468 protein-coding genes, 9 tRNA genes and 1 pseudogene (2 of these 478 running past the window's edge) are annotated in these 436969 nt (G+C 64.7%); 221 read left to right on the top strand and 257 right to left on the bottom strand.

Going from position 1 to position 436969, the window contains the following annotated elements; all coding sequences use genetic code 11:
• The 3 genes from AC6I6S_RS02015 to AC6I6S_RS02025 all read left to right on the top strand — a co-directional run.
• Nucleotides 1-1769 carry the 3' portion of an amino acid permease gene (locus tag AC6I6S_RS02015; protein WP_497948044.1) on the top strand. Its footprint begins 454 nt before the window's first position, so only the last 1769 of its 2223 coding nucleotides appear in the window; its start codon lies beyond the left edge, outside the window; it ends in the stop codon at nucleotides 1767-1769.
• 77 nt (nucleotides 1770-1846) lie between these two features.
• Entirely contained in the window at nucleotides 1847-2749 is a 903-nt protein-coding gene (locus tag AC6I6S_RS02020; protein ID WP_497948045.1) for a DUF726 domain-containing protein, read from the top strand.
• A 113-nt stretch (nucleotides 2750-2862) separates the two neighbouring features.
• Nucleotides 2863-3417 (top strand): gamma carbonic anhydrase family protein, encoded by a 555-nt coding sequence (locus AC6I6S_RS02025; RefSeq protein WP_497948047.1) that lies wholly within the window; start codon nucleotides 2863-2865, stop codon nucleotides 3415-3417.
• A gap of 6 nt (nucleotides 3418-3423) precedes the next feature.
• On the opposite strand, the gene AC6I6S_RS02030 is transcribed toward AC6I6S_RS02025, so the two are convergent.
• The 15 genes from AC6I6S_RS02030 to AC6I6S_RS02100 form a co-directional block, all read right to left on the bottom strand.
• Nucleotides 3424-4167, bottom strand: coding sequence for an isopentenyl phosphate kinase (locus tag AC6I6S_RS02030; RefSeq protein ID WP_497948048.1), 744 nt, complete (start codon nucleotides 4165-4167; stop codon nucleotides 3424-3426).
• Nucleotides 4164-5150, bottom strand: a complete 987-nt coding sequence (gene mvk, locus AC6I6S_RS02035; RefSeq protein WP_497948049.1) for a mevalonate kinase — start codon at nucleotides 5148-5150, stop codon at nucleotides 4164-4166. The genes AC6I6S_RS02030 and mvk overlap by 4 nt, the downstream gene beginning before the upstream one ends.
• A gap of 122 nt (nucleotides 5151-5272) precedes the next feature.
• Nucleotides 5273-6061 (bottom strand): 30S ribosomal protein S2, encoded by a 789-nt coding sequence (gene rpsB, locus AC6I6S_RS02040; protein WP_497948051.1) that lies wholly within the window; start codon nucleotides 6059-6061, stop codon nucleotides 5273-5275.
• Complete coding sequence (gene eno, locus AC6I6S_RS02045) at nucleotides 6058-7263, bottom strand: phosphopyruvate hydratase (RefSeq protein WP_497948053.1); 1206 nt, start codon at nucleotides 7261-7263, stop codon at nucleotides 6058-6060. The genes rpsB and eno overlap by 4 nt, the downstream gene beginning before the upstream one ends.
• Nucleotides 7260-7445, bottom strand: a complete 186-nt coding sequence (locus AC6I6S_RS02050) for a DNA-directed RNA polymerase subunit K (RefSeq protein WP_497948054.1) — start codon at nucleotides 7443-7445, stop codon at nucleotides 7260-7262. The genes eno and AC6I6S_RS02050 overlap by 4 nt, the downstream gene beginning before the upstream one ends.
• A gap of 5 nt (nucleotides 7446-7450) precedes the next feature.
• On the bottom strand, nucleotides 7451-7645 hold the full coding sequence (locus AC6I6S_RS02055; RefSeq protein ID WP_497948055.1) for a DNA-directed RNA polymerase subunit N: 195 nt from the start codon (nucleotides 7643-7645) through the stop codon (nucleotides 7451-7453).
• A 12-nt stretch (nucleotides 7646-7657) separates the two neighbouring features.
• A complete protein-coding gene (locus AC6I6S_RS02060; protein WP_497948056.1) occupies nucleotides 7658-8056 on the bottom strand; it encodes a 30S ribosomal protein S9 in 399 nt (132 codons plus the stop codon).
• On the bottom strand, nucleotides 8050-8499 hold the full coding sequence (locus tag AC6I6S_RS02065) for a 50S ribosomal protein L13 (RefSeq protein WP_497948058.1): 450 nt from the start codon (nucleotides 8497-8499) through the stop codon (nucleotides 8050-8052). Before AC6I6S_RS02065 ends, AC6I6S_RS02060 begins: the two co-directional genes overlap by 7 nt.
• A complete protein-coding gene (locus AC6I6S_RS02070) occupies nucleotides 8496-8849 on the bottom strand; it encodes a 50S ribosomal protein L18e (RefSeq protein ID WP_497948059.1) in 354 nt (117 codons plus the stop codon). Before AC6I6S_RS02070 ends, AC6I6S_RS02065 begins: the two co-directional genes overlap by 4 nt.
• Nucleotides 8850-8921: 72 nt before the next feature.
• Nucleotides 8922-9006: transfer RNA gene (locus tag AC6I6S_RS02075), tRNA-Leu, on the bottom strand.
• Between the two features lie 125 nt (nucleotides 9007-9131).
• Nucleotides 9132-9881: a DNA-directed RNA polymerase subunit D gene (locus tag AC6I6S_RS02080; RefSeq protein WP_497948061.1), complete on the bottom strand. Its 750-nt coding sequence runs from the start codon at nucleotides 9879-9881 to the stop codon at nucleotides 9132-9134.
• A gap of 3 nt (nucleotides 9882-9884) precedes the next feature.
• Nucleotides 9885-10271 carry a 30S ribosomal protein S11 gene (locus tag AC6I6S_RS02085; protein ID WP_497948062.1) on the bottom strand — a complete coding sequence of 129 codons (387 nt, stop codon included), beginning with the start codon at nucleotides 10269-10271 and terminating at the stop codon, nucleotides 9885-9887.
• A 1-nt stretch (nucleotide 10272) separates the two neighbouring features.
• Nucleotides 10273-10794: a 30S ribosomal protein S4 gene (locus tag AC6I6S_RS02090; RefSeq protein ID WP_497948063.1), complete on the bottom strand. Its 522-nt coding sequence runs from the start codon at nucleotides 10792-10794 to the stop codon at nucleotides 10273-10275.
• Entirely contained in the window at nucleotides 10794-11312 is a 519-nt protein-coding gene (locus AC6I6S_RS02095) for a 30S ribosomal protein S13 (protein ID WP_497948065.1), read from the bottom strand. The genes AC6I6S_RS02090 and AC6I6S_RS02095 overlap by 1 nt, the downstream gene beginning before the upstream one ends.
• A 74-nt stretch (nucleotides 11313-11386) precedes the next feature.
• A tRNA-Ser gene (locus AC6I6S_RS02100) sits at nucleotides 11387-11469 on the bottom strand.
• A gap of 188 nt (nucleotides 11470-11657) precedes the next feature.
• On the opposite strand from AC6I6S_RS02100, the gene AC6I6S_RS02105 reads away from it, so the two are divergent.
• The 3 genes from AC6I6S_RS02105 to AC6I6S_RS02115 are packed head-to-tail and all read left to right on the top strand — an operon-like array spanning nucleotide 11658 to nucleotide 15030.
• Entirely contained in the window at nucleotides 11658-12575 is a 918-nt protein-coding gene (locus tag AC6I6S_RS02105; protein ID WP_497948066.1) for a DUF4129 domain-containing protein, read from the top strand.
• Nucleotides 12572-14530, top strand: a complete 1959-nt coding sequence (locus AC6I6S_RS02110; RefSeq protein ID WP_497948067.1) for a DUF7269 family protein — start codon at nucleotides 12572-12574, stop codon at nucleotides 14528-14530. Before AC6I6S_RS02105 ends, AC6I6S_RS02110 begins: the two co-directional genes overlap by 4 nt.
• On the top strand, nucleotides 14527-15030 hold the full coding sequence (locus AC6I6S_RS02115; protein WP_497948068.1) for a DUF7519 family protein: 504 nt from the start codon (nucleotides 14527-14529) through the stop codon (nucleotides 15028-15030). Before AC6I6S_RS02110 ends, AC6I6S_RS02115 begins: the two co-directional genes overlap by 4 nt.
• A gap of 16 nt (nucleotides 15031-15046) precedes the next feature.
• Here AC6I6S_RS02115 and moaA read toward each other — a convergent pair whose 3' ends face one another.
• Nucleotides 15047-16021 carry a GTP 3',8-cyclase MoaA gene (gene moaA / locus AC6I6S_RS02120; protein WP_497948070.1) on the bottom strand — a complete coding sequence of 325 codons (975 nt, stop codon included), beginning with the start codon at nucleotides 16019-16021 and terminating at the stop codon, nucleotides 15047-15049.
• Between the two features lie 161 nt (nucleotides 16022-16182).
• Between moaA and AC6I6S_RS02125 the strand changes: the two genes are divergently transcribed.
• Complete coding sequence (locus AC6I6S_RS02125) at nucleotides 16183-16866, top strand: helix-turn-helix domain-containing protein (protein ID WP_497948071.1); 684 nt, start codon at nucleotides 16183-16185, stop codon at nucleotides 16864-16866.
• A gap of 121 nt (nucleotides 16867-16987) precedes the next feature.
• Complete coding sequence (locus tag AC6I6S_RS02130) at nucleotides 16988-17200, top strand: hypothetical protein (RefSeq protein WP_497948072.1); 213 nt, start codon at nucleotides 16988-16990, stop codon at nucleotides 17198-17200.
• A gap of 15 nt (nucleotides 17201-17215) precedes the next feature.
• Here AC6I6S_RS02130 and AC6I6S_RS02135 read toward each other — a convergent pair whose 3' ends face one another.
• The 3 genes from AC6I6S_RS02135 to AC6I6S_RS02145 all read right to left on the bottom strand — a co-directional run bounded on the left by AC6I6S_RS02135 (nucleotide 17216) and on the right by AC6I6S_RS02145 (nucleotide 20332).
• Nucleotides 17216-18676 carry an RtcB family protein gene (locus AC6I6S_RS02135; protein WP_497948073.1) on the bottom strand — a complete coding sequence of 487 codons (1461 nt, stop codon included), beginning with the start codon at nucleotides 18674-18676 and terminating at the stop codon, nucleotides 17216-17218.
• A 77-nt stretch (nucleotides 18677-18753) separates the two neighbouring features.
• On the bottom strand, nucleotides 18754-19848 hold the full coding sequence (locus AC6I6S_RS02140; RefSeq protein ID WP_497948074.1) for a DoxX family protein: 1095 nt from the start codon (nucleotides 19846-19848) through the stop codon (nucleotides 18754-18756).
• A 55-nt stretch (nucleotides 19849-19903) separates the two neighbouring features.
• Nucleotides 19904-20332, bottom strand: coding sequence for an archease (locus tag AC6I6S_RS02145; protein ID WP_497949286.1), 429 nt, complete (start codon nucleotides 20330-20332; stop codon nucleotides 19904-19906).
• 204 nt (nucleotides 20333-20536) lie between these two features.
• Here AC6I6S_RS02145 and AC6I6S_RS02150 point away from each other — a divergent pair, with 204 nt between their 5' ends.
• From AC6I6S_RS02150 to bcp, 4 genes are all read left to right on the top strand, one after another.
• A complete protein-coding gene (locus AC6I6S_RS02150) occupies nucleotides 20537-21013 on the top strand; it encodes a GNAT family N-acetyltransferase (RefSeq protein WP_497948076.1) in 477 nt (158 codons plus the stop codon).
• Between the two features lie 78 nt (nucleotides 21014-21091).
• Entirely contained in the window at nucleotides 21092-22267 is a 1176-nt protein-coding gene (gene priS, locus AC6I6S_RS02155; protein WP_497948077.1) for a DNA primase small subunit PriS, read from the top strand.
• A 111-nt stretch (nucleotides 22268-22378) separates the two neighbouring features.
• Nucleotides 22379-23269, top strand: a complete 891-nt coding sequence (locus AC6I6S_RS02160; RefSeq protein ID WP_497948078.1) for a DNA replication complex subunit Gins51 — start codon at nucleotides 22379-22381, stop codon at nucleotides 23267-23269.
• 83 nt (nucleotides 23270-23352) lie between these two features.
• Nucleotides 23353-23820 (top strand): thioredoxin-dependent thiol peroxidase, encoded by a 468-nt coding sequence (gene bcp, locus AC6I6S_RS02165; protein WP_497948079.1) that lies wholly within the window; start codon nucleotides 23353-23355, stop codon nucleotides 23818-23820.
• A 70-nt stretch (nucleotides 23821-23890) separates the two neighbouring features.
• Here bcp and AC6I6S_RS02170 read toward each other — a convergent pair whose 3' ends face one another.
• The 4 genes from AC6I6S_RS02170 to AC6I6S_RS02185 all read right to left on the bottom strand — a co-directional run bounded on the left by AC6I6S_RS02170 (nucleotide 23891) and on the right by AC6I6S_RS02185 (nucleotide 30766).
• Nucleotides 23891-24232, bottom strand: a complete 342-nt coding sequence (locus tag AC6I6S_RS02170; protein ID WP_497948080.1) for a DUF7344 domain-containing protein — start codon at nucleotides 24230-24232, stop codon at nucleotides 23891-23893.
• 205 nt (nucleotides 24233-24437) lie between these two features.
• The gene (locus tag AC6I6S_RS02175; protein ID WP_497948081.1) at nucleotides 24438-28136 is read right to left on the bottom strand and encodes a PAS domain S-box protein; all 3699 of its coding nucleotides are present in this window, start codon (nucleotides 28134-28136) and stop codon (nucleotides 24438-24440) included.
• A gap of 126 nt (nucleotides 28137-28262) precedes the next feature.
• Complete coding sequence (locus AC6I6S_RS02180; RefSeq protein ID WP_497948082.1) at nucleotides 28263-30527, bottom strand: CDC48 family AAA ATPase; 2265 nt, start codon at nucleotides 30525-30527, stop codon at nucleotides 28263-28265.
• Nucleotides 30524-30766, bottom strand: coding sequence for a DUF7127 family protein (locus AC6I6S_RS02185; protein ID WP_497948084.1), 243 nt, complete (start codon nucleotides 30764-30766; stop codon nucleotides 30524-30526). Before AC6I6S_RS02185 ends, AC6I6S_RS02180 begins: the two co-directional genes overlap by 4 nt.
• Nucleotides 30767-30958: 192 nt before the next feature.
• On the opposite strand from AC6I6S_RS02185, the gene AC6I6S_RS02190 reads away from it, so the two are divergent.
• Together AC6I6S_RS02190 and AC6I6S_RS02195 are read left to right on the top strand one after the other, a co-directional pair.
• Entirely contained in the window at nucleotides 30959-31735 is a 777-nt protein-coding gene (locus AC6I6S_RS02190) for an alpha/beta fold hydrolase (RefSeq protein WP_497948085.1), read from the top strand.
• A gap of 167 nt (nucleotides 31736-31902) precedes the next feature.
• Entirely contained in the window at nucleotides 31903-32274 is a 372-nt protein-coding gene (locus AC6I6S_RS02195) for a DUF7344 domain-containing protein (protein WP_497948086.1), read from the top strand.
• A 56-nt stretch (nucleotides 32275-32330) separates the two neighbouring features.
• Here AC6I6S_RS02195 and panB read toward each other — a convergent pair whose 3' ends face one another.
• Entirely contained in the window at nucleotides 32331-33143 is an 813-nt protein-coding gene (gene panB, locus AC6I6S_RS02200) for a 3-methyl-2-oxobutanoate hydroxymethyltransferase (protein WP_497948088.1), read from the bottom strand.
• Between the two features lie 127 nt (nucleotides 33144-33270).
• On the opposite strand from panB, the gene AC6I6S_RS02205 reads away from it, so the two are divergent.
• Nucleotides 33271-33504 (top strand): DUF5822 domain-containing protein, encoded by a 234-nt coding sequence (locus tag AC6I6S_RS02205; RefSeq protein ID WP_497948089.1) that lies wholly within the window; start codon nucleotides 33271-33273, stop codon nucleotides 33502-33504.
• Nucleotides 33505-33509: 5 nt separating this feature from the next.
• On the opposite strand, the gene AC6I6S_RS02210 is transcribed toward AC6I6S_RS02205, so the two are convergent.
• Complete coding sequence (locus AC6I6S_RS02210) at nucleotides 33510-34049, bottom strand: HAD family hydrolase (RefSeq protein ID WP_497948090.1); 540 nt, start codon at nucleotides 34047-34049, stop codon at nucleotides 33510-33512.
• 151 nt (nucleotides 34050-34200) lie between these two features.
• Here AC6I6S_RS02210 and AC6I6S_RS02215 point away from each other — a divergent pair, with 151 nt between their 5' ends.
• Nucleotides 34201-37128, top strand: coding sequence for a PAS domain-containing protein (locus AC6I6S_RS02215; protein WP_497948092.1), 2928 nt, complete (start codon nucleotides 34201-34203; stop codon nucleotides 37126-37128).
• Between the two features lie 47 nt (nucleotides 37129-37175).
• Here AC6I6S_RS02215 and AC6I6S_RS02220 read toward each other — a convergent pair whose 3' ends face one another.
• From AC6I6S_RS02220 to AC6I6S_RS02230, 3 genes are all read right to left on the bottom strand, one after another.
• Nucleotides 37176-38300: an acyl-CoA dehydrogenase family protein gene (locus AC6I6S_RS02220; protein WP_497948093.1), complete on the bottom strand. Its 1125-nt coding sequence runs from the start codon at nucleotides 38298-38300 to the stop codon at nucleotides 37176-37178.
• A 93-nt stretch (nucleotides 38301-38393) separates the two neighbouring features.
• Nucleotides 38394-39071, bottom strand: coding sequence for a helix-turn-helix domain-containing protein (locus AC6I6S_RS02225; protein ID WP_497948094.1), 678 nt, complete (start codon nucleotides 39069-39071; stop codon nucleotides 38394-38396).
• Between the two features lie 360 nt (nucleotides 39072-39431).
• Nucleotides 39432-40685: an HAD family hydrolase gene (locus AC6I6S_RS02230; protein WP_497948095.1), complete on the bottom strand. Its 1254-nt coding sequence runs from the start codon at nucleotides 40683-40685 to the stop codon at nucleotides 39432-39434.
• Between the two features lie 128 nt (nucleotides 40686-40813).
• Between AC6I6S_RS02230 and AC6I6S_RS02235 the strand changes: the two genes are divergently transcribed.
• The 10 genes from AC6I6S_RS02235 to AC6I6S_RS02280 all read left to right on the top strand — a co-directional run bounded on the left by AC6I6S_RS02235 (nucleotide 40814) and on the right by AC6I6S_RS02280 (nucleotide 52665).
• Nucleotides 40814-41881, top strand: a complete 1068-nt coding sequence (locus AC6I6S_RS02235) for a glucose 1-dehydrogenase (RefSeq protein ID WP_497948097.1) — start codon at nucleotides 40814-40816, stop codon at nucleotides 41879-41881.
• The gene (gene gfcR / locus AC6I6S_RS02240; protein ID WP_497948098.1) at nucleotides 41878-42525 is read left to right on the top strand and encodes a transcriptional regulator GfcR; all 648 of its coding nucleotides are present in this window, start codon (nucleotides 41878-41880) and stop codon (nucleotides 42523-42525) included. The genes AC6I6S_RS02235 and gfcR overlap by 4 nt, the downstream gene beginning before the upstream one ends.
• A gap of 98 nt (nucleotides 42526-42623) precedes the next feature.
• Nucleotides 42624-42968, top strand: a complete 345-nt coding sequence (locus AC6I6S_RS02245) for a glutaredoxin family protein (protein ID WP_497948099.1) — start codon at nucleotides 42624-42626, stop codon at nucleotides 42966-42968.
• 110 nt (nucleotides 42969-43078) lie between these two features.
• Nucleotides 43079-43660, top strand: a complete 582-nt coding sequence (locus tag AC6I6S_RS02250) for a DUF7110 family protein (protein WP_497948100.1) — start codon at nucleotides 43079-43081, stop codon at nucleotides 43658-43660.
• A gap of 280 nt (nucleotides 43661-43940) precedes the next feature.
• Complete coding sequence (locus AC6I6S_RS02255; protein WP_497948101.1) at nucleotides 43941-47153, top strand: PAS domain S-box protein; 3213 nt, start codon at nucleotides 43941-43943, stop codon at nucleotides 47151-47153.
• A gap of 512 nt (nucleotides 47154-47665) precedes the next feature.
• On the top strand, nucleotides 47666-48094 hold the full coding sequence (locus tag AC6I6S_RS02260) for a DUF7344 domain-containing protein (protein WP_497948102.1): 429 nt from the start codon (nucleotides 47666-47668) through the stop codon (nucleotides 48092-48094).
• Between the two features lie 244 nt (nucleotides 48095-48338).
• Complete coding sequence (gvpH, locus tag AC6I6S_RS02265; protein WP_497948103.1) at nucleotides 48339-48860, top strand: gas vesicle protein GvpH; 522 nt, start codon at nucleotides 48339-48341, stop codon at nucleotides 48858-48860.
• Between the two features lie 632 nt (nucleotides 48861-49492).
• Complete coding sequence (locus AC6I6S_RS02270; protein WP_497948104.1) at nucleotides 49493-50740, top strand: hypothetical protein; 1248 nt, start codon at nucleotides 49493-49495, stop codon at nucleotides 50738-50740.
• Between the two features lie 253 nt (nucleotides 50741-50993).
• Nucleotides 50994-52364 carry an ABC transporter substrate-binding protein gene (locus AC6I6S_RS02275; protein ID WP_497948106.1) on the top strand — a complete coding sequence of 457 codons (1371 nt, stop codon included), beginning with the start codon at nucleotides 50994-50996 and terminating at the stop codon, nucleotides 52362-52364.
• A 1-nt stretch (nucleotide 52365) separates the two neighbouring features.
• On the top strand, nucleotides 52366-52665 hold the full coding sequence (locus AC6I6S_RS02280) for a hypothetical protein (RefSeq protein ID WP_497948107.1): 300 nt from the start codon (nucleotides 52366-52368) through the stop codon (nucleotides 52663-52665).
• Nucleotides 52666-52708: 43 nt separating this feature from the next.
• Here AC6I6S_RS02280 and AC6I6S_RS02285 read toward each other — a convergent pair whose 3' ends face one another.
• From AC6I6S_RS02285 to AC6I6S_RS02295, 3 genes are read right to left on the bottom strand one after another with little or no spacing between them, the layout of a single operon-like run.
• Complete coding sequence (locus AC6I6S_RS02285; RefSeq protein ID WP_497948108.1) at nucleotides 52709-53683, bottom strand: carbohydrate ABC transporter permease; 975 nt, start codon at nucleotides 53681-53683, stop codon at nucleotides 52709-52711.
• 5 nt (nucleotides 53684-53688) lie between these two features.
• A complete protein-coding gene (locus tag AC6I6S_RS02290; RefSeq protein ID WP_497948109.1) occupies nucleotides 53689-54648 on the bottom strand; it encodes a carbohydrate ABC transporter permease in 960 nt (319 codons plus the stop codon).
• Between the two features lie 8 nt (nucleotides 54649-54656).
• Nucleotides 54657-55781 carry an ABC transporter ATP-binding protein gene (locus AC6I6S_RS02295; RefSeq protein WP_497948110.1) on the bottom strand — a complete coding sequence of 375 codons (1125 nt, stop codon included), beginning with the start codon at nucleotides 55779-55781 and terminating at the stop codon, nucleotides 54657-54659.
• Between the two features lie 193 nt (nucleotides 55782-55974).
• Between AC6I6S_RS02295 and AC6I6S_RS02300 the strand changes: the two genes are divergently transcribed.
• Both AC6I6S_RS02300 and AC6I6S_RS02305 read left to right on the top strand, forming a co-directional pair.
• Nucleotides 55975-56607, top strand: coding sequence for a DUF502 domain-containing protein (locus tag AC6I6S_RS02300; protein ID WP_497948111.1), 633 nt, complete (start codon nucleotides 55975-55977; stop codon nucleotides 56605-56607).
• A gap of 97 nt (nucleotides 56608-56704) precedes the next feature.
• Nucleotides 56705-57676: a phosphoadenosine phosphosulfate reductase family protein gene (locus AC6I6S_RS02305; protein WP_497948112.1), complete on the top strand. Its 972-nt coding sequence runs from the start codon at nucleotides 56705-56707 to the stop codon at nucleotides 57674-57676.
• A gap of 62 nt (nucleotides 57677-57738) precedes the next feature.
• Here AC6I6S_RS02305 and AC6I6S_RS02310 read toward each other — a convergent pair whose 3' ends face one another.
• Nucleotides 57739-58488, bottom strand: coding sequence for a hypothetical protein (locus tag AC6I6S_RS02310; RefSeq protein WP_497948114.1), 750 nt, complete (start codon nucleotides 58486-58488; stop codon nucleotides 57739-57741).
• A 230-nt stretch (nucleotides 58489-58718) separates the two neighbouring features.
• On the opposite strand from AC6I6S_RS02310, the gene AC6I6S_RS02315 reads away from it, so the two are divergent.
• On the top strand, nucleotides 58719-59435 hold the full coding sequence (locus tag AC6I6S_RS02315) for an Ig-like domain-containing protein (protein ID WP_497948115.1): 717 nt from the start codon (nucleotides 58719-58721) through the stop codon (nucleotides 59433-59435).
• A gap of 1 nt (nucleotide 59436) precedes the next feature.
• Here the strand turns inward: AC6I6S_RS02315 and AC6I6S_RS02320 are convergent, their stop codons facing one another.
• The 3 genes from AC6I6S_RS02320 to AC6I6S_RS02330 form a co-directional block, all read right to left on the bottom strand.
• Nucleotides 59437-60273 carry an aldo/keto reductase gene (locus AC6I6S_RS02320; RefSeq protein WP_497949287.1) on the bottom strand — a complete coding sequence of 279 codons (837 nt, stop codon included), beginning with the start codon at nucleotides 60271-60273 and terminating at the stop codon, nucleotides 59437-59439.
• Between the two features lie 140 nt (nucleotides 60274-60413).
• Nucleotides 60414-60680: a DUF7344 domain-containing protein gene (locus tag AC6I6S_RS02325; protein WP_497949288.1), complete on the bottom strand. Its 267-nt coding sequence runs from the start codon at nucleotides 60678-60680 to the stop codon at nucleotides 60414-60416.
• A 418-nt stretch (nucleotides 60681-61098) separates the two neighbouring features.
• A complete protein-coding gene (locus AC6I6S_RS02330; RefSeq protein WP_497948116.1) occupies nucleotides 61099-61569 on the bottom strand; it encodes an Lrp/AsnC family transcriptional regulator in 471 nt (156 codons plus the stop codon).
• Nucleotides 61570-61775: 206 nt separating this feature from the next.
• On the opposite strand from AC6I6S_RS02330, the gene AC6I6S_RS02335 reads away from it, so the two are divergent.
• The 5 genes from AC6I6S_RS02335 (at nucleotide 61776) to AC6I6S_RS02355 (ending at nucleotide 64283) form a co-directional block, all read left to right on the top strand.
• Nucleotides 61776-62135 (top strand): HalOD1 output domain-containing protein, encoded by a 360-nt coding sequence (locus AC6I6S_RS02335; protein WP_497948117.1) that lies wholly within the window; start codon nucleotides 61776-61778, stop codon nucleotides 62133-62135.
• Nucleotides 62136-62193: 58 nt separating this feature from the next.
• On the top strand, nucleotides 62194-62505 hold the full coding sequence (locus AC6I6S_RS02340) for an MTH1187 family thiamine-binding protein (protein ID WP_497948118.1): 312 nt from the start codon (nucleotides 62194-62196) through the stop codon (nucleotides 62503-62505).
• A gap of 86 nt (nucleotides 62506-62591) precedes the next feature.
• Complete coding sequence (locus AC6I6S_RS02345; RefSeq protein ID WP_497948119.1) at nucleotides 62592-62801, top strand: heavy-metal-associated domain-containing protein; 210 nt, start codon at nucleotides 62592-62594, stop codon at nucleotides 62799-62801.
• 58 nt (nucleotides 62802-62859) lie between these two features.
• Complete coding sequence (gene mch / locus AC6I6S_RS02350; protein ID WP_497948120.1) at nucleotides 62860-63792, top strand: methenyltetrahydromethanopterin cyclohydrolase; 933 nt, start codon at nucleotides 62860-62862, stop codon at nucleotides 63790-63792.
• Nucleotides 63793-63794: 2 nt separating this feature from the next.
• Nucleotides 63795-64283: a double winged helix-containing putative transcriptional regulator gene (locus AC6I6S_RS02355; RefSeq protein WP_497948121.1), complete on the top strand. Its 489-nt coding sequence runs from the start codon at nucleotides 63795-63797 to the stop codon at nucleotides 64281-64283.
• Between the two features lie 97 nt (nucleotides 64284-64380).
• On the opposite strand, the gene AC6I6S_RS02360 is transcribed toward AC6I6S_RS02355, so the two are convergent.
• Nucleotides 64381-64521, bottom strand: a complete 141-nt coding sequence (locus AC6I6S_RS02360; protein ID WP_497948122.1) for a hypothetical protein — start codon at nucleotides 64519-64521, stop codon at nucleotides 64381-64383.
• A 198-nt stretch (nucleotides 64522-64719) separates the two neighbouring features.
• On the opposite strand from AC6I6S_RS02360, the gene AC6I6S_RS02365 reads away from it, so the two are divergent.
• Complete coding sequence (locus AC6I6S_RS02365; RefSeq protein WP_497948123.1) at nucleotides 64720-65409, top strand: HAD family hydrolase; 690 nt, start codon at nucleotides 64720-64722, stop codon at nucleotides 65407-65409.
• 50 nt (nucleotides 65410-65459) lie between these two features.
• Here AC6I6S_RS02365 and AC6I6S_RS02370 read toward each other — a convergent pair whose 3' ends face one another.
• Nucleotides 65460-65597: a hypothetical protein gene (locus tag AC6I6S_RS02370; RefSeq protein WP_497948124.1), complete on the bottom strand. Its 138-nt coding sequence runs from the start codon at nucleotides 65595-65597 to the stop codon at nucleotides 65460-65462.
• 199 nt (nucleotides 65598-65796) lie between these two features.
• Between AC6I6S_RS02370 and AC6I6S_RS02375 the strand changes: the two genes are divergently transcribed.
• Together AC6I6S_RS02375 and AC6I6S_RS02380 are read left to right on the top strand one after the other, a co-directional pair.
• A complete protein-coding gene (locus AC6I6S_RS02375) occupies nucleotides 65797-68940 on the top strand; it encodes a type 2 lanthipeptide synthetase LanM family protein (RefSeq protein ID WP_497948125.1) in 3144 nt (1047 codons plus the stop codon).
• Nucleotides 68941-69042: 102 nt separating this feature from the next.
• On the top strand, nucleotides 69043-69696 hold the full coding sequence (locus tag AC6I6S_RS02380) for a hypothetical protein (RefSeq protein ID WP_497948126.1): 654 nt from the start codon (nucleotides 69043-69045) through the stop codon (nucleotides 69694-69696).
• 162 nt (nucleotides 69697-69858) lie between these two features.
• Here AC6I6S_RS02380 and AC6I6S_RS02385 read toward each other — a convergent pair whose 3' ends face one another.
• Nucleotides 69859-71505: a GTPBP1 family GTP-binding protein gene (locus AC6I6S_RS02385; RefSeq protein WP_497948127.1), complete on the bottom strand. Its 1647-nt coding sequence runs from the start codon at nucleotides 71503-71505 to the stop codon at nucleotides 69859-69861.
• Nucleotides 71506-71814: 309 nt separating this feature from the next.
• On the opposite strand from AC6I6S_RS02385, the gene AC6I6S_RS02390 reads away from it, so the two are divergent.
• Entirely contained in the window at nucleotides 71815-71949 is a 135-nt protein-coding gene (locus tag AC6I6S_RS02390; RefSeq protein WP_497948128.1) for a DUF7503 family protein, read from the top strand.
• A gap of 731 nt (nucleotides 71950-72680) precedes the next feature.
• Nucleotides 72681-72815 carry a DUF7503 family protein gene (locus AC6I6S_RS02395; protein ID WP_497948129.1) on the top strand — a complete coding sequence of 45 codons (135 nt, stop codon included), beginning with the start codon at nucleotides 72681-72683 and terminating at the stop codon, nucleotides 72813-72815.
• A gap of 26 nt (nucleotides 72816-72841) precedes the next feature.
• Here the strand turns inward: AC6I6S_RS02395 and AC6I6S_RS02400 are convergent, their stop codons facing one another.
• Both AC6I6S_RS02400 and AC6I6S_RS02405 read right to left on the bottom strand, forming a co-directional pair.
• Entirely contained in the window at nucleotides 72842-74914 is a 2073-nt protein-coding gene (locus AC6I6S_RS02400; protein WP_497948130.1) for a hypothetical protein, read from the bottom strand.
• Nucleotides 74915-74969: 55 nt separating this feature from the next.
• The gene (locus AC6I6S_RS02405; RefSeq protein ID WP_497948131.1) at nucleotides 74970-76169 is read right to left on the bottom strand and encodes a DUF7504 family protein; all 1200 of its coding nucleotides are present in this window, start codon (nucleotides 76167-76169) and stop codon (nucleotides 74970-74972) included.
• Between the two features lie 185 nt (nucleotides 76170-76354).
• Between AC6I6S_RS02405 and AC6I6S_RS02410 the strand changes: the two genes are divergently transcribed.
• Nucleotides 76355-76771 carry a DUF7344 domain-containing protein gene (locus AC6I6S_RS02410; protein WP_497948132.1) on the top strand — a complete coding sequence of 139 codons (417 nt, stop codon included), beginning with the start codon at nucleotides 76355-76357 and terminating at the stop codon, nucleotides 76769-76771.
• On the opposite strand, the gene AC6I6S_RS02415 is transcribed toward AC6I6S_RS02410, so the two are convergent.
• Nucleotides 76750-77268, bottom strand: coding sequence for a J domain-containing protein (locus AC6I6S_RS02415; RefSeq protein ID WP_497948133.1), 519 nt, complete (start codon nucleotides 77266-77268; stop codon nucleotides 76750-76752). The genes AC6I6S_RS02410 and AC6I6S_RS02415 overlap by 22 nt on opposite strands.
• 149 nt (nucleotides 77269-77417) lie before the next feature.
• Here AC6I6S_RS02415 and AC6I6S_RS02420 point away from each other — a divergent pair, with 149 nt between their 5' ends.
• Complete coding sequence (locus AC6I6S_RS02420) at nucleotides 77418-77597, top strand: hypothetical protein (protein WP_497948134.1); 180 nt, start codon at nucleotides 77418-77420, stop codon at nucleotides 77595-77597.
• On the top strand, nucleotides 77597-77911 hold the full coding sequence (locus AC6I6S_RS02425; RefSeq protein WP_497948135.1) for a hypothetical protein: 315 nt from the start codon (nucleotides 77597-77599) through the stop codon (nucleotides 77909-77911). The genes AC6I6S_RS02420 and AC6I6S_RS02425 overlap by 1 nt, the downstream gene beginning before the upstream one ends.
• Nucleotides 77912-77914: 3 nt before the next feature.
• On the opposite strand, the gene pyrF is transcribed toward AC6I6S_RS02425, so the two are convergent.
• Together pyrF and AC6I6S_RS02435 are read right to left on the bottom strand one after the other, a co-directional pair.
• Complete coding sequence (gene pyrF / locus AC6I6S_RS02430; RefSeq protein ID WP_497948136.1) at nucleotides 77915-78715, bottom strand: orotidine-5'-phosphate decarboxylase; 801 nt, start codon at nucleotides 78713-78715, stop codon at nucleotides 77915-77917.
• Nucleotides 78716-78827: 112 nt separating this feature from the next.
• On the bottom strand, nucleotides 78828-79529 hold the full coding sequence (locus AC6I6S_RS02435) for a phosphatase PAP2 family protein (RefSeq protein ID WP_497948137.1): 702 nt from the start codon (nucleotides 79527-79529) through the stop codon (nucleotides 78828-78830).
• Between the two features lie 269 nt (nucleotides 79530-79798).
• Here AC6I6S_RS02435 and AC6I6S_RS02440 point away from each other — a divergent pair, with 269 nt between their 5' ends.
• Entirely contained in the window at nucleotides 79799-81529 is a 1731-nt protein-coding gene (locus AC6I6S_RS02440; protein ID WP_497948138.1) for a cation:proton antiporter domain-containing protein, read from the top strand.
• Complete coding sequence (locus AC6I6S_RS02445; protein WP_497948139.1) at nucleotides 81522-83222, top strand: cation:proton antiporter domain-containing protein; 1701 nt, start codon at nucleotides 81522-81524, stop codon at nucleotides 83220-83222. Before AC6I6S_RS02440 ends, AC6I6S_RS02445 begins: the two co-directional genes overlap by 8 nt.
• A gap of 71 nt (nucleotides 83223-83293) precedes the next feature.
• On the opposite strand, the gene AC6I6S_RS02450 is transcribed toward AC6I6S_RS02445, so the two are convergent.
• Nucleotides 83294-83488 (bottom strand): hypothetical protein, encoded by a 195-nt coding sequence (locus AC6I6S_RS02450; RefSeq protein WP_497948140.1) that lies wholly within the window; start codon nucleotides 83486-83488, stop codon nucleotides 83294-83296.
• Between the two features lie 118 nt (nucleotides 83489-83606).
• Between AC6I6S_RS02450 and AC6I6S_RS02455 the strand changes: the two genes are divergently transcribed.
• The 6 genes from AC6I6S_RS02455 to AC6I6S_RS02480 all read left to right on the top strand — a co-directional run bounded on the left by AC6I6S_RS02455 (nucleotide 83607) and on the right by AC6I6S_RS02480 (nucleotide 89379).
• Complete coding sequence (locus AC6I6S_RS02455) at nucleotides 83607-84101, top strand: cation:proton antiporter regulatory subunit (RefSeq protein WP_497948141.1); 495 nt, start codon at nucleotides 83607-83609, stop codon at nucleotides 84099-84101.
• Between the two features lie 35 nt (nucleotides 84102-84136).
• Nucleotides 84137-85372, top strand: coding sequence for a cation:proton antiporter (locus AC6I6S_RS02460; protein WP_497948142.1), 1236 nt, complete (start codon nucleotides 84137-84139; stop codon nucleotides 85370-85372).
• A gap of 47 nt (nucleotides 85373-85419) precedes the next feature.
• Complete coding sequence (locus AC6I6S_RS02465; protein WP_497948143.1) at nucleotides 85420-86076, top strand: HAD family hydrolase; 657 nt, start codon at nucleotides 85420-85422, stop codon at nucleotides 86074-86076.
• Nucleotides 86077-86185: 109 nt separating this feature from the next.
• Entirely contained in the window at nucleotides 86186-86509 is a 324-nt protein-coding gene (locus AC6I6S_RS02470; RefSeq protein ID WP_497948144.1) for a hypothetical protein, read from the top strand.
• A 130-nt stretch (nucleotides 86510-86639) separates the two neighbouring features.
• Nucleotides 86640-87695: a Leu/Phe/Val dehydrogenase gene (locus AC6I6S_RS02475; protein ID WP_497948145.1), complete on the top strand. Its 1056-nt coding sequence runs from the start codon at nucleotides 86640-86642 to the stop codon at nucleotides 87693-87695.
• Nucleotides 87696-87888: 193 nt separating this feature from the next.
• On the top strand, nucleotides 87889-89379 hold the full coding sequence (locus AC6I6S_RS02480; protein ID WP_497948146.1) for a sensor histidine kinase: 1491 nt from the start codon (nucleotides 87889-87891) through the stop codon (nucleotides 89377-89379).
• 38 nt (nucleotides 89380-89417) lie between these two features.
• Here AC6I6S_RS02480 and AC6I6S_RS02485 read toward each other — a convergent pair whose 3' ends face one another.
• Genes AC6I6S_RS02485 through AC6I6S_RS02495 form a run of 3 tightly spaced genes read right to left on the bottom strand, consistent with a single transcriptional unit; the run spans nucleotide 89418 to nucleotide 90982 of the window.
• Complete coding sequence (locus AC6I6S_RS02485; RefSeq protein WP_497948147.1) at nucleotides 89418-89813, bottom strand: DUF7993 family protein; 396 nt, start codon at nucleotides 89811-89813, stop codon at nucleotides 89418-89420.
• 23 nt (nucleotides 89814-89836) lie between these two features.
• Nucleotides 89837-90289, bottom strand: a complete 453-nt coding sequence (locus AC6I6S_RS02490; protein ID WP_497948148.1) for a DUF2240 family protein — start codon at nucleotides 90287-90289, stop codon at nucleotides 89837-89839.
• Between the two features lie 45 nt (nucleotides 90290-90334).
• The gene (locus AC6I6S_RS02495; protein ID WP_497948149.1) at nucleotides 90335-90982 is read right to left on the bottom strand and encodes a ribonuclease H family protein; all 648 of its coding nucleotides are present in this window, start codon (nucleotides 90980-90982) and stop codon (nucleotides 90335-90337) included.
• A 143-nt stretch (nucleotides 90983-91125) separates the two neighbouring features.
• On the opposite strand from AC6I6S_RS02495, the gene AC6I6S_RS02500 reads away from it, so the two are divergent.
• From AC6I6S_RS02500 to AC6I6S_RS02550, 11 genes are all read left to right on the top strand, one after another.
• Nucleotides 91126-92745, top strand: a complete 1620-nt coding sequence (locus AC6I6S_RS02500; protein WP_497948150.1) for an ABC transporter substrate-binding protein — start codon at nucleotides 91126-91128, stop codon at nucleotides 92743-92745.
• A 28-nt stretch (nucleotides 92746-92773) separates the two neighbouring features.
• On the top strand, nucleotides 92774-93763 hold the full coding sequence (locus tag AC6I6S_RS02505) for an ABC transporter permease (RefSeq protein WP_497948151.1): 990 nt from the start codon (nucleotides 92774-92776) through the stop codon (nucleotides 93761-93763).
• 13 nt (nucleotides 93764-93776) lie between these two features.
• Nucleotides 93777-94784, top strand: a complete 1008-nt coding sequence (locus AC6I6S_RS02510; RefSeq protein ID WP_497948152.1) for an ABC transporter permease — start codon at nucleotides 93777-93779, stop codon at nucleotides 94782-94784.
• Nucleotides 94785-96077, top strand: coding sequence for an ABC transporter ATP-binding protein (locus tag AC6I6S_RS02515; RefSeq protein ID WP_497948153.1), 1293 nt, complete (start codon nucleotides 94785-94787; stop codon nucleotides 96075-96077).
• Nucleotides 96074-97687, top strand: a complete 1614-nt coding sequence (locus AC6I6S_RS02520) for an ABC transporter ATP-binding protein (protein ID WP_497948154.1) — start codon at nucleotides 96074-96076, stop codon at nucleotides 97685-97687. The genes AC6I6S_RS02515 and AC6I6S_RS02520 overlap by 4 nt, the downstream gene beginning before the upstream one ends.
• A gap of 198 nt (nucleotides 97688-97885) precedes the next feature.
• Nucleotides 97886-99526 (top strand): ABC transporter substrate-binding protein, encoded by a 1641-nt coding sequence (locus AC6I6S_RS02525; RefSeq protein WP_497948155.1) that lies wholly within the window; start codon nucleotides 97886-97888, stop codon nucleotides 99524-99526.
• Between the two features lie 103 nt (nucleotides 99527-99629).
• Entirely contained in the window at nucleotides 99630-100619 is a 990-nt protein-coding gene (locus AC6I6S_RS02530) for an ABC transporter permease (RefSeq protein WP_497948156.1), read from the top strand.
• Nucleotides 100616-101695 carry an ABC transporter permease gene (locus tag AC6I6S_RS02535; protein WP_497948157.1) on the top strand — a complete coding sequence of 360 codons (1080 nt, stop codon included), beginning with the start codon at nucleotides 100616-100618 and terminating at the stop codon, nucleotides 101693-101695. Before AC6I6S_RS02530 ends, AC6I6S_RS02535 begins: the two co-directional genes overlap by 4 nt.
• A 1-nt stretch (nucleotide 101696) precedes the next feature.
• On the top strand, nucleotides 101697-102941 hold the full coding sequence (locus AC6I6S_RS02540) for an ABC transporter ATP-binding protein (RefSeq protein WP_497948158.1): 1245 nt from the start codon (nucleotides 101697-101699) through the stop codon (nucleotides 102939-102941).
• Nucleotides 102941-104269, top strand: a complete 1329-nt coding sequence (locus AC6I6S_RS02545) for an ABC transporter ATP-binding protein (protein ID WP_497948159.1) — start codon at nucleotides 102941-102943, stop codon at nucleotides 104267-104269. Before AC6I6S_RS02540 ends, AC6I6S_RS02545 begins: the two co-directional genes overlap by 1 nt.
• 66 nt (nucleotides 104270-104335) lie before the next feature.
• On the top strand, nucleotides 104336-105262 hold the full coding sequence (locus AC6I6S_RS02550; RefSeq protein ID WP_497948160.1) for a DMT family transporter: 927 nt from the start codon (nucleotides 104336-104338) through the stop codon (nucleotides 105260-105262).
• Nucleotides 105263-105311: 49 nt separating this feature from the next.
• Here AC6I6S_RS02550 and AC6I6S_RS02555 read toward each other — a convergent pair whose 3' ends face one another.
• Both AC6I6S_RS02555 and AC6I6S_RS02560 read right to left on the bottom strand, forming a co-directional pair.
• Nucleotides 105312-105587, bottom strand: a complete 276-nt coding sequence (locus AC6I6S_RS02555; RefSeq protein ID WP_497948161.1) for a DUF8028 family protein — start codon at nucleotides 105585-105587, stop codon at nucleotides 105312-105314.
• Nucleotides 105588-106029: 442 nt separating this feature from the next.
• Nucleotides 106030-108261 carry a CDC48 family AAA ATPase gene (locus AC6I6S_RS02560; protein WP_497948162.1) on the bottom strand — a complete coding sequence of 744 codons (2232 nt, stop codon included), beginning with the start codon at nucleotides 108259-108261 and terminating at the stop codon, nucleotides 106030-106032.
• A 220-nt stretch (nucleotides 108262-108481) separates the two neighbouring features.
• Between AC6I6S_RS02560 and larC the strand changes: the two genes are divergently transcribed.
• Nucleotides 108482-109783, top strand: coding sequence for a nickel pincer cofactor biosynthesis protein LarC (larC, locus tag AC6I6S_RS02565; protein ID WP_497948163.1), 1302 nt, complete (start codon nucleotides 108482-108484; stop codon nucleotides 109781-109783).
• 91 nt (nucleotides 109784-109874) lie between these two features.
• On the opposite strand, the gene AC6I6S_RS02570 is transcribed toward larC, so the two are convergent.
• The gene (locus AC6I6S_RS02570) at nucleotides 109875-110381 is read right to left on the bottom strand and encodes a hypothetical protein (RefSeq protein ID WP_497948164.1); all 507 of its coding nucleotides are present in this window, start codon (nucleotides 110379-110381) and stop codon (nucleotides 109875-109877) included.
• A gap of 441 nt (nucleotides 110382-110822) precedes the next feature.
• Nucleotides 110823-111254, bottom strand: a complete 432-nt coding sequence (locus tag AC6I6S_RS02575) for a hypothetical protein (RefSeq protein ID WP_497948165.1) — start codon at nucleotides 111252-111254, stop codon at nucleotides 110823-110825.
• Nucleotides 111255-112221: 967 nt separating this feature from the next.
• Between AC6I6S_RS02575 and AC6I6S_RS02580 the strand changes: the two genes are divergently transcribed.
• Nucleotides 112222-113811 (top strand): hypothetical protein, encoded by a 1590-nt coding sequence (locus tag AC6I6S_RS02580; protein ID WP_497948166.1) that lies wholly within the window; start codon nucleotides 112222-112224, stop codon nucleotides 113809-113811.
• A 171-nt stretch (nucleotides 113812-113982) separates the two neighbouring features.
• On the opposite strand, the gene AC6I6S_RS02585 is transcribed toward AC6I6S_RS02580, so the two are convergent.
• Nucleotides 113983-114756 carry a hypothetical protein gene (locus AC6I6S_RS02585; protein WP_497948167.1) on the bottom strand — a complete coding sequence of 258 codons (774 nt, stop codon included), beginning with the start codon at nucleotides 114754-114756 and terminating at the stop codon, nucleotides 113983-113985.
• A gap of 47 nt (nucleotides 114757-114803) precedes the next feature.
• Between AC6I6S_RS02585 and radB the strand changes: the two genes are divergently transcribed.
• Nucleotides 114804-115559: a DNA repair and recombination protein RadB gene (radB, locus tag AC6I6S_RS02590; RefSeq protein ID WP_497948168.1), complete on the top strand. Its 756-nt coding sequence runs from the start codon at nucleotides 114804-114806 to the stop codon at nucleotides 115557-115559.
• Between the two features lie 46 nt (nucleotides 115560-115605).
• On the opposite strand, the gene AC6I6S_RS02595 is transcribed toward radB, so the two are convergent.
• A complete protein-coding gene (locus AC6I6S_RS02595) occupies nucleotides 115606-116763 on the bottom strand; it encodes a CBS domain-containing protein (RefSeq protein WP_497948169.1) in 1158 nt (385 codons plus the stop codon).
• A 102-nt stretch (nucleotides 116764-116865) separates the two neighbouring features.
• Here AC6I6S_RS02595 and AC6I6S_RS02600 point away from each other — a divergent pair, with 102 nt between their 5' ends.
• The 4 genes from AC6I6S_RS02600 to AC6I6S_RS02615 all read left to right on the top strand — a co-directional run bounded on the left by AC6I6S_RS02600 (nucleotide 116866) and on the right by AC6I6S_RS02615 (nucleotide 119719).
• Nucleotides 116866-117204: a lycopene cyclase domain-containing protein gene (locus tag AC6I6S_RS02600; protein WP_497948170.1), complete on the top strand. Its 339-nt coding sequence runs from the start codon at nucleotides 116866-116868 to the stop codon at nucleotides 117202-117204.
• Nucleotides 117205-117352: 148 nt separating this feature from the next.
• The gene (locus AC6I6S_RS02605; protein ID WP_497948171.1) at nucleotides 117353-118192 is read left to right on the top strand and encodes a CAP domain-containing protein; all 840 of its coding nucleotides are present in this window, start codon (nucleotides 117353-117355) and stop codon (nucleotides 118190-118192) included.
• Nucleotides 118193-118284: 92 nt separating this feature from the next.
• Nucleotides 118285-119067 (top strand): YihY/virulence factor BrkB family protein, encoded by a 783-nt coding sequence (locus AC6I6S_RS02610; RefSeq protein ID WP_497948172.1) that lies wholly within the window; start codon nucleotides 118285-118287, stop codon nucleotides 119065-119067.
• A 43-nt stretch (nucleotides 119068-119110) separates the two neighbouring features.
• A complete protein-coding gene (locus tag AC6I6S_RS02615; RefSeq protein ID WP_497948173.1) occupies nucleotides 119111-119719 on the top strand; it encodes a hypothetical protein in 609 nt (202 codons plus the stop codon).
• Between the two features lie 392 nt (nucleotides 119720-120111).
• On the opposite strand, the gene AC6I6S_RS02620 is transcribed toward AC6I6S_RS02615, so the two are convergent.
• A tRNA-Val gene (locus AC6I6S_RS02620) sits at nucleotides 120112-120186 on the bottom strand.
• A 170-nt stretch (nucleotides 120187-120356) separates the two neighbouring features.
• Between AC6I6S_RS02620 and trpD the strand changes: the two genes are divergently transcribed.
• Genes trpD through trpG form a run of 4 tightly spaced genes read left to right on the top strand, consistent with a single transcriptional unit; the run spans nucleotide 120357 to nucleotide 124427 of the window.
• Nucleotides 120357-121370 carry an anthranilate phosphoribosyltransferase gene (trpD, locus tag AC6I6S_RS02625; protein ID WP_497948174.1) on the top strand — a complete coding sequence of 338 codons (1014 nt, stop codon included), beginning with the start codon at nucleotides 120357-120359 and terminating at the stop codon, nucleotides 121368-121370.
• Nucleotides 121367-122017 carry a phosphoribosylanthranilate isomerase gene (locus AC6I6S_RS02630; RefSeq protein WP_497948175.1) on the top strand — a complete coding sequence of 217 codons (651 nt, stop codon included), beginning with the start codon at nucleotides 121367-121369 and terminating at the stop codon, nucleotides 122015-122017. Before trpD ends, AC6I6S_RS02630 begins: the two co-directional genes overlap by 4 nt.
• Nucleotides 122014-123783: an anthranilate synthase component I gene (gene trpE, locus AC6I6S_RS02635; RefSeq protein WP_497948176.1), complete on the top strand. Its 1770-nt coding sequence runs from the start codon at nucleotides 122014-122016 to the stop codon at nucleotides 123781-123783. The genes AC6I6S_RS02630 and trpE overlap by 4 nt, the downstream gene beginning before the upstream one ends.
• Nucleotides 123780-124427 (top strand): anthranilate synthase component II, encoded by a 648-nt coding sequence (gene trpG / locus AC6I6S_RS02640; RefSeq protein ID WP_497948177.1) that lies wholly within the window; start codon nucleotides 123780-123782, stop codon nucleotides 124425-124427. The genes trpE and trpG overlap by 4 nt, the downstream gene beginning before the upstream one ends.
• A gap of 22 nt (nucleotides 124428-124449) precedes the next feature.
• Here the strand turns inward: trpG and AC6I6S_RS02645 are convergent, their stop codons facing one another.
• Nucleotides 124450-124620 (bottom strand): hypothetical protein, encoded by a 171-nt coding sequence (locus AC6I6S_RS02645; RefSeq protein WP_497948178.1) that lies wholly within the window; start codon nucleotides 124618-124620, stop codon nucleotides 124450-124452.
• Between the two features lie 370 nt (nucleotides 124621-124990).
• Here AC6I6S_RS02645 and AC6I6S_RS02650 point away from each other — a divergent pair, with 370 nt between their 5' ends.
• The 3 genes from AC6I6S_RS02650 to AC6I6S_RS02660 all read left to right on the top strand — a co-directional run bounded on the left by AC6I6S_RS02650 (nucleotide 124991) and on the right by AC6I6S_RS02660 (nucleotide 128748).
• Nucleotides 124991-128107 (top strand): adenosylcobalamin-dependent ribonucleoside-diphosphate reductase, encoded by a 3117-nt coding sequence (locus AC6I6S_RS02650; protein ID WP_497948179.1) that lies wholly within the window; start codon nucleotides 124991-124993, stop codon nucleotides 128105-128107.
• Between the two features lie 92 nt (nucleotides 128108-128199).
• Nucleotides 128200-128514: a carboxypeptidase regulatory-like domain-containing protein gene (locus AC6I6S_RS02655; RefSeq protein ID WP_497948180.1), complete on the top strand. Its 315-nt coding sequence runs from the start codon at nucleotides 128200-128202 to the stop codon at nucleotides 128512-128514.
• 78 nt (nucleotides 128515-128592) lie between these two features.
• Complete coding sequence (locus AC6I6S_RS02660) at nucleotides 128593-128748, top strand: HVO_2523 family zinc finger protein (protein WP_497948181.1); 156 nt, start codon at nucleotides 128593-128595, stop codon at nucleotides 128746-128748.
• Nucleotides 128749-128781: 33 nt separating this feature from the next.
• Here the strand turns inward: AC6I6S_RS02660 and AC6I6S_RS02665 are convergent, their stop codons facing one another.
• Complete coding sequence (locus AC6I6S_RS02665) at nucleotides 128782-129492, bottom strand: TVP38/TMEM64 family protein (protein ID WP_497948182.1); 711 nt, start codon at nucleotides 129490-129492, stop codon at nucleotides 128782-128784.
• Between the two features lie 97 nt (nucleotides 129493-129589).
• Here AC6I6S_RS02665 and AC6I6S_RS02670 point away from each other — a divergent pair, with 97 nt between their 5' ends.
• Entirely contained in the window at nucleotides 129590-129976 is a 387-nt protein-coding gene (locus AC6I6S_RS02670) for a DUF5830 family protein (protein WP_497948183.1), read from the top strand.
• A gap of 24 nt (nucleotides 129977-130000) precedes the next feature.
• On the opposite strand, the gene AC6I6S_RS02675 is transcribed toward AC6I6S_RS02670, so the two are convergent.
• Nucleotides 130001-131050, bottom strand: coding sequence for a DUF7115 domain-containing protein (locus AC6I6S_RS02675; RefSeq protein WP_497948184.1), 1050 nt, complete (start codon nucleotides 131048-131050; stop codon nucleotides 130001-130003).
• A 102-nt stretch (nucleotides 131051-131152) separates the two neighbouring features.
• Here AC6I6S_RS02675 and AC6I6S_RS02680 point away from each other — a divergent pair.
• The 3 genes from AC6I6S_RS02680 (at nucleotide 131153) to AC6I6S_RS02690 (ending at nucleotide 133393) form a co-directional block, all read left to right on the top strand.
• A tRNA-Met gene (locus AC6I6S_RS02680) sits at nucleotides 131153-131305 on the top strand.
• Between the two features lie 284 nt (nucleotides 131306-131589).
• On the top strand, nucleotides 131590-132249 hold the full coding sequence (locus tag AC6I6S_RS02685) for a helix-turn-helix domain-containing protein (RefSeq protein ID WP_497948185.1): 660 nt from the start codon (nucleotides 131590-131592) through the stop codon (nucleotides 132247-132249).
• A 577-nt stretch (nucleotides 132250-132826) separates the two neighbouring features.
• Nucleotides 132827-133393, top strand: a complete 567-nt coding sequence (locus tag AC6I6S_RS02690) for a DUF7344 domain-containing protein (RefSeq protein ID WP_497948186.1) — start codon at nucleotides 132827-132829, stop codon at nucleotides 133391-133393.
• Here the strand turns inward: AC6I6S_RS02690 and AC6I6S_RS02695 are convergent.
• The 6 genes from AC6I6S_RS02695 to AC6I6S_RS02720 form a co-directional block, all read right to left on the bottom strand.
• The gene (locus tag AC6I6S_RS02695) at nucleotides 133382-133684 is read right to left on the bottom strand and encodes a hypothetical protein (protein ID WP_497948187.1); all 303 of its coding nucleotides are present in this window, start codon (nucleotides 133682-133684) and stop codon (nucleotides 133382-133384) included. The genes AC6I6S_RS02690 and AC6I6S_RS02695 overlap by 12 nt on opposite strands.
• Nucleotides 133685-133753: 69 nt before the next feature.
• Nucleotides 133754-134425: a phosphate signaling complex protein PhoU gene (gene phoU / locus AC6I6S_RS02700; RefSeq protein ID WP_497948188.1), complete on the bottom strand. Its 672-nt coding sequence runs from the start codon at nucleotides 134423-134425 to the stop codon at nucleotides 133754-133756.
• Between the two features lie 84 nt (nucleotides 134426-134509).
• Nucleotides 134510-135361 carry a phosphate ABC transporter ATP-binding protein PstB gene (pstB, locus tag AC6I6S_RS02705; RefSeq protein ID WP_497948189.1) on the bottom strand — a complete coding sequence of 284 codons (852 nt, stop codon included), beginning with the start codon at nucleotides 135359-135361 and terminating at the stop codon, nucleotides 134510-134512.
• A gap of 104 nt (nucleotides 135362-135465) precedes the next feature.
• Complete coding sequence (gene pstA / locus AC6I6S_RS02710) at nucleotides 135466-136374, bottom strand: phosphate ABC transporter permease PstA (protein WP_497948190.1); 909 nt, start codon at nucleotides 136372-136374, stop codon at nucleotides 135466-135468.
• Nucleotides 136371-137270 (bottom strand): phosphate ABC transporter permease subunit PstC, encoded by a 900-nt coding sequence (pstC, locus tag AC6I6S_RS02715; protein ID WP_497949289.1) that lies wholly within the window; start codon nucleotides 137268-137270, stop codon nucleotides 136371-136373. The genes pstA and pstC overlap by 4 nt, the downstream gene beginning before the upstream one ends.
• A gap of 20 nt (nucleotides 137271-137290) precedes the next feature.
• Entirely contained in the window at nucleotides 137291-138322 is a 1032-nt protein-coding gene (locus tag AC6I6S_RS02720) for a PstS family phosphate ABC transporter substrate-binding protein (protein WP_497948191.1), read from the bottom strand.
• 203 nt (nucleotides 138323-138525) lie between these two features.
• Here AC6I6S_RS02720 and AC6I6S_RS02725 point away from each other — a divergent pair, with 203 nt between their 5' ends.
• A complete protein-coding gene (locus AC6I6S_RS02725; RefSeq protein ID WP_497948192.1) occupies nucleotides 138526-139521 on the top strand; it encodes a PhoU domain-containing protein in 996 nt (331 codons plus the stop codon).
• 53 nt (nucleotides 139522-139574) lie between these two features.
• On the opposite strand, the gene AC6I6S_RS02730 is transcribed toward AC6I6S_RS02725, so the two are convergent.
• From AC6I6S_RS02730 to AC6I6S_RS02745, 4 genes are all read right to left on the bottom strand, one after another.
• The gene (locus tag AC6I6S_RS02730) at nucleotides 139575-139946 is read right to left on the bottom strand and encodes a 30S ribosomal protein S8e (RefSeq protein ID WP_497948193.1); all 372 of its coding nucleotides are present in this window, start codon (nucleotides 139944-139946) and stop codon (nucleotides 139575-139577) included.
• 181 nt (nucleotides 139947-140127) lie between these two features.
• Nucleotides 140128-141501, bottom strand: a complete 1374-nt coding sequence (locus AC6I6S_RS02735; protein WP_497948194.1) for an outer membrane protein assembly factor BamB family protein — start codon at nucleotides 141499-141501, stop codon at nucleotides 140128-140130.
• 86 nt (nucleotides 141502-141587) lie between these two features.
• Nucleotides 141588-143027 carry an outer membrane protein assembly factor BamB family protein gene (locus AC6I6S_RS02740; protein WP_497948195.1) on the bottom strand — a complete coding sequence of 480 codons (1440 nt, stop codon included), beginning with the start codon at nucleotides 143025-143027 and terminating at the stop codon, nucleotides 141588-141590.
• 223 nt (nucleotides 143028-143250) lie between these two features.
• Nucleotides 143251-145506, bottom strand: coding sequence for an NADP-dependent malic enzyme (locus AC6I6S_RS02745; protein ID WP_497948196.1), 2256 nt, complete (start codon nucleotides 145504-145506; stop codon nucleotides 143251-143253).
• A 187-nt stretch (nucleotides 145507-145693) separates the two neighbouring features.
• Between AC6I6S_RS02745 and AC6I6S_RS02750 the strand changes: the two genes are divergently transcribed.
• Complete coding sequence (locus tag AC6I6S_RS02750; RefSeq protein WP_497948197.1) at nucleotides 145694-146185, top strand: phosphopantetheine adenylyltransferase; 492 nt, start codon at nucleotides 145694-145696, stop codon at nucleotides 146183-146185.
• 256 nt (nucleotides 146186-146441) lie between these two features.
• Here AC6I6S_RS02750 and AC6I6S_RS02755 read toward each other — a convergent pair whose 3' ends face one another.
• Complete coding sequence (locus tag AC6I6S_RS02755; RefSeq protein WP_497948198.1) at nucleotides 146442-146750, bottom strand: transcription initiation factor IIB family protein; 309 nt, start codon at nucleotides 146748-146750, stop codon at nucleotides 146442-146444.
• Nucleotides 146751-146992: 242 nt separating this feature from the next.
• On the opposite strand from AC6I6S_RS02755, the gene AC6I6S_RS02760 reads away from it, so the two are divergent.
• On the top strand, nucleotides 146993-147166 hold the full coding sequence (locus tag AC6I6S_RS02760; protein WP_255167721.1) for a hypothetical protein: 174 nt from the start codon (nucleotides 146993-146995) through the stop codon (nucleotides 147164-147166).
• Between the two features lie 174 nt (nucleotides 147167-147340).
• Nucleotides 147341-147422 (top strand) — tRNA-Leu (locus AC6I6S_RS02765).
• 198 nt (nucleotides 147423-147620) lie between these two features.
• On the opposite strand, the gene AC6I6S_RS02770 is transcribed toward AC6I6S_RS02765, so the two are convergent.
• Nucleotides 147621-148151 (bottom strand): cupin domain-containing protein, encoded by a 531-nt coding sequence (locus AC6I6S_RS02770; protein WP_497948200.1) that lies wholly within the window; start codon nucleotides 148149-148151, stop codon nucleotides 147621-147623.
• Nucleotides 148152-148394: 243 nt separating this feature from the next.
• On the opposite strand from AC6I6S_RS02770, the gene dacZ reads away from it, so the two are divergent.
• Together dacZ and AC6I6S_RS02780 are read left to right on the top strand one after the other, a co-directional pair.
• Nucleotides 148395-149213 (top strand): diadenylate cyclase DacZ, encoded by an 819-nt coding sequence (gene dacZ, locus AC6I6S_RS02775; RefSeq protein WP_497948201.1) that lies wholly within the window; start codon nucleotides 148395-148397, stop codon nucleotides 149211-149213.
• A 1-nt stretch (nucleotide 149214) separates the two neighbouring features.
• Nucleotides 149215-149979 (top strand): mechanosensitive ion channel family protein, encoded by a 765-nt coding sequence (locus AC6I6S_RS02780; protein ID WP_497948202.1) that lies wholly within the window; start codon nucleotides 149215-149217, stop codon nucleotides 149977-149979.
• Nucleotides 149980-150126: 147 nt separating this feature from the next.
• On the opposite strand, the gene AC6I6S_RS02785 is transcribed toward AC6I6S_RS02780, so the two are convergent.
• Nucleotides 150127-150948, bottom strand: coding sequence for a nucleoside phosphorylase (locus AC6I6S_RS02785; protein WP_497948203.1), 822 nt, complete (start codon nucleotides 150946-150948; stop codon nucleotides 150127-150129).
• Nucleotides 150949-151008: 60 nt separating this feature from the next.
• Here AC6I6S_RS02785 and AC6I6S_RS02790 point away from each other — a divergent pair, with 60 nt between their 5' ends.
• Nucleotides 151009-151431 (top strand): DUF488 family protein, N3 subclade, encoded by a 423-nt coding sequence (locus tag AC6I6S_RS02790; RefSeq protein ID WP_497948204.1) that lies wholly within the window; start codon nucleotides 151009-151011, stop codon nucleotides 151429-151431.
• Between the two features lie 22 nt (nucleotides 151432-151453).
• Here the strand turns inward: AC6I6S_RS02790 and cdd are convergent, their stop codons facing one another.
• From cdd to AC6I6S_RS02825, 7 genes are all read right to left on the bottom strand, one after another.
• Nucleotides 151454-151846, bottom strand: coding sequence for a cytidine deaminase (gene cdd / locus AC6I6S_RS02795; protein WP_497948205.1), 393 nt, complete (start codon nucleotides 151844-151846; stop codon nucleotides 151454-151456).
• A 58-nt stretch (nucleotides 151847-151904) separates the two neighbouring features.
• A complete protein-coding gene (locus tag AC6I6S_RS02800; RefSeq protein ID WP_497948206.1) occupies nucleotides 151905-152981 on the bottom strand; it encodes an ABC transporter permease in 1077 nt (358 codons plus the stop codon).
• Nucleotides 152974-154206 carry an ABC transporter permease gene (locus AC6I6S_RS02805; protein ID WP_497948207.1) on the bottom strand — a complete coding sequence of 411 codons (1233 nt, stop codon included), beginning with the start codon at nucleotides 154204-154206 and terminating at the stop codon, nucleotides 152974-152976. Before AC6I6S_RS02805 ends, AC6I6S_RS02800 begins: the two co-directional genes overlap by 8 nt.
• Nucleotides 154203-155831, bottom strand: a complete 1629-nt coding sequence (locus tag AC6I6S_RS02810) for an ABC transporter ATP-binding protein (protein ID WP_497948208.1) — start codon at nucleotides 155829-155831, stop codon at nucleotides 154203-154205. Before AC6I6S_RS02810 ends, AC6I6S_RS02805 begins: the two co-directional genes overlap by 4 nt.
• A 5-nt stretch (nucleotides 155832-155836) precedes the next feature.
• The gene (locus tag AC6I6S_RS02815) at nucleotides 155837-156898 is read right to left on the bottom strand and encodes a BMP family lipoprotein (protein ID WP_497948209.1); all 1062 of its coding nucleotides are present in this window, start codon (nucleotides 156896-156898) and stop codon (nucleotides 155837-155839) included.
• 203 nt (nucleotides 156899-157101) lie between these two features.
• Nucleotides 157102-158466, bottom strand: a complete 1365-nt coding sequence (locus tag AC6I6S_RS02820) for a phosphohexomutase domain-containing protein (protein ID WP_497948210.1) — start codon at nucleotides 158464-158466, stop codon at nucleotides 157102-157104.
• Nucleotides 158467-158630: 164 nt separating this feature from the next.
• A complete protein-coding gene (locus AC6I6S_RS02825; protein ID WP_497948211.1) occupies nucleotides 158631-159284 on the bottom strand; it encodes a MaoC family dehydratase in 654 nt (217 codons plus the stop codon).
• A gap of 216 nt (nucleotides 159285-159500) precedes the next feature.
• Here AC6I6S_RS02825 and AC6I6S_RS02830 point away from each other — a divergent pair, with 216 nt between their 5' ends.
• From AC6I6S_RS02830 to AC6I6S_RS02850, 5 genes are all read left to right on the top strand, one after another.
• Nucleotides 159501-159821: an AbrB/MazE/SpoVT family DNA-binding domain-containing protein gene (locus tag AC6I6S_RS02830; RefSeq protein ID WP_497948212.1), complete on the top strand. Its 321-nt coding sequence runs from the start codon at nucleotides 159501-159503 to the stop codon at nucleotides 159819-159821.
• Entirely contained in the window at nucleotides 159818-160303 is a 486-nt protein-coding gene (locus AC6I6S_RS02835) for a hypothetical protein (RefSeq protein ID WP_497948213.1), read from the top strand. Before AC6I6S_RS02830 ends, AC6I6S_RS02835 begins: the two co-directional genes overlap by 4 nt.
• A 39-nt stretch (nucleotides 160304-160342) precedes the next feature.
• A complete protein-coding gene (locus tag AC6I6S_RS02840) occupies nucleotides 160343-160888 on the top strand; it encodes a poly(R)-hydroxyalkanoic acid synthase subunit PhaE (protein ID WP_497948214.1) in 546 nt (181 codons plus the stop codon).
• Nucleotides 160885-162246 (top strand): class III poly(R)-hydroxyalkanoic acid synthase subunit PhaC, encoded by a 1362-nt coding sequence (gene phaC / locus AC6I6S_RS02845; RefSeq protein WP_497948215.1) that lies wholly within the window; start codon nucleotides 160885-160887, stop codon nucleotides 162244-162246. The genes AC6I6S_RS02840 and phaC overlap by 4 nt, the downstream gene beginning before the upstream one ends.
• A 97-nt stretch (nucleotides 162247-162343) precedes the next feature.
• Nucleotides 162344-163087, top strand: coding sequence for a beta-ketoacyl-ACP reductase (locus tag AC6I6S_RS02850; RefSeq protein WP_497948216.1), 744 nt, complete (start codon nucleotides 162344-162346; stop codon nucleotides 163085-163087).
• A gap of 24 nt (nucleotides 163088-163111) precedes the next feature.
• Here the strand turns inward: AC6I6S_RS02850 and moaC are convergent, their stop codons facing one another.
• The gene (gene moaC / locus AC6I6S_RS02855; protein ID WP_497948217.1) at nucleotides 163112-163636 is read right to left on the bottom strand and encodes a cyclic pyranopterin monophosphate synthase MoaC; all 525 of its coding nucleotides are present in this window, start codon (nucleotides 163634-163636) and stop codon (nucleotides 163112-163114) included.
• Nucleotides 163629-165056, bottom strand: a complete 1428-nt coding sequence (locus AC6I6S_RS02860) for an NAD(P)H-hydrate dehydratase (RefSeq protein WP_497948218.1) — start codon at nucleotides 165054-165056, stop codon at nucleotides 163629-163631. The genes moaC and AC6I6S_RS02860 overlap by 8 nt, the downstream gene beginning before the upstream one ends.
• Before the next feature lie 114 nt (nucleotides 165057-165170).
• On the opposite strand from AC6I6S_RS02860, the gene AC6I6S_RS02865 reads away from it, so the two are divergent.
• The gene (locus AC6I6S_RS02865; RefSeq protein WP_497948219.1) at nucleotides 165171-165512 is read left to right on the top strand and encodes a hypothetical protein; all 342 of its coding nucleotides are present in this window, start codon (nucleotides 165171-165173) and stop codon (nucleotides 165510-165512) included.
• A gap of 54 nt (nucleotides 165513-165566) precedes the next feature.
• The gene (locus AC6I6S_RS02870) at nucleotides 165567-166091 is read left to right on the top strand and encodes a hypothetical protein (protein WP_497948220.1); all 525 of its coding nucleotides are present in this window, start codon (nucleotides 165567-165569) and stop codon (nucleotides 166089-166091) included.
• 10 nt (nucleotides 166092-166101) lie between these two features.
• Here AC6I6S_RS02870 and AC6I6S_RS02875 read toward each other — a convergent pair whose 3' ends face one another.
• Complete coding sequence (locus AC6I6S_RS02875) at nucleotides 166102-166380, bottom strand: acylphosphatase (protein WP_497948221.1); 279 nt, start codon at nucleotides 166378-166380, stop codon at nucleotides 166102-166104.
• Nucleotides 166381-166468: 88 nt separating this feature from the next.
• On the opposite strand from AC6I6S_RS02875, the gene AC6I6S_RS02880 reads away from it, so the two are divergent.
• Nucleotides 166469-166723, top strand: coding sequence for a hypothetical protein (locus tag AC6I6S_RS02880; protein ID WP_497948222.1), 255 nt, complete (start codon nucleotides 166469-166471; stop codon nucleotides 166721-166723).
• Nucleotides 166724-166730: 7 nt separating this feature from the next.
• Here AC6I6S_RS02880 and AC6I6S_RS02885 read toward each other — a convergent pair whose 3' ends face one another.
• Nucleotides 166731-167657 carry a DNA-3-methyladenine glycosylase family protein gene (locus AC6I6S_RS02885; protein WP_497948223.1) on the bottom strand — a complete coding sequence of 309 codons (927 nt, stop codon included), beginning with the start codon at nucleotides 167655-167657 and terminating at the stop codon, nucleotides 166731-166733.
• A 153-nt stretch (nucleotides 167658-167810) separates the two neighbouring features.
• Between AC6I6S_RS02885 and AC6I6S_RS02890 the strand changes: the two genes are divergently transcribed.
• The gene (locus tag AC6I6S_RS02890) at nucleotides 167811-168278 is read left to right on the top strand and encodes a DUF555 domain-containing protein (RefSeq protein WP_497948224.1); all 468 of its coding nucleotides are present in this window, start codon (nucleotides 167811-167813) and stop codon (nucleotides 168276-168278) included.
• Nucleotides 168279-168450: 172 nt separating this feature from the next.
• Here the strand turns inward: AC6I6S_RS02890 and AC6I6S_RS02895 are convergent, their stop codons facing one another.
• From AC6I6S_RS02895 to AC6I6S_RS02910, 4 genes are all read right to left on the bottom strand, one after another.
• Complete coding sequence (locus tag AC6I6S_RS02895) at nucleotides 168451-168687, bottom strand: UPF0058 family protein (protein WP_497948225.1); 237 nt, start codon at nucleotides 168685-168687, stop codon at nucleotides 168451-168453.
• 278 nt (nucleotides 168688-168965) lie between these two features.
• The gene (locus AC6I6S_RS02900) at nucleotides 168966-169145 is read right to left on the bottom strand and encodes a DUF7836 family putative zinc-binding protein (protein WP_497948226.1); all 180 of its coding nucleotides are present in this window, start codon (nucleotides 169143-169145) and stop codon (nucleotides 168966-168968) included.
• 124 nt (nucleotides 169146-169269) lie between these two features.
• Nucleotides 169270-170241, bottom strand: a complete 972-nt coding sequence (locus AC6I6S_RS02905; RefSeq protein WP_497948227.1) for a transcription initiation factor IIB — start codon at nucleotides 170239-170241, stop codon at nucleotides 169270-169272.
• A gap of 223 nt (nucleotides 170242-170464) precedes the next feature.
• Nucleotides 170465-170749, bottom strand: coding sequence for a DUF357 domain-containing protein (locus AC6I6S_RS02910; RefSeq protein ID WP_497948228.1), 285 nt, complete (start codon nucleotides 170747-170749; stop codon nucleotides 170465-170467).
• Between the two features lie 118 nt (nucleotides 170750-170867).
• Here AC6I6S_RS02910 and AC6I6S_RS02915 point away from each other — a divergent pair, with 118 nt between their 5' ends.
• Together AC6I6S_RS02915 and AC6I6S_RS02920 are read left to right on the top strand one after the other, a co-directional pair.
• Nucleotides 170868-172238, top strand: coding sequence for a DUF389 domain-containing protein (locus AC6I6S_RS02915; RefSeq protein WP_497948229.1), 1371 nt, complete (start codon nucleotides 170868-170870; stop codon nucleotides 172236-172238).
• A gap of 43 nt (nucleotides 172239-172281) precedes the next feature.
• Nucleotides 172282-173646 carry an FAD-dependent oxidoreductase gene (locus AC6I6S_RS02920; RefSeq protein WP_497948230.1) on the top strand — a complete coding sequence of 455 codons (1365 nt, stop codon included), beginning with the start codon at nucleotides 172282-172284 and terminating at the stop codon, nucleotides 173644-173646.
• 44 nt (nucleotides 173647-173690) lie between these two features.
• On the opposite strand, the gene AC6I6S_RS02925 is transcribed toward AC6I6S_RS02920, so the two are convergent.
• The 3 genes from AC6I6S_RS02925 to AC6I6S_RS02935 form a co-directional block, all read right to left on the bottom strand.
• On the bottom strand, nucleotides 173691-174461 hold the full coding sequence (locus AC6I6S_RS02925) for an SH3 domain-containing protein (RefSeq protein ID WP_497948231.1): 771 nt from the start codon (nucleotides 174459-174461) through the stop codon (nucleotides 173691-173693).
• 126 nt (nucleotides 174462-174587) lie between these two features.
• Nucleotides 174588-175109, bottom strand: coding sequence for a hypothetical protein (locus AC6I6S_RS02930; protein ID WP_497948232.1), 522 nt, complete (start codon nucleotides 175107-175109; stop codon nucleotides 174588-174590).
• Nucleotides 175110-175172: 63 nt separating this feature from the next.
• A complete protein-coding gene (locus tag AC6I6S_RS02935; RefSeq protein ID WP_497948233.1) occupies nucleotides 175173-175586 on the bottom strand; it encodes a thiol-disulfide oxidoreductase DCC family protein in 414 nt (137 codons plus the stop codon).
• A gap of 149 nt (nucleotides 175587-175735) precedes the next feature.
• On the opposite strand from AC6I6S_RS02935, the gene AC6I6S_RS02940 reads away from it, so the two are divergent.
• A complete protein-coding gene (locus AC6I6S_RS02940; RefSeq protein ID WP_497948234.1) occupies nucleotides 175736-176428 on the top strand; it encodes a class I SAM-dependent methyltransferase in 693 nt (230 codons plus the stop codon).
• Nucleotides 176429-177176: 748 nt separating this feature from the next.
• On the opposite strand, the gene AC6I6S_RS02945 is transcribed toward AC6I6S_RS02940, so the two are convergent.
• The 4 genes from AC6I6S_RS02945 to AC6I6S_RS02960 form a co-directional block, all read right to left on the bottom strand.
• Nucleotides 177177-178037 (bottom strand): UbiA family prenyltransferase, encoded by an 861-nt coding sequence (locus AC6I6S_RS02945; RefSeq protein ID WP_497948235.1) that lies wholly within the window; start codon nucleotides 178035-178037, stop codon nucleotides 177177-177179.
• Between the two features lie 73 nt (nucleotides 178038-178110).
• A complete protein-coding gene (locus AC6I6S_RS02950; RefSeq protein WP_497948236.1) occupies nucleotides 178111-178536 on the bottom strand; it encodes an NUDIX hydrolase in 426 nt (141 codons plus the stop codon).
• Nucleotides 178537-178615: 79 nt separating this feature from the next.
• On the bottom strand, nucleotides 178616-179530 hold the full coding sequence (locus AC6I6S_RS02955) for a beta-propeller fold lactonase family protein (RefSeq protein WP_497948237.1): 915 nt from the start codon (nucleotides 179528-179530) through the stop codon (nucleotides 178616-178618).
• Between the two features lie 91 nt (nucleotides 179531-179621).
• Nucleotides 179622-181040 (bottom strand): FAD-binding oxidoreductase, encoded by a 1419-nt coding sequence (locus AC6I6S_RS02960; protein WP_497948238.1) that lies wholly within the window; start codon nucleotides 181038-181040, stop codon nucleotides 179622-179624.
• Between the two features lie 92 nt (nucleotides 181041-181132).
• Between AC6I6S_RS02960 and AC6I6S_RS02965 the strand changes: the two genes are divergently transcribed.
• Nucleotides 181133-181420 carry a DUF8152 family protein gene (locus AC6I6S_RS02965; protein WP_497948239.1) on the top strand — a complete coding sequence of 96 codons (288 nt, stop codon included), beginning with the start codon at nucleotides 181133-181135 and terminating at the stop codon, nucleotides 181418-181420.
• 65 nt (nucleotides 181421-181485) lie between these two features.
• Here the strand turns inward: AC6I6S_RS02965 and AC6I6S_RS02970 are convergent, their stop codons facing one another.
• Together AC6I6S_RS02970 and AC6I6S_RS02975 are read right to left on the bottom strand one after the other, a co-directional pair.
• Nucleotides 181486-181713: a hypothetical protein gene (locus tag AC6I6S_RS02970; protein WP_497948240.1), complete on the bottom strand. Its 228-nt coding sequence runs from the start codon at nucleotides 181711-181713 to the stop codon at nucleotides 181486-181488.
• A 73-nt stretch (nucleotides 181714-181786) separates the two neighbouring features.
• Nucleotides 181787-182908: a pyridoxal phosphate-dependent aminotransferase gene (locus AC6I6S_RS02975; protein WP_497948241.1), complete on the bottom strand. Its 1122-nt coding sequence runs from the start codon at nucleotides 182906-182908 to the stop codon at nucleotides 181787-181789.
• A 123-nt stretch (nucleotides 182909-183031) separates the two neighbouring features.
• On the opposite strand from AC6I6S_RS02975, the gene AC6I6S_RS02980 reads away from it, so the two are divergent.
• On the top strand, nucleotides 183032-183685 hold the full coding sequence (locus AC6I6S_RS02980) for a DUF6517 family protein (protein WP_497948242.1): 654 nt from the start codon (nucleotides 183032-183034) through the stop codon (nucleotides 183683-183685).
• 26 nt (nucleotides 183686-183711) lie between these two features.
• Here AC6I6S_RS02980 and AC6I6S_RS02985 read toward each other — a convergent pair whose 3' ends face one another.
• From AC6I6S_RS02985 to AC6I6S_RS02995, 3 genes are all read right to left on the bottom strand, one after another.
• Complete coding sequence (locus tag AC6I6S_RS02985; RefSeq protein ID WP_497948243.1) at nucleotides 183712-184491, bottom strand: PHP domain-containing protein; 780 nt, start codon at nucleotides 184489-184491, stop codon at nucleotides 183712-183714.
• A gap of 189 nt (nucleotides 184492-184680) precedes the next feature.
• The gene (locus tag AC6I6S_RS02990; protein ID WP_497948244.1) at nucleotides 184681-185544 is read right to left on the bottom strand and encodes a 2-oxoacid:ferredoxin oxidoreductase subunit beta; all 864 of its coding nucleotides are present in this window, start codon (nucleotides 185542-185544) and stop codon (nucleotides 184681-184683) included.
• Nucleotides 185541-187292, bottom strand: a complete 1752-nt coding sequence (locus AC6I6S_RS02995) for a 2-oxoacid:acceptor oxidoreductase subunit alpha (RefSeq protein ID WP_497948245.1) — start codon at nucleotides 187290-187292, stop codon at nucleotides 185541-185543. Before AC6I6S_RS02995 ends, AC6I6S_RS02990 begins: the two co-directional genes overlap by 4 nt.
• 156 nt (nucleotides 187293-187448) lie before the next feature.
• Here AC6I6S_RS02995 and AC6I6S_RS03000 point away from each other — a divergent pair, with 156 nt between their 5' ends.
• Nucleotides 187449-188087: an FAD-dependent oxidoreductase gene (locus AC6I6S_RS03000; RefSeq protein ID WP_497948246.1), complete on the top strand. Its 639-nt coding sequence runs from the start codon at nucleotides 187449-187451 to the stop codon at nucleotides 188085-188087.
• Nucleotides 188088-188181: 94 nt separating this feature from the next.
• Nucleotides 188182-188982, top strand: a complete 801-nt coding sequence (locus tag AC6I6S_RS03005) for a hypothetical protein (RefSeq protein ID WP_497948247.1) — start codon at nucleotides 188182-188184, stop codon at nucleotides 188980-188982.
• A gap of 25 nt (nucleotides 188983-189007) precedes the next feature.
• Here AC6I6S_RS03005 and mce read toward each other — a convergent pair whose 3' ends face one another.
• Nucleotides 189008-189391, bottom strand: coding sequence for a methylmalonyl-CoA epimerase (mce, locus tag AC6I6S_RS03010; RefSeq protein WP_497948248.1), 384 nt, complete (start codon nucleotides 189389-189391; stop codon nucleotides 189008-189010).
• A 111-nt stretch (nucleotides 189392-189502) separates the two neighbouring features.
• Between mce and AC6I6S_RS03015 the strand changes: the two genes are divergently transcribed.
• Complete coding sequence (locus tag AC6I6S_RS03015) at nucleotides 189503-189817, top strand: YbjQ family protein (protein WP_497948249.1); 315 nt, start codon at nucleotides 189503-189505, stop codon at nucleotides 189815-189817.
• 52 nt (nucleotides 189818-189869) lie between these two features.
• Here AC6I6S_RS03015 and AC6I6S_RS03020 read toward each other — a convergent pair whose 3' ends face one another.
• The 3 genes from AC6I6S_RS03020 to AC6I6S_RS03030 form a co-directional block, all read right to left on the bottom strand.
• Nucleotides 189870-190940 (bottom strand): DUF7344 domain-containing protein, encoded by a 1071-nt coding sequence (locus AC6I6S_RS03020; RefSeq protein WP_497948250.1) that lies wholly within the window; start codon nucleotides 190938-190940, stop codon nucleotides 189870-189872.
• Between the two features lie 154 nt (nucleotides 190941-191094).
• Nucleotides 191095-191934: an aldo/keto reductase gene (locus AC6I6S_RS03025; RefSeq protein WP_497948251.1), complete on the bottom strand. Its 840-nt coding sequence runs from the start codon at nucleotides 191932-191934 to the stop codon at nucleotides 191095-191097.
• 100 nt (nucleotides 191935-192034) lie between these two features.
• On the bottom strand, nucleotides 192035-193714 hold the full coding sequence (locus AC6I6S_RS03030; protein ID WP_497948252.1) for an acyl-CoA mutase large subunit family protein: 1680 nt from the start codon (nucleotides 193712-193714) through the stop codon (nucleotides 192035-192037).
• Nucleotides 193715-193872: 158 nt separating this feature from the next.
• Between AC6I6S_RS03030 and AC6I6S_RS03035 the strand changes: the two genes are divergently transcribed.
• On the top strand, nucleotides 193873-194103 hold the full coding sequence (locus AC6I6S_RS03035; protein WP_497948253.1) for a DUF8142 family protein: 231 nt from the start codon (nucleotides 193873-193875) through the stop codon (nucleotides 194101-194103).
• A 7-nt stretch (nucleotides 194104-194110) separates the two neighbouring features.
• Here AC6I6S_RS03035 and AC6I6S_RS03040 read toward each other — a convergent pair whose 3' ends face one another.
• The gene (locus tag AC6I6S_RS03040; protein ID WP_497948254.1) at nucleotides 194111-194698 is read right to left on the bottom strand and encodes a GNAT family N-acetyltransferase; all 588 of its coding nucleotides are present in this window, start codon (nucleotides 194696-194698) and stop codon (nucleotides 194111-194113) included.
• 120 nt (nucleotides 194699-194818) lie between these two features.
• Here AC6I6S_RS03040 and AC6I6S_RS03045 point away from each other — a divergent pair, with 120 nt between their 5' ends.
• Nucleotides 194819-196834 carry an AMP-binding protein gene (locus tag AC6I6S_RS03045; RefSeq protein ID WP_497948255.1) on the top strand — a complete coding sequence of 672 codons (2016 nt, stop codon included), beginning with the start codon at nucleotides 194819-194821 and terminating at the stop codon, nucleotides 196832-196834.
• Here AC6I6S_RS03045 and AC6I6S_RS03050 read toward each other — a convergent pair.
• Nucleotides 196831-197250 carry a winged helix-turn-helix transcriptional regulator gene (locus tag AC6I6S_RS03050; protein WP_497948256.1) on the bottom strand — a complete coding sequence of 140 codons (420 nt, stop codon included), beginning with the start codon at nucleotides 197248-197250 and terminating at the stop codon, nucleotides 196831-196833. The two genes, AC6I6S_RS03045 and AC6I6S_RS03050, sit on opposite strands and share 4 nt — an antisense overlap.
• A gap of 124 nt (nucleotides 197251-197374) precedes the next feature.
• Between AC6I6S_RS03050 and AC6I6S_RS03055 the strand changes: the two genes are divergently transcribed.
• The 4 genes from AC6I6S_RS03055 (at nucleotide 197375) to AC6I6S_RS03070 (ending at nucleotide 202538) form a co-directional block, all read left to right on the top strand.
• Entirely contained in the window at nucleotides 197375-198004 is a 630-nt protein-coding gene (locus AC6I6S_RS03055; protein ID WP_497948257.1) for an NAD(P)-dependent oxidoreductase, read from the top strand.
• Between the two features lie 161 nt (nucleotides 198005-198165).
• Nucleotides 198166-199686 (top strand): MATE family efflux transporter, encoded by a 1521-nt coding sequence (locus tag AC6I6S_RS03060; protein ID WP_497948258.1) that lies wholly within the window; start codon nucleotides 198166-198168, stop codon nucleotides 199684-199686.
• A gap of 99 nt (nucleotides 199687-199785) precedes the next feature.
• Nucleotides 199786-200784, top strand: a complete 999-nt coding sequence (locus AC6I6S_RS03065) for a DUF7972 family membrane protein (RefSeq protein WP_497948259.1) — start codon at nucleotides 199786-199788, stop codon at nucleotides 200782-200784.
• 86 nt (nucleotides 200785-200870) lie between these two features.
• Entirely contained in the window at nucleotides 200871-202538 is a 1668-nt protein-coding gene (locus AC6I6S_RS03070) for an aldehyde ferredoxin oxidoreductase C-terminal domain-containing protein (RefSeq protein WP_497948260.1), read from the top strand.
• A 40-nt stretch (nucleotides 202539-202578) separates the two neighbouring features.
• Here the strand turns inward: AC6I6S_RS03070 and AC6I6S_RS03075 are convergent, their stop codons facing one another.
• From AC6I6S_RS03075 to AC6I6S_RS03110, 8 genes are all read right to left on the bottom strand, one after another.
• Entirely contained in the window at nucleotides 202579-202884 is a 306-nt protein-coding gene (locus AC6I6S_RS03075; RefSeq protein WP_497948261.1) for a hypothetical protein, read from the bottom strand.
• A 64-nt stretch (nucleotides 202885-202948) separates the two neighbouring features.
• A complete protein-coding gene (locus tag AC6I6S_RS03080; protein ID WP_497948262.1) occupies nucleotides 202949-204289 on the bottom strand; it encodes a metallophosphoesterase in 1341 nt (446 codons plus the stop codon).
• A gap of 243 nt (nucleotides 204290-204532) precedes the next feature.
• Nucleotides 204533-205486: a DUF6612 family protein gene (locus AC6I6S_RS03085; protein WP_497948263.1), complete on the bottom strand. Its 954-nt coding sequence runs from the start codon at nucleotides 205484-205486 to the stop codon at nucleotides 204533-204535.
• 200 nt (nucleotides 205487-205686) lie between these two features.
• Nucleotides 205687-205962, bottom strand: coding sequence for a ubiquitin-like small modifier protein 1 (locus AC6I6S_RS03090; RefSeq protein WP_497948264.1), 276 nt, complete (start codon nucleotides 205960-205962; stop codon nucleotides 205687-205689).
• Nucleotides 205963-206073: 111 nt separating this feature from the next.
• Nucleotides 206074-206814, bottom strand: coding sequence for a hypothetical protein (locus tag AC6I6S_RS03095; RefSeq protein ID WP_497948265.1), 741 nt, complete (start codon nucleotides 206812-206814; stop codon nucleotides 206074-206076).
• A 42-nt stretch (nucleotides 206815-206856) separates the two neighbouring features.
• Nucleotides 206857-208002 (bottom strand): molecular chaperone DnaJ, encoded by a 1146-nt coding sequence (dnaJ, locus tag AC6I6S_RS03100; RefSeq protein ID WP_497948266.1) that lies wholly within the window; start codon nucleotides 208000-208002, stop codon nucleotides 206857-206859.
• A gap of 144 nt (nucleotides 208003-208146) precedes the next feature.
• The gene (gene dnaK, locus AC6I6S_RS03105) at nucleotides 208147-210018 is read right to left on the bottom strand and encodes a molecular chaperone DnaK (RefSeq protein ID WP_497948267.1); all 1872 of its coding nucleotides are present in this window, start codon (nucleotides 210016-210018) and stop codon (nucleotides 208147-208149) included.
• 148 nt (nucleotides 210019-210166) lie between these two features.
• Nucleotides 210167-211054 (bottom strand): nucleotide exchange factor GrpE, encoded by an 888-nt coding sequence (locus AC6I6S_RS03110; protein WP_497948268.1) that lies wholly within the window; start codon nucleotides 211052-211054, stop codon nucleotides 210167-210169.
• Nucleotides 211055-211129: 75 nt separating this feature from the next.
• On the opposite strand from AC6I6S_RS03110, the gene AC6I6S_RS03115 reads away from it, so the two are divergent.
• A complete protein-coding gene (locus AC6I6S_RS03115; protein ID WP_497949290.1) occupies nucleotides 211130-212620 on the top strand; it encodes a DEAD/DEAH box helicase in 1491 nt (496 codons plus the stop codon).
• 144 nt (nucleotides 212621-212764) lie between these two features.
• Here the strand turns inward: AC6I6S_RS03115 and AC6I6S_RS03120 are convergent, their stop codons facing one another.
• A complete protein-coding gene (locus AC6I6S_RS03120; protein WP_497948269.1) occupies nucleotides 212765-213130 on the bottom strand; it encodes a sensory rhodopsin transducer in 366 nt (121 codons plus the stop codon).
• Between the two features lie 131 nt (nucleotides 213131-213261).
• Here AC6I6S_RS03120 and AC6I6S_RS03125 point away from each other — a divergent pair, with 131 nt between their 5' ends.
• A complete protein-coding gene (locus AC6I6S_RS03125; protein WP_497948270.1) occupies nucleotides 213262-214812 on the top strand; it encodes a DUF790 family protein in 1551 nt (516 codons plus the stop codon).
• Between the two features lie 31 nt (nucleotides 214813-214843).
• Here the strand turns inward: AC6I6S_RS03125 and tuf are convergent, their stop codons facing one another.
• The 3 genes from tuf to AC6I6S_RS03140 form a co-directional block, all read right to left on the bottom strand.
• Nucleotides 214844-216109, bottom strand: coding sequence for a translation elongation factor EF-1 subunit alpha (gene tuf / locus AC6I6S_RS03130; RefSeq protein ID WP_497948271.1), 1266 nt, complete (start codon nucleotides 216107-216109; stop codon nucleotides 214844-214846).
• Between the two features lie 92 nt (nucleotides 216110-216201).
• Nucleotides 216202-216705 carry a DUF7122 family protein gene (locus AC6I6S_RS03135; protein ID WP_497948272.1) on the bottom strand — a complete coding sequence of 168 codons (504 nt, stop codon included), beginning with the start codon at nucleotides 216703-216705 and terminating at the stop codon, nucleotides 216202-216204.
• Nucleotides 216705-217613 (bottom strand): RsmB/NOP family class I SAM-dependent RNA methyltransferase, encoded by a 909-nt coding sequence (locus AC6I6S_RS03140; RefSeq protein WP_497948273.1) that lies wholly within the window; start codon nucleotides 217611-217613, stop codon nucleotides 216705-216707. Before AC6I6S_RS03140 ends, AC6I6S_RS03135 begins: the two co-directional genes overlap by 1 nt.
• Nucleotides 217614-217721: 108 nt before the next feature.
• Here AC6I6S_RS03140 and AC6I6S_RS03145 point away from each other — a divergent pair, with 108 nt between their 5' ends.
• The 5 genes from AC6I6S_RS03145 (at nucleotide 217722) to AC6I6S_RS03165 (ending at nucleotide 222357) form a co-directional block, all read left to right on the top strand.
• Nucleotides 217722-218462, top strand: a complete 741-nt coding sequence (locus tag AC6I6S_RS03145; protein ID WP_497948274.1) for a proteasome assembly chaperone family protein — start codon at nucleotides 217722-217724, stop codon at nucleotides 218460-218462.
• Nucleotides 218463-218597: 135 nt separating this feature from the next.
• Nucleotides 218598-219533, top strand: a complete 936-nt coding sequence (locus tag AC6I6S_RS03150; protein WP_497948275.1) for an SDR family oxidoreductase — start codon at nucleotides 218598-218600, stop codon at nucleotides 219531-219533.
• A gap of 56 nt (nucleotides 219534-219589) precedes the next feature.
• Complete coding sequence (locus tag AC6I6S_RS03155) at nucleotides 219590-220174, top strand: DUF8108 domain-containing protein (RefSeq protein WP_497948276.1); 585 nt, start codon at nucleotides 219590-219592, stop codon at nucleotides 220172-220174.
• Nucleotides 220175-220228: 54 nt separating this feature from the next.
• Nucleotides 220229-221578 carry a glycerate kinase type-2 family protein gene (locus AC6I6S_RS03160; RefSeq protein WP_497948277.1) on the top strand — a complete coding sequence of 450 codons (1350 nt, stop codon included), beginning with the start codon at nucleotides 220229-220231 and terminating at the stop codon, nucleotides 221576-221578.
• Nucleotides 221579-221718: 140 nt separating this feature from the next.
• Nucleotides 221719-222357, top strand: coding sequence for a hypothetical protein (locus tag AC6I6S_RS03165; RefSeq protein ID WP_497948278.1), 639 nt, complete (start codon nucleotides 221719-221721; stop codon nucleotides 222355-222357).
• Nucleotides 222358-222435: 78 nt separating this feature from the next.
• On the opposite strand, the gene AC6I6S_RS03170 is transcribed toward AC6I6S_RS03165, so the two are convergent.
• Complete coding sequence (locus AC6I6S_RS03170; RefSeq protein WP_497948279.1) at nucleotides 222436-223557, bottom strand: ArsA family ATPase; 1122 nt, start codon at nucleotides 223555-223557, stop codon at nucleotides 222436-222438.
• 161 nt (nucleotides 223558-223718) lie between these two features.
• On the opposite strand from AC6I6S_RS03170, the gene AC6I6S_RS03175 reads away from it, so the two are divergent.
• On the top strand, nucleotides 223719-224012 hold the full coding sequence (locus AC6I6S_RS03175) for a hypothetical protein (RefSeq protein WP_497948280.1): 294 nt from the start codon (nucleotides 223719-223721) through the stop codon (nucleotides 224010-224012).
• Nucleotides 224013-224109: 97 nt separating this feature from the next.
• On the opposite strand, the gene AC6I6S_RS03180 is transcribed toward AC6I6S_RS03175, so the two are convergent.
• Entirely contained in the window at nucleotides 224110-224427 is a 318-nt protein-coding gene (locus AC6I6S_RS03180) for a hypothetical protein (protein WP_497948281.1), read from the bottom strand.
• 111 nt (nucleotides 224428-224538) lie between these two features.
• The gene (locus AC6I6S_RS03185; protein ID WP_497948282.1) at nucleotides 224539-225639 is read right to left on the bottom strand and encodes a pyridoxal phosphate-dependent aminotransferase; all 1101 of its coding nucleotides are present in this window, start codon (nucleotides 225637-225639) and stop codon (nucleotides 224539-224541) included.
• 115 nt (nucleotides 225640-225754) lie between these two features.
• On the opposite strand from AC6I6S_RS03185, the gene AC6I6S_RS03190 reads away from it, so the two are divergent.
• The 4 genes from AC6I6S_RS03190 to AC6I6S_RS03205 all read left to right on the top strand — a co-directional run bounded on the left by AC6I6S_RS03190 (nucleotide 225755) and on the right by AC6I6S_RS03205 (nucleotide 228176).
• Nucleotides 225755-226141 carry a nuclear transport factor 2 family protein gene (locus tag AC6I6S_RS03190; protein WP_497948283.1) on the top strand — a complete coding sequence of 129 codons (387 nt, stop codon included), beginning with the start codon at nucleotides 225755-225757 and terminating at the stop codon, nucleotides 226139-226141.
• Between the two features lie 80 nt (nucleotides 226142-226221).
• Nucleotides 226222-226752 carry a CinA family protein gene (locus tag AC6I6S_RS03195; protein WP_497948284.1) on the top strand — a complete coding sequence of 177 codons (531 nt, stop codon included), beginning with the start codon at nucleotides 226222-226224 and terminating at the stop codon, nucleotides 226750-226752.
• Between the two features lie 46 nt (nucleotides 226753-226798).
• Nucleotides 226799-227284 (top strand): metal-dependent hydrolase, encoded by a 486-nt coding sequence (locus AC6I6S_RS03200; RefSeq protein WP_497948285.1) that lies wholly within the window; start codon nucleotides 226799-226801, stop codon nucleotides 227282-227284.
• 100 nt (nucleotides 227285-227384) lie between these two features.
• Entirely contained in the window at nucleotides 227385-228176 is a 792-nt protein-coding gene (locus AC6I6S_RS03205) for a DUF7344 domain-containing protein (RefSeq protein WP_497948286.1), read from the top strand.
• On the opposite strand, the gene AC6I6S_RS03210 is transcribed toward AC6I6S_RS03205, so the two are convergent.
• Nucleotides 228177-229079, bottom strand: a complete 903-nt coding sequence (locus tag AC6I6S_RS03210; RefSeq protein ID WP_497948287.1) for a Yip1 family protein — start codon at nucleotides 229077-229079, stop codon at nucleotides 228177-228179.
• Nucleotides 229080-229197: 118 nt separating this feature from the next.
• On the opposite strand from AC6I6S_RS03210, the gene AC6I6S_RS03215 reads away from it, so the two are divergent.
• From AC6I6S_RS03215 to AC6I6S_RS03225, 3 genes are all read left to right on the top strand, one after another.
• Nucleotides 229198-229485: a DUF5789 family protein gene (locus AC6I6S_RS03215; RefSeq protein WP_497948288.1), complete on the top strand. Its 288-nt coding sequence runs from the start codon at nucleotides 229198-229200 to the stop codon at nucleotides 229483-229485.
• 1 nt (nucleotide 229486) lies between these two features.
• Nucleotides 229487-230188 carry a CPBP family glutamic-type intramembrane protease gene (locus tag AC6I6S_RS03220; RefSeq protein WP_497948289.1) on the top strand — a complete coding sequence of 234 codons (702 nt, stop codon included), beginning with the start codon at nucleotides 229487-229489 and terminating at the stop codon, nucleotides 230186-230188.
• Between the two features lie 75 nt (nucleotides 230189-230263).
• The gene (locus tag AC6I6S_RS03225; RefSeq protein ID WP_497948290.1) at nucleotides 230264-230701 is read left to right on the top strand and encodes a DUF302 domain-containing protein; all 438 of its coding nucleotides are present in this window, start codon (nucleotides 230264-230266) and stop codon (nucleotides 230699-230701) included.
• Nucleotides 230702-230748: 47 nt separating this feature from the next.
• On the opposite strand, the gene AC6I6S_RS03230 is transcribed toward AC6I6S_RS03225, so the two are convergent.
• Nucleotides 230749-230937, bottom strand: a complete 189-nt coding sequence (locus tag AC6I6S_RS03230; protein ID WP_497948291.1) for a hypothetical protein — start codon at nucleotides 230935-230937, stop codon at nucleotides 230749-230751.
• 87 nt (nucleotides 230938-231024) lie between these two features.
• Complete coding sequence (gene nreA / locus AC6I6S_RS03235; RefSeq protein ID WP_497948292.1) at nucleotides 231025-232317, bottom strand: DNA repair protein NreA; 1293 nt, start codon at nucleotides 232315-232317, stop codon at nucleotides 231025-231027.
• Nucleotides 232318-232437: 120 nt separating this feature from the next.
• Between nreA and AC6I6S_RS03240 the strand changes: the two genes are divergently transcribed.
• Together AC6I6S_RS03240 and AC6I6S_RS03245 are read left to right on the top strand one after the other, a co-directional pair.
• The gene (locus AC6I6S_RS03240) at nucleotides 232438-232785 is read left to right on the top strand and encodes a helix-turn-helix domain-containing protein (RefSeq protein ID WP_497948293.1); all 348 of its coding nucleotides are present in this window, start codon (nucleotides 232438-232440) and stop codon (nucleotides 232783-232785) included.
• Nucleotides 232782-233093: a DUF7521 family protein gene (locus AC6I6S_RS03245; RefSeq protein WP_497948294.1), complete on the top strand. Its 312-nt coding sequence runs from the start codon at nucleotides 232782-232784 to the stop codon at nucleotides 233091-233093. Before AC6I6S_RS03240 ends, AC6I6S_RS03245 begins: the two co-directional genes overlap by 4 nt.
• A 238-nt stretch (nucleotides 233094-233331) precedes the next feature.
• On the opposite strand, the gene AC6I6S_RS03250 is transcribed toward AC6I6S_RS03245, so the two are convergent.
• On the bottom strand, nucleotides 233332-233481 hold the full coding sequence (locus AC6I6S_RS03250) for a hypothetical protein (protein ID WP_497948295.1): 150 nt from the start codon (nucleotides 233479-233481) through the stop codon (nucleotides 233332-233334).
• A gap of 34 nt (nucleotides 233482-233515) precedes the next feature.
• On the opposite strand from AC6I6S_RS03250, the gene AC6I6S_RS03255 reads away from it, so the two are divergent.
• Nucleotides 233516-234631: a LolA family protein gene (locus AC6I6S_RS03255; protein ID WP_497948296.1), complete on the top strand. Its 1116-nt coding sequence runs from the start codon at nucleotides 233516-233518 to the stop codon at nucleotides 234629-234631.
• Between the two features lie 74 nt (nucleotides 234632-234705).
• Here the strand turns inward: AC6I6S_RS03255 and AC6I6S_RS03260 are convergent, their stop codons facing one another.
• Nucleotides 234706-235668: a transcription initiation factor IIB gene (locus AC6I6S_RS03260; protein ID WP_255167874.1), complete on the bottom strand. Its 963-nt coding sequence runs from the start codon at nucleotides 235666-235668 to the stop codon at nucleotides 234706-234708.
• 161 nt (nucleotides 235669-235829) lie between these two features.
• Here AC6I6S_RS03260 and rnhA point away from each other — a divergent pair, with 161 nt between their 5' ends.
• Both rnhA and AC6I6S_RS03270 read left to right on the top strand, forming a co-directional pair.
• Nucleotides 235830-236423, top strand: coding sequence for a ribonuclease HI (gene rnhA / locus AC6I6S_RS03265; protein ID WP_497948297.1), 594 nt, complete (start codon nucleotides 235830-235832; stop codon nucleotides 236421-236423).
• 71 nt (nucleotides 236424-236494) lie between these two features.
• The gene (locus AC6I6S_RS03270; RefSeq protein ID WP_497948298.1) at nucleotides 236495-237097 is read left to right on the top strand and encodes a DUF7108 family protein; all 603 of its coding nucleotides are present in this window, start codon (nucleotides 236495-236497) and stop codon (nucleotides 237095-237097) included.
• On the opposite strand, the gene AC6I6S_RS03275 is transcribed toward AC6I6S_RS03270, so the two are convergent.
• Complete coding sequence (locus tag AC6I6S_RS03275) at nucleotides 237091-237450, bottom strand: PadR family transcriptional regulator (protein WP_497948299.1); 360 nt, start codon at nucleotides 237448-237450, stop codon at nucleotides 237091-237093. The two genes, AC6I6S_RS03270 and AC6I6S_RS03275, sit on opposite strands and share 7 nt — an antisense overlap.
• Nucleotides 237451-237658: 208 nt before the next feature.
• Here AC6I6S_RS03275 and AC6I6S_RS03280 point away from each other — a divergent pair, with 208 nt between their 5' ends.
• From AC6I6S_RS03280 to AC6I6S_RS03295, 4 genes are all read left to right on the top strand, one after another.
• The gene (locus tag AC6I6S_RS03280; protein WP_497948300.1) at nucleotides 237659-238192 is read left to right on the top strand and encodes an inorganic diphosphatase; all 534 of its coding nucleotides are present in this window, start codon (nucleotides 237659-237661) and stop codon (nucleotides 238190-238192) included.
• Nucleotides 238193-238305: 113 nt separating this feature from the next.
• Nucleotides 238306-238437 carry a hypothetical protein gene (locus AC6I6S_RS03285; protein WP_497948301.1) on the top strand — a complete coding sequence of 44 codons (132 nt, stop codon included), beginning with the start codon at nucleotides 238306-238308 and terminating at the stop codon, nucleotides 238435-238437.
• Between the two features lie 91 nt (nucleotides 238438-238528).
• Nucleotides 238529-239872: an alkaline phosphatase family protein gene (locus AC6I6S_RS03290; RefSeq protein ID WP_497948302.1), complete on the top strand. Its 1344-nt coding sequence runs from the start codon at nucleotides 238529-238531 to the stop codon at nucleotides 239870-239872.
• 91 nt (nucleotides 239873-239963) lie between these two features.
• A complete protein-coding gene (locus AC6I6S_RS03295) occupies nucleotides 239964-240332 on the top strand; it encodes a hypothetical protein (protein ID WP_497948303.1) in 369 nt (122 codons plus the stop codon).
• A 21-nt stretch (nucleotides 240333-240353) separates the two neighbouring features.
• Here AC6I6S_RS03295 and AC6I6S_RS03300 read toward each other — a convergent pair whose 3' ends face one another.
• The 4 genes from AC6I6S_RS03300 to AC6I6S_RS03315 are packed head-to-tail and all read right to left on the bottom strand — an operon-like array spanning nucleotide 240354 to nucleotide 243791.
• The gene (locus AC6I6S_RS03300; protein WP_497948304.1) at nucleotides 240354-241355 is read right to left on the bottom strand and encodes an amino acid ABC transporter permease; all 1002 of its coding nucleotides are present in this window, start codon (nucleotides 241353-241355) and stop codon (nucleotides 240354-240356) included.
• Nucleotides 241348-242157, bottom strand: coding sequence for an amino acid ABC transporter ATP-binding protein (locus AC6I6S_RS03305; RefSeq protein WP_497948305.1), 810 nt, complete (start codon nucleotides 242155-242157; stop codon nucleotides 241348-241350). The genes AC6I6S_RS03300 and AC6I6S_RS03305 overlap by 8 nt, the downstream gene beginning before the upstream one ends.
• Before the next feature lies 1 nt (nucleotide 242158).
• Nucleotides 242159-242896, bottom strand: a complete 738-nt coding sequence (locus AC6I6S_RS03310; RefSeq protein WP_497948306.1) for an amino acid ABC transporter permease — start codon at nucleotides 242894-242896, stop codon at nucleotides 242159-242161.
• A 1-nt stretch (nucleotide 242897) separates the two neighbouring features.
• A complete protein-coding gene (locus AC6I6S_RS03315) occupies nucleotides 242898-243791 on the bottom strand; it encodes a basic amino acid ABC transporter substrate-binding protein (RefSeq protein ID WP_497948307.1) in 894 nt (297 codons plus the stop codon).
• Between the two features lie 201 nt (nucleotides 243792-243992).
• On the opposite strand from AC6I6S_RS03315, the gene AC6I6S_RS03320 reads away from it, so the two are divergent.
• Nucleotides 243993-244406, top strand: a complete 414-nt coding sequence (locus tag AC6I6S_RS03320; RefSeq protein WP_497948308.1) for a DUF371 domain-containing protein — start codon at nucleotides 243993-243995, stop codon at nucleotides 244404-244406.
• An 88-nt stretch (nucleotides 244407-244494) separates the two neighbouring features.
• A complete protein-coding gene (locus tag AC6I6S_RS03325; protein WP_497948309.1) occupies nucleotides 244495-245346 on the top strand; it encodes an endonuclease III domain-containing protein in 852 nt (283 codons plus the stop codon).
• Between the two features lie 18 nt (nucleotides 245347-245364).
• Here the strand turns inward: AC6I6S_RS03325 and AC6I6S_RS03330 are convergent, their stop codons facing one another.
• Both AC6I6S_RS03330 and AC6I6S_RS03335 read right to left on the bottom strand, forming a co-directional pair.
• Nucleotides 245365-245778 (bottom strand): EamA family transporter, encoded by a 414-nt coding sequence (locus tag AC6I6S_RS03330; protein ID WP_497948310.1) that lies wholly within the window; start codon nucleotides 245776-245778, stop codon nucleotides 245365-245367.
• A 718-nt stretch (nucleotides 245779-246496) separates the two neighbouring features.
• Nucleotides 246497-248434 carry a beta-CASP ribonuclease aCPSF1 gene (locus tag AC6I6S_RS03335; RefSeq protein ID WP_497948311.1) on the bottom strand — a complete coding sequence of 646 codons (1938 nt, stop codon included), beginning with the start codon at nucleotides 248432-248434 and terminating at the stop codon, nucleotides 246497-246499.
• Nucleotides 248435-248759: 325 nt separating this feature from the next.
• Here AC6I6S_RS03335 and AC6I6S_RS03340 point away from each other — a divergent pair, with 325 nt between their 5' ends.
• Nucleotides 248760-249242, top strand: coding sequence for a DUF7984 family protein (locus AC6I6S_RS03340; protein WP_497948312.1), 483 nt, complete (start codon nucleotides 248760-248762; stop codon nucleotides 249240-249242).
• A gap of 90 nt (nucleotides 249243-249332) precedes the next feature.
• On the opposite strand, the gene AC6I6S_RS03345 is transcribed toward AC6I6S_RS03340, so the two are convergent.
• The gene (locus tag AC6I6S_RS03345; protein WP_497948313.1) at nucleotides 249333-249866 is read right to left on the bottom strand and encodes a hypothetical protein; all 534 of its coding nucleotides are present in this window, start codon (nucleotides 249864-249866) and stop codon (nucleotides 249333-249335) included.
• Between the two features lie 149 nt (nucleotides 249867-250015).
• Between AC6I6S_RS03345 and nucS the strand changes: the two genes are divergently transcribed.
• Both nucS and AC6I6S_RS03355 read left to right on the top strand, forming a co-directional pair.
• Nucleotides 250016-250768, top strand: coding sequence for an endonuclease NucS (gene nucS, locus AC6I6S_RS03350; RefSeq protein ID WP_497948314.1), 753 nt, complete (start codon nucleotides 250016-250018; stop codon nucleotides 250766-250768).
• Nucleotides 250769-250847: 79 nt separating this feature from the next.
• A complete protein-coding gene (locus AC6I6S_RS03355) occupies nucleotides 250848-251315 on the top strand; it encodes a DoxX family membrane protein (RefSeq protein ID WP_497948315.1) in 468 nt (155 codons plus the stop codon).
• Nucleotides 251316-251335: 20 nt separating this feature from the next.
• Here the strand turns inward: AC6I6S_RS03355 and mutS are convergent, their stop codons facing one another.
• Nucleotides 251336-254041: a DNA mismatch repair protein MutS gene (mutS, locus tag AC6I6S_RS03360; protein ID WP_497948316.1), complete on the bottom strand. Its 2706-nt coding sequence runs from the start codon at nucleotides 254039-254041 to the stop codon at nucleotides 251336-251338.
• A 129-nt stretch (nucleotides 254042-254170) separates the two neighbouring features.
• Between mutS and AC6I6S_RS03365 the strand changes: the two genes are divergently transcribed.
• On the top strand, nucleotides 254171-256126 hold the full coding sequence (locus AC6I6S_RS03365) for a helix-turn-helix domain-containing protein (RefSeq protein ID WP_497948317.1): 1956 nt from the start codon (nucleotides 254171-254173) through the stop codon (nucleotides 256124-256126).
• A gap of 13 nt (nucleotides 256127-256139) precedes the next feature.
• Here the strand turns inward: AC6I6S_RS03365 and AC6I6S_RS03370 are convergent, their stop codons facing one another.
• Genes AC6I6S_RS03370 through gvpA form a run of 4 tightly spaced genes read right to left on the bottom strand, consistent with a single transcriptional unit; the run spans nucleotide 256140 to nucleotide 258411 of the window.
• A complete protein-coding gene (locus AC6I6S_RS03370; protein ID WP_497948318.1) occupies nucleotides 256140-256520 on the bottom strand; it encodes a CHY zinc finger protein in 381 nt (126 codons plus the stop codon).
• A 54-nt stretch (nucleotides 256521-256574) separates the two neighbouring features.
• Entirely contained in the window at nucleotides 256575-257069 is a 495-nt protein-coding gene (gvpO, locus tag AC6I6S_RS03375) for a gas vesicle protein GvpO, halophile-type (protein ID WP_497948319.1), read from the bottom strand.
• A 2-nt stretch (nucleotides 257070-257071) separates the two neighbouring features.
• A complete protein-coding gene (gene gvpN / locus AC6I6S_RS03380; protein ID WP_497948320.1) occupies nucleotides 257072-258115 on the bottom strand; it encodes a gas vesicle protein GvpN in 1044 nt (347 codons plus the stop codon).
• A gap of 8 nt (nucleotides 258116-258123) precedes the next feature.
• On the bottom strand, nucleotides 258124-258411 hold the full coding sequence (gene gvpA / locus AC6I6S_RS03385; protein WP_497948321.1) for a gas vesicle protein GvpA: 288 nt from the start codon (nucleotides 258409-258411) through the stop codon (nucleotides 258124-258126).
• A gap of 301 nt (nucleotides 258412-258712) precedes the next feature.
• On the opposite strand from gvpA, the gene AC6I6S_RS03390 reads away from it, so the two are divergent.
• From AC6I6S_RS03390 to gvpM, 8 genes are read left to right on the top strand one after another with little or no spacing between them, the layout of a single operon-like run.
• The gene (locus tag AC6I6S_RS03390; protein WP_497948322.1) at nucleotides 258713-259336 is read left to right on the top strand and encodes a GvpL/GvpF family gas vesicle protein; all 624 of its coding nucleotides are present in this window, start codon (nucleotides 258713-258715) and stop codon (nucleotides 259334-259336) included.
• On the top strand, nucleotides 259336-259590 hold the full coding sequence (gvpF, locus tag AC6I6S_RS03395; RefSeq protein ID WP_497948323.1) for a gas vesicle protein GvpF: 255 nt from the start codon (nucleotides 259336-259338) through the stop codon (nucleotides 259588-259590). The genes AC6I6S_RS03390 and gvpF overlap by 1 nt, the downstream gene beginning before the upstream one ends.
• A complete protein-coding gene (locus tag AC6I6S_RS03400; RefSeq protein ID WP_497948324.1) occupies nucleotides 259590-260135 on the top strand; it encodes an Hsp20/alpha crystallin family protein in 546 nt (181 codons plus the stop codon). The genes gvpF and AC6I6S_RS03400 overlap by 1 nt, the downstream gene beginning before the upstream one ends.
• Nucleotides 260128-261030, top strand: coding sequence for a hypothetical protein (locus tag AC6I6S_RS03405; RefSeq protein ID WP_497948325.1), 903 nt, complete (start codon nucleotides 260128-260130; stop codon nucleotides 261028-261030). The genes AC6I6S_RS03400 and AC6I6S_RS03405 overlap by 8 nt, the downstream gene beginning before the upstream one ends.
• Nucleotides 261023-261559, top strand: a complete 537-nt coding sequence (gvpJ, locus tag AC6I6S_RS03410) for a gas vesicle protein GvpJ (protein ID WP_497948326.1) — start codon at nucleotides 261023-261025, stop codon at nucleotides 261557-261559. The genes AC6I6S_RS03405 and gvpJ overlap by 8 nt, the downstream gene beginning before the upstream one ends.
• Nucleotides 261546-261890 (top strand): gas vesicle protein K, encoded by a 345-nt coding sequence (locus tag AC6I6S_RS03415; RefSeq protein ID WP_497948327.1) that lies wholly within the window; start codon nucleotides 261546-261548, stop codon nucleotides 261888-261890. The genes gvpJ and AC6I6S_RS03415 overlap by 14 nt, the downstream gene beginning before the upstream one ends.
• Entirely contained in the window at nucleotides 261887-262777 is an 891-nt protein-coding gene (gene gvpL, locus AC6I6S_RS03420; RefSeq protein ID WP_497948328.1) for a gas vesicle protein GvpL, read from the top strand. Before AC6I6S_RS03415 ends, gvpL begins: the two co-directional genes overlap by 4 nt.
• A gap of 3 nt (nucleotides 262778-262780) precedes the next feature.
• The gene (gvpM, locus tag AC6I6S_RS03425; protein WP_497948329.1) at nucleotides 262781-263059 is read left to right on the top strand and encodes a gas vesicle protein GvpM; all 279 of its coding nucleotides are present in this window, start codon (nucleotides 262781-262783) and stop codon (nucleotides 263057-263059) included.
• Nucleotides 263060-263169: 110 nt separating this feature from the next.
• On the opposite strand, the gene AC6I6S_RS03430 is transcribed toward gvpM, so the two are convergent.
• The gene (locus AC6I6S_RS03430) at nucleotides 263170-263385 is read right to left on the bottom strand and encodes a hypothetical protein (protein WP_497948330.1); all 216 of its coding nucleotides are present in this window, start codon (nucleotides 263383-263385) and stop codon (nucleotides 263170-263172) included.
• Between the two features lie 506 nt (nucleotides 263386-263891).
• On the opposite strand from AC6I6S_RS03430, the gene AC6I6S_RS03435 reads away from it, so the two are divergent.
• Nucleotides 263892-264131: a glutaredoxin family protein gene (locus AC6I6S_RS03435; RefSeq protein ID WP_497948331.1), complete on the top strand. Its 240-nt coding sequence runs from the start codon at nucleotides 263892-263894 to the stop codon at nucleotides 264129-264131.
• Between the two features lie 529 nt (nucleotides 264132-264660).
• The gene (locus AC6I6S_RS03440; protein ID WP_497948332.1) at nucleotides 264661-266445 is read left to right on the top strand and encodes a MutS-related protein; all 1785 of its coding nucleotides are present in this window, start codon (nucleotides 264661-264663) and stop codon (nucleotides 266443-266445) included.
• Nucleotides 266446-266454: 9 nt separating this feature from the next.
• Here AC6I6S_RS03440 and AC6I6S_RS03445 read toward each other — a convergent pair whose 3' ends face one another.
• Entirely contained in the window at nucleotides 266455-266973 is a 519-nt protein-coding gene (locus AC6I6S_RS03445) for a DUF6735 family protein (protein WP_497948333.1), read from the bottom strand.
• 168 nt (nucleotides 266974-267141) lie between these two features.
• On the opposite strand from AC6I6S_RS03445, the gene AC6I6S_RS03450 reads away from it, so the two are divergent.
• The gene (locus AC6I6S_RS03450; protein ID WP_497948334.1) at nucleotides 267142-267795 is read left to right on the top strand and encodes an HAD family hydrolase; all 654 of its coding nucleotides are present in this window, start codon (nucleotides 267142-267144) and stop codon (nucleotides 267793-267795) included.
• A 40-nt stretch (nucleotides 267796-267835) separates the two neighbouring features.
• Here the strand turns inward: AC6I6S_RS03450 and AC6I6S_RS03455 are convergent, their stop codons facing one another.
• Complete coding sequence (locus tag AC6I6S_RS03455) at nucleotides 267836-268318, bottom strand: SRPBCC family protein (RefSeq protein WP_497948335.1); 483 nt, start codon at nucleotides 268316-268318, stop codon at nucleotides 267836-267838.
• Between the two features lie 146 nt (nucleotides 268319-268464).
• Between AC6I6S_RS03455 and AC6I6S_RS03460 the strand changes: the two genes are divergently transcribed.
• Nucleotides 268465-269733, top strand: coding sequence for a DUF7405 family protein (locus AC6I6S_RS03460; RefSeq protein ID WP_497948336.1), 1269 nt, complete (start codon nucleotides 268465-268467; stop codon nucleotides 269731-269733).
• Nucleotides 269734-269803: 70 nt separating this feature from the next.
• Complete coding sequence (locus AC6I6S_RS03465; protein ID WP_497948337.1) at nucleotides 269804-270604, top strand: NAD-dependent epimerase/dehydratase family protein; 801 nt, start codon at nucleotides 269804-269806, stop codon at nucleotides 270602-270604.
• 51 nt (nucleotides 270605-270655) lie between these two features.
• Here the strand turns inward: AC6I6S_RS03465 and AC6I6S_RS03470 are convergent, their stop codons facing one another.
• Together AC6I6S_RS03470 and AC6I6S_RS03475 are read right to left on the bottom strand one after the other, a co-directional pair.
• On the bottom strand, nucleotides 270656-271657 hold the full coding sequence (locus AC6I6S_RS03470) for a glutathione S-transferase family protein (protein ID WP_497948338.1): 1002 nt from the start codon (nucleotides 271655-271657) through the stop codon (nucleotides 270656-270658).
• 87 nt (nucleotides 271658-271744) lie between these two features.
• Nucleotides 271745-272713 carry a calcium/sodium antiporter gene (locus AC6I6S_RS03475; protein WP_497948339.1) on the bottom strand — a complete coding sequence of 323 codons (969 nt, stop codon included), beginning with the start codon at nucleotides 272711-272713 and terminating at the stop codon, nucleotides 271745-271747.
• 126 nt (nucleotides 272714-272839) lie between these two features.
• Between AC6I6S_RS03475 and AC6I6S_RS03480 the strand changes: the two genes are divergently transcribed.
• Nucleotides 272840-273886 carry a DNA methyltransferase gene (locus AC6I6S_RS03480; RefSeq protein ID WP_497948340.1) on the top strand — a complete coding sequence of 349 codons (1047 nt, stop codon included), beginning with the start codon at nucleotides 272840-272842 and terminating at the stop codon, nucleotides 273884-273886.
• Between the two features lie 196 nt (nucleotides 273887-274082).
• Here the strand turns inward: AC6I6S_RS03480 and AC6I6S_RS03485 are convergent, their stop codons facing one another.
• Nucleotides 274083-274745 carry a potassium channel family protein gene (locus AC6I6S_RS03485; protein WP_497948341.1) on the bottom strand — a complete coding sequence of 221 codons (663 nt, stop codon included), beginning with the start codon at nucleotides 274743-274745 and terminating at the stop codon, nucleotides 274083-274085.
• 208 nt (nucleotides 274746-274953) lie between these two features.
• Between AC6I6S_RS03485 and AC6I6S_RS03490 the strand changes: the two genes are divergently transcribed.
• Both AC6I6S_RS03490 and AC6I6S_RS03495 read left to right on the top strand, forming a co-directional pair.
• A complete protein-coding gene (locus AC6I6S_RS03490; RefSeq protein ID WP_497948342.1) occupies nucleotides 274954-276351 on the top strand; it encodes an NCS2 family permease in 1398 nt (465 codons plus the stop codon).
• 63 nt (nucleotides 276352-276414) lie between these two features.
• Nucleotides 276415-276663, top strand: coding sequence for a glutathione S-transferase N-terminal domain-containing protein (locus AC6I6S_RS03495; RefSeq protein ID WP_497948343.1), 249 nt, complete (start codon nucleotides 276415-276417; stop codon nucleotides 276661-276663).
• Between the two features lie 8 nt (nucleotides 276664-276671).
• On the opposite strand, the gene AC6I6S_RS03500 is transcribed toward AC6I6S_RS03495, so the two are convergent.
• Complete coding sequence (locus AC6I6S_RS03500) at nucleotides 276672-277640, bottom strand: transcriptional regulator (RefSeq protein ID WP_497948344.1); 969 nt, start codon at nucleotides 277638-277640, stop codon at nucleotides 276672-276674.
• A 154-nt stretch (nucleotides 277641-277794) separates the two neighbouring features.
• Between AC6I6S_RS03500 and AC6I6S_RS03505 the strand changes: the two genes are divergently transcribed.
• Nucleotides 277795-279081 carry a TiaS agmantine-binding domain-containing protein gene (locus AC6I6S_RS03505; RefSeq protein WP_497948345.1) on the top strand — a complete coding sequence of 429 codons (1287 nt, stop codon included), beginning with the start codon at nucleotides 277795-277797 and terminating at the stop codon, nucleotides 279079-279081.
• A gap of 25 nt (nucleotides 279082-279106) precedes the next feature.
• Here AC6I6S_RS03505 and AC6I6S_RS03510 read toward each other — a convergent pair whose 3' ends face one another.
• Nucleotides 279107-279310: a VNG_1110C family protein gene (locus AC6I6S_RS03510; RefSeq protein WP_497948346.1), complete on the bottom strand. Its 204-nt coding sequence runs from the start codon at nucleotides 279308-279310 to the stop codon at nucleotides 279107-279109.
• A gap of 128 nt (nucleotides 279311-279438) precedes the next feature.
• On the opposite strand from AC6I6S_RS03510, the gene AC6I6S_RS03515 reads away from it, so the two are divergent.
• Together AC6I6S_RS03515 and AC6I6S_RS03520 are read left to right on the top strand one after the other, a co-directional pair.
• The gene (locus AC6I6S_RS03515; RefSeq protein ID WP_497948347.1) at nucleotides 279439-280548 is read left to right on the top strand and encodes an OBG GTPase family GTP-binding protein; all 1110 of its coding nucleotides are present in this window, start codon (nucleotides 279439-279441) and stop codon (nucleotides 280546-280548) included.
• On the top strand, nucleotides 280545-281015 hold the full coding sequence (locus AC6I6S_RS03520) for a TIGR04206 family protein (RefSeq protein WP_497948348.1): 471 nt from the start codon (nucleotides 280545-280547) through the stop codon (nucleotides 281013-281015). Before AC6I6S_RS03515 ends, AC6I6S_RS03520 begins: the two co-directional genes overlap by 4 nt.
• Before the next feature lie 55 nt (nucleotides 281016-281070).
• Here AC6I6S_RS03520 and AC6I6S_RS03525 read toward each other — a convergent pair whose 3' ends face one another.
• The gene (locus AC6I6S_RS03525) at nucleotides 281071-281604 is read right to left on the bottom strand and encodes a response regulator (RefSeq protein ID WP_497948349.1); all 534 of its coding nucleotides are present in this window, start codon (nucleotides 281602-281604) and stop codon (nucleotides 281071-281073) included.
• A gap of 524 nt (nucleotides 281605-282128) precedes the next feature.
• Here AC6I6S_RS03525 and AC6I6S_RS03530 point away from each other — a divergent pair.
• The 3 genes from AC6I6S_RS03530 (at nucleotide 282129) to AC6I6S_RS03540 (ending at nucleotide 286484) form a co-directional block, all read left to right on the top strand.
• Complete coding sequence (locus AC6I6S_RS03530; RefSeq protein WP_497948350.1) at nucleotides 282129-283823, top strand: Na+/H+ antiporter NhaC family protein; 1695 nt, start codon at nucleotides 282129-282131, stop codon at nucleotides 283821-283823.
• Between the two features lie 89 nt (nucleotides 283824-283912).
• On the top strand, nucleotides 283913-284677 hold the full coding sequence (locus AC6I6S_RS03535) for a VOC family protein (RefSeq protein WP_497948352.1): 765 nt from the start codon (nucleotides 283913-283915) through the stop codon (nucleotides 284675-284677).
• A 610-nt stretch (nucleotides 284678-285287) separates the two neighbouring features.
• Complete coding sequence (locus AC6I6S_RS03540) at nucleotides 285288-286484, top strand: hypothetical protein (protein ID WP_497948353.1); 1197 nt, start codon at nucleotides 285288-285290, stop codon at nucleotides 286482-286484.
• 175 nt (nucleotides 286485-286659) lie between these two features.
• Here AC6I6S_RS03540 and AC6I6S_RS03545 read toward each other — a convergent pair whose 3' ends face one another.
• Nucleotides 286660-287328 (bottom strand): hypothetical protein, encoded by a 669-nt coding sequence (locus AC6I6S_RS03545; protein WP_497948354.1) that lies wholly within the window; start codon nucleotides 287326-287328, stop codon nucleotides 286660-286662.
• Between the two features lie 388 nt (nucleotides 287329-287716).
• On the opposite strand from AC6I6S_RS03545, the gene AC6I6S_RS03550 reads away from it, so the two are divergent.
• On the top strand, nucleotides 287717-287857 hold the full coding sequence (locus AC6I6S_RS03550; protein WP_497948355.1) for a hypothetical protein: 141 nt from the start codon (nucleotides 287717-287719) through the stop codon (nucleotides 287855-287857).
• 21 nt (nucleotides 287858-287878) lie between these two features.
• On the opposite strand, the gene AC6I6S_RS03555 is transcribed toward AC6I6S_RS03550, so the two are convergent.
• A complete protein-coding gene (locus AC6I6S_RS03555; protein WP_497948356.1) occupies nucleotides 287879-289054 on the bottom strand; it encodes a redox-regulated ATPase YchF in 1176 nt (391 codons plus the stop codon).
• A 169-nt stretch (nucleotides 289055-289223) separates the two neighbouring features.
• Here AC6I6S_RS03555 and AC6I6S_RS03560 point away from each other — a divergent pair, with 169 nt between their 5' ends.
• A complete protein-coding gene (locus AC6I6S_RS03560; RefSeq protein WP_497948357.1) occupies nucleotides 289224-289634 on the top strand; it encodes a DUF2267 domain-containing protein in 411 nt (136 codons plus the stop codon).
• A 27-nt stretch (nucleotides 289635-289661) separates the two neighbouring features.
• On the opposite strand, the gene AC6I6S_RS03565 is transcribed toward AC6I6S_RS03560, so the two are convergent.
• The gene (locus AC6I6S_RS03565; protein WP_497948358.1) at nucleotides 289662-290393 is read right to left on the bottom strand and encodes a GNAT family N-acetyltransferase; all 732 of its coding nucleotides are present in this window, start codon (nucleotides 290391-290393) and stop codon (nucleotides 289662-289664) included.
• A 180-nt stretch (nucleotides 290394-290573) separates the two neighbouring features.
• Between AC6I6S_RS03565 and AC6I6S_RS03570 the strand changes: the two genes are divergently transcribed.
• A complete protein-coding gene (locus tag AC6I6S_RS03570; protein WP_497948359.1) occupies nucleotides 290574-291011 on the top strand; it encodes a hypothetical protein in 438 nt (145 codons plus the stop codon).
• 58 nt (nucleotides 291012-291069) lie between these two features.
• Here the strand turns inward: AC6I6S_RS03570 and AC6I6S_RS03575 are convergent, their stop codons facing one another.
• The 5 genes from AC6I6S_RS03575 to AC6I6S_RS03595 form a co-directional block, all read right to left on the bottom strand.
• Nucleotides 291070-291450 carry a DUF8055 family protein gene (locus AC6I6S_RS03575; RefSeq protein WP_497948360.1) on the bottom strand — a complete coding sequence of 127 codons (381 nt, stop codon included), beginning with the start codon at nucleotides 291448-291450 and terminating at the stop codon, nucleotides 291070-291072.
• A 3-nt stretch (nucleotides 291451-291453) separates the two neighbouring features.
• Complete coding sequence (locus tag AC6I6S_RS03580; protein ID WP_497948361.1) at nucleotides 291454-293136, bottom strand: flavoprotein; 1683 nt, start codon at nucleotides 293134-293136, stop codon at nucleotides 291454-291456.
• Nucleotides 293136-294674, bottom strand: a complete 1539-nt coding sequence (locus AC6I6S_RS03585; RefSeq protein ID WP_497948362.1) for an electron transfer flavoprotein subunit alpha/FixB family protein — start codon at nucleotides 294672-294674, stop codon at nucleotides 293136-293138. The genes AC6I6S_RS03580 and AC6I6S_RS03585 overlap by 1 nt, the downstream gene beginning before the upstream one ends.
• Nucleotide 294675: 1 nt before the next feature.
• Nucleotides 294676-295539 carry an electron transfer flavoprotein subunit beta/FixA family protein gene (locus AC6I6S_RS03590; RefSeq protein ID WP_497948363.1) on the bottom strand — a complete coding sequence of 288 codons (864 nt, stop codon included), beginning with the start codon at nucleotides 295537-295539 and terminating at the stop codon, nucleotides 294676-294678.
• A 129-nt stretch (nucleotides 295540-295668) separates the two neighbouring features.
• A complete protein-coding gene (locus AC6I6S_RS03595) occupies nucleotides 295669-296526 on the bottom strand; it encodes an acyltransferase (protein WP_497948364.1) in 858 nt (285 codons plus the stop codon).
• Nucleotides 296527-296681: 155 nt separating this feature from the next.
• Here AC6I6S_RS03595 and AC6I6S_RS03600 point away from each other — a divergent pair, with 155 nt between their 5' ends.
• Nucleotides 296682-296879 carry a DUF5800 family protein gene (locus tag AC6I6S_RS03600; RefSeq protein ID WP_497948365.1) on the top strand — a complete coding sequence of 66 codons (198 nt, stop codon included), beginning with the start codon at nucleotides 296682-296684 and terminating at the stop codon, nucleotides 296877-296879.
• Here AC6I6S_RS03600 and AC6I6S_RS03605 read toward each other — a convergent pair.
• Entirely contained in the window at nucleotides 296876-297343 is a 468-nt protein-coding gene (locus tag AC6I6S_RS03605; RefSeq protein ID WP_497948366.1) for a VOC family protein, read from the bottom strand. The genes AC6I6S_RS03600 and AC6I6S_RS03605 overlap by 4 nt on opposite strands.
• 215 nt (nucleotides 297344-297558) lie before the next feature.
• On the bottom strand, nucleotides 297559-298146 hold the full coding sequence (locus AC6I6S_RS03610; protein WP_497948367.1) for a DUF7097 family protein: 588 nt from the start codon (nucleotides 298144-298146) through the stop codon (nucleotides 297559-297561).
• 155 nt (nucleotides 298147-298301) lie between these two features.
• Between AC6I6S_RS03610 and AC6I6S_RS03615 the strand changes: the two genes are divergently transcribed.
• The 4 genes from AC6I6S_RS03615 to AC6I6S_RS03630 all read left to right on the top strand — a co-directional run bounded on the left by AC6I6S_RS03615 (nucleotide 298302) and on the right by AC6I6S_RS03630 (nucleotide 301250).
• The gene (locus AC6I6S_RS03615) at nucleotides 298302-298760 is read left to right on the top strand and encodes an ester cyclase (RefSeq protein ID WP_497948368.1); all 459 of its coding nucleotides are present in this window, start codon (nucleotides 298302-298304) and stop codon (nucleotides 298758-298760) included.
• A 260-nt stretch (nucleotides 298761-299020) separates the two neighbouring features.
• On the top strand, nucleotides 299021-299950 hold the full coding sequence (locus AC6I6S_RS03620; RefSeq protein ID WP_497948369.1) for a DMT family transporter: 930 nt from the start codon (nucleotides 299021-299023) through the stop codon (nucleotides 299948-299950).
• 45 nt (nucleotides 299951-299995) lie between these two features.
• Entirely contained in the window at nucleotides 299996-300787 is a 792-nt protein-coding gene (locus AC6I6S_RS03625; protein ID WP_497948370.1) for an HFX_2341 family transcriptional regulator domain-containing protein, read from the top strand.
• Nucleotides 300788-300896: 109 nt separating this feature from the next.
• A complete protein-coding gene (locus AC6I6S_RS03630; protein WP_497948371.1) occupies nucleotides 300897-301250 on the top strand; it encodes a DUF192 domain-containing protein in 354 nt (117 codons plus the stop codon).
• 21 nt (nucleotides 301251-301271) lie between these two features.
• On the opposite strand, the gene hpt is transcribed toward AC6I6S_RS03630, so the two are convergent.
• A complete protein-coding gene (gene hpt, locus AC6I6S_RS03635) occupies nucleotides 301272-301817 on the bottom strand; it encodes a hypoxanthine/guanine phosphoribosyltransferase (RefSeq protein WP_497948372.1) in 546 nt (181 codons plus the stop codon).
• 210 nt (nucleotides 301818-302027) lie between these two features.
• Between hpt and AC6I6S_RS03640 the strand changes: the two genes are divergently transcribed.
• On the top strand, nucleotides 302028-303542 hold the full coding sequence (locus AC6I6S_RS03640; protein ID WP_497949291.1) for a (R)-citramalate synthase: 1515 nt from the start codon (nucleotides 302028-302030) through the stop codon (nucleotides 303540-303542).
• A 4-nt stretch (nucleotides 303543-303546) separates the two neighbouring features.
• Here AC6I6S_RS03640 and AC6I6S_RS03645 read toward each other — a convergent pair whose 3' ends face one another.
• Entirely contained in the window at nucleotides 303547-304479 is a 933-nt protein-coding gene (locus AC6I6S_RS03645; protein WP_497948373.1) for a DsbA family protein, read from the bottom strand.
• Between the two features lie 183 nt (nucleotides 304480-304662).
• Here AC6I6S_RS03645 and AC6I6S_RS03650 point away from each other — a divergent pair, with 183 nt between their 5' ends.
• Nucleotides 304663-305514, top strand: a complete 852-nt coding sequence (locus tag AC6I6S_RS03650; RefSeq protein ID WP_497948374.1) for a DsbA family protein — start codon at nucleotides 304663-304665, stop codon at nucleotides 305512-305514.
• Between the two features lie 60 nt (nucleotides 305515-305574).
• Here the strand turns inward: AC6I6S_RS03650 and AC6I6S_RS03655 are convergent, their stop codons facing one another.
• The 3 genes from AC6I6S_RS03655 to AC6I6S_RS03665 all read right to left on the bottom strand — a co-directional run bounded on the left by AC6I6S_RS03655 (nucleotide 305575) and on the right by AC6I6S_RS03665 (nucleotide 307296).
• Nucleotides 305575-306489, bottom strand: coding sequence for a DMT family transporter (locus AC6I6S_RS03655; protein WP_497948375.1), 915 nt, complete (start codon nucleotides 306487-306489; stop codon nucleotides 305575-305577).
• An 80-nt stretch (nucleotides 306490-306569) separates the two neighbouring features.
• Nucleotides 306570-306920 carry a hypothetical protein gene (locus AC6I6S_RS03660; protein WP_497948376.1) on the bottom strand — a complete coding sequence of 117 codons (351 nt, stop codon included), beginning with the start codon at nucleotides 306918-306920 and terminating at the stop codon, nucleotides 306570-306572.
• A 291-nt stretch (nucleotides 306921-307211) separates the two neighbouring features.
• Nucleotides 307212-307296 (bottom strand) — tRNA-Ser (locus AC6I6S_RS03665).
• A 136-nt stretch (nucleotides 307297-307432) separates the two neighbouring features.
• On the opposite strand from AC6I6S_RS03665, the gene AC6I6S_RS03670 reads away from it, so the two are divergent.
• Nucleotides 307433-308383 carry an AAA family ATPase gene (locus tag AC6I6S_RS03670; protein WP_497948377.1) on the top strand — a complete coding sequence of 317 codons (951 nt, stop codon included), beginning with the start codon at nucleotides 307433-307435 and terminating at the stop codon, nucleotides 308381-308383.
• Between the two features lie 172 nt (nucleotides 308384-308555).
• Entirely contained in the window at nucleotides 308556-308852 is a 297-nt protein-coding gene (locus AC6I6S_RS03675; protein ID WP_497948378.1) for a DUF3303 domain-containing protein, read from the top strand.
• A 60-nt stretch (nucleotides 308853-308912) separates the two neighbouring features.
• On the opposite strand, the gene ppc is transcribed toward AC6I6S_RS03675, so the two are convergent.
• From ppc to AC6I6S_RS03695, 4 genes are all read right to left on the bottom strand, one after another.
• Nucleotides 308913-311603 (bottom strand): phosphoenolpyruvate carboxylase, encoded by a 2691-nt coding sequence (ppc, locus tag AC6I6S_RS03680; RefSeq protein ID WP_497948379.1) that lies wholly within the window; start codon nucleotides 311601-311603, stop codon nucleotides 308913-308915.
• Between the two features lie 139 nt (nucleotides 311604-311742).
• The gene (locus tag AC6I6S_RS03685) at nucleotides 311743-312072 is read right to left on the bottom strand and encodes a transcription factor S (RefSeq protein WP_497948380.1); all 330 of its coding nucleotides are present in this window, start codon (nucleotides 312070-312072) and stop codon (nucleotides 311743-311745) included.
• A 61-nt stretch (nucleotides 312073-312133) separates the two neighbouring features.
• Nucleotides 312134-313090, bottom strand: coding sequence for a beta-ribofuranosylaminobenzene 5'-phosphate synthase family protein (locus AC6I6S_RS03690; RefSeq protein WP_497948381.1), 957 nt, complete (start codon nucleotides 313088-313090; stop codon nucleotides 312134-312136).
• Nucleotides 313091-313170: 80 nt separating this feature from the next.
• The gene (locus tag AC6I6S_RS03695) at nucleotides 313171-313746 is read right to left on the bottom strand and encodes a hypothetical protein (RefSeq protein WP_497948382.1); all 576 of its coding nucleotides are present in this window, start codon (nucleotides 313744-313746) and stop codon (nucleotides 313171-313173) included.
• A gap of 128 nt (nucleotides 313747-313874) precedes the next feature.
• Between AC6I6S_RS03695 and fdhF the strand changes: the two genes are divergently transcribed.
• From fdhF to ilvD, 3 genes are all read left to right on the top strand, one after another.
• Nucleotides 313875-315962, top strand: coding sequence for a formate dehydrogenase subunit alpha (fdhF, locus tag AC6I6S_RS03700; RefSeq protein ID WP_497948383.1), 2088 nt, complete (start codon nucleotides 313875-313877; stop codon nucleotides 315960-315962).
• A 3-nt stretch (nucleotides 315963-315965) separates the two neighbouring features.
• Nucleotides 315966-316628, top strand: coding sequence for a molybdenum cofactor guanylyltransferase (gene mobA, locus AC6I6S_RS03705; protein ID WP_497948384.1), 663 nt, complete (start codon nucleotides 315966-315968; stop codon nucleotides 316626-316628).
• 840 nt (nucleotides 316629-317468) lie between these two features.
• Nucleotides 317469-319202: a dihydroxy-acid dehydratase gene (gene ilvD, locus AC6I6S_RS03710; RefSeq protein WP_497948385.1), complete on the top strand. Its 1734-nt coding sequence runs from the start codon at nucleotides 317469-317471 to the stop codon at nucleotides 319200-319202.
• A gap of 83 nt (nucleotides 319203-319285) precedes the next feature.
• On the opposite strand, the gene AC6I6S_RS03715 is transcribed toward ilvD, so the two are convergent.
• The gene (locus tag AC6I6S_RS03715; RefSeq protein ID WP_497948386.1) at nucleotides 319286-320647 is read right to left on the bottom strand and encodes a YncE family protein; all 1362 of its coding nucleotides are present in this window, start codon (nucleotides 320645-320647) and stop codon (nucleotides 319286-319288) included.
• Between the two features lie 226 nt (nucleotides 320648-320873).
• Nucleotides 320874-321674 carry an Nmad3 family putative nucleotide modification protein gene (locus tag AC6I6S_RS03720; protein WP_497948387.1) on the bottom strand — a complete coding sequence of 267 codons (801 nt, stop codon included), beginning with the start codon at nucleotides 321672-321674 and terminating at the stop codon, nucleotides 320874-320876.
• A gap of 99 nt (nucleotides 321675-321773) precedes the next feature.
• Between AC6I6S_RS03720 and AC6I6S_RS03725 the strand changes: the two genes are divergently transcribed.
• A complete protein-coding gene (locus AC6I6S_RS03725) occupies nucleotides 321774-322007 on the top strand; it encodes a hypothetical protein (RefSeq protein WP_497948388.1) in 234 nt (77 codons plus the stop codon).
• A gap of 63 nt (nucleotides 322008-322070) precedes the next feature.
• Here the strand turns inward: AC6I6S_RS03725 and AC6I6S_RS03730 are convergent, their stop codons facing one another.
• Complete coding sequence (locus AC6I6S_RS03730) at nucleotides 322071-323966, bottom strand: glycoside hydrolase family 15 protein (protein WP_497948389.1); 1896 nt, start codon at nucleotides 323964-323966, stop codon at nucleotides 322071-322073.
• Nucleotides 323967-324243: 277 nt separating this feature from the next.
• On the opposite strand from AC6I6S_RS03730, the gene AC6I6S_RS03735 reads away from it, so the two are divergent.
• The 3 genes from AC6I6S_RS03735 (at nucleotide 324244) to AC6I6S_RS03745 (ending at nucleotide 325800) form a co-directional block, all read left to right on the top strand.
• Nucleotides 324244-325209, top strand: a complete 966-nt coding sequence (locus AC6I6S_RS03735; RefSeq protein WP_497949292.1) for a TIGR03885 family FMN-dependent LLM class oxidoreductase — start codon at nucleotides 324244-324246, stop codon at nucleotides 325207-325209.
• A 132-nt stretch (nucleotides 325210-325341) separates the two neighbouring features.
• Nucleotides 325342-325551: a hypothetical protein gene (locus tag AC6I6S_RS03740; protein ID WP_497948390.1), complete on the top strand. Its 210-nt coding sequence runs from the start codon at nucleotides 325342-325344 to the stop codon at nucleotides 325549-325551.
• A 90-nt stretch (nucleotides 325552-325641) separates the two neighbouring features.
• Nucleotides 325642-325800, top strand: a complete 159-nt coding sequence (locus AC6I6S_RS03745; protein WP_497948392.1) for a hypothetical protein — start codon at nucleotides 325642-325644, stop codon at nucleotides 325798-325800.
• 3 nt (nucleotides 325801-325803) lie between these two features.
• Here the strand turns inward: AC6I6S_RS03745 and AC6I6S_RS03750 are convergent, their stop codons facing one another.
• On the bottom strand, nucleotides 325804-326745 hold the full coding sequence (locus AC6I6S_RS03750; RefSeq protein WP_497948393.1) for a hypothetical protein: 942 nt from the start codon (nucleotides 326743-326745) through the stop codon (nucleotides 325804-325806).
• Nucleotides 326746-327231: 486 nt separating this feature from the next.
• Here AC6I6S_RS03750 and AC6I6S_RS03755 point away from each other — a divergent pair, with 486 nt between their 5' ends.
• Entirely contained in the window at nucleotides 327232-327621 is a 390-nt protein-coding gene (locus AC6I6S_RS03755; protein ID WP_497948394.1) for a PD-(D/E)XK family putative nuclease, read from the top strand.
• A 761-nt stretch (nucleotides 327622-328382) separates the two neighbouring features.
• Here AC6I6S_RS03755 and AC6I6S_RS03760 read toward each other — a convergent pair.
• Nucleotides 328383-328520: a hypothetical protein gene (locus AC6I6S_RS03760; RefSeq protein WP_497948395.1), complete on the bottom strand. Its 138-nt coding sequence runs from the start codon at nucleotides 328518-328520 to the stop codon at nucleotides 328383-328385.
• 113 nt (nucleotides 328521-328633) lie between these two features.
• Between AC6I6S_RS03760 and AC6I6S_RS03765 the strand changes: the two genes are divergently transcribed.
• A complete protein-coding gene (locus AC6I6S_RS03765) occupies nucleotides 328634-328834 on the top strand; it encodes a hypothetical protein (RefSeq protein ID WP_497948396.1) in 201 nt (66 codons plus the stop codon).
• Between the two features lie 156 nt (nucleotides 328835-328990).
• Here the strand turns inward: AC6I6S_RS03765 and AC6I6S_RS03770 are convergent, their stop codons facing one another.
• Nucleotides 328991-329119: a hypothetical protein gene (locus tag AC6I6S_RS03770; RefSeq protein ID WP_497948397.1), complete on the bottom strand. Its 129-nt coding sequence runs from the start codon at nucleotides 329117-329119 to the stop codon at nucleotides 328991-328993.
• A gap of 363 nt (nucleotides 329120-329482) precedes the next feature.
• The gene (locus AC6I6S_RS03775) at nucleotides 329483-330574 is read right to left on the bottom strand and encodes a tyrosine-type recombinase/integrase (RefSeq protein WP_497948398.1); all 1092 of its coding nucleotides are present in this window, start codon (nucleotides 330572-330574) and stop codon (nucleotides 329483-329485) included.
• 590 nt (nucleotides 330575-331164) lie between these two features.
• Here AC6I6S_RS03775 and AC6I6S_RS03780 point away from each other — a divergent pair.
• Nucleotides 331165-331428: a winged helix-turn-helix domain-containing protein gene (locus AC6I6S_RS03780; RefSeq protein ID WP_497949293.1), complete on the top strand. Its 264-nt coding sequence runs from the start codon at nucleotides 331165-331167 to the stop codon at nucleotides 331426-331428.
• A gap of 31 nt (nucleotides 331429-331459) precedes the next feature.
• Here the strand turns inward: AC6I6S_RS03780 and AC6I6S_RS03785 are convergent, their stop codons facing one another.
• The 3 genes from AC6I6S_RS03785 to AC6I6S_RS03795 are packed head-to-tail and all read right to left on the bottom strand — an operon-like array spanning nucleotide 331460 to nucleotide 332841.
• On the bottom strand, nucleotides 331460-331996 hold the full coding sequence (locus AC6I6S_RS03785) for a type IV pilin domain-containing protein (RefSeq protein WP_497948399.1): 537 nt from the start codon (nucleotides 331994-331996) through the stop codon (nucleotides 331460-331462).
• Nucleotides 331997-332437 (bottom strand): type IV pilin domain-containing protein, encoded by a 441-nt coding sequence (locus AC6I6S_RS03790; protein WP_497948400.1) that lies wholly within the window; start codon nucleotides 332435-332437, stop codon nucleotides 331997-331999. It abuts the gene before it with no gap.
• 5 nt (nucleotides 332438-332442) lie between these two features.
• The gene (locus AC6I6S_RS03795) at nucleotides 332443-332841 is read right to left on the bottom strand and encodes a type IV pilin domain-containing protein (protein ID WP_497948401.1); all 399 of its coding nucleotides are present in this window, start codon (nucleotides 332839-332841) and stop codon (nucleotides 332443-332445) included.
• A 349-nt stretch (nucleotides 332842-333190) separates the two neighbouring features.
• Between AC6I6S_RS03795 and AC6I6S_RS03800 the strand changes: the two genes are divergently transcribed.
• The 10 genes from AC6I6S_RS03800 to AC6I6S_RS03845 all read left to right on the top strand — a co-directional run bounded on the left by AC6I6S_RS03800 (nucleotide 333191) and on the right by AC6I6S_RS03845 (nucleotide 341744).
• A complete protein-coding gene (locus AC6I6S_RS03800; protein WP_497948402.1) occupies nucleotides 333191-333988 on the top strand; it encodes a hypothetical protein in 798 nt (265 codons plus the stop codon).
• A 104-nt stretch (nucleotides 333989-334092) separates the two neighbouring features.
• The gene (locus AC6I6S_RS03805) at nucleotides 334093-334503 is read left to right on the top strand and encodes a DUF8023 family protein (protein WP_497948403.1); all 411 of its coding nucleotides are present in this window, start codon (nucleotides 334093-334095) and stop codon (nucleotides 334501-334503) included.
• 26 nt (nucleotides 334504-334529) lie between these two features.
• On the top strand, nucleotides 334530-336353 hold the full coding sequence (locus tag AC6I6S_RS03810; protein ID WP_497948404.1) for an Env/VP5 family phage fusion protein: 1824 nt from the start codon (nucleotides 334530-334532) through the stop codon (nucleotides 336351-336353).
• Nucleotides 336354-336394: 41 nt separating this feature from the next.
• Nucleotides 336395-336964 (top strand): DUF8063 family protein, encoded by a 570-nt coding sequence (locus tag AC6I6S_RS03815; RefSeq protein ID WP_497948405.1) that lies wholly within the window; start codon nucleotides 336395-336397, stop codon nucleotides 336962-336964.
• Nucleotides 336961-337773 carry a hypothetical protein gene (locus AC6I6S_RS03820; RefSeq protein WP_497948406.1) on the top strand — a complete coding sequence of 271 codons (813 nt, stop codon included), beginning with the start codon at nucleotides 336961-336963 and terminating at the stop codon, nucleotides 337771-337773. Before AC6I6S_RS03815 ends, AC6I6S_RS03820 begins: the two co-directional genes overlap by 4 nt.
• Nucleotides 337770-338054 carry a hypothetical protein gene (locus AC6I6S_RS03825; RefSeq protein WP_497948407.1) on the top strand — a complete coding sequence of 95 codons (285 nt, stop codon included), beginning with the start codon at nucleotides 337770-337772 and terminating at the stop codon, nucleotides 338052-338054. The genes AC6I6S_RS03820 and AC6I6S_RS03825 overlap by 4 nt, the downstream gene beginning before the upstream one ends.
• A 171-nt stretch (nucleotides 338055-338225) precedes the next feature.
• Complete coding sequence (locus AC6I6S_RS03830; RefSeq protein ID WP_497948408.1) at nucleotides 338226-339407, top strand: hypothetical protein; 1182 nt, start codon at nucleotides 338226-338228, stop codon at nucleotides 339405-339407.
• Between the two features lie 205 nt (nucleotides 339408-339612).
• The gene (locus AC6I6S_RS03835) at nucleotides 339613-339912 is read left to right on the top strand and encodes a hypothetical protein (protein WP_497948409.1); all 300 of its coding nucleotides are present in this window, start codon (nucleotides 339613-339615) and stop codon (nucleotides 339910-339912) included.
• Nucleotides 339899-340282: a PD-(D/E)XK family putative nuclease gene (locus tag AC6I6S_RS03840; RefSeq protein ID WP_497948410.1), complete on the top strand. Its 384-nt coding sequence runs from the start codon at nucleotides 339899-339901 to the stop codon at nucleotides 340280-340282. The genes AC6I6S_RS03835 and AC6I6S_RS03840 overlap by 14 nt, the downstream gene beginning before the upstream one ends.
• Nucleotides 340283-340649: 367 nt before the next feature.
• On the top strand, nucleotides 340650-341744 hold the full coding sequence (locus tag AC6I6S_RS03845; protein ID WP_497948411.1) for a hypothetical protein: 1095 nt from the start codon (nucleotides 340650-340652) through the stop codon (nucleotides 341742-341744).
• 165 nt (nucleotides 341745-341909) lie between these two features.
• Here the strand turns inward: AC6I6S_RS03845 and AC6I6S_RS03850 are convergent, their stop codons facing one another.
• From AC6I6S_RS03850 to AC6I6S_RS03955, 22 genes are all read right to left on the bottom strand, one after another.
• Nucleotides 341910-342497 (bottom strand): tyrosine-type recombinase/integrase, encoded by a 588-nt coding sequence (locus AC6I6S_RS03850; protein WP_497948412.1) that lies wholly within the window; start codon nucleotides 342495-342497, stop codon nucleotides 341910-341912.
• 434 nt (nucleotides 342498-342931) lie between these two features.
• Entirely contained in the window at nucleotides 342932-343807 is an 876-nt protein-coding gene (locus AC6I6S_RS03855) for a hypothetical protein (protein WP_497948413.1), read from the bottom strand.
• A 174-nt stretch (nucleotides 343808-343981) separates the two neighbouring features.
• The gene (locus tag AC6I6S_RS03860; protein WP_497948414.1) at nucleotides 343982-345484 is read right to left on the bottom strand and encodes a DUF7289 family protein; all 1503 of its coding nucleotides are present in this window, start codon (nucleotides 345482-345484) and stop codon (nucleotides 343982-343984) included.
• A gap of 308 nt (nucleotides 345485-345792) precedes the next feature.
• Entirely contained in the window at nucleotides 345793-346578 is a 786-nt protein-coding gene (locus AC6I6S_RS03865) for a DUF8168 domain-containing protein (protein WP_497948415.1), read from the bottom strand.
• 197 nt (nucleotides 346579-346775) lie between these two features.
• Nucleotides 346776-347591, bottom strand: coding sequence for a hypothetical protein (locus AC6I6S_RS03870; protein WP_497948416.1), 816 nt, complete (start codon nucleotides 347589-347591; stop codon nucleotides 346776-346778).
• 465 nt (nucleotides 347592-348056) lie between these two features.
• Nucleotides 348057-349676 (bottom strand): DUF7845 domain-containing protein, encoded by a 1620-nt coding sequence (locus AC6I6S_RS03875; RefSeq protein ID WP_497948417.1) that lies wholly within the window; start codon nucleotides 349674-349676, stop codon nucleotides 348057-348059.
• A 369-nt stretch (nucleotides 349677-350045) separates the two neighbouring features.
• Nucleotides 350046-350183, bottom strand: coding sequence for a hypothetical protein (locus AC6I6S_RS03880; protein ID WP_497948418.1), 138 nt, complete (start codon nucleotides 350181-350183; stop codon nucleotides 350046-350048).
• Nucleotides 350184-350487: 304 nt separating this feature from the next.
• Entirely contained in the window at nucleotides 350488-350730 is a 243-nt protein-coding gene (locus AC6I6S_RS03885; RefSeq protein ID WP_497948419.1) for a hypothetical protein, read from the bottom strand.
• Nucleotides 350731-350806: 76 nt separating this feature from the next.
• Nucleotides 350807-350877: transfer RNA gene (locus tag AC6I6S_RS03890), tRNA-Pro, on the bottom strand.
• A 41-nt stretch (nucleotides 350878-350918) separates the two neighbouring features.
• On the bottom strand, nucleotides 350919-351989 hold the full coding sequence (locus tag AC6I6S_RS03895; RefSeq protein ID WP_497948420.1) for a succinylglutamate desuccinylase/aspartoacylase family protein: 1071 nt from the start codon (nucleotides 351987-351989) through the stop codon (nucleotides 350919-350921).
• Between the two features lie 64 nt (nucleotides 351990-352053).
• A complete protein-coding gene (locus AC6I6S_RS03900; protein ID WP_497948421.1) occupies nucleotides 352054-353076 on the bottom strand; it encodes a 3-oxoacyl-ACP synthase in 1023 nt (340 codons plus the stop codon).
• Complete coding sequence (locus AC6I6S_RS03905) at nucleotides 353073-354617, bottom strand: class I adenylate-forming enzyme family protein (RefSeq protein ID WP_497948422.1); 1545 nt, start codon at nucleotides 354615-354617, stop codon at nucleotides 353073-353075. The genes AC6I6S_RS03900 and AC6I6S_RS03905 overlap by 4 nt, the downstream gene beginning before the upstream one ends.
• 30 nt (nucleotides 354618-354647) lie before the next feature.
• Nucleotides 354648-355847: a branched-chain amino acid ABC transporter permease gene (locus tag AC6I6S_RS03910; protein WP_497949294.1), complete on the bottom strand. Its 1200-nt coding sequence runs from the start codon at nucleotides 355845-355847 to the stop codon at nucleotides 354648-354650.
• Nucleotides 355848-356019: 172 nt separating this feature from the next.
• Nucleotides 356020-357081, bottom strand: coding sequence for a branched-chain amino acid ABC transporter permease (locus AC6I6S_RS03915; RefSeq protein ID WP_497948424.1), 1062 nt, complete (start codon nucleotides 357079-357081; stop codon nucleotides 356020-356022).
• Nucleotides 357078-357776: an ABC transporter ATP-binding protein gene (locus tag AC6I6S_RS03920; RefSeq protein ID WP_497948425.1), complete on the bottom strand. Its 699-nt coding sequence runs from the start codon at nucleotides 357774-357776 to the stop codon at nucleotides 357078-357080. Before AC6I6S_RS03920 ends, AC6I6S_RS03915 begins: the two co-directional genes overlap by 4 nt.
• A gap of 67 nt (nucleotides 357777-357843) precedes the next feature.
• Nucleotides 357844-358686 carry an ABC transporter ATP-binding protein gene (locus tag AC6I6S_RS03925; protein ID WP_497948426.1) on the bottom strand — a complete coding sequence of 281 codons (843 nt, stop codon included), beginning with the start codon at nucleotides 358684-358686 and terminating at the stop codon, nucleotides 357844-357846.
• 2 nt (nucleotides 358687-358688) lie between these two features.
• On the bottom strand, nucleotides 358689-360056 hold the full coding sequence (locus AC6I6S_RS03930; RefSeq protein WP_497948427.1) for an ABC transporter substrate-binding protein: 1368 nt from the start codon (nucleotides 360054-360056) through the stop codon (nucleotides 358689-358691).
• Nucleotides 360057-360141: 85 nt separating this feature from the next.
• Nucleotides 360142-360516: a Zn-ribbon domain-containing OB-fold protein gene (locus AC6I6S_RS03935; RefSeq protein ID WP_497948429.1), complete on the bottom strand. Its 375-nt coding sequence runs from the start codon at nucleotides 360514-360516 to the stop codon at nucleotides 360142-360144.
• A complete protein-coding gene (locus AC6I6S_RS03940; protein WP_497948430.1) occupies nucleotides 360513-361688 on the bottom strand; it encodes a thiolase domain-containing protein in 1176 nt (391 codons plus the stop codon). Before AC6I6S_RS03940 ends, AC6I6S_RS03935 begins: the two co-directional genes overlap by 4 nt.
• A gap of 92 nt (nucleotides 361689-361780) precedes the next feature.
• The gene (locus AC6I6S_RS03945) at nucleotides 361781-362506 is read right to left on the bottom strand and encodes a helix-turn-helix domain-containing protein (RefSeq protein ID WP_497948431.1); all 726 of its coding nucleotides are present in this window, start codon (nucleotides 362504-362506) and stop codon (nucleotides 361781-361783) included.
• 61 nt (nucleotides 362507-362567) lie between these two features.
• On the bottom strand, nucleotides 362568-364175 hold the full coding sequence (locus tag AC6I6S_RS03950; RefSeq protein WP_497948432.1) for an AMP-binding protein: 1608 nt from the start codon (nucleotides 364173-364175) through the stop codon (nucleotides 362568-362570).
• The gene (locus AC6I6S_RS03955; protein WP_497948433.1) at nucleotides 364172-364990 is read right to left on the bottom strand and encodes an alpha/beta fold hydrolase; all 819 of its coding nucleotides are present in this window, start codon (nucleotides 364988-364990) and stop codon (nucleotides 364172-364174) included. Before AC6I6S_RS03955 ends, AC6I6S_RS03950 begins: the two co-directional genes overlap by 4 nt.
• A 136-nt stretch (nucleotides 364991-365126) precedes the next feature.
• Between AC6I6S_RS03955 and AC6I6S_RS03960 the strand changes: the two genes are divergently transcribed.
• Complete coding sequence (locus AC6I6S_RS03960) at nucleotides 365127-365522, top strand: MaoC family dehydratase (protein ID WP_497948434.1); 396 nt, start codon at nucleotides 365127-365129, stop codon at nucleotides 365520-365522.
• Between the two features lie 21 nt (nucleotides 365523-365543).
• Here AC6I6S_RS03960 and AC6I6S_RS03965 read toward each other — a convergent pair whose 3' ends face one another.
• From AC6I6S_RS03965 to AC6I6S_RS03975, 3 genes are read right to left on the bottom strand one after another with little or no spacing between them, the layout of a single operon-like run.
• Complete coding sequence (locus AC6I6S_RS03965; RefSeq protein ID WP_497948435.1) at nucleotides 365544-366449, bottom strand: RNA-guided pseudouridylation complex pseudouridine synthase subunit Cbf5; 906 nt, start codon at nucleotides 366447-366449, stop codon at nucleotides 365544-365546.
• Complete coding sequence (gene cmk / locus AC6I6S_RS03970; protein WP_497948436.1) at nucleotides 366449-367024, bottom strand: (d)CMP kinase; 576 nt, start codon at nucleotides 367022-367024, stop codon at nucleotides 366449-366451. Before cmk ends, AC6I6S_RS03965 begins: the two co-directional genes overlap by 1 nt.
• Before the next feature lie 52 nt (nucleotides 367025-367076).
• A complete protein-coding gene (locus tag AC6I6S_RS03975; RefSeq protein WP_497948437.1) occupies nucleotides 367077-368021 on the bottom strand; it encodes a DUF106 domain-containing protein in 945 nt (314 codons plus the stop codon).
• A gap of 175 nt (nucleotides 368022-368196) precedes the next feature.
• Here AC6I6S_RS03975 and AC6I6S_RS03980 point away from each other — a divergent pair, with 175 nt between their 5' ends.
• Entirely contained in the window at nucleotides 368197-369687 is a 1491-nt protein-coding gene (locus AC6I6S_RS03980) for a DUF7289 family protein (protein ID WP_497948438.1), read from the top strand.
• On the opposite strand, the gene AC6I6S_RS03985 is transcribed toward AC6I6S_RS03980, so the two are convergent.
• Nucleotides 369688-370323, bottom strand: coding sequence for an adenylate kinase (locus AC6I6S_RS03985; RefSeq protein WP_497948439.1), 636 nt, complete (start codon nucleotides 370321-370323; stop codon nucleotides 369688-369690). It abuts the gene before it with no gap.
• Between the two features lie 59 nt (nucleotides 370324-370382).
• Here AC6I6S_RS03985 and AC6I6S_RS03990 point away from each other — a divergent pair, with 59 nt between their 5' ends.
• A complete protein-coding gene (locus tag AC6I6S_RS03990) occupies nucleotides 370383-370793 on the top strand; it encodes a DUF7975 family protein (protein ID WP_497948440.1) in 411 nt (136 codons plus the stop codon).
• On the opposite strand, the gene AC6I6S_RS03995 is transcribed toward AC6I6S_RS03990, so the two are convergent.
• Together AC6I6S_RS03995 and AC6I6S_RS04000 are read right to left on the bottom strand one after the other, a co-directional pair.
• Nucleotides 370790-371188, bottom strand: coding sequence for a helix-turn-helix transcriptional regulator (locus tag AC6I6S_RS03995; protein WP_497948441.1), 399 nt, complete (start codon nucleotides 371186-371188; stop codon nucleotides 370790-370792). The two genes, AC6I6S_RS03990 and AC6I6S_RS03995, sit on opposite strands and share 4 nt — an antisense overlap.
• 24 nt (nucleotides 371189-371212) lie before the next feature.
• Nucleotides 371213-371497, bottom strand: a complete 285-nt coding sequence (locus AC6I6S_RS04000) for an amphi-Trp domain-containing protein (protein ID WP_497948442.1) — start codon at nucleotides 371495-371497, stop codon at nucleotides 371213-371215.
• Nucleotides 371498-371763: 266 nt separating this feature from the next.
• On the opposite strand from AC6I6S_RS04000, the gene AC6I6S_RS04005 reads away from it, so the two are divergent.
• From AC6I6S_RS04005 to AC6I6S_RS04015, 3 genes are all read left to right on the top strand, one after another.
• Nucleotides 371764-374115, top strand: coding sequence for an amino acid permease (locus AC6I6S_RS04005; protein ID WP_497949295.1), 2352 nt, complete (start codon nucleotides 371764-371766; stop codon nucleotides 374113-374115).
• Nucleotides 374116-374440: 325 nt separating this feature from the next.
• A complete protein-coding gene (coxB, locus tag AC6I6S_RS04010; RefSeq protein ID WP_497949296.1) occupies nucleotides 374441-375343 on the top strand; it encodes a cytochrome c oxidase subunit II in 903 nt (300 codons plus the stop codon).
• Nucleotides 375343-377835, top strand: a complete 2493-nt coding sequence (locus AC6I6S_RS04015) for a cbb3-type cytochrome c oxidase subunit I (RefSeq protein ID WP_497948443.1) — start codon at nucleotides 375343-375345, stop codon at nucleotides 377833-377835. Before coxB ends, AC6I6S_RS04015 begins: the two co-directional genes overlap by 1 nt.
• A gap of 292 nt (nucleotides 377836-378127) precedes the next feature.
• Here AC6I6S_RS04015 and AC6I6S_RS04020 read toward each other — a convergent pair whose 3' ends face one another.
• From AC6I6S_RS04020 to AC6I6S_RS04030, 3 genes are all read right to left on the bottom strand, one after another.
• Nucleotides 378128-378301, bottom strand: a complete 174-nt coding sequence (locus AC6I6S_RS04020) for a hypothetical protein (protein ID WP_497948444.1) — start codon at nucleotides 378299-378301, stop codon at nucleotides 378128-378130.
• Nucleotides 378302-378788: 487 nt separating this feature from the next.
• Nucleotides 378789-379073 (bottom strand): DUF7410 domain-containing protein, encoded by a 285-nt coding sequence (locus AC6I6S_RS04025; protein ID WP_497948445.1) that lies wholly within the window; start codon nucleotides 379071-379073, stop codon nucleotides 378789-378791.
• Nucleotides 379074-379120: 47 nt separating this feature from the next.
• On the bottom strand, nucleotides 379121-380527 hold the full coding sequence (locus AC6I6S_RS04030; protein WP_497948446.1) for a hypothetical protein: 1407 nt from the start codon (nucleotides 380525-380527) through the stop codon (nucleotides 379121-379123).
• 106 nt (nucleotides 380528-380633) lie between these two features.
• On the opposite strand from AC6I6S_RS04030, the gene AC6I6S_RS04035 reads away from it, so the two are divergent.
• Nucleotides 380634-380900, top strand: a complete 267-nt coding sequence (locus AC6I6S_RS04035; RefSeq protein WP_497948447.1) for a cytochrome C oxidase subunit IV family protein — start codon at nucleotides 380634-380636, stop codon at nucleotides 380898-380900.
• 397 nt (nucleotides 380901-381297) lie between these two features.
• On the opposite strand, the gene AC6I6S_RS04040 is transcribed toward AC6I6S_RS04035, so the two are convergent.
• From AC6I6S_RS04040 to AC6I6S_RS04165, 26 genes are all read right to left on the bottom strand, one after another.
• Nucleotides 381298-381750, bottom strand: coding sequence for a hypothetical protein (locus tag AC6I6S_RS04040; RefSeq protein ID WP_497948448.1), 453 nt, complete (start codon nucleotides 381748-381750; stop codon nucleotides 381298-381300).
• Between the two features lie 135 nt (nucleotides 381751-381885).
• Nucleotides 381886-383340, bottom strand: a complete 1455-nt coding sequence (gene secY / locus AC6I6S_RS04045) for a preprotein translocase subunit SecY (protein WP_497948449.1) — start codon at nucleotides 383338-383340, stop codon at nucleotides 381886-381888.
• 3 nt (nucleotides 383341-383343) lie between these two features.
• Nucleotides 383344-383835: an uL15m family ribosomal protein gene (locus AC6I6S_RS04050; protein WP_497948450.1), complete on the bottom strand. Its 492-nt coding sequence runs from the start codon at nucleotides 383833-383835 to the stop codon at nucleotides 383344-383346.
• Nucleotides 383836-383837: 2 nt separating this feature from the next.
• Nucleotides 383838-384305, bottom strand: coding sequence for a 50S ribosomal protein L30 (locus AC6I6S_RS04055; protein ID WP_497948451.1), 468 nt, complete (start codon nucleotides 384303-384305; stop codon nucleotides 383838-383840).
• The gene (locus tag AC6I6S_RS04060; RefSeq protein ID WP_497948452.1) at nucleotides 384302-384940 is read right to left on the bottom strand and encodes a 30S ribosomal protein S5; all 639 of its coding nucleotides are present in this window, start codon (nucleotides 384938-384940) and stop codon (nucleotides 384302-384304) included. The genes AC6I6S_RS04055 and AC6I6S_RS04060 overlap by 4 nt, the downstream gene beginning before the upstream one ends.
• Nucleotides 384937-385485, bottom strand: a complete 549-nt coding sequence (locus tag AC6I6S_RS04065) for a 50S ribosomal protein L18 (protein ID WP_497948453.1) — start codon at nucleotides 385483-385485, stop codon at nucleotides 384937-384939. The genes AC6I6S_RS04060 and AC6I6S_RS04065 overlap by 4 nt, the downstream gene beginning before the upstream one ends.
• The gene (locus tag AC6I6S_RS04070) at nucleotides 385485-385934 is read right to left on the bottom strand and encodes a 50S ribosomal protein L19e (RefSeq protein ID WP_497948454.1); all 450 of its coding nucleotides are present in this window, start codon (nucleotides 385932-385934) and stop codon (nucleotides 385485-385487) included. The genes AC6I6S_RS04065 and AC6I6S_RS04070 overlap by 1 nt, the downstream gene beginning before the upstream one ends.
• A complete protein-coding gene (locus AC6I6S_RS04075; protein WP_497948455.1) occupies nucleotides 385931-386644 on the bottom strand; it encodes a 50S ribosomal protein L32e in 714 nt (237 codons plus the stop codon). Before AC6I6S_RS04075 ends, AC6I6S_RS04070 begins: the two co-directional genes overlap by 4 nt.
• A gap of 3 nt (nucleotides 386645-386647) precedes the next feature.
• On the bottom strand, nucleotides 386648-387181 hold the full coding sequence (locus tag AC6I6S_RS04080; RefSeq protein WP_497948456.1) for a 50S ribosomal protein L6: 534 nt from the start codon (nucleotides 387179-387181) through the stop codon (nucleotides 386648-386650).
• A gap of 2 nt (nucleotides 387182-387183) precedes the next feature.
• Entirely contained in the window at nucleotides 387184-387576 is a 393-nt protein-coding gene (locus tag AC6I6S_RS04085; RefSeq protein ID WP_497948457.1) for a 30S ribosomal protein S8, read from the bottom strand.
• Nucleotides 387573-387749 (bottom strand): 30S ribosomal protein S14, encoded by a 177-nt coding sequence (locus AC6I6S_RS04090; RefSeq protein ID WP_497948458.1) that lies wholly within the window; start codon nucleotides 387747-387749, stop codon nucleotides 387573-387575. Before AC6I6S_RS04090 ends, AC6I6S_RS04085 begins: the two co-directional genes overlap by 4 nt.
• Complete coding sequence (locus AC6I6S_RS04095) at nucleotides 387742-388275, bottom strand: 50S ribosomal protein L5 (protein ID WP_497948459.1); 534 nt, start codon at nucleotides 388273-388275, stop codon at nucleotides 387742-387744. Before AC6I6S_RS04095 ends, AC6I6S_RS04090 begins: the two co-directional genes overlap by 8 nt.
• The gene (locus AC6I6S_RS04100) at nucleotides 388275-388976 is read right to left on the bottom strand and encodes a 30S ribosomal protein S4e (RefSeq protein WP_497948461.1); all 702 of its coding nucleotides are present in this window, start codon (nucleotides 388974-388976) and stop codon (nucleotides 388275-388277) included. Before AC6I6S_RS04100 ends, AC6I6S_RS04095 begins: the two co-directional genes overlap by 1 nt.
• Entirely contained in the window at nucleotides 388973-389341 is a 369-nt protein-coding gene (rplX, locus tag AC6I6S_RS04105) for a 50S ribosomal protein L24 (RefSeq protein WP_497948462.1), read from the bottom strand. Before rplX ends, AC6I6S_RS04100 begins: the two co-directional genes overlap by 4 nt.
• A 4-nt stretch (nucleotides 389342-389345) precedes the next feature.
• The gene (locus AC6I6S_RS04110; protein ID WP_252490513.1) at nucleotides 389346-389744 is read right to left on the bottom strand and encodes a 50S ribosomal protein L14; all 399 of its coding nucleotides are present in this window, start codon (nucleotides 389742-389744) and stop codon (nucleotides 389346-389348) included.
• Nucleotides 389744-390193, bottom strand: coding sequence for a 30S ribosomal protein S17 (locus AC6I6S_RS04115; protein WP_497948463.1), 450 nt, complete (start codon nucleotides 390191-390193; stop codon nucleotides 389744-389746). The genes AC6I6S_RS04110 and AC6I6S_RS04115 overlap by 1 nt, the downstream gene beginning before the upstream one ends.
• Entirely contained in the window at nucleotides 390184-390597 is a 414-nt protein-coding gene (locus AC6I6S_RS04120; protein ID WP_497948464.1) for a ribonuclease P protein component 1, read from the bottom strand. Before AC6I6S_RS04120 ends, AC6I6S_RS04115 begins: the two co-directional genes overlap by 10 nt.
• A 63-nt stretch (nucleotides 390598-390660) precedes the next feature.
• Nucleotides 390661-390867 carry a 50S ribosomal protein L29 gene (gene rpmC, locus AC6I6S_RS04125; protein ID WP_497948465.1) on the bottom strand — a complete coding sequence of 69 codons (207 nt, stop codon included), beginning with the start codon at nucleotides 390865-390867 and terminating at the stop codon, nucleotides 390661-390663.
• Nucleotides 390867-391784 carry a 30S ribosomal protein S3 gene (locus tag AC6I6S_RS04130; protein ID WP_497948466.1) on the bottom strand — a complete coding sequence of 306 codons (918 nt, stop codon included), beginning with the start codon at nucleotides 391782-391784 and terminating at the stop codon, nucleotides 390867-390869. The genes rpmC and AC6I6S_RS04130 overlap by 1 nt, the downstream gene beginning before the upstream one ends.
• Nucleotides 391784-392263: a 50S ribosomal protein L22 gene (locus AC6I6S_RS04135; protein ID WP_497948467.1), complete on the bottom strand. Its 480-nt coding sequence runs from the start codon at nucleotides 392261-392263 to the stop codon at nucleotides 391784-391786. The genes AC6I6S_RS04130 and AC6I6S_RS04135 overlap by 1 nt, the downstream gene beginning before the upstream one ends.
• A 7-nt stretch (nucleotides 392264-392270) precedes the next feature.
• Nucleotides 392271-392696, bottom strand: a complete 426-nt coding sequence (locus AC6I6S_RS04140; RefSeq protein ID WP_497948468.1) for a 30S ribosomal protein S19 — start codon at nucleotides 392694-392696, stop codon at nucleotides 392271-392273.
• Nucleotides 392693-393415: a 50S ribosomal protein L2 gene (locus AC6I6S_RS04145; RefSeq protein ID WP_497948469.1), complete on the bottom strand. Its 723-nt coding sequence runs from the start codon at nucleotides 393413-393415 to the stop codon at nucleotides 392693-392695. The genes AC6I6S_RS04140 and AC6I6S_RS04145 overlap by 4 nt, the downstream gene beginning before the upstream one ends.
• 2 nt (nucleotides 393416-393417) lie before the next feature.
• A complete protein-coding gene (locus AC6I6S_RS04150) occupies nucleotides 393418-393672 on the bottom strand; it encodes a 50S ribosomal protein L23 (protein WP_497948470.1) in 255 nt (84 codons plus the stop codon).
• Nucleotides 393669-394421: a 50S ribosomal protein L4 gene (rpl4p, locus tag AC6I6S_RS04155; protein WP_497948471.1), complete on the bottom strand. Its 753-nt coding sequence runs from the start codon at nucleotides 394419-394421 to the stop codon at nucleotides 393669-393671. Before rpl4p ends, AC6I6S_RS04150 begins: the two co-directional genes overlap by 4 nt.
• A 6-nt stretch (nucleotides 394422-394427) precedes the next feature.
• A complete protein-coding gene (locus tag AC6I6S_RS04160; protein ID WP_497948472.1) occupies nucleotides 394428-395447 on the bottom strand; it encodes a 50S ribosomal protein L3 in 1020 nt (339 codons plus the stop codon).
• A 4-nt stretch (nucleotides 395448-395451) separates the two neighbouring features.
• A complete protein-coding gene (locus AC6I6S_RS04165) occupies nucleotides 395452-396306 on the bottom strand; it encodes a putative RNA uridine N3 methyltransferase (RefSeq protein ID WP_497948474.1) in 855 nt (284 codons plus the stop codon).
• A 327-nt stretch (nucleotides 396307-396633) separates the two neighbouring features.
• Here AC6I6S_RS04165 and AC6I6S_RS04170 point away from each other — a divergent pair.
• Nucleotides 396634-396704 (top strand) — tRNA-Gly (locus tag AC6I6S_RS04170).
• A 341-nt stretch (nucleotides 396705-397045) separates the two neighbouring features.
• Entirely contained in the window at nucleotides 397046-397441 is a 396-nt protein-coding gene (locus tag AC6I6S_RS04175; RefSeq protein WP_497948475.1) for a hypothetical protein, read from the top strand.
• Between the two features lie 94 nt (nucleotides 397442-397535).
• Here AC6I6S_RS04175 and AC6I6S_RS04180 read toward each other — a convergent pair whose 3' ends face one another.
• Nucleotides 397536-398318 carry an endonuclease V gene (locus tag AC6I6S_RS04180; protein ID WP_497948476.1) on the bottom strand — a complete coding sequence of 261 codons (783 nt, stop codon included), beginning with the start codon at nucleotides 398316-398318 and terminating at the stop codon, nucleotides 397536-397538.
• A gap of 55 nt (nucleotides 398319-398373) precedes the next feature.
• Nucleotides 398374-399306 carry a rhomboid family intramembrane serine protease gene (locus tag AC6I6S_RS04185; RefSeq protein WP_497948477.1) on the bottom strand — a complete coding sequence of 311 codons (933 nt, stop codon included), beginning with the start codon at nucleotides 399304-399306 and terminating at the stop codon, nucleotides 398374-398376.
• Between the two features lie 93 nt (nucleotides 399307-399399).
• On the opposite strand from AC6I6S_RS04185, the gene AC6I6S_RS04190 reads away from it, so the two are divergent.
• The 3 genes from AC6I6S_RS04190 to AC6I6S_RS04200 are packed head-to-tail and all read left to right on the top strand — an operon-like array spanning nucleotide 399400 to nucleotide 402086.
• Nucleotides 399400-399840 (top strand): DUF5788 family protein, encoded by a 441-nt coding sequence (locus tag AC6I6S_RS04190; RefSeq protein ID WP_497948478.1) that lies wholly within the window; start codon nucleotides 399400-399402, stop codon nucleotides 399838-399840.
• Complete coding sequence (gene polX, locus AC6I6S_RS04195) at nucleotides 399837-401588, top strand: DNA polymerase/3'-5' exonuclease PolX (protein WP_497948479.1); 1752 nt, start codon at nucleotides 399837-399839, stop codon at nucleotides 401586-401588. The genes AC6I6S_RS04190 and polX overlap by 4 nt, the downstream gene beginning before the upstream one ends.
• Before the next feature lie 21 nt (nucleotides 401589-401609).
• Nucleotides 401610-402086: a Mut7-C RNAse domain-containing protein gene (locus tag AC6I6S_RS04200; protein ID WP_497948480.1), complete on the top strand. Its 477-nt coding sequence runs from the start codon at nucleotides 401610-401612 to the stop codon at nucleotides 402084-402086.
• Nucleotides 402087-402314: 228 nt separating this feature from the next.
• Here AC6I6S_RS04200 and AC6I6S_RS04205 read toward each other — a convergent pair whose 3' ends face one another.
• Entirely contained in the window at nucleotides 402315-403079 is a 765-nt protein-coding gene (locus AC6I6S_RS04205) for a PHP-associated domain-containing protein (protein ID WP_497948481.1), read from the bottom strand.
• Nucleotides 403080-403195: 116 nt separating this feature from the next.
• Here AC6I6S_RS04205 and AC6I6S_RS04210 point away from each other — a divergent pair, with 116 nt between their 5' ends.
• Both AC6I6S_RS04210 and AC6I6S_RS04215 read left to right on the top strand, forming a co-directional pair.
• Nucleotides 403196-403789, top strand: coding sequence for a DUF8130 domain-containing protein (locus AC6I6S_RS04210; RefSeq protein WP_497948482.1), 594 nt, complete (start codon nucleotides 403196-403198; stop codon nucleotides 403787-403789).
• Between the two features lie 142 nt (nucleotides 403790-403931).
• Nucleotides 403932-404216, top strand: coding sequence for a DUF7565 family protein (locus AC6I6S_RS04215; protein WP_497948483.1), 285 nt, complete (start codon nucleotides 403932-403934; stop codon nucleotides 404214-404216).
• A 60-nt stretch (nucleotides 404217-404276) separates the two neighbouring features.
• On the opposite strand, the pseudogene AC6I6S_RS04220 reads toward AC6I6S_RS04215, so the two are convergent.
• The 3 genes and pseudogenes from AC6I6S_RS04220 to AC6I6S_RS04230 all read right to left on the bottom strand — a co-directional run.
• Nucleotides 404277-404360: pseudogene (locus tag AC6I6S_RS04220) on the bottom strand (transcription elongation factor Spt5); the annotation flags it as partial.
• Between the two features lie 99 nt (nucleotides 404361-404459).
• Nucleotides 404460-404897: a transcription elongation factor Spt5 gene (locus AC6I6S_RS04225; RefSeq protein ID WP_497948484.1), complete on the bottom strand. Its 438-nt coding sequence runs from the start codon at nucleotides 404895-404897 to the stop codon at nucleotides 404460-404462.
• Nucleotides 404897-405076: a protein translocase SEC61 complex subunit gamma gene (locus tag AC6I6S_RS04230; protein WP_497948485.1), complete on the bottom strand. Its 180-nt coding sequence runs from the start codon at nucleotides 405074-405076 to the stop codon at nucleotides 404897-404899. Before AC6I6S_RS04230 ends, AC6I6S_RS04225 begins: the two co-directional genes overlap by 1 nt.
• A gap of 131 nt (nucleotides 405077-405207) precedes the next feature.
• Between AC6I6S_RS04230 and AC6I6S_RS04235 the strand changes: the two genes are divergently transcribed.
• Together AC6I6S_RS04235 and AC6I6S_RS04240 are read left to right on the top strand one after the other, a co-directional pair.
• Nucleotides 405208-405366 (top strand): hypothetical protein, encoded by a 159-nt coding sequence (locus AC6I6S_RS04235; RefSeq protein ID WP_497948486.1) that lies wholly within the window; start codon nucleotides 405208-405210, stop codon nucleotides 405364-405366.
• Nucleotides 405367-405471: 105 nt separating this feature from the next.
• Complete coding sequence (locus AC6I6S_RS04240) at nucleotides 405472-407301, top strand: asparagine synthase-related protein (RefSeq protein WP_497948487.1); 1830 nt, start codon at nucleotides 405472-405474, stop codon at nucleotides 407299-407301.
• Between the two features lie 298 nt (nucleotides 407302-407599).
• Here AC6I6S_RS04240 and AC6I6S_RS04245 read toward each other — a convergent pair whose 3' ends face one another.
• Both AC6I6S_RS04245 and AC6I6S_RS04250 read right to left on the bottom strand, forming a co-directional pair.
• Nucleotides 407600-408838: a mandelate racemase/muconate lactonizing enzyme family protein gene (locus AC6I6S_RS04245; RefSeq protein WP_497948488.1), complete on the bottom strand. Its 1239-nt coding sequence runs from the start codon at nucleotides 408836-408838 to the stop codon at nucleotides 407600-407602.
• 170 nt (nucleotides 408839-409008) lie between these two features.
• Nucleotides 409009-410253: an alanyl-tRNA editing protein gene (locus AC6I6S_RS04250; protein WP_497948489.1), complete on the bottom strand. Its 1245-nt coding sequence runs from the start codon at nucleotides 410251-410253 to the stop codon at nucleotides 409009-409011.
• 154 nt (nucleotides 410254-410407) lie between these two features.
• Between AC6I6S_RS04250 and AC6I6S_RS04255 the strand changes: the two genes are divergently transcribed.
• The gene (locus tag AC6I6S_RS04255) at nucleotides 410408-410659 is read left to right on the top strand and encodes a hypothetical protein (RefSeq protein ID WP_497948490.1); all 252 of its coding nucleotides are present in this window, start codon (nucleotides 410408-410410) and stop codon (nucleotides 410657-410659) included.
• Nucleotides 410660-410668: 9 nt separating this feature from the next.
• On the opposite strand, the gene AC6I6S_RS04260 is transcribed toward AC6I6S_RS04255, so the two are convergent.
• A complete protein-coding gene (locus AC6I6S_RS04260) occupies nucleotides 410669-411190 on the bottom strand; it encodes a transcriptional regulator (RefSeq protein ID WP_497948491.1) in 522 nt (173 codons plus the stop codon).
• Nucleotides 411191-411325: 135 nt separating this feature from the next.
• Here AC6I6S_RS04260 and AC6I6S_RS04265 point away from each other — a divergent pair.
• Nucleotides 411326-411410: transfer RNA gene (locus AC6I6S_RS04265), tRNA-Leu, on the top strand.
• 474 nt (nucleotides 411411-411884) lie between these two features.
• Nucleotides 411885-412448 (top strand): DUF420 domain-containing protein, encoded by a 564-nt coding sequence (locus tag AC6I6S_RS04270; protein ID WP_497948492.1) that lies wholly within the window; start codon nucleotides 411885-411887, stop codon nucleotides 412446-412448.
• A 21-nt stretch (nucleotides 412449-412469) separates the two neighbouring features.
• Here the strand turns inward: AC6I6S_RS04270 and AC6I6S_RS04275 are convergent, their stop codons facing one another.
• The 6 genes from AC6I6S_RS04275 to AC6I6S_RS04300 all read right to left on the bottom strand — a co-directional run bounded on the left by AC6I6S_RS04275 (nucleotide 412470) and on the right by AC6I6S_RS04300 (nucleotide 417767).
• Nucleotides 412470-413900, bottom strand: coding sequence for an amidase (locus AC6I6S_RS04275; protein WP_497948493.1), 1431 nt, complete (start codon nucleotides 413898-413900; stop codon nucleotides 412470-412472).
• Nucleotides 413897-414226, bottom strand: a complete 330-nt coding sequence (locus tag AC6I6S_RS04280; RefSeq protein ID WP_497948494.1) for a hypothetical protein — start codon at nucleotides 414224-414226, stop codon at nucleotides 413897-413899. The genes AC6I6S_RS04275 and AC6I6S_RS04280 overlap by 4 nt, the downstream gene beginning before the upstream one ends.
• 176 nt (nucleotides 414227-414402) lie before the next feature.
• Nucleotides 414403-415875 carry an amidophosphoribosyltransferase gene (gene purF / locus AC6I6S_RS04285; protein ID WP_497949297.1) on the bottom strand — a complete coding sequence of 491 codons (1473 nt, stop codon included), beginning with the start codon at nucleotides 415873-415875 and terminating at the stop codon, nucleotides 414403-414405.
• Between the two features lie 343 nt (nucleotides 415876-416218).
• A complete protein-coding gene (locus AC6I6S_RS04290; RefSeq protein WP_255168167.1) occupies nucleotides 416219-416395 on the bottom strand; it encodes a 50S ribosomal protein L37e in 177 nt (58 codons plus the stop codon).
• The gene (locus AC6I6S_RS04295) at nucleotides 416392-416619 is read right to left on the bottom strand and encodes an LSM domain-containing protein (RefSeq protein WP_497948495.1); all 228 of its coding nucleotides are present in this window, start codon (nucleotides 416617-416619) and stop codon (nucleotides 416392-416394) included. The genes AC6I6S_RS04290 and AC6I6S_RS04295 overlap by 4 nt, the downstream gene beginning before the upstream one ends.
• An 86-nt stretch (nucleotides 416620-416705) precedes the next feature.
• Entirely contained in the window at nucleotides 416706-417767 is a 1062-nt protein-coding gene (locus tag AC6I6S_RS04300; RefSeq protein WP_497948496.1) for a M20/M25/M40 family metallo-hydrolase, read from the bottom strand.
• Between the two features lie 127 nt (nucleotides 417768-417894).
• Here AC6I6S_RS04300 and AC6I6S_RS04305 point away from each other — a divergent pair, with 127 nt between their 5' ends.
• Together AC6I6S_RS04305 and AC6I6S_RS04310 are read left to right on the top strand one after the other, a co-directional pair.
• Nucleotides 417895-418182, top strand: a complete 288-nt coding sequence (locus tag AC6I6S_RS04305; RefSeq protein WP_497948497.1) for a hypothetical protein — start codon at nucleotides 417895-417897, stop codon at nucleotides 418180-418182.
• Between the two features lie 101 nt (nucleotides 418183-418283).
• Entirely contained in the window at nucleotides 418284-419240 is a 957-nt protein-coding gene (locus AC6I6S_RS04310; RefSeq protein ID WP_497948498.1) for a zinc-dependent metalloprotease, read from the top strand.
• 83 nt (nucleotides 419241-419323) lie between these two features.
• Here the strand turns inward: AC6I6S_RS04310 and AC6I6S_RS04315 are convergent, their stop codons facing one another.
• From AC6I6S_RS04315 to AC6I6S_RS04325, 3 genes are all read right to left on the bottom strand, one after another.
• The gene (locus AC6I6S_RS04315; protein ID WP_497948499.1) at nucleotides 419324-419521 is read right to left on the bottom strand and encodes a DUF8527 family protein; all 198 of its coding nucleotides are present in this window, start codon (nucleotides 419519-419521) and stop codon (nucleotides 419324-419326) included.
• Nucleotides 419518-419913 (bottom strand): nuclear transport factor 2 family protein, encoded by a 396-nt coding sequence (locus tag AC6I6S_RS04320; RefSeq protein ID WP_497948500.1) that lies wholly within the window; start codon nucleotides 419911-419913, stop codon nucleotides 419518-419520. Before AC6I6S_RS04320 ends, AC6I6S_RS04315 begins: the two co-directional genes overlap by 4 nt.
• 65 nt (nucleotides 419914-419978) lie before the next feature.
• Nucleotides 419979-420536 (bottom strand): hypothetical protein, encoded by a 558-nt coding sequence (locus AC6I6S_RS04325; protein WP_497948501.1) that lies wholly within the window; start codon nucleotides 420534-420536, stop codon nucleotides 419979-419981.
• Nucleotides 420537-420651: 115 nt separating this feature from the next.
• On the opposite strand from AC6I6S_RS04325, the gene AC6I6S_RS04330 reads away from it, so the two are divergent.
• A complete protein-coding gene (locus AC6I6S_RS04330; protein WP_497948502.1) occupies nucleotides 420652-420897 on the top strand; it encodes a hypothetical protein in 246 nt (81 codons plus the stop codon).
• A gap of 64 nt (nucleotides 420898-420961) precedes the next feature.
• Here the strand turns inward: AC6I6S_RS04330 and AC6I6S_RS04335 are convergent, their stop codons facing one another.
• Nucleotides 420962-421450: an SPW repeat domain-containing protein gene (locus AC6I6S_RS04335; protein ID WP_497948503.1), complete on the bottom strand. Its 489-nt coding sequence runs from the start codon at nucleotides 421448-421450 to the stop codon at nucleotides 420962-420964.
• Nucleotides 421451-421615: 165 nt separating this feature from the next.
• Between AC6I6S_RS04335 and AC6I6S_RS04340 the strand changes: the two genes are divergently transcribed.
• The 3 genes from AC6I6S_RS04340 to AC6I6S_RS04350 all read left to right on the top strand — a co-directional run bounded on the left by AC6I6S_RS04340 (nucleotide 421616) and on the right by AC6I6S_RS04350 (nucleotide 425939).
• Nucleotides 421616-424324, top strand: coding sequence for an AAA domain-containing protein (locus AC6I6S_RS04340; RefSeq protein WP_497948504.1), 2709 nt, complete (start codon nucleotides 421616-421618; stop codon nucleotides 424322-424324).
• A 62-nt stretch (nucleotides 424325-424386) separates the two neighbouring features.
• Nucleotides 424387-424614, top strand: a complete 228-nt coding sequence (locus AC6I6S_RS04345) for a hypothetical protein (RefSeq protein WP_497948505.1) — start codon at nucleotides 424387-424389, stop codon at nucleotides 424612-424614.
• Between the two features lie 65 nt (nucleotides 424615-424679).
• Nucleotides 424680-425939: a lactate racemase domain-containing protein gene (locus AC6I6S_RS04350; protein WP_497948506.1), complete on the top strand. Its 1260-nt coding sequence runs from the start codon at nucleotides 424680-424682 to the stop codon at nucleotides 425937-425939.
• A 44-nt stretch (nucleotides 425940-425983) separates the two neighbouring features.
• Here AC6I6S_RS04350 and AC6I6S_RS04355 read toward each other — a convergent pair whose 3' ends face one another.
• Entirely contained in the window at nucleotides 425984-426403 is a 420-nt protein-coding gene (locus tag AC6I6S_RS04355) for a CoA-binding protein (protein WP_497948507.1), read from the bottom strand.
• A 162-nt stretch (nucleotides 426404-426565) separates the two neighbouring features.
• Here AC6I6S_RS04355 and AC6I6S_RS04360 point away from each other — a divergent pair, with 162 nt between their 5' ends.
• Nucleotides 426566-427696, top strand: a complete 1131-nt coding sequence (locus tag AC6I6S_RS04360; RefSeq protein WP_497948508.1) for an NAD-binding protein — start codon at nucleotides 426566-426568, stop codon at nucleotides 427694-427696.
• Here the strand turns inward: AC6I6S_RS04360 and AC6I6S_RS04365 are convergent.
• The 5 genes from AC6I6S_RS04365 to AC6I6S_RS04385 all read right to left on the bottom strand — a co-directional run bounded on the left by AC6I6S_RS04365 (nucleotide 427693) and on the right by AC6I6S_RS04385 (nucleotide 433064).
• The gene (locus AC6I6S_RS04365) at nucleotides 427693-428673 is read right to left on the bottom strand and encodes an AIR synthase family protein (protein WP_497948509.1); all 981 of its coding nucleotides are present in this window, start codon (nucleotides 428671-428673) and stop codon (nucleotides 427693-427695) included. The two genes, AC6I6S_RS04360 and AC6I6S_RS04365, sit on opposite strands and share 4 nt — an antisense overlap.
• A gap of 68 nt (nucleotides 428674-428741) precedes the next feature.
• Nucleotides 428742-429152, bottom strand: coding sequence for a DUF7522 family protein (locus AC6I6S_RS04370; protein ID WP_497948510.1), 411 nt, complete (start codon nucleotides 429150-429152; stop codon nucleotides 428742-428744).
• An 85-nt stretch (nucleotides 429153-429237) separates the two neighbouring features.
• Entirely contained in the window at nucleotides 429238-429753 is a 516-nt protein-coding gene (locus AC6I6S_RS04375; RefSeq protein ID WP_497948511.1) for a winged helix-turn-helix transcriptional regulator, read from the bottom strand.
• Nucleotides 429750-430157: a DUF7471 family protein gene (locus AC6I6S_RS04380; RefSeq protein ID WP_497948512.1), complete on the bottom strand. Its 408-nt coding sequence runs from the start codon at nucleotides 430155-430157 to the stop codon at nucleotides 429750-429752. The genes AC6I6S_RS04375 and AC6I6S_RS04380 overlap by 4 nt, the downstream gene beginning before the upstream one ends.
• Before the next feature lie 87 nt (nucleotides 430158-430244).
• Entirely contained in the window at nucleotides 430245-433064 is a 2820-nt protein-coding gene (locus AC6I6S_RS04385; protein WP_497948513.1) for an ATP-dependent helicase, read from the bottom strand.
• Between the two features lie 111 nt (nucleotides 433065-433175).
• Here AC6I6S_RS04385 and AC6I6S_RS04390 point away from each other — a divergent pair, with 111 nt between their 5' ends.
• Nucleotides 433176-433910 carry an MBL fold metallo-hydrolase gene (locus AC6I6S_RS04390; protein ID WP_497948514.1) on the top strand — a complete coding sequence of 245 codons (735 nt, stop codon included), beginning with the start codon at nucleotides 433176-433178 and terminating at the stop codon, nucleotides 433908-433910.
• A gap of 18 nt (nucleotides 433911-433928) precedes the next feature.
• Here the strand turns inward: AC6I6S_RS04390 and AC6I6S_RS04395 are convergent, their stop codons facing one another.
• Entirely contained in the window at nucleotides 433929-434363 is a 435-nt protein-coding gene (locus tag AC6I6S_RS04395) for an ester cyclase (protein ID WP_497948515.1), read from the bottom strand.
• 212 nt (nucleotides 434364-434575) lie between these two features.
• On the opposite strand from AC6I6S_RS04395, the gene AC6I6S_RS04400 reads away from it, so the two are divergent.
• Nucleotides 434576-436969, top strand: partial view of an efflux RND transporter permease subunit gene (locus AC6I6S_RS04400; RefSeq protein WP_497948516.1) — the 5' portion only. It continues 906 nt past the right edge of the window; only the first 2394 of its 3300 coding nucleotides appear in the window; it begins with the start codon at nucleotides 434576-434578; its stop codon lies off the right edge, out of view.

The following is a 436969-nucleotide window of genomic DNA, read 5'->3' on the forward strand; positions in this document are numbered from 1 at the left end:
TCGTGATGCTGATCATCCTCTCGGTGTTCGTCGCCGGCTCGATCGTCAGGGTCGAAGGCGGCAACTACGACGGGTTCTTCGTCGAAGGAGTCGACGGGATTCTGAACGCGACCGCGCTCGTCCTCGTCTCTTACGCCGGGGTGACGAAGGTCGCAGCCGTCGCCGAGGAGATCGAGAACCCCGGGCGGAACCTTCCGCTCGGCCTTCTGGGATCGCTCATCGCGACGACGTTCCTCTACGCGCTGCTCGTGTTCGTCCTCGTCGGCGTCATCGACGGCCCCACGCTCGCCGCTTCGGGGGCACCGATGGCCGAGGCCGCCGACGAACTCTTCGGCTACCTGTTTCTCGTCGCGATCGTGATCGCCGCGCTCCTCGCGCTCGTGAGTACGGCCAACGCGGGCATTCTCACCGCCTCGCGATACCCGCTGGCGCTCAGTCGCGACGACCTCTTTCTGGACCAGTTCGAGTACATCCATCCCCGGTTTGCAACCCCCATCGTTGCGATTCTCGCCACCGGCGGGATCATGATCCTGGTCATTATCGCCCTCCCCGTCGAAGACATCGCGAAAACTGCTGGCGCGTTCCAGATCCTCGTCTATATCCTCGTCTGTGGCGCGCTGATCGCCTTTCGCGAACGGGACCTCGAGTGGTACGATCCCGAGTTCTTCGCGCCGGGGTATCCCTGGGTGCAGCTGTTCGGCATCGTCTCGGGCGTGTTCATCATCGCACAGATGGACTGGCTCCCCATTATCGGCGCCGTCGGCATCACCATCTTCGGGTTCGTCTGGTACCAGTGGTACGCCAAAGAGCGCGTCGAGCGCGAGGGCGTCGCCGTCGGCCTGGCCCGCCGGGAGGCGGGCAAGCAGTTCGTTCGCGAGACCGAAGAGGAGTTCGAACGCGCCGACCAGTACGAGGTGTTGATCCCGCTGCGACAGGACGTCAGCCGGGAGCAAGAGGACGCGATCCTGCGACTCGCCGCGCCGCTGGTCCGTCGTCGCGGCGGGCGGATCCGGATCGTCCGCTTCGACGAGGTCCCCGACCAGGTTCCACTCGACACCGCGGCGGAATCGCTCTCGGCAGCCGACGCCGAATTCGAGCGACGAACCGACGACCTGGTGCGGGATCTCGAGGTTCCCGTCGAGGTTGGCGAAATCGTCAGCCACGACACCCGCCACGCGGTCGTCAACTTCGCCGACCGGATCGACGCGGACCTCGTCCTGGCCCGCCAGGAGGCGACCAGCCGCCTCGGGACGCTGTTCGGACGCGACACCGACTGGATCATGGAACACGCCCCCTGCGACGTCGTCTTCGTCCGGAACGAGCGGCCGCTCGAGATCGACGAGATCGCGATCGTCACCGATCGCAGCCCGTTCAACGATCCGCTAAAGGTCGAGATCGCGAACACGATCGCCACCGCCTGCAACGCCCGGTTGCGGTTCGTCTTCGCCGTCTCCGAGGACGCCCCCGACGAACTGATCGAGACCATCGAAGACTACCACACTGAACTCGACGAACTCTGTACCGCCCCCGTCGAGTCGACGATCGTTCGGACCGACGACGAGATTGGAGCGCTCAGCAGCGAACTCGAGGACTCGGACCTCGTAATGGTGAGCACCGTCACCCACCGTCGGCTCCCCGACCTGCTGATCGTCCAACGTTCGGACCGTTTGGCGGCGGCGATCGATCAGCCGGTCTTGCTCGTACACTCGAAGAAGACGCGCCGAGGGTCGTTCCTCCGACCGATCCTCGAGCGCGTGCTCTTCGACTGACTGCCGCCTCCTCCGTTCACGTTCGGTGAGTTACACGTTTCCCTAGAACAATAGCGATGGGCATCACAATTGGTTACATGACACACCAGTCATCGAGTGATGGGTGCTCCACGATCAGCCGACGAACCGTTCTGCGACGCACCGGTGTCGCGACCGCCGGCCTGGCCGGCCTGGCCGTCGGTTCGGGATCCGCTCGAGCGGGGAAAGGAGACGGCTGCGAGAACCCCGACCACGACTTCCCTCGAGTCTCCACGCGCGGCCACTTCGACACCACCTGGTACGGGAGCGTCACGCTCACCGACGGCAACGATGCGACGAACTTCGAGTACGCCGGCGACGGGATACCGGGCGTTCACACCGCCGCGGAGGACGAACTGCTGGTGTTCGTCCACGGCTGGAACAACAACGACGAGGGAGCGCTGTGTACGTTCGGCGACGCCGCCCCGACGTTCGTCGCCGAGGGGTACGACCAGCCGTTCGTCGGCTACACCTGGGATTCGGACTTCGGCTGGTACAACGCGACCGAGATCGCAGAGCGAAACGGCGCCAAACTCGCCCACTTCGCCTACGATTACAGCCTCTCGAACCCGGACGTCTCGCTGCGGTTCGTCGCCCACTCGCTGGGCGCCCGCGTCGTTCTGATGGCGCTGCGAAACCTGGCCCACTGGGACCGCCTCGAGGACGTCGATTCCGTCTCGATCCTCGGCGGTGCGGCCGACGACGACGCAGTATCGATGGAGGGCACCTACGGTCCGGACATCGCCGCGGCGGCCGGCCGTGTCGACAACTTCTGGATGGAGGACGACGAGGTGCTCAACTGGGCCTACGGCGCCGCCGAGTGGGGTAACGCCATCGGCAACGCCGGCTGCGACGGCACGCCGCCGTGGAACTACGCGGACCACAACGTCGCCTACGTACCGGGTCACAGCGATTACTACCGCTCGAACGGCTGTATTCACGAGGTCGTCGACACCTTCTGAGCGCCGTCCGACCCACGCTGTTCGACCGCTGCGGCTCGACGCCCCGGTCCGCCGCGGGCTCGAATCCACCGCGAACCACCAACGACTAACCGTCCCGACGACCGACTCGAGGCATGATTCGATCCTTCGACGGTCACGTTCCCGAAATCGCCGACTCCGCGTACGTCGACGAGAGTGCGGTCGTCATCGGCGAGGTAACGCTCGAGGCCGATGCGAGCGTCTGGCCGGGGGCCGTTCTCCGGGGGGACCACGGCGAAATCGTCCTTCGCGAGGGCGCGAACGTCCAGGACAACGCGACCCTCCACGAGGGCTGTGAGATCGGCCCGTCTGCGACGGTCGGCCACAACGCCATCGTCCACGCCGCGACCGTCGGCGAGCGAAGTATGGTCGGGATGGGCGCGATCGTGCTCGACCGCGCCGAGATCGGTGCCGAGAGCCTCGTCGGGGCGAACAGCGTCGTCACGGAAGACACCGCTATCCCCGACTCCGTTCTCGCCGTCGGCGCCCCCGCCGAGGTCGTCAAAGAGGTCGAGAACTCGCCCTGGACCGCCGCCGGCGAGCGCTACGTCGAACTGGCTCGAGAGCACGCGGAAACCTCCGAGGTGCTCGAGAGAGAGTCGGTCGGCATCCCGGGTAACAGGGCGGAGAACGACGAGAACGACGAATAGGAACGCTCACTCGAGCGTCGTTCCTACCGGCCCGCCCTCGAAAAAGCCGGGCAGCGCCTCGAGGCCGAAGATCGAGGCCCGGCTCTCGAGGGCGAGCAGCGCCCGAACCTTGGCGGCCATCCCGCCGGTGACGTCGGTCGACTCGCTCTCGCCGAGCACTGCTGCAACCTCCTCGTAGCTCGAGATCCGCTCGACGACCTGTTCGTCTTCGTCTAAAACGCCGGGAACCGTCGAACAGAGGCCGATTCGCTCGGCCCCGAGCCCGCGGGCACTCTCGACGACGAGTTCGTCGCCGCTGACGACCGTCGCCCCCTCGCCCGCGTGGGCGACGAGATCGCCGTGGAGGACGGGGACGAACCCCTCGGCACAGAGCGTCTCGAGCTGCCCAGTCGGCAGATGGAGAACGCCGCCGGCGTCTCGGTGAGCCGCCGAGAAGGGGTGGACCGGCACTGCGGGGACGTTTCGCTCGAGCAGACGCTGGAGGACGAACCCGTTCAGGGTCTTCATCGCGCCGTGGATGGCGGCGACCGCACCCGGGTCGTGGGTTCCCTCGGTCGTGCTCACGCCGTGTTCGCTCGCGTTGACGTGCCCGAAGCTGCCGCCGCCGTGGACGAGGACGAGGTCCTCGACCGCCCCCGACCGCCAGGCATCCGCGACGGCGTCGGCCGCCCGCTCGAGGGCCTCGCCGTCGAGCGTCTCCGCACGATCTTTGTCAGTGATGACGCTGCCGCCGAGTTTCAGGACGATCATTCGAGTCGCCGCACCCCCTCCTCGGCAAGCTCCGCTCGGAAGGCCTCCTCGCAGCCGGGCGTGAACTTCAGCGCGGTTTCGGTCGCCTCCGTCGGATCGAGCGCGACGATGCAGCCGCCGCCGCCGGCGCCCGTCAGTTTCGCGCCGAAGGCCTCTGCATCGCGGGCCGCCCACACCATCGCGTCCAGCGAGCGCGAGGAGACGCCCAGCGCCGACAGCAGACCGTGGTTGAAGTTCATCAGCGTGCCGAGTTCCGCGAGGTCGCCGGCCTCGAGCGCCGCTTCGCCCTGTCGGACGAGGTCACCCACCGTTTCGACCGTGTCGGCGGCGAACGCGTACTCCTCTCGGAGTTCTCGGACGCCCGACACCAGGGCACCGGTGTCACCCGCGCCGCCGTCGAAGCCGATCACGAACGGGAGCTCTGGCGCGTCGATGGTGCGGCAGTCGTCGCCCTCGACTCGAACCGCGCCGCCGGTCGCCGAGCAGAAGGTGTCCGCTCGCGACGCCTGCCCCTCCTGGACGGCGTGTTCGACCCGGTAGGCCCGATCAGCGATCTCCGTCGCCTCGAGCGTGACGCCGAGTTCGCGCGTCGCCGCGTCGATGGCGGCGACGACGACGGCCGCCGAGGATCCGAGCCCGGCCCCGAGCGGGATGTCACTCTCGATGGTGACGTCGAAGCCGGCGTCATCCTCGCCGGTCACCTCCCGAACCTGGTCGATCGCGCCGTCGACGTACCCCATCGCGGCCGCGATCAGCCCCTCGGAGACGTCGACGTCCGGGTGGTCGCCGGTCCGCCCGCCGTACTCCACGGTGAAGCCGTCGAGGCTCAGATCCTCGGCGTGTACCCGGAGTTTGTCGTCGTCTCGTCGCTGTACCCCGACTCGCGCCCGCCGCTCGATGGCACAGGGCACCGCCGGTTCGCCGTAGACCACCGCGTGCTCCCCGAACAGATAGACTTTGCCGGGAGCGCTCGAGAGCGTCATGTCCCCCATTCGTCCGAGGGCGAGTAATAGCTATTCGGTTCGCTCCCCTGGCAGTTTTTCGATACCGGCGGCTCGAGTCGGCGTCGCGAGAAAAACGTCCAGCGTTCGACGTGAAAATCCGATTACAGTGCGCTCTCGAAGTCCTCGAGCGAGTAGGACGGCTCGGCGCCGCGCTTGTCGAGGACCTCGTTGGCGAGCAGCCAGTAGACGACCGAGAGGGCCTTGCGACCCTTGTTGTTCGTCGGGACGACGAGGTCGACGTTGCTGGTCTGGTTGTTCGAGTCGCACATCGCGATCACGGGGATGCCGACCGTGATCGCCTCTTTGACGGCCTGAGCGTCACCGATCGGGTCGGTGACGACGACGACGTCGGGTTCGATGTAGCCGTCGTACTTGGGGTTCGTGAGGGTGCCGGGGATGAAGCGGCCGGTGCGGGCGCGAGCGCCCACGGCCTCGGCGAACTTCTCGGCGGGGAAGCGTCCGTACTGGCGGCTCGAGGTGACGAGCACCTGCTCGGGCGCGTAGTTCGAGAGGAAGTCCGCTGCCGTTCGGATGCGGCCGTCGGTCTTCGAGACGTCGAGCACGTAGAGACCGTCGGTGCGGACGCGGTGGATGAACCGCTCCATGTCCTTGGTCTTCTGCTGGGTACCGATGTGGACACCGGCACCGAGGTAGTCCTCGACGGGGATGAGCAGGTCCGCTTCCTCGTCGCTCATGACGTCGTCGTCGAGTGCGGGGCCTGCGTCTGCTTCGGCCTCGGCGTCCTCGTCGGTCGCCTCGGCGTCCTGTTCGTCGACGGGTTCGACGTCGCCCTCGGATTCGGCGGCGGGACCCGGCCCCTCGGCCGGTTCCTCGTCGATCTCCTCTTCGGCGGCGTCGAGCCCTTCTTGGGTTGCGTCGTTGTCTGTCATGTCGCGTCGTCTGCGATTCTGATGAGCTCGTTGAGCTTTGCGGTTCGCTCGCCGCCGACGGCGCCCGTTTTGATGAAGGGTGCGTCGGTTGCGACGGCGAGGTGTGCGATCGTCGTGTCCTCGGTTTCGCCCGAGCGGTGAGACACGACCGAGTCGTAGCCGTTCTCGGTCGCGAGTTCGATCGCGTCGAAGGCGTCGGTCAGCGTCCCGATCTGGTTCGGCTTGATCAGGATGCTGTTGGCCGCGCCGCGGTCGATTCCGTCCGCGAGCCGATCGGTGTTGGTGACGAACAGATCGTCACCGCAGACCAGCGTCTGCTCGCCCACGCGGTCGGTCAGGTCTGCGAACCCGTCGTAGTCGTTCTCGTCGAGCGGGTCTTCGACGTAGACGAGGTCGTACTCGTCGACCAGGTCGGCGATGTAGTCGATCTGTTCGGCCGTGTCTCGAGTCGTATCGGAGTACTCGTAGACCTCGGCGTCGGGATCGTACAGCTCCGCGGCGGCGACGTCGAGGCCGAAGCCGATCTCGAAGCCGACCTCCGACTCGATCGTCGAAACGGCCTCGTCGACGATCTCGAACGCCTCGTCGTCGTCGATCGACGGCGCCCACGCACCCTCGTCGCCCTTACCGCAGGGGACGCCGCGCTCGTCGAGGAGGTCCGCGACCTCCCCGTGAACCGCGGCGTTGGCGAAGACGGCGTCGGCGACGTTCGGTGCACCGACGGGCGCTGCGAGGAACTCCTGGATGTCGGTCGCGTCGGCGGCGTGTTCGCCGCCGCCAACGACGTTGCCGAGCGGAATCGGGAAGTTCTCGCCGCGGAACGCGCCACCGAGATGCTGGAACAGCGGGGCACCGAGTACGTCGGCACCAGCCTTCGCCGCGGCCATCGAGATGGCGACGGCGCTGTTGGCGCCGATCTCCGAAAAGTCGTCGGTGCCGTCGGCACCGCGCAGGATCGCGTCGATCTCGCGCTGGTTGCCGGCGTAGCCTTCGCCGACGAGGCGGGGGACGGCGTGTTCGCGGGCCGCCGCGATCGCCTCGCCCGGCGGGCGTTCGATCGCCTCGTACTCGCCCGTGCTGGCGCCGCTCGGTGCAGCCGCACGGCCGAAGCCGCCGCTTTCCGTGAGGACGTCGGCCTCGACGGTCGGGTTCCCCCGGGAGTCGAGCACCTCACGCAATCGTATCTCGGTGATGCGCGTCATCGTCGATCTCGCCCTCGATTGACCGTGAAGGGGAGTGCCCCGGCGTCGTACTCTTCGGCGGCGATCAGGATCGGTTCGGTCTGATCGGTGTCGATCAACACCGGTGCCCCGTAGGACACCTGCAGCGCCCTGGCGCCGAGGATGCGTGCCTTCTCGTATCGGTTGTGACGGTTCTGTTGCATGGGGATCACTGGTATGGGGAGACGACGTCGACGAGATTACGGTGTGAAACGAGCATCCGCCGACAGCAGTAACGCTCGACGCCGAGTTCGTCGAGAACCGCCTGCGGGTCCTCGTCGCCCTCGTTGGCGCGCGCGTTGAACTCTTCCCAGTGTTCGCCCACGACGTTGCCGCACGTGAAACACCGGACCGGTACCATCATACTTGAATCACCTTAGCGGTAGGACTTCTGGTAGCGGGCCCGCGCACCGGGACCGCCCCACTTCTTGGGTTCGGACTGTCGAACGTCGTTGACCAGCAGCGAGCGGTCGAACTCCATGAACGCGTCGCGGAGTTCGGCGTCGTTCGTGTGCTGGACGATTCCGCGTGCGACCGCGGTGCGGACGGCGTCCGCCTGACCGCTGATGCCGCCACCCTCGACGCGAACGTCGACGTCGACGCCGCTTCGAAGGTCGTCGCCGGCGATGCGGAACGGCTCGAGCATCTTGAGACGCGACATCTCGGGCTCGACCAGTTCGACCGGCTGGGAGTTGATTCGAATCCGTCCCTCGCCCTCTCGCACGGTAGCGCGAGCGACGGCTGTCTTCTTTTTGCCACTTGTGTTCGTTACCATGTCACGTTAGCACCTAACTGTTCTGCGACCTCGTGGAGGTGCACGAAGCGAATGTTCGAGAGTCGGTCCAGCGACGTGTCCTCGAGGATCTCGGCTTCGTAGTCGTCGTCACCCTCGTAGGGGTTGCCGACGTAGACGCGGACGTTCTCGAGCGCTTCGCGGCCGCGGGGCTTCTTGTACGGAAGCATCCCGCGAACGGAGCGCTTGAGGATCGTGTCCGGTCGCTTCGGGTAGTACGGACCGCTGTCCGAACCGAGCTGCAGCCGCGTCCGGTAGGTTTCGAAGACGTCCTCCTTGCTGCCGGTAATCACGGCGTCCTCGGCGTTGACGATCGCGACGCGCTCGCCGTCCAGCGCGCGCTGGGCGACCTGGCTGGCGACGCGTCCGAGGATGCAATCGCGGGCATCGACGACGACGTCGGCGTCGAACTCTGCGACGCTCATGCGATCACCCGGACGTTGGATCCTTCTGGGTTCTGTTCGAGCAGTTGCTCGAGCGGTACGGTCTCGCCGACCTGGTCGATCTTCGTCTCGGCCGACGACGAGAAGTCGACGGCGGCGACGGTGACGTTCTTCTGCAGTGCGCCCGATCCCAGCACCTTGCCGGGAACGACCACTGTCTCTTCCTCGCGTGCGTATCGTTCGATCCGCCCCAGGTTCACCTCTGCGTGGTTCGCGCGGGGCTTCTCGAGCCGATCCGCAACGTCTCGCCAGACGTCGGCGTCCGAACTGCGGGACGTCGACTTCAACTCGGCGATGAGATCGTTGAGTCTCGGATTAGTCTTGCTACTCATTGGTTTCCTCCAACTGCTGCGGTCGGAACCGACGCGCCACCCACTGTGGCTGTGAGTTCCGGAAAGAAGTGATGCAGGGAGCAGGATTTGAACCTGCGGACTCCTACGAGACAGCGCCCTGAACGCTGCGCCGTTGGCCTGACTTGGCTATCCCTGCTCGCACTTCCAGGTACTGGTCGCCCCGTAAAACCCCTTTCGATTCGACCCATCGGTCGCGGGTCGGCCTCGGAGCTCACGGCACCGGCCCGCATCGTACGCAGGGGGTTGGGGCGTCCAGTCATCTTATAGCTGTACTGCCTCCTCGAGTTCGGTCGCACGCGCCTCGAGCGAGTCGGCGGCGCGGCTGACGAGTTCTTCGACGGAGAACGAGCCGTCGGTTTCGACGTGGAAGACGAACGCGTTCGGGACGTCCTCGATGCGGACCTCCTTGCCGGGATACCGCTGGCTGAGATCGTGGTCGAACTCGCTCGTCGACACCAGTTCACCGTCCTCTTCGACGACGCCGCGGACGATGCGGCGCTCCTGGTCCTCGAACTCCGGCAGGTCGTCGCCGACCTCGAGGCGCTGGAGATGTCGGTAGCCGACGGCCACGCCGCCCTGGTGTTTGGCGTGGCTCTTGCCGCGCTCGATGAGCGCGTCGGCCTCTGCCTCGAGGCGCTGGTCGTCTTTGAGGTCGATGATCGGCACGTTCTCGTCGGCCGGGGTGACGAGATCGTCACTCGAGACGAGATCGCCCGAGTAGGCGGTCGCCGGCCCTTCGACGTCGATCGAGAGGGTGACGGTGTCACCCTCGACGAACTCGCCTTCCGGCGGGGTCGTCAGCGGAACCAGGCCGAGTCGAAGCGCGATCTGCTCGTCGAACATGACCGACGAGTTCTCGATGAACCGAACCTCGTCGATCGCCATCGTCGGCACGTCCGCGACCATCGCACGGCGGATGCCGTTGGCGAACGCGGGCGTCACGCCGCGGACGAGGAATCGCGCCTTGCGATCCCCACGTTCGACGAACTCGACGTCGTACTCTACTGTCATGATCTAGTAGCCGCCTTTGCCTTTCGGTGCGCGCGATCCGTCGTGTGGGATCGGGGTCACGTCTTCGATGCGACCGATCTCGATGCCCGAGCGGGCGAGCGCGCGGATCGTCGCCTGTGCGCCTGGGCCGGGGGACTTCTGGAGGTTCCCGCCGGGGCCGCGCACGCGAACGTGCAGACCCGTGATGCCGGCAGCTTTGACCTCCTCGGCGATCGACTCGGCCATCTGCATGGCCGCGTAGGGCGACGCCTCGTCGCGGTTCTGCTTGACCGCCGTCCCGCCGGAGGACTTGGCGATCGTCTCCGCGCCCGTGAGGTCGGTCACGGTCATGACGGTGTTGTTGAACGATGCGTGTACGTGGGCAACGCCCCATTTTTCGTCGTCTGCCATGTTATTGTCCCTCCGCGCGTTCCGGGTGGAGTTCGTCCGCAAGCGGGCTGTTCTCGTCGAAGGCGACGAGATCCTCCTCGTCGACGTCGACGACGTACGACGGGATCCGCTGGCGCTGATCGCCGAGGACGATGTGGCCGTGAACGATGAACTGGCGGGCCTGCTGTGGCGTGTGGGCCAGTCCCTTCCGGTAGGCCACCGTCTGGAGACGGCGCTCGAGCACTTCCTCCACCTCGAGGCCGAGGACGTCGCCGAGACCGTCTTCCTCGCCGAGGACACCGGCGCGCGTGAGTCGACCGAGGAACTCCTCGGTTCGGCGCTGTACGGCGTCCTCGTCCTGTGGCTGGGCGAGCAGATCACGCGCCTCGCGCCGGTAGGAGCGAAGCTGAGACTGCGCGCGCCAGAGCTCTTCTTTGTTCTTCAGGCCGTACCGATCGAGCAGCGAGTGCTCGGAGGCGATTCGCTCGCCCTGGTAGGGGTGGTTCGGCGTCTCGTAGTGTTTGGTGTCGCTACCGAGCGCCATTATTCGTCACCCTCCTCGGCGGCCTCTTCGGCCTGTTCTTCTCGGATCTCCTCGACGTTGACGCCGATGGTCCCCTCGGTACGACCGGTGGACTTCGTCCGCTGGCCGCGGACCTTCTGACCGCGCTTGTGGCGGACTCCCTTGTAGGAGTCGATCATCTTCATGCGGTTGATGTCGTGCTGACGGGTCAACTGGAGATCGTTGCCAATCTCGTGGGTGGTTTCGCCGGTGTAGAAGTCCCGCTGGCGGTTGGTTAGCCACTCGGGAACGTCTTCGGCGTAGCTCTCTACGATATCGACGACGCGCTCGATGGTGTCCTCCTCGAGGCGGCCGAACGTCGCGGTTCGGTCGACCTCGGCCTTCTCGGCGATGATCCGGGCGGTTCGTCGACCGATCCCGTTCATCTCGGAGAGCGAGCGCTCGACGGACTTCGTCCCGTCCAGGTCGGTCTGACCGATCCGGACGAAGTACTGAAGATCGTCGTCGTCCTGTTGTTCTTGAGGGTCTTCCTCGCTCATGTGTCGTGTATCTGTGTCTGGTCTGCGTGCGATGCGAGTACTGATGGAATCCCATCAGCGTGGTCTGGGTCCGACGTCGTGGCGGGGATTCGAACCCCGGAGGCTTGACGCCACATGGTTAGCAACCATGCGCCTTGGGCCGCTTGGCTACCACGACTCGTGTCTATCATCGCCCTTCCGGACTCGGGGGCGGACCCCCTACAGCGTATTGCACTCGAACGTATCCGTGTGGGGTACTTAAGCGCAACGAAACGCCCACCGCCCCGGCCACACTGGGCCCCGTTCTGTCACTCGTTCGAAACACTCCTAACTTATTACGGTCGACACGATAGACCGAACTAACAGGTGTCCCGAAACGACCTCCTCGCCCGTCTCGTCGCTGCCGTCATCGGTATCGTTGCGATCGCGATCGCCGCAGCGACGCTTCGCTCACCGGTCGAAACCGGCGGCGACGGCGGGCAGGGGAGCGGCGAGGAAGTCGGCCGTCCCCCCTCGGAGGCACCCGACGCGGGCGAGCACGCGCTCCCGCTCTTCGAGTTTCTCTTCTACGCGCTCATCGTTCTGGGTGCCATCATTCTGGCGTGGTATCTGATCACCCACCGCCGGGAGATGGTCAAGATGATTGCCGTCTACCTGGCGGTCGGTCTTCTCGTCCTGGCGCTGGTCGGCGCGTTCTTCTACTTCGGCGTCGGCGAACAGCTTCCGGAACGAGAGGTGCCGGATGAACTACAGGCGGGCGAAGAGTTCGGCGGCGAGGAGCCCGGCGAGGGTGACGGCGACGCCGATCCCATGCCGTTCGGACCCCTGATCGGGCTGCTCGCGGTCCTCACCGTGATCTTCGTTGGAACGTTGTTTCTCAGTGGCCTCTCCGACGACGAGGACGCCACCGGCACCGTCGTCGCCACCGAGCCGGAAGCGGGGACCGACGACGCAGTCGCTGTCGCCGCAGCCGCCGGACGCGCCGCCGACCGCATCGAGAACACCACCGACGTCGACAACGAAGTGTACCGGGCCTGGCGGGAGATGACCGACCTCCTCGAGGTTTCCCGGCCCGAAACGAGCACGCCCGGCGAGTTCGCCGACGCGGCCGCCGACGCCGGCCTCGAGCGCGAGCACGTCCGGGAACTGACCCGGCTGTTCGAGGACGTCAGGTACGGCCACCGCGAGGCGACCGAGGAGATCGAAGCGCGCGCGGTCACGGTTCTACGGCGAATCGAGGAGGCGTATGCGGAGGCCGACGCCGCCGGAGGTGACCGCGAGTGAGCGTTCGTCTCGTTCCGCTGGGACTCGGTGTCGCCGCGTTTCTCGTCGGCCTCGCGGTGTTGTTCGACACCGTGGCAGTCAACACCGTCCAGGGGACCATCATCCTCGTCGGGATCATCGTGACATTCGGCGCGTTCCGGCCGCTGTACCGCCGACTCGACGCACGCGAGCAGCTCGGAACGCCGGATCCCGAACACCGCATCCAGGTACCGGTCCCCGGCGAGTCGCTGCGCGAGGCCGTCGACCAGTTCCGATCGGAGACCGTCGCGTTTACCGTGACGAGCAAACGGATCGTCGACGGCCTTCACGGCGCGGCGCTCGCCGTTCTCACCCGGTTCAACGGCCTCTCGAACGAGGAGGCCCGACGGCGAATCGAGGCGGGGACCTGGACCGACGACGAGCACGCCGCCGCCTTCCTCTCGCCCGACCTCGAGCAGCCGGCGGACTCGCTTCGCCAGCGGATCGCACGCCGCCTCGACCGCTCCAGCGACTTCCGCCTCGGCGTTCGCCGAACCGCCGCGGCGGTCGCCGCGATCGGTTACACCGGACTCGGAGGCCGAGCCCAGCCGGACGATCTCCCCCAGTACGATCGCGAGGAGCTCGAGGACGTCGTCCCCCGGACGACGACCGAACGCGTGGACGGAGTCGTCGACCGGACCCGCCGCTCGACCGGCTACTGGACGGGGATCGGTGCGATCGCGCTGTTCGCGGTCGGTATCGGCGCGGCCGCCGAATCCCCGGCGGTCGCGCTCGCCGGCGTCGTCGGCGTCGGGTACGCCGGCTTCGCCGCCGCCCTCGACGCGCCCGCGCCCGCCCTCACCGTCGACCGAACTGTCGACGAGGAGTCGCCCGAACCCGGCGACGAGGTCGCCGTAACCGTCGAGATCACCAACGACTCCGGCTCGCTCGTCCCCGACCTCCGGTTCGTCGACGGCGTTCCCTCGGGACTGGCCGTCACCGACGGCTCGAGTCGGATCGGAACGACGCTTCGCCCAGAGGAGTCGGTTACCCTCGAGTACACGGTGACCGCCCGCCGCGGTCGCCACGAGTTCGATCCCGCGCTCGCGATCACGCGCGACCTCTCGCGGTCGACCGAACGAGAGTTGCTGATCGGCTGTGAAACCGTCATCTCCTGTGAACCGGTCCTCCGACCGACGGCGACACCGGTTCCGCTTCGCACGACGGCAGCGACGTTCTCCGGCCGGCTGATGACCGCGGAGGGGGGCGCCGGAACGACGTTTCACTCCGTTCGCGACTACCGCCGCAACGACCCCCTGAACCGGATCGACTGGAACCGCCACGCCCGAACGGGCGAACTCGCAACTCTCGAGTTTCACGAGGAGCGTGCGGCTCGGGTGCTGGTGCTCGTCGACTCCCGGAAGGCGGCCTACCTCGCGCCGGAGCCCGACGCCGCCCACGCGGTCGACCGATCGGTCGACGCGGCCGGGCGGATCGCGGCCTCGCTGCTCGAGGAGAGCGACACGGTCGGACTGGCGGCGTTCGGTCCGCTCAGTCGTCCGGACAGCGACGACGGCTGGGACCCCTGCTGGCTGGCGCCGGCGTCCGGCCACCACCATCGGGTGCAGCTCCAGCAACTGCTCACGACGCACCCACAGTTTTCGACGGTTCCACCCGAAGTGACGACGCGCTGGCTCACCCAGCTCAGAGTCCTTCGGCGTCGGCTCTCGGGGGAGACGCAGATCGTGTTTCTCTCGCCGCTGTGTGACTACCCCTCAGCGATGATCGCGCGGCGACTCGACGCACACGGCCACCCGGTGACGGTCATCAGCCCCGATCCGACCGCCGAGCGGACGACCAGTCAGCAACTCGCGCGGGTCGCCCGGCGAATTCGCCGCTTCGACCTCCAGCGGAGCGGGATTCCGGTTATCGACTGGCGAGCCGAGGAGACGCTCGACGACGCGCTCGCCCGGACGAACGCGGGTGATCGACGGTGAGCGAACTCACCCGTCTGCCGACGCGGATCGCGAGCGTTGCCGCCGGCGTCGCCGGGATCGTCGCCGTCGCCACCGCTGGGATGGGGTCAGTAAACGCTATCGCCATCGCTGCGGTCGGCTTCGTCTGTCTCAGCGTCGGGCTGGTTCGCGGAACCCGCCTTGCGGTCGACCTCGGCTGTCTGCTGCTGTTCGCCGGCGTCGTCGTCTCCGGTCTCGGAAGCGACAGCGTCGAACTGACGGTGCTCGGAACCGTCGCCGCCGTCATCGCCTGGGATCTGGGACAGGATGGCATCGACCTCGGGGAGCAACTCGGGCGGGAGACGGCGACGGCTCGACTCGAGACCGTCCACGTCGTCTCGAGCCTGTTCGTCGGACTGCTCGCGGCGACGCTCGGCTACGGGGTCTACCTCTTTGCAGCCGACGGACAGCCGGCTTCGGCCGTCGTCCTCCTGTTGCTCGCGGCCTGTTTCGTCGTCATGGGGCTGGGTTCGCGCGCGTAGCTGCGCCGCGACCTACTCAGACCCCGATGTACTCCTCGTTGAACTCCCACTCGCCGCGTTCGTTTCGGACCATGTACTCGCCGTAGTACGGCACGCGGTTGGCGACGACCTCACGGAACGCCTCGCGGATCTCCGGTCTGGTCATCTCGCCCATCGATCGCAGGTCGTCGTTGCGGTTGAGACACCCCTTCAGGTAGCCCTGGTGGGTCACCCGGACGCGGTGACAGTTCGCACAGAAGGTGGGGTTCTCGACGGGATCGACGATCTCGACCATGCCGCCCTCGCCACTGGGGCCGCCGATCCAGTACCGTTTGCGGTCGTGCATCTCGCGGTGTTCGATCTCCTCGGCCTGTTCGGCGAGCCAGCCGTGGACGCGCTCGATGTCGACGTTCCACTCCGGCTTGCCGGTTAGCTCCGGCATGTACTCGATCAACTGCAACTGGAGGCCGTCGTTTTCGGCGACGTGGTCGACCATCTCGGGGACGTAGCCCGCGGTGTGCTCGAAGACGACCATGTTGAGTTTGACGGGGTCGAGCCCCGCCTCGAGGGCCGCCTCAACGCCCTCCATCACCGCGTCGTAGCCGCCGCTTTTAGTGATCTCGGCGAACGCCTCCCGGTCGAGGGCGTCCTGGGAGACGTTCACCCGCGAGAGGCCGGCGTCGACGAGCGCCTCCGCGCGCCCGGGGAGAAAGGTGCCGTTGGTCGTCAGCGACGTTTCCATCGAGTCGGGCGTGCGCTCGATGATCTCCTCTAAGTCCTGGCGGAGCATCGGTTCGCCGCCGGTGAACTTCACGGCGTCGACGTCAAACTCGGCGGCAACCTCGAGAAATCGCACGACGTCGTCGGTAGCCATCTCGTCGTCGCCCGGCGCCATCGGACCGCGGGTGTCACCGAGTCCTTCGTTGTGACAGTAGACGCAGTCGAAGTTACACCGATCGGTGAGCGAAACGCGAACCCCCGTTACCTCGCGTCCGAAGTCGTCGGTGAGCATCGATCACTCGTTGCAGGCGAATCCGCTTAAACGCGCCGACCGATCCCCTCGTCCGTAACCAGTATCGGTTACGATTTTCGAGGGGGTACACAACCGCCGGTTCTCCAGCGGCGAACCCGGGAGGGGACCACTCTTAACCGTCGGCACCCTGGAAGTAGTCGATGAGTACGATCGCCGAACTCACGATTCCCGCGGACGAGTTTGCGCTCCGGCAGGCGCTTGAAACGACCGGTGGTGTCGAAGTCGAGATCGAACGCGTCGTCGCCTACGATCCGGATCAGGTGATGCCGTACGTCTGGTTTACGGGGGAGCCGGAACGGCTGGAAGCGCTGAACGACGCCCTCGAGGACGACGCCAGCGTCGAGGGGGCGGAACTGCTCACGGATCTGGGTGAGGAGCGTCTCTATCGAATGAGCTGGGTCGACGACGTGACGATGATAATCCACCTGCTGACCGAGGAGAAGGCGACGATCCTCAAAGCGCGCGGGGAGGGGAGCCACTGGCGGTTCCGAATCCTGTTTCCCGAGCGGGAGTCTCTCGCCCGTACCTACGACTTCGCGGGCGAGGAAGGGCTGGCGATCAACATCGAGAAGATCCACCAGCTCGACGACGACCGGCAGGGGCGCCACGGTCTGACCGACGCGCAACACGAGACGCTCGTCGCCGCGCTCGAGGGGGGATACTACGAGATTCCACGCGATGCGGATATGGAAGCGCTCTCGACCGAACTCGGCATCTCTCACCAGGCGCTCTCCGAGCGACTGCGTCGAGCTCACCGCGCGCTCGTCGAGGACGTAATCGCGATCGGGACGGAGGAAACGGCCGAGCCGGAAAAGCCGACCTGATACTGATCGCTGTAACTGGTTCCCGGTAATCGCTGTCCCGGTGAGTGTCACCGATACCGAATTACGACGGACCGTACGAGTCGACACAATACCTACCGTCCTCGAGAACGAGCGAAACCGTATGGACGACGAGATGCTCAGCGATCAGCGTCGGCTGGTCGAACTGCTCGAGGAGGAGGGGTGGGACGTGACCGACGTCGAACTGTCGGCGTACGATAGCCCGTGGGCCGACGATGACGATCCCGAAGCGACGGTGACGCTAACGGCACGGAAGGGCTACGAACCCGCGGACGAGAGCGGAACGGACGACGACAACCCGTTCCGGCTCAAGTGAGGATGTCGGGACCGCTCAGCCCTTGATGTTGCAGACGGGGAACGTTCTGGCGACCTTGTCACCGATTCCCAGGGCGTCGGAGACGCGAACGACCTCGTCGACGTCCTTGTACACCCCGGGGGCCTCCTCGGCGACCGTCGCCCCCGACTGGGCTTTGACGTAGATCTGCTGTTGGTCCCGAAGTTCCTCCTGGACGTCGCCGCCCCAGTAGTCCTTCTTGGCCTGCGTTCGGCTCATCACCCGCCCGGCACCGTGGGCGGTCGAACCGAAGGTGAGATCCATCGAGCGCTCGCCGCCGCGGAGAACGTAGCTTCCCGCGCCCATGCTGCCGGGGATGATCACCGGCTGGCCCACCTCGCGGTAGGCCTTCGGAACCTCGGGGTGGCCCGCCGGGAACGCGCGCGTCGCGCCCTTGCGATGAACGTAGAGTTCGCGCTCTTCGTCTCCGACGGTGTGGAACTCTTTTTTGGCTATGTTGTGGGCCACGTCGTACAGCAGCTCCATCTCCATGGCCTCCCAGGAGCGGTCGAACACCCGCTCGAAGACCTCTCGGGTGCGGTGCATGATCAGCTGGCGGTTGACCCACGCGAAGTTGATCGCGGCGTTCATCGCCCCGTAGTAGTCCTCGGCGAGCTGTGAGCCGGCGGGCGCGGCGGCCAGCTCCCTATCGGGCAACTGATTGAGGAGGCCCTGGTGCTGTTGTTCGATCTTTCGCAGATAATCGTTACACGTCTGGTGACCCAGCCCGCGCGAGCCGCAGTGGATCAGGACGACGATCTGGTCCTCCTCGAGTCCGTACGCCTCTCCCACCTCCGCGTCGAAAATATCGGTCACGCGCTGGACCTCGAGGAAGTGGTTCCCCGACCCCAGCGAGCCGATCTGATTCTTCCCGCGATCCTTGGCCTTCTGGCTCACCTTCGAGGGATCGGCACCCTCGCGCATTCCCTCGTCCTCGCAGTGTTTGAGGTCGTCCTCGACGGCGTGGCCGTGCTCGAGCGCCCAGTCCACCCCGCGAGCCAGGATCTCGTCGACGGTGTCGACGCCTGCTTCGACGACCCCGCCGCCGCCGAGTCCCGACGGGATGTTCGCAAAGAGCGAGTCGACGAGCTCCTCCTCGCGGCCCTGGAGATCGTCGTAGGTGAGGTTGGTCCGCATCATCCGGACGCCGCAGTTGATGTCGTACCCGACCGCTCCCGGCGAAATACAGCCGTTTTCGGCGTCGAGCGCCCCGACTCCGCCGACCGGGAAGCCGTAGCCCTGGTGGCCGTCGGGCATACAGAGCGCGTAGTTCGTGATCCCCGGCAGGTGGGTCGTGTTTTTCAGCTGTTCGAGGGTCTTGTCCTCGCTGATCTCCCTGAGCAGCGCCTCGCTCGCGAGTACGCGCGCGGGAGTGCGCATCTCTCCCTCTCGTGGGATCTCCCAGACGAACTCCCGGACCTGCTCGAGGGTGATGCCGTCTGCGTCGAACGTGGTCATACTCGGACGTTCGCCATCGGGCGTGAAAGCACCTGCGCTCGATCGATCCGTCGGACGGTTCCGAACGAGTGGACCGACTACGATCCGGAAGCCGGTGTCGGGGCCGCTTCCTCGAGTTCGTCCTCAACGACCTCCATCCGGTTGTCGAGGGCGTAGGGGCCGCCGCCGGTGATCAAGAGCACGGAGGCCATCCCGAACAGCGCGACGTGGGCCAGAACGGGATCGTCGGGCAGCGCGAAGAGTGTGAGCGAGAACATCGTGATCGCGGTCGCCGCTCCGGCGCGGGTGAAGACCCCCGCGACGAGTGCGAGGCCGAGAGCCGTCTCGGCGAGGCCGGCACCGAGCACCCAGAGTTCGGGGCTCACGGGGATCACCGCCGTCAGGTCGTACCGGTCGACGACCGCGAGGGCGAGTCCCGGTTGCAACAGCTTCTGTGTGACGCCGAGATAGACGAACGTGACGCCGAGCCCGACTCGAGTGACCGTCGGCAGGTAGCGTTCGTAGGGCTCGACTCGCTCCCGGAACCGTCGGGCGCGGTCGTAGACGACGTCGACCCGGCCGTACAGCGTCCCCGGTCCGCCGACGATCCGTCCGAGGACGTGATCGGCGCTCGGCTTCCCGCTGCCGACCAGCGTGATAGCGAGCAGACCGCCGACGAACTCGAGCTGTAACAGTAGCGTCGGCCAGATTGCCGCACCGACGAGGTAGATCGCGAGCGCGACGAGCGCGACGAGTCGCGTCGCCAGCCCGAACAACAGGAGAAAACCGAGTGCCACCTGGAGCAGGCGAAGTTGAACATCGACCGCAGGGCTAACGAAGTAGCCGGCAAAGCCCGCGCCGATCAGCGGGATGCCAAAGGAGATTCGCAGGAGCCAGGGGACGTATTCCGTGTACTCCCGCATGGCGAACCGAAACGCGGCGACATCGCGGGGTGCGGGTCGAACCCACAGGTAGCCGGTCGCGACGGCGAGAACGATCAGCGCACCAGCGAGCAGGGGACCGACGACGGCGGGATCCGACAGCGCCTCCCGGAAGAACTCGGCGACACCGACGTCGTGTTCCTCATCGACGACGTACTCCTCGTGGGCGCCGACGGAACCAACCGCGAGCACGAGCGAAGCGAGCATCGAAGCCACGAACGCGGACCGCCGACGGCGGAGCCCACTGAACATGCGGCCCGGTACGGCAACGACGGATAAAACGCTCCCGTCCCGGATCGAGTGGCTGCTACACGTCGAAGACGACGTACGCCTCCCACTCCCCGTTGCGTTCCTCGAGACGCATCTCCGAGTAGGTCACCGCCTTGATCTCCCTGGCGGTGATCTCCGAGAGGGGGATTCCGCGGGCCCGGCCCTCGAGACGCCACTCGCCGTTTTCCGTGATGGTCACGTCGTTATCGGCGGGAAGCTCGAGCCGGACGTCCCGCAGGTAGATGAGCTCGTCGAGGTAGTCGAACAACAGCGCCTCGCGGCTTTCAGCGGTAACGGAGAGCTCGAACGGGTCGGCGGGGCCGCCAGCGTCGGACTCCGCCTCGGGAATCGACTCACAGGAGGCCGCCGCCAGCCCGTCGGCGACGCCCGCGAAGACCGCCTCGAGGTTTTCGCCCGTCGCGGCGACGCCGACGTCGGCAGTGTGGTCCCGAAGTTCGAAGGGCATCACGACTCCCTTCGCCAGCTCGGGTGGTATGTCCGTCGCTTTCGACCGCCCGCCGTCGTGCGTGAGGCGGCTCCGTCCCCACGTTCCGCGGACGCGGATACCCAGCGACTCTCGAATCGAGCGGCGACTTATCGTCACGTGGTGGCACTACTCCCGCAGTTGCTGCCGGTGGAATTATATTGTCGCTGCTGCTACGATGTGGTAGTGAGCGTCAACGTAGACAGTCGCGTCGTCCCGCCAGGCAGCGACGACTTCGTCGACGATGCCTGGCTGCTCAAAGAGCAGATCCACGACGAGGAGGGTGTGCTCAAACAGCGATGGGACTTTTTCACGGACGCCTACCGCCGCTCGACGGTTCACTGCTACCTCCACGACCGCGACCTGGTCGGTTTCGCCGCCGTGCGCCGCGACGGCTACATCCTCTTTCTCGCCGTCTCGCCGGCCTGCCGCGGCGAAGGGATCGGCAAACGGCTCGTCGCTCGCGTCGCCGACGATAACCGAACCGTCACCTGCCACGCCCGGACGACAAACGAGAACGCCCTCCGGTTCTACGAACACCTCGGCTTCGAGATCAAACGCCGCATCGACAACTACTACGAGGACGGCGGCGACGCCTACTACCTCAAACTCGGCTCCGACACAGGCATCGCGGACCGCCTCTCCGATTTCGTGCGCCGATAACGCGGTCGGCGTGAACGCCGCCGTCCGACCGCAACTCCGGCAGGATTATACCACCCCACGGGAGAGTACTCGAGGCATATGGAGGAGCGAACGAGGGCGTACCTTCGGGGCCGGTTTCGCGACCACTACCGCCGGGCGGATATCACGCTGCCACCCGCTGCAAACGAGCGCGAGTGGGGCTTTATCCCGTGGACGGAGGGGCCGGGCACAACGATGGTGCGCCACCGGTCGCTGCTCGAACTGGGCGACCTCGAGTCGTTCCTCGAACGAAAGCGGCCCCGGCACGTCTACTTCTCGGCCGGGCGCTACCGCGACCCCGGTGCGGGGTCGATGAGCGAGAAGGAATGGCGCTGTTCCGATCTGGTCTTCGACCTCGACGCCGATCACCTGCCGCGGGTAACGCTGGGCGAGGACTCCTACGCGGAGATGCTCGCGACCTGCAAGGACGCCCTCCTGCGACTGCTCGACTTTCTCGAGGACGATTTCGCGTTCGAGGAACTCGAGGTCGTCTTCTCGGGCGGCCGGGGTTATCACGTCCACGTCCGCGACGAGTCGATACTCGAACTGGATCGCGAGCACCGCCGGGAGATCGTCGACTACGTCCGCGGCATCGGCCTCGAGTACGAACAGCTGATCGAGGAGGAAACGGTCGCCGGACTCGGACGGAAGACGCCGACACAACGGCGAACTCTCAGAACCGAGGGCGGCTGGGGCGCACGCGCCCACCGGGAACTCATGGCGTTTCTGGACGACCTCCTCGAACTGGACGACGAGGACGCCTTAGAGCGCCTCCAGGAGTTCGACGGTATCGGCGAGGGGAAGGCGACGGCGACGCTCAACGCCGCGCGCAACAACCGTGCCGAGATCGAGGCCGGTAACGTGACGGTTCACACCGCCGTTTCACAACTCGCCGAGCGCTTTGCCGCTCGTGCCGTCGAGGCGGACAACGCGCCGATCGACGAGCCGGTGACCACCGACACGAACCGGCTCATCCGCCTGCCAGGCAGTCTCCACGGGGGGAGTGCGCTCGAGACGAAGCGCATCGCTCGGGACGAGATCGACGCGTTCGACCCCCTGGTCGACGCCGTTCCGGAGACGTTCACCGGCCACGAGATCGCCGTCGACGTAACCGGCGGCGGGACGGTCGAAATCGGGGGAACGACCCGCGAGATCGAGTCAGGGGCCCAGCGCCTGCCGGAACACGTCGCCATGTTCCTCATGGCCCGCGGGCGAGCGGAGAAGGAAAAGGAGTGAGCCGTAGAAATCTCACGACGATATATTTACAACCCCGGGCGATGTTCACTCAGTTCAGGAGTTCACTCCGGCCGTCCTGACGGGGCGGCAACAGGTGGTGGGTAGCAAAGGATGAATTTAGACGAGTTGCGCACGGTCCAGAGCAAGGAGCGCCAGAAGGACAGCCTCCAGCACCTGCGCCCGTCGTTCTACCAGGAGGTCGGCGAGTACATCACGAATCTCGAGGCCGAGCGCGAACGCGTCGCCGAGGCCGCCGACGATCCCTTCTCTTCGCCCGAAGTCGGCCGACTTACGGACGAGATCGAGACGGCCACCGACGTGGTCGAGGCCATCTACGAGCGCCGAATGGGGAAACTCGTCAAGCAGGCGAGCCTCGCCGCGGCGGGGATGGCCGCGGACGACGAGGGACTGACCGCCGAGGAGGCCGACCTGTTCGACGACCTGGTCGAGCGAATCCAGACGAACAAGGGCCGAGTGCTTGACGTCCTCGAGGGCGTCGACCCCGAGGACGCTGCGGATGTCGAGGGCGCTCGAGCGGAGCCAGCCGAAGACGACACGCCGCCGACGCCACCGGATCAGCCGGCTGCCGATCAGCGCCCCGAGCCAACCCCCGACGACGCAGCGGACGACGGCGTCAGCGTCGCGGACGCGATGGGTGGTGATCTCCCCGCGGCCGCGGAGCCACCGGCCGAATCCGACGCCGAGGAACCCGCCTCGAGTACCGACACACCGGCGGCGCCGCCGGACGACCCCGATCCCCGGGCGAGGCGAGACGAGCGGCCCGCGGGGGAGCCATCGGACTCCGATTCGGAGCCCGAAACCCCCGACGCTGGCGACGACCCCTCGGTCGACCGCGTTACCGTTCGGATCACCAGAGACATCGGCTCGATTCTCGGCGTCGACGATCGGGAGTACACGCTCTCGAGCGACGACATCGTCACCCTGCCCGAACAGAACGCGACGCCGCTGGTCGACCGGGACGCGGCGACGCCCCTCGAGTAGCGCCCTCTCGGCGACCCCGAAGCGAAATCACCGCACGCGTTTGCAACCGACAGACATACCCTCGAACGGCCGAACCCACAGGTATGCTTACAGTCGGTGACGAGGCACCCGAGTTCGAACTGCAGAATCAACACGGCGAGACGGTTCGGCGCTCCGATTTCGAGGGCCAGCGCCTCGTCGTCTACTTCTACCCGCGGGCGAACACCGAGGGCTGTACGATCGAGGCTTGCGCCTTCGAGGACCACCGTCCCGATTTCGACGCCCGGGACGCGGCCGTCGTCGGGATCAGCGACGATCCCGTCGAGGATCTCGAGCGCTTCGCCGACGAGCACGGTCTCGAGTTCGACCTCCTCTCCGATGAGGAAGGCGAGGTGTCGACGCTCTACGAGTCCTACGGGGAAAAGCAGATGTTCGGCAACACGTTCGACGGCGTCTTCCGCAACACGTACGTCGTTGGGCCGGACGGAACGATCGAGGCCGTGTACGAGGGAGTCTCGCCCGAAGGCCACGCGGCGGAGGTGCTGGAGGGGCTCGAGGGCGAGGGCGACTGAACCAGCGAGGCCTACGCAGGGTTCCGACCGCACACGGCGCTCGCGGAGCGGGTCGAGCCGAGGCGGGTCGCTATGGCCAGCCACCGGGGAGTTCGTCCCGATGATCGCCCATCACGCCGAGAACCGGTTCGACCTCCTCGAAGGCGGACCCTCGCCGTATCGTCCCGTCTTCTCTGTTCCACTCGAGATACTCCGCTTCGACGAGTCTCGGAATGTGGACGTGGTGAAGTTCGGTCACGAGCCGTTCGAGGTCGTCGTCCTCGGTGGCGATCCTCTCGACGTCGAGTGCGTCGCGCGATTCGCGGTCGCCGACGAGCAGGAGAAGACGCCGACGGTGCGGATCGCTGAGGACGTCGAACAACCGGTTCAGGGGTTGGGCATCATCGGAGCGGACGGGTGCGCGTTGCGCCATGACTCCCGGTTGACGGACGGCAGTGGAAAGGATACCGTCGAACGTGTTTCACCGTCAGGATCGCCGACGCGTATTATCTAGATCGGGGCGGATCCGTCCCGCGATGTGGCGTTACTGCAGCCGTCCCGGCCGCTGCAGGGGACGAGGCTCGAGCCTGCGGGTGACGGAACTCGAGCGACCGCGAGCGGCTGCGAACCCGGCGCGTTCAGCTGTTCTCGAACGCCAGTTCGCAGAGCCGGCGCTCGGCTTCTCGGAGGTGATACGAGAACGTCGACTGCGTGATGTCCAGCGCGTCGGCCAGCTCCTTGCCCGTTCGCTCGCGCGGCGATTCGAAGAATCCGCTCAGGTACGCCATCTCGAGGATTTCCCGCTGGCGGTCGGTGAATCGATCGTCGAGGGCGTCCCGAAGGTTCTGTGGCGTCGTGACCGGTCGATCGCGGGTGCGATGGGCCGCGAGCTCCGTCGTCGGGTAGATGTCTCGAACGCGTTCGACGAACTCGCGAGTGGAACTGTCGGCGGGGAGGTCGACGACGACCGTGGTGGCGTCGTCCCCCGCGGTGAGCGAGCGGATGAGGGCGTGGTTGTCGAGGAGACGTGACGCGAGTGTCGGCTCGGCGACCGTCGCCTCGAACGCACACCGCGTTTCGTCTTCCCGAATCTGCTCGATTCCGGCGACGCCGGGCAGCCGCTCGCCGGCGGCGAGAACCTCGTCTGCCGGTGCCTCCCGCGTCGTGAAGAACAGGCGGTCGAGATCGTCGCCGTGCGGAACGAGTCCGTCGAACTCGACCTCGCAGTCGATCGCCGCCGCCAGCTCGGCCAGGACGTCGTCCGCATCCCCCACCGTGAGCGTGAGTTCGACGACGCTGTCGGTCAACAGCGTTCGTTTGGTGTGGACCGCGTCGATCGCGTGAGCGATCGTCTCCCCGAGCTCGGCCAGGACGGCGTGGTCGCGTTCGTCCGGCTGCGGGTGGCCGGTGTACACAGACAGCACGCCGTACAGCGAGTCGTGATACACCAGCGGAACGGCGATACACGAGCGAGCGCCCCGATCCAGCGTGGCTTCCCGCCAGGCGGCGGCGCGCGGATCGATCGCGACGTCGGAGATGACCTGTAGCTCCTGGGTTTGCACCGCGGTCGCGACCGGGTTCCGGTCGATCGGCGGCTCGTCGGTCGCGATGGCGAGCGCGTTCACGTACCCGTCGTCGACTCCGGCCCACTCTCGCGGCTCGACCGTCTCGGTGACCGGATTTCGCTCGCCGATCCAGGCGAACTCGTAGTAATCGGAGGCCGACAGCCGCTCGCAGACGGCCCGGTCGATCGCCTCGAGGCTGTCGGCCTCCACCAGGGCCTGATCGATCTCCCGGATGAGACTGTTCAGCCTGTCGAGGCGCTCGAGTTCCTCGTTTCGCTTCGACAGCTGCTGTTTGCCTTCGGCGCGATTCCAGGCCGTTTCGACGGTCGTCGCGACCGTCTCCGCGAGGTCGATCGTCCGATCGTCGAACGCGTCCGGTCGGGTCGAACCGGCGCAGACGACGCCGTGTCTCCCCAGCGGGACGAACAGACAGCTCCGTATCGGAGGTCCGGACCTGACGCCGTCGGGAGCGTCTTCCTCGATGTCGATGGTGAGTTCGCTCGAGACAAACGTCTGCCAGACGCGGTCGTCGAACCCTTCGAGCCGGTCGACCGCCTCGGAGCCGACGACATCGACGCGGCTGGCGTGCTCTTCGAGACTTCCGGTTACCTCGTCGTAGCGCCACAGCGCGGCGTACTCGACGTCGAGGACGGCCCCCGTCAGCGAGGCAACCTGGTCGCTGATCGTCGACGGATCCGCCTCCATCAGCTCGTGGCTGGCGTCGTTGAGCCGCTCGAGTGCCCGCTGGGTGCGCTTTTGCTCGGTAATGTCGTTGAAGAGAATCGCGACCTTTCGCTCCGCCGGCTCGCCGATTCGAAACGCGTAGACATCGAACCACCGGTCCCAGTCGGCAACGTACTGGACGGATCGCGTCGCCTCGCCGGTGCGTGCGACCTGTCCATACGTGTCGTACCAGTCCTGCTCGATCTCGGCAACCAGGTCGTTCGTCGTTCCCCCTTCAGCGTCCACCAGCCCGGTGAGCGCCTCGAACGCCGGGTTCGCCTCGAGGATCCGGAAGTCGACCGGCACCTCCGCCTCGTCGAAGAGCAACTCGACGATACAGAACCCCTCGTCGATCGACTCGAACAGCGTCCGATAGCGCGCTTCGCTCTCGCGCAGGGCCTCCTCGACCTCCCTGCGCTCGGTAATATCCGTGAGCGCACCGGGGAACGTCTGGGCGTCGCCGTTCTCGTCGCACTCGACGTGACCGCGGGCGACCACCCACCGCTGTTCTCCCTCGGCGTTCCAGACGCGGTACTCCTCTTCGTACTCGCCGCAGGTCTCGACGGCCTCTTCGATCCGTCGCACGACGCGGTCGCGGTCGTCCTCGTGGATCGAGGACAGCAGCCGGTCGAGGGAGATGCCCTCGCGCGCCGCCTCGGGATCGACGCCGAATGTGCGTGCAAATGAGCTGCCGACGGTCATCTGATCCTCGGGAATCCGCCACTCCCAGGTCCCGATCGCCCCCGCCTCGGTCGCGGCCTCTAGTTGTGCCTTCGCGTCGTGCAGGAACCGTTCGCGTTCCTTGCGCTCGGTGATGTCCTGGGCCATCGTCATACCGGCGTAGACGTCGCCGTGCTCGTCGGCGACCGGGACCGCGTGTATGAGCCAGTCTCGGCCGACGTAGGAGAGTTCGATCGTCGCCTCCTCGCCCTCGATCGCCGCCTGCAGCGTTGGCTCGAAGTCGTCGGCGACGTCACTCCCCCACACCTCACGCGGCGTTCGACCTTCCACCTCGTCCGGTGACACCGCCAGCTTCTCGAACGCCTGGCCCGCGGCGAGCGTGTACTCGAGATCGTCGTCGAACAGGGTGACGATGCCGTTGGGAAAGTTCTCCACGAGCGTACGGTAGCGCCGCTCTGACTCCTCGAGCGCCCGCTCGTGTTCCTTGCGGACGGTGATGTCGCGCCCGATACCCGCCAGGGCGGCGTCGCCGTCCGGGGTCTCGAGTCTGGACGCGCTGAACTCGTATGGGAGCCGCTCCCCGTCTTTGGTCACCACCGTCACCTCGACGCGCGAGTGCCCGGTTTCGAAGATCTCCGCGATTCCAGCTGCGAGCGCGTCGTGATCCTTCTCGACGATGAACTCCAGCGGATGCATCGACTCGACCTCCGCGTCCGAGTAGCCGGTGACCGCGGTCAGGCTCTCGTTCCACTGTCGGTAGTTCCCGGCCTCGTCGACGACATAAATCATATCGTCGACAGCGGAGAGGATGTCATCGGCGTACTCCTCGGTTCCGCTCGACGTGGAGCGATAGCGGCCGATCGTACCGGCGAGGACGTTGGCGACGCTCTGGACGAAGTTCGCGTCGTGAGCCGAAAACGTTCGTCGCTCGGTCGTCTGCGTCTCGAGTACCCCCCACGGATCGTCGACCGGGCCGATGCTGACGCCGATCCCGCTGACGACGTCGCTGTCGGGAAGGAGTTCCGAAGCCGAAAAGCGCGATTCCGTCCGGCGATCGTCGACGACGACCGGTTCGGCGGAACCGAGCGTGAAACCGACCCGCGACGCTTCCTCGCGACGAACTCTCGTCTCGACCGCATCATCTTGCCAGTCGACGCGTTGACGAAGTGAGAATTCGTCACCGCCCGGCAACAGTTCGAAAACCGCCCCGTACTCGGTATCCAGCGTCTCCGTGACGATCGTCGTCGCCTCGTCCAGCAACTGATCGAAGTCGTCCCGTTCGATCGCCCGGCGGCTGAGATCGGTAACGGCTTCCTGCTGGCGAACGACCTCCTCGAGCGCCGGATCCGTCTCTGGTGACGAATTCACGGTTCTACCCGAAATGTATGTTGGCACATACCATAACAGTCCCGGACCGAGAAGGGGGGCGCGAGGCGCTCTCTTCGACCGTAATCGGAAATAAGCGTAAGGGAGAACCGTCGGAGGCGAGGGGGCCTACTGGAAGGTCCGGCCGACTTCTCCCTCCCTGGTCTCCGGCTCGGAGGTCTGGAACTGCTCTTCGATCTCCTCGTAGCGCTCGCGCGTCTCGGGGGTCACGCTCGGCTGGACCTCGTCGAGCGCGTGCTCGAAGTGGTCCATGCTGATCCGGACGTTCCCGACCGTGTCGGCCATCTCCTCGGGAGAGACCGACTGGATGAACTCCCGCGTGGCGGCCATCGAGGCCTCGCGACAGACCGCCTCGATGTCGGCGCCGACGTAGCCCTCGGTGCGGGCCGCGAGTTCGTCGAGGTCGACCGCTTCCGCGAGCGGCTTGTCCCGCGTGTGGACCTCGAAGATCTTCCGGCGGCCGTCCTCCTCGGGAACGGGCACGTGGACGTGACGGTCGAGCCGTCCCGGGCGCAACAGCGCCGAGTCGATCAGGTCCGGGCGGTTGGTCGTGGCGATCACGACGACGTCCTCGAGTTCCTCGAGGCCGTCGAGTTCGGTCAGCAGCTGGGAGACGACGCGTTCGCCGACGCCGGAATCGCCGGTGCGCTGGCCGCGCTCGGTCGCGATCGAGTCGATCTCGTCGAAGAAGATCACGGTCGGGGCGTTCGACCGGGCCTTCTCGAAGACCTCGCGGACGCCCTTCTCGGACTCGCCGACGTACTTGTTCAGCAGTTCGGGGCCCTTGATCGAGATGAAGTTCGACTGGGCCTCGTTGGCGACCGCCTTCGCGAGCAGGGTCTTCCCGGTGCCCGGCGGCCCGAACATGAGAACGCCCTTGGCGGCCTGCATGTCCATCGCCTGGAACACCTCGGGGTAATCCAGCGGCCACTGGATCGTCTCGCGGAGCCGTTCTTTGGTGTTCGAGAGGCCGCCGACGTCCTCCCAGGTGACGTCCGGCACCTCGACGAACACCTCGCGGAGCGCGGAGGGCTGGATGCCCTTGAGCGCCTCCTTGAAGTCACGCTCGGTGACCCGGAGCGACTCGAGGACGTCCGCGTCGATCTCCTCGGACTCGAGGTCGAGTTCCGGGCGGATACGACGGAGGGCGTTCATCGCCGCCTCCTTGGTCAGGCTCTCTAGGTCGGCGCCGACGAAGCCGTGGGTGTTCTCGGAGTACTGGTCGAGATCCACGGAGTCCGACAGCGGCATCCCGCGGGTGTGGACCTGCAGGATCTCCTTACGACCCTCCTTGTCCGGGACGCCGATCTCGATCTCGCGGTCGAACCGACCACCCCGGCGAAGCGCGGGGTCGATGGCATCGACGCGGTTGGTCGCGGCGATGACCGTGACGCGGCCGCGCTCCTCGAGGCCGTCCATCAGCGAGAGGAGCTGGGCGACGACGCGGCGTTCGACGTCGCCGCCGGCGTCCTCGCGTTTCGCCGCGATGGAGTCGATTTCGTCGATGAAGACGATCGCGGGGGCGTTCTCCTCTGCCTCCTCGAAGACCTCGCGAAGCTGCTCTTCGCTCTCGCCGTAGTACTTCGACATGATCTCCGGGCCGGAGATGGTCTCGAAGTAGGCATCGATCTCGTTGGCGACGGCCTTGGCCATCAGCGTCTTCCCGGTGCCCGGCGGCCCGTGCAGCAGGACGCCCTTTGGCGGCTCGATTCCTAACTGCTGGAACAGCTCGGGGTGGCGCATCGGCAGTTCGATCATCTCCCGAACCTGATCGAGTTCGTTGTCGAGGCCGCCGATGTCCTCGTAGGTGACGTTCGGAACGCCCTCGGCGGAGCGGCCGCCACCTTCGGAGATCTGCTCGGCTGGCGTCTCGGAGATCTCGATGCTCGTCGAATCCGTGATGACGACCATCCCGCTCGGCTGCGTGCTCGCGATCTTCAGCGGCACGGACTGCCCCGAACTCGCCATCGGGCCGAACGACAGCGAGAACGGCACCGTCTGTCCCTCGGTGACGGCCTGACCGCTCAGCTTGTCGCGGACGAGCGGGCCGATGTCGCCACGGATCCGGAGGTTCTGTGGCAGCGCGACGGTCACCGACGACGCGGCGGAGACGTCCGCCGCTTCGATCGTGACCCTGTCGTCGATACCGACGTTAGCCTCCTGGCGCAGGCGGCCGTCGATCCGAACGACGTTTCGCCCGTCGTCCTCGGGGTAGCCGGGCCAGACACGGGCGACGGTTTGCGCCTCGCCCTTGCCTTCGATGAGGATGTAGTCCCCGTTCTCGAGGTCGAGTTCGCGCATCGACGCGCGGTCGATCGCGGCGAGACCGCGCCCTGCGTCCTTCTGTTTGAGTGGTTTAACGGTGAGTCTCATTCGTCTGCCTCCATCTCGATAGTGAGCACGCCGTTTTTGATAAGCGTGTTCGCGTCAGTCGCGTGTTCGGGAAGGTCGAACTCGTACTGTTCGTCGTCACTGACCACGATCACCGTCCCCTCGAGGACGTCGACGGAGGCCTCGATGCCACCGAAGTCGATCGCGAGTACGGTTTCGTCGTCGTACGTGTACTGGCGTACCAGATGCCCATCGTCGCGGGCGAGTTGTTCGAGAGTCATTATAACTAACCCAAGGTAAGCTATACTATAATATATATCTTTCGCCTGTAAACCCGGAGAAGGGAGTACGGTACGGCAAAACAGCTTGTCCGTGGTTCACGCCGATGACCGACCCCCGAACTCCGTTTCGGGCGACGCCACGGCGTGGAACGTAACTCCGGGCTTTATACGCGAATCCGACCTCTCTCCGGTATGGAACGGGTTGTGAACCTCGGGCGGGAGATCGCGTACGACCACTCCGATCGAGGCGGCGACGGAATCGGTTGTTGTTTCGTCCACGGCAGCGGCGGTTCGCGGGCAGTCTGGAAGTCACAGCGTCGCCTCTCGGGTCGACGACCCGTCACCGCACTCGATCTCAGCGGTCACGGTGACTCCGAGGATATCGACGCGGATCCCGGATACACTGCACTGTCGGCGTACGCGGACGACGTTCTCGCGGTTGCCCGCGAAACCGACTCGCGCGTGCTCGTCGGCAACTCACTCGGCGGGGCCGTCGTGCTTCACATTCTCCTCGAGCGGGAGTTCGAGCCCGAGGCGGCTGTGCTCACCGGAACGGGGGCGCGCCTCGGCGTCCTTCAGGACCTCCTCGAGTGGCTCGACGACGACTTCGACCGCGCGGTCGAGTTTCTCCACGCCGAGAATCGGTTCTTCCACGACCCCGATCCCGAACTGCGCGCGCTCTCGATCGACGCGATGCGCGAGTGTGATCGAGCCGTCACTAGCCGGGACTTTCACACCTGCCACGAGTTCGACGTCCGCGAGCGCCTGGGTGAGATCGACGTCCCCGTCCTCGCGGTCTGTGGCGAGTACGACCAGCTCACCCCTCCGTGGTTCCACGAGATCCTCGCCGCCGAGATCGATGATGCCGCGTTCTACGAGATCGGAAACGCCGCCCATCTGGCGATGCTCGAGCGACCCGAAGCGTTCAACCACGCAGTCACCGCGTTTCTCGACTCGCTCGAGACGTAACCACCGGCCGGCGCGGCCCAAACCGGTCGTTCGAAGGTCGGGGCATCTCGCAGGTATCGTACTGAAACGAGACGTGTGAGTAGTCGGGTGAACGGGGGTGCTTATGCGTCCAGCGGTGAACGTACACACATTCGTTATCCGACGCTATCGAGTGGGGAATTCCAAGAATGAGTTCGAAACTTCATCCCCAGTCCCTCGATACGCTACTGCTGCTCATCGCGCACCACCATCGAAGACAGCTCATCCTGTACTTCGCGGAGTCCGCGAACGAGACGGCGACGATCGACGAACTCGTCACCCACCTCACGAAAACCCGCCCACAGTCGGAAGCGGCCAGCCACGGTTCCCAGCAGGTCGGAAGACAGCTCTACTACGAACACCTGCCGCGGCTCGAGGACGCGGGGTTGATCGAGTGGGACGCCCACAGCGAGACGGTCCGGTACTATCCGGACGGGACCGTCGAACGGCTGTTGTACGCCATCCGTCCGCTAGCAGATCAGTACCATCCGTCGACGGACGAGAGGGAGCGACCGACGTAGTACGTATCGCGCCGAGAACGAACGCGCTCGAGAGGGGTTTCGCCCGCCCCTACGCGTCAGTAGATATCTTCCAGATCGGCTTCCTCGTGGCTGTGTGCCTCGCCCGGGAACTCCCGCCCTTCGACGGCCGAAACGTACTCTTCGACGGCCGACTCCATCTCCGCGCGAACGTTCCCGAACTGTTTGGAGAACGAGGGGCTCCACTCGCTGAGCCCCACGGCGTCGTGGAAGACGAGCACCTGCCCGTCGCAGTCGGGTCCGGCGCCGATCCCGATCGTCGGAATCTCGAGCGCCTCGGTCACCTGGGCGGCCACGTTCGAGGGAACGTGTTCGAGGACGAGCGAGAACGCTCCGGCGTCCTCGTGGTCGCGCGCCAGCTCGAGGATGCGTGTGGCCGACTCCTCGTCGGTTCCCTGGCGGGGGAAGCCGCCGTACTGATTGACGTGCTGGGGCGTGAGTCCGAGGTGGGCCATCACCGGGATGCCGAGCTGGACCATCTTCTCGGTGATCTCGACGGTGTGGGGGCCGCTCTCGAGTTTGACCGCCTGGGCGCCCTCCTCTTTGAGCATTCGGCCGGCGTTCTCGAGGCTCTGCGCCTCGTCGACGCCGAACGAGAGGAACGGCATGTCCGCAACGACGAGGGCGTCTTCGGTCGCACGAGCGACGGCGCCGACGTGTCGTGCCGTATCATCGACCGTGACGGGGACGGTCGTCTCGTAGCCGAGCGTCGTGTTGCCGACGCTGTCGCCGACGAGGATGATGTCGGTTCCGGCCTCGTCGACGATCGCCGCCGTCGGCGCGTCGTACGCCGTCAGCATCGTAATCGGTTCCTCCCCCGCCTTCGCGCGCACGTCCCGAACGGTAGGCATATCCGTAGCATTCGGTCCGGATTAGTAAACAGCACCGCTTGTGGTCGCCACCGCCGCCGCTCGCAAGCGCCCCGTCGCGACGGCGGCAAACGGCGGGCTTAATACGACGCCACCGTGATCGACGCTCGTGCCAGAACCCGTCGAATCGACGTCGCCTGAGGGGGTCGACTACGGCTGGGTGATGCAGACCACGTTCGTGATTACGATCGTGGTCGGCGCGCCGGTGGTCGCGTTGCTCTCGACGACCGCGGAGCTGTCGACGTGGGGTGCGCGAGCGGAGTTCGCGATCCGCGTCGGCGCCGTCGTCTGGATCCTGGTCGCGCTGGCGGTCTTCGCCTACGCGAAACGGGTTCAGGGGTAGTACCGCTAGTAACTCGAGGGGCCGTCACCTACGTACTCGAAGGCCGTCCCCGCCCGTTCGGCGGTCCGCTCGTCACGCGTCGAGTCGCCGATAAACAGCGTTCGTTCGGCTGAGACAGAGAGCTCTCGAGCCGTCGCGAGCAAGGGTTCGGGATCCGGCTTTCGTGTCGCGACGGTGTCCCGCCCGACGATGGCGTCGACGGCGTCGAGCAGATCGTGTTTCTCGAGGGCGATTTGGCAGGCCTCCTCGCAGTTGAGCGAACAGACGCCGACCGGTATCGACCGCGCTGTGGCCTCGTCAGCGTGGGCGAGCCGCGTCGACGTTCGGGCACCCTCTCGCTCGTGGGCGGCGATTGCCTCCTCGACGGCGTCGCTCACGCCGGCCTCGCTCGAGGCTGCGAGCAGCTCCCACAGATCCTCGCTCGGTGGCGTTTCGCCGGCGCTCGCGTACAGTTCGAGAACGTCGATCGCAACGGCGGTCCAGTCGACGTCCAGATCGACGAGGGTTCCGTCCAGATCGTAGACGACTGCGTCGTACTCTGTCACGACTGTGGGTACGCACAACCGCGGAATTAAGACTTCGGTGCATCTTGCGGCCAAACGGGAAGAGGCAGCTCTCGAGAACGAGACGAGAAACACATATGTTGGACGACGTTTTCCTCAGACTTTATTTTCTCCGGGAAACAATCGCCTCGTGATGAAAGATCGACCCAACGGTGTGGGGTCGTCTACGACGTCGGATAGGGGCGGTGAGGGGACAACACCGCAGTTTCTGACGCTCGCCAGCACGGTAAGTGACGGCGTCTTTCAGCTCGACGTCGACGCCCGGTTCGTGGCGGTCAACGACGTTCTGCTCGAACAGGCGGGGTACGCACGCGGCGATCTCCTCGGCACGCATGCGTCGACGCTGTTCGACGGCGAGACGACGGCTCTACTCGAGGACGTCGCGCGCTCGACCCGGGAGCCGTCTCCGGACGGACTTCGCGCGTCTCCGGCAACGCTGCTGACTGAGGCGGGAGCGGTCGGCTGCGAGCTACGGTACAATCCGCTCGTGGCCGATGGAACGGTCCAGGGTGCCATCGGCGTCGTCCGGAATTTCGGTGAGCGACCACCGACGACGACGGGCTGGGACCCGACGGAACCGACCGATGCGATCACGAGCGTCCTCGACGAGGCGGACGTGGGCGTCTTCGTTCTCGACGCTGACTTCGAGGTCGCGTGGATCAACGAGACCGCCGCGACCTACTTCAACCTCGAGCGTGCCGACGTGCTGGGGCGCAACAAGCGTCGGCTCCTCGAAGAGGAGATCCGAACCGTCGTCGACGACCCCGACTCCTTCGTCGACACCGTTCTCGCGACGTACGAGGACAACAGTTACGCCGAACGATTCGAGTGTCGTTTCCGGTCCGGCGACGGGAACGGTCGGTGGCTCGAGCACCGAAGTAAACCGATCGAGTCCGGCCAGTACGCTGGCGGTCGGATCGAACTCTACTACGACGTCACTGCCCGAAAGCGATCCGAACAGCGCCTGCACGAGCACGAACAGCAGTTCGCCTCGCTGATCGACGCGGTCAACGAGTACGCGATATTCATGCTCGAACCCGATGGCACCATCGCCACCTGGAACGAGGGGGCGCGCCAGATCAAAGGCTACGACGCCGAGGAGATCATCGGTGAACACTTCTCGACGTTCTACACGGCCGAGGAAACCGATGCGGGGGTTCCGACGCGTAACCTCGCGACCGCCGCGCGGTCGGGCCACGTCGAGGACGAGGGGTGGCGCGTCCGAAAGGACGGCACGGAGTTCTGGGCGAACGTCGTCATTACCGCCATCCGTGGCAAGGATGGGGCCCTCGAGGGGTTCGCCAAGGTCACTCGCGACCTGACCGAGCGCCGGGAGTACGAGCAACAGCTTCGACGCGAGCGCGACCAGATTCAACAGATTCTGGAGACGTCGCCGATCGCGATGTCGGTTCGGGATGCCGACGGGGAGCTACTGACGACGAACAGACGCGCCCGGGAGCTACTCGGGCTGAGCGAGCGCGAGATCGCCGAGCAACCGGATGATCTGAACGACTGGACGGTATTCGACGCGGACGGCGAGCCCCTCTCGCCCGACCAGCGACCGTGGGAGCGCGTCTGTGAAACCGGCGAGCGAGTGATCGACGAGGAGTTCGGGCTCGAGCGACCGAACGGCGAACGGACGTGGCTCTCCGTGAACGCCGCGCCCCTGTTCGACGCCGACGACGAACTCGATCGGGTCATCACCGCCGCCGAGGATATCACCGTGCTCAAGGAGCACGAACGCGAACTCGAGACGGAACTGAGCGAGATCTTCGGCCGCGTGTCGGACGCCTTTTACGCCCTCGATCGCGAGTTCCGGTTCGTTCACGTCAACGATCGGGCCGAGATGCTCCTCCAGCACACCGAAGAGGAACTCCTCGGGGAGCGCCTCTGGGACGTCTTCCCTGAGGCTGCCGACAACGAAGCCGTCTGGAACAGCTTCCAGACGGCGATTGACACCCAGGAGCAGACCGACTACGAACTCTACTTCGAATCCCTCGACTTCTGGGTCGAGGCCAACATCTACCCCTCAGAGACCGGCGTCTCGGTCTACTTCCGCGACGTCACCGACCGCATCGAACGCGAGCGCCAACTCAGAGAATCCGAGCGGCGGTACCGAACCCTGGCCGAGCAGTTCCCGAACGGGCTCGTAATGCTGTACGACGAGGACCTCGAGTACACGCTCGCCGCCGGCCGGGCGTTCGAGAACCTCGAGTACGACGCGAGCGATCTCGAGGGGCGGCGGGTACGGGACGCGTTCGGTGAGCTAGCCGACGTGCTCGGGCCGGCCTACCAGAAGGCCCTCGAGGGGGAGCCCCAGTCGGTCGAGGTCGAGTACGAGGGTCGCCAGTGGGTCGTCCACACGACGGCGGTCTCCGACGAGAGCGGCGAGTCATTTGCCGGGATGGCGATGGCCCAGGATATCACCGAACGAAAGGAGCGCGAGCAGAAACTCGAGAAGTTCGCGAGCGTCGTCTCCCACGGTCTGCGAAACCCACTGGGCATCGCGCAGGTATACCTGAATATGGCCCGGGACGGGGGGAACGCCGAGGATTTCGACCAGGTAGACCAGGCGCTCGACCGGATGGAGACGATCATCGATAACCTGCTAACGACGGCACTCGAGGGCCGGACGGTCTCCGACCAGGAGGCCGTCTCACTACACGCGGTCACCGTGGCCGCCTGGGAGAACGTCGAAACGGCGGACGGATCGCTCCGGGTCGACGTCGACGGGCCGGTGATCGCCGATGCGAAACAGCTGCAGTCGGCCCTGGAAAACCTGTTTCGCAACGCCATAACCTACGGCGGGGACGACGTCACGGTCGGCGTCGGCGCCCTCGAGGATGGGTTTTACGTCGAGGATACGGGGCCTGGAATTCCACCCGAAAACCACTCCGACGTGTTCGAGTACGGCTACACCTCCGGAAGCGGGACGGGGATCGGCCTCGCAGTCGTGCAGGACATCGTCGACGCCCACGGCTGGAGCGTTTCGGTGACCGAGAGCGAGGACGGCGGTGCACGCTTCGAGATTCGCGGAGTTTCGACGCCCGCCGAAGAGTAATCGGAGTCGGAGCGGTCGGCCACGCTGAGCGGTTCGATCGGTCGTCGTCAGCCCAGCAGGTGTCGAGCGATCACCTTCTTCTGAATCTCCGTCGTTCCCTCGTAGATCTCGGTGATCTTCGCGTCCCGGTAGAGGCGTTCGACCTCCCCTTCGGTGACGTAGCCGTAGCCGCCGTGGATCTGGACCGCCTCGTTGGTGACGTGCATGGCCGCCTCGCTGGCGAGATACTTCGCCATGCTCGCCTCGAGGGAGCCGTCGCCGTCGGCCCGCCGTCGGGCGGCGTACCGGGTGAGCTGTCGGGCCGCCTCGGTTCGGGTCGCCATCTCGGCGAGTTTGTGCCGGATGGTCTGGATGTCGGCGATCGGCCCCCCGAACTGCTCGCGTTCCTGGCTGTAGGCGAGCGCCTCGTCGAGGGCACATTGTGCGAGGCCGACCGACTGGGAGGCGATCCCGATCCGACCGCCGGTGAGGATGTGGAGGGCGGCGGAGAGCCCCTTTCCTTCCTCCGTTAGCCGGTACTCTTCGGGGATGCGAACGTCGTCGAACGTCAGCGCGGTCGTGTCGCTCGCGCGCAGACCGAGTTTGTCCTCTTTCTCCCCGACGGTGAGCCCGTCGGCGTCGGCGGGGACGACGAACTGGGTGATGGTCGAGGGATCCTGTCGGTCGGTCTTCGCGAACAGGACGATCACGCCCGCGCGCTGGCCGTTGGTGATCCACTGCTTCTCGCCGTTGATCACGTACTCCTCACCCTCGAGTCTGGCTTCGGTGCTCATCTCCGCCGGGTTCGAGCCGGCGTGGGGTTCCGAGAGGGCGAACGCACCCACGGGGCGTCCCTCGGCCATATCGGGGAGCCAGCGCTCCTTCTGTTCGTCGCTGCCGAACTCGGCGATACACGAGGTCGCGAGACAGTGAACCGAGAGCGCGGTGGCGACCCCCAACATCCCGTAGGCGACCTCCTCGTTGACGACGCTGTAGGTGACCGGATCGGCGTCGTAGCCGCCGTACTCCTCCGGAACCGTGAGACTCGTCAGATCCAGTTCGGCGAGGCCGTCCCAGACCTCCTCGGGAAACTCCTCGGTGCGGTCGGCCTCCATCGCTGTCGGTCGGATCTCCTCCGTCGCGAACGTTCTGACGACGTCACGGATCGCCGCCTGCTCGTCGGTAAGCTCCATGTAAGGGGCTGGGAGGGGTAGTGGCAAAAATCTCCCCACTTGGCGCGCCACCCGCAACCGAGCGAAGCGACATCGCGCCAGCCGGCGACAGCGTCAGTGACTCGCCGTCTCGCCGTCGGCGTCGTCCATCTGCTCGCTGGCGAGCACCTTGTTCGCCCGGCGCAGGCGCTCGGAGAGCGCCTGGTGGGAGATGTCGAGTTCGCCCGCGAGGTCCTCGAGGGAGATCTCGCGGGGCACGTCGTAGTAGCCCTGACGGTAGGCCTCGGCGATGGCCTCCTCCTGCGGGTCGGTGAGCGCGGCGGTCGCCTCGAGGTCGGCGTTTCTCCCGGCTTCGACCATCCGTCGAATATCTACGGAGACGCCCTGCTCTTCGATCGCCGAAACGGCCGCTGAGAGCATCTCACGCTCGGGGAACAGCAGCCGAAGCGTCCAGCCGCCGTCTGACACCTGAGCGTCGAGGATCGTTCCCTCGTTCTCGAACACGCCGTTACAGACGCCGCTAACGGTGTCGCTGTACTCGATCCGGTAGAGCCACTCCTCGGCGCTTGGGTCCTCGAGTAGGCGGACGAACTCGTCGACGGTGGGGTCGTCTGCGAGGGCGGACTCGATCGATTCCTGGTCGACGTTCGAGAGCCAGACCAGCGGCATCGCCTGGAGCGGTCCCTCGCCGACGACGCTCTTGACGCGCAACTCGAGTTCGGGGTGCTCTCGAAAGGTTGTCGACAGGGCGAACTCCTCGGTCGGTAATGCGATCTCCGCGACGGTCGTCATCGCGGATCACTCGGTGTTCCGGCAGCTCGACCCGGTTGGCGGACGATTCGACCGATACGGATCTCGGATCGTGCAGATGTATCCATCATAGATGCCAGTCGATCCCGCCGTGTGATGGGGTCGTCGAGGGAAGCCCGCGAAAGCACGCGAAAATTGGCGTCCCAACGGAGCGAGCTATCGCTCGGATCGGCTGTGGTCGGAATACAACAGCCCGTCGGTTGGTCTGCTGGCTTGTGTCTTCCAGTTATTTAAGTAGGGTGCCAGCAATCGACGGGAAAGTACGGGAATACCGAGAGTCTCGGAGCTTGTAACGGATGATCTCCGTTCGGATCGCTCCCCGCCGACGTGCGAGTCGACGGCTCAGTTCAATCGGGCAAAGCGGTTCAGCGCGTACACCGTCTGGAGGACGTCGACGCTCTTTCCGCGGTCGAAGACGAGTTCGTCCGACCGGATAACGTGATCGAGGGTGTCCCGCGAGGCGTGTTCGGGGGCGGCGGCGATTCCCGCGTCGTTCTCGGCGACCCACCGCATCACGCGCAGATCGCTTTTCGAGTCGCCCATGACCAGCGAAAAGGGCTCCGCCACGTCGAGCACGTCGAACGCTCTCTCGACCCCGACGACCTTGTTCAACTCGAGGCTGCCGATCTCCGCCGCATCGGCCTCGTAGTAGGCGACGTCGATCCGCTCGAGGACGGCTTCGAGCGCCGACGGCATCGTCGCCCCGTCGAGATCCGGATACGCCCCTTCCTGCTCGAGAACGCTACGGATCTCGGGATCCCGGGCGGCGTAGAACACACGAGTCAGCTCGGGAACCGTCCGGTCGGTTTCCTCGAGCGGATCGACGACGGTGCCCACGGCGTCCGCCAGCAGGTCGAGCAGGTAGACGAGCGACTCGTCGATCACCTCGCGGGCGCGGGTGGAACCGGTCTCGTAGTTGGGTTTCATCGTCACGTTGAACTCGTTTCCCTGGAGGTGACAGCCGCGACGGAGGTCCTCGGGTGCCTCCGTGAGAACGCGACCGCGAACGTCGTCGAAGACGTCTCGGATCTCCTCGTCCAGGTCCTCGTACAGGAGCTGTTTGGTGTCGGCACCGTGACCCGGCGTGAACACCCCCGTCCCGGCTTCGTAGACGATCGATAGCTCTCCCGAGTGGACGACCTCGCTGCCCAGTCCCTGGATCGCGAACCCCTTCACGTTCTCCAGGGTCTGGCCCGTACAGATGACGATCGGGACACCCTGCTCGTGAAACTCGGTGAGGACGTGGAGCGTCTCGCGGGGAATCTCGTTGTCGGTGCCCCCCGCCGATCGAAGCGTCTCGTCGACGTCGAGCACGAGAACGTTCACCGGCCGGCCGTACTTCGACTCGAGGTCGAGCGCGGTAAACGCCTGTTCGCGCGTCGCCCGCGCAGCGACTTCCGCGAACGTCTCGCCGGCGGCGAACTCCCGCCGGATCTCGTCCTTGCGAGCCTCGAGTTCCTCGCTGGCCTCCTGCCAGTGCTCGAGGGCGACTCTCGAGTCGACCGCGGGGAAGATGTCGACGAACTCCTGGTACTCCCGCAGCGTGTCGGTGTCGAACTCGTCGTACAGCCGGTAGACGAGGTCGTATCGTTCCATGTGGGATGATGGCAGGGGAGGGCTGTTAACCGTTTCCGATAGTCGTGGCCCCGTCGCGGAAGCCGCCGATATCCATTCTTTACTCGAAAGAGAATAAACTTTTATCGCTGCGGCGCCAACCGCCGGCTATGAAAGCGATCGCAGTCGAGCCCGGAGTCGGCGAACCGACGCTCCTCGAGAAGCCGGTTCCCGAACCGGAACCGGGAGAGGCGCTCGTCAGAATCCTCCGGGTCGGCGTCGACGGCACCGACCACGAGGTGATCGAGGGCAGCCACGGCGGTGTCCCCGAAGGCGAGGATCACCTCGTGCTCGGCCACGAGGCCGTCGGCGTGGTGGAGGATGCGAACGGAACCGAACTCGAAGAGGGCGCGGTCGTCGTGCCGACCGTCCGCCGCCCGCCCAACGGGACGAACGAGTACTTCGAGTCGGGCTATCCGGACATGGCACCGGAGGGTGAGTACACCGAACGCGGCATCGCCGGCGCCCACGGCTTCATGGCCGAGTACGTCACGAGCCCCGCGGCGTATCTGGTCCCGGTCCCCCGCGAGTTAGCGACGCTGGGTTTTCTCGTCGAGCCGATCAGCATTACGGAGAAGGCCGTCGAGCACGCCGCCGCGTCCCGATCGGCGTTCGACTGGCGGCCCGAGTCGGCGCTCGTGCTGGGCAACGGTTCGCTGGGGCTGCTGACGGTCGCCATGTGCCAGGAAACGCTCGGCTTCGAGCGTACCTACTGTCTGGGTCGGCGCGATCGTCCCGACCCGACGATCGACCTCATCGAGGAGCTGGGGGCGACGTACGTCGATTCCCGAGAAACCCCCGTTTCGGAGGTCGCCGAGGTTCACGAAGGGATGGACCTCGTCTACGAGGCGACGGGGTACGCGAAACACGCCTTCGAAACGATCGACGCACTCGCACCCAACGGCGTTGGCGCCCTCCTCGGCGTTCCCGGCGACTGGACGTTCGAGGTGGACGGCGGTCGTCTCCACCGGGAGTTCGTCCTCCACAATAAGGCGCTCGTCGGCAGCGTCAACTCCCACCACGGCCACTTCGAGGCGGCCGTCGATACCCTCGCACAGCTTCCTTCGTGGGTCACCGACGACCTCGTGACAGGCGTTTACGACCTCGAGTCGTTCGAACGAGCGTTTGCGCGGGACGATACGACTATAAAAACGGCGGTCGAATTCGACCGCATATGAAGAACGTAGACGATCTGATCGAGGGCGCGGCGGAGCTCGCAGAGCGGGGACTCTCGAAGGGAGAGATCGCCGACGAACTGAACGTTTCCCGGGAAACGGCGAGCTGGCTCGTCGAGCGGAGCGGCGCCGCAGCCGAGCCGACCGATCGACAGCCACCGGCGGGCGGTGCGGGCGGTCCACAGGATATCCACGTCGACTGGTCGGCGATCGGGCGGGACAGCAAGCGAATGGGAGCGGTCGCCTCGGCGATGGCCGACCTGCTCGCGAAACACGGCGAAGACGTGGACCTCACCATCGGGATCGAGAAGGCCGGCGGACCGATCGCGACCCTCGTCGCCCGCGAACTCGAGACGGATCTCGGCACCTACACCCCCGCAAAGCACCAGTGGGAGGAAGGCGACATCGAGGAGCTCGGTGGCACCTTCTCGCGGAACTTCGCGGGTATCCGCAACCGGGAGTGTTACATCGTCGACGACACCGTCACGAGCGGCACGACGATGCGCGAGACGATCGAGGCCGTTCGAGCGAAGGGCGGCGAACCGCTGGCGTGCGTCGTGCTGGCGGACAAACAGGGCGTCGAAGAGCTCGAGGGCGTCCCCGTCTACTCGCTGTTGCAGGTCATCAGCGTCGGCAAGGAGGAGTGAAGCGGTCGCGTTCGGCTGCGCTGGCGATCCGACCAGCCGACGCTGGCTGTCCGATTCATGGCGCAAGCGATTTGCCGCTGACGTTCGTACGTGGAGGCATGACCTTCCAGCCAGACCGCAGCCTCGAGCAGGAGGAAGTCGACGAGATCGTCGAAACGGCGCTCGCGGACAACGAGGTCGTCCTGTTCATGAAAGGAACCGAACTCATGCCCCAGTGTGGCTACTCCCAGCGCGCCCTCGAACTGATCGGCAAGCACCGAGACGAGTACGAAACCGTCGACGTCCTCGAGTCGCTCGACGAGTACCGGACGGCGCTCGAGTCACACAGCGGCTGGGAAACGATACCCCAGACCTACGTCGACGGGGAGTTCGTCGGCGGCTCCGACGTGCTCGCCGAACTCGACGAGCGAGGCGAGCTCGGGGCAACATTCTCCTCGAGTTAGGGCCGGCAAACATTCATACAAGCCAACCGAGTCAACATTTAATAGCAGGTCATATATGCCACGCGGCCGTATTAGCAGGCAAGAACGACACCGTCGCACACTTCCACACCATGCCCACAGAGGAATCTAGACACGTATACCGACTTCACTCGACACTCGAACTGCCCCTCGAAGAGCTCCGCGAGCACATCGACAGTGCCACCTACCCCGACGGAATCACCGACGTCGAGCTCACGCGACGAAACAACACGCTGATCCTGAAAGCGGTTGCCGAGGACGAAACCGTGAGTAAGTACACGCCGGCCGCCCAGTTGAAGGCGAGCGTCACCGAAAACCGGGTGTACGAGGAGGACCCGGAGGAGCGCCGGAACAGCTTCCGCTGGGACGAGGAGGAAGAAGAGGAGATCGAGTCCGAACTCGTCGAGTTCGCCGCGTTCAAGGGCGACCGCGAAACCGTCCTGCAGAACTCCCTGCTCCAGTACGAGATGTTCCTCGTCCTCTGTGACATCGCCCAGGAGGCCGAGAAGGGTACCCTGACGGCGATCTCCGAACACGACGGGGATCTCGAGGCGACCCGGATCGTCGACGGCGAACCTCGCCCCGCGGATGTCGAAGTCGTCGAGGGGCCGCGCGACCGCCAGACCTCCCAGTCCGGCGTCAACTGGCGGGACAACAAGTTCATCTCGGATTGATGGTAGCCAGTTGTTAGGGTCCAGTCGACTCGATTCCTCAGTGAGATCCGGACCCGCCTATAGTAACGACTGAAACGAGTTACACGCTGCTCGCAAGCGATGCCGAAACCGGCAGCTCTGCACCGGTTTCGGGCGAGTCATCGCGAGCAGCTGTGTACTGACTTTCTGTGGCAACTATCGGTTGTCGGACGAACGTTTGTATCCTACCATCCCCCGAGTAAATACAAGAAGTCAACTAGTACCGTCATGCTTCTTACTCTTCGTCCAGTTATTGTACGGCATGGCAAACACACCTCCAACTGATTGGGTCGGGGCCAACGGGGATGCCGCCTCCGAACTCGGCTCCGAAGGAGGGAGTCCGGCGTTCTTTCGAAACGTAGTCGAAACCGCGCCGATCGAGACCATCGTCGCCGATGCCGATGGAACCATCGTCTTTGCCAGCGACTCGATGACAACCCGTCTCGGGTACACGACGGACGAACTCGCGGGTGAGCCGCTCGAGGAGCTCGTTATCGGTGACGACTTCTCGGCCATCTCAACCGGCGATGGGAGCGGCCAGCTGGACGTGTTCGTCCGTCACGCAGACGGGAGCGACGTTCGCATCCACGGCGATGTTCGAGAGTTCGAACTCGATGGTCGGACACTTTTTGCGGTGTTTATTCGCGACGCAGAGGACCGGGAGACGCCCGATCGATGGATCGACCGATACAACGCGATCACCCGGCTAACGGGGTACGGTATCTATCAACTGGACCGCAACGGACGCTTCGAGATGGTCAACGAGAGCATCATCGAGCAACTCGGCTACTCGCGAGACGAGCTACTGGGGGAGCACGCATCGGTAGTCGTCGACGAGAACGACATCTCCTATTTCCAGAATACAATCGAGCGCCTCCTCGACGACGAGGACGAACAGGTTGCGACCGTAGAGTTCACCGCGCACACCGCCAGTGGCGGGACGATTCCCTGCGAAGCACAGATTACCGTTGTCCGCTCAGGCAGATCGATACGAGGGACGGTCGGCATCGTTCGCGATGTTTCCGATCGGAAGGAGCGCGCAGAGGAACTCCGACAGGAACGGGGATTGATCGAACACGTCCTCGAGACGAGCCCCGTAGGGATCGGCGTGATCACGCCCGACGGCGACATCTCCCGGGTCAACGATCGAGCCGAAGAGCTGTTGGGGTTAACCATGGAGGAACTCTCCAACCAGACCTTCGACGCCTCTCAGCGGAACCTGTACGATTCAGAGGGAAAACAGGTGTCGCCGACGGATCTGTTGAGTCGCGTATTCGACGATCGCGAGCAGGTAATCGACACCGAGTTCACCCTCGAACGGCCAGACGGCGACCGCATTTGGGCGTCGATTAGCATCGCTCCGATGACCGATTCCGAAGACGACGACGTCGAGAAGGCGGCCATCATCGCGACCGATATCACCGACCGAAAGGAGCGTGAGGAGGTGATTCGCGAGGAGCGCGACATCATCGAGCACCTCCTCGAGACGAGTCCCGTGGGGATCGGCGTGATCACCCCCGACGGCGACATCTCCCGAGTCAACGACCAGGCCGAGGAGCTGTTAGGTCTGACGATCGAGGAAATCACCAACCAGACGCTCGACGTCTCTCAGCGCAGATTCTACGGCGTCAGCGGACAGCAGGTTCAGCCCGAGGATCTGCTGAGCCGGGTGTTCGAGGACCGTGAGCGCGTCCTCAATACCGAGTTCAGGCTCGAACGTCCCGACGGGAAGCGCGTCTGGACCGCTCTCAGCATCGCACCGGTCGAAAACCCGGAGGGAAACGTCGAGAAAGCGGTCGTCATCGCGACGGATATCTCCGATCGCAAGGAGCGCGAGAAGCGACTGCGCGAGAGCGAGGCCCGACTGCGCCAGATCGCCGAAAACATCAACAGCGCCATCTGGATGGCCGACGCGGATCTGAGCGAGATCCTGTACATCAGTCCCGCGTACGAGCACATCACTGGACGCTCACGCGATTCCGTCTACGACAACCTGATGAACCACCTTGATGCCGTTCACCCGCAGGATCAACACCGGGTCGAAGCCGCGATGAAAGAGGTGACACGGACGTCGCGAGGCGACAACGCCACGATCAGATTCCAGGAGAAGTATCGGGTCGTCCGGCCCGACGGATCCATCCGGTGGGTCGACAGCTTCGCGTTTCCGTTGCAGAACGACGACGGCGAGGTGTACCGGTTCGTCGGTGTTATCGACAACATCACCGAAGTGAAAGAGCAGCAACTCGAACTCGGACGTCAGCGCGACGAACTGGAAACGCTCAACCAGATCAATACGGTCATCCGACGAGTCAACCAGGGGCTGGTTCAGGCAGCCACTCGCGAGGAGATCGAGAGCCAGGTTTGTGAAACGCTCACCGACTCGAAACTGTATCACGCGGCCTGGATTGGCGACGTCAACACCGGAACCCGCGACGTCGCGCCGAAGACCGGTGACGCCCTCGGTACCGAGCCGTTCAGTAAATCGTTTGCTATCGACGCGGTCGACGCGGTCTCGATGGCGGTCGAATCCGGCAAGATACAGCTCATCCCCGATATCGGTACGCTTCCGCCAGAGCTGGCGGTTGCCGCCCCTCGAGACGACGGCGCGTTCGGGAACGGCCAGTCGTCGGCAGCGGTGATTCCGCTGCTATACAAGGAGACAGTGTACGCCGTCCTCGTCGCGTACTCATCACGGGCGAACGCGTTTAGCGTCCGAGAACAGGCCGTTCTGTTCGAACTCGGCAAGACGATCGGGCTCGCGATCAACGCGGTCGAACGGAAAGAGGCACTGCTCACCGATACAGTCACGGAACTCGAGTTCGATATCCGCGACCCCGACGTCTTCTTCGTGAGAGCCTCGGACGAGTTCGACGCGGAATTCGAGATGGAAGGAATCACCTCACAATCCGACGGGGCATACCTTCAGTACTTCACGGTGACCGGCATCTCACCGGAACGGGTGATCGACCTCGCCGATGACAGTCACGAAATCAAGCACGTACGCGTCATCACCGAGGACGACGAGCGTGAGGCCGGTGCTCTCATCGAATTCGTCGTCGGTGATCAATCGCTGGCGACGTCTCTGGCCGAGTACGGCGGCACCGTCCACACTGCAAGGTTCACTGAAGGGGCGGGAACGGTCGTCGCAGCCTTTTCACAGACAGCCGACGTCAGGAACGTCGTCGAGGCCATCCAATCGACGTTCGAGCGGACTGACCTCGTTAGCAAACAGAAACGGGAGCGGTCAGTTCACACGGACCGTCAATTCCGAACGGCGCTCGAAGAACTGCTCACCGAACGCCAGCGGACGACACTCGAGACTGCGTACTACGCGGGATACTTCGAGTGGCCGAGAGACAGTTCCGGCGAAGACGTAGCAAACTCACTCGATGTCGCACCGGCCACGTTCCACCAGCATACTCGAGAAGGAACGCAGAAACTCGTCGATACGTTTCTGACCGGGATATCCGAATAGTCCGCCTCCAACCGTTGTTGCGACTGGTTTGCCGTTATCAGAGAAATTCTCCAACACCAGAAGACCGGGCGCACCACTCGTTTCGGTTGGGCGGGAGGTTCATATACGTAGGTTACTCGCGCCGGCACAACCGAGGGGAGGGGAGAGTGGGTGAATGGAACCTAATCACGTTAGGAACGGAAGCCGGTCGACGACCGGCACCGGATACCGATAGCCTGGTCGTTCTAAAGCAGCGCTTTCGACCGCGGTGTTCGTTCTCTCACCGATACCGCCGCCCCGAGATCGATGTCAGGTAGCGGGTTTCGTTCGGAACTGTGGGATGAAAACCGGCTCTCGGGGCACCCAATTCGTGTAGGGTTCCATCACCGGTGAGACGATAGCCATCGGTGAGCGAGGGGGCGACAATCTCCTCCGGAACTGATACGTGACCGCCATTGAGGCGAGATACCCGCCTCAATAGTCGCCTCCGATGGTTTCACGACGGTGACCTCCGCTGCGTGTCGTGAAACGAGGTGACTGATTTCTTTAGGACTAGGGGCTTTGCTACTCGGACGGATATCCAGTACCCGATGGAAGAGGAACCGGGACCGACCGATCAGGAGGAAACCCAGATAAGCGAACTCGTGGAGGTAATAGCCAACGAACGTCGTCGATACGTGCTGTACTACCTCCAGAACGAAGAGCGAGCCGAATTCGAAGAGGTACTCGACCAGATCGCAGCCTGGGAAACCAACGCTCCGTCTGAACGCCTGGAAGAACGGAAGAAGAGGGACGTCCGAACCGATCTCTATCACGTTCACCTTCCGAAGCTCGAGGACGCAGGGATAATCGGATACGATCGTCGGCACGGATCCATGTGTTTCCGGTATCCATCGGATTCCATCGAACAGTTTCTCGACTACTGTGCAGCTATCGAATTACCCGAAACGGAGTGCCGATGAACTGTCCCGATACACGAGATATTTCGAGCGGGTCGTCATCACGGGTTCTGAACTCCGTCGAATCGTCTTCGTTCGGTGCGGCCCGTAGAGACGATTCAGGAACAGGGTACGGCGAGGGTCCCACCCAGACAACGTTCGGCGTCGTAATTCTGTGCCACCTGTTAGTAGATGGGACGAATCGCGGGCGTGGCCTCGCACCCCTGGGGATGAACGGACATGAGTAATAAGCACACGGACAACCGACATGAGTGATAGGCGCACGGACAACCGAGACGACCCGAAACTGGAAGAATCCGGCGAGGAAAACGGATCGCGTGGGTTCCATCTGGAAGCGGGAGTGCGTTCGTTTCCTGATCTACTCGGCGGTCTGATCGAGGTGACCGTCACCGATCTACCGGCCCCCTCGGACGAGCCGGTGGACCGAACGGCCGTCGACGAGATACCAGTGGATCTGCAAAGCCAAGACACACGCGAACGCCAGCGGACGAAACGAGTACGGAGGGCCGCACCGGACGACCTTCTGATCGATACTCGGTTCGACGACGACGAGTTCGTCGTCACCGCTGATATTCCGGGAGCGAATACCGACGATCTTTCGGTCGGCATCGATCCGAAAACGAATACGCTCGCTATCGGTCTGGACGAACTCGTCCTCAAGCGGGTTCCCCTCCCCTGGAAATCGGCTGAAGCGACCACGGTTTGGTTTAACAACGGTGTTCTCGAGGTTCGCCTGCGTTCAGACGGGCCCCGAATACAGGGGAAGTAGTATCGAAATTTTATATGCGGTGGCAGATTCATCGATGCGTGGTACGAGTTCCGACAACCACTTCCAGTACGGATTCGCGTATGTAACGAAGAACCACGGTAAGCAGACGAGGCTCGTGAACAGTTGCGCCGAGACTACCCGGCCCGGCCGAGTATACTGTGTAGCAAACAGAGGAGAGCCTGCAGCCCAAGATCCACATATCCCTGTTGACACTTCCAAAGGAGGCGCATCAATGGTAGGCACCAACGCCACAGAAACAAGTACCATCTCCGGCTGACGGTCCCCACCGGGTATGGATCATCGTCCTCGACCACGCCCGGACACGGTGTGAGCAACATCGAACCCGTGTGCGCAAAGAGGAGCGTTCCGGTACCGACGGATCGAGGTGACGGTGTACGCGTCTCTCAGGGCTGGAGGTGCACGGAGTCTCCCGTCTTGATGCTCGCTGGTCGCCGGGAACTCCCTTCTCACCTGTTCTTCGGTCGGTAGTAACCGACCGTCGTCGTCCGCAGCCCGCGCTTCGACCGTGAGCGATTCCGAGGTTGTCGTCCGTTCTCGGAGGGTGCCGTCAGTTACGTGTCCTTGCGATTGCCGGTGTCGGCTTATGTTTATCGGGCGCCCTAGAATCTGCGGTGATTGGGCTAATGGGCGCACGTGTAATAAAACGCCGAACATTACTTCAGTTGTTCGCTATTGGGGCGGTAAGTGCTACAATACCGACAGCACAGGCGAGACAAGGAGAAGATATCTGGACTTTCGAACTCCACCAGAACGATCGATACCTCGAGTTCGATCCAGTACGCGGCGACGAACCGGTCGAGGACCTCTACGGATACGCGTATCCCGTATCCGAGTTCGACGGGGGACTCGGATCGGACGGAGCGTCATACAGCTCAGAGGGAACGGTCGAACTCCAGCGGGACAATACGAGTGTGGTCTTCCTCTACGACGGACCCGACGGGCTGAGCCTCGTCGTCGTGCACGGTCACCTGTTCGGCGACGACGGTGGGGCAGTTTCGTTCACCGTCGACGGACTTCCCGAGGCGGGAGAGTGGATCGTGATGGACGATTACCTGCTCGACGAAGACGGCGACGAGGTTTCAGAGGACTGGTGGACTGTAGACGGCAATCCGCACACCATCGACTGGATGTACGAGTCCGGCGAAACCGACGGCGGCGTCTTCTGGCCGCTCGAGGCGGCGTTCGAGATCGTGCTCGAGCCCGCGTTCAACGACGACGCCTACTTCGCGGAGGAGTGTGACTGTGGTTCGATCGAACGATGGGAGGTACTCTCGGGGGATCTCGCCGATCCAGATCGATACTCGCTACAACTCGACCGAGACGTGACCATCCGGGGAGAGAAGAAGAGGCCGGAAAAGAAGGCGAAGAAACCGGAGAGAACGGAACGTGAGAAGGTGAGAAAGGAGCGGAAGAAGCCGGAAAAGAAGAAACCCGAAAAGAAAGAGAAGAAGAGGCCGGAAAAGAAGGCGAAGAAACCGGAGAGAACGGAACGTGAGAAGGTGAGAAAGGAGCGGAAGAAGCCGGAAAAGAAGAAACCCGAAAAGAAAGAGAAGAAGGTGAAGAAAGAGCGCAAGAAGAAGCCCGAGAAGAAAGAGCGGGAGAAAAAGCGTGGAAAGGAACCTGAGAAGAAGGTGAAGAAAGAGCGCAAGAAGAAGCCCGAGAAGAAAAAGCGTGAAAAGGAACCTGAGAAGGCGAAGAAAGAGCGCAAGAAGCCGGAAAAGAAAGAACGGGAGAAGAAGCCCGAAAAGGAAGAGAGGAAACCTGAGAGAAAGGAGTCAAAGAAAGACGAGACGCCGAAGAACGAGACAGCGAAGAAGGCGACTAACGAGACGAATACACCTTCAGCCGTCTTGTGGTAACTGCCCGATCGCGACCGTTTTCGTCCGTGCATCCGGTATCGGCCCCTGTATCGACAGCGGCATCTGAAACGGGTGCCGAAGGTGGACGGGAGACGGTGATGAGATTGCTAACAGGTCCCCGCCGTCGTTCTGCCGACCTTCCGTATCGACCCTGTAGCAACTACAATCAACTCGAGAGCGTTTATCCTTCGTTGCTATCCGTATCAAAATATTTGAAAAAATCATTAATATTCCCTCAGTGGTGGGGACATGTATGCCTGGTGAGACATGGCAACTCGATCGGCGGACAGTACTTCAAGCAACCGGGGCAACCCTCATCGGAGCGGTCGGATTGGCGGCCGCACAGGAAGAAGAGGTAACGGTAACCGCTCTCTGGTCCGAGGACGAAGAGGAGGACTTCCTGGCAGTTGTCGACCACGTGGAGGAAGAAACCGACCTGCAGATCAATTACGCGTTCCGGGACACCGAAACCCTCCTGACTCAGACCCTGATGGACTTCGAGGCGGGGGCCGCGACCGCGGACATCGTCGTGTTTCCGACGGAGGGGCGGGTCAGGCGAGACGCGGAAGCGGGTCACCTGGAACCGGTCGGCGATCTGTGGAACGAAGACGAGTACACCGCCGATCATGCAACGGTGGAAGTCGGCGGTGAGGTGTACGCCGCCCCCTTCGGCGGTGATATCAAACCCGGGTTCTGGTACCGTCCGTCGTTCTTCGACGAGCACGGCCTCGAGCCGCCGGAGACCTACGACGAGTTCCTGAATCTGCTGGCCGAGATCGACGAGATCGAGGGAGTCGAGGCCCCGCTCGCATCCGGTAACGGCGCCGGCTGGCCCCTTAGCGACGTGACGGAGGCGTTCATCCTTCGACAGGACGACGGCGCGCAGCTTCAGGCGGATCTCATCGACGGCGAGGCTGAGTTCACCGACGACCGCGTCGTCACCGCCTTCGAGGAGATCCAGGAACTGCTGCAGGCGGGCTACTTCAGCGAAGTCCGTGACTTCGGGGTCCAGTATGAGTTCTTCTGGGCGAACGAAACGCCGCTGTACTTCATGGGCTCCTGGACGCCGACGTTCGCCGCGATAGAGGATCCGGAAGATCTGGATTACTTCATGCTTCCGGGGGCGGAGGCGATGGTGACGAGCATCAACTGGTTCACCGTCCCCACCTACGGGGACGACGTCGAGGCTGCAAGAGACGCCGTCGAGGCCATCATTGCACCCGACGCACAACAGGTCTGGACCGAACGCGGGGGCTTCGTCCCGACGGCACTGGACGTCCCGGACGACGCCTACGACCTCGACATCATGCGCGAGATTACCGAAGAAGCCGACGAGGTCGAACTCGTTCCGGACCTCGACGACGCCCTCGGCGACCCGTTCCAGGCGGAGTTCTGGTCGCAGCTACTCGGACTCTGGGCGGAGCCGGACCAGGACGTCGAGGCGATCACCGAATCGCTAAACGACGTGTTACAGGAAACCATCGCGGAGGAAGAGGAGGTCCCGGACCCCGAAAACGACACAGCGGACGCGCCGGACGAAGACGAGCCACCGGAGGACGAGGAACCGGCGGACACCGACGAGGAGGACGAACCGGCGGATACCGAGGAGGAGGACGAGGCCTGACGTGGCCGAAGTGGGCGAGGAGAGCGGCCGACGGGGGCTCCTCGAGTCGCTCGTGATCGTCGGTCAGGAGATTCGCCGGAGCAGCATCAACGCCGTCGCCGTCGACGTCCTGTACGTATTCACGACGGCGTTTTTCGCGTCGCTTCTGGTTCGGGGGCTCTGGCCGGCGGTGATCGCGGCGCTTCCCGTCGCGATCTTGCTCTCGTTCGCCTGGATGTCCTCGAGACTATTTTTCATCACGAACGTCATCGTGATGGGAGCGGCCGTGTGGGCGACGCGGGCGGGGCTGGTGCCGCTGTGATCGTCGGCGGATCGACGAGAGAACGGCGGCTCGGCGAAACGGTTCAGTCCGCGACGGCGGCAACCATTCCCTGCTTGTAGTACCGCTCGAGCAGCAGGAACAGGATCACCGGGACGGCCATGGTTAGTATCGAGCCGGCGGCGATCATCCCCCACTCGACCTGGACGCGTCCGCGCATCAGCGGGAGGACCTGCGGCGCGAGGTAGAGATCGGGCGAGCGCATGAACACCAGCGGGAAGAAGAAGGCGTTCCAGACCCAGGTGAACTGGATCACCGCGACCGAGACCAGCGCGGGCGTCGACAGCGGCAGGATGATCGTCCGGAAGATCTGGTAGCGCGAGGCGCCGTCGATACGAGCGGCCTCCTCGAGTTCCTCCGGAATGCCGAGCAGATAGTTCCGGAGAAAGAGCACGACCCAGCCCAGTCCCCAGCCGATGTGGATCAGTATCAGCCCCATGTACGTGTCGAACAGGCCGAACTCGCGGAGGGCGTTGTAGTTGCCCATCGCCACGAGTTCGGGTGGCGCGGCCATCACCAGCAAGATCAGGAAGAAGAGCGTCGACTTCAGCGGGAACTCAAAGCGCGCGAACGGGTAGGCCGCCATCACGCCCAGCAGCATCACGACGAGTACGGCGGGTATCGTGACGATGAACGTGTTGAGCAGCGCCTGGCCCAGCGGAGCGGTGCTGTAGTTCCATGCCTGGTAGTAGTTCTCGAGCGTGAGCGTCATTCCCTCTACGTGCCACCAGCCGCCGATGATCTCCGAGAGCGGCCGGACCGACGCCATGAACAGGCCGATGAAGGGAACGATCCAGAGAACAGCAACGGTGATCGCGACGACGTAGGTGAGCGCTCGTCGCTTCGTGGGAACGGCCTCCTCGAGCCGTGCTCGCCAGGTTCGTTCCGGCGCCGGTGCCCGCTCGGGGATCTCCTCGAGCCGCAGATAGCGGTCGTCCCGGCTCGCCGTCTCGACTCCGCCGTCGGTGCCAGTCGTTTCGTGTGTGTCGGTATCGGTCATCTCTATCAGTCCATCCGAGCGATGTATAACGCGAGCGGGGCGACGATGAACAGCTGGATCAGCGCCACGACCATCGCCATCCCGTAGTCGATCTGTGGCCGGAACGCGGCCCGGTACACCTCGATGCCCAGCACGGAGTAGGCGTGGTTCGGCCCGCCCGCAGCGCCGCCGGCCGCGTAGACGATGTCGAACATCCGCATCACCCAGATGATGCCCATGATGACGACGACGGCGGTGACGGGTTTGACCAGCGGCCAGACGATGTCCCAGAACCGCCGCCACGCGTTGGCGCCGTCGACTTTGGCCGATTCGATCAGCGAGGGGTCGATCGCCGACAGCGCGGAGCTGTACAGCAACATGCTGAAGCCGGTGTGAACCCAGATCCCGCCCGCGATGAGCGCATAGATCGCTACCTGTGGCGACTGCGTCCAGTTTCGGACCCACTGTTCCTGCCCGAGCACTCGGAGCAGTTCGTTGAAGATCCCGGCCTGGGGATCGTAGACGAACATGAGAACGAGTCCGATAACGATCGGCGGGACGGTGAACCCCGCAAACACCATCGAACGGAGAATTCGCCGTCCCTTCAGGTCAGCGAACAACAGCGCCAGTGCGAGGCCGAGCAGCGTGCTCACAGGAACGTGAATCACGACCCAGAGAAGATTGTGCGTGAGCGCCCCCATCGGATATCGCAACTCCTGCATGTTCGACCAGTGGATGATTAGGGGGTTAGTGAGCGACCGAACCCAGTTATCCAGGCCGACGAAGTTTTCTATCGTGAACGTATCCCAGGAGTAGAAGCTCCCGACCGCCGAGTAGACGATCGGCGCGACGGAGAATATCGTAAAGAGGGTCAACCCCGGGACCAGGAACACCGCCAGCGCGATCGCCTTATCACGATCCACATCCAGGTCGACGCTCAGGTCGCGGTCGGTTGCGAACGCGTCGACGTGATCTCGTAAGCTCATGGTCGATGTCAGCCCACCAACTCGCCGCTGTCGTCGTACAGGTAGGCGTCACCGTCGTCGAACGTCAGGTAGACGGTATCCCCCCGACCGACAGTCGCCTCAGGCATCTTCGCGTTCACGATCTGATCGTTGACGACGACGTTGACGAGGTCGTACTCGCCGAGCGGTTCGATGGTGTCGACGGTTCCCCGGATCGTGTTCTGCGACGACGGAGGTGTCGTAGAGACGGTCAGGTTCTCCGGGCGGACGCCGAGTGCAACCTCGCCGCGTACGTCCGTCGTCGGAGCACTGGCCGCACTCGAGTCGTTTCCGCCGCCTGCTTCGACGGCGGCTCGTAGCTCGCCCAGTTCGACGGTCCCCGCCTCGCCGAGGTCGATCGATCCGTTTCGCCGGGTTCCCCGGAACAGGTTCATCGGCGGCGAGCCGATGAACCGGGCGACCCACGCCGTCCGGGGGCGGTCGTACAGCTCCTTCGGCGGCGCGACCTGCTGGATCGTCCCCCGGTTCATGACCGCCACCCTGTCGGCCATCCCCATCGCCTCCTCCTGGTTGTGCGTGACGTAGATCGCCGTGATATCGAGTTCGTTCTGGAGGCGTTTCAGCTCGATCCGCATCTCCTGGCGGAGTTTGGCGTCGAGGTTCGACAGCGGCTCGTCGAGGAGGAACACCGACGGCTCTCTGACGATCGCGCGCGCGAGCGCGACCCGCTGGCGCTGGCCGCCGCTCAACGCCCCGGGCTTCTTGTCCACCTGGTCTTCGATATGCAGGAGCTCCGTGACCTCCTCGACCCGTTTGTCCCGGTCGTCGGGTGGCATTCCCCGAACTTTCAGCGGGTAGCCGATGTTCTCTGCGACGGTCATATGAGGGTACAGCGCGTAGTTCTGGAACACCATCGCCACGTTCCGAGCGCTCGGCGAGCGGCCGTCGACGCGCTCGTCGTCGAAGTAGATGGCACCCTCCGAGGGCTGCTCGAGGCCCGCGATCATCCGCAGCGCCGTCGTCTTGCCACAGCCCGAGGGTCCGAGGAAGACGAGGAACTCCCCGTCTTCGACCTCCAGATTGACGCGATAGTTCGCGACAGTCTCCCCGCCGTCGAAATACTTACTGACGTTTTGTAACGAAACGTGCGTCATCTACCGTTATATATGGGCGGTGATGCACATTAATCCATCCGCGTGTAGTGTTTTCTCTGAATATTCTGGACGAAAGACAGTGTGTCCTGTTGATGTCAGCGTCGCCGGCTCTCGGCCGCCAGGGAAGGCGACAGTGACATCGGTGGACTGTGCAATCCGAACAGTTTCCTACCCAACCCCCGTGTCGAATCGCATGCCCACGTACGCCACCGTTCGCCGCTGGCTGATAAACGGTGTCGCGATTACGATCCCGCTCGTCGTGACGATCGCGGTTCTCAGCTTCGTGCTCAACTTTATCCTGAACATCCTGGCACCGGTCGTCCTCGCGGCGGCCTATCTCTGGCCGAACGAACCGCCACGGGCGGTACTCCAGCTAGCGACGCTGCTCTCGCTCGTCGGCACGATTATTCTCGTCGGGGTTGTGGCCGATTTCACCTCCGGCGAGCGATTCTCTCGAGCCGTCCACAACGCCATGGAGTCGATTCCGGGCGTCAGCACCATCTACGCGACCGTCCGAAGGGCGAGCGATATGCTCGTCGACGACGACACCGAGCAGTTCCAAGAGGTGAAAATCGTCGAATTTCCCCACGACGACGCCTACATGCTCGGGTTTCTGACGGCAGATACGCCCGAGACCATCGAAACCGCGATCGACGGCCAGGAGATGCAGACGGTCATGGTGCCGCTGGGACCGAACCCGACGACGAACGGGTTCGTGATGCACGTCCCGGTAGAGAACGTCCACGACGTGGATTTCACCGTCGAGGAAGCCGTTCGTTCGATCGCCACCCTCGGCGTCGCGACCGACGAGACGAGGGAGGATTGACCACCAGAGATATATACTATTTCGTAGTTACGTCCCGACAGAGATTTCCGCCGCCCCAAACGGTTTAACCGATGTAATTATATCTAATTACACAGCGATGCCCCAGAACTTTCCCGACTACGTCGACGTCGACTACTCAGACGGTGAAGGCGAAGACCCCGAAGATTATCCACACATCAACGACAAGATCGAGAAGGCGATCGAGGTAACCCGCCAGGGCTTAGAGCAGTACGAAAACCCCGCGGTGATGTGGACCGGCGGGAAGGACTCGACGCTCGTGCTCTACTTCGTCAAGGAAGTTGCCGAGCGCTACGATCTCGAGGTACCACCGGCGATCTTCATCGACCACTACCAGCACTTCGACGAGATCCACGAGTTCGTCGACAACTGGGCCGAGAAGTGGGACCTCGAGGTCTACTACGCCCGCAACGAGGACATCGGCGAGTACGTCGAGGCAAACGACCTCACGCCCGGCGACGACATCGACATCTCCGAACTCTCGGAGCACAATCAACACCACGTCGAGAACATCCTCGAGTATGAGGAGGACACCTTCCCGTTCCTGCTCGACACCTACGCCGGCAACCACCTGCTGAAGACCGTCGCGCTCAACGACGCCCTCGAGGAGCACGACGTCGACGGCATCCTCTCGGGGGTCCGCTGGGACGAACAGGAGGCCCGCGCCGACGAGACGTTCTTCTCGCCGCGCCACGACCCCGACATCTACCCGCCCCACGACCGCGTCCAGCCCATCCTCCACTTCGACGAGGCCGCCGTCTGGGAGGCGTTCTGGAACTTCGTCGTGCCCGATACCGTCGCCGAGTTCCCCGACGAGGGCTACGTTCCCGAGAGTTCCGAGGACCTGCCGGACGATCTTGAGCCCGCCGACACCCCGGTCTCGCCGAAGTACTGGGAAGGCTTTCGCTCGCTGGGCAGCGAGATCAGCACCGAGAAGACGGTCGACGATCCGGCCTGGCTGCAGGACCTCGAGGGGACGACCGAGCGCGCGGGCCGCGCCCAGGACAAGGAGGACCTGATGGAGCGCCTGCGCGATCTGGGCTACATGTAACGGCTGCAGAAACGAGTTGAGCCGCGTTCGTTTTTCGAGGTCGCCGCCTTCGAGCGGCGGCGTTACTGGGACGGCCGGACGAGGTTCGCGAGCCCCACGAGCACGCCGAAAAACCAGCCAAGCGGGAACGAGACGCCGACCCACATCACCGCGTAGGCCGCGCCCACAAGTTCGTAGTTCGCCCGGAGGTACTCGTTCGCGCCGCCGACGACCAACACGGTGTCGAGCAGCCAGACGGCGAAGGCGTAGCTCGGCTCGAGGACGTAGCCCTCGAGGGAGGGCGTCACGAGCGCGGCGACGACCGGCGGCAGGAACAGCGCGGTCATCGCGAAGGGGTAGGCGAGCAGGGTGGACGTTCCGCGGCCGCCGACCTTCGAGAAGCCGGCCGCGAGCGCCGTCGAGACCGTCGCGACCGCGCTCGCCGCCGCGATCGCCAGGAAGGCGTCGTACGGCAACTGGAGATGGGCGAGTGCCGTCAGCGCTCCCCAGACGACGAGCGCGAGGCCGGTCACGCCAGCCACGCCGATGCGCGTGATGGTCGTGTCGAGTTTGACGGCGTAGAACCTGGTCGCGAGGCCCAGAACGGTCAGCGGGTAGAGCAAGAGCAGCCCGACCGCGCCGAGGGCGCTCCAGCCGTGATACCCCACCTTCTGCGGTGTCGATTCGGGTTTCCACTTGCCCATGACGGAGTGGCCACGGCCGCGCTGGCGAGGAAAGACGAGTTCCATCCACGCTCCGTGCAGCCGCTGTATGTCGACTTTCACCGCGCCGACGACGCCACCCCCGCCACGAGTGCGCGTGCGGGTAGCCATACTCAGTCAGAAATACTGGTTCACCGTAAACTTTCCTGCTAAAACGTCCTATTTTTATATACGTATGGTGCTCGACAACGAGTCTTGGCTGTGGCCTCGAGTTCGACTCTCAGATGGCGAGGTGACAGCGACGACGGCAGGTCCCGCTCGGCCTCGTGTCGTTGTCGGTGGGTGAAGGCGGCATTTCAGTCTCCAAATGTGACATATGTGTGGTCACCGTACTGTCACGCATGGATCGCCGAGCCCTCCTCGCGACGACCGCCTCGGCCGTTGGCCTCTCGCTAAGTGGCTGCCTGTCGCGTCGCGCCCAGCCGAAAGACCACGCGGCGATACCGGACCCGCTCACCGCCGAGACGGCCCGCGAGTTCGCCGAGGCGTACGCGGCGGCCGAACTCCACAACGCGGCGCTCTCCGATCGGACGACGGAGATCAGTATCGGCTGTGACGGCGTCCACCTCCGGGAGATGGACGACGGGTTTTACGCGCTGGCGAACTGCGGCGGCAGTAAGCGCGTTCGCGAGGGGTTCACGTCGGAGGCCGTTGGCGAGATAGACGTCCACCTCTTTCCGTTGTTCGTCGACGAACGGCGGGTCGTCACCATCGATCGGGCGCGGATCGAGTCTCGAGACCCACCGCGGAACCGCGGCGAACCGGGCTACGGGTTTCGGGTGCTGAATTTTGCAGCCGAAGAGTACAACGTGACGGCGACGGTTTCCGCGCCGGATGGACCGGTTTTCGAGGACTCGTACGCACTCGAGGACGTCGCCGGCGCTCGTCACGATACTGCCGTCGGGGAACCGGGCACGTACGAGTTCGAGATCGTGCTCGACGGAACGCGGTCGGAACGATACGAGTGGGAGTACACGGACCGCGACGAACGAACGGTCCTCGTCGCCTGCGTCTCCCCGAGCGGAAGCCTGCTCCTCGACGAATTGTCGGACCGGTAGCTCAGTTCCAGGGGCCGAACGCGGGGTCGACCTCGCGGCTCGTCGCGTCGATGGCATCGATGGCGTTGACGTCCTCCTGGTCCAGTTCGAGCGCCAGCGATTTCCAGTTGTCCTCGATGTGCTCCCGGCCGGTGGCTTTCGGAATCGCGGTGACGCCCTTCTCGCGCAGCCAGGCCAGGCTGACCTGGACCTCGCTGACGCCGTGTTTGCGGGCGATCTCCTGCATCTCGGGCTGGTCGAACACCGCGCCGCGGGCCAGCGGCGAGTAGGCGACGACCTCGATGTCGTAGTTGGCACACGCCTCGCGGATGTGATCCTGCGAGAGCATCGGGTGGAGTTCGACCTGGTTCGCGAAGATCGGTGCGTCGAGGGTTCCCGCGGCGACCTCGAGATCCTCCGGCTCGAAGTTGCTGACGCCGACGTTGCGGATCAGCCCGTCGTCGTACAGTTCGTCGAACGCCGCGAGGGTGTCCTCGGGGTCGTACGCCTCGGCGGGCCAGTGGACGTACAGCAGGTCGAGGTAGTCGACGCCGAGGCGCTCGAGGCTCTCGCGGACGGTCTCGAGGACGTCGTCGTAGGCGAGGTTCGACTTCCAGACCTTCGTCGCGAGGAAGACGTCCTCCCGGTCGACGTCGGCGGCGGCGATCCCCTCGCCGACCAGGTCCTCGTTGTCGTAGGCCTGGGCGGTGTCGATGTGCCGATAGCCGGTCTCGAGAGCGGTCGTAATGCTCTCGACGCACTGCTCGGCGTCGGTGTTCTGCCAGGTGCCGAGGCCGAGCATCGGCATGCCGTTCGCGGTCGGACAGTAGTCTGCGGATAGCTCCTCCAGAGAGACCATATCCGAACGGTGGACGACCAGCGGAAAATCGGTTCGGGTTGCGGATACCAGGTCCGGATCGCCGCCCGTCTTGCCGTCGTCGTCTCTCACCGTGACGATCAGGAGGGACACTGACTTCGCTTCGGGGTAGACTGAGGCGATTACGGACGATCCTCGGCCGCCACCTCAAGGAGCGACCGAACGTCCGTTTCGTCGAACCGTGGCGCCGTCTCGATGAGTTCTCGTTCGGGGTCGTAGACGATGAGTCCGGCGTCACACAGCCGGGGCAGATCCGAGTGGTGTAACAGGACGCGACAGCGCTCGAGATCGTCCTCCGAGATCTCCGTCGGTGGCCGTCCGCGTTCCTCGGCGGCGATCACGGCGGCGAGCGTGGTGACCGTCCGGGGCCATCGGGGGAAGCGAGACAGGACAGTAGCGTTCGCCGTCGTGGTGCCGAGAGCAACCGGAACAACGTCTCCTCACACACCGGGTACGCGTCGCTGCTCATGGGGCGGAAATGGGGCGAAATTCGGTCCCACCGCACCGACAGCGGTTTCGCTGACCGATGAGGTGCACAGACCCGTCGTCGAACTGCCGTGCAGTATGGATCTTCGAACAGACAGTACACCGGGCTGCAATTTTCGGTTGGTTTTGAAACTCGCTCATGGTCTGTCGTTTTTGAATCCGCAACTTTGTCGCTTACTACGCGACACAGTCGGATGGAATTTGCTCGAACGAGGGCAGGCGAGGCTGCGTTTTCAACAGCGATTCACCCCGATCGGTGTGGACTTCCGCAATGGAGCCACGGGAGACGTTCTAAGGCGGGTCGGATCGCCACTCGCGAGTTCACTCGAGGGCGTTTTCCGCGCCGAAGTGGTCGAACGGCTGGACGTGTGTCGTCTTGATCACGTTGACCGAGTCGATTGCGAGACCGAGGTCGGTGATCCCGCCGGTGACTCGATCGATCGCTTCCGAATCGGTGCCGACGGCTTCGATGTGAAGGTTGTGCGTTCCGGTGAGCATCTCACGAACCGTCACGACGCCCTCGATTCCCAGCGTGGCCTCGGTGAGCTCCGACCGCTTCGCGACGGGTGCCTGGCACACGATCAGAATGTGGAGCTGATACTGTGCCTGTTCGTAGTCGATCTCCGGCTGATAGCCCCGAATCACGCCCGCGTTTTCGAGCCGGGAGATCCGGTTTCTGACGGTACTCGCCGAGACGCCGACCCGCTTGCCCATCGCTGCCGCGGTCGCTTCTCGGGCGTCCTCCTGGAGAATGTGCAAGATACCGCGGTCCACCTCGTCCAGTTCGATCATAGCAGTTCACACGCTCGCCACCCGAATGAACACTGGGGGCAGTCCGCTCTCCTGTATTCCGACCGCCTCAGTCGTGGCGACGTATCGTTGAAACCGACAGTCAAACACGTTTGATCTATGTGATTCGAAACCGATTTCGGCCCCGGTTAGTTTTTATACTGGGGCATGTTACCGGCAACTGGACGATTGAACAACAGAGTATCGCAATGCAAACGGAACGTCCTTCCTCCCACGAGCGCACCGAGCTTCAGTACGACCAGACCAACGACCGATACGTCTTCCACTACGACGCCGACGGCAGTGCAACGATAACCGCGACGATCGTTCACGCGCTGGCATCGATCACCGAGGTCGACGTCTCGCAGGGAGAGTTCTCCCTGTACGACAGCATCGATCCGGACGCCCTCGAGCGACTGTTCCGCTCGAAGGCGGACGGTTCGGAACGAACGGGTGGCCACGTCGCGTTCACTGCCCTCGAGTGTGCGGTGTACGTCTACGCCACCGGAGAGATCCTCATCTACCCGCCGGGCGAACGCCCGGACCCGGGCCGACCTCGAACACAGTAGGCCCGGCCGCGGAGCCACGACGGACAGCTATTTTTCGTCCGACGTAGACGGGATAGTCATGGCAGTGATCGGCTTTCTGAGCACGGCGCCCGTAACCGAAGAGAGCATGGCGAGTGAGGTCGCGAAGGCCGTCGACGCGCTGGAGGCGTACGACGTGAGCTACGAGACGACGCCGATGGGAACAACGATCGAGGCCGAGGAGATCGGCGAACTGTTCGCCGCGGCCCAGGCCGCCCACGAGGCCGTCGACGGCGACCGGGTGAGCACGCTGTTGAAGATCGACGACAAGCGAGCGAGCGACGGCTCCGCCCGGGAAAAAGTCGAGTCGGTCGAGAGCCACCTCGGGCGGGAAGCCAGAAACCGCGACTAACCGACGGCGGTCCGCCGGCCGCGGTCCTCCGAACGCCTGCGGGCGAAACGACAACGTTCAACAGTCCGGATCCGGTAGCCACTGCCATGGAACAGACGACACTCGAGGTAACCGGAATGGCCTGTGGCGGCTGCGAGGAGAACGTGACCGAGACGCTCGAGGCGCTCGAGGGCGTCTCGTCGGTAACGGCGAGCCACGCGGACGATCAGGTTCGGGTCGAACACGACGAGGCCCGCGTCGACACCGACACGCTGAGCGGTGCCATCGAGGACGCTGGCTACGAGGTTGTGGCCTGAACGGAACCGCCGCGCGAAACTGACAAACTGTTTTAGGCGGGCGGGCGAACCCTGCGGTATGGAGAGCCTAAACCGGATGGCGATCGAGCTGGTCGACGAGGCCCTCGAGTACGCCGAGGAGCTGAACATCGGGGCGTACGAACTCACGAACGAGGCGACTGTCATCGATTTCGGCCTCGAGTTCGACGGAGGGATCGAAGCCGGGCTGTTGCTCACGGAGATCCAGACGGCAGGGATGGCGACGCCGGGTCGCGACCTTGCCGAGATCGGTGGCGCGCCGATCCCGCACGTCGAGCTGTCGACCGATCAGCCGGCGCTCGCGCTACTGTGCTCCCAGAAGGCGAGCTGGGAGCTTACGACCGCGGATTTCGACGGACTGGGGAGCGGTCCCGCCCGCGCGCTCGTCGCCGAGGAGACGGAGTTCCGTCAGGTCGGCTACACAGACGCCTTCGACCTGACGGCGCTGGCCGTCGAGAGCGACAGCGAGCCGACGCCCGCAGCCGCCGACCAGGTCGCGGAGCTAGCGGAGGTCGACCCCAACGGCGTCTTCCTCCTCGCGTTTCCCACCGCGAGCGTCGCCGGCAGCGTGAGCAACGCCGCCCGCGTGGCCGAACTCGCGACGTTCCGGCTCACCGAACTCGGCTACGACCCGATCGACATCGTCTCGGCGACCGGGAGAGCGCCGGTGGCGCCCGTTGCCGGCGACGAGGAAACCGCTATCGGACGCACGAACGACGCCCTCGCCTACGGCGGGACGGCCCACCTGGTGGTTCGCGAGGACTTCGAGGCGTTCGAGTCGGTGCCGTCGACGGCCGCCGACGAGCACGGGCGCCCGCTCGCCGACGTGTTCGACGACCTCGAGTGGGACTTCGCGGAGCTTCCGGCGGATCTGTTCGGTCCGGCGAAGGTAACCATCGACGTTCTCGGGGGTCCCACCTACGTCTACGGCGAGACGAGCGAGGACGTCCTCGTCGAGTCGTTCGGCCTGTAGCCGTGCGATTCAAACTCGTTCCCGATCCCCCCGCCGACCTCGCGTTCGTCGCCGAGGTCCAGGACGCGGTGCCGCTCGTCCCCGGCGACGAGGACGACTGCTGTGCCCGGATCATGCGCCGCACCGACGTTTCGCCGCGCGACGAGGCCCGGACCTGGCTCACCTTCCTGCGCGCGCTCGAGCTCGCGACGGAGGGGCCATCGGGCTTTACTCGGGTCCGACAGGACCCGGAGCCGGAGACCCTCAAACGGGCGTTTCGCGAACGCGTCTACGGCGCCGACGCGGTGCTCGAGATCCTCGCCGACGCCGACGAACCGCTCGAGACGGCGACCGTCTTCGAGCGCTTCCGCGAGGAGATTCCCCAGTACGAGCGCCGGAAGTACGGCGCTCGACTCGAGGACGTCTGGCGCGAACGGGTTCGCAGGCTGCTCGAGTGGGCCGTCCTGTTCGACCTCGCCGACCGCGTCGACGGACGGTATCGGCGAGCGTAAGGGTATCGCGGTTAGGCACCCGGTCGGCGCACGGAGCGCACTACCGAAGGTGGACTGCTTGGTCCAAAAAAGACGGCATGATGCCCGAAGCCGCGTTCTATGCGCAGGTGTGACACAGGCCGCGACCGCCGTACGTACACGTGCTCACTTTCTGATCGTGGACCGTGTGGTTGTCGTCGAACTGCTCGTCGTAGGCGTCCTTTTCAACTCCGTCAGTCGTGTCGAGTGCTATCGACATACACGGCAAATGACGGCGCTACAATATATTACTTTTGCTAATTACCATATGCTTTGGGCGGGTACGGAGCGATAAATATCGTACTACCAGTTATTTTGAGTGGTTTCGTTTCGATTTTCGACCGGCGACCGCGGCTACTCTCGGTGGTGGCGTGTCGTAACGATTTACGTATCGGGAACTCCGATATCCCTCGAAACGATGACCGCTTCGATCGATACCGTCCTGTTCGACCTCGATGGCACTCTCTGTGACTACCGTCGTGATGCGACGACGGTGCTCGAGGCCGCATTCGACCGCGCCGACGTTTCGCCGGTGTTCACCGCTCGCGAGTACTACGCCCGCTACGACGACTACCTCGAGCCGAGCGCCGACATTCACGACCTTCGGGTGCGGTGTTTCGGCGATCTTGCCGTCGATGCGGGTCACGATCGGGAGCTCGGTCAGCGCGTCGCCGAGGCGTTCAGCGAGGTTCGGGACCAGCGGGCGGTCGAACACCTGCCGGGCGCCCGCGAGGCCGTCGACGCGGTCGGCGAGGATGATCGGTACCGACTCGGGCTCGTGACCAACGGCGACCCCGTGATGCAACGCGAGAAACTCGAGGCGGCCGGCCTCGAGAACGCGTTCGAAACGGTCGTCTGCGCCGGTTACGAAACCGCCGCAAAGCCGGATCCGGAGCCGTTCGAGGTGGCTCTCGAGGCCCTCGAGTCGACGCCGGACCGGGCCGTCTACGTGGGGAACTCGCTCACGAGTGACGTCGCCGGCGCGCGGGCAGCGGGGGTCCAGTCGGTGTGGGTGCCCGACGACGGGGTCGTCCCCGACCGGCCCGATCCGGAACCGGACTACGTTCTCGAGTCGCTGACGGCGTTCGAGACGTTAACCTGGTACTGAACGCTCTTTTACCGAGACGCGGTACAGAAAAATCGGTGGCTCTGGTGGGATCAGTCGCAGGTGAGACACGGGCTGCCGCCGGCGGTACAGGTGCTTACCTTCTGGTCACGGACCCTGTGGTTGTCGGCGAACTGGTTGTCGTACGCGTCCTTTTCAACTCCGTCTGCCGTGTCGAGTGCTATCGACATACAATCCTGTTTACACCATCTAAATATATATCTTTTGGCAACATCCATAGGTTATTGTTATAATGGTGTTGTCCCACACCAGTACCAATGGGCTGGACAGTGTCGAACATTCGCCCGAGGCGCGCCGAGATCACGACACAGAACGCATTCGGAACCGGCCGGGTCGGTGCCCGTCGGTCGGATGGGGGTGAACCCGTCGATGACTGACCGATTATCGCCCGCGGAGAAACGCGTGATCGCCGGGCGAGCGCGAACGATTCACGAGCGACTGGCCGGACCGGCGAACGAACCGGGCGAGGAGCCACCGATCGATCCGACGGAAGTGTACGCCGAGTGGATCGACCAGTTTCCCGATGAATCGGCGTTTCTCGACCGACTGCACCACGAGGAGTTTACGGAGTCGACGGTGCTGGAGCAGTTCGGTGCGACGAACTGGCCCGCGGACGAGCCGCTGCCCGGCTGGATCGACGACCTGGAGGCGATCGTCGATCACGTCCACCGAAGCCAGCCGGACGTAGGACGGTCGATCGACACGCCCGAAGAGACTCCGTTCGTGGAGATTCTCACCGCAATCGCCGTCTATGCTCGCGAGGACATTCCGGGCGATGCCTGGCCACGAGACAGCCTCCCGCAACTCGAACGCTGGCTCGTGTCGCGTCTCGAGGAGCTCTGTGTTCGTGTGCTGTACGTCGAATTCAAAGCGTTCGTCGAGTACCACGATCCCGAACTCGCGGCGGCCGACCCCGACGAGGTCGCCGAGCCGGGAACGGCGTACTACGATCGATTCGTCACGTCGGTGTTCGACGGCGGATTTCGAAAGCTGTGTCTCGAGTATCCGGTACTCGCGAGGTTCCTCGTTCGCACCGTCGACCAGTGGGTGACGGGGGTGCGGACGGTCCTCGAGCGACTGGAGGCCGATCGGGAGGCGCTCGAGGACCGGTTCGATATCGGCGGCGACGTGACGGGAATACGACCGCTCGCCGACGACGCGCACGCCGGCGGGCAGGTTCCCGTCCGTGTTTCCTTCGAATCCGGCACGGTCGTCTACAAACCTCGTCCGGTCGACGCCGGAATCGCGCTGTACACGGTTCTCGAGCGACTCGACGAGCACCTCGAGACTCCCTCGTTCGACCCGCCGGCGTACCTCCCGCGCTCCGACTACGGCTGGATGAGCCTGGTGCGGTACCGCGAGCCCGAAACGTCGACCGCGGTCGAGCGGTACTACCAGCGTGCGGGTGTGCTGTTGTGTGTCGCGTACGTGCTCGACATGCCCGACTGTCAGTACGAGAACCTCGTGGCTGCCGGCGAACAGCCGACGCTCGTCGACGCGGAGACGCTGCTCCACCCCCACGTCGACCCGGCGGCGGCGACCTACGAGACGGCGGCGCTGGCGGCGTCGATCGATTCGGTCCTTCGAACCGCACTGCTGCCCTGGGACGTCGGCGACGCCGACGACTACGAGATCGGCCTCCCGAAGTCGTCGTTCACCGCCGGCCTCGGGAGCGGCAGCGAATCGACGAAGCTGGACGAAATCTCCAAACCGGTCGTGCGAGCCGTAAACACGGACGTCATGTCCGTCCACGGGGAGTCGCCGACGGTCGACCGGACGACGAATACGGTCAGCACCGACGGAACGGATCACCCACCGCACGAGTACGTCGAGACGATCGTCGACGCGTTCCGACACACCTACGAGACGATCCGCGAGCGCCACCGCGCGGGCGCGTTCCGCTCCGAGATCGTCGACCGGGAGTGTGTCGCGGGCGTCGAAAACCGGATCGTCGCGCGGTCGACGGGAATCTACCGGTCGATTCTCCGACTGTGCGTCGCGAGGGATCCGCTTCGCGACGGGGCGCGACTCTCCGTCGAGTTCGAACGGCTCGCGGCGCCGTTTTTCGACGGCCAGGTCGGCTCCGATCGGTACTGGCCGCTGTACGCCGCCGAGCGACGATCGCTCAGACAGCGTGACGTTCCACGGTTTACCGCCCACACCGACGACGCGGAGATTCGCCACGACGGAACACCGACCGGGGTCGACGCGGATCGTGCCGGCTACGACCGGCTACGGGATCGTCTCGAGGCGATGGACGACGCCGAACTCGAGAAACAGTGCTGGCTGATTCGCCGCTCGCTCGAGGACTCGCCCCCGAACCCGGCTCCCCCCTCCGGATCGCTCGCGGCGACCGACACCCGTCTCGAAGCGGAAGCGATCCGGTACGGTGAGGCGACGGTCGACGCCGCCCTCGAGACGGAGCCGAGCTACCAGTGGGCCTCGTACGTCGGCGTTACGGTGCCACAGCTGTGCGTCTCACCGGCGGACAACACGCTCTACGACGGGCGGGCGGGCATCGGACTCGCCGCGGCGGCACTGTACGATCGAACCGGCGAGGATCGGTTTCGCGACTGCGCGATCGGCGCCCTCGACGCCGTCGCCGCCGATTGCGGACCCGACCCGACCGAGTACGGCGGCCTCAAGGGAACCGGCTCGATCGTGTACGCGCTCTCGGTCGCATCGTCGCTCCTCGACCGACCCGACTACCGCGACCGGGCGACGGAGTACGCCCGCGGGGTGACACCCGCTGCAATCGAGGCCGACGAGGCGTTCGACGTCGTCGACGGCACCGCCGGGGTGTTACTCGCCTTACTCGCTCACTACGATCGATTCGGAGACGACGGGGCGTTGAACCGCGCGATCGACTGCGGCGACCGGCTTCTCGAGGCGCGCCGCGAGGGGGCCGACGGCCCGCCGTGGCCGGGTGCGGGCGATCCGGAGCCGGGGATGGCCCACGGGAGCAGCGGCATCGCCTACGCGCTCGCTCGACTCGCCGCGACCGCCGGTGACGAACGCTACGAGCGGGTTGCACGGGAGACGTTCGCGGAGGAAACGACGCGGCTGAAGCAACGATCTCCGGGCGGGCGAACGCCGGACGGTACCGAACGGATCCCCGACCAGTGGTGTCGCGGCCGAACCGGCCGCGCGTTGGCACGACTCGGGGCCGGATCAGTTCTCGAGGACGACGACCTGCTCGCCGACGCGAACGAACTGCTCGATGCGAGCCTCGCGGCCGAGTATACCCGGTACGATCACCTCTGCTGTGGGAGCGTCGGACAGGCGATCTCGTTGCTCGAGGCGACGCGCCGGACGGGTCGAGAAAGTGGGGATGCGAAGACGGTCGCCGGCCGCTGCCTCCACCGCCGGGATCAGCGGGGTGTGTTGTCGATGCCCGGCCACGGACGCGAGGTGACGAACCCGACGTTGTTCAACGGAACGAGCGGCATCGCGTACGCGATGCTTCGCCTCCGCGAACCCGACGCACTCCCCTGCGTGTTGTTGCTCGAGTGACCGGCCGGTCGCGCGCCGGTACACCTCTCCTGTGCGCTCTGGTCGCGACCTCCGACGGTTGTTGCCATAAGATACAGGTTCTACCGACGCGACGGTCCAACCGTGACCCCTGTCACGAAGGTCGTGTTCGACGTTGCCGATGCCGCCGCCGAAGAGGCGCTCGTTCGGACCTACGTCGCACCGCTATTCGAACGACTCGAGGCGCGCGAGGATTCCGAGTGGATGGTGTTCAATCGCTACGCGCACGACCCCTCAATGGATCGCGGCGAGGTAATCGTGCATCTCTGTGGTGACACGGCGATCACGAACGACGAACGCTCGCGCTGGAATCGGCTGACCGACCGCGGACTGGTCGACGACTGGTGGGTCGACACCGTCGCGAAGGACGTTCGAGAGCTTCCCGACCCGGAGCGCCGACAGTTCCGGATGCGAGCCGTCGCGAGTCGCATGAGCCTCGAGTGTTACGACGAGTTCGAGGACCTTCCGGACGCGCTGACCGAATCGGGTGGCGAGCCGACGATCGGCTGGGATATCTGTCTCCACCACGTGATAAACCAGCTCGGCTATCAAGCCGGCGACGGTGACGAAGAGATCGACCTGCTGTTCGAGAGCATCCGCGCCCGACTGTACGCGATGGCGATGGCACCGTCCGTCACGAACGACGCCACGCAGCGGCGAGTCGACTCCCTGATCGAGGAGTTAGAGGCACTGTCACCCGCGCTCCGGGACGTCCACGACGACAACCAACCCGAGTGATCGACGGGACGCAACGATCGACCGGTGGCGGATCACGAGGACGGGCACCGTCGTCCGGTAGCAGCCACCCCGACAGTCTCGGCGTATCACCGTAGACACCGGCGACCGGCGGTAGCGTGTTCTCCGCGACCCCTGTCGAACTCGGTCGTAGCGTGTGCCCCCTCAGTCCGCCGGATAGACCTCGGTGACGGTGCCGACGCCTTTGCTCCGTCCCTCCCGGAAGACGAACTTCTGACCCTTCTCGACGAGATACGGCCGGAACTTGAACCGAACCCGGGACGTCCCGGTGTCTCCCGGCAGCAAGCGGCCGTTTTCGGGGGTGAAGCGGGCCGCCTCACCGATCGTCTCGAGGTGGATAACCGGTTCGTAGCCGTCGCCGATCCGGGTGGGGTGGTTGAGCACCATCACTTCGGCCTCGAACTCCCGGACCGGGCTTGGATCGGCGTCAGCGGGCAGCAGGACCATCCCGCGCTCGATCGCGCTCTCTTTTACCCCCTTCAGGGCGATGCCGACGATCCGGCCGGCCCGGGCGGTGTCGACGCGGTGGTAGTGCATCTCGATCGAGCGCACCTCCACCTCCTGGAAGCGGCCGTCGGGCATCGGACCCAGCAGGAGTTCGTCGCCGGCTTCGACCTCGCCGGCCATCACGGTGCCGGAGGCGACCGCGCCGACGCCGGTGACGGCGTAGCTCCGGTCGACGTACATCCGGAACTCGCCCTCCCCGCTACCGGTCTTCGGCAAGCGGTCGAACAGTTCGTCGAGCGTCTCGAGCCCGTCCATCGTCAGCGCGCTGGTTTCGACGATCGGGACGACCGTGTCGCCGATCTCGTCGACGGCCGCATCGACGCCGTGGCGTTCGACCCGCAGCGGCGACTTACCCACGTCGCGGAGCAATCCCTCGACCTCCCGTTCGACTTCCTCGACGCGCTCGTCGTCGACGGCGTCGGATTTCGTGATCGCAACGATCGTCGGTAGTTCGGTCGCGAGCAGGACGCCGAGATGTTCGCGGGTCGTCCGCGTGGGGCCGTCGTCGGCGGCGACGACGAGCAGCCCATAGTCGAGTTTCTGGCCGACGAGTCCGCGGATCGTGGTCCGCAGCCAGGGTTCGTGACCGACGGTGTCGACGAACGACACCAGCCGGTCGGCCTCCTCGACGACCTGGGCGCGGTCGGCCTTTCGGTTCGGGTTTCGGACGCGAACGGGGCCGTCGTCGTCGAAGCCGTACACCGCATACGAGAGGTCAGCGGAGAGCCCGCGCTCGACCTCGTGGGGTTGAACGTCGAGGAACGCCCGCGTCGCCCCGTCGCCGTCGTCGGCGTTGCCGGTCACGAGCGAACCGATCAGCGTGCTCTTGCCGTGGTCGACGTGGCCCGCCGTGCCGACCACGATGTGTTCGTCGTCGGTCTCGAGGACGGCACCCTCGAGGATCGTCGCGACGCCGACGATACCTTCTCGCGTCTCCGTGGTCTCGGTCTCCGCGGTAGGTTCCGCTGCACTCTCGATCCCCCAGGTCTGGACGTCGTCGATGTGCGCATCGGCCTCCTCGGCCAGCAGCGAGAGGACGTCCATCGACTCGGAGAACGTGTCGGGATCGATGCCGGCGAGCCCGCCGTCGTCGGTGACGCCGACGACGTAGGTCGCCTCGCCGTCACCGGAGAGCACGCGGTGTCGCAGTTGTGCCGCCAGACTCTCGCGGCGACCGCCCTCCAGGTGGACGTTCCGGAGCAGTCGTTCCTTGAACTCGATGTTACCGCCGTCCTGTTCTCCACGTTCCAGGGCCCGCTCGAGCAGAGCCCGGTCACGGCTCATGGTAACGGGTAGCGGTCCAGCCGACAAAAGGGTTCCCGACGTGTTCGCGTGGTACCAACCGACACGATCGTAGTGAACGCGCGAACGCCGTCTTTCACGGTTCGAAATTGGATGTTATTCCTCCTGCAAGAACGTATTTATCCGTCGGATGCGCTTTTCAAGCGAGCCTATATCGAGAGGCCGCGACGGGGTCGTACGACAATAAATTCGAACATAGAAAGTATTCGATCGACCTGGAAAAGAATTAATCGATGTCGTTCAGGGCATTCTCAGCTAAGTATATGCCGACCCCGGAAAGTGAGAGACATCATGTCCGACAGTACTACCACGTTACGATCGTTCCTCGCCGACCACCCGCGCCTGATGAACGCACTGTTTACGGCCGGACTCGTGCTCTCACAGTACTGGGTGGTCCCGACCGGGAACAACGGATCGATCACGTAGCGGTCGTCGAAGCGACTCGTTTTCGGAATCGAAGGACGACGCTCGGAGGCGATCGGCGAGCGGAGACGAAAGTCAACGGCGGAACGACGGTCGTTACGACCGGCTGAAGCTGCGCGCCGGTCGCGCGCCCATCGTGCGAGGTTCCAGAGTTTCGAAGCGACGAACCCGAGCGAGTTTAGGTCATTTTCAGCCCGCTGCCGTGGGGAACGTGGGCGCGAGTGACTCGAATCGCCGGGCGGGAGTATGCGAACAGACCTACTGACCGGCGCGGATTTTCGTGGAACATCCCGCTCGAGCGTCGTCGGTGGATCGTGGAAAGTGTCGGGTTCACTCCCGTTGAGTAATCCGAAGGGGCGCGATGTCCGCCAGCCCGTGAAGCGTCCGCGGACGCCGTTTGCGGCGGGGTTTTCTCCTCGCAGAGAGATCGATCGCCGCGACGGGTCGACTCGCGTTGTCGCAATCGCGCGCCCGCATCCGTCGAAGGAGATCGGAGTAGAAACGCCCGACCGGAAGTAATGGTGTTATACCCCGATAAAGAACGTATTTACTGGGTAGGAAGGTTTTTGCGGCCGTTTTCGGGGCCGACGTCCGCGATCGGGATGTCGGGTAATATACAATATATCCGGAATGAACGTGAAAGAAATACGACGACGTTCGATAAGAACCAAGTGATTTTATTCCTGATTTTCTCAGATAATTATATTATCTCCCGGCCGTAAGAGATGCATGTCATGTCCGACAGTAACACTATCTTACGATCGTACCTCGCCGAACACCCACGCCTGATGGGCGCGCTGTTCACCATCTGCCTGCTGCTCTCGCAGGCGGGAACGGTTGCCGCCGGTAACAACGGATCGATCACGTAACCGCGACGTAATCGCGTAATACGGTTTTATAGGCGTTCGAATCGGTCGTCCGACGACCAGTAGAACGCGCCGTCGTACTCGACCGGGATCTGCTCCAGCTGGAAGAACCGATACAGTTCGGTGCCGGACAGTTCCAGCGCCGGCAGCCCGTGACCCGCCAGGAAGTACTGGTCGATGCCGTCGAGGTACGGTATGCAGAGTCCGCCGATCCCGTCCTGTGAGTGGTACGGGTACAGTTCGAGTCGGTAGCGATCGTCGTCCACCGCTTCGACCCGACAGCGGTTCGAAACGCCGCCGCCCGACTGCGCGACGGCCGCCCCGCCGTCGCCGATAACGACGTACTGGTTCCCGACGAGTCGGTAGGACCGGGCCATCGAAACGGCCGAGCGGAGCGTGAATCCGATATTCAACAGGCGCGCCACTAGCCGGCCGACGGCGATCGCGTCGTCGTTACCGACGTCGCTCAGCGTGACGATGCCGCCGACGCCCCCCGCTGCGACCAGCCGGGCGCCGATCTCGTATGACTGACAGCCGTTGATCAGGAACGTCTCGACGGCGATTTCCTCGAGGGATTTCGCCTCGAGATTCCCGTCGGGGCAGACGAACGCCCCGTTCTCGACGTGCCCCACGTAGTGGAGGAAATCTCGAGACTCCGCGAGGGTGGATCGGAGCGCGTCGACCTCGAGGTTCCGGTGAACGGTCACGTCGAACGAGAGTTCGTCGCGGTCGCCGTAGAGGCCGTCCTCCAGTTCCGAGGCCATCTGATCGTCGTTGCAAACGATCGTGATCTCTACCCCCTCCGTCGAGGGCGACAGTTCGAGCCCGTGCTCGAAGCCCGCCTGGAGGAGTTTGTTCGCGCCGATCGGCGTCCCCTCGCCGAGCCACGCCTGCTCGAAAGCGTCGACGTCGGGGGGCGAAACGAACGAGTCGACCGTCGGCCGGTGGCGCGCGTCCTCGCCCGAGCGAGAGCACGAGCGCGTGAATTCGCCGTCTGCGACCCGGACGGACGGCCGCTCCGTCGCCGAGGGGGCGCCCCCCGGCGCCTCCCTGATGAACGACAGTTCGTCGGCGAGAAACGGCAGCGCGGAGACGTTCTCCGGGTCGGGGGTCGCGTGCGTGACCAGCTGCCACCGCGGGAGGAGGTCCTCGATTGCGTCGAACGGGACCGAGAGATACGCGTCGAGCTGTTCGGCGAGCGAGGCGTCGTACAGCTCGTCGAAGGCGATATCGACGCGCTCCTCGAGACGAGCCCGTTGGGCGAGGTCGATCCTGTACAGCCCTTCCGTCCGGGTTACGCAGTCCAGGAAGAACGCGCGCGTGAGCGTTCGCTCGACCGCGCGTTCGAATCCCTTCTCGCCGTCGCCCAGCGGGTGCTCGAGCCCGTGGGCCGTCCGGAGTCGTGGCTGCGTTCCCGTTCGGACCGTGGCTCCCAGGTAGTACGCGAGGGGCGTCGCCGCGAACACCGACGTCCGATCCGGCGGCACGACTATCTCGACGCCGGTCTCCGGCGGCTCTAACCCCTCGGGGATTCGCACGGAATCCCCGAGTTCGAGCCGGGGCGGGTGGCCGCGCAGCGACGGCAGCGACCGCTCGCAACTGGTCGTCTTCAGCGCCGAGCCGAACGTCGAAACGGCGCGGGCGAGGTCAGCGGGTCGCGCCGTCGTCTCGACGGTTCCGGCGGGCCGATCGTGGTGCGAGCGGGCGCCGAGTCGGATGTGCGTGTCGTCGCCGAAATCGAACTCCATGCGGTCGTCCGAGGAGGCGATCAACGCCTCGCTTCGGACGCGGACGTACAGCCTGATCGGTGCCGTCAACTCGAAGACGTACTCCGCTTCGGGGAGCGACTCGTAGGCGTAGTGTCCGGCTTCGGCGACCATCTCTCCGCTTGCGTTGCGGACGCAGACGGGCACAACGTACGGCAACACCAACCGTTCCGTGGAGAACTCGACTGCGGTGTCGACGGGGAAGTGAAAGGCCTCGAGACTGGTCTCTCGCGGCGCGACTCGGTCGGTGGTCTTCAGCGGATACTGCTTGTTCTGGACGGGGTCGACGACGGTGAGCCCCGGCCGGTCATCGTCGGTCGGAAACGTCGGGTTCATTGGCGGCCCACGCTGCGGGTCTCCCCGGCGGAACGCGCCGACGCTTTACCCCCTCTCATTCCTCCCGCACGGGGGTCCAGTCGGTGATGTGCTCGCTCCCGTGGAGGTGCCAGCGCTGTTCGGGTACGGTTCCGTGAAGTCGCAACTCGAGGGTCGCGTCGAACGATGCCTCGAGTGTGGAAACCGGCGCCGTCGATCGGTCGACGGGCATCGTGTACACCCCGAGCGCGCCGCAGGTCGAAACCGACGTACAGATCGGGTCGAGAAATCGCCGAACGCCGTCGGCGTCCATCGCTTCGACGATCGGACGAAGCGAACTCAGCGAGAAGTACAGTGGCGGATCGCCGTCTCTGTCCGTGGCGAGTGCGGAGAGCTTCTCGCCGATCAGTTCACTGACGTCCTCGAAGTCACCCGAAACGTCAGTGACCGAAAGCACGGGGTCCGGATCGACGGCGGCGGTGGCCGATCGAAGCTCCCTGGCGTGATTGATCACGTGTGCAGAGGTCGCAGTCGTGGGGGAGAGCTGATCAGTGACGGCCTCGACACCGCGGTCCAGCACTGTGAACAGACGCCGCTGCTGTGAGGTGCCGGCCAGTTCGATGCTCGCTGCTTCGGCGAGCGCGTCGGGTACGTCGCCGGCGACCAGTACGTTGCCACCCGTCTGTCGGAGCCGTTCGGGCGCCGGCCCCATGGAGACGGTCTCGTCTGGATCGACGAGAACGTCGATCCCGAGCGTCGAAAACCGGACCGACGTGCCCTCGCGTCGGATCCCGTTCGCACGCGGCTGGTTGAGCGCCTGCAGCGCGTCGACGTCGAGCAACTCGAGGAGTTCCTCTCGTACCCGGTCCGGCTCTCGCTCAGCCCGCTCGGACAGTGCCAGCACCACGTCGGCCAACAGGCTCCGGTCCGGTGCGGTCGCTATCGGGGAGACGTGTGTCCATCGACCGACCGGTTCGTCATCGAGAAGTTCGACGGTCCGGTCGGGAGCCAGTCGGACCCGACAGTCCGCGTAGGAGAACTCGACGACCGGCCAGGCGGTGTCCGATGACTGCCACTCGAAGAGCGCATCGAGCGCGTCCATGTCGACCGTTTCGTTCAGGGGAGGGAGATCGGTTGGTTCGACCTCGTGGGCGGCCGCGGTCGCCGTGATCACCGCCAGGCCCGGACTGTCACAGCCGTCGAGAGCGACGTCGGTGATGGAGGGGGGAAGATCGGGACCGACTGACGGCGGTCGCGAAGAACGATCGTTCGTCATCCTCCCGGTGTACGAGAGACGAATACGAAAACATCGCGGATTGTCTCTCGGTTGCGACCATGATATCAACGGGTGAAACGATTGGAAATAGTATCGTTCACCGACGTCGGTCGCTATTGGTTTCGAACAGGCGGCGGGAGTATTTCTCTGACAGTCTTATTACCGTCCCTGCTAGTTCCATGTGTATGGTCGATCACCGAACGGAAGACACCGGCAACCGGAGACACGGTTCGGAGCGTCGGTTCGATCCAGTGGGCGAGTTCGACCGCGGAACCGATGTCGACGCCCTGCTCTCGATACTGAGCCACCACCGCCGTCGGGCGGTGCTGGGTTGTCTCTCGGAAGGCGAAGTGACGAGTACGGAAACCGTCGCGGCCACGATCGCCGCCCAGGAGGTGGATGGCGAACCGACGTCGGCACAGCGATCGGCCGTTCTCATCGAACTCTCTCACAATCACCTTCCGAAGCTCGGAAATCGAGGGTTGATCGAGTACGACCGCCGCAGCGGTGCCATCAGACGGAGCCCGTTACCGGCGGTCGTCACAGAACTCCTCGAGTGCTGTCGATCGCTCGAGGAAGACTACTCCGACAGTCGCTCGTAGGCCGCGGTCACCCGCTTGAACTCGGCTTCGTCCCCCCCGCGGTCGGGGTGAACGTCCTTGACCTTCTCGCGGTACGCCTTCCGGACCTCGGCCCGCTCGGCGTCGGCGGGTAGCCCGAGGACCGAGCGCGCCTCGGATCGGGTGGGTCCGCTCGAGGATTCGGGGGGCCGCGTGCTGGTGTCGCCGGCACGTCTGTCGGTCCCGAACCGGCTTCGGGCCGTTCGCTCCGCGCGGGTTTGGGGGCCGCGACGCGTGCGCGGACCGGCGCCGAAGCCGCCGCGCGTATCGGTCCGTCGACGGCGCGCGTGTTGCTGGTGACGAATCGCTCGCGCGAGCTTCCCGCTCCCGTGGTAGTACATGAAGTAGCTCGTCAGCCCCAGCGGTGCCGCGACGAACAGCGCGATCAGCTGTCCGCTGACGAGTGCGCCGATGGCGAGCAACGCGGTTAGCCCCGCGAACACTGCGGCGAGCCCGAGAACCAGGGGGGAGCGATGCACAGCCCAGTTAGGGAGTCGACGGCCCTAAACTTCACGCTGACCTCGCCAGCACCGGTTGTCGGCAACTCTCCCACCGACGACAGTCGCCCACAGCGAAACCACGCTATTCCGGGACCAGTTTCAAGCCAGTCGATCCCGTCTCCTGTCGTATGAGCGTCAGTGGCCTCTGTCAGATCTGTGAGTCGCGGCCGGCCCAAGAACGGTGTGACAACTGCGGCACGCTGGCCTGCGAGCAACACTACGAGCGTGGGCTCGGACTGTGTGCCGACTGCGCCGCCCAGGCCCAGCCGGATCGCGGCTCCGACGAAGTCGACACTCACCGGTTCTGATGACCTCGATACGGGATCTCGTCTCGGAGTCGCTGGCGGTCGGCGAGACGTTCTGTCTCACCCTCGAGCAGCGAGATGGCGACCTCGTCGCCGACCACCCCAACGCGGGGAGCCCGATGGATCTGCTCGTCTGCGAGGGACTCGAGCGCCTCGAGGAACGGCCGCCGTCGGAGCCGGTCGAAGTCGAAGTCGTCGGCCGGGTGGTCGAGGGGCGGCTGGTCGGGCGAGTAGTGAGCCGCGACTGCGAGTCGGCAACCACTTCCGACTCGGAAAACGACGCAGAAGAGACAGGAGACGACGCCGAAACCGACTGACGCTCACTCCCGGTACCGATTCAGGCGATCCTTCAGCCGCTTCGTGGCCTGTCCGGAAACCGCGGCGAAGTCCTCGCCCGAATTTTCACCCGCGAAAATGATCCCCCGCGAGGAGTTGACGAGGCCGACACCGCCGGCCAGCCCGTACTCGACGGCCGCCTCCGCGTCGCCGCCCTGGGCGCCGACGCCGGGAACCAGGAAGGGAAGATCGGGCACTTGTTCGCGCAACTCCTCGAGTTCTTCGGGCTTCGTGGCCCCGACGACCAGCCCCACGTTGTCGTTCTCGTTCCAGAGGTCGGCGAGCGCGGCGACCCGCTCGTACAGCGGTTCGCCCGTCTCGAGTTCGAGGTCCTGGAGGTCCGCGCCGCCGGGGTTCGAGGTCCGACAGAGGACGAAGACGCCGGCCTCCTCGTTCGCCAGGAACGGCTGCAGCGAATCCCGGCCCAGGTAGGGGTTGACGGTGATCGCGTCCACTCGCTCCAATATCTGGGCGTACTGGCGGGTCGTGTTCCCGATGTCCGCCCGCTTCGCGTCGAGCAGCACCGGAACGCCCTTTCCGTGGGCGTAGGCGACGGTTTCCTCGAGAGCGGCCCAGCCGTCGGGGTCCTCGTAGAACGCCGCGTTCGGTTTGTAGACGGCGGCGTGCTCGTGAGTCGCGTCGATGATCCGGCGGTTGAACGCCCACCGGGGGAGGTCGTGTTCTCGAAGGTGGTCGGGGATGCGCTTCGGATCGGGGTCGAGCCCCACCGAGACGACGCTGTCGACCGAAACGATCCGGTCGTGCAGCCGATCGAAGAAGTTCATGGAGCGGAGTGGCCGCCGGACCGTCGAAAAACTTGCTATCGGCGTGGACTCGAGCGCCGACTGGCCCCCGAGCGACCGACCACGCCCGCGGCGGTTCCTCGAGGGCTCGAACTCACCGCGCGACCGTCGACCAGAGGTTTCGGGTTTCCGGGCGGTTGACGGCCCACCAGGCCACTGCGCCGCCGACGCAGCCGGCGAACGCGAGCAGTCCATCGCTCGCCCCACCGGTGACGAGCACCGCGAGACCACCGAGCACGGCGGCGCCGGCGAACGCCCGCTCGGGATCGTCGAGGAGGACTGTTCCGGCCCCGAGCAGGAACGCCGTCCCGAAGAGCACCGACGCGACGAGGTCGGCGAAGTAGTGGACGCCCAGCGCGAGCCGCGAGACGCCGACGAGCGCGACGACGGCAGCCGCACCCAGGAGGCGGCGGCGGCGGGTAGAGACGGTCCCCCAGAGCGCCAGCGCCCCCCAGCAGATCGTCGCGGCCATCGTGTGCCCGCTCGGGAAGCCGTCGCCGTCGCGGGGCACCGCCTGCAGGGACTCGGGCGGGCGCGAGAAGGCGAACGACGCCTTCAGGATCAGGGTGAACGCCAGCCCACCGAGGACGACCGCGAGGACGAAGCCGGTCCGCCTCGAGAGCGGGCGCTCTGACCCGTTTCGGATCGAGCGATAGGCGTCGACCGCGGCGTATCCCAGCAGTGCAGCGACGATCAGGAGTTCGTCGCCGAGGAGCGCGGTCGCCTCGAAGATCGGGACCGACCACTCGGGGAGGGTCTGGCGGATCGCGCGCGTGATTCCGAGGTCTCTGTCCATGGGTGGCGGTGAGTCGCGTCGTCCGGTGTCGAGGGCCGCGCCGACGGCGGGCCGTCGACCGTTCTCTCACAGCGTTGATGCGCCCGTCTCTTAGCAGTACTGGTACGTGCTCGAGGAGGGACGGGGCGCGACAGCTCAATCGCGACCGGAACCGGCAATCAAGACCGGGACCGGCAATCAAGACCGGGACCAGCCGACGCCGCTACAGCCGGGAAGCCAACGTATTTACCTCGCATTAGCAAACCGGCCGGTATGAGCCGGGGTTCTCGATGAGCCAGATCGCTCTCGCCGCCGACTTCGCGATTATCATCGTCGTCGCCACGGTCATCGGAATCGTCGTCCGCCAGCTGGGCCAGCCGACGATCATCGCCTACATCGCTGCTGGCGTGATCCTCGGGCCGGTAGCGTTCGACATCGTCACCGACGAGGGCCTCGTCTACCTGATGGCGGAACTCGGACTCGGCTTTCTGCTCTTCCTCCTCGGAATGAAGATGCGATTTTCGGACATTCGCGAGATCCTGCGCCCGATTACGAACGTGGCGATCGGACAGACGGTGCTCCAGACGGCGCTGGCGTTTCTCGTCGCGCTCGCGCTCGGGTTCGACAGCCTGGAGATCATCGTCATCTCGCTGGCGACGGTGTTCGGCGCGACACCGATCATCGTCAAGGTGCTCTCCGACAAGGACGAGATCACCTCGCTGCCTGGCAAAATCGACGTCGGGGTTCTCATCGTCCAGGACATCTACCTCGTTATCGTTCTCGCGATGTTCAGTGCCGAATCGCTCGACAACGCCGGAGAGATTCTCGAGACCCTCGCGGTGATTTTCTCGCTGATCGCGGTCATCGGCGTCGTCTCGTTTCTCTCCTCGAGGTACGTCCTCCCACGGCTGTTCCGGCGGGTCGCGGACAACAAGGACGTCTTCCTGATCGTCGCCATCGCGTGGGCGTTTCTGTTCATCGCCGTCGCCGAGAGCCAGTTCGACGGCGGCGTCGAAATCGGGGCGTTCCTCGCCGGTATCAGCCTCGCACAGCTCCCCTACAGCAAGGAACTCGAGGATCGGATCACCCCGATCACCGACTTCTTCATCCTCGTCTTCTTCGCGAGCATCGGCCTCCAGATCGAGGGCGGGGCCGCGAGCCTCTTCGCCTACTGGTGGCAGGCGATCGTCGCCTCGGTGGTGCTGATGGTAGGCAACTTCTGGATCATGTTCTACCTCATCGACCGCGAGGGGTTCAGCGTCGAGCCGACGTTCCTTGCCTCGATCAACATGGTTCAGGTCAGTGAGTTCTCGCTCATTGTGGGTGCACTCGCCCTTCAACAGGAGTACATCGGCCCAGAGATCCTGGGCTATCTCACGCTGATGGCGCTGATGACGATGACCGTCTCGACGTACATCGTCGCCAACAACCACGCGATCTACGAGCGCGTCGAGCCCTGGTTCCGCCGGTTCGAATCCGAAGACGATCGGGACGCGGAGATCGCCACGTACAGCGACCACGCCATCGCGATCGGCTACGACGAGATCACCGAGCGCGTGCTGCCGATCCTCGCAAAGCGCTACGACGACGTCGTGGTCATCGATCGCCAGACGAGGCACATCGACAGGGCCGAAGACGCCGAGTACGACTACGTCTTCGGCGACTTCCGCCACGCCGAGATTCGCAAGGAAGCGAACCTCGCGGCAGCGAGCTTCGTGTTGAGCTCGAGCGTCGAACGGGAGGTCAACGAGGAACTGCTCAAGGAGGTCGACGAGGACGCGGCCGTCTTCGTCGAGTCCGAGCGCATCGCAGACGCCCGCGCGCTCTACGATCGCGGGGCGACGTACGTCATCATGAGCACGCACCTGACCGCCGAGATGGTCAGCGAGTACCTCGAGCGGTATCTCTCCGATCGGTCGTCGTTCGACGAGACGATCAACGACGACGTACAGCGGCTCAGACGCGGCGAACACGAACCGGCAGCCGACATGGTCGGCGACGGGGGTGAAACCGATGGTTGAGGCGCTCATCGTCGACCTGGGACTCATCTTCGTCGCCGCGGGGGTGCTGTTGCTGATCGCGAATCAGTTCCGGCTCCCGACGGTGCCGTTCTACCTCCTCGCCGGGATCGCCATCGGCTGGACCATCGGTACCGACGATCTGCTGGTGTTGGCGCAGTGGGGAATCGCCTTCCTCGTGTTCGTCTTCGGCATCCGTCTCGATCTCGGCGACGTCCAGTCCGTGCTCAGAGACGGCGAGATCGCGGCTATCATGCAACTGCTCGTCGTCGCTCCGATCGCGCTCGTCGTTGGCTATCTGTTCGCGGAGTTCTACGGCTTCGCCGACCCCCTGCGAAACGCGATTTACTTCAGCGCGGCCGTCACGCTGAGTTCGACGATCGTCGGCACGGGGTTGCTCGAGACCGAGATCCGTGACAACCTCGTTCACGGACGGCTCGCCTCCTCGATCCACTTCTTCGACGATCTCGTCGCGATCGGTTTAGTACTGATCCTGAGCACGGAGGCGCTGACCGGCGACGCGGTCGCCGCGAAGATCGGTTATGGCGTCGTGTTGCTCCTCGCCGCCGTCGTTCTCTACCGCCACGGCTTCCCGCTGCTGGTTCGCGTCACCGACGGTTCGGACGAACTCGTCCTGATGGGGAGCATCTCGATACTCGTCGCCTTCCTCGCCGCGGCGGAGTTCCTCGGCATCTCGATCGTCGTCGGCGCGTTCGCCGCCGGCGTCGCCATCAGAAACGACGAAACCCAGTCGCTCTCAGTCCGAAACGGGATCGACTCGATCCGGGACTTCTTCGTTACGATCTTCTTCGTCACGATCGGGGCGCTGGTCTCGATCCCCACGCTCGAGATGGCGACCATCGCGATCGCGCTCGTCGCACTCGTGATACTCATCAACCCGGTCGTCCTGCTGCTGGCGTTCGTCTACGAGGGGTACGACACGCGAACCGCGTTCCTCGCGACCTCCGGTCTCAACCAGGTCAGCGAGTTCTCGCTCATCATCGCAATACAGGCGGTCATCGTGACCGAAACCATCGCGGAGCCGATGTTCGACGCGATCATTCTCGCGGCGGCGGTGACGATGCTGCTCACCGCGTTCGTCCGACGGCGCGAAGAGGACCTCTACGCGGCGTTCGTTTCGCGGTTTTTCACCGAACAGCGAACTCGGAAAGTCGACGAGGAGAGCCGCGTCGACGACGACATCACCGACCACGTGATCGTCCTCGGCTACGGACGACAGGGGCGACGTCTCGTCGAGACCCTCGAGGACCTCGGCCAGCCGTACGTCGTCATGGAGAACGACCCGGTGTTTCGCGACCGCCTCGCGGTCGAGTGTCAGCAGTACGTCTTCGGCGACGCTCTGTCGGCGTATCCGTGGGAGAAGGCGCGGGTCGAGGACGCCGCGCTCGTGATCTCGACGGTCGATCACCCCCCGCTTTCGGCGTTCGTACTCGAACTCGAGACGGATGCGGACGTCATCCTTCGGTCGGACGACGCCGGGGACGCCGAGGCGCTCCTCGAGGCGGGCGCGATGTACGTCACCGTCCCCGACATCCTCGCCGGCGAACAGCTCGTCGAGGTCATCGAAACCCTGGTCGAAGCGGAGACCGGCCGGGCGGATCTCAGGGCGGACCACCTCGACCGGCTGGCCGAACTCGAGCGGTACGGGTTCGCCACCCAGGGCGAGCGGTACTGACGTCGTCGCTGGCCCGTCGGGACGCCCCACTCGTCGTCTCGGCAGCCGGCGAGGGTTTCGTGGGCGTCTCCTCAGAACGGCCCGTCGAGGTACTCGTGGACGGCGATGACGATTGCGAGGCCGAGAAGCAGTAACGGTCCGGACGCGATCGCTGGAAGATCGATGGCGGCGGCCAGCCCGAGCGCGCCAGCGATCGCGAGCAGGACGCCGACTGCGTACAGACCCAGGTTCCGGGCGAGACGCACCGGTTCGACTGCCTCGAGCATAGCTATCGTCGCGACGACCGTTCGGAAAGAGCTACCGGTGTCGGCGGGGTTCTCGATGCGAACCCGTGGCCGATCCAGAGTGACGTATTTTATTATCGGCGGGCGACGACGACGAGATATGACTATTTACGAAAGCGATCTCCCCGGCGTCGGGAAGAAGTACGAGATCGAACTCGAGGGCGACGAACGTCTCGTCATCGTCACGCACAACACGGGCAAGCGCGAGGTGTTTCTGAAGCCGACCGAACACGCCGATTCGGACAAACTGTTCGAACTCCCGGATCGACTCGCCCGAACGGTCGGCACGATCCTCGAGGGGGCGTACTTCCAGCCGGTTCAGACGGATCGCGTGGAGACGATGCTCTCCGACGAAACGTTCATCGAATGGTTCAGCGTCTCTCGAGAGTCGGAACTCGCCGGAAAGAGCCTCGCGGAGGCCGACGTGCGCAGACGGATCGGCGTCTCGATCGTCGCGATTCAGCGCGACGACGAGGTGATCGCGCCACCGACACCCGAGACGGTCATCGAGGCCGGCGACACGCTCGTCGTCGTCGGTGACCAGGACGACTGCAAAGAGTTCGAAACGCTCCTCGGAAACGACGAGACACGGTGATCAACCGATGCCGAGCCAGCAAGAGGTGGACGTGAGTGGCCGCTGAAGGCACCGCACTGATCGACGTAGGGGTGCTCTTCGCAGCGGTCGCCCTCGCCGGCCTCATCGCAAATCAGCTCAAGCAGTCGGTGATCCCCTTCTACATCGTCATCGGGATGCTTCTCGGGGAGCACCTCCTCGGGCAGGTCAGCTCCTGGTATCTCGTGGAAACCGACTTCATCCACCTCGGGGCCGAACTCGGGATCGTCTTCCTGCTGTTCTTCCTCGGCCTTGAGTTCAACTTAGAACGGTTGCTCGCCGCGAAAAACCGAATCGGGAAAGCCGGCACCTACGATCTCATCATCAACTTCGGGGTCGGGATGGTTCTGGGCTACGCCCTGTTCGGGGAGTTCTTGCCGGCGTTTCTCGTCGCCGGGATCGTCTACATCTCCTCTTCGGCGATCATCACCAAATCATTGATCGACCTCGGCTGGATCGCTAACGACGAAGCCGATCCGATGCTCGGCACGCTCGTGTACGAGGACCTCTTCATCGCGATCTATCTCGTCGTCGCGAGCGCACTCGTCCTCGGTGGGGGCAACCTGGGGGAGGCGGCCGGCGACATCGGTATCGCGGTCGTGTTTATCATGGTGCTCCTGCTGTTCGTCCACTTCGGAACCGCCTTTTTCCAACAGTCCCTCGAGACCGACTCCCACGAATACTTCGTCCTGCGGGCGATCGGCATTACGGTCCTGATCGCCGGCGCGGCGCTCGCGCTCGGCGTCAGCGAGGCCGTCGCCGCCTTCTTCGTCGGGATGGCGTTCTCCTCGACCGACCACGTCCACGAACTCGAGCGCCTGCTCGAACCCGTCCGGGACACGTTCGCCGCCGTATTCTTCTTCTGGATCGGCCTGGTGACGAACCCGTTCCTCTTTGCAGGCGTGGCGACGATGGTCGCCGCAGCAGTCGTGTTGACGACGCCGACGAAACTCGTAAGCGGCTACCTCGGCGGTCGCGTGTACGACCTGGACGAGCGTCGCTCCGTACGCGTCGGCCTCGGGATGGTGACCCGCGGGGAGTTCTCGCTGATCATCGCGAGTATCGCTATCGCCGGTGCTGGTACCGGCCTGGCGACGGAGACGGCGACCCAGATCAACGCTTTCGCCGTCGGCTACGTGCTGTTCATGAGCATCCTCGGCACCACGCTCATGCAGTACTCCGATCGCATCGAGTCCGTGGTCGTCCCGCGTCTCGAGTCGAAGTCCAGCAGTCCACAACCGAGCGACGATTAACGCCCGAAACGGACAGCTTCAAGTCCGCTGACTCCCTTTCCTCGGGCATGCCACGGGCGGTCGTCTTCGACCTGGACTATACCCTGGCGGTGCCCGAACGTGACCGTGAAACCATTCTCGCCGACGCGACCCGTCGAGCGGGCGCGCCGGCGCTTTCGCGGGAGGCCTACCTCGAGGCCCACCGCAAAAACCTCACCCGGGAAAGCCGCGAGCCGATCTTCGCGGATCTGCTGGCCGACCACGACACCGACGCCGATCCCGCCGCGGTGGCGACGGCGTACCGGGAGACGATCGCCGACTCGCTGGCTCCCCTGCCGGGGGTCGAGTCGATGCTCGGCGACCTCCGCGAGGAGTACCGCGTCGGCCTCCTGACGAACGGCCCCGTCCGCGCCCAGCGGGACAAACTCGCCACGCTCGGCTGGGAGCACGCCTTCGACGCCGCGCTCGTCACCGGCGAACTCGAGGCCGGCAAACCCGACCGCCGGGCGTTCGAGGCGATCCTCGAGGAACTCTCCGTCGCGCCCGGGCAGGCGGTGTACGTCGGCGACGAACTCGAGGCCGATATTTACGGGGCGACGAACGCCGGCATGGACGCGATTCAGGTGGTCCTCGAGGATACCGAGCCCGATCCGCGGGCGGTTGCCTGCCTCGAGCAGTCGTCGATTGCGACTGAGTTACCGCGACGACTCGAGGCGCTCGCGTGATCGGCTTCGAACTCCGCTCGACTGCCGGTGTCACGAGAGTCAGTGATCGATCATAACTGACGGTCCTGTCAACCAGTACGATTATCGTTCTGGAGAGAACGTCTCTCACGTGTTGATCGACAGCCGTGACCTCGTCATCGTCGCGTTCGCGATGGCCGTCGGATGGTCCAGCCGTTCGTTCGCCCACGCGCTCGACGTTCAGCAGTTCGTACTCCTGCTCCCCGCGGCCGCCCTCGGCGCGTACATCGGCCTCGACCTCACCGAAAACGGAAAGCCGGTCCAGAACGTCATCACGTATCTGGCGTTTTCGGTGACGCTGCTGGCCGGTACGATCGCGGGTCAGGAAACGGCTGCACCGCTGTGGGCGCTGGTGGCCGTCACGCTCCCTATCGCCTGGTTCGTGGGGAGATTCTCCCCGTCGCTTCCTGGGTGACCTCACCACGTTGGTCGGGAGTGCGTATCCACCTACCACCGCGAGCGACGGGCTATCACCCGTCGCGCCGCCGACCCGCACGAACCGAATCGCCACAGTTTAAACCCCTTCTCCGCGCAAATATTGCCATATGGTTCACAGCGAGATGGCGGCACTCGGCCACGAGCAGGTAACCCACTTCGTCGACGAGGAAACCGGGCTCCAGGCGATCGTTTCGATCCACGATACCACGCTCGGTCCCTCCCTCGGCGGCACCCGGCTACTCCCGTACGAGAGCGAAGACGCGGCGCTGCGGGACGTCCTCCGGCTCTCACGGGCGATGACCTACAAGGCCGCGGCGACCGACCTCGATCTGGGCGGCGGGAAGGCGGTGATCGTCGCCGACCCCGAGGCCAAAACCGAGGAGATGATGCGCGCCTACGGACGGATGGTCGACCGCCTCGGGGGCCACTACATCACCTCCGTCGACGTGAATACGGGCGTCGCGGACATGGACATCCTCCGCGAGGAAACCGAGTACGCCGTCGGCACCAGCGACGGCCTCGGCGACCCATCGCCGATCACGTCCCGCGGGGTCTTCTCGGGGCTCCGGGCCTGCGTCGAGACCACCTACGGCAGCGACGACCTCGAGGGTCGCTCCGTCGTGATCCAGGGCGTCGGCAAGGTCGGCCGCGGGCTCGCAGAACTCCTCTTGGAGCACGGCGCCGAGGTGACCGTCAGCGACGTCAACGAAGCGGCCGTCGCGGCGATGGTCGACGAACTCGGCGTCGACACCGTCGCGCCGGACGACGTCTACGCCGAGCCCTGCGACGTGTTCGCGCCGTGTGCCATCGGCGGCGTGATCAACGACGAGACGATTCCCCACCTCGACTGTGACATCGTCGCCGGCGGGACGAACAACGCCCTCGAGGAGCGCCGCCACGCCACCGAACTTCAGGAGAACGGGATCCTCTACGCGCCGGACTACGTCATCAACGCGGGCGGGCTGATCACCGTCGCCAACGAGTACTTCGGGCGGAGCCGCGAGGAAGCCCTCGCCGACGCCGAGGCCATCGGCGACCGCCTGCTCGACCTTATCGAGCGCGCCGAGGACCGCGAGATCACGGTACTCGACGCCGCCGACGAGTACGCCGAGGAGCGGATCGCAGCGGGCGACCGCGGCGAGCCGATGGCGTCGACGAACTGAGCGGCAGGCCTGATGGACACTCGGTCCGATCCTCGCCGAGTTCGATCCGCGGGTGTCTACAAGGGGTGTCGCACGCCGGAGACGCTCTACCGTCTCGTTTGTAACGGGGAGTAAGCGAGACGCCGGTCGATCGCCCGGGGTGAAAATAACGGATGAGAAAAGTATAACTCTGTGGCTACGTGGTGTTGGCCATATGAACGGCCCGTCGTTGATCGACGCTCTCGACGATCTCTTCTTCGTTTTCGACGAGTCGAGAACAGTCGTCATCTGGAATCAGGCGGCGCTGGAGGTGACCGGCTACTCCGAGGAGGAACTGGCGGGAATGGGGCTGGCGGACTTTTTCGAGGGGGCCGACCTGGAACGGATCACGGGTGCGGCCGCGAGCGGAGCCGAGACGGGAGGCACCGGTGTCGAGGGAGAGCTCGTGACCGCCGGCGGCGATCGGATCCCCTACGAGTTCAGCCTTCGACAGCTGTCCGGAGCGGACCGCGGGGCGTTCGCCGGAATCGGACGCGACATCACCGATCGCGTCCGCAAACGGACGCAACTCGAGATCCGCGAACGGACGCTACGAGAGATGTACGAGATCATCGCGGACCCGCAGCGAACGTTCGCCGAACAGGTAGAGGCGTTGCTCGAACTCGGCCGGGCGGAGCTCGAGACGGCCTACGGAACGTTCTCGAAGATCGAAGGCGACGAGTACGTCTTCGAGGTGGTCGCCGCGGAGGACGACAGCATCCAGGCGGGGGACGTCGTTCCGCTGTCGGCGACGAACTGCGAGATCGCGGCCAGCAACGAACGGACGCTCGTCCTCGGTGACGTTGCACGAGACGCGCCGACGCAAACGGACCGGGCTGGCTACACCGAGTGGGGGATTTCGTGCTACGTCGGTGCGCCAGTGTTCCTCGACGACGACGTGTACGGTACGTTCTGCTTCTACGACACCGAGCCCCGCGTCGGTACCTTTTCGAACTGGACGGTCACGCTCGTCGATCTGATGAGTCAGTGGGTGAGTTACGAACTCGAGCGCCAGCGGGCGAAAGACCGGCTCCGGAAGCAGAACGAGGAGTTAGAACAGTTCGCGACGAGGGTTTCTCACGACCTCCGCAATCCGCTCAGCGTGGCGGACGTGTCGCTGAAACGCGCCAGGGAAACCGGGGACGTGGAACACCTCGAACACGCCCACCGCGCGATCGATCGAATGAATACGCTCATCGACGACCTGTTGATGCTGGCCCGATCGGGAACGGTGATCGACGAAACGGAGCCAGTCGATCTGCGGGCGCTCGCGGAGCACTGTTGGCAGAACGTCACGACGGACGCGGCCGAACTCGAGATCGAAACCGAACGGACCGTTCTCGCGGATAAAACCCGCCTCGAGCAGTTGCTCGAGAACCTGTTCAGAAACGCAGTCGAACACAGCGACGAGCGGGTGACGATTACGGTCGCCGATCGCCCCGAGGGGTTCTACGTCGACGACGACGGGCCGGGAATTCCGGAGGCCAAACGTGAAAGCGCGTTCGAGCGGGGGTATACGACGACCCCTGAGGGAATCGGGTTCGGACTCGCGATCGTAAAAGAAATCGCCGACGCACACGGCTGGCGTCTCCAGATCGGAGACAGCCCGACCGGCGGGACACGATTCGAGTTCACTGACGTGGCGATGGAGCGGGCAAACGTGTGACCGCTCGCGGATCGATCTACCGATCGCACGGTCGCGATTTAGGGCGCGTCGTCGCTTCTGAGCGCACGGCTCGCCGCCTGCACTACGTCCGTCGCACGCTTGACCTCCGCGCCGCTCTCGACGAACACCAGCGTCTTCGGGGGCTGACTGGCCTTCGGTCGCGCCCGTAACTCGAGGTCGTCGGCCGCGTCGACGGCCGCTTCCCTGCCGGAATCGAACTCGAGGTGCGCTCGATCGGAGTGGACGAACACCCGGGCGAAGCGCTCGCCGTCGCGTTCGACGTCGTAGGCCCGCCCGCCGTCGGCGGTCACCTCGACGTCGTCGTCGACGTTCGTTACGGCCATCCGCCGGAGTTCGCCGTCGGTACGGCCGTCGAGTTCCGAGGAGAGGAGTTCGGCGATGCGCCGGCCGTCCGTGATTCGCTTCTCGACCATACCGGCGTTCGGGTAGCGAGGGCCTAACGCCCTTCGATCACGGTCTCTCGAGCCGCGGGGGCGAGCTCCGAGACGTCGAGGCCCTCGCCGTGGGCGTAGACGACCGCGGCGGCCTCGATGGTGATCTCGAGGTCGCCCTGGAGGGCGTTGATCGCGCCGACGGCCTCGTGTTTCTCGACCCCTGCCGCGACGAGGGTGTCGAGGACGCGCTCGAACGCCGATCGTTCGCGCAGGAGGTCCTCGTCGGGGACGAACTCGTCAGGAACCGTGACCGATGCGGGATCGACGGTGAGCCTGAGTTCGGAGCCCTCGCGCTCGAGCAGCCCCTGTTCGATTCCGACGGTAACCAGTCGCGTCGACTGGTCGGGTGAGAACCAGTCCCGGTCGAGCGAGAGCGCGACGACGAACTCGTTCTCCCGGAGGGTTCGGGTCCCGTTCTGCTTGAACGGCGCTGCGACGGCGACGCGAAGGCTCATCGGAGACGACTCTCTGTGGGGAGTGAATAACGGTGGCGGTTTCGCTCAGTCCGAGGCCCGACCGCCTCCACCGGCGTGGCCGTTTCGGTTGGCCCGGGACGGCGGCGGGAACTGTGTTGGCGTCGACTCCGGGGGCTCCGGGAGCACGCAGCGCCCGAGTTCGCGGTTGACGTGTGCGTACTGTTCCGGGGCGTTCGCAAGGGGGTGAGCGGGATTCTGGTCGCTATCGATACGGGCGGCGCGGGCCTCGCCGAAGCCGTTGAGGCGGGCCTGGATGCCCCGCCAGTGGTTGGCGCTTTCGGTCGGTACCGAGAACGGCCGCGGTGGCTCTCGGTCCGGGTGACGCGCGGCCAGGAGCGCACTGTTGACGTTGCTGGCCAGGTCGTCGTGATCGACGAGGACGCCGACGCGCGCGTTCGGCGGGGCCCTGGCGGCCAGGATATCGAGGCCGAGGTGGAGCGCACGATACTCGGCGACGTTGTTGTCGGGCGGGGTATCGGCCGTGGCGACCCGTCCGACACGGGTTCCGTCGCGCGTTTCGATGACGGCGCCGAGCCCACCGCCGGACTCACGAAACGACCCATCAGTGGCGACGTAGAAGTCACGGTGGTGGGTGTGGGGAGGGTGAGCGATGTGGGGAGTCGGCGACTCGTCGAACAGGTCCCGCAGCGCGGGGCGGCCATGGGCGGCCATGGCCGTCGGTATGTTACCCGATGTCTTAACTGTATTGTTTGCTATACCATACCACGGCACATCTGCCGTCCTGTCGCTCTGCAATACATTCGCGCATTGTTACCATACCACATGTATAAATAATCGTACCCCCATCTCGAAGCATGCCACGGGAATCAGAACCGACGGTGGGGCGACGACAGTTTCTCGCATTTGCCGGTGCAGCAGCTGCGACGGCGAGTGTCGCCGGCTGTCTCGATACCGAAGGTGAGGCAGCGAACGGCGATTCGGACGACGGTGGCGACGGCAACGGCGATGGCGATCCGGCTGACAGAGAGGGGTCGTCGATCGCGATCAGCCAGACCCAGGACCCGACGACGCTCGATCCACACGACCACCGGGAGACGACGACCGACAACGTCCTGCTACAGGGCTACGAGTTCATCCTCGCACGCGACGCGGACGGCGAGATCGTCGAGGGAATCGCGACGGAGTGGGAGATCGTCGAGGAGGACCAACACGAGTTGACCATCCGCGACGACGTCCAGTTCCACAGCGGTGACGACCTTACGGCCGAGGACTGTGCGTTCAGCATCAACCGGGTCGTTGATCCGGCGGTCGGGAACCTCGAGAGCCCGCAGGCCGACCAGCTCGCGGGCGTCACGGGTGCAGAGGCGGACGGCGACACGATCCTCGTCCAGTCCGATGGGTCGAATCCGATGGTGTTCGCGAACCTCGCCTCGTACTGTCCGATGGTTCAGGAGGACTGGATCATGGACCGCGAACCCGAGGAGGTCGCGGCGGATATCAACGGGACGGGTCCGTACCAGCTCGAAGAGTTCGTCGACGGCGAGTACACCCACTTTACGAGCTTCCCGGACTACTGGCAAGGGGAGGCCGATATCGAGGAGGTGACGATCGACGCCTCGACCGAGTCGAGCACCCGCATCAACAGCCTGCTCGCCGGCGAGATCGATATCGCGACGGCGGTTCCGCCGGACGACGCCCCTCGCGTGGACGGGGAGGACGAGACGTACATCGCCGACGCGCCCAGCACGCGGATCCTCATGCTCCCGATGCGCTACGACGTCGAACCGTTCGACAGCCAGGAGTTCCGCCAGGCGCTCAACTACGCGATTGACTTCGACGCCATCGTCGACGAGGTGCTCTCCGGGTTCGGCGATGCCACCGCCCAGCCGACGCTCGAGGGCTACTTCGGCTTCAACGACGACCTCGAGCCCTACCCGTACGACCCCGAGCGAGCCGAGGAGCTGATCGAGGAGAGCGGCCACGCCGACGAGGAGATCACGCTCGAGGTGCCGGCCGGGCGGTACCTCCAGAGCGACGAGATCGCACAGGCCTGCGTGGGCTACCTCGACGACCTCGATAACCTCTCCTGTGAGATCGAAATGCGCGACTTCGGTGAGATGGCGTCGATCCTGCTCGACGGCGACATCGAATCGACTCCGCCCTTCTTCCTGATCGGATGGGGGAACACGACGTTCGACGCCCAGCAGAACCTGTTCCCGTGGTTCACCGAGGAAACCTCCCAGTACACGTTCCTCGACGACGAACTCCAGGAGCTCATCTACGACGCGTCGGCCGAGATCGACGAGGACGAGCGCGAGCAGCTGCTGATGGACGCCTGTGAACGCGCCCACGAGCTGGCGGTGTTCGTCTTCCTGAACCGCGAGTATCTGATATACGGCATCAACGAGCGCATCGACTGGGAGCCCAGACAGGACGAGTTCTCACTCGTCTACGAGATGTCTCTCACCGAGTAAGCGTCCGCGCTTCAGACCTCTCTCAATCATGTCACAGTATCAGTTCATCCTCCGCCGGAGCGTGCAGGGTATATTCGTCATCTGGGGCGTCGTGACGGTCGTGTTCCTGCTCCGGTTTATGACGCCGGGAAGCCCCGTCGACTTCGTCGCACCGTTAGACGCTTCCCCCCAACTTCGCGCACAGATCGCCGCGAACCTCGGGGTCGACCAGCCGATCTACGTCCAGTACGTCGAGTACCTCACCAGGTTGGTCCAGGGGGATATGGGATACTCCTATATCCGTGGCCGGCCCGCCAGCGGGATCATCTTCGCGCGACTGCCCGCAACCATCGAACTCGCGGTCGTCGCAACGCTGGTGGCGATCGTGTTCTCCATCCCGCTCGGCGTCGTGAGCGCGACGAGACGCCACGAGCCCGCCGACTACGCGGCCACGACGTTCTCGCTGTTCGGCATCAGCACGCCGAACTTCTGGCTCGGCATCATGCTCATCCTGCTGGTCGCCGTCGGCCTCGGAATACTGCCGACGAGTCGGCGGCCGATCGGGTTGCTGCCGGCTCTGGAGATGCTCGTCTTCCAACTCGAGGTCCAGGGGATACGGACCTGGCTCGCACACATCGTGCTCCCGGCGATCACCCTCGGGACGTACTTCACCGCGATGATCGTCCGCCTCACGCGGAGCGGGATGCTCGACGAACTCGGCAAACCCTACGTGCAGGCGACGCGCGCGAAGGGGCTGCCCGAGACGCTCGTCCGGTACAAACACGTCCTGCGAAACACGATGATCCCGATCATCACCGTGCTGGGCCTCCAGCTCGGGACGCTGATCGGCGGAGCGGTGATCACCGAGTTCGTGTTCAACTGGCCGGGGCTGGGAACGCTCATCATCAATGCGATCACCGTCAGAGACTGGCCGATCATCCAGGGCTCGCTCATCGTCATCGGCGTCGGCTTCGTCGTCATCAACATCGCCGTCGACTGGATGTACGCCTACCTTAACCCGCGGGTGAGCTTCGAATGAGCGAGGTGAGTCGATGATCTCCGAACGGATCCGTCGGAGCCTTCGCCGGGAGTTTAGCCAGAGCCTGATGGCGAAGATCGGGCTCTTTCTCGTCGTTCTGGTCTTCCTCACCGCGATCTTCGCGCCGTTTCTCGCCCCGCACAACCCGAATCAACAGGGCCTCGAGGAGTCGAACCTGCCGCCGATCGGCGTCACGCAGACGAGCGAGGAGTTCCGGATGGTCGACGGCGAGCGCGAGACCGTCGAGACGACCACGAGCGGCTCGCTCGACAACCCGTTCGGTACCGACGCGCTCGGTCGCGACCTGTTCTCGCGAGTGCTGTTCGGCGCGCGGACGTCGCTGATGGTCGGCATCGTCGGGACGATGATCGCCGTCGGACTCGGCGTCAGCGTGGGGCTCGTCGCCGGCTACTACGGGGGGCGGGTCGACGACTCGCTCATGCGATTCGCCGACATCATGCTCGCGTTTCCGGCGCTCGTGCTCGCGATCGCGCTCGTCGGGTTGCTCGGGCCGATGAGTATCGGGATACCCGATCCGTTCGTCGCCCTCGGCCTCGTCGACGGAATGCCGTCGACGTTCGTCTTCCCGGTGACGCTCACGCTCGTCGTGGGCATCGTCAACTGGGTCTGGTTCGCCAGGATCGCCCGCGGCGAGGCGCTGTCGATCCGCCAGCAGGAGTACGTCAAGGCCGCGAAGAGCCTCGGCGCCAGTGACTGGACGATCCTCAGACAGCACGTCCTGCCGAACAGCCTGACGCCGATCATCGTGCTGGCGACGATCCAGGTCGCCGCCATCATCCTCCTCGAGAGCTCGCTGTCCTTCCTGGGCTTCTCGGGAACGACGCTCTCGTGGGGCTTCGACATCGCCCAGGGACGTGATTACCTCGCGACCTCGTGGTGGATCGCCAGCATTCCCGGCTTCGCCATCGTGCTGACGGTGATCGGAATCAACCTGCTCGGCGACTGGCTTCGGGACGCCCTCGACCCGGGAATCGAGGGCGAACACGGGGGTGGGATGTAGATGGAGCGACCACCTATCCTCCGGGTTGAGGGGCTCGAGACCCGATTCTTCACCGAGGACGGCCAGGTGAACGCGGTCGACGGCATCGACCTCGAGATCCGCGACGGCGAGGTGTTCGGTATCGTCGGCGAGTCCGGCTCGGGCAAGAGCGTCGCCGCGCTCTCCCTGCTCGGGCTGCTCGAGTCGCCAGGGCGGGTCACCGGCGGGTCGATCTGGTACCGTAATCCGGATCTCGTCGACTCCCTCGGCGAGGAGGTCCCGGAGGCCGTCAACGGGGAGTACGTCGACCTCCAGGCGCTGCCGCCGGAAAAGCGGCGGACGCTCCGAGGGACGAACTTCTCGATGATCTTCCAGGACCCGATGAGCAGCTTCAACCCGAGTCTCACCGTCGGCGAGCAGATCGCCGAAGCCGTCGAGGCCCAGCAGCGCGCCCGGGCGAATCCCCGATCGGTTGCCTCGAGAACGCAGGGGTACGGACTCGCCTCCTACCTCGCGAGCACGGTGATGGCCTCGAAGAAGTACGTCACCGAATCGAGTCAGGAGCGGGCGGTGGAGTTACTCGAACTGGTTGGGATTCCGGACCCCGTCGAGCGAGCCGCAGAACACCCACACGAGTACTCCGGGGGAATGCTCCAGCGGGCGATGATCGCGCAGGCGCTCGCGGGCGAACCCGACGTGCTCATCGCGGACGAGCCGACGACGGCGCTCGACGTCACCATCCAGGCGCAGATCCTCGACTTGCTCGCGGAACTGCAAGAGGAGACCGGGATGACGATTTTGCTGATCACGCACAACCTGGGCGTGGTCGCACGGATGTGCGACCGCGTCGGCGTCATGTACGCCGGCGAGATCGTCGAACGCGGGACGCTCGAAGACGTCTTCGACGATCCAGTACACCCCTACACGCAAGGACTGCTCGGGAGCATCCCGGAACTCGAGGGCGCCGGCGGTCGCTTACAGCCGATTCCGGGGAACGTCCCCAGCCTGCTCGACCACGAGATGCCGAATCGATGTTACTTCGCCGATCGCTGCCCGAAGGCGATGGAGGAGTGTCTCGAGCACCCACCCGAGTTCGACGTGGAGGAGAGTCCGGAACATGCCACGAGGTGCTACCTCGCGGAGACGGAGTACGACGAGTCGAAAGCCCTCCCCGAGAACTACTTCGAGGAACGGCAGCCGGCCGCGGCCGATCAGGCGGAAGCGACACCGCAGACCGAGGCCCAGACCGACGGCGGCGACGGCGCCACCGGCTCGCGTTCGACGGATTGGTCCTCACGAGGCGATCGGCGATGAGCGCCGAGGACCCGCTCGTTCGGGTCGCCGGTCTCGAGAAGTACTTCTGGGAGAACGACTCGATCCTCGACCGCCTCGTCGGCGCAGAACCCACGGCCGTCCGGGCGGTCGATGGCGTGAGCTTCGACATTTACGAGGGCGAGACCCTGGGGCTGGTCGGCGAATCCGGCTGCGGGAAGTCGACGACCGGCGAGACGCTGCTTCGGTTGCAAGAGCCGACGGACGGCCGGGTCGAATTCGAGGGCGAAAACGTCTACGACCTCGAGGACGCGGAACTCAACGCGTTCCGCCGGGAGGCCCAGGTCGTCTTTCAGGACCCGTTCTCGAGCCTCGATCCTCGGATGACCGTCGGTCAGATCGTTCGCCAGCCACTCGACATCCACGGCTGGCCCTGGACCGATCCGGCCGTCGAACCGGTCGCAGCGGTCACGACGGACGGAATCGACCGTGCGGAGGTGTCGGTGGTCGTCGACGACGACGTGGACAAAGTCGCCGCGGTCGAGGACGGCGTCGCGACGGTGCCGGTCGCCGTTCGAACCGGGCGGGACGATCGGTCCCCGGCCGAGGCGCACGTCGACGAGGACGGCGGCATCACCGCAGAAGTGCCGGACGGGCTCACCGTCGCGGTCGACCGAAACGAGGGCGGCGTCGTGGTCCGGGTGTCCGTCGGCCACTCGGAGACGGTGCTCCGTCGCCGGCGCGTTCAGGATCTCCTGGAACGGGTAGGGCTTTCCGCGGATCAACTCGAGCGCTACCCCCACGAGTTCTCTGGTGGGCAGCGCCAGCGTATCGGGATCGCCCGGGCGCTGGCACTCGAGCCCGAGTTCCTCGTGCTGGACGAGCCGACGAGCGCGCTGGACGTCTCGGTGCAGGCGCAGGTGCTCAACCTGCTCGACGACCTCCAGGACGAGTTCGATCTCACCTACCTGCTGATCAGTCACGATCTCTCGGTTATCAGGCACGTCTGCGACCGCGTCGCGGTGATGTACCTCGGCGAGATCGTCGAAGTGGGACCGGCTGCCGAAATCTTCGAGGAGCCGAAGCACCCGTACACGCAGGCGCTACTCGAGAGCGTTCCCCGCGCCTCGACCGAGGAGAAAGAGCGCGATCGCGAGACCCTCGCCGGCGACGTCCCCTCGCCGCGTGATCCGCCATCCGGCTGTCGCTTTCGTACCCGGTGTCCGATGGTGATCCCGCCCGACGACCTCGAGATCGACCAGGACACCTACCGCGCGATCATGAGCCTCCGCGAGCGGATCGAAAACCGGGCGGTGAGTCTCAAACCCACCGCAGGCGACGAGACGGAGCGAGCGGTCGATGCGGGAGACGACCGCGAGACGGCCGTCGAAGCGCTGAAGTCACGACTGCTCGAGGTCGAGTTGGCGCCACGACACGACGAGATCGTCACGGAAGCCCTCGAAGCGGTGATCGGTGACGACTGGGAGAGTGGCGCTGCCCAACTCCGCGAGGCGTACGAGAGTCCCTGTGAGCGCAAGAACCCGGCGCTGGGGGAAGGGGCACACCCGGCTGCCTGTCACCTCCCCGATCGACCCGACGTCCGGGACGCCGATGCCGATGTCACACCGACGTCCCGGTCCGAACAATCGTAACGACGGCTCGATCGAACTGGCGTTCTCTGCACCACAACTGCGCCGCCCTTCGTCGTCCCACGTTTCGAGTCACGAACGCGGTGGAAAGCATTGCTTATGATCCTCGTGTCCCGGTGTTTTCGGGAGACACGACAGACGATGGAGGATTGTGACTCAGGACCATCATATACTTATACTCATTCCCCTAACTGTAAGCGTATGCCACGGGAAGAACGCGCAGACCTTTCGCGCCGTTCGATACTCAAATTCGCAGGTGCTGCCACAGCAACCGCCGCAGTTGCAGGGTGCCTGGGAACGGGTGATGATGACGATGACGACGGGGCCGGTGCCGACGACGGTAACGGCAACGGAACCGGTAACGGCAACGGTGACGACGACCGCGAGGTCGACGAGGACGCCGATGTCGATCAGGTCGTCATCACGCAGGGATCCGTGACTGACACGCTCGATCCCATCGACCACAACGACACACCGACCTGGAACATCCTGAACCAGGCCTACGAGCCGCTCATCTACCGGGACCGGGACGGCGAGCTGATCGAGCGCATCGCGACCAACTGGGAGCGAACCGACGACATGGTCGTCGAACTCGAGCTTCAAGAGGACGTCACGTTCCACAACGGCGAGGAGATGACGGCCGAGGACGTCGCCTTCAGCGTCAACCGGACCAACGACCCCGATCAGAGCCAGCAGGCCGGCGTCATCGGCGCAATCGAGGAGGCAAGCGCCGTCGACGACAACACGATCGAACTCCAGCTCGAGTCGACCGAGCCGGCGATCTTCCGGAACCTCTCGGCGTTCGGCCGCGTCCAGCAGCAGTCGTGGGTCGAAGAACGCGACGACGACGAACTCGCAACCGAGATCAACGGCACCGGGCCGTACGAACTCGAGGACTTCAGCGAGGGAAGCCACGTCGACTACGTCCGCTTCGACGACTACTGGGGCGACGAGCCGCGGGTCGTCGAGGCCCGATTCAACGCCACCGCCGACGAGGGGGCCCGGATCTCCGGCCTCGAGGGTGGCGACAGCGACATCGTGACCGACGTCAACCCTGCGGACATCAGCGACGTCGAAGACAGCGACGACCTCCGCATCGAGGGCGAGCCGAGTATCCGGAACATCTTCCTCGTCATGCCGAACGACGAACCACCGTTCGACAGCGAGGAGTTCCGCCAGGCGATGAACTACGCTGTCAACGTCAACGCGATCATCGACAGTCTGCTCAACGGCTTCGGTGAGCCGACGAGCCAGCCGACGCTCGAGGGGATGTTCGGTCACAACCCCGACGTCGAACCATACGGTCACGACCCCGACGAGGCAGAGCAGCTAGTCGAGGAGAGCGGCCACACCGACGAGGAGATCACGATCGTCTCGCCGACGGGCCGGTATCTCGCGGACACCGACATCGCCGCCCAAGCCGCGAGCGACATCGACGGCCTCGACAACGTCAGCGCGAGCCACGACGAGTGGGAGACCCAGTCGCTGTTCGACGTCACCGACACCGGGGACATGTCCGACTCGCCGGACATCTTCCTGATCGGCTGGGGGAACCCGACGTTCGACGCCGGCTACGCGATGAACCCGTGGTTCATGGAGGGGCCGTTCTGGCACTTCGAGGACGACGAGATCGCCGGTCTGCTCGAGGAGGCGTCGGGCGAACCGGACGAAGACGAGCGCGAAGAGCTGCTCATGGAGGCGAACCAGCTCGCGAACGAGCGTGCGTCCTGGGTGTTCCTCCACCAGCAGTACAGCATCTACGGCGTCAACGACGAACTCGCGTGGGACGCCCGCCAGGACGAGGACATCCGCCTGGACGAGATCAGCGCGTACGCCGAATAACGGCCTACCGTTCCGACCTCATCCCGCCGCAGTCCCGGACTGATACGGGGTCACAAACCGTAGTTCTTTTAGTCCATCGATGCCGTTTTGAGAACCAGTACGCATGGCTCTGGGGAAATTCCTTGCAAAGCGCCTGATGCAGGGGGTGCTCGTCATCTGGGGAGTGGTGACGATCACGTTCCTGCTTCGGTTTCTCACACCGGGCGATCCGGTCAGTGCGCTCACGCCGCCGGACGCGGGTCCGGAGGTCAGAGAGCGGATGGCCGAAAACCTCGGGCTCAACGATCCGATTCACGTCCAGTACGCCGATTACATCACGGACCTCCTGATGTTCGATCTGGGAACCTCGATGCGAACCGGCCGGTCCGCCACGACGATGATCTTCGCCCGGCTCCCGGCGACGCTCGAGCTGGCGTTCGCCGCGACGATCGTTTCGATCCTGATCGCGATTCCGCTCGGCGTGATCAGTGCCCGACGGCGCCACCAGAAGGCCGACTACGGTGCAACGCTGTTCTCGCTCGTCGGCATCAGCACGCCGAACTTCTGGCTCGGGATCATGCTCATCATCTTCGTCGCCGTCGCCATCGGTCCGATTCCGACCGGTGGTCGACCGATGTCGCTGGTCGATGCCCTTCAGATGCTCGCCTTCGAGTTCGACCCACGAGGGCTCGGTGCCTGGACGGCCGCGATCTTCCTGCCGGCGATCACGCTCGGGACGTACTTCACGGCCCTACTGACTCGACTCACGCGCAGCGGGATGCTGGAGGAACTCGGGAAGACGTACGTCGAAGCCTCCCGTGCGAAAGGGCTCCCGGAGACGCTCGTCCTGTACAAACACGTCCTGCGGAACACCCTGATCCCGATCATCACCGTTCTCGGCCTCCAGCTCGGGACGCTGATCGGCGGGGCCGTGATCACCGAACAGGTCTTCTCCTGGCCCGGCCTCGGGCAGTTCCTGATTCAACAGATCGCCTACCGCGACTGGGTACTCATTCAGGGCATTCTGATCGTGATCGGCGTCGGTTTCGTCCTGATCAACATCGTCGTCGACGCGCTGTACGCCTACCTCAACCCACGGGTGATCGTCGAATGATTTCGAAACGTACCAGACAGCGACTCAAATCCGAGTTCAGACAGAGTATTCTCCCGAAAATCGGCCTCGTCCTGATCGTCGCCATCCTCCTCGTGGCGATCTTCGCGCCGTTTTTCGCCCCTCACCATCCGACGGAAACGCGCGTGTCCGACGATCCGGAACTCGACAAAACGGATCTACCACCGTGGGAACCCTTTGGCCTCTTCGGCGGCGAAACCAGTGAAACCCGACTCGTCGACGGGGAGATGGTGACCGAAACGATCGATCTCAGCGGCGAACCGAGCTTCCTGCTCGGAACGAACACGATCGGACAGGACATCCTCTCGAGACTGATGTACGGCGCGCGGGTGTCCGTGCTCGTGGGTATCCTCGGCGCCTTGCTGGCCGTAATGATCGGCGTGCCGTACGGACTCGCCGCCGGCTACTACGGCGGATCAGTCGACGACGGCCTCATGCGCGGGGCGGACATGATGCTCGCGTTCCCGTCGCTCGTGCTCGCGATCGCGTTGGTGGGGGTGTTCAGGGATACGGACTTCCACACGACACAGGTGCCGGATCCGTTCGTCTACGCCGCCAGACACGATACGCTCGGCTGGCTCATACCGCGGGCAGATCACGTCGCCGAGATGCCGGCGAGCGTCACGTTCCCCGTCACCGTGACGCTCGTCGTCGCGCTGGTCAACTGGGTCTGGTTCGCTCGCGTCGCCCGCGGCGAGGCGATGAGCATCAGACAGGAGGAGTACGTCAAGGCCGCCAAGAGCATCGGCGCGAGCCACCGGACGATCCTCAAACAGCACATCCTGCCCAACAGCATGACGCCGATCATCGTACTGGCAACGATCCAGGTCGCCGCCATCATCCTCTTAGAGAGCGCACTGTCGTATCTCGGCTTCTCCGAGACGACGCTCACCTGGGGGTACGACATCCAGCAGGGCCAGAGCGACACCCGCTCGAACTGGTGGATTCCAATGATGCCGGGGCTCGCGATCGTGCTCGCGGTGATCAGCGTGAACTTGCTGGGCGACTGGCTCCGGGACGCCCTCGACCCGAGTATCGAGGGAGAGGGAGGTGTCTAACGTGACCGACATACTCAGAATCAACGATCTCTGTACGCGCTTCTTCACGGACAACGGGCAGGTAAACGCCGTCGAACACCTCGATCTACGGATCGAAGACAACGAGGTGTTCGGCATCGTCGGCGAATCCGGCAGCGGCAAATCCGTCACCGCGCTGTCGATCATCGATCTGATCGAGAGCCCCGGCCGAATTACGGACGGCGAAGTCTGGTTCCGCGCGCCGGACATCGTCGAAGAGGCACCGGCCGAGGCCACCGACGGCGACTACGTGGACCTGCGGGCGCTGCCCGCCAAGTCCCGGCGACTCCTCCGGGGATCGCGCTTCTCGATGATCTTCCAGGACCCGATGAGCAGCTTCAACCCGAGTCTCACCGTCGGCGAGCAGATCGCCGAGGCCGTCGAGGCCCAGCAGCGCGCCCGCTCGAACCCGCGCTCGCTCGACGCGAAGGCGCAGGAGTACAGCCTGACCGACTACCTGCTCGGGAACTTCCTCTCCTCGAAGAAGTACGTCACCGAAGAGAGCCGAGATCGGGCGGTGGAGTTACTCGAACTGGTTGGGATTCCGGACCCCGTCGAACGCGCCGACGAGTATCCACACGAGTACTCCGGCGGGATGCTTCAGCGGGCGATGATCGCCCAGGCGCTCGCGGGCGAACCCGACGTGTTGGTAGCCGACGAGCCGACGACGGCGCTCGACGTCACCATCCAGGCGCAGATCCTCGACTTGCTCGCGGAACTGCAAGAGGAGACCGGGATGACGATTTTGCTGATCACGCACAACCTGGGCGTGGTCGCGCGGATGTGCGACCGCGTCGGCGTCATGTACGCCGGCGAAATCGTCGAGCGCGGCACCCTGGCGGACGTGTTCGACGATCACGTCCATCCATACACCGAGGGACTGCTCGGCTCGATTCCCGACCTCGAGGGCGCCGCCGGTCGCTTACAGCCGATTCCGGGGAACGTGCCCAGCCTGCTCGACCACGAGATGCCCGATCGGTGTTACTTCGCCGATCGCTGCCCGAAGGCGATGGAGGAGTGTCTCGAGCACCCACCCGAGTTCGACGCTGGTGGTAGTCCGGAACATGCCACGAGGTGCTACCTCGCGGAGACGGAGTACGACGAGTCGAAGGCCCTCCCCGACGACTACTTCCAGGAAGAGGAGCGACCGGCCGCGGACGTCCACGCGGAACCGACCGAGGCCGAACCGGAGAGCGAGCAGGTCCAGACCGACGGAGGTGATCACTGATGAGCGCGGACGAGCCCCTGGTCCGGGTCGCCGGCCTCGAGAAGTACTTCTGGGAGAACGACTCGATCCTCGACCGCCTCGTCGGGGAGGAGCCCACTGCGGTGCGGGCGGTCGACGGCGTGAGCTTCGACATTTACGAGGGCGAGACCCTGGGGCTGGTCGGCGAATCCGGCTGCGGGAAGTCGACGACCGGCGAGACCCTGCTTCGGCTGCAGGAGCCGACCGGCGGCCGGGTCGAATTCGAGGGCGAAAACGTCTACGACCTCGAGGACGCGGAACTCAACGCGTTCCGCCGGGAGGCCCAGGTCGTCTTTCAGGACCCGTTCTCGAGCCTCGATCCTCGGATGACCGTCGGTCAGATCGTTCGCCAGCCACTCGACGTCCACGGCGTCGGGACGAAGGCGGAGCGAACCGAGCGAGTCCGGGATCTCCTCGAGCGGGTTGGGCTCTCGGCCGACCAGTTCGATCGCTACCCCCACGAGTTCTCTGGTGGGCAGCGCCAGCGTATCGGGATCGCCCGGGCGCTGGCACTCGAGCCCGAGTTCCTCGTGCTGGACGAGCCGACGAGCGCGCTGGACGTCTCGGTGCAGGCGCAGGTGCTCAACCTGCTCGACGATCTGCAAGACGAGTTCGATCTCACCTATCTGCTGATCAGTCACGATCTCTCGGTTATCAGGCACGTCTGCGACCGCGTCGCGGTGATGTACCTCGGCGAGATCGTCGAAGTCGGCCCCGTCGAGGAGATTTTCGACGATCCGAAACATCCCTACACGCAGGCGCTGCTCGAGAGCGTTCCCCGCGCCTCGACCGAGGAGAAAGAGCGCGATCGCGAGACCCTCGCCGGCGACGTCCCCTCGCCGCGTGATCCGCCATCCGGCTGTCGCTTTCGCACCCGGTGTCCGATGGTGATCCCGCCCGACGACCTCGAGATCGACCAGGACACCTACCGCGCGATCATGAGCCTCCGCGAACGGGTCGAAAGCCGGGAGATCACGCTCGAGGGCGTCGGTGAGGAGTTCGAGATCGACGACGGAGTCGACGAGGAATCGCTTCCTGAGTTCGTCTCGGCACTGAAGGCGCAGTTGCTCGAGGTCGAGTTGCCGCCGCGACACGACGAGGTCGTCGAGGAGGCGCTGGCGGCGGTCGCCCGAGAGAACTGGGAGGCGGCAGCCGACCGGTTACGTGAAACGTACGAAAGCGTCTGCGAGCGGGAGAACCCGGGACTGGGTGAAGGTGCCCACCCGGTTGCCTGTCACCTCTACGGCGTCCCGGCCGACGACGAGGCCGGCGCAGGCGCAACCTCGACTGATTCCGCGACGAGCGATTGACGGCGACGGGCCGTCGTTACGTTTCGGATCGAAACACATAGTGTCCCGAAGAGAAGACAGACCATCGTGAGTAGCTACCGAAGTTTCGGGCTCTTTCTGATACTTGCAGCCGTCTGGGGGACGGCGTTCGTCGCGATCAGCGCCGGGCTATCTCACTTTCCGCCGGTGCTGTTCGCCGCGTTGCGCTACGACATCGCCGGCGTCGTGATGCTCGCGTACGCAGCCTACGCCGTCGAGGATCCGATTCCACGGGGACGCGACCAGTGGGCGGTCGTCGCCGTCGGCGCGGTGTTGTTGATCGCAGCCTACCATGCGTTCCTCTTCGTCGGTCAGCAGCATACGACAGCCGCCGCGGCGGCGATTCTGGTGAGTCTCTCGCCGGTACTGACCACCGGGTTCGCCAGGGTGTTGGTTCCCTCCGACGCGCTCTCGAGGATCGGCCTCTTCGGACTCAGCCTCGGGCTGCTCGGCGTCGTCATCATCGCGCGACCCGATCCGTCCGACGTGCTCGCCACCAACGTGGTCGCGACCGGACTCGTTTTCCTCGCGGCCGCGTCGTTCGCGCTCGGCAGCGTACTCACGCGCCGGATCGACGCTTCACTCCCGATCGAGACGATGGAGGCCTGGTCGATGCTCGGCGGTGCGCTCCTCATGCACGTCGTCAGCCTCGCGATGCGGGAACCGATCGACATCGGAGCGTGGACCCATCCCATCGCCCTTGTCTCGCTCGGCTACCTCGCGATCGTCGCCAGCGCGTTCGGCTTTCTCGTCTACTTCGACCTGCTCGAGCGGCTCGGGGCCGTCGAGATCAACATGGTGTCGTACGTCGCCCCGATCTTTGCCGCGGTGTTCGGCTGGCTCTTGCTGGGTCAGGTCGTCGATCTTGCGACGCTCCTCGGGTTCGTCCTGATCGCGGCCGGGTTCGTCCTCGTCAAACGCCAGGCGCTTCGGGCGGAGTTCGGACAGTTTCGGAGTCGGCGGTCGAACGAGTGAGATGACAGAGACGGAGGAAAGAAGGCCGAAGGCAGCGGGGACCGAACGATCAGGCGCGATGGGAGTGGCCGAGATAGAGCGCAACGAGATTCAGGACGAGCAAGCCGAGAAACGTCGCCGTTTCCGGCGCCGTCGACAGTCCCGTCGCGAGCAATGGAACGTGCAGGAACGGCAGTGCGATTGCGGTCCAGAAGCTCGAAACGCGGATGGATTTTGCGATCCTGGGTGAGAGGCGCTCGAGAGCGCCCTGACTGTCCTGTCCGTCGGACGCGACGCTGGGCGCCGAGGACGTACGTTGGTCGTGGGTGGCGGGGGGGCTCGACATTGGAAACACCGGCAGACGTATCATATTTTCCGAACAGAGCCACATATAGGGGACACAGCGTTTCGAGCCGTTCCGATCGATTCACCGGAATAAGTGGTTCTAAATTCGGGATCATCGACCTGAGAACGGCCACGAAACGATTCACAGGGCCGGTCTGACCGAGTTCCACAATCCATGGTAACGACCGGCACGGTTCGTGCGGCAAGCGGAACGTTCCATTGGTTACGAGTATACTAACGACAGGAATTTCGAGTGAAATCGGAGCCTACTGGCCTTCTCAGTTACGATACGACCAATATCACGATACCGAGACTGAACGGAGAGACGATACGTCCGGCGACGGCCCCGTGCTGCTGACGCTCGGAGTGTGTCGCCGGTAGAACGGGTTAGTGACCACACAAATATCACCGGCGATCGGGAAACCGCTGCCAAACGCTCGGTTCTACTGGAAGCCGATCCGGCTGCCGCGCCGGCCGGTTCCGGGTTCGGCCGTCTGGGTCCCGCCCTTGAACTCCTCTTTGATCTGCTCGTAGTAGTCGAGGATGTCGTCGGTGATCGTCGGACGGACGCTCTCCATCGCCGCCCGGAAGTGACGCATCTCGACGACGTCGGCCTCTGCGTCTTCGCGCAGCGCCTCGATCGCCGCCTCGCGGGCGATCGACTCGAGGTCGCTGCCGACGTAGCCGTCGGTGATCTCGGCGATCTCTCGCAGGCTGACGTCCGCCGCCAGCGGCGTGTCGTCGGTGTGGATCTCGAGGATCCGTTCGCGGCCCTCCGTGTCGGGTTCGCCGATCATCACCAGCCGGTCGAACCGTCCCGAGCGCAAGAGCGCGGGGTCGATCATATCCGGCCGGTTGGTCGCACCGATCACCATCACGTCCTCCATCTCCTCGAGGCCGTCGAGTTCCGTGAGGAGCTGGTTGACGACGCGTTCGGAGACGTTCGAACCGACGTCGCCACCCCGTCCGGGGGCCAGCGAGTCGAGTTCGTCGAAGAAGATCACCGTCGGGGAGACCTGACGGGCCTTCCGGAACGTCTGGCGGATCGCCTTTTCGGACTCTCCGACCCACTTCGAGAGCAGTTGCGGGCCGCGCACGGAGATGAAGTTGGCGTTCGTCTCGTTGGCGACGGCTTTCGCCATCAGCGTCTTCCCGGTGCCGGGTGGTCCGTACAGCAGGACGCCGGCCGGCGGGTCGATACCCATCCGCTGGAACTTCTCGGGCTGGTTGAGCGGCCACTCGACGGACTCCTTGACCTGATCTTTGGCCTCGTGGAGACCGCCGACGTCGTCCCAGGAGATCTTCGGGAGTTCGACGAGCACCTCGCGCATCGCGGAGGGTTCGACCTCCGAGAGCGCGCCGCGGAAGTCCTCGCGCTTGACGATCATCCGGTCGATCAGGCTCGGCGGGATGTCCTCCTCGTCGAGGTCGATCTCGGGGAGGTACCGCCGCAGCGCCTTCATCGCCGCCTCCTTGGTGAGGCTCTCGATGTCGGCGCCGACGAAGCCGTGGGTCTCGTCGGCCAGGTGGCCGAGGCTCACGTCGTCGGAAAGCGGCATTCCCCTGGTGTGGATCTGGAGGATCTCCTCGCGGCCCACCTCGTCGGGGACGCCGATCTCGATCTCGCGGTCGAATCGACCTGGACGGCGCAGGGCGGGGTCGACGCTGTCGACGCGGTTCGTGGCGGCGATGACGATCACCTGGCCGCGGGCCTCGAGACCGTCCATCATCGTCAGCAACTGGGCGACGACCCGGCGTTCGACCTCGCCGGTGACGTCCTCGCGTTTGGGGGCGATGGAGTCGAGTTCGTCGATGAAGATGATCGCGGGCGACTCCTCGCTCGCGTCCTCGAAAATCTCCCTGAGTTGCTGTTCGGATTCCCCGTAGTACTTCGAGATGATCTCCGGGCCGGCGATAGAGAAGAAACTCGCGGAGGTCTCGTTGGCGACCGCCTTCGCGAGCAGGGTCTTCCCGGTTCCCGGCGGCCCGTGGAGGAGAACACCCTGCGGGGGCTCGATCCCCAGCTTCTTGAAGATCTGGGGGTGCTTCATCGGCAGTTCGACCATCTCCCGGACCCGCTGGATCTCGCCCTGGAGGCCGCCGATATCCTCGTAGGTGATGCCGGCACCGCGGCTCTCGAAGCCCGAGATCGGCTCCTCGCGGAGTTCGACCTCGGTGTCCTCGGTGATGAGCACGACCCCCTCGGGATCGGTTTCGACGGCGATCAGCGGGATCGCCTGGCCGGGAGAGCGCATGAACGGGTGGTTCGTCGAGGACATCACCGGGACGATGTCGCGTCCGACGACCGGCCGCTTCAGGATCTGGCGTTTGACCATGCCCGCGGCGTCGGAACCGAACTGCACCGACGCCTCTTCGGGGGGCGCGAGGACGAGCTTGTTCGCCTTGGTCGCTTCGGCCTTGCGGATCGTCACCCGCTCGCCGATACCGACGTCGGCGTTCTGGCGGGTGAAGCCGTCGATGCGGACGGTGTCGGTGTTCCAGTCCTGCCGGTCGGCTCGCCAGACCTTCGCGGCGGTAGTGTCGGCTCCTTCGATCTCGATGATGTCACCCGGGCTCAGCTTCAGATGGAGCAAGGTGTCCGGGTCGAGCCGGGCGATTCCACGACCCGAGTCGTTCGGGTACGCCTTTGCAACCTCCAGTTGGACTTCGTTCATGATTTAGGGATGGACGGCAATGTCAGTGTCTCCGATTGCAGGTCGGATAGGTTTTTTGCTAGCATCGGTGTCCCCCACCGTGCCACACTCTATCACATCTATCTCAGATGGGGAGACACATAGAAGTACCGGCTCGAATCACGTCCGTAGACCCGTCGCCGTCATCGGGTTTCGGACAGGAGTGAACAGGGTTTTGGTTGCGCCACTCCCTCTCGTAGGTATGACCAGTCTCGCTTTCGACGGCCGCATGGGGGCAAGTGGTGATATGATTCTCGGCGCGCTGATCGACGCGGGGGCCGATCCGTCCGTCCTCGAGCCGATCGAGGACGCACTCGACGTCGAATACCACGCCACCGAGGTAACGAAGTGTGGGATCAGCGCGACGGTAGTCGACGTCGTGCTGGCGGACGACGACCACGAGCCCACGGCCTCGGACGCTGACGAACCCGATCACGACCATCTGCACGAGGGTGAGCATTCACACGGACACGACCACGAACACACGCCTGCGGAGGGCCACGGTCCCCACCGAAGCTACCTCGAGGTCCGCGAGATCGTCGAGGGGATGGCGCTCGAGCCGTCGATCGAACGCGATGCGCTCGCGATCTTCGAACTCCTCGGCGAGGCCGAAGCCGCCGTCCACGGCGAACCGCTTTCGGAGATCCACTTCCACGAGGTCGGTGCCGACGACGCGATCGCCGACGTCGTCGGCGCGGTCCTGTTGCTCGCTGACCTCGAGCCCGATCGGATCGTGACGACCGCGCTCTCGACGGGCGGCGGTACTGTCTCGATGAGTCACGGCGAGTACCCGGTCCCGGTGCCGGCGGTCGTCGAGATCGCCGAACGGGCCGACTGGTCGCTCGTCGGCGGCCCCGTCGAGACCGAACTGCTCACGCCGACGGGGGCGGCGATCCTCGGGCACATCGCCGACGGCGTCGACACCCTACCATCGCTTTCCCTCGAGTCCTCGGGCTACGGCGCGGGCGGCTACGACCTCGATCCGCATCCCAACGTGCTCCGGGTGCTGGTCGGTGAGACGGCTGGCGAGCTCCGTCGGGAGGAGATCACGGTACTCGAGACGAACCTCGACGACGCGACGCCGGAAGTGCTGGGCGGGCTCCAGGAGTCGCTCTCGCGCGTGGGCGCGCGAGACGTCTCAATTCTCCCGGCGACGATGAAGAAGTCCCGCCCGGGCCACCTGGTGAAGGTGATCTGTCGGCCGGAGGACGCCAAGCGGGTCGCCCGCCGGTTGGCCGAAGAGACCGGAACCCTGGGCGTTCGCGATTCGGGTGCGACCCACCGATGGGTCGCCGAACGAGAGTTCGAAACCGTCGAAATCGAACTCGAGGGCGATCGCCACGAGGTGACGGTGAAGGTCGCGAGCGACGCCGACGGCGAGGTGTACGACGTGAGTGCGGAGTACGACGACGCCGCCGCGGTCGCAGAGGAAACCGGACTGGCGATTCGCGATATCGCCCGGCGCGCCGAACGGGCGCTCCTGGACGACGAGCGGACGAGTTGAGAGAGGAACGATCGAAACTCACCACACCCGCCGTAACGGGCAGTCGACGGTTGGCCTCGGCGGATTCACACTGCGCCGCACCGGGCGCTAGTCAGTCGTTATCGTCGCCATCGTCGATGTCGATAGAAACCGACTCGTTCGTGGACGTGCTCGAGGACTGCGAGACGCTCGTGGAACTACTCTGCGAGACGTTCGTGGAACTGGTCGTCGACTGGCTGACGTTCACACTCGTTCCCGTGTCGCTCACGGTTCCTCGTTTGGCGCTCCCGGTCGTCCGAACGACCGATCTCGACGTCGACCGAGTCCCGTCCGCCGAAATCGTGGTTACCGAGAGGGAAACGCCGTTCTCGGCGTCGACGAGGACTGAAACGTCAGTTCTACTGTCATCGTTCGAGTGGACAACCGTTCCCCACGGGAACGTCTCGGTTTCGGCCTCCGGATCGTCGGATACGGTCTCCTCGTTCGTCACGTCGGACGCGACCGCCGTCGAGACGGCGACGTCTGCTTCGGCGGCGACGAAGACGCCGACGTGCGTTTCTCCGGTTTCGGGATCGGCCTCGTGGGTTACCGTTCCCCATGGAAAGTTCGTTTCGGTCATTGGTTCGTTCTCAGTTGGTCAGTCATCGTGTTTGCTGGGTCTGCGACGAGCGAAACTATACTCCAGAACTGCCTGCAACGGTGCGCACAGCGAGGAGTGATACGCTCGTGATCTGACGGCCGCTCGCCATCTCGTTGTCTCTCCGATTCGGCTTGAACGGCGGGAACCGTTTCACCGATAGCCGTCCCCTGACCGGCCTCCGGTTTCGAAGTAACGTGGACAATCAGCGGCTACCAGCGGTGTGAACCACGGTCGCGACGGGGCACACGCACTTCGTCGAGTCGGGTATGCTCGAGGGCTCGTGCCGTGTCCCATCGTTCGAGATGCCCCGATTGAGGCCGCTCGAGTCGTGCCTGTCCCAGAGTCACGAAAAAACAAACCCCGATGACCAGTGGTAGGTCAGTCAGTCGGGAGGTCGATTACGCCTCGGGCGCTCGCAGGTTACCGCTGCGACTGGCTGTTGTCGTTTGACTGATAGTTGCCACCGTAGGCTTCGGCGGATCCACCGCGGTCCGCCTTCGCCACGGTATTGCCGCTGTTGATTGCCGTGTTAGTCTGGCGCGAGCTCTGGTGTTGGCTGCCACCGTGTCGCTTCCCGTGGCCACCGCGCTGTTTCTGGTTGCTCCAGTTCTCCTGGACGTTACCGCCCTCTGCGTAGGCTTCTCCGCCGCGGTCCGCCTTCGCCACGGTATTGCCGCTGTTGTACGCCGTGTTCCTCTGGCGATTCTTCTGGCTCTGTCGCCGGCCGTGCTTGCGTCGGCGTCGGCCTTTGCCTTTGTTGCCTGCTGCAGCAGTCCCGGCGGAGCCGGTGACCAGCAGTCCTGCCAGGAGCGTCGTTACGCCGCGTCGTGTAAATTTACGTTCGTCGCTCATTTTTTATTCACCGAGCACGAACAGGAAGATGGCGTTACCACTGGTGTAGACCCCCGTGGGACGCCCCTCGATGGGACGCGTTCGCCACCTCCTCAGTGCTCAGTTCATGCCGTTTACGGAGTTCGTATTAAACAACGGCCATCGTTTCGTGACTCGAGTCCTTTTGAACGCGGAAAATTGGACTCTGAAGGGGCGAAACAGTTTATTCCCCATCGAACATCAATATAGAGTTTGTCCGGCACGGAACTTCTATTATAGTCCAATAGAGTGGATATATCCCTATCAGAGGCAAGATTCAGCACTATCGCACCCGCAATTCGTAGTGTCGGGTCGGGCAGGAGTGGGAAACGGTCGGACTCTAAACCGGTAACAGATCCGTATGGCCTGCGAAACCACGGTCGATAATCTACCGGAGGGTTGTTTGTGTTCGTGAACCCCAGCTGTTCGACTGCTCTATCGTTTCCTCGGGTAGACTACCGGCGTGATCTGGCGTCTCTCGGACGACCGTTTCTCCTGTACTGTCGTGATTGTGGATGAAACAGTCACCGGCTGAGACTCCAGAAGCCAATCAGCGCGCTGTGAGCGAGTGATTTAGCCGCCACGGAACGACACAATAGTCGGCCGGACGGCACCCACCCCATCCACGTACGATCCCCCTCAACACCCGCACTCGCTGACGGAAAACAGCAGGTCGCGTTGAAGGCTGTTCCCGTTCGAGCGCTCGCTCTCCCCTTGCTTCGGACGTGATCGTGTGCGCAGGAGAACGAAAGAGCAGTTTTCGAAGAGACGTCGTGTACCCCAGTAGCCCGCCTCTTCCCGCTGGAAAATACCGCATACCGTTCGGTAGGCTGCGTGGTACTCGTCGCAACCGATAGATAACAAAGAGAGTCTTCCCGCTATGTCAGTTTGCATCGCATCGACTTCACGACCAATCGACAGTCACAGAATACAGAAATCAACACACAGGATGTTAGCACGATCACAACTTACGACCGTTCTCGTCGTCGGGATGCTGCTGCTCTCGATGGTAGCGATGGCACCGGCAACCGCAGACGATGGGAGCAACGCGAACGTACAGACACTCGAGGACGGCGAGGATCTCTATCTGCTCTTCGGGGTGGACACCGGCGATCAGACGCTCGAGGAGTTCCTCGAGGATCACCTGACGGACAACCCGGGGCACGCTGCGGAGGGGCAGACCGCCGTTAGCGAGGTCATCCAGTACCAGAACGTCAACCAGGTGAACATCAACGAGGACGGCGCTGCGGTCTCCATCGGAATCGATGGCGGCAACGCGACGGCCATCCAGGAGACCACCCAGGTGAACGACAACGTACAGGCCGGCGAAGCAAGCGCCGATAACTACGAACTCGGTCCCAAGAGTACGACCTTCGAGGACGTCGGCACCGTCCACCTCGTGATGGGGAACGGTGACGGCCAGCAGTTCTCGGGCTGGGGCGTTGCGGACACGAAGAAGGACAAAGCGACGGTGACCCAGACCGCAGAGGCCGCCGTTTCGCAGTACCAGGACGTCAGCCAGGTCAACTACGCCGAGCAGACTACGGCCTTCGCGCTCGCAGCGAACGCGAGCGAGGCAGTCGCCTTCCAGCAGCTCTCGCAGGCGAACCAGAACCTCCAGCAGGGAAGTGCCAACGCGACCAACGTCTACCAGAGCCCGACGGCTGCACCGTACAGCGGTCACTACAAGAAAGATCCCGGCATCTCGCCGAAATACGACTACAACGGCGACAGCGCCGATCAGACAGCGGTCGCAACCGTCGATCAGGCACAGGACGTCGATCAGGCGAACGTGAACGAAGCGACCGCGGCGGTCGCGATCGCCATCGGCCAGAACTCGAGTGCGACGGCCGTGCAACTGACCGAACAGACCAACCTCAACGAACAGCTCGCGAGCGCCGATGCGGTGAACGTCTTCGCGGCCATGCCCGGGATGAACGTCGCAACCGCGGACATGGACAACAATGACGTCGTCTCGACGCAGGCGGAGCGCGTCGACGACGCGGACAAGAAGGGCGACAAGAAAGAAACCACCGACCCGAGTCAGGCAGCCGAGGCGAGCGTCTCCCAGTATCAGAGCGCCGACCAGTTCAACATCAACGTCCAGAGCTCCGCAGTCGCGATCGCGACGAACGAGAGCACTGCGACGGCGATCCACATCGCGTACCAGACGAACTACAACGCGCAGATCGCCTCCGCCGACGCCTGGAACGTCTACCAGGGCGACGGCCACCACAGCGGCCTCGTCTACACCGAGGAGACGACCGTCACGCTCGGTGGTGACGAACTCGCGGACAACCCGATGATCGCGTTCGACTACGACGGCACCGACAGCCAGCTCAGCGACGTCGACCAGCACTCGAGTGCCAGCATCGAGCAGACACAGTTCATCGGCCAGGAGAACTTCCTCCACCAGTCGGCTGCGATCGCGGTTGCCGACGACGGCGGCGATGCAGCCTCGGGCCAGATCATCATGCAGGAGCAACGGAACGTCCAGCACACCGCTCTCGGCGTCTCGGACGTGATCGTTCCCGCGTAACCGGTTCGCTCGACGAACAGCACTTCAGTCGCACCTTCTCTATTATCCGCGCCTCGAGCGACAGCGATAGTCGCCACAGACAGTCAGTGTACAGCTGCTCGCGACGAGTCGTCCCGAAATCGACCGCCCTGACCGGTCTCGAGCACGCCTGAGAGCAGTGTACAATGCGTCTCAGCTGGTACTATACGTCCCGTCGGAGCCGTCGGTTTCCTCGGTGCTTCCGTCCCGGTGTGCGGCGAGGGCCTCCTCGATCGTTAGCTCTCCCGACGCGACCCGCCTCGCGAGCAGTTCGTCGATCGCCCGGTTCGTTTCGCTCTGTTCTCGCGACCGGTCCTTGATCACCTGGAGTTCGCCCGTCGTCGGCTCTATCTCGCGGTTGTCGACGACCTCACCCTCGAGTCTGGCGATGTTGACCGCGGCGAGCACGTCGCCCATCCCCCGCGACCCCGTTCCCAGGTAGGGGGTCGTCCCCGTCTCGTCGACCAGTTCGACCCGGACGTCCTCGAGGTCGTTGACCAGCGTCGCGCCCTCGAGACGGGAGCCGTCGCCGATGCGAACGACCGGGTCGGCGGCCTCAGCGGCCTCTCGCTGGATCACCTCGACGGCGTTGGCGAGGGGGACGTGAAAGGCAGCGACGACCATCTCACCGGCAAGAACGGCGATGCCGGGTTTTCGGCCGGGGTCGACGCCGATAATCGTCCGACCGTCCTCCCCGCGCAGCGCGGTGAGTGCCCGATCGACGGTGCGTCGAGGTTCGCCGGGGTCGGCGACGACCGTCACGAACTCCCCGAACGCTTCCGCGTTGGTCGCCCCGGTGACGACGACGGTCGTCGACGCCGGGAGTTCGTTGGCCGGTTCGACGGTCGTAAACTCCACACCACGCTCGCGCAGTTCGGTGACGACCTCGTGGTACACTTCGAAATCTTCCGTCGCGACGACGATCACACCCTGTCTTCGCCGCCCGATGGAATAAACGTGTTCGCACTCGCTGGATGAACCGGCGGTTTCGGGAGGTTTTTCCTCGCCACGCGCGAATCACGACTGTGAACGACGAGGCGATTTCGACCGGCTGTCCGCCGGTCGACGAGCTGCTGGGCGGGGGCTTCGAGCGAGGAACGGTCACACAGCTGTACGGACCGCCCGCGGCGGGGAAGACGAACCTCGCGCTCTCGGGTGCAGTCCAGACGGCGGCCGACGGCGGGACGGCCGTCTACATCGACACCGAGGGAGTGTCCGTCGATCGGTTCCACCAACTACTCTCCGCGCGAGCCGACAACGTCGACGACGTCGAGGACGTTGCATCCCGAATCATCATCGAGGAAGCCCTCGACTTCGAGGAGCAGGCCGAAGCCGTCCGGGATGCCGAGGAGTTCGCCGACCGTGCCGACATGATCGTCCTCGACAGCGCCACGGGGTTCTATCGCCTCGAGCGGGTCGGCGACGACGACGGCGGCGACGCGCTCCGGCGGGTAACCCGGCAGGTGACACACCTGCTGTCGCTCGCCCGAAAACACGACCTCGCGGTCGTGCTCACCAACCAAGTGTTCGCCGATCCCGACTCCGATCGGACGCGCCCGCTCGGGGGTAACACCATGGAACACTGGACCGGTGTCGTCCTCCGGATCGACCGTTTTCGGGGGGGTAACCGGCGAGCGACGCTCGAGAAACACCGCTCGAAGTCCGTGGGTGAAACCGCTCAGTTCAGGATTACCGACACCGGATTAACCGGCGAGGAGACGACACTATAGAGCGTCCGAATCGAAGAACGGAGTCCTGGCGGGAACCGCGGCTGCCTTACAGTTCGTTCAGCTTCCGCAGGAGCTGGCCGCGGTACTCCTCGTCGCTGGTGACGCCCTTGAGCTCTAAGACGTTCCGCTCGAGTTTGTCGAGTGCAACACGGAAGGCGTTCTCCGCGCCGTAGCCCTCCCCGGAGCCGGCGACCTGTCCCTTGTTCGTCCGGAGGCGGATCTGACACTGGATCAGTGGCGTCCCGCGGAGTTTCTCCTTGTGCTCGTGGAAGCGAACGTGGGCGTGGAGCACCTGCATATCCGCGTACTTATCGGAGACGTCCTCGATGCTCTGGACGATCGACTCGCGCGTGATGGTGTCGATCAGGGAGACGTTCGTGATCTGGACGTCCATGTGTTCCTCCTCGGTGTAAGTGAGCGCCCGCAGCACGTCCGTCTTGGTGACGACTCCCTTGACCACCCGGTCGTCGTGGTCCGGCGTGACGACGAGTCCGGCGTAGTCGTCGCCGAGCATCTCCTCGACGGCCTCGCGCGCGCTCGTCTCGAGCGTGATCGTCGAGACGGGGCTGTTCATGATGTCGTAGATCGGGACGTCGAGCATCCGGTCGTTGTCGCCGACGCGGTCGCCGGTCGTCATCCGCTCGTTCTCGCGGATGACGAAGTCGGCGATGTCGTGGGTCGTGACGACGCCCGTGAGGTAGCCGTTCTCGTTGAGCACCGGCAGCCGGGAGATGCCGTGTTCGCGCAGATGGTTGATCGCCTTGCCGACGCCGTCGTCCTCCCGGAGCGTGATCGGGTTGTCGGTGTAGATGTCGGCGACGGTGAGCGCGTCCAGATTCTCGAGCACGGCCTCGAGGATGGCGTCCCCGCTGATAACGCCCCACAGCGAGTCGTTCTCGAAGACCGGGGCGACCTTCGCGTTCCCCTCGATAAGCATCCGGGCGGCCTCGCGAACGTCCTCGTGACGGTCGAGTTTCGGCACCGGATCGTTCCGGCTGGGTTTGATAAGCGCCGCCACCTTGGCGTCGTCTTCGACGTGAGACTGAAGCACCTCGCGCTCGCTGATCACGCTGCGGTACTCGCCGTCGTCGGTGACGATTATCCCCTTCGGGTTTCCGTCCTCGAACGTAGACCGGACTTTCCCCATTCGCGTTCCAACGTCGACTTCGATGTAGTCCTTGGTGGCGATATCAGCGATATCCATCGTTCTGGCGCCACCTACTCCCGCGACGGTATTTAACGTACCGCCGGCGACGGCCATCTCCGGGGTGCGTGCCTTTTTCTGGGATGGGGTTGTACCGGGGCCATGGCTCCTGACATCAGCGTTTTCGGTCGGTACACGTACCTGCTCACGGAGGTGTTCTGGGGGGCGGTCGCCGTCTTGCTGTTGCGCCGGGCTGGCGCGCTCCGGAAGGCTGCCGTTACCATCCTCACGCTGTATCCGATCGCCTACGTCTGGGACCGCTACACGCTCGCCATCGGCGTTTTCGACATCAAACTTCGCACGGGGATCGACCTCGCCGGCATCCCGCTCGAGGAACACCTCTTCATGGCAGTCGTTCCCGGTCTCGTCCTCGGGGTCCACGAGACGTTGTTCGGAGACGGGCCGGTGGAATCGGTCGTCGAGAACGAGAGTACCAACTGAAACGACTTACACACCTCCCGCAGCGAGGCGGCTCAAAACCGGTCGATCGCCGGTTCTGAGCCGCTGAACCGCGAGGGTGTGTGCACTGACTTGCAGTAGCTACTATAACCGCGACAGTCTTATCGCTGGAACCCGACCTTCAGTATGAATGGCAGGTGCCCCGAGCGACGAGTTCTCCCGGTCCGACTCGTGCGATGATACCTCTCATCAACCGCGGCGTTCGACCGCACCGGACCGGAAACGACGACGCCGAGAGCGTGGGGGATTCGCCGACGTACTCAGACTCCTCCTCATCGCTGCGCTCGTCTGTTCGCTGGTCGTCGGCGGCGCACTGGTCGGGCCGCAGCTCGTCGCCGAACTCGAGGCGTTCGACGGCGTCGACGAGTTCGATCGAATCGAGTGGGGCGGCGGCCAGCCCGCGGTTTCGCCCAGTGCTGACCCCCCGCCGGCCGGCGAGCGAAGCCCCGAACTGACCGATCCCGGCGATCCGGAGGAGTCGGCGTACGAAACCGACGTCGAGCGGGTGTCCTCCGAAGCCGTCGAGGACTTCGTCCACGCCGGCGTCAACGATCGACGGGCCGAACACGGCCTCGAGCCCCTCGAGTGGGACGGAACCGTCGCCTCCGTGTCGCGTGCACATAGCGGCGACATGGCGGAAACCGAGCACTTCTCGCACGTCAACGAAGACGGGGAAACGCCGTTCGACCGGTTCAACGACGTCGCCGACTACTGCCAGGCCTACGGCGAGAACATCGCGATGACCTGGGTCGACACGCGGGTTAGTCAGCCGACCGACGACGAGCCGGTCACCTACTACACCGCGGAGGAACTCGGAGAGGGGCTCGTCGAACAGTGGATGAACTCGCCCGACCACCGGGCGGCGATACTCGAGGAGGATATCGACGGCTGGGACCGCGGCGGAGTCGGCGTCTACATCACCGAGGACGGGCAGGTGTTCGCGACACACAACTTCTGTACGGAGTGGTAGGCCTCGGGCTACGGAACGGCAACGGTGCCGGAACAGTACATCGGTCGTGAACGACTCCTACACTCATATGACCGGTCGTGGTACGGCCGACCATGGACGCCACAGAGACGATAACGTCGGTGGCTCGAACGGCAAAGGCTCGGAACGTTTCGTTTCTCGCCGCCGGGTTCGCCTACTACGCGTTCGTCTCGCTCATCCCGCTCGTGTTGCTCGCGCTCGTCGTCGGCTCGATCCTCGGCGGCGAACAGACCGCAGAACGGCTCGTCCTCTTCGCCGGTGACTTTCTCCCGGAGGCCGGCGAGGACCTCGTCACCGCGGCGCTGATGACGGAATCGGGTCGAGCGGAGGCGACCGCCGTCGCACTCGTCGTCTCGACGTGGGGCGCGCTCAAGGTGTTTCGCGGCCTCAGTCTCGCGTTCGACACGGTGTACGACGCCGCCGCGGAGGACTCGCTGGTCGAACAGCTCCGCGACGGAGTCACCGTAATCCTCGCGGCCGTGAGCGCGCTCTCGCTGATGATCGTGATCGGTACGGCTCTCGGGTTCGTGGCCGACACCGTACCCTTCGGCGGCCTGCTTGGGTGGCTCGTACTGTTGCTCGGACTGTTCCTCGTCTTCCTTCCGATCTACTACGTGCTTCCGCCGATCTCCGTCACGCTGTCGGAGATCCTCCCGGGAGCGGCGTTCGCCGCGGTCGGCTGGACGATACTCCAGGTCGGCTTTCAGCTGTACGCCGCGAACGCGGGCCAGTACGAGGCCTACGGCGCGGTCGGTGCTGTGATCCTGTTCGTCACCTGGCTCTACTTCGCCGGCATTCTCATCCTGCTCGGGACCGTGATCAACGTCGTTCTCTCGCGGCCGCAGGCCGCCGCCTGAGACGACAGGAAGCTTATGGTCCCGCGGCGGACAGAGGCCTACCATGACCGACGACGGATCGTCCGAGCCGACGGCTGGGAACCCGCCTTCCGAGGAGAGCGACACCGCTGGTCCCGGTGGTGGACCGACCCGCGTCGTCTCGGAGCAGAGCGTCGACGACATTCTCAACTCGCTCGAGTCGACGTCACGACCGGACCGCGAGGAAATCTCCGCTTCCGAACCCACCCCCGATACCATCGAAACCGACGCTGGCACTACCCCCGACAGTACCCGAGACGACACCGACACCGCGACCCGCGAGACGGACGCCACGGCCGACCCAGACGAGAGGGCGGGCGAGCCCCGGGGCCCCACGACAGACGGACTCTCGGCCCGCGTCGACGCCGGGACCGTCACCGGCGCGGACGTCCGGGCTGCCGAAGCCGGCGAGGGACGCGACCGAACACCCGAGGTCGACGAGATCGACCTCTCACTCGAGGACCTCGAAGCGACGACCGATACCGAAACCGGCGGAGAGCCGACGGCTCCCGGGGCAGACACAGCGCCCGCCGACGAGACCGGACGCTCGTCCTCGGCATCGGAGACCGGCTCCCGGGACGCCGACTCGTCACCGGGGCTTCTTGGCCGCCTCCTGGGACTGTTCTCGAGGTAGACCACGCCGACAGTCTTCGAGCGGTGTCGTCCCACCCGATACGTGGTGAGTCGGCACGTCGACGTCGTGTCCACAGGCGCCCTCGAGAGTCGTCTCCCTGCGGTAATCTTCCGTCGGAGATCAGTTTCTGGCTACCGCTCGTCGACAACTCGAGGCGTTCATGACCACCGCTTCATCAACGACGAGGCGGTCGCTTACTCGGTTCGCGTTTCGATGGCACTAACGGGTCGTAATGTGGAGCCGTCGCCCCCGCGTTATTGGGCTAGAAGGGCAGGTTGGGGCAGATTTGAACCTCGTCGAGACGTGCTCGCTTCGCTGCGCGCGACTCGCCTGGTTCAAACTGCCCAACGTCACAATCCTGTCGCTCGCGGAGTTGTTCGCGACAGAAGTAGTGGGTTGGGGCAGATTTGAACTGCCGGCCTCCTCCATGTCAAGGAGGTGTCATAACCAGACTAGACCACCAACCCGCCTGGCTGCGTCCCGACGCCGCGTCGGTGTGCAGTCAATCGTTGCCCGCCCCCGTAATTGAAGGTTTCGAATCGGGCGCCCTACGGCACTCCGACACAGTCGGCGATACGTTTAAGTTGATGTACTCATTTGGACATTGTAAGACAAGATCGTACACTGGTGTTTCCCAATGCAGGCATACGTCGAACGAGTCACCGACAGGCAGGATCTCTCACAATCGGACGCTCGAGCCGCTTCAGCCGCGGTTTTCGAGGAGGCAACGGAGGCACAGATCGGCGCGCTGCTGGCGGGGCTGCGGGCGAAGGGTGAAACCGAGGCCGAGATCGCCGGCTTCGCCGAGGGGATGCGCGAGGCTGCACGGACGATCGATCCAGACCGCGAACCCCTGGTCGACACCTGTGGGACGGGCGGGGACGACTACGACACGATCAACGTCTCGACCACGAGCGCGATCGTCGCCGCCGGCGCCGGGATCCCGGTCGCCAAGCACGGTAACTACTCGGTCTCTTCTTCCTCTGGGAGTGCGGACGTCCTCGAGGAGGTCGGCGTCGACGTCCGGGCCGAACCGCTGGCCGTCGAACGCGCCATCGAGCGCGACGGCATCGGCTTCATGCTCGCGCCGGTGTTCCACCCGGCGATGAAGGCCGTCATCGGCCCCCGGAAGGAACTCGGCATGCGAACGGTGTTCAACGTCCTCGGCCCCCTGACGAACCCCGCGGGCGCCGACGCGCAGGTCGTCGGCGTCTACGACCCCGACCTGGTGCCGATCCTCGCCAACGCGCTCTCGCGAATGGACGTCGAGCGGGCGCTGGTCGTCCACGGCTCGGGAACCGACGAAATCGCGATCCACGGGGAGACGACGGTCGCCGAAGTCGCCGGCTCGAGCGTCGAATCCTACTCCCTCACGCCCGCTGACCTGGGTCTCGAGACCCACGCGATCTCCGATATCGCGGGCGGAACACCGACCGAGAGCGCCGCCGACCTCCGGGGCATCGTCGAAGGGCGGGTTCGGGGGGCGAAGCGCGACGTGGTCCTCGCCAACGCCGGGGCGGCGATCTACGTCGCCGGCGAGGCCGACAGCCTCGAGGCGGGTGCCGACGCCGCTCGTCGCGCGATCGACTCCGGGGCGGCCGGGAAGAAACTCGAGGCGCTGTGTGGACTTCGACCGAGGGTACAGGGATGACTCGCGTCAAGATCTGTGGCATCACTCGCGAGCGGGATCTCGAACGCGCGGTCGAGGCGGGCGCGGATGCGGTCGGGATCGTCTGTGACGTTCCGATCGAGACGCCCCGGGAGGTGTCGCCGACTCGGGCAGCGGAACTCGTGGCGGCGACGCCGCCGTTCGTCACGGCCGTGCTCGTCACGATGCCGGCCGGCCCCGAACGCGCGATCGAACTGGTCGAGGCGGTCGAACCCGACGCAGTACAGGTTCACGGCGGGATGCGGCCGGGAGACCTCGCTTACGTTCGCGCGAAAGCCGACGCGCGCGTGTTGCTCGCGGTCGGCGCCGACGAGGTCGACAGCGTCGAAACGTACGACGACGTCGTCGACGCACTGGTCGTCGACAGCGTCGGTGAGGGCGGCGGCGGTGGAACGGGCGAAACCCACGACTGGGAGCGAACCAACGCGGCGACCAGGGCGGTGACGTCGCCGGTCGTCCTCGCCGGGGGGCTCACGCCGGCGAACGTCTCCTCGGCCGTCGAAACCGTCTCACCCTTCGCCGTCGACGTGGCGAGCGGCGTCGAAGCTGCGGGCGGGGTCAAGGACGCCGACGCGCTCCGGTCGTTCGTCGAGCGCGCCAAACGGGGGCGTCGCCCCGTCGAACCGTGACCGCCGAGACGGAGGCGGGGTGCCTCGAGTTCGACATCACGCGCGAGCAGTTCCTCGAGTACACGGCCGGAACCGCGGACCCTGCGTCCTCGAGTTCGGATCGCCAGCCGGCGGACGACGAACCGGTCGTCGTCCGAGTCCTCGCCACGCTCGACGTGGAGACGACGCCACTCGACGCCTACGCGGCACTTACCGGCCGTTCCGGACCGAACCGAACGGGTGACGCTTCTCCGTACTCGTTTCTGCTCGAGAGCGCCGAAAAAACCGCCTCGAGCGACCCCGACGGGGCGTTTCGACCCAACACCGCCCGGACCGACCGCCACGCGCGGTTCTCCTACGTGGGCTACGATCCGGAGGCCGTCGTCACGGTCGGTCCATCGGGCGCGACGCTCGAGGCGCTGACTCCGGATGCCCCGCTCGAGGCCATCGACCTCTCCGATGCCGACCGGGACGGTTCGGACGCCGGGGCCGACGTCCTCGACGTCCTCCGGCGAGCGCTCCCCGACGTCCGCCTCGAGAACGTCCCTGATCGCGACCGCCAGCACCTCGAGGGCGGACTCGTCGGCTTTCTCGCCTACGATGCCGTCTACGACCTCTGGCTCGAGGAGGTCGGTTGCGAACGTCCCGACTCCCGCTTTCCGGACGCCCAGTTCGTTCTGACGACGAAGACCCTCGTCTTCGACGACCGCGACGACACCGTCTCGCTCGTCTGCACCCCGGTTATCGAGGCGGACGACGATCCCGGCGCGGTGTACGATCGCCTCGAGCGAGAGGTCGAACGGGTCCGGAACCGTCTCGCCGAGGCGGGATCGGTCGACACTGGCGGTTTCATCCGGACCGGAGAGAGCGCCGGTTCGCGGGAGGCCTACGAGGAGAGCGTTCGCCGGGCGAAAGAGCACGTCCTCGAGGGAGACGTCTACCAGGGGGTCATCTCGCGCCGGCGCGAGATCGCCGGTGAGATCGACCCGCTCGGCCTGTACGAGTCGCTGCGGGCGGTCAACCCGTCGCCGTACATGTACCTGCTCGCCCACGACGACCTCACGGTGGTGGGCGCGAGCCCGGAGACCCTGGTTTCGGTGCGCGGACGGGAGGTGATGGCGAACCCGATCGCGGGCACCTGCAGCCGCGGAGCCAGTCCTGTCGAGGACCGCCGACTGGCCGGCGAAATGCTCGCGGACGGCAAGGAGCGGGCCGAGCATACGATGCTCGTCGACCTCGCCCGAAACGACGTGCGGCGCGTCTCGAAGCCCGGATCGGTCAGGGTCGACGAGTTCATGAACGTCCTCAAGTACAGCCACGTCCAGCACATCGAATCGACCGTCACCGGCACTCTCGCGGCGGATACAACGTCTCCCGGATCCGCTCCGGGAGCCGGGGAAATGACGCCCCCCGACGCGTTCGACGCCACGCGGGCGGCGTTCCCGGCCGGCACCCTCTCGGGAGCGCCGAAGGTGCGGGCGATGGAGATCATCGACGATCTCGAGGCCGAACCCAGGGGGCTGTACGGCGGCGGCGTCGGCTACTACTCCTGGTCCGGTGACGCCGATTTCGCGATCGTGATCCGGACCGCGACCGTCGAGGCCGGAGCAGGTGACGAGATGGCGGCTGACGACCTGGTCACCGTCCGTGCCGGCGCGGGGGTGGTCGCCGACAGCGATCCCACCTCGGAGTACGAGGAAACCGAACAGAAGATGGACGGCGTGCTCGCCGCCCTCGAGGCCCTCGAGGACGGTACCGAAGAGTCGCCGCTCGAGGTGCCCCGATGAGCGCCGCGTCGACGTCCGCGGCCGATGCGCGACCGCACGTCCTGTTCGTCGACAACTTCGATTCGTTCACGTACAACCTCGTCGAGTACGTGAGCGAACACGCGGAGACGACGGTGATGAAGAACACGGCCACGCTCGCCGATGTGCGGGCGGTCGACCCGGATGGGATCGTCATCAGCCCCGGTCCCGGCCACCCGAAAAACGACCGCGACGTGGGCGTAACGACGGACGTGCTTCGAGAACTGAGTCCGGCCGTCCCGACGTTCGGCGTCTGTCTCGGCCTCGAGGCCGCGGTCTACGAGTACGGCGGCGAGGTCGGACGCGCACCCGAACCCGTCCACGGGAAGGCGTCGGCCGTCGACCACGACGGAAAGGGCGTGTTCGCCGGCCTCGAGCAGGGGTTTCAGGCCGCCCGATACCACTCGCTCGTCGCGACGGCGGTTCCGGACTGTCTCGAGGTGTCGGCGACGGTCGCTCGTCGGAGCGAACTCCACGGGTCAAACGGCGCGGCCGCGGTCGAGGAACCGCTGGTGATGGGCGTTCGTCACCGGGAGTACCCGCTCGAGTGCGTCCAGTTCCATCCCGAGAGCGTGCTCACCGCGGTCGGCTACGACGTGATCGAGAACTTTCTCTCGGAAGTATGAGAGCGACGTATCGATTACGGCGTTACCCGATAACCCCGACCGCATAGAGGCTCGCGAGGAGGACGACGGCGACGACACCGGCTCGAATCGCCATCTTGACGGCGAACCGAACGGCCATGATCACGACGACGATACCGGCGAGCACCGCGAGTGCGGCGAGGAGGGTCGTTCCGGTGAGGAATGCTCCGAACATAGCGGGAAAGAGTAGTCTATCTATATAGTCTTTCAGGGTTTGGTGAAAGAAAAAATCGCTAACAGGCGCTCGTACACGCCCGCCCTGGATTACTTTCAGTCTCCTCTGATAATCGTTAAGGCGGTCGCCCACCTACTACTCACTAGGCGTTAGCGCGCCTGAGCGGGTGCGTTAACGGAAAACGGACACGATATATTGCAGACACATCTGTGAAAGTAGAGTTGCATTAGTACAATGTTGGAAGTACAAGACCGCACATTTTATGTGCATGGCTGGATACCGAACCTTCGTTACGGATGATGCGAATTAGCACTTGGACAGAGAGAAGAATCGGCAGGGGGCGCGGGGTTGGGGCTGAGGTGACACGCGCATGAGCGAATCGAACATCACCGCGGACGACCTCACACTCCCGATCAAGCGCACGGAGGGGGATACCCTCGCCGCGCGCATGACCGACAACGCCTATCAGAACATTCTTCCCGCACGTTACCTCCGCAAGGACGCCGACGGAGAACTCGTCGAGAGCCAGGAGGACCTCTTCACTCGCGTCGGACGGAACATCGCCCTCGCGGAGGCCGTCTACGAGGCCGAGAAGCGAGATCTCGAGGTTACCGTCACGCCCGCCCAACTCAAGCCCGGTCACCCGCGCCGGGACGAGCTCGCAGCGGAGGTCTTCGGTGAAGGGGTCACCGCGGAGGACGACGTAGAGACGACACTTACTGAACACAACGTCAACAAGTTCGCCTACGAGACGGTCGTTCCCGAACTTCCTGCGGAGATTCGCGAACACGTCGAGGACGTCGCCGACACCTTCACCGAGGGGATGGAAACCCTCTCGTTCATGCCGAACTCGCCGACGCTGATGAACGCCGGCGACGAACTCCAGCAGCTGTCGGCCTGTTTCGTCATGAGCCCCGACGACGACCTCTCGGACATCCACGAGACGGCCAAGAAGGCCGCCGAGGTGTTCCAGTCCGGCGGCGGCGTCGGCTACGGCTTCTGGCAGCTCCGGCCGTTCGGGGATTCGGTCGGCTCCACGGGTGGGATCGCCTCGGGGCCGATCACCTTCATGCGGACCTACGACCAGCTCTGTGAAACCATCGCCCAGGGCGGGACCCGGCGGGGCGCCCAGATGGGCATCATGCGAGTGTCGCATCCGGATGTCATCGAGTTTATCCACGCCAAGAACAAGGACGTCTCGCTCGCCCACACCCTCCGTCTCAACGATCCCGACGACTACACCTACACCACGTTCTCGGAGGCGCTCGAGGAAGCCCGCGAGCTGATCGACGAGGATGGACGAGTCCCAAAGCACCTCCGCAACGCCGTCGAGGGCCACCTCTCTAACTTCAACATCTCGGTGGGTGTCACCGACGACTTCATGGAGGCCGTCCAGAGCGGCGAGGAGTTCACCTTCACCAACCCCCGAACCGAAGAGCCCCACATCGCCACCGCGGAAACGAAGGAGATGTACAGCCGCTACGACCTCGGCGACCACGTCGAGGTCGGCGAGGAGCTCTCGATTCCCGCCGAACTCGTCTTCGAGCGCATCGTCGAGGGCGCCCACGAGAACGGCGAACCCGGCGTGATCTACCTCGAGCGGGTGAACAAGGAACACTCCTTCGACGTCGAGAAACACCCGGACCACCGCATCCTGGCGACGAACCCCTGTGGCGAACAGCCCCTCGAGGAACACGAGGCCTGCAACCTCGGCCACATCAACCTCTCGACGCTCGCGGACCTCGACGCCCCCGACTGGCGCGTCTGGAGCGCGGAGCACGGAGACGAGTACGACAGCCAGGAGGCCGCGATTTCCGCGTTCCTCGAGGAGGCGATCGACTACGCGGAGTTCGACGAGCGAATCCAGTACGGCACCCGGTTCCTCGAGAACGTCGTCACTATGTCGGACTTCCCGGTCGAGGAGATCGAGCAGACCGTTCGCGACATGCGCAAGATCGGCCTCGGAATCATGGGACTCGCCCAGCTGTACATCCAGCTCGGCGTCAAGTACGGCAGCGAGGAGGGCAACGAGATCGCCCGCCAGCTGATGACCCACATCAACCACGAGGCCAAGTGGACCAGTCACGAACTCGCCGAGGAGCGCGGTTCGTTCAACGACTGGGACGAGTCGAAGTACGCGGACCCGGTCGAGTATCGCGACTGGTTCGAACACCAGACCGGCCTCGACGCCGAGAAGTTCCCGGACGGCTTCCCCATCCGGAACCACAACGTGACGACCATCGCCCCGACCGGCACGACCTCGATGGTCGGCAACACCACCGGCGGCTGCGAGCCGATCTACAACGTCGCCTACTACAAGAACGTCACCGACGACGTCCAGGGCGACGAGATGCTCGTCGAGTTCGACGATTACTTCCTGCGCACCCTCGAGGCCAACGACATCGATGTCGACACCGTCAAGGAGGAGGCCCAGGAGCAGATGGCGACCAACCGGTTCGACGGCGTCGAGGGTCTCGAGAGCGTCCCGGACGCGATCGGCGAACTGTTCGTCGTCACCGCCGACGTCACGGCCAAACAGCACGCCGCGGTCCAGTGTGCCTGCCAGGCCGGCGTCGATTCGGCCATCTCGAAGACGGTCAACGCGCCCAACGACTCCACGCTCGAGGACGCAAAGGAGGTCTTCGAGTGGGTGTACGACCACGGCGGCAAGGGCGTCACCTACTACCGAGACGGCACCCGCTCGAAGCAGGTGCTCACGACTCGCGCGGACAACACGGAGTTCGCCGACGAGAGCGAGGCAGCCGAGGCGCTGCTCGAACAGATCGACGACATCTTCGGCGGGCTCGAGGCGTTCCTCGAGAGCGAGGACGTCAGCGACGTGCTCGGCGACGACCCGGTCTTCGACGCAACCGACGGCGACCGCGTGCAGGTCGACTTCACCGAAAAGCGCGAGCGACCGGACGCCCTCCAGGGCGTTAGCCAGCGCATCGACACCGGCTACGGCAAGGTGTACGTGACGATCAACGAGGACCCGGAGACGGGCCAGCCGTTCGAACTGTTCGCGAACATCGGCCACTCCGGCGGCTTCACCAACTCCTTCACCGAGGCGCTGGCGAAGGTTATCTCGACCTCGCTGCGCTCGGGCGTCGACCCCGAGGAGATCGTCGACGAACTCTGTGGCACTCGGAGTCCGAAGGTCGCCTGGGACAAAGGCGAACAGATCCAGTCGATCCCCGACGCCATCGGCACCGCGATGCGTCGCTACCTCGACAACGAAATCGACAAACCGTACCCGAAACAGCAGACCCTCGAGGACGCCGCCGACGCCGACGATGCGTTCGAGTACGACGGTCCCGAAACCGACGGCGGGGCCGCCACACAGCACCCCGATGAGGCGGATCGGGACGCGACCCAGGAACTCATCGACGCCGGCGAGTCGCCCGAGTGTCCCTCCTGTGGCTCGCTGTCGCTGTACTTCTCGGAGGGCTGCAAGACCTGCGAGTCCTGTGGCTGGTCCGAGTGCTAACCCCGTAGCACGCAACCCGGTTTCCGGATCGGACTCCGGAGCCATCACGTTCAGGTACCAGTTTTTTCACCGCGCCTGTGGTGCAGAGTGGCATGATCGACGTGCGCCCGCTCGTTATCGAGGTCGACACGGACGAGCCAGTCGTCGGCGAGACGATCACGATTCGCGTCCGAGACTGGAACAGACCGGTCGAAGGCGTTACGGTCATTAGCCACACGGAGCGTGCGACAACCGACGAGCGGGGGCGCTGTCGGCTCACGCTTCGCGCGCCCGGCTTCTGGAAGATCACCGCGGTCAAGTCCCCGACGGAGTACGCCGCGTACAAACCGGCGACGATGCTCGTCCGCGCGATCAGCAAGGCCGCCGCGGAACAGCGGGTGCAACAGCTTGCCACTCACTACGGGTGATTGGTGTACGTCGATCCAGCTGCCAGACTCCCGTGACTACACCGAACCGATTTAGCCCGCGATCACGGAGTAGAGGATATGAACGACGGGAGCGAGGGGCAACGAAGCTGGGAAGGAGAGACGGCGGGCGCCCCAACCTGTCCGCACTGTCAGGCCCCGCTGTATAAGCGCCACTGCAAGTACGTCTGCCCGCAACACGGCGTCGTGATCGACTGCAGCGATCCGTTCAGGTGACGTTCTGCGTATCGAACGGCGCGTCAGACCGAATCAGCCGTCGAGAGCGTGACTCGAGTCTCCCGAGCGGGAATCGGCCCACACGGTACGGTAGATCGGTCCCGCGAGCAGAACCAGCGCCGCGAGCAGACACGCGAGCGTCAACGCGAGTCCGAACTCACCGAAGCCGGCGGTCGTCACCGTTGCCGCAGACGCGCCAACGACCACAGCCGCGATCGTCCAGGGGAGTTCCCCGATCGCCGTCCCGACGACCAGGTGACGGAGCCGAACGCCGCTCATCGCCGCCGCACACGTCGCGATATCCGAGGGGATCGGTGCGAGCCGCGAGGCGATGACGCCGCGAACGGGACCGGCCGTCTCGTAGTACCGGCCGCCGACGGCTTCGGCTCGCTCGAGCGCCCGTCCGATTACTCCACGGGGCGGGCTCGAAGGCGTACCGATCCACCGGGCGGCGAGAAAGACAGGGATCACCGTCACCGCGACGCCGAGGAGTGCGACCGGAACGCCGAGCGCGACGCCGTAACCGTAGCCGACGACGACCGCGAGCGGCGTCGTCGGAATCGCGAACAGGGGCCGGAGGAGGTAGAGGCCGGCGACGACGACCGCGAAGCGGACGGGGTCATCGGTCACCGCTTCGACGGCGGTGAATACCGTCGACGCCGGTACGAGCGCACCCGCCGTCGCGATCGTCGCGAGGAGTACGAGCCCCACGAGCGACCGGTTCGAGACGGACGGCACTGCCATCGCACCGAGTTCTTACTCGAGGGTTGAAACCTTTGTGTCTCCCGGGGCCACCGCACCAACGCAACGCTTATTCGACCGGCCACGGCAGGTTGTACCGATGAGGTCCGACGACCGCCCAGCCGACGCGACCGACGAGCGCGTCGAACTCGGCCTCGCGCTTCTCGAGCGCCTCGAGCACGAGTCGCTCCCGCTCGCCGACGCCGTCGACCGGATCGAAACCGTGACGAGCGATCCGGCGGTGACGCGGACGATCCTCGACGAGGCCGAACTCCGCGGGATCATCGAACGGGAGAACGGCATCATCCGCCCGAAGAGTCGCCTCTACGTCCGCTACGAACAGGACGTGATCACCAAAGAGGGGGACTTTTCCTGTCGGCGCTGTGGCTCCGGGCTCTCGACGGGACACTTTATCAAACTCGATGCGGGCGAACTCGGCCCGTTCGGCTCGTCGTGCATCCGGAAAGTAACCGGACGAGAAGAATGATCGGACAGGGGAGCGAGCCGAGATCTACCTGCCCTGCCGGAGTTCTGCGATCAACTGCTCGATGGTTTCCTGCTGGCGCTCGAGGAGCTCAGTCTGTCGTTCGACGGTCGTTTCGAGCGCCTCGAGACGCTCGAGCAGTTGGGAATCGACCGTTGAACTCGCCGGGGTGAAGGCACTGCGTTCGAACTCGCCCTCGGGGTCCGGTTCGGCCGACGTCGCAGGTGGGTCGTTTGTTTCTGTGTCGCCCTCGACCGACTGTGTCAGCGCTGTCCCGGACGCGTTCGACGCCTTTGCCGACGCCGCCGCTGTCGTCGCCTCGGCCGGTTCGCTCGAGGTGTCAGGCTCGGAACTCTCGGGCGCCGGTGGATCGGCGTCGAGCGGATCGACGCCCTCACCGAACGCCGTTGCCGGATCTTCCCGTTGCTCCTCGTCATCGTCTGCTACCTGCTCGTTCAGCGCCGAGAGCGTCTCGACGTCGTGGTAGGCGAACAGCGCGCGTTTCAGCCGTTCACGGACGTCGTCGGCCTGGTCATTCGGCGCCTTGATGCGCTGCTGTCGGCCGTCGACGGTGAGGACGATCTGGGTTGCGACCGAGCCGTCCTCGAAGGCGAGGTTCGTAACGTCGTCGAAGTGATACCCCTCGAAGTCGCCGTCCCAGACGGCCTCGCCGATGTGTTTCAGGAGTCGGTCGCTCGTGATGATCACGGTGAGTTCGCTGAACCGGTAGGTCTGGACGACGGTTTCGCCGGGATCGGTGATCCCGTTGCCGCTCAGGACGCCCGCCAGAATCGGGTGGAGCGCCGCCTCAGATTTCGTTGCGGGGACGGTGAACTCGCTCGTCCCGTCGAGGGCGTACTCGAGCGAGAATCGGGTTTTTCGCCGGCCTTCCGAGAGCGTCAGGCGGTCCGCGTCGTGTGGGTAGCCGTCGACGGATTCGTCGCTCAACAGCCCCTCGGCGCGGTAGACGAGCGTTCTCGAGGGAGTGACGTAGAGTTCGTCTTCACCGCCGAGTGACACCTGTGCGGCGATCTCTTCGCCGTCGAGCGTCGACCGAACGGTGTCGGGAACGTTCATGCTCCGCAGTTAGTAACAGCATGTGATAAATCCGTGGGTCGTCGTTACACGGGAGCCTCGAATGGGAAGCTTAAAGAAACACACGGCACAACCGGAGAGTGAGCCCGGGTGGCTTAGCTGGACATAGCGCCGCACTCATAGGGTTCAGAGATTCGGTGCGGTTTCGCCTTGGAAGCCTCCGTGTCCCTCGAGGACTCTGCCGAGCCTCGGACCTGGGACATGCGGAGATCGAGGGTTCGGAGCCCTCCCCGGGCATTTTCACCGACACCACGAGTCGAAGACGAGTGGCCACGCCGAAAACGCCCGAGGACGGGGAGAACCCGGTAGGTCTCACGCGAGCGCCAGCGAGCGTGAGGCAGGAAAATTCTGCGGAATTTCCGCGGTTCGAGGCTCTCCCGGCTTTCCATACGTGGACATCCCCACTACTGATTATCGAAGGTTATGAGTGTCCGCTTCCGATGATATTCTATCTCAAATGGTAGCGGGAAAGGCTACCGCAAACGGAACGGGTCTATATTCGGTTGTGGTTGGTATCGACAATGACGACAGTCGTCGAACTCGAAAGTCCAGCCGATCGGCTCGGTCTCTCCGAAACGTTCGATCGCCTGCCAGCGTTCGAGCTCCAGATCGCTGGATTGATCGGTTCCTCTCCACCGCTCGTGTGGGTTTCGGGGCCCGACCGTCACACGGTGGAAGCGACGCTCGAGGCCGATCCGTCCGTCGACGTGATCGCGAGTCTCGCAGATACGAGCGACGACCGGTGGCTGTTTCGCCTCGAGTTCAATGAGGAACTCGAGGGGTTCCAGCGGATCGTCTCACAGAACGATGGCGCCGTCCTCGAGGCATCGGCGAGCGGAGGGACGTGGTCGCTGAAGTTGCTCTTCCACGACCGGAGTGCGCTCTCCGGGGCCCACTCCGTTTTCGAGGAGCAGGAGTACCAGGTATCCGTAAAGCGCGTGACGTCGCTCGACGAGCCCTCGGGAGGTGCGAGCCCGCTCACGACGACGCAGTACGAGACGATCGTCAAAGCGAACGAACTCGGCTACTTCGACGTGCCACGGAAGGTGACGCTTCAGGAACTCGCTGCCGAACTCGACGTCTCACACCAGGCGCTCTCGGAACGCCTTCGTCGGAGTCACGCCGCTCTCGTAAGCGAAGAGCTCTCGAACCGGATGACGCCGGCCGGAATCGACTCCTGAGTAGACTGTCAGTTGTAAACAGCCGTACAGAGCCTTTCCGTCTGCGCCCCCATATCTGACAATACGGCACCATAGGCTGCATCAGATGTGTTTTTGTCTCGTTTTAAGACGCGTTAGTGCCATATTGGCCGCAGAATGTGCGTTTATATCCGAGGATGCCGATAGTGCGGACGTCGGTGGACGACACCGACCCGCTGTATCGACTTCCGGACACCCCCTGCGAGTACCGAGTCATACGATGTGTAGCCGTTATCACGGCAAGTCACACCGGGACTGGTACCATGCTCAGCCAACGTTTCGTGGTCACTCGTGGCTGTGTGACCACGACTGCCAGCCGCCGGGCCGACCTCGAGCGAGTGCACGACGGCTCGGCGGCATCTCGGCGCAGTCGTGCGATTGAACGATCTGCAACAGAGTCGGCCGGATCGGCGATTGCGACGAGCGCCCACAGCGCCAACAGGCGTTCAGACGGTGGGAGTGGACCGATACCTGCCGATAATGTAGTATTTCTGTGTGTCACGTAGTGGGAGAGCAGCGACGCTTTATATAGGGACACCGTCTTCTGCCGAGCGAGAATATGAGCTTTGCTGACACTGTCTCGGGTGGCCTCAGGGACGCGCGGCAGCCGAAGACGCCGACCGCGGACGAGCTGTCGCCGCTCGAAATCGACGACGTGTTTCATCTGCTCCAGACGAAACGTCGACGCGACGTCCTGCGATATCTCCGTGATACCGACGGGCCCGTCCGTATGCGCGATCTCGCCGAACAGGTAGCGGCCTGGGAGCAAGAAACCACCGTCGAGGCGCTCACCTCGAGCGAGCGCCAGCGGGTGTATATCTCGCTGTACCAGTCGCATCTTCCCAAACTCGAGGCGGAGGGAGTTATCGACTACCAACAAAACCGCGGACTCGTCGAGCGAACGCCGCGTGCCGCACAGCTCGATCCGTTCATCGACGGCCGCCAGGACAACGAAGGGCTGTGGGCTCGTCGTTACGCGGCCGTGTCCGTTCTCTGCGTCTGTCTGCTGGCCGTCGCTGCGCTCGGCCCTCCGGCGGTAGGTGGGTTCCCCGTCGCTGCGTTCGTGGTCGCTGCGTTCTCGACGCTCACACTCAGCCACCTCTGCTCGACGCAGTCACCACTGTGATTCGTCGAGCAGCGTCCGGTCGATCGGTTGCAAAACGACTTTCCGATACAGTACGACGGCGAACGTGAGTAACAGCGAGCCACCGAGGATACCGGCCCAGCCGCGTTCGACGACCGACATCCCGCCGAGCGAGCCGCCCGCGAGCCACTCGAGATACCACTCCGGCGCCGTGGCGGCTGCGGCACCCGTAAGCGCGAGCCACAGTCCGGTACCCGCCAGGACGATTCCGAGAAGCCGCGCCTGTTGTTCGATACCGATCTCACCGAACCACCCCGTCCGTTCGGATCCCATCCTCTGGTGGTCCGGGCTCGAGACATATCAACGTTCTCGACTCGCAGTGTACGCTTTTTAGCCGGGGTTTTAGTAGATGAGTTCGTCGTCGTTCTCGACCATGTACAGCGTTCGTGCGGCGATGTTGACCGCGTGGTCGCCGACCCGCTCGAGGTCCCGAATCGTCAACAGCAGTCTGGAGACGTCCTGGAGGAGCAGTTCGACCTCGTCGGGCGACTCGAGTTCGCGCTCGATCAGGTCACGGACGACGATTTCGCTCGCTCGTTCGGCGAAGTGGTCGAGGTCGTCGTCGCGCTCGGCGAGCTCTCGACAGGCGTCGACGTCCTCCGTATCGTAGGCCGTCATCGCGTCGTCGATCATCACGAGCGTCAGATCGCCCATCGCCTGGACGTCGACGTCCGGAAAGAGGTCGCGCTCGGCGTCGATGGTGTACTCGCCGAGGTTGGTCGCGAGGTCGCCGATCCGCTCTAAGTCGGTGATGATCTTGAACGACGCCGCGATAAATCGTAGATCGCTGGCGACCGGCTGCTGGAGAGCGAGCAGATCGATACACTGCTGCTCGAGATCGAGATACATCCGGTTGATCTCGCTGTCGCCTTCGATGACTTCGCGTGCGAGCTCTTCGTCCTTCTGCTCCAGGGCGTCGAGTCCCATCCGAAGCCGTTCCATCACGACCTCGCTCATGTAGAGGACGTCACCCCGAAGCTCGGTGAGTTGCTCCTGGTAGGATTTTCTGGCCATGCGTAGAAACGCTCGTCAGCGCTGATGTAGCTTGCGCTCGTCACAGACGGTTGCACGTAAGACGGATGGCTCGAGAACGGATGGTCAGCCGAACTTGCCCGTGATGTAGTCCTCGACGCGGTCGTGTTCGGGGTTCTCGAAGATCTTGTTCGTGTCGTCGAACTCGACGAGTTCGCCGCCGGTCAGGAAGACGGCAGTCTTGTCGGAGATCCGGGCGGCCTGTTGCATATTGTGGGTGACGATCACCACGGTGTACTCCTCGGCGAGCTCTTCGACCAGGTCCTCGATCTGTGAGGTCGCGACGGGGTCGAGCGCGCTCGCAGGTTCGTCCATCAGGATCACCTCGGGATCAGGTGCGATTGCGCGGGCGATACAGAGTCGCTGCTGTTGGCCGCCCGAAAGCTCGAGACCGCTCTCGTCGAGACGGTCTTCGACCTCGTCCAGAATGGCGGCGCGCTCGAGTGCGGTGTGGACTTTCTCCTCGACGTCGTCGTCTTTCCCCTGGACGCGAAGTCCGTAGGCGACGTTGTCGAAGATGCTCTTTGGGAACGGGTTCGGTTTCTGGAAGACCATCCCGATCTTTCGGCGCAGCGCGACGGGGTCGACGTCGTCGTCGTAGACGTTCTTCCCGTGAAAGTAGAGTTCCCCCTCGACGCGGGCGACGTCGATCAGGTCGTTCATCCGGTTGATCGAGCGCAGGAAGGTCGACTTCCCACAGCCCGAGGGGCCGATCAGGGCCGTCACCTGGCGCTCGGGAATGTCCATGTCGATCCCCCGAAGGGCCTGCGTGTCGCCGTAGAAGACGTCCAGGTCGCGAGATTCGATCACGATCTCCTCGCCACGCGCGGCGGCGCCGGTGTCGTCGGTACGAGTCGCCGTTGCGTCCGTCGGTGAGTCGTCGGCGTGGTATCCCGTTGCCGAGCTGTCCCCGTCCATCGTTCGTGTGTTGGTTTCGAGGGAGGTACCTGTTGTGGAACTCGATTCGTCGTCGGTCGCGGTCGGATCGGCGGTTTTGGACGAACTGTCTCGTGGTGTCATGGTCAGGAGCGTGGATCGTACTTGTTTCGGATGAAGATCGCAACCGCGTTCATCGCGAGCAGGATCGTGAGCAGGACGACGATTCCGGCGGCGGCGATGTGCTGGAACTCCGCCTCGGGCAGGGTCGCCCACTCGAAGATGGTCATCGGCATGGCGCTGAACGGGCTGGTGAGGCCGTCGGGGGCGACGAACAGCGAGGTCGCGGCACCGACCATCAGGATCGGTGCGGTTTCGCCGATCGCCCGCGACAGCGAGAGGATCGTTCCCGTCATGATCCCCGGCAGCGCTCGGGGCAATACGACGTCGCGGATGACCTGCCACTGGGTCGCACCGACGCCGTAGGCGGCCTGACGCTGGGAATCGGGAACCGCCCGCAGCGCCTCCTGAGTCGCGACGATGACGATCGGCAGGATCAGCAACGTCAGCGTCAGCGCGCCGGCGATGAGGCTCGAGCCGAGCTGGAACGCCCGGACGAAAATCGCCAGCCCCAGAAGACCATAAACGATCGAGGGGACGCCGGCGAGGTTGGCGATGTTCGCCTCGATGAACGACTTCAGCCGGCTCTCGGGGGCGTACTCCTCCAGGTAGACCGCCGCGCCGACGCCGAGGAAGATCGTGAAGACGGCGGTCAGCGCGATGAGGAACACCGAGCCGACGATCGCCGGATACATTCCGGCGCCGCGGCCGCCGGGAAGGTAGTTCTCGACGCTCTGGGAGGGCGGATAGGTGAGGAACTCCCAGGTGATCCAGCCCCAGGATTCGTAGAGCACGTCCGCGACGAGGGCGACGAGAGCGACGATCCCCACCAGCGTCGAGGCGAAACAGATGCCGACGAAGACGCGTCCGATCGTGCGCTTTCGCTCGATGTCGCCGGTCGACTCGCCGAGCGGCGAGCCAGTGTCGGTGCTCATTGATACTCCTCCCGGTAGCGGGAACGAACCCACATACTGAACAGGTTCATTCCGAGCGTCATCGCGAACAGTGTGAGCCCGACAGCGAACAGGCTCTGGTAGCCGATCGAGTCGACCGAGACGTCGCTGATCCCGATCTGGACCATGTACGCCGTCATCGTCTGGATCGGCTCGAGCGGGTTCGCCGTGATCTGTGGGTGCATTCCCGCCGCGAGCGTCACGGCCATCGTCTCACCGATCGCCCGCGAAATCGCGAGGATGTAGGCCGCGATCACGCCCGAGAGCGACGCCGGGAAGACGACGCTCGTCGACACCTCGAACTTGGTCGCGCCGAGGCCGTAGGCGGCGTTCCGGAGGTCGTCGGGCACCGCCGACATGGCGTCCTCGCTGAGGCTCGAGACCATCGGGATGATCATGATACCGACGACGATCGCCCCCGCGGCGGCGTTGAACGTCCCCGTCTCGGGGAAGAAAAACCGGATCACGGGCGTGATCAGCGAGAGCGCGAAGAAGCCGTAGACGATCGTCGGGATCCCGGCGAGGACCTCGAGTGTCGGCTTGATCGTCTTTCTCACCTGCGGGTCGGCGTACTCGGAGAGGTAGATCGCCGTCGCGGTGCCGACCGGGATCGCGATAGCGGCCGATCCGACGGTGATCAGCAGCGTCCCCCAGACCAGCGGCAACACGCCGTAGCTCTGTGGCCGAATAACCGGCGACCACTCCGTACCGGTGAGATACTCGACGAGCGAAACGTGGCGGAAGAACTCCACCGAGCCCTGGACGAGCACGAGGATAATCGCGAGCGTCGTGAGCACGGTGACGAGTGCGCACGAAAAGAAGACGTACCGGATTGCTGCGTTCTTCCGATCGGCGAGGTCGCTGCCACCGCTGGTGATCGCCGTCGCGGTCGCGTCGCTCACGCGACCACCTCCTCGATCGCGTCCTCGAGTTTCGTTACGTCCTCCTCGATGGTTTCGTCGGGAACCGCGTAGTAGCCGACCCGTCGAGCGGCCCACTGGGTCCAGGTCAGCGTCTCACCGTCCTCGACGACGTCCGCCTCGGTCGCCTCGCCGTCGATCTCCTCGAAGTAGAACCGGGCGAAGCGACGCACCGCTTCGCGCTCGAAGCCGTCGGTTCGGAAATACGTGTACAGGGATCGGGTGAGCGGCGTATACTCGCCGCTTTCGACCGTCTCGCGGGTCGGCTCGACGGGACCCTCTCCGTCGTCGACGCCGAGGAGTTTCAGATCGTCCTCGTTCTCGTAGTAGTACCCTGCCCCGCCGAAGCCGAGGCCGTAGGGACTCCCCCTGACGCCGCGGACGATGACGTTCGTGTCCGCGCTCGCGGAGTAGTCCGATCTGATGTTACCGATCTCGCCGGTGAGCGCCTCGGTGAAGTAGTCGAACGTTCCCGAGGCCGCGTCGCGGCCGTAGAGTTCGATCTCTTCGTCCGGCCACTCCTCGCGGACGTCTTGCCACGTTTCGACGTCGGAACCGGACTCCCAGATCGCCGCGAGTTCCTCGACCGTGAGATCGTCACACCAGTCGTTCTCGGGACTGGCGAACACCGCGAGGCCGTCGAGCGCCGTCTCGAGTTCGACGTACTCGATGCCGTTTTCTTCACAGAGCGCCTCCTCGTCCTCGAGAATCGTCCGGCTCGCGTTCTGTACGTGGGTTTCGCCCGTACAGAACCGCTGGAATCCCGCACCGGTTCCGGAACCCCGAACCGGGATCACGACGCGATTGTTGCGCCACTGGAACTCTTCGGAGACGACGGCGCCGTGTGGAAGGACCGTGTTGCTCCCGTCCACTCGGATCTCCCCTGCTAGGCCACTGTCCTCTCCACGAGCAATACACCCCGCCAACCCCGCGAGAATGGCGCTTGCGCCGCCCATCAGCACGCGGCGACGCGAGTGCCCCTCTATATCTGGTGTCGGCTCCGTTCCCATTACTGAATGGGTGGTCTATTCCCTCTAAGTAGCCTACTATGTCTACTATATAGTGCTATGTTAGACTACCGTTGACTGTGATAGGCTAGCTAATTATTCGTCGCCGTATACCGGTAATGTACGTATTTGCCGCCACTACGCGGGTTTTAGAAACAGTCTATAGATAGGAGGTGATTTATAGTCCTGGTCGAAAAACCCCGCGTATGGAGACTCGCAAGGTCCAGGTAACGGGGGGGTCGACGTACACCGTTTCGCTGCCGAAGACGTGGGCGACCGATAACGACGTCAGCGCCGGAACGACCGTCGAATTCTACCCCGAAGACGACTCGTTGCTTCTGACTCCACAGAGCGACACCCACCGACAGAAAGGGACCCTCGACGTGACGAGTCTCGAGGGCGAGCGACTCACCCGCGCGGTGATGACGATGTACGTAAGCGGCTTCGATATCATCACCCTCGAGGCGGGCCGGATCACGACCGACCAGCGCCGGGCGATTCGGGACGCCACCCAGAGTCTCGTCGGGGTCGAGGTCCTGGAGGAGACGACCGACAGCGTCGTCATTCAGGACTTGCTCGACTCCTCGGAGCTCTCGATCGTCAACGCGGTCACTCGGATGCGCCTGATCGCCGAGTCGATGCTCGAGGACGCGATGACGGCGCTGCTCGAGGACGACGACGACATCGCCCGCGACGTGATCGAACGCGACGACGACGTCGACCGCCTCTGGCTCGTCGTCTCCCGTATCTTTCGGGCGACGCTCCGCTCGCCGCGGGCGACAGAAGAACTCGGTGTTCCCCGCGAGGACTGTTTCGACTACCACTCGAGCGCCCGCCAACTCGAGCGGGTCGCCGACCACGCGGTGAAGATCAGCAAACTCGCGCTCAAACTCGAGGAGATTCCTGCCGACGTCGCCGAGGGACTCACCGCGCTCTACGACGACGCCTCAGACATCCTCGAGAAGTCGATGGACGCGCTGTTCGCCGAGGAGAGTGAGGAGGCGAACCGGCTGGGCCACGCCGCCCGCGAGGCGATCCTGGACATCGACGAACACACGCGAGCGATCGACGACATTCTCCGGGACCTCGACCCGGTCGAGGCCCAGTCGCTCGGGCTGATCGTCGACTCGCTCTCGCGGACCGCCGACTACGGCGGCAACATCGCGGAGACGGCGTTACAGAAGGCCGCACCGCGGCCCTGAACGGACGAACTCATCGCTCAGGAGTCGGCGTGTTTTCGGAAATGGATTGTGAATTACTCGAGTAAAACGGCGTTAACCTGGCCCGTCTGGCCGGGTCGGGAGGTGACGCGAGCCTGCCCTTCGCCCGTGTTGATCACTGCGCCCTTCGTGATGATGTTTCGGCGGACGTAGTTGGGGTTCGCGTCGTTTTCGATGACGTCTTCGATCTCGGTCTGGACCGTCTCGCCGCCGGTGTTGACGTTAGCGACGTTCGTCGCGAGCGCGCGGGTTTTCTCGTCGTTGCCGCGGACGGCGACGGTTCGGAAGCGGGGTTCGCCGATCTGTGTCTCCGTCGGGGAGCGGCCGAGTTCGTGCTTCTTGCGGTTTCGGGTGTGCTTCAGTCGACCGCCGGTTCGCTTGCGGGTAGAGCGTCCCTGATCTTGCATACCCGGGAGAAGTCGTGGCGGCTACTTGAATGCACGCTTTCATCCCGACCTTTTTTCCGTTCGGGTTCACTCCGTTCACCCTCGCGCAAAAAAGCTCGAACAAAAAAGACCGCTCGCTCACTACGTTCGCTCGCGGTGGGGGTTACTATCTGCCGCGAAGTCGCTCACCGTGCTGGCAGTACTATCCATCGTCTACGAGGCAGTAGGCGTGACCGGGTTGCTCGAGCACCGTCTCTTCGTCGTCATCGTAGTAGTTCGAGAAGACGCCGCGTTCGGCGTAGTAGATCCGACCGTCTCGAGGGACCGGCGCGCTGGTGACTCGACCCCGGTTTCGGACTCGCCACTTTCGCTCTCCGGTCTCCCTGTCGAGGGCGTAGAGATGGGTGTCGTAGGAGCCGACGAGCACCGTCTCGGCGGTTGCGGTGAGCGCACCGATCACGCGGCCATGAACGTTTGCCGACCACACCTCCTCGCCGCTCTCGGTCTCGAGGGCGTACACGTACCCCCCGTCGTCGCCCATGTAGACGACGTCGTCTCCGGGATGGACGGCAGGGTTCGACATGTTCACCTCGCCCGTCTCGAACGCCCACTCCTCGGTGCCGTCCTCGAGGTCGACGCAGTAGAAGGAGCCGTCCCAGGAACCGAAGTAACCCCGTCCTTCGTGGGCCGCGACCGTGCCCTTGATCTGAGCGCCGAGGTTGAACCGACCGCCCGCCTTCGACTCGCCGTCGGGACCGTCCTCGCCGCCGGTCTGGAACTCCCAGAGAAACTCGAGGGAGGGGTACTCCCAGCAGTAGAGCACGCCGTCGTTCGACCCCGCACAGATCCGCCCCGTCTCGAGGTCGATCGTCGGCGAGGGGTGGGGCTGGCCCCACATGCGGTCGTCGCTCCAGGTCGGCTCGCCGGTTTCCGGATCGATCGCCCACAGCGCGCCCGAGGAGGGCGAGCCGTACTCGGCGATGACGTAGAGGGTACCGTCGTGATAGGCGGGACTCGAGCCGATCGCTAACGTGCCGTCGAGTTCGCTCGAGCGCGTTCGCCACACCAGATCGCCCGTCTCGATGTCGAACGCGTAGAGATCCCCGTCGTAGCCGCCGATGTAGGCGGTGCCGTCGACGATCGCCGGCGAGCCGTGAAACCCCAGATCGGTCGCGCCGGTCAGCGACGACCAGCGCAGTTCCCCGTCGGGAGCGTACGCGTGCACCCAGCCGGTGTCTCCGGCGATCAGGACCCTCTCGCCGTCGGGTGTGAGGAGCGGGCTCGACTTAGCCGCGGTGTGGCCCACGTTGTTGATCGGGAACTGCCAGTTGACGGTGACCGAATCGGGAACCGTTTCGTCGGGATAGTACCCTGTCCGCTGGAGGTCGCGGCGGAACATCGCGACCTCGTCCCCCTCGATCTCGGCGGAACGTCCATCGTCGGCGCTCGGGAGGGTACAGCCGGCGAGTCCGGCCACCACGACGGCCCCGGAGGTACGGAGGAACTGTCGGCGAGGCGAGCCCGATTTCCCGAGGTCCCTGGGGTCGAGCGGCGCTTCCTGATTCGGTGATCCCATATCCGTTGCTCCACACCGAGCGGGCCGCGAGCAAAAACGTCACGGTGCGTGGTCGTTTTCGATGCCTCGCTGGCTCTCCGCTCGAGTCAGTCGTCTTCGACGAGGCAGTAGGCGTGGCCGGGCTCCTCGAGCACCGTCTCCTTGTCGTCATCCCAGTAGTTCGAGAAGACGCCGCGCTCGGCGTAGTAGATCCGGCCGTCGACGGGGACCGGGGCACTCGTCACGTGGCCGCGGTTCTCGACGCGCCAGCAGCGGTCGCCGGTTTCCTTGTCGAGTGCGTACAGAAAGGTATCGTAGGAGCCGACGAGTACCGTGCCGGCGGTGACCGTCAGCGCGCCGATGACCGACCCGTTGACGTCGGCGGACCACAGTTCGTCGCCGGACTCGCAGTCGAGGGCGTAGACGTGGTTGTCGTTACTACCGATGTAGAGGACGTCGTCCTCGGGATCCAGGGCCGGGTTCGCCATGATCCGGCCGCCGGTCTCGAACGTCCACTCTTCGGTGCCGTCCTCGAGGTTCATGCAGTGGACGTGCTCGTCCCAGGAGCCGACGTAACCCCGGCCGTCGTGGGCGGCGATCGTTCCTTTGATCTCGGCACCGGCGGTGAACGCACCGTCGGCCCGTTCCTCACCGTCGGGGCCGTCCTCACCACCCGTCTGGTACTCCCAGAGGAACTCGAGCGAGGGGAACTCCCAGCAGTAGACGACGCCGTCGTTCGACCCCGCACAGATTCGCCCCGTTTCGAGGTCGATCGTCGGCGAGGGATGGGGCTGGCCCCAGATGCGGTCGTCGACCAGCGTTGGCTCGCCCGTTTCGGCGTCGAACGTCCAGAGTGCACCCGAAGAAGGCGAGCCGTACTCGGCGATGACGTAGAGAGTGCCGTCGTAGTAGGCGGGACTCGAGCCGATCGCCAGGGTGTTCTCGAGGTCCTCCGACCGGGTTCGCCAGACGATCTCTCCGCTGTCGATATCAATTGCGTACATATCGCCGTCGTAGCCGCCGATGTAGGCGGTACCGTCGACGATCGCCGGCGAGCCGTGAAAGCCGAGCCTCGTCGCACCGGTTCGGGTGACCCAGCGGGGTTCCCCGAGGGGTTCGACCGCGTGGACCCAGCCGGTGTCGCCGGCGATAACGATCGTTTCGCCGTCGGGTGTCGGAACCGGACTCGATTTGGCCGCGGTGTGGCCAACGTTGTTGATCGGGAACGACCAGTTCACGTCGACCGACTCCGGGACGACTTCGTCGGGGTAGTAGCTGAGGCGGCGCAGCCCACGGGCGAACATGGAGACGTCGTCGTTCGGATGGGTTGCGTACTCCGAAACGTCTTCGGGGACGTCCTCGGGTGGCGCACACGTCGGCTCCGGCTCCGCAGCGGCAGTGTCGTTCTCGGGTTCCTCCAACAGTCCCGCACACCCGGCGAGCCCGACGGTCGCTGCGAGACCGGTCGCCTGGAGGAGCGTTCGTCGGCGGTGACGTCCGTCCGGTTCTGACGGATCCGTGGGCGGAGTCGATGGATTCTGTGACATGTGGCGCGTGCTCTGCTGAAGGTCGAGGAAACGGGTCGACAAAAACATCTCGGTTTTGGTAGTTCTTGGCGTTGAGACGGTCCCGAAACGCCAGGTTGCTTGCGGAACTACTCGCGGGCGTTCGCCCGCTCGTCTGTGTCGCGGTTCTCGCTCACTCTATTCGCTCCGAACCGCGCTACTCGCGTGTGTTCCCCCGTTCGTTCGAGGGATCTACGATCCCTCGCTACTCTTTCTGAGCGTCGACGACCGCTACGCCCGCGAGGTTGACGATATCTTTCACCTCGTCGCCGCGCTGGAGGACGTGCACCGGCTTGTCCATCCCGACGAGCATCGGGCCGATGGCCTCCGCGCCGCCGAGACGCTGGAGCAGTTTGTAGCCGATGTTACCGGACTCGAGGTTCGGGAAGACGAGCACGTTCGCGGGCTCGTCGAGTTCCGAGAAGCCGTAGGTGCCCTCGAGAATGTCCTCGACGACGGCGGTGTCAGCCTGCATCTCGCCGTCGACGGGGAAGTCGACCTCGGGGTCGTCCTGAAGGAGTCGAGCGGCCTCCCGCGGCTTTCGGGTGCCCTCGTTGTCGACGCTGCCGAAGTTCGAATAGGAGAGCAGCGCCGCGCGTGGCTCGACGTTAAACCGCCGGGCGAGTTTCCCCGTCTGTTTGGTGACTTCGGCGAGGACGTCCTCGTCGGGGGCCTGGTTGACCGTCGCGTCGGCGACGAAGATCACGCGGTTTTTGAACGTGAGCATGTAGACGCCGGCCGCGTAGTCGACGTCCGGTGCGGTACCGATCACCTGCAGCGGCGGCCGCAGCGCGGAGGGGTAGTGATGCGAGAGGCCGGTGAGGAACGCGTCGGCGTCACCCTGTTCGACCATCACGCTCCCGAAGTAGTTCGTGTCCCGGCGAACGAGTTCGCCGGCCTCGGTGCGCGTGATCCCCTTGCGCTTGCGGAGGGCGTGGAGGTGATCCGCGTACTCCTCGTAGTTGCCGTCGTCCGGATCCGCCACCTCCGGCTCGAAGTCGAGACCGAGATTCGCCGCGGTTCGCTTGATCTGATCTTCCTCGCCGATGAGGACCGGGTCGGCAATTCCCTGCTCGCGTAGCTGGTAGGCTGCCCGGATCATCTTCTCGTTTTCTCCCTCCGCGAGGGCGACGCGTTTGGGGTTGCTCTTTGCCTTGTTGAGCACCACGCGCATCATCTCGCGGGACTTCCCGAGGCGGGCCTCGAGTTCCTCCTCGTACTCGTCGATGTCGACGTCGATGCGGGCCGCGCCGGAGTCCGCTGCGGCCTTCGCGACAGCAGGGGCGACCCGGAACAGCACGCGGGGGTCGACGGGTTTGGGGATGATGTAGTCGGGACCGAACTGGAGCGGGTCGTCGCCGTAGGCCTTGACGACGGCGTCGGGGACGTCCTCGCGAGCGAGGTCGGCGAGCGCCTTCGCGCAGGCGACTTTCATCTCCTCGTTGATCTCGGTCGCGCGGACGTCGAGCGCCCCCCGGAAAATAAAGGGGAATCCGAGGACGTTGTTGACCTGGTTCGGGTAGTCCGAACGCCCCGTCGCCATGATCACGTCGTCCTCGCGAGCCTCCTTGGCCTCGTGGTAGCCGATCTCGGGGTCGGGGTTCGCCATCGCGAAAATGATCGGGTTGTCCCCCATCGACTGGACCATCTCCTGGCTGACGATGCCGCCGATCGAGAGGCCGACGAAGACGTCAGCGCCTGCCATCGCGTCGGCGAGGTCGCCGCCGGGAACGTCGCGGGCGAACTCCCGTTTGTACTCGTTGACGTCGCCGGCGTCGGCACGGACTTGCGTGATAATACCCGACGAATCACACATCGTGATGTTCTCACGTTTCGCGCCCAGCGAGACGTAGAAGCGGGCGGTCGCCAGCGCGCTCGCGCCGGCGCCGGAGAAGACGATCTCGAGATCTGAGAGTTCCTTGCCGGCGATGTCGGCGGCGTTGACGAGCGCGGCGCCGGAGATGATGGCGGTGCCGTGCTGGTCGTCGTGGAACACCGGAATATCCATCTCCTCGCGCAGTCGCTCCTCGATGGTGAAACACTCCGGCGCCTTGATGTCCTCTAAGTTGATGCCGCCGAAGGTCGGCTCCATCATCTTCACGGCCGCCGCGAACCTCTCGGGGTCGGCCTCATCGAGTTCGATGTCGAAGACGTCGATGTCGGCGAACCGTTTGAACAGCACGCCCTTCCCCTCCATGACCGGCTTCGACGCCTGAGCGCCGATGTCTCCTAGCCCGAGCACGGCGGAGCCGTTCGAGACGACGCCGACGAGATTCCCCTTCGCGGTGTAGGTGTAGGCGTCGGTTTCGTCCTCGTGAATCTCCATACAGGGAGCGGCCACCCCTGGCGAGTACGCGAGCGACAGGTCCCGCTGCGTGTTCGTCGGCTTCGTGGTCGAAATCTCGATTTTTCCGGGCGGGTCGATACGGTGATAGTCCAGCGCCTCCTCGTCGAGTCCCATACCACAGCCACTGCCGTCGACCACTAAAAACGATGCGAAGGGGACAGTCGACAGTTGTCGAAAGTTCCCCCGCAGTCGACTTCACCCAATCGTCACCGCCGCAGCGAACCGGACGAACGAATCGGCCACCGTTCAGGTGATAGACCGATTCGACCCTTTTATACGCACCCGCCCTGTGGGATGGGGTATGGACGTCGCGCTTGGTGGGACGTTCGACCCCGTTCACGACGGCCACCGTCAACTCTTCGAACGGGCGTTCGAACTCGGAGACGTAACCGTCGGACTGACGAGCGACGAACTCGCGCCGAAGACGCGCCACGTCGACCGCTACGTTCGCCCCTACGACGAGCGCGAGCGCGATCTCGCCGCGTGCCTCGAGACGTACGCCGACGAACACGACCGGGAGTTCGAGATTCGCACGCTCTCGGAACCCACCGGAATCGCCACCGAACCGCAGTTCGACTACCTGATCGTCTCGCCGGAAACGGTCGACGGCGGCGAGCGGATCAACGAGATCCGCGAGGAACGCGGCCACGCCCCCCTCGAGATCGTCGTTGTTCCCCACAAACTCGCCGAGGACGACGACATCATCTCGAGCACCCGGATCGTACAGGGCGAGATAGACGAACACGGGAACCTGACGCCCGACCACGACGGCCGTCGTGAGAATCGGGAGTGACTGCAGCCAGCCGCAAACGTCGGTAGCGACGGTCACGGGTCGATGACCACACAGTAGATCGATGACTCCGATCGTGCTGATGCTATCTCGTCGTCGAGACTCACGTCACCGAACGTGTGTGCCAGGTTTCGGCGCCGTAGCACACCCTTACGTCGAGACAGGCGATGGATTCTCGTCGAAACGCTGTTTCGACGGGCGGCTGGCGGTCGCTCCTCGCACCGACGTCTCCCGTCGAGTCGCCTGCAGGGTACCCCGCTCACCAGCTCGGCGACTCGAGGCCGGCCCGCTCGAGGACGTCCTTCCAGTGTTGCTGGATCGATAGCCGGGAGACGTCCGCGGCGTCTGCGACTTCGCGCTGGGTTCGGCCGTCACCGGCCACCAGCGAACCGGCGTAGACGCTCGCCGCGAGCATCGCGCGTTTCGACCGATCGGTGTCGGGGACGTCCGAGAGGAAGAGGTCCGTCGCACAGGTTCGCGCCTCGGTCGTGAGTTCGAGACGGTCGCCGACTCGATCCAGCCGCTCGAGCCACTCCGCGTACTCGACGCGGTCTCGCGCGCTGTACATACCGTTGTTACTGCCCGATTCGGTATAAACTCACGGCTCGCGGTCGGTCACCCGATCGACACAGTGTCGGACAACAGTGAGCTACGATAAGCAACGTTCAGCTACGAATAGTGCGGGAAGATGGTTGTTCGGGGCCATTTTCGTAGGTGCAGATTACTAAAGCACCGCGGGATCGAAGCAGATATCGACGCCTGTCGTCGGCTCTCCGGTGGACTGCGCGAGAGGCACAGCCGTCCTCACCTATGAACGAACCAACCTGCAAACTCGTCTGTACCGGGTGTGGGCTCGAAATGCCCTACCGAGACCGTGCGCTGGCAGAGCAAGCCGCAGAGCTCCACCAGCTGCGTGATGCAGAGCACGTAACGTTCATCGTTCCACCGGACTGGTCGCCCGAAGAGCCGGTGACCCACGAGTAACGCGGTTCGAGCGGAGCGAGAACCGCGACACAGACGAACGGGGGGCGAAGTGACCCGTGAGTAACGAGGCGCGAACGAAGGGAGGGCCTCGACACAGACGAGCGGGGAGCGAAGTGATCCGCGAGTAGCCCGGACCGACAGCTTCTTACTCGATTCGCCGAAACTCGAGACTGCGCGCGGGTAGCCAAGCGGTAACGGCGCAGCGCTTAGGACGCTGTCTCGTAGGAGTCCGCAGGTTCGAATCCTGTCCCGCGCATACCGCCTCGAACACTGGTGAGTGGCGTGTATGCGCAACGAAGGATTCGAATCAGGGAGCAGCTTCGCTGCGACCGTGGTTCGAATCCTGCCCCGCGCATGCGCCTCCGAGCGTTCCCGGCCCACGGCTGATGCCGTTCGCCATTCCGCGGTTCAGACTCGTTTCACTCGCTACCACCACCCGCTGCGGTCTCCCGTCTCAGCTATCACCAGACCCAACCCGCAACTCGCCGTCACACTCCGGACACACCAGCTCCGAATCCGGATCCGAAGAGATCCGCATATTATCGTGTCCGCAGTCAGGACACTCGACGTTCCTGCCCAGCACCGGGATGCTCGAGACCCGGGTCTCCTCGCTATCTCGCGGCGCACCCAGCGCCAGCGCGACCACCGCTTCGTCGGACTCGTTGGCTCCCGACTGGAACTCGCCGGGGCCGAACCGGATCGCTTCGTTCGGGCCGACCGGAACCGTCTCGAGGCTCTCGGATGGTTTCCTGCCCTCCGTAACCGGCCGGACTGCGAACGTGGCTTCGCCTTCGAGAACGACGAACACCTCCTCCTGGTCCATGTGGGCGTGGACGGAGCCGCTGAAGCGCTCGCCCGGCTCGAGGGAGTAGTAGGTGACGGCGAGGTTGCTGCTGTTCAGGGGGTCGGTCAGCACGCGGCGGTCCGCGTGAATATGGCTGTCGTAGTCGTCGGGCTCGACGTCGTCGATCACGACCGTCTCCATGCTCGTCAGTTTGGGCCCATCCACAAACTCGGTTTCGGTCGGTTCACCGCCGTATTACTGCAGTGAACCGTTTTCCTAAACTGGCCGCGTTCCGGAGAGGAGTCGTCGCAGTCGGTCGAATTCCAGTGACTCGAGACGAAACTCGGACGAACCAAATTACACCGGAACGAAGCCGAAACGAGAGACAGACACGCGTCAGACGGTCCAAAACGCTTATTCGGGCAGCCACGGGTTATAGTGGTAATGGCCGGAATAGACGACGTCTTCGGGGACATTTTCTCGGACGTCGACGCCGTCGTGCTCTTCTCTCCGAGCGGATCGTACTACGAGCGGTTTCTCGAACTCGAGGACGAGGAGATCGACCTCATCGTCGTCGGCACGGAGAACGCGGTCGGTGCGAACACGTTCGTCGAACTGCCGATCGAGTTCCAGAACGTCGCCGACCGGATCCGGTTCGGTCTCGAAGGCGCACTCGAACGGGGCGTGATCGACGACGGCGACGTGCTCGCCTGTGCGACGAGCGTCTTCGGCGACGGGACCGACACCGTGTCCCGCGTGCGAGCCGACGCGGACGACCACACCGGCATCTTCGACCTGTTCGCGAAGTCCCGCGCCGAGCCGGAGGTGATCCGGGCGGTGCTCGAACTCGCGATCGAACTCGGGAAGAAGGGCCAGAAGGGGAAACCCGTCGGCGCGCTGTTCGTCGTCGGCGACGCGGGGAAGGTGATGAACAAGTCCCGGCCGCTCTCGTACAACCCCTTCGAGAAGTCCCACGTCCACGTCGGCGATCCGATCGTGAACGTCATGCTCAAGGAGTTCTCGAGGCTCGACGGCGCGTTCGTCATCTCCGACTCCGGCAAACTGGTTTCGGCCTACCGCTACCTCGAGCCCTCCGCAGAGGGGGTGGACATTCCGAAGGGGCTCGGTGCGCGACACATGGCGGGTGGGGCGATCAGCCGTGACACGAACGCCGTCTCCATAGTGCTTTCAGAGAGCGACGGCCTCGTGCGAGCGTTCAAGGGTGGGGAGATCGTTCTGGAGGTCGACCCGGAGGAGTACTGATATGCTGGGCTGGCAGACGGTGATCAACGAACCCGTCATAGCCGCCGGCGTGTTGCTCCTCGGGATCGTCGTGGGGTACATCGTCGGGCAACTGAACAAGAAACTGTTGACGGCCGCGGGCGTCCCGGAGGCGGTGGAAGGGACGCCGTTCGAGCGGACGGCCCAGTCGCTCGGCACGTCGACGGTCAGGATCATCGCCCGGATCAGTTCGTGGTTCATCTACGGCATCGCGGTGTTGACGGCGATACACATCGCCCAGTTGCTCGAGACGGACGCGTTCTGGGCGAGGATCATTGGATTCATCCCCCAGGTGTTCATCGCCGTGTTCGTGCTCATCCTCGGGTTCATCGTCGCCGACAAGATCGAACTCATCGTCAGCGAGTACCTCCGCGGCGTCAAACTCCCCGAAGTCTCGATCATCCCGAAGGTCGTGAAATATTCGGTGCTGTACGTCGCCTTTCTGATCGCTTTCGCACAGGTCGGCGTCAACGTCCTCGCGCTGATGATCCTGCTGACGGTGTACGCCGCCGGTATCGTCATCGTCGGCACGTTCGCGTTTCAGGACTTCCTCGTCTCGAGCGCCGCGGGCATCTATCTCCTGTTGAACCAGCCCTACGGAATCGGCGACCGGATCCGGATCGGCGATCAGTCGGGAATTGTTCAGGAGGTAGACATCTTCGTGACGAAGATCGAAGACGACTCCGAGGAGTTCATCGTCCCGAACCGGAAGGTGTTCGAAGAGGGAATCGTCCGGATCAGGGACTAGTATCGCGCCTATCGACCGCAGTCGTTACTCGCGGAGCACTTCGTTCCTCGCCCGTAGCGTTCGCGGTGTGAATGAAATGAGGACCCCCGCTACTCGCGGGTCACTGCGTTCCCCGCTCGTCCGCCTCGAGGGACGTAGCGTCCCTCGCTACTCGAGCGAGAGTCCCGCATGCCACCGCTCTGCGCCCGCCTCGCGCTTGACAGCGTCCATCTTCGCGAGCAAGTGCGTCGCCAGCGAAGCGGTTTCGGCCGCTCGAGACTCCCCCTCGGTGCGGAACTCGCCGGTTTCGCGGTTGGCGTAGACGGTACAGACGGCGCCGGCGCGGAGGCCGTAGATGCTGGCGATGGTCATGATCGCGCTGGCTTCCATCTCGATGTTTTTGACGTTGGCCTCCCGCAACTGGTCGACCAGGTCCTCGGCACCGGCGGCTTCGAACCCCTCGAAACCGGGACGTCCCTGCCCCGCGTAGAACGAGTCGGCGCTCATCGTCACGCCGGTGTGGTAGTCGTAGCCGAGGCGTTCGGCCGCCGCCACGAGCGCGCAGACGACCTCGTAGTCGGCGGTCGCGGGGTAGTCCTCGCGAACGTACTCGTCGCTGGTTCCCTCCTGGCGGACGCCGCCGGTGGTGATGACGAGGTCGCCGACGGCCATCTCGGGCTGGATCGCCCCACAGGAACCGACCCGAATGAACGTATCGACGCCCACCCGGGCGAGTTCCTCGACGGCGATGGCCGCGGAGGGGCCGCCGATCCCCGTCGAGGTCACCGAGATCGGTGTTCCTTCGTAGCTGCCGGTCGCGGTACGGTACTCGCGGTGATGCGCCCGCTCCTCCGAGTCGTCCCAGAACTGGACGATCTTCTCGATCCGCTCCGGATTGCCCGGCAGGAGCACGGTGTCGGCGACGTCGTCGGACGACACCTCGAGGTGGTACTGTACGTCGGCGTTCGGATCTTCGCTGTGTCCGGCCATCTGAGACTCGAGGGTTCGAACCGCCACCGTATATAAATGCTGGACCGCCGTACTGCCGGTATGGCTCGCGGGTCGCTCACCGACACGTACGTCGCGGCGCTCCAGCACGACCTCGCGGAGATTCCGCCGGAAGCGGCGCTCGTGGGCGTCGTCCGCAACCCGACGCGGTGGTTCCACGCCGCCGTCGACGAGAACGTGCCGGCGCTGGGACCGCCACCGGAGCTACTCGAGGCAGTCCAAACGGCCAAAGAGGACCTCAAGATGCAGGGGCTGTGTGACGAGGGCGCACACAACGCCGCCTGGGAACAGGTCGGGTTCGAAGCGCGGTACCGGGAATATCTCGAGGAGTCGACCGACGCCCAGGAAGCGATAGCCGCGCTCGAGGATCGGCTCGAGGCCGGCGAATCGCTGGCGCTCGTCTGCTACGAGAACACGGCGAAAAAGCGGTGCCACCGGACGATTCTGCGCGAGAGACTCGAGTGACGATTTCGGACGGCCGCACCGACTACTCGAGCATCTCCCCGGTGATCGTGTTCGGGAGCAGATCGCCGAGGCGGTACTCGCTGGGCTCTTCGCCCTCGCCCTCGTCACAGATCACGCGGAGGTCGTCCCCGCAGAACTCCGCGAGCGTCTGGCGGCACATTCCACAGGGAGTGACGCCGTCGCGGCGGTTCGAACTCACCGCGATGCGCGAGAACTCGCGGTGGCCCTCCTTCACCGCCTCGGCGATGGCGACCTCCTCGGCGTGGAGACTGTTGCTGTAGTTCGCGTTCTCGATGTTACAGCCCACGAACACCTCGCCGTTGGCGGTTTCGAGGGCGGCACCGACGGGATACTCCGAGTAGGGGACGTGTGCCTGCGACTGGATTTCGCGGGCGGCGTCGATCAGGTCGTTCATGGGATAGGTTGCTCGAGGAGGTGTAAGAAGACATCGAAGGGATAGACGAGAGCCCGGGTCAGTCGTCCCCGGACTCGTAGGACTCGCCGGCAGCGTCGGGCAGTCGCGTCTTGCCGACGAACACCAGCACGACGATCACCGTCAGATACGGGATCGTGCGGATGAGTTCGGTCGGGACGGCGTAGCCGTACGCCTGCAGGCGGATCTGCATGGCGTCGAGTCCCGCGAAGAGGAACGAGCCCGCGAGTGCGCCGATGGGGTGGTAGTTCGCGAACAGGTAGGTCGCGATGGCAATGAACCCGCGTCCCTGCATGTCCGTCTCGCCGCCGCCGGCGAACGTACCCAGTTGGCCGAGTGCGAACCCGGCACCGCCGAGGCCGGCGAAGACCCCCGAAAGGATGACCGCAGCGTAGCGGACCGTCCTGACGTCGATGCCGGCCGTATCGAGTGCTTTCGGGTTCTCACCGCTGGCCTCGATCCAGCGACCGAACGCCGTTTGCGTCAGAACGTACCAGCCGGCGGCTGCCGCACCCAGCATGATGTACACCTCGGGGCTCGTGTCGAACAGCAGGTAGCCGAGCAGCGGAACCTCCGACAGTCCCGGCACGGTAACGTTGCTGAACGTCCCGACCTGTGCGGTGTTCGGGCTGTCGAAGACGATCCGGGAAGCGAAGGGTGCGAGGCCGAGCGCGATCAGCCAGACCGCCAGGCCGGCGATGATCTGGTCGGCCTTGAACTCGATGCAGACGACCGCGAACAGCAGCGCGAACAGCGTACTCGCGAGGACGCCGACGAGGAAGCCCCACCAGTGGTTCGAGAGCAGGTACGTCGACTCCCCGGAGCCGAGCCAGAAGGTGACGATGATCGCGCTGAACGCCGAGACGATCAACAGCCCCTCGAGCCCGATGTTGATGACGCCGCTCTTCTCGGCGAAGATGCCGCCGATGGCGGCGAGCGCGATCGGGACGGCGAGGCGCAGCATCGCGGTGTGGGTGCTCGGACTCGCCGCCACCGAGAGGAGGACGCCGGGCCACGACTCGGGGAAGGCGAGACCGACGCCGATCCACAGCACCGCAATCGCGGCCAGGACGGCGACGATCAGTCGGCGCGGGATCGAACGAACGCGCTCAATCATCGCCACCACCCCCGTGAGATCGAGCCGGCCGTCCGGCCTCGACGTCGAGGTAGCGTCGGCCGATCATCCGGAAGAACTCCGGCATCGCCACGAACAGGATGATGAGCCCCGAGAGGATCCCCACCAGCTCCGGCGGGACGTCCGTCGCGGTGTTGATCGACCGCGACCCACTCGAGAGCACGCCGAACAGGAACGCGGCGGCGCCCACCCCGAGCGGGTTGTTCCCCGCGAGGATCGAGACGGCGATGCCGTCGAACCCGAGCGGAGGAACGTTCTCGAGCCACCGGCCGTGTTGCATCAGCACCCAGAAGGCGCCGGCGATGCCGCCGAGGGCGCCCGAGAGCGTCATGCTGGCGACGGTCATGCGCTTTTCGTCGACGCCGCCGTAGGCCGCGGCCTCCGGCTGGATGCCGCTCGTCCGGAGTTCGTAGCCGAAGGAGGTCCGGGCGAGCGCCCAGGCGATGCCGACGGCGAGCGCGAGCGCGAAGCCGAGCGCGAGCAGCGAGAAGTTCATCCGGCCGCTGAATCCGATCAGCGGCAGGTTCGGGATCTCCGCGTACTCCGGAATCGGTTCGGTCTGGGGGTTCGCGCTGTTGGGGTCCTGGAACCGCCAGGAGAGCAGCGTCGAGGTGACGCCGATCGCGACGAAGTTGAGCATGATCGTCGTGATCACCTCGTTGGCGTCGGCGTAGGCCTTGAGCGCGCCCGGAATCGCTCCGTAGAGGCCGCCACCGACCGCCCCGGCGAGGACGCCGAGGGGGACGAGCACGACCGTCCCGACGAAGCCGCCGGGGACGACCGCCGCGGCGTAGAGCACGGTGACGGCCGTCACGAGTCCGCCGACGACGAGCTGCCCCTGCGTTCCGATGTTGAACAGCCCGGCGCGGAACGCCACGGCCACGGAGAGGCCCGCGAAGATCAGCAGCGTCGTCTGACGGAGCGTCGTCGCGAGGCTGAAGTTCAGCGGGTTCCACCCTCCCTCGAGCGGGTGGCCGAGCGCGCCGAGGAACAGCTCGTAGTACACCTGCATCGGGTTGTAACAGAACGTCATCCCGGCGAGATCGAGGCCGACCCGACAGCTCGCGAACCCGCCGGAGACGAAGACGAGTACGCCGCCAACGAGGATCGCGGCGAACAGCGCGGCGACGCTGATCGCAATGCGCTCGAGCACCGAGGCGTGGATCAGACGCTCGAGCAAGCGCTCGAGGTCGTCCCGCCGCGTCATCGATCATCACCCGTGAACGCCTCGCTCGACGGGGAGGTCCGTGCGGTTTCCTCCGGCCGTTCGCCGGCCATCAGCAGTCCGAGTTCCTCCTCGGTGACATCGTCCGGATCGGTCACGTCGACGAACTCGCCCTCGTAGATGACTGCGAGTCGGTCGGAGAGCCCCTGAACCTCGTCGAGGTTCGAGGAGACCAGGAGGATCGCCGTTCCGTCCGCGCGAAGCTCGAGCAGTCGGTCGTGGATGAACTCGGTCGAGCCGATGTCGACGCCCCGGGTCGGGTGGGTCGCGATCACGAGGTCGGGGTCGCGTTCAAACTCGCGGCCGACGATGAACTTCTGCTGGTTGCCGCCGGAGAACGAGTGGGCGTCGGCGTCTGCGTTCGGCGGCCGCACGTCGTAGGTGTCGATGATGTCCTCCGTGCGCTCGCGGACGCGGCGCCAGTCGATGCGGCCGCCGTCGGCGTACTCGGGGGAGCGCTGGCTGCCGAGGACGCCGTTCTCGACGAGATCGAACGGCATGACGAGTCCGCGCTCGTGACGATCCTCGGGGATGTAAGACATTCCCGCGTCGATACGCTGCCGCCGGGACCACGTTGTGATCTCGACGCCATCGAAGTCGATTCGCCCCGCGTCGGGGCTCCGGAGGCCGGTGATCGCCTCGATCAGGGCCGCCTGGCCGTTGCCGTCGACGCCCGCGATGCCGAAGATTTCGCCGGATCGAACGTCGAGATCGATGCCGTCGACGATGTCGACGTCTCGATCGTCCGTGACCGTCAGGTTCGCCGTCTCGAGCACCGGCTCGCCGGCCTCGACGGGGTCGCTGTCGACCTCGAGGAGCACCTCCCGACCGACCATCAACTCCGCGAGTTGCTCACGACTCGTCTCGGACGGGGCGACGGTGCCGACGGATTCGCCGTCCCGCAACACGGTGATCCCGTCGGCGGCGTGCATCGCCTCGCCGAGTTTGTGGGTGATGAAGATGATCGTCTTTCCCTGGTCGGTGAGTTCCTCGAGGACGTCGTAGAGGCCTTCGACCTCCTGGGGGGTGAGCACCGCCGTCGGCTCGTCGAGGATCAGCACGTCCGCGCCCCGGTAGAGCGCCTTGAGGATCTCGACGCGCTGCTGGACGCCCACGCTCAGTTCGTCGACCGTCGCGTTCGGATCGACCGAAAAGCCGTAGCGATCACACAGATCAAGTATCTCGTGTTCGATCCGATCACGGTCGACTGCCAGCCCGCCCCACTTTCGCGGTTCGTTCCCCAGCGCGATGTTCTCGGCGACGGTCATCGTGTCGACCAGCATGAAGTGCTGGTGGATCATCCCGATCCCCGCGTCGATGGCGTCTCGCGGCGTCGAAAACGATCGCTCCGTGCCGTCGACGACGACCCGTCCCTCGTTCGGCTCGTAGAGTCCGTAGAGGACGTTCATCAGCGTCGTCTTCCCCGCGCCGTTCTCGCCGAGAAGCGCGTGTACGGTCCCGTGTTCGACCCGGAGGTCGACGTCGTCGTTCGCGATGACGCCCGGGAACCGCTTGGTGATCTCGTCGAGATGGACCGCGAGCGTGGCATCCCCGCCGTCTGCACCCCCCTCCACTCCGCGTTCTGCCGCCGTGCCCGGATCGCTCATACCAACTATGGCTCTTCGGGGACGTCGATCTCGCCGTCGATGATCGCCTCTCTCGACTCCTCGACCTGGTCTTTCACGTCGTCGGGGATCTCGTCGCCGATCGACTGGCCGTAGACGGCCTGGACCCCGTCGTCTTCGAGTCCCAGCTCCTCGACCTCGCCGCCTTCGAACTCGTCGTTGACGACGGACTCGATCGCGGTGAACACCGCGGTGTCGACCTGTTTGACCATGCTCGCGAGGATCACGTCAGCGAAGTCCTCCTCGGTCTGGGACTGGTCGGCGTCGACGCCGATGGCGAATCGCTCCTCGGACTCGGCGGCCTGGAAGACGCCCACGCCGGTCGCGCCGGCCGCGTGGAAGACGATGTCCGCGTCCTGATCCTGATACATCGAGCGGGCGGTTTCCTGGCCGCCTGCGGTATCGTTGAAGTCGCCGACGTAGCTCGTGACGACGTCCGCGTCACCGTCGGCGTGCTCGACGCCGGCGGTGAAGCCCGCTTCGAACTTCTGGATCAGCGGGGATTCGACCCCGCCGACAAAGCCGACCGTGCTCGCATCGGGGTTCGTCTCGCTCCCGCCGGCCTCGAACTCCATCGTCGTCAACAGCCCCGCGAGGTGGCCCACCTGGAACGACCCCTCGTGCTCGCCGAAGACGTAACTCCGGACGTTGTCCTCCTCCTCGAGGGTGTCGTCGACGAGGATGAAGTTCTGGTCCGGGTACTCCGGTGCGTTCCCCGACAGCGCGTCGAGCTGTGCGAAGCCGATACAGCTGATCAGGTCGTAGTCGCCCGACTCTGCGAAGTCTCGCTGTGCGCCGTCGAACTCACCCTCGGTATCGGGTTCGGACTCACTGTAGGAGATGCCGAACTCCTCTTCGGCTTGAAGGACCCCCGACTGTGCCATGTCGTTGAACGAGTTGTCGCCGAGACCCCCCGTGGCGTACACCATACCGACGTTGACGCCCTCGCCGTCGTCCCCTTCCTCGCCGAACCCCCCGACGCATCCCGCCAACGCGGCGAGACCGGCTGCACCAGCGCCACTCAAGAACCGCCGTCTGTCTCGTGCCATGGAGGCGACTAGCGTGCGAGGGGTGGTTAAAGTATACGGATTCATCCCGATACCGTGGACGAACGGTCGCAATAGTCGATTTACATGTGTGATGTGGGAAATTACATGCGATTTGACAGACGAACCGAAGTGGGGTTCGCGACACCGCGGATCAAGACCCAGTGCGACCGTAATCGAAAAACCGGCAGGCCGGCACTGGCCGGTCAGGACCGGTCGGCGACGGCTCGCTCGACGACCGCCCGCGCCTCATCGATCAGTTCGTCGACGTCGTCGCTCTCGGCGTAGATTCGTACGTACGGTTCGGTGCCGCTCGGCCGGACGAGGGTCCAGGCGGCATCGGAGAACTCGAGTCGCACCCCGTAATCGGTATCGACCGTCGCATCCGGAAACGCCTCGGGGAGTTCGGTCTCGAGGCGTGCCATCGCCGGCGCCTTCGCCTCATCGGGACAGTCCACGCTCACCTTGCGGTAGGGGCGTTCGGCCACCGGTTCGCGGAGCGCGTCGACGTCGCCGGCCTCGCCGACGAGGGCGCTCACCACGGCGGCGCTGGTGACGCCGTCGATCCACCCCCCGAAAGCGGTGTGAATGTGCTTCCAGGGCTCGGCGGCGAAGACGACGGCTGTGTCGTCGGTCCCCCGGTCGCGCTCTCGAGCGATCCCCTCGTGGAGCGCGCCCAGGCGGACCCGCTCAACCCGTCCGCCTGCCTTGCGCACCTGTTCGTCGATTCGTGCGGAGGCGTTCGGCGTCGTGACGACCACGGGATCCTCGACGTCCGCCGTCCGGGTGTAGTGAGCGGCGACGACCGCGAGAACGGTGTCTTCGTGGACGACCTCGCCGTCGCCGTTGAGGACGACGAGTCGATCCGCGTCCCCGTCGTGGGCGAGGCCGAGGTCGAACGACGACGTCTCGAGGAACGCCGAGAGATCCGTCAGCGTCTCGGGAGTCGGTTTGCTCTCGCGGGCGGGGAAGTGGCCGTCGACGTTCGCGTTCAGCGCCACCACGTGTGCACCCAGGCGCTCCAGGACGTGTGGGGTCGCGACCGCGCCGACGCCGGTTCCACAGTCGACGGCGACCGAGAGGCCCTCGAGCGGACTCTCACTACCGAACCCCTCGCGAACGTAGTCGATAACGGCCTGTCTGTAGGTCGGAAGGACTTCGAGGCGCTCGGAGCTGCCCCACTCGTCCCAGGCGGCGAGTTCGGGAGCCTCGACCAGCGCTTCGACGGCCTCCTCGGCGTCGCGGTCGTACTCGACGCCGTCGACGAACAGTTTGATGCCGTTGTCTGCGGGCGGGTTGTGACTCGCCGTGAGCATCACGCCGCGGCGACCCTGCGAGGCGAACGCCAGCCCCGGCGTCGGTAGCTGACCGACCCGGCGGACATCGGCCCCCGCGCTCTCGAGGCCGGCTTCCATCGCGGCGGCGAGTGCCTGGCCGGTTTCTCGACCGTCGCGGCCGACGACGAACGTTTGGCCCGGCTCGCCGGCCGCCTGGCCGACGGAAAGCGCGAGTGCTGGCGTCACCGATTCTTCGACGGGGCCGCGAATCCCTGCCGTCCCGAACAGCGTCATGCGATGAAGTTCCGCGAGGAGCTACTTATCAGCACTGTCCTCGACACGCCTGCCAGGAAGTGTGGTGAAAAACCGCTTCGGGACGAACTCGAGGTGCTATAGTAGTAACTGATACGATTACACACTGGTCGCACAGCCGTCGTGCGATCAGGTTGCAGTAGCGTTCAGTGGCTACTCTCCTCGGGTAACTCGTCGATCAAGACGACCGCCTCACCGTCGACAACCGTCTCGTCGTCGTTCTCATCCCGGATCTGCGTCTCGAGGCGATACTGGTCGTTTCCGAGTTCTTCGACGATTTCGACCCGAGCCGACACCCGGTCGCCGATCCGCACCGGCCCGCGGAACTCGAGGTCCTGTGAGAGGTAGATCGTGAGCCCGGGGAGGCGCGCGAGGGCGGCGCTGATGAGCCCGGAGACGAGCGTTCCGTGAACGATCCGCCCGCCGAATCTGGTCTCCGCGGCGAACTCCTCGTCGAGGTGGAGGCGGTTGGTGTCGCCGCTCACCCGCGCGAACGCGCGTACGTCCTCGTCCGAGAGCGTCTTCTCGAAGGTGACCGCGTCGCCGACGCTGATGCGGGCGGGGTCGTCGACGGTTCGGTCGAACGTCCAGTCGAGATCCGAGTACTCGAGGGAGGGGACCGGTGGAGCGACGGCTCGATCCTCGGTGTCGGACGTAGCGTGATCTCCGTCGGATCGGGGGAACATCGCGGAGACTGCGGCTCGATTGGCGGCGGCCGCAGTTCGGACACACTGACTGGCGAGCGACGTCCAGGCGGCGGTCATCTCGGCCGCGTTCGCCCCCGAGTGCTGTCGTGTCATGTGTCATCACGTATGCGCGTCGCTGATATGACTCCTTTGACTGCGTCAGCCGGCGTGGACGACTCCGCGATTCCATCGGCGCTCCGCGACCTCCTTCGCAGCGCTTTTCGCATAAACCACCCACTCGAGGGTCTTTGTGTATTTAATCCCCATTTGCTCCCATTAGATGGTATCTAGTGGAAACGCTTATCTGCGCGGCCGTCTACGATACTGGTGATGACGGACGACTCCGGCCAACCGCCCTGGTTTACGCCCGGGATGTTCACGAAGCAGATGCAGGAGGCGGGCGAGCAGGTCGCCGAATCACAGCAGGACCTGTTCTCCCAGATGATGCGGGCAGGCATGGCGAACCCGCTCGAGGGCACGTCGGGGTTCGACCCGATGAACCTCGGGACGGCGACGTTCAAAGCCCGCGTCCAGAGCGGCGGCCGGATCAGCATTCCCGAACCCGAACGGGACGCCCTCGACATCGAGGAAGGCGACATCGTCCAGACGATCGTCGTTCCCGTCAAGCGAACCAGAGAGGACTCACAATGACACAGAACCCATTCACCCCCGTCTTCGACGCACAGCGCACCGCACTCACCCAGAGCCGAACCCTGACCCACGACGCCGTCGAGGCCCAGAAGGCCACCTTCGGCGCCATCGCTGACGCCATGTCGGCCTCCGACTCCCTCCTCGAGCAGAACGCCGAACTCACCAAGGGCGCTGCACACGCCTCCGTCGACGCTCTCGAGGCGACCACGCCCGAGGAGTCGGTCGACTTCGACGAGCTCCGCGAGCTGGTCGACGAGCAGTTCGACGCCGCAACCGAGGCCCAGCGAGAGAGCCTCGAGTCGCTGATCGAGGCCGTCGAGGAGTCCGAACGCACCTACGACGAGTTCGCCGACCGCTACACCGACGCCGTCGACTCCTCGTTCGACTCGTTCCTCGAGGCCCACGAGCAGGCGGAGGCGAACGTCGAGCGCGTCGTCGAGAACGCCGAGGACGCCGCCGACGAGTTCGACGCCGCCGCGTAGAGACATACCCTTTTGCAGCCGCCGATTCAACTACTACACATGACAGACTCAGGTCCAGACCCCAACAACTGGAGCGCGTTCGTCGAACAGTGGAACGAGCAGTTCGCGAACGCGGTCGAACAGAACGTGGAGGCCCAGGCGCAGTTCGTCGAGAGCTGGTCGGACGCCGTCGGCGAAGCCACCGAAAACAACGACCTCTCGGAGGGCGTCGAGGGCTACGCCCGCGCCTACGAGACCTGGATGGACGCCTCGGAACAGATGGCCGACCGGATGGCCGACGCGCTCGGTGGCGAGGACGTCGACGTCGAGGAGTTCCGCGACATCTGGCTCGACACCGCCAACGACGCGTTCAAGGACGTGATGTCGACGACCGCGTTCGCCCGCATGACCGGCGAAACGGTCGGCGACGTGCTCGAGGCCCAGCAGCAAGCCGACGAGGCCGCCGAAAGCACCCTGCGCACGCTCGGTTTCGCCACCGAAAGTGACGTCGTCGAAGTCGGTGACCGACTGGTCGAACTCGAGCGACGCCAGCACGACGTCGAACGCAAACTCGACCGGGTACTCGAACACCTCGAGGACGAATGAAGAACCCATACGCACTCGCGATGGACATGCAACGGCAGGCCTGGGAGAGCGCCACCGAGGTCGCCGAAAAGAGCCGTGTCGCTCCCGAACGCACCGAGACGTTCCACAACGTCGAGGTGGGGCAAACGCCCAGCGAGGCCGTCTACGAGGAGAATAAGCTTCGCCTGCTCCACTACGAGTCCCAGACCGAGGAGCAACACGACGTGCCGATCCTCGTCGTCTACGCGCTGATCAACAAACCGTACATCCTCGACCTTCAGCCCGACCGCTCGGTGGTGAAGACCCTGCTCGAGTCCGGCTTCGACGTCTACCTGATCGACTGGGGCGAGCCCTCCGCGCTCGACCGCTCGCTCACCCTCGATGACTACGTCGACCGCTACATCGACAACTGCGTCGACGTCGTTCGCGACCGCTCCGACCAGGAGTCGATCAACCTGCTGGGCTACTGCATGGGCGGCACGATGTCGGCGATGTACGCCGCGCTCCACCCCGAGAAGGTCCGCAATCTCGGCCTGATGGCGGCCGGCCTCTGCTTTACGGGCGAGGGCGGCGTGCTCGAGCAGTGGGGCGCCGAGGAGTACTACGACCCGAAGAAAGTCACCGACACGTTCGGCAACGTCCCCGCGGAGTTCCTGGACGTCGGCTTCGCGCTGATGGACCCCGTCGCGAACAGCCTGACGAAGTACGTCCGCTTTTACGAGAACATGGACGACGAGGACTTCGTCGAGAACTTCGCCCGGATGGAGCGCTGGCTCTCGGAAGGGATCGACGTCGCTGGGGCCACCTACGACCAGTTCATCTCCGACATTTACCAGGAGAACAAACTGATCGAGAACGAACTCCACCTCGACGGCAAACACGTCGACATCGAGAACATCGAGATGCCCGTCCTTCAGATCGTCGCGGAATACGACCACCTGATCCCGCCGGAAGCCTCCAAGCCGTTCAACGAGGCTATCCCGAGCGAGGATACGGAGATCATGGAGTTCGCGACGGGTCACATCGGGATGTCGGTCTCCTCGAGAAGCCACGCCGAACTCTGGCCGGACGTCTGTGCGTGGTTCGAAGCGCGCTCGCAGGTCGAGGAGGCGGCGCTCGAGGCCGAACCCGAGACGCCGACGGCCGACGACGAGGCGGTCGACGCCGCCCTCGCCGAGGACGTCGCGGGCGACGAGACGGGAGCGGACGACCTGACCGCGCTCACCGGCGTCGGCGACGCCTACGCCGCCGACCTGCGCGAGGCCGGCATCGAGACGTTCGCGGATCTCGCGAGCGCCGACGGTGTCGAGATCGCGTCGGAGACCGGAATTTCGCCGTCCCGGCTCGAGGACTGGATCGAGCAGGCGAGCCGACGCTGAGTCGGGTTCGGCGGCGACTCGAGTCGCCGCAGGCGGTTTCAGGACAGGAAAACAACAGGTCGTTATTTATCGTCGGCCATACAACGTGTGTACAACCATGTCAATGGACGGCCGGACGTGTGTCATTACGGGATCGGCCCGGGGAATCGGCCGCGGAATCGCCGAACGCCTCGGCCGCGAGGGGGCGAACGTCGTGATCAACTATCGTTCTTCCGAGGGGGCCGCCCACGAGACCGTCGAGGCGATCGAAACCGCCGGCGGACAGGCGATCACCGCACAGGGGGACGTCACGAACAGAGCGGACGTCGATCACGTCCGGGAGGTCTGTCACGAGGCGTTCGGTCCCGCGGACGTCCTGGTCAACAACGCCGGCATTACGGCCGACACGCAGTTTACGAACATGAGCCGAGACGAGTGGGATCGGGTGATGGACGTCAACCTCGGCGGGATGTTCAACTGCACGCAGGCGTTCTACGACGACCTCTGGAACGCCCACGAGGGCCGACTGATCAACATCTCGAGTATCGTCGGCAAGCAGGGGAACTTCGGCCAGGCCAACTACGCCGCCGCGAAAAGCGGGATGTTCGGGTTCACCCGAACGATCGCCCTCGAACTCGCCCAGGGCGGTTCGACGGCGAACTGCGTCGCCCCCGGGTTCACTCGCACCGAGATGCTCGAGAGCGTCCCCGAGAAGGTGCTCGACCGGATCATCGCGGGTATCCCGCTCGAGCGCCTGGCGGCGGTCGAAGACATCGCTGCAGTCGTTCGATTTCTCGCGAGCGAGGAGTCCTCCTACATCACCGGCGAAGTGATCGACGTCAACGGCGGGATGGACCTGTAGCGCCGGCCCCTGATCCACCCGTCGCTATTCCTTCGACCGCTTCTCCTTTGCGAGCACTCGCACGTTCTCGATCCCCGTCTCGGGATACTGCCCCGACTCGTCCTTTTCGACGGCCTTGACCATATCCCAGATCACGTTCAGTCCGGTCGTAACCCCCTCGAGGGCCTCCATCTCGCAGCCCGTCTTCCCCGTCGTCCCGACGGCGACTTCGAGCTCGATCCGATCCTCCTCGACTTCGAAGGCGGTATCGACGTTGGTAATCGGAATCTGGTGGCACATCGGGATCGTCTCCCAGGTGTGTTTGACCGCCTGGATCGCGCCGATTCGGGCGGTGGCGAGCACGTCCCCCTTCCCGACCTCGTCGGCGCGAATCGCCTCGACCGTCGTCGGCTGCAGGCGAATCTCGCCCGCGGCGACCGCGCGGCGCTTCGAATCGGGTTTGTCGCCCACGTCGACCATCTGGACGTCTCCGTCGGCGGTGGTGTGAGTCAGTTCGCTCGCGTCGGAGTCCTCCGCGGATCGGCGCTCGGCGCCCGCGTCCTCAGTCATCGTCCTCACCCCACAGCGCCGCCGGAATCTCACAGAGCAGATCCGAGGCGAGCAACCCGCCGTGGTGGGTCTCCGCGACCCGTTCGCCCGCGGTGCCGTTGACGCGGGCGGCCGCACAGGCCGCCTCGAACGGCTCGGCATGCTCGAGCAGTCCGGCAACGATACCGGCGAGCAGGTCGCCGGTGCCGCCGACGGCCATCCCTGGCACCCCCGAGCGGTCGATCTTCGTTCGCTCGCCGTCGGTGATCACGTCCTCCTCGCCCTTGGCGAGGATCACGTGGCCCAGTTCAGCGGAAAGCGCCTCGATCTCCTCGAGGACCTCTCGCAGGTCGTCGACCTCCGGACCGCCCAGATCCGCCAGTTCCCGGCGGTTGGGCGTACAGACCAGCGTCGCCTCGGTGTCGACCTCGGGGACGACCGACAGCGCGTCGGCGTCGACCACGACGGGACCGGTGTAGGACTCGAGGAACAGGCGGGCAGCCTCGAGCGTCTCCTCTGCGCTTCCGAGTCCCGGTCCCAGGATCACGACGTCGTCGTACGATTCGGCGGTGTCGACCAGGTCGTCGACCTGATCGGGGGTCAGCCGGTCGCTCTCGTAGGACTGGACGATGAGGTCCTCGGCGTACCCCTGGATCTGCCCGGAGACGGCCTCTGGTGCGGAAACGAAGGAGAGTTCCATCCCCGCCCGCAGCGCGGCCTGAGCGGCCAGTGCAGGCGCTCCCGTGTAGGGGCCGCCGCCGATGACGAACGCCCGCCCCGCCCGCTCGTCGGGTCGTGCGAGCGAAACGTCACCCGGCCCGACGAAGTGCTCGGCGGCGGCCGGAATGCCGATGTCGGCGACGGTGACCTCCGCCTCGAGGTCCTCGAGACCTGGTTTTTCCTCGTGAAACGTGACAACACGGTCTGCCTCGACGCCGTTTTCCGCGTGTTCGCCCTCGTTCGCGTCGAACCCGGATGGGACGTCGACGGCGACGACCGTCGGGCCGGCGTCGTTGATCGCCCGCGCCGCGGTCGCTTCCGGCTCTCGCAGTTCTCCCGAGATGCCGGTGCCGAGCATCGCGTCGACGATCACGTCCGCCTCCGGAAGCTCGAGACCCCGCGAGTCGGCCACCTCCCGCGCGTCGTATTCGCCGGCCTCGAGGGCCTCCCAGTTCTCGCGGGCGATGTCGGTGCCGATCGTTTCGGCGCGACCGAGCAGCAGGGTGGTGACGTCGTCGCTCTCGAGAAAGCGAGCGGCGACGAAGGCGTCCCCGCCGTTGTTTCCCCGTCCCGCGACGATCGCGACCCGCGCGCCGGGGTCGGCGACCTCGCGGACGACTCGAGCGACGGCGTTCCCGCTCGACTCCATCAGCTGTTTCTGGCTCACACCCAGGGCGGCGGCGTTCTCGTCGACGGCGGCCATCCGTTCGCCGGTAATCATACCCGGGCGTTTGCCGTCGGGAGCGAAAAGCGTGTGGGAGCCGACGAAGGTGATCGAAACCGCCCTGGAAATGTAGAATTTTTATACTCCAGTGGATGAATGACTCAGTAACCGATGTCCGCCGATGAAACGCTGGTGATCGCCGTCTCGGTGACACTCGTCTGTCTGACGTTGCCGGTGGTGGTTGCGACAGAAAGCGTTGCACTCCTGTTCGTTCTGGTCGTCGGCGTCGGAATCGTCGGCCCGCAGTGCTACCTCGCGGCGACCGACGACGAGGTTCCGCCTCGAGTCCGCGTTCGCGTCGCGATGGTGCTCGCAGTACTCGTTGCAATTCTCTGGACGGGGTCAGCGACCGTCGCGGAGCGTCGGAGCGTCGCGCTCGTAATCGCGGCGCTGTTCGTCGGGGTCGTCTGGCGCGAGTTCGCGGGCGGCTACCGGTCGCGCCGTGCGGCCTGAACCCTGCTCATCCGGTCCCGTTACGTTTACCCACCCGCAAGCCCTGTATTCGGTGTGAACGTCTTCTGGCTCGACGAGGATCCAGAGCTGGCCGCCCGCTACCACTGTGACCAGCACGTCAACAAGCTGCTGCTCGAGGCCGCCCAGGTGCTCTGTACCGCCGCCAGGGAGAACGGCCTCGAGGCGGATTTTCTCTACCGACCCACCCACGCGAACCACCCGGTGACGCGATGGGCGACGGAGTCGCGGGCGAACTGGCTTCGCCTGCGCGAGCACGCGGCGGCGCTCAACGCCGAGTTCAAGTCCCGGTACGGCCACGAGGACGGCCACGCGAGCTGGGCCGTGATCGATCGGATCGACCCCGACGAGATCGACTTCACGCAAGCGGAGCTAACGTCGCGCCCGCAGGCGATGCCGGAGGAGTACCGGCGACCGGGCGACCCGGTCGCGGCCTACCGGGCGTACTACGCCGGCGAGAAGGCCGAGTGGGCGGAGTGGGCCCACACCGAAGAGCCGCCGTGGCTCACCAAGTACCGTGAACTCGACCCCGGCCCCGAGGCCACGCCGACAGACGACTAACGTGGTCGTCTCAGTACCGAACCTCGAACCCGTTCTCCCCTTGCGGTTCCCCGTCTTTCGCCTCGACACCCTCGACCTCTGCCGCGGGGCTGCCCTCGTGGCACCACGTCACCATCGAGTCGACCGCCTCCTCCGGGCCCTCGAACACAGCTTCGACCCGGCCGTCCTCGAGGTTTCGCACCCAGCCGTCGACGCCGCGATCCCGGGCGGTGTCGCGGGTGTTCGCCCGGTAGTAGACGCCCTGGACCGTACCCGAAACGAACACGTGCGCTCGCGTTCGATCGTTCATGTATGCGCACTCTGTGCCGAGGGGTAAAAAATCGACTCCGCTCGAGGGCGGATCGCAGCGCCCGGTCTCGAGGCGGGAGGTGGTCCTGATGGGAATTATCGACCGGTTCGAGGACGAGTACCTCGACGTCTCGAGTAGTCGGGCCTCGATCCGCGAACTCCTTGAGTTGTTCGCCGGAGCGGTCGTGTTCGTCCTCGTCGCCGGCGGGCTAACGTGGTATTTACTCGGCGAAACGGTCGCGCGCTGGGTCGTCCTCGCCCTCGCGGTTATCTTCGCGGTCACGCTCGTCTCCCGGGCCTACTGGGCGATCACCGGGCGAGCGGATTACGACGAGTCGGGATAGGGGCCGATTACTCGCCGGTTCGGAGGTGGTGAAACACGTAGGTCTGTGCGTAGCCGGCGTACTGGCCGCCGAACCGCTCGCGGATCGCTCGGGAGGTAGCCGCGTACGAGCCACGGTCGCAGTCGGGGTACTGTTCTTCGATGGCGGTTCTGATCCACGTATCGAGCGGAACGGCCTCGTCGAAGCCGAGGGCGAACAGCAACACGCAGTCGGCGACCTTCTCGCCGACGCCGACGAACTGGGTAAGGTAGTCGCGAGCCTCCTCGTACGGCAACTCCCGGGCGTCGACAGGATGGGCCTCACCGCTCGCGACCATCTCGGCCGTTCGGGCCACGTAGGGCGCGCGGTAGCCGAGACTGAGGTCCCGAAGTTCGGACTCCGTCGCCGTCGCCAGATCCTTCGGCGTCGGGAACGCGTAGTAGGTCTCCCCCTCGAGGCTCACCGGCCGCCCGTACTCCTGGGCCAGCGTTTTCACCATCCCGTGAATACGGCTCACGCGCATCTGGGCCGAACAGATGAACGAGATCAGCGTCCCGAACGCGGGATCCTCGACGAGACGCATTCCGTCGTGGGCGGCGTACGCCTCGGTGAGCAGCGGATCCGCGGGAGCCGTCGCGGCGATCCCCTCGAGGTCGTCCTCGAGGCGCAGGAGCCGTCGAATCGCGCCATCGCCGTCGACCCCGTCGGTCGCCTGCCACTCGAGGAATCCGTCGCGCTGACGGGCCCGAATCACCGCCGGACGAGCGTTCGAAACGTCGGTAAACGCCGGTTCGGTGCCGTTGAGGACGGTGCTGTACCAGGTGCCGGGGTTGGGCTCACCACTGTACATCCGACCGTCTCCTCGGCGCCACAGGTAGGTCTGGCCGCTCTCGAGCGTTCGGTACAGGTCGAGTCCGCCCGACAGTTCGTCGATCGGGATCGAACCAGTTTCCATCGGTAGATGCCTTCGGGAGCGACGGCTTGGGCCTTTCGAAGCCGCAGACGGGTGATCGGCACCTCGACGAACGCAGGATTTCGGCGTATTCAGCGCCGATCGACCGGTTCCTGTGGGCGAACCTTCATACTGTAGGCCATACAATACCTAGCTATGAATTGCAGGGTTGTCGTCGAGGCTGCCGTCCCGGTGTTCGACGTCGAAACCGAAGACGAGGCGATTCGGATCGGCATCTCGAAAACCGGCGAGATGTTGAACCCTGATCTGAACTACGTCGAGATCAACATGGGAACGCGGACCTCCCCCTCGGGCGAGGAGCTTCCTCCGGCGTTCATCGCCGCCGACGAGGCGCTGGTCGCGCTTGAACTCGAGATGACCGTTTTTAACGTCGAGCGTGAGGAGCACGCCTCGCGGATCGCCCGCAAGGAGATCGGCCAGCGCCTCGAGAACATACCGCTCGACGTCCTCGAAGTCGAGGTACTCGAAGACGAGGACGACGACACCGAGGAGAGTGCGGAAGCGGACGAGACCACCGATGAAGGGGACGACTCGGAGAAGAGTGCAGAATCGGACGATGACCGCGACGACGTCCTTCCCGAGTTCGAGGACCTTCTCGAGTAACGACGAACCAGCTAAAACCGTTCGGGATGGATGGAACAGCCGGTCGGCGACGAAAGCGACGGGACAGATGAGATCTCAGCGGAGGACGTAGAGACGGCGTACGCGGCAACAATCGACCGTTGAAGCAGTTTTGCCACTCACGAGCGTACTGTCTCGAGATGATGTCGTATACTTAGTCTGCAGTTGCGGCGACCGCTTCCGTTTCTTCCTCACTCATGTTGTGAGTGATTCCACCGGCGAGTGCAAAAACAGCGGCTTTGTGGTCAGTTTTCGATTTGTGAATTGATGTCGGTCGAATCCCAAGCGACTCGTACTCATCGAGATTGATTCGGCAGTCGTCCCACTCTGCACACTGGTTGGATACCTCCGCAAGAAGGCCGTGAAGGTGAATGAGCTCCTGTTTCTTCATAACCATCCAATGCTACCCACTGCAGGGTTATATTATTATCCTGAGTCTCGTTACCACACGTCCTATGTTGGAATTATAGTGTGTCTCGAGGCTAAACGTACCGTTTCTGTAGATGGTACGTTCATAATCGACCGGCCGCAGGGGGGAAATACAGTATTACCACATCATATACACCTATTTCTTATAAATTGTGACATCAGAAGAGCAGAGAAATAAACAGTATGTGCGAACTTGTCGTTAGGAGGATTAACCAATCAATAAACGGGGGAGTACGGCGACTATCCGAGCTGTTTGAGCGTTCGAAGGTCCCGATCCGTTCGGGTGAATTCGGCGGTACGCCGCGAGGCGTGACAGTTTGGACAGTGGAACATCTCGGCGGTGTCGGGAAGGTCACTCGGCGGCAGTTGCCAATCTTTGGCACATTCGGGACACAACAGTTGAACGGTCGTTTCCTCCATGAGAACCCGTTTCACACCCGCAGTGAAAAGCTTTGTCGCTACGACAGTGTTCGACTCACTGTCGGCACTGGGACGGTGGTCCAGAGAGAAAATCAGAAACGGTTGGATAACACGGTCATCCGCATTAGACGGCCGCCGTCGCCGAGTCGGAGGCCTCGAGCAACTCCTTGTACCGGTTGCGGATGGTCACTTCGGAGATGTTGGCGACCTCGCTGACGTCGTTCTGGGTCACCTTCTCGTTGGTGAGCAACGCCGCCGCGTAGACGCCCGCCGCTGCGAGGCCGACCGGCGACTTGCCGCTGTGGACGCCCTTGCGTCGAGCGGAGTCGAGCAGCTCTCGCGCCGTCCGCTCGGTTTCGTCGGAGAGGTCGAGGCCGCTGATGAACCGGGGCAGGTAGTGCTCCGGATCGGCGGGCTGAACCTCGAGGCCGAGTTCCCGGACGATGTAGCGGTAGGTGCGGGTGAGCTCCATGCGGTCGACGCGGCTGACCGCGGAGATCTCGTCAAGGCTCCGTGGAGTGCCGGCCTGGCGGGCGGCGGCGTACAGCGACGCCGTCGCGACGCCTTCGATCGATCTCCCTGGAAGGAGGTCTTCCTCGAGGGCGCGACGGTAGATCACCGACGCCGTCTCGCGGACGTTCTCCGGCAGTCCCAGGGCGCTGGCCATGCGGTCGATCTCGCCGAGGGCCTGCTTGAGGTTGCGTTCCTTGGAGTCGCGGGTACGGAAGCGCTCGTTCCAGGTGCGCAGGCGCTGCATCTTCTGGCGCTGGCGGGAGCTGAGCGCCTTGCCGTAGGCGTCTTTGTCCTGCCAGCCGATGTTCGTCGAGAGCCCCTGGTCGTGCATCATGTTGGTCGTCGGTGCTCCCACGCGACTCTTCTCGTCCTTCTCGGCCGAGTCGAACGCGCGCCACTCAGGACCGCGGTCGATCTCGGCTTCCTCGACGACGAGCCCGCAGTCGCTACAGACCGTTTCTGCATGCTCTTCGTCGGAGACGAGGCGGCCGCCACACTCCGGGCACTGCTCTCGCTCGTCCGACCGCGGAGTCGATTCTTCCTCTGTCTCGCCAGTGTAGGTTCGGATTTTCGTATCTGTCATGGTGGGTTACTCGGGGCTCCCGGGTGGGGAAACCAGAAGAAAATCCCGGTCGCCTCAGCTAACATACGGTAAGGCCGAAAACTACTTAAGTATTTCGGTTAGTTAATATACTGTTCGGGATTCCAGTTATGTATGTTTCGGTTATCGGATGATAGATCATCAATAATTACTCGTATCGGACCACCGGTCCGTGACCCACTCGTGGAGTATGGCCTACAGGCGGTCAGACGGTAAAAAGGTGCCCTTCTGTCGGAACGTCGAACAGTCCGATCCGTGCACCGGCATCGAGCCAGGCGTGCCCGTACGAAAATGATGCGAGGGCGTTGACAGGATCGGCCTGATCGCGGAAGTGTCGGCCGTCCTCGAGGTACGATTCGGCCATCTCGTAACACTCCGCCGCTGCCTCACCCATCGGCGTTTCGGGCGGCGGCGCGATCGTCGCCGCCTCGAGCGCCGCCGCGAGTAACTCGCCGTACCGGTCGGTCTTCTCCGCTAGATCCGCAGGCATACGCGTGAATCACGTCGACGACGACCTAAAGCCATCGCACCGGAGGAATTCCCGGATGGCCGTCCAGAATACGGATTTACAGATAAATACGTATTTGTGAGAGAACTGTACGGACCGTATGCGCCTGGTTCAGTTGCGCGTCACGGATGCCGAGCATGACGCGGTGTTCGACGTTCTCGAGGAGGAGGGCATCGACTACGTGGTCACGAACGAGACCGAGGATGCGGTTCTCGTGGAGTTCCCCATCCCGACCCAGGCAGTGGAGTCGGTGTTCGAAGAGCTTCGGCAGAACGGGTTCGACAACGAGGAGTACACGGTCGTCGCAACGATCGAAACCGCCCGGACGGAGAACATCGACGATCTCGAGGACCGGTACGTCCTCGGCGAGGAAGGCGGCGACAGCGTGGCCCACGAGGAGATCCGATCGAAAGCCCTCGAGATGACGCCGGGCAACTTCACCTACTACATGATGACGCTGCTGTCGGCGTTCGTCGCAACGGCCGGTCTCCTGCTGGATTCGCCGGCGATCGTCGTCGGTTCGATGGTGATCGCCCCGCAGATGAGTGCCGCGCTGACGGGCACCGTCGGCACCGTATTGAACGATCGACGGATGATCGTCGACGGCGTCGGCTCGCTCGTCGGCGGCCTCGTCGTCGCTGTCCTCGGCTCACTCGCGTTCGCCTGGTTCATCAGGGTCGCCGGCTTCATCCCCGCGACGGTCGACATCAGCGCCATCAGACAGGTCGAACACCGGATCTCGCCCGGTCTGCTGGCGATGCTGATCGGGGTCTGTGCCGGCGCCGCGGGTGCGTTCGGGCTCGCGACCGCGCTTCCGGTGTCGCTCGTCGGCGTGATGATCGCCGCGGCGCTGATCCCCGCCGCGGCTGCGGTCGGTATCGGCATCGCCTGGGGCTACCCGCTGGTCGCGCTGGGGGCGTTCGTCCTGCTGGCGATCAACACCGTCACGATCGTGCTGGCAGGGCTGGTCGTCTTCCTCTATCTGGGCTACCGCCCGCCCGAGTGGGTCGGCGGCAACCTTCGGTCGAACGCAACTCGCGATCGGGTCGGCTCCGTCGTCGTCGCCGTCCTGGTACTCTCCGCGGTCATGTTCGGTGCCGGCGGAGTGCTCTACCAGCACGTCGCCTTCGAAAACACCGCCAGCGAGGAAACCCGCGCGGTCCTCGACGAGGAGGAGTACGCCGCCCTCGAACTACGAGAATTACGGGCGGAGTTCTACGACTACGGCCTGTTTTCCGATAGCTACGACGTGACGGTCGTGGTCGAACGGCCGGCCGATCAGGCGTACCCCGACTTCCCCGACCGTATCGCGTCGAGCCTCTCGAACGAGACCGGCGAGGAGATCACGGTCGACGTCGAGTTCGTGGAGGGTGCGACGTCGGGAGAGCAACACGCACAGCTTTCGCAGCCGGTGCCGGCTACCACGATCGCCGCTCCCGGGTCTCACGAGTGGATCCTGACGTCACAGTAGCGAGAACGCAACGCGTATACGCCACGTTTCCCAAGAGTTGGGTATGAGCGAGCAGCCTCGAGTCGAGATCTATACCAAAGACGCGTGTCCGTACTGCGAGAAGGCGAAAGACCTCTTCGACGCGAAGGGCGTCGAGTACGACCTCTACAACGTCACGGGCAACGAGGAGCTGTTCGAGGAAATGATCGAGCGCGCGGACGGGCGACGGACCGCCCCAGAGGTGTTCATCGACGACGAACTCGTCGGCGGCTGGGACCAGACGCACGCACTCGAGGAAACGGGTGAACTCGACGAGCGACTCGGTCTCGTCACCGATGGCGGGGAGAGCGATGCCTCGGAGGGGAACCGAAACGAAGACGGCACAGCCGAGGACGTGACCGAACACCGGAAAATGATCATCGCCGGTACCGGTATCGCTGGCCTCACCGCCGCGATTTACGCGGCACGTTCGAACAACGACCCCCTCGTCATCGAGGGCGACGAGCCCGGCGGACAGCTCACCCTCACGACCGACGTCGCGAACTATCCCGGCTTCCCGGAAGGGATCAGCGGACCCGATCTGGTCAATAACATGAAAGAGCAGGCGACCCAGTTCGGTGCCGAACTGAAAAACGGGATCGTCGACTCCGTCGACGCCTCTTCGCGGCCGTTTCGCGTCGAACTCACGAACGGGGACGTCTACACTGCCGACGCCGTCATCGCCGCCTCCGGGGCGAGCGCTCGCACTCTCGGCATCCCCGGCGAGGACGACCTGATGGGCTACGGCCTCTCGACGTGTGCGACCTGCGACGGCGCGTTCTTCCGCGGGGAGGATATGCTCGTCGTCGGCGGCGGCGACGCCGCGATGGAGGAGGCAACCTTCCTGACGAAGTTCGCCGACACCGTCTACCTCGCCCACCGCCGCGAGGAGTTCCGCGCGGAGGATTACTGGATCGACCGCGTCCACGAGAAAGTCGAGGAGGGCGAGATCGAGATCATGAAGAACACTGAACTGCTCGAGGTCCACGGCTCCCAGGCGGAGGGCGTCGACCACGTCACGCTGGTCGAAAACGAGGCCGGTCACCCGAGCGACCGCCTGGACGACCCCGAGACCAACGAGTTCGAGTTCGACGTCGGAGCCGTCTTCCTCGCGATCGGCCACACGCCGAACACGGAGTACCTCGAGGGAACCGGTGTCGAGATGGACGAGGAGGGCTACCTCCGCACCCAGGGAGGGAGCGGGGGCGGCCAGACCGAGACCGACGTGCCGGGCATCTTCGGCGCGGGCGACGTCGTCGACTACCACTACCAGCAGGCCGTCACCGCCGCGGGGATGGGTTCGAAGGCGGCGATCGACGCCGACGAGTACCTCGAGGACCTCGAGCGCGCGGACTCGAGCGAGGCGGAAGCCGCGGCCGCCGACGACTGACGCCGGCCGCTTCGCTGCGAAGCGGCGACCGCCCCACCGAGCCGTCAGCGGTAAAACTTGAACTCTTTCTCCGGCACGTCGTCGACGTACACCCGCTCGAGTTCGAGCGACCAGCCGGGACGGTAGTTGCGCCGGTCGAGCCCCTCGGTCCACTCGAGACCACCGCTCGTGTCGTAGCCGCTCGTGTCGTCGCCCTCCTTGGGCATGCTCATCGGCGAGTAGAAGTGCGTCGCGCCGCCGCTGTTGTCCGCGACGCGGCAGGCGAGGATGTCGTCGGCCAGACTGGTGATCTCGGCGGTCGGATCCTGACCCGTCGCGTACGCGCCCCAGACGTCACGGACGCTGGTGACGCCCTGCTGTTCCATCCGTGTCGGAACGGTGAAGCCGACGGCGGTTCGGGCAGGGGTGTCGCTGATCGACGCCTCGGACATGATGATCCTGGCGAGGTCGTCGACGTTCTGGCTGGTGTGGAACTGGTTGGTACAGCCGCCCGGATCGCCACCCGATTCGTGCTCGAGGTAGGCGCCCGCACACCAGACCCAGTCGTTGTAACTCGGGAAGTGAACGCCCCACCAGGTGTAGCCGTCGCTCGTTTCGGGGCCGTTCATGATCTCGCCGCTCGTCCCTTCGGGATAGGTGTTGACGACGTCGTAGTGGAGCCCCGGTCCCTCGCGACCGTTGAGCCCCGTCGTCGTTCTGACGGCGTCGCCGTCGCTGAACGACGCGTTTACCGTCGATGCCGCGCTTCCCAGGACGGCAACGCTTCCGAGCGATACACCCGCAGTTCGCAGGAGTCGACGTCGTGATCGGTCCATACCGATCGAACACAGCCCGCCGTCGCCATTACCGATTGTGTCGAATACGTCATGAAAACGTACATGTAGGTGGATTCGCCGAGGTCGGGGTGATCGATTCGATCGAGTACCGGCACCTGTAGCCGGCTACTCCGCCCCGTACGCGGAGAGGGCGAACCCGACCTCGGCGGGCGGGCGCTCGAGGTCTGCCGCAATCTCCCGCACGTGTTCGAGCAGCCGGCAGTACTCGCGGGACGTGATCCGGTCCGTCGAACCGCGAAAGCGACCGAGACAGACCAGCCCGTCCCGAACACTTCGATCGACGATCGCGTACCGCTGTGGATTGAAGCCGGCCAGAACGCAGGACGCAGTTCGCGTCTCGACCCCGGTCAACCCGGTCAACAGCGTCACGCGCGAGAGGTCGTCCTCGAGTTCGGCGACGTTCCCCGTTACGGACTCGCACTCCCGATTGGTGTTCTCGAAGACGAGATGGGCGTTCCGGGCCGACACTTCGTATGCGAGCGCGTACAGTTGCTGGCGCGTGAGATTTCCCTGCGCCCGGTACTGTGCGCCACAGCGCTCGAGCGCGTCGGGGCAGATCGCACCCTCGTTCCTGTAGGCACTCACCAGGCTGTCGATACGGTCGTTCATGCTTTCGGAGAGTTTCACGCCACCTACGCTCCGAAACTATAGGTAATTTCCGAAAGAAGTGCTGGAGGAGGATACCGCCAATTACTCGAGAAACCGCGTCCGAACGTCGCCGGTCGGCATCATACACTGTTCTTTCTCGCCGAACCACCGGTAGCGGCGAGCGGCGACGAAGTCGTAGGCCCAGTCGCGGATCCGGCGAGGGAGAAACTTCCCGGGCCAGAGCAGTCGGTAGATCCCGCCCAGTCTCGTGGCGATCCGGATCACCGCGGACGATTTCACGTAGTAGTCGTCACCCTCGACGAGCACGATGGACTCGAGTTCGTCGGTCGGCAGGCCGTGCTCGGCCAGCAGTTCCTGACCGACGTCCGACTGGAGCGAGGCGAACCGAAACGTGCCCTCCGGATCGCGCGGCACGACGAACTGGACGAAACCGTTACAGAGGTTGCAGACGCCGTCGAAGAGGATAATCGGACCATCAGAGGTTTCGTTACCCATCGGGCGAAGCTACGATATCGCCCCTGTTCAGCGTTCCGATCACGACAGTGAGACGGCGATTCATCAGGTCCTCGAGCGCTTGCGTGGCTCACCTCGCCCAGGTAACACACCACCCGCAACGTTTTCGTGACGACCGAGAAAGGACGAGTATGACGGCCAGTTGGCTGCTGGACGAGCGACGATACGCCGGCGAGGAACACCTCGAGACCGAACAGGTCGCCCGCTACGACGAGAAGATCCCCTTCGATCCCACCGACGAGATCCAGTTACTGCTCGAGTACGGCCTCTCCGCCGAGGACACCGTCGTCGATTTCGGCACCGGAACCGGCGTGTTTCCGCTCGCGGTCGCCGACCACTGCGACCGCGTGATCGCCGTCGACGTATCGGAGACGATGCTCGAGGTCGCACGCGAGAAACTCGAGGACCGCGGGGTCGACAACGTCGAACTCGTCCACGACGGTTTCGTGAGCTACGACCATCGGGGCGACCCCGCCGAATACGTCTTCTCGAAGAACGCGCTCCACCTCCTCCCCGACTTCTGGAAGGTCGAGGCGCTGCAAACCGTCGGCGACACGCTCGAGCCAGGCGGGATCTTTCGGCTGCGCGACCTCGTCTACTCGTTCGATCCGCGGGACAGCAACGAGGAGATCGAGGCGTGGCTCGAGGCGATGACGGATACCGATTTCACTACCGAGGAACTCCACGCCCACTTCCGCGAGGAGTTCAGCACATACGACTTCCTGCTCGAGTCGATGCTCGAAGAGGCGGGGTTCGAGGTGCTCGAGGCGACCTACGAGCGCGGGTTCTACGCCGACTACGTCTGTCAGTGGAGGGGCGAGTAGTCGGCACAGTTCGAGCAGCTGGGGTTCGTTAAACTGTTTTCCCAGTGATATTTTCTCGTAGCTATGCTGAAGACAGAGCGCGAATGTGGCACGGGTTGAGGAGCGATCAACACGGGAGGTTGAACGCTCAGTACAGGTAATGCCGATAGTAACGGCCGAGAGAATTCCAGAGTATTGAACATGATCGGTTCTTAACTTGATGCTGACTAATGCCTTCCCGACGTAAGATAATTGTAGCAGGTACTGCCCTCGTCTCTCTATTTGGCGGTTGCCTCGAGTTTCTTGAAGAGACTCCCGCTGTCCTCGAAGTAGACGCAACTCTTCGTAACATGGGCGATGAATCCCGTACGTTCCATATCACTCTCGAGACCGAAGATGGCGTTATAGAGTGGGATTCGTATTCGGTTGATGCAGGAACCAATGACACGGTGAGGATTGAACCGCCCGAGGATGCGTTTCCAGTCGCTTTTCACGCTGCAGTTGATGAATTCGCAGACTCCCTCGAACTCATGGAACGAATCAATGTAGACGATGACTTTTGTCTCCACGTAAGTGTTCGATATGGAGGCTCCCCGATAGTGCGGAACTGCTACAGTATACAGATATTGACTGCTGAGTTAGGAGATTCTTTTTGGGTGATTCAGCGCCAACTGGACGAAATAAAGTGGGTCACGGTGCTGCATCCATCCTCGATATTCAGCACGGCATGTCTATCAGTGTCCCGAGATCCGACGAGGGCCATCAGCTCTTACACAAATCCGGCGAGCGGTTCGAACCACACCGCCGCGACGAGCACCGCGAGAAAGACGTACGAGCCGCGGATGAGCAACATGGTCGCGATATCGGGTTCGGCTCGACTCGCAAGCAGCGCGACGGCACCGAACGCCAGCACCGCGAGGACAGCAGTGGGGGGAAACACGCGCGCGACGGCCAAGGCGACCACCGCGAGCAGGCCCGCCACCATCAGCCCGTAGGCGACGGTGTACGCCCGATCGGGGCCGACGACGACGGCGACCGTGCGCTTGCGGATCGACTTATCGTAGTCGTAGTCCTGTGCGTCGTCGATCACCTTGATCCCCGAGAGCAACGCAAGGAAGACGACGGCGAAGCCGAACGGAACCGCGCCGATGGTGCCAGCCTGGACGTAGAAACCACCGAGGATTGCGAGCGCGATTCCCAGGGGGTAGCCGGTGGTCGCCGTCACCGGATTCATATCGAGCTGCGGTGCGTGGTGGAAGGCGATGAGCCACGTCGGGAGCGTGAGCGCGACGGCGATCCAGTCGACGAAAACGAACAGCAGTGCACAGCACACCGCGAACAGCCCCGTCGATAGCGCGAGGCCGACGTGACAGCCCCACTCGGTCATCGGATGGTCGTCGTCCTCGCCGCGGACGTAGAAGTCGACGTAGCCGTCCTTGACGTGGGCGGTGTACACCGCCGAAAACATGGCGACGACGTGTACCCCCGCGAGGAAGGGATCGACCGACGCCGCGAGGATCGCCCCGAACAGCGATGCCGCCAGCGGCGGCAACATGAACACGGGATGGACCTGGGAGAGATACGCGCGGACCGTCGGCTCGAGTCCCGACCCGTTTCGCGCGAGCGACATGTCTCGAGTGACGACGGGCTGATGTATAATACCGCGGGTGGCAACTGCGCAGGCACTCAGTCGCGTCCGGCGGTTACTCCAGGGTCCCGAGGTGGGCGTCCATCTCTCGAGCCAGCGATACCGGCGGGACGACCCAGTAGTACGAAAACACCATCCCGCCGTCGACGCCGTCGCCGGTTACCGTGTGGGTCCACTGCTCGCGCTCCTCCGCGAGCGGGAGGTGAAAGAAATGACGCCGATAGAGCTTCCCACGGCGTTCGTGGAGCCAGCGGTCCGTCTCGATGTGGATCACGTCGAGCGGGTCGGTGACGCCGCTTTCCTCCTCGAGTTCGCGGACGACGGCTTCGGCCGGCGTTTCCCCCTCGTCGACCGTCCCCTTCGGCACCTGCGGGCCGCCGTCAGCCGTCGGGTGGTCGAAGACGAGTAGCTCGAGGCCGCTCCGTCGCTCGCGGGTTGCGTAGGCGTAGGCCTTCTCGACGACGGGGTAGTCGGAACTCATGGGGAGGAAAGGGAGCCCCGAAGTCATACCGCTTCTGTCTCCGCTTGAGCGGCGCGACGGCATAACGATCGCCACCGCGCTACCGCTCGAGGTAGGCGATCCCGTCCGGGTGGAGTTCGGTGTCGTAGCGGTCAACCTCGCTCCAGGAATCGCAGTCGATCACGCTCACGTCGTTGGTCTTGTTGTTCGCGACGAACGCCCGCTCGCCGTCGGGGGCGAAAACGGTGCCGCCGGGCCAGATGCCGACGCCGATCCGCTTGATCTCCCAGGGCCGTTGCTCGCCGTCGCGGACGTGTTCGGTGTCGATCAGCGAGACGTCGTCGCCCTCGCGGTTGGGGACGAGGACGTGCCGACCGTCGGGCGAGGACACCACGCGGATCGGGTTCTCGCCGAGCAGCGCGCGACCCCGATCCTCGAAGGTGTCCGGGTCGAGCACCGAGAGCATGTCGTCACCCTGATTCGCCACGAGCAACCCGCCCTCGGGGTGAACTTCGATCCCCTCGGGCTCCTCGCCGACGATCGGATCTGCGAGGATTCGGCGCTCCTCGCAGTCGATCGCGGTTACGTTCTCGCTGCCGATGTTCGCGATAAACGCCCGCGACTCGTCGGGCGTGAGCGCGACCATGTGGGACTTGTCCTGGTGGGTCGGGAAGTGCTCGAGGATCTCGTCGGTGTCGGTGTCGATGACGTACACCTGGCTGCTGTACGTCGAGGCGAGCCACAGTTCCCCGGCGGACTCCCGGATCGCCAGCCCGTGGGGAAAGTCGAAGGCCTCGTGTTCGATCCGCTCGAGCAGGTCCCAGCCGTCGGTGTCGAAGACGAGCAGCGAGCCGCCGAGCGAGCAGGTGACGTAGACCTTCTCACCGCCGGGCGTGACGGTAATTTCGTGGGGATTGAAGTCCGTCTCGACGACGGTCTCGGTCTCGCCGGTGTCGGCGTCGAGCACCGACATCGTGTCCGAGTCCTTGTTGAGGACCAGTAGCTGGTCGGTCATACGCGATTCCTGCCGCGCCAGGAACCTAAACCCCGGAGCCGCGGCAAGAGCCGCCTCGAGCCTCGGGTGCGGCTGAACGCGAATCCGTGACCTACTGCCGTCGTCCCTCGAGTCGGCCGCCGTCTCGCGTCTCGGGGAAGAGCTTCCCCGGATTCAGGGTGTCCGTCGGGTCGAGCGCCAGCTTGACCGCTCGCATGACGCCGACGGCGGAGCCGTGTTCGACTTCCAGGTAGGCCTGCTTGCCCGCACCGATACCGTGCTCTCCCGTCGCGGTGCCCCCGAGACCGATCGCCCGACGGACGATCCGCTCGTAGACGTCCTCACAGAGCGCCACCTCCTCGGGGTCGTCGTGATCGACCAGTACGGTGTAGTGAAGGTTGCCGTCGCCCGCGTGGCCGAAACACGGTATCAGAAGGTCGTGTTGGGCCTCGAGTTCCTTCGCGAAGCCGACGAGGTCGGGATAAGCGCTGATCGGGACGGTCACGTCGCCGGGGTGGATCATCTCGCGGCCGGGGTCGTAGGCTGAGGTGGCGGGAGCGAGTTCGGTCCGGGCTTCCCAGAGGTCGCCCATCTCCGCCTTGCTCGCGATCTCGAACCGCTCGACGCTGTGAGCTTCGAAGACGAGTTCGCAGAGCTCGATTTCGGCCTCGACGCCGTGGTTGGCGTGGAACTCGAGGAACACCATCGGCGACTCGGGCAGATCGGCGTCGAGGTAGGCGTTCGCCATCCGGGCACTCAGTTCGTCGATCAGTTCGATCGTCGCGACGTCGACGCCCGAGCGGACGGCGTCGGAGACGGCGGCGGTCGCCTCGTCCAGACTATCGAAAATCGCCCGTCCACCGCGGATCTGTTCGGGCCGACCGGCCAATTCGAGCGTCGCCTCCGTGATCACCCCCAGGGTGCCCTCGCTGCCGACGAAGAGATCGGTGAGGTTGTAGCCGCTCGAGGACTTCGCGGCCCGCGAGCCGGTTTGGATGACGGTGCCGTCGGCAAGGACGACCTCGAGGCGGAGCGTCCAGTCCGACACCTCGCCGTACTTCACCGTGCGCATCCCGCTGGCGTCGGTCGCGAGCATCCCGCCGACGGTCGCGATTTCGCCCGAAGACGGCAGCGGGGGGAAGAACAGCCCGTCGCTCGCGACGTGCTCGTCGACGGCAGAGCCGATGACGCCGGGACCGACGTCGATCTGGAAGTCGTCGGGTCGGTAGTCCCGCACGTCGTCCATCCGGGTCAGGTCGAGGCTGATCCCGCGGTGGGCCGGCACGGCGTTTCCTTCGAGTCCCGTCCCCGCGGCGTAGGCGGTTACCGGCACCCCTCGTTCCGTGGCCGCGGCGAGGACGGCTGCCACGTCGTCGGTCGACGCCGGCCAGACGACCGCGTCCGGTGTTACTCCGTGGCCGTAGCGCTCGGCTCCCCAGTCCGTGGCGTGGGCCTCCCGGCTGCCGGTCGCGAACGAGATCTGGTCGGCCGCCAGCGGGAGATCCTCGAGGAACGAGCAGTCGCGTGTCATACCCTCTCCTGGGGGAGGCGGTGTATGAAGGTTTTCGACGCGGCAGAGCCGCCACCGAAACGCCCACGCTTCCGGGGGCCGAGAGCCGAGGTATGACAACCGACGGGTCCGAGGAGCCACTCGAAGCGCGGGTACGCGAACTCCACGATCACCTCGAGGCTACGGCGTCGCTCCCGATCGACTCGCGGACCAACCGCTGGCTCGGCGAGGCCGAAGCCGTCGTCCGGGACGCGGCCGAGAACGACCTGGACGACGCCACTGTTCGCAAGCGGGTGGGCCAGGCTCGGCACCTGCTCGAGGAGGCCGGCGAGACGGAGAACGACCGGGCCGACGAGCACGTCGAGGCAGCCCGCAGTCTCTGTGCGGAGATCCTCGACTGAGCGCCGTCACGCCCGAGTGCGGACCCGCCCGCTTGTCGATACGTCGATCGTCGCGGTCGAGCCGATTAGTCGTCCTCGAACCTGCTCTCGAGGACCGTCCGCCCGCTCTCGGTGATTCGGAAGAACGCCTCGTACCGCTCGTCTCGCTCGACGAGTCCGTCCCGCTCGAGTTCCGTGAGCGTGCGATCGATCGTTCGGTGCGGCGGTTCGAGTTCGTTGTCGAGTACGGCTACCGGAAGGGCGAGTCCGGTTTCCTCGAGGAGTTCGAGAACTGGCTGTTTCGCGTTCGTCATCGTGTGGAGTGGGTTGCTGAATCGGGTTCGTCGTCGGTGCGTTCGGCGTTCATCGAGTGCACGCGCCGGAGCGTTACTGAACGGCCGCCGTGGCGTCGTCGATGATCTCGAGGGCCTCCTTCAACTCGTCCATCGCCGTCGCGTAGGAGAGGCGGGCGTACCCTGCCCCGTTCGCGCCGAAGGCCTCGCCGGGGACGACGACGACGCCGCGCTCGAGCACTTCGTCACACCAGCCCTCGGGCACCTCCGGCATCGCGTAGAACGCACCGGACGGGGTCGGTACGTCGAGGCCAGCGTCTTCGAGCCCGTCGACGACGGTGTCGCGGCGGCGCTCGAACGCCTGGACCATCTGGTCCACGCAGTCCTGGGGGCCCGAGAGGGCGGCCTCTGCGGCGTACTGAGCCGGCGCGCTCGCGCAGGCCTGGCAGTACTGGTGGATCCGAAGCATCCGCTCGATCCGACGGTTCGAGCCGACGACCCAGCCCAGCCGCCAGCCGGTCATCGAGTACGTCTTCGAACAGGCGCTGACGACGACGACGTTGTCGGTGTTTGCAAACTCCATCGGCGAGCGGTGGGTCCCCTCGAAGACGATGTGCTCGTACACCTCGTCGGAGAGACAGAGCACGTCGTGCTCGTCGGCGATCCGGGCGAACTCCCGGACGTCGTCCTCGCTCTGGACCGCGCCCGTGGGGTTGCCGGGGCTGTTGACGATGAAGACGGCGGTGTCCTCGGTGATCGCCTCCTCGACGGCGGCGGGATCGAGGGTGAGATCGTCGCGGAGGGCGACGGGTTTCGGCGTCCCGCCGGCGATTCGCGTCAGCGCGTCGTACGCGACGAAACCCGGATCGGGGAAGATCACTTCCTGGCCCGGGTCGACGTGGGCCTCGAGCGCGAGGTGAAGCGCCTCGCTCCCACCGGCGGTGACGATGGCGTCGCCGGGATCGACGGCGAGCCCGTAGTCACGGTCGTACTTCGCCGAAATCGCCTCGCGGAGCTCGATGATCCCCTTGTTGGAGGTGTAGGCGTCGGTTTTTCCCGCCTCCACCGCGTTGACGGCGGCCCGGCGGGCATGTTCCGGCGTGGGGAAGTCCGGCTGGCCGATCCCGAGGTTGATCGCATCCTCGCCGGCGGCTTCGAACACCTCGCGAATGCCGCTGATCGACACCTGCTCGACGCGGTCTGAAAACTCCGTCATGCCTTACTAGGGGAGACAACCCCCGATAACTCTTGATGTATGGGTTCGATCCCTACGAACCATCTTATACGATGTACTGGTTCTCCGGAAGGAATATGGCGCTAGCTCGCCGACACCCGTGGTATGACTACCCGGAGACGCGTTCTCGCTGGCGGAGCTACCTGTGTTCTCGCGCTCTCGGCTGGCTGTCTCGATTTTGCGCTCGGACGGGCCCCCCTCGAGTTCGACTCGACGCGCGTCGCCCCGAGCGAGGCGGTGCTCGCGGAAACCGAGTACGCGGAGTCGATTGCCGAGCGAAACTTCCACGAGGAGGACGTCGACGTCGGCCTCGAGCGGACCATCCAGGCGACCTACTGGACCTCTGTGTACGTGAAAGAGGTCGAACTCCTGGGCCAGCAACGCGAGGCAGCGACGTTCGCTGCCGTCTCGATGCCCGGCATGAACGTGCTCGGCTCGTCGCACAACCCGCTCGCGGAGATGGATTCCGAGGAACTGCTCGCGGAGATCAGCGGGGAGTTGGACGGCGGGCTCGGGGACCTCGAGAACCTCAGTCACGACGAGACGATCGGGCTCCCGATTCTCGGCGAGGAGCGCTCCGTCGACCGATTTCAGGGCTCGACAGAGATCGACGGCGAGACGCTCGAGATCGACCTGTTGCTCACCGCCTTCGAACACGGCGACGATTTCGTCGTTCTGCTTGGGGGATATCCCGAACTGCTCGCCGACGAGGGCGTCAACGTCGAGCTACTGATGGAGTCCGTCGAGCGGCGGTCGTAACCAGCCGACCCCCCGTCCCCGCACACTCACAGCGACGGGGGTGACGCCGGCTCGAGTCCCAGTTCGTCGAAGCGCTCCGAAAGCGCCGCCGTTCGCGACTCGAGCTCTCCCGATCGGTGTGAGTCACTCCCCGGAACGAAGGAAACGTCCGCCGAGCGAAGCGCCTCGAGAAACTCCGGCGCCGGATGGTACTCGCCGTAGCCGCCGATCGCGCCCGCGTTGATCTCGGGGCGCGTCGAGGAGGTGGCGAGCGCGTCCGCGATCGCGTGCCAGTGATCGGTCGTGGTGTAGCCTCGCAGCGCCGGCGTCCGTTCGATCGCATCGAGATGCCCGACGACGTCGAACAGCTCCGACTCGATCAGCGTACGGAGCCGATCGTAGTAGTCGTCGACCAGTTCGGCGATCGCAGACTCGGATCTGGCTGCGAAGTGATCCTGGTCGAAGATCACCGTTCCGTCCATCTCGTGAACGCTCCCGATGGCGTAGTCGAACCCGGCGTCCTCGAGAAACGCCGCGATCGCCGTCTCGTCGCGGGGATCGTAGTCGAGTTCCACCCCGTCGTAGAGCCGGAGGTCGGTTTCCGCAGCGAGTGCGTCGAGTGCGGCCCGTCGTCGTTCGTAGGTCAGATCGAGGTTGAAGCCGAGCTCTCGCTTCGTCGCCGCGAGCGGCGACCGCTCGGAGACGTTACAGTGATCGGTGAACCCGATCGCCTCGAGGCCCGCGTTTGCGGCGGCTGAAAGCATCTCCGGGAGCGGGCGGCCGTCGGAGTAGTTCGTGTGGACGTGATAATCCGCGGTGAGGGACACGGGATGACGTAAGCCGGCCTGCTAGGTAAAGCTCGTGACTCCGACAGCGTCCGCGGCGGGCGGTCGTTCTCCGTCATCGCAGTCGGTGGGTGACCTACCTGTCGTCAGTCGTCAGCCGATCGACCCCGCCGATCCCGAGCTGGGGCTCCGGGGAGGAGTAACGAAGCCGAGGGGAAAATCGAACCGCGGTCAGTAGAACTCGCGGACGAGATCCATCGCGTCCTCCGGCGCACCGTCGGGGATCTCGGACATGTCCTCGGTGACGCCGTGCTGTTCGTGGTACGGCACCGAGTTCTCGTCCTGATACATCACGCCCTGGTACTCCTTCTCGGCGTCGAGGATGACCTCCTTGGCCGCCTCGTAGTCGTGGCGGTCGTGGCCTTCGTCGTCCAGGTCGACCAGGGTGTCGCGGAAGTAGTCGTAGGTGTCGACGTCGTTGAACGTCACACACGGGCTGAAGACGTTGACGAAGCCGAAGCCGTCGTGCTCGATGGCCTCCTGGACGATCTCTGCGTGGCGCATCGCGTCCGAGGCAAACGACTGGGCGATAAAGGTCGCCCCGGAGGCGAGCGCGAGCGCGAGCGGGTTGACCGGGGGCTGTTTCGGCCCCTCGGGGGTCGTCGAGGTCTCGAAGTCCGACCGCGAGGTCGGCGAGGCCTGGCCCTTCGTCAGCCCGTAGATGCGGTTGTCCATGACGACGTAGGACATGTCGACGTTCCGGCGGACCGCGTGGACGAAGTGGCCGGCACCGATGGAGTAGCCGTCGCCGTCGCCGCCCGCGACCATCACTTCGATGTCGGGGCGGGACATCTTGACCCCCTGTCCGACCGGGAGCGCACGGCCGTGAACCCCGTGGAGGGCGTAGCTGTGCATGTAGGTCCCGATCTTGCCGGAACAGCCGATTCCGGCGACCACGAACGTGTTGTCGGGGTCGTTGCCGGTGTTGGCGAGGGCTTTCATCATGCCGTTCATCGTCCCGAAGTCGCCGCATCCGGGACACCATGTCGGCTGCTTGTCGGATTTAAAGTCTGTGAATCGAACCTCTGAGCTCATGCTGGCACCTCCTCTGCGAGTTTGGTCTGAATCGCCTCTGCGAGTTCGTCGGCCTTGAACCTGACGCCGGTGTACTTGTTGATCCGCTTGAGTCGGGTCAGCGTATCGTGCTCGAGTACGTCCGCGAACTGGCCGGTCGCGTTACACTCGACGACGATCACGTCGTCGGCGGCCTCGACGTCTTCCGTGAGATCGGGCCGCGGGAAGATGTAGGGGACCGAGATGACCCGGACGTCGACGTCTTCCTCCTCGAGATAGTCGAGCGCCTCGACGAGCGCGCCCTCGTTCGAGCCCCACGAGATGACGAGGTTCTCCGCGTCGGAATCGCCGAACTCGCGGTAATCCCAGTCCTCTTCGGCCTGTGCCGTCTCGACCTTGCGGTTTCGCTTGTCGACCTGTTCGACCCGCACGTCGGTCTCCTCCGTTCGGCGGCCGAGTTCGTCGTGCTCGAGGCCCGTGCTCATGTGGGCGCCGTCGACGGTGCCCGGAATCGCGCGCGGGCTGACACCGTCGTCGGTCGCGGCGTGGGCGCGGAAGCGACCCTGCTCGTCGAGCCACTCGTCGACGGTGTCGTCGTCGACGAGCTTTCCGCGGTCGATCTCGACTGCGTCCATATCGAACGCTTCGGGCGGGAACGTCTGTTCGGTGACCGCGAGCGCGAGGTCGGCGACCAGATAGACGGGCGTCTGGTACTTCTCGGCGTAATTGAACGCCTCGACGGTCTTCCAGAAACACTCCGAAATCGTCGTCGGCGTGATGACGAACCGGGGAACCTCGCCGTGGCCGCCGTAGAGGGTCATGTTGAGGTCGCCCTGCTCCTGTTTCGTCGGCATCCCGGTCGACGGCCCGGAGCGCATCACGTCACAGATCACGAGCGGCGTCTCGCTGGTCGCGATCAGACCGAACGTCTCGGCCATCAGGTCGATGCCCGGCCCCGAGGTGGCCGTCATCGATCGCGCCCCGGCGCGGGCGGCGCCGAGAGCCATGTTGATCGCCGACAGCTCGTCTTCGGCCTGGACGACGTGGCCGCCGTAGTGTTCGATTCGGCCCGTGAGGTACTCCATCACGTTGGTCGCGGGCGTGATCGGATAGCCGGCGTAGAACCGGCAGCCGGCGGCGAGTGCACCCATGCCGATCGCCTCGTCCCCGTTGAGCAGGACGTAATCGTTGTCGGTCGTCTCGAGGTCGTAGCCCAGATTGATGTCGTAGTTCTCCTGGACGTACTCCTGACCGAGGCGGGCGGCTTCCCTGTTGTTTTCGACGATCTTCGATCCCTTGCTACCGAAGCGCTTCTCGAGGGATTCGTCGAGGTACTCGACGTCGAAGCCGGTGATTTCACAGGCAGCACCGAGGGCGACGGTGTTGCGCATGATGGCGCCACCAGCGTCCTCCGCGAGGGATTTGAGGGGGACGTCGACGGCCGTCGCCTCCTCGGGAATGTCGGCGTCCCAGGAGCGCTCACCGTCGTAGATGATCGCGCTGCCCTCGTGCAGTTCGTCGAGGTTCTCGTCGATGGTTCGCTGGGTGAGCGCCACCAGGATGTCGAGGCGATCGACGACGCTCTGGACCTGGTCGACGGAGGTGCGTATCTTGTAGGCGGTGTAGCCGCCGCGAATTCGCGACGCGAAGTCCTTCGACGTGAAGACGTGTCGTCCGGCTCGGGAGAGTGCCTGGGCGAAGATCTTGCCCGTGGAGTCGATGCCGTCGCCGGCCTCGCCTCCGATAGCCCAGTTTAGGTCCTCGGTCATGTCGTAGCGACCTTTGCCTCCAGTAAATGAAAAGGCTTCTGAAACCCCACCCGTCTCCGCGAAACGAGTCAACGGCTACCCACTCGAGAGTGAGTTTTTCGAGCCAGTGTCACCGAAGAGCGAACGTCTTTGGGCCCGCCGGTCGAACGGAGGCGTATGGAAGGCACCGAGGTCACCGTCGCCGACGTTCGCGAAGTCGGCGCCGACACCATCGCACTCGAGTTACGAACGCCCGACGGGTTCGACGCGCTCCCCGGACAGTTCGTTCTGCTGCGGGCCGCCCCGGAAAACGAGGTTATCAGCCGTCACTACACCCTCTCCTCGCCGTCGGTCGGAGAGACGTTCGAACTCACCGTCGGCGTCGATCCCGACGGTACCCTCTCGCCGTGGCTCGCCGACCTCGAGGGCGGCGAGACGGTCCACGTCGACGGCCCCTTCGGCACGATCACCTACGAGGGCGGAGAAGACGTGGTCGCGGTCGCCGGCGGCCCCGGCGTCGGCCCCGCGGTCGCCATCGCCGAGGCGGCACACGAGGCCGGCCACGACGCCGTCGTAATCTACCAGGACGACGACCCGGCACACGAGGATCGACTCGAGGCGCTCGAGGACGCCGGCGCGACGGTCGTCCTGATCGACGAGGGAGAGGGCGACGCGCTCGCCGAGGCGGTCGGCGCCCACCTCGACGACGGCCGCTACTATGTCTTCGGTTTCAGTGATTTCGTCCACGGCGTCGCCGACGCGATCGACGACGCCGGCGGCGACGCCGACGAGGCACTGATCGAGAACTTCGGCTGAGCCGGTCCGTCATCAGCCGGTGAGACTCACCAGTCGATTACCCTCTCGAAACCCCGGAAAAAGGGTTTACCGTCTATTTCTCGTTTCGTCAACCATGCGACGACGCGACCTGCTCGCAGCGGTCGCCGGCGGAACCACCGCGGGATTCGCAGGCTGTCTCGCGAGCGCCCGCGACCTCACCGCCGTTCCTGGCGGCGAAACGACGTCGGAGACCGACGACTACGTCGAGATCGGCGATCCCGACGAGGGAACGACTCCGCACAGCGTCGTCCTCGAGAACGACGGCGAGACGGACCGCGAGGTAACGATCGAAATCGAGGTCGGCGGTGAGCCCGCGTTCGACGACTCCCACGAACTCGCCGCCGGAGAACGCCTCGAGTTTCGACTCGCCGAGACGACGGAGTACCGGCTCTCGATCGAATCGGCGGACTCGAGAAGTGAGCTCCACCTCGAGGGTGCGTCGACGGGCTGTGCCGACTCGGAGACGACGATCACCCTCTCCGACCACGGGGTTTCGACCGAGACGGTGAGCACCGCCGGCGACTGTCCCCCGGACGAACAGATGGATGGGGAGTTCGAGTACGGCGACGGCGAGTGCGCCAGCGGCGACGAGACGGACCGCGCGACGATCGATCTCGAGGCGGACGTCATCAGGATCGAGGGCGTCGTCGAAACGCCGACGCCGTGTCACGGACTCTCGCTGGCGGGACTCGAGGAGGACTCCCTCGAGGTCGTCGTCGCCGTCGGCGAACAGGAGGCCGGTGTCTGTGTGCAGTGCATCGGCGCGGTTCCGTACACCGCTGTCCTCGACCGCCCCGATCCGCTGCCCGAGTCCGTCGTCGTCGTCCACGAGACGATGGGTGAGCAGCGGACGGTCGCGGAACTCGAGTGCTGACGCCTCCCGAGAGGTGTGCTGAGACTCAGTGTTCGACGAACTCGAGCAACACGCCACCCGTGTCCCGCGGGTGGAGGAAGGCAACGGTGTGGCCCCAGGCGCCGGGGCGGGGCTCCTCGTCGACGAGGTCGATCCCCAATTCGCGAGCGGTCTCGAGGGCGGCCTCGATATCGTCAGTCTCGACTGCGAGGTGGTGGATACCGGGGCCGTTGCGCTCGAGGTACGTCGCGATCGTTCCGTCCTCCCGGGGCTCGAGGAGTTCGAAGTAACCGTTTTCGAGCGCAAGGAAGACGACCCGCATCCCGTCGAACGTCTCTTTGTGGACGATTTCGGCGTCGAACAGACTCGAGAACAGGTCGGCGAGCGCCGCTGCGTCGTCGGTCGCGATACCCGCGTGATCGAATCGCATCGGTTGGCTCTGGGACGGCCCGTGGCGTTACTCTTGCGTTCTCGCTCACGGCCACGCGCATCTAGTCAGCGGAGTAATGTATTTAGTGGATGACTGAGAACCGCCGACCACATGCTGATAACGACCACGGAAACCGTCCCGGACCGCGAAATCGTCGAAGTGCTCGGCGTGGCCCGCGGCAACACCGTCGAGGCAAAAAACGCCGGCCGCGACCTCACCCAGGGGATCCGTAACGTCTTCGGCGGCGAACTCAAGGCCTACTCCGACCTGCTCTCGAAGTCCCGCGACGAGGCCATCAGTCGACTGGAGGCCGACGCCGAGGAACTGGGTGCCGACGCCGTCGTCAACCTCCGACTCGACACCTCCTCGATCACCGAGGGCGGGTCCGAGGTGCTGGCGTACGGAACGGCCGTTCGACTGCGGTAACGGAACGCCTCTCGACGGCTTCGTCCCCTCACGGAGGCCGGCGATAGCCGCGTTAGAACGGCAGGTTCTCGAGCGTCTCGTTGGCTTCGCCGAACTGGTCGAGCTGGCCGCTCAACATCTGCCGAAGCAGTACGACGAGGGCGTTAGTTGCCCCTTCGCCGGCGATGGCCTGTTCCTCGAAAACGTCTTCGCCGGTTTTCTTCCCGAGCGTCCCGAGCAAGGCAGCCTCGCGGTCGGCGAACACCAGCCGGCCGACGTTTTCCTCTTCGACCGGGAAGGCGGTGAAACACCCCGACTCCAGCAGCCCCGTCGTGGTGAACATCATGAACAGTTCGTCGTCGGCGTCCTCGCACAGCGACTGGCCGTACGAGACGATGTTCTCGCGTCCCGCGAGCGTTCGGACGTCCGCCTCGGCGGAACTGGTCGTCAGGCTCGCTCGGAAGTCGGGACCGAGCTGCGAGTGCATCCACGGGACCCGCAGGAGCGGGTGTCCCTCGTAGGCGATCGCCCGTTCGTCGGCGTCGTAGTCGATCAGCCCCGCCTCGCGCAGGGTCGGGATGTGGACGTGGTGGAAGAGGGTGAGTAGCTGGTGAACGTCCTCGGGCGTCACGTCCCGCGCGGCCACGCCCCGCTCTCTGGCGACGACTTCGCACGCCAACGTTTCGGTTCGAATCGATTGGTACTGGTGACTGAGCACGTCGAGAACGGTTCGCCGGCGATCGTCGGCGAGCGCCGCGAAGAGCGCGTCGCGCGGTCGGCCGTGAGCGGTCCCTTCGGTGGCGATCGCCTCGCGGATACCGGCGTCCCGAAGCGCGGGATGGTTGGTGACCGTAATGGCGTCCGCGTCGACGTCCCGTTCGATCAGCTTCGCGGACTCCAACATCGGTAAGTGGACGTGGTGAAGGGAGCGAAGTTCCGCCCGGCGCTCCGCGTCGGTCACGTCGCTTCGGGGTTTTTCGACCCGCCGGGCCGCAAGGGTCGTAGCGAGGTCTTCCCGCGTCACGGTGTCGGCCGTCCGGTCGACCATGATCTGCAGGAGTCGCCGCCGATCGCCGTTCGCCAGACAGAGAAAGAGATCGGAGAGCGGCTCATTCTCTCTAGTGATAGACTTTTCCGAGGCCATTCTTGGAGCCCTTCCGAGCAGGCCGGATAAAAGGTGTCCCCCGGACTATGCAGGCACGCCTCGAGAGGTGAGCAGTAGTCGCGTCCGTGTTCGGGTCGGTTTTCCGCACCCTCGCTTCTCCGCGAATCGCCGTCGAACTCGCCCGACGGACGCGTTACAACTCGAGCTGATTCGACAGCGTCTGCGGTAGCGCTCCGGTTTCGCTCAACTCGAAGACGTCGCGCATCTCGTCGTCGCCGAGATCGAAGTCGAACACGTCCGCGTTCGCCTCGATGTGATCGCGGCTCGAGGCTTTCGGGATCGCTGCCACGCAGGGTTGCTGGAGCAGCCACCGCAGCGCCACCTGCGCCGCCGTTTTGCCGTACCGATCGCCGATTTCCTCGAGGCGGTCGTCACCCACTACGTCACCCTTCGCGAGCGGGCTGTACGCCGTCAGCACGATCTCGTTCTCGATGCAGTACGAGAGCAGATCGTCCTGGCGATGGTAGGCGTGGTACTTCACCTGGTTGGTGACGATCGGCGTCCGCGAGGTCTCGACCGCCGCCTCTAGCTGCCCGACCGAGAAGTTGCTCACGCCGATGGCGTCCACGTCGCCCTGCTCCTGGAGTTCGTTCATCGCGCCGATCGACTCCTCGAGCGGTACCTCGTCGCTCGGAGCGTGCAACAACAGGAGATCGATGTCGGTACCCAGGCGCTCGAGACTTTCCTGCGTCGTGTGATGAACGTCGTCCGGCGCGGCGTTGTCTGGATGAACCTTCGTGACGAGGTAGACGTCCTCGCGGGAGACGGGACTCGACTCGAGGGCGTCGCCGACGGCGGCCTCGTTGTCGTACATCTGGGCGGTGTCGAGGTGACGGTAGCCGGTCTCGAGGGCGATCTCGACGGCTTCGCGGCAGTCGTCGCCGGTTAGCTGTGCAGTGCCGAAACCGAGAGCGGGCATCGGGGACGCCTGTCCATCGACGGCGGCAGTGATGTCTGTCGGGTGGGTCGTCATCGCTGAGGGCTTTGGCGCCACCGATAATCAAAGTCCGCCCGGCACTCGTGTCGAGTGCCCAGACGCCGCCGGTCGGAGATGCTCCCAGTCGACGCCGCGTTTAGACGCCGCCCGGGTGGTACTCACCGAACTCGTCGCGGAACACGTTACAGATCTCGCCGACCGTTCCATCGGTCTTCACCGCGTCGACGATGTACGGCATCACGTTCTCCTTGCCCTGCGCCGCCTCGCGGAGCGCCTCGAGCGCAGCCTCGGTTGCCTCGTCGTCACGGCTCTCGCGAACCGACTCGAGCCGTTCGACCTGCCGGCGCTCGTCCTCCGCGGTGACCGCCTGGACGTCCATCTTGGGATCCTCGTCGACCTCGAACTCGTTGACGCCGACGATGATCCGCTCTTTCTCTTCGATCTCGCGCTGGCGGTCGAAGGCGGTGTCCTGGATCTGTCGCTGGACCCACTGGGACTCGACGGCCTCGAGCATCCCGCCCCGGGAGTCGACCTCCTCGAGCAGGTCGTACGCCTCCGATTCGACCTCGTCGGTCAGGCTTTCGACGTAGTAGCTACCCGCGAGCGGGTCGACCGTGTCGGCCGCGCCGGACTCGTGGGCGAGGATCTGCTGGGTTCGCAGCGCGGTTCGCACCGACTCCTCCGTCGGCAGCGCGAGCGCCTCGTCCTTGCCGTTCGTGTGGAGGCTCTGCGTACCGCCCAGAACGGCCGCCAGTGCCTGGTAGGCCACCCGAACCACGTTGTTCTCGATCTGCTGGGCGGTGAGCATCGAGCCCGCGGTCTGGGTGTGGAACTTGAGCTGTTTAGACTTGGGGTTCTGCGCGTCGAAGCGCTCCTCCATGATGTCGTGCCACATCCGGCGGGCCGCCCGGAACTTCGCGACCTCCTCGAAGATGTTGTTGTGGCCGTTGAAGAAGAAGGAGAGCTGCGGGGCGAAGTCGTCCACGTCCAGGCCCGCGTCGATCGCCGCTTCGACGTACTCGATGCCGTCGCCGAGGGTGAACGCGAGCTCCTGGGCGGCCGTCGCACCCGCCTCGCGGATGTGATAGCCCGAGATGGAGATGGTGTTGAACTTCGGCACCTCGTCAGCGCAGAACTCGAAGATGTCCGTGATGATCCGCATCGAGGGCTCGGGCGGGTAGATGTAGGTGTTCCGGGCGATGTACTCCTTCAGCAGGTCGTTCTGGATGGTTCCCCGCAACTCGCTCCGGTCGACGCCCTGGCGGTCCCCGACGGCGATGTACATCGCCAGCAGCACCGACGCGGGCGCGTTGATCGTCATCGACGTGCTCACCTCATCGAGCGGAATGCCGTCGAACACCGTCTCCATGTCCGAAAGCGAGTCGATCGCGACGCCGGCCTTCCCGACCTCGCCGGCGGCCATCGCGGCGTCGGAGTCGTACCCCATCTGGGTGGGAAGGTCGAAGGCCATCGAAAGCCCGGTCTGGCCCTGATCGAGCAGGTAGTGAAAGCGCTCGTTGGTGTCCTCGGGGGTCGAAAAGCCGGCGTACTGGCGCATCGTCCACAGCCGGCCCCGGTAGCCGGTGGAGTACACCCCCCGCGTGTACGGCTCTTCGCCGGGGAACCCGAGGTCCTCGTCGTACTCGAGATCCTCGACGTCGGCGGGGGTGTAGAGGCGGTCGACCGCCTGACCGCCCGTGTCGGTCGTGAACGTCTCCTTTCGCTCGCCGAAGCGCTCGAGAACGGGTTCGACCTCCGCGTCGTGCCACTCCTCCGTGCCGGCACGGATCTCCTCGAGGTCGTCGGAATCGAACATTATAGACTCCGACGGTTGCCCGCGGCTTGAAACTTGAGAAATGTCCCGTGAGTGGCCGGTCGGTTCGCCCGCTCACCCGGTTTCGGACGTTCCGAGACGTGAGACAGTCACGCCAATGGGCAGTGCCCGTTTTACCGCCGGGAGTCGACTCGAGACGTATGGGGCCGCCGCTTCCAACCGACAGCGAGTCGACCGATCGGCGTCGCGCGACGCTGTACGTCGCGCCGTTTCTCGCGGTCGGACTGCTGAATCTTGGTACCCTCCTCGGTTGGGGACTCGACCCGCTGTGGGCGTTCGCAATCTTGCCACCGATCCTCTTTATTACGGTCGTCGGCTGGGTCGCCTTCCGTCACGACTTTCACCGACGCGACCGGCCGGACGGCGCCTGACGAGGCTCTAGCCGCCAGTATCGTACTTGTACGTCGCCTTCTCGGGATCGATCCCGAAGTCCTCGGGCGAATCCTCGTCGTCGCCGGGTTCGTCGGCACGCTCGCTCGCCCGCTTGAACGCAGAGCGCAGTCTCTCGGGTAGCCGAAACTCGTCGATATCGATCGAGAGGGGGACCGCCTCGGGGTCGGTCCGGCCGCGCTTCTCCTCGAGTCGCGTCTGTAGTACCTCGGGAAGGGTGTCGATGTCGATCCGTCGAAAGCCGAACTGGGCGAGGTACGCCGATTCGCTGGTCAGTGCGTAGACGCGTTCGAACCCCTCGTCGCCCGCGTACTCGAGGAGCCGTTCGATCACGTGCGCGCCGACGCCCTGGCCGCGCCATTCCTCGAGGACGCCGATGCTGGTCAGTTCGCAGACGTCCGCGTCGTCGGGAACCTTGTGGACGCGGATCCGGCCGAAGCCGGCTTTCGCGCCAGAGTCCTCGTCGATGGCGAGGACGTAGTCGCGAGACCGGAACGCCGTGTCGTCGAGCTCCATCGCCTCGATCTGATCGAGCAGCCAGACCTCCTCCCGGTTTTTCGCGTCCCGTACGTACATGATTCGATGTACGGCATGTGGGTCAAAAGCGTTTGTGGAGGGCGGTCAGCTTCCGGTCGTCGGTTTCCACCTCGAGGACGGTACTTTCATCGTCGGGGACGGCAAACCTTGCCAGTAGACATGGAACAGGAGCCCATCGACGAGGTGGTTCACGAGCCGTCCCGGTCGTTCGTCGAGTCCACGAACGTCCACGCGTTCATGCAGACACACGGCATCGACGACTACGACGAGTTGATCGAGCGGACGACGACCGATCTCGGCGACGGCGAATCGGGCGTCGACTGGTTCTGGGACGAACTCGTCGACTATCTCGATATCGAGTTCTACGAGCCCTACGACGCCGTCAGAGATGATGCGGACGGACCACAGTTCACCGACTGGTATCCCGGCGGGAAACTCAACGTCGCCCACAACGTCCTCGACCGCCACGCCGACGTCGAGAACGCGACCCGAAACCGGGTCGCGACCATCTGGGAGGGCGAGGACGGCGAGGTTCGGGAGGTGACCTACCACGAACTTCACCGGGACGCGAACCGGGTCGCGAACGCCCTCGAGCAGCGGGGGATCGAAACGGGGGACACGGTCGGCCTCTATATGCCGATGGTCCCCGAGGTCGTCTCGATCCTCTACGGCTGTTTCAAGGTGGGCGCGATCGCGGTGCCGATCTTCTCCGGTTTCGGCGTCGACGCGGTCGCGACCCGCATCGCCGACAGCGAGTGTTCGGTACTGTTCACCGGCGACGGTTTCCTCCGGCGGGGGAGCCCCATCTACCTGAAGGAGTCCGCGGACGAAGCCATCGAGGAGGCGGGCCACGTCGAGCACACCATCGTCTTCGACAGACTCGGCTCCAGAAGCGAAGCGGACGACAGGAGCAACGGACACGAAATCCCGTGGACCGACGGCCGCGACGAGTGGTGGGCCGACGCCGTCGGCGACCGGGACGACGCCTACGAGACGAAATCGCTGCCCTCGAGCCAGGAATCGATGCTCCTCTACTCGTCGGGGACGACGGGGACGCCGAAGGGGATCGTCCACACCCACGCGGGCGTCCAGACCCAGTGTGCGAAGGAGCTCTACTTCGGCTTCGACCTCAAACCCGCCGACCGCTTCTTCTGGGTATCAGACATCGGCTGGATGATGGGGCCGTGGACGCTGATCGGCGTCCACAGCTTCGGTGGGACCGTCTTCATGTACGAGGGCGCACCCGACTACCCGGACCCCGACCGATTCTGGGCGATGATCGACCGCCACAAACTCACCCAGTTCGGCATCTCGCCGACCGCCATCCGCGCGCTCCGGAAGTACGGCGACGAGCCGCTCGAGGGCCACGACCTCTCCTCGCTCCGGCTCCTGGGGTCGACGGGCGAGCCCTGGGATCCCGAATCCTGGCGCTGGTTCTACGAAAAGGTCGGCGGTGGGGAGGCGCCGATCATCAACATCTCCGGCGGCACCGAGATCTGTGGCTGCTTCCTGATGCCGATGCCGATCCAGCCGCTCAAGCCCTGCACCCTGGGCGGTCCGGGACTCGGGATGGACATCGACATCGTCGACTCGTCGGGTGAGTCGGTCGCCGACGACGGCGAGCGCGGCTTCCTCGTCGCCCGCGACTCCTGTCCCAGCATGACCAAGTCGCTGTGGTCGGGCGACGAACGCTACCTCGAGGAATACTGGTCGACGTTCGAGGACATGTGGGACCACGGCGACTGGGCCCAGAAGGACGCCGATGGCTTCTGGTTCCTCCACGGCAGGGCCGACGACGCCCTCAACGTGGCGGGCCGCAAGGTGGGGCCGGCGGAGGTCGAGGGCGCGCTCATCGACCACGACGCGGTCAACCAGGCCGCGGCCGTCGGCGCACCGGACGAAACGACTGGCACGGCAGTCGTGGCGTACGTCATTCTCGAGGAGGGGGTCGACGAATCCGACGAGCTCCGCGCGGAACTGCGCGAGCAGGTCGGCGAGGAGTTAGGCAAACCGTTCCGCCCGCGCGAAATCCTGTTCGTCGGTGAGTTCCCAAAGACCCAGTCGGGGAAGATCATCCGCCGGGCGGTTCAGGCCGCCTACACCGGCGAGGACCTCGGCGATCTCTCGAGCCTCGAGAACCCCGAAGCACTCGAGGCGCTCGAAGACGCCCGCTAGGTGGACTCCTCGGCACCCTCGAGTTCGTACTCGAGCGCCCAGACGTGGAAGTGTCCGAACGCTGGGAACAACGCCTCGGCTTTCGGCATCGGCTCGTACTCGACCCGTGGCGGCACTTCGTCGTACTGCTGGCGAGAAACGATCCCCGCGTTGGTCAGTTCCCGAAGGCGTACCGACAGCGTGTTCGGCGCGATCTCGAGAGTGGATTCCAGCTCCGAGAACCGCAGGGGACCCTCAGCGAACGCGAACTCCGAGAGGATCGCGATCGCGTGCGCTTTGCCGAGCAGTTCCAGGAGGTCTGCGACCGTCGCCTCGATTCGCGCTCGTTTCTCGGGAGCCAGTGACGCCCGGAGATCACGCGCTTCCGCTGCCGTCAGTCCGGCACCGAGTACCGGTGGTAGGTCGTCTCGAATCACGTTCGTGACTTGATTCGGATAGCCTATAGTCTTCTCCCAAATCGAACGGCTGCTACCTTCTGTGGGTCACTACTTCGAAGCTTCGAAGTCACAAGTATATGGGAACTGGGTGCGAAATGGAGCCATGCGAATCGCCATCTTCGGCGCGACCGGACGGACGGGTATTCCGCTGTGTGAACAGGCGCTCGAGCGCGGCCACGACGTCGTCGCACACACTCGCTCACCGATGAAGCTCCCCTTCGACGACGATCGACTGACCGTCGTCGAGGGAGACGCCTACACCGGCGATGGCGTTTCGGACGCGGTTGCGGGTGCCGACGCCGTCGTCAGCGTTCTCGGTCAGGGGGAGTCCTCACCGGACGACCTCCTCACGGTCGCGGGCGATCACATCATCGTAGCGATGGACGACGCTGGCGTGTCGCGGTTCGTTACCCTGGTCGGTGCCGGTGTTCGCGAGGAGGGAGAATCAGTCTCGCTCGGGGGGATGATCATGGGTAGGCTGTTGAAACTGCTCGCGCGCGACGTCCTGGAAGACGCCGCAGAACACGTCCGCCGCGTGCGGGAAAGCGACCTCGAGTGGACGGTCCTCCGCGTTCCCCGCCTCGGCGAGGGCGACTCGAGCGACGACTACCGCATCGGCGACCTCAAACTCGGCTTCGAGGCGGTCGACCGCGCCGACGTCGCAACCTGCGTTCTCGACCGTCTCGAGGCGGGCGACTACGTCGAGGAGATGCCGAAAGTGGGGGCCCCGTGAATCTTCGTGAACCGATCGATACCGTGACTGTTCCGTCCCCGGATAACACACCGTAACGTCTAATCCTCGTCCGCCCGGGTTACCTGTATGAACCGGCCGCGACTGCCAAGTAGACCTCCCGCGCACGGTGCGGCCGCTCGAGCGACCGACGAGGACGATCTATGAGCAGGGGCACCGACCGCTCGGTCGACCTCATCAACGGGCGGCTGATCTGGCCGTTGATCGTCCTCTCGATTCCTATCGTGCTGACGAACATGCTGCTCGTCGGCTACAACCTCGCGGACACCTTCTGGGTCGGTCGGCTGGGCCAGGAGGGCGTCTCCGCGCTCTCCTACGCCTGGGCGATCGTCTTCCTCGTGATCAGCTTCGCGATCGGCTTCAACATCGCCGGCACGGTGCTCGTCGCCCAGAACAAGGGCGCGGGAAACATCGATCGGGTCGGCGGCGTCGCCGGGCAAACGATCTCGTTCGTCCTCCTGCTCTCCGTACTGCTGGGCGCGATCGGGTACGCGCTCTCGCCGTGGCTGCTCCGACTCGTCGGCGCCGAACCCGGCAGCCTCGAGTACACCTACGCGCTCCAGTACGTCCGCGTGGAGTTCCTCGGCATGCCCTTCATCTTCGCCTTCTTCATCTTCCAGTCGCTGCTGCAGGGCTGGGGGGACACCCGGACGCCGCTGTACCTGATGGCCGGGAGCGTCGCCCTCAACGTCGTCATCGACCCGTTCTTCATCCTCGGCTTCCAGGACAACGTCGTCTTCGCCTGGTTCGGCCTCGAGGGCCTCGAGGCCGCGCTCTACGAGGCGACCGGTTTCGACGGGCTGGCGGTGATGGGGGCGGCGGTCGCGACGATCATTTCCCGAACGCTCGCGGCCGCCGTCGGGCTCTGGCTGTTGCTCTCGGGTCGGGTCGGCATCCAGCTCTCGCCATCCGACTTGCTGCTCGAGCGGGAGACGGTCAAAAAGATCGTCACCATCGGCGCGCCCGCGAGCGTCGAGGTGAGCACCAGCGCCGCGAGCGTAACGATCCTGACCGCACTCGTCGCGCTCGCCGGGGCCGAAGCCGTCGCGGCGTACGGCATCGGCTCCCGGGTCACGTCGGTGGTCGTCCTGCCGGCGATCGGGCTGGCTCGCGGGGTCGAGACCGTCGTCGGGCAAAACCTCGGCGCCGAGCAGGTCGACCGGGCGAAGCGAGGCGTCTACGCCGGCATCGGACTGATAACCGGGGCGTTGCTTTGCTTTTCGGTCGTCGTGTTCGCCCTCGCGTTCCCAATCATCGACGTGTTCGTGGCGGGTTCGGGCGCCGACACGGTGATCGGTATCGGCGGCGAGTACCTCCAGATAATCAGTCTCTCGTACGTGTTCCTCGGGGTCTTCTACGTCGTCCAGGGCGGTTTCCGCGGCAGCGGCAGCACTCGAACCGCGATGGCCTTCGCGATCCTCGGTTTCATCGTGTTTCGGGCGGCGTTCGCCTATACGCTCTCGGTCCAACTGGAACTCGGTGCGACCGGAGTCTGGTACGGCGAAGCGATCGCGAACGTCTGCATGGTCGTCTTCGCCGGGCTCTACTTCCTCCGCGGAACCTGGACCGAGGGCGTCGTCGAACGGGGCGAGAAACCGACCGCGACCGGGAGCGAAACGGGCGGCTCGAGGCGCGTCTCCGACGTCGACTCACGCGATCGATGACCGACGGTTCCGCGATCCGCAGATTATTGTGGACGGCTGGTGTCGAAGGTGGTATGACGATCACGTCGACAGCGCCGGGAACTCGCCGCGGTCAGGACGATGGGTGAGGAGTTTTCGACCGCGAGTTCCGTCAGGGACGCTGACGGCCCCCTCGATCGGGCGCTCAACTGGCTGTTGCTCACCGGAAACCGGCTGTTGGTCGCGGTCGGACTCACGATCATCGCCGTTCTCGCCGTGTACGGGCTGATCCAGGCCGACGTCATCACCGTCGGCCCGAACAGTGTGGCCGAGACGGCGTTCGGCAGCGGGTTGATCTCCGGAACGTTGACGCTCGTCACCGTCGCGCTCTCGATCAACCAGCTGATTCTCTCGCGCGTGTTCGGCTCGCCCGACGGATTACGGGACAAACTCGACGGAACGCGGGAACTCCGCACGCGCGTTCGCGACCACGCGGGAGAGTCCGCGACGCCCAACGATCCAGCGGAGTTCCTCTCGCTCATCGCCGAAACATTGTCCGACCACGCCGACCGATTCGAAACGGCCGCCGGAGACGCCGTCGCCGGGGAGCCGTCGGTGCGTTCGTACGCCGAGGGAATTCGCTCGTACGGCGAGAGCATCGACGAGAAGATCGAGAACGGGACGAACATCGTGGACGTCCTCGCCGTCATCATCGGCACCGAGTACGCCCGAAACCTCACCGCGACCGAGTACGTCGGCCAGGAACACGAGGAGTCGCTCTCGGAGGACGCCCACGAGGAACTCGAGGCGATCGACGACCTGCTCGAGTCGATCGCGATCACCCGGCAGTTCTTCAAGACGCTCTCGCTGCAACAGGACTTCGCGAGACTGTCCCGGGTCGTCGCCTACACGGGATTCGTCGCGCTGCTCGCCAGCATCGTGCTCACGCTGCTGTACCGCCCCGAGGGGATGACGATCGATCCAGCGTACGCGCCGCTCGTCGTCAGCGTCGGACTGGGCGTTATTCTCACGCCGCTGACGATCTTCATCGCGTACATCCTCCGGGCGGCGACGATCGGCAGACGGACCGTCTCGGTCGGTCCGTTCGTGCCGCCGGAAGATCGGGAAGACGGCTCCTGAACTGGCACACCAGGTTCGATCCCCCCTTCCAGAAGACCAGTTCCGACTCGCACACAGCTAAGGAGCTGTGTCCGTAACTCCTTCCCATGCTTCACGCCGAAGGCCCCCTGCTCACCGTCGACGTCGGCGAGCGAACGGCCGAGAGAATCGAGATCAACGACACCCTCGAGCGCACCGTCGGCGGCCGCGCGCTCGCGACCGCGCTCGCCCACGATCGAATCCCGTTCGACGCCGACCCGTTCGGCCCCGAGAACCGGGCGTACCTCTCGACGGGTCCGCTTCAACTGTCGCAGATGTCCTTTACCGGGCGGATGAACATGACCGCCCTCTCGCCGCTTTCGGACGGGCTGGCGTCGACCAACGCCGGCGGCTACCTCTCGAGAAACTTCGCTGAGACCGGCATCAGCGTCCTCGAGGTCGTGGGAGAAAGCGACGAGTTGCTCGCCATCCACGTGACCGACGAGGGTGTCGAGTTCGAAGCGGTGCCGGAACTCGAGGAGGCCACCGTTCCCGAAACGTCCGAGTACGTGGCCGAGCACCACGACCTCGACGCCGAGAACTGCATCGCGATCGGGCCGGCCGGCGAGAACCTCGTTCGCTTCGCGAGCGTGATGACCTTCGATTCGCGGGCCTTTGGCCGCGGCGGCCTCGGCGCGGTGCTGGGCTCGAAGAACGTCAAGTGCGTCACGTTCTCGGGTGATTCCCCGCCGACCGTCGACATCCCGAACCCGCCGGAGATGGACGTTCACCGGGAGGCCGCCCAGTCCGACGACCGGATGAAACGCCAGGGAACCACCGGGGGAACGGAGTTCATCAACGACAACTTCTCCCTGCCGACGAGATACTTCGAGGAGTACGAGTTCGAACACGCGGCGGGAATCGGCGGCAACGCCGTCGAGGAGAAGAAGTACAAGAAAGGCGCCTGCTCGGCGTGTGCCTACGCCTGCAAGCTCCCCACCAGGGACGAGGAGGAAGGTATCGAGACGGAGGGGCCGGAGTTCGAGACGGTGTACGCCTTCGGCTCCCTCCAGGGCGTCGGCGACATCGTCGACGTGATGAAGTCGAACGAGCTGTGTGACACCCTGGGGATGGACACCATCTCCGCGGGCGTCGCTGTCGCGGCCTATCTCAAGAGCGAAGATGCCTTCGGCGACGCCGATCTGGCCCACGAGATCACCGAGAAAATCGCCTACCGCGAGGGGATCGGCGACACGCTCGCCGAGGGCGTCCACCGCTCTCACGAGGAACTGGGCGTCGATGACTACACCGTCAAGGGCGTCGAGTTCGCCGCCCACGACGGCCGCGTGCTCCACGGCCAGGGGCTCTCCTACGCCGTGGCGAACCGCGGCGGGGACCACATGTACGCGAGCATGCTGAGCCTCGAGTACAGCGGCGAACTCGACCCCGAGGGCACCCTCGGCAAAGCCGAAACCCTGGTCGACCAGGAGAACTACGCCGCCTTCCGTGACTCGGGCGTGGTCTGTGCCTTCGGCGGCGACTACGTCACCGACGAGCGCCTCGCCCAGCTGTTCGACGCCGACTACGAGGAACTGATGGCCGTCGGCGCCAGAACCGTCGAACGCGAGCGTCACTTCAACAATCGGCGCGGCTTCGATAGCGAGGAGGACGGCCTCCCCTACGAACTGCCGGACCTCGAGGACGCCATCGGCGAGTACTACGAGGCCCGCGGCTGGAACGACGACGGAACGGTACCCGACGACGCGGTCCGGTCGGCGTCGTCGTCTGCGGACTGAGGCTCGTCGGTATCCCGGTGCAGAACAGCCCACGTTCTCCTCAGGCGCCGAGCCAGCTTCCGGTCGACACCTCGTGGCCGTGCTCCCGGCAGATCCTGGCGCTCCGCTTGCGAACGCTGCGGGCGGACGGAAACCGTTCCTTGGTTCGGATCTCCGCCTGAATCCACTCGGCCAGTTCTCGAGCGGGCTCCTTGCCGGCGATATCGCGAACCTCGCGGACGCCCTTCTCGTAGGCGTTCCGTCTCGATCCTTCCTTTCGCTTGGCCGCCTTCTGGGTTCCGAGGTCGAACGTCTCCTGTGTCGTTCGATCGATCTCCGCGAGCAGTTCCGTGGTAAACTGCGTCATACTCTCTGGGTGTACGACAGAGCCCCAAAGCGGTGCGGGTTGCAGCGATCGCGAACGCCGCCAGTCACTTGGCCTGTTCGGGGACGGAAACCGCTGTCTCGGGTTTCGACTCGAGAACGTGGCGGTCGGGTAGTTCCGGCTCCGGCTCCCGGCCGACGGTGAAGAACCGCTCGGTGCGCGTGAGTTCTTCGGTAGCGGGGCTCGGCTTCGCGAACCGCTCGTACTCGACGGCGACACCCTCCGGTTCGGGCGCGATGCGAACGGCTGCGAGCTGGTAGGACGGGTAGAACACCGGCGGCAGTATGCCGGTGATCCCGTCCCGCCGGTGGAGGCGCTTGAGCCACGTCCCGCTGTTCACGAGGACCCCACCGTCGACCTCCCGGATGGTCGGTCGGTGCGTGTGTCCGTAACAGAAGATCGTCGTCTCGGGTTCCTCGGCGAAGATCTCGCGGGCGGCCTCGACGTACGGCGTTTCCGCGTCGACCGTGAGGTCGGTTTCGAACACGCCGAAGCGGTCGACGGTCTTCCTGACGTCCCGCCGGATGAAGTACAGCGGGATGCCGACGAGCAACAGCAGGCCGGCGACGGCCACGTTGATCGCGAGGAAGAACCAGGCCGCCGTTCCGGCCGTCCCGAACTGTCCGAGGAACGCCGTCGTCCGGTCGACGGGGGCCGACCAGATCCCTACCAGATCCAGCCCTGCGAGTACGGCCAGGATAGCGCTCACGTTGAACAGCAACAGGAACGGAACCAGCGAGTAGCGCAACAGCGGGTTCATCTCCCGGTAGAAGTACTTTGAGAGCAACCAGACGGGCATCCGTTCGGTCGGGGTGACCGCCTGGACGTCCTTCAACCAGTTGTACCGCCCCCGATCCGAAAGTTGACCCGCTCGGCTGGTGACGAGGGTGTTGTAGTAGTAGCCAAGCGGCGTCGCGTGGGGGTTCCCCCAGTCTTCGATCCGGTTGTTCGGATCCTGCTGGTGGCCGTGCTCGAAGTGAATCGCCTGATCGCCGACCCGTCGACTGATCGACTGGTCGGTGACGAGATCGATATTGTAGTCGGCGAAGCGCTCGACGTACTCGTCGTAGGCGGCGAGTTCGTGGTCGTGGTTGCCCGGCAACAGCGTGATCGGAACGTTCTCGCCGGTCGCCCGGAACTGTTCGAACAGCTCCGGGTAGGTCTCCTCGAGCACGTCGAACTTCTCGATCCCCTCGACGGTCGTGAACTCCCAGAGGCCGAACGCGTCGCCGTTGATGATCAGTTCGGCGTTCTCGTCGGTCCGCTCGAGGCGCTCCAGAAAGGTGAACAGTTCCTCGAGAAAGTCGACCTCCTCGAGTTGCTCGTCGCCGCCGATGTGCAGGTCGCTTACGACGTAGTAGACCCGGTCATCGGTGTCAGTGCCCATCGTCACAGATGCGCGTCTCTCGCGCAAAAAGGATTCTCTTCTCCGCGTGCTCGTTTCACCGTGACGTTATCGGCGGGTGAGCGGCACGTGAACGAGCGAGTCGGGTACGGAGTACGTGGCGTGGCGATTCGGCAACGACGATCACGGGTAGTGATCGCTCGGAGTTCGGTCCCCCGAGCAGGGGTGATCCGTCCGGCGCCGGTCGGTGGGGGACTGGTGACGGCGCCGACAGTTCAGGAGGCGTTAGCAGTCGGCGTCGACCGCAGCGTCCTCGGTGTCGTTCTCGAACTCGGTGTCCTCAGTGTCGTCGACCTCGGCGTCTTCGTCGCCGATCTCATCGAGGTGGTCCTCGAGGTCCGTCGCATCAGCCGCCTCCTCGGGGAGGTCGACCGAGACGTCCTCGTCGTAGTCGAAGGTGACCGTTTCCGTGCCGGTCAGTACGATCTGACCGGATGTCGGCACGTCGTCGGCCTCGTCGAACGTGAGACAGAGTTCGATCTCGGTGACGGTCTTCACCGGCAGTTCGGTCTCCTCGTCGATCCACATCGTGACCGTGACGTCGAGGTCCTCCTCGAGTTCCTCGAGCAGTTCGTCGTCGGTCATCGCCTCGTCCTCAGCGCCGTTGGACGCTGCGTCGTACTCGTCTTCGATCAGCGCCCAGTACTCGGCTGCGTCAGGCGTGAACTCGACGACGGTCACGTCGGTGCCGTCGTGCTCTTCGTGGCCGACGACCTCGGCGTCAGCGGCGGCGGCGATCGTGAGTTGCTGGTCGAGGGGGTGCTGGTGGTCGAACGTCTCGTCGTCCGCGTCGATCGACACCCAGTCGGAGTCCGCACCGAGGGCATCGTTCGTGTAGATGGTGTCGTCGACGTAGTACGTCGACACCCCGTGTTCGCTCTCGACGCCGTCGAAGTTGGTTGTGACCGTCTGATGGTCACTCATCCGATCGTTCGCGACGTCGACTGCACCGGAGCGGTCGATCGCCGTCTCGGTTTCGAGGGTTTCACCCTCGCTCGTGACGCTCATCGTTAGTTCGCTCTCGACGTCGTAGGCGTACGACTCGAGGTCCGCGTCGGGGTGGTCGGCCGACGTGTCGTTCTCGGCGACGGCGACACCACCGACGGTGCCGGCGGAAACGACGCCGACCGCGACGACCAATACGAGCAGGCCAGTAAGCAATGATTTCGTCTGTGTCATGTCTACCGCATGCTGACAGTTCATGATCACATATTTATCAGTATGCAAACCGACATACAATTATTAAAATTATATGTAATGCTAGCTCAGACAATAGATGTTAAAAAATCTATTTAAGCGCACGGTTGCCTGGCGACTCGCCGAGTCAGGAGTTGGGTCGAACTCCCAAGTTGCCTACACACGAGTGCTCGCGAGGTCGTCTACCCGCCGTAGACGGACGGAACGAGTCGAAGCACATCGCTCGTCTCGAGAGGCGTCTCGAGTCCCTCGAGGTGGCGCACGTCGGTCTTGTTCTTCGTGACGACCGTCTTCCCGGCGAGATCGTCGCCGTCGACGAGTCGGCCCTCGAGGGCGGGGTAGGTCGTTTCGAGCTCCGCCAGGAGTTCGCCGACGGTGTCCGCATCGGTGTCGAGACGGACGGTCTTTTCGCCGAGATCCTCGCGGAACGGGCCGAAGAACACGCACTCGAGTTGCACGCAGTACTCTATCGAGCGTCGACTCTTGTATTCGACGGTTGCGTACCCGGTTTCGGCTTCACGGCACAGAGCCGGTTTCGAGCAACGATCGACCTCGAACCTCCGACTCGGTCACCGTTCGAGGTCGATGTCGGCACAGACAAGCCGGCTGCCAGTCGGCTCCGCGGTGGGGTCGTCCCCGTCGGTCACGACCGTGAGAGCGGGGTCCGTCCCGGCGTCACCCGGCAGTTCGACGACGGCTCCGGCGAGCAGCGGGGCGACGACGCCGGCCGCGACCGCCCGCGGATCCGACAGCGGCGCCGCGACCCGCACCCGATCACCGGACTCGAGGCCGAACTCGGACCCGACCTCGCGAGCGGCCCGGATCACTGCGCCGTGGCTGTACGTCCGGTCGCCGTCGGTCAGCAGCGCCGTTTCCGGGTCGATCTCGAGCGGCGGGAACGACGGGTTCTCGCTCCAGAGGCTGGCCTCGAGGTGGTGAACCCCGGGATCATCGGGTTGTTCGCCGTAGCCGATTCGCTGGGCGCCCGGTGCGAGCGTGTAGGACTCGAGGTCCTCGACGGGCGCAACGATCGCGCGGAGGTCACGCGCCGCCTCGTCGTTTCGCGGCGGCTCGAACCGGGTCGTGCCCTCGAGCAGCGCCGTCCCGAAAAACGAGAGGAGCGCCAGCGGCCCGTCGCCGACGATGCCGACGGTGACGCCGCGGCGAACGCCCGAGTGGCGGAGGAAGTTACCGGTCTTCCAGGTAGACGTACAGAGCCAGTGGTAGTCGTACTCGCGACCCGTCGAATCGCGGAGTGCGGGCGCATCGCTCCGCCGGTCGCGGGCGAAGAGGTCCCCGACGGTGTCCATAGCGGTGCTTTCGTCCCACCCGGGAAAAGATCGCTGATTCGGTCAGAACGTCCGCTTGATCTTCTCGAAGAAGCCTTCGTTGACCTCGATCTCCTCGCCGCCGGCCTCGGCGAACGCCTCGAGGGCGTCCCGCTGTTCCTCGTTCAGGCTGTCGGGGGTGACCACCTGAACCTGCACGTAGAGGTCACCCTGCCCGCGACGCTGGAGTCGCGGCATCCCTTTCCCCTCGAGGCGGAAGGTTTCGCCGCTCTGGGTTGCTTTCGGAACCTCGAACTCGACGGCGCCCTCGATAGTCGGCACCTCGACGGTGTCGCCGAAGGTCGCCTGCGGGAACGAGATCGGTAATCTGTACCTGAGGTCGTCGCCCTCGCGTTCGAACGTCTCGTGCTCGCGGACGCCGACGTCGATCAGCAGGTCGCCGTTGGGGCCGCCGTTGGGACTCGGTGCACCCTCCCGCTCCATCCGCAGGGTCTGCCCGTCTCGGATACCCGCCGGAATTTCGACGGTGAGCGTCGCCTCCTCGCGAGTGTATCCCTCGCCACGGCAGTCCGAACAGGTCTCCGAGTAGAGCGTCCCCTCGCCCTCACACCGCGGGCAGGTCGTCGTCTGCTGGACCCGCCCGAGTGGGGTCTGCTGGACCTGCGTCACCTGGCCGCGTCCCTGACAGTCCGGACAGGAACTGGCGTCGGCGTCGGGCGGGTGGCCCTCGCCGTTACAGCTCTCGCAGGCTTCCGGGCGGGTCACGGTAAACTGCTTTTTCGCGCCGGAGAACGCCTCCTCGAGGTCGACCTCGACGGCCGTGCGCATATCCCGGCCTTTCCGGGGGCGGTTTCGGCCCTGGCCGCCCATCCCGCCGCCGAACACCTGCTCGAAGAGGTCGCCGAGACCGCCGCCCATCCCGCCACCGCCCATCCCGCCGAACGGGTCGCCGCCCGCGCCACCGGCGTCGAACCCGTGCTTTTCGGCCTGCTCGAACCGGTCGTGACCCATCCGATCGTAGGCCTGCCGTTTCTCCTCGTCGGTCAGCACCTGTTTGGCCTTCTGGATCTTCTTGAACTTCTCCTCGGCGTCCGGATCGTCGCTGACGTCCGGATGGTACTCCGTCGCCTTGGTCCGGTAGGCCTGTTTGATCTCGTCGGCGGAGGCGTCGGAACTCACGCCGAGTACGTCGTAGAAGTCCTCGCTCATTCGTTACCCACCGATACTCGGTTGAGACACTTGAAACGACCGTTCTGCGTGCCCGCCGAACTGCGCTTCTCGAGTCGGTCGCGGCGGTTCGCTCGAGGGACCGAGCTCGAGGCGATCGACTCGAATCGACTTCGACTCGTCCTTTCAGTCCTCGTCGTCGTCTTCGACATCTTCGAAGTCGGCGTCGACGAACTCCTCGCCCTCGTCCGCGTCGGGGCCGGGGTTCGGACCGCCGCCCATTCCGCCGCCACCGGCACCGGCGGCCGCTTCCTGCTGCTGGTAGATCTGCTTGCCGATCTCCTGAAGCTCCTTGCTCAGGCTCTCGGTCGCGGCTTCGATCTCTTCGGCGCCCGCGTCGGTGTCGTCGATCGTCTCCTCGAGCTCCTCGACCGCGTCGTCGATGCTCGCCCGGAGGTCGTCGTCGACCTGCTCGTCGTTCTCCTCGAGCAGGGTTTCGGCCCGCTGGATCGTCGCCTCGGCGGTGTTGCGGGCTTCGATGCGCTCGCGGCGCTGCTTGTCCTCTTCGGCGTGTTCTTCGGCCTCGGCCTGCATCTTGTCGATCTCGGCGTCGGAGAGGCCGGCGCCGCCCTCGATCGTGATCTCCTCGCTCGTCCCGGTGCCCTTGTCCTCCGCGCTCACGTTGACGATACCGTTCTCGTCGATAGAGAACGAGACCTCGATCTGCGGCGTTCCGGCGGGAGACGGCGGAATACCGGTCAGGTGGAACTCGCCGAGCATCTCGTTTTTCTCGGCGAGTTCGCGCTCGCCCTGGAACACCCGGACCTGCACCGAGGTCTGGTTGTCCGCGGCGGTGGTGAAGATCTTGCTCTCCTCGGTGGGAATCGTCGTGTTCTTCTCGATGAGTCGCTCGAAGAGGCCGCCTTTGACCTCGATACCGAGCGAGAGCGGCGTCACGTCGAGCAGAACGATGTCGTCGACCTCGCCGCCGAGCACGCCGCCCTGGATCGCCGCGCCCAGCGCGACGGCCTCGTCCGGGTTGACGTTCTTCTGTGGCGGCTCGCCGATGAGCTCCTCGACTTTCTCTGCGACCTGGGGCATCCGGGTCGAGCCGCCGACGAGCAGCACCTCGTCGATGTCGCCCTTCTCGTAGCCCGCGTCCTCGAGGGCCTGCTCGGTCGGCTCGACGGTGCGGTCGATCAGGTCGCTGGTGAGCGACTCGAACTTCGCGCGAGTCAGGCTCTCCTCTAGGTGGATCGGGCCGTCGTCGGTCGCCGTGATGAAGGGGAGGTTGATCTCCGTCTCCTTTCGGCTCGAGAGCTCGATCTTGGCCTCCTCGGCCGCGTCCTTGAGTCGCTGGAGAGCCTGACGATCCTCACGGAGGTCCATCCCGTGGTCGGCCTCGAACTCCTCCGCGAGGTAGTCGATGATCGCGTGGTCCCAGTCGTCACCGCCGAGGTCGTTGTCCCCGTTGGTCGCGACGACCTCGTAGACGCCGCCACCGAGGTCGAGGATGGAGACGTCGAAGGTACCACCGCCCAGGTCGTAGACCAGGACGGTCTGATCCGAGTCGTCGTCGAGGCCGTAGGCCATCGACGCCGCCGTCGGCTCGTTGATGATGCGCTCGACCTCGAAGCCGGCGATCTCGCCGGCGTCCTTGGTCGCCTGGCGCTGGCGGTCGGAGAAGTACGCCGGCACCGTGATCACGGCCTTCTCGACGTCGTCGCCGAGGTACTCCTCGGCGTCGCGTTTGATCTTCTGGAGGATCATCGCCGAGATCTGCTGGGGCGTGTACTCCTCGCCCTCGATCTCGACGGTGTAGTCGTCTTCGCCCATGTGGCGCTTGATCGAGGCGATCGTCTTCTCCGGGTTCTGAATCGCCTGGTTCTTCGCCGGTTTGCCGACGAGACGCTCCTCGTCGTCGGTAAAGGCGACGACGGAGGGTGTCGTCCGATCACCCTCTGCGTTCACGATGATCTCCGGGTCACCACCCTCCATGACCGCGAACGCACTGTTCGTCGTCCCGAGGTCAATACCGAGAATCTTGTTACTAGCCATCTGGGATCCACTTGTGCGCACTTTGTTTTAAAGGTTGCTACACCACGCGAGCCGGCGAATAAAATCTACGACCGGCTACCGAGAATGTTGTCACTCGGCGGCTAAGCGTCCTGAAAACAACCGTTCGAACACCGCATCCGGTGAGGAGTTACTCGTCGCTCGAGGTGGACTCTTCGGCTCCGTCGGCCGTCTCGTCTTCGGGGACGTTCCCACCCAGTTCGACCGCCGGATCTGCATCCTCCTCGTCGGCGTGCTCGTCCGCCTCCGACTCCGCTTCGAGTTCGCCGTTGCTCACCGTCACCTGGGCGTTCTGGATGACCTTCCCACCCATCTCGTAGCCCGGCGTGAAGACGTCGGCGACCGTTCCCTCGGGCTGGTGGCTGTCGACCTGGACCATCACCTCGTGGCGCTGCGGGTCGACGTTCGCTCCCGGCTCCGGATCGATCTCGTCGACGTTCTCGTCGTCCAGGACGCGGTCGAACTCCCGCATCGTCATTTCGACACCCTCGCGCAGGCTCTCGACGTCGTCGCTCTCCTCTTCGAGGGCGCGCTTCAGGTTGTCCCGGACGCCGACCAGCCGCGAGACGAGATCCTCCGTCGCTCGCTCCTCGAGTTGGTCCTGGCGCTTCTTGGCTCGCTTCTTGTAGTTCTGGAAGTCTGCCTGCGTGCGTTTGACCGTCGATTTCAGCTCATCGACCTCCTCGTCGCGCTCGGCAAGGGTCTGCTCGCGCGCCTCGAGTTCCCCCTGGAGCGCCTCGATCGTCTCGGCCTGGGCGTCGACGCGCTCGCGCAGGTCCTCGAGTTCCGCCCGCTGGTGGGCGACAGTCTCCTGTGCGCTCTCGGCGATCGAGCCCACCTCGCGAGCGAGCTCGTCGTCGTACGCGGCGACCCGATCCAGAACGTCCTGGACGTCGTCGCTCGTCTCCGGGGTGATCTCCGCCTCAGGGTCGTTCTCAGACGTCCGCTCGGCCTCCTCGTCGGGTTCCTTCCCTGACGGGACATCCCCGGTCGCGTTCATGCCCTCGTCTTCGCTCATATGCCTGTCAAGGAACAGCGGTAATAAAAGGGTTGAGGTCCGCCCGCCGTCCCCCACGGCGGTTGCGCGGGAACTATATGTCCTACTGGCCGATCATCCCATGTGGCTCCACGACCGCCCGATCCGGACTCGCTCGCGCTCAGCTACGAAGACGGGACGATCCGCGTCGACGGTCCGGAACGGACGCTCGCTACGCTCGAGAGCGAACTCGAGACGACAATGGACGGGACGCTGGGTCTCGAGTTCGATCCCCGCTCCGAGACGGGACGAGCGCCCGCGTTCCGGTACGCGCCGCTGCGGGTCGCGCTGGCTCGAGGACCCCATACCGTCGACGACAGGGTGCTGTCTCTCGACTCCCTCCCCGAACTCGAGTCGGCCTACGAACTCCGAGAGTACCAGCGGGCGGCGCTCGGCGACTGGCTCGCGACGGATCGGTGGGCCGCCGCTGATGTGTCCGCCTGGAGCGGCGACCGCCCGCTCGAGGCCGCCCCCGCCGGCGTCCTCGAACTCCCGACAGGCAGCGGCAAGACGGTGATCGCGCTGAAGGCGATCGAGCGCCTGTCGGTGCCGACGCTGGTCGTCGTTCCGACGATCGATCTCCTCGAACAGTGGCGCCGCGAACTCGAGCGGGAGTTTTCGGTTCCGGTGGGCCAGTTCGGCGGCGGCGAGCAGCGACTCGAGGCGCTCACGGTGTCGACGTACGACTCGGCGTACCTGAAGGCCGATTCCGTGGGTGACCGCTTCGGCCTGGTCGTCTTCGACGAGGTTCACCACCTCGGCGGCGAGGGCTACCGCGAGATCGCCCGGCTGCTCGCCGCACCCGCCCGACTGGGTCTCACCGCGACCTTCGAGCGCCCCGACGGCGCCCACGAGGTGATCGAGGAGATCGTCGGCCCGCTCGTCCACCGCGTCGACGTCGACGAGCTGGCGGGCGACCACCTCGCGAGCTACGACGTCAAGCGACTCGAGGTCGACCTCACCCCCAACGAGCGCGCGGAATACGAGGAGAACCAGGAGGTGTTCGCGAACTACCTGGCCCGCTCGAGCATCAGCATGCAGAGCGGCTCGGACTACCAGGAACTCGTCAAGCGCTCGGGCTCGGACCCCGCCGCCCGCGAGGCGTTGCTCGCCCGCCAGCGCGCCCGCGAGATTACTTACGGCAGTCGGGCTAAACTCGAGGCACTCGAGGGGATCCTCGCGGACCACCGCGGCGAGCGAACCATCGTCTTCACCGCCCACAACGACCTCGCCTACGACGTTAGCGAGCGGTTTCTGGTCCCGACGATCACCCACCAGACCGGTGCTGCCGAGCGCCGGGAGATCCTGAACCGGTTCCGCGAAGGGACCTACACCCGGATCGGAACCTCGAACGTCCTCGACGAGGGGGTCGACGTCCCCGACGCGAGCGTCGCGGTCGTGCTCTCGGGTAGCGGCAGCGAGCGGGAGTTCACCCAGCGCCTGGGGCGGATCCTGCGACCGAAAGCCGACGGCGGTCGGGCGATCCTCTACGAGGTCGTCTCGAGCGAAACCGCAGAGGAGCGAACGGCCGAGCGCCGCCGCGAGTGAGCCGTCAGAGCCAACCCGACCGTAGAAACGTCCCGACCGACTCGAGTCGAGCAGGTGGTCGTCCGACTGCTGGCACTGCCGGTCGTCCCCCCTGACGTCGACTACGGCGAAACCGTCCGTCGTTGCCCCGAAATCACCCAGTCATTACTCCCCGTAGGCGATCGTCGAGAGCAGCGCGTTCTCGGCCTGCCGGGAGTCCAGACGGGTGTGCTGGCAGACGACCGGCACGTCCGATCCGATCACGCTGGCGAAGTCCTCGCCTTTCGGGATCTCCTCGGGATCCTCGAACTCGTTGAACCGGAAGTGTGCGGTTCGTTCGGCGGGCACCGTCTTCTCGTAGGGTCCGATCGGTTCGCGGTCGGAGAAGTAGACGGTGATCTCGAGGTGCGCCTCCTCGTCGCCGGCGTTCAGCACGCACAGCGTCTCGTGGCTGGTCATCTCGGGTTCGGGGCCGGTGCTCTCTTCGGGGATGTAGCCCTCGGGGATGGCCCAGGTGTGCTTTCCGGTCATCGGCTCACTCGGGTATCGTCCCACGAACACGCGGATAACACATCGGCTTGTACCCTCAAGCGGAGCCGATTCAGCCGGTACCCGCCCGCGAGTCGGACGGTTTTTGGCGTCTCCGTCCCGACCAGGTATAGATGCTGACGAAGGATCTGCTGCGGGTCTCCCGCGCGGGCGGCGGCTACCACCCGCAGTTCGCCGGCCGCGAGCAGCGCCCGCTGGCGGCGCGGGTGATCGGCACGTTCCAGGGCCACGTCAACGAGCCCCGCGAACGTCTCGAGGCCGCCCTCGCCGACCTCGAGCCCGACGCGGACCACTTCAAACTCGCCCGGGGGTTCGCCGCCTTGCTCGAGCGCGAGGCGACCTTCGAGACGCGGGCCGCAGTCGATCCCGCCCGCGCCCGGAAGGCGGCGTTCGAGGCCGCCGAGGCGGTCGGCGTCGTGGGAGCGGACGAGCGAGCGATGGCGCTGGTGCGTGCCGGCGAATCGCTCGGGGTGTCGGCCGACGACCTCGAGGCGTCGCTGTACGCGGATCTCGAGGAGCGACAGGTGCTCGCCGAGGTCGACTCGCGGTGGGGTCCCGACGAACTCGTCGCCCAGTACAACCTCTCGCTGGCCCAGACGTCGCTGTTCGACGCGACGGAGGTGCGGGTGCGCTCGTCGGACCCGAAGGCGCTCGTCTCCGCGGTCAAGCGCCTGCGGCTGATGTACGAGATCCGGAAGACCGACGGCGATCGCGAGGTGATCGTGACCGGACCGACGCGACTCTTTCGCGCCACGCGCCGCTACGGCACCCGCTTTGCCCGTCTGCTGCGGACGGTCGCGAAAGCCGAGGAGTGGCGCCTCGAGGCGACGATCGACGATCGGGGCACCGAACGGACCCTGACCCTCTGCCACGAGGACCCCGTCGCCGTTCCCGACGCCGAGCCGGTCGCCGAGGTCTCCTTCGATAGCGCCGTCGAGGCCGACTTCGCGGCGCGGTTCTCGGCGCTCGACCTCGAGTGGGACCTGGTGCGCGAACCCGAACCGCTGGCGACGGGAACGCGCGTGATGATACCCGACTTCGCGTTCGATTATCGTCCTGCGGGCGCTGCCCGCAGGGCCTCGTCGGAGTCGTCCGACGGAGGCCACGTCGAGTTCCGGGTCTACTTCGAGATCATGGGCTTCTGGACGCCCGAGTACGTCGAGAAGAAGCTCGGGCAGCTCGCGGAGCTGGAGGACGTCGACATGATCGTGGCCGTCGACGAATCGCTGGGGGTCGGTGCGGAGATCGACGCCCGCGACCACCGAGCGATTCCCTACGCGGGCTCGGTCCGGATCAAGGACGTTCGAGACGTCCTCCGGGAGTACGAGCGGAACCTGGTGGCCGAGAGCGCGCTCGCCTTGCCAGAGGAACTCGCGCCGAAAGCGGACGTCGTCACGCTCGAGACACTCGCCGCCGATCACGGCGTCAGCGAGGACGCCCTCGAGGGCGTGGCGTTTCCCGACCACGAACTCGTGGGTCGAACGCTGATCCGACCGTCGGTGCTCGCTGAACTCGAGGACGCGATCGAATCCGGTCAGTCGCTCGCCGAGGCGGAGGAAATCCTGGACGAACGAGGGGTGAGCGACTCGAGCGCGATACTCTCGCGGCTCGGCTACCGCGTCGCCTGGGAGGGACTCTCCGGCGGCACGATCGAGAAGCGGTAGGGGCGCCGCGAACCGGCCGTGGGACGCCGGCTCACTTCTCGTTGACGGAGAGCACCCGCCCCGCCGCGACCGTCTGTCCCATGTCGCGGATGGCGAAGCTGCCGAGTTCGGGAATCTCGCTCGAGGGTTCGATGCTCAGCGGCTTCTGTGGCCGCAGCGTGACGACGGCGGCGTCGCCGGCCTGGATGTAGTCCGGGTTCTCCTCTTTGACCTCGCCGCTCGAGGCGTCGAGTTTCTGGTCGAGCGACTCGATCGTACACGCGACCTGGGCCGTGTGAGCGTGGAACACCGGCGTGTAGCCCGCCGTGATCACGCTCGGGTGTTGCATGACGACGATCTGGGCCTGGAACGTTTCGGCGACCGTCGGCGGGTCGTCGGCGGGGCCGCAGACGTCGCCCCGGCGGGTGTCGTCCTTCCCGATGCCGCGGACGTTGAAGCCGACGTTGTCGCCGGGTTCGGCCCGCGGGATCTCCTCGTGGTGCATCTCGATCGTCTTCACCTCGCCGCCGACGTCGCTGGGCTGGAAGGAGACGCTGTCGCCGATTTCCATCACCCCCGTTTCGACGCGGCCAACGGGGACGGTCCCGATCCCGGAAATCGTGTAGACGTCCTGGATCGGCAGCCGTAGCGGCGCATCCGTCGGCGGCTCGGTTTCGGGGAGGTTGTTCAGCGCCTCGAGGATCGTCGGCCCGTCGAACCACGGCGTGTTATCGGAGTGAGAGGCGATGTTGTCGCCCTCGAACGCCGAGATCGGGATGAACGAGGCGTCGTCGGTGCTGAACCGGACCTGATCGAGCAGGCTCTTGACCTCGCTGACGACCTCGCGGTAGCGGTCCTCGTCGTAGTCGACGACGTCCATCTTGTTGACGGCGACGATGAGTTCGCCGATTCCCAGGGTTCGCGCCAGGAACACGTGTTCCTGGGTCTGCGGTGCGACGCCGTCGTCGGCGGCGACGACGAGCACGGCGTTGTCCGCCTGGCTTGCGCCGGTGATCATGTTCTTCACGAAGTCGCGGTGGCCGGGCGTGTCGACGACCGTGAAGTAGTACTGGTCGGTGTCGAACTCCTGGTGGGCGATGTCGATCGTCAGCCCCCGCTCGCGCTCCTCGGCTAAGTTGTCCATCACGTAGGCGAACTCGAAGCCGCCTTTCCCCTTTTCGGCGGCCTCCTCGCGATGCTGTTCGATGACGTGTTCGGGCACGCTCCCGGTCTCGAACAGGAGTCGGCCGACCAGCGTGGACTTCCCGTGGTCGACGTGGCCGATGATCGCCAGGTTCTGGTGCGGTTTGTCTGCCATAGTGATCCCACGTATGGTATGCTAGTACAGAACAAAAGGGGGAGGGGGAGTTACAGGAAAAACCGTTCAGAAGGGAAGTGAGACGGCGGTTTCTAGAGGTCGCGCTGTCTCCCCTTCGGCACCATCGACCGGAGTTCGCCGTGAACGTAGAGGCCGACGCCCAGCGGTTCGCGCTCGCCGGCCACCTCACGGGCGGCGATCAGGTAGCCCCAGTCACCGTCCCACTCGAGGTCCTGGTCCTCGCCGGCGACGAACCGGGCGGCCCGCTCGCGGTTCAACTCGATGACGCACGACGTCGCCTCGCGGCCGAAACGCTGGGCGACGTCGGTCGTGGGTTTCCAGTGCTCCTGTCGGGTCCGGAGACAGGTCATGCCCAGCGCCTCAACTTCGGCGGGCGAGGGTGCCTCGCCGGCGTACACCCAGATTTTGCCCGCCCCCTTCTCCCAGAAGGTGTGACCGTCGAACGTCTCCGGCGGAATGTCGAACCGGTCCGCGAAGTAGTCCACGACCTCCTCGCGGCTCGCCCGGCCCTTGACGGCGCGCTCGGCGGCCGTCTCCGGCAGGCGATCGAACCGCTGACCGACGTTCTCGGCCATCAGGCGGTCACCTCGAGTTTCGCCACGAAAAAGCCGCCAGTATCGTTGTGGTGGGGGTAGATCCGGGCGGTCTTCGAGAGGCATTCGTCGTACGCCTCATCCCCCCACTCGGTGACGCCGGGGGCGCACTCGAGGCCCAGATCGAACTCGACGACCCGACAGTCCTCCCGGTCGAGGGCGTGCTGGACGACGGCCTCGTTCTCCTCGGGAGCGAACGTGCACGTCGAGTACACCACCGTCCCGCCCTCGCGGGTGGTCTGGATCGCTCGCCGGAGAATGCCCTTCTGGATGCCCGCGACGGAGTGGACGTGGTCCTCGGTCCACTCGTCGAGCGCGTCGGGGTTCTTCCGGATCGTCCCCTCGCAGGAACAGGGGGCGTCGACGAGCGCCCGGTCGAAGGCGTCGATCTCGAGCGGTTTCAGCGAGTAATTCCGGGCGTCCTGGTGGGTGACGGCGACGCTCGTCGCGCCCAGTCGCTCGGCGTTGAACCGCAGCGCCGACAGCCGCCCGAGGTTGCTGTCGTTGGCGACGACCGTTCCCCGATCGTCCATCAGCGCCGAAAGCTGGGTCGTCTTTCCGCCGGGGGCGGCACAGGCGTCCCAGACGCAGTCCCCGGGCTGGGGGTCGAGAACGCCCGCCGGGACCGCCGACACCTCCTCCTGGCCGTGCGTGAATCCGAGGTACGACGCCCAGGTCGATCCCGGCGAATCCGTCTCGAGTTCCAGTACGCGCGGGTTCCAGTCGGCCTGCTCGTAGTCGACGCCCTCCTCCTCGAGCGTCGCGGTCGCTCGCTCGGGAGTCGCCTTGATCGTGTTCACGCGGACGACGTTCCCCAGCGGCCGCTCGCAGGCGTCGAGAAACGCCTCGAAGTCGTCGATGATCGGTCGATACCGCTCGAGTGGTTCCATTGGAGTCGGGTTCGGGGAGCCGGCGTTTGTGGGTTTCGAAGCGGTCCGTGGCGCTCCCTGGTTCGTCGCCGTCCACGCTTTTATATGCTGGCGCACAGTGGTTCCCGTATGCCACAAATTCGCATCCAGGGGGAGGAGGCCGAACTCGAGGAACCGACGCTCGTCGAGGGATTTCCGGGGCTCGGCCTCGTCGGGAAGATCGCCACGGACCACCTGGTCGATCAGCTCGAGATGCGCTACTACGGGAGCGTTCACTGCGACGGCCTCCCCCGCGTCGGTATCTACCGGAGGGGTGATCCGACGATTCGCCCGCCCGTCCGACTGTACGTGAGCGAAGAGCACGACCTTCTCGCGCTCCAGAGCGACGTGCCGATCAACTCACGAGCGGTCAGCGTCGTCGCCGACTGCGTGACGAGCTGGGCGATCGACCACGAGGTCCGCCCGATCTACCTGAGTGGGCTTCCCGCCGAACGCGACGGGCGGCCGGCGCTCTCCGGCGTCGCAACCGGCGACGCGGGCTCGGTTCTCGAGGACCACGGAATCGACCACCCGCCCGAAGACGGCGTTGTGAGCGGTCCGACCGGCGCGCTGTTGAACCGGGCGGCCCAGGTCGGCTACGACAGCCTCGGGCTGATCGTCGAATCCGAGCCGCAGTTTCCCGACCCGGAAGCCGCGAGCGTCCTGCTCGAGGACGGCATCGCGCCGATCGCAGAGCTCTCGGTCGACGTGGACGAACTGGTCGACAGCGCAGAAGAGATCCGCGAGCAGCGCGAGCAGTTCGCCCAGCGGATGCAACAGGCCGGCCAGGAGGAGAGTTCACAGGCGCGGCCGCTGCGGATGTACCAGTAACCCGTCGACCACCGTCGCATCGAGTCGCCCCCCGCCGCGCGACCCCGGCAGCTGACGTACCACCGGTGAGCGACCGACGTCGCCCGGCGCGACAAACCGTCGATACTTAGGTTCCCTCTCTCGAACGACACAGGCATGGCCATCGCTGAGGACGCCGAGGAAACCGACGAGGACGGGGCCGTCGGCTCGACCGCGGGCTCGAGCAGGGACGCCGAAACGGACGAGCGGCGAGAGGACCGCTACACCCGAAAGCGGTGCGTGCTGATCACGGGCTGTTCGTCCGGAATCGGGCGAGCGACCGCCCGGGCCTTCCTCGAGAAGGACTGGCTGGTCGTCGCGACCGCCCGCGACCCCGAGGATATCGCGGATCTCGCCGAACTCGGCTGTGAGACGCTCGCCCTGGACGTGACGGACCCCGAGCAGGTCGCGAGGGTCGTCGAGCAAACCGTCGATCTCGGCGGCGCGATCGACTGCCTCGTCAACAACGCCGGCTACGGCCAGTTCGGGCCGCTCGAGGACGTCTCAACCGCAGAGCTCCACCGCCAGTTCGACGTCAACGTCTACGGCCCGCACCGACTCACCCGCGCCGCCCTCCCGCACATGCGCGCGCAGGGCGAGGGCCGGATCGTCAACGTCTCGAGCGTTTTCGGCCGGATGGCGTTCGGCGGCACGGGCGCCTACTCGGGGACCAAACACGCACTCGAGGCGATGAGCGACGCCCTTAGAGCGGAGGCCGAGGAGTTCGGCGTCGACGTGGTGTTGATCGAACCCGGCGCAGTCGAGACGGAGTTCACCGAGCGGGTCGACGACGAACTCCCCCCGGAGGAGACGCGAACCCCGGCCTACGAGTCGCTGTACGAGATGATCGAGGAGGCCCAGCTGATCGGCGGCAGCGGACCGCTCGCGATCACTCCCGAGGAGGTCGCCGCGGCGATCCTCCACGCGGGAACCTGCCCGGAGCCGCCGGCGCGCTATCCCGTCGGCCCGCTGGCGGAGTACGGGATGTACGTCCGATATCTCCCGGACAGCCTCCGCGATACCGCCTACGGGCTCATCCGAAAGCTGGTCTGAGCCACTCGTCCCGTCAGAGGGCTTATGATTGGAGCGCAGGTAGATAGCGTATCGATATGTCCGACGACCCCTCCGAGATCGTACGCCTCGCCGACGGCGTCTCCGCGGTTCTCTACGGCGTCGTCGGCTGGATCTCGATCGGAATCGGCCTCGTCGCGGCAGCCGTCGTCCTCGGGCAACTCGCACAGGGCGGCGTGACGACGGGCGCGGTGATCCTCTCGACGCTCTGGCTGCTGACCGCGTTCGTTCTCGTCGCGCTGGGTGTCTTCGTCAACCCCCGACTTCGGCGACGGCTGAATCGCCGTCACGCCCCCTCGAAGTTCGGCCGAGTCCGAACCGTCGACCGACGAGTCATCCGCCCCGAGGAAAACTGCACTGAGCGATGCGTCGACTGTGACTCCCGGGTCGGCCGCGGGCTCCTCAGCCGATACCGCGAGGAGTACGCCGTCGCCGGCGTGCCAGTGTACACTCGCTCGGAGGGGGACAACCACTACTGCCTCGAGTGTGCGACCGACGAGCTGCCCGCGGTCGACGGACGCGAGGCGGCGACCGGGCCGGACGAGGGGGAACGCGGTCGCAGCGACGACGCGTCGACTGCGGACGAATCGGAGCTCCTCCTCGAGCGAGACGTCGACCGGTAGCGAGGCGGCGACCGGTAACGTCAACCGCCAGGTCATCGAACACGACCGACAGCCATGTTTCGCCGCGCCGATCATCACGCGAAAACGCCCGCCCGCGAGACCGCCCTCGCCTGCCTCGAGGCCGGGATTCGCGCGGCGAACCCCGCAACCGACGTCGAGAACCGGCTCGTACTCGATGGTGACGTGCTGCGGATCGACGACCGCGAGTACGACCTCGCGGCGTACTGCCGGGTCGTCCTCTGCGGCGGGGGGAAGGCCGCCGTCGGCGCGGCCCGCGCCCTCGAGTCGCTTCTCGGCGACCGCCTCGAGGAGGGGGTCGTCGTCCCGCCAGAGCCTCCGGAATCCGCAGACGGCCGACTCGAGTATCTCCCGGGGGACCATCCGACGCCGAGCGAGCGAAACGTGGCGGCGACCGAGCGGCTGCTCGAGGTTGCCGACCGCGCCGACGCCGACACCCTGCTCCTCGCGGTGATCACCGGCGGCGCGAGCGCGCTCTGGTGTGCGCCCGCCGAGGGGCTCTCGCTTTCCGACCTCGCAGCGACGAGCGACGCGCTGCTCGCTTCCGGAGCCTCGATCGACGAGATCAACGCCGTCCGCAAACACTGCTCGGCGATCAAAGGGGGCCAGTTGGCTCGAGCGGCGGCGCCCGCGACGGTCATCACCCTCGCGATCAGTGATGTCGTCGGCGACGATCCCACGGTAATCGGCAGCGGGCCGACGGTTCCCGACGAATCGACGTTCGCGGACGCCCTCGCGGTCTGCGAGCGCTACGGGCTCGAGGGGGAACTCCCCGAAACGGTGGTGCGCCGACTCGAGGCCGGCGTTGCCGGGGAGGTCCCGGAGACCCCGGGCGCGAGCGATCCGCCCTTCGAATCGACCCCGCTCGAGTGGCACCTGCTCGCCAACAATCGGACCGCCGTCGACGCCGCCCGCGAGGTCGCCGCGGAGCGGGGCTACGGGACGCTGGTGCTCTCGAGCCGCCTCCGCGGCGAGGCGCGCGAAGCGGGCCGGATGCACGCCGCCGTCGCCGAGGAAATCGTCGCGGCCGGCGATCCCGTAGAACCGCCGGCGGTGGTGCTCTCGGGCGGCGAGGTGACGGTGACGGTTCGCGGCGGCGGAACGGGCGGCCCGAATCAGGAACTCGCGCTGGCGGCGGCGCTCGAGTTCGAAGAGCGGAACACGCCGGCGGTGCTCGCGAGCGTCGACACGGACGGCGTCGACGGGCCGACAGACGTGGCCGGGGCGATGGTCGACCGCGAGACGGTCCGGGAGCCGGACGTCGCCCGAGCGGCGCTCGAGTCGAACGACGTCACTACTGCGCTAGAGGACTGGAATGCGCTGTTGACGTCCGGGTACACGGGAACGAACGTCAACGACCTGCGGGTACTCGTCCTCGAGGCGTGAGTCGCCGAACCGCGCGGGCGAGAGCCCGTCTCGAACCGAATCGCTGAACAGGCTTATACTGTTAGCGAGCGTACAGTACCTGATTCGAAGACGCCACCCGGTTTTTCTTGCGGGCTGTGTTCCTCCGAGTCGAGGTAGACATGTCATTACACCCCACGTCAGTCGAACGAGGTACCGAACCGGACGTCGCACCGGGCTGGGTGAACGCGAGCGCAATCAGTGCGATCGGCGGTGGCGTACTGCTCATGGCCGTCGGGCTTGCGCTCTTCACCGTACTCGACGAAGCACAGTTCGCGATCGTCGATCCGCTCGGCGTGATCGCGTTCCTCCTCATTGCACTCGGGTTGCCGGCGCTGTACGTAACCGAGCGGGAGCGATTCACCCGCCTCGAGCGGGTCGGCTTCGGCCTGTTCGCCGTCGGCTGGATCGGCGCGGTGATCGCGCTTCCCGTCGCGACGGTCACGATGCCGCCGGTTTCGGAGGCGGCGTTCCTCGTGTTCCTGGTCGCCGTCCTCGCCGCGATCGTCGGCGCGATCGCGTTCGGGGCGGCGAGTCTCCGGAACGAGGCGACGACGGTGCCCCGACTCAGCGCCTGGTTGTTCGTCCTCGCGCTGCCGATCGGCGTTCCGATCGCCGCCGCGTTCACCACCTACGTCATGGGGCAACTCGCCGACCCCTGGGCGGGACCGTTCGTCTGCTTCGGGATCGCCTGGATGGCGATCGGTCGCCACATTCGACGCGACCACGGCTTCGTCCAGAATCGAGAGACGACGGCCTGAGACCGATCGAACGAGAACTCGAGCGAAACGGTTCGCTCGTCGGATTGTGACCGTTCGCGACCGACGCTCGACGAGTCGCTACCGCAGACAGGCCGCGACGACCTCGAGCATGTCCTCGCCTTTTACCTCGTCGGCGAACAGCGGCACCCGCCTGACGTCGGTGCCGCGGAACAGTTCGTGGGCCTCGGCCAGCGCCGACTGCTGGACGTCCCAGCGCCGCTGACAGAACTCACAGCTCTCGAGATCGGGTTCCAGGAACTCCCCGCGGACGTCGTCTGTCACCTCTGCCAGCGGCTCCATCACGCGGTTGACGACGACGGTGCTGACGGGGATGTCGAACTCGTTCAGCTGTTCGCGCAGTCGTTTCGACTCGAGAACGCTCATCTGCTCGGGGACGAGCACGATCCGGAAGTCGGTGCGCTCGGGATCCCGCAGGGTGGCCCGCAGGCGCTCGATCCGCTCGCGGAGGATCTCGAGGTCCTGGAGGTCCTCGCCCTCCTGGGGCACCTCGTTCCCGAACATCTCCTTGATGCCGTCGACCATGCTGCCGATGCGCTGGCGGAAGGCGATCATCCGCCCCATCATCGTGTCCATGATCTCGGGTAACTGGAGCAGTCGGAGGGTGTGACCGGTGGGCGCGGTGTCGACCACCACGCGATCGAACCGGTCGTCGTCCAGATACTCGAGGAGTGTTTGCATGGCGACGGCCTCGTCGGAGCCGGGCATCGCGCCGCCGAACAGCATCTCCATCGGGGAGTCCTCGCCCATGAACTCACCCAGGCCGCCGAGTGCGTCGGGGCCGCCCTCGGCCGCGAACGCCGCCTGACTGTCCTCCAGCGCCGCGTCGGGGTCGATCTCGGCGGCGTACAGCGGGAGCTCGTCGAAAATCCGCTCCGGTCGGCTCGGGATGTCGGTTTCGAAGGTGTCGGACAGCGAGTGTGCGGGGTCGGTCGAGACGACGAGCGTTCTGGTCCCCCGGCGGGCGCTGTCGAGGGCCGTGGCCGCCGCCATCGTCGTCTTTCCGACGCCGCCTTTCCCCCCGTAGAGGACGTAGCTCGGGCCGTCGACCGGTTCGTCGGACGGCTCGACGTCGATCGTTTCGCGCTCTGCGACGGAGTCGGTCGGCGTCACCTCGATCGTGTTGTCTCCCCTCTCCCCTTCGTCGGCCTCGTCGACCGGTTCGACGTCGAGTCCACTCATAGCCGCCGATAGCCGGCGGCCACACGAGTATTCGTCGGTCTCGCTCGCCACACGAGTGCGCCGAGAGAACGTGTGCTATGTCACACGAACCCATTTATACAGTACTGAGTCGCTAAGGAGATGATAGTCTCTTAATAGCTACCGTTATCTGCCGGGACGCCGTGTCCCTGTACAGGTGGTGGTACGATGACACCGGAACTCTCCCCGAAACCGCGACGAAATCTTCGACGACCGAGCCGACCCCGGACACCTTCCCGTACACCGAGGGCGAACCGGGGCTCCCGCTTCCGGGCGCAGTCGCACGAGGGGTCCTCGCTGCGGCCGAAACTGACGGGTCACGCGAACCGATGCTGGCGTCGGATTCGAGGCGGTGTCCCGACTGCCACGGAGACCTCGTCAACGGGGCCGGTCTGTTCGCCTGTGTCGACTGCGACTGGTACGGATCGCTTCGGTAGCTACATTTCTCGACGTTCTCGAGCGGACGCGGCTGCGCAAACAGTTCCGACGACGATTCCCGAACGCACGGTTCGTCCGGCCCCTTCGGCGCGGGCCTCAGGCCGGCGCCATCGCGTAGTGTAACACGATCGCCAGGAACAGATACACTGCGATGAAGCTTGCAAGACGGATCGTACGCCGGTCTTCCAGCCGCACCGCGGCGACGGTCCCGGTGACGCCGGCTACCAGGTTGGGCCAGGCGGCGACCGACAGCGCCGGCAGAAACGCCATCCGAAGGGCGTGGGCGTACTGATCGACCACGACGGGGAGCGTCTCGAGCGAGCCGCTCGAGTACACTGCCGCCCCGGTCACGACACCGAAAGCGAGGACGAGCGATCCGACCCCCGTTTCGGCGAGTTCCTCGAGTTCCGACATACTATATCGAGATAGACACTATTTCTAAACCAATCGTGTGTCACACGACGCCGTTTAAATACTCCGTCGGTGGAGGGTGACGGTCGCAGCCGGTTCGACCGGGCCGGGCGGTTATCCGAAATAGGTCGCCAGCCGTTCCGCTGCCTCCTCGACGCGCGGGGTGACCAGCGCGAACCGGAGCCACTCCTCGCGGGCCGTGCCGAACGCCTCGCCCGGCATGCCGGCGACGCCGGTCTCGTCGATCAGTCGCTCGACGTTCTCGAGGGTGCCCGGATACCCCTCGAAGCGGGCCATCACGTAGAACGAGCCGTCGGGGCGGGTGTAGTCCGCCCCCGCCGCGTCGAGAGCGTCGGTGAACGTCTCGACCCGCTCGCGAAGGAGTTCCCGATTGGCCTCGTAGTAGGCGGGATCGGTTTCCCGAAGGGCGCGGAGGACAGCGTACTGGGAGGGACGGCTGCCGGCGACGTTGACGAGCATGTGCCGACTCCTGGCGTTGTCGACCAGTTCCGGCGGGAAAATCGCGTAGCCGACCCGGAAGCCCGTGATCGCCATCGACTTCGAGAAGGCGTTGGTGACGATGCAGTGATCCGAGTCGAACTGCAGGGCGCTCGCGAACTCCCCGGAGAGGTCGAAGTGATCGTACACCTCGTCGCTGATGAGGATCGCGTCGTTCTCTTCGGCGATTTCGACGAGTTCGGCCACTACCGACTCGGGGTACACCGCCCCCGTCGGGTTGTTGGGCGAGTTAGCGACGATCGCCGCGGTCTCCTCGCTCGCTGCCGCCCGAACGGCCGCTGGGTCGAGGTGGCCGTCCGCGGCCGTCGGAACGAACCGCTGGCGTCCGCCGAGCATCGTCGTCTTCCCCGGATAGTACGGGTAGACGGGATCGGTGAGGACGAACTCCGTTCCCGCGTCTCGCTCGAGCGCCCGCGCCATCGCGAGGTAGTTGGCCTCGCCCGCGCCGTGTGTGATGACGATCCGGTCGACGTCGACACCGCGTCGGTCGGCGATCTCCTCGCGGAGCTCCCGGAGCCCGTCGCTGGGCGGGTACTGGAACTGGTCGGGTTCGAAATCGGCGTACTCCCGTAAGCCGTCCCGAAGCGCCTCGGGCGGCTCCCAGTCGGGGTTCCCGCTCACCATGTCGATCACGTCTCGCTCCGCCCGTGCCGCATACCCCATCACATGGAAGAACAGCGGCGTCTCGTACTCCATAATACCTCTGTGCGGGCTCGAACCGTGGTTCTTTCGTCATCGATCGTGCTCTCGAGAGCGGTTCGTGATCACAGCGAGACGAACGTCCATACGTACCGGGCACGTAGCGTTCGCTATGGCCGATATCGATCCCGACTCGGAACCGCTCGAGTTCGACCCCGAAGCTGTGGTCCGCCAGTACTACGACCGCGTGGATAGAGAAGACGTGGAGGGACTGCTCGCACTGTTCGCCGATGAGATCCGCTACGATCGACCGGGCCAGGACGCCATCGAGGGGAAGGCGGCGCTCCGGGCGTTCTACGAGCAGGATCGGCCGCTCGAGGACGGCTCCCACGAGGTGGCGCAGGTACTGGTCGACGGCCGTCACGTCGCCGTTCGGGGGACGTTCTCGGGAGTGCAGAACGGCGAGCCGGTCGCCTTCGACTTCGCTGACCACCACGAGTTCGACGCGGACGGGCTGATCACCAACCGGTGGACGTACACGGACCGGGATACTGTCTGACCCGGTCCCTCGCTCAGCCGCGAGCCGGAGCCAGGACGCAAGCCAAACGTTTGACAACCGTCGCGTCCCTCGAGGACGGTATGAACGACGACATCGACCGCGAACTCCCGATGCGGGTGGCGGACGCCCTCCGCGAGCGGGAGGCGACCCTCGCCGTGGCGGAGTCTTGCACCGGCGGCCTCGTTGGCGCGGCGATCACTGCTGTTCCGGGCGCGACAGACTACTTCGACAGCGGCCTGACGACCTACGCCTACGACGCCAAGCGCCGCCACCTGGGGGTGAGCCGCGAGGCGCTCGACGAGTACGGGGCCGTCTCGGAGTCGGTCGCCCGGGAGATGGCTCGCGGCGTCCGCGACGTCTCAGACGTGACCTGGGGGCTCGCGACGACCGGCGTCGCCGGCCCGACCGGCGGCACCGAGGAGGACCCCGTCGGAACCGTCTACATCGGGGTCGCCTACGCCGGCCCGTGGGGAAGTGAGACGTCCTACGCGACCGTCTCGCGCTACGTCTTCGACGGCGACCGGGCCGCCGTGCGTGCGAAGACCGTCGAGCAGGCGCTCGCAGACGTCCTCGAGGAAGTCGAGGCGACGTCAGTCCCCGCGGACGGATAGTCCTCGAAAGAAAACTATTCGGTGGTCCCCCGAGCAGGTGGAGGTGATGAACAAACGGGGACACGTCCTCAACGCCGTATTGTTGAGCATCGGGCTGGGGTATCTCCTCGAGCCCACGGGCGACGAGACGACGTTCGCGATGATCGTCGCGATCGGGGTGCCGGTCATGCTCGGGGCGCTGTTTCCGGACGTCGATACCGCCTTCGGCCGCCACCGGAAGACGCTGCACAACCTGCCGATTCTCGGGGCGTTCGTGGCGTTTCCGCTCTACTTCGCGAACCTTCAGTTCGTCTGGGTCGGCGTGTTGACCCACTACATCCTCGACGTGGCGGGGAGCAAACGGGGGATCGCACTGTTCTACCCCGTCTGGAAGCGGGAGTTCGGCCTGCCGCTGGGGGTTCCGGTCAGCAGCAAGTGGGCCGATCTCGTGATGATCCTCGTCACGGTGGCGGAACTCGCCGTCGCGGCGGCAGTTATCTATCTGGCTCCCGAGTGGCTCCACGAACTGGGGCTGCAGGCGCTCGGGATCTGAGAGAGCACGCCAGTCGACAAGTGGTAGTCGCTCGAGAAAGTCGGCTTTCCTTCCGAGAAAGGGTCATAACGACCCGCGAGAGAACGATCCGTGAACGTCTATGGGAACCCCCATCAGTCGAACACGCCCGAACGTACAGTACGACGCGCCATCGGGGCTCGTAACCGCTATCGGCGCACTGTTCGGTATCGCTGGTGTCACATACGTGGTCACCCATCCGGAGCCGCTGACCACGTGGATGGTCGAACTCGCACTCGTCACCGTACCGGCCGCTGCGGTCGTCTACGGCGGCTACTGGATCGCCCGCTACGCGGCCAGTGAGATCCGCTGGGGTCTCGTGCGGTGGTATCTCACGGGAACGATCGTTGCGGGAGCGCTCGTCGGCGGCTACGTCGGGGCCGAACTGTTCGCGGGTGGCAGTATCGGCGAGCCAGTGCTTCCGGTGCTTCTCGGCGGGCTAGGTGGCGGCTTCGTCGCGCTGTTCGCCGCGATCTCGGCGATCCGGTACCAGTCCGCGGCACTCGAGACCGACGACCACGCCCGACAGGTCGCGGCCGCCCCGCGGACGCTCTCGGCCGACGCCCGAACGTTCGCACGACTCGCCGCCGACTCGCGCTCGTGGACTGTCGTCGGTGTGCTCCTGCGCGCAGACGGGCCGCTCGAGGTCGAGACGATCGCCCACGAGGTCGCCGCGGCCGATGGAACCGACCCGGACGCGGTGTACGTAGATCTGCTCCACGCCCGCCTCCCGAGGCTGGCCGACAGTGGGCTGATACAGTTCGATACCGGGGCGGCCGTCGTCAGACCCACGGAACGGCTCTCCGAGGTCGTCGACGCGAGCGGTGAACTGGCCGTGGCGGACGACCGCCCGGGCGAGAAGAAAATCGGCTGATCAGTCGCGGTTCGGCGTCCACTCCTCGCAGGCATCCATATCGTTCATCGTCTCGCCTCGGTCCCGACAGTAGGGCGTCATGCCGGTGTCAGCACGGACGTACTCGAAGTGTCTGCAGTTGCCACAGTAGCGATCCGTCGGCGCAGGCTGTTCGGGTGCGTCGACGATTTCGGCGTCTCTGCCGTCCCCGCCGGCCGGTTCGTCGAGGGGTGATCGAAGCGTCGAGGCGGCCGACCCGCCGTCGCTCGCGGGCGTGCTCGCGGCCGGCCGTCGGTTTCGTCGTCGCCGCTCGGACCGCTCCGTTCCGGCGGCGGCGTTCGTCTGGGTTTCGACGTCACCATCGGGCGTGTTACCGAGGAAGCCGATGCTACCGAGTCCACCGTTTTCGGGCTCGACTTCGACGATTTTCGTCTCGCCGCGGCGAGTGACGTGCATCTCGAGGGTGCCACCGGGGTCGTTACGCGTTTTGAAGTTGACGACGGCGGTGAACAGACACCAGACGGCGGCGAACAGCCCGACGAGGTAGACGGCGGCGACGTAGAAGGTCAGATCCTGGCCGTGGCCGTCCCAGTGGGCGGGGTAGGCATACGAGAAGAGGGCCACACCGAGGAGACAGATGGTCGCGCTGATCGCGGCGGCAGCACGGGTTCGGCGTCCCGTCGGGAGGACAGTGAAGACGCCGACGAGCGCAACGGGGACCGCCAACCCGCCCAGAATGCCACCGTATCGCCTGCTGTCGAGTGACCCGGCCATGTAGCCGGCGAACAGATCGGTCGTCGCCACGACGATCGCCAGCACCGCGAGAGCCGCCCCGAGGACCACCAGTCCCAGCCCCGCGTACACCCGCCGGAGGCTCGACACCTCCCGAGCGTTACCTTCGTACGCCTCCGTCAGACTTGTCATGCTCAAGACGTTCACACTCATTCCACAAAACAATACGTCAGACACGTGCCACTGAACAGAGAGGTCCGGGGTCAGTCGAAACGAAAGCTTGAATCGACGCGCTTGCGAACGCTCGCCCATGAGTGACGAGGAAGCGGAGGAAGAGCCAGCCGTCGAACTCGGCGAGGAGACGCCCGTCGAGGGCGCACCGCTCGCTCGCGTAACCTCCCGACTGACCTGGCCCAAACAGAAGAGCGAAGTCGACCGACTCGAGGGCGAGAGCGTAATTCGCACGCCAGCCGGCCCGCGAGAGCTCTCGGACGTGATCGCCTCGATCGACGAAACCTACTTCGAGCGCCGCCAGGAGTTCGAAGACCACGCCCGGGACGTGATCGGCAGCGGCCCGGTCCGAACCGCAGACGAGTAACGTGCCGGACGAACCCGAGCACCACGACGCGCTCGCCCGGGTTCGTGACCGCGTTGGCAGTCTTTCCTGGTTTCAGAAGTCGCTGTTGACGGGAGCGGTGCTGACGGTGCTCTGGATGCAGTTCGTCCCGCGAGCGCTCGGTCCGCGCGTCGTCGTCGACGGTCTGATTCTGATCGTCGGCCCGCTCGCCCTCGGCTTCTCACACGGCCGATCGATCGGGTGGCGAATCGATCGCCTCGCCGTTCGCAACGCGATACTGCTCGCGATGTTCGTCCTCCCGTTTTACCTCGTGGGATCGACGCTGCCGACCATCCGCGAGTTCTACCCGATCTGGGAAACGTCGGCCGCACCCGCCGAGTTCGTCCCGCACGCGGCCAAACTCTTTCTGCTCGCGCTGGCCGCCGAGACCTACTACCGCGGGCTGCTCTGTGTCGGCGTGAAGGATATCGGATTCAAGGCCGTGTTCATTAGCCCTGTCGTCTACATGATTCACCACGCCGGAAAGCCGCCGATCGAGTTCCTGCTGTCGGGGCCAACGGACGTCCTCTTCGGCGCCGTCGACTACAAGTCGAACTCGATCCTCCCGTCGGTGATCGCCCACGGGGCCGGGCTGGTATTACTCGACTGGCTCGTCCTCCACGACCCGATCTTCGATCCCGAACCGGCGCTGCGGTGGCTCGAGTGGCTTCCGGTCCCGCTCTGAGGGCGTTCGAGGCCGACGGAACCGGCAGTTGCCGATGGGAAACACGTTTTCAGGACGAACCCCGAAGGGCAGGACATGGCACTCCCGATCGATCCCGCGGCGATCGACCCCGAACAGTACGGCGAGAAGCGAACCACCCTCGAGATGGGCCACGAGGAAGCCATCGAGCACGTCCGCAAGGTATTCACCGACGCCGGCTTCGGCGTTCCCGTCGAGTTCTCGCCCTCCGAGTTACTGAACGAGAAGGTCGACGCCGACCGCGATCCCTACTACGTCCTCGGGGCCTGCAACCCCGAAATCGCCGACCGCGTGCTGGACGTCACGAAGGAGATGGGCGGGTTGTTCCCGTGTAACGTCATTGTCTGGGAGAAAGAGCCGGGAACGCAGGTCGTCTACCACGTCTCGATCATGAAGATCGCCCGCCTGCTCGGTATCGCTCCCGACGACGAGGAGTGGCAAGAGATCGTCGATGAAACCGGCGAGCGGGTCGATTCGGCGTTTGCGGACCTCTAACGATCCAGCTTTCCGTCCGGATCGACCGGCGAGCGCGACGCCTGCGCTCAGTCCTCGTCTTCGGACCGATTAGCACCGTCGTCCGCCGCCTCGGACTCGAGCAACTGCTCCGCGTCGTGGCGGATGTAGCCCGACGTGATCGCGAGGACCGCGACGACGAACAGTGGAACCCCGACGAGGAGAACCAGGATCGCGACGATCGAGAGGAGACTCGAGGCGAGGACAGCGCCAATCATGGGTCGACCGACGAGAACTGGCGGCTTAGTTTGTGGTGGTCCGGCGGTTGCGGCTGCGTTTCCGGAGCCGATACGGGAACCGTCCGGTCACTCGAACGCGCTCAGATTCGACTGGAGTCCGGCTGCAAGCTCCGACTTCCGCTGGAGGCGGCCGTGGCTCACCGGCAGCCGCGCCGCGACGGTGGCGACCGCCTCGTGGAAGGTCTCCGCCGTCCCGAACTCGCCGTCGAAGGCGTTGCGGACGCTCTCGCGGACCTGCCAGACGCCCACCGGTGCCCAGTAGTCGTCCGACACCTCCCGGAGGACGAGACACTTCGCCTGCCGCCCGATCGACTCGAGGTGCTCTAACACGCCCAGGCGGGCCGCGTAGTAGGCGCCGGCGGTCTCCTCGACGTAACTCGAGCGGCCCTCGAACCCCTCGGCGGCGCTCGCCATCCAGACTCCTGCACCAGGATCGGGGTTCCAGATGCTCCCCGGCGCCTTCATCTCGACGAGTTCGTACTCCCAGTTGCCGGGTGCGAGGATCACCCAGTAGCGGTTACCCATGTACTCGTTGGCCCAGACCTGTACCTCGTCGACGCTCGGGGCGTTTCGAATCCGACCGCGGAGATACTGGCCGACGGTGTCGTCGACGGCCGTGATCGACCACCGCGTCGGCACCAGCCGTCGCTGGGCCGCCTCGCCCAGCGCGCCCGCCGAGAGGATCGAGTTGATCTCGTAGACGTCGAACCCGCGCCGGTAGAGGTAGGTCATCGCGCCCTGGGCCTGCCAGTCGTCGTCCTCGAGGGTCTTTTTCACCGGCCGCGGGACGTGGGGATTCTCCCGAAGTTCGGCGTCCTTCGCGTTCGCGCGTGGCCCCCCCGGGGTTGCCACGTCAGTCCCGGCCTCGAGTCCGAGGTCGGGCGTGCTCTCGAGGCCGATCTCGAGGTCGACCGGTCGGTCCGAGATGGCGACTTCGCGCTGGACGCCGACGAAGCCGTCCCAAGTGTCGTGGACGGAGGGCGCGAGCCGACTCGCGATCCCCGGCGAATCGACGTTGGCGGGTTTGCTCGAGTTCAGTAGTCCTGTGCGGCGCTGGAGGACGTCGTCGATGCCGTACCCCTGTCGGTACCAGTTGCCGTCGGTGACGTACTCCTCGGCGGCCGCCTCGTCGCCGACCGGCGAGAGCACGCCCACGGGGATGTCGGGGTAGTTCGACCGCCCGACGAAGATCGAGGGCGAGGTCGATCCGACGAGCGAGTCTCCGGAGAGCGCCTGCTCGAAGTTGCGCTCGAAGCGCTCGATGTGATCCGTGATCGCGTAGGACTTCTCCTTCGCGAGGCGCCGTCGCTCGGCCTCCTCGTCGGGCTCTAACTCCTCGATGTAGTCGTCGAGGCGCATTCACTCGAGGTAGGGTCGGCGCGGGTTTGAATGTTGAGTTCGGCGTCGTCGCCGGAGCGCGTTCGCCGTCCGGGACAACCGGGATGTTTTTCATCGTGTTGGCTAAACGATCGGACAGCAGTGAGCGAGGAGTACAATCGGTCGGAGCTGTTTGCCCTCCTCGACGACGAGTACGCGCGGACGATCCTCACGGAAACAAGCATCGAACCCATGTCAGCCAGCACCCTGAGCGACCGCTGTGACGCGTCCCTGCCGACGGTTTACCGCCGACTCGATCGGCTTCGGGAGTGCAACCTCATCAGCGAACGGACGGAACTCGCACCGGACGGCAACCACTACAGCGTCTACGAGGCACGCCTCGACCGGCTCGAGCTCACCCTCGAGGACGGCGAACTCTCGCTCGAGGTGTCGCTGCGCGAGGAGGACGTCGCCGACAAGTTCACCCGAATGTGGGAGGGGCTGCGATGATGACGAGCCCCGTTCGCCTCGACGAGGCGTCGCTGTTCGAGCTCCTGACGGTCGGGACCCTCTTTCTCGTCGCTCTCCTCGGGACGCTCATCGCGATCCAGGCCTACCGCGGCTACCGGCGAAACGACAGCCGCCCGATGCTGTTTCTCGCCGTCGGACTGCTCCTGTTGACGCTGGTTCCGTTCGTGATCAACGTCACCCTCAACACGATCGCGAGCCCGGACGGGGTGACCGTCGTCTTCTTCGAGAACGTCAGTCGGCTACTCGGGTTGCTCGCGATCACGTACTCGCTGTACGGCACGAACTAACCGTCGTCGAGCGAGTCACTCTCGTAAGTATATAAACGGGTGAGCGCGTTTTCTCGGCCTGAACACGCGGTTGCAGATTGATACACCTTCGGGCGAACGTCTCGAACGCAGTTCGCCGGGGACCGCCCGACACTGGCCCTCCACTCCAAGACGGTCGTCGCGCGACCGTGCCTCTGACATCACGGCTATGCGATCGACGGCCCGAGACGGGTTCGCCGGCGAATCGGCACCTTTCAACTCATCGGCGGCCGCCCTGTCCGCCGCCGTCCTCGCTGAACTCGGCCCGTACCCGCCACCGCTCGAGTCCGCTCGAATCGGTGGTACCGCCGAGGATCGCCCGTCTGCGCTCGCCCGGCCGAGACGAGCGGATCGTTCCCAGCGATAGCAAGATTTAGGGTGTCGACAGACCGTGTCTTCGCGCGATGACACGATCTCGAACCGTCGCCCTCCTCGTGCTCGTCGCCACCCTCCTCGCGCTCGGCGGGTGCACGGCGCTCGACTCGAGCGAGCCCGACGGTGAAACGCTCCTCGCGGACGCGCTCTCTCACGACGAGAACGTCACTGACGTGGTGGGCGAACGTACCGTTACCGTCTCGGACGCCGCCGGCGAGTACACCACCACCGAGCAGTTCTGGGAAGCGCCGCCGGATCACGCTCGCATCGAGGTGTCCACCCCTGCAGCGGACGGGCAGAGCGCGGAAACGGTGTTCGTGGTTTCGGAGACCGAGATCTGGCAGTACGAGTCGGACGACCGGGAGGCGACGGCGTTCGACCGCGACAACGTGACCGAGGAGTCGGCGGTCGACGACCTCCTCGAGCGGGTCGACGTTGCCCACGAGGGAACCGACACCGTCGCCGACCGCGAAACCCACGTGGTGAACGTGACGGTCAGAAACGACTCGATCGAGACCGGCGTCGGCCTCCTCGTCGGCGACACCCGCTATGTCTACCCGCTCGAGACCGTCGAACACGACGACATCGAGCTACAGAGCCAGCAGCTCTGGATCGACGACGAGTTCGGATACGTCCTTAAAGAGCGCCAGACGTTCGAGGACGTCGACGGGGGCGAACTCGAGATCGCCGTCGCACACGAGGAGATCGAGTTCAACGCGGGCGTCGACGACGAGCGGTTCCGGCTTCCGGACGACGTGGCCGTCGTCGAGGAGCCGTCGATCGACGAGCGGGAGTTCGACGACCGCGAGTCGGCGCAGCGGTACGCCCCGTTCGACCTCCCGGCGATCGAGCTGCCGGACGCCTACGAGCGAGAGCGCATCTCGGCGGACGAGTACGGCGAGGAACTCACGGTTCACGAGCAGTACTCGGACGGAACGACGACGCTGTGGTTCAGCGTCACCGAGGGCGGACTCCTGCCCGACGATCCAGACCGGGAGGGCGTCGGCGACGTCGACGCGAGCGTCGTCGAACTGGACGCCGTGACGCTGGTCACGTGGGAATGTGGCGGGCTGGAACACGAACTCAGCGCCGACCTCGAGGCCGAGACTTTACTCGAATTCGCCGAGACCGTTTCCTGTGACTGAGTACCGGAGCGAACCCGTCGGGTAGCACGTGCGGCCCGTTTCTTGCAGTAAAAAAGCCGTAGCGAAGTGCGGCGTTAGCCGTGAATGCCCATCGCTTCGATCTGTTCCTGGTAGCGGTTCCGGATCGTCACTTCGGTGACCTGCGCCACGTCGGCGACCTCGCGCTGGGTTTTCTTCTCGTTACACAGCAGCGACGCGGCGTAGATCGCTGCGGCGGCGTAGCCGGTCGGCGACTTCCCCGAAAGAAGGCCTTCCTCGGCCGTCTTCTCGATGATTTCGTTGGCTTTGGTCTGGACCTCCTCGGAGAGTTCGAGTTCGGAACAGAAGCGAGGGACGTACTTCTTCGGGTCGACGGGTCGCATCTCGAGGCCGAGTTCCTGCGAGATGTAGCGATAGGTTCGACCGATCTCTTTCCGTTCGACGCGGGAGACTTCGGAGATCTCTTCGAGGCTGCGCGGGATCCCTTCCTTGCGGCAGGCGGCGTACAGCGCCGAGGTCGCGACTCCTTCGATCGACCGCCCGCGAATGAGGTCTTCCTTGAGCGCCCGCCGGTAGATCACCGATGCGACCTCGCGGACCGACCGTGGGACACCCAGCGCACTCGCCATCCGGTCGATTTCGCTGAGTGCAAATTGCAGGTTCCGTTCGCCCGCGTCCTTGGTTCGGATGCGTTCCTGCCACTTGCGCAGTCGGTGCATCTGACTGCGCTTTTTCGAGGAAATAGAGCGCCCGTAGGCGTCTTTGTCCTTCCAGTCGATGGTCGTCGTCAGCCCCTTGTCGTGCATCGTCTGGGTCGTCGGTGCCCCGACGCGGGACTTCTCCTGTCGTTCCTGGTGATTGAACGCCCGCCATTCTGGGCCGGGGTCGATCTTCTCTTCCTCCACGACGAGCCCACAGTCCTCACAGATGAGCTCACCCCGGTCGGAATCTTTGACAAGATTATCGGATTCACACTCGGGACAGGCACGTACCCCCTCTTGATCCTCGGCCTCGTCCGTCTCGCGCATTCGCTCCCGTTGGCGGGTGGACCGTGTCATCGCACTTTTATAGTAGTAGCACCAGCGTATATAAGTCCTTGGGAAGGATTTTCTACGGGCAGCGGAGTCAGCCGAACGTGGCCATCTCGAGCCCGTCTGTGCCCGGAAATCGGGCTCGAACCGGAAAGGTTTTACTCGGTCTGTTGCGATCGTTTCGACTGATGCCGGTTATCGAATGCGACGTCGAGACGGCCCGCAGACGCCTCGAGGAGGCGGGGGTGACGGTCGAATCGGGAAACACCGACCACGAGTGCTGGCGCGCGAGCCGCGGCGACGCGACGGCGGTCGCCTACGAGGATAAGGTCGTGATCCAGGGCGGGTCGCCACAGGACCTCGAGGCGCTCCTGCGGGAGGGCGGCGGGCGGGCGCACGTCTACTTCGACGGCGGCGCGCGGGGGAACCCAGGCCCGGCAGGGATCGGCTGGGTGATCGTCACGGGCGACGGGATCGTCGCCGAGGGGAGCGAGACGATCGGCCGGGCGACGAACAACCAGGCCGAGTACGAGGCCCTGATCGCCGCCCTCGAGGCCGCGACGGAGTACGGCTACGACGAACTCCACGTCCGCGGCGACTCCGAACTGATCGTCAAGCAGGTCCGCGGCGAGTACGATACGAACAACCCGGAACTGCGCGAAAAGCGGGTGACGGTACTGGAGTTGCTCTCGAGGGTCGACGAGTGGACGCTCGAGCACGTCCCGCGAGAAGTCAACGAGCGGGCCGACAGCCTGGCGAACGAGGCGCTAGACCGGGCCTGATGTTTCTCGTCCGCGCGCGCCTCGATCGAGACCAGCAACGAGAAATCCCCGGAGCGACTATCGCCGTCTGAATGACCGATACGACGGACGGAGACGCGGTCGAAGGCGATCGAGAGCTTCCCGACGACGTCGTCGACGAAGCCGAACGACTGACGCGACTCAAGCGAACCGCGGTCGACGACGCCGAACGGACGGCGTACGACGAGCACCGCGAAGAACTGCTCGCGGACCACGAGTTCACCGCGCGGGTCCGTGAGGAGACCACCGATACGACCCTCGTGTTACATCCCGCGGAGTGGCAATCGGACGGCGTGATTCGAACGGACCGCATCGAGGACACCGGGCGAGCGATCGAGGTTCCCCTCGAGGGGACGGCTGAACCGGACGACTGGAACACTGTCGAGGCGGCGAACCGGGAACTGGTCGAGGAGGTTCGGACGGCCCACGGCGACGTCCACGGCGACAACGTCGCCGCGCTGGCCGATTTCATGGGAAATCACTACGCAAAGCCACTCTCGTCCGCGACGAGCCGTGAACTCGCGGAGTTTCGCGACGAGTACTTCGTGAGAAATGCGTGGCCGTCGGACGAACAGCGAGCGACACTCGAGGAGTCGATCAGGCTCGCGTTCGAGACAGCCGGTGAACCGGTACCCGGATCCCGGTCCGCTCAGTAGCTGTCGTCGACGAGTTCGCGAATTTCGTCGGCGCGGTCGTCGCCGGTGACGACCTTCGAGAGCGTCCAGCTGATCTGATCGAGAACGGCGTCGTAGCCGTCGTCAGTGAGTGAGTACTGGTTGGTCCGCTTGTCCAGTTCGCTCTTCTCGACCAATCCAAGCTCGACGAGTTCGTCGAGGTTGGGGTAGAGACGTCCGTGGTTGACTTCCGTTCCGTAGTACTCCTCGAGTTCGCGCTTGATCGCCAGCCCGTACATCGGCTCCTTGGCCAGGATGACGAGAATGTTGTTCTGAAACGCGGTTAGCTCGCGTGCAATGCTCTGGTCGCCGGTGATTGATTGTGCCTCTGACATACTTGTGGGAATGTCACCAGACTATTTAAGACTTGCCAACCATTCGGTCGGATCGGAGCCGGACGACCGGTCTCGAAGGCGTGCCCCTCGAGCCGTTTCGCCTCGACGCTGGTCTGGTGTACGGCGGTCGGCGGTCGACAAGTCTGCGAATGAACACTCCCGCTCGATTACGAAAGTACTTTTTGATCGACCGCGGACGTGGGGACGTATGGTAAATCTCTGGGAAGACCTCGAGACGGGCCCGAACGCCCCCGAAGAGATCTACGCTGTTGTCGAGTGTTTGAAAGGCGAGCGCAACAAGTACGAGTACGACAAGGACGTCCCCGGCGTCGTTCTCGACCGCGTGCTCCACTCGAACGTCCACTATCCCTCGGACTACGGCTTCATCCCGCAGTCGTACTACGACGACGAGGACCCCTTCGACGTCCTCGTTCTCGTCGAGGACCAGACGTTCCCCGGCTGTGTCATCGAGGCCCGTCCGGTCGCGCTAATGAAGATGGACGACGACGGCGAACAGGACGACAAGGTCATCGCCGTCCCGAGCGAAGACCCGCGCTGGGACCACATCGAGGATCTCGAGGACATCCCCCAGCAACAACGCGACGAGATAGACGAGTTCTTCGCGACCTACAAGAACCTGGAGGAAGGGAAGGAAGTCGAGACGCTCGGCTGGGAGGACCGCCAGGCCGCCTACGACGCGATCGAGCACGCACAGGAGCTCTACGAGGAGCACTTCGGCTGAGTCGAACGGACGATCGCTTCGGAATCGATTCATCCGAGTTATCCGTGTCGCACCGTCGATGCATTATGAGCATGAGTAATTTTATGATCGGTGGAACGGTATATCTACCTGTGATGGCAGCTACTGATTCCACCGCCCGACGGCACGACCCATCTTCCGACTCCGGCTCCGCCACCGGGATCGCCCACACGACGGTCGTCCCGACGAACTTCGATCCGGACGCACCGGGGAACCGGCAAGACTGACCGCCGAAGCCGTACTCGCGCTCGCCTGGGAGTTCTCGAAAACAGTGTCTCGAGACGAACCTTCTTGTACTCGGTCGAACTACCACCCTCTATGGGTTTGTTCGACCGACTGCGAGGCGATAGCGATCCTCGAGTCGCGTTCATCGGAATCGACGGTGTGCCGTACAGTCTTCTCACTGAGAACCGCGACCGCTTTCCCAACATCGCAGCCCTCGCAGACGAGGGAACGGCCGGCGAAATCTCGAGCATCGTCCCTCCGGAGTCGAGCGCCTGCTGGCCCTCCCTGACGACGGGGATGAACCCCGGCGAAACGGGCGTCTACGGCTTCCAGGACCGGGAAGTCGGCACCTACGATACCTACGTTCCGATGGGACGGGACGTCCAGGCACCGCGGGTCTGGGATCGCGTCCAGAACGGGAACCGCCGGGCGACGGTGATGAACGTTCCCGTCACGTTCCCGCCACAGCGAAACCTCCAGCGGGCGGTGTCGGGCTTTCTCTCACCGGGCCTGGATAAGGCGGCCCACCCCGACGACGTCCGGGAGTACCTCGAGTCGATCGACTACCGGATCGACGTCAACCCCAAACTCGGCCACGAGAACAACAAAGACGAGTTCCTGAAGGACGCCCACGACACCCTCGACGCCCGCTTCAAAGCGTTCCGACACTATATCGACGAGGACGACTGGGACCTCTTCTTCGGCGTCTTCATGACCACCGACCGGGTCAACCACTTCCTGTTCAAAGATTACGAACAGGACGGCGATTACAAGGCGGAGTTCCTGGAGTTCTACGAGAAGGTCGACGACTACATCGGCCGTCTTCGGAGCGCTCTCGCCGACGACGTCACCCTGATCGTCGCCTCCGACCACGGCTTTACGAGCCTCGACTACGAGGTCCACTTCAACGAGTGGCTCCGAGGGGAGGGCTGGCTCTCCTTCGACACCGACGAGCCCGAAGAGCTCGGCGACATCGCCAACGAGACCCGCGCCTACTCGTTCATCCCCGGACGCTTTTACATCAACCTCGAGGGCCGGGAACCCCGCGGCACCGTCACCGAGGAGCAGTACGACGAGGTCCGCGACGAACTCAAGGAGATGCTCGAGGCGTTCGAAGGCCCCGACGGCCGCCCGGTGGTCGAGCGCGTCGTCGAGAAGGAGACGGTGTTCCGCGGCGATCACGACGCCATCGCCCCCGACCTGGTCGCGATTCCGAACAAGGGATTCGACCTCAAATCCGGGTTCAAGGCTGATTCGGACGTCTTCACCACGGGGCCGCGAAACGGGATGCACAGCTTCGACGACACCGCGCTGTTTATCGACGACCCCGAGGCGACGATCGGCGACGCCGACCTCTACGACATCGCGCCGACGATCCTCGATCTGCTGGAACTCGAGTACAGCCGCGGCGACTTCGACGGCGCGAGCCTCGTGTAGCTTCCGGGCCCGAGTCCGGCACACCGGTCCCCGACACTCAGCCGCCGATTGCTGTCAGAAAATATATTATCCTGTCGGGCCAACGACCGGTATGAGCAAACGGCTCGTCGCCGGTGGCATCGCTCTCGCCGTCCTCGTGAGCGCCCTCGTCGGCTGGTACACCGACTCGCCGGCCGTCCTCGGGATTACGCCGGCCGGAATCGCGATCTACCTGCTCGTCGGCGTCGCTGGCCCTCAGTACGTGCTGGCCCGGCGCCGCGACGATCCGATGGCGCTGGGTCTGGCGGTATTTGCGGGCGTCGGCGGCGCACTCGCCCTGCTCGGCGGCGTTCTATTCCGCGACTTCCACGGCCAGTGGGATCTCGGACTGTCCGCCGTCCTCATGGTTGTCGTCTTCGGCGTCCTCGGCGGAGCCGTCGTCCGCTCGTTCCGCGAGGGGTATCGGGGAGCGGCGGCGTGATCTCGGCTCGACTGCAGTCACCTACTCCCGCTCGTTCGTTTTGCCCTGATGGCGACCCTCGGCCTGTCCGAGGCCGGGGATCGCGACGCGCGTCTCGAGACGCGTCATAAGCGCCGTCGCCGTGAGGACGATCGCGATGTAGACGACCGCGAGACTCGCGTAGATCGGCGTGTACTCGAAGGTCCGCGAGGCGATCCGGGACGCTCGGAAGTAGAGCTCGGGGACCGTGATAAAGGCCGCCAGCGACGAGTACTTGATCAGGTACACCAGCTCGTTGGTCCAGGCCGGGATCGCGTACCGGAACGTCTGTGGAAGAACGACGTAGCGGACTCCCGCGAGCCTCGAGAGGCCGATCGACCGGGCGGCGGTGAGCTGGCCGGCATCGACGCTCTCGACCGCCCCGCGGATGTACTCGGCCTGGTAGGCCGAACTGTTGATCGTAAAGCCGACGATTGCGATGATGAACGCCTGGTCCGGGATCGGCCCCGTACCGACCGTCTCGACGCCGTGGAGCCAAACGGCGAGCGGGAGCCCGAAGTAGAGTACGAACAGCTGTGCGAGCAGCGGCGTCCCGCGGATGAGTTCGATGTACCCCAGCGCGAGCCACCGGAACGGCCCGCCGTACACACGAACGACCGCTAGCGGGACCGCAATGGCGAGTCCGAGCAGGATGCTTACAACGGTGAGTACGATGGTGAGCCACGCGCCGGCTGCGAGTGCGGGCGCGATATCGACCGCGACGGCGACGCCGTCGACCACCGAGGCGATCCACTCGAGGGGTCCCGCGAACGGTCCGGCGATCTCTGCCGACGCGGCGAGCCGGTCTGCGGCCGCGTCGAACGGCTCGCGTTCGAGGGGCTGTTCGCCCGCGCCGGGGCCGATCCCGAGCCGCGAGAGCAGCCAGTCGTTTACCCACTGGGCGAGCAACCACCCCCAGAACGCGACCGCGGCCAGGACGACGAGCAGCCGCCTCACGGGAAGAGCGGTCGTACGTCTCCACGGGGCGTCGGTCGAACTAGCCATGGATCGTCCTGAGGAACTCCCGCGTTCGTTCTCGGTCCGGGTTCTCGAACATCCGCTCGGGCGATCCGCGCTCGACGATCCGACCCTCCTCGAGGAACGTGACGCTGTCCGCGGCCGACCTGGCGAACCGTAACTCGTGGGTAACGACGAGCATCGTCATCCCTTCCTCGACGAGCAGTTCCATCACATCGAGCACGCTGTTCGACAGCTCCGGGTCGAGCGCGCTCGTGGGTTCGTCGAAGAGCACGAGCTTCGGGTCCATCGCGAGCGCGCGAGCGATGCCCACGCGCTGTTTCTGGCCGCCCGAGAGCTGTGCCGGATAGGACTCCGACTGATCGCTCAGCCCGACCTTCTCGAGTTCGCGGTCGGCTCGCTCGCGCGCTTCGCGCTTCCCGAACCCTCGAACTCGGCGCAATCCGAGCGTGACGTTCTGGCGGGCGGTGAGGTGCGCGAAGAGGTTGATGTCCTGGAAGACCATTCCGACCTGCTGGCGCAGTTCGTCGACGTCCGTCTCGCCGCTGCTCACGCGGGCGCCGTCGAGGTAGATCGCGCCGCGGTCGATTTCGGTGAGTCGGTTGACACACCGCAGTAGCGTCGACTTCCCGCTCCCGGAGGGGCCGACCAGCACCTCGACGTCGCCGCGGTCGACCGCGAGATCGATCCCTCGGAGGACCGCCTCGTCGCCGTAGGACTTCCAGACGTCCTCGAGGCGCAACAGCGGCTCTCGTCCGGCGGGTCGTTGCTCGCCGGTCCGCCCCTCCTGGTCCGGGTCCCGTCGGTCGCCAGTCTGTTGGCCCGCCATCTCACTCCTCACCCGGGATGGCGTACCGGTCGTTGACGAACTCGAGCGTGCGATTCGTCGAGACGGTCAGGACGAAGTAGATCAGGCTGGCGAACAGGAACAGCTCCAGGGCGGCGGTGGTCTGCTGGGTCATCAGGTCGTGCGAACGCCGGAGCAGTTCCCCGAGCCCGATCGCGAAGGCGATGCTCGTGTCCTTCAGAACGATCGTGAACTCGTTCTGGAAGCCGGGGACGCTCCGGCGCAGCGCCTGGGGAACCAGCACGTACCGGATCGCCTTCCAGGTCGGCAGCCCGATCGCCTCCGCGGCCTCGAGCTGGCCCGGATCGACGCTCCGGAGCGCCCCGCGGAAGATCTGGGACTGGTAGGCCGCGCTCCTGACGCCGAGTGCGAGCATCGCCGCCTGGAACGGCTCGCTCACCGGGAGGACGAACAGCCACTCCAGGGGAAACACGAAGAACGTGAACACGATGATCACGAGGATCGGCGTCCCCCGGATCACGACGCCGGCCTTTCGGACGAACGCACTCGAGTACCGGCCGCCGTAGAGTTCGATCGCGCCGGCCGGAAACCCCATGAGGAATCCGAGCAGAATGCTCGCCGCCGTCAGCGCGACGGTTATCAGCGCCCCGTAGAGCAGGTACTCCCGGTTGCGGAGGACGAACTCCCAGTCCTCCGAGGTGGCGACGGCGACGGTCTCGAGGGTCTCGAGCGGAAGCGCCGCAAGCGATGGCCCGATCACGCTATCGGAACGGCCTCACGGCGGACTGCTCGTCGTCTTCTTCCTCGGTTTCGTCGGTCTCGTTGCCTTCGTTGCCGTTTTCGTCGTCCTCGTCGACGGGGTCCTCTCCGAACCACTCCGAGATGAGGTCCTCGTAGGTACCGTCCTCCTCGATCGCCTCGAGCCCCTCGTTGATCGCCTCGCGGAGGTCGTCGTCCTCCTGGCGGACCCCGAGTCCGAACTCCTCGTCGGTTTCCTCGACGAACGCGACCTCGACCGCCCGCTCGTCGGCGAACGTCTCACCGACCGGCTCGTCGATCAAAACGGCGTCGACGATGCCCCGCTCGAGGTCCTCGACCGCCAGGACGTAGCTGTCGTAGGAGGAGTAGTCCGCGTCGTCGATCAGACCCGGTTCGATCAGGTCCTCCTCGACGACGCCTTCACCGGTGGTTCCGACCTGTGCGCCGACGGCGTTCCCCTCGAAGTCCTCGAGGGACTCGGGCTGGAAGTCGCCACCCTCGGCGACCAGCACCGACTGGTCCGAACTGAAGTAGGGGTCGGAGAAGGCGATCTCCTCCTCGCGTTCCTCGGTGATCGTCATCGCGGCGGCGATCACGTCGATGCTCCCGTCCTGCAGGGCCGGGATCAGCGACCCGAACTCCAGGTCCTGCCACGTCTCGAGTTCGTACCCGTCGGCCTCCTCGAGGACGGCCTCGGTCAGGTCGATATCGAAGCCGACGATCTCACCGTCCTCGATCATCTCGAACGGCGGAAAGCCCGCTTCGGTTCCGACAACGATCGTCTCGGCGTCCTCGTCGTCCTGAAGATATCCTGCGGTGGACAGCGCGAGCGCAATGGTTCCACCGTATCGAACGGCGTCTCTGCGAGTTAGCTCACTGTTGGTGACACTCACCATACAGATCTACCCACCTTCAGTATACTTAATTGCCCAGGGGTGAACTGGAATGTAAAACTGACTGTCCGGATCTCGTACCGGTTCTGGGCAACCGAGGGGTGAGACGACGTCGCCGATCACCGATCGGCGAACGTCGCAGTCTTCGACCGGAGTACGAGGCGATTTCGAACCCGTTTTGCGAGGCGGGAAGTACCACGATGTATGGAGGAAGTCATTCGCGCCCGCGGCCACGAGCACGTCAGCGCCGAGCACGCGAGCACGTTCGAGGTGACGACCGACGACTATCTCACGAAAGCGGGCGACTGTATCCTCGCCATCGATGCCGACCGCGCACCCGCCGACTTCGACCCGGCGTTCGTCGACGCCTGCCGGGACGAGGAGGCAACGATCACCGTGACGGTCGAAACCGACAACCACTGCCAGACGGTGACCGGACGGGGTGATCCGTCCCTCGAGTTCACGAACGGCCGCAGCGCGGTGGGGCGCACGAGCGACTACGTCGACGACCGAACGATCCTCGTCGGCGCCGAGTTCGCCGCCGAGGGATTCGACCGCGACCTCGTGGCGGATCTGGCCGACAGCGCTCCGGTGACGGTGACGCTGACAGTAGAGTAAGGTGCCGCAGTGGCGGTTCCGGTTCGTTCGAGCCCCGTCGACCGCCGCTTTCACCGACGTTTTGCGTTCGGACCCCGTTCTCTCGAGTATGAGCGACGATCCGGAACCCGCCGAGAACATCAGCGGCGGGGCCGACGGCGGCGGCGTCGCGGCGACGTTCGATCCGGCGACGGCCGACACTCGAGCGGAGGTCTTCGTCGACCGTCTCGGGGAGCGATACTGGGAGAAAACGTACGGCGGGCAGGATGCCTTTACCTGTCTCGTCCGAACGGTTCTGAGCCAGAACACGAGCGACAAGGCGAGTCAGCCGGCCCACGACGCGCTGCTCGAACGCTACGGGGGTGGAAGGCCGGACAGCGGTGACGGGCGCGGCTCCGTCGACACGGATCTCGCCGAATCACTGGCCGTTGCCGAGCAATCGGAACTCGCCGAGACGATCAGTTCCGCGGGGCTGTACAACCAGAAATCGGAGATGCTCATCGACGCGGCCGACTGGGTGCTCGAGTCCTTCGGCTCCGCGGCGGGGTTCGACGCGTTCGTGAAAGACGAAGCGCCCGAGGAGGTCAGAGAGACGCTGCTCTCGGTTCGGGGCGTCGGGCCGAAAACGGCCGACTGCGTGCTTCTCTTTGCGGGCGGCCAGCCCGGCGTCTTTCCGGTCGACACCCACGTCCACCGGATCTTCCGACGGCTCGGCGTTGCTCCGGCGGACGCCGACCACGAGGCGGTCCGGGCGGTCCTCGAGCGCGAGGTACCCGCCGAAAAATGTGGGTTCGGCCACACGGCGACGATCCAGTTCGGCCGGGAGTACTGCACCGCCAGAAAGCCGGCGTGTCTCGAGGACCCCGACGCCTGCCCGATGGCCGACCTCTGTGACCAGGTCGGCGTCTATCCCGACACGGGCGAAGTGGTCGATCCGGCCGACGCCCCGGAGGGCGGGTAGCCGGCGAGGGAGAGCCCTTCAACTCGCGAGTAAAATCACCGCGAGCACGGCGAAGGCGATCCCCGCGGCGTCTTTCAGCGCCAGCGTATCGCCGAGGACGAGGATGCCGAGCAGGGCGGCGACGACGAAGTACAGCGCCGAGACGGTGGTGACGACGCCGACCTGCCCGTAGCTCAGCCCGGAGTAGAAGGCGACGGCACCGATGCCGGCGAATACGCCGGCCAGGAGCGCGTAGCTAACGCCGGTTCGCTCGAGGACGATCGCATCCCCCTGTAACGTCACGTAGCCGACGGCGACGATGACGCTCGCCGCGTAGGAGAGGATCATAGCGAGTTCGGGCGCGATCGTGTTCGTCGCCTCGTTCGCGAGGACGGTCCAGACGCCCCAGCTCACCATGGCGACGACGGCGAAGGTAACGGCCTGCTGGCTCATGCGAGTGGAGAGGGCCTCGAGTCTCGAATAGCCGTCGACACGGGCTTCTCTAAATCGGAACGGACTAGGTTATTTCACTCGATATGCGGGTGAAACACACGTTCAGTGCAGGCGGTGCAGGTAACGCTGCGGAAGAGCATCAAGCGCTGCACCCGCGAGCGACCAGCGGGAGCGAGCGGCCTTTTTAGCGTAGATTTTTGCAAGCGGTTCGAGCGACCGTAGGGAGCGAGGACCCGCAGTAAAAAGGTACGTTTGCAGGGAGACTTTGCAAAACATCTATCCGTATATCGTGTCCTGATCCCCTTCGCTAGCCGCTCACACAACCGGTCGGCCAGCGATTGGAGTCGCGATGTACGCGACTCCAATCGCTACAACGGGAGAGCCTGCTCTCCCGAGCATCGCGGAAACTTCGTTTCCGCTCAGCGAGGAAGGGCTGGCGTCCAAGCGGCACGCGGACCCGCGTGCCGCGTGCGGGCCTGGCGTCCTGCCGAGCGGGCGAGGCAGGGCTCGGAAGTCGCAGCCCGCGCATGTGAACGAAGTGAACGAGCAGGAACGTCTTCCGGCGGAAATTGAAAAGGCGAGGGGTGCGAGGTCGCCTGCGACCTCGAAGCGAAGCGGCAAAGCCGCGGAGCGAGGCACGCCAGTGCCGAGCGAGGGTCCTCAAAAATCGCAGTGCGATTTTTGGTCTCTCGAAAACGCGTCGCGTTTTCGGAGATTTTCAGAGGAAACGAAACGTCTCGAGATTCTTCGGAGCGAACGTCCGCATGTTGTACTCGTGGTACAGCGCCGAGGAGAGGTCCTGAGTCGAGCGTTCGTCGCCGTGGACACAGAGGACTTTCTCGGGACGTGGGTTCATCGTCTTCACGAAGTTCTCGAGTCCGGCGCGGTCGGCGTGGCCGGAGAAGCCGTCAACCGTTTCGACGTCCATGTTGAGCGAAAGGGTGCCGCGACCGCCGTTACCGTTGCGGCCGCCGCCGACGTCGCTCATGGGAATCTCGTCCCAACCGTTCTGGATGCGCCGGCCGAGGGTTCCCTGGGCCTGGTAGCCGACGAAGACGAGCCTCGAGTCCGGGTCGGGGCCAAGGTGGGAGAGCCAGGACATGATGGGGCCGCCGGTGACCATCCCGGAGGTCGAGAGGATGATGCAGGGGTCGCCGTCGGCGACCTCCTGGCGTTCCTCCTCGCCGCGGTCGATGTGATTGAACTCCTCGGCGAGGAAGGGGTTCTCGTCGTCGTGGAAGATCTGATCGCGCAGTTCGTCCCGGAGGTATTCGGGGTAGGTGGTGTGGATCGCCGTCGCCTCCCAGATCATCCCGTCTAAGTGGACCGGCATCGAGGGGATGTCGCCGTTTCGCATCGCCTGCTCGATGACGAGCATGATCTCCTGGGAGCGACCGACGGCGAACGCCGGGATCAGGATTTTCCCGCCCTCGTCGTAGGTGCGGTTGATGACCTCCTTCAGTTTGCGCTCGGAGTCCTCCTGGTCGGTCTGGTAGTCGTTGCGACCGCCGTAGGTCGACTCGAGGACCAGCGTCTCGACTCGCGGGAAATCGTTGACCGCGCCGTTGAACAGGCGCGTATCCTTGTAGTGGATGTCCCCGGAGAAACAGACGTTGTAGAGGCCGTCGCCGATGTGGAAGTGACTCACCGCGGAGCCGAGGATGTGGCCCGCGTTGTGGAAGGTGAGTTTGACGTCCGGCGCGATGTCGGTGACGTCGCCGTACTCGAGGGTGATACAGTGTTTGATCGCCTCGCGGACCATCTCGGACTCGTAGGGCGGGGTGCGCCCCTCTTTGGCGGCGACGTCGAGGTAGTCGAGCGTGAGCAGGCCCATCAGGTCCCGCGTGGGTTCCGTACAGTAGATGGGGCCGTCGTAGCCGTACTTGAACAGCAGCGGAATCAGCGCGGAGTGGTCGAGGTGGGCGTGGGTGAGCACGACCGCGTCCAGGTTCTGGGCGCCCGCGCCGAGGGCTTCGGGCACGTGGAGGTACGGCACTTCGCCCTCCGCACCGGGTTTGTCGCCGCAATCGATGAGGATGCGGGTTTCGGGCGTCGAGAGGATGAAGGAGGCCCGTCCGACCTCCCGACAGCAGCCCAGCGTGGTGATCCGGACGTACTCGTCGTCGGACATCTCCTGGCGGTGGATCTGCCGGCCCACGCGCTCGAGAACGTCTCGCCGGTCGTCGCGCTCCTGTTTGAGGAAGTTGCGGACGTTCGAGACCGTCGAGGACTCGATCGGCGGCGTGCGAACGACTTCGGGGGTCCAGCCGACGCTTTTTGTGATCTCACGGAGGGTAGAGCCGTGGCGGCCGATCACCATCCCCGGCTTCTGGGCCTCGATGACGACCTCGCCGGTGTCGGCGTGGAAGTCCAGATCGGTGACGCCGGCCTCTTCGGGCACGACGTTCATGATCTCGGCTCGAGCCTCGTCGGGCCGGGAGAGAACGCTGGGGTCGGGTCGGACCGTGATGCGTTTTCTGAGTTTGCTCGCGAGTTTCCGAACGAGGTCGCCCTGCTGGGCGAACTCCTTGGGGTCGCGCGTGTACACCACCAGTTCGGGGCCTTCGTACTTCACCGAGGAGACCGAGATATCACTCGGTAACTCGCTCGTGATCTCTGCTTTCAGATCGTCGAGTTGCTGCTCTACGGTACTCATAGTCGCCAGATGTGGCCTGCGTGGAGTCGTCGGCTGGACGTGATCCTCGCCCTGTCGGTCCCACGGTGCCGGGTCGACTCTCGAAAGGGGAACGGCGACAGCGCCGCCGTTTCGAGTGGCCCGGGGAGGGCCACACAGTCTGCACCATCAGTGAGTCACCGTCCCGGATCATCGTGTATAGTCCGTGCCGTGACGACCACGCTTCCAGGTATTTGTCCTGGTCGGTGCGGGAAGATTCCAGGGAGAACCCGCTTACTCGAGCCTATTCCCCGCGTCGTATAAAAGTCTTCGCAAAGTTGAGGGGGGTCCGGGACCTCGAACCCGTATGCGACTCACGCCGACGCGCGTTAGAGAGGAGCGCGACTGGGTAGCCGGGCGGGCAGACCGGGTCGTCCCGATCATCAACGACGTGCGCGACGACCTGGGCGAGATCTTCGATACGGACGTCGATCACGTCACCGAGGCAGCCTACCGAGAGGAGGTCGACGTGGTGTTCGCCGACGGCGATCTCGCCGTGAACGTCGCGGCGATGGTCGCTATCCTGCGAGATCTCGACGTCGAGGGCGACTATCCGGGATTCGTCGTGGACGAGATCCTGGGCCGGGAGCTCGCGGCAACGATCGCGGGTACCCAACCACTGCGCACACTCGGGGAGGCGACCTTTCACTACGCCGATGTCAACGTCCACGGGCCGGCCGAGGAGAACGCGGGCGTCGACGACCTCGAGGCGGCGCTTGCCGCGGGGTTTCAGGAACGGCTTCCCGGCTGGGACTGGACCGAACGGGAGAGCCCGTTCGCCGTCGACTGAGACAGACTGCTGTTCGGATTCGTCCGGACTCACCGCAGTTTTGATTCGACCAATACCCGATGCGGGTACGATCCGGCGGTGAATCGACTGTCAGGGCTCGGGTTCCGGATCGGCTCCCATCTCCTCGCTCTGTTGTCGGATTCGTTCGTACTCCTCGCCGGGAATGAGTCCGTCGGCCTCGCCGTCGCGCAACGTGTCGATCAGTCGCTCGTCGGAGGCCTCGAGCAAGAACACGCCCTGGTTCGCGATCATCCCCTCGATCGACAGCTCGTCGTCGTCCTCGACCTCGGATTCGAACGCCGCCGATCGCGCCTCGAAGAGTTCGTCCTGTTGGCTCTGGAAGTCCTCCCGAATCTCCGCCTGTTCTTCTTCGTCCTCGGCCTCCTGCATCGTCGCCATATACTCCTGCTCGAGCGCCATGAGCTCGTCCTGGTCGGGCTGGACGATTGCGGTGATTCCCGTCTCTGGTTCGATATCGGGCTCGATGTCCTCTTCGGTGGTTTCGTTTTCGCTGCCGTCGTCCGCGTCGTCGCCGAAGGTGTACTGGGTACAGCCGGCGAGCGAGGCCGCCGTGCCGATACCGGTCAGTTGGAGGAAGCGTCGCCGATGGGGGTTGTTCGACATTCCGTTCCGTGCTCGGGGAGGGATAAAAATAAGCGTTTATACTGGTTCAGATCACGGTTTCGCGACCCAGTCTTCGGTCAGTTCTCCCGCTCCGTCGCCTGCGGAGACGGTCGTGGTGCTTTTGTCTCCCTGCGTGATACGGACGGGCAGTGACTGCTACCGAGGAGAAGACGCGGGTCGCCACGGTCGAAGAGCCGACGCCGGTGCTCGCCCGGGAGACGATCGCCGCCGGCCTCGAGCGGACCGCGCTCATCACCGTCGTGGGACGGTGCACCGTCGACTACGACGGCCGCGCCTCGAGCCGGCTCGAAGCGGGCGACCGACACGTGATGCTCAAACCGGACGGGACGACGCTGGTTCACACCGACGAGGGCCAACAGCCGGTCAACTGGCAGCCCCCCGGCTGTACCCACGAGGTGGCACTCGAGGACGGCGTCCTCGTCCTCCGAAGCGAGCGTACGACGCCCGCGGAACGACTGCTGGTCCGGTTCGAGTCGGTCGCGCAGGTGTCGACGTTCGCGATGGCGGACTCGGGCGACCTCGCGCTGGTCGGAACCGAAGCCGATCTCAAAGATCGCATCCTCGAGACGCCGGATCTGCTCGAGGACGGCTTCACCCCGCTGGCGACCGAGCGCGAGACTCCGGCGGGCGCGGTCGACATCTACGGCGAGGATCGGGAGGGGCGGGCCGTCGTCGTCGAACTCAAGCGCCGTCGCGTGGGCCCGGACGCGGTCTCACAGCTCCGCCGGTACGTCGACGCCCTCGAGCGGGACCTCCACGCCGACACCGCGATTCGCGGAATCCTGGTCGCGCCCTCGGTCACCGACCGGGCCGAGGCGCTGCTCGCAAAGCACGGACTCGAGTTCGTCTCGCTCGAGCCGCCCGGCGACCGCCCCTCTTGATCGCCGCCGATCCGCCGCCTGCGGCTCGCATGCACCTGCCACCACGGTGCCTAACTCGGCCGGGACGATACTGGACACTATGGGTCTTCTCCCTCGACCCCGACAGCGCACAGGCGGTGAATCGACGACGCGAGCCCCTGCGAGCGACGACGATGCTGCCGTAACCGAGACGCCCCTCTTCCGGCTCGGCCGCCTCCTGTTCGGCGGTATCCTCGCGTTCAACGCGCTCGACAATCTGCGGAACTTAGAGGAGCGAGTCGCCTACGCCGAGGCCAAGGGGACGCCTGCCCCCCGGCTTTCCGTCCCCGCGGTCAGCGGGAGCCTCCTGCTGGGCGGGCTCGGGATCGCGCTGTGGCGAGCGCCGATGGTGGCCGCGGGCGCCGTGATCGGGTTTCTCGCCGGCGTGACGCCGATGATGCACGACTTCTGGAACGTCGACGACCCCGAGCAACAACAGCAGGAGCTGATCCACTTCCTGAAGAACACTGCGCTCCTGGGGGCCGCACTGGCGTTTCTCAAGGTCGGCCAGCGTGAGAACCGGTCCTGATCCGGCTGTCGCAGAGCCGGCTACTCGTCGAGTAATCGCTTCAGCCGATCCAGCTCCGTCAGCGCCTCGACCGGCGTGAGGCGGGCGACCTCGAGCGCCCGGAGTTCGGCGGCGACGTCGGTCGGGTCGTCACCGCCGTCGACGGCAGGCGTCGACGACCGCGGCCCGTCCGGCCGCTCGTCCGCGTCCGCGGTGACTGCCGCGGCCGTCCCTTCGTCGGAAGCCGCGCCGGCGGACTCGCCGGGCGAGCCGTCCCCCGCCTCCGCGACGAGCTCCCGCGAGCGCGCCACCACCTCGTCGGGAACGCCGGCCGCGGTCGCGACCTCGACGCCGTAGGAGCCCTCGGCCGCGCCGGGTTCGATCTCGTGGTGGAAGACGACGTCGCCCTCCTCCTGAGCTGTTCGAAAGTGGAGCGTGAACGCGCTCTCGAGATCGTCCGCGAGCGCCGTCAGCGGGTGGTGGTGGGTCGCAAAGAGGGTGGTGGCGCCAACCTCGTCGTGGACGTGTTCGGTGATCGCCCGAGCGATGGCGAGGCCGTCGGCCGTGGAAGTGCCACGCCCTACCTCGTCGAGCAACACGAGCGCGTCCTCGTCGGCCTCCCGAAGAATCGTCGCGAGTTCGTCCATCTCGACCATGAACGTCGAGCGACCGCCAGCGATGTCGTCGCTCGCGCCCACGCGAGTGAAGATCCGTTCGACGGGGGTGAGCCGGGCCGACCGGGCAGGGACGAAACTCCCCACCTGTGCGAGCAGGACGATACAGGCTACCTGACGCATATACGTCGACTTGCCGGACATGTTGGGGCCGGTGATCACCGCCAGTCGACGGTCGTCAGTGAAGCGGGCGTCGTTGGGAACGAACGACTCCTGGGTGCGTTCGACGACCGGGTGACGACCGCCCTCGATCGATAGCTCCCGACCCCCGTTGACCGCGCCGTCGCGATCGACGAGTTCGGGTCGGCAGTAGTCGAACTGGGCGGCGACGGTGGCCAGCGAGATGAGCGCGTCGAGGCTCGCGAGGGCGTCGGCGAGCGCCTGCACGCGCTCGACCTCGGCTGCGACCTCGCGGCGCACCGCACAAAACAGCTCGTACTCCCGCTCGTCGGCTCGCTGATCTGCGGTCACGATCTCGTCCTCCCGTTCCCTGAGTTCCGGCGTAACGAACCGTTCGGCCCGTTTCAACGTCTGGCGGCGCTCGTAGTCGTCGGGCACCGCCTCGAGGTTCGGGTTCGTCACCTCGATGTAGTAGCCGTGGACAGCGTTGGAGCCGACCTTCAGCGAGTCGATCCCGGTTCGCTCGCGCTCGCGGGCCTCGAGGTCGTCGATCCACCGCTTTCCGTCCCGGGCGGTCGTCCGCAACTCGTCCAAGTCGTCGTCGTAGCCGTCGGCAATGATCCCGCCCTCGGTGATCTCGAGGGGTGGACCCGCGACGATCGCCCGGTCGATCAGGTCCCGGAGGTCCGCCAGCGGATCGAGTGCGTTGTGAAGCGCCTGCAGCCGGTCGGCCTCCGTCGCCGCCAATGCCTCCCGGATCTCGGGAACGACCGCGAGGGTGTCCCGGAGGGAGCGCAGATCGCGGGCGTTCGCCCGCTCGCGGGAGATCCGTCCGATGAGTCGCTCGAGATCGTACACCTCTTTCAGCAGCTCCTGGATCGACTCGCGACACTGGACCGCGCCCGTCAGCTCTCCGACGGCGTCGAGTCGGGCCTCGATCCGCGCGGGCTCGAGCAGCGGCCGCCGGAGCCAGTCCCTGAGCCTGCGCCCGCCGAGCGCGCTCGCCGTCTCGTCGATGACGCCGATGAGCGTGGCCTCCTCTCGCCCGTGGACCGCCCGCGGTTCGAACAGCTCGAGGCTCCGCAGGGCGACCGCGTCGAGCAGCAGGTACTCCCGCGGATCGTACCGCCGGAGGTGGGTCAGATACTCGAGAGTCGTCGATCCATCGTCTGCGTCGTCCGCCTCCGCGCTGCCGACACCGCCGCGGGCGTACTCGGCGTAGGAGAGCAACGCACCACAGGCACGGATTTCGGCGTCGCCGGCGAGCAGCGACTCCGGATCGCCGAAGTACGACTGAACCCGCTCGACGGCGTGGTCGCGGTCGAACGCGTCCTCCTCGAACGGAGTGACCATACAGCGCTCCGGAAAGCGATCGGCCGACGCCTGCGGTCCGACGACCGCCTCCGATGGCGCGAAGCGGCTGATCTCGTCGGCGATCGCCTCGCTCGAGGTGGAGCCCGTCGCGAGGAAATCACCCGTCGAGACGTCGAGCAGCGCGAGCCCCAGCTCCTCGCCCGAGCGGGCGAGCGCCGCCACGAAGTTGTTGTCGTCGCTCGCGAGCAGTTCGTCCTCGGTGAGCGTTCCCGGCGTGATCACCCGCGTGACCGCGCGCTCGACCACCCCGGGGGACTCGCCCGGCTCCTCGATCTGATCGGCGACGGCGACGCGGTAGCCCGCCTCGAGCAACTCCTCGATGTAGGACGCTGCGTTATCGACGGGGATGCCGCTCATCGGGTACTCTCCGGTGCTGTCCTCGCGGCTCGTGAGCGTGAGCTCGAGCAGCCGGGCGGTTCGTTCGGCCGCGCCACAGAACGTCTCGTAGAAGTCACCGACCTGAAACAGAACGATCGCGTCGTCGTAGCGCGCACAGAGGTCGTGATACTGCGCCATCATCGGCGTCAACTCGTCGCGCTTTTCGGCCATCGCCGCCGGTGGGCCAAGCGCCGGATCCATGTCTGACATCCGCCCCCGGATGCGGAAATAGCTGCTGCATCGGCCGGCCGTGTCGTGAGTATGGTCGATAATACAGACAATTAGAAAAAGACATATTACCACTACCGAGTAACCCGTGGGTAGTCGGATATGGGCCGCCCAACCGCTATACTGTCGTCTCTGTCCGTCCTCCTGTTGCTCCTTGCGGTCGTCTCCGGTGGCGCGGGGGCGACGCTGTCGGGCCCGTTGGACCCGGTTTCGAGCGACAGTGACGACCACCTGGATATTACGGAGTCGGATGACGCGGTGGAGGAATCGAACGCGACCGACCCGGCCACAGATTCGGCCGGCGAAACCGTCGATGATAGTACAAACGAGAGTACGGACCCCGAAAGCGAATCGACCGACACCGTGAGCGACGGCCTCGAGAACGCGACCGACGAAACCACCGACACCGTCGAAGACGCGGCTGATGAGACAGCCGACGACCTCGAAGAGACAACCGTCGAAACGGCCGATACCGTCGAGAACACAGTCGAAGAGACCAGTGATGCCGTCGAGGAGACGGCCGACGATCTTGAGAACACGACCGAAGAGGCGGCTGACGAAACCACCGGCACCGTCGAGGACACAACCGACGGAACCACGGACACTATCGAGGAGCCGACCGACGAAACTACTGACACGGTCGAAGACACAACTAACGAAACCACCGGCACCGTCGACGAAACGATCTCGGAGAGTTCGGACACGCTCGAGAACACGACCGAGACAGCCGACCGAGGCGTCGAGGACACCACGGATACGCTCGAGAACACGACGGACAGTCTCACGACTGTCGTCGAGGAAACGACCGACGAAACCGCAGTCGAGGAGCCGATCGGAAACCTGACCGAGGCTGTCGACGACACGACGGCGACGACAACGGAAACCGTCGATACAACCACGGCGGAAACCACCGATGCGGTCACCGAGACGACGGGGGCTCTCGAGGACACGACGAACGACACGACGGACGCCGTCGATTCGGTAACGGCGGAAACGACGGCGACGGCCGACGAGACGGTCACCGGCAGTACGGACGCCCTCGAGGACACGACGAGCGAGCCGCTCGACGCCGCCGACGGCCTCACGAACCGAACGACCAACGCGGTGACTCGAACGGTTGCGGAGGCGAACGAATCCGCAACCGGGACGGCCGAAATCGCCGACGGACTCACGGAATCGGATACCGAGTCGAGGGCGGACGACTCGAGCGAAGACCCCACTGCTGTCCCGACCGGCGAGGACGACTCGAGCGGAGGCGAAACGGTGGGTGAAGGGGACGACGGCCCGGAGGCCGACACCGAATCGAGTTCGATCGACCGCTTCGACGGCACGGCCGGGTTTGGCGGCGAGGACCGGAAGACGGCCACCGACGCCGTTCTCATCGGCCTCCTCGGTGTGCTCACCGCTTCGGGGACGGCCGCAAGCAGCGCGGGCGCGGGGGCGGCCGCCGGCGGTGCGGCCGGCACTGCGGGCCTCGCCGCCCGCCCGGTCTGGCTGCGCACTCTCCTGTCACTCCTGGGCAAACTCCCGCTCGAACTGATCCCGATCCTCAAGTACAGCCGGTACGACGACTCGGATCCGCTCGAGAACGACCGGCGGCGGGCGGTCTTCGAGACGATTCAGCACCACCCGGGCTGTTACCTCTCCGAAGTGAGCGAGAGGAGCGACGTCTCGCTGTCGACGGTTCGCCATCACGTCCGCGTCCTCGCTGAAGAGGGACTGCTCACGTCGACGAAGGTCCACGGAAAGCGGCGGTACTTCCCGGCCGGCGCGGACGACACCGAACTGCAGGCCGCCCTCGCCGAACCGGCGAAGCGAAGCGTCCTGGAGGCGCTCGCGGACATCGGTCGGGCGCACAACGGTCGACTCGCGGACGAGTTAGATCGGGATCCCAGCACCGTTTCACACCATCTCGCGACGCTCGAGGAGTCGGGGCTGGTCGTCCGCGAGCGCGACGGTCGGGCGATCGTCAACGAACTCGCTCCGGCGGTCGAGGCGGCGCTGGTCGAGGGTCCGTCGACCGACGCCGGCGCGACCGCCCCCGTCGCCGACGACTGAACTGGGGTTCAGCTCAGGACTCCGTCTCGTTTACGATCTCGAAGTACAGGTGGGCGTGTGCGCGACAGCCGGGGTTGAACGCCGCGTCGCAGTTCGGGCAGGCGTAGCCGTCCGCCGCGCTCGTCGGGCCGTCGGTCCCGAGTCCGAGGTACGTTTCGGGGGTCATCTCGAGGCCGCAGACGCCACAGAGAACCGCCGGTTCGTCGAATCGGTGGCGGGGCCAGGGAGATCGGGGGTGGTCGGCGACCTCGTCGTGGCAGCGAAAACAGGGGTAGTACGATTCACAGCAACCGAATTTGACCGCGACGACGTCGCGGTCGGTACGGTAGTGAGCGCACCGCGTTTCGGGGCCGACATCGGTGCCGTAGACGGGATTGTCGTCGACGTCTCTCACGAGCGGACGGATGGCTGCCGTCCACTTTGGAGTTCCGTCGTGGTTCCGGGCCGATCACTCGAAGACCGCAGTGTCACCGCGGCGGTAGCGGTCGATGCGGCGATAGCCCTGGATGACGGCGTCCTCGTCGAGTTCGATCTCGTAGCGGCCGATGATGTCCTGCGTGTCGGGGACGGCCGTTCGCTCGACGACTTCGACGACTGCGCGCCAACCGTCTTCGATCGCCGAAATCTCGCTGACCCCGTCGAACGTGTGGCCGATCAGTTTCCCGGCGGTCTCCTCGACGGTCTGTCGAACGGCCAGGACCCCCTCGATTCGCTCGTCGTCGACGTCGAGGTCTTCGGTATCGACGTCTTCGGGGTCCGTCGTTTCGGTCTGTTCGGCCGTTTCGGTCTCTGACTGATCTTCTGTTTCTGATTCGCTCACTGTTTGATCACTCTCGTCGTGCTGGTGGCAAAACCCGTCCTCCTGGGCGGGTCGGGAACACCGCTCACCGGAACCGGTGAGCGCCTTGCACTGCTCGGTTGACTGTGAATCGGCTTCGGCCATGGTTAGAGTGCGTCGTTGATTTCCTCACGGAGGTCGTTCAGGTCGCCCGTGCCGGCAACTTTCGGCGCAAGGACGTCGGTGAAGACGTCCGTCAGCACGTCGACTTCCTCGGTCTCATCAGCGCCGAAGACGGCGACCCCTTTTGCCGCCGTGATCGCCACACGAGTGCCGACGACGACGTCGAGTTCCTCGCGCAGGGTTCGGGTCGCGTCGACGACCGTCTCGACGTCCTCCTCGGGGAGGCCGGTGTGCGCCGCGACGATCTCGAGTTCGGTCTCGCGATCGTAGAAGTCGACGTGGACGCCGACCACTCGATCGAGGAGGGCGTCCTGTGGCTGGTGGACGCCCGCGTACTCGACGGCGTTAGACGTCAGCACCGCCCGAAACTCGGGGTGGACGTCGATCTGTCGGTTCTCACCCCCTTTGCCCGGTCGCTCGAGGACGCCCTCCTCGAACATCGACAGCAGGACGTTGTGGGCGACTGGCTGGCTGCGCGAGAACTCGTTGTAGACGAGCGTCGCGCCCTCGCGTGCGGCAACCGACAGCGGGTTGTCGACCCAGCGCTTGCGGACGACCTCGGTCTGTTTGCGGACGCCGCTGACGAACTGGTCGTCCTCGCGGTAGCGCTCGCCGCCGGCGTGTTCGCCGACCAGTGCGGCGGTGTCGACGGACTCGTCGCCGTTGAGCCAGACGACCGGGCGACCGCGCTGGGCGGCGGCCGAGAGCGCGAGTGCGGTCTTCCCACAGCCGGTCGGACCGATCAGGTGAACCGGTTGATCGGCCTCGAGCCAGCCGGTGATCCGCTCTTGAATCGACTCGATCTCGTCGGTGGTAACGAACGGTTCGGGAGCGACCTCCTCCGGCGTGGACAGCGGCGTGTCGCCGCCGGACTCGCGTTGCCGGCGGCTGGGCTCGCCCGTTCGGCTGGTGCCGTTCGAGTCGCCGTTTTTCGGCTGGCGCTTCTGGGCCCACCGCTGTTCTTTCTGCTGGCGGCTCGCCCGGATCTTCCTACCGCGCACTTTGCGTGCACGCGAGTCGTCAACCATGAACTGGACTATTCGGAGGCCGACTTGGGTGAGGACTCGGGTCGCGTCTCGACTTCGAGTTCCTCGAGGTCCTCGAGGTCGCCCTCCGACGTGGCTTGCTCAATTTTCGATATCTCCTCTGCGTAGTGCAGGAAGGTGTCGACGGAGGCGACGACGACGCGCGCCTCGACGGTCAGGAGTTCGATACCGACGACGGAAACGCGGGCCCAAACGTCGATAACGACGCCCTTGTCGAGCACACGGTCGAGCACTTCTGCGAGACTCGAGGAGTCGGGTCGTTGGCGTGTCTGTGACATTGTGGATGCACTCCCAACTCCACGACGAAGGCGTATCACCGTTGACGCTGCTGATGCAAGCAGACGAATGTCGACCGTCAGCCACCGATACTGTCCGTATTTCGGAGGGGTTGCGCTCGGATGTCCTATTATAGGAGGGGTGGTTCGTCCGCGTCAATAGTACGGTATTAGGCCGTGTTAAGCAAAGCATAACTCGCTGGCACTCGCTCGGCCGTTCTACAGCAAGGGGTTCACTTATTCGCGCGCGCATGGTAGGCGTCCGTGTGATCAGCCAACGTCCAGGGGCCGGGGTGAGCGCTCGATGAGCAACCGGTACGTCTACGGAATCATCGAAACGGGGTCGCCCGTCGAGTTCGACACCGACGCCGTCGGCGGCGCGGAGACGGTGTACACGATCTCTCACCGGCGCTACTCGGCCGTCGTCTCCGACATCGACAACACCGAGCCCGAGGAAACCGACGAGGACGCACAGCGCCACGACGAGGTGCTTCGGGAGATCATGACCTACGACGGCGGGCGGACCATCGTGCCGATGCAGTTCGGGATGGTATTCGAAAACGACCGCGCGCTGAAGAACGTCCTCCGCGGGGCCCAGCCCGCGTTCAGGCGGACTCTGCGCGACATCGAGGGGACCGTCGAACTCGGACTCAAGATCGTCCGCGAGGAGGACGCCGACCTCGACGAGTCGGCAATCGAGGAACGAGTCGACGAAGTGCTCGAGCCGCTGGCGGAGGGGTCGGTCGATAACGGGCTGTTCAGCGATCGGCTCCTGCTCAACCGCTCGTACCTCGTCGACAACGACGAGCAGGAGGCGTTCGACGAGGCGGTCGCCGAGCTCGAGGAGTCACACGACGGTCTGCTGTTTCAGTACACCGGACCGTTCGCACCGTACAGTTTCGTCGACATCCACATCGGAGCCCAGTAATGTTCATCCTCGACGACCTCCTGTTCCGGCCGTTCGTCGGTATCGTCGACGCGCTCCACACGATCGCGCTCAGCGAGATGTACGACGTGAGGGCGCTCGAGGACGAACTCAAGGAGAATCAGTTGCTGTACGAACTCGGCGAACGCTCCCAGGCGGAGTACGAGCGCCAAAAGGAGGAACTCGAGGCGGAACTCGAGGTCGCTCGGGAGGCCCACGAACAGCTCTCGAGCGGTCGCGTGGAGGTGAAAACGTAATGACAGATAATTTACCACCGGACGATTCGGACGACCGAGATGACCAGCCAGCCGACCACGCCGACGACGACCGGTTTCGCGGTCGACAGCCGGGAGAATCAGGCGGATGGCTCTCGACGCTGACAACGGCACTCGAACGGCTGGACCGGTCTTCACGCTCCGAGCGGACGGGCATCGACTACAGCGTCTCCATCCGATCCGGACTCGAGGACTTGATCGACCGCGATCGACCAGCCGGTCGCTCAGAGACAGGCGGTCCGGGAAGACGGCCCACGGGCCCCGATCGGACTCGAAGCCGCCGCGTCTCCCGACAGCGCGAGCACGTCTCCACGCGAACGTACGAGGACGAACTGCTCGTGACCGCCGAGTTGGCCGGCGTCGATCCCGGGGACGTAACCGTCGGGTTCGACGACGACACGCTCGTCATCGGCGTGGAGGGACGGGAACTCGAGCGCGTTCGCGTTCCGTGGTCGGAGTCGAACGCGGCAGCGACGATCCGCAACGACGTACTCACCGTTAGCGTCACCCCAGATACCAATGAGTGATCAACTAGCAACCCTGGTAGACGAAGCGGAGGACGGGCTCACCGACCTCGAGGAGACGCTCGAGGGCGTCGACAGTCTCGACGCGCTCGCCGAGGACGAACTCGAAGCGGTTCTCGACAACGTCGACCTCATGGCGAAGCTCGCCGACGAGGTTGAGGACGTCCTCGACGCCATCGACCTCACCGAACTGCCGGAGGCGATCGACGCCTCGGAGCTGCTCGAGGCGATCGAACTCGGCGAGGTTCCCGACGCCCTCACGGAAGGAGAGGCCGACGACGTCGTCCAGCTTCGCAACCTGATCCGAGCGATCAACCTCCAGGAGCTGTGGGACGCCGCGAACGTCCGGGAGCTGTGGCAGGCAAAGCGCGAACTCGAGGACGCCGTCGACCAGGGCGAAGAAGACGACAGTCTGGTCGGAGAAGCGATCGATTCGGTGACCGACGACGATGACGACGAACTGATCGACACGGACGGCGAGATGCTCGAGGGCGACGTGGAGATGGACGTCGGCGACGGCCTCGGCGGCGAGGGCGGATTCGGGATCGACGGCGAGGACACCGAACCGTACGAGACGATGATCCAGCACCAGGCGATGGATGGGATCGACGAGTTCCGCGAGGCGCTCATCCAGACCCACGGCAAGTTCCAGGAGCTCTACGAGTTCAACCGGGAGAAGATGCGCCGCCAGGACACGAGCACGAACTCCCGGAACCCGACGGCCGCGTCGACGGTGCCTGTCGAGCGCAACGACGTGGGTCACGCGGGTCGGTACTCGACAGTCCCGAAACAGGTTCGTCACTCCTCCGCGCCCGGTTTCGACCGGATCTACGGTCCCCGATTCAAGCGCGAGTTAGAGAGGCGCCGGGCGGCGAGCGGAGGTGGGGACGATGAGTGAGTTCCAGCCCAGTCGTCAGAAGTCCGACCTCGCCGACGTCGTCGAGATGCTGCTCGACAAGGGCGTCGTCATCAACGCCGACATCGCCGTCTCGATCGGCGACACCCAGCTGCTCGGCATCCAGGTCCGTGCGGCCATCGCCTCCTTCGAGACGGCGGCGAAGTACGGCCTCGAGTTCCCCGAGGGGACCGACATGGAGCGCGTCGCCGAGGCGGTCGGCGATCCGGAACTCGCGGAGAAAGAGCGGCCACAGATTCCGGTCGATCCCACCCGCGGGGTGAACGTGTCGGCCGAGGACGAGAGTGAAGAATCGGACGGCGGCGAAAGCCAGGACGAGGACGGGAGCCAGGACGGCGACCGAGGCACCGAGCGCCTGGGCGCACGACCGAGCCCGAACGAACCCGTCGAAGGCGGGACGAACCTGCTTAGCGACGACGAAGGCGAGAGCACGGAAAGCGGCGACGACGAAAACGAGAACGGCTCCGACGCCGACTCGACTGAGAACGGAGGTGAGGATGGCGACGATTGACGTCGGCGAGGGCGAGGACGCCCGCGAGGGGCTCGTCACCCTCGTCATCACGGTGATCGAACTGCTCATCGACGCCCTCGAGCGCGAGGCCGTTCGCCGGATGGAGTCGGGAAACCTCACCGACGAGGAGATCGAGCGGATGGGCCAGCAGCTGGCGGCGATCGAGGCCGAACTCGAGGCGCTCAAGCGCGACGAGGGGATCGAGGAGGGCGTCGACGACCTGCGGGGCGACCTCGACGGGCTGGTCGCAGACGCGATCGAGCGACTCGACGCCGACCCCGAGGCCCACCGCAAGCCGGGCTACTCCGTGTTCGGAGGTGAGGGCGAGTGAGCCGGGAACCTGCCCAAGACGAGGCCGCCGGCGCGGACGGCCCCCCGGAGATCGACGACGGTCGCTACATCTACTGCCTGGTGCAGGCCCCCGAGGGCGAACCCGCCCTCGAGACGGAGGGGATCGACGACGAACCCGTCTACACGATCGTCGTCGACGACGTCGCCGCGGTGGTCCACGACTGCGACGACGTCTACGACTCGGCCGATCTCACCGAGGTTCGCCGCTGGCTCGTCCGCCACCAGTCGGTCGTCGACGACGCCGGCGAGGCGTTCGGCACGCCGCTGCCGTTCCAGTTCGATACGATTCTCCGCGGCGACGACGACGCCGTCCGCGAGTGGCTCCGCGAGGAGTACGACGCCGTCGCGGGCGCGCTCGAGTCGCTGGCCGACCACTGGGAGTATCGCGTCGAGGTCGTCCGCGTCGAACCCGTCGACGAGGGCACCCTGCTCGAGCGCGACGAGGAGTTGCGGGAGCTTCGCCAGCGGATCGACGACTCGACGGAGGGAACCGCGTTCCTGGTCGAAAAACAGTACGACCGCCGGCTCGAGGAGCTTCGAGAGGCCACACGCCAGGAGCTGGTCGGCGATCTCGACGAGCGCCTGGCCGCCCATGCCAGAGAGGTCCACGAACTCGAGCGATCGCCCGCCCAGAGCCTCGGCGGAGAGGGAGAGCGCGACGGCGAGACGCTCTGTCGGCTCACGCTGCTGGCCGCCGAGAGCGAGGAGGGCGCGGTCGGTTCGGTGCTCGACGACGTCGCTGCCGAACCCGGCATCGAGGTCCGCTTTACCGGTCCGTGGCCGCCGTACACGTTCGCCCCATCGTTCGGCGACGAGGGTGGCGAGCGGGAGGCGAGGCGAGGCCGCGGCTCCGGGGGTGAGCGCTGACCGATGGAGCCGAGCAAGGGAGACGACGAACTGGTCGACCTGCTTGACGTGGTTCTGCGAGACGGGGCGGTCCTCCGGGCGGACGTCATCATTTCCGTCGCGGATATCCCGCTCGTCGGTCTCAAGCTAACCGCGGCGATCGCTGGAATGGAGACGATGACCGACTACGGACTGTTCGAGGAGTGGGATACCGAGCGGCGGGCGGCCGCGACTGCGAGACGACAGTACGGCCACCGCGAGCGGCGGCGCGTCGAGTCGGCCGAGGGCTCGAGTAGCCGGTGAGAAGCGATCGAAGAACCGAGGAACTGCGAAGCCGTTCGGGGCGATCCATCGCGTGTCGCTGAAAGGGAAGACTACCGAGGAGCCGTGCCCCCACAGGTGGGGGCGGGCAGTCAGGCGAACTCCGGACGTTCCTTGGTGACCTGGACGTCGCCGGTCACGCTCGTGCGTTCGCCGCCCTCGCTGTACGTGTAGCGACCTTCACCGTCACAGAGCGTACACTCGTACTGCTCGCTGATCTCGTTGATCATCTCCCCGTCCTCGAAGTAGACGCGGCTCTGGGTGATCTGCAGGAACTGTGCGGTTTCGCAGTTGGTGCATTCGATCATACACGAACGGTTGGCGTCTCCGGACGTAGTTATCCGGCTTGTAACCACTCACTCCGAGACGCTATGACTGAATTAACGGACCGGTAGTCGGTGCCGATCAGCGGTGACCCATCGAAACACGTCCGAACGGACCGGGAGTCGTCGGGAGGGTCGATTCGAACCGGATAACCGCACGACAGAGGCCCGATCCGTTTTCCGAGATAGGTGCCGATTAAGCGCCAAAAACGTCGGAACGGTTCGCGCTCCGCCTCGGAATGCACCGCCTTCTCTCGCCGAACAGTTGGTCGGCCCACCGCCATGTAAGCGCTCCGCCCGGGATGGCGGTCCTGTCGAGACTGAGTAGTGATCCGTCCCACCGCCCGGAGCGGTTTCGAGTGTCGCGGAAGCATCACCGAGACCAGATTCTCTCGGGGTCGATCGCTTCCCACCGGTGCGCGAGCATAACTGCCCCGAGCGTCCTGCCGGCACCCCGGACGCTTTTGCGCTCTCCGCCCAACGTTCCGACGATGACGATCACCCTGTACGAACTCGAGGGCTGTCCGTTCTGTGAAGACGTCGCGGACGAACTCACCGATGCCGACGTCGAGTACGAAAGCGTCTGGGTCGACGCGCCCCACTCGGAGCGAGACGAGGTCAAACGCGTCTCGGGGCAGCGAGGCGTGCCCGTCCTCGTCGACGAGGACCGCGGCGTCACGATGGCCGAATCCGCGAACATCCTCGAGTACGTCGAGCGAACGCTGGTCTGATCGACGCCGGACGAGCGCCCGAGCAGCCGTCGCCAATCGAAGAGTGGACCGCCCGGGGAGCCGCCGCCGGACGAAACCCGAATTGCCCGGCGTAGCGACGCCCTACCTCGGGAGTCCGAAAACGTACTGTCGGCGTAGCATAGCCGTATAGACTGTTGGGCCGACCATTGCAGATGTTTCCGTGACGCTAACACCGAGCCAGTATCCCCATAACAAAGGGGTTGTCACCCCTGAGTGTTTCTTGCGGGGACGCAACGCCCCGTCGGGTACGGGCCCGGCCCGACCACGACGCGCTACCGGCCGTTTGCCGTGCGTTCGTGCCCGGATTGCTCGGAAGTGGACTCGCCCCCGCTTCGAGTTAGCTCATGTCTCTCACGCCAGGGCGGGCTCCCGCCCCCGCCCCGGTTTCCGCACCAGTGCACAGCGACGTCACCGGCCGTACTACCCTAGTTACACCGTCCAGCCGGTCGGCTACAGTTCCTCCCGCCGAGGCCGCAGTCTTCAAGCCGCTGGCTTCGAACCTGGGGGTATGCGACTCGAGGAGTACTGGGGTGTGGGGCCGAAGACGCGCGAGACGCTCGTCGACCAACTCGGGGCGGAGCGGGCGGCGGCAGCCATCGAGAGCGGCGACGTCAGAGCGCTGTCGGATGCCGGCGTCCCTCGCGGGCGAGCGACGCGAATCCTGCGCCGGGCGACCGGCGGCGCGGGGATGGAACTGCTGGCAACGAGCGACGCCAGGTCGGCGTATAAAGAGCTGCTCGATCTGGCGGTCAACCACGCGGTAACCGAGCGAGCAGCCGACCGGATCCGGGTTCTGACCCCGCTGACGACCCGCGCCGCGATGGAAGACCGACTCGACGCCGTGCTGGCGACCAGAGACGCCTGGGTCGCTCTCGACGACGACGATAGAGCGGCTGTTCTCGCGGCGTACGACCGCTACGACGAACGGGACGGGAGCGAACGCGCCGCAGTCGAAGCCGCACTGGCCTTGCTCGAGGCCGACGTCGACGACGGCCCGTTCGAAGCCATCGCGGCCCTCGAGCGGGAGGCTCTCGAGGCCGCCGCCGGCGCGCTGTCGGCGCTCGAGGGGGGCCGCGTCCGCGAGGGGGCCGACGACGAACTCGACCGCCTGCGGGAGGCCCTGGGAGTGGTCGAGGACATGGACGCGAACGCCCTCGCCGTGATCGAGGAACTCCGCTCGGACGGGGTTCGGGACACGGATCAGTTCCGCGAGGCGTTCGAGGACCACGTGCTGTCGGAGAGCCGCGTGACCGTCGAGCAGGTCCGGGACGCGATGCCGACCGACGCGGCCGACGCGACGGACTTCGTCGGCGGGACGCTCAGGAACCTGCGAACCGGGCTCACCGAAGCGGTCGACGAGCGCGAGGAGACGGTCGCGGCCGAGTTCGAGGCGACGCTCGAGGAGACGGACGAGGCCGTCCAGGGGGCGGTGACCGCGGTCGACGACATCGCGCTCCACCTCTCGCTGGCCCGGTTTGCGAGGGCCTACGACTGCACGCGGCCGACGTTTCTCGAGAGCGAGGAGGCCGCCGTCTCCGTCGTCGACGCGCGCAATCTCGTGATCGCCGCCAGAGAGGGGGAGTCGGTTCAGCCGGTCACCTACGCGCTGGGCGATCACGCCGTCGACGGCGCAGCCGTTTCCGGAGCAGACGCCGATCTCGAGACGCTGCCCGGCGAGGAGCGCGTCGCCGTGTTGACGGGTGCCAACAGCGGCGGGAAGACGACGCTGCTCGAGACGCTCTGCCAGATCGTGCTGCTCGCGACGATGGGACTCCCGGTGCCCGCCCGCTCGGCTGAGGTGACGCCCGTCGACGCGCTGGTCTTCCACCGCCGGCACGCGAGTTTCAACGCGGGGGTGCTCGAGTCGACGCTGCGTTCGATCGTACCGCCGCTTGCCGACGGGGGACGGACGCTGATGCTGGTCGACGAGTTCGAGGCGATCACCGAACCCGGCAGCGCGGCCGACCTGCTCCACGGACTCGTGAGGCTGACCGTCGACCGGGAGGCACTGGGCGTGTTCGTTACCCACCTCGCGGACGACCTCGAACCGCTCCCGCCCGAGGCGCGGGTCGACGGCATCTTCGCTGAGGGGTTGAGTCCGGAACTCGAGTTGCTCGTCGACTACCAGCCCCGCTTCGAGACGGTTGGGCGGTCGACGCCGGAGTTCATCGTCTCGCGGCTGCTGGCCGACGCGACCGACCGAGGCGAGCGGGCGGGGTTCGAGACGCTCGCGGAGGCGGTGGGTCACGAGGTCGTCCAGCGGACCCTCGCCGACGCCCGCTGGAGCGACTGATCGCGGTCGTCACCGGGGTTCGTTCTCCCGTGTTGGCGGATCATATGTGTAGCAGTAGCCGTTCAACTCGTCGCGGACGCGGTTCTCGAGGTAGGATCTGGCGTCGCCGCTCGCGAGGAGTCCGGCGTCGACGGCGTCCGCGAGGACCGCCGTGGTCGCGCGAAGCCAGTGCCGCAGGTCGCGTTCGGGCGTTCCGGGGCGAACTTCGATGACGACGCCGCGGGGTCGCCGAGGATGGGGTTCGGAGACGGTGTGCAACTCGAGGGAGGCGACGAGATACGACCGGACGTCGAAGTCGGGGGAGACGAGATACAGCGCCTCGTAGGTTCGTGGATCCAGATGGTCGGCGAGCAGCGCGTCCGCGGGGACGGCGTCGGCGAGCAGTTCCGGATCCACGACGCCGCGGGCGAGGGGGGTCGACGCGGTGAGTCGCCACGCGAGGGCGAACCGATCGGCCCCCCAGTGGCTGTACCGGAGGTCGTAGCGTCCGTCGGGACGACGATAGGCGACGAGCGCTCTATGACCCATCGTCCGATCGAAATCGCCGGGCGTACTCGAGGGGCCGGTGCGAAGCGACGTGGGAATCGGTCTGGTACATGACCCGGACTCGCCGCGGGTTCCTACTTGAACGTGCGGCCCAGTCGACGGCTTCGGAGGCACAACGCGGAAACCCCTCCCGTGCGTACTCGTGGATGAATGCGATACGATGCAGTCGTCTTCGACAACGACGGCGTGTTGACGACGCCGACGGAGTACGCAGCGCTGGAACGAGCGATGGAAACCGCCTACGCCGATGTCGGCGTCTCCGCACCGACTGACGAGCATCTCGAGGCGCTGTTGCGTCCGGACGTCGCCGGGCTGCGCGACCTCGCTGCCGAGTGCGGTGTCGAGCCCCCGCGACTCTGGGAGGCCCGCGAACGGGCCGCGATCGACGCCCAGCTCACGGAGCTCGAGGAGGGGCGAAAGACGCTGTACGACGACGTTTCGAGTCTCGACGCGCTGTCCCCGCCTCGGGCGATCGTGAGCAACAACCAGCACGAGACGATCGAGAACATCGTCGACCACTTCGATCTCGCGGGGTTCGACCCCTGGTACGGCCGCGAGCCGACACTCGAGGGGATCGAGCGCAAGAAGCCGACGCCGTACTACCTCGAGCGGACGATCGAGGAGATGGGCGTCCAGGAGCCGCTGTACGTCGGCGATAGCTGGGTCGACATCGCCGTCGCCGACGCGCTGGGGATCGACTCGGCGTTCATCCGGCGGGAACACCGGATCGACTACGACCTCGAGAGCTACGACGTCGAGCCGGACCACGAGATCGAGAGCCTCGAGGGTCTGCTGGAGCTGTAGCCAGACGTCTCCCGCTCGCGTGACTGCGACGCCAGCCCGGTCAGGCCGTCGCTTTCACCCGGCTCTCGGCGCGCTCTTTGACCGCACCGTTCATCGCCTCGAACCCACGGCGGACGCGGTCCCTGTCGAGCACCACGGGGACGAGCGCCCCGCGGAAGGTTTCCCGCTGGAGCAGCCGCGTTCGCTCACCGCCGTCGGAGCCGGGCTCCGGCGAGGATCGTTCACCGTCGGCGATCGGCTCGAGGTGGAACTCGTGGTAGCCGTCGAAGAGAAACGGGACGACGAGCCGACCGAGCCAGGCGAGTCGCCGGTTCTCCTCCGCGACGACGACTTCGGGCTTGAACGTCATCCCGCGGGAGTCGGGCGGTTCGATCCGGACCTCGAGTCGCCTGCCTTTGATCGGAATCCCCTCGATAGACCGGATAAACGGGTTCCACTCGGGATAGGTGTCGAACTCGAGGAGCACCTCCCAGACGACCGCGGGCGGGGCGTGGATCTCCACGAACGATTCGACCTGATGCATGCTATTCAATGACGCAGTGTGCGGTCAAACGTGTGTCGGTGGCGTCAACGTCGGCCGCGGGGACGAGATGCGCCGGAGTGAGCCCATACGGCGTCGACTGGACGGCCACCAAAACCCCCATTAGCGCCCGGTCCCGAGGGTCGATTATGACCCGGTCGCGCGGTATCTCCCGGCGGAGCTTCGTCCGCAGCGCCGTCGCCATCGGCGGTGCGGCCGCCCTCGCCGCCTGCCTCGAGCGCGAGGGAAGCGGCGAGGACGTCGACCTCCCCCAGTCGAGCGTCGACCCGGCTGACCTCCCCGAGCGCCAGCACGCCTGGAACGACCACGTGCTCGAGGACGAGCACGGCAACGCCCTGGCGCCCGAGCACAACGTGCTCCTCGGCCTCGAGTACCTGGGCAACGAGCCGACCGACGACGAGCGCTCCCAGCTCGAGGACGCCTTCGAGACGCTCGAGCGCGCCTACGAGCGCGGCAGCGACGGGCTCGCCTTTACCGTGGGCTACGGGCCGGCGTACTTCGATCGGTTCGACGAGGATCTCCCCGAGTCGGCGGCGCTGCCCGATCCCGAGGCGCTCGCCGCCCACGAGGACCCAGAACTCGACGCCTACGACGGACTGATCCACCTCGCCAGCAATCATGGTTCCGTGGTGCTGAGCGCCGAGGAGGCGCTCCGCGGAGAGGTCGGGGAGCTCAACGAATTACCCGTCGAGAACAGCCTTGAGGGAGTGTTCGACGTCGTCGACCGGCGGACGGGGTTCGTCGGCGAGGGGCTCCCTGCGGAGAATCAGGAAGACGTTCGCGGGATTCCCGATTCGGAACCGGTTCCCGACGACGCCCCGCTGTTCATGGGATTCAAATCGGGCTTTCGGAAGAACCAGGCCAGCGAGGACCGAGTGAGCATCGAGGAAGGCCCCTTCGCGGACGGAACGACGACCCAGCTCTCGCGAATCCGGCTTCACCTGGAGCAGTGGTACGAACAGGACAGCCGCGATCAGCGCGTGAGCAAGATGTTCTGTCCGGTCCACGCCGACGAGGACCGCGTCGAGGGCGCCGGGCACAACCTGGGCGACTCGAGCGGGCTCGACGACTGTCAGGATACCGTCGAGGAGGACGCCCGCACCAGGGGCGTCGTCGGCCACGCCCAGAAGTCCGCCCGCGCCCGCGAGGGCGGCGAGCCGATCATCCTCCGACGGGACTTCAACTCCACCGACGACGGCGAGGCGGGCGTCCACTTCCTCTCCCACCAGCGGTCGATTTCCGACTTCGTGACGACCCGGACGGCGATGACCGGCTCGGACCTCTCGGTTCCCCAGGCGAACAGCGGCATTCGCCAGTACATGACGGTGCGCCGGCGAGCGAACTACCTCGTGCCGCCGCGGCGCCACCGGTCGCTTCCGGTTCCGAACCCCGAGTAAGCGTACCGACACCCGGGAGGCCGTCAGATCCCGGCACCGGTTCTTTGTCGCCGGGCGTGGTCGTGTCGGTATGACACGCGTCGCGATCACCGGTGCGTCGGGCAACGTCGGCCGACAGGCGCTCGAGGCGCTCCCCGAGCACGACTTCACGCTCTTCTCGCACAGCGAACACGAGGATCTCGACACGACAGTGCTCGAGATCGCCGACCGCGAGGCGTTCGTCGACGCCCTCGCAGACCAGGACGTCCTGATCCACCTCGCGGCGAACCCCTCGCCGGACGCGGAGTGGGACGACCTCGAGGACCCGAACGTCACCGGCGTCTACAACGCCTACGAGGCGGCGGTTCGCAACGGCCTCGAGCGGGTCGTCTTCGCGAGTTCGAACCACGCGGTGAACATGGGGAACACCGCCTCGTCGGTCAGACCGGAGTCGACGGTCGGCCAGCCGACGGTCACCAGACCCGACGACTCTCCCGATCCCGACAGCTACTACGGCGTCTCGAAGGTCCTCGGCGAGGCGATGGGCGATTACTACGCCAGCCGCCACGGCCTCGAGGTGCTCAACCTCCGGATCGGCTGGCTGCTCTCCCGGGACGACCTCCGCGAGACGTGCGCCGAACGCGACGGTCCCGGCGAGCGCTACGCCCGCGCCATGTGGCTCAGCCCGGAGGACTGCCGGCGGCTGCTCGCGCGGAGCGTCGAGGCGACGCTCCCGGAAACCTGCGTCACCGCCCACGGAATCTCGAACAACGCCGAGCGGTTCCTTTCGCTGACCGAGACGATGCTCTCTCTCGGCTATCGGCCACAGGACGACTCCGCGATCGTACTCGAGGACGACGAGGGCTCGAGGGAGGGCCTCGAGTCGCTCTGACGGCGGTTCTCGCGGGGGCGGACTGGCGGCTCGAGGCAGCTCGCCGACCGGTCAGTCATCCGCTTCTGCCAGCGCGGCCGGCCGCTCCCCCGGCAGATCGTCGCGTCCGTGGGAGGCTTCGAAGTCGAGATCCGGCCCCCGTGCGACGATCCGGTTCGGGTTGACGTCCGGGTGGGTCGTGTAGTAGTGTTCTTTGATCTGGGCCATGTTCACCGTCTCGGCGACCCCCGGCGTCTGGTACAGGTCCCGGAGGTACGGCCAGAGGTGTTCGAACTCGCGGACGAACTGCCGGTTACACATGAAGTGGGTGTGGTAGACGTTGTCGAATCGGACCAGTGTGGTGAACATCGCGATATCCGCCTCCGTGAGCCGGTCGCCCGCGAGGTAGCGCTGATCGGCCAGCGTGTCGTTCCAGCGCTCGAGCGCCGAAAACAGGTCGTCGACCGCTTCGTCGTACGGTTCCTGTCTGGTCGCGAAGCCCGCTCTGTAGACACCGTTGTTGATCGGCTCGTAAATCTCGTCGATGATCTCGTCGACCGTCTCCTGGTGGCCCTCGGGGTAGAGGTCGACGTCGCGCGAGGCGCACTCCGCGAACTCGGTGTCGAGCATCCGCATGATCTCCTTCGACTCGTTGTTGACGATGGTATCCCGCTCGGTGTCCCAGAGGACCGGAACCGTCACGCGACAGGTGACCTCCGGGTCCGCCCGCACGTAGAGCTCCCGGAGGTAGTCCGCGCCGTGGACGTGATCGCGCGTACAGCCCTCCTTCGCGGGCGTGAACTGCCAGCCGTCCTCGTCGCGGTAGGGGTCGACCACGGAGACCGAAATCGCGTCCTCGAGTCCCTTCAAAGCGCGCGTCACGAGCGCCCGGTGGGCCCACGGACAGGCGTACGAGACGTACAGGTGGTAGCGGCCGGCTTCGGGCTGGAACTCGGCCTCGGGGTCGTCGCGGATGCGATCTCGAAAGGTGGTCTCCTGGCGCTGGAACGAGCCGTCGTCGTCGGTGTACTCGTCCGCGTCGGTTCGCCACTCGCCGTCGACGAGCATGTTCATACGTCGGTTACGTAGCCGAGACATAAAGCAAGCCGCTAACGGTCGTGTCACCGACCCGTCGCCCCTCGAGTGAGTCGACCCGGCCGCTCAGACGAGCGCGGTCGTCAGCCAGTAGACCGCGACGAGTGCGACGAGTGCCCCGCCCTCGAGGCGCGTCAGCCGCCGCCCCGTCGCGAGCAGAAACGCCGTGACCGCGGTCAGAACGACGAGCCAGGCGAACCCGGTGAGCGCTTCGGAACCGACGACGAGCGGCCGGACCACCGCGGCGACGCCGAGGACGCCGAGGAGGTTGAACACGTTCGAGCCGATCACGTTGCCTGCGGCGATAGCAACCTCACCGCGACGAGCGGCGACGAGCGACGTCGCGAGCTCCGGGAGCGACGTTCCGGCGGCGACGATGGTGACGCCGATCACCCACTCGGAGATCCCGCCCTGCCGGGCGAGCGTCGTCGCGGAGTCGACGAGGAGGTTGCCGCCCACGACCACGAGGCCCACGCCGACCAGCACTCGAGGGACGTCGAGCCACGAGGCCGAGCCGAACTCGTCGACGTCGGTCCGTGCTTCGGGCTCGGAGCCCCCGCTTGGCTCACCAGCACCGCTCGATCGACGCGCATCGACGAACAGACCACCGACGTACGCGATCAGCAGGCCCGAGAGTACGAGACCCTCGAGGGTCGAGACGGTAAGATCCCACAGCGCCGCGAGCGCGAGCACCGTCGCTGCCCCCATCGCGAGGGCGTCCCTGCGAACGAGCGATTCGGAGACGCGAAACGGGTGGATAACGGCGACCGTGCCGAGAATGACACCCAGGTTGAACACGTTCGAGCCGACGACGTTGCCCACGGAGACGGCCGACTGGCCGGCAAGGGCGGCCTCGAGCGTGACGGCAAACTCCGGGGTGGAGGTGCCGAAGGCGACGACAGTGAGCCCGATCACGAGCGGTGAGACGCCGGCGCCGGCGGCGAGGCGGGCGGCCGCCGCGACGAGGACGCGAGCGCCGACCCAGAGCAACACGATAGAGAACAGGAGGACGGGGATGTCGACGACCGTGGCCATCGTCTGGCTTACACCGCCGGCTCACAAAAGCACCCGGCCGGCGGCGGGACCGAGATGGGGACCACGACCGTGCGAGGCGGTATGCGATCCACGTGGCTTTAAGCGATTCAGACGTGGACTCGAGGTATGAGCGACGACGAGCGGCACCGACAGAGCCGCCTGTTCACCGACGACGACGGCGAGTTCGACGCCGAGCGCGCTCGAGACGAGTCGCTGCCGGTCGAGGACGGCGAGGTGGTCGACACGACCGACCTCGCCGACCACCAGACGTATCTCGAGGGACGCGGGATCTACGACGAGCGCAACCGGGTCAACGACCTCACGGGCCGGGAGTGGAAGTTCGCCACGAAGTCGGTGATCGCCGAGCGGTATCCGCCGGACGTCCAGCACGACCTGCGGAGCGAACACGGCGGCCAGAAGCCGCCACGACTGTGTGCGGACCTCATCGAGCGGTTCAGCAAGGCCGGCGACACCGTTCTCGACCCGTTTGCAGGCGTCGGCGGCACCTTGCTGGGCGCAAGTTTCTGCGAACACGAGGGAACCGGACTCCGGGAGGCAATCGGCTTCGAACGAACCGAGCGGTGGATCGAACTCTACGAGACGGTTCTCGAGCGCGAGAACGAGGAGCGACGCGCCCGCGGCGAGGCGCCGCTGGCGGAACAGGAGATGCGCCACGGCGACTGTGGGGTACTGATCGACGAGCTCTCGGCTGACTCGGTCGATCTCCTGCTGACCGACGTTCCCTACTGGCGTATGGACGAACTCGAGCAAACCCGTAACAGACAGGAGATGCGGGAGAGCAAACTGGGCTCGTTCGAGGGCGTGGAACCGAGTGAGGGTCCGGACGCGGGAACGGGCGATGAACCCCCAGCACAGACGAAAGCCGAGTGGCTCGCGGAGATGGCCGCCAGGTTCGACAGCTTCACCGAGGCGGTCGCCCCCGGCGGCTACGTCGTCGTCTTTATCGGGGACATGTACCGCGAGCAGTCCTACGAGTTCCTCTCGGCCGACCTCGCTCGAGCGATCACGGACGCCACGTCGATGACGCTCGCTGCGAACCTGATCTGGTACGATCCGCTGAAGGACCTCCACGTCTACGGCTATCCGTTTTCGTTCGTTCCGTCGATGGTCCACCAGAACGTGCTCGTGTTTCGGACCGACCGGCCGGAGTGATGGGACGAGACGCACGCTTGTGGCGTCACACGTCCGTCTGACGCGGTTTTATAATCTACCGGCCGAATCTGTCAGAAGCAGGCGCGCACGTACGATATAATTAGTTCCCATCCTTCCCCCCGCGCGCCTTGCATACCACTTCGTTCGCTCCTTTCAGACGGCGTCTCAGATCGCCACAACCGTCGGTCCGACTCGCTCAGGCTTCGGTCGGCAACAGCATCGCCCGCACCTCGTCCAGCTGGTTGGTTTCGGTGATGAGCGCGACCTCGTCGCCGGCGGCGAGTTCGGTCCCGGGAAGCGGAATCGTCAGCGACTCGTGGGACCGGCCGTGGGCGTAGATCCGGGCCGTGGCGGGCAACTCGAGTTCGCTGATTCGCTTGCCGACGGCGGGCGATCCCTCGCCGATCTCGAGGACGGTAAGCTGGAGGTTCGCCGCGAGATCGGCGACGACGTTGAAGTCGCCGCCGAGCATCGCGGTTTTCGCCCCCGCGGCTCCGAGCCGTTCGGGGTAGATGATCTCGTCGACGTCCTGGGCGTACTTCTTATAGATGTCCTCGCGGTAGTCCTCGTCGATCCGGAGCACGGTTCGACAGTCGTGGTGGGTTCCGACCATACAGGCGGCGAAGTTGACGTTGAGATCGGGCGTCATCGCGCCGACGGCGGTCGCATCCTCGATCCCGGCCTCGAGCAGGACCTCCTCGTCCGCACCGTCCCCGACGAGCGCCTCGAAGCCGTCTCGGTCGGCGCGGTCGGCGCGGTCGCGGTCGTTGTCGACGACGATGACCTCGTGGCCCTCCTCCGCCAGGATGCGTGCCGTTCGCGACCCGACCCGACCGTATCCCACGATAACAAACTTCATGCCAGACTGGTACGGGAGCGGGGGTCAAATACGTTGGTCCCGACGCCGCATTGCTGTCGTCGGTAGCGATGCGGGTCCGGAAATCGCGTGAGGTGATCGACCGCTTCGGTCCGTGTCCAGTCCCGGATATGCACGTAATTGCATAGATGGGGGCGAACTCGGACGGGAACATTTAAATCACCGCTGTATCTATGCTCGAACGTCCAAGATGGGGTACTTCGAACTCGAGAGACACGGTACGGACGTTGGCACCGAGACGATCGCCGGGGTCACGACGTTCCTCGCGATGTCGTACATTATTCTGGTCAACCCGTTCATTCTGGCCGACGCGATCGAAATACCGGGCTACGCGTACGTCGAAGTCGTCCAGATGATCGCGATCGCGACGATCATCGCCTCGGTCGCGGCGATCGCCGTCATGGCGTTCTGGGCGAACCGGCCGTTCGGTCTCGCACCGGGAATGGGGCTGAACGCCTTTTTCGCCTACACCGTCGTTATCGGGCTGGGGATACCCTGGCAGACCGCGCTCGCGGCCGTCTTCGTCGAAGGAATTATCTTCATTCTGATCACGGCCGTCGGGGCGCGCAAGTACGTCATCAGCCTCTTTCCTGAGCCCGTCAAGTTCTCCGTCGGCGCCGGCATCGGCGTCTTCCTGCTGTTCATCGGCCTCCAGGAGATGGGGATCGTCGTCGGAGACGAGGCTGTGCTCGTCGAACTCGCGCCGATCGCTCAGTCGCCCGGTGCACTGCTCGGACTCGCCGGACTCGCGGTCACGTTTATGCTGTGGGCTCGCGGCGTTACCGGTTCGATCATCATCGGCATTCTCGGAACGACCCTCATCGGCTGGCTCGCCTGGATGGCGAACCTGGCGAGCACCGAGGCGGCGCTCCCTCAGGCCCTCGTCAACCAGGAAACGGGTGAGCTGAGTTTTGCCGCTGTCCTCTCTCCGCAGTACGACATCACGCCGCTGGTCGGAGCCTTTATCGACGGGCTTCGGGATGTCGACCCGCTCACGTTCACGCTGGTCGTCTTCACGTTCTTCTTCGTCGACTTCTTCGACACCGCGGGGACGCTCATCGGCGTCTCGCAGTTCGGCGGCTTCCTCGACGAGGAGGGCGACCTCCCCGAAATGGAAAAACCGCTGATGGCAGACGCCGTCGGGACGACGGTGGGAGCGATGGTCGGCACCTCGACGGTGACGACCTACATCGAGTCCTCGACGGGGATCGAGGAGGGCGGGCGGACCGGGCTGACCGCGCTGGTCGTCGGCGTCCTCTTTCTCGTTTCGCTGGTCGCCATCCCGTTGATCGCATTGATTCCCGCGTACGCCTCGTTCATCGCACTCGTGGTGGTCGGCATCATCATGCTTCAGGGCGTCCTCGACGTCGACTGGAACGACCCCGCCTGGGCGGTTTCAGCCGGTCTGACGATCACGATCATGCCGCTCACCTACTCCATCGCGAACGGCCTCGCCGCCGGGATCATCGCCTACCCGGTCATCAAAACCGCAATGGGTGAACACGACGACGTTAGCCTCGGTCAGTGGGTGATCGCCGCCGCGCTCGTCGGCTACTTCTACGTCTACACGAGCGGCATGCTCGGCTAACCGGTACCGGCAACACCGCCGAGTACCGCAGTTCTCATACGACTCGCGTTCGAACCACCGACGATGTCGGAGATTACGTTCTACGAACTGTCAGGCTGTCCGTTCTGTACGAAAGTCCGCACGAAACTCGAGGACCTCGACCTCGAGTACGACTCCGTCGAGGTTCCTCGATCGCACGCCGAGCGCACCGAAGTCGAATCGCTAACCGGTCAGACCGGCGTTCCCGTCATCGTCGACGAAGAACACGGCGTCGAGGGGATGGAGGAGAGCGACGACATCGTCGACTACCTCGAGGAAACGTACGGAAACTGAGATGCGGATCAGGCCGCTTCTTCGCGTCTCGAACGTTCGCGGATGACCTCGCGAAGCTCTTCGGGCTCGCGCATCTCGGCGAGCTCCTCGCGTTCGACCAGCGCCGTGCCCTCGATGGAGTCGCGGTTGGCCTTGTCGACGAAGTAGACCGAGCGGGTGTGAGCGACCCGGCCGATCGAGCCCATGATCCGGGCCCGTTTTTCGGCGGCCTTCGTTAGCTGGGAGTTGCCCGTGAGGACGACGTCGTCGTCCTCCTCTTCGTCCTCACTAACCGCCTTGAACGGCGAGCGAAGCGTGGGGTGGACTCTGAACCCGGCACGAGTGAGCACCGTGACGACCTCCTCGTCGTCCGGATCGGCATCGGGGTCGTCCGGCGTCGGCTCGCTCTGGTGGACCTCGTCGGCGCCGTCGAGGACGTCGACCGGACTCGTGAGTTCGGTATCGAACAGCTCCTCCAGGGCCATCGCCACCTCGATCGAGGCGTTCATCCCGTCCTCGTACTTCGAGACGGTTCGCCGGGAGACGCCGAGTTCGCCGGCGAGTTGGCCGAGACTCAGCTCGCGGCCCTCGCGCTCGTCGGCGAGCAGGTCGCCGTCGATGTTGACGTACAGCCCGCCGGGTGCCGCGTAGATCAGCGGTGGAACGTCCTCGATGAAGAGGTTGTAGGCGGTGTCGGGACTCAGTGCGGGCACGCCGTGGCGGAAGTAGACGACGTCGGGTTTCAGGTCCTCGTCGCGGCTTCGCAGCCCGATGACGAGCGGTGTCGCCCGCAGGTAGCTCCCGAGTCGGCGCATCTCGTGGCCGGTCGCCTCGTTGAACGCGTCGACGTTACCCAGTATCTTCACGAGCAACAGGTCGCCTCCCCGCCGAGCGGCGACGTCGAAGCTCTTCGGTCGGATCGCACACCGGTCACTAACCGTAAACCCCGCGTCCTCGAGCATCGCGGTGACGTTTCCGACCAGTGCGGTCCGGGACATAGGGAAAAGTAAGCGACTCCTGATATAAGAAGGTTTCTCTGGTTGTGCGGCGTGCAGTCTTGCGGTTTTCGGCCTGCGGGGGAACATACTTATATACCATCATCCGCTCCGCCTCCCGAAACCCGTTACTCCCTCGAGGAGCAACGATCGAACGATGACCGTCGTCGGACTGGACGATACCGACTCCCGCGAACGAGGAATGTGCACCACGTACGTCGCCGCGCAGATCGCCGACCGTCTCGCCGACCACGGCCGTGTGGAGCGGCTCCTGCTCGTCCGACTCAACCCCGCTGTCGAGTACAAGACGCGCGGGAACGCGGCGCTGGCGATCCACACGGAGTGTGATTCCGAGGTCGCGTTCGATATCGCTCGAGAGACGCTCGAGTCCCTCGCCGAGACGGCCGACGAGCGGACGAACCCCGGACTCGTCGTCGCCGATCACGCCGCGGAGGGCGCTCCAGACGCCGTCCGAGCGTTCGCGGCTCGGGCGGTTCGCGAGCACCTCGAGATCGCCGACGCCGAAGCGTTGCTCGAGTCCGCAGCGTACCGAAGCTGGGGGGCCGGAAACGGTCGCGGGCGGATCGGTGCGCTCGCCGCAGTCGGGAGCCCGCTCGCGTTCGACGACTGGACCTGGGAGTGCATCTCCTACCGGGAGCCGGACCGGTGGGGGACGCCGCGTGCGGTCGACGCCGAGAGCGTCTTCGCGGCGGCCGACGCCGGCTATCCCGACGTCTGGGACACCGTCGACCGCGGCGAGAACGAACTGGTCTGCGTGCCACACACGCCCGGTCCGATCCTCCACGGGATCCGCGGCGACGATCCTGGCGCCGTTCGGGAGGCCGCAGAGATGATCGAGAGCGAACCGGTCGCGACGCGGCAGCTGTTCATGACTAACCAGGGAACCGACGCTCACCTCCGCGAGGGCCCGCTCTCGGAACTCGAAGACGACCGGGCCTACCGGGTCGACGGCCGGGTCGTCGGCGCGCCGGAAACCCGCCGCGGCGGCCACGTTTTCGTCGAAATCGCCGCCGAAGACGCGCGTGTCGAAACCGGAGAGACGCTTCTCGAGTGCGCCGCCTTCGAGCCGACCAAGCGGTTTCGCGACCGGGTTCGCTCGCTACGGGAGGGTGACCGGCTCACGGTCTGTGGCGAGGTGTCGCGGGGAACGCTGAAACTCGAGAAGTTCGCCGTTCGCGACCTGGTGACCACAGAGCGGGTGACGCCGACCTGTCCGGACTGCGGACGGACGATGAAAAGTGCCGGACGCGGTCAGGGCTACCGCTGTCGGGGCTGTAAAACGGTCGCGGCCGAGAAGGATCGTGTGGAACTCGAGCGAGATCTCGAGCGAGGCTGGTACGAGGTGCCACCGTGTGCGCGGCGACACATCGCGAAGCCGCTGGTTCGCGGCGGGTTCGGTGGCCTGACCCATCCGGAGCGGTGACGGGGGTTGGCGCGGCCCTCGCGGGCTACGGAAGACTCACGCCGTGGCGAGTGAGGAACTGACTCGCCTGCTTGATCTCGACCGGGCTGCCGATGATCCGACAGTACCCCTCACACTCCTCGAAGATCGTGACCATGAACTCGTCGTCGAGTTGTGACTCGAGGCCTCTGATTGCGTCTTCCGGGAGAACGATCTGGGTGCTGTCACGCAGCCGCGACGGGTCTGGCATTACGTACGATCGAATGATGTGTTCCCCGTCGTTTATGTGTGTCGAAGTCGGGTCGGTCGGTGGTGAACGCCCCGCTGCTGCCGCCGCATGGAAAGGGTTTTTCGATACGAACGGCAGAGTGTAGGTAAATGGGGCTCGAGGAGGAGATCCAGGAGATCGAAGACGAGATCGCCAGCACGCCCTACAACAAGTCGACGGAGGCCCACATCGGCCGACTGAAGTCGAAGCTCGCCGAGAAAAAGGAGAAACTCGAGAACCAGTCCTCGGCGGGCGGCGGCACCGGCTACTCCGTCGAGAAGACGGGCGACGCGACGGTCGCACTCGTCGGATTTCCGAGCGTCGGCAAGTCCTCGCTGTTGAACTCACTGACCAACGCCGAGAGCGAGACCGGCGAGTACGAGTTCACCACGCTGGACGTCAACCCGGGGATGTGCAAACACCGAGGGGCGAACATTCAGTTGCTCGACGTGCCGGGACTGATCCAGGGCGCGGCCACGGGAAAAGGCGACGGGAAGCAGGTGCTCGCGGTCGTTCGCAACGCCGACCTCATCCTGTTCGTGCTCTCGGTGTTCGAGATCGACCAGTACGACCGGCTGCAGGAGGAGCTGTACGACATCAACATCCGGGTCGACCAGGAGCCGCCGCGGGTGACGGTTCGTCCGAAGATCAAAGACGGGATCAAGGTCACCTCGAGTGCAGACCAGGATCTCGACGAGGGGACGATCAAGGAGGTGCTGCGCGACCAGGGATACGTCAACGCCGACCTCAATCTCGGCGAGAAAGTGAGCATCGACCGGCTCATCGACGGGCTGATGGAGAACCGCGAGTACATTCCCTCGATCACCTGCGTCAACAAGGTCGACCTGATCAATCCGGAGTACAAAGAAGACGTCGACGCCCAGCTCGCAGAGCGCGGCCTCGACCCCGGGGAGGTGACGTTCATCAGCGCCGAGGCCGAGAAGGGCCTCGAGGCGCTCAAAGACCGGATGTGGGACAACCTCGACCTGATCCGGGTGTACATGGACAAACCCGGCCGCGGCGTCGACTACGAGGAGCCGCTGATGCTCGAGCGCGGGGCGACGATCGAGGACGCAGTCGGGAAACTCGGTGGCGAGTTCGAGGAACGCTTTCGCTTCGCCCGCGTCTCGGGGCCGAGCGCGACCCACGACGAACAGCAAGTGGGCGATCAGCACGTCCTCGAGGACGAAGACGTCCTGAAGCTGATTTTACGGCGGTGACCGACGCCGACGGGGGCTCGTCCGCCGACCCGGACGCCCATTCGACACCGGCTGTTGCCGGTACTCGACGTTCCGTGCTCCGGTGGCTCGCGTTGCTCTCCCCGCTGATCGTCCCCTGGGTAGTGATCCGAACCGCGGAGACGACGCTGCTTTTTCCGTGGGGCACCCTCGTCGTCGAGAGCGGCCAGTTAACGCCAATTTCAGCGTTTCTCGACCAGCCCGGACCGACGCCCGAGCATATCGAACGGTGGCCACTCGGCGCCGCCTGCTATGCGTTCGCACTGTGCTGGGCGGCGACCCGCCGATTCGGCACCGACCAGCGGGTGACCGCCGGACTGTTCGCCCTTGTCGCGATCGTCGTGCTGTCGGTCGCCTCGGGGTTCGGCGTCGACCCGAACAGAACCGCGATACCGCTCGGCGCGATTCACGCGCTCGCACTTGCGGGCTGGGTGTACCTCGGGAGATGATCGTGACTGTCGCCGAAAGTCGAACCCGGACGGCACTCCGACCCTGTGTCGCGACTCAGAACGACGTGGGTAATCCCTCGGCCTCGAGAGCCTCTTTTGCGCTTGGTACGTCCGCATACAGCGTCTCGAGTTCGTCACATAGTTCGGTGTACTTCGCCGATCCGTCGAGTTGTGCCTTCGAAACGTACGATTCGATATCGTCGCGCTTCGATGCCAGGGCAAGCAACCGCTGTGTGTCCGAGTCGTACGTTCTACGGCGGTGCAGACTCTGGAGGAGGCCCCGGAGCTCCTCGGGATCGGTTACCGGCTTCGTCTGGTAGAGATCGTAGTCGACGTCGAGCATCTCGAGGCCGGGTTCGTTCGCCGAGATCATCGCGGCCCGGCAGTCGAACTCGCTGTCCCGAATCGTCGAAATAACCTCTTCGCCGCAGTGGCCCGGCATCTGGCGGTCGAGGACGGCGATATCCACCGATTCGTCGAGAAGATCCATCGCCTCGTTACCGGAGTAGGCGGTCCGGGTAGTGTAGGTTCCCTCGAGCCAGGACGCGTAGACGTCGGTGAGCTGTCGTTCGTCGTCCGCTATCAGCACTGTTGCGTCTGTTTGGGGCCGGTCTTGAGCGGCATCAAGAGAGTCAGAGAGCCGATTAGATGAGCCGTTCACTGACACAATTCTACAGAGAACCACCTCATAAAGTGTCCTCTTCCGTGCAGGCGCTCCCGCCGTATTCCGTCCGTTCACGCCGCGCAATAGTCTGGCAAGGGGTACTTGAACGGTCAGATATCCACTCTTTCACCGGCCATTACCCGTCGAGTATCGCCGTCCGCCGGCGTCCACTCCTGTCAATGACCGATCCGGCTCGGGATTGATGTGATTATTTATGAGACAATTAGTGATTCTGGTCGGGGCGCTCGCCACGATTTTCGTTATCGATAGGCATGGAGGCCGGTTGGACACCGCGCGAAACCAGACAGAATTCTGTCACCGTCAGGTGGGGACGAGCCATTTTCGCCGGGTGCTTTCTCTCGAAAGCCGTCGGTTAGCGGCTTGATGTGTGTTGATTAATAATAAATTTTATACCTAGAGTTATGTTATTCCCTGACGTTTATTATCGCATGTCAGAGTTTGGGGCGCTGTCGCTCGTTCCGCCGTTGCTCGCGATCGTACTGGCAATCGTCACGAGACGACCGATCCTGTCGATCTTTCTCGGAATCTGGTCGGGCGGGGTGATCTACACCGGGAGCCTCGGGCTCGGCCAGACGTTCACCTGGATCGTAGAATCCATCGCCGACATCTTCCACGCCCAGATCCTGCTTTTCACCCTGCTGCTCGGTTCGGGTGTCGCACTCATCTGGCGACTCGGGGGCGCAACTGCGGTGAGAAACTGGGCAACTGCCCGCCTCGAGACCCAGCGAAACACCGGCCTGGTCACGTGGGGGCTCGGGCTCGCGATGTTCTTCGACGACTACGCGAACACGGCGATCGTCGGCAGCACGATGCGCGAGATCTCCGATCAGATGCGCATCTCGCGGGAGAAACTCTCCTACATCGTCGACTCGACGGCCGCACCGGTGGCGACGATCGCGCTCTCGAGCTGGGTCGCGTTTCAGCTGTCGATGATCGAGGCGGGGTACGACGAACTCGACGTCGCGGAAGGGGAGACCCCCGGCGCGTTCGCGACGTTTGCTCAATCGATTCCGTACAACACCTACGCACTGCTCGCGATCGTCATGGTCGCGATCATCGTCTACACGCGCCGGGATTACGGGGAGATGCTCGACGCGGAACACCGCTCCTGGAAGACCGGAAACGTCAGCCGGGAGGACGCCACGCCGCTCCAGGAAGTCGAGTCGGATCTCGGCGCGCCGATCGAGGATCGGCCGATGCTGCGAACGTTCTTCACGCCGGTCGTCGTGTTGATCGTCGTCACCCTTGCGGGAGCGTTCTGGACGGGATACCAAGAGTGGATCGAGGACCAACTCGAGGAGGGAGCGTCGACCGACCTCGGGACCGTGATGGGGGAGGAGGGCACGTTGCAGGTACTCGTCGACGTCATCGGCGCCGGCGACTTCGCCGCGGCACTCGTCTGGGGCTCGTTCGCGATGGTATTCACCGCCATCGTCATCGGGCTCGCCTACGACCTGTTCGACCTCGGCGACGGGATGGATACCGTCATCGACGGCTTCGGCATCATGCTCACCGCGGTGACGATCCTCGTGCTCGCGTGGTCGATCAGCGCGGTCGCCGAGGCCGTCGGAACCGGCGACTACGTCGCTGGCGTCGCAGAGGGGGTCGTTTCGGCCGAACTGCTACCGATCGTCGTGCTGTTCGTCGCCGCGTTCATCGCGTTCACGATGGGGTCGTCGTGGGCGACCATGGGGATCGTTACCCCGATCGCGATCCGCGTCGCATACGAACTGACCGGGACGTTCGAACTAATGCCGATTATCGTCGGCGCGGTGTTCTCCGGGGCGATCTTCGGCGATCACACCTCACCGATCTCGGACACCTCCGTCCTCTCTTCGACGTTCACCGGCGCGGACCTGATCGATCACGTCCGGACGCAGTTTTACTACGCGACGACCGTGATCGTCGTCGTCACCCTCTGTTATGCGCTCTACGGCTACCTCAACGTCCCGCCGGTGGTCTTCCTGCCACTCGGCGTGCTGTTGCTGGTCGGACTCGTCTACGGCCTCTCGGAACTCGACGCCCGGCGCAAGGGCGTCGATCCGATCGCCTCCCGGACCGAGCCCGGAACCGAAGAGGCGCGGACCGATCGCACTGCCTCGACCGGTAGCGGCGGGGAGTGACCACGGACCGTTTCGAACCGAACCGGTGACTCGCGGCCGCAGTAGCCGCCTCCGCTATCCTTTTGCCGCCGGCGACTGAGGTTCTGACCATGCACGCGACGCTCGACCATGTCATGATGCGCGTCGAAGACCTCGAGGAGTCACTCGAGTGGTACCAGAACCACCTGGACTTCGAGGAGAAGGGACGCTGGGAGGCGGAGACGTTCACCAACGTCTACCTCGCCCCCGAAAACGTCCACGACGACGGCGCGATGCTCGAGTTGACCTACAACCATGGCGACAACAGCTACGAGATGGGCGACGCCTGGGGTCACATCGCGGTTCGCGTCCCCGAGGGCGAACTCGAGGACGCCTACGAGGGGCTAATGGAGGCGGGCGTCGAGGACTACCGCGACCCCGAGTCCTGTGGCGGTCGCTACGCGTTCGTGAAGGACCCCGACGGCCACGAGATCGAGATCGTCCAACGCGACGAGGGCGCCCGCTGGTCGATCGACCACACCATGATCCGCGTCGAGGACGCCGACGAGGCGATCGGCTTCTGGACCCGGAAGTTCGAGTACGAACACACCGGCCGCTGGGAGTCGGATTCGTTCGCGAACTACTTCCTGAAGCCCGAGGACGCCGCTCCCGAGGAGATGGCCGTCGAACTTACCTACAACTACGACGGCCGCTCCTACGACCTCGGCGACGCCTGGGGACACCTCTGTGTCCGCGCCGACGACCTCCAGGACGACTGGGAGACGCTGATGGAGCGCGAGGCTGACGAGTATCGGGATCCGGAGTCCTGTGACAACAACTACGCCTTCACGAAGGACCAGGACGGCCACGAGATCGAGATCCTCGAGCGGGAGTAGTCCGCGAGCGGAGCGAGCGGCTTTTTGCTCCAGATTGTTGCGCGAGTGGTGGCTGACCGGCAGGAAGAAACGCGACCGGAAAGAGTGGCAGTCGACAGCTACGAAATCGAGGTCCTCGAGCGGGAATATTTCTCGGCCATTCGACTCCGATCATCCGGTTGCGGCGTTCAACAACGGTCAGCGAAACCATGTCGATCCCGTACCAGAGTCGACGAGCGTCCGTTTCAGCGAGTCCCCCCTCGAGTTGTAGACCACCCTCCTCGTCGGGCGACCGGGATCTTCCCCCTCGTAGCGGGCGATCTGTCCGGTCCGAGATGCACCTCGTCTGTATACCCTCGTTCGTCTAGTCGCCGAGCAGCGGTCATCGATTTTTCCGCTTCGTGTTCGGATCGCTCGTAACCCCTAACAGTAGTCTGTAACTCGGTAACAGTAGTTTCCCATCTGTGAGAAACGGGTGTGCTCGACGGTCGTGTCCGGTCAGCTGGCTCTGTGAGCGGGTGGAAGTAACGTAAAGACGGGGAGCGCTGTGTGACTGCCGCATCATATTAAAAGGACTGACATACACTATCACCAATATTTATATCTTATTGGAATTACCAGTAGTTGTATCATGCAGGACAAAGAACGCGACTGGAACCGACGAACAGTGCTGAAAGCGAGCGGACTCGGTGCGGTCGGCCTGGGTATGGGGACCGTAACCGCCAGCGGATCGAACAGTAAACTTACGGCGGACTTCGACAAAACCCGGATTGCTGTGCGGGGGTTCGACTTCTCGAAAGCGGAAAGAGAGAGGCTCCCCAAGATAGACTCCGACGTCGATCGGCTGGAGGACGCGGATCTTGCCGTGTTCACTCCGGGAACGTTTCCGGCACACGAACGGCTGATCGACCTGCTCAACGGCGGGACTGGCGTGGCACTCGCCGGGCGGGACGCGTCGCGGACGTTCCTCGCCGAACTCGAGGACGTCACGGGGGTAGCGCAACTCAGAGAGAACCCAGATCGGCCGAGCGTGAGTTCGACGAAACTCGACGACTCCTACGGAATCACTATCTCACCGAACACGGGTCGAAGTGAAGTCATGATGCTGGCTTCACGGCCGGAAGCCGGCCGCACTGTCTCTGCTCGCGGACAGATCGGTGTGACGAACGGTGCCGGGGTACCCGGTGACGGTCGGTTCTTCGAAGAGGCTCTCTCGGTGTACGAAAAGAGCTACCTCGAACGGGAAAACGAGCCCACGATCGCTTCGGCGTTCGACGACCAAGCCGAAGTGAGCAACTACTACGAAAACTGTAACGGCGGTGAGCTCCAGACGTACGTCGTCGCAAAGCAGGACCGAGCTGCTCAGGATATCGTGTTCGAGAGCCCGACTCATCTCACACCGAGCCGGGACGACGGTAGCAACTGTGATCTGAGCTATCGGCGCAACTCCGAATTCGAGCACAAGGTGATCCTTCCCTTCTCGGGGAGTATGCGTTCGTACAGTCCCGGTGGAACGGAAACGCAGCAGTCGATTTCGTACACGCTGTCGACTGACAGCGCGTCGATCAGTCGCAGTTACGACATTCCGATGGTCGAGGTCGAACCGAGCTTTAATTCGGTCGACGACTGGGCGATGTGGGACTGCGACATCAACAGCGACTCCGTTTATGCCGATAACGCGTGGCATCCCCACCCGAGTACGGTGTGTACGTTCGACAGCGAGAAGTCGGGCGTTTGGTACGACCAAGAACTGTCCGTCAAGTGGTCGCGAACGTGGGGAACGAACAGTTACCTCGATGAAACCGAATACAACTGGCTGTCGTTCTGAGTGATGTGCTCGCCGTCGTAAACGACGAGGACCTTCGAGAGATCGAAGCTCTCTCGTAATCACGACTCTTCTTTCGAGCCCTCATGTCCGAATTTCTTGGACCGGTCACGCCGCGCCGACGGACCCGTACTGACGAGCGTCGGCGCAAGCCGCCGGTAGAAACGGGCCGGGAGTCTCAGGTACGCGCGTCTCGTGTGACGTGAGCTTTCGCGTAGACCGTCAACGCTTCCTCGAGAAATCGATCGTCTCCCGGCGAATCGGCGGCAATCTGGCCTCGAGCGGACGTCATCGGGTCCCGACCGGGAACCACCATCACGACCTCGTTCCGGCCGGTTTCCGGCGAGAGCGTGATCCCGTACGACCCGTCCAGTTCACCGTCGCCACTGTCGTCGCGTCCTCGCAGCGAATCCGAGACGTCGCGTTCGGGGATATCGTGCAGTTCGGCAAGGTACGCTCGAGACGCGTCCCGTCCGGCGAGTGCCACGCCAGTCCCGCCGTTGAGCAGGTCGATCAGCCGTTCGTGTGCCGGGAACTCGCTCCGTGTGACGATCGCTAGCGCTGCCTCCTCCAGTCGATCCACGTCGGAGTGGGTTTTCGGGAGTCGCGCGGTTTCCGCCTCGGAGAGATCGAATCCTCGAATCACCATCTTCGTATCCTCGAGTGCTGCTACGATCTCCGGGTCCTCGAGCACTGCCGGCGTCTCGTCGTCCGAACCGCCGACGAAACCCGCCTTGCTGCCGGCGAAAACGCTCGTGGCAAAAACGGCCCCGCCGCCGACAACGAACGCACCCGATCTGAGAACCGTTCGTCGGGTCGTTCCGCGAGTGTGTGGTTTCTCGTCCATACGTGTCAAATATACTACCGCGAATATAAATCTCCGGTAGTGATGGCCAACCGACATAGATCCAAAAACCGCGGACGTGTGCGCCAACCCCACTCGACGCAAACAGGCACGGTACGCTCAACACGACGAATGTGTTCTCCTTCCACACCGAATATCGGTTCGAGTACGATGACGAAACCAGGACGATACTCGAGCAGTTCGGTACCGATCAGATCACCGTCAACGAATCGAAAACCATCGAATATCTCCGTTCTCACGCTGACGAGAGTAACCTCGTGGGCGAGAGTGAACAGTCGCGCGACGACTGTATCCGGTCTGGGCTGGACGAACCAACCGGTGACTCGTCTACCCCGAGCGATTAACCGCAGTCGGGACTGATACTCTGCATATGACGACCGGGGAAGGTACAGAGTCCGGTTCCCCGCTCGATGAAGTGATGGACGACATCCGACGAGAACTCTTCCAGCGAGTGGCAGCGGCAGACCGGGACTCGAATCGAGAGATCTACAACGCACTCGAAAACGAGTAACGCGCCACGGCACCCGTGTTATCAGTTCGTGCTCACGATCTTGATCACGTCGCCTTCCTCGAGTTCGTACCCATCACCCACCTCCCGGCTCGTTTTTGCGTTGACGGCGTGGAGGTAGCCGTCGCCGATATCGGAGTGGACGGCGTAGGCCAGATCGACGGGCGTCGACCCCTGTGGGAGGAGAAATGCGTCGGGGAGGACGTTCCCGGTGCCGTCGGTCCACTTCGAGGCGTCCTGGACCGGGTAGGCGGTGAGGTGCTCGAGGAGTTCGTACACGGCGTAGTCGAGGGCACCCTGGACGCCAGTGCCGCCCCACTCGGCCATCGTCGCCTCGAGCCCCTCGAGTGCCTCCCGCTGGGCGTCGCTCACGTCGCCGATTTCCAGGCTCTCGTCGCCGGGATCGTACTCGACTAACCCCCCTTCTGCCGCCCGACGGAGCGCGAGCTCGCCCTCCGCGGTGGTTGGAATCACGGGCTTGTCGAGTTCCAGCAGGCGCTCGACGTTCTCGGCGGGCGCGACGTCGATCTTGTTGGCCGCGACGACGATCGGTTTCGTGCGCTGGCGAATCTCGCGGGCCAGCGCCTCGCGGTGATCGTCCTCCCACTGGAGGGGGTCTTCTGGGTAGTCGATCTCCCGCAGGGTGCGGGCGACGTCGGTCGGGGAAGCGCCGAACCCGGTCAGCATCTCCGCGAGCGCGTCGTCGATATCGAAGCCGGGCGAACGCGACTGGCGCTCGATCGTCTCCCAGTTGCGGTCGACGATTCCCGCGAGCCAGAGGTCCATCTCCTCTTCGACGAAGTCGATGTCCTCGAGCGGGTCGTGCTCGCCGATCTCGACGGGTTCGCCCTTCTCGTTGGTTCCGCCGGAGGCGTCGATCACGTTGACGATCACGTCGGCGTTGGTGAGTTCGTCGAGGAACTGGTTGCCAAGCCCCTTCCCCTCGTGGGCGCCCGGGACGAGGCCAGCAACGTCCAGTAACTCGATCGGGACGTAGCGCTTCCCGTCGTGGCAGTTCTCGTTGCCACAGCGCTCCTCGCGCTCGAGGCAGGGACACTCGGTGCGGACGTGGCTCACCCCCCGGTTGGCGTCGATCGTGGTGAAGGGGTAGTTGGCGACGTCCACCTCGGCCATCGTCGCCGCGGTGTAGAACGTGGACTTGCCGGCGTTTGGCTTCCCGGCAAGCGCGATCGAGAGCATAGCTTCCCGTTACTCCGTTCGGGAAAACTGTCTTTCGGTTCCTCGAGTGGCGGCCGCGATGGTCGTCGGAACTCGGTTTCGGGCCGAACGCGTGGCAGCGTCCGGACGAGCGACGCCCCCTTCATCTGAAGGCTGCACACTCTTCCAGAGCCTTACCGCACCCGCGAGTATGCAGTACGACGACTTCATCGGCGAGGTCCAACACCGCGCACAGCTCGACTCTCGAGAGGCAGCGCTGAGCGCCAGCCGAGCGACGCTCACGACGCTCTCGGAGCGAATCGACTCCGGCCAGGCCGACAACCTGGCGGCGCAGTTGCCCGAGGAACTGGGTCGACACCTCGAGATGGTCGACGACGTCGAGCGCTTCGACTTCGAGGCGTTCGTCGATCGGGTCGCGGAGCGCGAGGAGATCGGCGAGGACGATCCGGCCGATGCCGCCTTCCACGCACAGGTGGTCGTCGACCTCGTTTCGGAGGCGGTCGAGGGCGGGACGCTCGAGGACGTTCGCACGCAACTCCCGACAGACGAGGGGTACGATCAGCTGTTTGAGATCGAAGAACAGGAGGAGAGTCCGGCCTGAGAGAGGTGGTCGCGAGTTGTTAGCGGTTCACAGCTCCAGCGCCATCATCACTTCGTCGACGTAGTGGCCGTTCATTTTGTAGTGGTCCTCGCGGACGGCTTCGGTTTCCCAGCCGTGGCTCTCGAGGAACGCGATCGCCTCCTCGTTGGTCGAGGGGACGCTGTTGTACACCTTCTCGTAGCCGTTCGAACCGGCCCACTCGAGCCCGCGCGAGAGCAGGTGCGAGCCGATGCCGTGGCCCCGGTACTCCTCGATGACGCCGACGGTGAGCTCTGCCGTGTGAGCGAGCTTGTCGAGTTCGGGACCCCTGAGGTGGACCCAGCCAACCACTTCGCGGTTGACCGTCGCGACGAAGAACATTCGCGCCTCGAGTTCGTTGTACCGGAGCAAGGCGTTCTCGTGATCGATCTCGTCGGCGACGCTCTCGGCGACGATGTAGGTCTTCTCCTCTGCGACCTGCCGGATCGCGCCGACGATCCCCGAGAGGTCCTCCTGGCGGGCGGGGCGGATGTGGAACTCGAGGTCCTCGGAGACGTACTCCTCTTCGGCACCCGCGTCGATCGTGACCCGGAGGGTCCCGTTTTCGACCTCGAGGCGGCCGTCGCGTTTCAGGATCGCGACGTGATGGCGGAAGCCGCCGGGATCGATCCCCAGACGCTCCTGGACATCCTCCGGATCGACCGCGCCGTGGCGTTCGACGTACTCGTAGATTCGCTTGCGGTCCTCGTGTCCGAACTCGTGCTCCTCGGCGAATGCCATGGCATGGTATACCCACCCACAACACTTAATCCTTGTCCGGTTTCGCTCGTCCTCACTTAATGTCCGAACACGTGAATCCGTGCGGGTTTGTTGAGTCAGTCTAACTAACCCGTACGTGGTGGCTGTGAACCAACGGATTGATAGGCGACTCCTCGAACGAAACGGTACCTCGAGCGAACGATGATCGGACCGGACGCACTCCTCGCCGGCTGTGCACTCGCCCTCGCAGTGGCCGGCGGCCTCGTCGCCCACGAGTGGTCCCACGCGCTGGCGCTCAAACTCGCCCGCGTCGAGTACACCGTCTCCTACTTCCCCGACCGCACCGACGGCGTGCTCGCCATGCTGGCGAGCTGTCCCTGGGCCGCCGTCCACCCGGAGCCGACCGGCCAGGAGCCCCCGTGGATCCTCCGTCTCGCGGCGATGATGCCGCTCGTCCTGGCCCTCCCTGTCCTCGCCCTCGGCGCGACCGGTTCGCTCCCGACCGATCACGTCGCCGGCACCGCCTTCGCCATCGGCTGGCTCGCCTGTACCATCCCGAGCCCCCAGGACTTCTCGGTCGCCTTCTACGCCCACCGGGCGCTCGAGGGAACCGCGCTGGCCGACGCCCGTCCGCGATAGCAGAATCCACAGCCAACGACCGTTCACCCGCGAAAAGAGCCTTTCTAACGACGATCGTTCATTCAGAAACGGACGTTTTCGATCGGCGCTCGGGCACCCGTGTCAGCAGCTGTGCCGTGTCGAAGACGTTCCGCGTCTCGAGCAACAGTTCTGCCGCCTCTCGAACCGTAAACTCCGCCTCGAGCGCCACACCGTGACACCGGGCGTAGAGTTCGAGCCAGTCGTTCATCGCGCCCTCGAGCGCCGCGAACTCCGCCTCCGAGAACGGCACCAGCCGACCGCCGGTGCGGGCCTCGAGGTAGAGCCAGATCGCGGGTCCCGCGCCCTCGCGCAGGTACTCCCTGGCGTCCGCCGGCGCGGCCTCGTCTGTGTCGAACGCCTCGCGGTCGCGTTCGGCGCGGCGCTCGAGGGCGGCGATTCGGGGGCCGTACCGGCTCATTCCTCAGCCCTCGCGGAACTCGACGCCCTTGCCGCCGCGGGGGTGTTCCCACTCGGTGTCGGCGACGATTGCGCAGGTGCCACACTCCACGCAGGGCTGGGTGTCCAGGCTGACGAGTGTCTCCTCGCTGCCGTTGGTTTTCACCGTCTCGGCGCGGTAGCAGCCCCCGCCGAACTCCTCGGCGCTGACGGGGCAGGCGTAGACGGCCGCCCCGCTGGCCTCGAAGGACTCGTCGCGCAGTCGGATGTGGGGGTTGCCGATGTCCGTGTCGTAGGTCAGGTCGCCGATGCGCTCCTCGAGGCTCGGCGGCTCGACCTCGCTCTCCCAGTGGACCGACCGGCCGTGTTCCTCGCCGATGACCGACGGGAGGGTGACGTACCCGGTAGCGGTGTCGGGCAGCATCGAGACGAGGAACGGGGAGTTGTACGCCCGCTTGAGCAGCCGGCTCGCGATGGGGTTGCCGACCGCGACGCCGCCGACTCGCGACTCGAGAACGGTATCGACGACCTGCGTCACGCGATCGCGCTCGCCGACGGTGCGGGCGAGGTCGTACCGGCGCGGACGAAGTTTCTTCATCGTGCCGCTGTTCTCGAGCATCTCCGTGTACCGCCGCCCCGCGGCCTCGGGGTCGGCGTTACCCCGGGAGACGGCGAACGCGTCTGCGGCGAGCGCCCCGGCGGTGACGGCGTGGTTCATCCCCTTGATGATCGGCCCCTGGGCCTGCATCTGGCCGCCGGCGTCGCCGACGAGCACCAGTCGGTCGCGGTAGGGCTCGCGGTGAGCGACCTTCTTCGAGTCGGGGACGAGTTTGGCCGAGTACTCCCGCTCGTCGTACTCGTCGCGGAGCCACTGGGCGAGCAGCGGGTGAGTGAGCAGCGCGTCGAGCAGTTCGTGCGGTTCGGCCTGCTCCTCGACGAGGCTATCGAGGTGGAAGACGGTCCCGATCGAGAGGCTCTCCTCGTTCGTATAGAGGAAGCCGCCGCCCCGGACGTCCGAGAAGAGGTCGCCCGAGAACAGGTGGGCGACGCCTTCGTCCTCGCCGATCGAGAACCGATCGTCGATCGCGTCGGGCTCCATGTCGACGACCGCCTTGACGCCCTGGAACCACTCGTCGGGCTCCTCCCAGTCCATCAGTCCCGCGTCGCGAGCGAGTTCGGAGTTGACGCCGTCCGCGGCGACGATCAGGTCGGCCGTGATGGGGTCGAGTTCGTCGCAGGTGACCCCCACGATCTCGCCGTTTTCCCGGAGGAGGCCGTTCACCCGCACGTCGGTGAGCACGCCGCCGCCGGTCTCGCTCGTCTTCTCGTGGACCCGGTCCTCGAGCCACGAGTCCATCGGCCGGCGAAGAACGGCGTCACACCAGTCGGTGTCGTGTTCGTGGAGATCCGTCAAATCGTAGGTCTTGACCTTGTTCCCGGCGATGTTGTGGATGTAGTAGTCGGTGATCGGCCGCTCGCCGGCCTCCTCGCGGAAGTCGGGGAACAGATCGTCGACCGTGTAGGGTGCGGACTCCTCGGCGTAGATCAATCCCCCGGAGACGTTCTTCGAGCCGGCCTCGACGCCCCGTTCCAGAACGAGCGTCTCGACCCCGTGATCCGCGAGGCGTGCCGCTGCGGCGGCGCCGCCCGGCCCGCAGCCGACCACGATCGCCTCGTAGTGTTCGTACTCACCAGTTTCGGCGCTCATCAGTCCTCACCTCCGTCGGCCGCGACGAGATCCAGTTCGCCCGATTCGACCGCCGCCGTGAACTGTGGCAACACCTCGAAGAGGTCTCCCTCGATGAAGTAGTCGCTGAAGTCTCTGATCCGTGCATCCGTATCTGTGTTGATCGTCACGATGGTATCCGACTCGTCCATGCCGACTTTGTGCTGGACCGCCCCGGAGACCCCCGCGGCGATGTAGAGACCGGGGGCGACGACCTGCCCCGTCTCGCCGATCTGGCGCTCCTCCTTCGAGTACTGCTCGACGTGGCCCTCGAACTGGTAGGAGGAGGTAACGATTCCACGCGTGATGCCGAGGGCGGCGTCGTCGAAGGCGTCGACCAGCTCGAGGCCGAGCTCCATCCCCTTCGTCGGGTCGTCACCGATCCCGCGGCCGAGACAGACGACGACCTCGTGACCCGTGAGATCGATGCCCTCCTCGAGCTGGTCGTGTTCGGTGATCTCGACGCGGAACCAGTCGTCGTCGAGCTCCATGTCGTGTTCGACGACGAGCCCGTCGCGATCGTGATCGGGCTCGAGCGGCTCGAAGCTGCCCGGAATCACCGAGGCCCCCTGCGGGTGGAAGTCCCGGTCGGGGTTGTCCAGACAGAGGATCGTCGAGTACTCGAAGCCGGAGAAGTCCGGCCGCTTCATGTGGAGTACCCGCTCGAACGTCTTCTTGACGCCCGGCTCGCCCGTCTTCACGGGGTTCGAGATCTCGGTGGCCTCGATGAAGAGGTCAGAACAGTCCGAGGCGAGCCCGGAGTCGAGTTCGGCCTGGACCTTCGCCGAGAGGTCGCGACCGTTGTTCGTCGCCGGGAAGAGAACGTACCGCGGCTTGTCGTACTCGCGCCAGTCCGTGCTCTCGGCGCTGCCCTCGCCGCGGGCCATGTGCGCCGTAATTTCGGTGTATGGTTTGTGCAGGAACCGTTCTAACCTCCGGTCGTCGTGGTAGACGGCGACGTCCGCCCCGTAGGCGATGCACTCCTCGGCCAGCCCCTCGCAGTCGTCGCCGATGACGAACGCGACGACCCGTTCCTCGGAGTCGTACTCCTCGGCGTAGTCGTCCATCAGCTCGCGGGCCTTCCCGAGCATCTCCTTCGAGACCTCGAGCAGTTCGCCCTGCTGGGTCTCACAGAACACCCACATGTCCTCGTAGTGGCCGCCGTCGAGCGCCCGAACGTGGCGCTTGTCGCGGCTGTCGGCCATCTCGTCGTCCTCCTCGGCGGCTTCGTCGGCCTCGCCAGTCTCTCCTTCGTCGGGTTCCGTTTCCTCGACCTCCTCGCCCTCGGCCTCCTCGCCGACCTCCTCTTTCGTCTCCTCGTACTCGCCTTCGGTGTCGTCGTCGGTCTCTGCGCCCTCGCCCTCGAGGGCTTCGATCCGCTTGTGGACCGCCTCGCGGGCCGTCTTTCGGTCCTGGCCGGCGCGTTCGGCCTCGAGGACGGCGTTCAGTTCATCGACGTCGTCAATGGTGGCGAGTTCCTCGATCAGTTCGGAAACCGTGTTGTCGCTGGGATCGACCATCTCAGTCACCCCCCGCGAACGCGTGCATCTCCTCGAGCACCTCGCTCATCCCCTCCTCGTCCTCGGGTTGGATCATCGTCGCCTCCCGCTCGGAGGGCGCCTTGGGGATCGGGTCGACCGAGGAGACGATTGTCGGCGAGCCGTCGAGGCCGATGTAGTCCGGATCGAGGTTCAGATCCTCGTGATCCCAGGTCGTCATGTGATCGTCGTGGTCGGCCGCCCGCTCTTCGGTTTCCGCCCGGAGTCGCTTGTGAGTGAGCCGGTGGGCGGCCTTGCGGTACGTCGGCGAGAACTCCGGATCCGCGACGATCATACAGGGCAACGGCGCCTCGACGGTCTCGATCTCGTCCACGTCGCCCTCGACGAGCCGTTTCGCCCGCAGGGTGCGCTCGTCGGGGTCGATATCAAGCGCGAGGACGTGGGTGATGATCGGCCACTCGAGCCCCCAGCACGTCTGAGGACCGGTGTGGCCGGTCTCGCCGTCGGCGGTCTTGAAGCCGGCGAAGACGAGGTCGACGTCGGCGACCTCCTCCTGGTACTTCTCGACGGCCGAACAGAGCGTGATCGCCGTCGCCCAGGTGTCCGAAGCGGCGAACTCCCGATCGGAGAGGAGGTAGCTGTCGTCGGTGTACACCGACTCCATCGCCTCCTCAAGCACGCTCGTATACCCCGGCGGCCCCATGCACATGCCCGAGACGTGCCCGCCGTGGCGAACCCGCGTCTGGAGGGCTGCCTCGAGGGCGAAGGCATCGTTCGGGTTCAGTACTGTGGGGGTTTTCCCCCGCTCCAGGTGTCCGTCCTCGTCGAAGGAAACCGCTCCCTCGGAGAAGTCGGGAACGCCTTTCATCAGCGCTATCGATCGCATGGCCACCTCCCGCACCACTGGCGACACTGTGGTATGGTTGCTCGTCCCATGTTCACGTCACCCTATCGTAACTAGGACTATTAAGGATGTGGGTGAAAATCGCCGGGAGCGACGGGATTGCCGGTATCGTTACTCGAGTTCGCGGTCGGTCGTCGCCATCGTAATCTCGCCGCTCGCTCGCATCGTCCCGTCGACTTCGGCGCCCGGGCCGAGCGTGAGGTCCTCGCAGGAGACGTCGCCGAGGACGCGGACGTCGGGGCCGAGACGAACGGAGCCGTCCCGAGTCGTCAGGTCGCCGTGGATCACCGTCTCGTCGCCGACGGAAACCGCACCGCGAGCGCGCAGGCTCCCGAAAACGTCACAGCCGGCTCCGACGTCGATCGATTCGGCGCGGACGTTGCCGTGAAGCCGGCAGTCGTCGCCGATCGTCGCGGGCTCGGAGACGCGCCAGGCGTCGTCGTTGACCGTCGCGTTTCGGGGAATCACGAGCGGGTCGGCGTCGACGTCGTCGTCCCCTTCGTCGACCATCTGCGAGATGAGCGCCTGGGCGGCGTCCTCTTCGCCGAGCAGTAACAGGTGTTTGAGATAGACGAACAGGAAGACGATCGTCGGCATCGGGTTGCGGATGACGATCCAGCCGTTGGCCTCGAACCCGTCCTCGATGTCGACGTCGTCGCCGATGTCGAGGTCGCCGGCAACCTTCAGTTTGCCGGCGATGTGTACTCGCTCGCCGAGATAGGCGTTCTCCCCGACGAGGACGTTTCCGTCGACGTCACACCACATGTCGAGTCGGCACTCGCCTTCCGCTTCGATCGCACCGCCGAACCGGACGCCTTCGCCCGCCAGAACGTTTCGGCCACGCACCCCGAACTCGATGGTCGAGCGGGCGCCGATGAGGACGTCACCGTCGGTGACGAGGTCACGTTCCTGGGCTTCGGTCCCGGCGGGAATGCGCAGTTCGTCGAGCGGATCGCTGCTAAAGGCCACAGTCACACCCATTTCGACGCCCTCGTAATAAACTTCGCGTGACCGCCTGCCGGCCATTGGCACCCCCTGGTCGCTCGAGGCGACGGCTTCCCGACCGACGACTGCCAGCGACGACAGCCGTCCCGTTTTTATCGTCCTGTCCCGTACGAACCGCCATGACGACCCTCGCGTTCGACGACGACGGTGTTGACGTCGTCTACGAAGGTACCGAGTTCCGCCTCGATCGGGAACTCATCGAGGAAGCGACCGAAAAGCCCTACCACAACGTAACCGACCACGAGGTCCTGAAGATCGTCGCCAAACAGCCCGACCTCCAGGGCGAACCCCAGCGAGTCGGCGACATTCTCCGCTAACCCGGCCGGCGGTCGCCGGCCGGTTCTGACCCGGTCGGCCGCTCCGGATCGAACGCCCGCGAGCGACCGCGCCAGCGCTCGTCCTGGCTCGAGCGCGTATCGACGTAGACCTCGACCCCGTTTCCGTCGGGGTCGTCGAAGTACAGCGCTTTGCTGATGCCGTGATCGACGGGTGAGACCGAGATTCCGCTCTCGCGCAGGCCGTCGTACACCGCGGCGATGGCAGCGCCGTCGGCCACCTCGAATGCGACGTGATACAGTCCGACGCCGTCGTCAGCCGGCGGGGCGTCGCGCCCGAGTTCCCGCAGAGCGAGGTCGTGGTGGGCTTCGCCGCCGGAGAGGAACGCGAACGGCCCGACTCGCTCCGTTACCTCGAGTCCGAGGTGGGTCGTGTAGAAGTCTATCGCCCGCTCGACGTCGCGGACGGTGAGGTGGACGTGCCCGAGTGTCGCCGGTGAACGCATACGACACCATCGGCGTCCGTCGAGATAAGACCGCGGGCACCTGTAGGAGGCGTTGAACGTCAGTGCACACCCGGTTACGATCATCGGCGGCCAGCCTCGTCGCGGAGGCCGAGGCTGGCCGCTCAGCTGTGGCCGGGTGTAACCCGTTTCGACGACTACTATATCAGCTCACGGTACTCCTCGAATGCGAACGCGGACGATCTCCGCACCGGCGGTTACGTCCGGCCGTCGCGGTCGCGATCGTACCGATCCGCGGCGGACTCGAAGCCGAACTCGTCCATCTCGCGGCCGCGTCGCTCCTCGAGGGCGGCGGTCGCCTCCGGGTCGGGGGCGACGTCGTCGGTGAGTCGCGCCCAGGAGGTGTGGACCTTCGCGTGACACCACCGACAGAGGTAGATCGTGATCTCGTGGCTGAGCGTCCGGCCGTCGGCGGATTCCTCGGCGTTCCCTTCCGCTGCCGGACGCGTCCCATCGCTGTAGGAGAGGTGGTGTTCCTCGAGCAGCGGCCGCTCGCTCGAGTGAGCGACCCGTTTCTCCTCGAGCCCACACCGGGCGCACTCCCGATCCCGGTTCCGCGATCGGAAGTGCGGGCAGTCCGCCCACGTCCAGTCTTCGTCCGTGTCGGGGTCGACGACCGGACAGGCGTACTCTTCGGCCGCCCGTTCGCGAGCGAACTCGGGGTCGTGTTCGTAGTGGTCGAAGGCGTACCGACAGGTTCCCTCGCCCGTCAGGTGGTCGCAGAGGCCGGCGAACTCGTAGGGATCGTCGACGCCGACCGAGGTTCCGCGGGGAGTTTTCTCCATCGCTATCGCTCGCGGTGGTGTTCGGGCGCAGTGAATTTCAACGGTACGGTCGGCTCCGAGACGCTGACCCGGTACCCGGCGCGTGCTGACTGGTCGAAAAAACCGCAGACAGCCTTTAGACGGCCTATGGCGTACCTCTATGTGGTGAGATAGCAATGAGCACAGCAAACAAGGACGTCGTCCGTCGGTACTACGAGGAGGCCTTCAACGAGGGGCGCACCGACCTGCTCGAGGAACTGATCGCGGACGACGTCGTCAACCACGACCCCGTCTCGGACGAGTCGCTCACGCCGGCGGAGGCGCGAGGGTTCGAGGGGTTCGTTCGGCACGTCGAAACCGCCCGGAAGGCCTTTCCAGACGCCACGGTGACGATCGAGGACATGATCGCCGAAGACGATTCGGTCTTCGTCCGGTTCGTCTTCGAGGGAACGCACGAGGGGCGGTTCGCGGGGTTCGAACCCACCGGTAACCGGGTCAGGGGAACGAACATGGTCCTCATGCGACTCGCGGACGGCAAGATCGTCGAGCGCTGGGAGGAGTCGGACAGTCTGGAGCTCCTCGAGCAACTCGAGATGGTCCCCTCGTGGGAGGGCCGTACGCGGAAGGCCGCGTGAGACGCTCGATCGAAGCGAGCGGTACCAGCAGAGCGGTACCAGACTACCGTCGAACGCGGGGCCGACGGCACACTTTTTGACCCCGACTCGACGAACGGCGGCGAGCGCGGGCGGCAGGCGAGGCGGCGGGTGAGAGCGAAGCGGCGGTGACGAACTCACTCGCGCTCCGGGACCGGACGGGGGACTCGTCTCTCGCCGACGGGACGGTAACGATAGTAACGGATGTACCGTTACCGTCGTCGCCGCTCGTTCTTCGGGTGATGGACATCCGGTCGGACGTCGCTCGAGGGGAGCGCGATCGAATCCCGAGCGTTTCAACGCGCACGCGGGCCGTTCTCGAGGCCCTGATCGTCACCGTCCTCTGGTCGTCGTCGTACGTGTTGATCACGGTCGGTCTCGAGGAAATTCCGGCACTCACTTTCGCGGGGTTACGGTACGGGATCGCCGCGCTCGTCCTGCTGGCGCCGTTTCTGCGCCGTGGCGAACACCGGTCGATCCGACGGCTCGATCGGCGGGGTCTCGCCACCCTCCTGCTCCTGGGCGTCTGTCTGTACGCCGTCACGCAGGGCGCACAGTTCCTCGCCCTCCGATACCTGCCCGCGGCGACCGTCAGCCTCGCTCTGACATTCACCCCCGTCGTCGTCGCGCTGATCGGCGTGTCGCTGCTCGGAGCGGCCGTGTCGCGTCGGCAGTGGCTTCGGATAGGGGTGCTGTTCGTCGGCGTCGGGCTCTACTTCTACCCCTTCGATTTCGGCCCGCTCGCGCTCGTCGGCCTCGGAACGCTCGCAGTCGGCCTTCTCTCGAACGCCCTCGGCTCGCTTCTCGGCCGGCGGGCAAACCGCGGCGGCGACCTCTCCGCACTCGCCGTGACGACGGTCAGCATGGGCGTCGGCTCGGTCCTCCTCCTCGCGACCGGTATCACCGTCCAGGGGGTGCCGTCGCTGAGCCTTCGGAGTTGGCTCATCGTTCTCTGGCTGGCCGTCGTCAACACGGCCGTCGCGTTTACCCTCTGGAACCGGACGCTGCAGACGCTCTCGGCCACCGAATCGAGCGTGATCAACAACACGATGCTCGGGCAGGTGGCTCTCCTGGGATGGCTGTTCCTCGGCGAGGCCCTCTCGCCCCTCGAGATCGTCGGGGTGGCGGTGGTGCTGGGAGGGGCGCTGTGGGGGCAGACTCGAGAACGGTAACGACAGTATCGGACCGTTTTTACTACCGGTGGCGAAGCGTCTCTCATGAGCAGCGACTCGCCGATCACTAACCGCGTTCACGTCGTTCCCCTCGGCTTCGAGTACGCCCGCCTGAAGGAGCCGATCGTTCGCTGGAAGGCGGATATCGTCGTCCCGATTGACTACCGCGAGAGCGATCGCCAGATCGAGTACGTGGAGGCCTTCCTTCGGGAGTTGGAGGCCGACGACCGACTCGAGGTCGACCGACGATCGTGTGACATTTTCGACCTGTACGACACCATCGGAACGATCTCCGAGGCGATCGCGGATTACGCGGACGACGACGTTTTCGTGAACGTCTCCGCGGGGAGTAAGGTAACCGCCATCGCCGGAATGATCGCGTGCATGGCGACGGGGGCGCGGCCGATCTACGCTCGCCCGTCGTACGGACCCGAGGCGTCACGGATCCCCGACGAGCCGCTCCACGAGGAGGTGAGCGAGATCTTCGAGCTACCGAGATACCCGATCGAGCGGCCTTCGGACGTCCACCTCGCCGTCCTCGCGTACGTCGAGCGCGAGACGGACGAGGCGGTTGACGGTCGGTATCGCGGGGTCACCAAGAAGGAGCTCATCGAGTTCGCGGTGGCCCGGGAGTTCGCGTTCGTCGTCGAGTCCGAAGCGTCGTCGCGAAAGGGATACTACCGGCTGTTAGATCGCCACGTCGTGGCCCCGCTGCTCGACCGGGGGTACGTCGAGGTCGACAAGATCGGGCGGAAAAAGTACGTCACGGTAACCGACGACGGGCGGAACGCGCTCCGGGCGTTTCGCCACGCCGCCGGGACGCCTCGTTCCGCGTAGGCGAGCACCCGCGGTCGGCGTCGGTCGTCCGTTCGCGGTCCGCGGAGATCCGTGGTGACGACGCCCACCCCTCGAGAAGGTTTTTACCGATTCACGGAGAGTCCGATCCGTGGAGCTCCGTCACGACCCGGCCGACGGCGACGAGACCGTCCTCGCCACCGACGTCGAACTCGCCGACTCGCTGTGGAGCCAGGCGCGCGGACTCATGTTTCGCGAGTCGTTTCCGGAGGGAGCCGCGCTCGCGTTCCCGTTCAGCCGAGCCAGAACCCGCGACGTCCACATGCTGTTCGTCCGGTTTCCGATCGACGTCGTCTGGGTCGTCGACGAGACGGTCGGGCGGGTCGATCGGCTCCAGCCCTGGCGGGGGTACGCCCGCGATCGGGCCGACCTGCTCCTCGAGTTGCCCGCGGGTGCGGCCGACGGCGTCTCGCCGGGTGATCGGCTCGTCCTCGAGTCGCTGTGATCGGCGGAGGGAATCGCCCCGTCAGGAAACGACAACCCGCCCGTCTTCGACCGCGACCTCGAGCAGGCTCGTCACCTCGTGGGGGACGTCCCCGTGATCGACGTCGGTTCGCTCGAGGACCACCACGACGGCCGCTATTTCCGCACCGGCTTCCTCGAGTCCGGCGCAGACGCCCCGAAGCGTGTTTCCGGAGGAAAGGACGTCGTCGACGACGACCACCCGGTCGCCGGGATCGATCCCGTTGACGTACAGTTCGCTCTCGCCGTAGCCGGTTTCCTGGTGGACCGCGACCTCGTCCTCGAAGCCGTACTCGCGCTTGCGAACGACGACGAACGGCAGATCCGTTTCGAGCGAGAGCGCCGTGGCGTGGTGAATCCCCATCGCCTCGGGCGCGACCAGTTTGTCGACGGGCTCGAGGGGCACTCGCTCGGCGATCCCGTCGGCGACCGCCCGCAGTACGTCGGGTTCGACCAGCGGGATTCCGTCGGTGACGCCGTGGACGAAGTAGTGGTAGCCATCGCGGTCGACGACGGGGGCCTCGCGAAGCGCCTGCCGGAGTGCGTCCATAGCCGTCGGTTCCACGAGCCGTCGGATCACTCTTTCCCCAGACGTGGCGGCCGTACGACGGGTAGTGGCAATATTTCACCCCATCGCCGCGGTTAACCCCACCCGCCCGCACGGTGGAAGTACACATGGCACGAAAGACGCCCCCTGTGGAGGATAGAGGAAGTCGCCGCGAGGCGGCTGGCCGGGAAATTATCCGGTGATGAGACGCGACTGACGACGGACTCCACCGACGACACTTCGGTACGACTTCTTGACACGACGCTTCGAGACGGCGAGCAAGCGCCAGGCGTCTCGTTGTCGCCTGACGAGAAGGTCGATATCGCCCGCGCCCTCGAGGCCGTTGGCGTCGACACCATCGAAGCCGGCAGCGCCTGTACGGGCGCCGGTGAGCGCGCCGGCATCTCCCGGGTGACCGATCTCGACCTCGAGGCCCACGTGACGAGTTTCTGCCGCGCGGTTCGCGACGACGTCGACCTCGCGCTCGACTGCGGCGTCGACGGCGTCCACCTGGTCGTCCCCGCGAGCGACCGCCACGTCGAGGAGAAGGTCGGCACGACCCGCGAGGACGTCCTCGAGACGACCGCCGATCTCGTCGCCTACGCGGCCGACCACGGCCTCTGGGTCGAGGTCATCGGCGAGGACGGCTCTCGGGCGGACCTCGACTACCTCGAGACCGTGATGGCGACGGCCCTCGAGGCGGGCGCGGATCGAACCTGCTTCGCCGACACCGTCGGCCACACCGGCCCCGAACGGACCCGCGAGGCGGTTTCCCGACTCGCCGAACTCGGCCCCGTCAGCGCCCACACCCACGACGACCTCGGACTCGGCGTGACGAACGCGCTGGCCGCGGTGTCGGGTGGCGCTGACCTGGTTCACTGTACCGTCAACGGCCTGGGCGAGCGCGCGGGCAACGTCGCCCTCGAGGAGGTCGCGATCGCCCTCTCGCACGTCTACGGCGTCGAGACGATCGACCTCGAGGGACTTCACGACCTCGCCCAGCGCGTCTCGCGGGCAACCGGCGTCGCGCTCCCGCCGAACAAGGCCGTCGTCGGCGAGAACGCCTTCACCCACGAGAGCGGCATCCACACCGACGGCACGCTCAAGGACGACAGGATGTACGAACCCTACCCGCCCGAGACGGTCGGTCGCGAGCGCCGGCTGGCACTCGGCAAACACACCGGTCGCGCCGGAGTACGGGCAGCGCTCGAGGAACACGACGTCGAGGCGACCGACGGCGAGGTCGCCGCCATCGCGACGCGCGTGACCGAACTCGGCGACCGCGGCCGTCGGGTTACCGACGCCGACCTGCTCGCCGTCGCAGCCGACGTCACCGGAGAACGCCGCGAGCGGGCCGTCGACCTGCTCGACCTCACCGCGACCAGCGGCGGGCCGGTCCCGACCGCGAGCGTCCGCCTCGACGTCCGGGGCGAGGAGCGCGTCGCCAGCGGTACCGGCTCCGGGCCGGTCGACGCCGCCGTCTCGGCCGTCCGCACCGCCCTGGGTTCGGCCGCGGACGCCCAGCTCGAGTCCTACCACGTTGACGCCGTCACCGGCGGGACCGACGCCGTCGTCACCGTCGAAGTGACGATGGCTCGCGGCGACCGCAGCGTCACCGTCGCCCGCAGCGAGGCCGACATCACGCGGGCGAGCGTGCAGGCGATGGTCGACGCGCTAGATCGGCTGCTCGAGGCCGGGTCCCGGCGACCTGCACACGCCGACGATTAGTCCGCTACTCGTCGTTTTCCTCGTCGTCGTCGGCCTCCTCATCGCCGTTGCCGAGGGCGACTTCGAGTGCCTCGATGAGATCCGCCCGGTTCGCGTTCGGCGAGTAGCTCTCGCCGTCGACGACGATGCGCGGAACGGTCCCGATCGAATTCTCCTCGACGAACTCCATCGTCTCCTGAAGCTGCGATTCGAACGCGCCGCTCTCGACCGTGCGGGCCAGCTGTTCGTGATTCTCGACGCCGGCCTCGGACGCGAGGTATCGGAGGCGACTCGCCGTCGCCCAGCCGTCCCCTCGCTCCATGTTCGTGTACATGTACTCGAAGTACGACCAGAACGCGTCCGGCTGTGCGTACCACGTCGCGAGTCCGGCGCGGGCCGTTCGAGGTCCGTCCTGGCCGTGGAAGTTGGTTCCGTCCCGGTAGCCGACGCCGTGGAACTCGATATCGATCTGTCCGGTTCGAACGTAGTCGTCGACGAGTTCGTCGAACCACTCCTGGACGAACCGGCGCGTGTGCCGGCACTTCCAGCCGCCGAAGAACTCGACACGGACGTCCGCCTCACCCGTGCCGGCGATTGGGTACTGGTACGATCCCGGATCGTCCGGAATCGGGACGTCCGCGAGGGCGCCGGCAGGCTCGTCGATATCGTACTCCTCGAGTTCCGGTTCGTCGTCCGCCTCCGCTTCTTCTTCCTCGTCGTCGTCTGCCTCGTCTTTGTCGCCGGAATCGTCGTCCGCCGTTTCGGGCACCGGCTCTGGATCCGACTCCTCCGATCGTGTGTTGTCGCCATCGTCGTCTGCAGTCTCGTTTTCCGGTGGTTCGCTCGTCCCCGCGTCACCCGGTTCGTCCGAAGCGAGCCCCGCACAACCGGCAGCGCCACCGAACACCGCGACGGTGCCGATCTGCAAGACGTGTCTTCGAGAGTGTTCCTCGCCCATACGTTGTCGGTTTCGATTACAGTCAATCACTATGAACACTGTAAATGGAATTACGAGTGTGATAACGATCGACAGCCACATTCGGTGCTGCAATCGTTCAGCGCGTTATTTACTCGGTAAACTTTCACCTGAATATTATTTTCTCGATAATAATAGACCGCCTCGATATGATTGTAAGTACCAATGACCGAGCGCACACGTCGCCATCCCCGGTCACCCGGTCGCCGTCGGGTGCTCGCACTCACCGCCTCTCTCGGAGCCGTCGGCTCGCTCGCGGGCTGTCTCGGCTCGAGCGAACCGACGGCCCAGGACGACACAGTCAACACGAGCGTGACGCCCGCTGATAACCGAGACGACGCGTCCACGGATGACGCGACCGACTCCGCCCCCGACGATGACGGCGAAAACGAGTCGTCGACGTCGGCGTTCGACCAGGACGCCGACCGCCAGTGGCACGACGAACGGTACACCGTCGACTACGACCACCCGGTCACCCAGGAACTGGGCCGCGAACCCACCCTCGGAAAGCATCCCCACGAAACCGAGGCGTTAATCGTCGAGTTCGACGACATCTCCTGTCGCGTCTGCGCCGAGTTCCATCAGGAGACGTTTCCGACGCTCGCGTCGAACCTCATCGAACCTGGCCACGCGACCTACGTCGTCCGGAACTTCCCCCGGACCAAGGAGTGGTCTATCCCCGCGACGTACGCACTCGAGTCCGTATACGCCCGCGACACCGAGGAGTTCTGGGCGCTGCGCGGCTATCTGTACGACCGGGTGAGCGAACTGAACACGGGGAACGTCCTCGGCGAGATCGAAACCTACCTCGCAGACAGCGACCTCGACGAAGCGGCGGTTCTCGAGGACGTCGAGCGGGAGCAGTACGACGCGACCATCCAGCGAAACCTGGATATCCGCCAGGAGACGGGCGTATTCAACACCCCGACGTTCTTCCTGTTTATCGACGGCGAGTTCCAGACCCGACTCACCGGCCACCAGTCGAACTCCGTTTTCGAGCGCACGCTACAGGTCTGACAGCCGAGTTTTCTCACGACTGTTGTAGTTTCAGCGTCCGACGCGTTCGGAGGGCGAGGGTCAGGGGTTGCCAACAGCCGGCGCGTACCCCATCGTTTCGGCGATCGCGTGCCGTTTCAGGATCGCAAATCCGACCGCCACCAGACCGAATCCGACGATCGAAAGCGGACTGATGGATTCGCCGAGAACGGCAACGCCGGCCACCGTGGCGACGATCGGAACCAGATACGCGACCAGCGCCGCCTCGAACGCCCCGTGCTCCTCGAGAATGGTGAAATAGATGAAAAAGGCGATCGCCGTCGAGAAGACGCCGAGATAGAGCACGGACCCGATGGCCGTGGGTGCGGTCACGCCGTTGCCAGCCGATTCACCCAGCCCGAAGCTCACCGCGTGGAGGACGACGGCGCCGACGAGCATCGACCAGCCCGTCAGCGGAACCCGACCGATCGTCGGTCTGGCACGCTGGACGATCACACCGCCGAGCGCGACGCTGATCACCTGGACGACGATGATGAGTCGGGCGACCGTATCCCCGGCGAGCAGGTTCATCGGATCGGGCTGGATGACGAACCCGATCCCGAGAAATCCGACGGCCACCCCGATCGTACCGACCGCCGAAAGTCGCTCGCCCAGCAACAGAAACGCCCACAGCGCCGTGAAGATCGGAACGAGCGCCTGGATGATCGCGGCGACCCCGCCCGGAACCGTCTGCTGGCCGACGAACAGCAGTCCGTTGCCGGCGACGAGAAACACGCCGCCACCGGTGATCGCCACCAGGTTGCGCCGTCCGCGTGGCACCCAGCCATCGACTCGAACGATCGCGTACGCGAGCAACAGCACCGCCGCCACGTCGTAGCGGAACGCGGCGAACAACAACGGCGGCAGGTACTCGAGACCGACAGTGATGGCTGGAAACGACAGCCCCCACAGGATCGCGAGCAACAGAAACAGCGACCCCTCGAGCAGGCGAGACACACTCCAGATTCGATCGACCACAGCAAATGGCTGGCGGTTCCGGCTGTTTGGGGCGACTCGGTCGGAGCGAACGCCGGGAATTACTCCCCGGAGACAGAACTGTCCGTCACCGTTACGCCGACGTTCTCGAGGCTGATGTCGATACTACAGAACTCGTAGGTCGTGCCACTGAACTCGACGGTGAAGCCGTCGGTCTGTACCGACAGCGAGTCGATTTCGTACGTCCGCTCGTCGACCGACATCGACGGCAGGCCGTCGCCGGAGACGTCGAGGCCGTCGATGTGGACGTGCTCGTCCTCGAGACTGATGTCGATGCTCCCGATGCGCTCGACGGCCGGTTCGCCGGAGTCGGCGACCGCAACAGTCGACAGTCCACCGAGTGTGACTGCGATGACGAGCGCGACTGCGAACGTCCGTGCAACTGGGCGCATAGTCGTACTCGCACTGTTCACCCACATAAATCGATTTCTGGACGAACAGGACATCCAGACGCACAAATCGAGGCACTGAGTCTCGAGATAGAAGGAGGCGCTCCGGTCACGGACGCGAGCACACGCGACGTGGTTATCGTCGGTTGTAGTCGCTGTAAAAGCGCCGAGAGGGAGATTTGAACCACGCCCGAGAACCTGCGCTTCGCGCAGAACCTCCGTCTGGTTCAAACTCCCGTTCGAGTTCTCACGACACAGCGACTCGCTTCGCTCGCCGTTTTGCGTCGTGAAGAACGCCGAGAGGGAGATTTGAACTCCCGAGTCCGTGAGGACAGTAGATTTCGAATCTACCGCCTTGGCCGGGCTAGGCTATCTCGGCTCACTCCCACCTACTGGCGTCACGATTTTAGCCGTTTCGATTCCTCGCTCCGTGTGCGAACCATCCCCGTCCCGCCGTCCGGTAAACCTGACAGCGGAACAGAAGAGATATGGGCCGAGGGGGTGACACCCCCTGCATGGATGTCACACAGGCGAACACCGAATGCAACGCCGTTCTCGACGCGATCGGTGACGCCGTTATCTGCGACCGTGAGTTCCTCGAGACCGTCCTCCTCGGTGTCGTCGGCCGCGGCCACGTTCTCCTGGAGGACGTTCCCGGTACCGGAAAGACCCTGACCGCCCGCAGCGTCGCGAACGCACTCGGACTCTCCTTTTCGCGGATTCAGTTCACGCCCGACCTGCTCCCTTCCGACGTCACCGGCACGCACGTCTTCAACGAACAGGACCGCGAGTTCGAGTTCAACGAGGGCCCGATCTTCGCCAACATCGTGCTGGCCGACGAGATCAACCGCGCGCCGCCGAAAACCCAGGCGGCGCTGCTCGAGGCGATGGAGGAAGGCCAGGTCACCGTCGACGGCGAGACGCGCATGCTGCCACAGCCGTTTTTCGTCATCGCGACCCAGAACCCCGTCGAGCAGGAGGGAACCTTCCCGCTGCCCGAGGCGCAGGTCGACCGCTTCCTCGTCAAGACCTCGATGGGCTACCCCGACGAGACCGGCGAGATCGAACTGCTCCAGCGACGCGCGAGCCGCGATGAGATGAGTCCCTCCGTCGAGCGAGTGTTCGAACCCGAACACGTCACCCAGCTTCGCCAGGTCCCCGAATCGATCCGCGTCGACGAGGATCTCATCGAGTACGTCGTCGCGCTGGCCCGCGAGACCCGCACCGACGGCCGCGTCGAGGTCGGCGTCTCGCCGCGGGGCACCCAGCGGCTGTTCGAGGCCGCCCGCGCCTACGCGACCATTCGCGGGCGCGAGTACGTCACCCCCGACGACATCAAGCGCGTCGCCCACCCCGTGATGGCCCACCGCCTGGTGCTCACCCCCGACGCGACCGTCAACGACGTCCAGAAGGACCAGATCGTCGATACCGTACTCGAGACGGTGCCCGTACCGACGGTGGAGTGATAACGTCTATTGTGAGGCCGGTTCGACGGCCCTGATCGAGATCACCGGGCGAGGCGAGCGGATGGTCGATCGCCGATCGAAACGTATCCGTTTTATCGACAGTACACCGGACAGAGCGGTGGTAGAGGGGTTTTAGCCTCCGAACGGCGTAGGGCTTGTTCGGTGGTTACCGATGTTGTTCATAGTTACCGCACACCACAGCGCGGACAACTGTTGGGCTCGCCCGGAGAACGAGGAGAAAGGCGAAGGATGGGTCGAGGGGATGGACCAGAAAGCCGAGGAAGCCGGCGTCGAACTCCACGGCGCGTACGTCACGCCGAACGAGCACGCGTTTTATTTCGTCCTGGAAGCCGACACCTTCGAGGCGGTGACGTCCTTCCTCGGACCGCCGTTCCTGCACGATCACGAAGCCCACGTGGCACCCGTCATGCCGCTGGGTGACGCACCGCAGGTCGTTCTCGAGGACTGACTGAACCCCAGTACCCCCGCTCCGGTTCGCTGTGCTCGCCGAGACGCCGCTGCTCGGCGGTCAGCCCGTGTTCTTCATCCCCGCGGCGATTCCCTTCACCGTCAGGCGCAGCGTTCGTTCTTCGATATCCGTTCGCTGGGTCCGACCGAGTAGCTGCACCTGCAACAGGTTCAGCGGGTCGACGTAGGGGTTTCGCCGAGCGAGGTTCTCGCCGAGCCAGTCCCGCGTGTGGAGTTCGTCCCGCCGGCCGATCGTCGTGACCAGTTCGGTCGCTCGCTCGTGCTCGTCGCGCAGTCGCGGGAAGTACCGCTCTCGCAGTTCGTCCTCGGCCAGGTCGGCGTACTCGGCCGCGATCTCGAGTTCGGTCCGCGACAGCGAGAGCGCGGCGTTGTCGAGCGTGGTCCGGAAGAACGGCCACTCCGCGTACATCTCCTGGAGGGTTTCCATCTGCCCCCCGTCGTTCAGGTAGTCGTCCACGCCAGCGGCCAGCGCGTACCACCCCGGCAGGATACACCGCGACTGGGTCCAGGAGAACACCCACGGGATCGCCCGCAGGTCCTCGACAGTGCGCTCGCCGCTTCGGGAGGCCGGTCTGGAACCGAGATCGAGGTTTTCGATCACCGTGATTGGGGTGGCCTGCTCGAAGTACTGGACGAAGCCGTCGCTCTCCAGGAGGTCCCGGTACTCCCGGCGGGCCGCGTCGGCCATCGTCTCCATCGCCTCGAGCCACTCCTCGCGAACCTCCTCGTGGGGCTGCTCCAGAGACTGCTTTCGCGCGCGAAGCTGTGCATTGAGCATCTGCTCGATGTTGCGCTCGGCGATTCGAGGGTTGCCGTACTTCTCGGCGATGGCCTCGCCCTGCTCGGTGAACTTCACCTGGCCGGTCACCGTCGAGTTCGGCAGCGCGAGCAGCGCCTCGTTCATCGGGCCGCCGCCCCGCGAAATCGAGCCGCCGCGGCCGTGGAACAGCCGCATCGTCACGTCGTGGTCGTCGCAGATCTCGGCGAGATGGCGCTGGTTCCGGTAGAGCGACCAGTTCGCCGCCAGAAAGCCGTTCTCCTTGTTCGAGTCGGAGTAGCCGAGCATGATCTCCTGGGTCCGCCCGCGGGCCTCGAGGACCTGCGCATAGGCCTCGTTCTCGAACAGCGTGCCCATGATCCGGCGCGCCCCCGAGAGGGCGTACTCGGTCTCGAGCAGCGGCACGACGTCCAGTCCGCAGTGTTCGGGCAGCGAGATGACCCCCGCCTGATCGGCCAGAAAGAGCACCTCGAGGACGTGACTCGGCTCCTCGGTCATCGAGATGCAGTAGGTGTCGATCGCGCCGACGCCGTACTCGGTTTGCCAATCCGCCAGGCTATCGAACAGCGTCAGCACGCGCGCGGAGTCCTCGGACAGGTCGTCGGTGTCGGCGAGGTCGATCACCGGCTCCTCCTGGAGAACCGCGTCGGTCAGCAACTCGATCCGCTCATCCTCGTCGAGGACGCGGTAGTCGATCCCCTCGCGCTTGAGCGCCTCGGCGATGGCGTCGGTGTGTTTCTCCTGGTGGTCCCGCAGATCGAGACTGGCCAGCGAGAAACCGAACGTCGACACCTGTCGGCGGAGCGGATCGACGTGGGCCGCCGCGACCGTCTCCGCGCCGTTGTCCCGCAGGCTGTTGGCGATCACGTCAAGATCCGCGAGCAACTCCTCGGCCTCCGTGTAACCGCCCGGACGAACGTCGCCGACGCGGGCCAGTCGCTCGCGCATGAGCTTGAGTTTCTGCCGGTAGGGCTCGCCGGGGTACCGCTCGGCGGCGGTTCGCGCGCTCCCCGCGAGGCGCTGGCGATCCGCCTCGAGTCGTTCTTCGAACCCTTCGCCGGGCGAGAGGCGCGCGCCGTCCTGGCTCAACACGCCCGAGAGCCGTTTGAGCTGTTCGCGGTACCGCTCGAGGATCACCTCTCGCTGGCGCTCGAGCGTGTTCGCGGTCACCTCGGGGGTGACGTAGGGGTTGCCGTCGCGGTCGCTGCCGGCCCACGAGCGGAACTCGAGCAGTTTCGGAATCTCGAGGTGGCCGTCGACTTCCGCCTCGAGTGCGTCGGCGAGTTCGTCGTACACCTCCCCGACGACGTCGAACAGCGTGTTCTCTAAGTACCACTGGACGTTCCGGGCCTCGTCTTCGACCTCGGGCTGGCGCTTGCGGACCTGGCGAGTCTGCCAGAGGCTCGTCACCTCGGCGTCGACGTCCCGCCAGACCTGGGCCGCCTCCGTGTCGGTGAGCAGCCGCTCGTCGAGCGTCTCGAGGTGGGTCGCGACCGCGCGGAGCTTCGCCTTGACCGTCTTTCGGCGGGCCTCCGTCGGATGGGCGGTGAACGTCGGCTCGATCAGCACGTCCTCGAGGATGGTCTGGACCGTTTCCGGGTCGGTTTCGCCCAACTCCTCGGCCGCCGCCTCGAGGCTGTCCGCGAGGGTCCCGTCCTGGGAATCCCCCCGGATCGAGCGGACCCGTTCGCGCTCCTCGGCGAGGTTGATCAACTCGAAATACGTCGCAAACGCCCGCGCGACCACCCGCTGCTGGTGAGGTGAGACGCGCTCGAGTTCGTCGACCAGCGGCTGGCGGGAGTCTCTGTCGCCCGACCGGTAGTCGATGGCGGCCGTTCGACAGGACTCGACGGTCTCGAACGCCCGTTTCGAGGTCTGGGCCTCAAGGATGTCGCCGAGGAGCGCCCCGAGTTCGCGGACGTCCTGGCGAATCTCCCTGTTGTGCAATTCCATGCCACGCACTACGGTCGCCAGCGCAAAAACCCCCGCACGACGCGAGTATTTGCCTCCCCCATCGTCTTTCGTGAGGGTTTCGTGGGAGCGTCGCCGCGATGGAAGGATGCGATTCGCGGGGGCTGAACGAACCGAAAGCTCAGTTGTAGCCCCGCCAGCGGTGGCCACATTCGGTGCACTTGAAAAACCGGGTCGGCGGTTCGTCGGCGGAGGCGGTCTGCTGAAGTGCGTAGTACGCCTCCTCGTTTTCGCACTCCGGACACCGGACGTCGGAGGTCTTCGGTTTCCCCTCGACGTCGGTGTCCTCGCTCGTTTCGATGACGTCGTCGAACCGCTGGGAATCCGTGCTCACGAACTCGGCTTCGGCCTCGCGGTCGCGGCCGGCGGTCGCCCCGCAGTCGGCGTTGGCACAGACCATCCGGTCGCCGTCGGCTTTCATCATCGAGCCACAGTCGTCGCAGAACTGCATGGATCCGGCTACGCGCTCGGGGCGCAAAAATCTCCGGGCGGCTGTGACCCCGTCGGCAAACTCACAGCGCCCCGTCGTCCGCGACGCTCGTGAGGAGCACCGCGCCGTCGACATCGGTCGTCTCGAGCGCCGCCCGCGCCGCCTCCTGGGCCTCCCTCGCGTGGGCCTCGTCGGTGAGCCCGTAGACGACCGGCCCCCACGACGACTGGCCGACCCCCGAAAGGACGGCACACTCCTCGAGGGCGTCGACGAGCGTGCCTGCGGGCGGGCGAAAGACGCCGCCCTGGGCGTCGGCGTACCAGGAGCCGTTCTTGCGGCCGATCTCGCCGATTGCGTCGCCGAAGGGCTCGAGCCGTCCCTCGGCGGCCGCCGGCAGTAGCTTGCGGGTGAGGAGCCCGGCGATCTCGTCCGAAACGACGGGGTCGGCGCGCTCGACGACGGTTCGCATGCTGGCGTCCTCGCCCTCGCCGCTGCGGCCGGGCTCGGCATCGGGAATCACGACGAGGAACCGCCAGTCGGGCGGCAGGTCGTGACGGGCAACAACCGGCGGGACCGTCCAGTCGCCCTCCGCGGGGGGCTCGGTGGTGAACCGCCCCGTCGGGTGGCCGGCGTCGACGACGAAGCCGCCCGACTCGAAGGTGGCGACGCCGACGCCGCTGCGGCCGCCGCGTCCGAGTTGGGGCGCTCGCTCGCGCACTCGCGGCTCGAGGCCGTGACACCGCGCCGTCGCGACCAGGGTCGCGAGTGCCAACTGCGTGCCGCTGCCGAGGCCGACGTGGCGAGGGAGTCGCTCCTCGAGGGAGAGGGAAACGCCGGGAACCTCGAGACAGTCGACGGCCCGCTTCGCGTACTCGCGGACGAGGGGGTCGTCAGTTTCGACAGCGGAGGCGGGTTCGGCGGCGACGGTTACCCGCGGCTCTGCGAGGCCGACGCCGATGCCGCCGTAGAGTCGCCGGCGCGCGAGCGAGAGGTTCTGAAAGCCGAAGTGAAGCCGCGCCCCGGCGCTGACCGTCACCATACCAGATGTGGGCGGGCCGGCCGCAAGGGGGTTTCGACGGTGGCAACGCCGGCCAGTCTTTCGCTGGTCTCGAAACCCGCTTACGAGGTGGAGTGGCCCAGTCGAGAGAGCGCCCGGAACACGGCCACCACCTCGAGGTCGTGTTCGCGGGAAACGGTGCGAACGGCCTCGAGGTAGCTCCCGTACGCTTCGGGTGGGGCGGGTGAGGGGTACGTCTCGAGGGCCGCCACCGGAAACGATCCGAGGAGCAGATCCGCATCCAGCAGCGCCGCGACGACGGCCTCGTCGAGCGTGACGTAGCGCTCGGGATCGATGTACTGGAGGTACGCCGACGCGATCGGGACGTCGACGCCCTCGAGGGCGGTGAGTGCTGCGAGGGCGTCGGTCGCGGTTTCCGCCTCGACTGCGCCGGTGATCGCCGCCTCGAGGTCGTCGTACCCGTTCTCTTGAAACGCGTCCTCGGCGGGGTGGGGCGTCCCGGACAGCGACCGTCGGGCGAACCAGCGGACCACCCACTCGGCGTCCTTCCAGAGGAAGGACCCCTCCGCAAAGGCGGTCGGTAACGTCTCGAGACGCTCGTCCTCGACGGTGGTAAACGGGTGTTCGCGTTCGTACGTCACCGCGGCTTCCCGAAGCTGACTCGTCGTAAACGCCATCGAGTGAGCCGAAGTTGCCACGGTGCAAAAACCCACCCCCGGTCGCGGTCGCCGACTCGGCGAACCGGTGATGGACGACGGGGCCGGTCGGCGAACTGTTTTGACGGTTGGTAGCGATAGCCACGGGTATGGGATCAGACGACGACGCCGTCCACACCATCTGTCCGTACTGCGGGGTCGGTTGCGGGTTGCAGCTCGAGGCCGGCGACGAACCGGGCGCGGTCTCGCTAAAACCGTGGTTCGACGCGCCGGTGAACGAGGGAGCGCTCTGTATCAAGGGCGGGGCGTCGACCGAGGTGGTCGACCACGAGGATCGGCTGACCGAACCGTTGATCCGGGATAGTGGGAGCGGCGAGTTCCGCGAGGCGACCTGGGACGAGGCGCTGGGCCGGATCGTCGACGAACTCGAGCGCGTGCGCGACGAGCACGGTCCCGACGCGACGGGCTTTTTCGGCTCCTCGAAGGTGATGAACGAGGAGAACTACCTGCTCCAGAAGCTCGCCCGGCGCTACGGGACGAACAACGTCGACAACTGCACGCGGATGTGTCACGCCTCCACCGTCTACACCCTGCGGAACAGCCTGGGCGCGGGCGCGATGACCAACAGCATGCAGGATCTCAAAGACGCCGGCGACGTCTTCTGGATCCAGGGGGCCAATCCGGCGGAGCAGCACGTCATCGCCCACAGCAACTACTTCCGCCAGGCCGCACTCGAGGGCGCGACCCTCGTCCAGGTCGACCCGCACGCGAACAAGACCACTCGCGACGTCGACCTCCACCTCCAGCTCGAGCCGGGCACGGACATCCCGCTGTTGAACGTCGTGCTGAAGACGATCCTCGAGGAGGGGCTGTACGACGAGGCGTTCATCGAGCAGCGAACGACGGGGTTCGACCACCTCGAGGCGACGCTCGCCGATTTCGATCTGGAAGAGGCGGCCGAGACGTGTGGGGTTCCGCTCGAGGACATCCAGGAGGTCGCCCGAATTTATGCGGAAGCCGACAACGCGGCCATCTTCACCGGGATGGGGATGAGCCAGCACCGCTGCGGGGTGGACAACGTCCAAAACGAGGTCAACCTCGCGCTGCTCACCGGCAACCTCGGCAGACCGGGGACCGGCGTCAACCCGCTGCGGGGACAGAACAACGTCCAGGGAACCTGTGACGTTGGCGCGATGCCGAACGTGCTGCCGGGGTATCAGGAGGTCGACGACGACGAGGCCCGCGAGGCCGTCGAAGCGGTCTGGGGGTTCGAGATCCCGTCCGAACCGGGGCTGACGAACGTCGAAATATCGAACGCCATCGGCGACTCGATCCACGGGTTGTTCGTTATGGGCGAGAACCCGGTGATGAGCGAGCCCGATTCGCTCGAGGTCGAAGAGCGGATGGACGACCTCGAGTTCCTCGCGGTGCAGGACATCTTCATGACCGAAACCGCGGAGTTCGCCGACGTCGTCCTCCCCGCCACCTCCTGGGCCGAACGCGGCGGGACGGTGACGAACACCGACCGCAGAGTCCAGCGGATGCGTCCCGCGGTCGACGTGCCCGGAAACACTCGCCACGACCTCGAGATCCTCTGCGAACTCGGAGCTCGGCTGTTCGGCGAAAACGCGGGGTTCGAGTTCGACGGCCCCGAGGCGGTGTTCGAGGAGCTTCGCCAGGTGTGTCCGAGCTACCACGGGATGACCTACGACAGCCTCGGCCACGAGGGCATCCAGTGGCCCTGCTACGAGGAGGGCGACGCGGGCGATCAGTTCCTCTACGAGGAGTCGTTCGACACCGACGACGGGTTGGGCGTGATCCGCGGCGTCCGCCACACCGAACCCGCCGAAGTCCCGGACGCGGAGTACCCGCTCGTGCTCACGACTGCCCGCCTCGAGGAGCACTACAACACCGGCACGATGAGCACCCGGTCGCCGACGCTCGTGCGCCGCACCCCCGAGAACTTCGTCGACATCCATCCGGCGGACGCCGAGGCGCGAGGGATCGAAGACGGCGACTACGTCACGCTGCGCTCGAGGCGGGGCGAGATCGTTCTCGAGGCCAACGTCACGGAGGACATCAAGGAGGGCGTGGTGTGGACCACCCCGCACTTCTCCGATGCGCGGGCGAACAGGCTCACCAACGACGTGCTCGACCCGCTGGCGAAGATTCCGGAGTACAAGGCCGCGGCCGCGGAGGTCGAGCGCACCGAACGTCCGGAACCCGCCGACGACTGAGCCGTGGTGGGAGAGACACCCGCAGATCCGTCGCCCGACCCAGACCTCTCGGGAGTCGTGCTCGCCGGCGGCTACTCGACTCGATTCGGCGAGGCCGACAAAGCCGTGGCCGACCTCGCGGGGAAGCCGATGATCCGGCGGGTGGTCGACCGACTAGCCGTCGTGGCCGAGGAAATCGTCGTCAACTGCCGCGAGGACCAGCTCGAGGCGATCCGGGTCGCCCTGGCCGACGCGCCCGCGGACGTCTCCTACGCCGTCGATCCGGTCCCCGACCAGGGGCCGACCGGCGGCATCCGGACGGGCCTCGAGGCCGCCACCAACGAGTACGCGGCCGTCGTCGCCTGCGACATGCCGTTCGTCGAGACGCGGCTGTTCGAACTGCTGTGCGAGCGCGCCCGGAGCGAGGGAGCCGACGGCGCGGTGGTCCAGCTCGAGGACCGCTGGTACCAGACCACCCAGGCCGTCTACCGGACCGAACCGATGGCCCGCGCCTGTGGCAGGGCGCTCGAGCGCGAGGACAGCCGCATCCTGACGGCGCTCGAGGATCTGGAGTGGGTCGTCGTCGACGAAGCGGCGCTCGAGGACGCGGGGATTTCCCTCGAGACGTTCGAGGGGGTTGATACGCGCGAGGCGCTCGAAGCGGCGGAAGCACGGCTGGAAGAGTAGGTGTAACCGGGAGCAATCGCCGGCTGGAACAGGTCTCGAGCGGGCTGTCTGTTGAGTTGTAAACCAGCCTGGCTTCGTTATGTGAGATCACCTGTGAAAATCACGGCCAGTATAGATACTTGAACGTTCATAGCACCACCTGGGTCCCGTCAAACGCAACTGGCTGTGGCGATCGGTCACCGCTTACAGTGTCATACCAAACTCTCGGTAGTAACCCTAATGATCACACAATTCCTGAGCGACTTATGGTGTCGCACGACGGCGCAGAGCGGATTCCCGCAGCGTGTTCGAGCTGTGGGGCAGTATACGTGGCCCGACTCCTCACAGATGGAGCCATTCGGCCGATCGGGAGCCCGAACGGATGCCAGTGCGGAAGTTCGGAATTCGAGGATCTGTCCAGCAAATTATCAGACAGCTCTCTCGATACGACTGAATCGGCTACTGACGACTGATCAGTATCGTCTGTAGAGTGCCTACTGCCGAGAGCACCGGCTCGCCTGAGTGAGACGCGGATGCAACGGGCAGTTCGCAGACGCACGTATCGAATTCACTGGTTCAGTTATGGCTCTCGCTGTGCGTGTTGAGCCTGGTAAGCGAGAGTAACGGAGTCGCCGACAACACTGAGGACCGCGATCCTCGAGCGGGTTTCGCCGGCGAAACCCGCACTCGGGGATGACGCCGCCACCCCACCCCGGCGGCACGCACTCGTCGCGCCGCTCCTCGCGGATGTGCCGCCGCTTCCGCCGCGGTCGATGACAGGGGAGTTTCGACCGCAGTGGGCCACCAGCAACGATTGACCCGGTCGGAGCCACTTATAGGGCCTCGAGACCACCTCCGACCATGAGCGAGCAGGGCGAGAGCCGCTTTCACCACGACAAAGACGAGCGCCTGCAGAGCCGCGACGTGACCGAAGGTGCCGAGAAGGCCCCCCACCGGGCGATGTTCCGCGCGATGGGCTTCTCCGACGAGGACCTCGGCTCGCCGATGATCGGCGTGGCGAACCCCGCGGCGGACATCACCCCATGTAACGTCCACCTGGACGACGTCGCGAGGTCGGCGCTCGAAGGCGTCGACTCCGCGGGCGGGATGCCCATCGAGTTCGGCACGATCACCATCTCGGACGCCATTTCGATGGGAACGGAGGGGATGAAGGCCTCCCTGATTTCGCGGGAGCTGATCGCCGACAGCGTCGAACTCGTCGCCTTCGGCGAGCGCCTCGACGGACTCGTGACGGTGGCGGGCTGTGACAAGAACCTCCCGGGGATGATGATGGCCGCGATCCGCACCGACCTCCCGTCGATCTTCCTCTACGGCGGCTCGATCATGCCGGGCGAGCACGACGGCCGAGACGTCACCATCGTCCAGGTGTTCGAGGGCGTCGGCTCCTACGCGACCGGCGAGATGAGCGCCGAGGAACTCGACGACTTAGAGCGCCACGCCTGCCCCGGGGCGGGCTCCTGCGGCGGGATGTTCACGGCGAACACGATGGCCTCGATCTCCGAGGCGCTCGGGCTGGCACCGCTGGGCAGCGCCTCCGCGCCCGCCGAGGACGACGAGCGCTACGAGGTCGCAGCGCGGGCCGGCGAACTCGCCCTCGAGGTCGTCGAGGAGGACCGGCGCCCCTCCGACATCCTCACCCGCGAATCGTTCGAGAACGCGATCGCCGTCCAGACCGCAACCGGGGGGTCGACCAACGGCGTCCTTCACCTGCTCGCGCTCGCCCGCGAGGCGGGTATCGGCCTCGAGATCGAGGACTTCGACGAAATCTCGCGACGGACGCCCAAGATCGCCGACCTCCAGCCGGGCGGCGCGAGCGTGATGAACGACCTCCACGAGATCGGCGGCGTCCCGGTCGTGATCCGGCGGCTGCTCGAGGCCGACCTGCTCCACGGCGACGCGATGACCGTGACCGGACGAACGATCGCTGAAGAACTCGAGACCCTCGATCTTCCCGCGGACGACGAAATTTCCGCCGACTTCCTCTACACCGTCGCCGACCCCAAGCAGGCGGAGGGCGCGATCAAGATCCTCGAGGGGAACCTCGCGCCCGACGGCGCGGTGCTGAAAGCCACGGGCGAGGACCAGTTCCACCACGAGGGACCCGCCCGGATCTTCGAGGACGAGGAGGCGGCGATGCGCTACGTCCAGGAGGGGGAGATCGAGTCAGGTGACGTCATCGTGATCAGAAACGAGGGCCCCCGCGGCGGTCCCGGCATGCGCGAGATGCTCGGCGTCACCGCCGCCGTCGTCGGCGCGGGTCACGAGGACGACGTCGCGCTGCTCACCGACGGCCGCTTCTCCGGCGGCACGCGGGGGCCGATGATCGGCCACGTCGCCCCCGAAGCGGCGGTCGGCGGCCCCATCGGCCTGCTCGAGGAGGGAGACACGGTGACGGTGGACGTTCCGGAACGGCGACTCGAGGTCGACCTCGAGGAGGAGGAGCTAGCGACCCGGCGCGAGGCCTGGGAGCAGCCCGAGCCCGCCTACGCGGGCGGCGTGCTCGCGAAGTACGGCCGGGACTTCGATTCGGCGTCGAACGGCGCGGTGACGAATCCGGGCGTGAAGCGAGAGTAGATCGCCTTCAGCGTCTGAACCGATCGCTACCGGCGCTCGAATCGGTTGAGACGAGTAAGAACGGAGAGACGGTGATCCGCGGGTTAGAACGGCGGCGACGTCGGAATTTCGGTGTCGTAATCGCCGACCGGGCGGACGCCGATGCCGTGGAAGTCGGGGATCGGCGTCTCGTCGTCCTCGATGTCGTCCTCGGAGTAGCCCTCGATCGGGTCCGGTTCGACGACGGTGACGATCTCGCGGCTCTCGACGTCGAGCACCGAGAAGCCGGGCGTCACGCCGGTCGCGGCGTGGGGGTCGCCCGAGAGCGGGCTCGGACCCCGAAGCGTCGCGAACATGTACTCCCCGTCGGGCGACGACCAGAGGATGTCCGGCGCGTCGCTCTCCGCTGGCTCGTCGGACTGGGCGGGACCGAACGCCTCGATCTCGTCGACAACTTCGTCGGTCTCGGGATCGAGGACGATCCCGTCGTTCGTCTCGCGGTTGAGCACCCACAGCTCCTCGCCGTCGGGGGTGTACCAGAAGCCGTGGGCGTCGATGCCGCCGGTGTCGGCAGTGTGGACGACTTCGTCGGCCTCAGTGTCGAAGACGTAGAAGTCGCCGACGCCCTCTTCGCCCTCCTCGGGGTTCGACGGGAGGCCCGCGGTGAGGTAGAACTTCTCCTCGCTCGGGTGGGGCATGGTACCGCAATTGGTCGGCACCTCGTCGCCGGCGAACGCCGCATCGACGGTGAACTCGTCGTGGTCGACGATCACGAGTCCGGCGTCGTGGTAGCTCGGACCCAGCGTGTGCAGCGAGCGACCGTCCTGGGCGAACTGGTGGCAGATCGGCGCGGCGGACTCGATGCCGGCTTCCTTGACGACCTCGTTCTCGGGGAGGTGGATCTCGTCCTCGATCTCGAAGTTCTCCGTCTCGAGGTCGGCGTTCACCCGGACGATCTTCTCCTCACCGATGACGTCGACGTGGATGCAGTTGTCTTCGGGGGAGAACGCGGCCATGTGCGAACCAGCGCCCGTCTCGAGGTTGGCGACGAGTTCATAATCTTCGGTGCGGAAGACGAGCGTCCGCGCCCCTGCCGTACAGGCGATCGCGGCGTACTCGTAGTCCGAGGAGAAGTCGATCATGTGCGGAACGACGCCTTCCTCGGGAACGCCCTCGAGGGCGTTGACGTCGATCTCCTCGAGGACGTCGAATTCGCCGTCGTCGCTCGGTTCGTAGACGTAAATCGTGTCCGTTCCCTGGTCGAGCGCCCAGATCTCGTACTCGTCGTGGGTCTCTTCGGCCTCCTCGTCGGTGGTCTCGTCGTGATCGTCGTCGGTACCGTCGTCGTCACCGCCGGTATCGTCTCCCTCCTCGCTGTCGGCCCCGCTGAGGCAGCCCGCAACGGTCGCGATACCGACCGCACCGCTCCCGGTGAGAAACGCTCGTCGAGTTGAGTCGATCGTCATACGAGATTACTGCAACCCCACACTCAAAAATATACGGTTCTTAGGCCGTCTAGACGGCAAATTTCGGGGTTTGACGGAGACGAAGGCAAAAGTTGACTCGAGTTTGAAACGCAGTCGACGGAGGCCACTGCTACCGGCACCGCTCCGTCAGCGATGCGCGTTTAGCAGAGCCACATGCGGATAATATTGCCACCTTCTACGTGATCGGCGGCAGCGATGCGCAGTGCTACCGGCGTTCGGCCCGTTCACCGGGGACGCCGACCAGTCCGCGAAACGCCGAACCGGAGAGCGAACACCGGTAGGCGGGTTTGTACATCATGTTCGTCCCACCGTCGCGGACCTCCCACTCGTCCGCGATGGCCTCTCGCAGGTAGTACTGGGCGCGTTCGTTACCCGGTTTTACGTAGTAGTCGCTCATCCGGATCGGGTCCCGGTCGAACAGTCCACCGGGCTCCCGGCCGTCGATGAACACCACCGTCTTCTCGGCGAGGTAGAGTTGGTCGCCACGAGCGCGCTTCGTGTGGGCGTTCTGGGGGTGGCGCTCGAGTATCCGTCTGCGCTCGTCCGCGGGTGTCGCGGGCTCGATGACGTCGACCGCTTCGACGGTCATGTAGCCGATGAGGTAGCGGTGGGCGCGCTCGCCCCCCGGCCGGCGAAGCCCCGCGTAGAAGCCGACGACGTCACCGGCCGCGAGCGCTCGCAGCCGGGAAACGTAGCCGCTGGTGCGGTGTTCGCCGTAGGTCAGCGCCTCGAAGTTCGGATCCCGATGAAACGGCCAGGACTCGAGGTCGTCTCCGGTGACGACCTGCGTTCCGTCCCGAACGGGCTGTGGGGAGATGCGGGTCGTCAGATCGGCGGCCACACCCTCGCCGTAGCGGAGCGACCACGAGCCGAGCGTTTCAGTCTCCCCGGTTTCGCTCGTTTTCTCGGGGATCGGCACGTACTCGAACGTGCCGTCGTCGTATAGCGGAGCGAGCGCGCCCAGGTTGGTGCTGTCGGCACCGACGCCGGCGAGGACGACCGTCATATCCCTCCCTCGAGAGGGGAGGGTATTAACGGAGTCGAACTCGGGCGACCACGCAATTCCCGGCTGGACGCTTATTTCGTTCTGCGCCGTCGAACGCGTATGTTCCGAGGCGCAGCTACGAGCCGACGACGTGTGTTGAAACTGACCGGAATCACGGCTGGGGCCGCGCTGGGTGCGGGTTGTGGCGGCCCCGGCGAGGAGGAGGAACCGGACGCAGAGGAGGGAACCGGGAACGGACAGGATACCGAAGACGACGACGAGCACGAAGCGGAGGACGACGGGGTCGGGGGTAACGGGGGCGAGGACGACACCGAAGCCGACGACGAATCGTAACGCTTCGTCCCCGACACGTCCGCTCGTGCGTGTGGTAACGGCGAGTGCGACCGTTCGAGCGGCTCACTCCGACGCCTTCCTGAACAGCGGCTGGATGGCGTCTTCGCCCTCCCCCAGCGGATCGTGCTCGAGGTCGCGGTCGTCCGCCAGTCCGAGGTAGATGGCGCTGTTGATCAACCCGATGTGGCTGAACGCCTGCGGGAAGTTGCCGAACAGCTCTCCGGTCGCCGGATCGACGCGCTCGGCGAGCAATCCGAGAGGGGTCGTATGCTCGAGGATGGTCGTGAAGATTTCGCGGGCCTTCTCGACCCGCCCGCAGAGAACGAGGGCGTCGACCAGCCAGAACGAACACAGAACGAACCCCGTGGGCTCGTCCTCGGCGACGTCGCTGTCTCGGACCCGGTAGACGAGGCCGTTGTCGGTCAACAGCCGGTCGCAGACCGTGTCGATCGTCGACTGTACCCGCGGGTCGTCCGGCGGGAGGAACTCGTAGATCGGGAGCAGGAGGCAGGTCGCGTCGAGTGCCTCGTCGGTGTCGAAGTGCTGGACGAAGCTGCCTGCCGATTCGCTGTAGCCGCGCTCGAGGATCGCCGCTTTGATCGCATCGCGCTCGTCTCGCCACCGCTCGAGCGGGGCGTCGCGGTCGCTCTCGACGGCGAGGTCGATCACCCGGTCGATGGCGACCCAGCACAGGAGCTTCGAGTGGACGTAGTGGCGTGGCTCCTCGCGGAACTCCCAGATACCCGCGTCGCGTTCGTCCCAGACGTCACAGACGTGCTCGACGAGTTCTCGAAGCGACGCCCAGTCGTCGTCGGTGAGCGTCTCGTCGTGTCGGAGCGTCTCGTACAGCCCCTGGACGATCGCACCGTAAACGTCGAGCTGGCGCTGCTCAGTAGCGGCGTTGCCGACTCGAACCGGCTGCGAGTGGCGATAGCCGGAGAGGTGCTCGAGTTCGAACTCCTCGAGATCCGTTTCACCGTGCACGCCGTACACCGGCTGCACGTCGGCCGGATCGTCGTGGCTGATCTCGCGGAACCACTCGAAGTAGTCCGTCGCCTCCTGTGTTCGCCCGAGGTTGTGCAGCGCCTGGATGGTGAACTTCGCGTCGCGCATCCAGTTGTACCGGTAGTCCCAGTTGCGCGAGCCGCCGTACTCTTCGGGGAACGAGGTCGTCGGCGCGGCGTAAATTCCGCCGGACCCCTCGTTGATCAGCAGTTTGAGGACGAGACCCGACCGGACCACGTCCTCCCACCAGAGTTCGTCGCCGGCAATCGCCGTCGCCGCCTCCTCGACCGGCTCGGCCCAGTCGCGCCAGTAGTCGACCGTTCCCTCGAGCAGGCGCTCACAGCTCTCCGGCGGCATCGCCTCGAGATGGTCGTACTGCAGCCCCAGCCAGACCGTGTCGTCCTCGGTGAGTGTGACGGTTCCGACGACCCGATCGTCCAGGCTTCGGAGCTCCAGTGGCCCGTGTACCTGGAGATAGCACGGGTCATCACCGCCGCGTGCGACGAACAGGTCGGCCTCGGCGTCGAGTTCTCCGTCGCGTTCGATTCGCGTCTCCGCACGTGCGTAATCGAGTCGCGGACGGAAGTCCGCCTCGAGCGTGAGCGTCCCCGAGTCACAGCGGAGCTGGCGATACAGCGACTGCTGGCGGGTGGGGTCAGCGGCGGCCTCCTCATCCGTCACGGGCATGAAGTCGGTGAGCGTGGCTCGCCCGGAGTCGGTTTCGAACACCGTCTGGAGGACGTTCGTCCGGTCGAGATAGCGCTGACGGCTCTCGAAGGCGTCCGTCGGCTCGACGGCGAAGTGGCCGCCCCGCTCGTCGAGCACGCGAGCGAAGACGCTCGAGGCGGCGACGTGAGGGAAACAGCACCAGTCGATCGAGCCGCTGTCGTCTACCAGTGCACATCTGTCGTCGTTACCGATGAGGCCGTACGTGGCGAGTGGCTGAAATCCCATGATCGTGTGGTCGTCCCCGGTCGTAGACCGTTCTACGGGTACGCGTTCGATCACGCACCGATCACGGCGAGCCGGATCAGTACGAACCGTTCGACGAACGTCGTCAAAAACGTTGACGTAGCTGTTGCGCCCAGCCACGAAATCGGTCCGTGGCCCGGCCGGGTTTAGAGTGCAATGGAATCGACTATCCCCGTGATCGTCGTTTGCAGTCGATACACCGTATGTGTCACAGCCACGTCGCTCCCGACTACCCAACGGCGCGATGGAGGAAACGGCGATGACCGAAATCGGCTACCACGCCTCCCACGAGCAGTTTCCGCCGAGCGACCTCCTCGAGTGCGTGAAACGGGCGGACGAGTACGGCTTCTCGACCGTACTCGCCTCCGATCACTTCCACCCCTGGAGCGAGCGCCAGGGCGAGTCGGGGTTCGTCTGGTCCTGGCTCGGTTCCGCGATGGAGGCGACCTCGATGAGCTACGGAACGGTCAATGCGCCGGGCTACCGCTACCACCCCGCGATCGTCGCCCAGGCCGCGGCGACCCTGCGCGAGCAGTACCCCGAGCGCTTCTGGCTCTCGATCGGGAGCGGGCAGCTCCTGAACGAGGGGATCGCCGGCACCGACTGGCCGGTAAAGGGCGAGCGAAACGCCCGTCTGGCGGAGTGCGCCGAGGTCATGCGACAGCTGTGGGACGGCGAGACGGTGACCCACCACGGACGCATCACCGTCGAGGAGGCGACGCTTTACACCCGGCCCGAAACGGCGCCGCCGCTGATCGGGGCCGCACTCTCGACGGAGACCGCCGGCTGGCTCGGCAGACAGGAGTGGGTCGACGGACTGATCACCATCGCGACGCCGGACCACGACGCACTCGAGGAGCGCGTCGACGCGTTTCGCGAGCACGCCCCCGAGAAGCCGATCACCCTCAAGGTACAGCTCTCCTACGACACCGACGAGGATGCCGCCCTCGACGGCGCCTACGACCAGTGGCGGACGAACTGCGTTCCGGGCCCGACGACCCAGGAACTTCGGACGCCGGAGCAGTTCGACGAGCAGGCCGAGACGATCCGGCGAAAGGACGTTGCGGAGAACGTCCGGATCTCCGCAGATCCCGAAGAACACGTCGAGTGGCTCCGACGCGACCTCGATCTCGACGTCGATCGGGTCGTTCTCCACAACGTCAACCGCGAGCAGGCGCAGTTCATCGACGAGTTCGGCGAAACGGTCCTCCCGAACCTCGAGTAGCGGCCACCTTGCAAGCGACACCTCGACCGGAGTCACTCGTCGTGAAAACGAATTCAGGCGAGCCGTTATTAACTCCCTGAGCCTGCAACCGCCGAATTATCTACTAGTCACCGTGGAGGACGACGTGTAAACGTGAGTGACAGCAGTCAACGCACGGATGAGAAGCGACGAGCCGTCGCGACGTGTACGGGGTGTGGGAAAGTGTTCACCGTGTGGCTGTTCGCGGACGGAACCGCGACTCCGATCGGTGACCCGGATATGTGTGCGTGTGAGGAGATAACGCCGGAACCGGTCGACTCGACGCAGCTGTTCGACCGCTTCGACGGCTACGCCACGGACTGATCGTCCAGGCCGAAGCCGGCTACCGGGACCGGTGGTCGGTCGCGTGTTCTCGGGAGGGGATTTTGGAGGTCGCCGTCGAAGACACCGTGGATGTCCCGACCACCCGTCGAATGTCCGCTCTGCCACACAGGGATGGATCCCGATCAACGGCTGCTTGAACACTTACTCGAAGCCCACACGAAACGCGAACTGGCGGCGTTCACCGCGACGGAGACACAGGCGCTCGAGGACGAGGACGTCTCCGAGTGAGGGTCAGTCGTCGGACTCGAGTTCGGCGACGACTTCCTGGTCGCCGTCGTGAGTGTAGCTGCCGGTCAGCGATTCGTAGTCGGGATGATCGACGTGGATCGTGTACTCGTTCTCGTAGATTTCGTCGACGTACTGGCCGTCCTCGTCGGTCTCGCCCTCGAACTCGAGCGGGATGTCCGCCTCGTGTTCCTCTCCCTCGCCGTAGACGCTGGCGCCCTCGATCGGCTCGCCGTCCTCGTCGACGACGGTGAGCGTTAGCAGCGACGTGTCCGGCGCGTCACCGTCCTCGGCCGGCTCGAGTTCGACGACGATCTCCTGCTCGCCGTCGTGGCTGTACTCGAACGTCTCCGTTTCGTAGTTGGGGTGGTCGAGTTCGATCGTGTACTCGTTTTCGTAGATCTCGTCGGTGTAGGTGCCGTCCGCGTCGGTCTCGCCCTCGAACTCGAGCGGGATGTCCGCCTCGTGTTCTTCTCCCTCGCCGGTGACAGCGACGCCCTCGATCGGTTCGCCGGCTGGACCGAGGACGGTGAGCGAGAGCAGCGACGTCTCCGGCTCGCTCACGTCGTCATCAGCGCTTCCATCGTCTGAAGTAGTCGTACCGTCGTCTGCGTCATCCGTGTCGTCAGCGCCGTTCGCGTCCCCACCACCGTCTGCGCTCCCCGCATCGTCATCGGTCTCCTCGCCTCCGTCGGCGGCACCATTTTCGCTTCCGTCGTCGCTATCGTCGGTTTCCGCCGTGTCGTCTCCGGACTCGAGGTCCTCGGTCGAATCCGCATCGTCGCCGCCGATCGACGGTCCGCTGGGATCGATCGCGCCGCTCGTTGCGAGCGAAAGGACGATTCCGACGCCGAACAGAAGGACTCCAAACAGAACTAATCCGGTGTGGACGCCGTTGAACAGTCGAATAACCCCCTCCTCTCCAGTAAAACCGTTTCGTGTATCCATTGTGATCACCAGCAGTACGACTGGTACGTTCGTACCGGATCCAAAGAGACTGCCACTGTAGTATTTTTATACACTTTAACGTTATTTCCGATCGACCGTTCACAATAGATCGGCGTGTAGAGACGGCCTATACAGTGAGTAGCGTTCGCTTCAGTGAACGCGTCGGTGCTCGAGTCGAGCACCGTCGGAAGAGAGTGGGGCGTTCGATGGTCGGCATCTCGATTGTCGCCGGTATCGAGCCCGCCGCCCCGGCTGTCGGCTCCTGAAGATGAGGGTATCGTAACTACTGAAACGGGTGACACACTGCTCACAGCGGGGCGGCCAGGGCTGGTGAGAGTCCGCTAATCCCGGCCGATTGATCGTAAGCAAGGTGTGCGCTGACTGTCAGTGGCTACCGTATTACTGGTCTCGAGCCGCCCGCTGTCGAGATGGAACGGCGCCCGGAGCGGGCGATCGTCCCGATCTCGACCGAGCCCATCGTGAGGGATGACCGTAAACCGGAGTAAGCGAGCAAACCACTTCGGAACGATCTGTGAAAAGCGGATGGCGAAGAAGCGGCGGTTCTCCCTCGAGCGGGCGAGATGGCACGATGCCCGCTTTCAGAACGGAATGCCGGTGGAAAGCAAGAGTACGATGCTCGAGCACTCGAACGGCCAGCCGGGGAACTTCAAGGTGTACAAGGCGTATCACGACCGACTCCGGCGAGCGGACAGCTGGTACTGTTTCGTCGTCTACCGACCACACGGCCGCTCCGGGTGTACGGTTCTGAAAGGCCGGATGTGTAAGGCCTCGAGTCTCCCACTGCTCCGGTGGCACGGCGGTGGCGACCATCGAAACACACAGCAAGCGAAAATACCCAGTATGGATATCCCCTAAAATTTCCGGAACCTCATACCCGTTAACATTATAGTTCGGAAGATTCAACAAGGTGTTGCCGGCACCCAATCCGGCCACGCAGTCAGAGGCACCCTTTCAGCCGCCCTGCTTAACACCCATCCGTGTAACGGATATGCTCGTTTCGACGTCGAAGCTTACGGCTCGAGTTCGGCAATTATTATAGCCAGCCGACTTTCTCAGCCTCTCGAGCCTGCACACTCTCCGAATGTTTTCCCCAAGTAGTGGCACTGAAACGTCTCGTAGTCGTCCCACCCATCCCATTGCATCAACACTGATGGGAGTACTTCGGCCTCGAATCGCGTCGTAGGGTCCACGCCCCCAGTCCGGCCACTTCCAGCGGCCTTCGATCTCGTGGGGCGTCGTCTTGGGCTGGCTCATCGCGGATCTCCCGTCTCATCCTCGCTGTCTCTCGACGAGAGCGGCACCGCACTCGCTACAGCGGTAGACCTGCGAACTTCGCTCGCGACAGACCGGGCAGAACGTGACGCTGACCCACCCCCAACCCGGAAAAACTGGGGCGAATATACCGGGATAGCTTGAAATATAATGCTAGTTTAAAGAAGGCTCGGAATAGCTGATAGTGTACATTGACTAGAGGAATGTGCCCAAACTGTCTTTCCGAGCAGAGTGAAGTAGTAGACCGAACACTAGCTAATCCGGGTGTCCGAATGGATTTTCGATGCAGCGTTTGCGAGCACGAATGGGTTGTAACCTTCTGAGATCCGCCTTTCGAGGCACTATTAACCCCACCGACTCACCCCCGAGGTGGCCTCGAGCGCCCGACGAACCTCGTCGTCGGTTTGTGTCGACGGGTGGGCGATGGGCGTCCGACTCCGAACGTGATACAGCCGACTCGCGCGGACGAACTCGCCCGTCATCGAGCTGCCTCCTCAGCTGGTCCCGTTTCTGCAGCGTGAACGGAATCGAGATTATTTGGTTCTTGTGTTACGCGCTCGAAAGATACATTGCTTGAGAGGAAATGGAGTGCAGTATGTCGATTGAAGAAACTAACCGGGCTGGTATCGCTGCGGTGGCCGCTCTTGTATTGGTTGTGACCTACGTAACGCTCAGCCTTATCGGAATCACCGTTTTGCCGATCTATAGCACGGCTCTTCTGGTGTTGATCGTGATTGCGCTGTATCTGTTTTATCGGCTGGTCGTAGCCGTCGAATCGATCGCAGCAAAGATGTAGACGCTGGCTGCGACGGTCACGACTCATTTGTCGACCTCATCTCCGTCAGTGAGCATCGGAGCGCTCCGATACGTTCCCGTCCGTCGCAATCGTCGCGGACAGTCCCGCTAGTGGCCTGCTTCGGAAACGCCGTCAGTCAACCGGGTGCAGCGACTGTTACAGACCGGACAGCGGAACTCTCGCGACGTCCTTTCGGGTGGGACTACGGTCTGGCTGTGGGCGCGAGCGGAGGCGCCGCTCGAGTTCGTCCCGGCCGACTTCCTCGAGCAACTGCTCGATGTTCATTTAATCCACCCCGAGAAGAACGTTGGTGCGTCACCTGTCCCAGAGGTTCGGCAATGAATAGCTAGATAATTTCGAGTGGGACCACGGTCGCGGCGAAGCCGCTCCCTGGCCCCATTTTTCACTCCTCACGACACGTCGGTCGCGTCGCTCCCTCGTTCGTCGCGTCGTGAAAAATGGGACCGCCGAGAATTGAACAGGTGCAAGACGGTCCGATTCGCTCCTTCGGTCGCTCATCGGCTGCGACTTGCGTGCTCAACTCTCGGCTCTTTCCACGGTTCTACCGCTCACGACATTGTTCGCGGCAGAAAGTGGGACCGCCGAGGTCAGCGAGCCACGTTTTGCGAACCCCGTTCTGTTCGGCGTTCATGCTGACCCCTCCTGGTCCTCGAGATACTTCCGGCGTGACTGCATTCGTCGAATCGGGTCCGGGTGGTCGTAGTGCTCGCGGATCACTTCAGGGGTCGCGTTCACTCGTTCAGCGACGACCTCCGGCGGCCACCCCCGATCGCGCATATGCGTAATCGCACCCGTTCGAATCGGGTGTGGCGACCGGCTCGAGGGACACCGTGCCTCGAGGCTGTGGTCCAGAGCTTCACAGGTACTCGTATCGCGATCGTGCGGACAGCCGCCGTACCGGCACGGCTGGGTCATGATGTACACCTCCCGCCGAATGCTCGACTTGGAGACTCTGGCGTGTTTTCCCTTCTCCGTGGTTAACAGCGGTCGGCGCTCGTTTTCGTCGGTTCGTTCGACGCGATTGATGTCGATGTACTCCTGCACCCGGTCGGCGACCTCGCGGGCGAGCGCAACCGGGCGCTCGCCCGCACGTTTGTTCTTTAATGGTGTCTCCGGGCGATGTCGAAAGAAGAGGAACGGGAGCTGTACGTTCTCGAGTGCGTCCCGATCGATGTCGTCCAGGTGGCGGAGTCGCTCGAGGTCGCCTGCGTGGAAAAAGCAGTCGTCGACGTCGAGTGCGTGAAGCCCGCCCATCCGACAGCCGGTATGCCAGAGCAGTTCGAACATCGCGTGCCGGCGCGATGCGCGTTCGTACCGGTTCAAGTTCTCGCGGATCGTCCCGGCGCGCTCGGCGGTCAACAGTTCGTCGTTCACTCGCTGAGCCAGCTCGACAGTCGGCACTTCGATCTTCGCCGGAAGGTTCTCCTGGACGCCGTCGATTCGCTCACAGAACTGGATGAACTGCTTGAGCGTCCCGATCTGATTGTTTAGCGTCGATACCTTCAGTCCCTCACTCCGGCGTGTCGAATCGAATCGGAAGACGTCCCGGCTAGTGAGATCGTTGAGGTTGTCGATCCCTTCCTGGTCGCACCACCGGAGGAACGGCTTGAGTCGGTAGCGGTAGCTCTGTAGCGTTTCGTCGGCTCGAGTCGATCCCAACCGATCGATCCACATCTCGACCGCTTCGGTCGGTTCGAGCGGCTCGAGATCGTCAGTCATCGGCCCACCTCGAGCGAGATACTTTCAGGTCGGTAGATGGCTTTACGTCGGCTGAGTTGATATGTAGACATGGCTCTCACTATGGGGAGCCGCGGTCCGCGGGTGCAGGTTGTGGAAGGCAAGCACCCGCAAGGGACCATCGGCGTTGCAGGGTGTTTCGTCCCGCCTGTCATAAAGGAGAGCCATAGCCCCATCCTGAAAGTGAAAGTGACCCTCCCGAAAGAAGACTGGTTCGTGAGATAGTCCATACATCCAGTACCGCCGAAATCGGTGTGCGCGGTAGTGATGAAAGTGGTCGGGTGGGTGGCAGTGCCTGGCCGTCGAACGGGGGCTTTATCCCCCATGTACGTATCGTGGATCATGCTTCCGTACCTTGATTACGGGAGTGTTTCGCGGGTCGGTGCTGGTACCACCGGCCCACGATCGTCAGGAACTCGAGAGCGTAAGGTTCCCGTGTGCTTCCGTTGGCCCACTGTAGATATCCCTGTCACTTATACTATTCCATCGTTCGTATGTCTACAGACACCCGTTTGTGTGTTTAGATGGGATTTTCGGAGGGACTATCACCGTCTGTGGGAGTCACTGTCTCAATGCGACGGCCGCGCGTCTCGTGGATGACCCAGGGTGACGACCGTATTCTCGAGACGCTGGCCTCGAGCGAGCTGATTCTTTCTCCGGCAGTGATTGCGATCAACACCGGCTATACGCGGAACTACGTGAACAAGCGAGTTCGGAAGTTACGGGAAGCAGGGTTGCTCGAGCGTGTTGAGGAAGGGTACTATGAGATCACCGACTATGGGCGAGCGTATTTAGAGGGTGAGCTCGAAGTGAACGAACTTGAAAACAATAATTAATACACTTTAATACTAAGATATTGTATAGATATTAAAGTTCGTACTCAGCCAGTACGGTAGAACTTCCATCACCTTCCCATACAACGACGACTTCTGTGATTTCGAAGTTCTCCACATCGTGGGTGTTAGTCGCGTCTTGGGTATAAGGTTCAATATCTTCAGAAGACCCGTCGAAAGTGTAAGTAACTACACCGACGTCGTCAGCATAGTTAGTACCGTCAATACTACTTTCGAATTCGATTGTGTCACCTGCAGTAAATTCACCACTTGGGGTAGCGGATAGTGTTTGAGTTTCTTCACCATCCTCATCATACTCCGCGGTGACTCTTAATGATAGATCAGATAAGTCAACATTGTCACCACCATTATGCATGAGAGTAACATCATCACCATCTGAGTCCCAATTATAGTTTGCATTTGGTGCACTTTCGTCAAGATCACCAATGTCCATCACGAACGCAGCGATCACAGCCGCTAGAATCACAGTAATAGCGACCATGAGGATGACTCCAATAACAGGGCTTACAGCCCGTTCTTCGCCATCAAGGTTATTTCTTAGTATAGTCATTTAACTAATATCGTACTCATATTCTCCGATAATCGTTGAGCTACCATCTCCTTCCCAGACAATACGAACAGTTCCTTCCTCATTCCCATCAAGATCATCATTTTTGTCAAAGGTAAGGCTCTCACCGGCTGATAATGTTGCATCTGCATCATACCAGCTCGGCTCACCATCAACATCGCCTCCAAACGAAACTGAACCCATATCAACATTATCACCGCTTGAATGAGTTACTATTACATCATCGTTCGCACTGTCGCTCTCCCAATTAAGTTGTGCATTTGGTGCACTTTCGTCAAGATCACCAATGTCCATCACGAACGCAGCGATCACAGCCGCTAGAATCACAGTAATAGCGACCATGAGGATGACCCCAATAACAGGGCTTACAGCCCGTTCTTTTTCATCTCCAATCATTTTCCTTCCGATTTTATCTAAGAACATGTTAATTATTCGAAGTCATATTCCGCGATGATAGTGGATGACCCATCACCTTCCCAAACGATTCGAATGGGACTGTCAGAAGGACTGGTGAATACTACTTCTTCTCCTGCAGACCACTCGCCATCAACATCAGTAGTGGTTGCACCTTCGCTGAATTCGATATCGTCCAAGTCAATATTATCACCACTAGTAAGCGTTACTGTCACATCCCCGTTGTTCGGGGAATCAGATTCCCAATTAAACTGTGCATTTGGCGCGCTGTCGTCAAGGTCCCCGATGTCCATCACAAACGCTGCGATCACGGCCGCCAGAATCACGGTAATCGCAACCATGAGAATGACGCCGATAACGGGACTCACGGCCCGTTCTTCTTCGTTTCCGATAAGCTTCTTTGCGAAATTCATTGTTGTCTGTTGTTGTTGCGCCGTGCGAACGATGAGAAACCTTATCAGAGTCCTCGGTGAACCCCGATTTGACGGGAGGGGGGATATGCACCCAGTCCCACACCGTCGCTTTCTCGAGTCGATCGCTGGCGTTAGCAGTAGCCAGTGAAACCGCTGGTAATAAACCTACCCAATAGTACAGAAAATATGAAATTCTATCTACACCATACATTTTCATCCCTGAGAATCAGTTACCGGTGGAAATACCGCAAGCGACCCTTGGATAGTTCATACCTGTAGAATATCAGCGATTCGAGGCTACCGGCAAGTATCACCAATGAGTATACCCCTCGAGTCCCAACCCCACCCCATGCCCGACGACACCGCGGTCCTCGACGAGCGCGACCTCGCGCGCACCTTCGACGGTGGGTACTACGACGACGCCTGGACGGCCGTCGAACAGTACCGAGAGGCCACCAGATACGCCAATAAACGAGATGTGGGCTCGGGTGCGACTGCATCCGCGCTCGATCTCCCGCGCAGCCGCATCCGCACCTGGGTTGATGGCGACGGAAAACCCGACGCAGTCCGGGCGATCGACACCGCCAGCGAGTACGGCTGGCTCGGCTGCACCTACGACGGCCGCGAGTTCGCGGCGCTGAACGCACTCGTGGCGAACGTCTTCTCCGGCGGGTCGATCGCCGCGGAGACGATGGTGCCGCTGTTCGCGCTCAACCACCGAACGGACGATTCGCACGTTCTCAACGCGCTCGAGCTGGCCGGTGTCGACTACAAACTCTTTCGCGACGACGACCACGATCGCGCAACCGAAGCCCGGCCCACTGAGGCCGCGACGGTTCTGGGGCGGGTGCTCGCCGCGCTCGGGGCTCCGGTCGGCCCAAAGACCGAACAGGAGCTCTCACTGCCGGACTATCTTGAAACCGCTCCCGACGACGTCCGGGAGACGTTCGTTCTCTGCTATCTCGAGAACCGGGCCGCCGAACACCCGGACAAAGCGACCCTGTCGATACAGGAGTCCCGAAACCGGGAGTACCTGGCAGAACTCGCGGCGCTGCTCGAGGACGTGGCCGGCGCTCCGGTTACGGCTGGGTCACAGAACGTCACGATCTCGGCCGACGCGGCGCGGAATCTCGGGGTCGTTCGGTAGCCACAGAACCGCTGGTTACACTCTGGCGCGTCGGGTTTATTACGGCTATCCGGAACGTCTTGTCTGGGTTCACACCTATGGCAACATCGTGGAATTTCGGCAGTTTGAGCGGTAACAGTACCGGAGAGAACGAAATCGACTTAGTCGACGTTCTGGCGTTGATGATCCTGCCCATCTCGGGCTCGCTGATGTTCGAGGTGTTCAGCCTCGAGATCAACGTTTTCGGCGGCTACGACTTCACGGAAGCAATCTGGACGATCGGCGGCGCGGCGATCTCGCTTGCGCTCATCATCACCATCGGGGCGCTCGCCTGGATCGTCGTCACGAACCTGCTGAACGACGACACCGAACACGAGCCCTACGAGTTTGCGATGATAATCGTGGCGCTCGGCTCGCCGATCGGCGTGGTGTTCATCCCGGCGTTCGAGTCGCTGGTGATGTGGCACGACCTCACCCAGCTGGCGTTCCTGCTGTACCTCAGCTTCGCCAGCGTCTGGATCTCGTTCACCGGCTAAACAGCGGTTTCGACCCTTTCAGAGAGATGAGTTCAAAATCTACAGACGGCGGTAGAATCGATCCGGCGAGCAACGGCGGCCCATCGGCCCATGCCCATGCCCACGAGTACGAACACGGCTGCACACTCACCCGACGACAGGTACTGCGACGGGGCGCAGCAGCGGGCGTAGCGCTGGCGGGTGGTACCGCAGCCTCGAGCGGGACGGTCGCAGCGGAAGAGGCGAGCCTGGGAGCCCTCGAGTACACTCCCAAAGGACAGGCAATTTCGAGGGCCGCTAACTGGCTGCTCGGGGTCGGAGGTGACGACGAAAGCCCGACAGAAACGTACGACACGCTCGAGCGGCTGGCGATCTGGGCGGATGCATACCGGAACACCGCGAGTCACGAAGCGGGCTGGCAAGCGTCCACCGCGTTCGTCCAGGACTTCGCCACCTTCTCGGAAGCGTCCCTGTACGCGACGTCTGCGTACCGAACGATCGAGAACGTCGATGACGGCGAAGAAAGAGAGGACGCCATCGCGGACGGCGTCCAGGGCAGCCTCGAGCAGTTGACGACTGCACAGAGAAGCGTTCTCAACGAGGGACACCGCCATATCGCGGAGTTCGAAACGATCCTTCGGGACGTGATGTCGATCTCTGACGCCGATACTGGCGAGTTCTTCACCGCGACCGGCGAAGCGGGCACCTCCGACGCGGAGGGTGTCGAAGACATCTGGTTCGTCGAGGACGAGGTGACGATCGAATACCAGCTGATCGATGGCTCGACCCTCGAACTAACGACTCCGTGGATTGAGGTCGAATACAGCAACGGCCAGACGCGAGATGGCCCGCTACACTTCTACGGCGGCAACAGCGGAGAGGGTGCCCCTGCGACCGTCGATGGCCATGCGCTCGAAGATGACGACTACGAACACACGCTGGATTCGGATGGCGACGTTGCGATCCAGATCGCGGATTGGCCGGAAGACGAGTACGACGAACTCCCCGAAGACGAGCAGGAAGACATCGACCCGCCGGAACTGCTCGAGGAACACCCCACGGTCTACGATTCGTGGCCGTTCGTCATGGCGGTTCAGGAGCTAATCGACCTCGCGGACGCTATTGAGTTGGAGGTAGAGGAATACCTGGACAGCGTGTACGACGACCTCGTAGACGGTGAGATCTCCGCCGAGGAGGCGCTGACGCCGACGATGCTCGCGGAGATGGCTTCGGACGAACAGACGTTCCCCTACGCCGGGGCCTCACTCGCCTCACTCGGGCTGCCGACCTCGGACCAGACCATCACCATCGAGTTTACCGAACTCGAGGAGGAGGACGGCGAACCGATCGAACTAACGGGCAACATCTACGCCGACGAAATGCCTTCGAGCGGCTTCCAGAAAGGGAGCACCTACGACCCGAACAACCTCGAGCCGACGCTGTGGTTCGCGTTTCACACCGTCGATGAAGACGGCCAGCAGTCGAGCGAGATCATGGAGCTCGAGGACGAGTTCACCGTCACGGGCGCCCAGATTCTCGAGCAGAACGAGGACGGCGAATGGGAGGCGGTCGACGTCGAAGAAGTGACGTACACCGAGAAAACGACGACCGAGCCCCCGACAGACTACGACGAACTGTTCGCGCTGTTCGACGAGATCGACGACCTCGAGCGACAGATAGCGAACCAGCAGTACGAGATCGTGGTCGAACTCGAGGGAGACGACGGCGGCGGCGGTGGCGGGTTCTGGGACAGCATCGGCGTCGACGCAGACCTGGGCGGACCGCTCGTCGGCGCGGGCGTGATGTTAGCGTTCGTCGTCGGCATCGCGGCGTTCGTCAAGAACAGCCATCCGGCCAACCGGTTCAGGTAATCATGTCCAGGTTTTTCGTTTTCGTAACAGCGGCGGTAGTGGTGTCTCTCGTAGCCGTGGGCATGGGCGTGGGCGGCGCGATCGCCGACTCCGGCAACGAGACGAACGAGACGATCGACAACGAGAGCGCGGACCAGCTCGAGGACGAACCGGAGAACGCGACGGACCCACTCGCGGGCTACGGCGACCGGGCGGAGTTTATCGACGATTCGATGATCCTCACGGACTGGCGGTACTCCGGCGGCCAGTTCGTCCTCGAGTTCGAGAACGATGGGCTCAGTCGGCCGGTGACGCTCGAGCCCCGCCAGGAGGTGAGCGAAGGCACGCAGCGGATCACTTGGCACGAAGAGATGGTTCCGCGCGGCGGTGGGACCGTCACCGTTCCAGCGGAGAAGGTGTCCGGCGAGGCGGCGCTCCGGATCAGCACGCGAGAATCACGGAGCGAGCAGCGAGCCATACAGATCAGTACCGGGACCACCGAAGACAACCCGTTTCGGTACTTCGGCGGTGAATCCGGTCTGTTCGCGGGCGTTGGCCTCTCTATCGCTATGTCCGGCGGAGCCGCCGGGTTCGTTCTCTGGCGGGAGAACGACGGGGTGATTCGTGCATGAGCGGGAGCGACAGACTCAGCGGCACGTTCTCCGGGTTTTGGGACCGACTCACGTTCCTCGTTTCCGAAGCGGAGATATTCGTTCTGGGTGTCTTCGTTTCGGTCGGCGTGTACGTCGCGTGGTTCCGCCCGACGATCCCCGGCGTTCCCCCGATCGCCATCGGAATCTTCGCGGCGTTCCTGTTACTTGGGCCGCCGCTGTTCGGGTTCTTCGTCTGGGGAATCAAGAAGCTCAGAGTCCGCAACCGAACCACTGTTCACGAGATCAACGGTGTCACCGACACCCGCGAGAAGTGGTACGTCAAACCGGAAGTCTGGTCTGAGAAAGTCGTCGAGGGGCCGTCTCCCTACGTCGTCAACGACGGGGACGCCTTCGAGGTCCGAGAGTTCGATTGGCACCCGGACCAGGGGGAGGATGGCACCCTCATCGTCACCGGCTGTTACTACAGCCAGATGGCCGACTCGAAGCTCGTCACGATCAAGGCGATGCTCGAGGACATCCACGGCGACCTCATCGAAGACTCGATCGCGCTGAACCGGCTCCGCGGTCGAATCAGCAAGATGGGCGTGCAGATCGAACGGGATACGATCAACTTCTCAGCGGAAGCCGACGAGCGAGGGCTCAAGATGGACAAAACCAGCGTCAAACAGCGATTCGAGACGGCGAAGGAAGAGGCGGAAAGCGACGGGATGGATGAACTGCACGACCTCGAAGACTACGGCTACGACCCGATCACCAAGCCGGAGGGAGTGACGATCGGCGAGCCGGGTGCAGCGGACGCGGCGGCAACCGACGGAGGACACGAATGAGATTCCACTTACCAAGCGACCGGTACGAACTGGCGGACAGAGAACTCGAGCGAACCCGCGAGCAGCTGCGCGAGCGGGAGGGAATCGAACAGCGCCCGGAACAACTACTGCTAACGCAACGACTTCGCGAGCACGTTCGAGAAGTCGAAGCCAACCGGAACCGACACCTTCGGGACGCGATCGCGTTACGAGCGAACCGGGGCGAGATCCGGGACCGGCTCGAGGAGCGAGGCGTCTGCGCAGATGCGATTCTGCGAGAGATCACGGGGGCGAACGCATGAGGTACATTCACGACGGGAAGGTACGGAATCGGACGGTAGAACCACCGAAGCGCACGCTGTTCGTGTGTAACGAACCGACGACGCACGGGCGCGGGAGAACGAACACCGCGGCTCAGATGGGCGAGTTCCTGGCGAAAATGCGGCGGGGACCGAAACCGCTGGTGATCGGCCATGAGTGACGGCGGACAGGCGGACCAGCAGGCGCTGTACACGACCGCACAGGCGCGTGAGCACCAGGAGGGATACAGCGACCGGGAAAATCGCGAGATCCACGACCACGGCGGAATCGTTCGTGATGAGAAAATCTCGCGGGCGCTGTCGATGCGAGCGGTTCACTACGACCCGCTCGCGTGCACGCGGCCGGGAAAGATGCCGGGGCAGTCGAAAGACCTCGAGAAACACCGTCAGATTCGATTCACGGAAGGAACTGAAACCTTCCGCACGGCCCTCGAGAACGGCGATATGCCGACGATCAAGCACATGGTAGGAGACACCTCACAACGGGCGGACGTTTCGGGACTGAAAGCGATCGGATCGATAGACCAGCTCATCGATGGACCGGCTCCGGTGATCGTCGTCCTGGGGGAGATGGGGGCGGGAAAGACCGACTTCGCGTGTCTACTCGCGCAACGGTGGCGAGCGATCCACCAAGCCGATTCACTCCTGGCAACGAACATCCAGAGCCTCGAGGAGAAAAACCGCTGGGTCGACGACGCGGGCGACGTCCAGGACGGCTGGATTCCCGACTACGGTACCCTCATGGAGTGGGTCGAACAGGACGGCGACCCGCTCGAGCACAGCCAGCGGGACAAGCTGTTCATCGGCGACGAGTTCAGTTCGGCTGCCAGCGGTGTCGGAGCCCAGGGCTACGAAACCCGGATGAAAATGGCTCCGCTGGTGTACAAGATCCGGAAGTACGGCGGGGCGCTCATCTACATCGCACACGGCGAGCGGTCGATCCACCCGATGCTGTGGCGCGTCGGCACGATCGTCAAGAAAGTGAGTCAGAAGAAAGCGATCATCGCCGAGTCGATCTCGAGCGGGAAGCTCGCCGATATTCGCGGTGAGGTCGAAGGTATCCCGCCGACGGACTTCCGGTACAACACGAAAGAGGCGAGCGATTGGAGCTGGTCCCGGTTCGGCGACGAAACCGACGAAATGGGAGCTGACGAAGCCGCTCGCCTCACTGCGCTGTGGACGGTTATCCGGTGCAAAGAGGACGGCCTCACGAACCGTGAAACCGCCAAATTCGTTCCCTACAGCCACGGCTGGGTGGGTTCGCGCTGGCGAGAGTACAGAGACGAGGGGAAACACGTCGATGCTGTTTCCAAAGTGAACGAGGTAATCGCATGACACCGTCGAGGTGGATAGCTGGATACGGATACCGACTCCCCTATAGTATTCGCCCAAAGCCCACCGCTCGCTCTCGAGGAGAGCGAAGCGACCGATGGGCGGTTGTCGAAGTGGCTGGAGGAGTTGATATATATCGGCGCGTGCGACGCGAGGACACCCGATGAGACTTCGACGGCGGTTCGCTCGTCACGCTGGGGATGTGACGATGGCCTCACTGCTAACGCTCGTCGCGATGGATTCGCTGTTGTTCTTCCCGGCGGTGTTGCTCGCGATCAAGCTGAACGTATTCGCCATTCCACTGGCGGTCGCTGGCGTCCTCTCGTTCGATCTGTGGGTCTGGTACGTCGTCTCCCTGCTCTGGGTGTCGCAACTGCTCTACTATCTCGAGGTCGATCTGGCGACGGCGGCCTCGAGCGTTCGATCGGCGAGCAGCCGACTCCCGGAGCTGGCGTCCGTCCCGATCTCGACCGAGCCCATCGTGAGGGATGACCGTGAACCGGAGTAAGCGAGCGAACCACTTCGGAACGATCTGCGAAAAGCGAATGGCGAGGAAACGGCGGTTCTCCCTCGAGCGGGCGAGCTGGCACGATGCCCGCTTTGGGAACGGAACACCGGTCGAAATCAAGAGTACGATGCTCGAGCACTCGAACGGCCAACCGGGGAATTTCAAGATCTACAAGGCGTATCACGACCGACTCCGACGGGCGGATGGCTGGTACTGTTTCGTCGTCTACCGGCCACACGGCCGTTCCGGGTGTACGGTTTTGAAAGATCGGATGTGCAAAGCCTCGAGTCTTCCTCTGCTCCGCTGGCATGGCGGTGGTGACCATCGTGAGACACAGCAAACGAAGATACCCATCACAGATATCTTCTAAAGTTGCCGGTACTTCATATTCGTTAACATTATAATACAGAAGGTTGAACGAGGTGTTGCCGGTACCCAATCCGGCCACGCAGTCAGAGGCACCCTTTCAGCCGCCCTTATCACCCTTCCTCGTAACGGATATGCTCGTTTCGACGTCGAAGCTTACGACTCGAATGCTGAGCGTCAAGGTAATCTTCTAGCGCTGCCGCTGGTGAGGTCGTCGCGCTCGTAGACAGGATTTGTGAAAGACTCAATCGATGATGGTTTTTGCGGTCGGGCTGAATACAAAACAGGTATGCAATAGGTATAGTTTTAGGTTTATTTGATTATCCTTGCTACAATTGAGTTTTATAAGATGGAAAGTATAAACTTGGAATATGCCAGTCGAAATTCCGACAGGGAACGGAGATTCAATTAGAGAACGAGTAGATGATTTCGTCGATAAGTACAATGATTGGACTAAACTCTCCGCGAGTAAGGGAGTCGTTATTGCTGATAACTCGCATGTGTCTCGTCAGAATGTATTTTTAGACGGAGTTATTCATGAACTCTCTTTATCCGAACTTAGGGAGTTTCCACGATATTTGTGCGATGTATCTATTAGGCCGAAAAATTTCGTAGTTACCGCTGAGCATTATTCATACTGGTCGTGGACCTTAGCCTTTGTTCAATATCTCCGGAAACACAGTGCCGTATTTGAAAAAATCATTAATCCATACCATCCAGATCCCGCTCCATCTCCTGGAGAAACTAATTTAATCAACGACATGTTCTTGATGCATAAGCTTCTCAATTTGCCGTTGAGAATGAGTGCACCAATCCCAAATCCATCGGTAGGTGAATATATGCAAAAAGCCCTCAGACTAACTGGAAGTGTTAATGAAATAGATACTTTAAGACTGTTTTCTCCCGTCTCGCTTGCTTTGCTAGATGGTTTGGTTTGTCGACACTGTGATAGTCTTCTTACAATTGATGGAAACCTCGAAAACCCACCGGTAAGCAGTCCATGGAGTAGCGACCAAAACTCCAAGTCAGGGGTAGGATACCATGACCGGCTACAATTATGGAGATACCATGTTGCGAATTCTACTACCAGAGACACACTCACACAAGTGGATAATATTAATCGGTATGAGTCAAAGCATCTAAAATCCTTATCTGGGGTAATTGGTTCAGGCCAAGATATCGACGATATGGATCACTTCCTACAGATACTATCTAACCAGAGACATTACAACATTCATGGAGAGGGGAGTAGTGTTTCAATCTTACCCATAGCGTTCAGTCTATGTTGTTTGATATTTTGGGATGCTATAGAACAATCGGAATTCGATAATTTTCACTCGGAGGTCGTTGATGAAGTTAGTAAGGTTGCTTCGGGCAACTCGCGGCAAAATGAGTACACAGATTATTATCCTATCTTTCGATGGGAGGTTGTTAGTCTAATGCAATTGCGTCCCAGCAGTGATTAAAAGTACCACAGACTAGCCCCGCGCTTGTCAGAATCTTAGTAGTACTTACGGTAATGAGGATCTCGTTACTCGTGTTCGTCTTAGGTAAATGCGCTGTGAAATGTATCTATGTATTCAGCACGGCATTTCTAACGTTCTTCAATGGTTTCAACAGCACTACGACCCTCAGAGCCATTCGACCTTCTCTGCCTCTCGAGCCTGCACACTCTCCGAATGCTTCCCCAGGTAGTGCCGCTGAAACGTCTCGTAGTCGTCCCACCCGCCCCACTGCATCAGCACTGACGGGAGCACTTCGGCCTCGAGCGCGAGGTGCCCCCACGTCCGGCGGAGATCGTGCGGCCCAACGTACCGCCACCGATCGTCGTCCTCCCGCTCGGCGAGTTCCGCAGCTGCACTCCCGACCCACCGCCGAACCGTTCGCGGTGTGACCTCGAGGACGCGATCGTCGGGCTCGAGTCCCTGCGAGAGAACCCGAACCATCCCGGCGAGTGCCGTGGGCATGGGCGTCTGGCGTTCCTTCTCGCCTTTGCCCTCTGGTATCCGCAGGAACCACTGGCCGGTTTCGTCGCCCTGGTAGACGTCTCGAGGGCGGACGTCAGTCGCTTCACGAATGCGGCAACCACAGCGAGCCATGAACGCGAGCGCAACCTGTTTCGTCGGTTCGTCGTCGTACACGGCCAAGAGTCGATCACGTTCCGTTTCAGTGAGTCGGACCCGGCGACCGTCGGCGTTGTCGTATGTCTCGAGTTGCACGTCTGGTTTCGCCACAGACCGGACGTAAAAGGGTCCCGCGCGAGCCGATCAGTGGCGATTCGGCACCGAATGGGTCATATTTTGTCTGAGAACCATGGATTCCCGGACACCAGTTCAAACAATGCGTTGAAAGCCCCCGCTGCCACAAACACAGTCTTCTGGCACCCCAAGCGGACGAATAGTTCCATTGGACCGTTCCTCACAAACAGTCATCGTCCCGCAAGAGAGACACTCTGCAACGAACTGCGGTTTTGGGCTGGACTCGATCATTGAGAGTACAATCCAGCCAATAGCCAATACTAATTCGCATGAACCAATCCTGCTTTCAAAACAGCTACAGGAGAGGGTGTAAGCTGACCACGATCCTATGGTGGTTTCATGAACGCAAGCACCTCAGATCAAATCTTGCCTGAGGTCCCCTGATTCTCTGATACTCAAGCCAAAAACAATTCTAAATACAATACGAACAGTGCTGCACCAGCGAACAAGAGAACGAAGATCAGGAATACACCATTGAATGCCATCTTTTTCTGGATTCGCTTCGTAATCTGTCCTGGTTCGGTATCACCGATTACTAGTGGTGTATCAGTATCTCCTGAAAGTATGATCTCACCCTGTTCTACCGTAGCTTTCCCAGCAACAACTACGTCATCGCCATCCTCGACATATCGAAAATCAAAGTCTCGGCGTCTGTATCCCTTATTTCGAAGATACTCCTGAAGATTCCCGACCTTCTCCGGTGCGTGGCGTTGTAGGAATCTCACTACAGATTCGGAGAAACCCTCTCGATTTAGCGAAGCATCCGTAATCGATAGTGAGGTCTTTTCACGCTCACGCACCCGTTTATCGTGAATATAGAGATATGTAGAATCCGTCGGGCTTCGCGCTTCTCCGCTATCCACGTTTTCGCTATGATGGTTCTCTTTTGTCCAGGTCGTATCGACAGTCGCACTCCCGGTCTGATCGACCACCTCAAAATCTTCAACTACTAATCCCTCGGCTGAAGTCATATATCGACTGCTACCTTTCGACGAATTTCGGCGACGGCGTAGTCTCCAAACCCCGATGCCGATTTGTGTTTCATCAAAGGTCCCTTTGAAGGGACTGTCAGTAGGTTCGTCGACAGTAAGGCTGCCAGTTATGTAGGTTATATCGCCGTCACTAAGCGATGATATACTATTACCTTCCGATCGCGAAAACAATTTGTAGTTTTTGTAGTGCTTGTACGATCGAATTATTAGCCAGGTGCCGATCAAGAGGCACAGTAGTGCGGCCAGTGCGAACATTCCTACAAAGACAATGGAAGTCATGTTGGAAGATCTGTTTGAACAACAGTAATTAAAGAGTTGTCATATGGTGTCGGAATCAGAGATGCGGCGTCAAGAGATGAACTTCTCAGAGCCCGTGATTGTCGGACAGTCTCACCTTACCGTTATGCAGGAATTGATACTACGTTATGTCAGGTCGAATATATCGACTAAATATTAACTTGACTCAATAACGATTTTATGTTCTGCGACATTCAAATAGGTTAACGGCGGTGGTGTGGATATTTCGGGTGGGAAGGTTTCTACCTCGTCCAATGATTCATCGTATTCAAACTCATCCATTCCCTGACTATGCGCACAGACAGAATGGGCGACAATAGATCCATAGAAATATTCATCTCCTGCTTGGAACGCAACCTGTTCGTCAGTGCACGGTCCTCCACCTTGGCCCTGGCCTGCTCCGGGCCCGCTGTCCCAATCTTGATTACTGTCTGAAGCCACATAGATAAGTCCATAGTAACGGGAGTGCTGATTTGGCCCAGCGCTAAAATCTACCGCCATTTTTGACGTCCCATATATTTGGATATATTTTGATTCTTCAAGACACTCTGCTTCACCATTTCGGTGAGCACACACGGTACTACCAATATCAAGCATTTCACCGTCAGAGTAGATGCGAAGCGCAGTGCCATCAGGATCGTCTACGTAGACATCCCCGCTAATCGTCACATCGTCTTTCACGATGAGCGTTACATTTCCGTTCTCAAGGTTGAAGTTCGTTGTTTCATCGATATTGAGATCGCCGTCAACGTAGTATGTTCCTGGTTCAACCGGATCGGACGCATCCTCAAAAGGCTCGACATCCATTTCACTTTCCTCAGCGTTCTGGGCATCAGAAACCAGATCGCCGATTAGATCGTCAAGTGGTTCGAAGTGACCAGTGCTGCGTTCTCCAAAAAACTCCTCCTCATTCTCACCATACTCACTATCTGGATGCTGATTCACACCACTCTCAAATGAATCTTCGATATCAAGATAACCCAGTTGAGCAGTGACCCTCTCATTTTCTCCACACGATTCTTGTATCGAGCTTCCGCCCGCTTCTTGTCTGAAATAATTTTCCCAACCAACACAGTATTCGCTTTCGACAGTAATTGTAACGTGTTCCTCCTCTATGATACCGACTTCAGAATGAGCATTCCCTCCATCACGGTAAACGCCAACATTGCCGCTTTGAAGCTCTTGGTCACCGGAAATAGTCATAACTGGGATATTAAATGTATTAGTAGATTGATCGTAGTTAAATGGAGGTGTGGAAACGACTCGAGTTTCGGCCCCCGTTTCGCGGAAGACTGCGCCTGCTTCGGAGGCAATCTTAGTTCCATCATCCCCCTCCCATTCAATCGTTCCAATCGGTTTGTCGATGGGGCTCTCCATAGCATCTGATTGAACAGTTATTGTCCCTGTTTCTTCACGAACTACTGTACCCTGCTCCCCTGCATCAAGATCTACTCTATGTTGAGTATCTGTATGGTGTGAAGCAGTGTACATCTGTGTGTTCAATTCGACCATGGCCTGTTCAACCCGGTCTTGTTCCATATCCTTCTCAACCTCACTCATTATCCCACCTGCACTGAGTAGAATCCCGGCAGAGACGATTGCAACCAGACCAATCAATATGACCAGTCCGATAACGGGAGTCACTCCACGTTCTCTCATGAATTGTGTAATGAACTACATTGACAAAAGTACACCTGTTAATCATGTAGTGGTGCTGAATGAATCGGAGCATAAAAGCTCGTGTTCACGAGCCTAAAACTCGATAGTTCTTCGGTTGCCCAAACTGGGTTAGTTGTAAAGCGGGTACCAGAGTACGGACCGATCGAGGGTGCTCAACGAGTCTATCCTTAAGGAGACGGCCGAAATATGAACACGGGGATCCCAAGCTCGTGTTCATATCGGAGAGATCGATTCTCCGGACGTGCAATCTCAAGAGCTTGGGCGAAAGGAAGAGTGAAGATCAGATTTCATTCGTAATCAAGGTCGCCATCCGGTCCTTTGACCTCTAATTCCTCTACCTCATCATTCTCTGGTAGATATTCGATAAAAGAATGAATTATCTGCCATGTGTTTTCAAATATCTCTGCTCGCTCTTCATCAGTGATTTCTACAACACCCCCATGTCTAGGTTCATCAGCATACTCTTTTATTTCCTCAATATCGGCTCGATCGATATTCAGTTCATTTCTCATCTTCTTCCAGGTTTTCCCTCTATTTTCATTGTTGTCATCTGGGATATCAAATTCAGCATGGAAATACTTTCGAATTGATTCTATAGCTCGATAACAGTGAAGCCCAGTATCCAGAGGGTCATTTGCGGACATTCTGAGATCTTTTAGACAGCGTTTCAGGTATCTGCCACCATTTCTTGGCAAGACTTGTAGAACCTGCTGAAACATGTCCATTCTTTCACTATCCTCCAACTGGTTACGCAATCTTCCAACGGTAACTCCAAACACACGCTGATTATTTTCTGGGAAGGTTACAGATGTTATTTCGACTGAGTAAGAATAACCATGTGTGAATGAGAATATATCGAGGACTTCATGAACAGCGTCTTTTACAGCGTTTCTCGCTGTATACATATTCTCTATTTCACTTTTAGAAGTCAATACTACACTTATTTGAGATGCCACTATTGAGATATCCATCCTCCCAAAATCGGAATGTGCTTTCAATGGGGGTTGAATATGGACATTAGTACGCTCTGGAACAACACTCCCTGTAAATACGTACTTATCACCATCTGACATGCCATCCCCTACACATTCTTTTGAGAAGTCAATTCCGAAATGGGATTTAAATAAGCTATAATGAGCTGTAGTGGTCGAAAAAGTAAGCGATCTCGGCTTCAGCGAGTGGAGCGCATTGGGTTAAACGTCCTCTCGTAGCATTTAAACAGGGAGAGATGCCACTACGTTGGATGGATGGTGGCCTTGGATAGGCATCCTCATTGCAAAAATGGGATTTCAAAGCCAAATACAGCAGCAAGAAGAATACCGACCGAAAGTGCCCATATGAATTCCATCTTCCAATCATATCTCAGGTTTAGGAGTGAAGATGCTGCACCGTAGTTCAGATAGGTGTAGCGGACTAAGTCTCTGAGAACATATATAGATATTAATACAAACACACCAGCGAGTGAGCTATCAAAAATATGTCCCAGAATTAGCCAGACAGGGAGAGTTAAAAGTAGAAACAGTATCATCAAAGAGATGAAAAGATATGATTTCCTGAGATCAAATTTTGGAGCCGACTCCGGTGTATTACTTATTCCAGCTTCAATTCGATCTTTTCCAAAGCTCCCGATTTCACGAAGTGCAGAACTAACTACATCATCACCAGTGTTTTGATTGATAATAGACGACCAAGTTCCTGCATATTCTCGCAAGAAAATCTGATCGAGAAGGATGATTGACAACGAAACAATCAAAGAAGCGATGATGAAAATATCAAGTGGTCTGAATATTCCTACGTTCAAACTAAGACGAATACTAAGGGATACGAATACACCAATAATGGCTAGATGGAGCAACTTAGTACTCCACCGAAGTGATTTTTTAACCACTGCCATATTTGGGTCGTCAGCTATCTCTGCTGTCACGCGGAATAACATGATAAGAAGTACACCAATGACCGAAAATTCAAAAACCCATGCATGTGACCAGTCGATAGGGAAGGTATAGTAAATCGCTGAAAACAATGCGATGATAACCGACTCAACAGCCAGAGCATGTTTTCCAACAAAACTGTTTTCCCCAGTCACTGTTCTAAAACAATTGAATTCTATCCATCTAAATAGTCTGTTCGATTTGGGGGTTATATCAACTGCCAATTTTTAGCGTGATGAGGCTTAAATTCGTACCAATCCCGGTGACGTGTGGGCCGGAACGGTAAGTTTGGACCCTCTGTGTCAGCCATAATCTAATCCTCGCCGAGTAGTGTCTCTCACATATATCCAACCCCCATTTCGTGTGCTTCACCTGGAGATCTGCTGTGCGGAGATGGCAGCACGCCGGTGTAATTTTTTGGGCTAGTCCCCTTGGGGACACCCGCCAAGGGGTGGTTCGCACGCAGTGCGAATCCGCTCCCTTGGCCCTGCGGTGCGATCGGCGAGCGGCCGACCTCGGGCCCGACCGAAAACAACCCTGTTTGTACACTCGCCGCTATAGTACAATCTTACTTTATGAAATAAAGGGTGAAAAGAGCGTTGCCACTCACGAGGGCCGTCCTACCAGGTCGCCAGCTTCCCGACTTGGCGGCTATCGTGTCCGCCAACAGGCTTCCGCCAGACCATCTGCACGTCGCTGAAGTGCAGTACGTCGTTCCCTGAGTGTCGCCACGCATCGATCGCTTCCTGGGCGACCTCGCGAGCGCTCTCGTAGCTGTTGCCTTTCAGTATCGAGAGAATCGCGTCGATTCGCAACCGCTTCGGGTTCCCCTCCTGGTCGAACTCGAGCTCCGCCCCGTTCTCTGCTAACCACTTCTGGAACGGCGACGACTCCGCAACGTGATCGGCGAGGCCCATCACGTGCTGAATCCGGTCGGCATAGCTCTCGATCGCGTACTCCGCCGACTCGACGAGCGCTTTGAGTTCGTCCCTGTACTTCCGAACTCGGAACGATACCTCGCCGTCGTCCAGGTCGAAGATCTCGCCCAGGTCGGAGATCGCACGGTAGATCGTCGCCGGGTGCTTCCCCAGCTGCTCGGCGAGACCGTCGACGGTGCCCCCGCCGTCGGTCGCGACCGCTTCAGTGACGTCCCAGGCCGTATCGCCCATATCCCGGAGCGTCGTCACCAGCAGGTGTTCGGCTTTCGCCTCGAGCCGCGGCGTCGGATCGTCGTAGAGTTCGACGGGTTCATCTCGAGGAACCGCATCGAAGTGATCGTCAGGAACGTAGACACCGCTGCCGTCGGGGGCGAGCGGAATATCCTCCCAGTGCAGGGCGTTCATGATCGTCTCTTCGATCTGTTTCGTTACCTGGTGCCGATCGGCCCACGCCCACGACTCGCCGCCGTTCATCTTCTTGTTCACCAGGACCTCCACCTTCGGGTGGTAGGAGGGGTGATCCTTGCTAACCGCGTTCGGATCGGCGAGCAGGTACACCTCGAATTTGCGGCCGTAGGTGTGCCCAGGGAGGAGCCTCGAGGACGACTCCGGATTGAGAACCATCCGGTTCTGGTGGTTGATCTCCTCTTCGTTGTCGATCTTCAGCTCCGCTTTCACTCCCTCCTCCTCGGCGAGAAAGAGCATCACCTTGTGGAGCACTCCCGACGAAGACAGCTTTCGCGCCCATTCTCGCAGCATCCGCAGGTACCGCTCGTACGCCCACATCACGCTCGCCTCGTGGGGTTCCTCGCGGAAGTAGTTCGAATTGATCCGCTCGCCCGCGTGCTCGAAGATCGCGACGAAGAACTCGGGTAGCAGCTCGAGGCCACGGTCGGGTTCGATGTTACTCAGGTGGTACTCGACGTCCACACCGTCGACCTCACCTACCTGATTTTCCCACGGGAGTCGCAGAGGGTCGCCGGTTTCGTAGTGGCGCATTCCGGCGAACCGCGGTGAGATGTTGTAGGACGCTTTCTTTTCGCCGCGACCGCGACCGACGATGTCCCACTCGTACAGTCGTTCGGCGTTGATTCCGTCGGACAGCCGTGGGGCGATACCGGACTTGCTGTACCGGACTTCGAACACCCAGGGCTCGCCGTCGACCTCGGTCGTCAGCTCAAGGTGTCCTTCGAACGGCTCACCGAGCATCACCGACGACAGGGCATCGTAGGGTCCGCGGCCCCAGTTCGGCCACTTCCAGCGGCCTTCGATCTCGTGGGGTGTGGTTTCCGGCTGGCTCATCGACGACCTCCCGTCTCATCCTCGCTGTCCCTCTCGACGAGATCGGCACCGCACTCGCTACAGCGGTAGATCTGCGAACTTCGCTCCCGACAGACCGGGCAGAACGTCACGCTGACCCACCCCCGAAACCGGAAAAACTCGGGTGAATATACCGGGACTGCCTGAAATATAATGCTAGTTTAAAGGAGGTTCGGTATAGCTGATAGTGGACGTTGACTAGAGGAATATGTCCAAACTGTCTTTCCGAACAGACTGATGTAGTAGAACGAACACTAGCTAATCCGGGCGTCCGTATGGATTTTCGATGCAGGGTTTGTGACCACGAATGGGCGGTAACCTTCTGAGATCTCCCTTTCGAGGCACTAATACTCACGCCGACTCACCTCTCGGAACGACCTCGAGCGCACGACGAACTTCCTCGTCGTCGGCTTGCGTCGATGGGTGGGCGATGGGCGTTCGACTCGGAACGTGGTACAGCCGACTTGCGCGGACGAACTCGCGCGTCATCGGTTCACCTCACAGTCACTATTTCCCGAGAGAGATGGTCTTTCAGAAAGGTAACATGCATTGATACGTGTGGGGCGTGAACAGATAACACGGGCTATGTCAACCCCAAAGAACGCAGAACGAACCGTCGCTATCTGCGACGAATGTAACACCCCATTTACGGCATACTTGGAGCCGGATGGGTCGATTCGACCGGTGGGGACCGGATACCGCTGTTCTTGTGGGGGAACACAGTTCCACCTTTTCGAGTAAGCGAAACCACTACCGGGTTTCGTTGCTCGTCGTTTTTTGGTACCACGGCCGATCATCGCTCCACCTCACCCCCGTCGGTGAGCATGGGCGCGGTTCGATACGTCCCCGTTCGTCGCAGCCGCCGCGGACAATCCCGCCAGTGACCGGCTTCGGAAACGCCGTCAGTCAACCGAGTACAGCGACGGTTACAGACCGGACAGCGGAACTCCCGCGACGTCCTGGGCTGTGGGCGCGAGCGGATGCGCCGCTCGAGTTCGTCCCAACTGACTTCCTCGAGCAGTTGCTCGAGGTTCATTTAATCCACCCCGAGAAGAACGTTGGTGCGTCACCTGTCCCAGAGGGCCGGCAATGAAGAGTTAGATAATTTCGAGTGGGACCGCCGAGAATTGAACTCGGGTCCTACGGACCCCATCCGCAGAGGATACCACTACCCCACGGTCCCGCAATTTGGACGACGGGCGTTCGAGTGTTAAGCGTGTCGTTTCACTCTCGGGGTGCGACGAGTTCTCCCTCGTCACGAACCGCTAAACTCGAAACCGGATCGTTCTCGTACACTGCCGGCGAGCGCCGCCCGAGGAGGTAGCCGTCGTGGTCGACCGACACCGTCTCGAGGACGTCTCCGTGGGGACTGACGACCTCGGCGATTACATCGCGCGACTCGAACGGTTCCCCGGCCTCGAGACGGTGTCGGCAGAGCCCCGCCCGCGACGTTTGCGGCCCGACGAACCGACGCACCGGGAAATCGACGGGCGTATCGAGCGACGGCGCCTCGCTCTCGATCGGTTCTGAAACCGCCTCGAGCATCCCCAGATGGACCATTACGCGGTAGGCCGCGGCGACGCCGGCCGCCCGATACGCCTCCTCGACGGCGCCGTGACCGCCGAGTTCGAGGGTCAGCGCCGGGATTCCGGCCTCGTTCAACACCGAACCGGCTGTCGAGCGATGGAGGTTCCGATCGGCGTACTCCTCGGCAGGATACTCCGTGACGACCGGAATTTCGGTCGCCGCCGCCAGGGATTCGAGGTCTGCGGCCAGTTCCCGGGCCTCCTCTTCGTCCCGTCGAGTGCCGTACAGTACGCGATCACGGATGACGAACGGTACCGAGCCCGCCTGTGCGGTGTGGAAGTCGAGCAGCGCGTCCGCGGAGTCGACGATCGCCTCGTATAGCCGCTCGTCGATCAGCTCCTGCACCCGGCGGTGGGTCGTCGAGTCGGTGTCCGCGGCCGGAAAGTACCGGTTGGGGTCGTCGTCGTGGTAGTACGAGGTCCGCACCCCCCGCCGTACCCCGGCGGGATTACAGACGGGAACGCAGACCACGGTCCCCCGAAGTCCGTCGGGGACACCGCCCCTGAGGAGGTCCTGGGCGGCCGCGATCCCCGTGAGTTCGTTGCCGTGGACGCCCCCGGTAATCCACAGCGTCGGGCCGTCGTCCTCGCCGCGAGCGAGGACGATCGGTAGTCGTTCGGTGCCGCCGGTCGGCAGGTCAGTTACCTCGAGATATCCCGTCGCTCGCTCGCCGGGATCGACGCGTGCGGTTCCTACGGAGAAACTCATACCTCCTCTCTCGAGGGCACCGTCGAAAACCTCACGGCTGCGGAAACCGAAACCGGTCGCTCGATCACCCGCGCCAGGTCAGCACGGTCGCCGCCCACGTGTAGCCAGTGCCCGCGGCCAGAAAGCAGATCACGTTACCGGACTCGAGCAGGCCCGCCCGCCGCGCTTCCTCGAGTGCGAGCACCTGGTCTGCGCTCTGGACGTGACCGTACTCGGAGAGATAGTAGCCGCCGGTGTCGGTCTCGAGGCCGAGTTCCGATAGCACGGTCTCGTGGAACGACCGCTTCATATGGGTGAGCGCGACGAAATCGAGGTCGTCACGGGAGAATCCCGAGCGCTCGAGGGCCGTGTCCGCGACCTCGAGGTAGTTCGACAGCGAGACGGGCGCGAGGCGCTCTTTCATCCCCTCAGGGTCGGGAACGTCGAGCGTGTGTCGGTCTTCGGCGACCGTCTCCGCCGTCGGCGGTTCCCGCGAGCCGCCCGCGTGCATGATAACGTCCTCGGAGAAGCGGCCGTCGGTGAGCGCGGCGCTCTCGTGGATCGTCGCGCGTGCCCGAGAACCGGGCTCGGACTCGAGGACCAGCGCGCTCGCACCCGATCCGAAGTTGAACATGAACGAGGAGCGCTCGTTCTCGTAGTCGAGCAGATCCGGCTCCCGGCTGGCAGCGACCAACAGCGCCCGATCGACGTGGTCGACCCGCAACTGGGCGGCGGCCTGGCGGATCGCGATCGGCGCGCTCGCACAGAGCGTGTGGCTCTCTGTCGCGAAGGCGTTCTCCGCGCCGAGACGTTCGCAGACGTCTGCGGCCGCCGACCACACCACGTAATCCTTGTACTCGCTGCCGTGATAGAGCACCAGATCGAGGTCGGCCGCCTCGAGGTCGGCGTCCGAAAGCGCCTCCTCGGCGGCGGCCACGCACATATCGGTCGCGTGGTCGTCGCCGGGCGGACAGAGCCGCTTCTCCCGGAGCCCCATCTTCTCGACGACCACCTCCTCGGGAAAGCCGCTTCGCTCGGCGATCTCCTCGCCCGTTAACACCTTCTCAGGGAGGTACCGGCCGTAGCCGGTGAGGCCGACGGTCGTCACCGGGGATCACCCACGCTGTCGTCGCCGTTCTCCTCGATCGTGGCGTTAGCCCCACCGTAGCGCGAGTCGAGTTCCCCGCGATCGAGTTTCCCGGGTCCGCTTCGCGGGAGGGTGTCGACGACGGCCCATTCACGCGGGCGCTGGAAGTTTGCGAGGTGCGTTCGGCAGTGGGCCTCGAGGGCGTCCTCGTCGACAGCGCGCTCGTCTACGCCGACACCCGCGTCACTTCCGTCCGCGGGCACGACGACGGCCTTCGGCACCGTTCCCCAGCGATCGTGGGGGACGCCGACGACGCCGACGGCCGCGATCGACGGGTGCTCTTCGAGGACGTCCTCGATCTCCTCCGGATAGACGTTCTCGCCGCCGCTGACGAACATGTTGTCCGTTCGGCCGGTGATGTAGAGGTCGCCCTCGTCGTCGCGGCGGGCAAGATCACCCGTCGACACCCAGTCGCCGTCGAAGGTGCCGTCGGTCGTCTCGAGGTAGCGATCCGCGGTGACGGGGCCGGCGAGTTCGAGTTCGCCGACCTCGCCGCGATCGACGGGGTCGCCCGCCCCGTCGACGATCCGAGCCTGACAGTTGGGGAACGGTTTGCCGACGCTTTCGGCGGCTTTTTCTGCCGCGCCTTCCCGATCAGGGTCGAAGTAGAGGTTGTTCGGTCCACCCTCCGTGAGCCCGTAGCCCTGGGTGAACCGCTGACCCCGGTCCCGGTAGGCGTCCATCACAGCCTCCGGAGTCGGGCCGCCGCCGCTCATGAACCAGTCCACCGACGAGAGGTCGGTCTCGTCGAAGCAATCGTGGTCGGCCATCGCACGAAAGATCGCCGCCACGCCGAAGACGCGGGTCGCGCCGTGGGTCTCGAGCGACTCGAGCGCCACCCCGGGCTCGAACTCGCGGTGGAGGACGACTCGACCGCCGACGTACAGGGTCGGCAGTGTCAGCAAGTGCCAGCCGCCGGTGTGAAACAGCGGGAGCAGGAGGGGTGAGACGTCCTCCTTGCCCAGCCCCCAGACGCTGCTTTCGGTGATGCAGTTCCACTCGACCTGGCGGTAACGGATCACGACGACCTTCGGGACGCCCGTCGTCCCGCCCGTGTGAAGGTACAACAGCGGCCGATCGAGGGTTGGTTCGACGGGGTCGTGATCTCGGTCCTCTTCGGGTGGCGTCCCCTGGGCGAACGACTCGAGGGCCGTCGCCTCAGCGCCAACCAGGTCCTCGAATCGAGGCTCGTGAAGGGTCAGCGCCGGGTTGATTCGGTCGCGAAGCGTTTCGACTGAGTCCGACGGAAGCCGGTGGGAAATCGGCGCGAGAACCGCGCCGAGGTCGACCGCGGCGTAGAACAGGCCGAGAAACTCGGGTCGGTTCCGCGAGAGCACGCAGACGGCGTCGCCCTCGCCGATTCCTCGAGCCGCGAGTTTCGCGGCGTACTCCTCGGCCATCGCGGCGAGATCGTCGTAGCTGAGCGCAGTGTCGGTGCCGTGGTCGATGACGGCGGTCCGGCCACCATAGTGTGTCGCACGTGCGTGTATCGAGAGTGTCATTGGTGGATGTGAACGACGGGTGCCTCGGGGCTACCGGCGGTAGCGCTCGAGGGTCGCGGGAAGTCGTTTCGCAACGGTGCCGCCGAGTCGATCGCGGATCGAACCCAGCAGTCCGTTGGGGACGAACAGCACGAACAGCACGAAGACGATGCCCAGGTACAGCGGCGCTCGCCCGTCGACGAACGAGTTGATGAGGTCGGCGACGGTGAGACCCGCGACGTCGGTCGTCAGCACCCCCTCCGAGAGGCCGTCGCGGAGGTACGGCGCGATCCCGCCCTGCTGTGAGGAGAGGACGTCTTCGAGCCACTCGAAGAAGACGGTGCCGAAGAACGGCCCCGCCAGCGTCCCGATGCCGCCGATGATCGTCACGATCAGCGCGTCGGCGGTCACGAGGAAGTAGAACGTGCTGTCCGGGGAGGCACCCCCGGAGTAGGCGGCGAACAGCGCGCCGGCGATCGCCGCGAAGAAGGCGCTGATGCCGAACGCGCCCATCTTGTACCAGAACACGTTGTAGCCGACCGCTCGAGCCCGCTCCTCGTTTTCGCGGATGGCGATCATCACCCGGCCGAACGGAGAGTGGATGATCCGCTGCATCGCGAAGTAGCAGAGCAGGACGACGAGTCCGATCGCGTAGTACGAACTCATCGTCGCGGAGACGTCGATTCCCGTACCCAGGACGTTGTCGAAGCTGTCGCCGGCCAACCGCCCGAGGCCGATCGAGAGCGAGTCGACGAACGGGACGCCGACCTCGGGGGTCGGTCCGGCGAGGTTCGGCCCCTCCTGGGGGTTCGAGGCCGCATACCCCCAGTTGCGCACGAGTTCGTACATGACCTGGGCGAAGCCGAGGGTGATCATCGCGAAGTAGACGCCTGTCAGCCGGAACGAAACCGCGCCGATCGCCATCGCGATCAGGAGCGCGAGGAAACCGCCGAGCAACATCGTGATCATAAACGGCGTCCCGTCGGGCAGCAACGGGATGGCGCCGTTGGCCACGAGCACGATGAAGTAGGCGCCGATGCCGTAGAAGGCGGCGTGGCCGAACGAGAGGTAGCCGGTGTAGCCGCTAACGAAGTCGAAGCTCATCGCGAACAGCCCCAGGAACAGCATCGCGATCAGGAACGTCGTCGACGGGAGGAAGGCGTTCGCCTCCGCTCCGACCGGCGACTCGAGCAAGAGCGCGTACACCGGCGGGTAGACGACGAAGACGGCCACGACGAGGACGTGGGCGATGTGGTCGCGCACGAATTCGCCGAGCCAGTGACCGCCCGCGGAGTCCGTCTCACCGGTGGTTTCAGTTTCCGGGGACGACTCGAGGCCGGACTCGGTATCGCTCACCGTCTCCGTTCCGCCGTCACCGCTGACGGTCGTTTCGGAGCCGTCGGCCGGATCGTCGCGAGTCGGGCTAATGGCCGCCCACCTCCTCGACGCCGTAGATCCCCTGCGGGCGGACGATCAGCGCGATCACCAGCAGGAGGAACACCGTTACCTCGGGGAGGCCCGCGAAGTCGACGATCCCGGTCTGGAACAGCCACGTCGTAAAGGAGTCGGCGACGCCGACGATGACCGCCGCGGCGAGCGTTCCCTTGAACGAGCCAAGCCCGCCGATGACGACGACGACGAACGCGTACAGCAACACGTCGATGTTGAGCAACACGCTCGGCCCCCAGGTGGGGTCCCACATCAGGAGCACCCCACCGACGGCGGCGAGGCCGGTTCCGAGGCCGAACACGACGGTGAACGCCTTCCGAACGTCGATTCCGAGCGCCTGGACCATCTCCGAGTCCTCGCTTCCCGCCCGGATGTACAGTCCGTACAGGGTCTTCGTCAGGAACGCCCAGACCGCGACGGCGATGAGCGCACCGATCGCGATGGCGAACACGTAGAACCCGCGAATGCTCGCACCCAGGACGGTGAACGAACTCGAGAGCGCGCCGGGAACCGTCGCCTGCGCGCCGGACCAGGTCGGCTCCGGCTGGATCCCCCGTGCGGACGTGACGATTCGCGCGAGTTCCTCCAGAATCAGGCCGACCCCGAAGGTCAGCAGGATCTGGTAGGTCGGCGGCCGGTCGTAGATCGGCCGCACGAGGCCGATTTCGAGGGCGCTCCCGAAGACGGTCATCAGCGCGAAGACGATGCCGGCGACCGCGATGAAGAAGGCGATCCGGGCGACCGGACCGGTGCCGCTCGAGACCGCGAGCACCATCAGGATGCCGCCGAGGTAGGCCCCGAGCATGGCGAACGCGCCGTGGGCGAAGTTGAGCACGCCCATCAGCCCGAAGACGAGCGTGAGGCCGACGGCGATGATGAAGTAGACCGCCCCCTTACCCAGCCCCTCGATAACGATCCGGGCGAACGTGTCGGGCCGGAAGAAGCGGTTGATCGCGTCCGCGAGCATCGGCGTCTCCCCGGCGACTGCGAGGGCCGCGGCCGTTTCGAGAACGACCGAAGCGGTGCCCCCGATCATGCGGAGAGATACCTCCGGATTCGCTCGTCGTCGGCCGTGACGCCCTCGGTGTCACCCGACTCGACGACCGTGCCGTGGTCGAGCAAGTAGAACCTGTCGGCGAGGTCCATCGCCAGCGGGAAGTTCTGCTCGACGAGGATCATCGTCGTTTCGTCGGAGGCCCGCCGGAGCGCCTCGACGACCTGGTCGACGATCATCGGGGCCAGCCCCTCGCTCGGCTCGTCGACCAGCAGGAGGTCATTGTCGCCGACCATCCCGCGGGCGATGGCGAGCATCTGCTGCTGGCCGCCGCTCAAGTTCCGCGCCTCCTTGTCCCGGAATCGCTCGAGGTCCGGAAACAGGTCGAACGCCTCCTCGAGCAGGGCGTCCACGTCCCGACCGGGCTCGATCGAGACGCGAACGTTCTCCTCGACGGTGAGATAGCCGAACATCCGCCGATCTTCGGGGACCCAGCCGATGCCGTCGCTGGCGACCTCGTGGGTCGGTCGCCCCGTCACGTCGGTTCCCCGAAACCTGACGCGCCCCTCGCGGGGCGGCGTCAACTGCAAGATAGTTCGCAGGGTCGTCGTCTTCCCGACGCCGTTTCGGCCAATGAGGGCGACGATTTCGCCCTCCTCGACGGCCATGTCGACGCCCTGCAGGACGTGACTCTCCCCGTAGTAGGTGTGGACGCCCTCGAGTTCGAGCAGGCTCATCCAGCCACCTCCGGAACCGGCCGGTCGGCGACCGTATCGGTGCCGCGTACCCGCACCGAGCGACCGCTCATCCGGCGGTCACCCCCGATTCGGGATCGCCGCCGCGCTCGTCGCCGCTCGAGGCGCCCCCGTCGTAGCCGCCCAGATACGCCTCCTGGACGGCCTCGCTCTCGCGGATCGTTGCGGGGTCGCCGTCGGCGATCAGTTCGCCCTGATTGAGCACCGCGACCCGGTCGCTGATCCCCATCACGACGTCCATGTTGTGTTCGATCAGCATGATCGCGTGGTCGGCGGCGACGTCCTCGATGATGTCCGTCACCTGGCTCACGTCCTCGCTCGAGACGCCCGCCGTCGGCTCGTCGAGCAGGAGCAGATCGGGATCGCCGGCGAGCGCGATACCGATCTCGAGGTTTCGCTTCTCGCCGTGGCTGAGATTCTGGGCCGGTCGATCGGCGTAGCTCTCGAGACCGATGCGCTCGAGGATGGCCTCCGCCTCGGTGACGTGGTCGCCGAAGGCGTTGACGTTGCGCCAGAACCGCCAGGAGTCGCTTCCGTGGTGGGCCTGGACCGCCACGCGGACGTTTTCGAGGACCGACAGTGTCGGGAAGACGTTCGTGATCTGGTAGGACCGGTGAAGCCCGAGCAGCGCGGTCTCGTGCGGTGAGGCGTCGGTGATGTCGACCGGCTCCGATCCGTCCGCTCCCGCCTGCGCCCCGCTCGAGGGCGAGAACTCGATTCGCCCGCGCGTCGGCTCGAGCACCCCCGTCAACAGGTTGAAAAACGTCGTCTTTCCCGCGCCATTGGGGCCGATTACCGAGCAGAGTTCGCCCTCCTCGAGGGTGAAGTCGACGTCGTCGACCGCGGTGATCCCGTCGAACTCCTTGGTGAGCGACTGGACTGTGAGCAGCATGGCTAGCTGAGATCGCAGGTCGCCTCGTCTGCGGGGACCATGACCTCGTCGGCCTCGTAGGTCTCGATCGGCTCGCCGGGCATCACCGCGGCGTCCCAGCTGTCCTCGTACTCCTCCGTGGTCGGCACCGGCCAGGCGACGGTCATCGCGGAGGCGGCCTGGTTGTTGTGTTCCTGGAAGGTGTACGCGCCCTCACCCTTCGGCGTGTCGTCGACGGTCATCCCGCGCATCGCGTCGGCGATCTCCTCGCCGTCGGTCGACCCGCTCTCCTCGATCGCCTGGACGAGCGCCGACGCGCCGACGAAGGTCCCCGCGCTGAACAGGTCGGGAACCTGGCCGTAGGCGTCGATATGCATCTCGACGAACTCGTCGTTGATCGAGTTGTCGTACTGGTTCCAGTGATAGCGCGTGGTGAACGGCCCGAGTCCCGCCTCCTCGATGTCCTCGGCGGTGAAGTCCTCGCCGAGGGTCGCCTCGATCGACTGGCCGGTGATCTGGGTGGTCACCAGCTCCGCGAAGCCGCCGAACGCCTGAACGTCCTCGTACTGCATCGCCGTGGGCAGGAACTCCGGCAGCGTGATGAAGGTGAAGCCGCCGACGACGCCGTCGGCACCCTGGTCGACCGCCTCGTCGAACAGCCCCTCGAACTCGCTGTACCCCTGCTCGACGAACCGCGGTTCGAGCACCTCGACGCCGGCGTCCTCGAGGACTTCCTGATAGTTGTTCGCGACGCCCTCGCCGAACGCTCCCTCCGCTGCGAAGATGGCGACCGTCGAAACGTCGGTCTCCTCGGCGGCGTACCGGCCGCCGGCGCGGGCGTCCATCGCCGTGTGCTCGCTGGCCCGGAACACCAGGTCGTGACAGTGCTCCTCGGAGACGGTGATGTCGGCGTCCGCGGCGGGGCCGACGATGTACGGCACGTTCGCCTCGTCGACGACCCGCGAGATGATCTGGCGGGCGCCGTCGGAGGAGGACGCGCCGAACAGCAGGTCGACGTCCTCGTCGACAACGAGGTCCTCCGCGACCTGCTGGCCCGTATCAGGGACGAACCCCGTGTCCTGGACGATGATCTCGAACGTCGGCCCATCGTCTGGATCGAGTTCGTAGGTGCCGGTCGTCATCTCCTCGATCGGCTCGAGGTCGTACTTGTAGGCGAGCCCCGAGTAAAACCCCATCAGGCTGATCTGGCCGTAGTACTCGAGTTCGCCCGACGTCGGCTGGATCGCGCCGATCCGGAACGTCTCGTCTGCGACTTCTTCGCCCCCGCCGTTGCCGTTTCCGCCGAGACAGCCGGCGAGTCCGGCAGCGCCCACCGCCGTCAGTGCCCCGGCCCCCTTCAGTACCGCCCGTCGCGTGGTACTATTTCTCATACTACCAGTTACTAACACAGGAGACACGCAAAACGGGGACGGTTGATATGCGAACCTCCGCCCGATCGGACGCGATAGCCGCCGATCAGCCGAACAGCGGGGCCGGCTCGCCGTCGGGACTCGAGACGGTTCCGACGAGTTCAAGCCGCTCGCCGATTTCGGCCGCACACCCCTCCTCGAGGCGCGCCAGCACGCGGGCCTCGCCGAGGTCGATCACCGCCACGCGGTAGCCGCCGTCGAACCCCTCGGGAGCGACCGCGACCGTCGTTTCGGTGTACACCGTCCCCTCAGTGGGGAGCGAAACCGTCTCGAGTTCCCGCGCGCCACAGCGCCCGCAGGCGGCCTTCGGGGCGGCCGTCTCGTGGCCGCAGTCGGCACAGCGCTGGCCGCGCAGGTCGCCGTCCTCGAGGGCCCCGACCCACTCGTCGTAACCGAGTCGACCGCTGGCGTCGTCGCTCATCGTGCGACCTCCAGGATCGAAACGACGGTCGTGCCGGCGTCCCCGCCCAGGTTGTGCGCGAGGCCGGTTTCGGCGCCCTCGACCTGGCGCTCGCCCGCCTCGCCGCGCAGCTGTTCGGTGAGTTCGACCAGCTGAGCGACCCCCGTCGCGCCGATCGGATGGCCCTTCGCCTTCAGCCCGCCGCTGGGGTTGACCGGAATCCGGCCGCCGAGCGCCGTTGTTCCCTCGACTGCCGCCCGCCCGCCCGCGCCGTCCTCGAGGAAGCCGAGCGCCTCGATCGCCAGCACTTCCGCGCCGGTAAAGCAGTCGTGGACCTCCGCGAGGTCGACGTCGTCCGCGCCGATTCCGGCCTCTTCGTAGGCCTGGGCCGCGGCGTCACGGGCCGACCGGGTGGCCGTCAGGTCGGCCTTGTCCGAAAGCGGAATCACGTCCGTGGCGTGACCGACTCCTGTGACCGCCACTTCGGACCGTGAATCCGAAAGGGAGGCTGCGACCTCTTCACTCGTGACGAGAACCGCCGCCGCGCCGTCGGAGAACGGACAGCAGTCCATGAGCCGGAACGGCGAGGCGACGACCGGCCCCTCGAGGACGTCCTCGACGGTCGTCTCCTTGCCGAACTGCGCCCGCGGGTTCATCGTGCCGTGGCGGTGGTTCTTCACCGCGACGGCTGCGAGTTCCTCCTCCGTGGTGCCGTGCTCGTGCATGTGGCGGGTCGTCAACAGCCCGAAGACGCCCGGAAACGAGAGGCCCGTCGGCTGTTCGTACTGGCGGTGGGCCGCGCTTGCGAACACCGACGTCATCTCCGGCGTCTCGAGGCCCGTCACCGGCGTACAGCGCTCGACGCCGCCGACGAGGACGACGTCGTGCTGGCCCGCCTCGACCGCCCGCACCGCGTGTTTGAACGCGTTCGAGGAGGTCGCACAGGCGTCCTCGTAGCGCTGGCAGGGCACTCCGGCGATCCCGATGTGGGTCGCGAGCGTCGGCGCGAGGTGCGTGTCGCGTTCGGTCTGGCCGCCCATCGCGTTCCCCAGATAGAAGGCGTCGATCGCGGCGGTTTCGAGACCCGCGTCGTCGACGGCCTCGAAGGCCGCGTCGGCGAACAGCTCCGCGAGCGGCCGGTCGTGGACGCCGAAGTCGGTCATCCCGACCCCGACGAGCCGTGCAGTCGTCATGGCTCACCGAACGCGGACCGCCATGAAAAACGGTTGGAAACGCGAGCGAACCGGCGGTGTGTTTGCTGTCGTAGTTATTCGTGGGTCCTCGGCTACTCGTCCTTCCGCAGTGGCTCGTCGTCCAGGTCCTCGAGCGCGTCGACAACTCGCCGCAACACCTTGCGCTCGGCCCGGCGGACGTTCTTCGAGACCGCGGTGTCCGAGATGTCGAACTCGTTGGCGAGCATCTGGAGTGTCGCCCCGCGAGGCTGGTCGAAGTAGCCCTTCTCGGCCGCCACGGCGAGCGTCTCGCGTTCGACGGTCGACAGGGAGCGACAGCCCTCGAGTAAGTCCCCCGCCGCCTCGGCGTTCTCGAGCAGATCGAACAACTCGGCTGCGGCGAGGGAACTCCGGGACTCGACGGTAAACTCGTTGTTCCGCTCGAGATCCGACAGCGCGTCGTCGGCGATGCGCTCGTCGTCGAAGCCGACCTCCCAGCACTCGCTGCCCGCCGCGATCCGGAAGGGACCGGTGATGTAGCCGTCGTTGTCCCGGATCACCCGCATCGCGTTCGTCTCGTCGATCGTCGTCCGGATGAGCGCCGTCCCCTCGTGCTTTTTGAACAGATCGCACGCCCGCATGTTCGAGTGATCCTGGAGCGCCGACAGCCCCGACTCGAGGGCGCTCCGGTCGCGTCCCTCGACGACCAGTCGCGTCTCGAGTTCGCGGCGCTGGCTATCGAACTCCCACTGGAGCGCCTGGAAGGAGACGTCGTGATCGTCCGTCGTATCGATGAACGGGCAGTCGTACTGCTCCATATCCAGTGTGAGGTCGATCATGATAGGTGATTGCAACCACGGCTATTAAGTGTGACCGGCACCGGTCGAGCGGCGGCCGGTCTCACGATTCCTCCCCTCCGAATCGCGCTTCGATCGCCGCCCGGTCGAGCTTCGAAGGGCCGCTGGTCGGCATCTCCTCGACGAAGGCGAGATACTTCGGGATCTTGAACCGGGCGAGTTTCCCGTCGAGGAACGCCTCGAGTTCCGCGAGCGTGAGCGGGCCGCTCCCACCCTCGGTGTCGACCGCCGCCGCGTCGCCGCCGTCTGTCGCGCTCGGGTCGGCGGGCTCGACGACGGCCTTGCCGACGGTTCCCCACTGCTCGTCGGGGACGCCGACGACGATCACCTCGTCGACCGCCGGATGGTCCGCGATCACGTCTTCGACCTCCGGCGGATAGACGTTCTCGCCGCCGCTGACGAACATGTTCTTCTTGCGCCCCTCGATATGATAGAAGCCGTCCGCGTCCCGTCGGGCGAGGTCGCCGGTCGAGACCCACCCCGAGCCGAACGTCGACTCGGTGGCCTCGGGGTTGCGCCAGTAGCCCGCCGCGGCGTGGGGTCCCGATAGCTCGAGCTCGCCGATCTCGTCGTCCGCGAGCGGCTCTCCCTCCTCGTCGACGACCCGGACGTCCGTATGGACGACCGGCTTGCCGACGCTGCTGACTTTTTGGGGATCCCAGTCGTCGGGCATCGCGAAGTTGTTGGGCCCGATCTCCGTGAGGCCGTACCCCTGCGAGAGGTCGACGCCGCGGTCGCGCCAGGCCCGGACGATCGACTCCCGGCAGGGGCCGCCGCCGCTCTTGACGAATCGGAGGCTCGAGAGGTCGGTGTCCGCCCAGCGGTCGTGACGCGCCATGGTCCGCAACACGGCCGGGACGGCCACGAGGACGGTCGCCTCGTGTCCCTCGACCTGGCGGAGGATCTGCCCGGGTTCGACCTCGCGGTTGACGATGATCGTCCCGCCCATGTTGAAAAACGGAATCGTGAGCACGTTCCAGCCGCCGGTGTGAAACGGGGGGAACACCATCGGCGCGACGTCGTCCGGCCGCAGCCCCCAGGCCGTGATCGTGTTGAAGGAGTTCCAGTAGATCGAACCGTGCGTGATCGTGGTTTCCTTCGGCGTTCCGGTCGAGCCGCCCGTGTGCAAGAGGAGGTGGGGGTCCTCGAGCGAGCGCGAGCGCTTCTCGACGGGGTCGTCGTTTGCGGGAACGGCCGCGCCGTAGGTGTCCCAGCCGCCCGCCGGTTCGTCCGTTTCGAGCTCGAGCACCGCTGGATCGACGTCGGCGCGGGCCAGCGCGTGTTCGATGCGTTCGACGAACGGCGACTCGATGACCAGGAGTCCGGGCTCGACGAGTTCGAGCAGTTCGGCCAGTTCGGGCGGCGCGAGCCGGTAGGAAAGCGGTGCCAGCACGCCGCCGGTCTTCCCCGTCGCAAAGAAGAGATCGAACACCTCGATCCGGTTGCGCGAGACGAGCGCGATCCGTTCGCCCGCGTCGACCCCGTGGTCCTCGAGCAGCCGCGCCGTGCGGTTCGCCCGCGACTCGAGGTCGCCGTAGGTGTACCGCTCGCCCGCGGTGCCGTCGATGATCGCCGTTCGCTCCGGCGACAGCGAGGCGCGGCGGGCGCTCCAGTCCCCGACCCAGCCGTGGGTCGACTCGCCCCAGTTCATACGTTCACCAGGTCGTGCGTCCCCAAAAACGTCTCCAGATGGTCGATGACCCGGTCGGCCTCCTCGATGAAGAAGAGGTGGTGGCCGCCCTCGAGCGTCTCGAGGCGGCTATTCGGCAGCGCATCGTGAAGCAACTGGGCGTTCTCGGCCGGAACGACCCGGTCTTCGCTGCCGTGGAGGACGAGCGCGGGAACCGCGAGGTCGGCGAGTTCGTCGGCCGCGTCGAACTCGAGCACCGCTGCGGCCTGCGCCTGGCGGGCCGCTTCCGGGGCGTCGCTCTCGAGGCGCCAGTCGACGATCCGTTCGGTGAGATCGGGGTGTTCCTCGTAGAACGAGTCCGAAAGAGCGGGGCGCATTCGGTACCTGATCGTCTCCCGCTCGCTCGCGTTCTCGGGGACGCCGACCAGGCGCTGCTGGGTTTCTTCGGGAACCGGGACGGCGTCGTCGCCACCGGGCGTCGTACACAGCAGCGAGAGCGTCTCCGCGCGGTCGTACTCGAGGGCGTACCGCTGGGCGATCATTCCGCCCATGCTCGCGCCGACGAGGTGGGTTCGATCGACTCCCGCGTGGGCGAGAACGGCCTCGAGATCCGCCGCCATCTCGGCGATCGTGTACGGTCCCTCGGGTGCGTCGGAGTCGCCGGTGCCGCGGTTGTCCCACACGAGCGTTCGGTACTCCCCGGCGAGCGACTCGCGCTGCCAGCGCCACATCCACCGCCCGTACCCCAGCCCCTCGACGAAGGTGACGACCTCGGCGTCGGTTGGACCGTCGACCGCATAGGAGAGAGTCACCCCGTCGTTGGTCGCAGTTGGCATACTACACGATGGAGGCTCACGGGGAAGTACCTCCTCGTTCGACTATCAACCCTCACGTCCGGGTCGATCGCCCGGTGGCGGAGGAGTTCGAGTATCAACCCCCGATTACAGGCTCGTCGGGTCGGTATCGGCAGGCATGTCAGTTGCACGGCCCGGGGCAACGGCCCAGGTCAGCCAGCAGATTACGCAGGATCGAATTCAGCGGTTCGCGGCCGTCACCGGCGATGACAACCCGCTCCACACGGACGCCGAGTACGCCGAGGACGGCCTGTTCGACGGACCGATCGCCCACGGGATGCTCGCCGCGGGCGTCATCTCGAGCGCCCTGGCCGACCTGCCGGGCGAGATCGTCTACGTCTCCCAGGACCTGTCGTTCGACGCGCCGGTGTATCCCGGCCAGACCGTGACCGCGACCGCCGAGGTCACCGGTGCGCTCGGCGAGAACCGTTTCCGGGTCGAGACGACCGCAAACGTCGAAGAAACGACGGTCGTCTCCGGAGAAGCGGTCGTGCTCTCGCTCGAGCGGGACTGAGAAGATCGGGTCGAGGCGTCCTCAGACCAGCACCCGCTCGAGGTCGACGACCGTCCCCTCGTTCGCGTCGGGGTCTCCTACGAGCGTCCCCAGACAGACGGCGGCGCCGTTCTCCGTGTAGCAGGCGACCAGCGTTCCCCGCCCGACGTCGTCGGCCGCGATGACGCCCGGGGCGTACACCGGCGCCCCTTCGGCGACCTCGCGAGCGGCGCTCTCGGCGATGGTTACCGATGGAATGCCCTCGAGAATGCGCTCTCCCGGCGAAACGACCTCGTAGAGGAGGTCCGGATCGTCGTCCTCGAGCCAGAACGCGAGCGCGTCGAACAGTTCGTAGGCGGTGTGCAGAGTTCGATCGTCGAACGGCTCCGTGGCCGTTCGGCGGAGATTGCCCATATGCGCGCCCGTTCCGAGCGCCAGACCGAGGTCGTGACACAGCTTTCGGACGTAGGTGCCGCTCTCACACCGGATGCGGAGAAGCGCCTGTCGGTCGGCCGTCTCGAGCACCTCGAGACCGTAAACCTCGCGCACGCGCAGGCGTCGCGAGACGGCGCTCTTTCGGGGCGGCTTCTGGTAGATCGGCCCCTCGAACTCCGCAGCCACGGAGTCGATATCCGTCGGAACCGGGCCGTGGCACTCGAGCACGGCGACGTATTCCTTTTCGCCCTCGAGAAACGCCGGCGCGAGGCGGGTCGCCGTTCCGAGCATGATCGGCAGACAGCCGGTCACCTTCGGGTCCAGGGTGCCGGCGTGAGCGGCCTTCTCGATCCGCGTCTCGCTCCCGCTGTCGGCGAGCGCGTCGTCGACGGCGTCGCGGAGCCAGCCGCTGACCTGGTGTGAGGACGGGCCGGGCGGTTTGTCGAGGTTGACGACACCGAAACTGAGTAAGTCAGCCGGCGAGCGCTCCTCGGGTGGGCCGCGCAGGCTCATCAGAACTCGTAGTCGATCGTCGTCGGCGCTTTCCCCTCGTCGCCCGTCGCGTCGTACTCCTCGACGGCGGTGACGAGCATGTCGAGGACGGCTTCGGGTTCCCACCGGGCCGTGTTCACCGACAGGTCGTAGATCTTGAGGTCCTCGATGTCGATCCCGTAGTACTCCTCGTAGCGAAGCGCCTCGCTCGCCTCACGGGCGCGAGTCTCCTCGGTGGCCCGCTCGGGATCTTTCTCTTCGCGCTCGGCGATCCGCTCGCCGCGGACCGCCGGCGGCGCGTCGAGCCAGAACCGGAAGTCGGCGTGCTCGCCCGCCAGCCAGCCGGCCAGGCGGGACTCGAGCACCAGATCGTCTCGATCGACTGCGATCTCGCGCAGGCGTCGGTCCAGATCGCGGTCGATTTGGTCGTTCTCCTCGGCGAGTTTGTTGAACTCGAGGGGGGTGTAGCCGCGCTCGTCGGCCAGCTCCCGAAAGATGTCGCCGCCGCTGACGTGCTCGAGATCGAAGGTGTCGGCCAACAGCGCCGCAGTCGTACTCTTTCCGCTGCCCGGTGGGCCGGAAACAGTCAGTAACATAGTCGAACTGCGACCGGACGGGTAAAATGGGTTTTGAATCGACTGAGCGGGATCAGGCGCCCGAGGGCGTCATGTCGATGTTGAGCGATTTGCGCAACAACTGCGTAAAGCCCATCGAGCACAGGAAGTACCAGACGATCCAGGCCGGCATCGGGCCGAGCAGCCCACTTCGCCAGGTGACTTCGCCGGCCATCGGCATGATGATCGTTTCGCTGCCGGTACCGCTGCCGCCGTGGATCTTCCAGTACATCCAGAGGAACAGCGGGATGGTAAACAGCATGATCCAGACCATCGGCCGGAACTGCTCTTTGAACATCCCGAGGTTCTCCGTCATCGCCTCCATCTGCTCTTCCTGCACGCGCTGCATCTCGTTGTCCAGACGCTCCATCTCCGACTCGCTGGCGCCCCGTTCCTCGGCTTCCTTCTTGCGCTCCTGGACGTCCTTGCGCTTGTCCTGCATCGCGGACATCCGCTCCTGGTACTTCCCGATGCGGTCCATGTTCATCAGGTTCGCCTGGAGCAGCGTCGAGTACAGGCCCGTGAGCATCGCGACGGCCAGAATCACCGCGTAAAACGGCAGGGCGGCGTCGAGCGGCCCCAGGAAGAGGTTGAGCGCGCCACCGACGACGTCCCGCACGGACTCGAGCCAGTAGCCGATCATCAACAATAGGGAGCCGACTGCGGCCATCTTGTCCCACTGGGACCACTTCGATGCCTCCTCGTCGATGTCGACGTCGGGGATATCGGTATCGCCGTCGCCGTCTAAGGCCTCGTCGTAGGCCTCCCGGTCGGCGATCACGAAGCCGTCGGCCCCGTCGACCAGCACACCCTTCTCGATCAATCGACCCCACTGGCCGCTCGTCAGGTCGTCGCGGACGTCACTCCACTCGACCTCGCCGCCGTTTCTGTCGGCCTCGGTGCGAACGGACTCGAGGGCCTCGGCCATCGAGGAATCCTCCCGGACGAGGGCGTCGATTTTCTCCGCTGTACGCGTCATCTGCGTTGTGCTAGGTCACGTCCGGTATACAAGTGTTTATCTTCGGGCTCCCGCGGCCGGGCCAAACCGCCGGTCGGCCCAGACGTATCGTGTAGAAAATATATCCAAACGATATATTAGTGTGGGCGAGTATTAGTTGGACAATGAACTCGAGCAATCGCAACGGTGATAGCGAATGACAGGGGGCTCGAGGGGGCAAACTGCGACGTTGGGGATTGTGCTGTTGATCGGGATTGTTGCTATTGGGAGTATCGGATTGTTAGTTGTTGCTGGTGAGACGGTTAGTCAGGCAGAACAGGACGCCGAACAAGAGCGTATTGAGCAAGCATTTGTCGAACTTAGCCAGAAGATGGCGACGATCTCTACAAATGAGGATTCGTCACAGGAGATGGATTTCGAGGCGGGCGAGCACGGTGCGGTGACGAAAACTGATGCGGGTACAGTTACGATTGAAACCAGCGACGAGGATTTCGACCCAATTGAGATTAGTATCGGAGCTATCGAATATCAGGCTGACGACGGAAGTATCGTTGCGTATCAAGCAGGTGGTGTCTGGCGCGAACGAGGAAACGAGACGCGAATGTTGTCTTCACCACAGGTCCATTACGAAGACGAGACACTTACGCTGCCCATAGCAACCGTTACCGGTGAACAGAGTCTAGATTCTGGAAGTGTTTCAATTTCTCATCACGAAACGACCCCCCACGGGTCTCTCGCAGTAGAGGACGAAACGATCACGATGACCATTGAGAGTGAGTATTACCGAGGGTGGGAAAAATATTTCAGATCTCAAGCTGGAAATACAGTAGTCCGAAACGTCAACCACGAAGAGCGAAAAGTGACCGTTCTACTGGGATATGACGAGATAGAAAATGCATTCGAGTCTGATGCATCATATACATCGGACGATGGCTTCAAAGATCACCACGATCAGTTTGACAACGCGAATCAGAATTCATTTCCCCCACTAGATTCCACAATTAATAAAATGGTTGCTGATGCTGAAAATCACGAGAATGTAGAAAGTCTGGATATTGACAAGAACCTCACCGAGAACCCACCGTCTGGGACAGTATCAGATGGTACCTACTTTATAGAGGAGATTAGTGAAGGGGATAGTCTTGAGTTCGATATTAGCGACGGGAATGTAACCCTTATCGTTGCTGGTGACATTCATGTTGGTGAGTCAGATAGCATTACCGTTGTCAATGAGGAGAATGGAAATGCTCTGAAAATCTATTCTTCTGGTGAACGTCTAAATATAGATGGAACTGTCTGTGTTGATGGGTGTAATGAGATCGGTGCACAGTACATCCAACTATATGGCACATCTGAAATGGAGGTTGATTTAGGGCCTGGAAGTGCGGGGGTCTTTGAAGGCCTATTATACGTGGCATCAGAAGAAGAAAAGAATTGGTGGGAAGGAGAGACGGGTGGCGGAAATTGTGGTACTGACTACCAGGTTCGGATGCAGGCTAACGACGTTGACTTCTTTGGATCAATTGTTGCGTATTCGGTCTGTGCCCATTCTAACGGAATGGAGTTTAATTATGATCAAGATCTCGAAAATGCTGATATCGATGTCTATCCGGAAGAATACCCACTTCCACCCCAAATCACCTACCTAAATATCGCCGAGTACGAAATCGACGTGGAGAACAAGTAATTACGCCGCGTCTTCGATCGTCGCCTTCACGTCCTCCCACACCTCATTCGGCGCCTGCTCACCGTCAACTCGTTCGAGGCTCCCCTCCTCCTCATAATACTCAATAACCGGCTCCGTGTTCTCGCGATACACCCGCAGCCGTTCCTTCACGGTGTCCTCGGCGTCGTCCTCGCGCTGGACCAACCGCTCTTCGACCTCCGAATCCTTCGGCGGGTTGTACTCCACGTGGTAGATGTCGCCCGTCTCGGGGTCCATCCGGCGGCCGGTGAGCCGGTGGACGAGTTCGTCCTCGCTCACGTCGAGGTAGAGCACCACGTCGAGATCGGTCATCCCCTCGAGTTCCTCCGCCTGCTCTAAGTTCCGCGGGTAGCCGTCGAGGACGAAGCCGTCGCTCTGGGAGAGGGCCTCGTCGACGATGGCGTTGACGACCTCGTCGGGGACGAGTTCGCCCGCGTCCATGTACTCGCCGGGGGTGTCGTACTCGAGGTCCAGATCCGAAATGTCCATCCCCTTGTTCGAGCGCAGCGCGTCGCCGGTGGTGACGTGCTCGACGTCGAACTCGTCGGCGATCTTCGCGCTCTGCGTACCTTTGCCCGCCCCGGGCGCTCCGAGTATCAGAATCCGTGGCTGTGCCATAGTCGGCCGTTCGCCGCCGTCGCATAAAGGCTTAAAGAATGGCGCACATCCCTCCGGCTATGACGCGATTCGACGCGAGCGATACCGCCGGCAGACGGAGCCTGTTCGTCGATGCTATCACCGCCCACCGTAACCGAGGCAGCCAGTTCCTGACGATCGAAGTCGACGAGAGCGCGCTCGAGGGCGAGAACGCGCCCGACCCCGACCTGGGCGTGCCGTGGCTGCAGTTCGCCGACGGCGTGGTGAATCTCGACTGCACCGATTCGGAACTCGAGGCCTTGAAGGAACTACTCGGCTCGTTTCCGGCGTTCAAGATCGACGAGATCACGCGCCCGGAAGAGGCCGAGGGGAACAACGTCCGCGTGAGCGCGAAGGCCGATCCGAACCGGATCGCCCAGTTCCTCGACGCCGTATTTCGGGAGGTCTACGAACTCCCGGAAGCGTTCCGGGCCTGGGTCGTCGCCGTCTAGCGGGATTTCTCCTCGAGGAGCACGATCATGTTCTCGCGGCCGACGCGCACCTTTTCGATAACACCCTCGTCTTCCATCCGTGAGAGAAGCCGACTCACCTTCGATTTCGACCAGTCGCTTCGCTCGGTGAGCGCCTTCTGTGGGAGTTCGCCACCCGCCTCCGTCAACCAACGGCGGATCAGTTCGTCGTCGGAGAGGCCCGCCTCCGGGATGGAATCGGTCACTTCAGACCGGTCCGGTCCGCGGTTACGGAGCGGTGTTTCGGAATCAGGTCGTCGGACCCAGTACTGGTACAGGACGGCTGCGAGCGCCACCAACAGCACGCCGACGATTGCGAGCGAGACGGCGTCTCCGACCGGAAGCGAGTACGCGGCGACCGGAGATACTGAAGGCACGATCACACCGTCACGAACCGGTCGTTAGCCGATGGTGAGTCCGCCGCCGTCACCGGCGTCCTCCCCTTCGTCCCACTCGAGTTCGAACTCGATACTGAGCTCGCCCGGCCCGCCCGAACTCGAGGTTTCGCGCTCGGCTTTGACCTCGAAGGTGGGCTGTGATGGAGGTGCCAGGGAAACCGTATCGGATCCGGACTCGAGGGTGATATCGTCACCGCCCTCGAGGGTGTCCGCGACGGTTCGGAGGTAATCGGCGATTTCCGCGCGGTCCATCCGCTGTTCGAACTTGAAGAGTACTTCCTCGGGCATACATCACGGTAGGAGAGGAGCGGTATAGAAAGTACCGTTCGTTCCCACCGGACCGGAATCATCGCCTCGCAATTTTCGTCACCGGTTTCGTCTCGTTTATAATGCCTCGGAAACTTGCACCAGATATGAACCAGCGTCTTACACAGGTTGCACGACGGTATTTTACCACGCAGATCGCTCGAGAACGGTGATCGACATGAGGGTGTGGAGACGATCGATGCCGAGAAAGAAGGCGTTGAACCGCTCGCAGTCCTCCAACCGAGGGGATCGCGGTGAGTGACGAAGAACTCGCGAAAGACCTCGGTCTCCTCTCGGCGATGACAATCGGTATCGGGACGATGATCGGGGCCGGCATCTTCGTCCTGCCCGGCGCGGCCGCTCAGGAGGCCGGCCCGGTCGTCGTTATTTCGTTCATCATCGGCGGTATGATCGCGATGATAAACGCGTTCTCGGTGTCAGAACTCGGGACCGCGATGCCGAAAGCGGGCGGTGCGTACTACTACATCAACCGCGCGCTGGGCCCCCTGTTCGGCTCCATTTCGGGGGTCGGCGACTGGATCGGCCTCGCGTTCGCCTCGGCCTTCTACTGTATCGGGTTCGGCGGCTACCTCGCGGACTTGCTCGAGGGAACCGTCGTCTCACTGCCGGTGCTCGGAACCGTCGAACTCCTCCCGACGCTCGTCTTCGGTCCGCTCACGATCAACGAAGTCCAGATCGGCGCGCTGCTCGCTGGCATCGTCTTCGTCGGCGTCAACTACATCGGCGCGAAGGAGACCGGCGGCATTCAGACCGTCATCGTGACGCTCCTGCTCGGGATTCTCACGGTGTTCGCGGTCATCGGTTTCTTCTCGTTCGACTGGGCGACCGTCACGACCGACGGGAGTGTCGCCCCGCTCGGCTACGCCGAGATCCTCCCGGGTGCCGCGCTCGTCTTCGTCTCCTATCTCGGCTACGCAAAGATCGCGACGATCGCGGAGGAACTGAAGAATCCCGGACGGAATCTCCCGATCGCGATCATCGGCAGCGTCGCGATCGTGATGGTCGTCTACACGATTCTCGTCGGTCTCATGATGGGGCTCGTCCCCTACGACCAGCTCAGTTTCGACGCCCCGATGGCCGACGCCGCTACCGTGGCGTTCGACGTCGACGTGTCGGTGGCCGGCACCAGTATCCCGGTGCTCTCGGTCGGTGTTCTCTCCGTGACGCTCGGTGCGCTGTTGGCGACGGCCTCGAGCGCGAACGCATCGATCCTCGCCTCCGCACGGATCAACTTCGCGATGGGGCGGGACAAGATCGTCACCGACTGGCTCAACGAGATCCATCCGAGGTTCGCGACGCCGTACCGGTCGATCGCCGTGACCGGCGTGATCATCATCGTCTTCATCCTCGGGCTGGGTGCCGACGTCGAGGTCCTCGCGAAGGCCGCGAGCGTGCTCCACCTCGTGGTCTACGCCATGATCAACATGTCGTTGATCGTCTTCCGCGAGATTGACGTCCCCGAGTACGACCCCGACTTTACGGTTCCGTTCTACCCGATCACGCCGATTCTCGGGTTCGTCTTCTCGCTCGCGCTTATCTACTTCATGGATGCCATCGAGATCGGTCTGGGCGTTCTCTTCGTCCTTGTCGCCGTCGTCTGGTACTTTGTCTACGCGCGAGACAAAACCGAGCTTCAGGGTATCCTCAGTCAGTACGTCCTCGAGCGCTCGGCCGAGATGCCGGGGCCGGCGGTGGCAGCGGCGAGCGCAGTAACGCCGAACACCGACGCGGACTCGTCCGGTCCGCGAATTCTCGTCGCGCTTTCGAACCCGCGAACTGAGCGCGCGCTCATCACCCTTGGAAGCGCCCTCGCTCGAGCGAAAGGTGGCTCCGTGCTCGCAACGCACATCGTCCAGGTTCCCGACCAGACGCCGCTTCAGAAGGGTGCAGAGCACATCGATCGACTGAGTTCGGAATCCGAACGACTCATGCAGAACGCCCGGGACGACGCCGAGACCTTCGGTGTCGACATCGAGACGAAAACCATCGTCTCGCACCGCTCGTTCGAGGAGGTGTTCGATGCCGCTCGCGTCCACGACGCCGACACGGTGGTCATGGGCTGGGGTGGCTCGAGTCTCGGCGAAGGGCGAGTCGAACGGCCCCTCGACGAACTCACCCACGACCTGCCGTGTGACTTCCTCGTCCTCGACGGGGAGTCCGTCGACGCCTCGCGGATTCTGGTGCCGACGGCCGGCGGGGACGACTCCGACGTCAGCGCGGAAATCGCCCGCGCACTGCGGGCGGAGTACGACAGTGAGATCAGCCTACTACACGTCGTCGACAGCCCCGAACAGCGCGCCGAGGGAGAGGCGTTCATCAGCGACTGGGCGAGCGATCACGGTCTCGAGAGCGCGACGGTTATCGTCGACGACGGCGACGTCGAGGCGGCAATCGAGCGCGCAGCCGCCGACCACTCGATGGTGATCATCGGCGCAACCCGCCGCGGGCTCCTGTCACGACTGTTCCGCGGCTCGCTCGTCTTCGACGTCATCGACCGCCTCGAGGTCCCCGTTTTGCTCGCAGAGAAGCGAGCGTCGCGGTCGCTGCGCGAGCGCATCCTGGGTGACCGCGACGACTGACCACCGGTTGGTACTGTTTTCGCGGTCCGATTTGCTCTGGCCGCGTGCAATAGTCCACTAACACTCTGCGAGACTGACACGGTGGCGCTGGCAGAACGATAGAGAAAAGGTCGGTCGGTCGAAGGGCTAGACGAAGGACCACGAGTACCGGGAATCGACGGCGACCGACACCCCACGCTGGTGACCGACGTCCCCGTAAACGCCGGCACACGAAACGGATGCCGTGGGCCGTTTCCAAATAGATAAGTGTCCCCGGGAATCATCGTCCGACATATAAGCGACCACAACTGAGGTGAACACAATCTTCAGCGCACTTTCGACCCTGATGCAGGCGCAGCCCGAGACGCGTGTAAACGTCTTCGAGGAGATTTTCCTTGTCTTCCTTGGACTCGGGACGCTCGTCGGCGTCATCGTCATCGCGTACACTCTGTACAACGCGTACAAGTATCGCGATCACGAGGACAGAAAGCCCGGCGAGGATCTGCCGACACTCGGGGAGTTACCGACAGGCGGAGGCAGTGGGAAGAAACTATTCGTATCGTTCGGTCTGAGCGCGATCATCGTCATCTCGCTGGTCGTCTGGACCTACGGGATGCTCCTCTACGTCGAGGACGGTCCCGACGGCAACCCCGGCGAGGACGCCATCGAAATCGACGTCGAAGGCTTCGCCTTCGGCTGGAACTTCCAGTACGAGAACGGCGTCGAATCCAACGAACTGGTCGTTCCGCAGGGTGAGACGGTCTGGCTCAACGTGACCGCGAACGACGTCTGGCATACGTTCGGGGTATCCGAACAACGGGTGAAAGCCGACGCCATCCCCGGTGAACACGACGAGACATGGTTCATCGCCGAGGAAGAAGGCGAGTACCTCATCGAGTGCTTCGAACTCTGTGGACCCGGACACTCCGGCATGGAGGCCACGCTCAACGTCACTGACCAGGAGGGCTACGAGGAGTGGATGGACGAACAGGTAGCCGAGATGGAAGAAGACGAGGAGAACGGTGAGGACGCCAACGGCGATGAAGCCAACGGCGATGAAGCCAACGGCGATGAAGCCGACGATGGAGAGAACGGCGATGAAGCCGACGATGGAGAGAACGGCGATGAAGCCAACGGCGAGGAAGAAAACGGTGACGAGGAGACAGACGACGAAACTGATGACGACAACGGTGATGACTCCAACGGAGAAGAGAACGGCGACGACGCCGGCGACGGAGGGGAGGACTGATGGCTGACGACTTCCCGCCGATGACGTCGATCAAGCGCTGGCTCGTCACGACCAACCACAAGGACGTCGGGATCCTCTATCTAGCGACGGCGCTGTTCTTCCTGCTGTTCGGCGGTATTCTCGCGCTCCTCTTCCGGGTTCACCTCTGGGAAGCCGGTGGGACGGGACTGCTAACCGACAACGCCTACAACCAGTCCGTGACGGCCCACGGCCTGTTGATGGTGTTCTGGTTCCTCTCGCCGTTTGCAGCCGGCTTCGCGAACTATCTGGTGCCGCTGCAGATCGGGGCGAAGGACCTCGCCTTCCCGCGACTGAACGCGCTGAGCTACTGGTTCTACCTGTTCTCGGGCGTGCTCATCATGCTCTCGTTCTTCCAGGGCGGGACCTTCGGCGGCGGCTGGACGATGTACGCCCCGCTGAACGTACCGACGTACTCACCCGCGATGCAGGCGACGACGGGTGGCAACTCGACGATTCTCGCGTTGATCTTGTTTACGCTCTCGATTACGATCGGGACGGTCAACTTCCTCGTGACGATCCACCGCTCGCGCGCGGAAGGGCTCGGACTGTGGAACGTACCGCTGTTTACCTGGTCGTGGCTGCTGACCGTCTGGATGATGCTGTTCGCGTTCGCGGCGCTGCTCGCAGCGCTGTTGTTGCTCGCGACCGACCGCATCCTCCTCACGCAGTACTTCGCGACCGATCAGGGATCGGGCCTGCTGTGGGCGCACCTGTTCTGGTTCTTCGGCCATCCGGAGGTGTACATCGTCTTCTTCCCCGCGCTGGGGATCATGTTCGAGACGTTCCAGACCTTCTGTGGTCGGCGTCTCGTCGGTCGGAAGTGGGTCATCATCGCGATGGTTCTCGTGGCCGTCCAGTCGTTCCTCGTCTGGATGCACCACATGTTCCTGACGACGATCAACTTAGAGATCAAGACGCTGTTCATGGCGACCACCATCGGGATCTCACTGCCCTTTGACCTGATGGTGTTCGCGTTGATCTACACGATGGTCAAGGGGCGGGTCCGGTTCACGACGCCGTTCCTGTTCAGTCTGGGTGCGCTCGTCCTGTTCATCCTCGGCGGCATCACCGGGGTCTTCCTCGGTGCCGTCGTCCTAGACTACGAGTTCCGTGGCACCTACTGGGTCGTCGCCCACTTCCACTACGTGATGGTCTCCGGCGTCACCGCGCTGATCGCCGGCATCTACTACTGGTGGCCGAAGATCACGGGGAAGATGTACGACGAGTTCCTCGGGAAGGTCAACTTCGCCGTCTACTTCGTCGGCTTCAACCTGCTGTACTTCCCGATGTTCCTCGCCTGGGAGACCCCGCGCCGTGTCTTCCACTACGGCGAAGGCATGGAGATCTACCACCAGATCGCGACGATCGGCGCGTTCGTCCTCGGGGCGTCGTTCCTGATCATGTTCTACACGCTCGGAAAGAGTCTGGTCTCCGGCCCCACCGCGCCGGACAACCCCTGGGAGTTCTCCCGAACTGCGGAGTGGGCGATTCCGTCGCCGCCGCCGCTCGAGAACTGGGAGAACCGTCCGAGCTACGCCAGCGGTCGCCTCGAGTTCGTCGACGACTCCACCGAGTCGGCGGCCACCGATGGTGGCGTCCCTGCCACGCAGACGGCCCGCGGCGAACTCGCGACGAAACACGAAACGCACACAGAAGAGGAGCACGCGGACCACGCGAGTATCTGGCCGCTGGGGATCGGGATCGGGACGTTCGTCCTGTTCCTCGGCCTCTCGGGACTCACGCCGTACATCGCGGAGTTCGCCGCGGCGACCGGGCAGATCGATCCCGATGCGCCGGCGCCGAACGCCATCTATCCGATCATCACCGTCCTCGGGCTGGCGATCCTCGCCTACGTCCTGTTCCAGTTCGGCCGTGAGAGCTTCCACGCTCCCGAGATGACGATCGCCGAACGCTGGCCGTTCGAGGGCGTCGGCAACACGAAGTTCGGCGTCTGGGTGTTCCTGGCCTCCGACGTCGTCGTCTTCGGGGCGTTCATCGGGGCGTACCTGTTCATGCGGATTCACGCCGGCTGGGACACGTTCTCGCCGGTGCCGCCTGAAGCCTGGCCCGGCCTGCTGAACACGTACATCCTGCTCACCTCGAGTTTCACGGTCATCCTCGCGCTGGTGATGGCCGAACGCCAGAACAAGAAGGGGCTGCTCGCGACGATGTCCGCGACGCTCCTGCTCGGGCTGTCGTTCCTGGGCGTCAAGGCCTGGGAGTGGAGCGACAAGTTCGCCCACGAGGAGTACTGGTTCAGCGGCCTCGAGTACTCGCTGTACTACGTGACGACCGGTCTCCACGGCATCCACGTCATCCTGGGGCTGCTCGTCGCCGTGTTCATGATCTACCGGATCATCACGATCGACGCCTACATGGAAGACTCGCGACCGGTGGAGTTCTTCGGGCTCTACTGGCACTTCGTCGACATCGTCTGGGTCTTCCTCTTCCCGCTGTTCTACCTGATGTAGCGGGCATCGGGCCACGTTTTCGAGTATTTCGTTCCGTCTGTGACACTGCTTCCGACCAGTCAGCCGAGTGTCGTGGTTGTCGATGTAAACAACTCACTGCTCGCGAACGAGCCCTCGGTCGGCCGTCGACGATTGGAGTGCGTGTGCGCAACGGACGAACGATAGAACACGGTGCCCATTCTGGAGAACGCATTTATCGGTTGGCACTAACTACGGAAATATGCCTGAAAGGCGATCTCTTCTCTCGTCACTTGCTACTGGTCTATCCATCTGTTTGGCCGGATGTTCGACGTTACTGGTGTCTGATCCCGACCCGGGAGATCACGTAGATGATTGGCAGGAAGAACCGAAGCGAGGCGCGGCAGATCCCGTCGAGTTCGATCAATCGGTCGATGAAAACGAACGCCTCGAGACGCGTTGTCTCTCGATCGCTACACAACGCCTGGACACAGTTCTGGAAAATCATATTGACGATACAGAGTCCGTGTCAGTTTCTCTCACCACAGAATCGGGAACGGAACGATTAGGAGTGGAACGTGAAGGGCGCATATTCGTGGTTAGCCGCCGAATGCTCGTCTCCCGATCAGGCACTGTTCAGTCGACGCCGACCGTCGCGTTCGATACCGTACGGGAAATAACACCTCGAACCATGCGTGGAACGGTTACGCACGACGGTGACGAGCAAACGTGTCGCGCTCCGGTGTATGTTCACGACGAAGTACTGCAAGAGGACTGAATCCTCGCCGACAGACGCGCCCTCCCGTTCAGTACCCAGGCTCTTTCCGGGCCGGTCAGACGCAGTGACGTGAAACCAGTACACCGCCAGAAGCCGGCTACCGTTCGAGGGTTTTACCCCGACTTCGAAGACGGCGGCCCGTCTACACGACCGATGGGCGCGGGACTCTCTCAGGTGTCATCGAAAAACCGCTCTTGAGTCCGTCGTGGAACTCGAGTTACTGCACCCAGGCCAACGCGTAGAGGAACGTGAACATGAAGTAAGTGAGAAACACCGAGACGGCGGCCTTGAGGTGGAAGGTGAAGAGATCGGTTTCCTCCGTATCCGCCTGCGCCTCGAACGCCTGGCGTTCGGCGTCGGTGCACTCTTCGGGGTGGACGCGCCCGAGGTGGAACGTGCGGTACTGCTCCGTGCGGAACGGCCGGTCGCAGTAGGGACACTGCAGCGGCCGCTCCGAGGCCGGCACGTCGTACTCGAGTTCGGTGACCTCTTCGGCGTACATTCTTCTCCTACGCGTGCGTTGGGCCGGTCGAGTCAAGTGTCTACCGGTCAGTCGGGAACGTACACCGGTTCCATCGCGGGCATCGAGATCAGCCACAGGCTGAGCATCGTAAAGAAGATCATCACGATGATGAACGGATACTGGCTCCTGATCGCCTGGAGCTTGCCGGGAAAGAGCTCGAAGGAGATCGCGTGTGCGACCCAGACGGCGAGCACGTGTCCGATGAGGACGCCGGCGATTTCGACGTAGCCGAACCAGGGCGTGAGCGCGTACTGGGTCGGGTTCGGGTCCGGATTCAGCGGCGTCAGCAGCGTTTCCGTGAGCTGTGGCCACAGCGAGATGGTGAAGCCGATGTAATGCGCGAAGTGGTACCCCGCGGCGATCGCGAGCAGCGGCGGCGCGTACCGGAGCGCCAGATACCGCTGTGAGAGGAACGTCTGTGCGCGATTGCGGGTCCAGCCGGCGGCGAACCAGTAGACGCGCCAGAAGAACGCGAAGCCGCCCAGCAGCAAGCCGAGGTAGACGAGCGCCGGCGGGACGCCGATCCCGACCAGGAACTCGACCGTCCGGACCCCCGGTGAGGTCACGATGAAGCCGCTGTACGTTAGCTCCCAGACCAACACCAGCGCGAAGGCCACCACCGACAGATCCGTGATGACGTCGTCGTCGGCCAGCCTGGCGGCCGGGAACCGGAGTTCGAGGCCGTCGTCGGTCCGCTGGATCGGCGCGACGGCACCGTAGAGACGGAACCAGGTGGACAGCGGATCGCCGCGCCGGAACCAGACGTCGGGGGTGAAGACGACGGCACCCGCGAGCGTGAAGACCGTGTAGCCGCCGAGGACGGCCACCAGGAACTGCGGCCAGGAGACGACGGGTGCAACCACCTCGAGCCAGATGAATCCCAGCAGGGCGGCAACTGCGGGCCAGGAGCCGAGTCCGTCCGGGTACGGCCGCTCGAGGGTCGGCAGCAGGGTCGCCACGCGCCGCCAGGGGTTGAGCGCGGGCCAGGGGTTGCCGACGCTGTAGGTGACGATCGTCAACAGGGCGCGAACGCCGACGAACGTCACCAGTACCGCGGCGCTCACGAGGCCGACGCCCTGGGGGCCGAGCAGGCCGACGATGACCACGAATCCGAGCGCGATGAGGCCGATCGTGCCCGCGAGCAGCGAACCGGCGCGCAGTAGCGCCGAGCCGGAAACCCCGATGGATCCGTCGTGAAAGCCGTCGATAGTCGCCTCGTCGGTGACGAGCATCGTCAACAGTGCGGAGGCGCCGACGACGCCCGCGCCGGAGGCGAGGTAGAGCCACGTTGGGACCGACACGTCCCCGCTCGAGTCGGAGAGGCCGACGACGACGTTGCTCGCCGCGGCGATCCCGACACCGGTCGCGAGAACGGTGAGAATCGCCGCGAAGACGAGACCGGCGCGGCGGACAACTGCCGCCCGTTCGCTCATTGGCAAAAAAGTGGGACCCGTCGTTCATCTACGTGTCGGAACCGACCGCTCCCGCCCCGAAGCGTATGAGGAAGGTATAAGTGCGCCGTCCGCTGATAGCCATCTAATGGCGAGCGTTCGAACGTACACGATCATCTACGTCGTGTTACTGGTACTGGGGACTAGCAAGTTCATCTTCTTCACGTTCGACGACATCTTCACCTACTGGATGGCGATGGGTGGGACGCTGTTTCTCGCGCTGATCAAGTCCCTCCTGATCGCGGGGTACTACCAGCACCTCCTTCACGAGCCACGCTCGATCACCTACATGATGCTGGTCGCGGTGTTCATGGTGTTCCTGCTCACCGTCGCCGCCGGCTTCTCGATCCAGTAACACGCGGTATCGTTCGACAACCGACGATAGCAACCCCTTCGTTTCCTACTCCGACTCGCCTCGAGCCGTTGAATACGTTCACGACCCCACCCGCGGTGATCGTGGGAGAGAGCACAGTCTCGTAGAGAGGTACTCGACCGACGGCCGCGCGGGAGAAAGTTCGATGTGCCGATCCGAGGGTTGGTCGTCGACGGCGGTTCGACACGATCCTCGCGGGAGACGACGGTACGATGGAAGGTGGTGAGTGTGGGGATTGTCGGATTCCCTCTCAGGAAGAGGGGGTGTTTCCGGATGTACACGCAGTCACGGCCACAGAGACGGTCTCGGCGTCGCGGCCTCGAGCGACGCCGCTGTACGGTGTCGGATGCGGGAACGAAGGGAGAGCCGAGTCGGCCGATCAGTCGAAAACGAGCACGGCGACGATACCGATCAGCGCCAGCAGTCCGAGCACCGCTGCGGCGATACCCACCGCCGCAGCGGTCTGGCCGATTCGGTCTCGAGTCGCGAAGAACGCGCCGAAGAAGACGTAGCCGAGGAGAACGGCACCGCCGACCGCGAGGAACCCGGTCTGGAGCAGTCCGGTGTCGACGTTCGGGACGCCCTGGACTAACAACACGGCGCCGCCCATCAGTGCCATCGCCAGCACGATGAAACCGACCGTCCAGATCATCGGGTTGTTCATAGCCGCGACGACCCGGCTGTCGTGGCTCTCGGTTCGTTGGGACCACTCCGCGTAGCCGGTTCGCGATCCGGCGTGTCCGCTCGGCGTTGCTCGCTGCCCGCTACGGGCGATCGCGACCGCGACGGCGACCACGAGAAGCCCCATCAGGAGTGTGCTTATGAGATACATTTCTGGCATCGAACCACCTCGTTGGTGAAGGTTGTTCCTTCGCCCATATATATCCTGCACTCTTGGATTTCTCGGCGTACTCGCGGCTAGAACGGTGGTGTCACTCGAGGGTGAAAGAGAAACGGAGTCGGGTCGCTACTCCTTGCCGAACATCTCGCGCATCATCGGATGCATTTCCATCATCTGCTCCTCGGCGATCTCCTCGTACAGCTTGTACGTGATGGAGACGGCGAGCAGCAGGCCGGTCCCGGTGACCGCACCGATGGTGCCGAGCATGTTCGCCCAGACGGCCAGCAGGCCGACCAGCGCGCCGCCGATGACGGTCACCTGCGGGATGTACCGCTCCATGACCTTCTCGACGACGCCGACGTTCTGGCGGAAACCGGGGATCTGCATCCCGGAGTTCTGGATCTGCTGGGCCGTCGACTCGGGACCCATGTTGGTGGTTTCGACCCAGAAGATGGCGAAGATCGCACCGCCGATGACCATGAAGGTCAGGTCGACGCTGATCCGGATCATCACCATCCACCAGTCCTGGGTAACGGCGCCGGTCCACCACATCCATCCTTCGGGCGAGTAGATCGGTGCCGTGTAGTAGAAGAACCCGCTGACGGGCTCTCCCTCGACGTAGACGCCGAGCCAGGCCGGCATCCCTTCCCACACCCGGTTCAGGATCCGACCCATGAACTGGATGTTCGCCTGCACTGCACGAACGAGGATCATGGGCAGGACGCTCGCGTAGATCAGCTTCACGGGGAAGCGACCGCGGGCACCCTTCACGCGGGCGTGGCTCAGCGGGATCTCGACGCGGACGGATTCGGCGTAGACGACGATGGCGAAGATCAGCACCGTCGTCAGCAGGGCGATGAGCTGGCCCTGTCCGAGGAACAGCGCGTAGAGGCCGTCGCCGGTCAATCCGATCCCCTCCATCTGCCCGGTCAGGATGAGATACCAGCTGTAGAAGAACCCTTCCTCGCTCCAGGCCAGGAATCCGCTAACGAGACGCTGGCTCACGCCGGCGATGATGAACAGGCCGATCCCGCTGCCGACGCCCCACTTGCTGACGACCTCGTCCATGTACAGGATGAGGATGCCACCGATGAAGATCTGGGTGAACAGCAGGACCTGCACGCCAGTCGAATCGAGCGTGAGTCCGCCGAGTTGCAGCGACGTCTGCGCTGGGAGGAAGCCGCCTGCGAACACCATCGGCAGCGCCGTGAGCGCCGTCATGGCGATGACGAGCAGCTTCTGCAGCCCCTGGTAGAGCACCTGGTCTCGAGGATCGTTGGTATCGAGACCGAGCAGGTTCGCACCACCGAGGAGCTGCAAGACGATGCTCGCGGTGACGATCGGTCCGATACCGACCTGCAGAATCGAGCCGAACTCGCCGGCGAGGATCGCACGGAACTCGCCGAAGAGGTCTTCTCCCCCCGCCTGGAGGCCGAGCAGGTCGATGTTCGTCAGGAAGAAGTACAGCACGAGGATGCCTGCCGTCCACATAAGCTTGCGCTTGAAGGGAACGTGACCCTCCGGTCTGCGGACGGTCGGCATCCGGGTAAGGACCGGCTCAGCAGCTTCCTTCCATCCCATTGCTTACTCCTCGCCCTGTTCTTCGTCGGCGTCTTGTTCCTCGGCTCGTTCCTGGCCGCGCTCGGTGAGTGTCGCCTCACCGCCGGCCGCCTCGAGTTTCTCCGCGGCTGCCTCGGTGAAGGCGTCCGCCGTAATCTCGAGCGTGTTCCGGACCTGACCGCCGCCCAGAACCTTCACGACGTCGACCTCGTGGCCGTCCTCGACGACGTCGCGCGCGTCGATCGCGTAGCCGTCGTCGGTCTCCTCGGCGAGGTCCTCGGCGGCGTAGAGGATCGCGTCCTCGTCGAGCTTCTGGACGTCGATCTCGGCGACCTCCTCGCGGATGTCGTGAGGTCGCTTGAAGCCGTGTTTGCCCTTCGGTTCGTAGTTGTGGAACTCGTGTTTGCTGCGCCCGGCACGTCCGCGGCCACCTCGGTGGCCGGCACCGCGGCGGTTCTTGTGGGAGCCGCCGCCGTGCGTTCGCGAACCGCGCTGGCGTCGTTTTTTACTCGTCATTGTTATCGCATCGATTCTAGGAGGGCGTTGATCTCCTCCGTTGTATGTTTTCCGAGTTGACCTCCCTCGACGGTGGGGTGTTTGATGCCGTCGTGGCCACCGCGTGGCGGGTGGAGTCGCAGCGTCGGCGATAGCCCCTGCTCACGCAGCGTCGTCTCCTCGGCGAGCAGCGCTTCGGCCAGCGAGGCGAAGTCGTCGTACTCGGTGTTCTCGGCGAGCCACTCCTCGTCAACGTCCGACTGGCGGCCCTCGAGCGGTTCCGCTCGCTTTGCGAGCAGCGTCTCGAGGACCTCCGCGTCGGGTTCGCCGTAGGCGATGAAGTCGTTGACCTTGGTGATCATGCCGCGGTAGGTGTCCGTGTCCGGCACGAGCGTACAGTGGTTCGTGCTGTGGACGTTGAGCATCGAGAGCGTGTCGTCGACGCCCTCTTCGCGGTTGACCTCGCCGCGGAGCTGAACGATCGCCTTCATTGATCGGCCACCTCACGAGCCTCGGTTCGACGCGACTGCGAGGCGTTCTCGAGTGCGTTGAACGTCGCCTTGGCCAGGTTCACCGTGGTGCGGGTGTTGCCGTGGCTCTTGGTCCAGGCGTTTTCGATACCGGCGAGTTCGAGGACGGCGGTGACGGTGTCACTCGCCGCCAGTCCCAGCCCTTCGGGGGCGGGGATGAGGTCGACCTCGACGGAGCCCGCCTTGCCGGTCGTCCGGTGGGTCAGCGAGTGGGGCCGGTCCGAGCGGTCCTCCCACGAGCCGGAGCCGCGGGGAACCTGGATGATGTTCAGCTTGGCGATACCGATTGCCTTCTGGATGGCAGCGCCGACCTGGTCCTCGCGGCCTTCTGCGTAGCCGACGAACCCGTCGCGGTTGCCGACGGCGACGACACAGCGGAACTTCACGCGCCGTCCGGAGTCGGTCATCCGCTGGACCATGTTGATGTCGAGCACCTCGTCGTCCAGTCCGGGGAGGAGCTGGTCGACGATCTCGGGCTCCTTCAGCGGAAGGCCAGAGTTGAGGGCGGCCTCCATCGAATCGATTTCGCCCTCCTGGACCATTCTGCCGAGTCGCGTAACGGGCTGCCACCCGTCGTTGTAGTCGTTTCCGCTCATTCTAGAATCTCCTCTCGTACCGTATCGAAGTGTTCTGGGAGTTCGGTCGCGTCGAACTCGCCACCGTACAGCGGCTCGTCGAGCTGTGCTGCGTACTCTGCGATGTGTTCGCCGCGGGTACGCGACCAGTCTGCGAGCACACTGTCGCTGTGGGGAATCTCGAGGCCGGCGTCGATCGCGCCCTCCTGCACCGCGAACACCTTGTTACCGGGCGTCGCCGTGTTGAGGCCGATGTCGAGCACCGCCTCCTCGATTCCTGCTTCGACGGCGCGCTTGCCGGCCAGCAGGCCGGTGAGGTAGGCCGCGGAGATGTTGCCCGTTGGGGCCTCCCAGCCGTACTCCTCGAGGTCGCTCGAGTGCGCGCTCGCGAGTGTCTCGTCGCCCTGAGGTCCGGGGGCGATCAGCTGCGCCGTAGTGTGCTTGTTGCTCTTGCGAGCAACGAGGCGGGGCTTGCCCGATTTCAGCAGGCGCAACCTCTGGTGGTAGTCCGTCCGGACCTCACGGCGACGGCGCATCGGAACTTTGTATCGTGGTCCTGTCGCCATTAGTCGTCACCGTATTCGTTTTCGATGTAGTTCAACAGATACCGGACGCTGCGGAACTCGCCACCGCCAGCCTTTCGGTACAGCTCGCGGTACTGCGTGGGCGTGAGTTCGCCCTGATCGCGGAGTTCGCGGAGCTTCCGGCGCTGTGCGCGAATCTTGCTCTCCCACTCCTCTTTCTCGTTCTGGCGTGCGCCCTTCTTACCTCTGCGCTTGCCCGGCCCCTTGCGGTGGCCGTAGGCGCGCTTTTCGTTGCGTTCGCGGGCGCGACCGCGGGAGTTGCCGCGTGCGTTTTTCGCACGGATCGTCCCGTCGTCGACCAGTTCGCGGATCTCGTCGCGAGTGATCGCCTGGGCGATGTCGCCCTGGGCCTCGGGGTCGAACCAGACGCGGTTCTGCCCGACGTCCAGGACGTCGGCCGCCAGTCGCTTCTGTGCGGTCAGATCGGTCATTGTTCCACCTCGACTTCGACGTAGGTCGGGTTCAGGACGCGAATCTCGGCGTCCTCGGCTTCCTCCTCGATGCGCTCGCGCTTGCGAGCACCGACCGAGGAGCTGATGCGGACCGCCTGGGTGTCACCGTCGACGCCCTCGAGGTCGTCCACGTTCTCGACGTAGACCTCCTCGAAGCCGCTCGGGTGTTTCCCTCGGACCGACTTCGGCGTTCGGTAGCCGGCCGCGACCTTCGGGCCCTTGCCCTTGATGCCCTTGCGCTGCTTCGAGAGCTGACCGCGGGGGCGGCGCCACGCCTCGGGCGTCCGCTTTTTCTTGTGGTAGTCCTGGCGGTTGAACTGCGGTTTCCCCTCGCTGTGTCGACGCGTGAGCAGCCGTTGCTCGTCGTCCGACAGCTCGGGCGTCTTCTCGGTCAGCCCGCGCGGGCGCAGTTCGGTCTCGACGTCCTCGTCGGGTTCCTCGGCCGCCTCGGCCTCCTCGTCCTCGTCTTCGATCTCGGCTTCGGTCTCTTCTGTGACCTCGAGATCGCCGACGTCGGCTTTGATACGGGCGGCGAGTGCGTTGCCGATTCCGTCGGCCTCCGACAGGTCGTCCTGGGAGGCTTCCTTGACGTCCTCGATGGACTCGAAACCGGCCTCGCGGAGCGCGTCTGCCTTGCTCGCGCCGACGCCGCTGATGTCCTCGAGTTCCTGTGGTTCGTCGTCTGCCATCTATCAGGCACCTCCTTTCCGTGGTTTGGCGGTGATGTAGACACCGTCCTGGAAGACGCGGGTGTCCTTTCCTTTCACCTTCGTCAGCTGCTCGATGTCGGCGGCGGTCTGGCCGACGTGCTCCTTGTTCGGACCGGAGAGCGCCAGCTGTTCGCCGTCGACGGCAACCTGGGTGTCACCGTGGATAGTCGTTCGTCGCGCTGCCTTCTCACCGAGGAAGTTCTCGATGACGACCTCGTCGCCCTCCACGCGGACCTGCATCGGGAAGTGAGAGTAGAAGACTTCCATCTCGTACTCCCAGCCCTCGGTCACGCCGTGGATGGCGTTGCGGACGTGGCTCTCGAAGGTACCGATCGTCGCGTTCGTTTTCGCGTTCTCGGTGTCGCTTTCGATGACCACGGTGTCGTCGTCGACCTCAACGGTGACGTTCGGGTACCAGAGGCGGCGGGTGACGCTGCCTTCCGGACCGTCGATCGTCACGTCGAGGTGGTCGACCTCGGCGGATACGTCGTCGGGGATGTCCAGTTCGACTCGCATTGTTAGTAGACGTATGCGATCACCTGGCCCCCAATCCCCTGCTCTCGCGCCTCGTAGTGGCTCATGATGCCACTGCTCGTCGTGACGACGAGCGCACCGAAGTCTCGAGCCGGGAGGAATCGCTTCTCCCATTTCTCGAAGTCGTCGGCGCCAGCGGAGTAGCGGGGCTTGACGGGGCCGCACTCGTTGATCGCTCCTTTCAGTTCGACCTCGAACTCACCGGCTTTACCGTCGTCGACGAACTCGAAGCCGTCGATGTACCCGCGGTCGTAGAAGACCTCGAGCACGCTGCCGATCTCGTTCGAAGCGGGCGATACCGTGTGGCTCAGGTGGCCGACGCTTTCGGCGTTGTCGAGCCCCGAAAGCGCGTTACTGAGTGGATCGTTCCCGGTCATTTGTACTTCTTGAATCCCATGTCGCGGGCGATCTCACGGAAGCACTGCCGGCAGAGGTTGATATCGTACTTGCCGACGAGGCCCTGTTTGCGGCCACAGCGCTGGCAGGCCGCTTCCTGGCCGGTGCGCTTTGCGGCGTGCTCGCCCGTCTGTTCGTTTTCGCTTTCACTCATCGTCGTCCTCCACGGTTACGTCGAAGGCGGACTCGAGGTACGCAATCGCGTCCTCGGGGGTCAGTCGGTGGCTCGACGGGATCGCCTGGCTGGCTTTATCGCGCTTGCTGACGCGGTAGCCCGGTCGGACCAGGTTCACGGTCACGTCCAGTCCGTAGATCCCGACGTTCGGGTCGTACTCCTGACTCGGGAAGTCCGTGTGCTCTTCGACACCGAAGCTGAAGTTGCCGGTGTCGTCGAACTGCGTCGCCGAGAGCTCCGCGAGCGGGAGTGCCGTCTCGAGGAACTCCTGGGCGTCCTCGCTTCGAAGTGTGACCTTCGTACCGATCGGTTCGCCCTGGCGAATGCCGAACTCGGGTTCGGTCTTCTTCGCCTGGGTACGAACGCTCTGCTGGCTGGTGACCTCCTCGATGATGTCCTCGGCGCGGCCGAGGTCGCGACCACCGCGGCCGACGCCCATGTGGACGACGACTTTCTCGATGCGCGGCTCGCGCATCTCGTGGAACTCGGATTCAGCTTCCGACATCACTCATCACCCTCCTCGCCGGTGAAGTTCTCGTCGATAACGACGACGTACTCCTCGACGGTTTCGAACTCGCCGTCGTCGGTTTCGACGGTGACGATGTTCGAGCCGCTGCTGAGGGTGACGTCGATCTCGACGAGTTCGCCGATCTTGCCGCCGTGGTTACCGCTGACGGCGGTCACGAGCGCGCCCTCCTCGTAGGGGAAGTGGGCGACGATCTCGCTGGATTCGTTGTCGACGATCACCGAGTCGTTCGTGTGGTACTCCTCGTCGACGGTGACGTTCGTCCCGTCGTGCAGCGAGAGCTGGGTCACGCCGCCCGCGACCTGGCGCTTGCCGACGACCTTCCCGAGGCGGCTGTCGGCCGCGTCGGCGTCGATTTCGGTCAGTGCGAGGCGACCGCCTTCGTCGGGGAAGACGCGGTAGTACTCCTCGCGACCGGGGAACGCGACGATGTCGAACATCCCGATCGGACGCTGTTCGTCGTTGATCGGCTCGCCGTTGACGAGGATCGCGTCCTGGGAGAGCGCGTAGCGCGCCTCCTTCTTCGAGTCGACGTAGCCGAGCACGTCCCGCAGCAGGATGACGAGCGGAACCCCGTCCTCACCGTGTGGGCCACCCGCGGCCTTGACGGTGAACGTGTCGGTCTTTCGCTCGACCGGCCAGGACTTCGGTACCGAGAGTCGTTTCTGGTGTTTCGTCATTCGTCATCACCTTCCGATTCGCCTTCGAGGCGCGCCTCGCGTCGCTCGTCCTCCAGGTCGAGGTCGGTGATCCGAACGTTCGAGGGCTCGAGCGGGCGGGGAACTTCCTCGCCGTCGGCCGTCTCGACGGTCACGTCCTCGACGTGGATGACCTCCTCGGTGAGGTCGACGGTGAGCACCTCGCCGGACGTGCCGGCGTGGTCGCCGCGCATGACCTCGACGGTATCGCCCGCGTTGACGCGGGTGCGACGTCGACCGTACTCCTCGCGGAGGTCGTCTGAGAGCGTCGCGTGAAGCTGCTTCTGTCGCTGGTGCAGCGGGGCACGCGTTCGCTGGTTTCGCTGTTTGCGTGGTTGTTTGCTCATGGTTCTAGACGATCATCGTAGCTGTGCTCGCGATTGCACCGAACCGTTCTGCGACTTCGCGGGCGATCGGGCCCTTGATCTCGGTGCCGCGAGGCTCCTCGTTCTCGTCGATGATGACCGCCGCGTTGTCCTCGAACTTTAGGCGCGTGCCGTCCGGCCGGCGGATCGATTTCCGCTGGCGGACGACGACGGCCTCGAGGACCTGTCGGCGCATCTCGGGGGTACCCTTCGTGACCGAAACGGTCACCTTGTCACCGAGTCCCGCCTTCGGCTGGCGGTTCTTGGTGCCGTGGTAGCCCGCGACGCTGATGATCTTGAGCTCGCGTGCGCCGGTGTTGTCGGCACACGTGACGAGCGAGCCCTTCTTCAGGCCCTGCGTGACGTCGGCTTTCATCGCCTCCATCACTGATCACCCTCGACGGCTTCCTCTTCGGCGCCCTCCGTGATGTCGCCGCTCGAGAGCTCGGGGTCAGGCTCGGCCTGACGGGTGAGCTCGGCGATGTCCTCGGCGGTCGCCTCCTCAGTTACTTCGACGACCACGTGCGATTTCGTCTTCGACAGTGGTCGGGTCTCTGCGATCGTGACCGTGTCGCCAACCGAGAGCGGCTCGAGCACGCCCGGCACGTGTGCCGGGATGCGCGAGCGACGTTTCATCTGACGGTCGTACTTCGGAACCGTCACGTCGTACTCTCGCTCGACGACTACGGTCTTGTCCATGTCCGTCGAGACGACGGTGCCGACGAGGGTCTGACCTCGTACCGGCAGGTCGCCGTAAAACGGACACTTCTCGTAGTCGTATTCCTCCGGATTCTCTGGTTCCGGAGGCTGTGTTACGTCCAGTCCTATTGCCATGGTGAATCACCGTGTGTTTCGGTGCGTCGGGCGGGCCGTGAGAGCAGGCGGCCCCCATCGACCGTAACGTAGGCCACGTCCTCGCCAGCACGGTCCAGAGCATCGTCCGCTCCGGGTTTGGTGTCGGCCAGTTTGGACGCGGTCCCCGGAGACTTGGCGTCTCCGGCGGCGTCATCTGTGGGCTCGAGGTCGCGGGGAATCGCGAACTCGAAGACGGTGCCCGACTTCGGTACCATCACCACCCGGGACTCACCGTTCTCACGAACTTCTAGAGATAGCGTGTTCGCCGTCTCGATGACGACGCGCCCCTCGAGACCCTCCCGGCCGGCGTCGTCGCTCTCGACGACGCGGACGGGTAGTCCGTTGAGTTCGTGTCGCGGCAGCGTCTCGGGTGTCACTGGCATTATCGTGTTATTCCTCGTCGAAATCGCCTTCCTCACGGGCTCCACCCGTTCGGATTTCGGATCTCATTCGAGATCCCCCTCCTCGCGCTGGATCGTCTTGACCCGGGCGATGGTGCGCTTGAGCTCCCCGATCTCTCCGGGGTTCTCGGGTGCACCACCCGCTGCGAGGACGGCCTTGTTGTTCAGCAGCTCCGTCTCGAGGTCCTCGAGTTCCGCCTCGCGCTCGGCGGGCGTCATGTCGCGGATCTCGGCGGTGTGGAGGATCGCCATCAGGCGTCACCTCCCTCGTCTTCGCTCTCCTCGTCCATCTCCGAGAGCAGCTCCTCGGCTTCGGCCTCGACGTCCTCGTCGAGCTCCTCGAGTTCTTCCTCGTCGGCCTCGGCAGCGACGTCTTCTTCCTCGTCCTCGTCGGCCTCGACTTCCTCCTCGAGAACCTCCTCGTCGACGGCGGCCTCGCCGGGTTCTGCCTCTGCCTCGGGCTCGTCCTCGACGCGCTCGTCGGTGACGTCCTCGGCGGGCTCCTCGAGCAGTTCCTCGACGCCCTCGCTCTCGTTGAACTCGACGGCCTCGGGGACAACCTCCTCGGGATCCATATCGTCGTGGATCTGGAAGTCGTCGGGGAGTTCCGCTCCCGGCGGGATGATCTTGACGTTGACGCCGATGGTGCCGAGTTTCATCACCGCGACGCCCTGGCCGTGGTCGACGACCGTCTCGGCGGGCTCGCCGTTGTGCTTGATGTAGCCGCGGTTGAACTTCTCGACGCGCGACCGTGCGCCGGTGACCTTCCCGGCGAGGACGATCTCAGCGCCGAGTGCGCCGGCATCCATGATGCGGTCGATCGTCGTGTGACCGGCTTTCCGGAAGTACCAGCCGCGCTCGAGCGCGTTGGCCAGTCGGTCGGCGACGATGCGGGCGTTCAGATCGGGTTCTTCGACCTCCTGCACGTCGATCTGGGGGTCCTCGAGGTTGAACTTCTCCTCGAGCGCCGTCGTGACCTTCCGGATGTTCTCGCCGCCCTTGCCGATGACCATCCCCGGCTTCTCGGCTTTGAGAACGATCTGGGTACCCATCGGCGTCTTGGCGACGTCCATGCCACCGTAGCCTGCGCGGCCGAGTTCTTCTGCGAAGAACTCGTCGATCTGGGATCGCTGCAGGCCGTCTTCGATGAACTGGTGTTCGTCTGCCATCAGTTATCAGCCTCCTCGTCTTCGTCGACCTCCGCGGTGACGATCTCGACGTCGACCTGCGGGGTGTTCCAGGCCGTCGCTCGGCCCATCGCACGCGGTTTGCGGCCGACGGACTCGCCGACCTTGTGGGCGGCGATGTGGACGATCTCCATCGAGCCACCTTCGAAGCCCTGGTGGTCGGCGTTCGCGCTGACGTTCTCGAGCAGTTCGAGAAACGCCTTGCTCGCCTTCTCTGGGTACCGGCCGGCGTCCCAGCCATCGATATCCGAACGGTGGCCGACACCGGTGTTGTGCGAACGGAACGGCACCGATCGCTCGCCGGCGACGACCGCCTCGAGGTAGTCGATGGCGTCGTCGACGGTTCGCCCCTTGAGTTCGCGGGCGATCTCCTTGCTGTGCTTGTGGCTCATGTGACGCTCCCGAAGCATCGCTTTCGCGGTGGTGTCCGGATCGGCGTCGACTGAGTAGTTGATTCCCATGCGTGGATCACTTCAGTGGGACGAACTTCGACGAGCGGGTCGCACCGATTCCTGCCTGTCCGTGCGTCACCGAGTTGCGGGTCAGCTGGAACTCGCCGAGATAGTGTCCGATCATCTCGGGTTCGACGCGAACGCGCTCGAACGACTGGCCGGTGTACACCGCGAAGGTGAGCCCGACGAACTCGGGCAGGATCGGCATGTCGCGCAGGTGCGTTCGGATCGGTGCGTTGGCGCTCTCCTGTTCGTCTTTGGAGCGGGCCTTCTCGAGCAGCTTCTGCTGCTCGACGGTGAGCCCGCGTTCGATACTTCGCCGCTTGCGTGCGGGGAGCAGTTCCGCGACCTCGTCGATCTCCATCTCCTGGAGTTCGTCGAGCGTGTGACCGCGGTAGGTGAACTCCTCACCCTCGCGACCGGTTCGGTACTCCTGACTCATTTGTTACCACCTCGGCCGGTACGGCGCGAGGAAATGTCGCCAACCTTCCGGCCCGGCGGGGCGTCCCGCGAGACGGACTTGGGGCGACCGGGGTGCTGGCGGCCGCCGCCACCGAAGGGGTGGTCGACGGCGTTCATTGCGACACCGCGCACGCGAGGCCACTTCGTGCCCCGTGCGCGCATCTTGTGGTGCTTGTTTCCTGCCTTGACGAACGGCTTCTCCGTTCGGCCACCGCCGGCGACGACACCGATCGTCGCACGGCACTGTGGGTCGAGGCGCTTGACCTCGCCGCTTGGCAGCTGGACGACCGCGGCGTCGCGGTCGTGGGTGATCAGGTCCGCGTTGACGCCGGAGGCGCGGGCGAATCGACCGCCGTCGCCCGGGTTCGCCTCAACGTTACAGACCGGGACACCTTCCGGAATCTCCGCGAGCGGGAGCGTGTTCCCCGGCTTGATCTCCGCGGAGACGCCGACCTGGATCTCCTCGCCGACGGTGATGCCCTCGGGAACGAGGACGAGTCGCTGATCGCCGTCCTCGAACTCGATAGCGGCGACGGGTGCCGAGCGAGCGGGGTCGTGTTCGATATCGACGACCGTCCCGCGAACGACATCCGTATCTTCCGGCTTCTTGTGGTCCAGTTGCGCCTTGTATCGGTGCGATGGTGCCCGGAACGTGGGCGTCCCGCGACCGCGTCGTTGACCGAAAATGCGGCGTCCCATCGTTAGAACACCCCGATTCTCGAGGCCACTTCCTGGGCGTCGTCGTCCTCGCCCAGCGTGACGGTTGCTTTCTTCGTGCCTTTCATCGTAACCTGCGTGTTGAGTTTGACGACCTCGATGTCGAAGCGCTCCTCGACCTCCTCCCGAATTTCGGGTTTGGTCGCGTCGACATTGACGACGAACTGGAGCTTGTTCTGGAAGTCCATGTCGTTCATCGCCTTCTCGGTGACGAGGGGGTAGTCGATGATCGAACTCATCGGTCTGCCACCTCCTCGAGGGCGCTCTCGGTCCAGATCGTCAGCCGGCCGGCCTGCGTGCCGGGGGCGAGATCCTCCGCGTTGACCTCGGCGGCGGTCGTCACGTCGGCGCCCGCGAGGTTGCGGGCGGCACGCGAGGGACCGGCCTCGCTCGAGGTCACGAAGAGGATCGACTTCGGAACCTTGTACTTGCGACCACGGGTGGTCCCGCGGCCGGCACGGATGCTCTTGCCGTCTTCGGCGCGCTCGATGTCGGCGTCGATGCCGAGTTCCTCGAGCAGGGAGACGACCTCCTTCGTCTTCACGAGCTCTTCGAACTCGTCGCTCACGACGAGCGGGAACTCGAGGTCCGTGTCGACGGCGTGACCGCGCTCGGTCACGAGGTCGGCGTCCGTCGTCGCCGCGATGGCGCTGCGGACGGCCAGCTTCCGTTCTTTCTTGTTGATCGATTCGGTGTGGTCCTTCTCGGCTTTCGGCGGGTGAGCCTTTCGTCCCTTGACGGCCTGGGGAACGCGTCGGGCGCGTCCGTTCTGGCGGGGGACGTGGGCCATCCCGCGACCGCTACCGAACGACTCCGCGGGCGTGCGCATGCCCGCGAACTCGTCGGCGCCGTAGTCCTGGGTTCGGTTGGCCTGGGCGACGCGAACGGCGCGCCCGATGAGGTCCGGGCGATACTCCGTCTCGAAGATCGCCGGGAGCTCCACCGAGCCCGCCTCGCCGCCGTCCAGGTCTCTGATTGTTGCTTCCATATGCTATCAGCCCTGGTTGGATGCGGTGGAGACGTAGCGCACCTCGGGATCGAGGCGCGGCTGGTCTCCGGGTCGGATCGCCGGGCGGAAGCGCACGAGGCGCTTGTTCGGCCCGGGCAACGAGCCCTTGATCAGCGCGTGCGGCCCGTCGACCTCGCCGTAATTGACGAAGCCGCCGTCGACCGTCGCGTCGGCGCCGTCGCCGACGTCGACGAGGCGCTTGTTCAGTTCCGTCCGCTGGTGGTAGCCGGTCTGACCCTGCTGGGGGACCGTCGACCGAACGCGGGACGGGTTCCAGGGACCGAGGTTCCCGATGCGGCGGCGCCATCCCTGCCGGGCGTGTTTGCCCTTGCGCTTCTGGACGCCCCATCGCTTGACGGGACCCTGGGTACCCTTTCCTTTCGTGACGCCGCTCGCGTCGACGTACTCGCCGGGGCGGAACACGTCGTTCATGACGTGCTCACCGCCTTCGGCGATCGTCTCGAGCGCGAACTCGACGCGCTCCTCGACGGAACCGCCGCCGACGCGCGTCTCCATCACGTCCGGCTTCTTCTTCGGCATCGAGGGAACCGCCCCCGGAACCGTGTGCGTGATGACGCGAACGTCGTCGACGCGTCCCTCCTCGAGGAGGGTGCGGAGTTCTTCCTCCGCGGCGTCGGCGTCGTAGTCGTCGCCGGGCAGGTCGAGGACGCGGTCGAGTTCGGGAACGAACTCGTCGGTCCAGACCTCGGTTACCGGCTTCATTCCATACGGCGTGTCTTCGTACGCACGCAGGGCGACGGCGCGCATCGGCGGCGTCTCCACGATGGTCACGGGAACAGTCTCTTCCATTCCCTCGGTCGGCGAGTTCGCTTTGTCGTCGACCATAACCACGTGGGTCATGCCGGCCTTGTAGCCCGCGAAGCCCTGGAGCGTCGGCTGTCCGTCGTCGTCCGGCCACGAGGAAAAGCGTGGGACCTCGCTGGTCGCACGCCCTCGCGGACCGAACCCGAGTGAGCCTTTGCGTGGTGCGTTTGGTTGTGGCATTCAATCACTCTCTGAGTGAGAGGGGAGCGAGGGTGGCGAACAGAGCCTCCTCCGTTCGCACGACCTCACTTCCCTGGTTCGGAACCGTATTGAGCCAGAGGTCGAACCCCGGATCGGCGGGTTCGACGTCGGCGTCGCCCTCGGCACCGACCGCGGATGGGTCGATGCCCAGGATTTCCGGCAGCCCTCTTTCGGGCGCGCCGAACGCAACGGTCATCCCGTCGCGCTCCGTGCGCCCGGCCAGCGTCTCGAGCCTTCCGACGGTGAGTTCCTCACCGAACCGGGAGGCTGCGATTCGAACGCCGGCGTCCTCACGGCCGAGTGCTGCTGGGAGGTCCGTCCGCTCGATTTCGAGCCCCGGTAAGGGGACGTCCTCGAGTTTCGCCCGGACCGGTCGTCGCGAAGAGATCCTGACGGTCACGCGTTCCCCCTCTGCCACCTCCATTCCCGGAGGCGCGTTGAGGGAGATCGGGTGTTGCAAGCCGCAATTGACCCGGACGCGATGATCAGGTCCGACCTCGGTCACGATTCCTTGTCTTGTCGACCCCGAACCGTTCGATTCGGAGCCGGTCTGTGACGCGGCGCGGAGCGGCGGCAGGATGCCGACGTACTCCAGTTCGTCCCGCATCCCCCAGGCCTCGTTGCGGAGGTAGGGGGGCGTCGCGGCGTACCGCAACACGGTGCGGACGAACCCGCCGTCGAATCGCCCGGTTTCGCCCTCCGGATCGGGGAAGACGATCAGGCGATCCGCCCGGAAGATCGTCGCCGCACGGGCGACGTATCCGAGTTTGCGAGTTGCCTCGCGTTTGTCCTCGGCTTCACGGGCGAGCGACGACGGCACGAGCACGCTGACGGTCATGCCAGCACTTCGGCGCCTCGTCACTAGACTGTAGCGATCTTTGTGGGCTATGTCTTAAAAGGGTAGCGGAATCGTTTTCGGCTGTGAACGCCTCACAGGGCCGATTTCGTGTGACCTGGACACACTATCGAATCGGTGTAGAGTATATGAATATGTGGATTGTTCCCACGGGTGTCAGGTCATCGTGTTCGCTCGAGGTGTGAGCCGGCCTCGAGAAGCCACCAGTGGGTTGCAGTCGAGCGGGTGCGCAACGGCCACGTGGTCCACGCCCCGTCCCGATTCGCAACCCTTATACACTCCTCCGAGAGTAGTTCAAAGTGCAGCAGGGCGCTGGTAGTGTAGTGGTATCACGTGACCTTGCCATGGTCACAACCTGGGTTCAAATCCCAGCCAGCGCATTTCTCCAAACACAAGCCCGCGAGCGCTGCGTAGCAGCGCGAGTATCCGCGTTCGGGGAAATCGAAACGGTGGGATTTGAATCAGACCGAGGTTCCGTGAGCGAAGCGAGCGGGTTCTCGGGCGTGGTTCAAATCCCAGCCAGCGCGACGTTTCCACATTCAACCCACGAGCGCCGCGTAGCAGCGCGAGTATCTGACTTTGGAAACGTCGCCCTGGATTTGAACGAGAGAGGTCGTGGAACAATAGTTAAATTATTTATACATATGGGTGATCATCATCGGTAGCTCAGTATATGATGAACAGAAGGAGATTTTTGAACGCCAGTGGATCTCTGTTTCTCGTGACCGGGTCCGGATGTGCGGGACTGCTGAACGATGATCCCTCACCGAGCGAGGTAGTAGGTCAATTCTTCAACAATTTAAACGACGGCGAGTCGCGTAGTGCCGCTGACCTACTTCATTCTGATGCACCGATTTCGATCAACGAGATTGATACGGAGTTTTACGAGCGTGAGTCAGTTATTGTGATGTCCACCGATGATGTTTCTGATAGCCACGCTCCAGATGCAGTTGCATCTACCGACGACCGAACCGGAGTGAGCGTCATGTTTCAGGTCAACGGAGGACCAGCTAGCGCGACATACGAACTGCGTAACGAGGATGAGTGGGTACTGTACGACGAAATGAGCGACGAAACCAGCACGCTCTCCGCGGATCCATTTCACCGGTTGGAGTAGGGCCCCTTCACCTCGAGACAGTCACATTTTCCGTTGAGCAGGGGCCGAAGTCGTGGCGCACGCAATCACAGTAAGAGTCGCCTCGAGCCCCCGGCTACTCCGTTACCTCCCGTTTCGCCTCGTCCGCGTACGAATCCGCCAGTCGAACCGGTTCCGGCAGTTTGTATCCCGACGACAGCGCGAGCACCGCCTCGGCGGCCGTCTCCGGCCCGACTCGGTGGCCCGGACTCACGTACAGCGGGTTGACGTGCCGGTTAGCGGAATCGTACTGTTTGGTCTGCACCGCATAGCCGATGAGCGTTCCATCCGGCGCGTCGACTCTCGAGTTCGCCTCGATCCTCACTCGAGCGCCGGCCTCGAGTCCCGCCGTCTCTCCCCGTGGCGTTCCACACAACAGACTCTTCGCGACCCCGATCGCGGAGGCGTCGAGGACGACGCCCATGTGGGTCGCGATGCCTGCCTGCCGGAAGTGGATGCGGCCGCTGCCGTCGAACAGATACAGGTCGGGGTCGACCTCGAGAGTCTCGAGCGCCTCGAGAATCGGCTGCCCCTCCCGAAAAGAGAGCAGGCCGGGGATGTAGGGGATCTCGAGGGGCGTCACCGCGTACGCGCGCTCGATCACCTCGCCGGCTCGCATCGCGACGACGGCGCTCACGGCCTGCTCGTCCTCGAGCAGGAACGACTGGTCGACCCCGGCGACGATCGGTGGTTCCGTCCCACTGGCGGTCGCCGCGAGCGGATCGGCGAGCAGCGACGGATCGAACGCGAACTCGTCCTCGAAGACTGCCGATTCGGCGATCTCGCGCTGCAGTGCTTCCATATCCTCGCGCGTGAGACTCGCGTCGGGGACGAGATCCGGGCGGGAGAGGCGGCTCATGGGTGTGGGGTACTCGAGAGGGGAAGATCAGTACTGGGATTGCAGGCGCGGCCGGTCAGAACGGGCCGCGACCGCGGCCGGGGCCGCCGGGGCCACGGCCGCCGCCGAGTTGGACCTGTCCGGGCATGCGGACGTTCCGGGTGCGCTTGATGTACTCGCCGTAGGCGAGGCCGATGAGCAGGCCGACGAGGTGGGCACCGTGAGCGATGTCGCCGGCCCCCGGTGCGCCGATGACGACGAAGAGCGTACTCAGCGCGGCGGTCCCCGCGGCGATCCACCAGATCGGCATCTTGAGGACGAAGAACAGATAGACCTGAAGCTGCGGGTTCAGGACCGTTACGAACCCGATGAGCGCCAGTGCGGCCCCGCTCGCGCCGAGCAGCGGCGCGCCCGCGCCGCCGAAGATCGCGACGGCGGCGATCTGGCCGAGACCCGCGACCGCGCCGCTGACGACGAAGAGGATCGCGAACTGCTTCGAGCCGACGTAGCGCTCGACGATCGGCCCGAAGAAGAAGATCACGATGCTGTTGAAGACGATGTGGAGGAACGAGCCGCCGTCGACGAAGAACGGGCTGTGCGCGAAGACGGACGTGATCCACGTCCAGACGTACTCCGGATTCTCCGGCGAGAGTGTAAACAGCGTGTTGTGGAGGCTCTCGCCGCCGTACACGTACGCGGCGAACTGCGCCGCCATCGTCAGCCAGATCAGCGCGAGGAACACGTAGGTCATGTTCGAGAAGTAGCCTCGCAGACCACTCCGCCCGATCGCAGCGGAGATTTTGGACCTGACACCCGATTGGTCCGTACCCCCGCTCCTTACGCTGTCGTCGAACCCGCTGTCGAACACCCCGCCGGGATCGTCCCAGTTCTGCAATCCCGTACAGCTGTGGTTCTCCGGGAGGCGATGTTCGCCGCAGTACGTGCCCCCACAGTGCCGACAGTTGTACGGCATGTTTTCGGACTTCCCACACACGTCGCACGTTGCCATTGGCCGGAGCTATGCAGGGGACTGCTAAGGGGTTTGGGGTTAGCGGTCGCCGCCGGACGTAGATTTTTGCCGCCGTAACCCGCACACTCGAGTGTGAAAGGATACGAGCGCAAACAGCTGCTCGAGCGCGTCGAGCGCGACGGGGCGACCGTCGGCGCGGACATCCCGGAGACGATCGAGGTCCAGGGCGAGGCGATCGACCTCCAGCAGTTCGTCTTCGAGATCAAGCGCCGCGAGACGGTCCCGCCGGGGGAGCGCGACCGCGTCGACCGCGCGAAGAAGAACCTGCGACGCGAGCGCCTCGAGCGCATCGAACGGATCGAGGAGGGCGACATCTCCCGGGAGAAAGGTGAGGAACACGCCCGAAGTATCATCGGCATCGACCGGGCACTGAACGCCCTGCAGAGTCTCGGTCCGACCGATCTCGAGCGCGAACAGAAAGCCCAGCAGGCCGCCGACCGCAAGCGCTGGATGAGTTTCCTCAAGAAGGCTCTGGGCCGCGACGACGGCGGGGCCTCACGGAGGGGCCGATGACGACCAACGCCGAACTCGCCGCCCGCTTCGAGGAATTCGCCGACCTGCTCGAGGCGAACGACGTGGAGTACAAACCCCGCGCCTACCGCCGGGCGGCCGAGGCCATCAGCGCCCACCCGGCCCCGATCGCGAACTACGTCGAAGCCGGCGACGAGGAAGCCGTCGAGGAGATCGAGGGCGTCGGCGACGCCATCTCCGCGAAGATCGTCGAGTACGTCGATACGGGCGAGATCGAGGAACTCGAGGAGTTACGCGAGGAGTTGCCGGTCGAAATCGCCGACCTGACCCGCGTCGAGGGCGTCGGCCCCAAGACCGTGGGATCGCTCTACCGGGAACTCGGGATTCAGACGTTGGATGACCTCGAGACGGCCGCCGAAGCCGGCGAAATCCAGGATGTGAAGGGGTTCGGCCCCAAGACCGAGGAGAACATCCTCTCGAACATCGACTTCGCCCGCGAGATCGGCCAGCGCCAGCTGCTAGGGGAGGCTCGCCCGCTCGCCGACGACGTCCTCTCGTTTCTGGAGGGTCTCGAGGCCGTCGAACGCGCCGAAGTCGCGGGCTCGATCCGTCGCTGGCGCGAGACGATCGGCGACGTGGACGTCCTCGCCGCCACGGACGATGCGGAGGCGGTGATCGAGTCGCTACTCGAGTGGGACTCCGTCGACGCCGAAATCGAGTCCGGCCCCGAGAAGGCGAGCGTCCGCGTCGGCGAGATCCGCGTCGATCTGCGGGTCGTCGTCCCTGAGGAGTTCGGCTCGGCGCTGCAGTACTTCACCGGAAGTAAGGACCACAACGTCCGCCTGCGCAACTACGCTATCGAGCGCGGGATGAAGCTCAACGAGTACGGCGCGTTCGACGTGAGCGAGATCGACGACCCGGATTCCGGACAGCGAGTCGGTGAGCGCGTAGCGGGGGAAACCGAGGAAGGAATGTACGACGCCCTCGGACTGCCATGGATGCCACCCGAACTACGCGAGGATCGCGGCGAGATCGCTGCCGCGGCCGACGGCACGCTGCCCGAGTTGCTGGAGCGCGAGGACGTCCGCGGCGACCTCCACACTCACACCGAGTGGTCCGACGGCAACAATACCATCGAGGAGATGATCGACGCCGCCGCACAGCGGGGGTACGACTACTACGGAATCGCCGATCACGCCGAGGGGCCGGGCGTAGTTGCCGATATGGGGCTCTCCAATTCGGAGATCCTCGAGCAGGTCGAGGCGATCCGCGAGGCCGCCGAGGGCGTCGATCTCGAGGTCTTCGCGGGCATCGAGGCCAACGTCGACGCCGAGGGCGAGATCGGCCTCTCCGAGGAGGTGATCGACGCCCTGGACGTGATCGTCGCCTCGCCCCACAGTGCGCTCGACCAGGGTTCAGACGCCGCTGGTCAGCGGCTCCGGCGGGCGATCGAGAACCCCGCCGTCGATATTCTGGGCCACCCCAGCGGACGGCTGCTCAACCAGCGGGAGGGGCTCGCCATCGACGCAGCGGCGCTGGGCGAAGCGGCCGCCGACCACGGCACCGCCCTCGAGGTCAACGCCAACCCCCGCCGACTCGACCTGTGGGGCAGCGCCGTCCAGGCGGCGATCGAGGCAGGGGCGACCATCGCCGTCAACACCGACGCCCACCGGCCGTCGACCCTCGAGTACATGCGCTGGGGGGTCCACACCGCCCGGCGCGGCTGGGCCGAACCCGTGGACGTGCTGAACGCGTGGGACCTCGAGGACGTCCGGGAGTTCCTGCACTGACCTGCGGCCCGCCAGTGACAGATGGCCGAAACCGAACCCCGATTCCTGCTCGACGTGATGTGTGGCGGCCTCGTCGCCTACCTGCGGATGTGCGGCTACGACACCGCGTATGCGGGTGAGCGGGGGCTCGAGGCCGACGACGACCTGCTCGCCGTCGCCCCCGCGGAGGATCGGGTGGTCGTGACTCGAGACGTCGAACTCGCGGGACGGCTCCCCGAGGAGCGGTCGATCCTGCTCGCGGCGCGGGAGGTCGAAGATCAGTTGTCGGGGCTGGCGGCTGCTGGGGTTTCCCTCGAGCTACCGGACGAACCGGCGCGGTGTGGGCGGTGTAACGGCCGACTCGAGGCGGTCGGCGCCGGCGAGGAGACGCCGGAGTACGCCCCCGACCCCTCGGAAACGGGGGTGTGGCGGTGTCTCCACTGTGGGCAGTTGTTCTGGCGGGGGAGCCACTGGAAGCGGGTGCGGGAAACGCTCTCGAGGATCGAAAACGGGGAGTAACACTCGTCATCGAGAAGGAGTCGGCGCGCTCGATTCGACACGTCACGAGCGTCCTGCTCGCACGAAACACACTGACGCCTCGCCCTCCCCAGCCGACTCGCTCGGCTCCGCCTCGCTCGCCCCTCACGCGGATTCGAGTCGAGGGCTCACGCGAGTTCGCCCTCGACGCAGCGCGTGCCGCGGAGGAAGGACGAGAGGGTCGGTTTAGTGGATGGAGGCTGAGCCGAATCAGTACACCGCCACGTCGTCGAACTTCCCGCCGTAGGCGATGTGTCGCGGGTGAGTGGGTTCGGTGCCCGACAGGAACAGCCGGTCGACTTTCTCCCAGGTGTTTTCATAGAAGAGGTGGCCGAGTTCGGCCGTCGTCGTCCGCCAGCGCCGGAGGCCGTTGTCGTAGACGACCCGTCGCGGGGCCTTCTCCCGAAAGGCGGCGACGAGGTCCGCCTCGTCCTCGAGGTCTCGCTCGAACTCGGTGTAGGCGATGCCGACGGATCGCTCGAGGTGGGCGTACGAGGAGGTAAACGGCGGCAACTCGAGTTCGTCGGCGATCTCCTTCGCCCGGCGGTTGTGCGAGGGGCGGTGTTTCGGGTTGAAGATCTCGACGGCGTCGACCGCTCCGCGGTGCTCCCGGAGGTCGTCTTCGGTAAGCGAGACGGTCGCGAATTCGGGGTGGGGTGCGAGGACGGCCGCGCCCTGGCGCTCGAACTCGGCCATCGCCGCCTCGAGGGAGATGAAATCGGGCACCGGCTCGGAGAGGCCGACCGCGAGGACGTGTTTACGGTTTCGCCACGAGCCGGTGAACACCTCGCGGGCGGGGATCACGAGCAGGTCGGGGCTCGAGAAGAACTCGGCGCGAGAACGGATCTCCGGCAGCCGGGTGAAGTGCGGGGCGTAGACGATCGCGTCGAGGTTCGCCCGGCGCGCCCGCTCGATCACCCGTTCGTTCAACACCTTCACGTGGCAGTCGACTCGCGCCGTCACTCCATCGCTCACGGGGGCAGCTTTCACGACCGGAGAGTTATGGATTCTGATTCGCTCGCTGGGACGCCGCGCCGTCTCCGAGACGTACCTTCCAAAATTTTAACATATTCTGAATACGATGTCACTCCGTGAGGCGACGCCCCTACCTTGCGATACTCGCTTCCACCCCCGTTCTCGGCGGGTGTCTGTCGAGCGAAAGTGACGGCGGGCCCCGGGAGTTCTCGGTGGGAGCGCTATCGGTGGCGTCCGTGCCTGATCCGCTCGAGTTCGACGTCCGCGAACCGCTGGACGACGACGGACGGCCGACGGCCAACTCGATCAATCCGGGCCGCGACGGCCGCCTCGTGTTCGAACTGTCGAACCCGACCGACGAGTCGATGACCCTGGAAGCGCCAGCGCCAGCGCCGTTCGGGGTGCTCGAGGCGAGCAGCGCGGACCACCGGGTTCCCCTCTGGCAGGAGCGATACGAGGACGCGACCGGCGTCGAACTCGACGACGGCGAGCCGACGGCCACCGGCGAATCAGAGAGGATCGAACTCGAGGCCGGTGAGTCCGTCGCTCGATCCTACGAACTCCGGCACTCGGCGCTCGTTGACGAACTCCCCGTCGGGGTCGACGAAACGTTCGAAACGGCGGGCGAACTACGGGCCGACGCCGCGGACGAACCGCTCTCCTGGGACGTGGCGTTTAGGCTGTACGAGACGGAACAGTACGACGGCTGATCCGCTCAGGTGGTCCCGGCGTGACGCCTCCACTTTCGGCGGCGGTCGTTGGCCGCGGTGCGTTCGGCAGTGGTCGTTCCGGTCGCTCGAGAAACAATCGGGCGAAAAGGCCATTAGGACGGCACGTCGATTCAGCGCACGAATGGGTTGGGAATGTGGAATCAACGACTGTGGCGCCGCCTTCGACGACGCGACGTCGGCGGTTCTCCACCAGGTGAACGAACACGAGCGCTGTGAGTGTCAGGTCTGCGGGACGGTCGTCCCGGACGGCTACGTTGCGATCCGCCACGTCTTCACGGAACACAGTCGCGCGGAGTACGTCCGCGCCTACGGGGCGAACTCGGAAGACGTCCGCCACCGCGAGCAACTGCTCGAGGAAATGAGCGGCGCTATCGACGGACAGGCGATCGCAGACGAGTTGCGCTGAGACGGGCGGCGAGATCGGTCGTGAGTGCCCCGCCGACTCGCTCGAAAACTCGGCGTGCCGTTAGCGTTCCTCGGAGTCGAGAACGCGAATCTGGTCGCCCCGGACCGTGACCGGAATCGGGACCGTCGCGCTCCTAAATTTTACGTCGTCGGGTGCCTCGCGTCGCATCGGCACCCACTCCTCGCAAAATTTAGTATAAAACCTCCTCGGCGCGACCCGTGTCGCGCCGAGTCAGCGAACTCGCTACCGCTCCTCGGAGTCGAGAACGCGAATCTGGTCGCCCCGGACCGTGACCGGAATCGGGACCGTCGCCTCGTACAGTTCGACGGTGACCTGGTCCTTTCCTTCGTCGATGCGCTGGACCTGGGCCTTCTCGCCCTTGAACGGTCCCGCGATGAGTTCGACGATGTCCCCCTCGGCGATCCCTTCGACGTCGGGCTTCGGCGAGAGGAAGTGTTCGACCTCGGAGATGTCCGACTCGCCGGGCACGATGCTCCGGGCGTGGGGAATGTCCTCGAGCACGCGCTCCAGGACGGCGTTGCCGTCGGCTTCGACCATCACGTAGGAGGTCAGCGAGTCCGGCGCCAGCGCGGCGTGGACCTCCGGCTCCTCCCGGTTGATGATCATCTCCGCGACCGTTCGCTCCTGGCTCGCAGTGGTCTTTACGGCGTAGATCGGCATCAGACGCCACCTGAACCCGTCAGCAGGAGCATGATCACGCCGATCACGAAGCCGAGGAATCCGATGAAGAGGATTCCGGCGCCCGCGATCTTCGAGACCTGGAGGAACTCCTGTTTCGTCGGCGTCGTCGCCATCTTCAACACTCGAACGTACGAGGTGAGGTCGTACGGAACGTCCATATCTGTGTGTTTACAGCGCGGGCCCTTTTATCTGTCTTTCGTGTCCGCGGCGTGACGGTCGCCAGAGGCGACACCAACCGGTTGCACTCGCCGGCACAACGCCCACACGGGTTTCGGTGATAGACCGGAGTATGGCAGAAGACGATACCGATCGACGAGACGAACACGAGGCCGAGCGCGAGGCGGAGATCGAGGACGAACTCGAGCGGATCGACCGCGATCCCGACGAGGTCGACGACGGCGACGACGACCTCGGCAAACAGAACGCACCGCGTCGAAACGAGGAGTGAGAAACTGATCGAGACGCCCCGTCGCGGGTGGCGTTTCGACGCGCATCACTACACCAACGCTGTTAGGTGGCATACTGATTCTACGATCCGTAGAACCACGAACCCATGGTCGGGTTCTGTGCTGCGATGGGGGAAGACCGGCCGTCTCTCGAACCGATGGCCGCCGCGATCGAAAACGGCGTCACAGCGGACCCGCTCGCGTTCGACGGGACGCTGGTGAGTGCTGTCAGCGCGAGACACCGGGGACCCTCACGTCCCGTCACTACGGCATCGGGAACGACGCTTTTCGCTTCCGGGACCGTCTACAGTCGCGAGCGCGCCGCCGGATACGAACGTCGTCCGGCAAGCGATTCGACGACAGCGTTCTGTGCCGATGCGTACGAATCCGGCGGCCTCGAGGCGCTAACCCAACTCAACGGCGAGTTCGTCTGTGTCGTTATCGACCGCGAGCAACGGACCGTACGGATCGTCACGGACCGCCTTGGAACGCAACCGATCTACTACTACGCGACTGCTGACTGGGTGCTGTTATCGACGTCGATCCAGGCCCTGGGCTGTCACCCGCGCGTGAAGACGCGATTCGACGAGACCGCTCTCGTCGAGTATCTCAGCCGAAAGAGTGTTCGAGGTCTCGAGACGCCCCTCGAGGGAATTACACAGCTTCCGCCAGCGACGGTGACGACGATCGAACCCGCGACCGGAGCGTTCGAACTCGACCGCTACTGGGAGCCGTCGTACCAGCCCGCTCGCGGCTCGGTCGACGCGTTCGTTGACATCTTCGTCGACCGACTCCGCGAAGCCATCGCCGACCGAATTCGCCCGAACCGTCGACACGGGGTACTGCTCTCGGGCGGCAGCGATTCCCGGCTGGTCGCCGCCCTCGCAGACCCGGATCAGGGGTACACGTTCGCGAACCGATCGGGTGACGCGGAAACTGCTGCTCGCATCGCGAACACCGCCGGAATTCCCTTGCGCCGGTTCGACGCCGGGCCGGATCGACTTCGCGACCTCCTCGAGCGCACTGGACCGGCGTCGAACTTCGTTGGCTGGTTTTTCGAGGGACGGACGACGGCTATCGCCTCGGCGCTGCGCGACGACGTCGACGCCCTCGTCTCGGGGCTGTACGCCGACGTCCTCTTCGGCGGGTGGACGACGCCGACGCGGCAACTGCGGACGCCGATCGGAACGCTCCCCCTCCCGCTGGAACGCCCGATCGAGACGATCGACCAGCTACTCCGGGATCGCGAGGGGGCTGTCCCACCGTATCTCACCGACACTACGGTGTATCGGCGCTCGCAAACGCGAACGCTCGAGACGAACGGAGCCGGGGGCCCGGTTTCGGATCACGGCGTCGAGTACGCCTCCGTTTCGGCACTCAGCCAGTTCGGGTTCTGGTATCCGCTAACGAACGAAACCTCCTTCGACCGGTACAGCGACGAGCAGGTACTTCCGACGGTGTATCCGTTTCTCGACCGGCGACTGATCGACCTCTCGCTTCGGTACCCTCGGTCGTACGCGCTGCGATACGATATCGTCAACCGGGCACTGTCCCGACTGTCGCCGTCGCTCGCGTCGATTCCACACAACGAGAGCGGGATCGCGCTAACACGCTCCCGCTGGCTCCACGACCTCGGCTCGATCAGCGCGTCGCTCGGCTCGAATCCCACCGGCAACGCAGAACTCCTTCGAGATCAGGAGTGGATCCAGTCGTACCTCTCGGAGCACGAGGCGACCATCCGATCCCTGCCGCTGGTCGAGTACGACGCTGTCCTCGACACGTATCACGAACACGTCGCTGGCGCCGACCACACCGCATCCCTGTCCGGCCTTCTCACGCTCCTTTCGATGCCGATCACGCAGGAACTCGCAGGCTCGAGACGACCACAACCCGACGCCGGAGACGAGCCACCGTGCGGAACGTTCGTGTCGCGGTGAGATGGTGACGGTCGAAGCGGATTACACACTGCCTACAGCGGGGCGGCCAGGACTGGCCGATTGATCGTGAGCAGGTGTGCACTGACTGTCAGTGGCTACGAGAGTACGACCGACCGGTGCTCGAGGAACCACCGCTGGGCTCGAGTTCGCTTCGCTCAGTCGAACAACGCTGAGCCGAGCTCAGCGAACCTGACGAGGCATGAGCCTGGTCAAACACCGAAAGTTACGGATTTTCGAGTCCGGCGAGGCTCACGCCTCATCGAACACCGAAAATCGAAGATTTGCTGGCTTGACGAAGCTACGCTTCGTCAAACAACTCCTCGCCGTCGACCATATGTTCCTCGACGGCATCCATATCGAGCGTAACGCCGAGGCCCGGCTTCTCGGGGATCTCGATGTAGCCCTCCTCGATGACGTCCTCCTCGACTAAATCCTCCCACCAGCCGAGCTGATAGCTGTGGTACTCGACGGCCAGCGAGTTCGGAATCGCCGCGCCGACGTGGGCGCTCGCGACCGTTGCCACCGGCGAGGCGACGTTGTGCATCGCGACCGGCACGTAGTACATGTCCGCGAGATCAGCGATCTTCTTCGTCTCGCGCATCCCTCCAACTTTCGGCATGTCCGGGGCGATGATGTCGACGGCCTGGTTCTCGAGCAGCTGGCGCTGGCCGTGCTTGCGGTAGACGTTCTCGCCTACCGTAATCGGCGTCGTCGTCGACTGGGTGACCTCCCGCTGGACGTCGTGATTCTCCGGCGGGACCGGGTCCTCGAGCCACCAGACGGAGTACTCCTCGAGCGCTTTCGCGAGCCGTTTCGCGCTGCCCGCGGAGAACGTCCAGTGACAGTCGAAGGCGACGTCGGCGCGGTGGCCGACGCGTTCGGTGACCGCCTCGACGATGCTGACCTTGTGATCGATCTCGACGTCGCGCAGGTGGCGGTTCGCGCGGTCCTTCTCGTGGCCCGAAGGGACGTCGAGGTCGAACTTCAGCGCGTCGTAGCCGAGTTCCTCGACGACGCGCTCGGCCTCGTCGGCGCAGGCCGTGGGGTCGGCCTCGTCGGCGGTGTGGCAGTCGCAGTAGACGCGCATCTGATCGCGGTACTTCCCACCGAGAAGCTGGTAGGCGGGGATGTCCAGGATCTTTCCCGCGAGGTCGTGGAGCGCGATTTCGATCCCCGAAATTGCCGTCACCGTGACGCCCGCGAGCGAGCCCTCGCCGGACATCTTCTGGACCAGGTGCTCCGTGAGGCGGTCGATGTCGAGGGGGTTCTCGCCCTGCAGAAACGGCTTCATCCGCTCGATGAGTTCCGGCGCGCCGGCTCCCCAGTAGGCCTCGCCGGTGCCGACGACGCCCGCGTCGGTGTACACCCGAACCAGCGTCCACGGGAAGTTCCCGTCGACCATCGTCGTCTGGATATCGGTTATCTCGACGTCGCGACCGCCGCCCCGCGCTCGTGTGACGCCCATCGTCTCCGCCGAGAGATCCCGCATCGTGTACTCGGCGTTGGGGTCGTGGAGCTGTGAGTAGTCGATTCCCATACGACAGCATTGACTCGAGTCGTAGTAAAAGCTTATATTCCAGGAGCTGCCGCCGACGATTGACCTGGTCACTAGCTCGCATTCGACATGCAATAATGTATGGGTTCCGCACGCGGGGAACTCACCGGCAACGAATCCGATTTGACCGGCCGTATCCCTCACCCAGCGGCTTACTCGAGGGCCGCGGCGAGTTCCGACGGCGACGCATCGAAGCCGCCGGCCTGGGCGACCCGGTCGGAGCCGCCGCCACCGCCGCCGAACTCGGCGGTCAGCTCCTCGACTACCGCAGTAGCTGGCGGCGATCCGGTAGTGGCGACGGCGACGAACGTCTGCGTCGTCTGTCCGATCGCGACGACGACATCCGCGTCCGCCGCCTCGCAGCGTTTACGAACGGCATCGGCGAGGGTATCCGCCTCGGCCTCCTCGACGACCGCCACGACCCACTGCCGGCCGTCGCGACCGGTCGGCGAAACGCCGGCGAGTTGCTGGTCGACGACTGCCGACTCGAGTTCCTGAACCCGGCTCGTAAGCGACTCGCGTTCTTCCTGAAGGCGCTCGAGCTGCCCGGGAACGGCGTCGATAGGAGCACCCAGGGCGTCTTTGGCGACGAACGTTGCCCGCTTCTCGGCGGTCCGGCGCTCGATCGCCCGCGGTCCGACGGCGAGTTCGATCCGCGTCATCCCCTCGCCGGGATTCGACCGCTCGAGAACCGTAACGGGGCCGACCTCGCGCGTGTTTCGAACGTGCGTACCGCCGCAGGCTGCGACGTCCCAGGCGTCGGCCGTCCCGTTCGTGGCGACGTTGGGCGGGCCGTGACTGCCGCTGTCTTCGTCACCGATAGTCACGATCCGAACGCGTCCCCCCTGAAACGCGCCGTCTTCGGTCGCTTCGTTGAACGCGATCCCCTCGCGCTCGCGGGCGTTGGCGGGGGGGACCGACTCCCAGGAAATCGGACGGGACTCCCAGACGGCCCGGTTGACCAGTTCGTCGAGCTCGACCAGGGTCTCGTCGTCGATCGCGGTGCTGGTTTCGAGGTCGACGCGGACCTTCTCCTCGCCGATGTCGAAGCCGCCGTAGCCGAGGTCGTCGAGCAGACGCCTCCCCGCCCCGTAGAGGACGTGACTCGCCGTGTGTGCGCGCATGCAGTACATGCGGAACGCCCAGTCGATCGAACACATGACCCGGTGGCCCGCGCGAAACGACGGCTCGGTCTCGAGGACGTGGACGTGTTCGCCGTCCTCGAGTCGGACGTCGGTGACGGGGACGTCACCGATCGTGCCACGGTCGGCCGGCTGGCCGCCGCTCTCGGCGTAGAAGTAACTCGTCTCGAGCCGGACTCGCGTGCCGTCGACTGCCGTCACCTCGGTCTCGAATCGTGTGGTGTACGGCTCCGCTGCCGCCCGTTGTCCGCTCATCGCTCACACTCCGTTCGCATCGGATAAAAGTCTGCCCGCCCCGCGGTGGTGACCTTGGCCCCGCCGTCGCCGGCCGGCGGGGAACGCCCCTCGTCCGTTCTACCCACTGCCATCTGATAGCACGCCTTTTATCCGACCGTGACCTACTCCCTTCATGAGTCCACGTTCGCCCGCCATCACCGAACAGCGCCGGCGCCAGCGGGCCCAGGCGCGACTCGAGGAGGTCACCGCCCGACTCGAGGTTACGGAGCAACGGCTGCTCCAGGTTCATAACACGCTGAAAGCGGTCGCACAGAGCGGCGGCGTCGCCGTCGGTGGACCGTGCAGCCGGTGTGATCGGAGCTATCTGCTCATCTCCGGCGGGACGATCACCTGCCCACAGTGTGGCTACCAGCGGAGCCTGTAGGGGCGTCAGTTACTCGGCGAGCTGGACGTCGAGGCGATCTTCGAGTGCCGTAATCAGCCCGCCGCCAACGCCGGCCTGGGTGGCTCGCCCCTGTTCGATCGCCAGCACGTCCGACTCCCTGGCGCCGAGTTCCTCGGCGAGTTCCTCGCGCTGGAGGCCCGCCTCCCGGCGCGCCTCGATCAACGCCTCGCCGTAGCCCGAGACGAGGTACGGAAGCGGGTCCTCGTCGTAGTTCGTCCCCTCGCGCTCCCAGTGTTCTGAGTCGCCGTCCCACACCGGGTTCGCCTTCGCCACGTTCTGGGCCGCGCGTTTCTTCCGGCTGGTTTCGTCCTGCCGGCCCTGCTGTCCGCCGCCCCCGCTCGAGCCGCCGCTTTTCGTCCGCTGAGCGTCGTCGTGGGGCGCACAGCTCGGACAGACCTCGAGTTCGGCGCCAGCGACGGTCGCACGCCGGAGCGAATCGCTCTCGGACCCACAGAGCTCACAGGTGGTTCCGCCCCCACCCGATGACGATCCCGTCGAGTACTTGGCCATGCCATCGTTTGGCACCTGTCGCATTTCAAATCTCCGTTCCCGCTGACCCCGTGTGACCGCCAGACAGGCACCGGACTAAAGGAAAGGGCTTTTATAATCACACTGGATACGAGTGAGTGCAGAAAGACACCGCGAGCGTGGGTAGCCAAGCTAGGCCAACGGCGCAGCGTTGAGGGCGCTGTCCCGTAGGGGTCCGCCGGTTCAAATCCGGTCCCACGCATCGCACACGTGGTCGCATCGCGACCACGAAACGCTCGGCGGTATAACCGTCGAGCGTGAGACGATGCAGGTGATCTCCCTTCGCGGACATCACCCACGCATAACCTTACTGACGACCCAACTGCCACCCAGCGACGGCACTGTTTCTCGAGGCGTCGAACCGCGTTACCGAGCGGAGTCCTCACTGGCGATGCACCCTGTGTCTTCACAGAAGCGACGGGCACCTTCGTACACGGCGCCGCTGCTGGTCGATCAACGTCACCAAAAGTCCAGCGTACGAGTGGACCGCCGCACAGACGATCACTCGTCGCCGCACACAGATTCCTCCCGAGGCCTCCAGGTCGGAGGCATTTCGATGGTGGAACCCCTTCCGCACGATTCCATCCCTGGAAAGTGCAAGTAGTATTAGTCCCCTCGAGAAAGTCGATAGAAACGGACAGTAACCGCTTTTTGTAACCGGCACCCAGCATCGCCTATGGAGTACGTCACTCGAGAGCGCGTGCCGGTATTAACGGGCCTGTTGAGCGTCCTGTCGCTCGCGCTCGTGTTCAGCGCCGCCGGTGGTCTGATCCCTACCGACGCGGTCCCCGCGCCGCCGGAGTGGGTGCTCGACGCGATCCCGGCGGTCAACGCCGCGATCAGTCTGGTCGCGATCGGAACCATCCTCGCCGGCTGGCGGGAGATACGACGGCAAAACGTCGCCAGACACAGGTGGCTCATGCTCGTCTCGGTTGGACTGTTCGCGGCGTTTCTCGCCCTCTACCTCTACCGACTGGTCGTCATCGGCGGAGCCTCGGAGTTCACCGGCCCCGAAACTGTCTACCGATTCGTCTACCTGCCGGTGCTCGCCGTTCACATGCTGCTGGCGATGGTTTGCATCCCGCTGCTGTACTACGTGCTGTTGCTCGCAGCCAGCCATTCGATCGCCGAACTCGCACGGACGCGCCACGCGGCGATCGGCCGCATCGCCGCGTCGCTGTGGATCGTCTCCTTCGCCCTCGGCGTCGTCGTCTACGCGCTGTTGCATCACCTGTACTGAGGGCCGGTCGGGTAGACGGCCTCAGCAGCGGCCCCCTCCCTCGACCAGCGTGGCGTAGTCGACGTGATCCGTCCGCCGCTGGTACGCTCGCGCGGCCGCGAGCATCGCCGGCTCGCCCCAGGCACGACCGACGAACTCGACACCCGTCGGGAGGTCGCGCTCGCCGAACCCGTTCGGAACGGTGACGCCGGGAAGGCCGATCACGTTCGCCGCGGCGTTGACCGGCGGCGTTTCGAACTGGCCGAAGTACTCCACGAGGGACTCCTCGAGCGGACTCGCGACGGTCTCTCGAGCCGGCGTCACGAGCGCGTCGTATCCCGACAGCAGGTCGTCGAGCTCGCGCTGGGCTCTCGCCCGGACGCGGTTCGCGTTGATGTAGTCTTTGGCGAAGACGGTCGTCGCCCGGTAACTCCCGAGCTGGTGGACCTCGCCGTCGAGGTCGTGGACGTCGCCGCTCTCGACGAGGTCGTCGAACGCCGCGGCCGCCTCGGCGTCGATGATCGTTCCCGCCATCGCGCCGAAGGGGAGGTCGGGCAACGAGACGCGTTCGACCGTCGCGAACTCGCCGAGCGTCTCGAGGGTTCGGTCGAAGTTCTCGCGAACGGCGTCCTGTTCGCCCTCGCCGGCACCCTCGGGGACGCCGATGCGAAACCCGTCGGTGCGTTCCTCGGACGCGACCGGCGGGACGTTTTCGGGCGGTCCGCGCGGCAGCCCCGATGGCGGTCCGCTCGGCCCCGGATCGGCGACCTCCTCGAGAACCCGGGCGCAGCCACCGACCGTTCGACACAGGGGGCCCACCGTATCCATCGTCCAGGAGAGCGCCATTACGCCGTCGCGGCTCACCCGGTCGTAGGTCGGCCGGACCGCGCTCACCCCGGAGAACGCCGCCGGTGTGTTGAGCGAGCCCCACGTCTCCGTGCCGATCGCGAAGCCGACGAGTCCGGCCGCCACGGCCGCGGCCGGGCCGCTCGAGGAGCCGCCGCTCCAGGCCGCGTCGTTCCACGGGTTCGCCCCCGGTCCGCTCAGCGAGGCGTCCGCGCTGTCGTAGCCGAAGCCGCCGGCGAGTTCGACCGTGGCGAGTTTGCCGATCAGGACGCCGCCGGCTGCCTCGAGCCGCTCGACGACCGCCGCGTCCTCGTCGAACGTCTGGTCGCGGTAGGGTTCCGCACCCCACGTCGTCCGGTCGCCGGCCGTCGCAACGAGGTCTTTTACTCCGTAGGGAATCCCGTGTAGCGGACCGCGGTCCTCGCCCGCGGCGAGTTCCTCGTCGCGGCGGTCGGCCGTCTCGAGCGCCCGCTCACGGGTCACCGTGACGACCGCGTTGAGTTCGGGACCGACGCGCTCGAGGCGCTCGAGGTACGCCGTCGTGAGCTCCCGGCTGGTGAACTCCCCGTCTCGCAGTCGTCGACCCAGTTCGTCGACCGGCTCGACGAGGGTCTCCTCGTCGATCACGACTCCTCACCCCAGTCTCGGTAGGCGCTGAACCCGTAGGCGGGCTCGTCGGCGTTTTCCAGGCCGACCTCGCGAAACGCGTTGCCGGAGCCGAGCGAGCCCTCGATTCCCGTGCGTACCGTCTCGAGGTCGTCCTCGTCGAGCCGGTCGCCGTACAGCGCCTCGACGTACGCGAGCAACGCGTCGGCGGGCTCGAGGTCGTGTTCGCCGATTTCCGGTTCAGCCGGCTGTCCCGTTTTTGCCGTTGATTCGCCCGATACGCTCCCGACAGCGGCCGTGCCGACGGTCGCGCCCAGCAGTGCGAGAAACGTTCGTCGTGCCGTCACGAACACCACCCGCAACAATCCGTGTGCGTTGGTATCATAACGCTCGTCTCGAGATCAACGAGCGATCGAATAAGGATTATTCCGGTCTGGTGTATCGTGGACGGATCGACCGGTCAGTGTTCCGGGCCGATCAGGGGAACCGGCGATACCCGCTCGAGAACGGATCGCAGGAGGAGTCAGTCGTCGGCGAGCATCGATTCCCCGCCGATCTCGGGGCGGTCGACCTCGCGGTCGGTGGCCTCGCCCTCGATCTCGTAGGGGTACTCCCCGGTGACACAGCCCAGACAGAGATCGAGTTTCTCGCGCTCCAGGACCTCCGCGACCGCGTCGATTGACAGGTAGGCGAGGCTGTCGGCGTCGATGGCGTCGCGGATCTCGGCGGTGGACTTATCGGAGGCGATCAACTCCTCGCGGGTGGCCATATCGATCCCCATGTAGCAGGGGGCGACGATCGGCGGCGCGCCGATTCGCATGTGAACTTCGGCGGCTCCGCAGTCTTTGAGCAACTGAACGAGTTGGGTCGAGGTCGTGCCGCGAACGATGGAGTCGTCGATCAGGGTGACGGATTTGCCCTCGACCGTGCTCTTGATCGGATTGAGCTTCAGTCGGACCGCCCGCTCGCGTTCGTCCTGGGTCGGCATGATGAACGTGCGGCCGACGTACCGGTTTTTCATCAGCCCCTCGGCGAACTCGACGCCGGCGTCCTCCTCTTCGCGCGCCACCCCGTCGGCGGTTGTCTCGTTGGCCGCCTCGGCGTAGCCGGAGGCAAAGGCCCGCCCGGAGTCCGGAACGGGCATCACGACGTCCGATTCGACGCCGCTTTCCTCCCAGAGCTTGCGGCCCAGTTCCCGGCGAGCCTCGTAGACGAGCGTGCCGTCGATAACGCTGTCCGGGCGAGCGAAGTAGACGTGCTCGAAGAAGCAGTGGGCCGTGTTCTCGGCGTCGATCAGCTGGTAGGAGTCGAAACCGCGCCCGCCGTCCTGCAGGACGACGAGTTCGCCCGGGCGAACGTCTCGAACGAGTTCCCCGTCTAAGGTGTCGATCGCCGCCGATTCGGAGGCGAGCATGTAGCCGTCCTCGAGCTTTCCGATACACAGCGGCCGGTTCCCCTGCGGATCGCGGACGCCCATGATCGTGTCGTCGTGGCTGATCGCGAGCGAGTAGGAGCCGTGGATTCGCTGCATGGTCCGTTTGACCGCGCGCACGAGGTCTTCCTCGAGGAGGTTCCGCGCGAGGTCGTGGGCGATCACCTCGGTGTCGCCGTCGCTGGTGAAGGCGTGGCCGATCCCCGCGAGTTCGTCGCGGATCTCGTCGGCGTTCACCAGATTCCCGTTGTGGCTGAGCCCGAGCGAGCCGGATTTGAACGAGACGGAGAACGGCTGGGCGCAGCTGGTGTCGAGGCTGCCCGACGTGGGGTAGCGAACGTGGCCGATCCCCGCGGGGCCGGCCAGCGCGTCGAGGTCGTCCTCGTCGAAAACGTCGCCGACCAGACCCGTCTCGACGTGGCTGTGCTGCTGGAAGCCGTCGTGGGTGACGATCCCCGCCGACTCCTGGCCGCGGTGCTGGAGCGCGTAGAGCCCGTAGTACAGCGGCCGTGCCGCACTACGACCGTCGAGTGAGACGCCGACGACGCCGCACTTCTCGGTCATTCCTGTTCGCCGGGGAGTCTCGCCCCGCCCATCAGTCATGTGAGCGGGTAGACGAGCGACCGATAAAAACCCCCGTGTTTGTGCGTCGATCGGTCTCTGTGCGGGATGAGGTATGCACAAACGTGGATAATTTCCCCGAATTACACCGCCAACGATCGGTCGCTCGAGCGGCCGTGCGGTCGGATTGGGTCGAAACGGCGCGGGACGGCGGCGCTACTCGCACCGGAACGGGGGAGAACGCCGTCCGTTCAGTTCGAAACCGGAAGGCGCGAGCGGCTAACGGCGTTTCGAACGCGGTCGCTCGTCGCTCGCTACGACAGAGAGAAGAGAGACGAATCAGTTATCAGTTGTCGCCGGTCTTGCCCTGCCAGGCGTACTCGCGGCGTTTGGCGGACTTGCCGAAGCCGCAGGACGCACACTTGCCTTTCTTTACGTGGTAGGACTTCTCGCCGCAGCGCCGGCACTTCACGTGGGTCGTCTTGTTCTTCTTTCCTTGGCTCGGGGTTCCTGCACCAGTCATGGAGTGATCGAAACGACGTTATCGCCGCGTATAATGGTTGTGTCTTCGATCGGCGGCTCCTCCTCCGGTGCGGTCCCGGCGGGGTTGGTGACGTCGTCCAGCACGAGGTTCATGTGCTGATCGTACCCCGAAAGGTCGCCGACGTACTCCTCGCCGCTCTTGAGTCGTACCGTGACCCGCTCGCCGAGCGATGCCTCGAGGACATCCAGCGGTCGTCCACTCATACGAAAGAGGGCATGAGATGAACACTTAATCATACCGGTCGACGGACCGAGAGGTGGGACGTTTCAACACCTACCGGACGAGCGTCTCAGACGTCCACCGCGAACGAGTCGTACTCGTGGGCCTGGGCGGCGACAGCGGCCAGGAGATCGGCCGTCCGCTCGAGGTCCTCGACGTCGATCAGCTCAACGGGGGTGTGCATGTACCGATTCGGGACGCTCACGACCTGGGAGGGAACCGCACCCGCGGCGGTGAAGAAGGCGTCCGCGTCGGTGCCCGTCCCCAGCCCCAGCGCCTCGAGCTGGATCTCGATCTCCGCGTCGGCGGCGGCCCGCCGGACGGCCTGACAGAGCACCGGGTGGTTCGTGCTGCCCCGGCCGACCGCGGGGCCGCCGCCGAGTTCGACGTCGCTCGTCTTCTCGGCGGGTGCGGATGGGTAGTCCAGCGCATGACCCACGTCGACGGCGATGACCGCGTCGGGCTCGAGGTCGAAGCCGACCATCTTCGCCCCGTTGCGGCCGAGTTCCTCCTGGACGGTGCTGACGGCGTACACCGTCGCCTCGGCCCCGCGGTCGGCCGCCCGGCGCAACCCCTCGGCGGCGGCCCAGGTGCCGACGCGGTTGTCCAGCCCCCGTCCCGCCAGGCGGGTTTCGGAGAGCCAGGAGGGACTCGAGGAGACGGTGATCGGATCGCCGATTTCGACGCGCTCGCGGGCCTCCTCGCCGTCGGTTGCCCCGATGTCGATCCAGAGATCCGAGACGTCAGAATCCTCGGAGTCGCCGTCGCGCAGGTGGATCGCCGTCTGGCCGATCACGCCGTCGACGGCCCCCTCGGCGGCGTGGACGGTGACGTGCTGGCCCCGCGACACCGAGAGGTCGACGCCGCCGATCCGACCGGGCCGGACGAAGCCGTCGTCGTCGATCGACCGGACGATGTAACCGATCTCGTCGGCGTGGCCCGTCAGCGCGAGTTCGGGCGTTCCGGAGCCGCCCTCGTAGACGGCGACCGCGTTCCCGTAGTCGTCGGTCCAGACGTCGTCGGCGAACGCCGAAACGTAGTCGAGCCAGACGCGCTGGCCGCGGGTTTCGAAACCGGCCGGGGAGGGCGTCTCGAGCAACTCCGTGAGAAACGATCGTGGCTGGGAGTCCATGATCGACCATCGAACAGCCGGCGTTTGAAACTACTGACTCCGGCCAAACCGGGCCGCGGCTCCCCCTCGGCGACAGCGCGTGGAAGCCAACCAAACGGCTAAGTGTGCGGTCGTGGACAGTCGACGTATGGGCTCTAAGAAGTTCACCTTCATCGAGTTGCATCTCGACGGCGACACGCAGATCGGTCCCAAAGCGATTGACGACGCGCTTCCTGGCGGACAGAAGATCGACGTCGACGCGGACGAGGAAACCGAAACCGAAGCGGAAGAAGAATCCGGCGGAAAGGGCGCGATCGGCGCGGTCGTCGGGCTCGTGTTGCTCGTCGGCGTCGCCGTCGCCCTGCGGAAGTTCCGCGGTGACGACGAGGAGTCGGAACTCGACCTTCACGAAGAACCCGACGTCGTCGTTAACTGATCGGTTCGCGGCGGCTCGCTGACGGACGTCCCCGGCACCCCCGCCGTCGGGCGATGACCGCGAGCCTAACGCTTTTGCGTACGCTTCTCGTACATCTCTTCGTGAATCTTTATCGTAGCGTCAGGGCCGTCGCTGGTGCGTCCGGGGACGACGCCATCGACTGGCGGGCCGCCGCGGACGCCGCGAAATCCGCGACCGAGCCGGGGTCGCTCGCCCTCGAGCCCGGCGAACGGGAGGCGTTCGCCCGCGACGTCCGCGAGGCCAGAGACGGCGTCCGCGCGGTCGCAGACGTTCAGTTCGACGTTCCGGACACGATCGAGATCCAGAACCGCCACCACTGGATCGACGCCAACGTCGAAACGTTCGAGCGCGTCATGGCTCCCGTCGAGGCCCACACCGGCGCGTTCCCCGGGGTCGCACGGACGATCAACACCGGCACGATGACCGTCCTGCTCGCCTTTCTCGGTCGAAACGTTCTCGGCCAGTACGACCCGCTGTTGCTCGCCGACACGCCCGAAGAGGACCACGCACTCTACTTCGTCCGCCCGAACATCCTCAAAGCCGCCGACGCCCTCGAGGTCGACGCCGATCGGTTCCGCCGGTGGATCGCCTTCCACGAGGTGACTCACGCCGCCGAGTTCGGCGCTGCACCGTGGCTCTCGGAGCACCTCGAGAGTCGGATGGAAGCCGGGATCGACGCCCTCGCCGAGGGGAGTTTCGACCGCGACGCGTTTCGCGACCTCGACGCGGCGATGACCGTCGTCGAGGGCTACGCCGAACTGCTGATGGATCACGCCTTCGACGACGAGTACGAGGACCTCCGACGGAAACTCGACGCCCGCCGGCAGGGCCGTGGCCCGCTCCAGCAGCTGTTCCGACGGCTGCTCGGCCTCGGGCTCAAACAACGTCAGTACGAGCGCGGCAAGAACTTCTTCGAGCACGTCGTCGCCGTCAGCGACCTCGAGACGGCGAGTCTCGTCTGGGAGCGTCCCGAGAATCTACCGACCCACGACGAACTCGACGCACCTGGTAGCTGGCTCGCACGCGTCGATCGGTGAGCGTCAACGATCCGCGATCGGGCCAGCACCCGGCTTCGACGAAAACCCCCGGACCAGCGGAAGTCGGATCGGTCCGCGACCGTTCACCGTGACACCCACAGCAGATACCACAGCAGGGCGGCCCCGGTGAGGACTCCCACGAGTATCGAGACGGCGACGATCGGAAGCGAGGCGTCCGCCTGCAGTGCGATCATCCCCCCGGAGAGACCGACCAGCACGACGAAGCCGATCCTGAGGCGACGAGCGCTCGCGGCCTGCGCGGCGGTCGACTCGCGTCTCACAGTTCCTCCGCGGCCGTACTGACGTGCATCGAGGCGAACGCCCACTCGAGGTCTCCGTCCCCTCTGTCGTCGCGGCGCTCGAGCGCACCGCTCCAGCGGGTGTCGAAGCTGTGTCGCTCGCCGCTCTCGCGGTCGGTCCAGGCGAGGGTGACCTCGTCGGCGAACCAGGCGTACTCCTCGCGGGTCCCGACCGTGAGCCGGCGGCTCTCGACGGACCAACCATCGGTCGTTTCACGCTGTTCACGGAGCCCCTCGGCGACCGCGTCGCCGCCGAACAGCGCCTCGCTCACGCCGAACTTGACCGTCGTTTCGGCCTCGAGGAAGTACGGAGCCAGCGGTTCGCCGCGACGGAGGGCGTCGTAGTAGTCGCGGATGAAGTCCCCGGGATGCATGGTCCAGAGTCGGGGAGGCGCAGGTAAAGGCTCACCGGACTCGCCGGCGCCGAATCGATCGCGTCTCACATGAAGCCGCGGTCGACCTCGTCGGTCTCGATGAGGTCGTCGAGTTCGGCGCTGAGGAGGTCGTCGGCCTCCTCGAACCGCTCGGAGAGTGCGTCGAGTTCGTCCGGCCGGTCGTACTGGTCGTACTCCATCGGTCCGAACGCGGGGCTCTCGAGGGCGTCCATCACGTCGTCGAAGAAATCCTGGGGGGTCGTCGGCGCATCGGCGTGGGCCTTGACGACCTCCTCGAGGTGGGTCGCCTGGGATTTGGCGTGGTCCTCGTCCTCGGGTGGCGACTGGACGGCGAACCGACCGCCGGAGTCGTGTTCAGGCATGAACGACCCGATCTCGTCGTCGAGTTTGCGGGCGACCCGCGTGCCGACGCCACGAACCTCGTAGGGGTTCTTCGCGTACGTCTTCAGGAAGAAGACGCCGGCGCGGGGGTGTGCGAGGTACATGTCCTCGCCGACGCCGCCGGCGCGGTCGCCGGCGACGGCCCGCCAGTCGTCCGACTCGGCGTTTCCGCTTCCCTCGGTGACGTCCGCCAGCACGTCTTGCCACTCGCGAATCCGCATGGGTGATGGTTACGAGTCGGGATGAAAGAACGTATCGGTCAGGGCAGTCGGAACCGCCGCGAACCGAAAGGGCTACGAGCGCCGACTCGAGAGCCGGGCGTACCGATCCGTCTCCATGGCCACGAACCCCCCTCGCTCCTCTGCGTTCGCCGAATCGTTCGCTGCCGCGCCGGTCGAAACGCTGTTGCTCTCCGTCGGCCCGCTCGCACTCGCCGCGGGACAGTTGCTCAACGGCTACGTGAACGGTCTTCCGCTTCGCGTGACGGCCCCGTTCGCGGTCGCGCTGGTCGCGTTTGCGGTGGTCGCGACCCGCCATCACGCGGCCGAACAGCGACTGCGACGGCTCGAGCGGGGGCTATGATAGCCACCGACAGTCGATCTACACCTGATTGCACGACAGCTGTACAATCAGCGTGTGGGCCATTTCAGTCGTTACTGTACTGCGACCGTGACTCGCCCTCCCCCGCGACCGTCCGCGCCTCGCGGGCCTCGTAGGCGTTGATCCCCGAGAGGCCGGTGATGAGCACGCCGGAAGCGAGCGTACTCCAGAAGAGTCCGCCGACCATCTCGAGCAGCGGTGCGGCGACGACGAGCCAGATTCCGAGCAACGCGACGAAGGAGGCGATGCCGACGCTGAGCGGAACGTCACTCGAGAGGCGATAGTAGTTGTAGCTCGCAGCAACGAACACGAGCGCACCGACGAGCACGTTGTTCCAGAACGTCGCCGCACTGGGCTCGAAGAGGAACACCGAGAGACCGACCCAGGCACCGATCGCGGCGACGATTCCGCTGAGCATCGGTGCCCGGCGCCGGCGCTCCTCGTTTGCGATCTGGGTCGACTCATCGCGCGGGTCGCGCTCCGGGTCGTGTCGAGGCCCGCGCTCGTCCTCGCGGCGCTGGTTCGTCTCGCTCATACGGAACGGGTACGACGGCAGCGGCGAAAAAGCCCCACGCGGCAGAGACAGGCAGTCTGCCACGGTCGTGTCGAGTAATAAGTTATTACACAGACCGCTGTGGCCGGTAATCGATGGCGGATCGGACCGACAGCGTTTTTCTGTTGCCGGTCGATCACCGGAACCGTGAACGTACGCGGAACCGTCGTGGGGGACGTCGACGTGCGGACGGTGACGACGAGCTACGGCGAGAGCGAACTCGCCGAGGTTCCGGTCAGCGTCGCATCCGAGGACGGGGCCGGCGGCACCAACGGGGTGAGCAACATGGACGAGATCGAGCCGACGACGGTCACCCTCTGGGGGAAGTGGACCGAGACCGCCGCGGTGCTCGAGTCCGGCATGGAACTCGTGGTCACCGACGCCGAGGAACGCGAGTTCCGGGGTGAACAGCAGTTCTCGACCACCGGCGACTCCTACGTGATCGTCGAGCCGACGTTCCTCGTGAACGTGACCGACGTCCGCAACTGGGTGGAGTGTCCGCGGCTGTACTACCTGAACAAGCTCTCCGGCGTACCGCTGAACTATCCGGTTACGAAAGGGACGCTGGTCCACGAGGTGTTCGGCGACCTCCTGCGCGGACGGGACCTCGAGGCCGCCATCGACGCCCGGATCGACGAGCGCGGGCTGGAACTCGGCCTGCTCGGGGAGTCCTCCGAGAGCGTCGCCGAGGACGTCCGGAAGAACGCCGCGGCGATCGAGGGCTGGCTCGAGCAGGGCCGACTCACCGAGGAAGACAGCTGGCGATCCGAGCAACTGCTCATCAGCGAGACGTTCGGCATCCGTGGGCGGGCAGACGCCATCCGCCGGGGCGCCCCGGTCGAACTCAAGACCGGGAAGAACCTCCGGAAGGAGCCCCGGTTCAAGGACAAGGTGCAGGCGGCCTGCTACGCGCTGTTGCTCGAGGAACACGGCGAGGAGGTCGACACCGGCACCCTGCTCTACACCAAAAACTCCGCGCTGGATCGCAACGAGGAGACCGGCGACCTCACCCCCGCGAAGGACTTCTCGATGGGCGACGGGCTGTTGAAGTACGTCCTCCGGCTGCGAAACGAGATCGCGGCGATGGAGGTCGCCGGGGACGTCCCGACGGGCTACGAGGGCAACGCCAAGTGCGAGTACTGCTTCGAGCGTGACACCTGCATGGTCGTCTCCGGTCGGCTCGACCAGGAGTCGAAGGCGGGCCAGATCGGCGAGGCCCTGCCCGCCGAGGAACGGGAGTACTTCGAGCGGTTCTACCGGGCCATCGAGGAGGAGCGCCGCGAGGTCCACCGCGAGTACGCGAAGCTCTGGGAGCAAGGTGCAAAAGAGCGCGCCGACGACGATCGGGCGATCATCGACCTCGAGTTCGTCGAGAAGCGGGAACTCGAGGGCGGACGCTGGGAGCTGCGAGCCCGCCAGCGCGAGCCCCAGACCTCCAAGATCCGCGAGGGTGATCTGGTGCTGGCCAGCGACGGCCACCCGATCCGCGGCGACGCCGAATTGGCCCGGATCGAACGATTGGACAGGGAAGTCGTGCTCACTGCAGACGAGCCGGTCGACGTCACGCGCCTCGACATCTACCCCTCCGAACTCACGACGAGCCGACTCTTTACGGCGCTTCACGACGCGATTCTCAAGGGGAGCGCACGGCGGAAGGACGTCATGTTCGGTCGCGCTAATCCCGAATTCGAGGAGATCGGGGAGGTGTTCATCGACAACAACCCGGCGCAGAACGAGGCCGTCACGAAGGCGGTGGGTGCCGAGGACTGCGCGCTGATCCACGGCCCGCCGGGCACCGGAAAGACCTACACCATCGCCCGCGCCATCCGCGCGATGGTCGAACGCGGCGATCGCGTGCTGCTCTCTGCCTTTACGAATCGAGCGGTCGACAACGCCCTGGAAGCCCTGCTCGAGCAACTCGAGGGAGTGATCGATCACGATCGGATCGTCCGCGTCGGCTCCGAGAGCGGGGTACGCGAGGACATGCAAGGGTACCGCCTCGAGCGGTCGGGCGACCCCGAGGCGCGCCTCGCCGAACTGCAGAACGCCCAGGTGGTCGCCGCGACGACCGCCTCTTGTGGTTCCCGGACGATGAAGGAACAGTCGTTCGACGTCGCGCTCGTCGACGAGGCCGCCCAGCTCACCGAGCCCGGCACTCACGCGGCGATCACCCTCGCGGATCGGTTCGTTCTCGTCGGCGACCACGAGCAGCTTCCACCCGTGGTAAGAGCGGAAAACGAACTCTCGGAGTCGCTGTTCGAGCGACTGGTCGATCTCCACCCCGACGCGGGCGTCATGCTCGACCGCCAATACCGGATGAACCAGCGCATCCAGGCCTTTGCCTCGAGGGAGTTTTACGACGGCGAACTGCGACCAGCGACACCCGAGGTCGCCGGGCGCACGCTGGACGACCTCGAGGGCGTCTCCCGCGACGCCCTGCCCGCCGACCTCCGCGATCCGGTCTCGTTCGTCGCCGTAGAGGGCGACGACGAGCGCTATACGGACGCGGAAGAGGCCGCCCGAATCGCCGAGTTGATCGAGACCTACGAGGCCGCGGGCGTCTCCCGCTCCCAGATCGGCGTCATCGCCCCCTTCCGGGCGCAGGTCGCCGAAATCTCGAACCACGTCGACGGGGTCGCCGTCGACACCGTCGACCGCTTCCAGGGCTCGAGCCAGGAGGTGATCGTCGTCTCCTTCACCGCCACCGGCGACCTCGAGGGGCCGATTTTCGAGGACTACCGGCGGATCAACGTCGCGCTCACCCGGCCGAAGCGGGCGCTGGTGCTGGTGGGCGATCCGGCGGCGCTCGAGACCGATCCGGTCTACGGGAGAATGCTCGAGTGGGCGGGCCGATAGCCGACGCCGGCCCGGAGATAGATATCGGCTACCGTTATATGCGCCTGGCTGCAAGTTCGAGTATGTCCGAGGATCTGCCGGTCAAGGCCGTCGACCTCCTCGCGCTCGTCGTCGTCTCTGCAGTCGGTGGCACCGCGATCGCCGCCTGGACGCTCTCGCCGGAACTCACGCCGAACTTCGCCGTCGCGATCTTCTCGGGAACCGTGATGCTCGCGTTCTTCCTCTTCATCCCCGTGATGGGGGTTCGGCTGTTCCTCGAGGAACGAAACGAGCCGGGGCAGGACGCCTGAGCCGCCGTCTCGGCCCCCTTACGTAACCACCGCAGTTTTTCAGCGCGCGCCTCGAACGAGAGCGCGTGCAGATCCCGCTGAGTACCGAGACGATCGACGTTCGCCTCCCCGACTGCGACGTGAGCGTCGCGGAACCGCCGGGCGGCGAGGCGGTCGACGTTCGCGCTGCCGCCGAAGTGGCTCTCGAGTCGCCACACGGCCCGCCCCTCGAATCCCGCGTCGATCCGGACGACGACGTCGCCATCGTCGTCACTGACCTCACCCGGGACGTGCCCGACGACGTGTTGCTCGACGCCCTGCTCGAGCGCCTCACGGCGATCGGCGTCCCCCGCGAGCGGGTGACGGTCGTGATCGGGCTGGGCCTCCACCGGCCGATGACCGACGCCGAAATCGAATCGATGCTTGGCCCCCACGCCGACCTCGCGGTGAACCACGACCCAGACGCGGTTCGCGAGGTGGGGACCGTCGGCGAGGCATCCGCTGGCGAGAACGGCGCAGGCGACGGCTGCCCGGTCGAGATCGGTCGGTCGGTGCTCGAGGCGGACGTCGTGTGCTCGACGGGTGTGGTCGAACCTCACCAGTACGCGGGGTTTTCCGGCGGCGCGAAGACGGTCGTCGTCGGCGCCGGCGGGGAGTCGCTGATCCGGTACACGCACGGCCCCGAGATGCTCTCCCGGGAGGGGGTTCGTCTGGGCCGAATCCGGGACAACCCGTTCCGCGAGACGCTGGACCGCGCCGGCGACCTCGCGGACGTCGCGTTCTGTCTCAACCTGACTCACGGCCCGCAGGGGGTTCTCGGCGTCGCCGCCGGGGATCATCGGGCGGTAGTGGCCGAGCTAGCGGGGGTGGCTCGAGACGCCCTCGCCATGCCGGTCGGTCACGACGCGGAGTTCGACGCGGTGGTCTGCGGGGTCGGTTCGCCCAAGGACGCGAACCTCTACCAGGCGACGCGGGGGGCGACGTACGTCGCGCTTGGCGACCGGAACCCGCTCCGACCGGGGGGCCGGCTGGTAGTTCCCGCCCTGTTGCCGGAGGGCGCTGGCCAGGGAGCCGGCGAGCGGCGGTTCTACGAGCGGCTTCGCGCGGCCGACGACGCCGATGCCCTCTACGAAGAGCTTCGGGAGGGGTACGATCCGGGCGCCCAGCGAGCGTTCGTCGTCGCCCGCGTCCTTCGTGACCACGACGTCTACGTCACCAACAGCCGGGCCGCGGCCGTCGTCGAGGAGTGTCTCATGCACGCAGAAGACGCGGTCGGAGACGCTATCGAACCCGGCAGCGACGTGCTCGTCGTTCCCGATGCGTTGAACACGCTGCTCGTGGACTGAGTCGGCTGCAGGAGACGGAGGCGTCCTTCGCCTCGGGATCGACGCTACCTCTCGGCGGCGAGCAGCCGCTGGTGTTCGGGCTTCGGACACCGGTCCTGGACGACTCGTCGCCCGGACGCTTCCGCTCGAGCGACGGCCTCGTCGTCGTGGACGCCGAGCTGGAGCCAGATGACGTCCACGTCGTCGCGTGCGAGAACTTCATCGACGATCCCCGATACCTCGTCGCTCGGCCGGAACACGTCGACGATCTCGACCTCCTCGTCGACCGCCGAGAAGGAGTCGTAGGCGTGTCGCCCGAGGACCTCGTCTGCGTTGGGATTAACCGGAATAACGTCGTACCCCTCCGTCTGAAGGTATTGCGGTATCTCGTGGGCGTCTTTGCCGGGCGTCGACGAGCACCCCACGACGGCGATGGTCTCCTTCCGGAGGATCTCCCTGATTTCGGCGTCCGTTTCTACGGGCATGTGCCCAGTTACGTCTCGGACGAAAAAAGCTCGCGGCCAGCAGTAGCCTCGCGGTTCCGGTACGCCGCCCCCGCTGCGTCGGGTCAAGGTCCGCGAAACCGAGCCGTCTCCGCGCGTGAGACCGCGTTTCAATTTTATCGCAATCGGCGTGGTGGAGACGGTATGCTCGAACGCCTCGAGGGCCGGCAGTCCGGTGCTCGACTCGCGGTCTGGATCGTCGTCGCCGTCGCGCTCACGTCGATCGCAACTGGCGTGCTCGCCATCGTAACCGAACCGACACTGCGCGGTACCGGGCTCGTGGGCGATCTCCAGGCGGCAGCGGAGTTCAGCGGCACGGTCGTCGGCTTCGCGCTGCTGGTCACCGCGTGGTGGATGCGGCGGGGGTACCGCATCGCATACCTCGTCGCCGCCCTGCTGGTCTTTCTCTCGGCGGCCCACGCGGTCGTCCAGTTTCGACTGCTCTCGATCCCCCTCGTCGTGCTCTCTCTCGGCGGATTCGTCGTCCTCGTGCTCACGAGCCAGTGGTTTACCCGATCGGCCTCGCTCACACCGACGCAACTGGGCTCGCTCACCGCGATCGTCGGCGTGCTCTGTTACGGCACCGCCGGGGCGTACGCGCTCCGAGGGGGGTTCGCCGAGCTCGAGACCGTGGTCGATGCGCTGTACTTCACGCTCGTCACCGCGAGCACCGTCGGCTACGGCGACATCCACGCAACCACCGAGGAGGCGCGACTGTTCGCCCTCTCGCTGGTCGTCCTTGGCCCGACGACCGTCGCTGTTACCGTCGGCTCGCTGCTGACGCCCATACTCGAGTCCCGACTGTCGAAAACCGGGTCCCGCGCCGTCACCGGCGACCAGACACACTGGTCCGAACACGTGGTCGTTATCGGCGGAAGCGACCGGGTCGACCCCGTCGTCGACGGCCTCGAGGGGCGAACCTCCTTCGTCGTCGTCACGGAAGACGAGGCGACGGCAGAACGCCTCGACGACCGCGGGGTGGACGTGTTCGTCGGCGATCCGACGGCGGAGGAGATCCTGCGATCGGCCGGGCTCGAGGACGCCGCGGCGGTCGTGATCGCGGCCGAGGGGGCGGTGACGCCGTACGCGACGCTCGCCGTTCGCGACGTCGCCCCCTCGATTCACCTGGTCGCCATCGCCGCGGACGGGACGGGCGACCACCTCGAGCGCCTCGGCGTCGACGTCGTCATCGACCCCCGGTCGCTGCTGGGGCAGGCAGCGGTCGATGCGGCTCTCGGGGGGACGGACAGCGGAAACGAGACCGACGGGAGCTAATCCTCGGCGTCGGCGGCCGCCCAGAGCGGGTAGAGGTCGTCCTCGATCGGGCCGGTGACCGTCTCGCCGTCGAGTTCGAGCCCCGGTTCGCCCTCGCGAACGGTTCCGATCTCGGCCGCCTCGAGTCCCGCCTCGGCGAGCGCTTCGACACACCCCTCGACGGCGTCGGCCGGGACGGTCGCGAGTAGCGCCCCCGAACCGAAGATCCGGAGCGGATCGACAGCGGCGGCCGCACACAACTCGCGCGTCTCGGGTCGGATCGGGATCGCGTCGCGGTCGACCGCGAGCCGAACGCCCGAAGCACGGGCGAGTTCGAGCAGCCCTACCGTCACGCCGCCCTCCGTGGGGTCGTGCATCGCCGACGCGTACTCGCGGACGATTCTGGCGTCGGGGACGACGCTAACTTCGGCGAGAAACGCCGTCGCGGCCTCGAGCGTGTCGTCGTCGACTGCGAGTTCGTCGCCGAAATCGGCCGCGAGGATCGCCGTCCCCTCGAGTCCCGCCGCTTTCGTGAGGATCACCCTGTCGCCGGGCTCGGCTCCGCCGGTCGGCAAAAACGTCTCCGTGGCGCCCATCGCGGTCAGCGAGAGAAGCGGGCGCTCTAAGGCGTCGACGTACTCGGAGTGGCCGCCGACGACGGTCGCGCCGACCTCGCGGGCGGCGGCGTCGATATCGCGAGTGATCGTCTCGAGGGTACCCTCGCCAGCGCTCGCGGGAAGCATGACGACGGTTGTGAGCCACCGCGGGTCGGCCCCGGAGGCGGCGACGTCGTTGCAGGCGATGTGAACGCCGAGAGTGCCGACCTGGGAGGCGGCCAGCGAGATCGGGTCCGAACTCACGACCAGCGTGCCGCCGGGCCACTCGATCGCCGCTGCGTCCTCGCCGTCGGCGGGTCCCTGGATCACCGTTTCGTCGTCACGGCCGGTGCGGCCGAAGACGACCTCGAGCAGTTCGTCCGGCCCTACCTTTCCGGGCATGTGACGAACTGGGTGGATTCGGGGTTTGTAGCTATCGAAGACCGGACGGCCCGTTTCGATGCCACGACTCACTCCTCCCGGTCGCCGTCGGCGGCCCGTGCGCCGATTCCCTCGAGCACGGGGCCGAGAGCGGCGGCGAGTTCCTCGAATCGCTCCATCGAAAGGGAGTCCGTCGTCACCCACGCGCCGTGGTCGCCGTGGATGACGCGGGTCAGATAGCCGTGTTCGAACATCCGAATCGTCGCCAGATACGACCCGAGCTGGGAGTTTCGGTAGGCCGTCTGAGCCCCAAAGCCCGACCGCTCCTGCTCGGCGAATCCGACCAGATCGGCCGTTCGATCGAGATCCGACCGAAGGTACACCTGTTCGACGGTCTCGTCGGTGAAGTACGTGATACTCCGGAGTTCGTCCCCGACGGTCGTCCGACACGCGCTCAGCAGTTCGTCCGCCCCGGTCGAGTCGAGGCTGTGCTCAGACATGCCACCACATAGCACGCCATCGACTAATACCGTATCGACACCGGCCGAGTGTGAGAGGAACACCGGTGACGACGGACGCCGCAGACTACCGCTCGTCGAGCAACGAGTCTACCAGCCGCTCGAAGCGATCGACCAGCCGCGACCCGGGATCGACCGTCACGGCCTCGAGCAGCGCTGCCGTCTCCGCGGGTCGCGCGAGCGTGAGGACGACGCGGTTACCCCGCTCGTAGCGCCGTTCGACGACGTCGCACTCGAGGAGGTTCGAGAGGTGGTGCTCGAGCGTGCTTCGCGGTAGCTCGAGATCGGCGGCCAGCTCGCCCGGTCTCGCCGAGCCGCGGGAGTAGAGCGCGGTTACGATCGCGCCCGCGGTCTCCCGGCGCACCATCGCGAGGGCGTCGCGCTCCCACTCGTCGTACGTCGGCGGGTAGTAGTGCGTGCGGCCGAAGCGCTCGTGGCGGACGACCTCGTCGGCGTCGATGAGTCGCCGGACGTGGTACTGGACCTGCCCGGGCGCGAGCGAGAGGTCGCGAACGAGGGCGTTGAAGTGAACGCCGGGATCGCTCGCGATGGCCGTTCGGATCCGTCCGCGGGTCTCGCTCATCGGGACTCCTCCGTCTCTTCAACGCCGCGGGAGCCCTCCTCGAGCGAGCCAACCGCGACCACGGCCACGATCAGCAGGCCGGCGATGAGAACGTCGAGCAGGTGCTCGATGGTGTGGTGGGCGTCCATCGGAACGTAGCCGAGAACGGTGCCCGTGCCGACGATCGGCCGGAGCACCAGCGCGCCGAGCGCGGCGGTAATCAGGAGATACGGAAGCGACCGGCGGCGACGATACGCCGACAGCGCGAGCGTAAACACCACGAGCGAGCCGATCCCCGAGAGCGCCAACAGCAGTGCGAGATGCCAGTCGACGGACCCCGACCCGACGGTACTCTCGAGGAGACGGGGCTCGAGCGCGTCGACCCCCGGCCCACTCGAGGCGGCCGGGGCCGAGACAGCATACATACACGGTCTTACGGCTGCCCCCTGATGTGGTGCTCGGTTTTTCGACGACCGTACCAGGGGCGCGACTCGAGGATCGAGTTCACTGGGCTAATCCTCGGCGCGAAGCCCCGCGAGCGACTCCTCGCCGATCTCCTCGAGGACGTGCTCGTGAAACGCCTGCAGGGCCGCGCTCTCGTCTTCGGCGAGCACGACGTCGCTGGCCGACAGCGTCGCCAGCCCGAACGCCCGCGGCGTCGGCGAGTCGACGAGCGTTCGTTCGACGGCAAACTCTCCCGCGTCGATCCGCGAGACGATCTCCTCGATCTCGGCGACGTTGAGTTTGTCCGTGAGGATTTCGCGATAGGTCTCCTCGATCACCGCGAACTCCTCGAGGTCCTCGGCGAACCCGAGCAGCATCTCGCTCGAGACCTGCTGTTCGGCGGCGGACTTCTCGTAGCCCTTGTAGCGCTTGAGGATCATCAGCGAGCGGGTCGCGTTGATCCGGAAGTACCGCTGGAGGAGGTCGGTCCCCGCCAGCGCCCGGCGAAGCTGTTCGCGGACGCGCTCTGGGTCGAGGTCAGCGAGCACGCCCTCGAGATCCACCTTTCGGTTGAGCGGCATCGAGAGCACGAAGCCGTTGTCGGCGACAGCGACGCGAACGTTCGCGGTGGCCTCGTCGGCACACCGGGCGGCGAGCAGCCGCGAGAAGCCGTCGTTGACCTTCCGGCCGTAGTTCGAGTGGACGTAGTAGTGGCGCTCGTACTCCGCGCGGTCGCGTTCGACCTCGATCGCGAGTCGCGCGTCGGTGCTCACGCTGTCGGCCCCCGCGTACCGGATCTGGTAGTCGAACAGCCGCGCGATGGCGCGAACCGCGTCGTCGTCGAGTGGAAATGTCCGGAGCCAGCGACGGACCGCCGGGGGGCCACCGTCCTCGTAGCGCTCGCACAGTTCCCGCTGGAAGGCGAGGATCTCACAGCCCATATCGTACGACAGGGGGAGCCGTTCGGAGTACCACGAGGGGACCGTCGGACGCGCCCCCGTCCGGTCGACGTACACCTTCGACCCCCGTCGGTAGCGGTACTCGAAGTGGCTGCCGCCGAGGACGAACACGTCGCCCTTCTCGAGCGTGTCGAGGTAGTTCTCGTCCAGTTGGCCGACCCACTCGTCGGTTCCCCTCGTGAGGACGTCGCAGCTAAAGGAGTCGGGAATGGTGCCGATGTTGGTCATGTAGATGACGCGGGCCAGTCGGCCCCGCTTGCCGATCAGCGGTTCGCCGACCGGAAACTCGGGGTAGTGGTACTCGCCGTCGGGCGGGTCGTTCTCGTCGCGCCAGATCTTCGCGTAGACGTTTCGATCCTCCATGCCCGCGTAGGCGGCGGTGAGATAGCGAAACAGGGTTTCGAACGCCGCCTCCGAGTAGTGCCGATAGGGGTACGCCCGCCGGAGGATCGCTTTCACTTCGCGTTCCGGGCGAATCGACGCGATCGCCATCCCGTACACGTGCTGGGCGGCGACGTCGTGGGCGCTCTCGGGGATCGAAACGGAGTCGACGAATCCCTCCTGGGCCTTCTTGAGCATCACGGCACACTCGAGCAACTCGTCCCTGTCGAGCGCGATCACCCGTCCCGTGACGGTCTGGCCGACGCGGTGGCCCGCCCGCCCGACCCGCTGGAGCATCGCCGCGACGGATTTGGGCGAGCCGACCTGTACCACCATATCGACATGGGGCATGTCGATGCCGAGTTCCAGCGAGGTCGAGGTGGTGACGACCTCGAGTTCCCCCGACTTCAGCTTCTCCTCGATCCCCTGACGAACCTCCTTCGAGAGACTGCCGTGGTGACAGCCCGAGTTCTCCTCGTCGTAGGCGTCGTAGCGCTCGCGGAGGTTGTGGAGGACGCGTTCGGCGCCAGACCGGGTGTTGGTGAACACGAGGGTGTTCGTGTGTTCCTGAATGTGGTCGTGGAGCAGGCGGTAGAATCTGTCCTGGACGAGGCCGCGAGACGCGTTGATCAGGTCGTCCGCGGGCGACTCGAGTTCGAGATCGAACTCGCGGGCGAAGCGGGCGTCGACGATCTCGTACTCGCGGGGGTCGGAGCTCGAGTCCCCAGCCGTCGTCACGTCTTCGGCGTCGACGTTACAGCCGACCAGGAACTCGGCGACCTCGGATAGCGGCTCGATCGTTGCAGAACAGCCGATCCGCGTCACGTCGTGGTCGACCAGTGCCTCGAGTCGTTCGAGGCTCACCGCCAGGTGGGTGCCGCGCTTGTTCGCCGCCAGCGAGTGGATCTCGTCGACGATGACGTACTCCACCGTGCGAAGCTTCTCGCGGAATTTCGGCGAGTTGAGCAGGATCGCGAGCGTCTCCGGGGTCGTGTTGAGGATGTGGGGCGTCTCCTCGAGCATCTGTTGGCGCTCGTAGGAAGTGGTATCGCCGTGGCGGATCGCGTGGCGGATCTCGCCCATCGGCTCACCGCGGTCGGCGACGATCTCCTCGATCCCCTCGAGTGGCTCAGTGAGGTTGCGGTGGATGTCGTTCGCGAGGGATTTCAGCGGCGAGACGTACAGACAGTAGACCGAGTTCTCGAGGCCGTCGTCGCGTTCTCCTCCGGAACTTCCGCCGTCGGCCGCTCTCACTTCCCGATCCCGGCGATACAGTTCGTTGATGATCGCGGTAAACGAGGCGAGCGTCTTCCCGGAACCGGTGGGGGCCGCGATCAGCGTGTTCGTCCCCTCGTCTATCAGCGGGATCGCGCCACGCTGGGGTGGCGTGAAGAAGCCGCCGTTCTCGGGGACGAACTCGCCGAACTCCCGAAGCCACCACGCCTGAACCGCGGGCTCGAGACGGGCGAACGCCTCCCGGTCCGCGAGATCGGCGTCGGGATCGAAGGGAAGATCCGCGGCGGGAATCGGCAGGTCGTGCCCGTCCATACCGGACCGTCGAACGCGGACGCCAAGAGGGTTTGGCCGGCGGAGCGAAAGTGAACGCAGCACTCGAGATCGGACCGAACCGTTATACGGCTCCGGGTTGGGTTCACGAATATGCGCGTCACCTTTCTCGGAACGGGTAGTGCGATGCCGACCGGCGAACGGTTCCAGACCGGTATTCTCGTTCAGGAAGACGGCCACACGCTGCTCGTCGACTGTGGCTCGGGCGTGCTCCACCGGCTTCAGCAGTCCGGCGTCGGCTACGAGAACGTCTCGAGCGTGCTGCTCACTCACCACCACCTCGACCACGTCGCCGACCTCCTCCCCCTGATGAAAGCCCGCTGGCTGGCCGGCGAGGAGCACATCGAGGTCGTCGGCCCGCAGGGAACGAAGGCGCTGGTCGACGGCCTCCTTGGAGTCCACGAGTACATGCAGGACAAACTCGAGATCCAGGTTCGGGAGGTCGTCCCCGGCGAGTTTTCGGTCGCCGGCTTCGACGTCTCGGCCTACGAGACCCGCCATTCGCTGCCGTGTCTGGCCTATCGCTTTGGCGACCGGTTTACCTTCAGCGGCGACAGCGAGGCGTTCGCGGGGCTGGCGAACTTCGCCGACGGCTCGGCCGTGCTCGCCCACGACTGTTCGTTCCCCGACGACGTCGACGTCTCGAACCACCCGACGCCGGAACAACTCGGCCGCGAACTGGCCGGCTGTGAGATCGGCCGCGTCTATCTGACCCACCTCTATCCGCACACGCAGGGCCGCCACACCGAGATGCGTGACTCGCTCGCCGAGCACTACGGCGGCGAGATCAGGTTCGCCGAGGACCTGCAAACGGTCTCGATCGAGTAACCCGCAGGGTCACGTTGACTACGCGCCGAGTTCCTCGAGCGGCGGCAGGACCTCGAGTTGTTGAAACAGCCCGAGGGCGTCGTAGCTCGTCCACGCTTCCACGATCCTCCCGTCCTCGAGGTGGTAGATCTGCATCCCCGACACCGAAACGCGTTCGCCGGTCGGTTCCACTCCAAGCAACTCGCCGTCGTGCGTGCCCGTCGCCGTATACCGAAGCGCGACGGCGTCTCCGTCGGCGATCACGTCGTTGACCGCGTACGTCAGGTCGGGGAACGCCGCCCGGTACGTCTCGACGAACTCCCTGTACTCGTCGCGGCCGCGCGGTTCGTCGGGCGCTGACGGATCGTGTAGCACGAACGAGTCCGCGAAGAGTTCGTCGATAACGTCGACGGCTCCCTCGGTCCAGATCTCCTCCGGGTCGCGCCGGACGAGTTCGATTGTCTCAGTCGTCATGGTATTCTCACCGTTCCGGCCGTCGCCACGGGGCGAGGCTCGCCGTCTGCACCGGCGGCCGCCGGAAAGAGTGGAAGTTACCACGAGCAGGATCGTAAGCCTATCCGGCCCCGAGTAGTCCTGTTAGTACTGGGATAACAACAGCTATATCCACGTTCGTTAGTAAGCTCCTCACAACAGATGACGATGTCGCCCACGAGCGGTGGTCCCCGGTGAGCCTCCCCGAACGCGTCTCCGCGGTGATCACGACGCACAGCAAGATCGTTCTCGTTGCTCTTCTGCTGACGACGGCGCTGATCGGTGCGGGAGTAACGATGCTGGACGACGACTCCTCGCTCGAGCAGTTCGAGAGCGACTCCGAGGAGGGCCAGGCCGCAGAGTACATCAGCGAGAACTTCACCGTCGAGGAAGCCGAGAATACGTCGACAGTGCAGTTGATCGTGCGCGACGACGACGCCCTCTCGACGGAGTCGCTGATCAGGTCACTCGAGTTCCAACAGGCGATCAGAGCTCACGAGACGATCGGTCCGACGCTCGTCGAGGACGATCCGACGATGGGCATCGAGAACATCGTCGCGACGAGCGCGATCCGCGGTCAGCAGGCCGACGAACTGGCCGACCGCGGCGCCGAACTCGAGAACCGGAGCGAGGAACTCAACGAGACGGCGGCCGACCTCGAGGCTCGCGGCGAGGCGCTCGAAACCGAACAGCAGGAACTCGAAGAGCGAGGTGGCGAACTCGAGGCGCGAGCCGACGAACTCGAGGAGCAGAGCGCGGAGCTGGAAGTCGCGCTGGACGAAACCGTCGCCCTCCAGACGGAGTACACCGAGCTGAACGTCTCCTACGAGCAGGGCGAGGTCGGGGACGAGGAGTACCAGCAGCAGGCGGCCGCGTACGAGGGGCAGTTCGAGGATCTCGAGACCGAGACGACGGCACCGCTCGACGACGAGCAGGCCGCCCAGTTCGCGGCGGCGATGGAGAACGCCCGGGCGGTACAGGACCAGCTCGTGCTCCTCGAGTACCAGTACGAGAGCGGCGAGATTTCCGAGGCCGAGTACAACCAGCAGTCCGCCGAACTCGAGGACCAGCTCGAGGACGTCTACCTGCAGGGAACCCAGGGTGTCCTCGCCGAGGAGTACGAACGACTCGAGGAGGACCAGCAGGAGCTCGAACAGCGAGGCGACGAACTCGAGGCCGAGGGCGAACAGCTCGAGGCGGATCAACAGGAACTCGAGGCGCAGTTCGAACAGCTCGAGGCGGATAGCGAACGGCTCCAGGAGGACCAGCGGGAGCTCGAGGAGGCCGGCTCCCCGTCGCTCGAGGAACAGATCGAGGCGCTCGAAGAGATGGACGACGACGAGTTCGAGGAGCTGATCCAGGACACCCTCTCGGAGGACTCCACCGCGGCGCTGGCGCTGATGCCGACGGGCTACGAACCGGGATCGACGGAGGCCGACGCCCGGATGATGTTCGTCACGCAGTCGACCGACGGCGAGGGGATGCCCGAGATGGGCGAGGTCGGGAGCGACGTCATCGACACGCAACTCGACCTGCGCGAGTTGGCCAACCAGCAGGATCAGGAGTACGTCGTCTTCGGCTTCGGCATCATCTCCGACGAGATCGACCGCTCGATGGGTGACAGCCTGGCGATCGTCGGTCCGCTGGCGCTACTGTTCGTCGTCGTCGCGCTGTTCGTCGCCTACCGCGACCCGCTGGACATCGTCCTCGGCGTAGCCGGCATTATCGCCGTCCTCGTCTGGACGTTCGGATTCATGGGCTGGGCGGGGATCGCGTTCAATCAGATGTTCGTCGCGGTCCCCGTCCTGCTGATCGGGCTGTCGATCGACTACGCGATTCACGTCTTTATGCGCCACCGAGAACAGCGCGAGGCAGACGGCGTTAGCGGCAGCGTTCGGGGCTCGATGACCGTCGCCCTCGCCGGCGTCGGCGTCGCGCTCGTCTGGGTGACCGCCACCACGGTCATCGGCTTCCTCTCGAATCTCATCAGTCCGATCGGCCCGATCCGCGAGTTCGGCGTCGTCAGCGCCGTCGGCATTCTGGCGGCGCTGCTGATCTTCGGCGCGCTCGTCCCCGCGGCGAAGGTCGAGATCGATTCGTTCCTCGAGTCCCGCGGCTACGACCGGCGAAAGCGTGCGTTCGGCACCGGCGGCGGCCGGTTCAGCGACGTCCTTTCGGTCGGGTCGGTCGCGGCACGAAAGGCCCCGCTCGCCGTGTTGCTCGCGGTCCTCCTGCTCACCGCTGGCGGCGTCTACGGCGCGAGCCAGGTCGACACCAGCTTCGAGGACGAGGACTTCCTCGCCGAGGACCCGCCCGCCTGGACAGAGCGCCTGCCCGGGCCGCTCAGTCCCGGCGAGTACCAGGCCAAGGCGGACCTCGAGTACGTCAACGAGAACTTCCAGCGCGAGGACGCCGAGGCCCAGATACTCGTCAGGGGCGAGGTGACCGACGACGAGACCCTGGAACGGGTGCGTGCCGCCGAGGACGCCGCCGCCGACAGCGACAGCGCCTACACGCTCGCCAGCGGCGACGCCGACGTGCGGAGCCCGCTCTCGGTGATGGAAGACACCGCAGCCGAAAACGAGTCG

The organism is Natrononativus sp. DTA114, assembly GCF_059736515.1.

Excerpts from the sequence above, each read along its gene's own strand:
- AC6I6S_RS04290 (WP_255168167.1), bottom strand. The coding sequence starts at position 416,395 with ATGACTGGTGCAGGAACCCCGAGCCAAGGAAAGAAGAACAAGACGACC.
- AC6I6S_RS03280 (WP_497948300.1), top strand. The coding sequence starts at position 237,659 with ATGGTAAATCTCTGGGAAGACCTCGAGACGGGCCCGAACGCCCCCGAA.
- gvpH (WP_497948103.1), top strand. The coding sequence starts at position 48,339 with ATGAGTGATAGGCGCACGGACAACCGAGACGACCCGAAACTGGAAGAA.
- AC6I6S_RS03690 (WP_497948381.1), bottom strand. The coding sequence starts at position 313,090 with ATGGTGACGGTCAGCGCCGGGGCGCGGCTTCACTTCGGCTTTCAGAAC.
- AC6I6S_RS03270 (WP_497948298.1), top strand. The coding sequence starts at position 236,495 with ATGACCGATACGACGGACGGAGACGCGGTCGAAGGCGATCGAGAGCTT.
- AC6I6S_RS03530 (WP_497948350.1), top strand. The coding sequence starts at position 282,129 with ATGTCAGAGTTTGGGGCGCTGTCGCTCGTTCCGCCGTTGCTCGCGATC.
- AC6I6S_RS02905 (WP_497948227.1), bottom strand. The coding sequence starts at position 170,241 with ATGACAGATACGAAAATCCGAACCTACACTGGCGAGACAGAGGAAGAA.
- AC6I6S_RS03255 (WP_497948296.1), top strand. The coding sequence starts at position 233,516 with ATGACACGATCTCGAACCGTCGCCCTCCTCGTGCTCGTCGCCACCCTC.
- AC6I6S_RS04015 (WP_497948443.1), top strand. The coding sequence starts at position 375,343 with ATGGCTGACGACTTCCCGCCGATGACGTCGATCAAGCGCTGGCTCGTC.
- AC6I6S_RS02575 (WP_497948165.1), bottom strand. The coding sequence starts at position 111,254 with ATGAGCGACGAACGTAAATTTACACGACGCGGCGTAACGACGCTCCTG.
- AC6I6S_RS04055 (WP_497948451.1), bottom strand. The coding sequence starts at position 384,305 with ATGAAGGCGATCGTTCAGCTCCGCGGCGAGGTCAACCGCGAAGAGGGC.
- AC6I6S_RS02935 (WP_497948233.1), bottom strand. The coding sequence starts at position 175,586 with ATGGGTAACGAAACCTCTGATGGTCCGATTATCCTCTTCGACGGCGTC.
- AC6I6S_RS02135 (WP_497948073.1), bottom strand. The coding sequence starts at position 18,676 with ATGACCACGTTCGACGCAGACGGCATCACCCTCGAGCAGGTCCGGGAG.
- AC6I6S_RS02970 (WP_497948240.1), bottom strand. The coding sequence starts at position 181,713 with ATGACGAACGCGAAACAGCCAGTTCTCGAACTCCTCGAGGAAACCGGA.
- mvk (WP_497948049.1), bottom strand. The coding sequence starts at position 5,150 with ATGACGCTCTCGAGCGCTCCCGGCAAAGTCTATCTGTTCGGGGAGCAC.
- AC6I6S_RS04250 (WP_497948489.1), bottom strand. The coding sequence starts at position 410,253 with ATGAGCGGACAACGGGCGGCAGCGGAGCCGTACACCACACGATTCGAG.
- AC6I6S_RS04225 (WP_497948484.1), bottom strand. The coding sequence starts at position 404,897 with ATGCCGATCTACGCCGTAAAGACCACTGCGAGCCAGGAGCGAACGGTC.
- AC6I6S_RS02535 (WP_497948157.1), top strand. The coding sequence starts at position 100,616 with ATGATTTCGAAACGTACCAGACAGCGACTCAAATCCGAGTTCAGACAG.
- AC6I6S_RS03055 (WP_497948257.1), top strand. The coding sequence starts at position 197,375 with ATGCGAATCGCCATCTTCGGCGCGACCGGACGGACGGGTATTCCGCTG.
- AC6I6S_RS03610 (WP_497948367.1), bottom strand. The coding sequence starts at position 298,146 with ATGGAGAAAACTCCCCGCGGAACCTCGGTCGGCGTCGACGATCCCTAC.
- AC6I6S_RS02965 (WP_497948239.1), top strand. The coding sequence starts at position 181,133 with ATGACAACCGACGGGTCCGAGGAGCCACTCGAAGCGCGGGTACGCGAA.
- nreA (WP_497948292.1), bottom strand. The coding sequence starts at position 232,317 with ATGCGCCTCGACGACTACATCGAGGAGTTAGAGCCCGACGAGGAGGCC.
- trpD (WP_497948174.1), top strand. The coding sequence starts at position 120,357 with ATGCAGGCATACGTCGAACGAGTCACCGACAGGCAGGATCTCTCACAA.
- AC6I6S_RS03660 (WP_497948376.1), bottom strand. The coding sequence starts at position 306,920 with ATGCGCCCAGTTGCACGGACGTTCGCAGTCGCGCTCGTCATCGCAGTC.
- panB (WP_497948088.1), bottom strand. The coding sequence starts at position 33,143 with ATGCCTACCGTTCGGGACGTGCGCGCGAAGGCGGGGGAGGAACCGATT.
- AC6I6S_RS02485 (WP_497948147.1), bottom strand. The coding sequence starts at position 89,813 with ATGGTCGAGAAGCGAATCACGGACGGCCGGCGCATCGCCGAACTCCTC.
- AC6I6S_RS02140 (WP_497948074.1), bottom strand. The coding sequence starts at position 19,848 with ATGTTCAGTGGGCTCCGCCGTCGGCGGTCCGCGTTCGTGGCTTCGATG.
- AC6I6S_RS03605 (WP_497948366.1), bottom strand. The coding sequence starts at position 297,343 with ATGCGTTCACCGGCGACACTCGGGCACGTCCACCTCACCGTCCGCGAC.
- AC6I6S_RS02475 (WP_497948145.1), top strand. The coding sequence starts at position 86,640 with ATGGTTCACAGCGAGATGGCGGCACTCGGCCACGAGCAGGTAACCCAC.
- AC6I6S_RS04070 (WP_497948454.1), bottom strand. The coding sequence starts at position 385,934 with ATGACCGATCTGACCGCACAGAAGCGACTGGCGGCCGACGTCCTGGAC.
- AC6I6S_RS03570 (WP_497948359.1), top strand. The coding sequence starts at position 290,574 with ATGATCGGACCGGACGCACTCCTCGCCGGCTGTGCACTCGCCCTCGCA.
- ilvD (WP_497948385.1), top strand. The coding sequence starts at position 317,469 with ATGAGCGAGCAGGGCGAGAGCCGCTTTCACCACGACAAAGACGAGCGC.
- AC6I6S_RS03160 (WP_497948277.1), top strand. The coding sequence starts at position 220,229 with ATGTTTCGCCGCGCCGATCATCACGCGAAAACGCCCGCCCGCGAGACC.
- AC6I6S_RS02545 (WP_497948159.1), top strand. The coding sequence starts at position 102,941 with ATGAGCGCGGACGAGCCCCTGGTCCGGGTCGCCGGCCTCGAGAAGTAC.
- AC6I6S_RS03955 (WP_497948433.1), bottom strand. The coding sequence starts at position 364,990 with ATGCCAACTGCGACCAACGACGGGGTGACTCTCTCCTATGCGGTCGAC.
- ppc (WP_497948379.1), bottom strand. The coding sequence starts at position 311,603 with ATGGAATTGCACAACAGGGAGATTCGCCAGGACGTCCGCGAACTCGGG.
- AC6I6S_RS03065 (WP_497948259.1), top strand. The coding sequence starts at position 199,786 with ATGGGTGAGGAGTTTTCGACCGCGAGTTCCGTCAGGGACGCTGACGGC.
- AC6I6S_RS02025 (WP_497948047.1), top strand. The coding sequence starts at position 2,863 with ATGATTCGATCCTTCGACGGTCACGTTCCCGAAATCGCCGACTCCGCG.
- AC6I6S_RS03140 (WP_497948273.1), bottom strand. The coding sequence starts at position 217,613 with ATGGAACCACTCGAGCGGTATCGACCGATCATCGACGACTTCGAGGCG.
- AC6I6S_RS03645 (WP_497948373.1), bottom strand. The coding sequence starts at position 304,479 with ATGGGCGAGGAACACTCTCGAAGACACGTCTTGCAGATCGGCACCGTC.
- AC6I6S_RS02130 (WP_497948072.1), top strand. The coding sequence starts at position 16,988 with ATGGACGACGAGATGCTCAGCGATCAGCGTCGGCTGGTCGAACTGCTC.
- AC6I6S_RS02760 (WP_255167721.1), top strand. The coding sequence starts at position 146,993 with ATGAACGAACCAACCTGCAAACTCGTCTGTACCGGGTGTGGGCTCGAA.
- AC6I6S_RS04115 (WP_497948463.1), bottom strand. The coding sequence starts at position 390,193 with ATGGCAATAGGACTGGACGTAACACAGCCTCCGGAACCAGAGAATCCG.
- AC6I6S_RS02500 (WP_497948150.1), top strand. The coding sequence starts at position 91,126 with ATGCCACGGGAATCAGAACCGACGGTGGGGCGACGACAGTTTCTCGCA.
- AC6I6S_RS03825 (WP_497948407.1), top strand. The coding sequence starts at position 337,770 with ATGAGATTCCACTTACCAAGCGACCGGTACGAACTGGCGGACAGAGAA.
- gvpA (WP_497948321.1), bottom strand. The coding sequence starts at position 258,411 with ATGTCACAGACACGCCAACGACCCGACTCCTCGAGTCTCGCAGAAGTG.
- AC6I6S_RS03135 (WP_497948272.1), bottom strand. The coding sequence starts at position 216,705 with ATGGCCGAGAACGTCGGTCAGCGGTTCGATCGCCTGCCGGAGACGGCC.
- AC6I6S_RS02630 (WP_497948175.1), top strand. The coding sequence starts at position 121,367 with ATGACTCGCGTCAAGATCTGTGGCATCACTCGCGAGCGGGATCTCGAA.
- bcp (WP_497948079.1), top strand. The coding sequence starts at position 23,353 with ATGCTTACAGTCGGTGACGAGGCACCCGAGTTCGAACTGCAGAATCAA.
- AC6I6S_RS03040 (WP_497948254.1), bottom strand. The coding sequence starts at position 194,698 with ATGTACGTACGGGACGCGAAAAACCGGGAGGAGGTCTGGCTGCTCGAT.
- AC6I6S_RS03625 (WP_497948370.1), top strand. The coding sequence starts at position 299,996 with ATGAGCAGCGACTCGCCGATCACTAACCGCGTTCACGTCGTTCCCCTC.
- moaA (WP_497948070.1), bottom strand. The coding sequence starts at position 16,021 with ATGCTCACCGACGACTTCGGACGCGAGGTAACGGGGGTTCGCGTTTCG.
- AC6I6S_RS02290 (WP_497948109.1), bottom strand. The coding sequence starts at position 54,648 with ATGAGCTTACGAGATCACGTCGACGCGTTCGCAACCGACCGCGACCTG.
- dnaK (WP_497948267.1), bottom strand. The coding sequence starts at position 210,018 with ATGGCTAGTAACAAGATTCTCGGTATTGACCTCGGGACGACGAACAGT.
- AC6I6S_RS03950 (WP_497948432.1), bottom strand. The coding sequence starts at position 364,175 with ATGAACTGGGGCGAGTCGACCCACGGCTGGGTCGGGGACTGGAGCGCC.
- AC6I6S_RS02390 (WP_497948128.1), top strand. The coding sequence starts at position 71,815 with ATGTCCGACAGTACTACCACGTTACGATCGTTCCTCGCCGACCACCCG.
- AC6I6S_RS02170 (WP_497948080.1), bottom strand. The coding sequence starts at position 24,232 with ATGGCGCAACGCGCACCCGTCCGCTCCGATGATGCCCAACCCCTGAAC.
- AC6I6S_RS02080 (WP_497948061.1), bottom strand. The coding sequence starts at position 9,881 with ATGACAGTAGAGTACGACGTCGAGTTCGTCGAACGTGGGGATCGCAAG.
- AC6I6S_RS03020 (WP_497948250.1), bottom strand. The coding sequence starts at position 190,940 with ATGGCCTCGGAAAAGTCTATCACTAGAGAGAATGAGCCGCTCTCCGAT.
- pstB (WP_497948189.1), bottom strand. The coding sequence starts at position 135,361 with ATGGACGGGGACAGCTCGGCAACGGGATACCACGCCGACGACTCACCG.
- AC6I6S_RS04355 (WP_497948507.1), bottom strand. The coding sequence starts at position 426,403 with ATGCCCGTAGAAACGGACGCCGAAATCAGGGAGATCCTCCGGAAGGAG.
- AC6I6S_RS04200 (WP_497948480.1), top strand. The coding sequence starts at position 401,610 with ATGGCCGAAACCGAACCCCGATTCCTGCTCGACGTGATGTGTGGCGGC.
- AC6I6S_RS03260 (WP_255167874.1), bottom strand. The coding sequence starts at position 235,668 with ATGACACGGTCCACCCGCCAACGGGAGCGAATGCGCGAGACGGACGAG.
- AC6I6S_RS02450 (WP_497948140.1), bottom strand. The coding sequence starts at position 83,488 with ATGCTCGAGGCAGTCGAACCGGTGCGTCTCGCCCGGAACCTGGGTCTG.
- AC6I6S_RS03675 (WP_497948378.1), top strand. The coding sequence starts at position 308,556 with ATGTTGTTCATAGTTACCGCACACCACAGCGCGGACAACTGTTGGGCT.
- AC6I6S_RS02145 (WP_497949286.1), bottom strand. The coding sequence starts at position 20,332 with ATGCCCTTCGAACTTCGGGACCACACTGCCGACGTCGGCGTCGCCGCG.
- AC6I6S_RS02515 (WP_497948153.1), top strand. The coding sequence starts at position 94,785 with ATGGAGCGACCACCTATCCTCCGGGTTGAGGGGCTCGAGACCCGATTC.
- AC6I6S_RS03070 (WP_497948260.1), top strand. The coding sequence starts at position 200,871 with ATGCTTCACGCCGAAGGCCCCCTGCTCACCGTCGACGTCGGCGAGCGA.
- AC6I6S_RS02295 (WP_497948110.1), bottom strand. The coding sequence starts at position 55,781 with ATGACGCACGTTTCGTTACAAAACGTCAGTAAGTATTTCGACGGCGGG.
- AC6I6S_RS02320 (WP_497949287.1), bottom strand. The coding sequence starts at position 60,273 with ATGGTCTCTCTGGAGGAGCTATCCGCAGACTACTGTCCGACCGCGAAC.
- AC6I6S_RS03670 (WP_497948377.1), top strand. The coding sequence starts at position 307,433 with ATGGATGTCACACAGGCGAACACCGAATGCAACGCCGTTCTCGACGCG.
- tuf (WP_497948271.1), bottom strand. The coding sequence starts at position 216,109 with ATGGCAGACAAACCGCACCAGAACCTGGCGATCATCGGCCACGTCGAC.
- AC6I6S_RS02185 (WP_497948084.1), bottom strand. The coding sequence starts at position 30,766 with ATGACTCTCGAACAACTCGCCCGCGACGATGGGCATCTGGTACGCCAG.
- AC6I6S_RS02180 (WP_497948082.1), bottom strand. The coding sequence starts at position 30,527 with ATGAGACTCACCGTTAAACCACTCAAACAGAAGGACGCAGGGCGCGGT.
- AC6I6S_RS02805 (WP_497948207.1), bottom strand. The coding sequence starts at position 154,206 with ATGACGCGGCGGGACGACCTCGAGCGCTTGCTCGAGCGTCTGATCCAC.
- AC6I6S_RS02495 (WP_497948149.1), bottom strand. The coding sequence starts at position 90,982 with ATGGCCGCCCATGGCCGCCCCGCGCTGCGGGACCTGTTCGACGAGTCG.
- AC6I6S_RS03600 (WP_497948365.1), top strand. The coding sequence starts at position 296,682 with ATGACGACCCTCGCGTTCGACGACGACGGTGTTGACGTCGTCTACGAA.
- AC6I6S_RS02090 (WP_497948063.1), bottom strand. The coding sequence starts at position 10,794 with ATGGCGCTCGGTAGCGACACCAAACACTACGAGACGCCGAACCACCCC.
- AC6I6S_RS03755 (WP_497948394.1), top strand. The coding sequence starts at position 327,232 with ATGACCGTAAACCGGAGTAAGCGAGCAAACCACTTCGGAACGATCTGT.
- AC6I6S_RS04245 (WP_497948488.1), bottom strand. The coding sequence starts at position 408,838 with ATGGGAATCGACTACTCACAGCTCCACGACCCCAACGCCGAGTACACG.
- AC6I6S_RS03355 (WP_497948315.1), top strand. The coding sequence starts at position 250,848 with ATGGGTCTTCTCCCTCGACCCCGACAGCGCACAGGCGGTGAATCGACG.
- AC6I6S_RS04365 (WP_497948509.1), bottom strand. The coding sequence starts at position 428,673 with ATGCCCGGAAAGGTAGGGCCGGACGAACTGCTCGAGGTCGTCTTCGGC.
- rpl4p (WP_497948471.1), bottom strand. The coding sequence starts at position 394,421 with ATGGAAGCAACAATCAGAGACCTGGACGGCGGCGAGGCGGGCTCGGTG.
- AC6I6S_RS04160 (WP_497948472.1), bottom strand. The coding sequence starts at position 395,447 with ATGCCACAACCAAACGCACCACGCAAAGGCTCACTCGGGTTCGGTCCG.
- AC6I6S_RS02900 (WP_497948226.1), bottom strand. The coding sequence starts at position 169,145 with ATGGAGGAAACGACCGTTCAACTGTTGTGTCCCGAATGTGCCAAAGAT.
- AC6I6S_RS04020 (WP_497948444.1), bottom strand. The coding sequence starts at position 378,301 with ATGATTTTCCAGAACTGTGTCCAGGCGTTGTGTAGCGATCGAGAGACA.
- AC6I6S_RS04370 (WP_497948510.1), bottom strand. The coding sequence starts at position 429,152 with ATGTCTGAGCACAGCCTCGACTCGACCGGGGCGGACGAACTGCTGAGC.
- AC6I6S_RS03095 (WP_497948265.1), bottom strand. The coding sequence starts at position 206,814 with ATGGACACCGTCGGGGACCTCTTCGCCCGCGACCGGCGGAGCGATGCG.
- AC6I6S_RS02840 (WP_497948214.1), top strand. The coding sequence starts at position 160,343 with ATGACAGACTCAGGTCCAGACCCCAACAACTGGAGCGCGTTCGTCGAA.
- AC6I6S_RS02600 (WP_497948170.1), top strand. The coding sequence starts at position 116,866 with ATGGCTCCTGACATCAGCGTTTTCGGTCGGTACACGTACCTGCTCACG.
- AC6I6S_RS02850 (WP_497948216.1), top strand. The coding sequence starts at position 162,344 with ATGTCAATGGACGGCCGGACGTGTGTCATTACGGGATCGGCCCGGGGA.
- priS (WP_497948077.1), top strand. The coding sequence starts at position 21,092 with ATGGAGGAGCGAACGAGGGCGTACCTTCGGGGCCGGTTTCGCGACCAC.
- AC6I6S_RS03980 (WP_497948438.1), top strand. The coding sequence starts at position 368,197 with ATGACAGGGGGCTCGAGGGGGCAAACTGCGACGTTGGGGATTGTGCTG.
- AC6I6S_RS04330 (WP_497948502.1), top strand. The coding sequence starts at position 420,652 with ATGGCCACGAACCCCCCTCGCTCCTCTGCGTTCGCCGAATCGTTCGCT.
- gfcR (WP_497948098.1), top strand. The coding sequence starts at position 41,878 with ATGAAGAACGTAGACGATCTGATCGAGGGCGCGGCGGAGCTCGCAGAG.
- AC6I6S_RS03835 (WP_497948409.1), top strand. The coding sequence starts at position 339,613 with ATGGCCTCACTGCTAACGCTCGTCGCGATGGATTCGCTGTTGTTCTTC.
- AC6I6S_RS04395 (WP_497948515.1), bottom strand. The coding sequence starts at position 434,363 with ATGACGACTGAGACAATCGAACTCGTCCGGCGCGACCCGGAGGAGATC.
- AC6I6S_RS02605 (WP_497948171.1), top strand. The coding sequence starts at position 117,353 with ATGGCAGGTGCCCCGAGCGACGAGTTCTCCCGGTCCGACTCGTGCGAT.
- AC6I6S_RS03885 (WP_497948419.1), bottom strand. The coding sequence starts at position 350,730 with ATGAACCTCGAGCAACTGCTCGAGGAAGTCAGTTGGGACGAACTCGAG.
- mutS (WP_497948316.1), bottom strand. The coding sequence starts at position 254,041 with ATGGATCCGGCGCTTGGCCCACCGGCGGCGATGGCCGAAAAGCGCGAC.
- AC6I6S_RS02960 (WP_497948238.1), bottom strand. The coding sequence starts at position 181,040 with ATGACACGCGACTGCTCGTTCCTCGAGGATCTCCCGCTGGCGGCCGAC.
- AC6I6S_RS02780 (WP_497948202.1), top strand. The coding sequence starts at position 149,215 with ATGCTGGGCTGGCAGACGGTGATCAACGAACCCGTCATAGCCGCCGGC.
- AC6I6S_RS03750 (WP_497948393.1), bottom strand. The coding sequence starts at position 326,745 with ATGGATACACGAAACGGTTTTACTGGAGAGGAGGGGGTTATTCGACTG.
- AC6I6S_RS03415 (WP_497948327.1), top strand. The coding sequence starts at position 261,546 with ATGGCGACGATTGACGTCGGCGAGGGCGAGGACGCCCGCGAGGGGCTC.
- AC6I6S_RS03865 (WP_497948415.1), bottom strand. The coding sequence starts at position 346,578 with ATGTCAGATGGTGATAAGTACGTATTTACAGGGAGTGTTGTTCCAGAG.
- AC6I6S_RS03215 (WP_497948288.1), top strand. The coding sequence starts at position 229,198 with ATGAGTGACGAGGAAGCGGAGGAAGAGCCAGCCGTCGAACTCGGCGAG.
- AC6I6S_RS03845 (WP_497948411.1), top strand. The coding sequence starts at position 340,650 with ATGCCAGTCGAAATTCCGACAGGGAACGGAGATTCAATTAGAGAACGA.
- AC6I6S_RS03210 (WP_497948287.1), bottom strand. The coding sequence starts at position 229,079 with ATGACAAGTCTGACGGAGGCGTACGAAGGTAACGCTCGGGAGGTGTCG.
- AC6I6S_RS03015 (WP_497948249.1), top strand. The coding sequence starts at position 189,503 with ATGCTGATAACGACCACGGAAACCGTCCCGGACCGCGAAATCGTCGAA.
- rpmC (WP_497948465.1), bottom strand. The coding sequence starts at position 390,867 with ATGGCGATCCTCCACACCGCCGAGATCCGCGACATGACGCCCGCCGAG.
- AC6I6S_RS02655 (WP_497948180.1), top strand. The coding sequence starts at position 128,200 with ATGATCGACGTGCGCCCGCTCGTTATCGAGGTCGACACGGACGAGCCA.
- AC6I6S_RS03615 (WP_497948368.1), top strand. The coding sequence starts at position 298,302 with ATGAGCACAGCAAACAAGGACGTCGTCCGTCGGTACTACGAGGAGGCC.
- AC6I6S_RS04185 (WP_497948477.1), bottom strand. The coding sequence starts at position 399,306 with ATGGCAACGTGCGACGTGTGTGGGAAGTCCGAAAACATGCCGTACAAC.
- AC6I6S_RS03400 (WP_497948324.1), top strand. The coding sequence starts at position 259,590 with ATGACAGATAATTTACCACCGGACGATTCGGACGACCGAGATGACCAG.
- AC6I6S_RS03005 (WP_497948247.1), top strand. The coding sequence starts at position 188,182 with ATGCGACGACGCGACCTGCTCGCAGCGGTCGCCGGCGGAACCACCGCG.
- AC6I6S_RS02220 (WP_497948093.1), bottom strand. The coding sequence starts at position 38,300 with ATGGAGCTTACCGACGAGCAGGCGGCGATCCGTGACGTCGTCAGAACG.
- AC6I6S_RS04030 (WP_497948446.1), bottom strand. The coding sequence starts at position 380,527 with ATGAGCGAACGGGCGGCAGTTGTCCGCCGCGCCGGTCTCGTCTTCGCG.
- AC6I6S_RS03230 (WP_497948291.1), bottom strand. The coding sequence starts at position 230,937 with ATGATTGGCGCTGTCCTCGCCTCGAGTCTCCTCTCGATCGTCGCGATC.
- AC6I6S_RS02615 (WP_497948173.1), top strand. The coding sequence starts at position 119,111 with ATGACCGACGACGGATCGTCCGAGCCGACGGCTGGGAACCCGCCTTCC.
- AC6I6S_RS03880 (WP_497948418.1), bottom strand. The coding sequence starts at position 350,183 with ATGACGCGCGAGTTCGTCCGCGCAAGTCGGCTGTACCACGTTCCGAGT.
- AC6I6S_RS02920 (WP_497948230.1), top strand. The coding sequence starts at position 172,282 with ATGAGCGAGCAGCCTCGAGTCGAGATCTATACCAAAGACGCGTGTCCG.
- AC6I6S_RS03770 (WP_497948397.1), bottom strand. The coding sequence starts at position 329,119 with ATGAACATCGAGCAGTTGCTCGAGGAAGTCGGCCGGGACGAACTCGAG.
- AC6I6S_RS02245 (WP_497948099.1), top strand. The coding sequence starts at position 42,624 with ATGACCTTCCAGCCAGACCGCAGCCTCGAGCAGGAGGAAGTCGACGAG.
- AC6I6S_RS03025 (WP_497948251.1), bottom strand. The coding sequence starts at position 191,934 with ATGACGACCCACCCGACAGACATCACTGCCGCCGTCGATGGACAGGCG.
- AC6I6S_RS03730 (WP_497948389.1), bottom strand. The coding sequence starts at position 323,966 with ATGGGATTTCAGCCACTCGCCACGTACGGCCTCATCGGTAACGACGAC.
- AC6I6S_RS03435 (WP_497948331.1), top strand. The coding sequence starts at position 263,892 with ATGACGATCACCCTGTACGAACTCGAGGGCTGTCCGTTCTGTGAAGAC.
- AC6I6S_RS03490 (WP_497948342.1), top strand. The coding sequence starts at position 274,954 with ATGGGGTACTTCGAACTCGAGAGACACGGTACGGACGTTGGCACCGAG.
- AC6I6S_RS03185 (WP_497948282.1), bottom strand. The coding sequence starts at position 225,639 with ATGGAGTACGAGACGCCGCTGTTCTTCCATGTGATGGGGTATGCGGCA.
- AC6I6S_RS04295 (WP_497948495.1), bottom strand. The coding sequence starts at position 416,619 with ATGAGTGGACGACCGCTGGATGTCCTCGAGGCATCGCTCGGCGAGCGG.
- AC6I6S_RS02405 (WP_497948131.1), bottom strand. The coding sequence starts at position 76,169 with ATGACGAACGATCGTTCTTCGCGACCGCCGTCAGTCGGTCCCGATCTT.
- AC6I6S_RS03875 (WP_497948417.1), bottom strand. The coding sequence starts at position 349,676 with ATGAGCCAGCCGGAAACCACACCCCACGAGATCGAAGGCCGCTGGAAG.
- AC6I6S_RS03535 (WP_497948352.1), top strand. The coding sequence starts at position 283,913 with ATGCACGCGACGCTCGACCATGTCATGATGCGCGTCGAAGACCTCGAG.
- AC6I6S_RS04345 (WP_497948505.1), top strand. The coding sequence starts at position 424,387 with ATGTCCGAGGATCTGCCGGTCAAGGCCGTCGACCTCCTCGCGCTCGTC.
- AC6I6S_RS03760 (WP_497948395.1), bottom strand. The coding sequence starts at position 328,520 with ATGACGGGCGAGTTCGTCCGCGCGAGTCGGCTGTATCACGTTCGGAGT.
- cmk (WP_497948436.1), bottom strand. The coding sequence starts at position 367,024 with ATGTTACTGACTGTTTCCGGCCCACCGGGCAGCGGAAAGAGTACGACT.
- AC6I6S_RS03035 (WP_497948253.1), top strand. The coding sequence starts at position 193,873 with ATGGGGCCGCCGCTTCCAACCGACAGCGAGTCGACCGATCGGCGTCGC.
- AC6I6S_RS02885 (WP_497948223.1), bottom strand. The coding sequence starts at position 167,657 with ATGGAAACTGGTTCGATCCCGATCGACGAACTGTCGGGCGGACTCGAC.
- AC6I6S_RS03205 (WP_497948286.1), top strand. The coding sequence starts at position 227,385 with ATGGGAACCCCCATCAGTCGAACACGCCCGAACGTACAGTACGACGCG.
- AC6I6S_RS04090 (WP_497948458.1), bottom strand. The coding sequence starts at position 387,749 with ATGAGTGAAAGCGAAAACGAACAGACGGGCGAGCACGCCGCAAAGCGC.
- AC6I6S_RS03460 (WP_497948336.1), top strand. The coding sequence starts at position 268,465 with ATGACCCGGTCGCGCGGTATCTCCCGGCGGAGCTTCGTCCGCAGCGCC.
- AC6I6S_RS02395 (WP_497948129.1), top strand. The coding sequence starts at position 72,681 with ATGTCCGACAGTAACACTATCTTACGATCGTACCTCGCCGAACACCCA.
- AC6I6S_RS02860 (WP_497948218.1), bottom strand. The coding sequence starts at position 165,056 with ATGATTACCGGCGAACGGATGGCCGCCGTCGACGAGAACGCCGCCGCC.
- AC6I6S_RS03470 (WP_497948338.1), bottom strand. The coding sequence starts at position 271,657 with ATGAACATGCTCGTCGACGGCGAGTGGCGAACCGACGCGGACGAGTAC.
- AC6I6S_RS02995 (WP_497948245.1), bottom strand. The coding sequence starts at position 187,292 with ATGACCGAGGACCTAAACTGGGCTATCGGAGGCGAGGCCGGCGACGGC.
- moaC (WP_497948217.1), bottom strand. The coding sequence starts at position 163,636 with ATGACTGAGGACGCGGGCGCCGAGCGCCGATCCGCGGAGGACTCCGAC.
- AC6I6S_RS04145 (WP_497948469.1), bottom strand. The coding sequence starts at position 393,415 with ATGGGACGCCGCATTTTCGGTCAACGACGCGGTCGCGGGACGCCCACG.
- AC6I6S_RS04095 (WP_497948459.1), bottom strand. The coding sequence starts at position 388,275 with ATGTCGGAAGCTGAATCCGAGTTCCACGAGATGCGCGAGCCGCGCATC.
- AC6I6S_RS03045 (WP_497948255.1), top strand. The coding sequence starts at position 194,819 with ATGGAACAGGAGCCCATCGACGAGGTGGTTCACGAGCCGTCCCGGTCG.
- AC6I6S_RS03245 (WP_497948294.1), top strand. The coding sequence starts at position 232,782 with ATGATGACGAGCCCCGTTCGCCTCGACGAGGCGTCGCTGTTCGAGCTC.
- AC6I6S_RS02815 (WP_497948209.1), bottom strand. The coding sequence starts at position 156,898 with ATGGCACGAGACAGACGGCGGTTCTTGAGTGGCGCTGGTGCAGCCGGT.
- AC6I6S_RS02690 (WP_497948186.1), top strand. The coding sequence starts at position 132,827 with ATGAGCTTTGCTGACACTGTCTCGGGTGGCCTCAGGGACGCGCGGCAG.
- AC6I6S_RS03485 (WP_497948341.1), bottom strand. The coding sequence starts at position 274,745 with ATGAAGTTTGTTATCGTGGGATACGGTCGGGTCGGGTCGCGAACGGCA.
- AC6I6S_RS02910 (WP_497948228.1), bottom strand. The coding sequence starts at position 170,749 with ATGCCTGCGGATCTAGCGGAGAAGACCGACCGGTACGGCGAGTTACTC.
- AC6I6S_RS04360 (WP_497948508.1), top strand. The coding sequence starts at position 426,566 with ATGCTCGAACGCCTCGAGGGCCGGCAGTCCGGTGCTCGACTCGCGGTC.
- AC6I6S_RS02725 (WP_497948192.1), top strand. The coding sequence starts at position 138,526 with ATGGAGACTCGCAAGGTCCAGGTAACGGGGGGGTCGACGTACACCGTT.
- AC6I6S_RS02445 (WP_497948139.1), top strand. The coding sequence starts at position 81,522 with ATGGTTGAGGCGCTCATCGTCGACCTGGGACTCATCTTCGTCGCCGCG.
- pstA (WP_497948190.1), bottom strand. The coding sequence starts at position 136,374 with ATGAGCACCGACACTGGCTCGCCGCTCGGCGAGTCGACCGGCGACATC.
- AC6I6S_RS02835 (WP_497948213.1), top strand. The coding sequence starts at position 159,818 with ATGACACAGAACCCATTCACCCCCGTCTTCGACGCACAGCGCACCGCA.
- AC6I6S_RS03510 (WP_497948346.1), bottom strand. The coding sequence starts at position 279,310 with ATGCCAGACCCGTCGCGGCTGCGTGACAGCACCCAGATCGTTCTCCCG.
- dacZ (WP_497948201.1), top strand. The coding sequence starts at position 148,395 with ATGGCCGGAATAGACGACGTCTTCGGGGACATTTTCTCGGACGTCGAC.
- AC6I6S_RS04235 (WP_497948486.1), top strand. The coding sequence starts at position 405,208 with ATGGCAGAAGACGATACCGATCGACGAGACGAACACGAGGCCGAGCGC.
- AC6I6S_RS02055 (WP_497948055.1), bottom strand. The coding sequence starts at position 7,645 with ATGATGGTACCGGTCCGGTGTTTCACGTGCGGCAACGTCGTGGGCGAA.
- AC6I6S_RS02580 (WP_497948166.1), top strand. The coding sequence starts at position 112,222 with ATGTTAGCACGATCACAACTTACGACCGTTCTCGTCGTCGGGATGCTG.
- AC6I6S_RS03965 (WP_497948435.1), bottom strand. The coding sequence starts at position 366,449 with ATGAGCCTGCGCGGCCCACCCGAGGAGCGCTCGCCGGCTGACTTACTC.
- AC6I6S_RS03120 (WP_497948269.1), bottom strand. The coding sequence starts at position 213,130 with ATGACCGGAAAGCACACCTGGGCCATCCCCGAGGGCTACATCCCCGAA.
- phaC (WP_497948215.1), top strand. The coding sequence starts at position 160,885 with ATGAAGAACCCATACGCACTCGCGATGGACATGCAACGGCAGGCCTGG.
- AC6I6S_RS02915 (WP_497948229.1), top strand. The coding sequence starts at position 170,868 with ATGCGCCTGGTTCAGTTGCGCGTCACGGATGCCGAGCATGACGCGGTG.
- AC6I6S_RS02310 (WP_497948114.1), bottom strand. The coding sequence starts at position 58,488 with ATGGCTACCCGCACGCGCACTCGTGGCGGGGGTGGCGTCGTCGGCGCG.
- AC6I6S_RS02675 (WP_497948184.1), bottom strand. The coding sequence starts at position 131,050 with ATGAACGTTCCCGACACCGTTCGGTCGACGCTCGACGGCGAAGAGATC.
- AC6I6S_RS03580 (WP_497948361.1), bottom strand. The coding sequence starts at position 293,136 with ATGAGCGCCGAAACTGGTGAGTACGAACACTACGAGGCGATCGTGGTC.
- AC6I6S_RS03650 (WP_497948374.1), top strand. The coding sequence starts at position 304,663 with ATGACCGAGCGCACACGTCGCCATCCCCGGTCACCCGGTCGCCGTCGG.
- AC6I6S_RS02490 (WP_497948148.1), bottom strand. The coding sequence starts at position 90,289 with ATGAGCCTTCGCGTCGCCGTCGCAGCGCCGTTCAAGCAGAACGGGACC.
- AC6I6S_RS02285 (WP_497948108.1), bottom strand. The coding sequence starts at position 53,683 with ATGACCGATACCGACACACACGAAACGACTGGCACCGACGGCGGAGTC.
- AC6I6S_RS04300 (WP_497948496.1), bottom strand. The coding sequence starts at position 417,767 with ATGGACTCCCAGCCACGATCGTTTCTCACGGAGTTGCTCGAGACGCCC.
- AC6I6S_RS02525 (WP_497948155.1), top strand. The coding sequence starts at position 97,886 with ATGCCACGGGAAGAACGCGCAGACCTTTCGCGCCGTTCGATACTCAAA.
- AC6I6S_RS03790 (WP_497948400.1), bottom strand. The coding sequence starts at position 332,437 with ATGTTCTTAGATAAAATCGGAAGGAAAATGATTGGAGATGAAAAAGAA.
- AC6I6S_RS03515 (WP_497948347.1), top strand. The coding sequence starts at position 279,439 with ATGGGGCTCGAGGAGGAGATCCAGGAGATCGAAGACGAGATCGCCAGC.
- AC6I6S_RS02315 (WP_497948115.1), top strand. The coding sequence starts at position 58,719 with ATGGATCGCCGAGCCCTCCTCGCGACGACCGCCTCGGCCGTTGGCCTC.
- AC6I6S_RS02385 (WP_497948127.1), bottom strand. The coding sequence starts at position 71,505 with ATGAGCCGTGACCGGGCTCTGCTCGAGCGGGCCCTGGAACGTGGAGAA.
- AC6I6S_RS03465 (WP_497948337.1), top strand. The coding sequence starts at position 269,804 with ATGACACGCGTCGCGATCACCGGTGCGTCGGGCAACGTCGGCCGACAG.
- AC6I6S_RS02375 (WP_497948125.1), top strand. The coding sequence starts at position 65,797 with ATGACTGACCGATTATCGCCCGCGGAGAAACGCGTGATCGCCGGGCGA.
- AC6I6S_RS02020 (WP_497948045.1), top strand. The coding sequence starts at position 1,847 with ATGACACACCAGTCATCGAGTGATGGGTGCTCCACGATCAGCCGACGA.
- AC6I6S_RS03290 (WP_497948302.1), top strand. The coding sequence starts at position 238,529 with ATGGGTTTGTTCGACCGACTGCGAGGCGATAGCGATCCTCGAGTCGCG.
- AC6I6S_RS04025 (WP_497948445.1), bottom strand. The coding sequence starts at position 379,073 with ATGTACGCCGAAGAGGTCACCGAACTCGAGTACGACGTGCCGGCCTCG.
- AC6I6S_RS03180 (WP_497948281.1), bottom strand. The coding sequence starts at position 224,427 with ATGTCGGAACTCGAGGAACTCGCCGAAACGGGGGTCGGATCGCTCGTC.
- AC6I6S_RS03200 (WP_497948285.1), top strand. The coding sequence starts at position 226,799 with ATGAACAAACGGGGACACGTCCTCAACGCCGTATTGTTGAGCATCGGG.
- AC6I6S_RS04180 (WP_497948476.1), bottom strand. The coding sequence starts at position 398,318 with ATGAGCCGCCTCTCCCGCCCGGATCTCGTCCCCGACGCGAGTCTCACG.
- AC6I6S_RS03345 (WP_497948313.1), bottom strand. The coding sequence starts at position 249,866 with ATGTCGAACAACCCCCATCGGCGACGCTTCCTCCAACTGACCGGTATC.
- AC6I6S_RS03500 (WP_497948344.1), bottom strand. The coding sequence starts at position 277,640 with ATGTCCCGGACCGCACTGGTCGGAAACGTCACCGCGATGCTCGAGGAC.
- AC6I6S_RS03860 (WP_497948414.1), bottom strand. The coding sequence starts at position 345,484 with ATGAGAGAACGTGGAGTGACTCCCGTTATCGGACTGGTCATATTGATT.
- AC6I6S_RS03275 (WP_497948299.1), bottom strand. The coding sequence starts at position 237,450 with ATGTCAGAGGCACAATCAATCACCGGCGACCAGAGCATTGCACGCGAG.
- AC6I6S_RS04100 (WP_497948461.1), bottom strand. The coding sequence starts at position 388,976 with ATGACGAAACACCAGAAACGACTCTCGGTACCGAAGTCCTGGCCGGTC.
- AC6I6S_RS03545 (WP_497948354.1), bottom strand. The coding sequence starts at position 287,328 with ATGGACGAGAAACCACACACTCGCGGAACGACCCGACGAACGGTTCTC.
- AC6I6S_RS04050 (WP_497948450.1), bottom strand. The coding sequence starts at position 383,835 with ATGACGAGTAAAAAACGACGCCAGCGCGGTTCGCGAACGCACGGCGGC.
- AC6I6S_RS04230 (WP_497948485.1), bottom strand. The coding sequence starts at position 405,076 with ATGGACGTTCCGTACGACCTCACCTCGTACGTTCGAGTGTTGAAGATG.
- AC6I6S_RS02275 (WP_497948106.1), top strand. The coding sequence starts at position 50,994 with ATGCCTGGTGAGACATGGCAACTCGATCGGCGGACAGTACTTCAAGCA.
- AC6I6S_RS02880 (WP_497948222.1), top strand. The coding sequence starts at position 166,469 with ATGGGAATTATCGACCGGTTCGAGGACGAGTACCTCGACGTCTCGAGT.
- AC6I6S_RS02755 (WP_497948198.1), bottom strand. The coding sequence starts at position 146,750 with ATGTACAGCGCGCGAGACCGCGTCGAGTACGCGGAGTGGCTCGAGCGG.
- AC6I6S_RS02480 (WP_497948146.1), top strand. The coding sequence starts at position 87,889 with ATGAACGGCCCGTCGTTGATCGACGCTCTCGACGATCTCTTCTTCGTT.
- AC6I6S_RS04325 (WP_497948501.1), bottom strand. The coding sequence starts at position 420,536 with ATGCGGATTCGCGAGTGGCAAGACGTGCTGGCGGACGTCACCGAGGGA.
- AC6I6S_RS03300 (WP_497948304.1), bottom strand. The coding sequence starts at position 241,355 with ATGGCTAGTTCGACCGACGCCCCGTGGAGACGTACGACCGCTCTTCCC.
- AC6I6S_RS03285 (WP_497948301.1), top strand. The coding sequence starts at position 238,306 with ATGGCAGCTACTGATTCCACCGCCCGACGGCACGACCCATCTTCCGAC.
- AC6I6S_RS03775 (WP_497948398.1), bottom strand. The coding sequence starts at position 330,574 with ATGACTGACGATCTCGAGCCGCTCGAACCGACCGAAGCGGTCGAGATG.
- AC6I6S_RS03125 (WP_497948270.1), top strand. The coding sequence starts at position 213,262 with ATGCTGACGAAGGATCTGCTGCGGGTCTCCCGCGCGGGCGGCGGCTAC.
- AC6I6S_RS03990 (WP_497948440.1), top strand. The coding sequence starts at position 370,383 with ATGACGCGATTCGACGCGAGCGATACCGCCGGCAGACGGAGCCTGTTC.
- AC6I6S_RS02895 (WP_497948225.1), bottom strand. The coding sequence starts at position 168,687 with ATGAAGAAACAGGAGCTCATTCACCTTCACGGCCTTCTTGCGGAGGTA.
- AC6I6S_RS02300 (WP_497948111.1), top strand. The coding sequence starts at position 55,975 with ATGCCCACGTACGCCACCGTTCGCCGCTGGCTGATAAACGGTGTCGCG.
- AC6I6S_RS04240 (WP_497948487.1), top strand. The coding sequence starts at position 405,472 with ATGGTCGGGTTCTGTGCTGCGATGGGGGAAGACCGGCCGTCTCTCGAA.
- AC6I6S_RS02750 (WP_497948197.1), top strand. The coding sequence starts at position 145,694 with ATGGACGTCGCGCTTGGTGGGACGTTCGACCCCGTTCACGACGGCCAC.
- AC6I6S_RS04075 (WP_497948455.1), bottom strand. The coding sequence starts at position 386,644 with ATGGCAGACGACGAACCACAGGAACTCGAGGACATCAGCGGCGTCGGC.
- AC6I6S_RS02665 (WP_497948182.1), bottom strand. The coding sequence starts at position 129,492 with ATGGCAGTGCCGTCCGTCTCGAACCGGTCGCTCGTGGGGCTCGTACTC.
- AC6I6S_RS02810 (WP_497948208.1), bottom strand. The coding sequence starts at position 155,831 with ATGAGCGATCCGGGCACGGCGGCAGAACGCGGAGTGGAGGGGGGTGCA.
- AC6I6S_RS02745 (WP_497948196.1), bottom strand. The coding sequence starts at position 145,506 with ATGGGACTCGACGAGGAGGCGCTGGACTATCACCGTATCGACCCGCCC.
- AC6I6S_RS02360 (WP_497948122.1), bottom strand. The coding sequence starts at position 64,521 with ATGTCGATAGCACTCGACACGACTGACGGAGTTGAAAAGGACGCCTAC.
- cdd (WP_497948205.1), bottom strand. The coding sequence starts at position 151,846 with ATGAACGACCTGATCGACGCCGCCCGCGAAATCCAGTCGCAGGCACAC.
- gvpM (WP_497948329.1), top strand. The coding sequence starts at position 262,781 with ATGGAGCCGAGCAAGGGAGACGACGAACTGGTCGACCTGCTTGACGTG.
- AC6I6S_RS02800 (WP_497948206.1), bottom strand. The coding sequence starts at position 152,981 with ATGATTGAGCGCGTTCGTTCGATCCCGCGCCGACTGATCGTCGCCGTC.
- AC6I6S_RS03780 (WP_497949293.1), top strand. The coding sequence starts at position 331,165 with ATGCGACGGCCGCGCGTCTCGTGGATGACCCAGGGTGACGACCGTATT.
- AC6I6S_RS03450 (WP_497948334.1), top strand. The coding sequence starts at position 267,142 with ATGCGATACGATGCAGTCGTCTTCGACAACGACGGCGTGTTGACGACG.
- larC (WP_497948163.1), top strand. The coding sequence starts at position 108,482 with ATGACCAGTCTCGCTTTCGACGGCCGCATGGGGGCAAGTGGTGATATG.
- AC6I6S_RS03905 (WP_497948422.1), bottom strand. The coding sequence starts at position 354,617 with ATGACACTCTCGATACACGCACGTGCGACACACTATGGTGGCCGGACC.
- AC6I6S_RS02510 (WP_497948152.1), top strand. The coding sequence starts at position 93,777 with ATGATCTCCGAACGGATCCGTCGGAGCCTTCGCCGGGAGTTTAGCCAG.
- gvpO (WP_497948319.1), bottom strand. The coding sequence starts at position 257,069 with ATGGCCGAAGCCGATTCACAGTCAACCGAGCAGTGCAAGGCGCTCACC.
- AC6I6S_RS03985 (WP_497948439.1), bottom strand. The coding sequence starts at position 370,323 with ATGGCACAGCCACGGATTCTGATACTCGGAGCGCCCGGGGCGGGCAAA.
- AC6I6S_RS03495 (WP_497948343.1), top strand. The coding sequence starts at position 276,415 with ATGTCGGAGATTACGTTCTACGAACTGTCAGGCTGTCCGTTCTGTACG.
- AC6I6S_RS04140 (WP_497948468.1), bottom strand. The coding sequence starts at position 392,696 with ATGAGTCAGGAGTACCGAACCGGTCGCGAGGGTGAGGAGTTCACCTAC.
- AC6I6S_RS03475 (WP_497948339.1), bottom strand. The coding sequence starts at position 272,713 with ATGGCCACGGTCGTCGACATCCCCGTCCTCCTGTTCTCTATCGTGTTG.
- AC6I6S_RS02980 (WP_497948242.1), top strand. The coding sequence starts at position 183,032 with ATGACTACCCGGAGACGCGTTCTCGCTGGCGGAGCTACCTGTGTTCTC.
- AC6I6S_RS04065 (WP_497948453.1), bottom strand. The coding sequence starts at position 385,485 with ATGGCGACAGGACCACGATACAAAGTTCCGATGCGCCGTCGCCGTGAG.
- AC6I6S_RS02595 (WP_497948169.1), bottom strand. The coding sequence starts at position 116,763 with ATGGATATCGCTGATATCGCCACCAAGGACTACATCGAAGTCGACGTT.
- AC6I6S_RS03445 (WP_497948333.1), bottom strand. The coding sequence starts at position 266,973 with ATGGGTCATAGAGCGCTCGTCGCCTATCGTCGTCCCGACGGACGCTAC.
- AC6I6S_RS02790 (WP_497948204.1), top strand. The coding sequence starts at position 151,009 with ATGGCTCGCGGGTCGCTCACCGACACGTACGTCGCGGCGCTCCAGCAC.
- AC6I6S_RS02555 (WP_497948161.1), bottom strand. The coding sequence starts at position 105,587 with ATGTCGAGCCCCCCCGCCACCCACGACCAACGTACGTCCTCGGCGCCC.
- AC6I6S_RS02190 (WP_497948085.1), top strand. The coding sequence starts at position 30,959 with ATGGAACGGGTTGTGAACCTCGGGCGGGAGATCGCGTACGACCACTCC.
- AC6I6S_RS03330 (WP_497948310.1), bottom strand. The coding sequence starts at position 245,778 with ATGAGCCAGCAGGCCGTTACCTTCGCCGTCGTCGCCATGGTGAGCTGG.
- AC6I6S_RS02330 (WP_497948116.1), bottom strand. The coding sequence starts at position 61,569 with ATGATCGAACTGGACGAGGTGGACCGCGGTATCTTGCACATTCTCCAG.
- AC6I6S_RS04320 (WP_497948500.1), bottom strand. The coding sequence starts at position 419,913 with ATGCATCCCGGGGACTTCATCCGCGACTACTACGACGCCCTCCGTCGC.
- AC6I6S_RS02875 (WP_497948221.1), bottom strand. The coding sequence starts at position 166,380 with ATGAACGATCGAACGCGAGCGCACGTGTTCGTTTCGGGTACGGTCCAG.
- AC6I6S_RS04120 (WP_497948464.1), bottom strand. The coding sequence starts at position 390,597 with ATGCCAGTGACACCCGAGACGCTGCCGCGACACGAACTCAACGGACTA.
- AC6I6S_RS02440 (WP_497948138.1), top strand. The coding sequence starts at position 79,799 with ATGAGCCAGATCGCTCTCGCCGCCGACTTCGCGATTATCATCGTCGTC.
- AC6I6S_RS02455 (WP_497948141.1), top strand. The coding sequence starts at position 83,607 with ATGACTATTTACGAAAGCGATCTCCCCGGCGTCGGGAAGAAGTACGAG.
- AC6I6S_RS03165 (WP_497948278.1), top strand. The coding sequence starts at position 221,719 with ATGTCATTACACCCCACGTCAGTCGAACGAGGTACCGAACCGGACGTC.
- AC6I6S_RS03110 (WP_497948268.1), bottom strand. The coding sequence starts at position 211,054 with ATGAGCGAAGACGAGGGCATGAACGCGACCGGGGATGTCCCGTCAGGG.
- AC6I6S_RS03575 (WP_497948360.1), bottom strand. The coding sequence starts at position 291,450 with ATGAGCCGGTACGGCCCCCGAATCGCCGCCCTCGAGCGCCGCGCCGAA.
- AC6I6S_RS04255 (WP_497948490.1), top strand. The coding sequence starts at position 410,408 with ATGAGTCCACGTTCGCCCGCCATCACCGAACAGCGCCGGCGCCAGCGG.
- mch (WP_497948120.1), top strand. The coding sequence starts at position 62,860 with ATGGAGAGCCTAAACCGGATGGCGATCGAGCTGGTCGACGAGGCCCTC.
- AC6I6S_RS03085 (WP_497948263.1), bottom strand. The coding sequence starts at position 205,486 with ATGACACAGACGAAATCATTGCTTACTGGCCTGCTCGTATTGGTCGTC.
- AC6I6S_RS03590 (WP_497948363.1), bottom strand. The coding sequence starts at position 295,539 with ATGCGATCGATAGCGCTGATGAAAGGCGTTCCCGACTTCTCCGAGGGA.
- AC6I6S_RS04260 (WP_497948491.1), bottom strand. The coding sequence starts at position 411,190 with ATGGCCAAGTACTCGACGGGATCGTCATCGGGTGGGGGCGGAACCACC.
- AC6I6S_RS03505 (WP_497948345.1), top strand. The coding sequence starts at position 277,795 with ATGACCGTCGTCGGACTGGACGATACCGACTCCCGCGAACGAGGAATG.
- AC6I6S_RS03060 (WP_497948258.1), top strand. The coding sequence starts at position 198,166 with ATGAGCAGGGGCACCGACCGCTCGGTCGACCTCATCAACGGGCGGCTG.
- AC6I6S_RS03565 (WP_497948358.1), bottom strand. The coding sequence starts at position 290,393 with ATGGCATTCGCCGAGGAGCACGAGTTCGGACACGAGGACCGCAAGCGA.
- AC6I6S_RS03000 (WP_497948246.1), top strand. The coding sequence starts at position 187,449 with ATGGAAGGCACCGAGGTCACCGTCGCCGACGTTCGCGAAGTCGGCGCC.
- AC6I6S_RS02890 (WP_497948224.1), top strand. The coding sequence starts at position 167,811 with ATGAATTGCAGGGTTGTCGTCGAGGCTGCCGTCCCGGTGTTCGACGTC.
- rnhA (WP_497948297.1), top strand. The coding sequence starts at position 235,830 with ATGCCGGTTATCGAATGCGACGTCGAGACGGCCCGCAGACGCCTCGAG.
- AC6I6S_RS02560 (WP_497948162.1), bottom strand. The coding sequence starts at position 108,261 with ATGAACGAAGTCCAACTGGAGGTTGCAAAGGCGTACCCGAACGACTCG.
- AC6I6S_RS04215 (WP_497948483.1), top strand. The coding sequence starts at position 403,932 with ATGGGTTGGGAATGTGGAATCAACGACTGTGGCGCCGCCTTCGACGAC.
- AC6I6S_RS02095 (WP_497948065.1), bottom strand. The coding sequence starts at position 11,312 with ATGAGCGAGGAAGACCCTCAAGAACAACAGGACGACGACGATCTTCAG.
- AC6I6S_RS03930 (WP_497948427.1), bottom strand. The coding sequence starts at position 360,056 with ATGAGAAATAGTACCACGCGACGGGCGGTACTGAAGGGGGCCGGGGCA.
- pyrF (WP_497948136.1), bottom strand. The coding sequence starts at position 78,715 with ATGAACTTCTTCGATCGGCTGCACGACCGGATCGTTTCGGTCGACAGC.
- AC6I6S_RS03695 (WP_497948382.1), bottom strand. The coding sequence starts at position 313,746 with ATGGCGTTTACGACGAGTCAGCTTCGGGAAGCCGCGGTGACGTACGAA.
- AC6I6S_RS02570 (WP_497948164.1), bottom strand. The coding sequence starts at position 110,381 with ATGACCGAAACGAACTTTCCATGGGGAACGGTAACCCACGAGGCCGAT.
- AC6I6S_RS04110 (WP_252490513.1), bottom strand. The coding sequence starts at position 389,744 with ATGGAGGCGATGAAAGCCGACGTCACGCAGGGCCTGAAGAAGGGCTCG.
- AC6I6S_RS03225 (WP_497948290.1), top strand. The coding sequence starts at position 230,264 with ATGGCACTCCCGATCGATCCCGCGGCGATCGACCCCGAACAGTACGGC.
- AC6I6S_RS02825 (WP_497948211.1), bottom strand. The coding sequence starts at position 159,284 with ATGACACGACAGCACTCGGGGGCGAACGCGGCCGAGATGACCGCCGCC.
- AC6I6S_RS02235 (WP_497948097.1), top strand. The coding sequence starts at position 40,814 with ATGAAAGCGATCGCAGTCGAGCCCGGAGTCGGCGAACCGACGCTCCTC.
- AC6I6S_RS02030 (WP_497948048.1), bottom strand. The coding sequence starts at position 4,167 with ATGATCGTCCTGAAACTCGGCGGCAGCGTCATCACTGACAAAGATCGT.
- AC6I6S_RS02695 (WP_497948187.1), bottom strand. The coding sequence starts at position 133,684 with ATGGGATCCGAACGGACGGGGTGGTTCGGTGAGATCGGTATCGAACAA.
- AC6I6S_RS02125 (WP_497948071.1), top strand. The coding sequence starts at position 16,183 with ATGAGTACGATCGCCGAACTCACGATTCCCGCGGACGAGTTTGCGCTC.
- AC6I6S_RS03405 (WP_497948325.1), top strand. The coding sequence starts at position 260,128 with ATGAGTGATCAACTAGCAACCCTGGTAGACGAAGCGGAGGACGGGCTC.
- AC6I6S_RS02650 (WP_497948179.1), top strand. The coding sequence starts at position 124,991 with ATGAGCGAATCGAACATCACCGCGGACGACCTCACACTCCCGATCAAG.
- AC6I6S_RS03195 (WP_497948284.1), top strand. The coding sequence starts at position 226,222 with ATGAACGACGACATCGACCGCGAACTCCCGATGCGGGTGGCGGACGCC.
- AC6I6S_RS04130 (WP_497948466.1), bottom strand. The coding sequence starts at position 391,784 with ATGGCAGACGAACACCAGTTCATCGAAGACGGCCTGCAGCGATCCCAG.
- AC6I6S_RS02940 (WP_497948234.1), top strand. The coding sequence starts at position 175,736 with ATGACGGCCAGTTGGCTGCTGGACGAGCGACGATACGCCGGCGAGGAA.
- purF (WP_497949297.1), bottom strand. The coding sequence starts at position 415,875 with ATGACCGAGAAGTGCGGCGTCGTCGGCGTCTCACTCGACGGTCGTAGT.
- mce (WP_497948248.1), bottom strand. The coding sequence starts at position 189,391 with ATGCGATTCGATCACGCGGGTATCGCGACCGACGACGCAGCGGCGCTC.
- AC6I6S_RS03190 (WP_497948283.1), top strand. The coding sequence starts at position 225,755 with ATGGCCGATATCGATCCCGACTCGGAACCGCTCGAGTTCGACCCCGAA.
- AC6I6S_RS04040 (WP_497948448.1), bottom strand. The coding sequence starts at position 381,750 with ATGTATCTCATAAGCACACTCCTGATGGGGCTTCTCGTGGTCGCCGTC.
- AC6I6S_RS03340 (WP_497948312.1), top strand. The coding sequence starts at position 248,760 with ATGCGACTCACGCCGACGCGCGTTAGAGAGGAGCGCGACTGGGTAGCC.
- AC6I6S_RS03725 (WP_497948388.1), top strand. The coding sequence starts at position 321,774 with ATGTTCCGAGGCGCAGCTACGAGCCGACGACGTGTGTTGAAACTGACC.
- AC6I6S_RS04305 (WP_497948497.1), top strand. The coding sequence starts at position 417,895 with ATGGGCTCTAAGAAGTTCACCTTCATCGAGTTGCATCTCGACGGCGAC.
- AC6I6S_RS03295 (WP_497948303.1), top strand. The coding sequence starts at position 239,964 with ATGAGCAAACGGCTCGTCGCCGGTGGCATCGCTCTCGCCGTCCTCGTG.
- AC6I6S_RS04035 (WP_497948447.1), top strand. The coding sequence starts at position 380,634 with ATGGCGAGCGTTCGAACGTACACGATCATCTACGTCGTGTTACTGGTA.
- AC6I6S_RS03820 (WP_497948406.1), top strand. The coding sequence starts at position 336,961 with ATGAGCGGGAGCGACAGACTCAGCGGCACGTTCTCCGGGTTTTGGGAC.
- AC6I6S_RS03685 (WP_497948380.1), bottom strand. The coding sequence starts at position 312,072 with ATGCAGTTCTGCGACGACTGTGGCTCGATGATGAAAGCCGACGGCGAC.
- AC6I6S_RS04135 (WP_497948467.1), bottom strand. The coding sequence starts at position 392,263 with ATGGGAATCAACTACTCAGTCGACGCCGATCCGGACACCACCGCGAAA.
- AC6I6S_RS02645 (WP_497948178.1), bottom strand. The coding sequence starts at position 124,620 with ATGTTCGGAGCATTCCTCACCGGAACGACCCTCCTCGCCGCACTCGCG.
- AC6I6S_RS02365 (WP_497948123.1), top strand. The coding sequence starts at position 64,720 with ATGACCGCTTCGATCGATACCGTCCTGTTCGACCTCGATGGCACTCTC.
- AC6I6S_RS02400 (WP_497948130.1), bottom strand. The coding sequence starts at position 74,914 with ATGAACCCGACGTTTCCGACCGACGATGACCGGCCGGGGCTCACCGTC.
- AC6I6S_RS03720 (WP_497948387.1), bottom strand. The coding sequence starts at position 321,674 with ATGACGGTCGTCCTCGCCGGCGTCGGTGCCGACAGCACCAACCTGGGC.
- AC6I6S_RS02735 (WP_497948194.1), bottom strand. The coding sequence starts at position 141,501 with ATGGGATCACCGAATCAGGAAGCGCCGCTCGACCCCAGGGACCTCGGG.
- AC6I6S_RS03765 (WP_497948396.1), top strand. The coding sequence starts at position 328,634 with ATGTCGATTGAAGAAACTAACCGGGCTGGTATCGCTGCGGTGGCCGCT.
- AC6I6S_RS02410 (WP_497948132.1), top strand. The coding sequence starts at position 76,355 with ATGGTCGATCACCGAACGGAAGACACCGGCAACCGGAGACACGGTTCG.
- AC6I6S_RS03325 (WP_497948309.1), top strand. The coding sequence starts at position 244,495 with ATGAGCGACGATCCGGAACCCGCCGAGAACATCAGCGGCGGGGCCGAC.
- AC6I6S_RS02425 (WP_497948135.1), top strand. The coding sequence starts at position 77,597 with ATGACCTCGATACGGGATCTCGTCTCGGAGTCGCTGGCGGTCGGCGAG.
- radB (WP_497948168.1), top strand. The coding sequence starts at position 114,804 with ATGAACCGGCGGTTTCGGGAGGTTTTTCCTCGCCACGCGCGAATCACG.
- dnaJ (WP_497948266.1), bottom strand. The coding sequence starts at position 208,002 with ATGAGCGAGGACTTCTACGACGTACTCGGCGTGAGTTCCGACGCCTCC.
- AC6I6S_RS02340 (WP_497948118.1), top strand. The coding sequence starts at position 62,194 with ATGGCAGTGATCGGCTTTCTGAGCACGGCGCCCGTAACCGAAGAGAGC.
- AC6I6S_RS02720 (WP_497948191.1), bottom strand. The coding sequence starts at position 138,322 with ATGGGAACGGAGCCGACACCAGATATAGAGGGGCACTCGCGTCGCCGC.
- AC6I6S_RS02945 (WP_497948235.1), bottom strand. The coding sequence starts at position 178,037 with ATGTCGCTCGCGCGAAACGGGTCGGGACTCGAGCCGACGGTCCGCGCG.
- AC6I6S_RS02950 (WP_497948236.1), bottom strand. The coding sequence starts at position 178,536 with ATGAGTTCCGACTACCCCGTCGTCGAGAAGGCCTACGCCTACGCAACC.
- AC6I6S_RS03960 (WP_497948434.1), top strand. The coding sequence starts at position 365,127 with ATGTCAGTTGCACGGCCCGGGGCAACGGCCCAGGTCAGCCAGCAGATT.
- AC6I6S_RS02685 (WP_497948185.1), top strand. The coding sequence starts at position 131,590 with ATGACGACAGTCGTCGAACTCGAAAGTCCAGCCGATCGGCTCGGTCTC.
- AC6I6S_RS04390 (WP_497948514.1), top strand. The coding sequence starts at position 433,176 with ATGCGCGTCACCTTTCTCGGAACGGGTAGTGCGATGCCGACCGGCGAA.
- AC6I6S_RS02670 (WP_497948183.1), top strand. The coding sequence starts at position 129,590 with ATGAGGTCCGACGACCGCCCAGCCGACGCGACCGACGAGCGCGTCGAA.
- AC6I6S_RS03915 (WP_497948424.1), bottom strand. The coding sequence starts at position 357,081 with ATGATCGGGGGCACCGCTTCGGTCGTTCTCGAAACGGCCGCGGCCCTC.
- AC6I6S_RS03715 (WP_497948386.1), bottom strand. The coding sequence starts at position 320,647 with ATGACGATCGACTCAACTCGACGAGCGTTTCTCACCGGGAGCGGTGCG.
- AC6I6S_RS02505 (WP_497948151.1), top strand. The coding sequence starts at position 92,774 with ATGTCACAGTATCAGTTCATCCTCCGCCGGAGCGTGCAGGGTATATTC.
- AC6I6S_RS03390 (WP_497948322.1), top strand. The coding sequence starts at position 258,713 with ATGAGCAACCGGTACGTCTACGGAATCATCGAAACGGGGTCGCCCGTC.
- AC6I6S_RS02305 (WP_497948112.1), top strand. The coding sequence starts at position 56,705 with ATGCCCCAGAACTTTCCCGACTACGTCGACGTCGACTACTCAGACGGT.
- trpG (WP_497948177.1), top strand. The coding sequence starts at position 123,780 with ATGAGCGCCGCGTCGACGTCCGCGGCCGATGCGCGACCGCACGTCCTG.
- hpt (WP_497948372.1), bottom strand. The coding sequence starts at position 301,817 with ATGGACGCACTCCGGCAGGCGCTTCGCGAGGCCCCCGTCGTCGACCGC.
- AC6I6S_RS04165 (WP_497948474.1), bottom strand. The coding sequence starts at position 396,306 with ATGACCGTCAGCGTGCTCGTGCCGTCGTCGCTCGCCCGTGAAGCCGAG.
- AC6I6S_RS03480 (WP_497948340.1), top strand. The coding sequence starts at position 272,840 with ATGAGCGACGACGAGCGGCACCGACAGAGCCGCCTGTTCACCGACGAC.
- AC6I6S_RS03935 (WP_497948429.1), bottom strand. The coding sequence starts at position 360,516 with ATGAGCGACGACGCCAGCGGTCGACTCGGTTACGACGAGTGGGTCGGG.
- AC6I6S_RS04335 (WP_497948503.1), bottom strand. The coding sequence starts at position 421,450 with ATGAGCGAGACGAACCAGCGCCGCGAGGACGAGCGCGGGCCTCGACAC.
- AC6I6S_RS03335 (WP_497948311.1), bottom strand. The coding sequence starts at position 248,434 with ATGAGTACCGTAGAGCAGCAACTCGACGATCTGAAAGCAGAGATCACG.
- AC6I6S_RS03315 (WP_497948307.1), bottom strand. The coding sequence starts at position 243,791 with ATGGTGAGTGTCACCAACAGTGAGCTAACTCGCAGAGACGCCGTTCGA.
- AC6I6S_RS02085 (WP_497948062.1), bottom strand. The coding sequence starts at position 10,271 with ATGGCAGACGACGAAAAATGGGGCGTTGCCCACGTACACGCATCGTTC.
- coxB (WP_497949296.1), top strand. The coding sequence starts at position 374,441 with ATGCAGGCGCAGCCCGAGACGCGTGTAAACGTCTTCGAGGAGATTTTC.
- AC6I6S_RS03550 (WP_497948355.1), top strand. The coding sequence starts at position 287,717 with ATGACGACCGGGGAAGGTACAGAGTCCGGTTCCCCGCTCGATGAAGTG.
- AC6I6S_RS02195 (WP_497948086.1), top strand. The coding sequence starts at position 31,903 with ATGAGTTCGAAACTTCATCCCCAGTCCCTCGATACGCTACTGCTGCTC.
- AC6I6S_RS04080 (WP_497948456.1), bottom strand. The coding sequence starts at position 387,181 with ATGCGAGTCGAACTGGACATCCCCGACGACGTATCCGCCGAGGTCGAC.
- AC6I6S_RS02370 (WP_497948124.1), bottom strand. The coding sequence starts at position 65,597 with ATGTCGATAGCACTCGACACGGCAGACGGAGTTGAAAAGGACGCGTAC.
- AC6I6S_RS02610 (WP_497948172.1), top strand. The coding sequence starts at position 118,285 with ATGGACGCCACAGAGACGATAACGTCGGTGGCTCGAACGGCAAAGGCT.
- AC6I6S_RS02465 (WP_497948143.1), top strand. The coding sequence starts at position 85,420 with ATGCCACGGGCGGTCGTCTTCGACCTGGACTATACCCTGGCGGTGCCC.
- AC6I6S_RS02865 (WP_497948219.1), top strand. The coding sequence starts at position 165,171 with ATGTCCGCCGATGAAACGCTGGTGATCGCCGTCTCGGTGACACTCGTC.
- AC6I6S_RS04385 (WP_497948513.1), bottom strand. The coding sequence starts at position 433,064 with ATGGACGGGCACGACCTGCCGATTCCCGCCGCGGATCTTCCCTTCGAT.
- AC6I6S_RS03440 (WP_497948332.1), top strand. The coding sequence starts at position 264,661 with ATGCGACTCGAGGAGTACTGGGGTGTGGGGCCGAAGACGCGCGAGACG.
- AC6I6S_RS04380 (WP_497948512.1), bottom strand. The coding sequence starts at position 430,157 with ATGTATGCTGTCTCGGCCCCGGCCGCCTCGAGTGGGCCGGGGGTCGAC.
- AC6I6S_RS02070 (WP_497948059.1), bottom strand. The coding sequence starts at position 8,849 with ATGAGTAGCAAGACTAATCCGAGACTCAACGATCTCATCGCCGAGTTG.
- AC6I6S_RS02740 (WP_497948195.1), bottom strand. The coding sequence starts at position 143,027 with ATGTCACAGAATCCATCGACTCCGCCCACGGATCCGTCAGAACCGGAC.
- AC6I6S_RS03560 (WP_497948357.1), top strand. The coding sequence starts at position 289,224 with ATGCAGTACGACGACTTCATCGGCGAGGTCCAACACCGCGCACAGCTC.
- AC6I6S_RS02530 (WP_497948156.1), top strand. The coding sequence starts at position 99,630 with ATGGCTCTGGGGAAATTCCTTGCAAAGCGCCTGATGCAGGGGGTGCTC.
- AC6I6S_RS02435 (WP_497948137.1), bottom strand. The coding sequence starts at position 79,529 with ATGGACAGAGACCTCGGAATCACGCGCGCGATCCGCCAGACCCTCCCC.
- AC6I6S_RS02065 (WP_497948058.1), bottom strand. The coding sequence starts at position 8,499 with ATGAGCGTCGCAGAGTTCGACGCCGACGTCGTCGTCGATGCCCGCGAT.
- AC6I6S_RS03855 (WP_497948413.1), bottom strand. The coding sequence starts at position 343,807 with ATGACTTCCATTGTCTTTGTAGGAATGTTCGCACTGGCCGCACTACTG.
- AC6I6S_RS03080 (WP_497948262.1), bottom strand. The coding sequence starts at position 204,289 with ATGGGCACTGACACCGATGACCGGGTCTACTACGTCGTAAGCGACCTG.
- AC6I6S_RS03925 (WP_497948426.1), bottom strand. The coding sequence starts at position 358,686 with ATGCTGCTCACAGTCCAGTCGCTCACCAAGGAGTTCGACGGGATCACC.
- AC6I6S_RS02955 (WP_497948237.1), bottom strand. The coding sequence starts at position 179,530 with ATGACCGACCAGCTACTGGTCCTCAACAAGGACTCGGACACGATGTCG.
- AC6I6S_RS02225 (WP_497948094.1), bottom strand. The coding sequence starts at position 39,071 with ATGACGACCGTCGCGGAGATCGCATTACCGACCGAGGAGTTCGCCCTG.
- AC6I6S_RS03800 (WP_497948402.1), top strand. The coding sequence starts at position 333,191 with ATGCCCGACGACACCGCGGTCCTCGACGAGCGCGACCTCGCGCGCACC.
- AC6I6S_RS02830 (WP_497948212.1), top strand. The coding sequence starts at position 159,501 with ATGACGGACGACTCCGGCCAACCGCCCTGGTTTACGCCCGGGATGTTC.
- AC6I6S_RS02255 (WP_497948101.1), top strand. The coding sequence starts at position 43,941 with ATGGCAAACACACCTCCAACTGATTGGGTCGGGGCCAACGGGGATGCC.
- AC6I6S_RS02785 (WP_497948203.1), bottom strand. The coding sequence starts at position 150,948 with ATGGCCGGACACAGCGAAGATCCGAACGCCGACGTACAGTACCACCTC.
- AC6I6S_RS03895 (WP_497948420.1), bottom strand. The coding sequence starts at position 351,989 with ATGAGTTTCTCCGTAGGAACCGCACGCGTCGATCCCGGCGAGCGAGCG.
- AC6I6S_RS03430 (WP_497948330.1), bottom strand. The coding sequence starts at position 263,385 with ATGATCGAATGCACCAACTGCGAAACCGCACAGTTCCTGCAGATCACC.
- AC6I6S_RS03920 (WP_497948425.1), bottom strand. The coding sequence starts at position 357,776 with ATGAGCCTGCTCGAACTCGAGGGCGTCCACACCTACTACGGGGAGAGT.
- rplX (WP_497948462.1), bottom strand. The coding sequence starts at position 389,341 with ATGAGCAAACAACCACGCAAACAGCGAAACCAGCGAACGCGTGCCCCG.
- AC6I6S_RS02660 (WP_497948181.1), top strand. The coding sequence starts at position 128,593 with ATGAACGACGGGAGCGAGGGGCAACGAAGCTGGGAAGGAGAGACGGCG.
- AC6I6S_RS04085 (WP_497948457.1), bottom strand. The coding sequence starts at position 387,576 with ATGACCGGGAACGATCCACTCAGTAACGCGCTTTCGGGGCTCGACAAC.
- AC6I6S_RS02345 (WP_497948119.1), top strand. The coding sequence starts at position 62,592 with ATGGAACAGACGACACTCGAGGTAACCGGAATGGCCTGTGGCGGCTGC.
- AC6I6S_RS03455 (WP_497948335.1), bottom strand. The coding sequence starts at position 268,318 with ATGCATCAGGTCGAATCGTTCGTGGAGATCCACGCCCCGCCCGCGGTC.
- AC6I6S_RS02060 (WP_497948056.1), bottom strand. The coding sequence starts at position 8,056 with ATGGTAACGAACACAAGTGGCAAAAAGAAGACAGCCGTCGCTCGCGCT.
- secY (WP_497948449.1), bottom strand. The coding sequence starts at position 383,340 with ATGGGATGGAAGGAAGCTGCTGAGCCGGTCCTTACCCGGATGCCGACC.
- AC6I6S_RS04150 (WP_497948470.1), bottom strand. The coding sequence starts at position 393,672 with ATGAGTTCGATCATCGACTACCCCCTCGTCACCGAGAAGGCGATGAAC.
- gvpJ (WP_497948326.1), top strand. The coding sequence starts at position 261,023 with ATGAGTGAGTTCCAGCCCAGTCGTCAGAAGTCCGACCTCGCCGACGTC.
- AC6I6S_RS02050 (WP_497948054.1), bottom strand. The coding sequence starts at position 7,445 with ATGCAACAGAACCGTCACAACCGATACGAGAAGGCACGCATCCTCGGC.
- AC6I6S_RS03975 (WP_497948437.1), bottom strand. The coding sequence starts at position 368,021 with ATGACGCGTACAGCGGAGAAAATCGACGCCCTCGTCCGGGAGGATTCC.
- AC6I6S_RS03555 (WP_497948356.1), bottom strand. The coding sequence starts at position 289,054 with ATGCTCTCGATCGCGCTTGCCGGGAAGCCAAACGCCGGCAAGTCCACG.
- gvpN (WP_497948320.1), bottom strand. The coding sequence starts at position 258,115 with ATGGTTGACGACTCGCGTGCACGCAAAGTGCGCGGTAGGAAGATCCGG.
- AC6I6S_RS02730 (WP_497948193.1), bottom strand. The coding sequence starts at position 139,946 with ATGCAAGATCAGGGACGCTCTACCCGCAAGCGAACCGGCGGTCGACTG.
- AC6I6S_RS03030 (WP_497948252.1), bottom strand. The coding sequence starts at position 193,714 with ATGTTCGATTCCGACGACCTCGAGGAGATCCGTGCCGGCACGGAGGAG.
- AC6I6S_RS03365 (WP_497948317.1), top strand. The coding sequence starts at position 254,171 with ATGGGCCGCCCAACCGCTATACTGTCGTCTCTGTCCGTCCTCCTGTTG.
- AC6I6S_RS02520 (WP_497948154.1), top strand. The coding sequence starts at position 96,074 with ATGAGCGCCGAGGACCCGCTCGTTCGGGTCGCCGGTCTCGAGAAGTAC.
- AC6I6S_RS02925 (WP_497948231.1), bottom strand. The coding sequence starts at position 174,461 with ATGGACCGATCACGACGTCGACTCCTGCGAACTGCGGGTGTATCGCTC.
- AC6I6S_RS03150 (WP_497948275.1), top strand. The coding sequence starts at position 218,598 with ATGGCCATCGCTGAGGACGCCGAGGAAACCGACGAGGACGGGGCCGTC.
- AC6I6S_RS03620 (WP_497948369.1), top strand. The coding sequence starts at position 299,021 with ATGGACATCCGGTCGGACGTCGCTCGAGGGGAGCGCGATCGAATCCCG.
- AC6I6S_RS02160 (WP_497948078.1), top strand. The coding sequence starts at position 22,379 with ATGAATTTAGACGAGTTGCGCACGGTCCAGAGCAAGGAGCGCCAGAAG.
- AC6I6S_RS03305 (WP_497948305.1), bottom strand. The coding sequence starts at position 242,157 with ATGGCGGGCCAACAGACTGGCGACCGACGGGACCCGGACCAGGAGGGG.
- AC6I6S_RS02975 (WP_497948241.1), bottom strand. The coding sequence starts at position 182,908 with ATGACGGAGTTTTCAGACCGCGTCGAGCAGGTGTCGATCAGCGGCATT.
- AC6I6S_RS03170 (WP_497948279.1), bottom strand. The coding sequence starts at position 223,557 with ATGAGTGGACTCGACGTCGAACCGGTCGACGAGGCCGACGAAGGGGAG.
- AC6I6S_RS02770 (WP_497948200.1), bottom strand. The coding sequence starts at position 148,151 with ATGGAGACGGTCGTGATCGACGACGTCGAGCCCGACGACTACGACAGC.
- AC6I6S_RS04270 (WP_497948492.1), top strand. The coding sequence starts at position 411,885 with ATGGAGTACGTCACTCGAGAGCGCGTGCCGGTATTAACGGGCCTGTTG.
- AC6I6S_RS02990 (WP_497948244.1), bottom strand. The coding sequence starts at position 185,544 with ATGAGCTCAGAGGTTCGATTCACAGACTTTAAATCCGACAAGCAGCCG.
- AC6I6S_RS03830 (WP_497948408.1), top strand. The coding sequence starts at position 338,226 with ATGAGTGACGGCGGACAGGCGGACCAGCAGGCGCTGTACACGACCGCA.
- AC6I6S_RS02820 (WP_497948210.1), bottom strand. The coding sequence starts at position 158,466 with ATGACGCTGTTCGGGACGGCAGGGATTCGCGGCCCCGTCGAAGAATCG.
- AC6I6S_RS03940 (WP_497948430.1), bottom strand. The coding sequence starts at position 361,688 with ATGACGACTGCACGGCTCGTCGGGGTCGGGATGACCGACTTCGGCGTC.
- AC6I6S_RS02420 (WP_497948134.1), top strand. The coding sequence starts at position 77,418 with ATGAGCGTCAGTGGCCTCTGTCAGATCTGTGAGTCGCGGCCGGCCCAA.
- AC6I6S_RS04375 (WP_497948511.1), bottom strand. The coding sequence starts at position 429,753 with ATGAGCGAGACCCGCGGACGGATCCGAACGGCCATCGCGAGCGATCCC.
- AC6I6S_RS04060 (WP_497948452.1), bottom strand. The coding sequence starts at position 384,940 with ATGAGCGGAAACGACTACAACGACGGGTGGCAGCCCGTTACGCGACTC.
- gvpF (WP_497948323.1), top strand. The coding sequence starts at position 259,336 with ATGTTCATCCTCGACGACCTCCTGTTCCGGCCGTTCGTCGGTATCGTC.
- polX (WP_497948479.1), top strand. The coding sequence starts at position 399,837 with ATGACGACCAACGCCGAACTCGCCGCCCGCTTCGAGGAATTCGCCGAC.
- AC6I6S_RS03145 (WP_497948274.1), top strand. The coding sequence starts at position 217,722 with ATGCCACAAATTCGCATCCAGGGGGAGGAGGCCGAACTCGAGGAACCG.
- AC6I6S_RS02215 (WP_497948092.1), top strand. The coding sequence starts at position 34,201 with ATGAAAGATCGACCCAACGGTGTGGGGTCGTCTACGACGTCGGATAGG.
- AC6I6S_RS03945 (WP_497948431.1), bottom strand. The coding sequence starts at position 362,506 with ATGATCGACCTCACACTGGATATGGAGCAGTACGACTGCCCGTTCATC.
- AC6I6S_RS03735 (WP_497949292.1), top strand. The coding sequence starts at position 324,244 with ATGACCGAAATCGGCTACCACGCCTCCCACGAGCAGTTTCCGCCGAGC.
- AC6I6S_RS03075 (WP_497948261.1), bottom strand. The coding sequence starts at position 202,884 with ATGACGCAGTTTACCACGGAACTGCTCGCGGAGATCGATCGAACGACA.
- AC6I6S_RS02230 (WP_497948095.1), bottom strand. The coding sequence starts at position 40,685 with ATGGAACGATACGACCTCGTCTACCGGCTGTACGACGAGTTCGACACC.
- eno (WP_497948053.1), bottom strand. The coding sequence starts at position 7,263 with ATGACGCGCATCACCGAGATACGATTGCGTGAGGTGCTCGACTCCCGG.
- AC6I6S_RS02250 (WP_497948100.1), top strand. The coding sequence starts at position 43,079 with ATGCCCACAGAGGAATCTAGACACGTATACCGACTTCACTCGACACTC.
- AC6I6S_RS03810 (WP_497948404.1), top strand. The coding sequence starts at position 334,530 with ATGAGTTCAAAATCTACAGACGGCGGTAGAATCGATCCGGCGAGCAAC.
- AC6I6S_RS03785 (WP_497948399.1), bottom strand. The coding sequence starts at position 331,996 with ATGACTATACTAAGAAATAACCTTGATGGCGAAGAACGGGCTGTAAGC.
- phoU (WP_497948188.1), bottom strand. The coding sequence starts at position 134,425 with ATGGCCAGAAAATCCTACCAGGAGCAACTCACCGAGCTTCGGGGTGAC.
- rpsB (WP_497948051.1), bottom strand. The coding sequence starts at position 6,061 with ATGACAGACAACGACGCAACCCAAGAAGGGCTCGACGCCGCCGAAGAG.
- AC6I6S_RS03155 (WP_497948276.1), top strand. The coding sequence starts at position 219,590 with ATGTCCGACGACCCCTCCGAGATCGTACGCCTCGCCGACGGCGTCTCC.
- AC6I6S_RS03795 (WP_497948401.1), bottom strand. The coding sequence starts at position 332,841 with ATGAATTTCGCAAAGAAGCTTATCGGAAACGAAGAAGAACGGGCCGTG.
- AC6I6S_RS02335 (WP_497948117.1), top strand. The coding sequence starts at position 61,776 with ATGCAAACGGAACGTCCTTCCTCCCACGAGCGCACCGAGCTTCAGTAC.
- AC6I6S_RS03320 (WP_497948308.1), top strand. The coding sequence starts at position 243,993 with ATGGAGGAAGTCATTCGCGCCCGCGGCCACGAGCACGTCAGCGCCGAG.
- AC6I6S_RS03540 (WP_497948353.1), top strand. The coding sequence starts at position 285,288 with ATGCAGGACAAAGAACGCGACTGGAACCGACGAACAGTGCTGAAAGCG.
- AC6I6S_RS03745 (WP_497948392.1), top strand. The coding sequence starts at position 325,642 with ATGTCCCGACCACCCGTCGAATGTCCGCTCTGCCACACAGGGATGGAT.
- AC6I6S_RS04000 (WP_497948442.1), bottom strand. The coding sequence starts at position 371,497 with ATGCCCGAGGAAGTACTCTTCAAGTTCGAACAGCGGATGGACCGCGCG.
- AC6I6S_RS03585 (WP_497948362.1), bottom strand. The coding sequence starts at position 294,674 with ATGGTCGATCCCAGCGACAACACGGTTTCCGAACTGATCGAGGAACTC.
- fdhF (WP_497948383.1), top strand. The coding sequence starts at position 313,875 with ATGGGATCAGACGACGACGCCGTCCACACCATCTGTCCGTACTGCGGG.